The organism is Periweissella cryptocerci, assembly GCF_004358325.1.
Classification (GTDB): domain Bacteria; phylum Bacillota; class Bacilli; order Lactobacillales; family Lactobacillaceae; genus Periweissella; species Periweissella cryptocerci.
Genome location: NZ_CP037940.1, coordinates 1,211,103 through 1,672,475, shown reverse-complemented (window position 1 = coordinate 1,672,475; position 461,373 = coordinate 1,211,103). Strand labels below are relative to the sequence as shown.

Annotated in this window: 396 protein-coding genes, 11 tRNA genes, 6 rRNA genes, 4 pseudogenes and 2 riboswitches (2 of these 419 running past the window's edge); of the genes and pseudogenes, 280 read left to right on the top strand and 137 right to left on the bottom strand. The window is 41.0% G+C overall.

Features of this window, described 5'->3' with window-relative positions; translation table 11 throughout:
• The 7 genes from EQG49_RS07505 to EQG49_RS07475 all read right to left on the bottom strand — a co-directional run.
• Window positions 1-11 carry the start of a Cof-type HAD-IIB family hydrolase gene (locus tag EQG49_RS07505; protein WP_133363390.1) on the bottom strand. Its footprint begins 805 nt before the window's first position, so only the first 11 of its 816 coding nucleotides appear in the window; it begins with the start codon at window positions 9-11; the stop codon falls past the left edge of the window.
• A 93-nt stretch (window positions 12-104) separates the two neighbouring features.
• Window positions 105-2,393, bottom strand: a complete 2,289-nt coding sequence (gene helD, locus EQG49_RS07500) for an RNA polymerase recycling motor HelD (protein WP_133363389.1) — start codon at window positions 2,391-2,393, stop codon at window positions 105-107.
• Window positions 2,394-2,468: 75 nt separating this feature from the next.
• Window positions 2,469-3,122, bottom strand: coding sequence for a hypothetical protein (locus EQG49_RS07495; protein ID WP_133363388.1), 654 nt, complete (start codon window positions 3,120-3,122; stop codon window positions 2,469-2,471).
• A gap of 116 nt (window positions 3,123-3,238) precedes the next feature.
• Complete coding sequence (locus EQG49_RS07490) at window positions 3,239-4,534, bottom strand: dihydrolipoyl dehydrogenase family protein (protein ID WP_165964828.1); 1,296 nt, start codon at window positions 4,532-4,534, stop codon at window positions 3,239-3,241.
• Between the two features lie 216 nt (window positions 4,535-4,750).
• Window positions 4,751-5,572, bottom strand: coding sequence for an ABC transporter ATP-binding protein (locus tag EQG49_RS07485; protein WP_133363386.1), 822 nt, complete (start codon window positions 5,570-5,572; stop codon window positions 4,751-4,753).
• 12 nt (window positions 5,573-5,584) lie between these two features.
• Window positions 5,585-7,105 (bottom strand): ABC transporter permease/substrate-binding protein, encoded by a 1,521-nt coding sequence (locus EQG49_RS07480; protein ID WP_133363385.1) that lies wholly within the window; start codon window positions 7,103-7,105, stop codon window positions 5,585-5,587.
• 149 nt (window positions 7,106-7,254) lie between these two features.
• Window positions 7,255-7,584: a hypothetical protein gene (locus EQG49_RS07475; protein WP_133363384.1), complete on the bottom strand. Its 330-nt coding sequence runs from the start codon at window positions 7,582-7,584 to the stop codon at window positions 7,255-7,257.
• 129 nt (window positions 7,585-7,713) lie between these two features.
• Here EQG49_RS07475 and EQG49_RS07470 point away from each other — a divergent pair, with 129 nt between their 5' ends.
• Window positions 7,714-8,475, top strand: coding sequence for a helix-turn-helix domain-containing protein (locus tag EQG49_RS07470; protein ID WP_133363383.1), 762 nt, complete (start codon window positions 7,714-7,716; stop codon window positions 8,473-8,475).
• A gap of 51 nt (window positions 8,476-8,526) precedes the next feature.
• On the opposite strand, the gene EQG49_RS07465 is transcribed toward EQG49_RS07470, so the two are convergent.
• The 7 genes from EQG49_RS07465 to EQG49_RS07435 all read right to left on the bottom strand — a co-directional run bounded on the left by EQG49_RS07465 (window position 8,527) and on the right by EQG49_RS07435 (window position 22,491).
• A complete protein-coding gene (locus tag EQG49_RS07465) occupies window positions 8,527-9,471 on the bottom strand; it encodes a YihY/virulence factor BrkB family protein (protein WP_165964827.1) in 945 nt (314 codons plus the stop codon).
• Window positions 9,472-9,705: 234 nt separating this feature from the next.
• A 5S ribosomal RNA gene (rrf, locus tag EQG49_RS07460) occupies window positions 9,706-9,822 on the bottom strand.
• A gap of 88 nt (window positions 9,823-9,910) precedes the next feature.
• Window positions 9,911-12,824 (bottom strand): 23S ribosomal RNA (locus EQG49_RS07455).
• A gap of 257 nt (window positions 12,825-13,081) precedes the next feature.
• Window positions 13,082-14,672, bottom strand: a 16S ribosomal RNA gene (locus EQG49_RS07450).
• Together the 16S, 23S and 5S rRNA genes form the textbook arrangement of a ribosomal RNA operon.
• A 2,869-nt stretch (window positions 14,673-17,541) precedes the next feature.
• A 5S ribosomal RNA gene (rrf, locus tag EQG49_RS07445) occupies window positions 17,542-17,658 on the bottom strand.
• Window positions 17,659-17,746: 88 nt separating this feature from the next.
• Window positions 17,747-20,662: ribosomal RNA gene (locus tag EQG49_RS07440) — 23S ribosomal RNA — on the bottom strand.
• Between the two features lie 255 nt (window positions 20,663-20,917).
• Window positions 20,918-22,491: ribosomal RNA gene (locus EQG49_RS07435) — 16S ribosomal RNA — on the bottom strand.
• An 855-nt stretch (window positions 22,492-23,346) separates the two neighbouring features.
• Here EQG49_RS07435 and EQG49_RS13715 point away from each other — a divergent pair.
• Complete coding sequence (locus EQG49_RS13715) at window positions 23,347-23,496, top strand: hypothetical protein (protein WP_165964826.1); 150 nt, start codon at window positions 23,347-23,349, stop codon at window positions 23,494-23,496.
• A 148-nt stretch (window positions 23,497-23,644) separates the two neighbouring features.
• On the opposite strand, the gene EQG49_RS07430 is transcribed toward EQG49_RS13715, so the two are convergent.
• Complete coding sequence (locus tag EQG49_RS07430) at window positions 23,645-24,559, bottom strand: NADP-dependent oxidoreductase (protein WP_133363381.1); 915 nt, start codon at window positions 24,557-24,559, stop codon at window positions 23,645-23,647.
• A gap of 292 nt (window positions 24,560-24,851) precedes the next feature.
• On the bottom strand, window positions 24,852-25,178 hold the full coding sequence (locus tag EQG49_RS07425; protein ID WP_133363380.1) for a hypothetical protein: 327 nt from the start codon (window positions 25,176-25,178) through the stop codon (window positions 24,852-24,854).
• A 194-nt stretch (window positions 25,179-25,372) separates the two neighbouring features.
• Here EQG49_RS07425 and EQG49_RS07420 point away from each other — a divergent pair, with 194 nt between their 5' ends.
• The 3 genes from EQG49_RS07420 to EQG49_RS07410 all read left to right on the top strand — a co-directional run bounded on the left by EQG49_RS07420 (window position 25,373) and on the right by EQG49_RS07410 (window position 29,195).
• Window positions 25,373-26,008: an NAD(P)H-hydrate epimerase gene (locus tag EQG49_RS07420; RefSeq protein ID WP_243115698.1), complete on the top strand. Its 636-nt coding sequence runs from the start codon at window positions 25,373-25,375 to the stop codon at window positions 26,006-26,008.
• Window positions 26,009-26,046: 38 nt separating this feature from the next.
• Window positions 26,047-27,888, top strand: a complete 1,842-nt coding sequence (locus EQG49_RS07415; protein ID WP_133363379.1) for an FAD/NAD(P)-binding protein — start codon at window positions 26,047-26,049, stop codon at window positions 27,886-27,888.
• A gap of 65 nt (window positions 27,889-27,953) precedes the next feature.
• Window positions 27,954-29,195, top strand: a complete 1,242-nt coding sequence (locus EQG49_RS07410) for a metal-dependent hydrolase family protein (RefSeq protein ID WP_133363378.1) — start codon at window positions 27,954-27,956, stop codon at window positions 29,193-29,195.
• A gap of 411 nt (window positions 29,196-29,606) precedes the next feature.
• Here EQG49_RS07410 and EQG49_RS13975 read toward each other — a convergent pair whose 3' ends face one another.
• From EQG49_RS13975 to EQG49_RS07395, 3 genes are all read right to left on the bottom strand, one after another.
• Complete coding sequence (locus tag EQG49_RS13975; RefSeq protein WP_243115697.1) at window positions 29,607-31,292, bottom strand: DUF5776 domain-containing protein; 1,686 nt, start codon at window positions 31,290-31,292, stop codon at window positions 29,607-29,609.
• A 158-nt stretch (window positions 31,293-31,450) separates the two neighbouring features.
• Window positions 31,451-32,338 carry an alpha/beta hydrolase gene (locus tag EQG49_RS07400; RefSeq protein WP_133363377.1) on the bottom strand — a complete coding sequence of 296 codons (888 nt, stop codon included), beginning with the start codon at window positions 32,336-32,338 and terminating at the stop codon, window positions 31,451-31,453.
• A 28-nt stretch (window positions 32,339-32,366) separates the two neighbouring features.
• Window positions 32,367-33,005 carry an NAD(P)H-binding protein gene (locus EQG49_RS07395; RefSeq protein WP_133363376.1) on the bottom strand — a complete coding sequence of 213 codons (639 nt, stop codon included), beginning with the start codon at window positions 33,003-33,005 and terminating at the stop codon, window positions 32,367-32,369.
• A 233-nt stretch (window positions 33,006-33,238) separates the two neighbouring features.
• Here EQG49_RS07395 and EQG49_RS07390 point away from each other — a divergent pair, with 233 nt between their 5' ends.
• From EQG49_RS07390 to EQG49_RS07375, 4 genes are all read left to right on the top strand, one after another.
• Window positions 33,239-34,717 (top strand): hypothetical protein, encoded by a 1,479-nt coding sequence (locus EQG49_RS07390; protein ID WP_133363375.1) that lies wholly within the window; start codon window positions 33,239-33,241, stop codon window positions 34,715-34,717.
• A 101-nt stretch (window positions 34,718-34,818) separates the two neighbouring features.
• Complete coding sequence (locus EQG49_RS07385) at window positions 34,819-36,156, top strand: TrkH family potassium uptake protein (RefSeq protein ID WP_133363374.1); 1,338 nt, start codon at window positions 34,819-34,821, stop codon at window positions 36,154-36,156.
• Window positions 36,157-36,231: 75 nt separating this feature from the next.
• Complete coding sequence (locus EQG49_RS07380) at window positions 36,232-36,906, top strand: potassium channel family protein (RefSeq protein ID WP_133363373.1); 675 nt, start codon at window positions 36,232-36,234, stop codon at window positions 36,904-36,906.
• A complete protein-coding gene (locus EQG49_RS07375) occupies window positions 36,878-37,849 on the top strand; it encodes a prenyltransferase (protein WP_165964825.1) in 972 nt (323 codons plus the stop codon). Before EQG49_RS07380 ends, EQG49_RS07375 begins: the two co-directional genes overlap by 29 nt.
• 583 nt (window positions 37,850-38,432) lie before the next feature.
• Here EQG49_RS07375 and lepB read toward each other — a convergent pair.
• The 9 genes from lepB to EQG49_RS07330 all read right to left on the bottom strand — a co-directional run bounded on the left by lepB (window position 38,433) and on the right by EQG49_RS07330 (window position 50,929).
• Entirely contained in the window at window positions 38,433-39,044 is a 612-nt protein-coding gene (lepB, locus tag EQG49_RS07370; RefSeq protein ID WP_133363371.1) for a signal peptidase I, read from the bottom strand.
• A 190-nt stretch (window positions 39,045-39,234) separates the two neighbouring features.
• Window positions 39,235-42,009, bottom strand: coding sequence for an MMPL family transporter (locus EQG49_RS07365; protein ID WP_133363370.1), 2,775 nt, complete (start codon window positions 42,007-42,009; stop codon window positions 39,235-39,237).
• Between the two features lie 877 nt (window positions 42,010-42,886).
• Entirely contained in the window at window positions 42,887-43,504 is a 618-nt protein-coding gene (locus tag EQG49_RS07360; RefSeq protein WP_133363369.1) for a DUF6037 family protein, read from the bottom strand.
• Between the two features lie 41 nt (window positions 43,505-43,545).
• Window positions 43,546-43,616: transfer RNA gene (locus EQG49_RS07355), tRNA-Cys, on the bottom strand.
• Between the two features lie 33 nt (window positions 43,617-43,649).
• The gene (locus tag EQG49_RS07350; protein ID WP_133363368.1) at window positions 43,650-44,393 is read right to left on the bottom strand and encodes an ABC transporter permease; all 744 of its coding nucleotides are present in this window, start codon (window positions 44,391-44,393) and stop codon (window positions 43,650-43,652) included.
• 3 nt (window positions 44,394-44,396) lie between these two features.
• Window positions 44,397-45,140, bottom strand: a complete 744-nt coding sequence (locus EQG49_RS07345) for an ABC transporter permease (RefSeq protein ID WP_133363367.1) — start codon at window positions 45,138-45,140, stop codon at window positions 44,397-44,399.
• A gap of 2 nt (window positions 45,141-45,142) precedes the next feature.
• Entirely contained in the window at window positions 45,143-46,039 is an 897-nt protein-coding gene (locus EQG49_RS07340; protein WP_133363366.1) for an ABC transporter ATP-binding protein, read from the bottom strand.
• The gene (locus EQG49_RS07335; protein ID WP_133363365.1) at window positions 46,032-48,149 is read right to left on the bottom strand and encodes a peptidase domain-containing ABC transporter; all 2,118 of its coding nucleotides are present in this window, start codon (window positions 48,147-48,149) and stop codon (window positions 46,032-46,034) included. The genes EQG49_RS07340 and EQG49_RS07335 overlap by 8 nt, the downstream gene beginning before the upstream one ends.
• Before the next feature lie 11 nt (window positions 48,150-48,160).
• Window positions 48,161-50,929 (bottom strand): type 2 lanthipeptide synthetase LanM family protein, encoded by a 2,769-nt coding sequence (locus EQG49_RS07330; protein ID WP_133363364.1) that lies wholly within the window; start codon window positions 50,927-50,929, stop codon window positions 48,161-48,163.
• A gap of 163 nt (window positions 50,930-51,092) precedes the next feature.
• On the opposite strand from EQG49_RS07330, the gene EQG49_RS07325 reads away from it, so the two are divergent.
• The 3 genes from EQG49_RS07325 (at window position 51,093) to EQG49_RS07315 (ending at window position 53,459) form a co-directional block, all read left to right on the top strand.
• Window positions 51,093-52,346, top strand: a complete 1,254-nt coding sequence (locus tag EQG49_RS07325; RefSeq protein ID WP_165964824.1) for a sensor histidine kinase — start codon at window positions 51,093-51,095, stop codon at window positions 52,344-52,346.
• 16 nt (window positions 52,347-52,362) lie between these two features.
• Window positions 52,363-53,118 (top strand): LytR/AlgR family response regulator transcription factor, encoded by a 756-nt coding sequence (locus EQG49_RS07320; protein ID WP_133363362.1) that lies wholly within the window; start codon window positions 52,363-52,365, stop codon window positions 53,116-53,118.
• 182 nt (window positions 53,119-53,300) lie between these two features.
• Window positions 53,301-53,459: a lacticin 481 family lantibiotic gene (locus EQG49_RS07315; RefSeq protein WP_133363361.1), complete on the top strand. Its 159-nt coding sequence runs from the start codon at window positions 53,301-53,303 to the stop codon at window positions 53,457-53,459.
• Window positions 53,460-53,746: 287 nt separating this feature from the next.
• Here EQG49_RS07315 and EQG49_RS07310 read toward each other — a convergent pair whose 3' ends face one another.
• The 12 genes from EQG49_RS07310 to EQG49_RS07255 all read right to left on the bottom strand — a co-directional run bounded on the left by EQG49_RS07310 (window position 53,747) and on the right by EQG49_RS07255 (window position 77,830).
• Window positions 53,747-54,967: an NAD(P)/FAD-dependent oxidoreductase gene (locus tag EQG49_RS07310; protein WP_133363360.1), complete on the bottom strand. Its 1,221-nt coding sequence runs from the start codon at window positions 54,965-54,967 to the stop codon at window positions 53,747-53,749.
• 203 nt (window positions 54,968-55,170) lie between these two features.
• Complete coding sequence (locus EQG49_RS07305; RefSeq protein ID WP_133363359.1) at window positions 55,171-56,511, bottom strand: dihydrolipoyl dehydrogenase family protein; 1,341 nt, start codon at window positions 56,509-56,511, stop codon at window positions 55,171-55,173.
• A 109-nt stretch (window positions 56,512-56,620) separates the two neighbouring features.
• Window positions 56,621-58,537, bottom strand: coding sequence for a tRNA uridine-5-carboxymethylaminomethyl(34) synthesis enzyme MnmG (mnmG, locus tag EQG49_RS07300; RefSeq protein ID WP_133363358.1), 1,917 nt, complete (start codon window positions 58,535-58,537; stop codon window positions 56,621-56,623).
• Between the two features lie 39 nt (window positions 58,538-58,576).
• On the bottom strand, window positions 58,577-58,978 hold the full coding sequence (arsC, locus tag EQG49_RS07295) for an arsenate reductase (thioredoxin) (protein WP_133363357.1): 402 nt from the start codon (window positions 58,976-58,978) through the stop codon (window positions 58,577-58,579).
• 9 nt (window positions 58,979-58,987) lie between these two features.
• Window positions 58,988-60,394 carry a tRNA uridine-5-carboxymethylaminomethyl(34) synthesis GTPase MnmE gene (gene mnmE / locus EQG49_RS07290; protein WP_133363356.1) on the bottom strand — a complete coding sequence of 469 codons (1,407 nt, stop codon included), beginning with the start codon at window positions 60,392-60,394 and terminating at the stop codon, window positions 58,988-58,990.
• A 358-nt stretch (window positions 60,395-60,752) separates the two neighbouring features.
• Window positions 60,753-63,413, bottom strand: a complete 2,661-nt coding sequence (locus EQG49_RS07285) for an Ig-like domain-containing protein (protein ID WP_165964823.1) — start codon at window positions 63,411-63,413, stop codon at window positions 60,753-60,755.
• Between the two features lie 135 nt (window positions 63,414-63,548).
• A complete protein-coding gene (locus tag EQG49_RS07280) occupies window positions 63,549-66,848 on the bottom strand; it encodes an Ig-like domain-containing protein (protein WP_133363354.1) in 3,300 nt (1,099 codons plus the stop codon).
• Window positions 66,849-66,960: 112 nt separating this feature from the next.
• Window positions 66,961-72,783, bottom strand: coding sequence for a S8 family serine peptidase (locus EQG49_RS07275; RefSeq protein ID WP_133363353.1), 5,823 nt, complete (start codon window positions 72,781-72,783; stop codon window positions 66,961-66,963).
• Window positions 72,784-73,459: 676 nt separating this feature from the next.
• A complete protein-coding gene (jag, locus tag EQG49_RS07270) occupies window positions 73,460-74,221 on the bottom strand; it encodes an RNA-binding cell elongation regulator Jag/EloR (RefSeq protein ID WP_133363352.1) in 762 nt (253 codons plus the stop codon).
• Window positions 74,222-74,616: 395 nt separating this feature from the next.
• Window positions 74,617-76,044, bottom strand: coding sequence for an MFS transporter (locus tag EQG49_RS07265; RefSeq protein ID WP_243115696.1), 1,428 nt, complete (start codon window positions 76,042-76,044; stop codon window positions 74,617-74,619).
• A 212-nt stretch (window positions 76,045-76,256) separates the two neighbouring features.
• Complete coding sequence (locus tag EQG49_RS07260; RefSeq protein WP_133363350.1) at window positions 76,257-76,916, bottom strand: SHOCT domain-containing protein; 660 nt, start codon at window positions 76,914-76,916, stop codon at window positions 76,257-76,259.
• A 143-nt stretch (window positions 76,917-77,059) separates the two neighbouring features.
• Window positions 77,060-77,830: a (S)-acetoin forming diacetyl reductase gene (locus EQG49_RS07255; RefSeq protein ID WP_133363349.1), complete on the bottom strand. Its 771-nt coding sequence runs from the start codon at window positions 77,828-77,830 to the stop codon at window positions 77,060-77,062.
• Between the two features lie 379 nt (window positions 77,831-78,209).
• Between EQG49_RS07255 and EQG49_RS07250 the strand changes: the two genes are divergently transcribed.
• Window positions 78,210-79,001 (top strand): hypothetical protein, encoded by a 792-nt coding sequence (locus tag EQG49_RS07250; protein WP_133363348.1) that lies wholly within the window; start codon window positions 78,210-78,212, stop codon window positions 78,999-79,001.
• A gap of 152 nt (window positions 79,002-79,153) precedes the next feature.
• On the opposite strand, the gene EQG49_RS07245 is transcribed toward EQG49_RS07250, so the two are convergent.
• The 11 genes from EQG49_RS07245 to rpmH form a co-directional block, all read right to left on the bottom strand.
• Window positions 79,154-79,834: a CPBP family intramembrane glutamic endopeptidase gene (locus EQG49_RS07245; RefSeq protein ID WP_133363347.1), complete on the bottom strand. Its 681-nt coding sequence runs from the start codon at window positions 79,832-79,834 to the stop codon at window positions 79,154-79,156.
• A 2-nt stretch (window positions 79,835-79,836) separates the two neighbouring features.
• A complete protein-coding gene (locus EQG49_RS13710; protein WP_165964822.1) occupies window positions 79,837-79,980 on the bottom strand; it encodes a hypothetical protein in 144 nt (47 codons plus the stop codon).
• Between the two features lie 264 nt (window positions 79,981-80,244).
• Window positions 80,245-80,988, bottom strand: a complete 744-nt coding sequence (locus EQG49_RS07240) for a rhomboid family intramembrane serine protease (protein WP_133363346.1) — start codon at window positions 80,986-80,988, stop codon at window positions 80,245-80,247.
• 3 nt (window positions 80,989-80,991) lie between these two features.
• Window positions 80,992-81,207, bottom strand: a complete 216-nt coding sequence (locus EQG49_RS07235) for a hypothetical protein (protein ID WP_133363345.1) — start codon at window positions 81,205-81,207, stop codon at window positions 80,992-80,994.
• Between the two features lie 341 nt (window positions 81,208-81,548).
• Entirely contained in the window at window positions 81,549-82,976 is a 1,428-nt protein-coding gene (gene gndA, locus EQG49_RS07230; RefSeq protein ID WP_133363344.1) for an NADP-dependent phosphogluconate dehydrogenase, read from the bottom strand.
• 982 nt (window positions 82,977-83,958) lie between these two features.
• Window positions 83,959-84,174, bottom strand: a complete 216-nt coding sequence (locus EQG49_RS07225) for a hypothetical protein (protein ID WP_133363343.1) — start codon at window positions 84,172-84,174, stop codon at window positions 83,959-83,961.
• A 37-nt stretch (window positions 84,175-84,211) separates the two neighbouring features.
• Window positions 84,212-84,337 carry a hypothetical protein gene (locus EQG49_RS14075; RefSeq protein ID WP_279232797.1) on the bottom strand — a complete coding sequence of 42 codons (126 nt, stop codon included), beginning with the start codon at window positions 84,335-84,337 and terminating at the stop codon, window positions 84,212-84,214.
• A gap of 147 nt (window positions 84,338-84,484) precedes the next feature.
• Window positions 84,485-84,658: a hypothetical protein gene (locus tag EQG49_RS14195; protein ID WP_479724609.1), complete on the bottom strand. Its 174-nt coding sequence runs from the start codon at window positions 84,656-84,658 to the stop codon at window positions 84,485-84,487.
• A gap of 178 nt (window positions 84,659-84,836) precedes the next feature.
• Window positions 84,837-85,688 carry a YidC/Oxa1 family membrane protein insertase gene (locus tag EQG49_RS07220; RefSeq protein ID WP_133363342.1) on the bottom strand — a complete coding sequence of 284 codons (852 nt, stop codon included), beginning with the start codon at window positions 85,686-85,688 and terminating at the stop codon, window positions 84,837-84,839.
• A 93-nt stretch (window positions 85,689-85,781) separates the two neighbouring features.
• On the bottom strand, window positions 85,782-86,120 hold the full coding sequence (gene rnpA / locus EQG49_RS07215; RefSeq protein WP_133363341.1) for a ribonuclease P protein component: 339 nt from the start codon (window positions 86,118-86,120) through the stop codon (window positions 85,782-85,784).
• A gap of 72 nt (window positions 86,121-86,192) precedes the next feature.
• Window positions 86,193-86,327: a 50S ribosomal protein L34 gene (gene rpmH, locus EQG49_RS07210; protein WP_002828338.1), complete on the bottom strand. Its 135-nt coding sequence runs from the start codon at window positions 86,325-86,327 to the stop codon at window positions 86,193-86,195.
• A 523-nt stretch (window positions 86,328-86,850) separates the two neighbouring features.
• Here rpmH and dnaA point away from each other — a divergent pair.
• The 6 genes from dnaA (at window position 86,851) to gyrA (ending at window position 96,319) form a co-directional block, all read left to right on the top strand.
• Window positions 86,851-88,203 (top strand): chromosomal replication initiator protein DnaA, encoded by a 1,353-nt coding sequence (gene dnaA, locus EQG49_RS07205; protein ID WP_133363340.1) that lies wholly within the window; start codon window positions 86,851-86,853, stop codon window positions 88,201-88,203.
• 190 nt (window positions 88,204-88,393) lie between these two features.
• A complete protein-coding gene (dnaN, locus tag EQG49_RS07200) occupies window positions 88,394-89,524 on the top strand; it encodes a DNA polymerase III subunit beta (protein ID WP_133363339.1) in 1,131 nt (376 codons plus the stop codon).
• Window positions 89,525-90,286: 762 nt separating this feature from the next.
• Complete coding sequence (gene yaaA, locus EQG49_RS07195) at window positions 90,287-90,508, top strand: S4 domain-containing protein YaaA (RefSeq protein WP_133363338.1); 222 nt, start codon at window positions 90,287-90,289, stop codon at window positions 90,506-90,508.
• Between the two features lie 3 nt (window positions 90,509-90,511).
• Window positions 90,512-91,636: a DNA replication/repair protein RecF gene (recF, locus tag EQG49_RS07190; protein WP_133363337.1), complete on the top strand. Its 1,125-nt coding sequence runs from the start codon at window positions 90,512-90,514 to the stop codon at window positions 91,634-91,636.
• A 73-nt stretch (window positions 91,637-91,709) separates the two neighbouring features.
• Window positions 91,710-93,632 (top strand): DNA topoisomerase (ATP-hydrolyzing) subunit B, encoded by a 1,923-nt coding sequence (gene gyrB / locus EQG49_RS07185; RefSeq protein WP_243115778.1) that lies wholly within the window; start codon window positions 91,710-91,712, stop codon window positions 93,630-93,632.
• 140 nt (window positions 93,633-93,772) lie between these two features.
• Window positions 93,773-96,319: a DNA gyrase subunit A gene (gene gyrA, locus EQG49_RS07180; RefSeq protein WP_243115777.1), complete on the top strand. Its 2,547-nt coding sequence runs from the start codon at window positions 93,773-93,775 to the stop codon at window positions 96,317-96,319.
• A 222-nt stretch (window positions 96,320-96,541) separates the two neighbouring features.
• Here gyrA and EQG49_RS07175 read toward each other — a convergent pair whose 3' ends face one another.
• A complete protein-coding gene (locus EQG49_RS07175; protein WP_165964821.1) occupies window positions 96,542-97,405 on the bottom strand; it encodes a helix-turn-helix domain-containing protein in 864 nt (287 codons plus the stop codon).
• Between the two features lie 111 nt (window positions 97,406-97,516).
• Here EQG49_RS07175 and EQG49_RS07170 point away from each other — a divergent pair, with 111 nt between their 5' ends.
• The 15 genes from EQG49_RS07170 to rlmH all read left to right on the top strand — a co-directional run bounded on the left by EQG49_RS07170 (window position 97,517) and on the right by rlmH (window position 115,644).
• Entirely contained in the window at window positions 97,517-98,017 is a 501-nt protein-coding gene (locus tag EQG49_RS07170) for a hypothetical protein (protein ID WP_133363333.1), read from the top strand.
• Entirely contained in the window at window positions 98,014-98,955 is a 942-nt protein-coding gene (locus EQG49_RS07165; protein WP_165964820.1) for a hypothetical protein, read from the top strand. The genes EQG49_RS07170 and EQG49_RS07165 overlap by 4 nt, the downstream gene beginning before the upstream one ends.
• 577 nt (window positions 98,956-99,532) lie before the next feature.
• Window positions 99,533-99,781 carry a hypothetical protein gene (locus EQG49_RS13970; RefSeq protein ID WP_243115694.1) on the top strand — a complete coding sequence of 83 codons (249 nt, stop codon included), beginning with the start codon at window positions 99,533-99,535 and terminating at the stop codon, window positions 99,779-99,781.
• Window positions 99,781-100,374, top strand: a complete 594-nt coding sequence (locus EQG49_RS07160; RefSeq protein ID WP_243115693.1) for an ATP-binding cassette domain-containing protein — start codon at window positions 99,781-99,783, stop codon at window positions 100,372-100,374. The genes EQG49_RS13970 and EQG49_RS07160 overlap by 1 nt, the downstream gene beginning before the upstream one ends.
• A 237-nt stretch (window positions 100,375-100,611) precedes the next feature.
• On the top strand, window positions 100,612-102,219 hold the full coding sequence (locus EQG49_RS07155; RefSeq protein ID WP_133363331.1) for an ATP-binding cassette domain-containing protein: 1,608 nt from the start codon (window positions 100,612-100,614) through the stop codon (window positions 102,217-102,219).
• Window positions 102,220-102,469: 250 nt separating this feature from the next.
• Window positions 102,470-103,651: an exonuclease SbcCD subunit D gene (locus EQG49_RS07150; RefSeq protein ID WP_133363330.1), complete on the top strand. Its 1,182-nt coding sequence runs from the start codon at window positions 102,470-102,472 to the stop codon at window positions 103,649-103,651.
• A gap of 3 nt (window positions 103,652-103,654) precedes the next feature.
• A complete protein-coding gene (locus EQG49_RS07145; RefSeq protein WP_133363329.1) occupies window positions 103,655-106,828 on the top strand; it encodes an AAA family ATPase in 3,174 nt (1,057 codons plus the stop codon).
• An 18-nt stretch (window positions 106,829-106,846) separates the two neighbouring features.
• Window positions 106,847-107,239, top strand: a complete 393-nt coding sequence (locus EQG49_RS07140; protein ID WP_133363328.1) for a hypothetical protein — start codon at window positions 106,847-106,849, stop codon at window positions 107,237-107,239.
• Between the two features lie 277 nt (window positions 107,240-107,516).
• Window positions 107,517-107,804, top strand: coding sequence for a 30S ribosomal protein S6 (gene rpsF / locus EQG49_RS07135; RefSeq protein WP_133363327.1), 288 nt, complete (start codon window positions 107,517-107,519; stop codon window positions 107,802-107,804).
• A gap of 55 nt (window positions 107,805-107,859) precedes the next feature.
• Window positions 107,860-108,411 (top strand): single-stranded DNA-binding protein, encoded by a 552-nt coding sequence (gene ssb, locus EQG49_RS07130; protein ID WP_133363326.1) that lies wholly within the window; start codon window positions 107,860-107,862, stop codon window positions 108,409-108,411.
• A gap of 18 nt (window positions 108,412-108,429) precedes the next feature.
• Window positions 108,430-108,669 (top strand): 30S ribosomal protein S18, encoded by a 240-nt coding sequence (rpsR, locus tag EQG49_RS07125; RefSeq protein WP_133363325.1) that lies wholly within the window; start codon window positions 108,430-108,432, stop codon window positions 108,667-108,669.
• Between the two features lie 170 nt (window positions 108,670-108,839).
• Window positions 108,840-110,834 (top strand): DHH family phosphoesterase, encoded by a 1,995-nt coding sequence (locus EQG49_RS07120; RefSeq protein ID WP_133363324.1) that lies wholly within the window; start codon window positions 108,840-108,842, stop codon window positions 110,832-110,834.
• Between the two features lie 160 nt (window positions 110,835-110,994).
• Window positions 110,995-111,444: a 50S ribosomal protein L9 gene (gene rplI, locus EQG49_RS07115; RefSeq protein WP_133363323.1), complete on the top strand. Its 450-nt coding sequence runs from the start codon at window positions 110,995-110,997 to the stop codon at window positions 111,442-111,444.
• A 1,381-nt stretch (window positions 111,445-112,825) separates the two neighbouring features.
• The gene (dnaB, locus tag EQG49_RS07110; RefSeq protein ID WP_133363322.1) at window positions 112,826-114,235 is read left to right on the top strand and encodes a replicative DNA helicase; all 1,410 of its coding nucleotides are present in this window, start codon (window positions 112,826-112,828) and stop codon (window positions 114,233-114,235) included.
• A gap of 929 nt (window positions 114,236-115,164) precedes the next feature.
• Window positions 115,165-115,644 (top strand): 23S rRNA (pseudouridine(1915)-N(3))-methyltransferase RlmH, encoded by a 480-nt coding sequence (gene rlmH / locus EQG49_RS07105; protein WP_133363321.1) that lies wholly within the window; start codon window positions 115,165-115,167, stop codon window positions 115,642-115,644.
• 151 nt (window positions 115,645-115,795) lie between these two features.
• Here the strand turns inward: rlmH and EQG49_RS07100 are convergent, their stop codons facing one another.
• On the bottom strand, window positions 115,796-116,071 hold the full coding sequence (locus EQG49_RS07100; RefSeq protein WP_133363320.1) for a hypothetical protein: 276 nt from the start codon (window positions 116,069-116,071) through the stop codon (window positions 115,796-115,798).
• A gap of 235 nt (window positions 116,072-116,306) precedes the next feature.
• Complete coding sequence (locus EQG49_RS07095; protein WP_133363319.1) at window positions 116,307-116,816, bottom strand: TetR/AcrR family transcriptional regulator; 510 nt, start codon at window positions 116,814-116,816, stop codon at window positions 116,307-116,309.
• A gap of 116 nt (window positions 116,817-116,932) precedes the next feature.
• On the opposite strand from EQG49_RS07095, the gene EQG49_RS07090 reads away from it, so the two are divergent.
• The 4 genes from EQG49_RS07090 (at window position 116,933) to EQG49_RS07080 (ending at window position 122,450) form a co-directional block, all read left to right on the top strand.
• The gene (locus EQG49_RS07090; RefSeq protein ID WP_133363318.1) at window positions 116,933-119,038 is read left to right on the top strand and encodes an MMPL family transporter; all 2,106 of its coding nucleotides are present in this window, start codon (window positions 116,933-116,935) and stop codon (window positions 119,036-119,038) included.
• Window positions 119,039-119,348: 310 nt separating this feature from the next.
• Complete coding sequence (locus EQG49_RS13705; protein WP_165964819.1) at window positions 119,349-119,519, top strand: hypothetical protein; 171 nt, start codon at window positions 119,349-119,351, stop codon at window positions 119,517-119,519.
• 18 nt (window positions 119,520-119,537) lie between these two features.
• A complete protein-coding gene (locus tag EQG49_RS07085) occupies window positions 119,538-120,446 on the top strand; it encodes a GIY-YIG nuclease family protein (protein WP_133363317.1) in 909 nt (302 codons plus the stop codon).
• Window positions 120,447-121,277: 831 nt separating this feature from the next.
• A complete protein-coding gene (locus tag EQG49_RS07080; RefSeq protein WP_133363316.1) occupies window positions 121,278-122,450 on the top strand; it encodes a helix-turn-helix transcriptional regulator in 1,173 nt (390 codons plus the stop codon).
• A gap of 331 nt (window positions 122,451-122,781) precedes the next feature.
• On the opposite strand, the gene EQG49_RS07075 is transcribed toward EQG49_RS07080, so the two are convergent.
• Window positions 122,782-123,516 carry a methyltransferase gene (locus EQG49_RS07075; RefSeq protein ID WP_133363315.1) on the bottom strand — a complete coding sequence of 245 codons (735 nt, stop codon included), beginning with the start codon at window positions 123,514-123,516 and terminating at the stop codon, window positions 122,782-122,784.
• 200 nt (window positions 123,517-123,716) lie between these two features.
• Here EQG49_RS07075 and EQG49_RS07070 point away from each other — a divergent pair, with 200 nt between their 5' ends.
• Window positions 123,717-125,429, top strand: a complete 1,713-nt coding sequence (locus EQG49_RS07070) for an ABC transporter substrate-binding protein (protein ID WP_133363314.1) — start codon at window positions 123,717-123,719, stop codon at window positions 125,427-125,429.
• Window positions 125,430-125,519: 90 nt separating this feature from the next.
• On the top strand, window positions 125,520-126,575 hold the full coding sequence (locus EQG49_RS07065; protein ID WP_133363313.1) for a DUF6933 domain-containing protein: 1,056 nt from the start codon (window positions 125,520-125,522) through the stop codon (window positions 126,573-126,575).
• A gap of 164 nt (window positions 126,576-126,739) precedes the next feature.
• Here the strand turns inward: EQG49_RS07065 and EQG49_RS07060 are convergent, their stop codons facing one another.
• Window positions 126,740-127,246: a PadR family transcriptional regulator gene (locus tag EQG49_RS07060; protein ID WP_133363312.1), complete on the bottom strand. Its 507-nt coding sequence runs from the start codon at window positions 127,244-127,246 to the stop codon at window positions 126,740-126,742.
• Window positions 127,247-127,291: 45 nt separating this feature from the next.
• Window positions 127,292-129,007 (bottom strand): DHA2 family efflux MFS transporter permease subunit, encoded by a 1,716-nt coding sequence (locus tag EQG49_RS07055; RefSeq protein ID WP_133363311.1) that lies wholly within the window; start codon window positions 129,005-129,007, stop codon window positions 127,292-127,294.
• A 756-nt stretch (window positions 129,008-129,763) separates the two neighbouring features.
• Between EQG49_RS07055 and EQG49_RS07050 the strand changes: the two genes are divergently transcribed.
• Window positions 129,764-130,972, top strand: a complete 1,209-nt coding sequence (locus EQG49_RS07050) for a replication initiation protein (RefSeq protein ID WP_133363310.1) — start codon at window positions 129,764-129,766, stop codon at window positions 130,970-130,972.
• An 87-nt stretch (window positions 130,973-131,059) separates the two neighbouring features.
• Here the strand turns inward: EQG49_RS07050 and EQG49_RS07045 are convergent, their stop codons facing one another.
• A complete protein-coding gene (locus EQG49_RS07045) occupies window positions 131,060-131,473 on the bottom strand; it encodes a MarR family winged helix-turn-helix transcriptional regulator (RefSeq protein ID WP_133363309.1) in 414 nt (137 codons plus the stop codon).
• 152 nt (window positions 131,474-131,625) lie between these two features.
• On the opposite strand from EQG49_RS07045, the gene EQG49_RS07040 reads away from it, so the two are divergent.
• Both EQG49_RS07040 and EQG49_RS07035 read left to right on the top strand, forming a co-directional pair.
• Complete coding sequence (locus EQG49_RS07040) at window positions 131,626-132,297, top strand: GDSL-type esterase/lipase family protein (protein WP_133363308.1); 672 nt, start codon at window positions 131,626-131,628, stop codon at window positions 132,295-132,297.
• A 91-nt stretch (window positions 132,298-132,388) separates the two neighbouring features.
• On the top strand, window positions 132,389-132,784 hold the full coding sequence (locus tag EQG49_RS07035; RefSeq protein ID WP_133363307.1) for a UPF0158 family protein: 396 nt from the start codon (window positions 132,389-132,391) through the stop codon (window positions 132,782-132,784).
• A 167-nt stretch (window positions 132,785-132,951) separates the two neighbouring features.
• Here the strand turns inward: EQG49_RS07035 and ribB are convergent, their stop codons facing one another.
• Both ribB and EQG49_RS07025 read right to left on the bottom strand, forming a co-directional pair.
• Window positions 132,952-133,587, bottom strand: coding sequence for a 3,4-dihydroxy-2-butanone-4-phosphate synthase (gene ribB, locus EQG49_RS07030; protein WP_133363306.1), 636 nt, complete (start codon window positions 133,585-133,587; stop codon window positions 132,952-132,954).
• A 267-nt stretch (window positions 133,588-133,854) separates the two neighbouring features.
• Entirely contained in the window at window positions 133,855-134,397 is a 543-nt protein-coding gene (locus tag EQG49_RS07025; protein ID WP_133363305.1) for a TetR/AcrR family transcriptional regulator, read from the bottom strand.
• 137 nt (window positions 134,398-134,534) lie between these two features.
• Here EQG49_RS07025 and EQG49_RS07020 point away from each other — a divergent pair, with 137 nt between their 5' ends.
• Window positions 134,535-135,500 (top strand): quinone oxidoreductase family protein, encoded by a 966-nt coding sequence (locus EQG49_RS07020; protein WP_133363304.1) that lies wholly within the window; start codon window positions 134,535-134,537, stop codon window positions 135,498-135,500.
• Window positions 135,501-135,743: 243 nt separating this feature from the next.
• Here EQG49_RS07020 and EQG49_RS07015 read toward each other — a convergent pair whose 3' ends face one another.
• Entirely contained in the window at window positions 135,744-136,580 is an 837-nt protein-coding gene (locus tag EQG49_RS07015; protein WP_133363303.1) for an SDR family NAD(P)-dependent oxidoreductase, read from the bottom strand.
• Window positions 136,581-136,769: 189 nt separating this feature from the next.
• Here EQG49_RS07015 and EQG49_RS07010 point away from each other — a divergent pair, with 189 nt between their 5' ends.
• The gene (locus EQG49_RS07010) at window positions 136,770-137,297 is read left to right on the top strand and encodes a TetR/AcrR family transcriptional regulator (protein WP_133363302.1); all 528 of its coding nucleotides are present in this window, start codon (window positions 136,770-136,772) and stop codon (window positions 137,295-137,297) included.
• 248 nt (window positions 137,298-137,545) lie between these two features.
• Here the strand turns inward: EQG49_RS07010 and EQG49_RS07005 are convergent, their stop codons facing one another.
• On the bottom strand, window positions 137,546-137,818 hold the full coding sequence (locus EQG49_RS07005; RefSeq protein WP_133363301.1) for a Mor transcription activator family protein: 273 nt from the start codon (window positions 137,816-137,818) through the stop codon (window positions 137,546-137,548).
• 28 nt (window positions 137,819-137,846) lie between these two features.
• Between EQG49_RS07005 and EQG49_RS07000 the strand changes: the two genes are divergently transcribed.
• From EQG49_RS07000 to EQG49_RS06980, 5 genes are all read left to right on the top strand, one after another.
• Window positions 137,847-138,818: a helix-turn-helix domain-containing protein gene (locus EQG49_RS07000; RefSeq protein ID WP_133363300.1), complete on the top strand. Its 972-nt coding sequence runs from the start codon at window positions 137,847-137,849 to the stop codon at window positions 138,816-138,818.
• Window positions 138,819-139,202: 384 nt separating this feature from the next.
• Complete coding sequence (locus tag EQG49_RS06995; RefSeq protein ID WP_133363299.1) at window positions 139,203-139,853, top strand: HAD hydrolase-like protein; 651 nt, start codon at window positions 139,203-139,205, stop codon at window positions 139,851-139,853.
• Between the two features lie 12 nt (window positions 139,854-139,865).
• Window positions 139,866-140,498 (top strand): YdeI/OmpD-associated family protein, encoded by a 633-nt coding sequence (locus tag EQG49_RS06990; RefSeq protein ID WP_133363298.1) that lies wholly within the window; start codon window positions 139,866-139,868, stop codon window positions 140,496-140,498.
• 971 nt (window positions 140,499-141,469) lie between these two features.
• Window positions 141,470-142,060, top strand: coding sequence for a PadR family transcriptional regulator (locus tag EQG49_RS06985; protein ID WP_133363297.1), 591 nt, complete (start codon window positions 141,470-141,472; stop codon window positions 142,058-142,060).
• A gap of 104 nt (window positions 142,061-142,164) precedes the next feature.
• Window positions 142,165-143,745 carry an MFS transporter gene (locus EQG49_RS06980; RefSeq protein WP_133363296.1) on the top strand — a complete coding sequence of 527 codons (1,581 nt, stop codon included), beginning with the start codon at window positions 142,165-142,167 and terminating at the stop codon, window positions 143,743-143,745.
• A gap of 729 nt (window positions 143,746-144,474) precedes the next feature.
• Here the strand turns inward: EQG49_RS06980 and EQG49_RS14070 are convergent.
• Together EQG49_RS14070 and EQG49_RS14065 are read right to left on the bottom strand one after the other, a co-directional pair.
• Window positions 144,475-144,687 (bottom strand): ATP-binding cassette domain-containing protein, encoded by a 213-nt coding sequence (locus tag EQG49_RS14070; RefSeq protein ID WP_279232839.1) that lies wholly within the window; start codon window positions 144,685-144,687, stop codon window positions 144,475-144,477.
• A complete protein-coding gene (locus EQG49_RS14065) occupies window positions 144,654-145,139 on the bottom strand; it encodes a hypothetical protein (protein ID WP_133363295.1) in 486 nt (161 codons plus the stop codon). Before EQG49_RS14065 ends, EQG49_RS14070 begins: the two co-directional genes overlap by 34 nt.
• Before the next feature lie 1,063 nt (window positions 145,140-146,202).
• On the opposite strand from EQG49_RS14065, the gene EQG49_RS06965 reads away from it, so the two are divergent.
• From EQG49_RS06965 to EQG49_RS06920, 10 genes are all read left to right on the top strand, one after another.
• A complete protein-coding gene (locus EQG49_RS06965) occupies window positions 146,203-147,567 on the top strand; it encodes a L,D-transpeptidase (RefSeq protein WP_133363294.1) in 1,365 nt (454 codons plus the stop codon).
• Window positions 147,568-147,747: 180 nt separating this feature from the next.
• Entirely contained in the window at window positions 147,748-148,533 is a 786-nt protein-coding gene (locus EQG49_RS06960) for a YwaF family protein (protein ID WP_133363293.1), read from the top strand.
• Between the two features lie 391 nt (window positions 148,534-148,924).
• A complete protein-coding gene (locus tag EQG49_RS06955; protein WP_133363292.1) occupies window positions 148,925-150,130 on the top strand; it encodes an aminotransferase class I/II-fold pyridoxal phosphate-dependent enzyme in 1,206 nt (401 codons plus the stop codon).
• On the top strand, window positions 150,123-151,112 hold the full coding sequence (locus EQG49_RS06950) for a D-2-hydroxyacid dehydrogenase (RefSeq protein WP_133363291.1): 990 nt from the start codon (window positions 150,123-150,125) through the stop codon (window positions 151,110-151,112). The genes EQG49_RS06955 and EQG49_RS06950 overlap by 8 nt, the downstream gene beginning before the upstream one ends.
• An 11-nt stretch (window positions 151,113-151,123) precedes the next feature.
• A complete protein-coding gene (locus EQG49_RS06945) occupies window positions 151,124-152,161 on the top strand; it encodes a PTS sugar transporter subunit IIC (protein ID WP_133363290.1) in 1,038 nt (345 codons plus the stop codon).
• A gap of 208 nt (window positions 152,162-152,369) precedes the next feature.
• The gene (locus EQG49_RS06940) at window positions 152,370-153,254 is read left to right on the top strand and encodes a GNAT family N-acetyltransferase (RefSeq protein ID WP_133363289.1); all 885 of its coding nucleotides are present in this window, start codon (window positions 152,370-152,372) and stop codon (window positions 153,252-153,254) included.
• A gap of 53 nt (window positions 153,255-153,307) precedes the next feature.
• Window positions 153,308-154,102 carry an alpha/beta fold hydrolase gene (locus tag EQG49_RS06935; RefSeq protein WP_133363288.1) on the top strand — a complete coding sequence of 265 codons (795 nt, stop codon included), beginning with the start codon at window positions 153,308-153,310 and terminating at the stop codon, window positions 154,100-154,102.
• 311 nt (window positions 154,103-154,413) lie between these two features.
• Complete coding sequence (gene abc-f / locus EQG49_RS06930) at window positions 154,414-155,898, top strand: ribosomal protection-like ABC-F family protein (protein WP_133363287.1); 1,485 nt, start codon at window positions 154,414-154,416, stop codon at window positions 155,896-155,898.
• A 176-nt stretch (window positions 155,899-156,074) separates the two neighbouring features.
• The gene (locus EQG49_RS06925; RefSeq protein ID WP_133363286.1) at window positions 156,075-156,683 is read left to right on the top strand and encodes a nitroreductase family protein; all 609 of its coding nucleotides are present in this window, start codon (window positions 156,075-156,077) and stop codon (window positions 156,681-156,683) included.
• Between the two features lie 181 nt (window positions 156,684-156,864).
• Window positions 156,865-158,493, top strand: coding sequence for an ABC-F family ATP-binding cassette domain-containing protein (locus tag EQG49_RS06920; protein WP_133363285.1), 1,629 nt, complete (start codon window positions 156,865-156,867; stop codon window positions 158,491-158,493).
• Between the two features lie 118 nt (window positions 158,494-158,611).
• Here EQG49_RS06920 and EQG49_RS13960 read toward each other — a convergent pair whose 3' ends face one another.
• From EQG49_RS13960 to EQG49_RS06910, 3 genes are all read right to left on the bottom strand, one after another.
• Window positions 158,612-159,358: a transposase gene (locus tag EQG49_RS13960; protein ID WP_243115692.1), complete on the bottom strand. Its 747-nt coding sequence runs from the start codon at window positions 159,356-159,358 to the stop codon at window positions 158,612-158,614.
• A 164-nt stretch (window positions 159,359-159,522) separates the two neighbouring features.
• Complete coding sequence (locus EQG49_RS13955) at window positions 159,523-160,143, bottom strand: transposase (protein WP_243115691.1); 621 nt, start codon at window positions 160,141-160,143, stop codon at window positions 159,523-159,525.
• 629 nt (window positions 160,144-160,772) lie between these two features.
• On the bottom strand, window positions 160,773-162,335 hold the full coding sequence (locus EQG49_RS06910) for a lectin like domain-containing protein (protein ID WP_133363284.1): 1,563 nt from the start codon (window positions 162,333-162,335) through the stop codon (window positions 160,773-160,775).
• A gap of 241 nt (window positions 162,336-162,576) precedes the next feature.
• Here EQG49_RS06910 and EQG49_RS06905 point away from each other — a divergent pair, with 241 nt between their 5' ends.
• Window positions 162,577-162,933: an arsenate reductase family protein gene (locus EQG49_RS06905; protein ID WP_133363283.1), complete on the top strand. Its 357-nt coding sequence runs from the start codon at window positions 162,577-162,579 to the stop codon at window positions 162,931-162,933.
• Between the two features lie 606 nt (window positions 162,934-163,539).
• On the opposite strand, the gene EQG49_RS06900 is transcribed toward EQG49_RS06905, so the two are convergent.
• Window positions 163,540-164,319, bottom strand: coding sequence for an ISL3 family transposase (locus EQG49_RS06900; RefSeq protein WP_133363282.1), 780 nt, complete (start codon window positions 164,317-164,319; stop codon window positions 163,540-163,542).
• 884 nt (window positions 164,320-165,203) lie between these two features.
• Window positions 165,204-165,276 (bottom strand) — tRNA-Lys (locus tag EQG49_RS06890).
• A gap of 783 nt (window positions 165,277-166,059) precedes the next feature.
• Between EQG49_RS06890 and EQG49_RS06885 the strand changes: the two genes are divergently transcribed.
• The 4 genes and pseudogenes from EQG49_RS06885 to EQG49_RS06870 all read left to right on the top strand — a co-directional run bounded on the left by EQG49_RS06885 (window position 166,060) and on the right by EQG49_RS06870 (window position 167,919).
• Window positions 166,060-166,374 (top strand): hypothetical protein, encoded by a 315-nt coding sequence (locus tag EQG49_RS06885; protein ID WP_165964817.1) that lies wholly within the window; start codon window positions 166,060-166,062, stop codon window positions 166,372-166,374.
• 45 nt (window positions 166,375-166,419) lie between these two features.
• A pseudogene (locus EQG49_RS06880) lies at window positions 166,420-166,878 on the top strand (transposase); the annotation flags it as partial.
• The gene (locus EQG49_RS14180) at window positions 166,815-166,964 is read left to right on the top strand and encodes a transposase (protein WP_423245979.1); all 150 of its coding nucleotides are present in this window, start codon (window positions 166,815-166,817) and stop codon (window positions 166,962-166,964) included. The pseudogene EQG49_RS06880 and the gene EQG49_RS14180, both read left to right, overlap by 64 nt.
• A gap of 163 nt (window positions 166,965-167,127) precedes the next feature.
• Window positions 167,128-167,919, top strand: coding sequence for a hypothetical protein (locus tag EQG49_RS06870; RefSeq protein ID WP_133363278.1), 792 nt, complete (start codon window positions 167,128-167,130; stop codon window positions 167,917-167,919).
• A 227-nt stretch (window positions 167,920-168,146) separates the two neighbouring features.
• Here EQG49_RS06870 and EQG49_RS06865 read toward each other — a convergent pair whose 3' ends face one another.
• Complete coding sequence (locus EQG49_RS06865) at window positions 168,147-168,665, bottom strand: MarR family winged helix-turn-helix transcriptional regulator (protein WP_133363277.1); 519 nt, start codon at window positions 168,663-168,665, stop codon at window positions 168,147-168,149.
• 161 nt (window positions 168,666-168,826) lie between these two features.
• On the opposite strand from EQG49_RS06865, the gene EQG49_RS06860 reads away from it, so the two are divergent.
• The 3 genes from EQG49_RS06860 (at window position 168,827) to EQG49_RS06850 (ending at window position 171,650) form a co-directional block, all read left to right on the top strand.
• Entirely contained in the window at window positions 168,827-169,768 is a 942-nt protein-coding gene (locus EQG49_RS06860) for an ATP-binding cassette domain-containing protein (protein WP_133364551.1), read from the top strand.
• Window positions 169,769-169,811: 43 nt separating this feature from the next.
• Window positions 169,812-170,591, top strand: a complete 780-nt coding sequence (locus tag EQG49_RS06855; RefSeq protein WP_133363276.1) for an ABC transporter permease — start codon at window positions 169,812-169,814, stop codon at window positions 170,589-170,591.
• A gap of 144 nt (window positions 170,592-170,735) precedes the next feature.
• The gene (locus tag EQG49_RS06850) at window positions 170,736-171,650 is read left to right on the top strand and encodes a hypothetical protein (RefSeq protein ID WP_133363275.1); all 915 of its coding nucleotides are present in this window, start codon (window positions 170,736-170,738) and stop codon (window positions 171,648-171,650) included.
• Window positions 171,651-171,711: 61 nt separating this feature from the next.
• On the opposite strand, the gene EQG49_RS06845 is transcribed toward EQG49_RS06850, so the two are convergent.
• Window positions 171,712-172,845 (bottom strand): YhgE/Pip domain-containing protein, encoded by a 1,134-nt coding sequence (locus tag EQG49_RS06845; protein WP_133363274.1) that lies wholly within the window; start codon window positions 172,843-172,845, stop codon window positions 171,712-171,714.
• A 204-nt stretch (window positions 172,846-173,049) separates the two neighbouring features.
• Here EQG49_RS06845 and EQG49_RS06840 point away from each other — a divergent pair, with 204 nt between their 5' ends.
• Together EQG49_RS06840 and EQG49_RS13700 are read left to right on the top strand one after the other, a co-directional pair.
• Complete coding sequence (locus EQG49_RS06840; RefSeq protein ID WP_133363273.1) at window positions 173,050-173,643, top strand: TetR/AcrR family transcriptional regulator; 594 nt, start codon at window positions 173,050-173,052, stop codon at window positions 173,641-173,643.
• Window positions 173,644-174,001: 358 nt separating this feature from the next.
• Window positions 174,002-174,169, top strand: coding sequence for a hypothetical protein (locus EQG49_RS13700; RefSeq protein WP_165964816.1), 168 nt, complete (start codon window positions 174,002-174,004; stop codon window positions 174,167-174,169).
• Between the two features lie 451 nt (window positions 174,170-174,620).
• On the opposite strand, the gene EQG49_RS06835 is transcribed toward EQG49_RS13700, so the two are convergent.
• Window positions 174,621-174,693, bottom strand: a tRNA-Lys gene (locus EQG49_RS06835).
• A gap of 497 nt (window positions 174,694-175,190) precedes the next feature.
• Between EQG49_RS06835 and yycF the strand changes: the two genes are divergently transcribed.
• The 6 genes from yycF to EQG49_RS06800 all read left to right on the top strand — a co-directional run bounded on the left by yycF (window position 175,191) and on the right by EQG49_RS06800 (window position 183,001).
• A complete protein-coding gene (gene yycF / locus EQG49_RS06830; RefSeq protein ID WP_133363272.1) occupies window positions 175,191-175,904 on the top strand; it encodes a response regulator YycF in 714 nt (237 codons plus the stop codon).
• A gap of 169 nt (window positions 175,905-176,073) precedes the next feature.
• Window positions 176,074-177,927, top strand: a complete 1,854-nt coding sequence (gene walK / locus EQG49_RS06825; RefSeq protein ID WP_133363271.1) for a cell wall metabolism sensor histidine kinase WalK — start codon at window positions 176,074-176,076, stop codon at window positions 177,925-177,927.
• Complete coding sequence (locus EQG49_RS06820; protein ID WP_165964815.1) at window positions 177,917-179,251, top strand: YycH family regulatory protein; 1,335 nt, start codon at window positions 177,917-177,919, stop codon at window positions 179,249-179,251. The genes walK and EQG49_RS06820 overlap by 11 nt, the downstream gene beginning before the upstream one ends.
• Window positions 179,252-179,267: 16 nt before the next feature.
• Complete coding sequence (locus EQG49_RS06815; protein ID WP_133363269.1) at window positions 179,268-180,110, top strand: two-component system regulatory protein YycI; 843 nt, start codon at window positions 179,268-179,270, stop codon at window positions 180,108-180,110.
• A 41-nt stretch (window positions 180,111-180,151) separates the two neighbouring features.
• Window positions 180,152-180,940 carry an MBL fold metallo-hydrolase gene (locus tag EQG49_RS06805; RefSeq protein WP_133364549.1) on the top strand — a complete coding sequence of 263 codons (789 nt, stop codon included), beginning with the start codon at window positions 180,152-180,154 and terminating at the stop codon, window positions 180,938-180,940.
• A 753-nt stretch (window positions 180,941-181,693) separates the two neighbouring features.
• The gene (locus EQG49_RS06800; protein WP_133363268.1) at window positions 181,694-183,001 is read left to right on the top strand and encodes a S1C family serine protease; all 1,308 of its coding nucleotides are present in this window, start codon (window positions 181,694-181,696) and stop codon (window positions 182,999-183,001) included.
• Window positions 183,002-183,058: 57 nt separating this feature from the next.
• On the opposite strand, the gene EQG49_RS06795 is transcribed toward EQG49_RS06800, so the two are convergent.
• Window positions 183,059-183,652 (bottom strand): TVP38/TMEM64 family protein, encoded by a 594-nt coding sequence (locus tag EQG49_RS06795; RefSeq protein WP_133363267.1) that lies wholly within the window; start codon window positions 183,650-183,652, stop codon window positions 183,059-183,061.
• Window positions 183,653-183,719: 67 nt separating this feature from the next.
• On the opposite strand from EQG49_RS06795, the gene EQG49_RS06790 reads away from it, so the two are divergent.
• The 3 genes from EQG49_RS06790 to EQG49_RS06780 all read left to right on the top strand — a co-directional run bounded on the left by EQG49_RS06790 (window position 183,720) and on the right by EQG49_RS06780 (window position 186,239).
• Window positions 183,720-184,415 carry an NAD(P)H-dependent oxidoreductase gene (locus EQG49_RS06790; RefSeq protein WP_133363266.1) on the top strand — a complete coding sequence of 232 codons (696 nt, stop codon included), beginning with the start codon at window positions 183,720-183,722 and terminating at the stop codon, window positions 184,413-184,415.
• A gap of 1 nt (window position 184,416) precedes the next feature.
• The gene (locus EQG49_RS06785) at window positions 184,417-184,596 is read left to right on the top strand and encodes a hypothetical protein (protein ID WP_133363265.1); all 180 of its coding nucleotides are present in this window, start codon (window positions 184,417-184,419) and stop codon (window positions 184,594-184,596) included.
• A gap of 1,091 nt (window positions 184,597-185,687) precedes the next feature.
• On the top strand, window positions 185,688-186,239 hold the full coding sequence (locus EQG49_RS06780; protein WP_133363264.1) for a DUF5626 family protein: 552 nt from the start codon (window positions 185,688-185,690) through the stop codon (window positions 186,237-186,239).
• On the opposite strand, the gene EQG49_RS06775 is transcribed toward EQG49_RS06780, so the two are convergent.
• Entirely contained in the window at window positions 186,236-186,742 is a 507-nt protein-coding gene (locus EQG49_RS06775; RefSeq protein WP_165964814.1) for a helix-turn-helix domain-containing protein, read from the bottom strand. The genes EQG49_RS06780 and EQG49_RS06775 overlap by 4 nt on opposite strands.
• Before the next feature lie 504 nt (window positions 186,743-187,246).
• Here EQG49_RS06775 and EQG49_RS06770 point away from each other — a divergent pair.
• Window positions 187,247-187,438, top strand: coding sequence for a hypothetical protein (locus tag EQG49_RS06770; protein ID WP_133363262.1), 192 nt, complete (start codon window positions 187,247-187,249; stop codon window positions 187,436-187,438).
• A 66-nt stretch (window positions 187,439-187,504) separates the two neighbouring features.
• Window positions 187,505-187,789 (top strand): hypothetical protein, encoded by a 285-nt coding sequence (locus tag EQG49_RS06765; RefSeq protein WP_133363261.1) that lies wholly within the window; start codon window positions 187,505-187,507, stop codon window positions 187,787-187,789.
• 327 nt (window positions 187,790-188,116) lie between these two features.
• Here EQG49_RS06765 and EQG49_RS06760 read toward each other — a convergent pair whose 3' ends face one another.
• Window positions 188,117-189,139, bottom strand: a complete 1,023-nt coding sequence (locus tag EQG49_RS06760; protein ID WP_133363260.1) for a helix-turn-helix domain-containing protein — start codon at window positions 189,137-189,139, stop codon at window positions 188,117-188,119.
• A 1,625-nt stretch (window positions 189,140-190,764) separates the two neighbouring features.
• Here EQG49_RS06760 and epsC point away from each other — a divergent pair.
• The 3 genes from epsC to EQG49_RS06745 all read left to right on the top strand — a co-directional run bounded on the left by epsC (window position 190,765) and on the right by EQG49_RS06745 (window position 192,860).
• On the top strand, window positions 190,765-191,262 hold the full coding sequence (gene epsC, locus EQG49_RS06755) for a serine O-acetyltransferase EpsC (protein WP_133363259.1): 498 nt from the start codon (window positions 190,765-190,767) through the stop codon (window positions 191,260-191,262).
• Between the two features lie 19 nt (window positions 191,263-191,281).
• A complete protein-coding gene (gene cysK, locus EQG49_RS06750) occupies window positions 191,282-192,196 on the top strand; it encodes a cysteine synthase A (protein WP_175577946.1) in 915 nt (304 codons plus the stop codon).
• A 184-nt stretch (window positions 192,197-192,380) separates the two neighbouring features.
• Entirely contained in the window at window positions 192,381-192,860 is a 480-nt protein-coding gene (locus EQG49_RS06745) for a GNAT family N-acetyltransferase (protein ID WP_133363257.1), read from the top strand.
• Between the two features lie 152 nt (window positions 192,861-193,012).
• Here the strand turns inward: EQG49_RS06745 and EQG49_RS06740 are convergent, their stop codons facing one another.
• Window positions 193,013-193,537 carry a hypothetical protein gene (locus EQG49_RS06740; protein ID WP_133363256.1) on the bottom strand — a complete coding sequence of 175 codons (525 nt, stop codon included), beginning with the start codon at window positions 193,535-193,537 and terminating at the stop codon, window positions 193,013-193,015.
• Between the two features lie 259 nt (window positions 193,538-193,796).
• Here EQG49_RS06740 and EQG49_RS06735 point away from each other — a divergent pair, with 259 nt between their 5' ends.
• The 5 genes from EQG49_RS06735 (at window position 193,797) to EQG49_RS06720 (ending at window position 198,115) form a co-directional block, all read left to right on the top strand.
• Window positions 193,797-194,933: an LCP family protein gene (locus EQG49_RS06735; RefSeq protein ID WP_133363255.1), complete on the top strand. Its 1,137-nt coding sequence runs from the start codon at window positions 193,797-193,799 to the stop codon at window positions 194,931-194,933.
• A 176-nt stretch (window positions 194,934-195,109) separates the two neighbouring features.
• A complete protein-coding gene (locus EQG49_RS14060; RefSeq protein WP_279232827.1) occupies window positions 195,110-195,235 on the top strand; it encodes a hypothetical protein in 126 nt (41 codons plus the stop codon).
• Window positions 195,236-195,309: 74 nt separating this feature from the next.
• Window positions 195,310-196,128: a hypothetical protein gene (locus EQG49_RS06730; RefSeq protein WP_133363254.1), complete on the top strand. Its 819-nt coding sequence runs from the start codon at window positions 195,310-195,312 to the stop codon at window positions 196,126-196,128.
• A gap of 15 nt (window positions 196,129-196,143) precedes the next feature.
• Entirely contained in the window at window positions 196,144-197,040 is an 897-nt protein-coding gene (locus EQG49_RS06725) for an ABC transporter permease family protein (protein ID WP_133363253.1), read from the top strand.
• A 181-nt stretch (window positions 197,041-197,221) separates the two neighbouring features.
• Complete coding sequence (locus EQG49_RS06720; RefSeq protein WP_133363252.1) at window positions 197,222-198,115, top strand: ABC transporter ATP-binding protein; 894 nt, start codon at window positions 197,222-197,224, stop codon at window positions 198,113-198,115.
• A gap of 17 nt (window positions 198,116-198,132) precedes the next feature.
• Here EQG49_RS06720 and EQG49_RS06715 read toward each other — a convergent pair whose 3' ends face one another.
• Window positions 198,133-198,330 carry a hypothetical protein gene (locus EQG49_RS06715; RefSeq protein ID WP_133363251.1) on the bottom strand — a complete coding sequence of 66 codons (198 nt, stop codon included), beginning with the start codon at window positions 198,328-198,330 and terminating at the stop codon, window positions 198,133-198,135.
• Window positions 198,331-198,348: 18 nt separating this feature from the next.
• Between EQG49_RS06715 and EQG49_RS06710 the strand changes: the two genes are divergently transcribed.
• Window positions 198,349-199,650 carry a GHKL domain-containing protein gene (locus EQG49_RS06710; RefSeq protein ID WP_133363250.1) on the top strand — a complete coding sequence of 434 codons (1,302 nt, stop codon included), beginning with the start codon at window positions 198,349-198,351 and terminating at the stop codon, window positions 199,648-199,650.
• A 10-nt stretch (window positions 199,651-199,660) separates the two neighbouring features.
• Window positions 199,661-200,386, top strand: coding sequence for a LytR/AlgR family response regulator transcription factor (locus tag EQG49_RS06705; protein WP_133363249.1), 726 nt, complete (start codon window positions 199,661-199,663; stop codon window positions 200,384-200,386).
• An 81-nt stretch (window positions 200,387-200,467) separates the two neighbouring features.
• Here EQG49_RS06705 and EQG49_RS06700 read toward each other — a convergent pair whose 3' ends face one another.
• Window positions 200,468-201,070, bottom strand: a complete 603-nt coding sequence (locus tag EQG49_RS06700) for a TetR/AcrR family transcriptional regulator (protein WP_243115763.1) — start codon at window positions 201,068-201,070, stop codon at window positions 200,468-200,470.
• Between the two features lie 289 nt (window positions 201,071-201,359).
• Here EQG49_RS06700 and EQG49_RS06695 point away from each other — a divergent pair, with 289 nt between their 5' ends.
• A complete protein-coding gene (locus tag EQG49_RS06695; RefSeq protein WP_133363248.1) occupies window positions 201,360-202,781 on the top strand; it encodes an MDR family MFS transporter in 1,422 nt (473 codons plus the stop codon).
• Window positions 202,782-202,974: 193 nt separating this feature from the next.
• Here the strand turns inward: EQG49_RS06695 and budA are convergent, their stop codons facing one another.
• The 5 genes from budA to EQG49_RS06670 all read right to left on the bottom strand — a co-directional run bounded on the left by budA (window position 202,975) and on the right by EQG49_RS06670 (window position 209,185).
• Window positions 202,975-203,697, bottom strand: a complete 723-nt coding sequence (budA, locus tag EQG49_RS06690; protein WP_133363247.1) for an acetolactate decarboxylase — start codon at window positions 203,695-203,697, stop codon at window positions 202,975-202,977.
• 83 nt (window positions 203,698-203,780) lie between these two features.
• Window positions 203,781-205,469, bottom strand: a complete 1,689-nt coding sequence (gene alsS / locus EQG49_RS06685; RefSeq protein WP_133363246.1) for an acetolactate synthase AlsS — start codon at window positions 205,467-205,469, stop codon at window positions 203,781-203,783.
• 41 nt (window positions 205,470-205,510) lie between these two features.
• On the bottom strand, window positions 205,511-206,989 hold the full coding sequence (gene rlmD / locus EQG49_RS06680) for a 23S rRNA (uracil(1939)-C(5))-methyltransferase RlmD (protein WP_133363245.1): 1,479 nt from the start codon (window positions 206,987-206,989) through the stop codon (window positions 205,511-205,513).
• Window positions 206,990-207,193: 204 nt separating this feature from the next.
• A complete protein-coding gene (locus EQG49_RS06675; RefSeq protein WP_133363244.1) occupies window positions 207,194-207,949 on the bottom strand; it encodes a nitroreductase family protein in 756 nt (251 codons plus the stop codon).
• Between the two features lie 387 nt (window positions 207,950-208,336).
• Window positions 208,337-209,185, bottom strand: a complete 849-nt coding sequence (locus tag EQG49_RS06670; RefSeq protein WP_243115762.1) for an aldo/keto reductase — start codon at window positions 209,183-209,185, stop codon at window positions 208,337-208,339.
• A 178-nt stretch (window positions 209,186-209,363) separates the two neighbouring features.
• Between EQG49_RS06670 and EQG49_RS06665 the strand changes: the two genes are divergently transcribed.
• On the top strand, window positions 209,364-209,756 hold the full coding sequence (locus EQG49_RS06665) for a YbaN family protein (protein WP_133363242.1): 393 nt from the start codon (window positions 209,364-209,366) through the stop codon (window positions 209,754-209,756).
• 147 nt (window positions 209,757-209,903) lie between these two features.
• On the opposite strand, the gene EQG49_RS06660 is transcribed toward EQG49_RS06665, so the two are convergent.
• The 3 genes from EQG49_RS06660 to EQG49_RS06650 form a co-directional block, all read right to left on the bottom strand.
• Window positions 209,904-210,899, bottom strand: a complete 996-nt coding sequence (locus tag EQG49_RS06660) for a YeiH family protein (protein ID WP_133363241.1) — start codon at window positions 210,897-210,899, stop codon at window positions 209,904-209,906.
• Between the two features lie 260 nt (window positions 210,900-211,159).
• Complete coding sequence (locus EQG49_RS06655; protein WP_133363240.1) at window positions 211,160-211,840, bottom strand: amino acid ABC transporter permease; 681 nt, start codon at window positions 211,838-211,840, stop codon at window positions 211,160-211,162.
• Window positions 211,841-211,915: 75 nt separating this feature from the next.
• Window positions 211,916-212,710 (bottom strand): transporter substrate-binding domain-containing protein, encoded by a 795-nt coding sequence (locus EQG49_RS06650; protein WP_133363239.1) that lies wholly within the window; start codon window positions 212,708-212,710, stop codon window positions 211,916-211,918.
• 363 nt (window positions 212,711-213,073) lie between these two features.
• Here EQG49_RS06650 and EQG49_RS06645 point away from each other — a divergent pair, with 363 nt between their 5' ends.
• The gene (locus EQG49_RS06645) at window positions 213,074-215,065 is read left to right on the top strand and encodes an ABC transporter ATP-binding protein/permease (protein WP_133363238.1); all 1,992 of its coding nucleotides are present in this window, start codon (window positions 213,074-213,076) and stop codon (window positions 215,063-215,065) included.
• Window positions 215,066-215,992: 927 nt separating this feature from the next.
• Here the strand turns inward: EQG49_RS06645 and EQG49_RS06640 are convergent.
• Complete coding sequence (locus EQG49_RS06640) at window positions 215,993-216,856, bottom strand: Rgg/GadR/MutR family transcriptional regulator (RefSeq protein ID WP_133363237.1); 864 nt, start codon at window positions 216,854-216,856, stop codon at window positions 215,993-215,995.
• A 351-nt stretch (window positions 216,857-217,207) separates the two neighbouring features.
• Here EQG49_RS06640 and EQG49_RS06635 point away from each other — a divergent pair, with 351 nt between their 5' ends.
• From EQG49_RS06635 to EQG49_RS06615, 5 genes are read left to right on the top strand one after another with little or no spacing between them, the layout of a single operon-like run.
• Window positions 217,208-217,390, top strand: a complete 183-nt coding sequence (locus EQG49_RS06635) for a hypothetical protein (RefSeq protein WP_133363236.1) — start codon at window positions 217,208-217,210, stop codon at window positions 217,388-217,390.
• A 37-nt stretch (window positions 217,391-217,427) separates the two neighbouring features.
• On the top strand, window positions 217,428-218,252 hold the full coding sequence (locus EQG49_RS06630) for a DUF6895 family protein (RefSeq protein ID WP_133363235.1): 825 nt from the start codon (window positions 217,428-217,430) through the stop codon (window positions 218,250-218,252).
• Window positions 218,245-218,934, top strand: a complete 690-nt coding sequence (locus EQG49_RS06625; RefSeq protein WP_133363234.1) for a hypothetical protein — start codon at window positions 218,245-218,247, stop codon at window positions 218,932-218,934. The genes EQG49_RS06630 and EQG49_RS06625 overlap by 8 nt, the downstream gene beginning before the upstream one ends.
• On the top strand, window positions 218,924-219,463 hold the full coding sequence (locus EQG49_RS06620) for a hypothetical protein (protein ID WP_133363233.1): 540 nt from the start codon (window positions 218,924-218,926) through the stop codon (window positions 219,461-219,463). Before EQG49_RS06625 ends, EQG49_RS06620 begins: the two co-directional genes overlap by 11 nt.
• 5 nt (window positions 219,464-219,468) lie before the next feature.
• Window positions 219,469-220,728, top strand: coding sequence for an MFS transporter (locus EQG49_RS06615; RefSeq protein ID WP_133363232.1), 1,260 nt, complete (start codon window positions 219,469-219,471; stop codon window positions 220,726-220,728).
• 174 nt (window positions 220,729-220,902) lie between these two features.
• Here the strand turns inward: EQG49_RS06615 and EQG49_RS06610 are convergent, their stop codons facing one another.
• The 3 genes from EQG49_RS06610 to EQG49_RS06600 all read right to left on the bottom strand — a co-directional run bounded on the left by EQG49_RS06610 (window position 220,903) and on the right by EQG49_RS06600 (window position 223,693).
• On the bottom strand, window positions 220,903-221,307 hold the full coding sequence (locus EQG49_RS06610; protein ID WP_133363231.1) for a VOC family protein: 405 nt from the start codon (window positions 221,305-221,307) through the stop codon (window positions 220,903-220,905).
• Window positions 221,308-221,352: 45 nt separating this feature from the next.
• Complete coding sequence (locus tag EQG49_RS06605) at window positions 221,353-222,264, bottom strand: LysR family transcriptional regulator (RefSeq protein WP_133363230.1); 912 nt, start codon at window positions 222,262-222,264, stop codon at window positions 221,353-221,355.
• Between the two features lie 580 nt (window positions 222,265-222,844).
• Window positions 222,845-223,693, bottom strand: coding sequence for a helix-turn-helix domain-containing protein (locus EQG49_RS06600; protein ID WP_279232838.1), 849 nt, complete (start codon window positions 223,691-223,693; stop codon window positions 222,845-222,847).
• A gap of 131 nt (window positions 223,694-223,824) precedes the next feature.
• Here EQG49_RS06600 and EQG49_RS06595 point away from each other — a divergent pair, with 131 nt between their 5' ends.
• Entirely contained in the window at window positions 223,825-225,090 is a 1,266-nt protein-coding gene (locus EQG49_RS06595; protein WP_133363228.1) for an MFS transporter, read from the top strand.
• A gap of 469 nt (window positions 225,091-225,559) precedes the next feature.
• Window positions 225,560-225,901 (top strand): hypothetical protein, encoded by a 342-nt coding sequence (locus EQG49_RS06590; protein WP_133363227.1) that lies wholly within the window; start codon window positions 225,560-225,562, stop codon window positions 225,899-225,901.
• 202 nt (window positions 225,902-226,103) lie between these two features.
• Here the strand turns inward: EQG49_RS06590 and EQG49_RS06585 are convergent, their stop codons facing one another.
• Entirely contained in the window at window positions 226,104-226,772 is a 669-nt protein-coding gene (locus EQG49_RS06585; protein ID WP_133363226.1) for a CPBP family intramembrane glutamic endopeptidase, read from the bottom strand.
• Complete coding sequence (locus EQG49_RS06580; protein WP_133363225.1) at window positions 226,772-226,948, bottom strand: bacteriocin; 177 nt, start codon at window positions 226,946-226,948, stop codon at window positions 226,772-226,774. The genes EQG49_RS06585 and EQG49_RS06580 overlap by 1 nt, the downstream gene beginning before the upstream one ends.
• A gap of 674 nt (window positions 226,949-227,622) precedes the next feature.
• Between EQG49_RS06580 and EQG49_RS13695 the strand changes: the two genes are divergently transcribed.
• The 13 genes and pseudogenes from EQG49_RS13695 (at window position 227,623) to EQG49_RS06520 (ending at window position 237,858) form a co-directional block, all read left to right on the top strand.
• On the top strand, window positions 227,623-227,781 hold the full coding sequence (locus tag EQG49_RS13695; protein ID WP_165964813.1) for a hypothetical protein: 159 nt from the start codon (window positions 227,623-227,625) through the stop codon (window positions 227,779-227,781).
• Between the two features lies 1 nt (window position 227,782).
• Window positions 227,783-229,141: a glycosyltransferase gene (locus EQG49_RS06575; protein ID WP_133363224.1), complete on the top strand. Its 1,359-nt coding sequence runs from the start codon at window positions 227,783-227,785 to the stop codon at window positions 229,139-229,141.
• 343 nt (window positions 229,142-229,484) lie between these two features.
• Complete coding sequence (locus EQG49_RS06570) at window positions 229,485-230,045, top strand: hypothetical protein (RefSeq protein WP_165964812.1); 561 nt, start codon at window positions 229,485-229,487, stop codon at window positions 230,043-230,045.
• Between the two features lie 33 nt (window positions 230,046-230,078).
• The gene (locus EQG49_RS06565; RefSeq protein WP_133363222.1) at window positions 230,079-230,393 is read left to right on the top strand and encodes a helix-turn-helix domain-containing protein; all 315 of its coding nucleotides are present in this window, start codon (window positions 230,079-230,081) and stop codon (window positions 230,391-230,393) included.
• Window positions 230,394-230,448: 55 nt separating this feature from the next.
• Window positions 230,449-231,042, top strand: a complete 594-nt coding sequence (locus EQG49_RS06560; protein WP_133363221.1) for a hypothetical protein — start codon at window positions 230,449-230,451, stop codon at window positions 231,040-231,042.
• A 52-nt stretch (window positions 231,043-231,094) separates the two neighbouring features.
• Window positions 231,095-233,246: pseudogene (locus tag EQG49_RS06555) on the top strand (peptide cleavage/export ABC transporter).
• Between the two features lie 9 nt (window positions 233,247-233,255).
• Window positions 233,256-234,620, top strand: coding sequence for a bacteriocin secretion accessory protein (locus EQG49_RS06550; protein WP_133363220.1), 1,365 nt, complete (start codon window positions 233,256-233,258; stop codon window positions 234,618-234,620).
• A 28-nt stretch (window positions 234,621-234,648) separates the two neighbouring features.
• Window positions 234,649-234,921, top strand: a complete 273-nt coding sequence (locus tag EQG49_RS06545) for a helix-turn-helix domain-containing protein (RefSeq protein WP_133363219.1) — start codon at window positions 234,649-234,651, stop codon at window positions 234,919-234,921.
• 66 nt (window positions 234,922-234,987) lie between these two features.
• Window positions 234,988-235,200 (top strand): hypothetical protein, encoded by a 213-nt coding sequence (locus tag EQG49_RS06540; RefSeq protein ID WP_133363218.1) that lies wholly within the window; start codon window positions 234,988-234,990, stop codon window positions 235,198-235,200.
• 20 nt (window positions 235,201-235,220) lie between these two features.
• Entirely contained in the window at window positions 235,221-235,517 is a 297-nt protein-coding gene (locus tag EQG49_RS06535; RefSeq protein WP_133363217.1) for a bacteriocin immunity protein, read from the top strand.
• Window positions 235,518-235,555: 38 nt separating this feature from the next.
• Window positions 235,556-236,125 (top strand): hypothetical protein, encoded by a 570-nt coding sequence (locus tag EQG49_RS06530; RefSeq protein WP_133363216.1) that lies wholly within the window; start codon window positions 235,556-235,558, stop codon window positions 236,123-236,125.
• Between the two features lie 368 nt (window positions 236,126-236,493).
• Window positions 236,494-237,069 carry a hypothetical protein gene (locus EQG49_RS06525; RefSeq protein WP_133363215.1) on the top strand — a complete coding sequence of 192 codons (576 nt, stop codon included), beginning with the start codon at window positions 236,494-236,496 and terminating at the stop codon, window positions 237,067-237,069.
• A 168-nt stretch (window positions 237,070-237,237) separates the two neighbouring features.
• Complete coding sequence (locus EQG49_RS06520; protein ID WP_133363214.1) at window positions 237,238-237,858, top strand: hypothetical protein; 621 nt, start codon at window positions 237,238-237,240, stop codon at window positions 237,856-237,858.
• Window positions 237,859-238,393: 535 nt separating this feature from the next.
• Here the strand turns inward: EQG49_RS06520 and EQG49_RS13690 are convergent.
• Complete coding sequence (locus EQG49_RS13690; RefSeq protein WP_165964811.1) at window positions 238,394-238,555, bottom strand: hypothetical protein; 162 nt, start codon at window positions 238,553-238,555, stop codon at window positions 238,394-238,396.
• A gap of 20 nt (window positions 238,556-238,575) precedes the next feature.
• On the bottom strand, window positions 238,576-238,965 hold the full coding sequence (locus EQG49_RS06515; RefSeq protein WP_133363213.1) for a hypothetical protein: 390 nt from the start codon (window positions 238,963-238,965) through the stop codon (window positions 238,576-238,578).
• A gap of 642 nt (window positions 238,966-239,607) precedes the next feature.
• On the opposite strand from EQG49_RS06515, the gene EQG49_RS06510 reads away from it, so the two are divergent.
• Both EQG49_RS06510 and EQG49_RS06505 read left to right on the top strand, forming a co-directional pair.
• Window positions 239,608-239,934 (top strand): bacteriocin immunity protein, encoded by a 327-nt coding sequence (locus EQG49_RS06510; protein WP_165964810.1) that lies wholly within the window; start codon window positions 239,608-239,610, stop codon window positions 239,932-239,934.
• A gap of 394 nt (window positions 239,935-240,328) precedes the next feature.
• A complete protein-coding gene (locus EQG49_RS06505; RefSeq protein WP_341472814.1) occupies window positions 240,329-241,657 on the top strand; it encodes a dihydrolipoyl dehydrogenase family protein in 1,329 nt (442 codons plus the stop codon).
• 90 nt (window positions 241,658-241,747) lie between these two features.
• Here the strand turns inward: EQG49_RS06505 and EQG49_RS06500 are convergent, their stop codons facing one another.
• The gene (locus tag EQG49_RS06500; RefSeq protein ID WP_133363211.1) at window positions 241,748-243,058 is read right to left on the bottom strand and encodes an NCS2 family permease; all 1,311 of its coding nucleotides are present in this window, start codon (window positions 243,056-243,058) and stop codon (window positions 241,748-241,750) included.
• A gap of 459 nt (window positions 243,059-243,517) precedes the next feature.
• Here EQG49_RS06500 and purR point away from each other — a divergent pair, with 459 nt between their 5' ends.
• The 38 genes from purR to EQG49_RS06315 all read left to right on the top strand — a co-directional run bounded on the left by purR (window position 243,518) and on the right by EQG49_RS06315 (window position 292,609).
• Window positions 243,518-244,345, top strand: coding sequence for a pur operon repressor (gene purR / locus EQG49_RS06495; protein ID WP_133363210.1), 828 nt, complete (start codon window positions 243,518-243,520; stop codon window positions 244,343-244,345).
• 520 nt (window positions 244,346-244,865) lie between these two features.
• Entirely contained in the window at window positions 244,866-246,260 is a 1,395-nt protein-coding gene (gene glmU, locus EQG49_RS06490; RefSeq protein WP_133363209.1) for a bifunctional UDP-N-acetylglucosamine diphosphorylase/glucosamine-1-phosphate N-acetyltransferase GlmU, read from the top strand.
• Window positions 246,260-247,279, top strand: coding sequence for a tryptophan--tRNA ligase (gene trpS, locus EQG49_RS06485; protein WP_133363208.1), 1,020 nt, complete (start codon window positions 246,260-246,262; stop codon window positions 247,277-247,279). Before glmU ends, trpS begins: the two co-directional genes overlap by 1 nt.
• 205 nt (window positions 247,280-247,484) lie before the next feature.
• A complete protein-coding gene (locus EQG49_RS06480; protein ID WP_133363207.1) occupies window positions 247,485-248,687 on the top strand; it encodes an ATP-binding protein in 1,203 nt (400 codons plus the stop codon).
• Between the two features lie 547 nt (window positions 248,688-249,234).
• Window positions 249,235-250,374 carry a vitamin B12 independent methionine synthase gene (locus EQG49_RS06475; protein ID WP_133363206.1) on the top strand — a complete coding sequence of 380 codons (1,140 nt, stop codon included), beginning with the start codon at window positions 249,235-249,237 and terminating at the stop codon, window positions 250,372-250,374.
• A gap of 878 nt (window positions 250,375-251,252) precedes the next feature.
• Window positions 251,253-253,790: a 5'-nucleotidase C-terminal domain-containing protein gene (locus EQG49_RS06470; protein ID WP_133363205.1), complete on the top strand. Its 2,538-nt coding sequence runs from the start codon at window positions 251,253-251,255 to the stop codon at window positions 253,788-253,790.
• Window positions 253,791-254,109: 319 nt separating this feature from the next.
• On the top strand, window positions 254,110-255,177 hold the full coding sequence (locus EQG49_RS06465; RefSeq protein ID WP_133363204.1) for a BMP family lipoprotein: 1,068 nt from the start codon (window positions 254,110-254,112) through the stop codon (window positions 255,175-255,177).
• A gap of 180 nt (window positions 255,178-255,357) precedes the next feature.
• The gene (locus tag EQG49_RS06460) at window positions 255,358-256,908 is read left to right on the top strand and encodes an ABC transporter ATP-binding protein (RefSeq protein ID WP_133363203.1); all 1,551 of its coding nucleotides are present in this window, start codon (window positions 255,358-255,360) and stop codon (window positions 256,906-256,908) included.
• Window positions 256,908-258,092: an ABC transporter permease gene (locus tag EQG49_RS06455; protein ID WP_133363202.1), complete on the top strand. Its 1,185-nt coding sequence runs from the start codon at window positions 256,908-256,910 to the stop codon at window positions 258,090-258,092. The genes EQG49_RS06460 and EQG49_RS06455 overlap by 1 nt, the downstream gene beginning before the upstream one ends.
• Window positions 258,092-259,048 (top strand): ABC transporter permease, encoded by a 957-nt coding sequence (locus EQG49_RS06450; RefSeq protein ID WP_133363201.1) that lies wholly within the window; start codon window positions 258,092-258,094, stop codon window positions 259,046-259,048. The genes EQG49_RS06455 and EQG49_RS06450 overlap by 1 nt, the downstream gene beginning before the upstream one ends.
• A gap of 277 nt (window positions 259,049-259,325) precedes the next feature.
• On the top strand, window positions 259,326-259,619 hold the full coding sequence (locus EQG49_RS06445; protein ID WP_165964809.1) for a hypothetical protein: 294 nt from the start codon (window positions 259,326-259,328) through the stop codon (window positions 259,617-259,619).
• A 309-nt stretch (window positions 259,620-259,928) separates the two neighbouring features.
• Window positions 259,929-260,861: a Ppx/GppA phosphatase family protein gene (locus EQG49_RS06440; RefSeq protein ID WP_133363199.1), complete on the top strand. Its 933-nt coding sequence runs from the start codon at window positions 259,929-259,931 to the stop codon at window positions 260,859-260,861.
• 157 nt (window positions 260,862-261,018) lie between these two features.
• Window positions 261,019-261,225 carry a hypothetical protein gene (locus EQG49_RS06435; protein ID WP_133363198.1) on the top strand — a complete coding sequence of 69 codons (207 nt, stop codon included), beginning with the start codon at window positions 261,019-261,021 and terminating at the stop codon, window positions 261,223-261,225.
• A 222-nt stretch (window positions 261,226-261,447) separates the two neighbouring features.
• Window positions 261,448-262,794 carry a hypothetical protein gene (locus tag EQG49_RS06430; protein ID WP_133363197.1) on the top strand — a complete coding sequence of 449 codons (1,347 nt, stop codon included), beginning with the start codon at window positions 261,448-261,450 and terminating at the stop codon, window positions 262,792-262,794.
• 107 nt (window positions 262,795-262,901) lie between these two features.
• Complete coding sequence (locus EQG49_RS06425) at window positions 262,902-263,546, top strand: hypothetical protein (protein ID WP_133363196.1); 645 nt, start codon at window positions 262,902-262,904, stop codon at window positions 263,544-263,546.
• Window positions 263,547-263,620: 74 nt separating this feature from the next.
• Window positions 263,621-264,523, top strand: a complete 903-nt coding sequence (locus EQG49_RS06420) for a HAMP domain-containing protein (protein ID WP_133363195.1) — start codon at window positions 263,621-263,623, stop codon at window positions 264,521-264,523.
• A 911-nt stretch (window positions 264,524-265,434) separates the two neighbouring features.
• Window positions 265,435-265,911 (top strand): matrixin family metalloprotease, encoded by a 477-nt coding sequence (locus tag EQG49_RS06415; protein ID WP_165964808.1) that lies wholly within the window; start codon window positions 265,435-265,437, stop codon window positions 265,909-265,911.
• Window positions 265,912-265,955: 44 nt separating this feature from the next.
• On the top strand, window positions 265,956-266,096 hold the full coding sequence (locus tag EQG49_RS13685) for a hypothetical protein (protein WP_165964807.1): 141 nt from the start codon (window positions 265,956-265,958) through the stop codon (window positions 266,094-266,096).
• Window positions 266,062-266,505 carry a hypothetical protein gene (locus EQG49_RS06410; RefSeq protein ID WP_133363193.1) on the top strand — a complete coding sequence of 148 codons (444 nt, stop codon included), beginning with the start codon at window positions 266,062-266,064 and terminating at the stop codon, window positions 266,503-266,505. Before EQG49_RS13685 ends, EQG49_RS06410 begins: the two co-directional genes overlap by 35 nt.
• Window positions 266,506-266,581: 76 nt before the next feature.
• A complete protein-coding gene (locus EQG49_RS06405) occupies window positions 266,582-267,178 on the top strand; it encodes a WxL domain-containing protein (protein WP_133363192.1) in 597 nt (198 codons plus the stop codon).
• A 68-nt stretch (window positions 267,179-267,246) separates the two neighbouring features.
• On the top strand, window positions 267,247-268,308 hold the full coding sequence (locus EQG49_RS06400) for a WxLIP family cell surface protein (protein WP_133363191.1): 1,062 nt from the start codon (window positions 267,247-267,249) through the stop codon (window positions 268,306-268,308).
• Window positions 268,305-269,669 carry a glycosyltransferase family 2 protein gene (locus tag EQG49_RS06395; protein WP_133363190.1) on the top strand — a complete coding sequence of 455 codons (1,365 nt, stop codon included), beginning with the start codon at window positions 268,305-268,307 and terminating at the stop codon, window positions 269,667-269,669. The genes EQG49_RS06400 and EQG49_RS06395 overlap by 4 nt, the downstream gene beginning before the upstream one ends.
• 72 nt (window positions 269,670-269,741) lie before the next feature.
• On the top strand, window positions 269,742-270,314 hold the full coding sequence (locus tag EQG49_RS06390; RefSeq protein ID WP_133363189.1) for a hypothetical protein: 573 nt from the start codon (window positions 269,742-269,744) through the stop codon (window positions 270,312-270,314).
• Window positions 270,315-270,329: 15 nt separating this feature from the next.
• Window positions 270,330-271,076, top strand: coding sequence for a hypothetical protein (locus EQG49_RS06385; RefSeq protein WP_133363188.1), 747 nt, complete (start codon window positions 270,330-270,332; stop codon window positions 271,074-271,076).
• A gap of 66 nt (window positions 271,077-271,142) precedes the next feature.
• Window positions 271,143-272,501: an FAD-dependent oxidoreductase gene (locus EQG49_RS06380; RefSeq protein ID WP_133363187.1), complete on the top strand. Its 1,359-nt coding sequence runs from the start codon at window positions 271,143-271,145 to the stop codon at window positions 272,499-272,501.
• A 48-nt stretch (window positions 272,502-272,549) separates the two neighbouring features.
• Entirely contained in the window at window positions 272,550-273,236 is a 687-nt protein-coding gene (locus EQG49_RS06375) for a hypothetical protein (protein WP_133363186.1), read from the top strand.
• A gap of 64 nt (window positions 273,237-273,300) precedes the next feature.
• Window positions 273,301-273,999 carry a hypothetical protein gene (locus tag EQG49_RS06370; RefSeq protein WP_133363185.1) on the top strand — a complete coding sequence of 233 codons (699 nt, stop codon included), beginning with the start codon at window positions 273,301-273,303 and terminating at the stop codon, window positions 273,997-273,999.
• Window positions 274,000-274,020: 21 nt separating this feature from the next.
• A complete protein-coding gene (locus EQG49_RS06365; RefSeq protein ID WP_133363184.1) occupies window positions 274,021-275,388 on the top strand; it encodes an FAD-dependent oxidoreductase in 1,368 nt (455 codons plus the stop codon).
• 47 nt (window positions 275,389-275,435) lie between these two features.
• Window positions 275,436-276,866, top strand: a complete 1,431-nt coding sequence (locus EQG49_RS06360) for an FAD-dependent oxidoreductase (protein WP_133363183.1) — start codon at window positions 275,436-275,438, stop codon at window positions 276,864-276,866.
• Window positions 276,867-276,940: 74 nt separating this feature from the next.
• Entirely contained in the window at window positions 276,941-277,642 is a 702-nt protein-coding gene (locus tag EQG49_RS06355; RefSeq protein WP_133363182.1) for a hypothetical protein, read from the top strand.
• Between the two features lie 48 nt (window positions 277,643-277,690).
• Window positions 277,691-279,121, top strand: a complete 1,431-nt coding sequence (locus EQG49_RS06350; RefSeq protein ID WP_165964806.1) for an FAD-dependent oxidoreductase — start codon at window positions 277,691-277,693, stop codon at window positions 279,119-279,121.
• Window positions 279,122-279,142: 21 nt separating this feature from the next.
• On the top strand, window positions 279,143-280,504 hold the full coding sequence (locus EQG49_RS06345; RefSeq protein ID WP_133363180.1) for an FAD-dependent oxidoreductase: 1,362 nt from the start codon (window positions 279,143-279,145) through the stop codon (window positions 280,502-280,504).
• Window positions 280,505-281,185 (top strand): hypothetical protein, encoded by a 681-nt coding sequence (locus EQG49_RS06340; protein WP_133363179.1) that lies wholly within the window; start codon window positions 280,505-280,507, stop codon window positions 281,183-281,185.
• 9 nt (window positions 281,186-281,194) lie between these two features.
• A complete protein-coding gene (locus tag EQG49_RS06335; protein WP_133363178.1) occupies window positions 281,195-282,175 on the top strand; it encodes a DMT family transporter in 981 nt (326 codons plus the stop codon).
• Window positions 282,176-282,216: 41 nt separating this feature from the next.
• Window positions 282,217-283,146, top strand: coding sequence for a DMT family transporter (locus EQG49_RS06330; protein WP_133363177.1), 930 nt, complete (start codon window positions 282,217-282,219; stop codon window positions 283,144-283,146).
• Between the two features lie 215 nt (window positions 283,147-283,361).
• Entirely contained in the window at window positions 283,362-284,885 is a 1,524-nt protein-coding gene (locus EQG49_RS06325; RefSeq protein WP_133363176.1) for a ClC family H(+)/Cl(-) exchange transporter, read from the top strand.
• 136 nt (window positions 284,886-285,021) lie between these two features.
• Window positions 285,022-285,726, top strand: a complete 705-nt coding sequence (locus tag EQG49_RS06320; protein WP_133363175.1) for a class A sortase — start codon at window positions 285,022-285,024, stop codon at window positions 285,724-285,726.
• Window positions 285,727-285,802: 76 nt separating this feature from the next.
• On the top strand, window positions 285,803-292,609 hold the full coding sequence (locus EQG49_RS06315; protein WP_133363174.1) for a SpaA isopeptide-forming pilin-related protein: 6,807 nt from the start codon (window positions 285,803-285,805) through the stop codon (window positions 292,607-292,609).
• Between the two features lie 296 nt (window positions 292,610-292,905).
• Here EQG49_RS06315 and EQG49_RS06310 read toward each other — a convergent pair whose 3' ends face one another.
• Entirely contained in the window at window positions 292,906-295,332 is a 2,427-nt protein-coding gene (locus EQG49_RS06310) for a DUF3329 domain-containing protein (RefSeq protein WP_133363173.1), read from the bottom strand.
• 722 nt (window positions 295,333-296,054) lie between these two features.
• On the opposite strand from EQG49_RS06310, the gene EQG49_RS06305 reads away from it, so the two are divergent.
• From EQG49_RS06305 to EQG49_RS06295, 3 genes are all read left to right on the top strand, one after another.
• On the top strand, window positions 296,055-296,648 hold the full coding sequence (locus tag EQG49_RS06305) for a WxL domain-containing protein (RefSeq protein ID WP_133363172.1): 594 nt from the start codon (window positions 296,055-296,057) through the stop codon (window positions 296,646-296,648).
• Window positions 296,649-296,810: 162 nt separating this feature from the next.
• A complete protein-coding gene (locus EQG49_RS06300; RefSeq protein WP_133363171.1) occupies window positions 296,811-297,893 on the top strand; it encodes a WxLIP family cell surface protein in 1,083 nt (360 codons plus the stop codon).
• A gap of 34 nt (window positions 297,894-297,927) precedes the next feature.
• The gene (locus tag EQG49_RS06295; protein WP_165964805.1) at window positions 297,928-300,981 is read left to right on the top strand and encodes a WxL domain-containing protein; all 3,054 of its coding nucleotides are present in this window, start codon (window positions 297,928-297,930) and stop codon (window positions 300,979-300,981) included.
• A gap of 57 nt (window positions 300,982-301,038) precedes the next feature.
• On the opposite strand, the gene EQG49_RS06290 is transcribed toward EQG49_RS06295, so the two are convergent.
• Window positions 301,039-301,380, bottom strand: a complete 342-nt coding sequence (locus tag EQG49_RS06290; RefSeq protein WP_165964804.1) for a S24 family peptidase — start codon at window positions 301,378-301,380, stop codon at window positions 301,039-301,041.
• Between the two features lie 264 nt (window positions 301,381-301,644).
• On the opposite strand from EQG49_RS06290, the gene EQG49_RS06285 reads away from it, so the two are divergent.
• From EQG49_RS06285 to EQG49_RS13680, 3 genes are all read left to right on the top strand, one after another.
• Entirely contained in the window at window positions 301,645-301,998 is a 354-nt protein-coding gene (locus tag EQG49_RS06285) for a hypothetical protein (protein WP_133363168.1), read from the top strand.
• Window positions 301,999-302,389: 391 nt separating this feature from the next.
• Window positions 302,390-303,004, top strand: coding sequence for a zeta toxin family protein (locus EQG49_RS06280; RefSeq protein WP_341472813.1), 615 nt, complete (start codon window positions 302,390-302,392; stop codon window positions 303,002-303,004).
• Window positions 302,997-303,155 carry a hypothetical protein gene (locus EQG49_RS13680; protein WP_165964803.1) on the top strand — a complete coding sequence of 53 codons (159 nt, stop codon included), beginning with the start codon at window positions 302,997-302,999 and terminating at the stop codon, window positions 303,153-303,155. The genes EQG49_RS06280 and EQG49_RS13680 overlap by 8 nt, the downstream gene beginning before the upstream one ends.
• Before the next feature lie 238 nt (window positions 303,156-303,393).
• On the opposite strand, the gene zwf is transcribed toward EQG49_RS13680, so the two are convergent.
• Together zwf and EQG49_RS06270 are read right to left on the bottom strand one after the other, a co-directional pair.
• Window positions 303,394-304,854: a glucose-6-phosphate dehydrogenase gene (zwf, locus tag EQG49_RS06275; RefSeq protein WP_133363167.1), complete on the bottom strand. Its 1,461-nt coding sequence runs from the start codon at window positions 304,852-304,854 to the stop codon at window positions 303,394-303,396.
• Between the two features lie 848 nt (window positions 304,855-305,702).
• Window positions 305,703-306,827 carry an MFS transporter gene (locus tag EQG49_RS06270; protein ID WP_341472812.1) on the bottom strand — a complete coding sequence of 375 codons (1,125 nt, stop codon included), beginning with the start codon at window positions 306,825-306,827 and terminating at the stop codon, window positions 305,703-305,705.
• 257 nt (window positions 306,828-307,084) lie between these two features.
• On the opposite strand from EQG49_RS06270, the gene EQG49_RS06265 reads away from it, so the two are divergent.
• On the top strand, window positions 307,085-307,537 hold the full coding sequence (locus EQG49_RS06265) for a NusG domain II-containing protein (protein WP_243115761.1): 453 nt from the start codon (window positions 307,085-307,087) through the stop codon (window positions 307,535-307,537).
• Between the two features lie 263 nt (window positions 307,538-307,800).
• Here EQG49_RS06265 and glpK read toward each other — a convergent pair whose 3' ends face one another.
• Window positions 307,801-309,315 carry a glycerol kinase GlpK gene (gene glpK / locus EQG49_RS06260; protein WP_133363166.1) on the bottom strand — a complete coding sequence of 505 codons (1,515 nt, stop codon included), beginning with the start codon at window positions 309,313-309,315 and terminating at the stop codon, window positions 307,801-307,803.
• Window positions 309,316-309,602: 287 nt separating this feature from the next.
• Between glpK and EQG49_RS06255 the strand changes: the two genes are divergently transcribed.
• The gene (locus EQG49_RS06255; protein ID WP_133363165.1) at window positions 309,603-310,805 is read left to right on the top strand and encodes an MDR family MFS transporter; all 1,203 of its coding nucleotides are present in this window, start codon (window positions 309,603-309,605) and stop codon (window positions 310,803-310,805) included.
• A gap of 99 nt (window positions 310,806-310,904) precedes the next feature.
• Here EQG49_RS06255 and EQG49_RS14055 read toward each other — a convergent pair whose 3' ends face one another.
• On the bottom strand, window positions 310,905-311,027 hold the full coding sequence (locus EQG49_RS14055; RefSeq protein ID WP_279232826.1) for a hypothetical protein: 123 nt from the start codon (window positions 311,025-311,027) through the stop codon (window positions 310,905-310,907).
• A 110-nt stretch (window positions 311,028-311,137) separates the two neighbouring features.
• Between EQG49_RS14055 and EQG49_RS06250 the strand changes: the two genes are divergently transcribed.
• From EQG49_RS06250 to EQG49_RS06225, 6 genes are all read left to right on the top strand, one after another.
• Window positions 311,138-312,010, top strand: a complete 873-nt coding sequence (locus EQG49_RS06250; RefSeq protein WP_165964802.1) for a helix-turn-helix domain-containing protein — start codon at window positions 311,138-311,140, stop codon at window positions 312,008-312,010.
• Window positions 312,011-312,232: 222 nt separating this feature from the next.
• Window positions 312,233-313,801, top strand: coding sequence for an ATP-binding cassette domain-containing protein (locus tag EQG49_RS06245; RefSeq protein WP_341472816.1), 1,569 nt, complete (start codon window positions 312,233-312,235; stop codon window positions 313,799-313,801).
• 130 nt (window positions 313,802-313,931) lie between these two features.
• Entirely contained in the window at window positions 313,932-315,086 is a 1,155-nt protein-coding gene (locus EQG49_RS06240; protein WP_133363162.1) for a zinc ribbon domain-containing protein, read from the top strand.
• A gap of 497 nt (window positions 315,087-315,583) precedes the next feature.
• Window positions 315,584-316,534 carry an ABC transporter permease gene (locus EQG49_RS06235; RefSeq protein WP_175577945.1) on the top strand — a complete coding sequence of 317 codons (951 nt, stop codon included), beginning with the start codon at window positions 315,584-315,586 and terminating at the stop codon, window positions 316,532-316,534.
• Window positions 316,528-317,301: an ABC transporter ATP-binding protein gene (locus tag EQG49_RS06230; protein ID WP_133363161.1), complete on the top strand. Its 774-nt coding sequence runs from the start codon at window positions 316,528-316,530 to the stop codon at window positions 317,299-317,301. The genes EQG49_RS06235 and EQG49_RS06230 overlap by 7 nt, the downstream gene beginning before the upstream one ends.
• Window positions 317,302-317,388: 87 nt before the next feature.
• The gene (locus tag EQG49_RS06225) at window positions 317,389-318,408 is read left to right on the top strand and encodes an ABC transporter substrate-binding protein (protein WP_133363160.1); all 1,020 of its coding nucleotides are present in this window, start codon (window positions 317,389-317,391) and stop codon (window positions 318,406-318,408) included.
• Between the two features lie 76 nt (window positions 318,409-318,484).
• Here the strand turns inward: EQG49_RS06225 and EQG49_RS06220 are convergent, their stop codons facing one another.
• A complete protein-coding gene (locus EQG49_RS06220) occupies window positions 318,485-319,297 on the bottom strand; it encodes an HAD family hydrolase (RefSeq protein ID WP_133363159.1) in 813 nt (270 codons plus the stop codon).
• Window positions 319,298-319,411: 114 nt separating this feature from the next.
• Here EQG49_RS06220 and nrdI point away from each other — a divergent pair, with 114 nt between their 5' ends.
• The 3 genes from nrdI to EQG49_RS06205 all read left to right on the top strand — a co-directional run bounded on the left by nrdI (window position 319,412) and on the right by EQG49_RS06205 (window position 320,720).
• Window positions 319,412-319,876: a class Ib ribonucleoside-diphosphate reductase assembly flavoprotein NrdI gene (gene nrdI / locus EQG49_RS06215; protein ID WP_133363158.1), complete on the top strand. Its 465-nt coding sequence runs from the start codon at window positions 319,412-319,414 to the stop codon at window positions 319,874-319,876.
• Window positions 319,877-320,143: 267 nt separating this feature from the next.
• Window positions 320,144-320,386: a type II toxin-antitoxin system PemI/MazE family antitoxin gene (gene mazE / locus EQG49_RS06210; RefSeq protein ID WP_243115760.1), complete on the top strand. Its 243-nt coding sequence runs from the start codon at window positions 320,144-320,146 to the stop codon at window positions 320,384-320,386.
• Window positions 320,379-320,720, top strand: a complete 342-nt coding sequence (locus tag EQG49_RS06205; protein ID WP_133363157.1) for a type II toxin-antitoxin system PemK/MazF family toxin — start codon at window positions 320,379-320,381, stop codon at window positions 320,718-320,720. The genes mazE and EQG49_RS06205 overlap by 8 nt, the downstream gene beginning before the upstream one ends.
• 68 nt (window positions 320,721-320,788) lie before the next feature.
• On the opposite strand, the gene EQG49_RS06200 is transcribed toward EQG49_RS06205, so the two are convergent.
• Genes EQG49_RS06200 through trpX form a run of 3 tightly spaced genes read right to left on the bottom strand, consistent with a single transcriptional unit; the run spans window position 320,789 to window position 323,443 of the window.
• Entirely contained in the window at window positions 320,789-321,556 is a 768-nt protein-coding gene (locus EQG49_RS06200) for an ABC transporter ATP-binding protein (RefSeq protein WP_133363156.1), read from the bottom strand.
• Window positions 321,549-322,448, bottom strand: a complete 900-nt coding sequence (locus EQG49_RS06195; RefSeq protein WP_133363155.1) for an ABC transporter permease — start codon at window positions 322,446-322,448, stop codon at window positions 321,549-321,551. Before EQG49_RS06195 ends, EQG49_RS06200 begins: the two co-directional genes overlap by 8 nt.
• Window positions 322,445-323,443 (bottom strand): tryptophan ABC transporter substrate-binding protein, encoded by a 999-nt coding sequence (gene trpX / locus EQG49_RS06190; protein WP_133363154.1) that lies wholly within the window; start codon window positions 323,441-323,443, stop codon window positions 322,445-322,447. Before trpX ends, EQG49_RS06195 begins: the two co-directional genes overlap by 4 nt.
• A gap of 1,057 nt (window positions 323,444-324,500) precedes the next feature.
• Here trpX and EQG49_RS06185 point away from each other — a divergent pair.
• The 5 genes from EQG49_RS06185 (at window position 324,501) to EQG49_RS06165 (ending at window position 327,949) form a co-directional block, all read left to right on the top strand.
• Window positions 324,501-324,869, top strand: a complete 369-nt coding sequence (locus tag EQG49_RS06185) for a fluoride efflux transporter FluC (RefSeq protein ID WP_133363153.1) — start codon at window positions 324,501-324,503, stop codon at window positions 324,867-324,869.
• Window positions 324,866-325,219: a fluoride efflux transporter FluC gene (locus tag EQG49_RS06180; RefSeq protein WP_133363152.1), complete on the top strand. Its 354-nt coding sequence runs from the start codon at window positions 324,866-324,868 to the stop codon at window positions 325,217-325,219. Before EQG49_RS06185 ends, EQG49_RS06180 begins: the two co-directional genes overlap by 4 nt.
• 36 nt (window positions 325,220-325,255) lie before the next feature.
• Window positions 325,256-326,128, top strand: a complete 873-nt coding sequence (locus EQG49_RS06175) for a DegV family protein (protein WP_133363151.1) — start codon at window positions 325,256-325,258, stop codon at window positions 326,126-326,128.
• A gap of 190 nt (window positions 326,129-326,318) precedes the next feature.
• Entirely contained in the window at window positions 326,319-327,302 is a 984-nt protein-coding gene (locus EQG49_RS06170; RefSeq protein WP_133363150.1) for a ring-cleaving dioxygenase, read from the top strand.
• Between the two features lie 2 nt (window positions 327,303-327,304).
• The gene (locus tag EQG49_RS06165; RefSeq protein ID WP_133363149.1) at window positions 327,305-327,949 is read left to right on the top strand and encodes an alpha/beta hydrolase; all 645 of its coding nucleotides are present in this window, start codon (window positions 327,305-327,307) and stop codon (window positions 327,947-327,949) included.
• 501 nt (window positions 327,950-328,450) lie between these two features.
• On the opposite strand, the gene EQG49_RS06160 is transcribed toward EQG49_RS06165, so the two are convergent.
• From EQG49_RS06160 to EQG49_RS13675, 3 genes are all read right to left on the bottom strand, one after another.
• Complete coding sequence (locus EQG49_RS06160) at window positions 328,451-331,225, bottom strand: leucine-rich repeat protein (RefSeq protein ID WP_133363148.1); 2,775 nt, start codon at window positions 331,223-331,225, stop codon at window positions 328,451-328,453.
• A gap of 388 nt (window positions 331,226-331,613) precedes the next feature.
• Complete coding sequence (locus tag EQG49_RS06155) at window positions 331,614-334,991, bottom strand: leucine-rich repeat protein (protein WP_133363147.1); 3,378 nt, start codon at window positions 334,989-334,991, stop codon at window positions 331,614-331,616.
• 16 nt (window positions 334,992-335,007) lie between these two features.
• Window positions 335,008-337,635: a leucine-rich repeat protein gene (locus EQG49_RS13675; protein WP_165964801.1), complete on the bottom strand. Its 2,628-nt coding sequence runs from the start codon at window positions 337,633-337,635 to the stop codon at window positions 335,008-335,010.
• Window positions 337,636-338,073: 438 nt separating this feature from the next.
• Here EQG49_RS13675 and nagE point away from each other — a divergent pair, with 438 nt between their 5' ends.
• A complete protein-coding gene (gene nagE, locus EQG49_RS06140; RefSeq protein WP_133363146.1) occupies window positions 338,074-340,092 on the top strand; it encodes an N-acetylglucosamine-specific PTS transporter subunit IIBC in 2,019 nt (672 codons plus the stop codon).
• A gap of 777 nt (window positions 340,093-340,869) precedes the next feature.
• Here nagE and EQG49_RS06135 read toward each other — a convergent pair.
• Window positions 340,870-342,111 carry an MFS transporter gene (locus tag EQG49_RS06135; protein ID WP_133363145.1) on the bottom strand — a complete coding sequence of 414 codons (1,242 nt, stop codon included), beginning with the start codon at window positions 342,109-342,111 and terminating at the stop codon, window positions 340,870-340,872.
• A gap of 219 nt (window positions 342,112-342,330) precedes the next feature.
• Here EQG49_RS06135 and EQG49_RS06130 point away from each other — a divergent pair, with 219 nt between their 5' ends.
• Both EQG49_RS06130 and EQG49_RS06125 read left to right on the top strand, forming a co-directional pair.
• Complete coding sequence (locus tag EQG49_RS06130) at window positions 342,331-343,038, top strand: class A sortase (RefSeq protein ID WP_133363144.1); 708 nt, start codon at window positions 342,331-342,333, stop codon at window positions 343,036-343,038.
• A 125-nt stretch (window positions 343,039-343,163) separates the two neighbouring features.
• Window positions 343,164-343,943: a Cof-type HAD-IIB family hydrolase gene (locus tag EQG49_RS06125; protein WP_133363143.1), complete on the top strand. Its 780-nt coding sequence runs from the start codon at window positions 343,164-343,166 to the stop codon at window positions 343,941-343,943.
• A gap of 22 nt (window positions 343,944-343,965) precedes the next feature.
• Here the strand turns inward: EQG49_RS06125 and EQG49_RS06120 are convergent, their stop codons facing one another.
• Window positions 343,966-344,436 carry a low molecular weight protein-tyrosine-phosphatase gene (locus EQG49_RS06120; protein ID WP_133363142.1) on the bottom strand — a complete coding sequence of 157 codons (471 nt, stop codon included), beginning with the start codon at window positions 344,434-344,436 and terminating at the stop codon, window positions 343,966-343,968.
• Window positions 344,437-344,547: 111 nt separating this feature from the next.
• On the opposite strand from EQG49_RS06120, the gene EQG49_RS06115 reads away from it, so the two are divergent.
• Window positions 344,548-345,924, top strand: a complete 1,377-nt coding sequence (locus EQG49_RS06115; RefSeq protein WP_133363141.1) for a UDP-N-acetylmuramoyl-tripeptide--D-alanyl-D-alanine ligase — start codon at window positions 344,548-344,550, stop codon at window positions 345,922-345,924.
• A 208-nt stretch (window positions 345,925-346,132) separates the two neighbouring features.
• Here EQG49_RS06115 and EQG49_RS06110 read toward each other — a convergent pair whose 3' ends face one another.
• Window positions 346,133-346,459: a hypothetical protein gene (locus tag EQG49_RS06110; protein WP_133363140.1), complete on the bottom strand. Its 327-nt coding sequence runs from the start codon at window positions 346,457-346,459 to the stop codon at window positions 346,133-346,135.
• A gap of 174 nt (window positions 346,460-346,633) precedes the next feature.
• Here EQG49_RS06110 and EQG49_RS06105 point away from each other — a divergent pair, with 174 nt between their 5' ends.
• The gene (locus EQG49_RS06105) at window positions 346,634-347,167 is read left to right on the top strand and encodes a DUF1836 domain-containing protein (protein WP_243115759.1); all 534 of its coding nucleotides are present in this window, start codon (window positions 346,634-346,636) and stop codon (window positions 347,165-347,167) included.
• 828 nt (window positions 347,168-347,995) lie between these two features.
• On the opposite strand, the gene msrA is transcribed toward EQG49_RS06105, so the two are convergent.
• On the bottom strand, window positions 347,996-348,520 hold the full coding sequence (gene msrA / locus EQG49_RS06100) for a peptide-methionine (S)-S-oxide reductase MsrA (RefSeq protein WP_133363138.1): 525 nt from the start codon (window positions 348,518-348,520) through the stop codon (window positions 347,996-347,998).
• Window positions 348,521-348,918: 398 nt separating this feature from the next.
• Here msrA and EQG49_RS06095 point away from each other — a divergent pair, with 398 nt between their 5' ends.
• Together EQG49_RS06095 and rihC are read left to right on the top strand one after the other, a co-directional pair.
• Entirely contained in the window at window positions 348,919-350,217 is a 1,299-nt protein-coding gene (locus EQG49_RS06095; protein WP_133363137.1) for a NupC/NupG family nucleoside CNT transporter, read from the top strand.
• 157 nt (window positions 350,218-350,374) lie between these two features.
• Complete coding sequence (gene rihC, locus EQG49_RS06090) at window positions 350,375-351,295, top strand: ribonucleoside hydrolase RihC (RefSeq protein ID WP_133363136.1); 921 nt, start codon at window positions 350,375-350,377, stop codon at window positions 351,293-351,295.
• Window positions 351,296-351,374: 79 nt separating this feature from the next.
• Here rihC and EQG49_RS06085 read toward each other — a convergent pair whose 3' ends face one another.
• From EQG49_RS06085 to EQG49_RS06075, 3 genes are read right to left on the bottom strand one after another with little or no spacing between them, the layout of a single operon-like run.
• The gene (locus EQG49_RS06085; protein WP_133363135.1) at window positions 351,375-352,601 is read right to left on the bottom strand and encodes an LCP family protein; all 1,227 of its coding nucleotides are present in this window, start codon (window positions 352,599-352,601) and stop codon (window positions 351,375-351,377) included.
• Window positions 352,602-352,624: 23 nt separating this feature from the next.
• The gene (locus tag EQG49_RS06080; protein WP_133363134.1) at window positions 352,625-352,999 is read right to left on the bottom strand and encodes a DUF1634 domain-containing protein; all 375 of its coding nucleotides are present in this window, start codon (window positions 352,997-352,999) and stop codon (window positions 352,625-352,627) included.
• Window positions 352,999-353,844 carry a sulfite exporter TauE/SafE family protein gene (locus EQG49_RS06075; RefSeq protein ID WP_133363133.1) on the bottom strand — a complete coding sequence of 282 codons (846 nt, stop codon included), beginning with the start codon at window positions 353,842-353,844 and terminating at the stop codon, window positions 352,999-353,001. The genes EQG49_RS06080 and EQG49_RS06075 overlap by 1 nt, the downstream gene beginning before the upstream one ends.
• Window positions 353,845-354,227: 383 nt before the next feature.
• On the opposite strand from EQG49_RS06075, the gene EQG49_RS06070 reads away from it, so the two are divergent.
• The 19 genes from EQG49_RS06070 to rpoC all read left to right on the top strand — a co-directional run bounded on the left by EQG49_RS06070 (window position 354,228) and on the right by rpoC (window position 374,030).
• Window positions 354,228-354,782 carry a GNAT family N-acetyltransferase gene (locus tag EQG49_RS06070; RefSeq protein WP_133363132.1) on the top strand — a complete coding sequence of 185 codons (555 nt, stop codon included), beginning with the start codon at window positions 354,228-354,230 and terminating at the stop codon, window positions 354,780-354,782.
• Window positions 354,769-355,308, top strand: coding sequence for an Rrf2 family transcriptional regulator (locus EQG49_RS06065; RefSeq protein WP_133363131.1), 540 nt, complete (start codon window positions 354,769-354,771; stop codon window positions 355,306-355,308). Before EQG49_RS06070 ends, EQG49_RS06065 begins: the two co-directional genes overlap by 14 nt.
• 441 nt (window positions 355,309-355,749) lie before the next feature.
• The gene (locus tag EQG49_RS06060; protein ID WP_133363130.1) at window positions 355,750-356,151 is read left to right on the top strand and encodes a hypothetical protein; all 402 of its coding nucleotides are present in this window, start codon (window positions 355,750-355,752) and stop codon (window positions 356,149-356,151) included.
• Window positions 356,152-356,466: 315 nt separating this feature from the next.
• Window positions 356,467-357,180: a sortase domain-containing protein gene (locus tag EQG49_RS06055; RefSeq protein ID WP_133363129.1), complete on the top strand. Its 714-nt coding sequence runs from the start codon at window positions 356,467-356,469 to the stop codon at window positions 357,178-357,180.
• Window positions 357,181-357,470: 290 nt separating this feature from the next.
• Window positions 357,471-357,655, top strand: a riboswitch (Lysine riboswitch).
• Window positions 357,656-357,772: 117 nt separating this feature from the next.
• Window positions 357,773-359,278, top strand: coding sequence for an amino acid permease (locus tag EQG49_RS06050; protein ID WP_133363128.1), 1,506 nt, complete (start codon window positions 357,773-357,775; stop codon window positions 359,276-359,278).
• Between the two features lie 269 nt (window positions 359,279-359,547).
• Window positions 359,548-360,189 (top strand): deoxynucleoside kinase, encoded by a 642-nt coding sequence (locus tag EQG49_RS06045; RefSeq protein ID WP_133363127.1) that lies wholly within the window; start codon window positions 359,548-359,550, stop codon window positions 360,187-360,189.
• A gap of 15 nt (window positions 360,190-360,204) precedes the next feature.
• Window positions 360,205-361,482 (top strand): serine--tRNA ligase, encoded by a 1,278-nt coding sequence (serS, locus tag EQG49_RS06040; RefSeq protein WP_133363126.1) that lies wholly within the window; start codon window positions 360,205-360,207, stop codon window positions 361,480-361,482.
• A 602-nt stretch (window positions 361,483-362,084) separates the two neighbouring features.
• Window positions 362,085-362,166 (top strand) — tRNA-Leu (locus EQG49_RS06035).
• 16 nt (window positions 362,167-362,182) lie between these two features.
• A tRNA-Thr gene (locus EQG49_RS06030) sits at window positions 362,183-362,255 on the top strand.
• Window positions 362,256-362,293: 38 nt separating this feature from the next.
• Window positions 362,294-362,365, top strand: a tRNA-Gly gene (locus EQG49_RS06025).
• 31 nt (window positions 362,366-362,396) lie between these two features.
• Window positions 362,397-362,470, top strand: a tRNA-Arg gene (locus tag EQG49_RS06020).
• A gap of 25 nt (window positions 362,471-362,495) precedes the next feature.
• Window positions 362,496-362,569: transfer RNA gene (locus tag EQG49_RS06015), tRNA-Pro, on the top strand.
• Window positions 362,570-362,633: 64 nt separating this feature from the next.
• Window positions 362,634-362,706, top strand: a tRNA-Thr gene (locus EQG49_RS06010).
• Window positions 362,707-362,750: 44 nt separating this feature from the next.
• Window positions 362,751-362,822: transfer RNA gene (locus tag EQG49_RS06005), tRNA-Gly, on the top strand.
• Between the two features lie 79 nt (window positions 362,823-362,901).
• Window positions 362,902-362,975 (top strand) — tRNA-Arg (locus tag EQG49_RS06000).
• 432 nt (window positions 362,976-363,407) lie between these two features.
• Window positions 363,408-363,875 carry a CtsR family transcriptional regulator gene (locus tag EQG49_RS05995; protein ID WP_133363125.1) on the top strand — a complete coding sequence of 156 codons (468 nt, stop codon included), beginning with the start codon at window positions 363,408-363,410 and terminating at the stop codon, window positions 363,873-363,875.
• Between the two features lie 28 nt (window positions 363,876-363,903).
• Complete coding sequence (locus EQG49_RS05990; RefSeq protein WP_133363124.1) at window positions 363,904-366,390, top strand: ATP-dependent Clp protease ATP-binding subunit; 2,487 nt, start codon at window positions 363,904-363,906, stop codon at window positions 366,388-366,390.
• Window positions 366,391-366,776: 386 nt separating this feature from the next.
• Window positions 366,777-370,355, top strand: a complete 3,579-nt coding sequence (rpoB, locus tag EQG49_RS05985) for a DNA-directed RNA polymerase subunit beta (protein ID WP_133363123.1) — start codon at window positions 366,777-366,779, stop codon at window positions 370,353-370,355.
• 18 nt (window positions 370,356-370,373) lie between these two features.
• On the top strand, window positions 370,374-374,030 hold the full coding sequence (gene rpoC, locus EQG49_RS05980; protein ID WP_133363122.1) for a DNA-directed RNA polymerase subunit beta': 3,657 nt from the start codon (window positions 370,374-370,376) through the stop codon (window positions 374,028-374,030).
• Between the two features lie 813 nt (window positions 374,031-374,843).
• On the opposite strand, the gene EQG49_RS13950 is transcribed toward rpoC, so the two are convergent.
• The gene (locus tag EQG49_RS13950) at window positions 374,844-375,254 is read right to left on the bottom strand and encodes a hypothetical protein (protein ID WP_243115758.1); all 411 of its coding nucleotides are present in this window, start codon (window positions 375,252-375,254) and stop codon (window positions 374,844-374,846) included.
• Window positions 375,255-375,488: pseudogene (locus EQG49_RS14175) on the bottom strand (prepilin peptidase); the annotation flags it as partial.
• A 377-nt stretch (window positions 375,489-375,865) separates the two neighbouring features.
• Here EQG49_RS14175 and rpsL point away from each other — a divergent pair.
• The 10 genes from rpsL (at window position 375,866) to EQG49_RS05930 (ending at window position 386,444) form a co-directional block, all read left to right on the top strand.
• Window positions 375,866-376,279 carry a 30S ribosomal protein S12 gene (gene rpsL, locus EQG49_RS05970; RefSeq protein ID WP_133363120.1) on the top strand — a complete coding sequence of 138 codons (414 nt, stop codon included), beginning with the start codon at window positions 375,866-375,868 and terminating at the stop codon, window positions 376,277-376,279.
• 17 nt (window positions 376,280-376,296) lie between these two features.
• On the top strand, window positions 376,297-376,767 hold the full coding sequence (gene rpsG, locus EQG49_RS05965; RefSeq protein WP_133363119.1) for a 30S ribosomal protein S7: 471 nt from the start codon (window positions 376,297-376,299) through the stop codon (window positions 376,765-376,767).
• A 95-nt stretch (window positions 376,768-376,862) separates the two neighbouring features.
• Complete coding sequence (fusA, locus tag EQG49_RS05960; protein WP_133363118.1) at window positions 376,863-378,980, top strand: elongation factor G; 2,118 nt, start codon at window positions 376,863-376,865, stop codon at window positions 378,978-378,980.
• A 299-nt stretch (window positions 378,981-379,279) separates the two neighbouring features.
• Window positions 379,280-380,365 (top strand): ABC transporter ATP-binding protein, encoded by a 1,086-nt coding sequence (locus tag EQG49_RS05955; RefSeq protein WP_133363117.1) that lies wholly within the window; start codon window positions 379,280-379,282, stop codon window positions 380,363-380,365.
• Window positions 380,366-380,376: 11 nt separating this feature from the next.
• The gene (locus EQG49_RS05950; RefSeq protein WP_133363116.1) at window positions 380,377-381,186 is read left to right on the top strand and encodes an ABC transporter permease; all 810 of its coding nucleotides are present in this window, start codon (window positions 380,377-380,379) and stop codon (window positions 381,184-381,186) included.
• Window positions 381,186-381,998: an ABC transporter permease gene (locus tag EQG49_RS05945; protein WP_133363115.1), complete on the top strand. Its 813-nt coding sequence runs from the start codon at window positions 381,186-381,188 to the stop codon at window positions 381,996-381,998. The genes EQG49_RS05950 and EQG49_RS05945 overlap by 1 nt, the downstream gene beginning before the upstream one ends.
• On the top strand, window positions 381,995-383,083 hold the full coding sequence (locus EQG49_RS05940) for an ABC transporter substrate-binding protein (protein WP_133363114.1): 1,089 nt from the start codon (window positions 381,995-381,997) through the stop codon (window positions 383,081-383,083). Before EQG49_RS05945 ends, EQG49_RS05940 begins: the two co-directional genes overlap by 4 nt.
• A gap of 583 nt (window positions 383,084-383,666) precedes the next feature.
• A complete protein-coding gene (locus EQG49_RS13670; protein ID WP_165964800.1) occupies window positions 383,667-383,924 on the top strand; it encodes a hypothetical protein in 258 nt (85 codons plus the stop codon).
• Window positions 383,925-384,023: 99 nt separating this feature from the next.
• On the top strand, window positions 384,024-385,346 hold the full coding sequence (locus tag EQG49_RS05935) for a PTS sugar transporter subunit IIC (RefSeq protein WP_133363113.1): 1,323 nt from the start codon (window positions 384,024-384,026) through the stop codon (window positions 385,344-385,346).
• 3 nt (window positions 385,347-385,349) lie between these two features.
• On the top strand, window positions 385,350-386,444 hold the full coding sequence (locus tag EQG49_RS05930; RefSeq protein WP_133363112.1) for a DUF871 domain-containing protein: 1,095 nt from the start codon (window positions 385,350-385,352) through the stop codon (window positions 386,442-386,444).
• Window positions 386,445-386,625: 181 nt separating this feature from the next.
• On the opposite strand, the gene EQG49_RS05925 is transcribed toward EQG49_RS05930, so the two are convergent.
• Window positions 386,626-387,177, bottom strand: a complete 552-nt coding sequence (locus EQG49_RS05925; RefSeq protein WP_133363111.1) for a cysteine hydrolase family protein — start codon at window positions 387,175-387,177, stop codon at window positions 386,626-386,628.
• A 350-nt stretch (window positions 387,178-387,527) separates the two neighbouring features.
• Between EQG49_RS05925 and rpsJ the strand changes: the two genes are divergently transcribed.
• The 37 genes from rpsJ to lpdD all read left to right on the top strand — a co-directional run bounded on the left by rpsJ (window position 387,528) and on the right by lpdD (window position 410,529).
• Complete coding sequence (rpsJ, locus tag EQG49_RS05920; RefSeq protein ID WP_133363110.1) at window positions 387,528-387,836, top strand: 30S ribosomal protein S10; 309 nt, start codon at window positions 387,528-387,530, stop codon at window positions 387,834-387,836.
• 64 nt (window positions 387,837-387,900) lie between these two features.
• Complete coding sequence (gene rplC, locus EQG49_RS05915) at window positions 387,901-388,527, top strand: 50S ribosomal protein L3 (protein ID WP_133363109.1); 627 nt, start codon at window positions 387,901-387,903, stop codon at window positions 388,525-388,527.
• A 22-nt stretch (window positions 388,528-388,549) separates the two neighbouring features.
• Window positions 388,550-389,173: a 50S ribosomal protein L4 gene (gene rplD, locus EQG49_RS05910; protein ID WP_133363108.1), complete on the top strand. Its 624-nt coding sequence runs from the start codon at window positions 388,550-388,552 to the stop codon at window positions 389,171-389,173.
• Window positions 389,173-389,460 carry a 50S ribosomal protein L23 gene (gene rplW / locus EQG49_RS05905; RefSeq protein WP_133363107.1) on the top strand — a complete coding sequence of 96 codons (288 nt, stop codon included), beginning with the start codon at window positions 389,173-389,175 and terminating at the stop codon, window positions 389,458-389,460. The genes rplD and rplW overlap by 1 nt, the downstream gene beginning before the upstream one ends.
• Window positions 389,461-389,485: 25 nt before the next feature.
• Window positions 389,486-390,319, top strand: a complete 834-nt coding sequence (rplB, locus tag EQG49_RS05900; protein WP_133363106.1) for a 50S ribosomal protein L2 — start codon at window positions 389,486-389,488, stop codon at window positions 390,317-390,319.
• Between the two features lie 56 nt (window positions 390,320-390,375).
• Window positions 390,376-390,657 carry a 30S ribosomal protein S19 gene (gene rpsS / locus EQG49_RS05895; RefSeq protein WP_133363105.1) on the top strand — a complete coding sequence of 94 codons (282 nt, stop codon included), beginning with the start codon at window positions 390,376-390,378 and terminating at the stop codon, window positions 390,655-390,657.
• A 19-nt stretch (window positions 390,658-390,676) separates the two neighbouring features.
• A complete protein-coding gene (rplV, locus tag EQG49_RS05890) occupies window positions 390,677-391,024 on the top strand; it encodes a 50S ribosomal protein L22 (protein ID WP_133363104.1) in 348 nt (115 codons plus the stop codon).
• A 14-nt stretch (window positions 391,025-391,038) separates the two neighbouring features.
• Window positions 391,039-391,689, top strand: coding sequence for a 30S ribosomal protein S3 (gene rpsC, locus EQG49_RS05885; RefSeq protein ID WP_133363103.1), 651 nt, complete (start codon window positions 391,039-391,041; stop codon window positions 391,687-391,689).
• Between the two features lie 2 nt (window positions 391,690-391,691).
• Window positions 391,692-392,111 carry a 50S ribosomal protein L16 gene (gene rplP, locus EQG49_RS05880; protein WP_133363102.1) on the top strand — a complete coding sequence of 140 codons (420 nt, stop codon included), beginning with the start codon at window positions 391,692-391,694 and terminating at the stop codon, window positions 392,109-392,111.
• A gap of 2 nt (window positions 392,112-392,113) precedes the next feature.
• Window positions 392,114-392,308, top strand: a complete 195-nt coding sequence (rpmC, locus tag EQG49_RS05875; protein ID WP_133363101.1) for a 50S ribosomal protein L29 — start codon at window positions 392,114-392,116, stop codon at window positions 392,306-392,308.
• A 25-nt stretch (window positions 392,309-392,333) separates the two neighbouring features.
• Entirely contained in the window at window positions 392,334-392,600 is a 267-nt protein-coding gene (gene rpsQ, locus EQG49_RS05870) for a 30S ribosomal protein S17 (protein ID WP_133363100.1), read from the top strand.
• 54 nt (window positions 392,601-392,654) lie between these two features.
• Window positions 392,655-393,023 (top strand): 50S ribosomal protein L14, encoded by a 369-nt coding sequence (gene rplN, locus EQG49_RS05865; RefSeq protein WP_133363099.1) that lies wholly within the window; start codon window positions 392,655-392,657, stop codon window positions 393,021-393,023.
• Between the two features lie 37 nt (window positions 393,024-393,060).
• Entirely contained in the window at window positions 393,061-393,369 is a 309-nt protein-coding gene (gene rplX, locus EQG49_RS05860) for a 50S ribosomal protein L24 (RefSeq protein WP_133363098.1), read from the top strand.
• 33 nt (window positions 393,370-393,402) lie between these two features.
• On the top strand, window positions 393,403-393,945 hold the full coding sequence (rplE, locus tag EQG49_RS05855) for a 50S ribosomal protein L5 (RefSeq protein WP_133363097.1): 543 nt from the start codon (window positions 393,403-393,405) through the stop codon (window positions 393,943-393,945).
• 18 nt (window positions 393,946-393,963) lie between these two features.
• Complete coding sequence (locus EQG49_RS05850; RefSeq protein ID WP_133363096.1) at window positions 393,964-394,149, top strand: type Z 30S ribosomal protein S14; 186 nt, start codon at window positions 393,964-393,966, stop codon at window positions 394,147-394,149.
• A gap of 46 nt (window positions 394,150-394,195) precedes the next feature.
• Window positions 394,196-394,594, top strand: a complete 399-nt coding sequence (gene rpsH / locus EQG49_RS05845) for a 30S ribosomal protein S8 (RefSeq protein ID WP_133363095.1) — start codon at window positions 394,196-394,198, stop codon at window positions 394,592-394,594.
• 33 nt (window positions 394,595-394,627) lie between these two features.
• On the top strand, window positions 394,628-395,164 hold the full coding sequence (gene rplF / locus EQG49_RS05840) for a 50S ribosomal protein L6 (RefSeq protein ID WP_133363094.1): 537 nt from the start codon (window positions 394,628-394,630) through the stop codon (window positions 395,162-395,164).
• Window positions 395,165-395,230: 66 nt separating this feature from the next.
• Window positions 395,231-395,587, top strand: a complete 357-nt coding sequence (gene rplR / locus EQG49_RS05835; RefSeq protein WP_133363093.1) for a 50S ribosomal protein L18 — start codon at window positions 395,231-395,233, stop codon at window positions 395,585-395,587.
• Window positions 395,588-395,607: 20 nt separating this feature from the next.
• On the top strand, window positions 395,608-396,111 hold the full coding sequence (rpsE, locus tag EQG49_RS05830) for a 30S ribosomal protein S5 (RefSeq protein WP_133363092.1): 504 nt from the start codon (window positions 395,608-395,610) through the stop codon (window positions 396,109-396,111).
• A gap of 16 nt (window positions 396,112-396,127) precedes the next feature.
• Window positions 396,128-396,310 carry a 50S ribosomal protein L30 gene (gene rpmD / locus EQG49_RS05825; protein WP_133363091.1) on the top strand — a complete coding sequence of 61 codons (183 nt, stop codon included), beginning with the start codon at window positions 396,128-396,130 and terminating at the stop codon, window positions 396,308-396,310.
• 44 nt (window positions 396,311-396,354) lie between these two features.
• Window positions 396,355-396,789 (top strand): 50S ribosomal protein L15, encoded by a 435-nt coding sequence (rplO, locus tag EQG49_RS05820; protein ID WP_133363090.1) that lies wholly within the window; start codon window positions 396,355-396,357, stop codon window positions 396,787-396,789.
• Window positions 396,789-398,093 (top strand): preprotein translocase subunit SecY, encoded by a 1,305-nt coding sequence (gene secY, locus EQG49_RS05815; protein WP_133363089.1) that lies wholly within the window; start codon window positions 396,789-396,791, stop codon window positions 398,091-398,093. The genes rplO and secY overlap by 1 nt, the downstream gene beginning before the upstream one ends.
• Window positions 398,094-398,104: 11 nt before the next feature.
• Complete coding sequence (locus EQG49_RS05810; RefSeq protein ID WP_279232836.1) at window positions 398,105-398,659, top strand: adenylate kinase; 555 nt, start codon at window positions 398,105-398,107, stop codon at window positions 398,657-398,659.
• 161 nt (window positions 398,660-398,820) lie between these two features.
• Window positions 398,821-399,036, top strand: coding sequence for a translation initiation factor IF-1 (gene infA, locus EQG49_RS05805; protein WP_133363087.1), 216 nt, complete (start codon window positions 398,821-398,823; stop codon window positions 399,034-399,036).
• 29 nt (window positions 399,037-399,065) lie between these two features.
• The gene (gene rpmJ, locus EQG49_RS05800) at window positions 399,066-399,185 is read left to right on the top strand and encodes a 50S ribosomal protein L36 (protein WP_010621648.1); all 120 of its coding nucleotides are present in this window, start codon (window positions 399,066-399,068) and stop codon (window positions 399,183-399,185) included.
• A gap of 80 nt (window positions 399,186-399,265) precedes the next feature.
• Complete coding sequence (rpsM, locus tag EQG49_RS05795; protein ID WP_133363086.1) at window positions 399,266-399,631, top strand: 30S ribosomal protein S13; 366 nt, start codon at window positions 399,266-399,268, stop codon at window positions 399,629-399,631.
• Between the two features lie 32 nt (window positions 399,632-399,663).
• Window positions 399,664-400,050, top strand: coding sequence for a 30S ribosomal protein S11 (rpsK, locus tag EQG49_RS05790; RefSeq protein WP_133363085.1), 387 nt, complete (start codon window positions 399,664-399,666; stop codon window positions 400,048-400,050).
• Window positions 400,051-400,144: 94 nt separating this feature from the next.
• Window positions 400,145-401,089, top strand: coding sequence for a DNA-directed RNA polymerase subunit alpha (locus EQG49_RS05785; protein ID WP_133363084.1), 945 nt, complete (start codon window positions 400,145-400,147; stop codon window positions 401,087-401,089).
• A 29-nt stretch (window positions 401,090-401,118) separates the two neighbouring features.
• Window positions 401,119-401,502, top strand: coding sequence for a 50S ribosomal protein L17 (gene rplQ, locus EQG49_RS05780; protein WP_133363083.1), 384 nt, complete (start codon window positions 401,119-401,121; stop codon window positions 401,500-401,502).
• Window positions 401,503-402,339: 837 nt separating this feature from the next.
• Window positions 402,340-403,524, top strand: a complete 1,185-nt coding sequence (locus EQG49_RS05775) for an ROK family protein (RefSeq protein WP_133363082.1) — start codon at window positions 402,340-402,342, stop codon at window positions 403,522-403,524.
• A gap of 121 nt (window positions 403,525-403,645) precedes the next feature.
• A complete protein-coding gene (locus EQG49_RS05770) occupies window positions 403,646-404,548 on the top strand; it encodes a TSUP family transporter (protein ID WP_133363081.1) in 903 nt (300 codons plus the stop codon).
• A 461-nt stretch (window positions 404,549-405,009) separates the two neighbouring features.
• The gene (locus EQG49_RS05765; protein WP_133363080.1) at window positions 405,010-405,921 is read left to right on the top strand and encodes a hypothetical protein; all 912 of its coding nucleotides are present in this window, start codon (window positions 405,010-405,012) and stop codon (window positions 405,919-405,921) included.
• A 129-nt stretch (window positions 405,922-406,050) separates the two neighbouring features.
• Window positions 406,051-406,923 carry a LysR family transcriptional regulator gene (locus EQG49_RS05760; RefSeq protein ID WP_165964798.1) on the top strand — a complete coding sequence of 291 codons (873 nt, stop codon included), beginning with the start codon at window positions 406,051-406,053 and terminating at the stop codon, window positions 406,921-406,923.
• A gap of 125 nt (window positions 406,924-407,048) precedes the next feature.
• Complete coding sequence (locus EQG49_RS05755; protein WP_133363078.1) at window positions 407,049-407,681, top strand: hypothetical protein; 633 nt, start codon at window positions 407,049-407,051, stop codon at window positions 407,679-407,681.
• Window positions 407,682-407,967: 286 nt separating this feature from the next.
• Entirely contained in the window at window positions 407,968-409,443 is a 1,476-nt protein-coding gene (locus tag EQG49_RS05750; RefSeq protein WP_133363077.1) for a UbiD family decarboxylase, read from the top strand.
• 90 nt (window positions 409,444-409,533) lie between these two features.
• Entirely contained in the window at window positions 409,534-410,109 is a 576-nt protein-coding gene (locus EQG49_RS05745; RefSeq protein ID WP_133363076.1) for a UbiX family flavin prenyltransferase, read from the top strand.
• Window positions 410,110-410,529, top strand: coding sequence for a prenylated flavin chaperone LpdD (gene lpdD, locus EQG49_RS05740; RefSeq protein ID WP_133363075.1), 420 nt, complete (start codon window positions 410,110-410,112; stop codon window positions 410,527-410,529).
• Between the two features lie 141 nt (window positions 410,530-410,670).
• Here lpdD and EQG49_RS05735 read toward each other — a convergent pair whose 3' ends face one another.
• The gene (locus EQG49_RS05735) at window positions 410,671-411,624 is read right to left on the bottom strand and encodes a helix-turn-helix transcriptional regulator (protein ID WP_133363074.1); all 954 of its coding nucleotides are present in this window, start codon (window positions 411,622-411,624) and stop codon (window positions 410,671-410,673) included.
• A 294-nt stretch (window positions 411,625-411,918) separates the two neighbouring features.
• Here EQG49_RS05735 and EQG49_RS05730 point away from each other — a divergent pair, with 294 nt between their 5' ends.
• The 8 genes and pseudogenes from EQG49_RS05730 to EQG49_RS05700 all read left to right on the top strand — a co-directional run bounded on the left by EQG49_RS05730 (window position 411,919) and on the right by EQG49_RS05700 (window position 418,612).
• A complete protein-coding gene (locus EQG49_RS05730; protein ID WP_133363073.1) occupies window positions 411,919-412,650 on the top strand; it encodes an SDR family NAD(P)-dependent oxidoreductase in 732 nt (243 codons plus the stop codon).
• A 24-nt stretch (window positions 412,651-412,674) separates the two neighbouring features.
• A complete protein-coding gene (locus EQG49_RS05725) occupies window positions 412,675-412,935 on the top strand; it encodes a hypothetical protein (RefSeq protein ID WP_133363072.1) in 261 nt (86 codons plus the stop codon).
• A gap of 440 nt (window positions 412,936-413,375) precedes the next feature.
• Window positions 413,376-413,660 carry a Mor transcription activator family protein gene (locus EQG49_RS05720; RefSeq protein ID WP_133363071.1) on the top strand — a complete coding sequence of 95 codons (285 nt, stop codon included), beginning with the start codon at window positions 413,376-413,378 and terminating at the stop codon, window positions 413,658-413,660.
• A 232-nt stretch (window positions 413,661-413,892) separates the two neighbouring features.
• Window positions 413,893-414,210 carry a Mor transcription activator family protein gene (locus EQG49_RS05715; RefSeq protein WP_243115757.1) on the top strand — a complete coding sequence of 106 codons (318 nt, stop codon included), beginning with the start codon at window positions 413,893-413,895 and terminating at the stop codon, window positions 414,208-414,210.
• A gap of 973 nt (window positions 414,211-415,183) precedes the next feature.
• A complete protein-coding gene (locus EQG49_RS05710; protein ID WP_133363070.1) occupies window positions 415,184-415,987 on the top strand; it encodes a hypothetical protein in 804 nt (267 codons plus the stop codon).
• Window positions 415,988-416,142: 155 nt separating this feature from the next.
• Window positions 416,143-417,267: a serine hydrolase gene (locus tag EQG49_RS05705; protein ID WP_133363069.1), complete on the top strand. Its 1,125-nt coding sequence runs from the start codon at window positions 416,143-416,145 to the stop codon at window positions 417,265-417,267.
• Window positions 417,268-417,337: 70 nt separating this feature from the next.
• Window positions 417,338-417,403 (top strand): annotated as a pseudogene (locus EQG49_RS14170) (zinc-ribbon domain-containing protein); the annotation flags it as partial.
• Between the two features lie 189 nt (window positions 417,404-417,592).
• Window positions 417,593-418,612 (top strand): Do family serine endopeptidase, encoded by a 1,020-nt coding sequence (locus EQG49_RS05700; protein ID WP_243115756.1) that lies wholly within the window; start codon window positions 417,593-417,595, stop codon window positions 418,610-418,612.
• A 116-nt stretch (window positions 418,613-418,728) separates the two neighbouring features.
• Here EQG49_RS05700 and EQG49_RS13850 read toward each other — a convergent pair whose 3' ends face one another.
• Entirely contained in the window at window positions 418,729-419,238 is a 510-nt protein-coding gene (locus EQG49_RS13850) for a hypothetical protein (RefSeq protein ID WP_188109947.1), read from the bottom strand.
• Between EQG49_RS13850 and EQG49_RS05695 the strand changes: the two genes are divergently transcribed.
• The 8 genes from EQG49_RS05695 (at window position 419,232) to EQG49_RS05660 (ending at window position 427,984) form a co-directional block, all read left to right on the top strand.
• Entirely contained in the window at window positions 419,232-420,284 is a 1,053-nt protein-coding gene (locus EQG49_RS05695) for a PrsW family glutamic-type intramembrane protease (protein WP_188109946.1), read from the top strand. The genes EQG49_RS13850 and EQG49_RS05695 overlap by 7 nt on opposite strands.
• Before the next feature lie 72 nt (window positions 420,285-420,356).
• Entirely contained in the window at window positions 420,357-421,298 is a 942-nt protein-coding gene (locus EQG49_RS05690; RefSeq protein ID WP_133363066.1) for a hypothetical protein, read from the top strand.
• Window positions 421,299-421,386: 88 nt separating this feature from the next.
• On the top strand, window positions 421,387-422,205 hold the full coding sequence (locus tag EQG49_RS05685; protein WP_133363065.1) for a hypothetical protein: 819 nt from the start codon (window positions 421,387-421,389) through the stop codon (window positions 422,203-422,205).
• Window positions 422,206-422,656: 451 nt separating this feature from the next.
• Window positions 422,657-423,844: a polysaccharide deacetylase family protein gene (locus tag EQG49_RS05680; protein ID WP_133363064.1), complete on the top strand. Its 1,188-nt coding sequence runs from the start codon at window positions 422,657-422,659 to the stop codon at window positions 423,842-423,844.
• Window positions 423,845-423,933: 89 nt separating this feature from the next.
• Window positions 423,934-424,245 (top strand): hypothetical protein, encoded by a 312-nt coding sequence (locus EQG49_RS05675; protein WP_133363063.1) that lies wholly within the window; start codon window positions 423,934-423,936, stop codon window positions 424,243-424,245.
• A 165-nt stretch (window positions 424,246-424,410) separates the two neighbouring features.
• A complete protein-coding gene (locus EQG49_RS05670; protein ID WP_133363062.1) occupies window positions 424,411-425,661 on the top strand; it encodes a hypothetical protein in 1,251 nt (416 codons plus the stop codon).
• 20 nt (window positions 425,662-425,681) lie between these two features.
• Window positions 425,682-427,532, top strand: coding sequence for a hypothetical protein (locus EQG49_RS05665; RefSeq protein ID WP_133363061.1), 1,851 nt, complete (start codon window positions 425,682-425,684; stop codon window positions 427,530-427,532).
• 158 nt (window positions 427,533-427,690) lie between these two features.
• On the top strand, window positions 427,691-427,984 hold the full coding sequence (locus EQG49_RS05660; protein ID WP_165964797.1) for a hypothetical protein: 294 nt from the start codon (window positions 427,691-427,693) through the stop codon (window positions 427,982-427,984).
• Between the two features lie 9 nt (window positions 427,985-427,993).
• Here EQG49_RS05660 and EQG49_RS05655 read toward each other — a convergent pair whose 3' ends face one another.
• From EQG49_RS05655 to EQG49_RS14165, 3 genes are read right to left on the bottom strand one after another with little or no spacing between them, the layout of a single operon-like run.
• Complete coding sequence (locus EQG49_RS05655; protein WP_133363059.1) at window positions 427,994-428,248, bottom strand: hypothetical protein; 255 nt, start codon at window positions 428,246-428,248, stop codon at window positions 427,994-427,996.
• Entirely contained in the window at window positions 428,248-429,795 is a 1,548-nt protein-coding gene (guaA, locus tag EQG49_RS05650; RefSeq protein ID WP_133363058.1) for a glutamine-hydrolyzing GMP synthase, read from the bottom strand. The genes EQG49_RS05655 and guaA overlap by 1 nt, the downstream gene beginning before the upstream one ends.
• 18 nt (window positions 429,796-429,813) lie before the next feature.
• Window positions 429,814-431,874 carry an IMP dehydrogenase gene (locus EQG49_RS14165; RefSeq protein ID WP_423245974.1) on the bottom strand — a complete coding sequence of 687 codons (2,061 nt, stop codon included), beginning with the start codon at window positions 431,872-431,874 and terminating at the stop codon, window positions 429,814-429,816.
• A 140-nt stretch (window positions 431,875-432,014) separates the two neighbouring features.
• Window positions 432,015-432,110, bottom strand: a riboswitch (purine riboswitch).
• 332 nt (window positions 432,111-432,442) lie between these two features.
• Here EQG49_RS14165 and EQG49_RS14050 point away from each other — a divergent pair.
• Both EQG49_RS14050 and EQG49_RS05640 read left to right on the top strand, forming a co-directional pair.
• Window positions 432,443-432,571 (top strand): hypothetical protein, encoded by a 129-nt coding sequence (locus EQG49_RS14050; RefSeq protein ID WP_279232825.1) that lies wholly within the window; start codon window positions 432,443-432,445, stop codon window positions 432,569-432,571.
• A 157-nt stretch (window positions 432,572-432,728) separates the two neighbouring features.
• Window positions 432,729-433,394, top strand: coding sequence for a 2,3-bisphosphoglycerate-dependent phosphoglycerate mutase (locus EQG49_RS05640; RefSeq protein ID WP_133363057.1), 666 nt, complete (start codon window positions 432,729-432,731; stop codon window positions 433,392-433,394).
• Between the two features lie 91 nt (window positions 433,395-433,485).
• Here EQG49_RS05640 and EQG49_RS05635 read toward each other — a convergent pair whose 3' ends face one another.
• The 5 genes from EQG49_RS05635 to EQG49_RS05615 form a co-directional block, all read right to left on the bottom strand.
• Window positions 433,486-434,259: a CPBP family intramembrane glutamic endopeptidase gene (locus EQG49_RS05635; protein ID WP_133363056.1), complete on the bottom strand. Its 774-nt coding sequence runs from the start codon at window positions 434,257-434,259 to the stop codon at window positions 433,486-433,488.
• 439 nt (window positions 434,260-434,698) lie between these two features.
• Complete coding sequence (locus EQG49_RS05630) at window positions 434,699-435,685, bottom strand: polyprenyl synthetase family protein (protein ID WP_133363055.1); 987 nt, start codon at window positions 435,683-435,685, stop codon at window positions 434,699-434,701.
• 20 nt (window positions 435,686-435,705) lie between these two features.
• Window positions 435,706-436,275, bottom strand: a complete 570-nt coding sequence (locus EQG49_RS05625; protein ID WP_133363054.1) for a Gx transporter family protein — start codon at window positions 436,273-436,275, stop codon at window positions 435,706-435,708.
• Window positions 436,276-436,715: 440 nt separating this feature from the next.
• Window positions 436,716-438,623: an NAD(P)/FAD-dependent oxidoreductase gene (locus EQG49_RS05620; protein ID WP_133363053.1), complete on the bottom strand. Its 1,908-nt coding sequence runs from the start codon at window positions 438,621-438,623 to the stop codon at window positions 436,716-436,718.
• A gap of 127 nt (window positions 438,624-438,750) precedes the next feature.
• Window positions 438,751-439,719 carry a UbiA family prenyltransferase gene (locus EQG49_RS05615; RefSeq protein WP_133363052.1) on the bottom strand — a complete coding sequence of 323 codons (969 nt, stop codon included), beginning with the start codon at window positions 439,717-439,719 and terminating at the stop codon, window positions 438,751-438,753.
• Window positions 439,720-440,007: 288 nt separating this feature from the next.
• On the opposite strand from EQG49_RS05615, the gene EQG49_RS05610 reads away from it, so the two are divergent.
• From EQG49_RS05610 to truA, 4 genes are all read left to right on the top strand, one after another.
• On the top strand, window positions 440,008-440,850 hold the full coding sequence (locus tag EQG49_RS05610; RefSeq protein ID WP_133363051.1) for an energy-coupling factor ABC transporter ATP-binding protein: 843 nt from the start codon (window positions 440,008-440,010) through the stop codon (window positions 440,848-440,850).
• Window positions 440,826-441,698, top strand: a complete 873-nt coding sequence (locus tag EQG49_RS05605) for an energy-coupling factor ABC transporter ATP-binding protein (RefSeq protein WP_133363050.1) — start codon at window positions 440,826-440,828, stop codon at window positions 441,696-441,698. Before EQG49_RS05610 ends, EQG49_RS05605 begins: the two co-directional genes overlap by 25 nt.
• Window positions 441,698-442,513, top strand: coding sequence for an energy-coupling factor transporter transmembrane component T family protein (locus tag EQG49_RS05600; protein ID WP_133363049.1), 816 nt, complete (start codon window positions 441,698-441,700; stop codon window positions 442,511-442,513). Before EQG49_RS05605 ends, EQG49_RS05600 begins: the two co-directional genes overlap by 1 nt.
• A gap of 548 nt (window positions 442,514-443,061) precedes the next feature.
• Window positions 443,062-443,814, top strand: a complete 753-nt coding sequence (gene truA, locus EQG49_RS05595) for a tRNA pseudouridine(38-40) synthase TruA (RefSeq protein WP_133363048.1) — start codon at window positions 443,062-443,064, stop codon at window positions 443,812-443,814.
• Between the two features lie 461 nt (window positions 443,815-444,275).
• On the opposite strand, the gene EQG49_RS05590 is transcribed toward truA, so the two are convergent.
• The 5 genes from EQG49_RS05590 to EQG49_RS05570 all read right to left on the bottom strand — a co-directional run bounded on the left by EQG49_RS05590 (window position 444,276) and on the right by EQG49_RS05570 (window position 448,510).
• Window positions 444,276-445,040: a hypothetical protein gene (locus EQG49_RS05590; RefSeq protein ID WP_133363047.1), complete on the bottom strand. Its 765-nt coding sequence runs from the start codon at window positions 445,038-445,040 to the stop codon at window positions 444,276-444,278.
• A 216-nt stretch (window positions 445,041-445,256) separates the two neighbouring features.
• Window positions 445,257-446,663: a hypothetical protein gene (locus EQG49_RS05585; protein ID WP_133363046.1), complete on the bottom strand. Its 1,407-nt coding sequence runs from the start codon at window positions 446,661-446,663 to the stop codon at window positions 445,257-445,259.
• Complete coding sequence (locus EQG49_RS05580) at window positions 446,644-447,408, bottom strand: hypothetical protein (RefSeq protein ID WP_133363045.1); 765 nt, start codon at window positions 447,406-447,408, stop codon at window positions 446,644-446,646. Before EQG49_RS05580 ends, EQG49_RS05585 begins: the two co-directional genes overlap by 20 nt.
• Before the next feature lie 72 nt (window positions 447,409-447,480).
• Window positions 447,481-447,861, bottom strand: a complete 381-nt coding sequence (locus EQG49_RS05575) for a hypothetical protein (protein ID WP_133363044.1) — start codon at window positions 447,859-447,861, stop codon at window positions 447,481-447,483.
• Window positions 447,854-448,510: an ABC transporter ATP-binding protein gene (locus EQG49_RS05570; RefSeq protein WP_133363043.1), complete on the bottom strand. Its 657-nt coding sequence runs from the start codon at window positions 448,508-448,510 to the stop codon at window positions 447,854-447,856. The genes EQG49_RS05575 and EQG49_RS05570 overlap by 8 nt, the downstream gene beginning before the upstream one ends.
• Window positions 448,511-448,729: 219 nt before the next feature.
• Between EQG49_RS05570 and EQG49_RS05565 the strand changes: the two genes are divergently transcribed.
• From EQG49_RS05565 to rpsI, 4 genes are all read left to right on the top strand, one after another.
• Window positions 448,730-449,599, top strand: a complete 870-nt coding sequence (locus tag EQG49_RS05565; protein WP_133363042.1) for a helix-turn-helix domain-containing protein — start codon at window positions 448,730-448,732, stop codon at window positions 449,597-449,599.
• Window positions 449,600-449,737: 138 nt separating this feature from the next.
• A complete protein-coding gene (locus EQG49_RS05560) occupies window positions 449,738-451,081 on the top strand; it encodes a hypothetical protein (protein WP_133363041.1) in 1,344 nt (447 codons plus the stop codon).
• 216 nt (window positions 451,082-451,297) lie between these two features.
• The gene (gene rplM, locus EQG49_RS05555; protein WP_133363040.1) at window positions 451,298-451,741 is read left to right on the top strand and encodes a 50S ribosomal protein L13; all 444 of its coding nucleotides are present in this window, start codon (window positions 451,298-451,300) and stop codon (window positions 451,739-451,741) included.
• Window positions 451,742-451,755: 14 nt separating this feature from the next.
• On the top strand, window positions 451,756-452,148 hold the full coding sequence (gene rpsI, locus EQG49_RS05550; RefSeq protein ID WP_133363039.1) for a 30S ribosomal protein S9: 393 nt from the start codon (window positions 451,756-451,758) through the stop codon (window positions 452,146-452,148).
• A gap of 141 nt (window positions 452,149-452,289) precedes the next feature.
• On the opposite strand, the gene EQG49_RS05545 is transcribed toward rpsI, so the two are convergent.
• Window positions 452,290-453,258 carry a LacI family DNA-binding transcriptional regulator gene (locus EQG49_RS05545; protein WP_133363038.1) on the bottom strand — a complete coding sequence of 323 codons (969 nt, stop codon included), beginning with the start codon at window positions 453,256-453,258 and terminating at the stop codon, window positions 452,290-452,292.
• A gap of 264 nt (window positions 453,259-453,522) precedes the next feature.
• Between EQG49_RS05545 and EQG49_RS05540 the strand changes: the two genes are divergently transcribed.
• The 4 genes from EQG49_RS05540 (at window position 453,523) to EQG49_RS05525 (ending at window position 458,561) form a co-directional block, all read left to right on the top strand.
• A complete protein-coding gene (locus EQG49_RS05540) occupies window positions 453,523-454,569 on the top strand; it encodes a Gfo/Idh/MocA family protein (protein WP_133363037.1) in 1,047 nt (348 codons plus the stop codon).
• A 32-nt stretch (window positions 454,570-454,601) separates the two neighbouring features.
• Window positions 454,602-455,561, top strand: a complete 960-nt coding sequence (locus EQG49_RS05535) for a GRP family sugar transporter (RefSeq protein ID WP_133363036.1) — start codon at window positions 454,602-454,604, stop codon at window positions 455,559-455,561.
• A gap of 130 nt (window positions 455,562-455,691) precedes the next feature.
• Window positions 455,692-456,630 (top strand): sugar phosphate isomerase/epimerase family protein, encoded by a 939-nt coding sequence (locus EQG49_RS05530; RefSeq protein WP_133363035.1) that lies wholly within the window; start codon window positions 455,692-455,694, stop codon window positions 456,628-456,630.
• A 611-nt stretch (window positions 456,631-457,241) separates the two neighbouring features.
• Window positions 457,242-458,561 (top strand): MFS transporter, encoded by a 1,320-nt coding sequence (locus tag EQG49_RS05525; RefSeq protein WP_207668561.1) that lies wholly within the window; start codon window positions 457,242-457,244, stop codon window positions 458,559-458,561.
• Window positions 458,562-458,624: 63 nt separating this feature from the next.
• On the opposite strand, the gene EQG49_RS05520 is transcribed toward EQG49_RS05525, so the two are convergent.
• Genes EQG49_RS05520 through EQG49_RS05510 form a run of 3 tightly spaced genes read right to left on the bottom strand, consistent with a single transcriptional unit; the run spans window position 458,625 to window position 460,080 of the window.
• Window positions 458,625-459,173, bottom strand: a complete 549-nt coding sequence (locus EQG49_RS05520) for an ECF transporter S component (RefSeq protein ID WP_243115755.1) — start codon at window positions 459,171-459,173, stop codon at window positions 458,625-458,627.
• A gap of 32 nt (window positions 459,174-459,205) precedes the next feature.
• Window positions 459,206-459,667, bottom strand: coding sequence for a helix-turn-helix transcriptional regulator (locus tag EQG49_RS05515; protein ID WP_133363034.1), 462 nt, complete (start codon window positions 459,665-459,667; stop codon window positions 459,206-459,208).
• 29 nt (window positions 459,668-459,696) lie between these two features.
• Window positions 459,697-460,080, bottom strand: coding sequence for a hypothetical protein (locus EQG49_RS05510; RefSeq protein ID WP_133363033.1), 384 nt, complete (start codon window positions 460,078-460,080; stop codon window positions 459,697-459,699).
• Between the two features lie 244 nt (window positions 460,081-460,324).
• Here EQG49_RS05510 and EQG49_RS05505 point away from each other — a divergent pair, with 244 nt between their 5' ends.
• Window positions 460,325-461,373: the 5' portion of a propanediol/glycerol family dehydratase large subunit gene (locus EQG49_RS05505; RefSeq protein ID WP_133363032.1), read on the top strand. The gene runs 616 nt beyond the window's last position; only the first 1,049 of its 1,665 coding nucleotides appear in the window; it begins with the start codon at window positions 460,325-460,327; its stop codon lies beyond the right edge, outside the window.

Here is a 461,373-nt window from a genome sequence, read left to right as displayed (position 1 = left end):
ATGTCTGCCATTTTAATATCTCCTTCATACTTTCACTGCGCTCAGATTACTCGGTTTCCTTATGCAGGCTAATCACCAGCATTTAGCCGACCGTGAACGCCACGTTAGTTATTTACAATCACTTCTGGCTGATATAAATCTGGTGCCACCGTTGCCAATAATGGACTAGGCACCCCAGCTGTAATCAGCGTCAATTCATGCATTGCTCGTGATGCAATTGTATATATTATTCCGAGTGAATCTGCATCTGGGTAATTATCACGGTTGACCCCGTAAGCGATAACACAGTCGAATTCGAGGCCTTTAGCTAAATAAATCGGTAAAATCACAATATCATTTGGAACTAAGCGATCCGTTGCGGTTAACAAGGTTGAGCCAAATTCACGGCGTAGTTGTTGTTGGAGTTTTTCGGCTTGCCCCGCATTCTTAGTTAAAATCGCAACCGTGCCATAATTTGCGCGTAACCCATTAAGCTTTGCCCGCAAATATGTCAAACCTTGCTTGGCGTCACTTTCCACGACGATTGGTAAATCACCATCACGTGTAAATGCTTGAATTTGGTCGCCGTCTGGCAGAAATGCTTTCCCAAATTCCGTAATTTGTTTCGTTGACCGATAACTTTTATTCAGCGTAATCAAATTAGCGTGTTTAACTTGGAAGGCATCCTTCAACCGGGTCAATAATGCCGCGGGGCTTTCAATTGAGCGGAACAAAGCTTGCTCACTATCCCCTAAAATTGTATAACGTGCCCGTGGAAAGGCGTGTTTAAAGTACAACATTTGTGCGATTGAGTAGTCTTGCATTTCATCAATGAAGACGTGTTGCATCCGGCGGTTTTGACCACTACCAGTAACTAAATCGCGTAAATACATTAAAGGAATCGCGTCGACAAGGTCGATGCGGTGATATTCAAGTTCTGCCAAGAAGCGTTCGCGCTTTTCAACCCAAATTGCAGGTTCCGCGGTTTGTTCACCGTATGCTGTCAAAAAATCAGCATATTGTGAGTAAACATCAAAGAAGTGATTATTATAAATTGCGTCGTAGATTTTTTTGAAACGAATCCGAACAAATTTTTCGCTAACGTATTCCATCTCGTCATCGCTTGATTCAAATTTTTCAACATTTTCCAATCCCAATAAATCACGATAGTGTTCATCATCCAATTCATTAATCGCCGCACTCACCCATGGCTGTTGCGCTTCGTGAATAATTTTGCGCTTCAGTTCATTAATCAGTTCGTTTTTAGTCCGCAGCATGCGTTCCGCAATTTTAGCTTCCTTTGCTTGGCGTGAATAGACCACTTTAATATGATATGCGCTAAAGAACACCGCTCCATTATATTCAATATCTGCAAAGCGCAGGGCTTTGTCAGCGATTTGTTCAGTATACTTGGCAATGACTTGCATAAAATCGGCACTTTCCATTTCCGCGCGCAATTTCTGGTTTGCCGGTGCGTTTTGTTCCGCCTCATACCGATTAAACAAGGTTTGGACATTCAAGCCTTCCAACCGTGCCTTTAAGAATTCTGCCAATGTGACTTGGCGCATGTTCCGTTCACCCAAGCTTGGGAGCACCTCAGAAATGTAGTGACTGAATAAACGATTAGGCGAGAACAGAATAATTTGGTCCGAGCTGAGTTCTTCCCGTGAATGGAATAATAAGAACGCAATCCGTTGTAGAATTGCCGATGTCTTACCAGACCCCGCAACCCCTTGCACAACTAACAAATCACTAGTCGTATCACGGATAATATCGTTTTGTTCCTTTTGAATCGTTGCCACAATATTAGCCATATACTCATCGCTTTGTTGGCCTAGCGCATACTGCAACATTTCATCGCCAACAGTTTCATCGGTATCAAACATATTCGTTATTTTACCGTGTTGAATCGTGAATTGCCGTTTGTTGAGGAGTTCCGCTGTGGCGCGCCCATTTGGCGTTGGATATGTCACATCCCCAAGCGTCCCGTTGTAGTAAATCGCTGATACTGGTGCGCGCCAATCATAAATCAAAAAATCTTGCTCGGCATCTTGTAACGACGCCATCCCAATATATAATGATTCATTTTCATCGGCGGCATCTTTAATATCAATCCGGCCAAAGTATGGTGATTCATGCAATTCGTTCAAGGTGGTCTCTTGTTTCTTCAAAATCGTTTCAGTTTCGACTACCCGAGCAACCAATTGCCGTTGTTGTTGCACTTCGGCATTAGTTTCACTGGCGTCATCGATTTCAAACGTATTAATTGAAGCGTTTTCGCTATAGTTTTGTTCAACCGCCGACGTTTCGGCATGAGCTTTAGCTAATGTTTTTTCCACCGTTACCAATTGGTGTTCAATCTCTGTGACGACTTCATCGACGCGCGTTTGTTCTTGGCTTAATTCTGCTTCCATGTCTGTTTTCCTCGTCGTTTCATCTTGGCAAATTTCTGACTTAATTCCTGAGTTACACATGCAGCCCCGAACTCGTTAATTCAGCGGTGCCCGATATTTCGCGTTCATCCGTTGCCGTTGTTCTTCAACATGCTGACTGGCTTGTTGGGTTGGTAACCCAGCTTGCACCGCAGCTTTGTATTCGGCTTGTTGGGTTGCGTAATCGGCGGTTTGCAGTTGCGCATGCAGTTGATCAAGGACATCTCCCTCGTGTTTTGTATTAGTTCCCGTCACCGCTTGAAGCGTTGTTAATTCTTGTTCTGTAACTTGCTGCAAGGTCATTTCAGCTTGATACCAATCTGCTTCTGCCGCCTTAAACTTAGTTAATTGGCCATATTTGTGCGCACTGGCAATGACTTGTTTATTCGTATCAATCAGGGCTGCCAAATGTGGCGTCGCGTTTTGCAATTGTGCGACCGAAGCGGGTGTCATATTATCCTGTACCAATTGGGTGTACGCCGCAAGGTAATTCAAATAGGAGCTATTAACTGCATTATAAGTATCACTCAATAAGCGATATTGTCCGACCGTGTCAGCTTGTTCAAATGCAGCACCTTTAATTGGTTGTGGCTGTGCAATTTTCACAATTTTGGGTTTATTACTGGTTTTATTTTGACTTGTATTTGTACCACAAGCTACCAAAGTAAAAACTAGCAAAAAACTCATCACGGTAATTAATATTTTTTTCATGCTGGCTCCTTATACTAATAAAGCTTTGTTAATTTGTGTTGCGATTCACTACTCGGGCTAGTGCACGCCCGCAGTAATCATTTAAAATCATGCTTGGTTTAACCGAACGCAGGAACCTAGAAGAAATACTGTAAATCAGACGCCATCGTCGGATATGCCATGATATTAGCTTGAGCATCCGCTAAGGTCCATTTTTGATTAATTGCATTTGTCAGATAATTAATTAACTGATCAGCTTCGGTTGCCAATACACTAGCGCCAATCAACTGTCCAACTTCATTCGTTGCGATTTTAACTTTAGCCACATTTTCGCCAATTCGGCGATACGTAAACCAGCCCGTCACGTCAAAGGTTGTTGCCGTGGCTACCGCCCCCGCTTGGGCTAATTTGGGTGCTCCATACACTACCGTGGGAATTGCGGTGTACTGAATTGGTTCTTGGTTACCCGCTAGAACCGCGGCAACATAACGCCCTTCAAATGATCCAACTGGCGTTAATTTTGGTACTGCTGTATCGGCAACATCACCGATTGCAAAAATATTCTGTGCGCCCGTCCGTAACTGCTGATCAACTTTAATCCCGTGCCGTGACCATTCAACATCTAAGGCATCCAAATTCAAATCATCAATATTTGCTGGCCGCCCGGTAGCCGCAATAACCATTTCACTACGATAATTTTCAGTCGCAGTGGTGATTTCAATTGTGTTTTCCTGTTGTGCTAATGCTGTGACCGCAACATTCTTGACGATTTTAATTCCACGTTGCGTTAATTGCTCGACAAAATCGGCGACCAACTCTTGATCAAATGCTGGCAAAATTGTTTCACCATGCGTCAAAATTTGCACATTGCTTCCTGCCGCATTTGCAATGACTGCTAATTCAAGTGCCACGTAGCCTGCACCAACGAAGGTAATGCTAGCTGGTAATTTTTCCATTCCTAAGAAATCTTCACTCGTTTTAGCTAACTCACCACCGGGAACTGTCAGGGTTGCTGGTCGTGCACCAGTCGCAATAATCCAGTTATCAGCGGTTATTCGTTCATTTGCAACTAGCACCTCGGTTGCCGATTGAAAGCGCGCTTTCCCTTGATACGTTGTGATACCAGCGGCTGTAACACTACCAAATGTTCCACGTGAAACAGGGTCCGTGAACGTCTTTTTAGATGTCATTAACTCTGGCCAATTAATTGTTGGTACCCCTTGGACGCCTTTTCCTTGTAACAACTGTGCATACTCTTTGGCTTCAACCGCAGCTAATAAAACTTTCTTCGGGTCACAACCGTAATTAGGACAGGTGCCACCCCATAAATATGATTCAATCATGACAACTTGCTTACCTTGTGCCTGTAAAGCAAATGCAGCTGCTAAGCCCGCTGGCCCAGCCCCAATAATTCCAACATCATATTTTTTCATCAGTTCACTCCCCATTTCTACTATTACGTCTATTATAACAAATGCAGCAAATCATTCAGCGTTTCACCCAGAATGAATATCATGGTGTTCCATCGCTATACTAACCAGAGCTGCATTCCTCACAAGTCACAAAATGGTCCGCTTCCGCCCTATTTATTTAATAAGGTGAAAATCGGACCATTTACTGTCGGACAAAATATACTAGCTCTGAAAAACTTATTTTACAATTGTTAAAAAATCACCACTGTTAATACCTAATTTAGCCAGTTCGGCTTGCGAAAGATGAATTCCATCTGAACCTGCCACAACTTTAACTTGCTGATCTAGCTTGAAGAACGCCCTGACGAAATCGTTGGCCGGGGCTGCTAATAACTCGCTTGGTGGCGCAATCTGCAATAGCTCACCATTTTGCATCACACCAATGCGATCCGCCATCTTCAAGGCTTCATCCGTATCATGGGTCACAAAGACAATCGTCTTATGGACTTGTGCTTGGATTTCTAACACAAAATCTTGTAGTTGCGTCCGGACCAACGGATCAAGGGCGCTAAACGGTTCATCCATCAACAGTACTTCGCCGTCCATTGCCAACGCCCGCAAGATTCCAATGCGTTGCTGCTCACCACCAGATAACTCCTGTGGCATTCGGTTGCGATACTGCGCTGGATTCAAATTAGCCCGCCGGAGTAATTCATCGACTTGGGTGGCAATCTGTTTTGGATCTTGTTTTTGCATTGTGGGCACGACCCCGATATTTTCGGCGACCGTCATATGTGGAAACAGACCAATCGACTGCATCACGTAGCCCATTTGCCAACGGAGTGCTTGTGCTGGATAACTTTGCACATCTTTACCGTTAAACTCAATTACCCCCGCATCGGCATCCAGCAAACGATTAATCATTTTCATCGTCGTTGTCTTACCTGAACCAGAGGAACCAACTAACACAAAAATCTCATTATCATTAATAGTAAAATTCAAGTCTGGTATCACAACTTGATTATTAAATTTTTTCATAACATGTTTAAATTCAATCATTGTGATCCTCCGTTATTTCGCTAACAAATGATGGGTTGTTAAATACTGATGAGCAACAACACTTGGCTGCTTATGCTGACTATTAACAGCATAGTTCATCGCTTGCATGTCCGTTTCGCTAATCTTACCTGCCAAGCGATTCAATGCTTTAACAACTGCTGGATGCGCCTGTGCAAAGGCATCCGTCATCAGCGGTGCTCCCTGATATGGCGGGAAGACACCCTTGTTGTCTTTTAGAATCACTAAATTATATTGTTTAAGTTGTGAATCCGTCGAGTACGCATCAACCAAATTAACTTCACCAGCATTAATTGCTTCATAACGTAATTGTGGATCCATCGCTTTAGCCTTAATATTCAAACCATAGACCTTATTAACACCCTTGAGACCATTATTCAAATCAATAAATTCCAACGTCATGCCGGCTTTAATGTTGGGGAAATGGGTAAGGTCACCAATGGTCTGCAAATTATACTTTTTAGCGTCGCTTTGACGAACAGCCATCGCATAAGTATTGTTATACGCCATTGGTTTTAACAAGGTCATTTTGTCTTCTTTTTGAATTAATGCCTTAGCTTGGGCATACGTTGCTTGGGCAGTTAAATGTTGCCCGGTGACTGGATTCTTAACGAGACTTTCTAACACCGTCCCCGAAAATTCCGGATAAATATCAATTTGTTTATGTTTCAACGCATTAAATAAAAAAGTCGTTTTCCCAAAACTTGGTTTCAGAATTACTTGGGCTTTCGGGTCTTCCTTAATTAAATCTGCGTACATATTGATTAAAATTTCCGGTTCGGAGCCTAGTTTACCAGCAATCACAATTGGCGTTTCTGCCCGTGATTGATATGCCTGGACACCACTGGCGCCACCAATTAGTACCAACAGCGTCACAATACTAATTACAACGGTCCGTGGTTTTGCCCTTTCGAGTCGTTTAATTATTAAACTCAGTATAATGGCCAGCAACGCGGCACTAATTGCGCCAATCAAAATCAAACTAGTATTATTCCGATCAATTCCTAAGAGAATAAAATTGCCCAACCCGCCGGCACCGATTAAAGCCGCCAAGGTTGCCGTTCCAACAATCAACACCAAAGCCGTGCGAATTCCTGAAATAATAATAGGCAACGCCAGTGGTAATTCGACCTTGCGCAACCGGCGCCACTTTGAAAAACCAAGCGCATCGGCCGCTTCCAATAGTGCAGGATCGATACTCGTCAACCCCACGTAAGTGTTTTGAAAAATCGGTAGTAGGGCATAGACGATTAACGCAATCAACGCTGGAGCACTACCAATCCCAACTAACGGAATCAAAAGCCCTAATAATGCTAATGATGGAATTGTTTGTAGCACGGAGGTAACTTGTAAGATGAATTCAGCAACCCGCCGTCGTTTAGTAACCCAAATCGCCAAAGGAATGGCAATAGCGCTCGCCACTAGCAAGGCGACTAGTGATAGTTGTAAATGGACCCAGAGCGCACTAAACAGCTCTGAATGCCGTGTTTGGAGTGTTGTCCAAAATTGTTGCATATCTGCACCTACTTATTATTTATTAGTCAATCTTAACGCAATTTATTTATAATAAAAAGCGAACACGCTACAATTTTTGTAATTAAATGTTGGACCGTAAAACTTCACGCAGCGAAAAAATCGCTTCGAAAAGCGATTTCAAATTACTATTAAAAATTACGGAATTGGCGTGTAATTACATAGATGTTTAAAGCTTCGCGCACAAATGTTGTTTCATTGGCGTTAAACCAGATTTCTAACCACCGTGTTTGTGCCCGTTCAAAGGCCGTCCGTGATTCATAATCTGCGCGATCTTTATAATAAATTGATAAATTGATGACGGTTTCTGATCCTTCCATCCGTTCCGCAAACTCCATGCCAATATTATTAGCGACACCTTCAGGCGACTCGAATTGAGCACTTGCCGATTCAGCAAATTTTGCATTCATGATTGGTGTATCGATTGTTTTGAAACGGTAGATAAATTCAGCTTTTAACATTAGTGGCTTCCTCTTTGTAATTTCTATTTAGTGTCGGCATTCTTTAGTTACAATATTTGTTTATCGCAACCCCATGACTTATACTATATAGACTATCTGTAATCAACTATTGTAAAAAAAGGACATCTTATGTGGTTAACGTTAGCACCAGAAATTTTAAAACCGTTTATTAATCAGATTGTCTACAGTACTGCCGAGGCAAATGATGCTCCCTACACCGTTCCAGCTGGTAAGTATCATGTCCTTGGCTTCCAGTTAACTGGTCAGCTAATCCGGCTTGAGGACGTAACTAAGCAACCCTTAACAACGCTTGGAATTACGGGTTTAGCCATTAGTGCTACGACTTATCAATCCGTGGGGGCAACTTCATCCATCCTCGTTTTCTTCGAACCTGGTGCATTAGCTGCCTTAAAAATGGTTGATCCCCGTGACATAACCGGCGCTAGTGTTGATTTACAATTAATTACCAGGCAGGCAAACTCTTGGTTTGATTTACAAGAACGTTTAATTGCTCAACAACTCGCACCTATCAAAATCGTGAATCAAGTCATCGAATGGTTATATCAACGAATTCAGACATATGAACCCAATATGTGGCTCCAACAAACCATCGCGCTAATCAATCAAAATCACGGTCAACTTTCACTAACTGACCTATCACACGAAATGTTACTGTCATCCAAACAACTACAGCGGCGATTCAGTGCCAATGTCGGCTTAACTGTGAAAAGTTATAGTGAACTCATCCAATTTGATTATCTCGGACATCAGACCTTCACCAATTTAGCCGACGCTGCAATCATTGGGAACTATTACGATCAAGCACACTTCACCAAGATGACTAAACGACTTACTGGTCAAACACCAAAACAATATTTTAAACTTGATTAACACAATAAAAGGGCCAAGAACATTTAATTGTTCCGGCCCTTTTTAATTTCTTCATTCTCGATGCTGCGGTTTTTTATTAACTTCGTGGCGCTCATCACGTTTCAAAAAATGCGTCTTACCCCAATTATCATTCACGATTTCAGCTTTTCGCTCTTTTTCTAAACGTGCCATCGTATCATTATGGTTCAATATTGCGATAATCGTTGCCCCAACTAGCGCGATTTCAGCAACTAGGTTTAACCAGATTAGCAAAATAATAATTGATCCAATCGCTTGATAGAAACTATATCTAGAAGCCGCAATACTAACATAAAATCCAAATACTTGTGTTAATGCTAAAAAACCAACAACCTCAATCATACTACCAATCAATGCCCACTTAAATCGTGGTCGTTTCGCTGGTAAGGCATAGTTCAATAGCAATACCCCGAGAACCAATATCACAATAACGACTGGCCATTTAGCCCCTTCAACCAGGTGCACCCACCGTTCTGCACCTTTAAGTGCTTCAAGATGAGTAAGCACCGTTTTGCTGATGGTTGTCAGGAAAATCAACGTCCCCATCAAGGCAATCACGGCAATAATCCAAATCATCGAAACAAAGCGACCTAAGATTGCTGGCCGGTTACTTTTCACATCATAGATAATATCAAGCCGCTGCCGGAAAAGAGCAACCAACTTGCTCAATGACCATAACGTCACAATCAATCCGACTGAAAATAGTCCCACACCTTGATGCCCCAAGATGGATTTAATGATTGGTGCTAATACGGTATATATGTTCACAGGCACCGCTGTTTTCAAGTATGCGAGCGCGCTGCTAAGTTTAATCCCAATGTAAGGTAACATGGATCCAATCGCAATGACGGCCGGAAAGAGGGCTAATAGTGCATAGTAGGCAATGACGGCACTCGCATTACTAATGTCAGCACGGTTAAAGTATTCAATAAACAACTTTAACGTTTTATTACCGAGTATTTTTTTTATAATTTGCACGATTATCACCTCCTTGCACCAGACTCGTCATTCTTTATTTTATCATACACAATCATTTTGACCGTTCTGTGAATTGTATAAAAATAGGCACATGTCTTGAATTACGTTTACAATTATTTAGTTTAAATCAGGGACAGCATTCAATCGAGGGTTGTCTCCATTGAGTTCAATATCAACTAATTGAGCCCTAAACACAGAAAAACCGATGAAATTAATCATCGGTTTTTCTTCTTTGCATGGCGACGTCCTATCCTCGCAGGGAGCGATCCCCCAACTACTTTTGGCGCTACAGAGCTTAACTTCTGTGTTCGGCATGGGAACAGGTGTATCTTCTGCGCTATCGCCACCACACTTTTTTTGTGTGAGCTATTAATTACTTAATCTCTCAAAACTGAATACTATCATTTATTACTTAATTAATCTTACCGGACACCACTTCGTGGTTAAGTCCTCGACCGATTAGTATTAGTCCGCTCCATGCATCACTGCACTTCCACTTCTAACCTATCTACCTCATCATCTTTGAGGGGTCTTACTTTCATAAAGAAATGGGAAATCTCATCTCGAGGCGAGTTTCACACTTAGATGCTTTCAGCGTTTATCTCATCCATACATAGCTACCCAGCGATGCTCCTGGCGGAACAACTGGTACACCAGAGGTATGTCCATCCCGGTCCTCTCGTACTAAGGACAGCTCCTCTCAAATTTCCTGCGCCCGCGACGGATAGGGACCGAACTGTCTCACGACGTTCTGAACCCAGCTCGCGTACCGCTTTAATGGGCGAACAGCCCAACCCTTGGGACCGACTACAGCCCCAGGATGCGATGAGCCGACATCGAGGTGCCAAACCTCCCCGTCGATGTGGACTCTTGGGGGAGATAAGCCTGTTATCCCCAGGTAGCTTATCCGTTGAGCGATGGCCCTTCCATGCGGAACCACCGGATCACTAAGCCCTACTTTCGTACCTGCTCGACTAGTCAGTCTCACAGTCAAGCTCCCTTATGCCTTTACACTCTACGAATGATTTCCAACCATTCTGAGGGAACCTTTGGGCGCCTCCGTTACCTTTTAGGAGGCGACCGCCCCAGTCAAACTGCCTGCCAGACACTGTCTTCCACCACGATTAGTGGTGTGAGTTAGAGTGGTCATACAGCGAGGGTAGTATCCCACCAACGCCTCAATCGAAACTAGCGTCCCGATTTCTACGGCTCCTACCTATCCTGTACAAGCTGCACAAACACTCAATATCAAGCTACAGTAAAGCTCCATGGGGTCTTTCCGTCCTGTCGCGGGTAACCCGCATCTTCACGGGTATTTAAATTTCACCGAGTCTCTCGTTGAGACAGTGCCCAGATCGTTACGCCTTTCGTGCGGGTCGGAACTTACCCGACAAGGAATTTCGCTACCTTAGGACCGTTATAGTTACGGCCGCCGTTTACTGGGGCTTCAATTCTGACCTTCGCCGAAGCTAAGCCATCCTTTTAACCTTCCAGCACCGGGCAGGCGTCAGCCCCTATACGTCATCTTACGATTTTGCAGAAACCTGTGTTTTTGATAAACAGTCGCCTGGGCCTATTCACTGCGGCTGACCTTGCGGTCAGCACCCCTTCTCCCGAAGTTACGGGGTCATTTTGCCGAGTTCCTTAACGAGAGTTCTCTCGCACACCTTAGGATTCTCTCCTCGACTACCTGTGTCGGTTTGCGGTACGGGCAAATGTATTCTAACTAGAAGCTTTTCTCGGCAGCGTGAAATCATGAACTTCCCTACTTAAATTTCGGTCCTCATCATCGCTTGTCCTTGAAGATAAAAGCATTTGACTCTTATCAAGACTTACGATTTAAACGCACATATCCAGCAGTGCGCATTCATTATCCTTCTGCGTCCCTCCATTGTTCAAACAAATACACTGGTACAGGAATATCAACCTGTTATCCATCGACTACGCCTCTCGGCCTCGCCTTAGGTCCCGACTAACCCTGGGAGACGAGCCTTCCCCAGGAAACCTTAGTCATTCGGTTGGAACAGGATTCTCACCTGTCTTTTCGCTACTCATACCGGCATTCTCACTTCTAAGCGCTTCCACCCAGTCCTCACGGTCTAGCTTTCATTGCCCTTAGAAACGCTCTCCTATCGCGCCACTACGTGGCACCCGCAGTTTCGGGTAATATGTTTAGCCCCGGTACATTTCGGCGCAGAATCACTCGACTAGTGAGCTATACGCACTCTTTAAATGGTGGCTGCTTCTGAGCCAACATCTAGTTGTCTATGCAACTCCACATCCTTTTCCACTTTAACATATATTTAGGACCTTAACTGGCGGTCTGGCTGTTCCCCTTTTCGACGTGGATCTTAATCACTCATCGTCTGACTCCCGACATAAATCAACGGCATTCGGGAGTTTTATCTGAATTTGTAACCCGAGATGGGGCCCCTAGTCCAAACAGTGCTCTACCTCCGTGATTCTAATTCGAGGCTTAGCCCTAAAGCTATTTCGGAGAGAACCAGCTATCTCCAAGTTCGTTTGGAATTTCACCGCTACCACACGTCATCCCAGCCTTTTTCAACAGACACGGGTTCGGACCTCCAGTGCGTTTTACCGCACCTTCATCCTGCACATGGGTAGGTCACCTGGTTTCGGGTCTACAACAACATACTATATTCGCCCATTTCAGACTCGCTTTCGCTACGGCTCCGGTCTTTCCACCTTAACCTTGCATGTTATCGTAACTCGCCGGTTCATTCTACAAAAGGCACGCTATCACCCATTAACGGGCTCTAACTTATTGTAAAGCACATGGTTTCAGGAACTAATTTCACTCCCCTTCGGGGTGCTTTTCACTTTCCTCACGGTACTGGTTCACTATCGGTCACTAGGGAGTATTTAGCCTTGCGGGATGGTCCCCGCGGATTCCGACGGAATTTCACGTGCTCCGCCGTACTCAGGATCCAGAACGGAGGCTATAACATTTCGATTACGGGGCTATCACCCTCTCTAGCTCAACTTCCCAGTTGATTCATCTATGTTATAACTTGGTAACTCCAATGTTCTGTCCTACAACCCCTAGAAGCAAGCTTCTAGGTTTGGGCTCTTCCGATTTCGCTCGCCGCTACTACCGGAATCGATTTTTCTTTCTATTCCTGTTGCTAATGAGATGTTTCAGTTCACAACGTCTACCTTCATCCTGCCTATATATTCAGCAGGTGATAATTACTCACGTAATTGGGTTTCCCCATTCGGAAATCTCCGGATCAAAGCTTACTTACAGCTCCCCGAAGCATATCGGTGTTAGTCCCGTCCTTCATCGGCTCCTAGTGCCAAGGCATCCACCATGCGCCCTTATTAACTTAACCTTAGTATCTTTCGATTACGGTTTAATTTTTGAGCGGTCAACTTGGTAGTTGACCTTTAAAGCGAGATAAAACTATTGTTTTAAAACTCAAAAAAACGCGATGTTCTCGGCTCAATTTAATAATATAAATATTAAAAATTGAATTGATTAATTAATTTAAATGATAGTATTCAGTTTTCAAAGAACAAGTTTGAGAGTAGACCTCTCAAAACTAAATAAAGTTTTGACAAATGTGTAAGTTTCCGTATTATCCTTAGAAAGGGAGGTGATCCAGCCGCAGGTTCTCCTACGGCTACTTGTTACGACTTCACCCTAATCATCTATCCACCTTAGGGCGGGCTGGCTCCCGAAGGTTACCCCACCGACTTTGGGTGTTTACAAACTCTCATGGTGTGACGGGCGGTGTGTACAAGGCCCGGGAACGTATTTCACCGCGGCGTGCTGATCCGCGATACTAGCGGATTCCGACTTCATGTTAGTCGAGTTGCAGAACTTACAATCCGAACTTGAGGAATGGCTTTAAGAGATTAGCTTAGCCTCGCGACTTTGCGACTCGTTGTACCATCCATTGTAGCACGTGTGTAGCCCAGGTCATAAGGGGCATGATGATTTGACGTCATCCCCACCTTCCTCCGGTTTGTCACCGGCAGTCTCACTAGAGTGCCCAACTTAATGCTGGCAACTAGTAATAAGGGTTGCGCTCGTTGCGGACTTAACCCAAACATCTCACGGACACGAGCTGACGACAACCCATTGCACCACCTGTCACCTTGTCCCCGAAGGGAACGTCCTATCTCTAGGAGTGGTCAAGGATGTTCAAGACTGGTAAGTTCTTCCGCGTTGCTTCGAATTAAACCACATGCTCCACCGCTTTGTGCGGGCCCCCGTCAATTCCTTTGAGTTTTCAAACCTTGCGGTCGTACTCCCCAGGCGAATGCTTAATGCGTTAGCTGCGTCCACTAAAGGGCGGAAACCCTCTAACAACTAGCATTCATCGTTTACGGTGTGGACTACCGGGGTATCTAATCCCGTTTGCTACCCACACTTTCGAGCCTCAGCGTCAGTTACAGTCCAGAGAGCCGCCTTCGCCACTGGTGTTCTTCCATATATCTACGCATTTCACCGCTACACATGGAGTTCCACTCTCCTCTACTGCACTCAAGTTATCCAGTTTCCGATGCAATTCTACGGTTTGAGCCGTAGGCTTTCACATCAGAACTTAAAATAACCGCCTGCGCTCGCTTTACGCCCAATAAATCCGGATAACGCTTGGGACATACGTATTACCGCGGCTGCTGGCACGTATTTAGCCGTCCCTTTCTGATAAGATACCGTCACTCAATGAACAGTTACTCTCACTGACGTTCTTCTCTTATAACAGTGTTTTACGACCCGAAAGCCTTCATCACACACGCGGCGTTGCTCCATCAGACTTTCGTCCATTGTGGAAGATTCCCTACTGCTGCCTCCCGTAGGAGTTTGGGCCGTGTCTCAGTCCCAATGTGGCCGATCAGTCTCTCAACTCGGCTACGTATCATTGCCATGGTGAGCCATTACCTCACCATCTAGCTAATACGCCGCGGGACCATCTCTTAGTGATAGCAGAACCATCTTTTAAACTTGAACCATGCGGTTCTAATTGTTATACGGTATTAGCATCTGTTTCCAAATGTTATCCCCTGCTAAGAGGTAGGTTTCCCACGTGTTACTCACCCGTTCGCCACTGACTGCATTGTGATTAATCTCTCCGAGCAAGCTCTTCGATCATAATCACCACAGTCCGTTCGACTTGCATGTATTAGGCACGCCGCCAGCGTTCATCCTGAGCCAGGATCAAACTCTCAATTTAAAAATTGAGTCTTGATGACTCTTTTGTTATCCTGAATCAATTACCGGGGAGGTAATTGATTCAATTTATTTGCGAAATTGACTTTTGCAAATCTGTACATCTTAGATTCAAAATCTAAGACCCTTACATCATTTGATTGTCAAAACTTTATTCAGTTTTCAAAGATCTACGTTTGCGTTGTCGCTGTGACAACATCTATTTATATTACTCGTTAACCTCTAAGAAGTCAACAACTAATTTAAATTAATTTTTTTCGTTATCTCGTAGCGAGGAATAATTAACCTCTCTGAGACAACTTAAATATCATACCGCTTAGACTATTATCCGTCAACACTTTATTTGAATTTTTTGTGAAGTTTTTGACGCTTCTTTGATAAACCGCTAGTTGTCGGCATTTAGCAGACGTTGTTTCACCCCGCCGTCTTCCATTCTCCCTCAGTTTTGGGCTCATATTGATGCAGTCCACACACTGAGTTAATGGCTTTTTAACAATATCACGCTAACTGCTTAATTTTCAGATAGCTTATTTATCATAATCTACCTTAAATAATTTAGCGTGTGCCTTTTTTTACTAACTGTTTGGTTCATTCATTTTATTATCCCAACACAACATGAGCAATTCATGGTTAGCCACTTTATAAGACATTGTTCTAGGTTACAATGCTTTTGAGAATTTTATCTAGTTAGCTTCCCTTACCATGCAACACCAAACTGTATTACTCACTGTTCATATACCTATTTTCCTGTACGCCAACAAAATAATAATTATCTAAAACGTTTCTTCTAGCAATGTCTTCCTGATTCGCGCTACCACCTACTAGCGTTGTTAACGTGCTTACTGCAAGTATCCCTAATAGGCATATCCATTCATAATACCCCAAAATTTTTGCTTAACTAATTTAGCTTGATCGATACTTAATAGAATGCACCTTAGATATATAGTTAACGTTACTACTATTCACTCATTTGCAATAACGTGGTAACCAAGTAGGCTTGCCTAATCACATACTAGTGGGTATCGAAGCCACTAGGTAATTAGACGTGAATTTTATAACGTCACCTGTAACGCCTGACTAAAAAGACCGCCGCGTAGACCTGATACTTCAAATTCACAACGATCAAAGTATACGGTGTATGTATGACTCAAGCCGGGGCTATCACATTCCCCCCAGTGAACACCTCATTTATTATGTCGTGCTGCTGTACATGCAAGTAGTTTATGTGTTACTCCCACTTCCAGTACAAGTACTACATACAAATAAGATTAAATTACTAGAGCACTCCTCAACTCCTAATATACACTGACTGCTCCATCCTCCAATTGATTCTCCCGTCAACATGCATGGGTAGCTCCTATTTTTGTTTCCACAGTTCTAGCTTGCCTCGGGTTCCACCTGACATTTCGACACGTATTGAATGAACCACACTAACGCTAAACCACGTATTTCACGTTTGTGCTACCAACCCTTTCAAATAACACCAACTGACTCGATTAAACCAAGTACGTGTCACACACATATCCTAAGTAGCTATACTCAGGTATGCCCGTAATGGTATTTTCTACACTAGGTTTCCACGATTGTAAGCTCAAAATCATAGTTGCAACCAAAATTAACATTTTATGTAAATGATTATTTTGGCAAAGCTACATCACGTTTTTTAACGCTAACCCATCGTTTCCCTCTAAGCTAGTTACTACATGTAAACTACTACGTTAGCCGCATCGGTAATAATGCTCACAAACCCAAACTGAGTCCACGTGCTGCGTGCTATCACCGGTTACATTAATCCCATTTGATTTTAAAAGAATTCACTAACAGGTAACAAGGGCGTATATTAGCCACAGGCATTTTTCGGCTTCCATAAACAAATAGCCGGAATCATTTGCCCTATTTTATTACCTGTTTTTTTATTTAATATTATTATTTCCCTTGTGGCACCAGCAAACTACCCTCAAAGCCCCCCCACAACTGCGAGAAATATCATCCCACTAATAATCCAATTTGATTACATAGCTTATTCCACGTTAAGCATGCTGCGCCCAGCATCACGCAATTATGTATCTTTATCGGTTTCTTAAAGAAAATATTGTCCGTGTCCCCCTATAATTTGCTCAATCTATATAGTAATTTGCCACAGTTAATATTCTTGGAAATGGCAAGTTCCAACTAGCTGCACAATAATAAACCAAGTTCCCTAGCAACTTAAGATTCCTTACCTGGACTTGGCAAGTAGTTGGTAAGAACTTGTTGTCTCTGTACAACAAACAATGACTGTATTTAGTCAAAGATACTGCAAGAAAGATTTAGAACGTTTAGTGATTTAAAATTGGTGGCGTAACCCTTCGCGATTGCTAAGATTGTTCCTTTTGGCTACAATTTGCTAAACTCATTCAGTGGTAGTTGAATTATTATAATTGATTGCAGATTAGATCATATATCGTGAAACAACGAATTCAGCCGTTAGTATAAGAACTCAGGGCAAAAAAGTAATTGTTAGAAAAAACAGTCGTAAGATTTCTTCTTTATAAAATCTTACGACCGTTTCTCTTATGTATTTATGTAAGTATTAAAGGTTCTAGCGCGAGATTGTCGTTTCCGTACTTTTAAATCATCGAATTGCTGAGATTTTATTGTCAGTATTGATTTTTCCATGCTACTGCTGTCTGCGATTGATAACTATTTTTCGGTAGTTTAAGCATTATTCCTAACTAACGTAGTGGCCAATTCTATTCAATCCCACGTCAGATGAAATAGAGATGTATTAAATTCAAAATTGACCCTTGCCACTAGTTAATTTAGACATCAAAAGCAATCCTTTCGCATTCGACAAAAAAAGATGAAACCCAAAGGTCTCATCTTTTTAATTTGCATGGCGACGTCCTATCCTCGCAGGGAGCGATCCCCCAACTACTTTTGGCGCTACAGAGCTTAACTTCTGTGTTCGGCATGGGAACAGGTGTATCTTCTGCGCTATCGCCACCACACTTTTTTTGTGTGAGCTATTAATTACTTAATCTCTCAAAACTGAATACTATCATTTATTACTTAATTAATCTTACCGGACACCACTTCGTGGTTAAGTCCTCGACCGATTAGTATTAGTCCGCTCCATGCATCACTGCACTTCCACTTCTAACCTATCTACCTCATCATCTTTGAGGGGTCTTACTTTCATAAAGATGGGAATCTCATCTCGAGGCGAGTTTCACACTAGATGCTTTCAGCGTTTTATCTCATCCATACATAGCTACCCAGCGATGCTCCTGGCGGAACAACTGGTTACACAGAGGTATGTCCATCCGGTCCTCTCGTACTAAGGACAGCTCCTCTCAAATTTCCTGCGCCCGCGACGGATAGGGACCGAACTGTCTCACGACGTTCTGAACCCAGCTCGCGTACCGCTTTAATGGGCGAACAGCCCAACCCTTGGGACCGACTACAGCCCCAGGATGCGATGAGCCGACATCGAGGTGCCAAACCTCCCCGTCGATGTGGACTCTTGGGGGAGATAAGCCTGTTATCCCCAGGGTAGCTTTTATCCGTTGAGCGATGGCCCTTCCATGCGGAACCACCGGATCACTAAGCCCTACTTTCGTACCTGCTCGACTAGTCAGTCTCACAGTCAAGCTCCCTTATGCCTTTACACTCTACGAATGATTTTCCACCATTTCTGAGGGAACTTTGGGCGCCTCCCGTTACCTTTTAGGAGGCGACCGCCCCAGTCAAACTGCCTGCCAGACACTGTCTTCCACCACGATTAGTGGTGTGAGTTAGAGTGGTCATACAGCGAGGGTAGTATCCCACCAACGCCTCAATCGAAACTAGCGTCCCGATTTCTACGGCTCCTACCTATCCTGTACAAGCTGCACAAACACTCAATATCAAGCTACAGTAAAGCTCCATGGGGTCTTTCCGTCCTGTCGCGGGTAACCCGCATCTTCACGGGTATTTAAATTTCACCGAGTCTCTCGTTGAGACAGTGCCCAGATCGTTACGCCTTTCGTGCGGGTCGGAACTTACCCGACAAGGAATTTCGCTACCTTAGGACCGTTATAGTTACGGCCGCCGTTTACTGGGGCTTCAATTCTGACCTTCGCCGAAGCTAAGCCATCCTTTTAACCTTCCAGCACCGGGCAGGCGTCAGCCCCTATACGTCATCTTACGATTTTGCAGAAACCTGTGTTTTTGATAAACAGTCGCCTGGGCCTATTCACTGCGGCTGACCTTGCGGTCAGCACCCCTTCTCCCGAAGTTACGGGGTCATTTTGCCGAGTTCCTTAACGAGAGTTCTCTCGCACACCTTAGGATTCTCTCCTCGACTACCTGTGTCGGTTTGCGGTACGGGCAAATGTATTCTAACTAGAAGCTTTTCTCGGCAGCGTGAAATCATGAACTTCCCTACTTAAATTTCGGTCCTCATCATCGCTTGTCCTTGAAGATAAAAGCATTTGACTCTTATCAAGACTTACGATTTAAACGCACATATCCAGCAGTGCGCATTCATTATCCTTCTGCGTCCCTCCATTGTTCAAACAAATACACCTGGTACAGGAATATCAACCTGTTATCCATCGACTACGCCTCTCGGCCTCGCCTTAGGTCCCGACTAACCCTGGGAGGACGAGCCTTCCCCAGGAAACCTTAGTCATTCGGTGGACAGGATTCTCACCTGTCTTTCGCTACTCATACCGGCATTCTCACTTCTAAGCGCTCCACCAGTCCTCACGGTCTAGCTTCATTGCCCTTAGAACGCTCTCCTATCGCGCCACTTACGTGGCACCCGCAGTTTCGGTAATATGTTTAGCCCCGGTACATTTTCGGCGCAGAATCACTCGACTAGTGAGCTATTACGCACTCTTTAAATGGTGGCTGCTTCTGAGCCAACATCCTAGTTGTCTATGCAACTCCACATCCTTTTCCACTTAACATATATTTAGGGACCTTAACTGGCGGTCTGGGCTGTTCCCCTTTCGACGGTGGATCTTATCACTCATCGTCTTGACTCCCGGACATAAATCAACGGCATCGGAGTTTATTCTGAATTTTGGTAACCCGAGATGGGCCCTAGTCAAACAGTGCTTCTACTCCGTGATTCTAATTCCGAGGCTAGCCCTAAAAGCTATTTCGGAGAGAACCAGCTATCTCCAAGTTCGTTTGGAATTTCACCGCTACCCACACGTTCATCCCAGCCTTTTTCAACAGACACGGGTTCGGACCTCCAGTGCGTTTTACCGCACCTTCATCCTGCACATGGGTAGGTCACCTGGTTTCGGGTCTACAACAACATACTATATTCGCCCATTTCAGACTCGCTTTCGCTACGGCTCCGGTCTTTCCACCTTAACCTTGCATGTTATCGTAACTCGCCGGTTCATTCTACAAAAGGCACGCTATCACCCATTAACGGGCTCTAACTTATTGTAAGCACATGGTTTCAGGAACTATTTCACTCCCCTTCCGGGGTGCTTTTCACCTTTCCCTCACGGTACTGGTTCACTATCGGTCACTAGGGAGTATTTAGCCTTGCGGGATGGTCCCCGCGGATTCCGACGGAATTTCACGTGCTCCGCCGTACTCAGGATCCAGAACGGAGGCTATAACATTTCGATTACGGGGCTATCACCCTCTCTAGCTCAACTTCCCAGTTGATTCATCTATGTTATAACTTGGTAACTCCAATGTTCTGTCCTACAACCCCTTAGAAGCAGCTTCTAGGTTTGGGGCTCTTCCGATTTCGCTCGCCGCTACTACCGGAATCGATTTTTCTTTCTATTCCTGTTGCTAATGAGATGTTTCAGTTCACAACGTCTACCTTCATCCTGCCTATATATTCAGCAGGTGATAATTACTCACGTAATTGGGTTTCCCCATTCGGAAATCTCCGGATCAAAGCTTACTTACAGCTCCCCGAAGCATATCGGTGTTAGTCCCGTCCTTCATCGGCTCCTAGTGCCAAGGCATCCACCATGCGCCCTTATTAACTTAACCTAGTATCTTTCAATACGGTTAATTTTTGGAGCGGTCAACTTGTTTAGTTGACCTTTAAAGCGAGATAAAACTATTGTTTTAAAACTCAAAAAAACGCGATGTTCTCGGCTCAATTTAATAATATAAATATTAAAAATTGAATTGATTAATTAATTTAAATGATAGTATTCAGTTTTCAAAGAACAAGTTTGAGAGTAGACCTCTCAAAACTAAATAAAGTTTTGACAAATGTGTAAGTTTCCGTATTATCCTTAGAAAGGAGGTGATCCAGCCGCAGGTTCTCCTACGGCTACCTTGTTACGACTTCACCCTAATCATCTATCCCACCTTAGGCGGCTGGCTCCGAAGGTTACCCACGACTTTGGGTTGTTTACAAACTCTCATGGTGTGACGGGCGTGTGTACAAGGCCCGGGAACGTATTCACCGCGGCGTGCTGATCCGCGATTACTAGCGATTCCGACTTCATGTAGTCGAGTTGCAGACTTACAATCCGACTGAGAATGGCTTTTAAGAGATTAGCTTAGCCTCGCGACTTTGCGACTCGTTGTACCATCCATTGTAGCACGTGTGTAGCCCAGGTCATAAGGGGCATGATGATTTGACGTCATCCCCACCTTCCTCCGGTTTGTCACCGGCAGTCTCACTAGAGTGCCCAACTTAATGCTGGCAACTAGTAATAAGGGTTGCGCTCGTTGCGGGACTTAACCCAACATCTCACGACACGAGCTGACGACAACCATGCACCACCTGTCACCTTGTCCCCGAAGGGAACGTCCTATCTCTAGGAGTGTCAAGGGATGTCAAGACCTGGTAAGGTTCTTCGCGTTGCTTCGAATTAAACCACATGCTCCACCGCTTGTGCGGGCCCCCGTCAATTCCTTTGAGTTTCAACCTTGCGGTCGTACTCCCCAGGCGGAATGCTTAATGCGTTAGCTGCGTCACTAAAGGGCGGAAACCCTCTAACAACTAGCATTCATCGTTTACGGTGTGGACTACCGGGGTATCTAATCCCGTTTGCTACCCACACTTTCGAGCCTCAGCGTCAGTTACAGTCCAGAGAGCCGCCTTCGCCACTGGTGTTCTTCCATATATCTACGCATTTCACCGCTACACATGGAGTTCCACTCTCCTCTACTGCACTCAAGTTATCCAGTTTCCGATGCAATTCTACGGTTGAGCCGTAGGCTTTCACATCAGACTTAAATAACCGCCTGCGCTCGCTTTACGCCCAATAAATCCGGATAACGCTTGGGACATACGTATTACCGCGGCTGCTGGCACGTATTTAGCCGTCCCTTTCTGATAAGATACCGTCACTCAATGAACAGTTACTCTCACTGACGTTCTTCTCTTATAACAGTGTTTTACGACCCGAAAGCCTTCATCACACACGCGGCGTTGCTCCATCAGACTTTCGTCCATTGTGGAAGATTCCCTACTGCTGCCTCCCGTAGGAGTTTGGGCCGTGTCTCAGTCCCAATGTGGCCGATCAGTCTCTCAACTCGGCTACGTATCATTGCCATGGTGAGCCATTACCTCACCATCTAGCTAATACGCCGCGGGACCATCTCTTAGTGATAGCAGAACCATCTTTTAAACTTGAACCATGCGGTTCTAATTGTTATACGGTATTAGCATCTGTTTCCAAATGTTATCCCCTGCTAAGAGGTAGGTTTCCCACGTGTTACTCACCCGTTCGCCACTGACTGCATTGTGATTAATCTCTCCGAGCAAGCTCTTCGATCATAATCACCACAGTCCGTTCGACTTGCATGTATTAGGCACGCCGCCAGCGTTCATCCTGAGCCAGGATCAAACTCTCAATTTAAAATTGAGTCTTGATGACTCTTTTGTTATCCTGAATCAATTACCGGGGAGGTAATTGATTCAATTTATTTGCGAAATTGACTTTTGCAAATCTGTACATCTTAGATTCAAAATCTAAGACCCTTACATCATTTGATTGTCAAAACTTTATTCAGTTTTCAAAGATCTACGTTTGCGTTGTCGCTGTGACAACATCTATTTATATTACTCGTTAACCTCTAAGAAGTCAACAACTAATTTAAATTATTTTTTTCGTTATCTCCTGCGAAGCAACTAAGTTAGCTACTTGCTTTTGACAACTTTTATATATTACCGCTCATCTGAAACGAATGCAATAGCAAATTGTAATTTATTTCAAATTACTTTTTGGCCGCGAACAAACGCGTGCGTCTAGCGAGTGACGCTGAGCTTAACTAGCACCCCATTACACCAAGCCAAACTTATCTTTTACCAACGCGTGTAACTACATACCTAGCCCACTTAGTTTGGATAATTCTTCGTCCAAGCGTTTTTATTTAGATAATAATTGCCAACTGACCGCCAATTCATTAAATCTTGCTTTAGATAAGCAACCATAACCCGCTTACGTTACTCTGTACTGGAATGTCACCATATGCTTACGCTAGCTGCTGAATAACATGGTATTTTTATTTGCCCTTTATATAGAAGGAATAAACTTTTATGGGTTCAAAATCCGCAAACTCCCACTCATACAATGGATGTTGTATAATATAGCACGAAATAACCAATTGAGATATTTTCGTCTAAAAACGCTATAAAACGTGCATTCTAGCTTGTTATTATAGGCCGAATAGGCTAAAATGAATCAGTATTACATTCATGGAGGAAATCAAGCATGGCTATGAAAAAACCACATAACTCTTGGGCACGCGCTCGTAAAGTTGCTACTACTGACTCTGCCAAAGCAAAACGTAACGCTGAAGTTGTTGCGATTGCACAATGGGCAAAGGGTAAGGCTGACTTACCAGCCAAGGACGCTAAGTAATTAGCTGACTGACTAAGAATTAAATAGAAAAAAGCTCCCAGATATTATTATCTAGGAGCTTTTTCTTTTGCCTGAATATTAGCTGCTACTTTGAATAACCTGGGTTAACCACGTAGTTTTGCTTTTACGTCCACTGTACAATGTTACCTTAAAAAGTTAGGACGTATTTGCCATCAAGGTGCCCGGTCGCACTTAAGCGATGGCCCTCTTCTAAGTTAGCGACATTAAATGGTACTTCACGTTCGATGTTGACATGAACTTTACCACTTCCCAACAAGTCGAATAATTCAGCGAGTGATTCACCGCTACCTTGCATATGAATGTGTTCAGCTTCCACACCTAAAGTTTCGGCCAGCGCTGCATCAGGTTCACCAACTAATGAAACTAGCTTACCGCCGCGCTTCAATACTTTGAGCGAGTCATTCATTGTTTGCGCCCCTAAAGTATCTAATACATAATCCACATCATGGACGACGGTTGTGAAATCGCTGGTGTGATAATCAATAACCGTTACATCCCCGAGGACCGTCAGCTTATCAGCATTCTTGCTACTTGCCGTCGTGTAAACCTTAGCACCACGCAATAATGCTAGTTGAATAGCCATGTTCCCAACACTACCCATACCAGCATGAATCAAAATACTTTCACCAGCTTGTGGTTGCAGGTGATCTTCAATTGCTTGGTACGCAGTTTGTCCTGATAGAACCGTTGCGGCCGCTTGGGTAAATGATACATTTGCCGGAATCAAGCCTGAACTCTTACGCCCCACTGGTACATACTCAGCGTAACTCTTTAAATGGGGTGACGCAGCGACCCGATCGCCAACCTTAAAATTCGTCACTTCTGCGCCAACTTCAACGACAATCCCAGCAACACTGGAACCCTCGATTAGTGGTAGGTCAGCTGCGCCCATTAATCCTTGCGCAAACTTCACATCATATGGGTCAATTGCCGTCGCTTCTTGCTTGACCAAAACTTGTTTACTCGTAATCGCTGGTTGTGCGACTTCAACTGCAACAAACTGATTTTCATCACCAAATTCTTTTAATTGAATTGCTTGCATATTAATATCCCCCAATACAAAGTTTTAAAATCTTTAACAAGGCTATCCTAACTTTTTATTAGTACTTTTGCAAACAAATCATCTCATTAATTCTGCTGTAATTTCACTTTGCATTTTGACACACCAACACAGCGGATACACAAAAAAGTTAGCACATATATCAGCTAACCCTTTACGATTTCTTCATTTATTCGAGTTTTGGAGGTTGCTTCCAGCATAGTGCGCCAAGTAATTTGCTGGCACGCAGTTACTAAGTTTATTCAAAACCACGTCAGACGGAATTACGCTGTGCTTAGCGTCCCACTAACTTTTGTGCCTGATCATCTAAGTAATCCCAAGTAGTAGCTGCGTTTGCAATAAAATCAGCAACAAATGATTCGCCATTGGGGACGATGCTACCTTCAAATTCATGTCCCAAACTAAAGACATCAAAATTGTCAGCGGTCCATTGAATTGAATAGTAGTTACCATCGAGCTTTTCGTCAAACATTTCTTGTAACCCGCGTTTGATGGTTTCGCGAATAACTTCTTCAACTGGCATTTCGTGACCACGCCCCTTCAACATTGCTACTTGGTCGTTAACTTCGGCCATTGTTTGCGGAATTACACCGTTATCCATGATTAATTTCTCCTTGTATTTTACAGCTTCAAAGCCGTTCACACCTTGCCCGCACACATTAGCGCGCCACATCAGGTCTGAACAGTTCCATAATATCTGTACCTACCATAGTAAGTTAGACACTTCTATCTAATTTAATTGTATAATAGTGGGGAATGCGAATCTATACGAAATAAGAAAGAGGTGTATTTCCCGTGGAACAGAAAACAGTCACAGCTGCAGAAATGCAAGCCTACGACAAATACACAATTGAAACAATTGGTTTACCAAGTGCCGTGCTAATGGAACGAGCAGCCTTAAGCGTTGTCGATACGATGGCGGCTGGCGATTTTGATTTATCACGCGTCCTCGTTGTCGTCGGGGTTGGTAACAATGGTGGTGATGGCTTAGCAATTGCCCGGATTTTGCATTTGAAAGGTATTACCGCTGAAGTATTGTTACTCGGCGATGAAAAAAATCTTTCACCCGCAAATCAACAACAGTTATCAATTGCACGTAAATACAACGTCAAAATTGGCCGCAATGTCCGTGACTTCCGTGATTATAGCGTTATCGTCGATGCGCTCTTTGGTATCGGCTTGTCACACGACATTAGTGGTAAGCTCACCGAAGCTGTTAAGAAAATTAACGCTTCTAACCAACCAGTCATTGCCGTGGATATTCCTTCGGGACTTGATGCCACAACTGGTAAAATTCTTGGTTCCGCAATTCGGGCCAACACAACCGTTACATTTGGCTACGTTAAAACCGGTTTAACAATTGGCGACGCTAGCAAACGGGTTGGTACTGTCATTGTCAAAGACATCGGCATTTACGCGCCCGAAATTTAAATAACTAAATTTATACTTTTATTTTAAGGAGACTTACAATGAATATCGTTATTGTCGGTGCTGGTCCTCGGGGCTTAGCTGTTGCAGAACGTTTGCTCACTAAACACACCGCAGAAAACCGCACTGATGCATTAGATATCAAAATGATTGACCCCACAGTTCTTGGTGGGCGGGTTTGGAATCCAAGTCAAGATACTTTGCTTTTGATGAACACCGTTGTGCAACAACTGACTTTGTTCGCAGATGACTCGGTTAACATGGAAGGCCCTTCTTGGGATGGTCCAAACTTTTATGACTGGATAAAACACAACGGGGCAGACTTTTTACAAGCTCACCCAGAAATTCCCCAAGCAAGTGCATACTTGGCCGAATTATCTACATTGAACAAAAACTCATTCTCAAGTCGTGGGTTGTTCGGGGTGTATGCGGCATGGTTCTATATTGAATTGCAGGCCCATGCTGATGAAACATCGACATTAAGCTTTATTCGCGATACTGTCACGGATATTACTGGTGAACAAGCACCCTATACGGTGACAACTGATGATGCTTCGTATTCAGCTGATGCAATCGTCATGGCTTTGGGTCATGCCGACGATACTTTGAACCCTGAAGAAACATCATTCAAAGAATACGCCGCTGCTAACGGTTTAACTTATGTAGAACCCGTTCACCCGGCCGAAGTTGACTTAACGGTCGTCCCTGCCAAAGAAAACGTCATTGTGCGTGGCCTTGGCTTGAGTTTCTTTGATTATATTATTCAATTAACCCAAGAACGTGGTGGCCAATTCATTGCCAACGCCGACGGTTTATTAACCTATGAACCTTCTGGTAACGAACCTCACATTCTTGCTGGTTCACGGCACGGTTTCCCATTACACGCTCGTGGCCTTAATCAAAAAGAATACGGTGATGGCTATTTGCCACACTTCTTAACTAAAGAAAACATTGATAAATTAGCCACCCAAACTAGTGGCAAATTGGCATATAACGACTTCAAGCACTTAGTTGTTAATGATATGACTTACAAGTACTACATTAATTTGGCAACTGAACGTAAACTCGATGTTACCGCTTTGAGTACAGCCCTGTTAGCTAGCGATGACTTAAATCATGCCGCTAAAGACTTTGGCTTTGCCGACGCCGATTTATACGATTTTGCTTGGATTAGCAATCCCGCCAAAGACTTGCCCGCCGATGCTGACTATCGTCAATTCATGATTGATTACTTGAAATGGGATATTGCTGACGCTGCCAAAGGTAACCAATGGGCACCATATGCTGGTTCATTTGATATCTTGCGTGACATTCGCGATACCATTCGTTACACCATCGAGATGGGTTTACTTTCAAACGAAGCTTATCTGCAATTCTTAAAGGAATTCAATCCTATCTCAGTAATGGTATCTGTTGGGCCACCACGCTTGCGCATCCAACAAATTGAAGCATTAATTGAAGCTAACGTCCTCGAAATCATGCCGGGCGGTTTACACGTCACCCCAGTCGACGGTCACTTTGTTGCGACAACTAACCGCAAAGACGCCACTTGGACTGCTGATACTGTCGTCGAAGCGCGCTTAGGACCAGTTAACCTGCAAGCTAGTTTGAATCCATTGCAAGTTAACTTGCGCGCAACTGGCATGATGTCAACTGACAGCTACACGTTAGCCGATGGTGAAACGTTCTCAACTGGAGCAACCATCATGGATCGCGCCAACTTTGAACTGATTAATGCGAATGGCAGTCGCCAAAAGAGCGTCTACTCATTTGGGATTCCTGCTGAAAGCTACACTTGGTTTACAACCTTCATTTCACGCCCCGGAGTTAATGATAAATCCGTCCGTGATGCCGACAAGATTGCAAGCCTCATTATGAACTAAAAAATGCTAGGCAAAGACGTCACTACTTAATCCGGCTTTGCCAGCACGTTAATGGAGGTAAAATAATGGCAACTATTTTGTATACAAACTTCGCGTTATTTGATGGTACTGGCAAAGAATTCGTTAATAACAGTTGGTTATTGGCTGATACGACAACCGGTCGGGTTATCCAAACTGGCACTGGCGAACAACCACTGGCGGACGAAACAATTGTCTTACATGGCAAATATGTGATGCCGGCGATGGTTAACAGTCACGTCCACATCGTCAACAAAGTTTTCCCTTACGCACCTAAAACACCGCTGGAACCATTTGAATATGCTGATCAAGCTTTCAAAAATTTAAATGAATTGTTCCATTCCGGCGTAACTTACACCCGAGCACTGGGAACTGCGCACGATTTTGATATTGGTTTACAACGCTTAACTGAAAAAGGCGCCTTAAATGACACCACGAAATTAATCGCTGCTGGCCGCGCTTTCACTACAACTGGCGGACACGGATCTAAGGCTGGTCAAGAAGTTGATGGCCCCGAAGAAATGCGCAAAGGCGTCCGCGAACGCCTAAAAGCCGGCGCTGGCGCTATTAAGTACATGGCTTCGGGCGGAATTGCTTTTGCACCAAAGGAACAACCATGGGAATTCCAAATGAGTGAAGTTGAAATGCGCGCTGGTATCATTGAAGCCCATAAAAAAGGCATCAAGGTCGCAGTGCACGAACAACCACTCGAAGGTGTTAAAGCCGCTTTACGGGCCCGGGCTGATTCAATTGAACACGCCTTTGAAATGGATGACGAAGCATTGGAACTTTTCCATGCAACCGGCGCATACTTAACGCCAACGTTAATTGCCCCTTACGTCATCATCAAACGTGGTGATGGTATTTTACCCCAATGGATGGTTGATAAATCATACACTTGGGTTGAAAAACACTTCAACAGTTTTGGCATGGCCGCTCGCGATGGTGTCAAAATTGCGTTGGGAACTGATGCCGGTTCACCATTAAATGGTTTTGGCGACACCGCTCTCGAAGCTGAATTAATGACCATTGCTGGGGCCACTAATCTCCAAGTCTTACGAGCAGCTACTCAGAACTCAGCTGATTTGTTAGATATTACGGCCGATTACGGTACCCTCGAAGTTGGTAAATTCGCTAACTTTATGGTTTTGGATGCTAATCCGCTTCACGATATCAAGACGCTCCAAACACCTAATGACATTGTGCATACCGGTAAAATTGTCACGACACCTTATCACAATGATTTTGCTGATTTATACCCATTAGACAGAGGTCACCTCGGGTTCTAAATTGTTCTGCATTTTTGGGTGGTAATACTAATTTGAGTATAATAGCCACTACGCGCCTGGAAATTGCTTGGCGCACCACGCTGGAAGCAGCCTCCCAAGCCAAAGTGCGGTCTTGGTCGGTTCGGATAAGCTGGGACTCTACGGGAATAAATTCCCTAGACTCCTCATCTCATCCTCAGCGGAAATATGTGCTTACACATATTCCCCCAGTCGCGGTGTAAAGGCTCCGCCCGCCAAGCAATTTCCAGACACTCCGTTGATATGGAGAACTAGTGATATTTAACTGCTAGAAAACTTACGCATTTAGTACACATTGGATGTCTGTCGATACTAAATCACTAAAATTTAAAATAAACTAAAAAACGCAAATCTTAATCGATTTGCGTTTTTTGATTTTGTTAACCTGTTTGCCTAATCACATAACACGTTTAATTGATACGTCGCAATTAGAGTGTTTAGCTTTGTGCCATAGTTTGGATCTGTCGCATAGTGTCCGGTTAATGCCGCCGTTGCGTCTTGATAAGTTGGGGCGTTTTCGCGCCATGCTGCCGCATAATAGTTATGGTTCCAACTTGGGCCATTCCGAATTACGAGAGCATTATCGACGAATGACGCCGCTGCATTTGGATACTTCTTAAAGGCTGCGTCGACATAATATAACTGGCCGTTACTGTTATATTCGGCAGTCCGCATGGTCACCGATTCACCGTTGTACGATCCCTTAACACCGAAGAAATTTAACGCTTGTTTCGTTAATTCCGATGAACCCCAGCCACTTTCTAATGAAGCTTGGGCCATTTGAATGGAACCGTATAAGCCATATGATTTTGCCACCGTTCGTGCTGCCTCGGCGTATTGCACAATAAATTTAGTTTGGGTCGTTACGGTTGGATAGAAACTGGCAATCGAAATCACCTTGTTAACATTATTTTTAGCAGCTGTGATGTAACCACCATCAACCACGAATACGGGATGGTTATCCGCATCCCACTCAATCCCCTGGATATTAATAACTTGGTTTTCAGCAATTGTTTTGACTTCTTTAGCTGACCCGAAATTAGGTGCACTATAAACTGTTAATGTTGTGCTTGCTTGTACCTGACCAGGATTAGTCGTGTAGTAATCACTCAAATCTGCCGCGACAGGTCGACTATTATTCTTATTCGTCGTCATGTAAGTCCCATCGCTTAATTGGAAACATGGGGTTCCTGCCGTGGTGTACGTTAATTTGTTAACCGTCACAATTGCGCCGGTATTTTTCGTGCCGACACTATTTTTTAAATCGACGTCTTTGTACACCGTGGTATTCTTAACCACCACAACCTTAGGCAATTGCGTCGTATAGTAGCTCCCAATGTTTTCACGGGGTTGGACTACCGTACTTCGTGCCGCCCGAATCTTCGTGCCACCACTTACAGTTACTTCCGGATAACCGCTCACCCAGTTGAAATTGGTGACTGGGTAAATAGCACCTTGTTTCAAGCCTTGTGTGTTCCGCACTAAAATCACGCGTTCTGGCTGTTTAGTTAAATACCCACTAAGATTTTTCGCTACCGGTAATAATTTGTTCTTCTTAATTAGCAGATAACCGGCATCGGTCTTTAGTACCGGTTTGCCCTTTGTATTCCAAACAATCCCCTTCACTTTAAGATAGCTTTTGGCGCTCACTGTTTTCTTGTATTTCGTCAAATTAGTATTCGCATATGTCTTCTGTGCTGCTTTCACGGCTACGTTGCCCGGGTTGCTGACGTAATAATCGCGCGCCTTAATCTTCGTCACACCTAAACTAGTTGTCGTGGCAGCCACATAACGCCCTTTTTTAATTTTAAAAGCGACTTGTCCCCGTTTGTTCGTCATAACTTTACCGGTGACAAATGTATTTTTACTTAATTCACCCTTAACCGCCCGCTTCAAAGTTACATCTTGATACATAACAATATTCTTTTTCGTGTAGACACTCGTAGCTTTCTTACTAATATTCTTCGTCGCCGCATCTACCTGATTAATTTCTTCATTTGAATTTATTGCGACTCCAGTACTAGCAATTATAGCCATCACCGTCGTCACCAAAAGCGTTTTTATAATTTTGTTTTTCATCGACTCGCTCATACTTTCTCGTTGATAGTTTACTTGCTGGCAAAAATCGTCCCGCCGTTGCTTTAGAATATGTCATTCCTTTAATTATATCGTCTAACTAAAAATACTGACAAACGATAACCCTCGGAATCGTTTGTCAGTACTCAATTTATTAATTTTTACGCTAACCAATTAGCTAGCCAATTACGTTTGTATTCGTAAATTGCTGGGGTGGCAAAGTCTTTTGGACCATGATTAGCATCATTGATCCAGCGCCAAGTGACCTTTTTGGCATCCATCGAGTTAAGTGCTTGCACTGCCAAATTTTGACTTTGCAAAACTGGGACGACTTTGTCAGCTGTGCCCGCTAACAACATTAATGGTGGCATCGCCGGTGTAAAATACGTTGCCGGATTGTATTCCCGGATTAGCTCTGGGACATCCTTTGGGGCGCGTTGATTAAACATCTGCCCTTCAAATGAACCAGCCGTACCCGTTTCAGCGTACTTGTTATCAATACCGAGCACCGCAAACTGCGCTGCAAAGGTATCAAATTCATACGGACCATATGATGCAATCACGGCAGCAACCGTATCATCGACTGTTAAATAATCGCCAAAATCACTCCACATTTTATTGACGCTCGCCGTGGCGGCCGTCAATACTGCCAAATGCGCACCCGACGACTCACCACTCAAAACAATCCGCTCTGGATCGAATTGATATTGCTTAGCCTGTGCACGCACCCACCGAATAACTGCTTTCATTTCATAAATCTGGGTTGGAAACGGTGCTTGCCAAATCAACGAGTAGTTGGGACTCACAACAACGTAGCCGGCTTCCGTTAACGCTAACGAGTTTTGCAATTTGTGTGAGCTTTTTTCACCAAAATACAACCCACCACCGTAGATATCAATAATTACCGGATATGTTTCACGTGGAACATTTGGATAATAAATATCTAGCGTATGGCGTGAGCCTGCCATATAAGCAACATCATGATACTGCTTGTCGATGCCACTGACATCAGCCGGTTCAAATTGGTAATCACGTTCAATAAATTTCATGCCCTAATACATCCTTCAATTCAATCTGTTACTTATCACCAACGGTAAAACGTGTTCGTACCGGTACGGTTGGGTTTTCGATTTGATCGACAAGTGCTTCTGCCATCGTACCCGTCGAAACGATTGAGTGACCTGCCGCGTTGAATAGCAAATGATCAACACCCAGTTGATATTCTGCCGCTGGACCTGGTACAAAATTAGCCTGTGGTGATACAGCCAACCATTCCACGTTATCAATTAATTTTAAAAATGTTAGTTCCTTAGCTTGCTCAATTGGTGTCGCAATCCAATTAGCCGCATTTTCGTCTTGTAATAAACTATCAAGTAACTTCGTACCATCTGGTTTCAATAGCGATGAAGCGCCGATGATAAAGATAATTTTTGTGGTTTTATTTTCGCGTAACTCCCGTACTAATTTAGCTGCCAAATCAATATGCTGATACGCTGTTGGTGTTGCAAATGCGTTCACGACATAATCAAACTTCGTCAAATCGCCAGCGGTGAGTGCAAAAGCATTCTTTTCGATAACATTAGCATCCGCCCCCAACACTTCACGTGCTTTCGCCGCATTCCGCACAATTGCGGTAACATCTAACCCCCGTTGTTGCGCAACTTTGTAAATTGCTGATCCGGCATTACCAGTGGCACCAATAATTCCAATTTTCATTATCCAAAACCTCCCAAATGATATTGTAAAGTGACAATTACTAACTGTAATTATAACATTCAATCAAGTTAGCTAAACACTTCAACCGACATTGATTGCGGACTTTAGCAAATATCTTGTTTTACCTAGGTTTTTCGTCAATTTAAACGTATAATTTAGATAATATTTCACTGGAAATGTGAACTCAGCACCAACGATTTATAGATTCGGATGGAATCTAAGGAGATAATAAAATGTTAGAAAATTTATTAGATGTTATCCGAGCCAACAACCTAGTTACTGATTTAACCAAGGGGCGGTTTGGAATTGAAGTCGAAGAACACCGTCTCTTACAAGATGGCAAATTAAGCCGACACGTCCACCCAACCGCATTTGGTTCGCGGACTTTTCACCCTTATTTGCAATCTGATTTTAGCGAAACGCAAACTGAACTTATCACCGGACCAGCGGACTCATCAGATGATGCCCTCCGCAAATTAGCAGTTCTCCAAGATATCCTCCGCAAAAACTTACAACCTGACGAATTAATCTGGCCCCTTAGTATGCCACCACGTCTTACAGCAGCTGATTACCAATGGCTTGATGACACTTTTGCACGGACTTGGTATCAGGAATATCGCGATTATTTAAAAGGCAAATATGGCCTCGACCGCGAAATAATGACCGGTGTCCACATCAATTTCAGCCTGAATGAGACCTTTTTGACGAAGCTCTATGATAGTTATTATCACGCGGACTTCACCTCATTCGTTGCATTCAAGAACACCGCTTATTTTAAAATCGTCCAACGTTTCGCCATGTACCGTTGGTTATTCACTTATCTTTTTGGGGCTGCACCTTTTAGTGAAAATGCCAGCATGCCAATTCCTAGTGAATTCCAAGCTGAACCTGTGCGTAGTTTCCGGGCCAGCAAATTTGGCTTCAATAATGCCGACGACGAAGATATAACTGCCAGTTACGCTTCATTGACCGACCACCTGGCCGCCCTTGATCAAGCCGTAACTGATCACACCTTCTTCTCCGCAGATGAGTTTTATGGTCCGGTTCGACTCAAAGGCCAAGCGACATCAGCTGATTACTTGACTGATGGCATCCACTACCTGGAGTTCCGGATATTCGATACTGATCCATTTGATATTAATGGGATTTCATCAACGACCTTGGATTTCTTCCATCTGTTTGCGATGTTTGCCCTCGCCATGGATAATCCGGCACCAACCGCCGAAGAATTATCAGCCAGTCGGGAATTAAACCACATGGTTGCCTTGGAAAATCCAACTGATCCTTCAATGATTGCGGAAGGTGCTAGTCACCTACTACAAATTTTAGATTCATTCATTGATGCCTTAGGTTTAGACAATCGGTATCGCGTGGCTGTCCGGATGGCGAAATCCCGGGTTGAAGATCCAACTACAACTCCGGCTGCCCGCCTTGCGCGACAAGAAATCAACGGCTCAATTTTCAGTTGGGGCATGCAACAAGCCCGTGACTTTAACGATGCATGGCACGAAGATGATAAATACACCTTACCAACGCTTGCGTTCTTGCCTGATACTGAGCAACAAGTAATTAAAGCCGCGGTTGAAAAGGGATTAATGACCAGTTTAAATGATGACGACTCACTCGAAGTTGCCGATAAACATTACGCAACGACAACTAATTGGGCTGATTTACTCAATAATTTCCCCGCAGCACACAGCATTAAATTTTAAATAAATAGTACAAAAAGCACAATGTCCGCGAATTATCGCCTTCATTTGTGCTTTTTTTTGGTAAACTTAGACTAATTACATTTACGAAAAGAGATGCGCCTATGCACAAGCATCGTTTAACACTCCCACAAACCCTCTCATTGGGTTTCTTTAGTATCATTTTCATTGGTACGTTGTTGTTACTTTTACCGTTTGCAACCACGCAAGGGAATCATACGACCTTCATGAATGCGTTGTTCACGGCGACCTCAGCAACTTGTATCACTGGTTTAACGGTTGTTCCGACGGCCACCCATTGGACTGTCTTTGGCCAAATGGTCATTATGTATTTAATGGAAATTGGGGCATTAGGTTTCATGTCGTTTACCGCCATGCTTTATACGCTGGCTAATCGGCGCATGGATTTAAGTACGCGCCTCCTCGTCAAAGATTCGCTCAATCTGGCGAACCTCTCGGATACCCATACCGTCACCAAGTATGTCATTCGCTTATCAATTGTCATTCAAGCCATTGGCGCCATATTATTAGCACCTGATTTGATTGACCGTTTTGGGGTAACTAGGGGACTGTATTATAGTGTCTTCCACTCAATCTCCTCATTTGGGAACGCTGGTTTCGTCATTTTTCCGGAAAATTTCTCAGTTTTTGCCAACGACCCTTATATGTTGAGCATAACCAGTATCTTGATTATTGCTGGTGGTCTCGGGTTCCTCGTCTGGCGGGATATTTTACTCTACCCCAAATTGCACCGCTATTCGCTCCACTCAAAAATTGCGATGGGCACTTCGTTTATCTTAATTTTAATGGCGTTTGTCATTTTTATGATTACTGAACACAATTTGGACTTTTACCAACATACGCTGTCATTTAGTAATCGGGTCATTGATACGTTGTTCATGGCCGTTTCACCGCGGACAGCCGGTTTTGAAATCATGCCGTATTCAGCAGTTTCCTTAGCCGGAATTGCCTTTACGATGTTTCTGATGTACGTTGGGGGTACGCCGGGCTCAACGGCTGGTGGTATCAAAACCACGACCTTAGGAATTTTGTGGTTACAAACCTGGGCTGCCTTACGTGGCAAAGAAGATGTGACATTTGGTAATCGTCGTTTTAGTCAATCAAACATCAACCGCGCCCTCATGCTCGTCTTTGTGTCGGCCCTATTTTTAGGCGCGGTCACGTTAGTTTTATCCATGACTGAACAAACACCCCGCGAGTTTGGGATTGAATATATCGGCTTTGAAGTCTTTGCGGCTTTCAGCACAACTGGTCTTTCATTAGGACTGACACCGAGCTTAACTGTTTTTGGGAAAATATTGATTATGCTCGTCATGTTTGTCGGCCGGGTCGGTGTTTTCACCGTCATGTTCTCCGTCTTGAATGTACACGCCAAACCCGCCACTTACCGTTACCCAGAAGAAAATATTCTGATTGGTTAAGCTAGCAAACTTTTAATCCTTGCTTGTCCTTTACCAACATAAGCATATCGCATGCAAAAAAATCGAGGGATTCTTATGAAACAAACTTTTGCAATTATCGGCCTAGGTCGCTTCGGTGGTAGTCTCTTAAAAAAATTAAGCGATGCCAATCAAGAGGTTTTAGGTGTTGATTCCAACGAACAAGTTGTTCAAGATTATATGGACATTGCCACCCACACCGCCATTGCTGATGGGCAGGATGAAGATGCCTTACGTGACTTAGATATTGCCAGTTTTGACCATGTCATTGTCTCAATCGGGCACAATATCCAAGCTAATATTTTAACCACGATTCTAGTTAAAGATCTAGGCGCCAAGCACGTCGTCGCCAAGGCGGAAACTGATGTCCACGCTAAAGTTCTCGAACGTATCGGTGCAGACTTAATCGTGCACCCCGAAGCTGAAATGGGTCGCCGAGTTGCGCACCAACTGATGACGCCTAACATCTTAAATTTCATCGACTTAAGCGACGATTACAGTTTAGCCGAAGTCCGGATTAACAACCCCAAATTTGCCGGGGTAACTTTAAGCGAAATTGATTTACGGAATAAATTTGGGCTAAATGTGATTGCCGTGCGCCATGGTAACAATGACGTGGTAGTTACGCCTGGGCCAGACGAAAAAATTGCGTTAAACGATATTTTATCGGTCATTGGTCGCAACAAGCAAATTGATGCGTTCGATGAAAAAACCAACTATCAAGGTAGGTAAGAGCATGTATACAAAATGGTTAACTTGGAAAAATTTTGCGGCAGTGGCGGAAATCTCCCACGCCCCACTCAATATATTTTGGTTTATTTTCGGTTTGGCATTTGCCCAATTTAACTTCCATCAAATTAGCATTCGCAACACGATTGTTGGCTTAATCCTGATGTTGATTTTTGATGGGGCAACCAATGTGTTCAACAACGTCATGGACTATCAAAAAGCCCGCGATACTGAGGGGTATCAAAAGCATACCAGCACCATTGGCAAACTACATTTACCAGTCAAGGGTGTCATGCGCTTAGCAATTATGATGTACCTGATCACTTTTGTCTTAGGTATCGTTCTCATGGACATCTCGCACTGGCCCGTAATCTTCTTTGGTCTCATCGGATATTTCGTGGCGATTCAATACTCAATCGGTTTACGCTTAAACGGCACGCCCTTTGGTGAAATTGCGACTGGTATGTCGATTGGGTTCGTTATTCCAGCCACGGTCGTCTATATTAACACCCACATCAACGGCCAAATTCTCGTGAACTTCAGCCAGCCACACGTTTTACTTTCAATCTTGTTAGCCACAGTTCCATTATGGTCAGTAATGCTTATTGGTTCATTTGGGAATAATACCGCCGACCTTCGTGAAGATATTGCCAACGGCCGCAAAACGCTCGTGTTCTATCTTGGTAAGCCTGTGGCCGTGCGCTTAATCCAGTTCTTACTAATCGTTGGACCATTAACAACGATTCCACTCGTCTTGGAAGATAAAGCGCCTTGGTTAACCCTCATTACCATTCTACTTTTACCAGTAATTTGGAAATTGAGCGCCCCCTTCTGGCGTGAACAAATTAAACAAACCACGTTTAAAGGTTTATTCAAAGCCATTTCATTACCACTGATGGTTTATCCAGTGACTTACTTCATTGGTATGTTGATTAGTCATAAGTAGATAAACGATGTTTTGCAGCCTTTTGTTCGCTAACAAGCCTGATTTCTACCTTACTACAATAAGGAGAAATCAGGCTTGTTTTGTAGGCTGGATAAGTTATGCTCTAGCCCTTTCCGTACATTTGTTTAAAAATAGTCACGCACCACGGAATATCCCTTAGGCACTATTTTGAGCACATCACAAAATCAGCGATAACTGATTTTATTGAATCTACACCCTACGATTGTTTTTTGCTAGTTTGAGCATTATTGCCAACTAACGGAGTGCCGGTAAATTACTTGGCGGGCGTAGCCTTTACACCGCGCCTGGGGGAATATGTGTGCAGCACATATTTCCGCTGAGGATAAGATGAGGACGCTGAGGAATTTATTCCTTAGAGTCCCAGCTTATCCGAATTTGCCAAGACCGCACTTCGGCTTGGCAATGTGCTTCCAGCGTGGTGCGCCAAGTAATTTACCGGCACGTAGTGGCCAATTTTATTCAATCCCACGCTAGAATAAAATAAAAAATCAGCTCGTCATCGTGACGGGCTGATTTTTTTGGTTCACTACCAAAACTGGCATGAATTAATTCATTAATAGCGTTATTTTTTTTCAGTGCTGTAGAAGTTTTCCCACTGCTTATTGATGTTATCTTTAGCGGGATTCTTAAGCCAAAATGGTACTTTGACCACACCAAGAATTTTCTTCTTTTGAACAAAGCCCCAGTAGCGACTATCGTTTGAAACGCTCCGGTGATCACCAAGGACGAAATATTGATCCTTTGGTACTTTGACACTTGGCGTATCTTGCCAACGTTGCTTAATACCAAGCATTTCTAAGTTATCCCAGTTAGCAGTCCCAGCAGTGGCTTCTGACTTACTGATAAAGTTTTCATCGACTTGCTTACCGTTAACCAATAAGACCCCGTCTTTGTTTGATACTGTATCGCCTGGCATCCCGATTACACGCTTAACGTAATCTTTCGTACCAGTCACTGCTGGATCTTCACCATCGGCGTTGAACACGATGACGCTTCCGCGGTGAATACTTGCAGGCTTCACAACCCAGACTCGTTCATTATTTTGCAAGTTAGGGGTCATTGACGTTCCGTCAACTCGTACCAATGTGAATAAGAAATGGCGAATCAACATCGCAATTGCCAAACCAATCAACACTGGTAATACCCAACTCAAGATTCCTTTAATAATTTTCATTTATATTTTCATCCTTAATTATCTGTTTATCGACTAATTATAAACGATTACTGAGTGACTAACAAACGATACTACCATTTATTCGTAAAAAGGTCACACTATCCGTGAATTCTTAGACGGAGTTGGCCGAAAAACGCTACACCACCGCTCAACTCAATCGAGCTAGCGGATTGTATTCAGTTTTAACTGCTTAGTCCTTAATCCGTGTTTCCGCTTCATGACTGTTTATTTTGGATTTCCGGTAAGTTAGCGTTAATAGTGCCGGCAAAACTAACGGTAAGAGAATTCCCAATAATATTAAACCAGTCATAATCGCCAACGCAATTTGACTCAACGTCATTACCCCAGCCGGTAACATTGCGGCAAACGTTGCGCCTAAAATCAAGATTGCTGCTTCGACCACAATCCCAATCGTCCGTGCGCCACCCGCAAGTCCGCTCAATTGCCAACCGTTATTATGCCAATGTTTTAGATAAAATAAGCTGTAATCAACACCGAGCGATAACAACATTACAAAAACCAAAAACGGTGTCGTCCACGTCAAACTGGTTTGCCCCAAGACTTGGGAAGTTAACCAATTTGTGATTACTAAAGTTAACCGATAAATTAATAATAACAAGCCCAAAATATAGACTGGTTGCAACAATGATTGCGTTGCAAAAATCAAAACAATTCCGATACCAATCAGCATAATTAACATCGTGCGTTGCATGTCAGCGCGCGAAATGTGGCGTAAATCATGTGTGGTTGCGGTACCACCACCCATCGCAATTTTGGTTTGCGCCAACGGGGTTCCGAGTAACGTTCCCTTGGTAATCGTTTGTAATTGATCAAATATTTTCATGGCTTGTGGTGAACTAGCATCGACCGTCAAGATGACTAGTAACTTGGCTGTTTTTCGGTTGGGTGCTAAATAATTATTCAGTGCTGGTTGGAATTTTGGATTCCGCATCATTGTTTTAGGTACATAGAACGTTTGGCCAGCTGGTGATTTTTCAAGTTCAGCTAAATAACCATTTAAACTTTTAATCCCTGTCTTTAAGCCAGCTAAACCCGTTTTAGATTTATCCAACTGATCTTGCAGTTTAGCTTGTTCGCCGGGCAAGGTTTCCACTTTAGCAGCCAATTCTTGATTACCCGCACTGACTTTTTGGGCGCCCTTTGACAATTCATTGATTGGGGCTACTAATGCGTTCGCCTTATCGACTAATTCATCCGTCATCGTCGGTGCATCTTTACCTAGCTTCGTCTGCAAGGTTTCCAGATACATCGAGAGCAATGCGTATTGGGGCTCATCCAAATCCTTCTGGTGCTTTTTCAAATACTTCGCCATTTTTTTAACTGTGGCGTTTGCTTCGTTTAATGACGTGGCAACTTTCTTAGTACCCTTCGCTACCTTGGCACTCCCGTCAGATAACTTATCAATCGCCTTTACTTGCCGGGCAATGTCTTGTTGCTTCAATTGGGTCTGCGTCTGATCAACCCCAGCTTGTAAATCTGCGACCCCTTGATTAGCTTGGGATAAATTTTTGGAAACCGCTCGTAACTGATTACCAATATACAATTCTGCGACAGGCTGCCCATACGGTTGTGTCACGCTCGCAACGGTTTGAACCCCACTAATGTGATTTATTTTGCTCGTTAATTCATCTAATATTTGCAAATTAGCTTGCGTATCCAAGCGTTGATTACTAGCCAAATAAATTGTCGTTGGGCTAATCATTCCAGCCGGATAATGCTTTTTAATAACCATTAACCCTTGCTTAGCTGGCTGGTGATCACTCACTTCAAGTGCGGTATTGTAGTCGACACTTTGTTTAGGCGCCAATGCCAAACCACCAAATAACCCCAAGACCACAATCAAGGTTGCGACTGGCCGATTAATACTAATTTTCGCTAAGGTTCCCCAAACGCGACTATTGGTCTGCTTTTGCTTTAACTCACGGCGTGGCCAAAATAATTTGCTACCCAAGAGCCCCATAAACGCCGGCGTCAGGGTCATCAAGACTGTTAAGAGCACCAAAATACTCAAAGCAACGCCGACGACTGATTGATATGGTGCAAATTTGGCAAATGCTAGCGATGCCATCCCGACAAATACTGCCATGCCACTCAATAACATGGTCCGACCCGCTTGTCGATAAGTTTGCTTAATTGCTACCGCCAACGGCTTAGTTTCCAGCTGCTTTTTAAAGTTTGTATACAGCAAAATGTTGTAGTCAGTCCCGATACCATATAAAACGACTACCATTAAGACAAATGTAAAATTGGAGAATGGTATCCATCCGGCCAAAACCATTTTTAAAACCAGCCACTTGGAAACCGCGACACTAATCCCAACACTGGCTAATGTCGTTAATGGAATAATTGGACTCTTAAAAACCAGTACTAACATAACTAAAATAATTGCAATCGCAATCAATTCTGTGTGCTGTAAACCGGCGCGAATCTCTTGTGCTAGGGTCTGATTAAGAATACTTGATCCCGTCAAATACACATGCAAGCCACTAATATTAAGTGCCTTATTCAACTTACCGACGTCCGCATTTCGTTGGAGCGTTACTTGAACCAATTGGGTTGAGCCATCAGTGGCGACCAATTCACGTTCGGCAGCTTCCGATGTTTTTGCACTAACAATCGTATCAATACCGTATTGTTTCCGCTGTTTATTCAAGTTTGTAACTTTTTTAGCTATTTTATCACTTTGGATTTTTGTAAGCTTTTTATTTCCGTTATTGAAGACAACGATTGCCTGTCTTCCCTGAATTTTATGCTTATTTTTAGTTTGGCTATTCCAGTCTGACTGAATCTTCTGCGCCTGCGCTGTCGTGTAACTTGCCGGTAACTTAATGGTCTGATTTTGGCTGACGGCTTGCTTGGTACTAGGCATCGTGAAAAAAACTAAGCCCAAAATTACTACCCAAATCAACCCTAAAATACTCCACCGTATTTTCCCATTTTTCATACTTCTTTGCCCAATAATAATCCTATCCCTCTTCTTTCCTGACACTAACTTCCCCAGTATACTCGGATTGTTGCTCCTATTCTAACATAAGCACTTGCGAATTGATTTAAAAAACTGGTCAATCTCAAAGCCTTGCATTTCCATCCTGTTAACCACTGCCAAAATTGCATTATTCATTCAAAATCTTCCGACTTACGTCACCAATACCACGGCCAAAAAAGCGAGTGAACCCTTGATACTACTAACTTTCCACCATTTGCCGGGTTCCCAGCACATGGGTTTCCAGCAGACGGGTTTCCAGCACATGGATTTCCATCAAATGGGTTCCCAGCACATGGGTTTCCGGCAACTACTAAGTACTAATTAATAAAGGACTAACTAACAAATCATCAAAAAACCAAAACGCGGATGACGATGATGATAAAAGTATATGACAACGTGTATGCGCGCGGGCGAGGGACTGGCTCGTCAGTAGCGGTGTGCAAAAAATTGGCAAATTTGAAAAAAAGGTGTCACAATTTTCAGAGATGAATTGACTGTATAGATATACGGCAAAATAAGTGGTGTGACTTTGGCTGCCGAAATAATAGATAAATACCGAAAAATCATCAATAAAAGGGTTCCCCTATACCCTACACTGTTAGTGAAGAAAGCCGCTAACTTTTTCTCCTGCTCTTCGTGAGGATGAAGTAAAACGATAGACAAATCTAAAATAGAATTATGTACAAAGCAAAAAGGACATAGCAAATGTCCCAGCTCCATTTTAATTATCTTCTTTCTCGCAAGCAGATATTATCTACTTCATGTTAATTTTTTCGTATACTACAAGTTTTGGTTGTACGCGTAGCAGGAAAATATTTCCTATCTTAATTGATTTTTACAAATCTAATTCTTTCAATTTTTCACGAATGCTCCGTGTTTCCGCACCACTATCACCATTTGCATCTTTGGGCGAAAATCGTACAGAAATATTATGCCCATCAATTTCGCGGTAAGTATCTCGCAACAAATCGTAAACTTTTTGTCGATTTTTTTGTGAAAACTGTTCTCCATCACCATTTGCTTCATGAGAAATGAATGTAGAAAAATAAACTGCCAATGGATTTTCATGCCGATTCATTTGTGAATAAACCACGCGTTCATTGTATTGCGGTTCATGGTTATTCATATGCAACCCGCTATTAATTTTTTCAAAAAAATTGGCAACTTTGAAAGTTCCATTCTTCAAAGCGTTACTAATTTGAAAGAAGTCTCTAAACTCAGTCAACTTATTCCCCAAGAATGTTGGGAATTCATAGTTGCCTGTTAATACCATTTTATATTCTTCGTTATCTGGCCGAATAAATAACAAATTCGGTTGTTTATCTTTAGCAGCTACATTAAAAATCACTCCATATCGAATCCCTTCAACGTTGGTTTCTAATGTGGCAATCGTTAGGTGATTTGAATCCATCGTTTCTTTAATTCCTGTTAACATCTTAAACTTGAACAACATTATTTTCTCCTTTTCTATCAATTTGAAACTTTTAATAACAAAGATGGTAATCGGATTCGAACCGACGATCAAGGTTTTGCAGACCCATGCCTTACCACTTGGCTATACCATCATAAGGCGCCTACCACACCTCAAATATTTCACATCACCGTCTTAATCGCTTTGTAAGGACAACGTTAGTTAAAATCAACCCAAACACAATACACGTAAACACTGTGATTAAGAATGTTATTACCTGTGTTGCACTCATTCCAAATAATTCCTTCGAATGAATACCTATCATCATTTGTGAAAACGGATAATATGTGACAACATTTTTGCTTAATAGCGCTACAACAAACCCACCAATCGATGCGGCAAAGCTCACCAGCACAGAAATGGCAAGACTATTCATCAGTAATGAAATTAGAAATTGTATTGCAATTATGGCCAATAAACCAATCCACCCCATAAACGTCCATCGGATAAATTGTGATACATTATGCATCCAGGGAAAGCGTAGAACCGCGCCAATAACTACGAATAATACTAGAAAAATTATTTGTGCAACTAACGTAATCAGCGAAAGGTAACAAAACTTAGCAATAATAATTTTCAAAGGTTTTAAAGGCAACTGTGCCATTCGTTCAAAGTTCTTATTGTCTATATCAACCTTACAAATTAAAGCAACAACAATTGCCGTGAACAGTGGGATAAAAATTTGTGATGAAAACACTGTACCTTCACTCCACAAAGCTAACCATTGGCTATGTTCAGCTTTAAAAACTCCCGCATTCATAACATAAAGTATTGTTCCAAATAATAACCCGACAACTTCGCCAATCAATAACATCCCCATTGAAAAACTATGCTTCATTTTTTTTGCTTCAATTCTTATCAGTTCTAACATCCTTTATCCTCTCATAGTTCTTCTTGATTTAACTTGCGCTATTACAAATAATGCAAAACCAACGAGGCACACAACAACTAAATTAACAAATATATCTGGCTTAATAACCAACAGTCTCCCAACCATTCGAACGGGCGTGAGCAGTCCGATATATTGAATTGGGAGTAGTCGTGTAACCCTATCTGAAATCATCCCACTGGTAACTAACGACATGAAGGTTCCTACTAACCCAATAGTAATACCGATTGCTTGTTTTTTTAAAAAGAACGAAAGCAATAATTGGAACACATACATCGTAAATGATGCTAGGCAGAGAGAAAATAACGTAATACCCAGCAAATGGCCGTTGAATGAAATATGATACACTTCAGCTATTTTTTTCAAAAGCACATATTGCAAAGCAATACTTACTAAAATAACAATTAATCCCACTGCTGCTTTCGCGTTAAATAATTTTTGCCTATTTTCATTATTAATAGTTAGTACATTAAACATTCTATTTTCATGTTCTGGGGCAGATAATCGTGAAGCCAGAATCGATAGAAATAACGGCATAAATACTCCGTTTACAACCATAAATTCCATCAATACATATTCCTGATTAAATGAAAAAGTACGCTGAGTCATATTTGCAGTCTTCATGATGGCCATAAAAAACCATAAACAATTAACTAGAAAAATAACTATTAACGGAATGAACATGTGTTGGCGCTTCATTTTAAAAAATTCTAACTGTAAATACTTCATCTCTACGCCTCTTTCGTCAATTTTAAAAAGACCTCTTCCAGTGATTCATGGTGCACGTTCAGACCGTAAACACCAACCCCCTCTGAGACTAATAAACTATTCATATCGATTACATTACCTCGCTCAATATTTGATGAGATAATCGCATCATCTTCCCGCTTTACATCAAAACCACCTTGATCTAGTAGTTCATAACCTTTTTCTAAATTATCGACTTTAATTTCCAAACAATCGGCTGCCTTTAATTCATCCAATGCCCCCTGGAATTTTAAGGTTCCATTCTGGATGATACCTATGCGATTTGCCATTTTATCAACCTCGGATAAAATGTGACTTGATATCATCACCGTCATTCCGTACTTTGCTGGTAATGACTTAATTGTTTCTCGAATTTCACGAACTCCGTCAGGATCCAAACCATTAGTTGGCTCATCCAATATCAATAACTTAGGAAATTTAACCAATGCTAACGCAATTCCTAACCGTTGCTTCATTCCAAGCGAATAATTCTTCGCTAATTTTTTAGCATTATCATTCAACCCAACAATCTTTAAAGCTTCTGTTATATTCTCTTTTGGTAAATGAGCAAGTTTTTGAACAATCTCGAGATTTTCGTAACCCGATAAATTAGGATAGAATGACGGTTCTTCAATAAGCGCACCTACGTCACGTAAGTATTCATTTGACAAACTAATATCTTCGCCATCGAATACTTTAATCTCCCCCGCATTAGTTTGAATCAATCGCAATATTGCTTTCATTGTTGTAGATTTTCCTGCGCCATTCGGACCTAAAAAGCCATAAATATCCCCTTGTTGGACGACGATGCTCAAATTATTCAATACTTTTTTCCCACCGTACGATTTGGTTAAACCATCAATTTCAATTACATTATGCATATTTTTCACTTCCTTCTAAATTGGATATAAAGTTTCGATAATCTTTAGAACTTTGTAGAAGCATTTCCTTCGTTCCTACTTCAACCTGGTGTGTCCGTTGATTTACATAAATAATTTTGTCTACAAAATCAGTAACATCCATGTGATGGCTTATCATCACAATGGTTTTATTCGAATAATAGTCATTACGCAGAACATGTTCATACAGGTATTTTCTATTTTGATTATCTAAGCTGCTGAAAGCTTCATCCCAAAAAACTAGACTTGACTGATTCAACAAAGAGCGCGCAATCAACAATCGTTGTACTTGACCACCTGACAAATTTTTTCCCTGTTGAAATAACTGTGAGTCTAACTTCTTGGGTAATTTGTTAACAGCATCAAAAATATTTACATCACGCAATACTGCATTAACATCATCAAAACTCTCTTGCGTGATTTCATTATCAATTAAGTTATCAAGAACCGTCCCTTTGCTCATAGTCATATTTTGTAGTACTACACCGAGATTTTTTCTGAAATTTTTATCTCCGTATTCAACTATCCCCTCTACGGGTAGTAACCCCAAAAGAATTAACAACAGCGTACTTTTACCCGCACCAGAAGCTCCAACAATCGCAATTTTTTCACCTTTATTAATATCGAATGTAATATTTTGTAAAATATTATCTCTCGTTCCAGGATAATCATAGCTTACATTTCTAACCTGAATTGCTACTTCAGATTTTGTATCAGAATCAGTAATGAAACTATCTGACTTTGCTTTTACTTTTTCAAACATGTCAGCTAGTTTGTTACCATAAACATCTATATTTGATAAGTCGAACAATGCAGCTTGGACTTGAGACGTTGCCCCCATAAACATAGTTACGCCCGTTTGAAAAAGCACTAAATCAGCAATCGTTAAGCTATTCTTGGAAACTAGGTACATTCCAAAAGTGATTAATAATGTTACATTTACAAAAGTAAAAAATTGACTAAAAAAATTGGCAAATGAATCAATTTTTAATAAGCCGTTATATGCTACTTGCGTATTCCAACTACTGTTTTTCCAACGTTGAACACTTTTATTCTCAAAATTTTGAGCTTTTATTTGATCAATTGATACCAAGTCTTCTTGCATGGTTTCCGATAAATTAATTAAGTTTTGAATATATTCAGAATTAGACGCAATACGTCTCTTGTATATAAGAATATTCACCACCCCATATAAAAATGTAACTATTAATGCTACCAACGATAGTTGAGGCGAAATAAGAATCAAATATCCAAACAGTACAAACACTGACAAAAAGTTAATCATTGCCGGGATTATATTAAACAACATACTGTCACGAATTGATGTACGTAAATTCATTTTTTCCAACACGGCTCCGGGAGTATTATTCCTGAAGTACATCAATGGTCGGCTAAATATCCCCTCAAAAAGCTTAGTGGTTACTTTCTCCTCAAACTTATAATTGGTATTGATTTGCGCAGTCCGTTCAAACAGATATCCAATAAAGCGACCTAGACAAAGAGCTAACACCATCGCAATGATTGAAATAATTGGAAACTGATTACTTAATATCTGTTTTATTAAAATTGAAAATCCAATAGTACTTAATTGTATCAACCCTAACGAAATTAAATACTGAATTGAATTCTTACCCTTAAATGCATTTAGTAAATATGGATAAAACTCATTTATTTTTTGCCGCTTAATAAAGTTACTCGTGTTTTTTAATAATATAACGTATCCGCTGTACCCCTTCTCAAAATCGCCGTATGAAACCTTTCGACGTCCATAATTCGGATCAACAATCGAAACACATTTTTTTTGTATGTTTTCTACCACTACAAAGTGATTATCTTCCCACTGAATAATGAACGGGGCATTAAGGCGACGAAACACCAAAATTATTTTATCCATCCCTCCTTTATATGCTCCCATTTTCAAACCGTATTTCGTGTTTAATTTTTTTAGAAATTCAACCGATAATCCATCCGGCGGGATTAAATCTTGATCATATAATTGATAAATAGGTACATTTGCCCCATAAAATGACAAAATCATAGAATAGCAAGCTAATAAGCAGTCTTGATTATTATTTTGTAATACAACTTTCAAAATACTCCTCCTTACAGCTTGAGTGATAATATCGACTCTGTATCAGAGCTAATTGTATCAATGCCTAATAAAATACCCGAAATACCAGTGAAAAGGCCATATGAGAAATAATGTGTACCTAATCCACAAATCCAACCTTTTTCCAATCCAAACTCACATACAACGTTCATATGGTGTTTCACAATACTCTTAATTTTTTCATTATCAACGTACCTTGCAAAATCATTCAGGGCAACTAAACTTCCCATCACCCCATGACATAATGAAAAATTCTCCAACTGTAACCCAATGTTCAACAAATTTCTTGTTGCTAACCAACATTCATCTTCTACATTCAAACGTTGTTCAGCGTTTAAACAGTGCATTTCATCATCAATTTGTACCCAAATTAGCCGGGCTTCTAAGATTCCTGCGGCACCATGGCACCAATATGGTGATTCGCGTTTGTCACTCTTGCGTAAATCTTTCCATCCCAAGTCTGTCTTAAACTGTTTTTCAAAATTCCATCCACACAGAAACGCATTGAAGTACTTTAATTCAGCAGTTAACTTGTACATAATCAGAAGCGCAGAAAGAATACCACTGTTTCCATGAGCAAAACTGGGATTAACTAGCGTTGAACCATCACGCGCTTGCCAGTATTCCGTATCACCCTTAATAATTCCATTCTTCAATAAAATGTTTCCCAACCCATTTAATTCATCCATATAATCCGACAAATCATCTACATTTTTGTAGATTGCAATTATTTGGCCAGCATATCCCGCTATCACATCATCGTAAAGAATTCTTGTTGAATGAACAGTATCTTGCAAACATCGCTTAATTGGTTCTTTTTCTGATTGATTACAATTCAAAACTTTTTCAATATTTTGGATGATCAACAATTGTCCAAGCCGTCCATTAAATAGTGAATAGTCACTTTCCTGGGTATCATTTTTTAGAGTGCATACAACTTGTTCTAATAACTTCTTTAATTTCACTGAATGACTCTCTTGGTATGCTTGTAACAATGGTAGCGCAAAACCAGCGACACCATTGTACAAACTATTATCAGAAACTTGAAATTCAAATTCATCCAATTCACCTACGGTTAAGTTCATCCAATTCACCGTATTATCATCACCAACTACCGCATTATCAATGATAATTTTCAACAACGCTGCTTTAGCAGTATCAAGCCGGCTTTCATCATTTACAACATGTTTCGAGTTGTCATATCTATTAAACTTAGTACCGTCATATCGAAGTTTTTCCATACTGGTGATTGAAAAATCAATCATAGTTAATTGCTCAGCACAATCATACAAACTCATTTTATTAATGACTTTCTTAAAATTTGTGAACAAAGACTGCCCAGTCGAATATACCACTTGATTAAAAATGTCATATACGTTATTTGAATCACACCTTTGATAAAAAAATGGAACACTTAGCATATCCAATTGTGCAATTTCAGAATCAATAACAGTTTCACTTTCAAGAGCCGGATATGTTCTTAATTTGTTAAATAGTGCTGCCCGCTTTGAGCTGAATGTTGGTGACTGTGCTGCTTGTAATAAAGTTCCATATTCCATCGTATTTCTTATTAACACCCTTGATTTTATCGCTTTGGATGGCAACTCAGCCCATTCAATAAAACTTTGTTTGTTATCGAAAATACTAAAGTAAACGTTTTGGAATCCTAGTTTGATTGATTGTAAATAATCACTTGGCAGAATTGGTATGTTATCGTACGACGGCAAGTGATCCGTGTTCTTTGTCCTAACCACTTTACGCACAAAATGCAAATCATCTCGGCCCGCATTTTCCAACACCCGCTGTTTTGTTGTAAAAGTTCCACCCATAAATGCGCTTGTATCACCACCAAAATTTTTATTTTCGTTTTTGATTGGTAATAATCCCGTACCCGTGACAGAATTTACAATTCGTTCATTCACACGAACTTGCGCATTATTTAACAATTGAGGCGTCAGCAACGATTCAGAAAAAATTACTTCTTTATCTATTAATACAGGAAAATCACTTTGACTTACTAAATTTTCAAAATGCAAATCTGACAGTCCCAAAATATATGCAATTGCAGTTAATTGACCTAGCCGTTGATAGTATTGAAATGCATCATTTTTGGATTTTAAATCACTGTGTGAAACATATTCCATCCACCCATAACAATCCTTATCCAGCGCTTTTAACTTATAATTTTCTAGCACCTTCGTACTATTACGCTCCGCAAACTCTAATACCCCATTGACAAAAATTTCGTTAGCAATTGATTTTGGTTTGTAGACAAACCTTTGCTTATCCGTAAGTTCAACTATTGCAACACCTTGTCCGCCATGCAGATCACCTTCAATACGAACACTCTTGATAGGCTCAATACGAGATATTACACCGTCTCGTTGTAATTCAATTTGATCTTGCTCATATAGTTTCATGATGTTCTTTATTTCATTGCTATACTGCTTAATATCATTTTGTAAATCACTTACTAGAATTGGAAATAATTCCCCCAACCGTTTGGCAGACTTACCGGTGTCAATGTAACGAGTAATGTAATCTTGATACCTCTCCTGCGGAGTATCTCCAATCAACTGACCGTTCAACCGCGCCTCATTTACCAAATAAACAAGTGGTCGTCCTAAATCATTGATTACGAGCTCTACACATCTATTACTCGAAATTAATTCCTCATTAATTTTCCAATCAATCTGCTTCATGGCGATATATTTTTTTGCAAACTGTTGGAATAATTTGATTTCTGCTTTATTTTCAATCAATTTTCGTCGTCCCCCATTGCCCTCGTATGGACTTACATTAACTCCAAAAGGTAATTATGCCTAATTGATTGAAAAACACCAAAATACGCTCCATTGTGGTACATTGATGATTAAAGTAAAATATATTGTGTTTAAAGTTATTAATTCATGGGGGAATTTTTTTATGATAATAATGTTACTTATTGTAGTTGTGTCAGTTCTAAATATCGGTTCCACAATAACACAGCAGAATCTTTTGACATTCCGAACTGCAACAACAACATTGCTTGTTGTAAGTAATGGCTTAATATACTCATTTTTCCCGTTATCGCATTCAAATAGCATTTTAGAAATTGCATTTTCAATCATCACAATTTGTATTATTTTAGTAACCCATAGAAAGAATATGCTGCTGACTTATCTTGTTGGTCTAGCACTATTTGTACTTTTATTTATCGGTTACATCATTTTACTAAATAGCATGAGTCTTCCCATCTTGTCTTCACAAGCACTACTACCCGTGTTCTTTCTATTCGTAAATATTATTACCCTAATTTTACGAATAGTGATTAACAAGAAGGCCCAAAATAAAAATATTAAACAATTTTGGCAAACACACACCAATTTATTTTTATGTATTTTTTCAATTTTTCTTGTCGCAATTCCAATTACGAGCACTACTATTCACAATTCTATTAAATCGTTGGGCTTTTCTACAGTTGGCTTAGTAATGCTATTATTTTTTGCACTTACAATGCTAGTTAGTACCATCGTGATTACTCGCTATCAGCACGCAATTGAACAAGAACAAACGCGTTTTCACGTAGAACAAGTTAAAGATTTAAACAATTACGTTAATTCAATCCGTGCTAGCCGGCATGACTATAACTCCCATATCAATACAATTAATCAATTAGTTAAATTAAGGCAATACAACGAGTTAGAGGCATATCTCCGTTCATTAATAATCGATAATGCATCTATTAATGCCATAGCTAGTTTAAAATATCCCGAATTAAGCGCATTATTATTTAATCACCAGGTAATCGCTAAAGAAAATAACATAAATTTGAATATATATTATAATTCGAATTTATCAACGCTACCTATTGACTTGTATGACTTAAGTCGATTACTCAATAACCTCATGTCAAATGCAATAGAGGCAGCAAGTAACTCACAAGACAGGAAAGTCACAGTACATTTTTCGTTTGACGAAAAACAATTTAATATTCAAGTATTAAATTCTGGTTCAATTCCAGACAAGTTACAAACCAACATTTTAAAGCCCGGGATAACCTCGAAAGTTAACAAAACTGAGCATGGGTACGGGATGTATATAATAGATAAAATAACAAGCACTTACAATGGAACTCTTACTATTACAGTTCCTAATACCGATATGGTTATGATACAAGTTGAACTACCAATTAAATGAAATAGGGGCATAAACGATGCACACAAAATTAAATACAATAATTATTGACGATGACGATATTAGTATTAAATCGCTTACCACGCTCTTGGCCTTCTATAATAACGTTAATGTATTAAACACTTTTAATTCATTTAGTTCAGCATGGCAATACATCAAAGAAAATTATGAAAACATCGATGTATTATTCCTAGATATTATTCTCACAAACGAAAATGGCGTTGCAATCGGCAAAAAAATCAAGGAACATTATCCACAAATAAACCTTGTTTTCTGCACATCAGATCCTTCGTTTGCACTTGATGCATATGATACAGAACCGGTTGACTACATTACAAAACCCATTGATGCTGTGCGACTTCAAGATACTATTGAACGTTTAAACCATATAGTGGACCACAATGTTCCTATACTAAAATCTGAAAACGTAAAAATTGGTATTAAGGTGCAAAATGTTATCAACATGATTCCAGTAAATGAGATTGTTTCAATAAATAAATCTTTACGTAAAGTACGAATTAACTTAACTGACAACACTTCATTCACTACAAATGAAACCATGCAGGAATTATATGATAAATTGCATAACTTTGGTTTCATAACGATTACTCGCTCATCTTTAATTCCAATTAGCCGAATTGAAAAAATTGAATATGATCGAATTAAGCAAAATTATAAAGTGTTACTTTCAAACAACGAAGAAATTACAGGCATTTCAAAACGTAGATTAACAAATGTCAAAGAAGATTTAGCTTACTTCAATTGGATAATTTGATAATTCACTTTAAACCAAATTTTTGGTCTCGTTAAACCAACTTAAGTAATCTTCACGACACCTATCCCTAACTCTGGTCAATTTTACAGTCTGCTAAATAACAATTACTCTTAACTTGTTGATTAATTAGTGCAACGAAAGTTGTTAGAATTCAAAGAGAAGAAATCGAGGATATTACTATCATGAAGATGAACGAAGTAGCATTAACCGCATTGGATGAAGTTTCAGAATTAGAATTGAATGACATTCTTGGTGCCAAAGGTAAGGGTTCTGGTGTAATCAAGACTTTGACTCACGAATGTAAGATGAACACTTATCAAGCAATCTTAACTTGTTGTTAAGATTTTAGGGTGTGGGACAAGAGGTAGTTTGCAGCTTCGTATTTAGACCACCTGCTTTGACTAGCAGTCTCTAAAGCACGTTAACATGCTTACTTCAACACAGATAAATTAGACATATTTTACAGAGCGGACGTGTCGTGTCTCACCCACAAATATTTTCTCATTACATTAATTAATTTCAACATTACAGGCTTATCGAATGATAGGCCTTTTTCTGACTCACACAAAAAAAGCGCCGTCCCAAAATCCAGGACAGCGCAATTAGCATATTAATTAATTTTTCAAGTTTAGTGATACAAATCAAAGCGCCCCTTGTGGAGGACTTCTTTCATACCACCAGTTTCCATCAATGATTTATTCATGATAACTTTTTTCAGGACAGACGCTGGGTAGCCTTTAACTTGACTATTCTTGCCAACAATCCCAATCGCATCAGTATTCCCAAGTGAGCAAACGGTACCTTGCGTTTTGTAGGTGAATTGTTCAAGCGTTTCGCCAGCCATATCAGCGATGATATTTTCGGCTGCTGTGTGCCCCATTACAAGACTAATTTGCGCAGTAGTTGGCCATGGACGACCGGATTCATCGTCCATCACGGCACTAACATCACCAACGACATAGATGTGATCATCGTCCGGATCTTGCAATTCTGGTGTTACTGAAACACGATTACGCCGAGCTTCATAACCAGAATCTTTAATGACATGACTACCACTCACACCAGTTGTCCAAATAATTGTGCCGGCAGTAAGTTCTTTCATTTCATGCGTTTCGGAGTTATCTTCATAAACCACCGCACCATCACGAACTTCTTTGATTCCCTTGCCAGTCATAATCACAGCACCTTGGTCAGTCAATTTCTTAACACCATACGCCGTCAACTCATCGGGGAACATTGGTAAGAGCTTTGATGATGCATCAATGCACATGATTTGAATTTCGTCATCCGTGACACCGGCAGTTTCGGCATAACCTGATTTTTGTTCGCACATCGCCCCCAATAATTCAATGCCAGTGAACCCAGCTCCACAAACCAAGAACTTCAAGTTTTCTGGATTTTTTGATGTTTGATAATCGACAAGTTTATTAATGATGTGTTCATGGACCGCCTTAGCAGTTTCCACATCATCCATGGGTAATGCATATTCTTGTGCCCCAGGAATGCCAAATGTTTCAGAAGCAAAACCAAGTGCCACAATTAGATAATCGAAAGTCATTGTTGCATGGCCTTCAATTTCAACCGTCTTAGTTTCCTTATCAATTTTAGTTACTAAGCCTTGGATAAAAGTTGTCACTTTGTCATCAACAACATCTTTAATTGGATAAGCAATTTTTTCTGGTCCTTGACCACCGGCTGCAACTTCATGAATATCGGTTGCTTCATAGTGATAGTCATTCCGATCAACTAAAGTGATTGCCACATCCTTCTTAGCCTTATGTTGCAAAACTTTTAATGCTAGCAAACCAGCATAACCGGCTCCTAAAATTCCAATTGTTGTTTTTGCCATCTTTGTAATCCTCCTCGAATTCCGTTAAAAACTGCATGTACGAGGATGCTCGACCAGCTCCTCGAATTCCGTTAAATACTACATACACGAGGTTGCCCCACCGACCCTCGATACCCCGTAAAATTGCATACTCTATACAATTTAAGTATACCGAACTCGGATTTTTATTACCAAAGATAGCCCTTACTAATCACTATAATAATTTATGCATAATAATCCGCCATATCCGATCCCAATGATGGATAAGCATAAATATTAGCTTGCGTTTGGGCAAACGTCCGATGTGTATTAATAATCGTCACAAAATAATTAATGAGTTCTTCAGCCTCATCAGCCACGACACTTGCACCAACAATTACGTCATTATTATCAACCACCACGCGCACTTTAGCGGCATCTAATGAACGGTAGAAAGTAATGACATCAGTTACATCAAAATCAATAATCTTATAGTTATTTGCACGCGCGGCAGCCATCGTCATGCCAACTTGCGCCAGCCGATGTTTTGCAAAAACAACAACTGGTGTCGCAGGATAACTAATTGGCGCTGTCGTTGCGCCCGTCAGTAAGTCCGCAACATAGCGACCCTCAAAGTTACCCACAGGGACAATCTTTGGCACTGGTGAACTCGCAACATCGCCAATACTATACACATGTGGATTACTTGAGCGCAAATAGTTATCCACAAGCACTTCGCCATGTTCATCAATTTTGATATTCGCGTTATCCACAGCCAATAAATCGGCATTGCCCGTGCGCCCGGCTGCATTAAAAACGGCATCGACTTGCAAACTTGTCTCATCAGCCAACTCAACTTGTAAGCCTTGACTGTTGCGCGTCACTGCGACAACGCCAACTCCAAAATGAAATTCAACGCCATCGTTTGCCAAATGTTGCACGACGTCGTCAACATGCTCTGGGTCAAACCCACTTAGCGCTTCTGAACTCCGATCAATCACATGCACCTGTGCGCCAGCCGCACTCGCAATTGTCGCAAATTCTATCCCCACAAAACCGGCCCCAATAAATGCGATTGTGGCTGGCATTTCAGCTAAGTTCAAGAATGTTTCGTTATCACCTAATAATTCGGCTCCGCGAATCGGTAATGTGCTTGGACGTTGCCCAACCGCAATAATCCAGTCAGTTGCTTTAATTGTTGTATCAGCTTGGGCAACTAGCACTTCATCGGTGCTAATAAATTGGGCTGCTCCATACACGCGCTCAATGTCGGCGTCATCTAACCCTTTCGTTTTGCGCGGTTTCACTGCATCGACATACGTTTGTTTGTGTGCCATCAACGCTGGCCAATCAATCGCTAACGTACCTTTTAAGCCGGCTTTACTCATTTGTTGGGCGCGTGTCACGCCTTCAACGGCACTCATCAAGATTTTTTTAGGATCACAACCATAGTTTGGGCACGTGCCACCCCAGAGATATTTCTCAATAATCACCACGCTTTTACCCTGTCCCTTAGCCCGAAATGCCGCCGCCAATCCGGCTGGTCCTGAACCAATTACCCCAACATCATACGTAACATTTTTCATTTTCCTACCCCACTTTTCTTTATTATGTTAATTATACGGGAAGTGTCAATCAACGCAAAAAATCGGCTAACAAGTTGTTACACTCGTTAGCCGATTTTTAGTACTTTATTTATACTTCAGCTGGTAACTTAGCGATGCGACCATTTTGCACGTAAACGCTCAAAATGGCGATGTCGGCTGGGTTAACCCCTGAAATCCGTGAAGCTTGCGCCAAAGTTTCTGGTTCAATCTTCGCTAACTTTTGCTTGGCTTCAATTGCCAAACCTTCAATAGCTGAATAATCAATATTCAACGGAATTTTTTTAGCTTCCATCCGGTGGAGCTTATCAACCTTTTCTTGCGCTTTCTTGATGTAGCCTTCGTACTTAACTTGCACTTCAACTTCTTCAATCACGTAGCGATCAAGTGGCGTTGCGCTCGCTGGCACGAATTCTAACAACTTAGCGTAGTCAACTTCTGGCCGACGAAGCAATTCAGCAGCCAATACAGAATCCTTCATTGGGTTAGAACCACAAGAAACGAGGTACTTATCCAAGGCTTCATTTGGATTGATACGAATTGTGTTCAAACGCTTCTTTTCCGCTTCAATCGCATCACGCTTAGCTGTAAATTCGGCATAACGTTCGTCGGAAATCATCCCAAGTTCGTGACCCTTTTCAGTCAAACGCAAGTCAGCGTTATCATGACGGAGCAACAAACGATATTCGGCCCGTGAAGTCAACAAACGGTAAGGTTCGTTAGTTCCCTTAGTTACAAGGTCATCAATCATAACCCCAATGTAACCTTCAGAACGCTTCATTTCGTAGCCTTCTTTACCTTGGGCACGGAGACCGGCATTGATACCAGCGATAATTCCTTGACCGGCGGCTTCTTCATAACCAGAAGTTCCGTTCATTTGACCGGCAGTAAACAAGTTCTTGATGACCTTAGTTTCCAAAGTGTGCCGAAGTTGGTGTGGTGCCACCACGTCGTATTCGATGGCGTAACCAGGACGCATTAATTCAGCATTTTCCAAACCAGCCACTGAGTGCAACATCTTCAATTGCACTTCTTCAGGCATTGAAGTTGAGAAACCTTGAACATACCATTCGTCAGTATTGCGGCCTTCTGGTTCGAGGAACAATTGGTGTTGCAACTTATCTGCAAAACGCACAATCTTGTCTTCAATTGATGGGCAGTAACGTGGGCCAACCCCTTCAATCACACCAGTAAACATTGGTGCCCGGTGCAAGTTTTCACGAATAATATCGTGCGTGTGTTCATTTGTATAAGTTAACCAACAAGACAATTGTTGCTTCAAAGCAAGGTAATTTTCATCCTTTGAGGTGAAGCTAAAGTGGTTCGGCTTTTCATCCCCAGGTTGTTCTTCGGTCACTGAAAAATCAATCGTTGAACCATCAACCCGTGGTGGTGTCCCAGTCTTGAAACGCTTGAGTTCAAAACCAAGATCCAACAAGTTTTCTGACAATTTGATTGAAGGTTGTGAGTTGTTAGGGCCTGATGTGTACATCAATTCCCCAATAATAATCTTCCCACGTGATGAAGTTCCGGCGGTTAACACAACGGCCTTAGAATGGTACATCGCACCAGTTGAGGTCTTCACGCCAACAGCTTCGCCATCTTCAACTAACACTTCTTCGACAATTCCTTGACGTAAAGTTAAGTTAGGCGTGTGTTCCATCGTGTTTTTCATTTCCATGTGGTAAGCGTCTTTGTCTGATTGAGCACGTAAAGCGCGCACAGCTGGACCCTTACCAGTGTTCAACATCCGCATTTGAACGTATGTCTTATCGGTATTACGACCCATTTCACCACCAAGGGCGTCAATTTCGCGCACGACAATTCCCTTTGCGGGACCACCTACTGCAGGGTTACAGGGCATAAATGCGACCATTTCAAGTGAAATCGTCATCAATAATGTCTCGTTACCCATGCGCGCGGCTGCCAAAGCGGCTTCTGAACCAGCGTGACCAGCACCAACGACAATTACGTCGTATTCGCCAGCATCATATGGAATAACTGCCATAATTAATTCTCCTATTTATTTGCGCTTAAATACGCGTTATTAAACTGCTAAATTTTCAATCTGTTTTTTTATTTCATCACGAACTTCGCGGAACACCGCCATGATTTCATCCTCAGTACCAGTCGCTTGAGCAGGATCGTTTAATCCCCAGTGCAACCGTTCAATTGTCGGTGGGGTCACTGGACACTTGTCGCGTGCATCCCCACACAACGTAATTACTAAGTCTGATGACAGCAAATAATCGTTGTCGATTAATTTTGACGTGTGCTGACTAATATCAACACCATCTGCCGCCATCACCGCTACGGCCCGTGGATTCAAACCATGTTGTTCAACACCGGCACTCGCAATTATCCATTCAGGATGCATTTGCTTGGCGTATCCTTCCGCAATTTGACTGCGGCATGAGTTACCAGTACATAAAAAATATACTTGCGTCATCGCGAATTCCTACTTTCCAAGACAGAATTGGCTAAATAATTCCGTCAATAAATCATCTTGGACCGAATCCCCAGTAATCTCACCAAGCTTGTCCCAGGCATCCGTCATATCGATTTGCACAATATCAACCGGCATCCCCATCGCAACACCATCAATGACCGCTTGCAACGACTTACTTGCGCTAGCTAATAAACCAATGTGGCGCGCGTTAGTGACCATCACCGTCGTTTGATTGTTTTCGATACCTTCATCAAAGAACAAGTGCGCGATTTTTTCTTCCAATAAGTCCATGTTCAAGTTTTTCAAAACTGAAACAGCGATCATTTCGTTTGGTTCAATCAAACTCGCGATATCATTTGGATCTAATTTTTGTTCCAAATCAGTCTTGTTCAAAATCACAATCCGCTTCTTATCAGCAGTAATCTTAATCAATTCACGATCTTCATCGGTTAATGGTTCATTCGTATTCAGCACCAACATCACTAAGTCAGCCTTAACAATCGCAGCCCGTGAACGTTCGACCCCGATTTTTTCAACGACGTCTTCTGTATCACGAATCCCAGCGGTATCAACCAGCTTCAAAGGCACACCGTGGACGTTGACGTATTCTTCAATCACATCCCGGGTTGTCCCAGCAATTTCCGTCACAATCGCTTTATCTTCATGCAACAAGTGGTTCAAAATTGAACTCTTACCCACATTTGGTCGGCCGATAATCGCTGTTGCCAAACCTTCACGTAAAACTTTACCTTGCTTGGCCGTTTTTAATAATTGCGCAACGTGTGCTTGCACATTCGTTGCTTGTTCCAATAACAATTGCGTTGTCATTTGCTCAACCGCATCATATTCAGGGTAATCAATGTTAACTTCGACTTGCGCCAAAGTATCCACGATGTCCTTCCGAATCTTGCGAATTAAACCAGACAAGTTCCCATCCAATTGATTCAAAGCAACTTGCATTGAACGATCAGTTTTAGCGCGAATTAAGTCCATCACGGCTTCTGCTTGTGACAAATCAATCCGGCCGTTCAAGAACGCCCGCTTGGTAAATTCACCAGGTTCAGCTAACCGGGCACCATTACTCAAGAGCAATTGGAGAATGCGGTTAGTCGCAACAATCCCACCGTGCGCATTAATTTCAATGACGTCTTCACGCGTAAATGTCCGTGGTGCCCGCATTACTGAGACCATCACTTCATCAACTTCTTGATTATCTTTATCCGGATCAATAATATGTCCGTAATTAATTGTGTGTGAATCAACTTTGCTTAAGTTCTTGCCTTTGAAAACCCGACAAGCAACGTCAACGGCTTCTTCACCGCTTAAACGAATAATCGAAATCGCCCCTTCGCCAGGTGGCGTACTAATAGCGGCAATCGTGTCAAATTCTGTAATGGTACTTCCAGCGTTAGCCATGTTTAAGATCCTTTCTTTTGCGTTTGAGGTCAGTCGTATGGAGAACCTCAATCATGTAATTTGGGTAGCTGTTCGGGCATGCTCAATCATATAGTTTGGGTAGCCGTTCGGGCATACCCAACCATGTAATTTGGGTACAAAAAAAGTGCATACACCACCCCTATATTTCTAGGTGGCGAAGCACTTTCACTACTTCGGTAGCTATTTAATTATTATTCTCAATAATACCTTTGCGACAATATTCGCAAACTACCTACATTCTAAGGAGTTCCCGCGTTGATGTCAAGAGTTACTTCTTATTTGTAAGCGAATCCAAAGACAAAAAAATCCACGCCGGCATTGACGTGGATTTGTTAACTCACTTAACTTTGATTGTTTTAGTTAATTTTTTGGCACCATTTGCCTTGTTGTTTTGTACCACAAACTTCAACTTAGCTTTTTTAGCGACCTTCTTTTTTAGCTTAATCGTAAATTTACCTTTGGCATTGGCCTTAGCTTTACCAAGTAACTTTCCCTTGGCATTATAAACTTTAACTGTGACCCCCTTAGTTGTTGTGCCAGTGAACTTCTTGACTGTGTGCTTCACGGTTACTTTCAACTTGGGTTTAGCCGCCTTTTGCTTGGCAGCCGCTTTTGCTTTAGCGGCTTTCTTCTTCGCCGCTGCTTTTGCCTTTGCTGCCTTTTTCTTCGCTGCGTCCGCCTTAGCTTTGGCTGCTGCCTTCTTCGCCGCGTCGGCCTTGGCTTTGGCTGCTGCCTTCTTGGCTGCGTCGGCCTTGGCCTGGTCTGCTACTTTCTTGGCTGCGTCCGCCTTTGCTTGGTCTACCGCTTTCTTCGCTACGTCCGCTTTGGCCTGGTCCGCGGTTTTCTTCGCTGCGTCTGCCTTCGCTTGCTCCGCTGCTTTCTTCACTGCATCTGCATCAGCCTGCGCTGTATCGCTATACTCGCTAGCAGTATCAATTACACTAGCCGCATCCGCGTTAGTACTTGCCACGCTATTAAACACGGCGGTTAAGGTAATGCCACTATCGGCAATCGCAATTGCGTCCCCTGGTTGGAAATGATTTCCTTTGCCATCAGTATAGTAGGCAAATACTTGGCCGTCAGCCGTTGGCGTTGTATACGGTAAGTAATAACGACCGTAGTAGTTAATTGTGCCATTTTCATCCGCTGGTAAGCTGACATTTTTCGCCGTGGTTGCGGTCTTAAATGTAATTTTTTTCGCTACTCCAGTATTTTCACCGGTTACAAAAACGGCCGTCAGTGTAATATCACTCGCTGGCAAAGTTGTGTAATCGCCATAGACTTTACCGTCGCTACCCAACCAATAGTCAAACGTTGCTCCAGTTGAATCCTGCAACGTGGCAGTATTTCCATCATAGATACTTGCCGTTGTTCCATCGAGTAAGTTACCGGAGAATTTCACGCTCGTTTTCGTACCACCTACCACAAATGTCGCTTGGTATTGCGCCACATCAGCAGTGTAAACAGCCTTAAACGTCAGGGTTTTGCTAGCAAAATCACTTAAATTAACCCCACTCGCGGCGGCGTATGCTTTACCGTCACTACCTAGCCAATATGCAAACTCAGTCCCTTGCTTTGTTGGTCCAGCTGGTAACGTGAAACCGGTATTGTTATCGAAGTACACGGTTTCACTAGTTTTCGTTGCTTGCCCGCCATTCAAATCATACGTCAGTGAATACTTAGGTAACGCCGTATAGTGCGCGTAGTACGTTGTGGCACCTGTTAGCTTTGGATTAGGATAACTGGCAACTTGCTTGCCTTGCGCGTCGGTCCAATAGTCAAATTGATAATTGGCTAATTCCGGGGTTGGGATACTACCCAACGCAAATCCATTTTGATCATCATAGTAATCGGTCGCCACATACAAGTTGTTTCCCTTTGCATCGGTTGGCTTACTACTTACCGTTGCTGGCGTGTAGCTAAATGTGCCCTTACCGGTATTCAAAGTTACGGTCAGTTGTTTTAAATCCGTATACCGCGCTTCAAAGTACGCACCACGCTTAACACTAGCGGTCGCATGTGGTTGGACAATAACTTGCTTGCCGTCTCCATCAACAACTGACGTCCCATCACTGTTAAATTCCGCCCAACCATCAAAACGGTAACCCGGTTTAGCGGTAACATCTGGGGCTGTCACCGTACCAATTTGCGTTTTATCATCCAAAGATGCGGTAATTGCATCCACTGAATCACTGCGCGTTGAGTCCGCTTTAAAACGCACGTTGGTTGTATTTTTTACGACGGCATAGAAAGTTTGGTCTTCATATTGCCCCGCCGCTAGCTTATTTAACGCCAACGCCGTACCAGTTCCATCCGCTTTGGTGTTCCATTCCGTCAAACCATAACCCTGAATCAAAAATGTTAATTGTAAATTCTTATCCAAATCAGCTTGTGTCAGTAATGAAGCAATCCCGTTATTGGCGCCACTTGATGATTCGGTAGCCGAAACGGGAATTACCACACTAACTGTCCCATCCGGGTTCACCAAAACGTTTGAAATATCGGCGGCCACACCAGCGGCTAACGTAACTTTATTTGCATCTGCTGGGGCGATTTTAAACGTTAAGTTAAAACTAGTCCGGACTAAGTCGGCACTTAAGGTAACCGTCTTATTTTGGGTTTTACCATCACTATCTGTATAACTAAAACTAATTGTGGTCGGCTGTGACACACCGTTATAATACGCAACATTTTGATCTTTTAACGTCCACCCGGTTACTGTGCTCGTCGCTGAGTCGCCTGTGAGTTTAAGGTCTGTGTATTGCGTGCCCAAATACTTTGCAATATTAAAATAGTAATTGGGACCAAATGAACCGTTAACGTGTGTGCCGACACCAACTTGATACGCTTGATTATCCGTTTCAGCTGCCGACGCCCGAATTAACGTACTATGACCGGCAACGGCATCTGGGACAACATTCGTAAAAACGCCAACTGATACGGTTCCTAATAACACCGTACTGAATAATCCTAATTTAACTTTTGTTGCTAACTTCATAAATAAAACCCCTCCCCTGAACTCGTTTGTTTTTTCGTGATGTCTATCCAGCAAATAAATTATTATTGAAAAAAACGACCTCACAAAAGCCCCTGCAAAAGGCATTGTTAGGTCGTTTTTTCGACATCACATTAATTACTTAGCTTTAAAACTCGTTTGAGCTTTGGCAAAGCCATGTGCGTGATCATTTTGAACTTTAACGGTGAACTTAGTACCCTTCTTATAAGTTTGCTTCAACTTAATTGAGAATTTACCGTTTTTCGTCGTTACGTGTTTCTGTGCAACGACCTTTCCTTTGGCGTTGTATAACTTAACAGTTGCGCCTTGGGTTGTCTTACCTGTAAAGGTCTTTTTAGTAACTTTGAGTGTACTTCGCTTAGGCGCAGGGCTCTTTGTAACTTTAAGTGCCTTTTTAGTCGTGTTTTTTGTTGTAGTTTTAGTGTCAATTGCTTTAACACTGACATAGACCGTCTGTGCCTTAGTAGTTTTCAACTTAACTTTGAATTTACCGTTCGTTGCTGCCTTAACCTTGCCAAGAACTTTACCAGCCTTAGTTGTCACCGTAACTTGCGCTTTTGCTTCAGTTTTACCAGTGACATACTTGTTAGCGGTGTAAGCTTTATCAAGTTTCAAGCTAGTTGCAACTTTCTTCTTAGCTGGCGCTGGGGTCTTAGGAGTTGTCTTTGGTACACTCACTGCCACCTGCTCAGCAGCAACCACTTTGTTGGCCGTCGCGGTAGTGTAAGTTTGCGTGGCCGTCGCAGTCTTGGTAGCAGTTACGGTCAAAGTATCACCAGCAACTACGCCTTTAGCAGTTAAGGTAAACGCACCCTTGCTGTCAGCCGTACCAGTCGCAACTGTGACACCATATTGATCAACAACCGCTAAACTTGCGCCGGCTGTTGCCGTACCAGTTAAGGTTGCTCCCGTATCCGTTGCCTTGTTACTTGTCACCGCCACTGCCAGCTTAACGGCAGTCGCACCATTAGCTTGGTATTGTGCAGTAAACTTAGTATCCGCCGTTAACTTAACGGTATCACCAGCTTTGTAGGTATTGCCCCGATCATCTTCCCAACCAGTAAAACTGAAGTCCGCTTTTGTTGGTCCGGCTGGTAATGTATACGTGCTAGTTTTTGAGCCACTTGCCGTTTTCGCCTGTGTGTCAGCTAATTTAGTGCCACCAGCAGTGTCAAATGAAATCGTGTAAGCGTTCGGTGCAACCACTGCGTACAATGTTTTGCTACCAATAATTTGGCCGGCTTGATTAAGCTTAATGGCTTGCCCGGTCGCATCTTCCCAACCAACAAAGTGATAGTTGGCATCATTGACTTTGTAGGCTGGCACTTGGTCAGCGGTCAAGACACCATCATCAGTTGATGAGAGGTCAACTGTTTTGGCAGTAACCGTGGTTTTACTATCAGTTGCCGCAAAGTCAACATGGTAGGCTGCCACGGTTGGATCAGCTTGTAAATCAACGTGAACGGGCATTGTTAGCATTGCACCAACGTTGTACGTATATTCAATATCCGTTGGTTGCCCGGTACCTTGATATACCGCCACCCCAGTTGTTGGGTCTAATTTCCAATCAATTTGCGCTGGGACCGTTGCGTATTGTGCTAAATCTTCGGTTGAAGCTTCATTCAAAAACTGCTTCAAGTTGAAATAGTATTTCGTGGCGCCTTGCGCATCTTTTTGTGCGTAGAATGCTTGGTCTGCGACCGTTTGGCCCGAAATATTCGCACCACTCCGGTTATTAGAAACGTTCGTACTCATATCTAATGTCCGCAGGTGGTTGTTTGATAAATCAATATTACTTAGATAAATATTTTTAGCTAAGTCGACGTGCGTTAAATTATTATCTGATGCCAACAGTGTCGTTAAGCCCGATAATTGCGCTAACGTACTATTGAAACTCGCTTCATCTAATTTATTATTCCGGACATCTAAATATGAAATCTTTTGCCCACCATTTGCTGTTGATTGTGGGGCAACCTTTAACGTCTTAAGTTGGTTATCCGCGGCATTAACGCGTGCTACCCGTGGATTCTTCGATAAATCTAAGCTAGTTAATTGATTACTACCAACAAACAAACTATCGAGGTTTTGTAACTTAGCCAAACCAGCAATGTCAGTCAACTGATTATTAGCTAACACGGCGACTGTCAAACCAGGATTATTTGATAAATCAACGGTTTTCAAACCAGTATTTTGCAATACTAAACTATCCAACTCGGTATACGTTTCTAAACCTTTGGCTAACTGATCAGCCGTGATACTCAGATTTTCCAAATCTAACAATGAAAGCTTCTTCGCATCTGGTAAAGTAACGTCTTTTAAAGTCACTTGGCTGTTTTTGTCAGCACTATCTGGTGGCGTCATTGCGATGGTTAAGTTTGTCAAACTAGTATTGTTACTCAAATCCAACTTTTCAATGGCGCTTGAATCACGAATCGTCAATAATTGTAATTCAGGATTTTTCGTCACATCTAGATTTTTCAAACCACCATTATGCGATAACTGCAGCGTTGTTAAGTGGCTACTTTGTGATGTGTCAATCGTGGTCAAGCTATCGGAAAATACAACGCCCAATTCATCAAGTGTTGAATTAGTAACAATTTTCTTTAAGTTTTGATCACGGGTAACCGTCACATCTTCAGCTTTTAAATCAATGTTGTCAGCATCATCACTGATACTTGTCGCTCCAAGTGAACCAAATTGTGCTTTGTACAAAATTGGTAATTCACTGACATCCGCCGTTGCTAACTCGGGACCCATGTCGTGAGCGTACAATTCACCCAAAATTGGGTTATCTTTCAAAATTGATAAATCTCCAACATTGTTACCGTTCAACGTTAATTTTTGGATGGCTTTGAAATATTGAATACCGGTTAGATTATCAAAATGCAAATTCGTCAAATCTAATTGCCCAAACATCTTCAACGTATCTGGTGTTAAGACTTTGACATCCTTACCAGTTGCTTGTTGGGCGATTGTTGCCACAAAGGCCCGGAAAATTGAATCCGGAAAGTGCGCTTCATCAATGGGAATCGTCCCTTGGGCATCGAGCGCATTATCACCGACTGCCAAATAGTACGCATCCAAATCCTTTAAAGCCTTGGTAGCACCATCTGAATCATTAGCATCTGAGGCAGCTTTAACTGCGGCGGTCAACTGATCAACCGTTGCGCTATTAACCGCTGTATCACTCGTTTGGTAGGTGGTAGCATCGCCATCTGTCGCAAATACGGCTGCGACTTCTTTGGCGGGTGTGTCCGTTGCGGCTGCCGCGTCGAATAACTGCGCTTGCCCCCAACGTTGTTGATTACTATTAGTCGCTGCACTAGCACCGGCTGTATTTGCATTAAAAGCTACAACTACCGCACCAAGTACTAATGAACTATATAAAACGGTCTTCAAGTTTTTGTGTTTCTTCATAAATGTGGCCTCCCTATAACCGCCATTTCATTGGACAAATCCCTGTGTCCAACAATAAATCACTCACTAATCTTCATTAGCTTATGTTCATTACGCGTTTGATTTTTGTAGCTTATTTTGCTTTAACAGTCTTGGTTACAGCTTTGTAAATAATCTTGGTTGTATCTGGTCGATCTGCTTTAACCTTAATCTTTTGGTTCTTCTTCAAAGCCTTCTTCAATTTCACTGTGAACTTACCCTTGGCGTTGGCCTTAGCAGTTCCGAGCTTCTTGCCCTTAGCATTGTAGACTGTCACAACGGACTTCTTCGCTGCTTTACCAGTTACTTTCTTGGCCTTTGTCTTAACTTTTGCAACCTTCAAACTTGATTTCTTGGAAACTTTCTTTGCTTTAGTTGCTTTCTTAATTGCTTTAACAGTTGGCACAGTAACCGTGGCGGTCTTCACTTGTCCTTTATGACCAAGTGAATCAGCGGTCCGCACTTGTAAGTTAGTCGTCTTCTTAAAGGTTACAGCTGACGTATATTTCTTCCAGCTCTTACCCTTATTAGTTGAGTATTCCAAGTACGTGTAAGTCTTTTCGCTGGCCGTCAACGCTTGCGTGTAGCCTAGCGTAACTGTCAATTGACCCTTTTTCTTATCGAGTTGGCCTAATTTAACGGTTGCATCGGCTGCAACTTTATAAACCGCATTTGTTACCGCATGCTTAACCACGGCTGACTCGTTACCGTACTTATCAACTGATTTGAATTCTGGCGTTGAGTTAAACGCAATGTTGATGGCATCGTTGTATTGGTTCCAAGTCTTACCACTATCCAAACTGTAGTAGTTCGTCACGTCTTTTTCGTTGCTAACAACTGACAACTTAACCGCTTTTGCTGGTTTAGTTGTATCTGCCTTAACCGTTGGCCGGGCAACCTTCTTATCGGGTGCGTAGTGGACCAAGATTTTTGCTTTGGTACCGTTTTGGTGAATGTCATAAACACCCACTTGGAAAATGTGATCATACACATCATCCTTACCGTACGGCGTTTTGAACAATTCGTAAGTCTTTGAGAACTTCAAGTTAGGTTCAACATTCTTGTGTTCATACGTTTGATCCAAAGCTCGTTTGTCTTGTGCCACATCATCAGCATTAATGTTGATGTCATAGCCTGCCATGTTATCGTTGGCTTCACCTGAAATCGTGAAGTCTTTCTTGTTGGTCCAAACTTCATAATCATAATCTGGATCAGAAGACTTCGCGTAGTTACCGTCTAACTTCAAATATGGTGACAATGCATCGGTATAGAGAACAAAGTAACCCTCGTCCCCGATTGTTTTGCCGTTTACTTCGGCCGTCCAACGGTAGTGCACCCGTTTGCTTGAGTTGTCGCCCACCTTAACTGGGAAAGTGAACGTGCCGTCATCTTGCTTGGTCACATCTTGCCAATCAGTCTTGCCATCTTTATCAACTTGCCCATTAACATTGATTTGTACGTTTACCTTCGTTGCTGGATCCCATTCACCCTTAACCGTGTAAATACCAGTCTTGGCGTCATAATCTTTCTTTGAGGCATCAATTCGCGTGTAATCAAAATCAACGACATTTTTAAAGTTCAAGTACGTTGAAGCTGGCTGGTTCACAAACAAGTAGTCCATTGGTCCATAAATCTTATCTTGGTTCGTTTGACCAGTGAACTTGTACGCCGAAGCATACAAGATATTTTGGCCTTCAGCCAGTTTGGCCGCTAAATTCCAACGCCCATCATCGTGTAGTTCTAATCCATATTGTGAGTAGACGACACTTTCAGTTGCGTCAGTGTTAGCACCCTTATATGGTTCATCGACTTCTTCACCATTTTGGTTCATATTGTCGTCTTCATCGTAACTGATGGCATTGTAGGCAATCCCATCAGCATCCTTTGATAACGAACCTGAGAATGTGTATTGGTTACCAGCTGCCAATGGGTGATTAACCAAATAGTATGAAGTTCCGGCGCCGTTATCAGTTAACGCGCCATCCTTCTTATCAATTTGAACAGTTGGGCTTGTGCTAAATGAGAAGTTCGTCGTTTTTAACGTCCGTGCATCATCTAACTTGAAAATCAGCTTCCGCGTTTTGTCAGTTACGGGTACTTTCGCAGTAAATTCACCGTACTTGTTGATTTTAGCGGCAACTTTTGCACCGGCTGCGGCATCGTTAGTCGTCAAGTACAAGTCTTGTGGTGAGTAACCGTAAACCGTGTAAGTTTTCGTTTTGGCATCATAGTATGCATCAGCATCCGTCGCGATTTGGTTGTTCGTGACGTTGTAGAGCAAGATGTCATTAGCGGTATTGAAAATATCTTCACTACCAGCAACGCGGGTGTGGTACGTCCCGATGTTACCCGCAATATCTTCAACTTGACCTTGCACGTCATTAGTTCCGTTTGTAATCGCGCGGGCTTGTTCGGCAGTTACGGCGAAGTCAAAGTCCCCATTATCCTCAACTGATTTTTGGTTACCCTTATCTTCATCGCCGAGTCCTAAGAAGTGCTTACCTGTGTTATCAGTTGCTTGGTAATATTCAATGACGTTATTAATTGCCACCGCAACATTCGTGAAACTTTCAAAACCAGAAACATTATCAGCAACGTGACCAGTTACATGCCAAGCGCCATTTTCTTGTTTTAAATCAACATTTGTCACAGTTGGTGCTGTTGTATCAACCTTAACTGGTAGTTTCAAGGTTTGTGGCTTAGCATTCTTCCCGTATGGCGTTGATTTAATCGTGTAGTAGTATTGCCCATCGGGTGCATCCGTTGCGGTCGTTGACCATGATGAGTTTGAAACTTTACCATCCCAAATCAATTGTTGGTCTTGATAGATTGTCGCTTGACCAACTTCATTAATGTAGGCGCGACTCCAGCCACCAAGTTTCTTCAAGTCACGGACGGTGTTACCCTTCGCATCTTCAATCGTGACATCCGTTGCTTTAACATTACGCAAGTAAGCAAGAAAGGCCACTGCGGAATCTTGATAGCCATCACCATCGGGCGAAATAGCCACGTGATTTGGATTGATGAATGCTGGTTCATCAGCTTGTGAAATTGCTGAATTTTGTTCTAATTCAGTTAATGCTGAAACTGGTACGTCCAACCCAAGTGGTGCTTGACTGTAACCATCACGCAGGTAGTTTTCTTGATAATGTGATTTGTCACCATCAAATGCGGGTGCATCTAATGCATCAAGGCCACCCCAGTTACCGTAGAAACCAAGGTATGGAATCGTCAAGTTAACCCCGTTGGCGAAGGCGGTTGGTTCCTTGTCGCTGTTATCATCAGCGCGCGGTGTCACAACATTACCATCTGCATCAAGGGCGTCAAATCCAATGTAGCCTTCAACGAATTGATCAAGATCAAATTTACCATTTTGTGCATCACTAAGATCCAACGTAAACGTAACTTTTTTACTGTCACCAGGTGCGACTGTGAACTTATTGGCAGTTGCCGTTAGCTTCGCGCCATCAAGGTACTTCGCATATTGTTCTTGGCCACCGTTACCTGCACGTAAATATTGCGCTTCTGGCTTATAGTCACCGTTTAACTTGTAGCTAACTGCTTGTTTACCGTTATTTTTCAATGTTACTGAGAACGTCGTCTTTTTATCGATTTCTTTCAATGAAACCACGCCAGTGTTATCACCATCGTATGTTAATTGCACATCGGTTGAAATCGCGCGGTTGACGTTAATCATCCCTGAACCTTGGCGCCGTGGTGAATATGGTACCCCGGCTTTATCTACCATTGGTTCTGAAGTATTAATCGCCGCTAACTTCGCCGCCGCAGTTAAATCGCCACCCTTCAAAGTCGTGCCCCGTTCATGCATTGCTTCTAAAATCAACGCTTCGGAACCAGCAACGAATGGTGATGACATTGAAGTTCCCGACATATTTTGATACTTGTCATCATTTGCCAATGACCAAATGTGACCACCAGGACCAGAAATTTCGGGCTTCAATTGTAATGTTGGTGATGGGCCCCATGAAGTAAAGTCTGATGGCGTGCCACCAGCTGGGTTTGTAACCCGCTTTTTAAATGGTGCTGAAAATGAGTAAGTGTCCTTCTTACCACCAGCTTCAACTTCTTTCTTCAAAGCTACCCCATCTTCGTATGATAACCCAACTGATGGAATATCAGCTGAGTTATCAATATTCCCATTAAATGACGTCCCAGGGACATTATTCATGATGATGAAACCGGCGGCTCCTTTATCAAGGGCCGTTTGTTGCTTCGTTGAGAAATTTAATTCCCCCCGGGCTAATAAGACAATTTTGCCCTTAACATCGAGGCCATCATAATCATCTGGGTATCCCAGTCCCACTAATTCTGGTGTATTATCGGGAACTTTTGCTCCGTGTTTGTTAGGCAACACCACAATTTGCTTTTTACTTGGGAACGCACCAAATTGCAAGTGCGCAACACTAGCCACAACTTCATTTGCAAACGGATTTTCTTCACCATCGCGACTGAAATCCATTACGTCAGTCACAAGCATCGTGTTTTCCGCTGAAGCAACCGTTAAGGCGTTGTTAGCAACCCCTGGGTCACCGACAATACCGTTATCTTGCTGCGCCCATTGGACAGAAGCCGGTGATCCGTATGCACCCGAGTTACTAACCCCAGAGTTACCCGCTGAGATAACTGGCAACGTCCCGGCTTCCGCAGCGGCGTTAACGGCTTGTACATCTAATGAACTCAAGCCTTCACCATCCGCACCACCATTACGGCCAAGTGACATGTTAATCACATCCGCACCAAGGGTCACTGCATCTTCAATTGATTGCACAATTGCATCGGTGTCATTATTCCCATTACCACCTTCAGAATTAGCAAAAACTTTCAAATCTAAAATTTGAGCTTCTGGTGCCACCCCTTTGACTGCGGTAACAGTTTTTGTGTCATCAGCCGCAATGTCTCCGTTAGCAGCGGCAATCCCAGAAACGTGCATCCCGTGCATCGTTTGCCCAGTATCACGGACTGCGTTTGAAGTATCTTGATTGTCCTTATCATTGTCGGCTGAGTTACCACCGCCAGCAGCTTTACTGTTATCAAATTTGGTGTCTTGACCACTATCAGCTTCCATGTAGTTGTAAGCATACGGTACTTTATCTGAATACCATTCCCCGTGACCAAGCGCTTTAATCTTTTCTTGGGCGACCGATTTCGTGATTTTTTCGGCTTTCACACCTTCGGGACTCAACTTCAAGTCTTTATGTGAAGGATCAACCCCTGAGTCAATAATTCCGATGACCGTCCCGCGACCATCAAGATTGTAGTTTTGATTATTGAAATTTTGGACCGCCGTTTGAACTTTGGCTTGTTGGTTTGAAGAGGCTTCTAATAAATGATAAGAAGCCGTTGGAGCAACGCTCGCGACACCCTTCAAGCCTTCTAATTGGTCTAACTGGCTAACCTTAGCTTTAATTGCAAAACCATTCAGGAGGTAACCAAATTGACTTGAAGCCTTGGTACCAGTGATTTTTTCGACCTGCTTAAGCACTGAGCTTTGTCCATCGACAACATCGTCTTCGGCCGCCGTAATTTTTTTAACTGATGCCACCGAGCCAGTTGGCTTAGCGGTTTTATCAACGGCTGGTTTAGCACTCAATTGCACAATTACTTTAACCGTTTGATTTTTAACTGCGTCACTATCAAGCTTGGCGACATCGACACCTTGCGCTTTTAATTGTTCTTTAACGCCGTTGTACCATGACTTTTGCGCTAACGCTTTGGTTGCTTGGTCGTGTTGCCGCAATCCTTTACTCATCTGATCAGCAACGCTTTCAGTCCGTGCATCTTTTCCCGTTGATGCATCAACTGCGCTATAAATTGGGCCGACCGCTTGCAATGCCAAGCTGGTCATTAAGACACTAAGCATTGTCAAACTTTTACTTCGTTGACTATTATGTTTCATCCGCTATACCCCTAATTCTCTCCTAATTGATCAATATCCTTTTGTAACAACTTCGTCCATTTTATGAGAGATTATGAGAAATAGCAACATTATTTTTAATGTTCGTTTAACTTATAGCGTATTTTTGCGCTTATTTTCTAATATATAGCTAACAAACGTCTATTTAATCGGCTTCACAAAAAACATTACAGTTACATTTCAAACACAAAAATAGACATTCTAGCTACTTTTGCCAATTTAAAACACTTATCTCACGATATTATTAGCTGTTTCTAAATGAATTATGAATACCATTCTCATTTATCATTCGTTTAATTAACCGTTTTATTAGAAATTGAATGTTAGAAAAAATCTCAGGAGAAATTCTCTTCTGAGACCTTTTTGACTTTTACGTTTTTTGTGGTTCACCTTGCTGCGAACGAACGGAGTGCCTGGAAATTGTTTAGCGGGCGTAGCCTTTACACCGCGACTAAGGAAATATGTGTGCAGCATATATTTCCTTAGAGTCCCAGCTTATCCGAACCGACCAAGACCGTATTTTGGCTTGGGAGGCTGCTTCCAGCGTGGTGCGCCAAACAATTTCCAGGCACGCAGTGGTAACCACGCTCAACCAAGGTATTACCATAAAAAACACAAAAAACGAGCTGGTTAATAACCAGCTCGCTACATTTAACTATTATTCAACTTCATCGCCATTTTGGCTGCGTAACCCAACTAAAATACCACGATGGGGTTCCTTACCAATTGATTCTGTGTAGACGTCTTCGTCCTCGGCCAAGGCCGCATGGATTACCTTACGTTCATATGGTGGCATTGGTTCTAACGTCACCGTTTGTCCTAAACTGACCACATCATCAGCGGTCCGGTATGCTAACCGCTCTAATGTTTCAGCCCGCTTTTCACGATATGTACCAACGTTTAACATCAGCTGTGGGTGCCGAATGCCATTTTGCGCTAGGACGATTTCGGCTAATGCCTGTAATGAGTTCAAGGTCTTACCGTGCTTACCAATCAATAAACCTTCTGTGGGTGTTTCAAACTGAATGTTCATCGTATTATGACCCCATTCAGCATCTAAACTACCTTCAATTTCCAATGCCCCCAATGCATCGGCCAAATAATTCATCGTAGCATCGGCCGCCCGATCCCATTTTACTTGGTTTTTACTTTGACGAACCCGCAATTGTACTTCATCATCTTCAGTAACGGATGCTGTTTGGGGTTCCGTTATCACTGCCGTCGTTTCTGTGGTAACTTGCTGAATTACTTGTTGTTCCTTTAGGTTAATTTCGACTTGTGCTTGCGTCCGTTTTAACCCAAAGAAACTCCGACCACCAGCTTCAACGATTGTTACCTCAACCGCTTCACGCGTGACACCTAATGAAGCTAACCCTTGTGCGGTCGCATCTTCAATATTTTTTCCTGTAAATAAAGTCATATTTATATTCTCGATTCCTGTAAAGATTCCTTTACCATTATACCGAATCTGCACTGGAATTACCTAATTGTTTCATGTGGAACAAATACCGCAAAAATATCGGCCTTGCATTTTAATAAGTGTCCACGGGACTAACTTGTTCAAATTTATTTATTCTGACGTGGAATTGTCGTTTCTGTACTTTTCAATTATCGAATTACTACGGTTCTATTGGTTCTCAGTTTTTTTCATGCAACTGCGGCCTATGGTTGATAACTGTTTTTCGATAGTTTGAGAATTATCACTAACTAACGGAGTGGCCAATTTTATTCAATTCCACATCAGACGGAATAGCGCAAAAAAAACGTATACCAACCCGTTTCCAACACAGGGCAGTATACGATTTTTATTCTATATTATTTAGTTACTAACCGTGCCTTACGACTCAAGTTCCAACGATAGAACGTTAACCCAAAGGCAATCACTGCGAGTACCATTGAAATCATAAACGCATAGTGCATCGCGTTGCTGAAAAACATTGGATGCTTAGGTAAATAAGTTGTCACGCGATACCCAGCCGACATACTCATCCAACCAAACAAGGCCGTCGTCGCGGTTGAAATCCCGATAATCATCCCCAGATTACGCGCTAAGGCATTCACTGAACCAGCGACGCCAAGATACTGTGGTTCAACAGTTCCCATCACGAGGGCGTTATTAGGTGAGTTAAACAACGCAGCACCCGCACCATTCAATGCGTTGAAGATGGCAATGAGTACGAAGCCTGTGGTTGCCCCAATCAAGGTATACCCAATCTGTGCCACCATGATTAAGACCAAACCAATCATCGTAATCACTTCTTTATCAAACTTGTCGCCAAGAATCCCACCAATTGGTGCCATCACTGCCATCACAATTGGGAATGTCATCATCAACAAACCCGATGTTCCTGGTGTCCATCCCCGCAAATTTTGCAGGTAAAATGGCATGATAACTACGAAGAAATTATTTGTAATAAAAACTAACATCCCCGTCAATAAACTAATTGAGAACATACTGTTTTTGAAAATTGCCAAATTAATCAACGGAATTTTTTCACGTTTTTCAACTTTAACAAAAATTATGAACAATACAATTGCGAGGATAATCATCCCAATAACAGTAGGATGTAAGAATCCTTCAGCTTGACCGACGTTCACACCCATAAAGAGTGCCACAATCATGATGAAGAAGACAATTGCACCCGCCCAGTCGATTTTGGGTTTAGCCCCACGACTAGATGACTTGGGAAATAGTATTTGTCCCATAATAATCGTGACAATCCCAATTGGCACATTCACCCAGAAAATATATGACCAAGGCAAGTATTGTAGAATCAAACCACCTAAACCAGGTCCCGCAACTGCCCCAATCGACACAAACATCGCAATTAAGCCCATTGCGCGTCCGCGTTGTTCGGGTGGGAAAGTCACTGTCGTAATCCCAAAACTATTCGACATGGTCATGGCAGCACCAATTGCTTGGACAAACCGCGCAAACAATAGGAATGGTAGCCCAGCGCTAATTCCCGCTAGCAATGAACCGAAAGTGAAAATATATGTCCCGATTTTAAAAACTTTAATCTTACCAATCATGTCCCCTAAGCGACCGAAGAAAATTAATAACCCCGAAATTACAATTAAGTAAATTGAAACTGTCCACGTTGCCTCATTCATCGGCACCGCTAAATCGCGCGAAATTGTTGGTAACGCGATATTCACGATTGATGAATCAAGCGTCGACATAAATGTAAATAATCCCAATGCTAGTAATATCAGCCATTTTGATTGACTATTTTTTGCCATTATCTCCTCCATTTTTCATAGACCTTATTGCGTTAGACATGCGCACAATTTGCACCACTTACAATATGTTAGTATTCCCCCAACTGAATCATTCTACACCTCATTTGCTTGAGTTGCTATTATATCAAGTTTTCTAACGCCAAATAGGCGATTGACCGCATAATTTTGGTAATCACCTAGGCGTTAAAATTAATTAAATTTCGCGCTGCATGCTATTCGTTTAACAAACGTTGTTTCAGTTGATCGTACTCAGCTTGCGTAATTAAGCCATTATCCAGCGCTTTTTTACCTTGTTCAAGTTCAGCATATAAATCACGCGGTGCGCCATTATTAACATTTTTAGTTCGCATGCTATTCGTGACACCATCCATGTAACCGTCTTTTGAATCGCTCACGCCTTGTTGAATGAGCTTGGCAATTTTGCGCACAACACTCTTCGTCCAGAACACACTGAAACTATCACCAAATGTTTCGACTTTAACGGCGCCCCAGATAAAGCCAGTATCTGGGTTAACATTATTTAAATTACTCAACGGAATATTCGTCGCATCATGGTGAAATGGTGACCAATGCGCGTAAATAATCCGTTGCTCAGTCGTAATCGCATAGCCATAGAACCCTTCTGTGCCAAAGTAACTAACTGAATGACGTTTGGCATGTGGAGTCTGGTCAGTTTCATCGCCATTGGGACGGTTTTCACCACCTTCTGGCCGATGCCGTCCCACAAAAGCCGAAATAACTTCTTCATGATCAAGCAGCGCATCTTCAATAACTTGGAAGTGTTTCTTTTGTAACCATGGTCCTAAAATGTTCAGATTGTAGCCTAATTTATTTTCCCGCGTATATTGGTACATTTCTTCGGCAGTTTTCATAATTTTGCCCTCTTTTTCAGTATATTTACTTTAATTTTAGCAGAATGTCCGCCGCCAAACTCATAAGAAGCTTGTCGGCATAGAAAAAAGGGCTGAGACAAAATCTCACGCCCTTTAATAATTAACTTAATAAAATATCGGGCCTAGTGGAATACCATTCCACCATCAACCACTAATGTTTGACCAGTCATGTAATCAGAATCGCTACCGGCTAAGAAGGCCACCCCATTCGCAACATCTTCTGGTTCTGACAATTTTTGCAACGTAATATCCTTGGCAAATGAGTTCATTCCCCATTCAAAATCTTTACCCGCATTATCAGCAACTTGTTGGGCAATGTCATTCATCATTGGTGTCCGCACAATTCCGGGTGCAAATGCGTTAACTGTAATACCGTATTCTGCCAATTCACGGGCAGTCGTTTGCGTGATACCACGGACGGCAAATTTAGTTGAACCATACGCCGTCAAGTTAGGATTACCAACAACCCCTGCTTGTGAAGTAGCGTTGATGATTTTACCGCCATGACCAAGTTCAATCATTTTCTTAGCTGCAGCTTGCGTACCCCACACAGTTCCACCAACATTGATTTTCCATGTGTAGTCCAAATCATCTTGCTTGATGTCCAAGATTGGTGTCGTAGGTGCAACACCCGCATTATTAACGACAACATTAATATCACCCAACTTCGCAACTGTTTCATCAATGGCTGCATATACTTCATCACGGTTTTGCACATCGGCAGCCACCGCAATTGCTTCACCACCGGCCTGGTTAATTTCGTCAGCTACTCGTTGAACCTTTGCAACGGTCCGACCAACTGCCGCAATCTTAAAACCATCTTTTGCTAGCCGCTTTGCGATTGCTTCACCAATTCCTTGACCTGCCCCAGTTACAAATGCTACTTCTGTCATCACCTAATACTTCCTTTTCGATTAATTTAATTGTGATTATCTTAACAATCATTTTACTGCTACCGTTTTAGTTACGCAAGTATAATATTGTCACCGCTTACATTGTGTGTAACAAATTTACAATTGGCTGCAAGCTGAGTATGACAACCAATTATTAATAAACTCACGCTAACCGATTACGAGTCCTTTAATACCACCAAAATGTTTACAGGGGCTATAATTAGTTGTGAGTGATACATTCAAAATTAAGGAGTACGGATTGTGAAGAAAATCAATAAATTATTCCAATGAGTGAAGGTGGAACATACACAAATTTCTACAGCTCAAAGAAATTAGCAAAAATGATTATTATGTTGAACTAACAAATGAGGTAAATTAAATGGCCAAACGTGACCAATATAGCATCACACAAGCGGAAAAAGACCGTAAACTTCGTGAATATCGAATGATGTATCCAGATGATAGTGTTACTGCCGTTAACAAATTTCATGATTGGGAATACAACCGCGAAATAAAACTACAGAACATGCGTAATCGCGCTAAGCGACAACAACTTAGAGGAACCTTGATAGGTGTTATTGTCGCAGCAATTGTCATAGTCGTTGTGGTCGTTGCGGCTTTATGGCTCATTGGTAATGACAAACCAAAGGACAATAATAGCAGTGCTATCTCAACTACTTCAAGCGATGTGGCATCTTCAAGTTCAGTCACAAGTTCAAGTACCGCTACTGAATATCCATATGTCGTTGATGTTCCTAGTAACGTTGCGTGGACCTTCAAAGACAAGCATCTAAGTGGTGATTTACCGGAAGTATTTAACCTTCATGCCGACAATAGCGGCGTAATCATGCTAACTATTTTATTAAAAAATGAAACAGATGGGCAACTTAGAACGCCTGATACAACGTATAGTGTGAAAGTTAAGAAAATACCGACTAAGACACTTCAAGTTAATTCAGCGTCTAACAAGAAACCAAGTAGTCGCGTAGTTAAAGTAAATACCGAAATCATTTTAGGCAAAGTATTAGACGACTTCAATGGACCAAGCGATGAGAGTGGCAACGTTCTCTACATGTTTCCTAACAAGTGGGGATCAATTTCATTCTTATATCCAAGTGATGAAGCAAGCGATAATCCCGCCTACCAAGAATATTTGCAAACAACCAAATAGCAAACTGGAAACCTTTTGATGCACATTAATAGTCCTGATTCTACACGAAATCAGGCCTATTTTGCTGGCTGGACAAATTTTGCCCCAGCCCCTTTTTTTATTTTTAATTTACTAATTATGTAATTCAGGGTCAAATTTACCCTCGTCTTATCTTAAAAAAAAACGTTCATAATTAACATTGATACTGAATTAGCTACCCCATGTAACACCATGGACTCTCCTAGACTTTTATCATGTACTCGAAGATAACACGCTATAATTCCAAATAAAAAATTAGAAACAAAAGCTTGTTTATCACCCACTCCATGAGCTACACAAAAAATTACAGCTGATAATAAATAGATAATTACATTTGGTACACCAACACTAAGCAGGTAGCTAATTACTACTCCACGAAACAGTAACTCCTCTATTATTGGTGCAATCACGCATACAACTAATATTGATAATACGATTTTGGAAATTTGTGTAGACCCAACTTGCCCTGACAAGCGGGAGAATGCTCCGCTTAACCCACGATATTTGTTATCGCTTGAATAAAACATAGCCATACCATGGTTTATGACTACAGCGATAACAATCGCAATACCCAAATTTTTAGTCCCATAAATTACTAATAATGTATTAGCTGAATTATCTATTTTACTTAATATAATCCATAACACAGCGATAAGACAAAAACTAACTATTCCCAAAATTACGTAGCGAGTCAATATTCCCCAATGTAATTCAAATAACGTAGGTAAAACAGATAATTGTATGACTATACACAATAAAATAAGAATTGGTACATGTATAATCATATTTTTAATAACACCACATACATCAAGCATTTTTAATCATTCTTTTTGTAATGACGCTTTTTATCAGTTACGCCATCCACAAATCCATTTAATAACTCTTCTACTTCGTGAAGTGTATCACCACCTACGACAGATAGTAATCCATCATCACTGAGAGCCTTAAATTGTTCTAACATTATATTTATTTCTCCTCCATTAATAACTGCTAGTAACTGCTAACTGTACATCAGACAATTTGACATAGCGGATATTATCTACGTTCGTTTTCGATTAGAATCATACATTAATCGGACACAAACAACAAGTTCAATATAATAAAAACATAATTTAAACAAAATGATTTGGAACTTTAATCACACAGTTGCAAATCAAAATTTGAGTTTAATTCAAACATAAAAACCCCCCTTTTTAAATGTCCATCACCCGTAAAAAAAATCACTTCACATTGTGAAATAAATTCTAAAAGCACACCATATACTGCCCAATATTAATACTGCTCCCGCAGACACCCGTAAATATTTGTTAAAGTTACCAACTTTTTTACTCACATTTATTACTAGTAATGAACATGTACCACCAATTAACCCGCCAATATGCCCAACATTATTAATCATTAAGGTTCCACTCGGTTCCAGTCCTAAATCATATATTATTAATCCAATTATCAGTAACCAAAAAACTGAATTCACTACTTGCCAACCAGTAATAAACGCTTTTACCACGTTATTTTTAATGAAGTAATATCTAAGTACTAATGTAATTCCAAATAAGCCTGCTACCCCAATTGATGCCCCTAGATAAGTTAGATTTGGATTAACTACCATTGACAGTATTGATCCTGAAATTGACGCAACTAGGTACACTATCATTATTCTAGTATGACCAATTAACTTTTCTAACCGCCAACTAGTTAATAAAATAAGAACAACGTTTCCGATAACGTGATCCCAGCTACCATGAAGAAATACTGAAGTTAATATTCGGTAATATTCACCATGATATTCAACCATCAGAGGATCTAGCGCAAATTGATTATATATATTCTGTGTCAACGTTTGAAAATAATAAATTATTAACAACGAAACACTTAGCAAAATGGTGAACCAAGGTAATGTCTTGCAGTTTATTGCGCGAATTTTTTTGTTTTCCGAAACTCGTATTTTATATTTTTTTAATATACCCATATTTCACCTGTTTTCTTGATGTGCCTCTGAAATGCGTCTTATTTCTTGATCTTTTTGAGTTTGTACTTCCGTACCACGATAAGCGGAGGCCCCATAATTTTCTCGGGTTTCCTTTTCGTATTCACTATTTTTTGAAGCAACCCAACCCATAAGGCCTATCATACTAATCAAACCGATTACGGCCAGTACTTGTTCGAATGTAATCCCAAAAATTCTCATCGCTTACACCTCGCTTTCTAATCATTTTTTTATTTTTATCATGCTTGTATCATACTCGAAAATCATCTAATAAAATACATTTTGTCCATAAAAATATGTTATTAGACAATTAAATTAATTAAAGGAAGGCATTAATCTATAACTAATCTTTCGGCTTTATCTGAAGACAATCTTCGTGAAACCCTTTGAAACAAAAATATATCCAAAATAAATAGCCCTGATTCCATCCATACAGATAGAATCAGGGCTATTACTATGTGCTAAAAGGTTGCCGTTTAAAGCGCGCGAAATCAAAAGCTATTCGCGCAAACTTTCTACCTTCTCACTCACTTCTTTTAAAATTAAGCTTCGTCATACCAAGTGTAGTGGAATGTGCCTTCCTTATCGACCCGCTTGTAAGTGTGGGCACCAAAGTAGTCACGTTGCGCTTGAATCAAGTTAGCAGGCAATACTGCTGAACGGTATGAGTCGAAGTACGCAATCGCTGCTGACAAACCAGGTACTGGTACACCGGCCTTAACAGCCAAGCCAACTAAGTCACGAACTGATTCTTGATATTCCTTGGTAATGTTCAAGAAGTAGTCATCAAGTAACAAGTTTTGTAACTTAGCGTCCTTGTTGTAAGCTTCTGTGATGTTTTGCAAGAAAGTGGCACGGATGATACAACCATTACGCCAGATTTTTGCCAAATCACCAAAGTTCAAGTCCCAATCGTAGTGTTCTGAAGCAACGCGCATTTGTTCAAATCCTTGCGCATAGCTCATAATCTTTGAGAAGTACAAGGCTTTGCGAATCATTTCAATGACGACTTCCTTATCAAGTTCAACCTTACCACCAGCTGGCTTAGGTAAGACCTTGCTTGCAGCAACCCGTTCATCCTTCAAAGCAGAAATGTAACGCGCGTACACTGATTCAGTAATCAATGATTGTGGGACACCAAGTTCGAGGGCATTTTGTGATGACCACTTACCCGTTCCCTTGTTACCCGCAGCATCCAAAATCTTGTCGACGATTGGATCATCAGAGCCTTCATCATCCTTACGCGTCAAAATTTCAGCCGTAATATCGATTAAGTAGCTCTTTAATTCGCCCTTGCTCCATTCAGCAAAGACCGCAGCGATTTCTTCCACTGACATGCCAAGCATTTCGCGCATCACATCATATGATTCCGCGATTAATTGCATATCACCGTATTCAATCCCATTGTGGACCATCTTTACATAGTGACCAGCTCCATTAGGTCCAATGTAAGTCACACATGGTTCGCCGTCTTCATCAGCCTTAGCTGAGATTTGGTCAAGGATTGGGGCGACTAAGTCATACGCTTCCTTTTGACCACCAGGCATCATTGAAGGACCATGTAAGGCACCCAATTCACCACCAGAAACTCCCATTCCGATAAAGTTAATACCAGAGTTATCAAGTTCTGCGTTACGACGCATTGTGTCTTCAAAGAAAGTGTTCCCACCATCAATCAACACATCCCCCTTATCCAAGAATGGTAAGAGTGTTTGAATTGTTTCGTCCGTACCCGCACCAGCTTTAACCATCATAATGATCCGACGTGGTTTTTCCAAAGAATTTACAAATTCTTCAGGAGAGTAACTTGGTACCAATTTCTTTTCCGCGTGATCTTTCATCACTTGCTCAACCTTAGAAGCTGAACGGTTAAAGATTGCCACAGTATACCCGCGACTTTCGATATTTAATGCCAAGTTCTTACCCATAACGGCCATGCCGACTACACCAATGTTTGCTAATTCTGTCATTCTATTACCCCATTTCTAAAAGTTAACCCCAATAGTAACAGTAAATTGTTGTGATTCTATGAATTGTCACTCATTTTATGACAGCGGTTTCAATTCATCGATCTCATGATTAGTCTAACACATTTTTATTTTCTTTTTTGCGTCCTGTAGTTTCTTGAAGGGAATGAATTAATTCTGTGCCAAACCATTCTTTTTCTCCTGCTAAAATATCGATTATGGACTTGTAATCAAGCCCTTCATGATTAATTTCTCTAAATGTTTTACACTAATTCGTTTATGCATTGATACTTATTCATACTTCGCCATTAGCTGGTGCCACTAACGTAGATAACTATGCTCACCTGGGCGGCATGGTATCTTCAATTTTAGTTTTACTCGTTATTGGAGCACCGCCATACTCTAAAAATAACAATATTTTTCTTAGAACTATTGCAAACCTCTTGCTCTTACTACCTTTAGCCCTGGTGATTTTCAACGTCTAAGTAAATGAACTATAAATACGGATTCGTTCGTGATCTTAAAGTTTATGAAGCTGAAAATCAGACGGAAAATTTAGAAAATATTACGAATGCGTTAACACCTAAAGGATATACGAGAAAAATTACAGTGAATCCGGCATTTAACTATCATAAAGCAAAAATTAGAACTGAGTTTTCAGCAGATTGAAAGCTTATTTTTGGTTCACTCGCTTCTCGGTCAGAGGGAATCGACTGAAACGTGAAATCGGAATCGCCTTGATGGCAATGAACATGAAGGAATTGCCCACTATGTGAGGACTTTTCATGAGTACACAGTATATACATAAAAAATAGGACTAAAGATTTCAAAAAACGAAATCTTTAGTCCTATTTATTTATAACGAGCTAGGGTTTTGTCCCAGCTCCCTTTTTAATTATCCGCAAATTCTTGGTCTAATATCTGTTATGCTTTCAGCGACTATACTCACTGAGATTCTGTACTAAAATATCGTGCACATAATAATTTAATCATCATTATGTGCCTCCCAAATCTCTTGGGAAGTATCTGCTTGTTGATTACTCCTGTCTTTGGTTCGTGTCGTAAACGAACTGTAATTCGTATGATTTTCTCGCTTAAAATCACTAGTTCGATAACTAACCCATGCAGTTCCAATGATTGATAACACGAGCAATACAATCAATACTTGCGATACTGGATCGAGTGCTAGAAAATTTGCCATGTGAATACCTCACTAGCTTTCGGTTAACACTACAATTTTAATCACCAATACTATGAAGAGTTGTCGTTAAATCAACCCCTAACGTTGTACCAGCAATTGTCGTCCGTTGTCCACCTGCGATGATAAAAAGTTCATTGCCAAACAATACTTTAAATTCCCTCATGCTATACCTCTTTTCATTTATAAACAGATACGCCGATTGAAATATTTAACTGTCGAACATCTTTATTATAGATTTTTAATATAAAACGTTCAATAGTTACTTTATTTTAATAATTGCTTAATGCATTCTAATTATCGATAACAAAAGTTAAGATTTTCTGCATCTACAGTAGTCAAAAAAGGTTTTATTACCAGTAATTATTGTTAGCTTTCCCTCAAGGCCATACCGTAAATATCGAATCTGTTCAGCTTTAATTTTCGTGACATTTATCACCTTAAAGGTATTTCCTTTTGCAGTTGGTGCGGCTGATATAGAAATGATTTTTCCAGTTGGTATCTGCTCTAACTGCTTTTATTTCGAATCCGTATAACTACTTCTTTATTTTTCAAAATAACTTATCTTTCGACGTTCGATTTTCGTTATCTAATTACACGAAAAAACGCTGAACCATCTGCTTATCACAGACAATTCAGCGCTTCTCATTATTTAAAATTTATTGCTAACGCTTACCAGCATTACGCTTCGCTTTTTCAATCTTACGACGGCGAGCTCGTTCAGCGGCCTTCTTTTCTTCCCGTTCAGCACGGATCTTGAATGGGTTTTGAATAAACCAAGTTTGCACCGCTTGGAACGCATTTGAAACTACCCAGTACAATGACAAGGCAGATGGCACTGAAACGGCTGTAATGAAGATAATAATGGGCATTACGTAAGTCATTGACTTAGTCATCCCATTTTGTTCAGGTGCCCCAGCCATGGCCAACCATGAACTGATGAAAGTAAACAACGCTGCCAAAATTGGCAAGATGAAGTAACTGTGGTTTGAACCCAATTGAATACCTAAGAAAGTCCCAGTTTTCAATTCTTGAGTACGCCAGATTGCTTGATACAACGCAATCAGTACGGGCATTTGGACCAAGAGTGGCAAACATCCAGCCACAGGGTTAACCCCTGCTTCAGCATACAATTTTTGTTGTTCACGTTGCATGGCTTGGCGTGATTCATTGTCTTTACCAGGGTACTTAGCTTGCAACGCCTTCAATTGTGGTTGCAATTCTTGTGTTTTACGCATTGATTTTGATTGGTAAATCATCAATGGCAAAATAATAACCCGAATAATAATGGTAAAGGCAATAATCCCAAGACCATACTTAGGTGCACCACCCCAAATATTTGATAACCAAATTAAGGCGCGCGAGAAGTTTAAGATAATTCCGCCATCCCAAAGACCTGTTGAGTGTTCCGTGATGGGTTTGTTACTACATGCGGCCAAGAACAATGTTAAAGCTGCAATCATGGTGGCAGTCAGCATTAACTTGCGACTTGGTTTTTTCTTTGCTACAAGTTGCATGGCAAATCTCCTTTGATTAGATAAAACGACTACCCCGACGATGTCGAATTATTGGTATTAACTAGTTATGTTTATTCTATAGTAATTTTAAGTTTATTTAAGTAAGTCCGCCAATTTTAAGGCATGCACTAAATTTTCACGTACGACTTCCATTGATTGGTCACGCGCAGCTGGGCGGGCAATTACCAAAAAATCGTAGTCTTGTGCCAATTGTGGCTTGTATTCCAGCAAGGTTTGCCGAATCCGGCGTTTCACATGAACCCGATCGTGAGCTTTCCCGACCCTTTTCCCAACGGATACCCCAACACGGAAATGCGGTTGACTTGGTTTTTCCATTTTATAAATGATAAACATGCGGTTTGCAAAAGAATTGTGCTGATTAAAGACCTTTTGGAAATCAGCTTCTTTCTTAACTCGATATGATTTTCGCATTCTTTACCTCACAAATTCTGTAATTTACATGCAAAAGGATAAAAAAAAAGGTCACTGTCGCCAGTAACCTTCTTATGCAGATAACACTTTGCGGCCCTTTTGGCGACGACGTGCTAAGACCTTGCGGCCGTTAGATGTGCTCATGCGCTTACGGAATCCGTGGACACGTTCGCGGTGACGCTTCTTTGGTTGGTATGTGCGTTTCATGTGTCAAACACCTCCGTTCTTTTAGGTATACATACAGAGAAATAAAAAATCCCTTTGCAGTTCCGTAACATCATAACACAGATTACTAATCTTTGGAACTATCTTTATCAATTAAATTTTCTTTGCATCCAAAAGTATAGCAGTTTTTGTCCCCAATGTAACGTTCCGTTATCAACAGGCCTGTGAATTGCGACTTTTCCAAACTAGAGTTATTCCCGTGTTTTCAACAAGTTATCCCAAAATACACAAGCTGTGCACAGTTATTAACACTACCCTGTGGATAAAGTGGATAACTCTTGTAAAGCTTGTGGCTCTAGTAGCGATAACGCACAAAAAACAGTGGATAAGCCTAAATCCAATAGTTTTCCCCACCTTTTTCCACAACCTTGTGGAAAAACAACACACCGTGCTGTGAACAATAGATATTAATTTATCCACACCTGTGGAAAACTCTGGAAATATTCTTCATTTCCTGTTATTCTTGATAAAGTTAATTTTATTTAAAGAAGGTTTAGCAATTATTATGGTTGAACGGAACAAATTATGGTCAGTAATCGCTGACCGCTTCGAGCAAACCTTGGAGCGTCCATCATATGAAACATTCATCCAGCCCGCTCGTCTCGCCAATTTTGACGAGAATGGACACACTGCTGTGATTGAAGTTCCAAATAAGTTATCACGTGATCGTTGGCTGAATACCTATTCCCAACAGTTCACGACATTTGCGTTTGAAACAAACCAGATGTTGCTTTCTAACATTGAAGTTCGGATTGTCGAACCAGTTGTCGATTTATTTGAAGAAATTGATAAGACTGACAACCCCGAAATCGCGCGTAAGCAAGTGTTGAAGCATGGTAACAACCTGGACCCCAAGTATATTTTTGATACTTTCGTCGTTGGCGCAACAAACAAACTTGCACATGGGGCTGCCTTAGCTGTGTCCGAAGGCTCCCTCGAATACAATCCTCTATTAATATATGGAGGCGTTGGACTGGGTAAAACCCACTTAATGCAAGCCACTGGTAATAATGCTCTAAAAGAAAATCCAAACCAAAAAGTTTTATATGTCACTTCCGAACAGTTCACCAATGATTTCATTAGTGCTGTGCGGAATGGGACGACTGAAAAGCTGCGCGATGAATACCGCAGCGCCGACTTACTTTTAGTCGATGACGTGCAGTTCTTATCAGGTAAGGAATCAACTCAAGAAGAATTTTTCCACACTTTCAATGATATTTTAGGCCACAATGGTCGTATCGTGATGACTTCTGATCGTCTGCCAAAAGACATCCCCGATTTACAAGATCGCTTAGTATCACGGTTCCAATGGGGTTTGTCGGTTGACATCAATAAGCCTGACTTTGAAACGCGGATCGCGATTCTGCTTGAAAAAGCTGAAAAAGAACACATCGATGTTGATCGCAATGTCATTGAATACATCGCCAAACAAGTTGATAGTAACGTGCGTGAACTCGAAGGGGTCTTCAAGCGCGTTTCCGTAATCGCAAAATTTGCCGGCAACGCTGGGGTGACGATTGATGATGCCACGAAGATTTTGGCGGACTTAGATATCGCCCGTAAGTCAGAAATTACGATTGCTTTCATTCAAGAAACGGTTGCCAAGTACTATGGTTTATCGATTGTTGACCTGAAAGGGAAGAAACGTAACAAAGAAATCGTGATGCCACGACAAATTGCGATGTATTTGGCCCGTGATATGACTGACAACTCATTACCAAACATTGGTCGTGAATTTGGCGGTAAAGATCACACGACTGTTATGCATGCGACGGAAAAAATTGCGACGGAAATCGAAAAAGATTCAGCGTTGCAAAAGAATATTAATACTTTAAAACAACAAATTAATGGTGAGTAACAGTTATCCACCTGTTGATAACTATGTGAGCTTATCCGACTTATCCACAACCACGTCCACAAGGAAAAAGTCACAGCGTACCTAGCCACAATCTAGTTATCCACAGAATTAACAGGACCTACTACTATTACTAATATATTTTGTATAATATATATATAAATAGACCGCACAGAATGGAGCTTATTTTCAAATGAAATTCACAGTAAATCGAACAGCGTTTATTAAAGAATTGAATGATGTTTCTCGAGCAATTGCAGCACGGACGACAATTCCTGTTTTAACAGGTTTGAAATTAGTCGCCGATGCGAATGGTTTAACGTTAACTGGTAGTGATTCAGATATCTCTATTGAAACAACCTTAAGCATTGCTGACGAAACAGCTTCGTTAAACATTGAAGATACTGGCGCGATTGTTTTGCCAGCACGTTTCTTTAGCGAAATTGTTAAACAATTGCCAGATCAAACGATGACCGTTGAAATCACATCTGGTTTCCAAACAACAATTACATCAGGTTCTGCGTTATTTACCATTAATGGTTTGGATGCTAATACGTACCCACACTTACCAGAAATTGAATCAACTAACTCAGTTTCATTAAGTGCTGATACATTGCGTCAAATTATTTCACAAACCGTTATTGCGGTTTCAAACCAAGAAAGTCGCCCAATTTTGACAGGGGTGCACTTTAGTTTTAACGGTAACGAATTTGCAGCGGTTGCAACTGATTCACACCGTTTATCACAACGCCGTGTGACCCTTGATGCTGCGAACGTAAATAAGGCCGATTTGATTATTCCTGGTAAATCATTGAATGAACTTGCCAAGATGCTCGAAAACGTTGAAACTGTTGAAATGCAAGTAACTGAAAATCAAGTGCTCTTCAGTTTGGGCAAAACATTGTTCTACTCACGTTTGTTGGAAGGAAACTATCCTGACACGACGCGCTTGATTCCAACTGAAAGTGACATTCAAGTAACGTTTAATGCGACTGAATTATTAGCCGCAATTAACCGGGCATCATTGTTGTCACACGAATCACGCAACAACGTGGTTAAATTGGAAATCAGTGAAACTGGCTCAAAGATTACTGGTAACTCACCAGATGTTGGTCAAGTTGAAGAAGCCTTGAACGTGAAAAACTACGATGGTAATGCATTGGAAATTTCGTTCAACCCTGATTACATGAAGGATGCGTTGCGTTCATTCGGGAACATTGATATTGAAGTTAGCTTCACAACATCATTGCGTCCATTCATTTTGACACCGGTTGAAAACAAGGAAAGCTTCATCCAATTGATTACACCAGTGCGGACATTTTAATTAAATACAAACGAAAAGCGATTCCTCAATTTTGGGAATCGTTTTTTTTATTGATGATTGGTGGGGATGGTAGCCACTGCGTGTCTGGAAATTGCTTGGCGCACCTCGCTGGAAGCAGCCTCCCAAGCCAAAGTGCGTTCTTGGTCGGTTCGGACAAGCTGGGAGTCTAAGGGATAAATCCCAAAGACTCCTCATCTTATCCTCAGCGGAAATATGTGTTGCACACATATGCCCCCAGTTGCGGTGTAAAGGCTGCGCCCGCCAAGCAATTTCCAGACACTCCGTTAGTATGCAGAATTAGTAACATCAATTAATCAAAACCTGCAAAAATAATAACGAATTGAGCATTAATAACGGCAAGTCGGTTGTGAAAATTTGATAATTCGTTTAACGAATCCATTCACAGAGCAGAATGTACAATGTTCTAAAGGTTACAAGACGGCTGCTTAATGACAAATATGTAATTCATTTTCATGTACTCGAAAAAATGAAATAGTATTTTGGAATTAATATATTAATCGTCACAATTCACAGGAATACGCCGAATTCTTAAAAATGAGGGCATTGAGGGCGTTTTAGGGTAAAATGTCCAAAAATATGTAAAATGGCAGGATACGGCTTATAAACGTATATTCGTTGTTTTTAGGGCAAAAAACGGGTATAATATTATGTATATACGTGTTTGTATTTTTTAGTGAGATGCGCGAACGTTGTACTTGCTCCAACGAAGTACATATAGCAGAGAGATTAGGACGGACAAAGATGACAGAAGTATTTATTGATACACCGTACGTAATGTTACAACAACTTTTAAAGATGGAAAACATCGTTAGCTCTGGCGGTCAAGTTAAGTGGTTCTTACAGGAGAATCAAGTAATGGTTAACGGCGAACATGACGATCGTCGTGGCCGTAAGTTGTACCCTGGGGATGAGATTGCGGTGCCTGACTTTGGGTCATTTGTCATCCGCGCCCACGAAGCCTAAGCTATGCAACTGGAAAACCTAGTACTACGTAATTTTCGCAATTATTCTGAACTCAGTGTTGAGTTTGCTCCCGGTGTTAATGTTTTACTAGGCCCCAATGCTCAAGGCAAGACGAATCTTCTGGAAGCCATTTATGTTTTAGCGCTCGCGCGTTCACACCGAACGAACAGCGATAAGGATTTAATTGGTTGGGAAGGGAGCGAAGCCTTGATTGGCGGTCGTGTCCGTAAAGCGGTTGGGGATGTTCCCCTGGAACTCCAGTTTACTAAAAAAGGTAAAAAGGCCCGTGTTAATCACTTGGAGCAAGCCAAACTTTCACAGTACGTTGGTCATTTGAATGTGGTGTTATTTGCGCCAGAAGATCTCGACTTAGTTAAGGGTGCGCCCACGGTCCGCCGGAACTTTATTGATCGAGAATTTGGCCAAATTAGTCCAAAATACTTGTACAATGCGAGTCAGTATCGCAATGTCTTGCGCCAACGCAACAACTATTTGCGACAACTGCAAACCAAACAAGCTAAGGATTTAGTCTACTTAGATGTGTTGACGGATCAACTAGTGGCGTTTGGTGGCGAAATTCTATTGGCGCGGAAATTACTCCTGCAAAAATTGGAAGCCGCAGCGCAACCAATTCATGAGTCAATCACGGATGGTAAGGAACACTTAGTATTTCACTATGTTTCACAAGTGCCAATCACGGAATTGGCGGATTTAGCTAGTGTTAATGCCGCGCTACAAGAAAAATTCGCACAACAACGTTCGCGTGAATTACAACAAGGTACAACCTTAGTTGGGCCACATCGTGATGATTTGCAATTTATTGTGAACGAAAAGAATGTGCAGACATTTGGGTCACAAGGTCAGCAACGGACGACAGCTTTGGCAGTTAAGTTAGCCGAAATCGACTTAATGAAAGAAGAAACCGGGGAGTATCCCGTGTTGCTACTGGATGATGTCCTATCAGAACTTGATTCGACCCGCCAAACTCATTTATTAAAAACAATTCAAGATCGGGTACAAACATTTATTACGACGCCAAGTCTGAACGATATTACCCGTCAATTGATTAAAGAACCTAAGATTTTTGCGATTAGCGCAGGAAAATTAACGGAGGAAACAGATGGCTGAAGATACAGATTTGCAAGCTTTGACTGCGGCAGAACGCGCCGAACAACTTGCAGCCGATGAAAAAGCAACCCAGATGCAAAGTGATGCTGATGATTACGATGCCAGTCAAATTCAAGTTCTAGAAGGACTTGAAGCGGTTCGTAAGCGTCCTGGGATGTATATTGGGACAACCACATCACAAGGTTTGCACCACTTAGTATGGGAAATTGTTGATAATGGGATTGATGAAGCCTTAGCTGGTTTCGCTGACCACATCACAGTTACCATCGAAAAGGACAACTCAATTACCGTAACCGATAATGGTCGTGGGATTCCTGTTGATATCCAAGCTAAAACTGGTAAGCCAGCCTTAGAAACAGTCTTTACAGTCTTGCACGCCGGTGGTAAATTCGGCGGCGGCGGATACAAAGTTTCTGGTGGTTTGCACGGGGTTGGGGCGTCAGTTGTTAATGCGCTCTCAACGAGTCTTGAAGCGAAAGTTGTCCGTGATGGCCAAGTGTACGCGATGGACTTTGAACGTGGGCATGTTAAGCATGACATGCAAAAACTTGACGAAGCACCGGCCATTGAACGGGGCACGATTGTCCACTTCTTGCCAGATCCAGATATTTTCCGTGAAACAACTGTGTTTGACGCGAAAATTTTGACAACGCGGGTGCGTGAACTCGCTTTCTTGAACAAGGGTTTGCGGATTTCAATTACGGATGCACGGCCTGAAACACCAATCGTCGAATCATTTTTCTACGAAGGTGGGATTAAAGAATACGTTAAGTATCTTGATGAAGGCAAAGACGTCTTGTTTGAAGAACCCGTGTACGTTGAAGGGGTTGAAAATGGCATCATGGTTGAAGTCGCCCTCCAATATACGGACGACTATCACTCAAACTTATTGTCATTTACTAACAATATCCACACGTATGAAGGTGGGACCCACGAAACTGGGTTTAAGACTGCTTTGACGCGGGTTATTAACGATTACGCTCGTCAAAACAAGTTAATCAAAGAAAATGAAGATGCATTGTCTGGTGAAGATGTGCGTGAAGGATTAACGGCCGTTGTGTCAGTTAAACACCCCGATCCACAATTTGAAGGACAAACAAAGACGAAGCTTGGTAATTCTGATGCGCGGGCCGCAACTGATCGGATGTTCTCAGAAACATTCAACCGGTTTATGCTCGAAAATCCCGATGTCGCTCGTAAAATCGTCGACAAGGGCTTGCTAGCATCAAAAGCGCGGATTGCTGCGAAGCGGGCGCGGGAAGTTACCCGGAAGAAGTCTGGTCTTGAAATTTCGAACTTACCAGGTAAATTAGCGGATAACTCATCAAAAGACCCTAAAATTTCCGAATTATTTATCGTCGAAGGGGATTCAGCCGGTGGTTCTGCTAAGCAAGGTCGGGCCCGTTTGACGCAAGCAATCTTGCCAATTCGTGGGAAGATTTTGAACGTTGAAAAAGCCTCAATTGATAAAGTTTTGGCCAATGAAGAAATTCGTTCATTGTTCACGGCCATGGGAACTGGTTTTGGTGGCGATTTCGATATCGAAAAAGCCCACTACCACAAGTTAATCATCATGACCGATGCCGATGTCGATGGCGCGCACATCCGGACTTTGTTATTAACATTGTTCTACCGTTACATGCGCCCACTCGTTGAAGCAGGCTTTATTTATATCGCCCAACCACCTTTGTACCAAGTACGCCAAGGTAAGTTCGTGCAATATATTGATTCCGATGAAGAACTAGAAGAAATTCTAGGTCAATTGCCTGCCACCCCAAAACCTGCTATCCAACGATACAAAGGGCTTGGTGAAATGGACGCGGAACAACTTTGGGAAACAACTATGGATCCAGAACGTCGCCGCTTATTGCGGGTTGACCCATCTGACGCCATTGATGCCGATCACGTTTTTGAAATGTTGATGGGTGACAAGGTTGAACCACGTCGTGACTTTATCGAAGAAAACGCCGTGTTCGTTAAGGACTTGGATTTCTAATTTAAATTTAAGCAAAAATGAAACATTAAGAATGACAAACACGGTGTGCAATGAACCCGTGAAGAAAGGATAATAATTTGGCTGAAGAAACATTTGATAAAAATGACGGTCGCATCAAAGACGTTGATCTTGGTAGTACGATGCGAGAATCATTCTTAAGTTATGCCATGTCAGTTATTGTGGCGCGGGCTTTGCCTGATGTTCGTGACGGAATGAAGCCAGTGCACCGCCGTATTTTATACGGGATGAACGAATTGGGTAATACACCTGATAAGGCACACAAGAAGTCGGCACGTATTGTTGGGGATGTTATGGGTAAGTACCACCCCCACGGGGATTCAGCGATTTATGAATCAATGGTCCGGATGGCACAAGACTGGAGTTACCGGTACCTCTTAGTTGATGGTCACGGGAACTTTGGTTCAATCGATGGTGATGGTGCTGCCGCCATGCGTTATACCGAAGCGCGGATGTCAAAAATCGCGACGGAAATGCTCCGCGACATCAACAAAGACACCATTGATTACATTGATAACTATGATGGTACTGAACGCGAACCTGACGTGTTACCAGCCCGTTTCCCTAATTTGTTGGTAAATGGGGCTTCTGGTATCGCGGTTGGGATGGCGACAAATATTCCACCGCACAACTTGCGTGAAGTTATTGCAGCATTGCACATTTTGATGAATAATCCTGATGCAACTACTGCTGACTTGATGGAAGCGATTCCCGGTCCTGATTTCCCAACTGGTGGGATTGTCATGGGTAAATCTGGTATTCGTAAAGCTTACGAAACTGGTAAAGGAACCGTAACTGTCCGTGCCAAAGTTGATATTGAAGTGGAAAAGAACGGTAAGGAACGCATTGTCGTTACCGAATTCCCATACATGGTCAACAAGGCGAAGTTAGTTGAACGGATTGCTGATTTGGCACGTGAAAAGCGTGTTGAAGGGATCACTGGGGTTAACGATGAATCCGATCGTGAAGGTTACCGCATGGTCGTTGATGTCCGTCGTGATATCTCTGCCAGTGTTGTTTTGAACAACTTGTACAAAAATACGTTGTTACAAACAACCTTTAGCTTTAACATGTTGGCCATCAAGGATAAAGCGCCTAAAATCATGGGTTTGAAAGAAATCTTGCAAGCTTACTTGGCCCACCAACAAATCGTAATTCGTCGTCGGACGGAATTTGATTTGAAGAAAGCCCAAGCACGGGCCCACATTCTTGAAGGATTGCGGATTGCGTTGGATCACATTGATGCCATCATTAGCATTATCCGTAATTCCCAAACGGCTGAAATCGCCAAACAATCATTGATGGAAGATTACAGCTTGTCTGACAAGCAATCACAAGCAATCCTTGATATGCGTTTGGTACGGCTTACCGGTTTGGAACGTGGCAAGATTGAAGATGAATATCAAGCGTTGATGCAAACGATTTCTGACTTACAAGACGTTTTGGCTAACCCCAAGCGGATTGATGAAATCATTTATCAAGAATTATTGGAAATCGCTGCTAAATATGGTGATGATCGGCGAACAGAACTCCAAGTTGGGGATGTTACGTCAATCGAAGATGAAGACTTGATTGAAGAAGAAGATGTCATTATTACGTTGACGCATAATGGTTATGCTAAGCGTTTGGCAACATCTGAATTCAAGTCACAACACCGTGGTGGCCGCGGTGTGCAAGGAACTGGGGTCCACGATGATGACTTCGTGGAACACTTAGTTTCGACTTCAACCCACGATACGCTGTTATTCTTTACCAATTTGGGTAAAGTTTATCGGATGAAGGGTTACGAAGTTCCTGAATATGGTCGAAATGCCAAGGGAATTCCCGTAATCAACTTATTGGGTGTTGAATCAGGTGAAAAGGTTCAAGCCGTGATTAATGTTCGTGGTGATGCCAAGGAAAGTCATGATTTCTTGTTCTTCACGACCTTGCAAGGGGTTGTAAAGCGGACGCCAGTGTCTGACTTTGGTAACATCCGGACAAACGGTTTGAAAGCCTTGAGCTTACACGACGATGACGAATTGATGGGTGTGCAAGTTACCGATGGTTCACAAAACATCATTATTGCGACACACACCGGTTATGCCGTGTCATTTGCAGAAGAAGCGGTCCGCCAAATGGGTCGTTCAGCTGCTGGGGTGCGTGGGATTCGTTTACGTGACGATGATTTTGTTGTTGGGTCAGCGATCTTAGCGCCTGAACACAAGGTCTTAGTAATCACGGAAAATGGTTACGGTAAGCAAACACCAGTCGCAGAATACCCAATCAAGGGACGTGGTGGTAAAGGGATTAAAACTGCCAATATCACAGAAAAGAACGGTCCTTTGGCAGGTATGACGATTGTGAATGGTTCAGAAGATATTATGTTGACGACTGATAAGGGTGTTATGATCCGTTTCGGTGCTGAAACTGTTTCTGAAACCGGCCGGGCAACGTTAGGGGTACGTGTTATCCGTCTTGAAGATGGCTCAAAGGTTGCAACCTTGGCGAAGGTCGACAAGGAACCTGATGAACCTGAAGCAGACGCAGTTGAAGGAGAAACACCAACAACTGATGGTACGCCAACTGTTCAAGCCGAGGTTAACGTCGCTGACGTGCAAGCATTTGCTGATCAACTTGTTGATGAAGGCGATACTGCAGCTGACAGTGATACGACTGATGGTGAATAAAGTTTAATATTGGAAATAGCAGCTCACAATTTTTTGTGGGGTGCTATTTTTTTCGTGGGATTGAAAAGTACAGAAACAACAATCTCGCGCCAGAATAAATGGAGCCAAAAAAAGGTCAACCAAAGAAGCTGCAGTGGTATAAGCAGCTTCTTTGGTTGACCTACGTACATACCTAACAAAATTAAGTGCCAAGTAGTATTAATTTTTTGCATTACCGTAATATCAAAGTATTTTCTCAAGAAAAATTTTGTAGTAAGCCTCATAGGCATTCGCAATCGGTTCTTCACCAATAAAACGCATCATTTCAACGCTTTTCAGCGCTTTTTTTGAGCCTGTATCAACAAAACCGGCATGAATTTCATTGAGGGCTTCGATATACATTAGGATTACCCGGTGTTGGTAGTTGTTGGAATTAAAGGTATATTGCTTTGCTGGTTCGAGCACGAGGTGAACTAACTCGAAATCAAGCTGATAAATACCGGTGATGGCAATATTTAACAATATGGTGGAAATTAAGCCTTTGGTTTTCTCCGCAACATCAATATTTGATTTTAAAATTAAGTCTTTTGCCAATGTCAGTACGACGTTTGGTGGTAATTGCGATAACGTATTTGAAAAAAAGTAGTACTCGTAATAAGACCAATGCTCAATTTTGAACAAATAATTGTGGATGTAGTCAATATCGTCCGTAGTTAAGTTGTCTTCATGAAAATCTGCGAGTAGTGTTTTTGCGATTAAATATTGGTTATAAAAATTATTATTACTCGTAGAGTTCCATTTTTCTAACAGTTGATGTTTATATAATTGGAGTTGTTTAATATTTTGACTATCGTGAGCCGTTTTTAAACTATGGCTCATTGTAACTTCGTAGGTATCGACATGTTTGTCATATTGGTACATAAATTCTACTAAAGAAATATTATTTTTATTTAACAAGGCAAGTAAATTATGAAAGGTAATCTGATTTGTGCCATGTTCGACTTTTGAAAGATAGGATGGTGAAATAATGTCACCAGCCATGTCTACTAATGATAGCCCCCGTTGTTCACGTATATTTTTTAATACTAAACCAATAATGTTATCCATAAAGAGCCCCCTCTTAAACATTTCATGTCGCATGTGACATGAAATGTTGTAGCTTGTGTTTTGTATTGTACTATACATTTGTATTGAATAACTATAGGAGGGGGACTTTACATGGGTAAAATTACGTATTTAGAGTTGTTGGCTTTTTTTCGTGAAAAATTTCAAAATAAAAATATTGCGAAAGTGATTATTGTAATAGTGGTTTCATATTTTTTGACGGGATATGGGGCATCCATATTGTTCGGTAAATGGATAAACGAGCACACTGACACGTTGTATCAAGTCGTGATGATTATTGGAATCATCGGTGGTTTAACGTTAACCAATAAGGAGTTAATCATTTTTTTACAAAATATACCTGAAAAATATCGGTTGTTTCCGATGTCATATAAAAAAATAGTTTTTATCAAAACTATCAAATATGAGATTTTCACGGCTTTAATATTTTGTTTGTTAATTATCATAGTATCTTTTCCAATATTGCTGACGATGCATAATACTGAAGTTTTATTAATAGATATTGGGGCGGTATTTTTATATCTTGCAATCAATAAAATTACACAGTTAGTAAATATTAATTTTTCTGGGTGCGAAATTTCTGGACAATTATGATTGAAGGTTTCATCGTTATGTATTTCATTCACTTATTCGGTGGGAATATTTTATTACATGGCAACAGCAGAATAGAATTACCGAAGGTTGAATTTAACTATTTAACACAAATATTGATAATTGTTGGAGCAATGGCGTTTTATTTATTAGGGTATAAGGCTTTGATTGGGCTGGCCGTGAAAGCCAGAAATATAGAATCAAAGGCTTATACACAACCGAGGCTATATGGTATTAAAAATATTTTTTATATAAAGATATTTAGAGAAATTTCTAACAATAGTAAGGGAAAGATATTAATTAGTGTAATTAGTTTTCCAACTGCAATATTAATTATAAAAATTCTTGATGTCGCATCAATTATTGAAATACGAAAAATTAATTTTGCAACTTTATTGGCGGTTTCATTGATGGCGCAAACATCTGTTATTGCCAATTTCATTTTTACGAATATATCAATTGATTCCCAGATTATTAAAATAATTGTACAGGCAAGATATGATTTGAGAGGGTATTTGCTAAAAAAAGCTAAGCTCGCGTATTTGACGTTACTAATCAGTGCGGTCATTGTCAGTTTCGTGTTGCTTGGTACTAAATTTGTGAATAATAGTGGTGACTTTCTGCTATTGATAGCAATACTGGCAGGTAATGCCTTGCCATTAGCTTTTATGAGTCAAATTTTTCCAAATTTGATTCTTTGCTATTCTAGCAAAGAAAGTTTCGAAAGTTCCATAGCGTTACCGTTGTCACTCACGATTATATATGTTCACACGATGATTGAAACAATGATTATTCTGATGAGTACTATTTTAAAAACGTCAGTTTATTGGCAAGTTACACTAATCGTTAGCTACATTACAGTGAGCTTAATCAGTAATATTCTTTTATTTATTTTTATGAGAAGAAGATATTATGGCGAGTATAGAAAATTTGTTAAATAAACTACCATGAACACATACGTTGTAGCAATCATGTTAACGGTTGGAGGTACCTCTATCTCAAACCTAATTGGATTAAATATTAAGTGAGATTGCGGTGGTTATTGAATTTTGCTTTTCTATGAAATGAAAGGTTGTTGAGAATAATGTTGGTCAGTAAAAAATTCTTTTGGATAATGACGCCAATTGTTGTGTTTATGTATTCAGTAGTCTGCGTGAATTTTACAAATCCGGTGGGGCGGTTGCTTTTAGACATGAGCAATGAAACTAATCAGACCAAGGGCTTTTTCTATAGCGTATTTCAACTGTATAACAACGTAGTGATACAGTTTGGATTCAGGATACTCGTTTTAATCGTGACTATGTGGGTTATAATGATTGCGCTAAATGTATCGACAAACATTGAAAAAAGATTTAGATTGCAAACTATTGCAGCAAAACAAAGTAATCAAGATTTTGTATATAATTTAACTTTTGTTAACTTGATATATTTTGTGGCACTAGTCATTAGTACTATTGTATTTGATAAATCTATCCAGTTAGTTAATAACTCGTTCTATAATATTATTTTAATTCTGATATGGCTTGGCAAAGTGTTTATTGTGTATTTGCCATTTATGAGAAAAACAAAATTAATTTGGGCGCCATTGTTGGGGATGATTATATCATTAGTTGGTATAGGCGCGGGGGTGTTAACCAAATGATTGAGATACAAAATTTAGTAAAAACGTATGGTGAAAAGCTGGTTCTTGACCAAGTTAGTATTACAATACCACGTAATAAGATTTCTTTTTTGTTGGTAAAAACGGTGCTGGTAAAACCACGTTAATGGATATCTTAGTGGGCTTGAATCAATTTGATCGAGGTAATGTGATAATTGATGAAAACGTCATGACCATTCCATATTCTAAAGAAATGAGGAAAACAATATTTTTATTACCGGTAGAGAGCATAACCATTGAATACCTGACTGCACTGGAAAATATGGATTATTTTAAACACATTTTTGAGCTAAACAAAAGTGGAGATGAAATAGTACAAATTTTACAAGCATATAAATTAGAACAGGAATCTGGCTTAGTTAAAGGCTTTTCCACAGGTATGAGAAAACGTTTGGATTTAGCAATTCTTGATATGATTTCGCCAGATATTATGTTGCTAGATGAGCCAAGTCTCGGACTAGATGTTTTCCATGTGGACTTTCTACGTAAAAGATTATTAGCTTATAAAGAATTAGGTAAAACGTTGATAATAACGAGTCACGATATGGCGTTATCTAATCGCATTGCCGATCGTATTTATTTGTTTAATAATAATCAAATAATAGAATATGACGCCGATGATGTTAATAGTGAAGAAATGGTTCTATCCACGTATGACGCCGATACTGCAACTGACAGTGATGCGACTGACGGTGAATAAAATTTAATATTGGAAATAGCAGCTCACAATTTTTGTGGGGGTGCTATTTTTTTCGACAAAAAGGTCAAACTAAGAATCTGCAGTGCCAGGGCAATATTAATTTTTAGTTGGTTTATCTATGCAAAAAACATTAATGTGTCATATACGACATTAAATGAAAATTTTTTAATATATGAACTATGCTTATATTTGTTATTAAAAATTTAGCGGCGGAAAGATTGAATAGGGGTGAGTAACATGAGCGTTGGAAATTTTATTTTAAAAAATAAAACGAAGAGTTTGCTATTGCTCTTGGTGATTGTCATTGTCCAGTTGTTGACCGTTTTTAGTGCGGTGCTTAATGCGCAAATGATTAATGAATTAATTAAATTCAACATGCGCCAATTTGAAATTAAGACGAGTTTATTATTGCTTAGCTGGCTCTTAGTAGCTTTGTTTACTTATTTTAAATTGATTTATACAGAAAAAGTTTTGCAGCACATTAATACGCAGATTCGGGCAAAAATTACGCAAAGTATTATCGCAGATCAGCGGGAACACTATAATAAACGGACGGTTGGGGCATACGTTTCGTGGATGAACAATGATATTGAAGCAATTAAAGATCAGGGCATGAGTATGTTCTTTGTGGTTGTGGAAGGGATTGTTGGCACGATATTATCGTTAATAACTTTGATAAAGTATAATTGGGTATTAGCCATAACCGCATTGATTTTTACCGGCATAATAATTGTTGTCCCAAGAATTTTTAATAAAATTCTAGCAAAGGTGACGGCAAAATTAACGGTCGAAAATGAAAAGTTTGTTGATAGTGCTGAAGATATTTTGGCGGGCTTTAACATGTTATATACTTTTCGCGCACTAAACTTAATTACGTTAAAAATTGTTGCCGCATCAAATAAGCTGAATGTTGCGAATGTTAACCGAATAAAGGTTCAATCAAAAATTGCGACCACTGGTTTTTTACTAAATGTCGTTGCGCAAGTAAGTTTGATGGGAATCACGGGGATATTAGCATTACACCACGTTGTGCCAATTGGAACAATTGCAGCGGTTGGTGGCTTGTCAGCAACCATATTTAATAGTTTGGGTAATATGAGTAGCTATCTAGGAATGATCAGTGGAGTTAAACCGATTTTTGATAAATTTGCAAACTATCAAAATCAACAGCAAAATGAAGTAAGTAGTGATGTAATTGCTAGTAACGCAACGCCGCTTATTAGTGTTCAAAATTTAGGTTATAAATTTGATGGCAATGAAATAATTGCAGACTTAAATCTGGCGATAAAAGAAGGTCAAAAATATTTAGTAGTCGGTGAAAGCGGCAGTGGTAAATCAACTTTGGTGAAAATATTAGCCGGTTATTACGGTAACTATACTGGTAAACTCCAGTTTGCCGGTAATGACTATCATGACCTCACCCAAAAGTATCTGCTGGATAAGATAATGTATATTGATCAAACACCACAATTTATTCATGGCACCGTTGCCGAAAATCTTAGTTTAGTGAATGAATTTTCTAATGAAGAATTAGCGGCAGTAATCTTAAGTGTCGGGTTGGTAGCTGATACAACAGAAGCAGCGGATTTTCTAACAAGAGAACTCGGAAATAAAGGAAATCAATTCTCTGGTGGCCAGTTACAACGGATTGCGCTTGCGCGGGCATTGCTGCGGAAGCCGGAAATTTTAATTTTAGATGAAGGGACCTCAGCCATTGATAAGGAAAATGCAATTATGGTTGAAAATTTGTTATTGAATGATGATCAGTTAACTTTGTTAATGATAAGTCACACGATGCATGCCGAAAATAGTCAGTATTTCGATGAAATTATTGAACTGAATTAGATTGTTTCCGCGAATAGAGGAATTCGTCACGACCGGAAGTTATTTGCCGGTAATCAGCCAGTTTTTATAGGGCGCCAAGCAAGTTAGGTAAAAGCTAACTGACTTGGCGCCTTTTGCGTATATTTGAAGTGCATAGTCTGACAGGAGAGGGGATATTTGCTAAATATACGGAGGCGGGTTGATATCGTTTAGTATGCTAGAATTAAAGTATTAATTATTGTGAACACGTTGAGATAGGAGAATTAACCAGATGAAATTACTCCACACTGCTGATTGGCATATCGGCAAACAATTAAATGAATTTGATTTACTAGATGTCCAACAAGATGCTTTCAAGCAAATTGAAGCCATCGCTGCCGCTGAACAGGTTGATGGTATTATAATTGCGGGGGATTTATATGACCGCGCGATTCCCTCAACCGCGGCCGTTAAGGCGTTTGATCAAATGCTGCAACAGCTGAATATTACTGATAAATATCCAATTTATGCAATTTCAGGGAACCACGATGGTGCGACCCGCTTGAATTTTGCCCGTGAGTGGATGAAGCAAAATGATTTGCATTTGAATACTAAGGTCGAAGAAGCTTTCACGGATAACGTGGTGGTCGGCGACGTACAAATTTTTATGCTCCCATTTTTTGACCCGCAAGATGCCCGGATGTACTACCAAATTTCAATCGACAGTAATGAGATGCGGACGATTGAACAAGCAATGACGCGCGTGGTAGCAGATTTAGAGCAGCAATTTGAACCCGGCAAGCGTCATATTTTAGTTACCCACTTCAATGTTCAAGGAACAGATAATGAAAATTACGAATTGACCTCAGAAACAACTTCAACGGTTGGTGGATTGAATACAGTGCCAGCGCGGTTATTTAAGAATTTTGACTATGTTGCTTTGGGGCACTTGCACTTACGCCAAGCATCGCCAACGCGGACTGTCCGGTACAGTGGTTCACCGGTGAAATTCAACACGAAGGAAGCCAAGAACGAGAAGGGTGTCTACATTATTGATATTCCAACAACTGGTGAAATTGGCATTACGTGGAAAACAATCACCCCATCCAAAGATTTAATCGTCTTGCGGGGTGATTTTGAAAAGCTTATTGATCGCGATTTTTATAGTGAGCAACCAAAGCCTGGGGAAGCGTTCTACAGCATTCAGTTGACGAGTCGGCCAGCGGGCAAGAATATCCGCAAGCAGCTTGAAGATATTTACGGCGACATCGTGGAACTGGAATATCACATTCAAGGGGATGAAACCCAAGCAGCGACGGAACAATTAGCGCAACGCGTTGCCAAAACTAAAAGTCCCGAAGAAATAATTGGTGATTTTTATAATGAAATGATGGATCCTGCGCAACTGACGGAGCAACAACAGAAATGGGTTGAAGCGGCGCTGATTGATATTCGGAAAGATAGCGAGGCCTAGAACATGAAACCAATTAAACTGAATATGAATTTTTTTGGCCCATATGCCCATGCGGAAATTGATTTTGACAAATTCAAAGAATCGCCGCTCTTTTTGATTAGTGGTCAAACTGGTGCGGGGAAAACGACAATTTTTGATGCGATGACTTTTGCGTTGTTTGGTGAAACTAGTGGCAGCCGTAAACCAGATGATATGCGCTCAGATTTTGCGAACTTGGATGATGAAACATCGGTAGTATTTATTTTTGAGCACCACGGCAAATTTTTCCGTGTCGAACGCAAGCCCAAACAAATGCGCACCAAACGTGGTGGTGGCGCGACGGAAAAATTACCAACTGCCAGTGTTTCCGAATTTGATTATGAATTAGGCACTGAAACTGGCGAGGCATACACTAAAATCAGTGATGTGAATGAATTCTTGAAGGATTTATTATCATTGACTGCCGAGCAATTTCGTCAAATAATTTTGTTGCCGCAACAGGAATTTAAAAAGTTCTTGAAGGCGAATAGTGCCGAAAAAGAAGTTATCTTGCGCAATTTATTTGGGACGGAATTATATCGGCAAGTGATGGATAGCTTGAAGGAACAGCAAAAAGGCATGGTCGCTGAGCAAGCGCAATTTGAAACGCAATTAACAACGATTTTTGATCAAATTGAATGGCTCGCTGAAAAACAAGACCAGTATAAAAACACGCGGACAACGGAAGAACGGGTTGAATTGTTAGCGTTGGAAGTTACTGAGCAACAAGCAGATTTGGCAGCCGCTAAAGCCACACAAGTTGAAAATCAAAAAATTGCCAGCAAAGCCAGCGCAGCACTCGAAGCCGGCCTTGGCTTGGATAAAGATTTTGCCCAATTGGCGGCCAATCAATTGGAAGCGACACAGTTGGTAGCCCAACAACCAGCAATTGCTGAGAAAAAAATTAAATTGCAACACTATGAATGGGCCAACAAGCAAATGAGTTTGGTGCAGGATTTAGAGAAACTAGGCAAAGATTTACCGACCAAAGAAAACGCCCTTCAGAAGGTCACTGAGCAATTAACTGATGTGGCCAAGCAACAAGCTGCGGTTGGCGTTAAAATAGCTGAGCTGACGCAACAAAGCCCAGTAATCACTAAGCAACAGCAAGCGGTAGTTGAAATTGAAAAAACCTTAATTCCGCTGGCAGAAAAGCGCGTTGCGAAAACCACTGAATTTAGTACATTAGGCGAAAATTTAACGGCAAAGCAAAAAAACTTGGATACAACGAGCACCGCATTGCTTGAAAATAAAAAACAAACGGCTACTGAGCAAAATGCGCTTAAAGCCTTTGACCAACTTGAAACACAGCAAACCGCGTTGCATAGCATTCAGTTAGAATGGCAGAAATTACAACAAGCGCAACGTGATGAGGTGAAGCAAGCTAAACGGGTGCAGGATGAACAAGCCAAGTTGGCAGATATGCAAGTACGTCAAGAGGACTTCACGCGTCAATTAGCTGGTTTAAAGAACAACGTGGATGAACAGCGGGCGAAGCGCCAACAACTGATGATTCAAAAGTTGCAAAATGAATTAGTCGTCGGTGAAGCGTGTGTCGTCTGTGGTTCAACAGAACACCCATTGCAAATGCACGACCACATCGAAGTGAGCGATGCGCAAATTCGCCAAGCAATTGATGATTTGGAAACACAAGAACAAGCATACACAAAGATTGAAACGAAACTTGATGAAGTTGGAAGGCAAGTTCAAGCTAAGCAAAATGAAATTGCTGAATTAACCGCAAAGCAAAGTGAACTGCACGCGGCATTATTGGCAGGGTATGAACCATTTGTGGCGATGTTCAACGCAACTTTTGCAACATCGATGCCAGTTGTGTTTGATAATGAAATTGGGACTGATTTAATTAATGAACTTGCGCATACCTTGCAAGAACAAACGGCGGCGAAAAAAGCAATCAATGAACGAATTGCGACATTAGAGAAGCAACGTCAGTCATTAACCGAGCAACAAGTTCAAGTCAATGGTGACGTGAAAGTTGTCGAAACCCAGCTGAAAACAGTTGAAGCTGAACTAGCAAGTATTCAAGCCCAAGCGCCGGCATTGTTGGAAAAATCAGCTTATCAACAACGCCTGACTGAATTAAAAAAGAGCGTTGAGCAGTACACGAAGGATACCGAAGCTAGTAATATTCAGCGGCAACAGCTTGAAGTGGCTAGCGCCAAGTATCGGCAACAGCAAATCAGCGATAGTGAGAGTGTAAAGCAACTACAAGCACAACTCGATACAACCCAAAACGTGCTTGACGCGGCAATTGCGGCGGCCGAGTTTGCGACTGATCGCAGTCAATTAGATACGTGGTTAGTCGAGCTAGCTGGGCGTGACGTAATCGGTGTAATGACTAAAGAAATTGCTAATTATGAGGCTGAACTCAAAGCGGTTAATGACAATATCGAAAAATTGCAAATCAATTTAGCTACCAAAACGAAACCAGATTTAGCGGCATTACGCATGGTTAAGGATGCGGCCGATGTTTCACGTGGAACAAGCGATAAAGTCGTCATGACTAAAGAATTAGCTTTGAAGCAAGTTAGTGCGGCACAAGCCAAGATTGCAAAAGTCCAAGCACAACTCGGTGAACAAGCCAAACAAGCCGCTGAATTGGGGCTATTGGCCGATGCCGTGAACGGGAAAAATGGGCAAAACCTACCATTAGAACGGTATGTCTTGCAAAGCTACCTGCAAGAGGTGTTAAGCTATGCCAATGTACATTACTTTACGAATGTCTCTAACGGACGGTATCAATTTGAATTGAAGCAAGAAAAAGCGAGTCGCGCAAATCAGACTGGTTTGGAAATTAACATCAAAGATAATGATGTCGACGAGTTACGTTCATCAGAAACCTTATCAGGTGGTGAAAGTTTCTTAGCAGCGCTGTCAATTGCACTGTCGATTGCCGCTGTGATTCAAAATCACGCCGGGGGTGTTGAAATCGATGCCTTGTTTATTGATGAAGGTTTTGGCTCGTTAGACAGTGAAACTTTGGAAAAAGCGATGGAAGTTCTCGACCAAGTTGAAAAAGAAGGGCGCATGATTGGTTTGATTTCACACGTCGACTCGATGAAAGCCCAAATCCCCCAACAACTGAAAATCACCAAAAAAGGGAATGCGCAAAGCGAAATTCAATATCAATTAGTTTAAATTTAAGGAGCAAAAATCATGAAATTTCATCATATTGGCAAACCAGTACCACTCGCCCAGATTAAAGATGATCCGGCAATTAAATATAGTTCCTTATATGATATGTACTCATTGGATCAATTAAATGAGCTTGGGATTCCTGTAGAACTACATGCATTTGGTCCCAATTCGAGTTTGGACGCCCGGATTCAAGCGGAGTCGCATGTCGCGTTTGTGACGGACGATATTCAGCGTGATCTTGCTGGCCAGGAAATTATTATGGATTTATATCAACCATTTGCCGGCTACCAATGTGCAATGATTTTACTAAAGGGTGTCCCAGTAGAATTAATTCAAACTACGCTGTCAGAAGCTGAAATCTGGGGCGATGGACCTTTTAAGGACAGTATCTTATATCCTGAAAACAACTAAATTCGCCAATCGCTAAATTATTTTCGGAGAAAGGACATTTTTTCTCGTATATTAATTAATGTAAGGGTGTCAAATGGAACAGTCAGACATTTGGCACAATTGAATACCGCTGGTTGGCGCTAAGGGAAAGTTATTTTCCAATATTATGCGTTTGTAGTTGAATACTTCTGTTAAAGGTGCTAGTATATTATCTTGTGAGTATTCAATATTTGTATTGGATACTTCCTTTCGACACACAAAGAGGTGTCGACTTAGACCATAAGGAGGAGAACAGTTCATGACTTACGAATTAACATACATCATTCGTCCTGACTTGGATAGCGAAGCAAAAACTGCCTTGGTAGAACGTTTCGACAAGATCTTGACCGACAACGGTGCAACGGTTGCTGATTCAAAGGACTGGTCAACTCGTCGTTTTGCATATGAAATTTCTGGTTACCACGAAGGTACTTACCGTGTAATCAACTTCTCAGCAAACGATGATGCGGCTATCAACGAATTTGACCGTTTGGCTAAAATCAGCCAAGACATCTTGCGTCACATGATTGTTAAGCGCGAAGCTTAATTTTCATTAATTCTATCGGGTGCATTTATGCACACGTGAAAGGAGCACTAAAGTTATGATTAATCGCGTAGTATTAATTGGTCGTTTAACCAAGGATGTTGAACTCCGTTATACCCAAAGTGGTACAGCAGTTGGTTCATTCTCTCTTGCCGTTAACCGCCAATTTACCAACAATGCCGGTGAACGAGAAGCTGATTTTATTAACGCCGTTATCTGGCGGAAAGCAGCTGAAAACCTCGCCAACTTTACCCACAAGGGTTCATTGATTGGGATTGAAGGCCGTATCCAAACACGGAATTACGAAAACCAACAAGGTACCCGTGTTTACGTAACCGAAGTTGTGGTTGAAAACTTCTCATTATTAGAATCACGTTCAGAATCTGATCGTCGTTCATCTGATAATGGTGCAAGTTCTTCTGCTAATAACAATTTCGGCGGTAATAACTTTAACAGTGCTCCGTCACAATCATCATCAAGCAATGACAACCCATTCGGTGGTAATAGCTTTGGCGGTTCAACCGCTTCAACTACTACCAACAACAATGCGGATCCATTCGCTGCAAATGGTCAAGAAATTGACATTTCCGATGATGATTTGCCATTCTAAAAACAGGAGGAACTAGTTATGTCACAACAACGTCGTGGCGGTAGCCGTCGTCGCCGTAAGGTAGACTTCATTGCCGCAAACCACATCGAATACGTTGATTACAAGGACACTGAATTGTTGGAACGTTTTATCTCAGAACGAGGTAAGATTTTGCCACGCCGTGTTACTGGTACTTCAGCTAAGAACCAACGTAAGCTTACGACCGCTATCAAGCGTGCTCGTATCATGGGCTTGCTCCCATTCGTAGCCGAAGACTAATCATATACGTCTTTAATAAAAAGCATTTCACTTCGGTGGAATGCTTTTTTTGTCACCAAATTTGAAGATTTCGTGCGATAAACCCGATTAAATCGGCAATATCAGGTAGCTCATTCAAAATTATGTTAAAATGAATGTTAAGAATATTTTAAGATATGAGGTAATGAATCGTGAGTCGATTCTTCAATGTCAATAAATTACCAGAATTTTTACAGAATGTACGAATCCGGTTATTGTTTATCTTTATTGCTTGTTTGGCAATTATTGGTTTAGTAGCCGCTTTCTTTGTTAATTGGATTTTTGGATTAGTCTTTTTTATTTTGGAAATTGGAGCCTTTATTTTTATCATCCAAATTCTCAAACAAATTGGCGCTGATTCAACACAATATATTTCCGATTTGTCATTTAGAATTCAACGGGGGGAACAAGAAGCACTAATTAGAATGCCATTGGGGATTATTCTATTTAATGATAATGATGATGTTAGCTGGGTCAATCCATATATTCAACAATATATTGGTGACCATAATTTGATTGGTAACAAGCTTGCCGCGGTTAATCCAGAGCTTGCCGAATTAATTGAGGCACACAAGGATTCACACGAAGAATCATTAGTTAAGTGGAATGGGAAATCATTTTCACTGTATGTACAATCTAACTTGCGGGTCGTCTATTTAATGGACGTAACGCGCTACGCCGAGATTGAACAACGCTACTATGATGAACGGTTAGTATTTGGGATGGTTTCGCTCGATAACTATGAAGAAATTGCTGAACGCTTGAATGATTCTGAAACTTCGGCATTGCGTTCATATGTAACGCGCGAGTTAACTGATTGGACTGAAGCCCATGGGATGTATATGCGTCGTTTGAACGCGACCCACTATTTCGTCTTAGGTCACGCAGCTGGATTATTAAGTGCCGAAAATGATAAATTCTCAGTCCTCGATACAATTCGCGAAACGACATCAAAACAAAATTTACCAGTTACTTTGAGTTTTGGGATTGCTTACGATGAAGATAATTTGTCGAAATTAGCCCAACAAGCCCAAGCTAACTTGGACTTAGCATTGGGTCGTGGTGGTGATCAGGTCGTGGTCAAATCAAGTGATGCGGAAGCGCGTTTCTACGGTGGTAAGACCAATCCGATGGAAAAACGGACGCGGGTACGTGCCCGGATGATTTCTCACGCGTTGAGTGAATTAATCAATCAATCGGATCAAGTGTTTATCATGGGCCATGCTAATCCAGATATGGACTCAATTGGTACCGCACTTGGGTTACGACGGATTGCGCAAATGAATGGCAAGCCGGCTTCGATTGTTTTAGATAAGACTTCAGTGCATAGCGATATCCAATTATTATTGGATACGATGCAAAATATTGAAGTTGATCGGAATGCTTTTGTCACACTTGATGAGTCATTAATCAACTCGACGGAAGAAAGCTTGTTAATCATGGTGGACCACTCGAAGCCATCGATTTCAGCGGCACCGATGTTGTATAATAAATTAAGTAGTCGGACCGTGGTTATTGATCACCACCGGCGTGGCGAAGAATTCCCACAAAATCCTTTGCTAACTTATATTGAACCATATGCTTCATCAACCGCTGAGTTAGTGACGGAAATGTTCGAATATCAAAGCCGTGAACAAGACCCAATTAATCGAATTGAAGCGACCGCCTTATTGGCCGGAATTCAAATTGATACAAAATCATTTACTTTGCGGACAGGGACCCGGACGTTTGATGCCGCAAGTTACTTACGTTCAGCCGGTGCCGATGCCGGGTTGATTCAACAGTTCATGAAAGAAAACGTTGATAGTTATTTATCACGTAATCACTTGATTGAATCGGTTGAAATCTTCGGCAATGCCGCAATTGCGACGGGTGAAGATACGCAGGCTTACGATAACGTTGTCGCGGCCCAAGCTGCTGATTCGCTGTTGCAAATGATTGGCGTTGATCAGTCATTTGTAATTTCGCTACGAGCGGATGGCAAAGTCGGTATCTCTGCGCGTTCAACGGGTAAAGATAATGTCCAAGTCGTCATGGAAGAACTTGGCGGCGGCGGTCACTTATCGAATGCCGCTACGCAAATTAGCGATGCAACCGTCACCGAAGTGCGCACAAAATTACTTGAAATTTTGCAACGGGAAGACTAGCATAAGTGTGAGTTTATGCGTTGCAAATACGAGGAATCAATCGGATAATCCGAGTGCAATGAAAATACGAGGAACCAGTCGGGTATCTGCGCCTAATGAAAATACGAGGAACCGGCCGGGTAATCCGAGTCTAATGAAATTACGAGGAGAGATTAAACACATGAAAGTTATTTTTCTTGAAGATGTAAAAGGTCGTGGTAAGAAGGGTGAAGTTAAGGAAATTCCTGATGGTTTCGCCAACTTCTTGATCAAGAGCAAAAAGGCATCACAAGCCAACAATTCAGCAGTGAGTGCTGTACAAGGCCAAAAGAAAGCCCAAGTTCGTGAAGCCCAAGAAGAATTGGACGCGGCCCAAGCTTTGAAGGTTAAGCTTGAGGATGACAAATCAGTGGTTGAACTTAAAGCCAAGGCTGGTGAAGATGGACGCTTATTCGGTGCCGTTTCATCAAAACAAGTGGCTGAAGCAATCAACAAGCAACTCGGTTTGAAAATCGACAAGCGCAAGATGGACATGAAGCAACCAATCCGTGCATTGGGTTACACCAACGTTCCCGTTAAGTTGCACCACCAAGTGGAAGCAACAATTCGCGTACACGTTGATGAATTATAATAACAATTGATGAAAAGTACCCGAGAAAAATTTTCTCGGGTACTTTTTTTAACTTATATAGGGCTCTATTCCGTCTGACGTGGAATTTATAAAATGAGATGAGATGTATGATGCCACTGCGTGACTGAAAATCACATTGTGCACCGAGATGGAAGCACATGCCCAAGCCAAAGGGCGGTCTTGGGCAATTCGGGATAGCTGGCAGTCTAATGGCTAAAGCCAAAAGACTGCTCATCTACCCTCAGCGACAAACTCGACACGTGGTGTCAAGTTCGTCCCATTTCGGTGTAAAGCCTGCCGGCCACAAGGTGATTTTCAGTCACTCCGCTAGATAAGCGTGGAATTATTGATTACCGCTAAACTTGCAGCGACAAGGATTACGGCATATTACTAGTCAGAATATCTACGCAAACTAACGAAGAGGCTGGAAACAGGCTGGACTTTAGCTCGCACCGTGATGGCATAATCAGTAATGGGTTTCGTTACTGATTATGGATTTGTGAAGATGGTTACCGCGTTAGCGAGCCAAGCTTCGCAAACATTTGAAGACCGCACTTTGGCTTCAAATGCTTGTCTTCCATCACGGTGTCCTGACTGTTTCCAGACACGTAGTGGGAATCAATCTGAGACACATATCCAAATTCCACGCTAGAAAAATTTTAGCCTTATATAGCTCCTATAGTTACCCTTGTAGAGTAGAAACGACAACTGTTACAATTAGCACATTAGGGAAGGAATTAATCATGGGATCTAATAATCTGAATAAAAAAATTGGTTCTGTTTTATATGTATGCATTCTTTTTATTTTTGTTGTACTCATTGGTTTGAATGGATATCTTTTATTCACTGACGCAACTGTTACTCACCTAATCACTTTTATTTTGGCTATTTTTGCGTTGATTTTGGCAGCTATCTTCTATAAAAAAGCATTCTAAACAATCAGTTACAAAGAATTTATAATATGTAAAACAGCACTAATCAGAATTACCTCGTGAAATCGATATGTTATTGATATAGCTTGTCGATTTTTTTGCTATCTGCGTTTTTCCGCGGTAATTTGTTTGTGACTGAAATATGGTTTTCGGACAATTCGAAGGGTACAGATTTAATGAGAATTCCACGTTACACTAAATATGGTCTTTTATTTTTTATGGAAGACTCGTGAATTTACATTTTGAGAAATGATTTAATTTATCTAGTGTCAGTTGTGGAGGGTGAGTGTGGTGTTATAATATATGATGTGTGTATTATCCGAAAAGTCCCGTAAACACATTGAGTAGAACGACGTAAAATTGTGTATTTGCGTAAATAAAATGTACTTGATAATAGCTAAAAACAATTCCAATTGGAAATACATAAATAATTAAGGAGCGACCAAAGCATGAATAACGAAGAAACCCAAATGCGCATTCCGCCACAAAATATTGATGCGGAACAATCAGTCTTAGGGGCTATTTTCTTGAGTATGACCGCTCAAGATGCACTTGCGGAAGCCGCCCAATACTTAGAACCAGAAGACTTTTATCGCCAAGCGCACGGGATTATTTTCCGAGCAATGCAAGAATTGGATGACGGGCAACGCCCAATTGATATCATCACCTTGCAAGATAAGCTCAATACAGAAGGCACGTTGGAAAATGTTGGTGGTGTGGCGTATTTGGCCGAGTTAGCCGCTGCCGTACCAACAGCGGCTAATATTGCTTACTATGCGCAGATTGTTAAGGAAAAGGCGACATTACGTAAAGCAATTGAAGTCATGACCGAGGGGATAACTGAGGCTTTTACCGAAGAAAATCCGTCTGATGATTTATTGGCGAACTTGACGGCTAAGCTGGACGGGGTTGCCGAAACCCAAGGGAACGCTGACTTTTTAAATATTAAAGACGTGCTGAATGAAGCCTTCGCCGAAATTGAAGCCAATTCGCAAAATAATGAAATCGTGACGGGGTTATCTTCGGGTTATCCTGAGCTTGATAAATTAACAACCGGCTTCCACGCAGGAGAATTAATTATTATTGCAGCGCGTCCTGCCGTGGGTAAAACAGCCTTTGTGCTAAATATCGCGCAGAATGCCGCTGTGAAGTCTGGTGAAGTAGTTGCGATGTTCGAGCTTGAAATGAGTGCTAGTGGGCTGGTACAGCGTCTGTTGGCCTCTGAAGGTAGTATCAACTCGAATCACATGCGAACAGGGAACTTGGATACTGATGAATGGCAAAACTTGATGGTGGCGATGCAAAGCTTGTCACAAACCAAGATGTTCATTGACGATACTCCCGGAATTAAAATGTCCGAAATCCGGGCTAAAGTCCGCCGGCTCGAAAAGGAACAAGGTCACGTCGGCCTAGTTATCATTGATTATCTGCAATTGATTGAATCAAATAACCACGAAAACCGGCAACAAGAAGTTTCTGATATTTCACGTAATTTGAAAAAACTCGCCAAAGAACTTGATGCACCAGTAATTGCGTTGTCACAACTGTCGCGTGGGGTTGAACAACGACAAGATAAACGCCCAGTTTTGTCAGATATTCGTGAATCAGGATCAATCGAACAAGATGCCGATATCGTCGCATTCTTGTACCGTGACGATTACTATGAACGTGATAATGAATCCGACGACACCAATAACGATCCCCGAGACGCTGAAGAAACTGACGCGGGTCCGGTCGAAGTTATTATCGAAAAGAACCGTTCGGGCTCACGTGGGACCGCAAATCTGCTGTTCATCAAGTCATATAACAAATTCAGTTCACTGAGTTATGTCGATGAAGAAAATTACGGGCCACACTAAATATAAATATGAAGGGGGCTAAGGATGAAGCATGCTTAGCCTTTTTTGCATGGTCAAAGTGATGATAAATTTTCGCGCGTATGCGAAGCAAGGCGATGGGTACCAGGCGGGGAAGTGTAGTGAAAGAGCAGAATTACAAAAGAAAAAGCGAATAATCCACAAGTTGATAAGTTTTTCTTAAAAATAGAGGAATATAGGAACAACTTATCCACACCTGTGGATAAGTTGTTGATAACTAGTTGATAAACGCACAGGAGCCCTGTCCTCATGGGGAAACCCCGCATTTTAATTTAGTGTGTATAAGTAGTAATCAGCAAACTTGTAGTATGCAAAAACTGGTAAATGTGAAGATTTTGTAAACTTTTACGAAGAGTAGTAGCTGTGCACAAAAAAATTAACGGATTCTTAGGAAGTAGCGAATGTTTAAGGATTGCTTAAATTTATTTTCACAAAAATACGAACAATCACAAAAAGATACCAGGAAAGAATGCCTAAAGTAGGGATAGTTAGGTAAAAAAAGCGAACAATTGGTACAAAAATGGGTTAACTACTGCTAAACCGAACACAGTGCAAGCAGCCTAAAAAATCGCTACTGTGGATAAGTAGTATAAGTGAGGGGGATAACATGTGCGTTAATTAACAGAGTAATAAAAAAGGCGATTAGAACAAGCCTTTGGGAGGGTGTTGATACTCCTGTGGATAACTTTTGTAATCTGTTGATAACTATCGGTGTTCGTATGTAAAATGTAGATGCAGCAATACTTACAGCGTTTGTGCAAAACATCGTGTTCGTGTGGACAATTGTGGATAACTCAAGCAAATTTATTGACATGCCTGAAAACGCATTCACGTGGTAATATGAAAGCAATAATAATATGTTGGATTTTAGTAGCTGCTAAAATCACTGAAAATATGGGGTAAAAATAGCGATGAATATTAAAATTATTGGTGTCGGACGACTAAAAGAAAAGTATTTGAAACAAGGAATTGAAGAATACGCAAAACGTTTGAGCAAATTTGCAAAATTTGAAATTGTCGAAGTGCCTGACGAAAAAGCCCCCGAACAATTATCAGAGGCTGAAATGATTCAAGTTAAAGACAAGGAAGGCCAACGGATTCTCGACAAAATTAAAGACCGCGAATACGTTTTCGTGCTGGCAATTAACGGTAAAGAACGCTCAAGCGAAGAATTAGCCGCCGAAATCGACCAATTAGCGACATACGGTCACTCCGACATCACATTTGTCATCGGTGGTTCACTCGGAACCGCCGACGCCGTCAACAAACGAGCCAACGCCGCAATTAGTTTTGGCCGGTTTACACTGCCCCACCAGTTGATGCGATTAGTGTTGACGGAGCAGGTTTATCGGGCTTATATGATTAATGCGGGGAGTCCGTATCATAAGTGATGTGATTGAGCATTTTATTAGGTATGTTTCATGTCACTCGAAATACAAAAAGACGTCGCAATTTAGTTTGCGACGTCTTTTTGTATTTTCAATATTTGACATGTCATGACTGCTTACGGTATGTGGAGTATGACCTATAGATGAAGATAATCTATTCGCGTGCGGAGTGTTGCCAATGCATAGCTCGAGCATGCGCTAAGCTAAATTTGTGAATGTGGCTTTTAGGCGTGCGTGGCTGCGCATGACGTAAGCGACTGTAGCTATACCAATACACATGGTGACGGTGATCTTTCACACTTAAGTGGGTGCTTGTGGTTACCACATAAATGGTGTTACCAGATGCACTAACGGCTGGTGTAGTAGATATGAAAGTGCCGCCAATCGTGAACAAAGCGACCAATGTGAATAGCAATTTCTTCAAATGCATAAATTATATTCTCCCTATACTTATGTGCTAACAGTATAGCGAATTTTTATTAGTTTGGCGAGCTCGAAGTTGGGAACGTAAGGAACTTGTATTAGTAAGTAGTATTTTGCACTAGGCACTGTGATATTAATGTCAACTGATACCGACATTAATATCGCAGTGCTTTTGGATTGTAACCCTGAATCTGTTTATGTACCTCGTACAACAGCCAAGAAATCAGAAATGGTGGAATACATCACTTGTATTGCTGATATAACTTATCAAGAAGCGCGTAATCAGTACGTAAATCATGTTGGATACCAGGTTGATTATTCCATTGGGTAATGGCAAAAAGTTTGGATATTACAAACCATTTTTCGAGGGGCAAAATGTCATTTTCCGAAAAGGCTTGCCGGTACTGCTTGATAAATGATTGGACGAGCAATGCTTGAAATTCATCATCTTGCCGGTGATTGTAGATTTCATCGAAGTGGGAAATTGACTGCATCGCTTCGGCAATGATGACTTTGAATGGTGTAACTTCAAATTCAGTGAAGTTAAAATTATGGAAGTAACTATCGAAAATACTTTCCAATAGGGCATATTTATCAGTGTAGTGGGCGTAGAAAGTGGTCCGGTGGACCATTGCTGCATCGGCAATATCGTTAACTGTAATTTGCCGGAGTGATTTACTTTGTAATAAATTTAATAGGCTGTCTTTGAGCGTTTTTTCGGTGCGTCGGACCCGTAAATCGTCTGTTTTCATCGACAATATCCTCCATGTGTAGGTTAACTATACACCGTCTTACTTTTGCACGTATACATTTTGGCAGAAAATTATTAAATTAGTAGCTATTCGAAATGTGAAAAGGAGTGCTATTAATGCAAAAAGTATTGAAACGATGGGGTTCGTGGGTCGCCCAACATAAATGGCCAGTAATTATTATCTGGTTAGTGATGATGCTTGGCTTAGGCGTAGGGTTTGCCAAAGTGGGATCGAACTTTAATCCGGAATTAAAAATTTCAGGTTTGCCTTCGACGGAGATTCAAAAACCGTTGGAAAAAGATTTTGGTCAAAAAACCAGTAATGGTAGTTTGAAAATTGTCATCAAAGCTCATGATAAAACAACTTTGATGACTCCGAAGATGCAAGCGACGGTGGCCAAGACAGTTACTGATTTGCAAGCAGCGAACAAATCAATTAAGGGTGTTTCCAATCCTTATCAAACGAAAGTGTTTAGTAAAGATTTAACGACGACATATCTGGATGTATCATTCAGCAAGCAGGCCCGGCATTATACGTATGACCAAATTGCTAAGCTGGAAAAAATTGCTAAGCATAATTTGAAATTTGCCAAAGTTGAAGTTGAATTTTCCGGTAATGTCCAAGTATCTAAACCAATGGCGGAAGGAACTTCTGAAATAATTGGCATGGGGATTGCGTTTGTTCTGATGTTGATATTGTTCCGAGCAATTACCGCGGCTTGGCTACCAATTCTAAATGCAATTATTGGACTTGGCGCGGGTTTGCTGATTGTTTCACTCGGGACTAATGTTTTTGATGTGGCTAAAGTTGCGTCAACCTTAGCTATTATGATTGGCTTGGCAGTTGGGATTGATTATGCGTTGTTCATTATTAATCGTTATCGTGTCGAGAAGCAGCATATGGATAATTACGTCGAGGCAATCGGTAATGCGGTTGGTTATGCGGGATCATCAGTGCTCTTTGCTGGCGTCACAGTGATGATTGCGGTGGCTGGTTTGAGTTTTGTTGGCATCGATTTTTTGACACAGATGGGCTTAGCCTCGGCGATTAGCGTGTTATTTGCCATTCTTTCAGCGTTGACCTTGTTACCAGCGATGATTTCGCTGTTCCATCAGCAAGTAGCACCTAAACGTCAATCGCATAAAGTAGTTAAGCAGAGTCGGATTGCTAATGTAATCGTGAAATGGCCAGCAGTTGTCGCGATTGCTGGTATTCTAATCTTAGGTGGCTTAGCAGTGCCAGCAACACATATGCGCTTAGGCATGCCAAGTGATGCGGCGAAGCCAGCTAATATGACTGAGCGTAAAGCATATGACATTATGACCGATAAGTTTGGCGCCGGAATCAATGCCCAAATTATTGGGGTCGTTAAAACAACGAAGGATATGCAGCCAACTGATTTACAAAAGATTACTAGTGATTTAAATCAGACTAAGGGAGTTGCAATGGCGACACCGGCTCAGCTGAGTCCCAATGGTAAATACGCGCTGTTAATGATTATTCCAACGACGGGACCAACTTCAGACAAAACGAGTCAATTAGTGCATCGGTTGCGTGACTATGGCACAACGCTCAAAGATGAGACTGGTCTACGGTTATCGTTGACTGGTACCAATGTGGTGAATATTGATATTGTGAATAAGTTGAACAAGGCAATTCCTATTTTTGCGCTCATTGTGATTGTCTTGGCATTTATCTTGCTGTTGATTGTTTTTCAATCAGTTTTGATTCCATTTGTCGCTATGGTTGGCTTTGGCTTATCACTATTGGCAACGTTTGGTTTCACAACTTTAGTTATGCAAGACGGTTTTTTGAAAAATATCTTTGGTATCGGTCGGACTGCACCACTACTCGCATTTTTGCCCGTGATTGCAATTGGGGTCCTCTTTGGTCTTGCGATGGATTATGAAGTCTTCATGGTTGATCGGATTCGTGAAGAATACTTATTAACTGGTGATAATGTCAAAGCAGTTCAAGTTGGGGTCAAGGAAAGTGGTCCGGTAATTATTACGGCAGCGTTGATCATGGTTGCTGTCTTTGGGAGCTTTGTATTCACGGCCGATCCAACGATAAAATCAATCGGATTAGTCTTGGCATTTGGTGTCTTGTTTGATGCATTTATTGTCCGTTTAAGTCTGGTACCGGCGATGATTAAGTTGTTTGGTCGATTAAATTGGTGGCTACCAGGACGAAGCGCATATAATGGGTTCAAGCAAAAATAATAAAGTACTAATCGAATACTCTTATTAAGAAACTTTCTTGCTAGTAGAAAGTTTCTTTTTTTATGTGCGTGACCTGAAGTGAACTCCGGGGTCTAGCATAAAATATGTTGATATAAATTACACGGGATATAAAAAAGTCAAATTTGTTTGAGATAATAATAGTTATCTCAAAGGATTGGTGATAAAAATCACTTCGCAATGTAGGACTAACGAATGGTAAAACGAAGCAAGAAAAAATATAACGATGAAGCGCCAAAATAAATAGTAGAAGCAGACGACGTTGCAATAATAAAAAGGAATGGTGAATAAAATGTATGTAATTGAAATTAATGGACAATATGTGACTGGTGTAAGTTTTGGTACCCCAGATTTAACTTTTGATAAATTTAATGCTTTGAAGTTTAACAGTGAATTCGAAGCAACCACATTTTTGACGAATCAAAGTTATTTTGGTTCTGCGAATGTGGTATCGGCATACTAATACAGAAAGAAAATAGTCATGGAAGAATTAACATTAGACACGATTTTGCATATCGATGAATTGAAGAAAAAGTATGGGACTAAGCGAGTATTAGCGCGCTTCAACACTGATTTTGAGTATAACAACACAGAACTCAGTTTTAAGGATATGTATCTAAGTGATAATCCCTTGTTGAATGACTGGATGAATTCAACATATAGTGAAAAAGGGAAACGACGACAACAAGTAAATGATATTGTTTTACATTTTATTCAAATTGACCAAGACAAATGGCTTTTTGTTGATGCAATGCAGGTTTTTGTAGAAGAAGGGCACAATATTTCCGACCAAGATTGTCCTGATGTCACTTGGTCAACGGATAATAAACCAGTACAAGAAGTTAAAGGGTTGTTTAATCGATTGATTGTAAACAAACCCAAGACGCGAAACTGGATTTATAAGGATGAGAAGGCGAAAAATGTGATTGTTGATACAATCCTTGATTATTCTTACAAAGAAAGTCAGAAAAAGTTCCCTGGCTACAATCAAATTACCTTGAAGTACAATGAATTGAAAAATGTCATTTCAAGTAACGAGTGGAAATTAGCTTTGTCCGCGGTTTACGGAGTCTATGTGATAACTGATACTAAGACCGGCACATTATATGTAGGATCGGCGACTGGTGATGAGGGAGTGTATGGACGCTGGGACACTTATCTGACAGCTGGTTACGATAAAAATGAATTGGACGAAAATGGTAAGTATCCCAACAAAGAGCTTCAAAAAATTGTGGCTGAAGATGGGCTTCCATATATTCGAGAAAATTTTCGATACAGTCTTATTGAAATTTTTCCAAAAACTGAAATTGGGCACCGCGATGCCCTTGAACGAGAAAGTCATTGGAAGAATGTATTAGATACCCGAGCACATGGATATAACGCCAATTAATATTGTTTCACGTGAAACGCAAGTTGGAAATTAAGCGTAGTTACTTGTGATATGGAAGTTCATACGATAAGATAAGCAGCTAGAATGGTCGGTAATCTGATTTTAGGGCTCTATTCCGTCTGACGTGGAATTTATAAAATGTGATGAGATGTATGATGCCACTGCGTGCCTGAAAATCACATTGTGCACCGAAATGGAAGCACATGCCCAAGCCAAAGGGCGGTCTTGGGCAATTCGGGATAGCTGGCAGTCTAATGGCTAAAGCCAAAAGACTGCTCATCTACCCTCAGCGACAAACCTGACACATGGTGTCAAGTTCGTCCCATTTCGGTGTAAAGCCTGGCGGCCACAATGTGATTTTCAGTCACTCCGCTAGATAAGCGTTGAACTATTGATTACCGCTAAACTTGCAGCGACAAGGATTACGGCATATTACTAGTCAGAATATCTACGCAAACTAACGAAGAGGCTGGAACCAGGCTGGACTTTAGCTCGCACCGTGATGGCATAATCAGTAACGGGTTTCGTTACTGATTATGGATTTGTGAAGATGGTTGCCGCGTTAGCGAACCAAGCTTCGCAAACATTTGAAGACCGCACTGTGGCTTCAAATGCTTGTCTTCCATCACGGTGTCCAGACTGGTTCCAGCCTCGTAGTGGGAATCAATCTGAGACACGTATCCAAATTCCACGTTAGAAAAAATTTAGCCGATTTTAGCTGCTTTTTTGACCAAAAATAACTAGCAATGTCTTTCTATCGACGGATTGGTGATAACGTAATACACTTAGCGTAGTAACGATATTACATAGTAACGGAAGTAGGCACATCAAATGAAATTCAATGAGATAGTTAAAATAAAACGTCAAAAGTTGAAGTTAACGCAAGACCAGTTAGCTGGAAAAGTATTGGTTAGTAGTAAAACTGTTTCAAATTGGGAAACGGGTAAAACGATACCCGATCTGGAAAGTGCCATTCGCTTAGCTGGATTGTTTGGAACATCACTCGACGAATTATTGCTCAACAAATCAGATAATGATAGCGTGGAAATCAGCACCGAAAAGTGGAAATATAAAGGCGAAAATATTTTTGAAAATATCGCTCACTTTTTTGATAACATTGCGATAATTTACTTAACTGTCGACAAGTCACGCAGTCCCAAAAAAGATGAATTGCTGCATCAAGAACTTACGGCATTTAATGAATGGCGTATCAAGTTCAATAGAGAAATTAGTTTCTCGTTGTATGGGGTTCTAACTAAGCAAGAAAAAAATTTGCGGGATTCATTTATGGATATTTTATATAACATATATGATGTTGAATACACACTTTATCCATTACAATGGGAAAATAAAGGGTTATATTTAGCTTCAACTAAGAATGGTAATTTTGATTATGTCGGTTTAAATAATTTTGGTGGTAATGCGAGTCAAAAAATTGAAGCTGTTAGAAAATATCTGGATAGACTCGAACGAGAACAAAGTAAGGAAAGATGTACCATTACAGCGTATCGAGATGAAATTGTGAAAGACTTAATTGATCAGATTCAACAGGAATATAATTTAGCAATCGCAACTAATGTATTCGATGATTTGGAACCATATGTATTGCAACACACATATCATCAATTTTTCTATCAACAAAGTACGGAATTGGTGGCACGACAAGAGCAAGTCATCACTGAAATGAAAAAGCGATTGACTGAAGCAAATCAAAACATCATGAAGTTTAGCCAAAAACTGAATGAAGCGGATGTCGAAATGGTCAAAGATTTAGAATATCTTGAAAAAAGGCGTAACTTTATTCAAAAACAAATTGAATTATTGATCGCAAATCAAGCTAGCTTAATTCTTTTGAACGGCAATAGTTTAAGTGATATGACTGAATTTATAAAAATTAATCAATTACACGATCGCGAAATCATCAAAAAATTGACCGAAGCTGAACGGCTAATGAAAGTATATTGGGCCGAAGTTACTGACTATGATATTGCTGTAGTAATTTAATGTCAGACGTTTTTCAAATGGTGGTGCTAAATAGCCTTTACGAATTTTATTTAATATTCATTCGAGGGCGAGTATTAAATCAGTTATTTGGAAAAATTAAAATTTTGAGTATTTGAACGACGATTGCTTAGTCAATTGTCGTTTTTTCATGTATATGGATATTTATTGCACGCAATTGGAAAAGTCGAATAACAAAAAGTTCAAATTTGTTTGAGATAATTTCAAATTTTGGCCGACTCACTGTTAATCGTGTAAGCCGGTCATTTTGTGTTAATGGTTATATACATGAAAACAGAGTGCCCGCGTTGGATACTCTGTTAAAATCTTGTAGCTACAATTTACGAAAAATCAAGTGATTGAAAAAAGCCATTTTAATGTACTCTTCCCGGTGCGACACGGCGAGTTCGAGCTGCATCATATTGTCATACCAGTCAGTGTCATATTTTCGTGCACTATTTTGCGAAAGCGCATAAAAATTACGAATAGCAGTAATGTTGACAAGCTCGTAACCCGCTGTGGTCATCCAAGCAATTAGTTCTTCGTTTTCATAAGTATGAATGTCTCCATGATTTACTGATGAGCCAATGCCGCCATTCAACTCTGAAAGTGCTTGTGCTGGATCATCTTGTAAGACTGCCATTGCCATTACTCGGCCAGCCTGGTTGTGCTTCACGACTGAAACCAAGCCACCGGAGCCTTGATATTTACTTAATGACGTAATTATTGCTTCGCGATTGTCCGCATACTCAAGCACATTATGGATGAAAATCATATCAAACGAAGCATATAGTCTACTTAAGGAATTTTGAAAAGCATTCAAGTTACCAGACAGCTGAGTGTATTCATTATCGGAAAAGCGCATAGCTAATTCATCTGTATTCGGCTCATATGCCACAACATCATTATGTTCAGCATAGTGATTACTTGTTTTACCAAAGCCGCTTCCAAAATCAAGGATATGCTTATCAGTTAACGAAAAGTGTTCAAGTTCTTGCCATAGGATATCATAGAAAATTTTACCCCACGGATAAGTAGTGACGTTATCGTAATAGCCTTTTATATTCATGCGGGTTCTCCTATTTTTTAACTAGATGCAATGTTTGTATGATGGTAAATGCAGTTGTCGCGATTATCATCAAGCTTCCAAGTGATGTGTAATTATAACCTTTAGCTATTTACTATCTGTTATGATAATAAAACAGGGACACTTACATAAAAACGGACAAGATAGGCTAATGATGGCCACTTTAAAATGGAGAAGATAGGATGAATAAAGCATACTTTGAATTACGCGCTGCATTACCTGGTCAGCAGATTAAATTCAAAACTTCGGACTTGGAGGCAATCTGGTTTATCTCAGGCAAGCAAGCGCGCCGACGCTTGGCGAAATTACAGGAACAGAAATTACTAAGTTACCACCCCGGGCGTGGCCGTGGGCACCTGTCAGTGATTGATTTCACACGTAATTTTCAAGATGAAGTCACAGTGACAATTCAGCGGGCACTGCAATTACAGGATAGCGGAGCCCTATTATTCATCATGCAATTGGATCTACCTACCAGTTGGCTATATCCTTTTCATAAAGCGTTCGAAGAAAATTTCGGGTTTCAACCTGCTAGTGGTACTACGCAAATTCTACGCCAAATCTCAAGCCGGCCGGTAACTAGCCTTGATCCGTTAAGCGTTTCGATTTATCGTGAGGCAATGTTGGTTAAGCAAATAGGTGATACACTAGTTAATCTTGAAGATGGCGAATTAGTCGGGAATCTCGCACACCACTGGCAGAGTAATTCTGATGCGACTACTTGGACGTTCTATTTGCGAAAGGGTGTCAAATTTCATAATGACAAGCAATTCACCGCACATGACGTTGAATTGACCATGCAACGTGTGATACACGAGTATGGTTCATCATTTTGGCAACTAGAAAATCTTCAACATATTGAAGTTGTTGACGACTACACAATACGCTTTACCTTCAGCCAAAGTGAGTATCTGTTCGCGCGATTCTTGGTAGATGAGAAATATACTATCGTTGATTATGATATTCCCTTTGACCCAGGGCACTGGGTTGGTACTGGCCCATTTATGCTTAAAAGTAATACCCCCAAAGTATTTTCAATGGTCGCAAATGAAAACTATTTTGGCTTTCGTGCCTTGGTCGATGTCGTCGAGTATCACGTTGCTGATCTGCCGAAGATTGCGGATAAAATATACAATCCAAATGACTTTAGTGACGTGGAATACCAAACAATTATCAAGGAAAATAAGGGGGCTGAATTTATAATTGCGAATATGCATCGTAACACGATTATTCAAGATATCCATGTGCGCGAAGCATTATATGAACTGATTGACGCCACAAAATTGAATGGATTACATGGACGACCAGCAAGCCACTACTTTGCGGAAGACTCAGTGGTTGCAATGAAGTCTGTTGAACGGGCAAAGGAAGCGCTTAAGCGGTCTAATTATGCGGGAGAATCGCTAACAGTAGCTGTATTGGCTCTTTTTATTGACGCGGTCACTTTTGGGGATGCAATTAAAAAAGCAGCGAAAAGTATTGGGATTAATATCAATTTGATTTATTATTCATTTGAAAGCGAGTATTATACCGACTATTTGGAAAAGAATGCGGACTTAGTGATGTTAGCGGATATACCGGTGAATGATGATGCATTGGCATATTTAGAATTCGTGGAAAATCCCTCATTGTTAGTTCAAAGAATGTTGGTCAGCGAACAGAAAAAAGTACTGGAAAAGATGCTAGTGGAATATAAGAGTTTGCCCACGCAAATGGAACGTCGTGACGTATATTTAGAGATTGATAACTGGTTGATTACCAACTATTATCTTATCTATACGATCCACGCTACCGTTGAAGCATTTGTACATCCAATGCTGGCGAACGTGGCCAAGATTTACGATTACAAAAATGCGTGGCAAGTTCCAATAGAAGAATTAATTCGTGAAAAATAAAAAAATTTATTAGTTTCTTCAAAAATATAAAGTAAAATTATCTACAAAGAGTTTTTAGAAAGTGCGTGTAGTTCAGCGAAGGGTGAAGTTATGATTATTAATCCAACTAAGAAGGCATTACCAATTTTCAATAAATTAGTTAAAGTGGAAGATGGCAACGAAGCGAAAGTAGTTGCGACCGCCAATCCTTTCTTTTCATGGCATGCAAACTATTACAATGTGAACCGTAAGAAGGTTTTAATTTTAGTGAATGATGCAACGTATGCGACCGTTGTTTTATATGATATCAATGCTAATAATAAAGGTAATTTAGTAACCTACATTGAAGAAGGTATTAAGCGCGCATTCAAAATTGCGGGTATTAGTGATACTGATATTAAAAAATATTTTGCCGTTGCGGGTGGGCTGGAAGTTAATGCGGGTTTTAATCGGCAAGTAACAGGCATTATTACTAATATGATTTTGATTTCAGAAGAAGGGTGGTTAATTAATCCACAAGAACTGCTGCAAGTGAACCTGATGGACCGCTTGATGCAGATTCCGTATAAGCAAAAAAATTATATTTATGCGAAAGAAGCGGTTAAAGAAGCCTTTAAAGCGGAACTTAAAATCGTGGTGCCAGATACTACGGAACTTGAGAAAAATGCGTATAAGTTGAATAAAACTTGGCGTGACTACCATCAGTGGGATAAATATGAAGATGATCAGTCGTTGCTCGAAGATTATGAGATGCGGTATGAAAAGGTCGCAGACGAAGTAAAGGCCAATAACAAAATCTTGTTGGCTGAATTTAAACGCTACTTAACTGAATCAGAGGGACTTAGTAAGAAGGTAGTCAATAAACATGCGGATAATGTGTTGTTGTATGTTGATGAATTTTCACTTTACTACACAATTAAAACGCCGTTAAAAGTAGCTGATGATGTTATGGAATTTTTGATGGATTGGTATCCTCGTAAGATTGCGTATGGTCCAGCGGAAGTCAAAAGTGCTGGCACATCGATGAAAAAGTTTTTGAAATTTATGGAAATGGCTGGTGAAATTTCCAAGAGCGATGTTGAAGACGGCAAGGAAATGATCAGTAATGGTGTTGAATTAGGCGTTGAACATATGCAAGTCATCGATAATATGACGGATTTTTGGTGATAATTAATACAGGCACTCATAGTAAAAAAATATTGGTGCTGGGACATAAATTGTCCAGCCCACAAAACAAGCCGGATTTCTCCTTATCTTAGTAAGGGAGAAATCCGGCTTGTTAACGTGCGGCAAAAGGCTACAGATAGCCCTTTGTCCCACTGCCAATGGTTTTATTTGTTTAGATATTCTTCAAGTAACTTGATTTCGAGTTCTTTTTGTTTGCGACCGATATTGTATGCCAGGACTTGGGATTCAGACATTTGGTAGCTCCAGGTCGAAAAAACATCATCCATGTTGTCGAGGTATGAATGCAAATTGCTGATTTGCTCGGTAATTTGTTTAATTACAACCGCTTCATCGTAGTATTCGCCAAAATACAAGCGCGTCATGAAATCTGATTTCAAAGTATCTGGGGTCATTGCTGAGACAAGGTAAGTTTGAAAAGCAGCTTCACCGTCTGTAGTAATGTGGAAGACGTTTTTATCGGGTTTACCAGATTGGGCAATGGTTTCTTTTTCAATGTAGCCCAAGCCTTCAAGGCGCTTTAATGTTGGATAAACAGTGCCGTATGATCCGTCAAAAAACATCGAAAATACGGTTTTGAATTGTTCCATAATTTCGTAACCAGTTCGCGGCCGTTCCTTAATAATTCCTAAAACAATATCATTACCTTTCATTTTGCCACCTCATTTGAATTCTTCATATTCACATTATACATAGATTTACGCAAGCGTGCTCACTTTATCGTTGCGCTTTTTTCCTTTGAAAATGAAGGTGGCTAAGATTGAAGCAATAACTACGGGTAGTGCCATGCCGTACAAACTCAAGAAGGCGGTTTGCGCGTTGTTTTTAGCGTGGTTACCAATGCTGGTAGCTGTGTGAGCGACGGCAAGATTAATTTTGGTGACGGTTGCGTGCACTTGTTTGGTAACTTGGGCGTGAATGGCTGCCGTAACCGTAATTGGGGCATTTGCTGGTAAATGTTGTTGCTTCAGGACTTGTTGATAGTTCGTTGCAACGAGTTGTGCTTCATCTTTTTTGGAAATTGCTGGCTTGTTATTCGAATTGGCTTTACCAGCTGCAAGTTGTTGGTGAACGGCCTTTGTCATCGTCGTTTTCGCAGCAGTTGGGATAGCCAACTTACTGATTTGCGTGTCAGCGTAATGTTCTGATTTGGTCGTTTCGTGAGTTAAATTGGTCGTCAAGGTTGAGACAAAAATGGCGACTGCCAAAACGGAACCAATTTGGCGGAGAACCCCAATAACGCTTTGAGATGCCGTCAAAAGTTCGCCAGTGAAATCCGATGCAGCAATCACGGTAATTGGACCAGCAATGGCACCATACCCAAAGCCAATAACAACATCAGCAATAATTAATTGGGTGTATCCATTTGTCACATCTAAGTGCCAGAGCAAGAAATAACCGACTGCCAAACTAATAAAACCAATTAAGAAGAGCACCCGCACACCGATTTTTTCCATCAATAATGCGCTAAGCGGTGCCATGATGAAGATGAGTAGCGAAACGGGCGTTATTAGTAAAGCGGCTTTGAACTCAGTTGTACCTTGTACGCTGGTTAAATATGTTGGCAATAATACCATAACAGCGACTAAAAATAATTGTACCAAGGTCATGGTCAGCGCGGCACCATTGAAGTTCCGATTTTTAAATAGTTCAAAGTTAATCATTGGTGAAGCGGCGTGGCGCTCATAAATAATAAAGGTAAGCAGGGCAATGACAGTAGTGACAAACAATGCAATGATGCGAACTGAGCTCCAACCCCAATCATTTCCCTGGATTAAACCAAGCGTCAAACTGAAAAGCGTAATCATTAAAAAGAGGGAACCGAGCCAGTCAATTTTGCCGTTAACGTGGCTTTCGTTTTTCAAGGGGAGGTTAATGGCAATTAGGATGACTGACGCCAAGACAATTGGGACATTGACGAAGAATACCCACCGCCATGAAAGATAGGTGGTAATAATCCCACCTATTGTAGGCCCGAGGGCTGCGGCTAAACCTTGAGTGATACCAAGTGACAGCAAGATTTTGCTGCGTGATTGCATGTCAACTAAACCTAAGGCAATCGTCATTGATGCCGGAAAGACAATCGCACCACCAATTGCTTGTAATCCACGGGCAGCAATTAAAATTGGTACATTCAGGGCTAACCCACTGGCGAGTGAGCCGGTGCCAAATAGGATTAAACCTAAAAGATAAAGTTTGTTGCGACCGGAAATATCCGCTAGTCGTCCGAGCGGAATCATCAAGACGGCAAAGGTAATTGTATAAATGTTCAATGCCCACGATAAATCAGGCAAAGAAACGTGTAAGCCAGCCTTAATGGCAGGTAGAGCAATGTTCATAATTGTGGTATCAAGCATTACTAGGAAGGTTCCCAATGCTAATGCCACGATCGAAACACGAGTTTTCAAATTCATGGTTTTCTCCAATTTATATTCATAATGTTTATATGTGTTGAAGTTAATATAAACAATGTTAATATGAATGTCAACAAAAAGATATTAATAATGTGAATATAAAACTATGATTGTTCGTTGAGGCGACCAATCAGGCTTTTTCAGGCGCCCAAAAATTATGGCTTTTTTATATTTTAATATTTATATATTTCTTTATTTAACCAAGCTTAAAACGTAGAAGTACCAGGTGATACACGGATTAAAGCATACAATAAGTACAGTTAACTGCAACACCGCTACCATTAAAAATAACGTAATCGGAGATATGGGTAACGTGAACATGTGTAAAGACAACATAAATACATGCAAAATTCCAAGAATACAGGAAATTTGACGAAGGGCAACGTAAATACAGTTAAAAATGTGGCCAAAGCAACGTAAATACATGTTTTGCTAGTTACGACAACGTAATTACAATGTTCCCGTTAATAAATCACTTACCTAGACAGGATATGACTACCACTGCTTGTAAAATATGTATTTACGTTATATAAAACGACTTTTTGTTTCTTTTTAGTTACATATGGGCGCGGATGAGCAACTAAAATACATATAGTTGAGGAATCGATAACTAAAATACGGCCGAAAAATAACGTAAATACATGAAAATATAGAAACGACAACGTAAATACATACAGAATTGGGTGAGTTGCTGATTCAAGCTAGCACAGTTTATACTTGTTGTATGAGTTATGACGGGAAGGCGGTGAGGTACCAATGAAGGTTACGAGATTAAGTGATAATCAGCAGAGTTTGTTTGAAGTTGTGGAAGTCCAGACGGCGGAAGTCCAATTAGCACGGCAAACGACCAAGTCAAACGCGATGATTCAGACATCAAAGCATGACTTGAGCGATAAACAAATCAAGATCGTGGACTACCTGATTTCCAAAATCAATCGGGATGATGAAGGTTTTGACACTGTCTGGACTAATATTAACGAACTGAATCGGGTGTTAAAATTTGGGCAAGGTACAGCGAATATTAATTCCACGAAAGAGGCAATCAAGTCGCTATTTGGCATGACCGTGACGTTTGTTGAAGATGAGGGTGAGCGAACGGTTTCGTGGCTTGATGAGATGTTTGTGTACACTACTAAAGTTGATGATGTTGCTGGTAAACACAAAAAGAACGATGTCCGGTTACGCTTAAAGCCTGATTTGGCGCCATATGTCTTAAATCAACGATCACATTTTACAAGCTATCGCCTTGGTGAAGAAGTTGATATTCGTGGTCGCTACGCTTTGCTCTTGTTTCAGTTAGGGAAATCAGCAATAAACGCAGCGGGGCAAAATGATGGTACGGGGGCAGTTATTTTTACAGTTGCGGAAATCATGAACTACTTTCTGAAAAAAGGAACAACGTATGCGTGGTCGAATTTTAACCAACGAGTTTTAAAAACTGCAGTTCGCGAAGTTGAACACAAAACGGATATGCGAATCGAGATTCAGACAATATTGAATGGTCGTGAAGTTGTTGAAGTTGCAATTGGTTTTCGGACTAATTCAGCAGACGCACCAGTGATTACGGCGATTGAATATGATGGAATGGATAATCCTGAAGATCAGCTACGCCAGTTAATATCTGTTTACCCTCGGGTTGATGCTAACTCAGAAAAAAACGCGCTAATCGAATTAGTCGGATTAGTAAATCAAGGTGTTAAGTACGAGGATATTTTGCAGGGAGCTACCAATTATGCGGTGGTGGTTAAAGCACCAGATTTTAAGTCGCAATTCACCCATGGGTTAGTTCGTTTCTTGGCTGAGCGAGAATTTATGGCGTATCTGGTTACGAAGCCACACCGTACGCGTGAAACCGCACCAAAATATCCAAAATCAGCAACTTCTGCAACAGCAGACATGAAAGAAAAGAAACAAGCAGTGGCTGATCGTTTGCATGCTTTGCGAGGACATAAAGAATCAGACTAAGACATGATGTACCTGTTAAAAATCGTCAAAAAAGCGAGCCTCACACCAGTATCAGGTGTGAGACTCGCTTTTCATGTATAAATCTTGTTATTTAATCGCGCGTAAAAGTTCAATCAGGTCGTTTTGTTGAGTGGCGGTCAATGGGGCGACTAACTGGGCATAGACATCTTCACGGGCAGCATTGAAGGCATCGACAACAACCTGACCTTTATCAGTGATGAAAAGCTCTTTGTTGCGGGTGTTATTTGCTGGAATTTTTCGGGTGAGCAAACCATCAGTTTCGAGTTTTTTCAAGAAAGCGGAGACCGTTGCGGCTTTGCGCTGCATAATGTCGACGATGTCTTTTTGGATTAAGCCGGGTTTATTGGCAATTAGCGATAAGAGAATTGCTTGGTGGGGTGTGACACCGAAATCGGTTAATTTTGCGCTCAGGACACTTTGTTCTTTTATATTAATTTCACGGATTAGTGAACTGATAAGTGTAGCATTATTTTCTGTCATGATATTACCTCATAATTAGTATATCAAATTATAGTTAGATGCACTAATTGTTTGACACCCTAATTAAATAAGTGTAGAGTGGCAAACAGTTAGTGATACTAACTAAATGGATTTAATAAACGTAAAATAAAGAAAAGACGAAGGCGAAAATTATGACAGAAGAAACAACTAAACTTACAATGAATCCTAAAATCGTCGAATTTCAAGCCGGCTTACGTGCGAAGTATGCTGAAGCCAATAAAACTGCTAAAAAAGGCCAAATTGATTTCGTCGGTTCATCGCTGATGGAAATTTTCCCTATCGAAAAGATGCAGCAAGAACAAGATTTGGGGTTAGATAAAGCCATTTATAACCGTGGCGTGCGGGCAACAACGACCGCGGATTTGCTGGCACACATGGACACATTAATTTTTGATTTAGCCCCCAGTAAAATTTTTATCAATATCGGATCAAATGATATTGGTTTTAAGGTACCAGAAGTAACATTTTTAGCTAACTATGCTGAAATTATGCGACAAATTAAAGCTAAACTCCCGGAAACAAAAGTTTATGTGATGGCTTACTATCCAACGAATCAGGTTGATTTTGGACAGGATGCTGATGATATAAAACTTAATCAACGCCGTGGCAATGATCGCATGGCTGAATACAATGCTAAAGTTGAACAGCTGGCGGCGGATAACGGTTTGACGTTTATTAATGTGAATGCTGGGTTAACTGATGATAATGGCAATTTGCGTAAAGAATTGACGGTTGATGGTGCCCACATGTTACCGGCCGGTTTTGAAATTGTGCTAGCAAATTTGCAACCATACTTAGCTTAAAGTTAGTCAAAAAATCAGCCGATTCCCTGCGTGTGATTTTTTATTATAAGGTATACTTAAATAAAAATAAAAAGCGATTTGAGGGATTAATATGAAAAACGTTAAATTGGAAGATGTTGTTGAACACATGGACCTTGCCGATGATGAACATAGTGCTTGGTTTAATCCAGCGACAGGTGAGATTAGTTTTGAATATGATGAATTAGCACTACCTGAGGATGAGGAACCCTGGGTTGAGTTGCCTGGTGGGGACGATATTGATGAATATGGCATTATGCAAGATTTTATCGATACTTTACCATTCTCACAAATCGCGTATGCTCAAGAATTAGATGATGCAATTCAAGGCAAAGGCGCATTCCGGAAGTTTAAGGATAAAGTAATCAAACTGAAGCTTGATCAAGATTGGTATACGTTTAAAGATGCGGCCTTTACTGAGATTGCCAAGGAATGGGCTACTGAGTACAAAGTGCCATACACTGAATAAATTTAATTGCCAGTAAATACGGGGGAGGGACATAACTTCCAACCCACAAAATAAGCCTGATTTCTCCTTACAAAGGTAGAAATCAGGCTTATTAACGTGCGACAAAAGGTTTCGCACGTGGATTTTTACGAGTGTTTTAAAACAATATTCAACTCTAATTCAAAAAATTAAACATGTGCAGTAGCAGTTTCAACTTCATTAACGTATGCAATGATTTGTTCAATTGTCACAAACGGAACGGATTTTTTATCAGCTAATTCGCGCAAGCCATCGCGACGCATCATGTGACCGTCTGCTTGTAAAACTTCGATGATCACCGCGGCTTGACTTCCACCGGCCAAACGGGCAAGTTCAACGGAACCTTCAGTGTGGCCTTGGCGTTCAGCAAGCAATCCAGGTTGGGCAATCAATGGTTGGATGTGCCCCGGAGCGTTGAAGTCGCTGCGCCTGGCGGTTGGCTTGGCAATTTTGTTCAATGAAGCTGCCCGGTCAAATGCACTAACACCGGTCGTAACACCAGTTGCGGCTAATGTACCGTCAATTGTAAAAGTAAAAGGCGTACCATTTGGATCAGTTGAATGTTCAAGCATGGGGTGTAATTCAAGCTGAGTAGCAATGGGACTGGATACAGCGACACACATCAAACCGCGGGCTGTTCCTAACATGTCATTAACTGTATCAGGAGTGATACGATCAGCCAACGCCACAAGATCACCTTCATTTTCAAGGTTTTCATTGTCAGCCAAAACGATGTAACCGCCATTGCGGAGTGTTGCTAATGCTTCATCGATAGTATTAAACATGTTTAACTTCCTCTTTCTTTTACGTGGATTAATTTTTGGTATACGTTCATTTAAGCACAGGAATACTGAAGTGTAAATGTAAAAATGCGTACATTAATCAAGATAATTATTTCACATATAACCAAAAGGCGAACTATCCAATGGAAAGAGAATGGAATGTACGAATGTGAGTGGAGTACGAACGATAAGCCATTTGTTGTAGAAGTTAAACTAAATTAAAAATAGTTGGTAGTATACGTAGTTTTTGATGCTATTAAAATATTTAAACTAGCGTAATTGCTTCCAAGCAGTCACGATAATTGCGAAAACGGTTGCCAACGATTGTGTTCCATCACTATTGAGCCATTGTTTAAAAGCAACTTGGAAAATGACCCCAGCGCTTTTCGCCGCTAAAGTCGCTGCAACGGGCTCGAATTCTTGCGCCAAAGTTTGGGCCAATTGATTAGTCACGAATTCGTCTTTAAGGAGTTCGCGTTCTTGTAAATCAGGTTCCGATTGAATAATTTCGTTACGTTTCTTGGCACCGGCGTGTAAATCTTGAAACATTGTCTGGGCGATAAATGAGTAAGCATCGATAGCCTTTCCCATTACGGTAGTGGCGGTACTTTGTGTAAGACCTTGCTGATGAGTAGTGACATATTCATCTGTACGCCCGAAAAAGACTTCACTTTTATCTGCAAATTGGCGGAAGAAGGTACGTTCAGTGACGCCAGCGCGGTCGGCAATTTGTTGGACGGTTGTATGCTGATAGCCTTGGCTCGTTATTAATTCGACGGCGGCACGTTTTAATTTTTCTCTACTTGTAGTCATAATTTTATTTATTATTTTCCCTTGATGTCAGAAACTGACAGTGATATACTTGCGAAATGTCAGAGACTGACATCTTAGATATATTTTAACAAAATTAGACGCGCAATGCTAGTAAAGTAGCGATATGGAGGCCTTATATGAAAGCAGCAGTTATTAAAAATTTAGGTGATACGCCAAAGTACGAAAATTTTCCCACACCGAGCGTAAATGCGGGCGAAGTTGCCGTTAAGGTAAAGGCAGTCGTTTTGGATTACGCGCTCAAAGGAATTACATCTGGAATTCACTTTGCTAGTAAACAATTCTATCCTAAGTTGCCAGCAGTTGTTGGGTACACAGGAATTGGCGAGCTTGCAGATGGAACGCTTGTGAATATCCGCGGCATAAAGCCACCATTTGGCTCATTGGCGGAAACGGTGGTGATACCACAAAATTTCGCCACGCCTATTCCTAAGGGCGTGAGCGCAGAACAAGCTGCCGCGATTCCATCGGCAGCGTTAAGCTCACTTGTGCCATTACAAAATGCTGCCAAACTCCAAGCCGGTGAAACCGTGTTGATCAATGGTGCCACGAGTGTTTCTGGGATGTTGGCTGTTCAAATTGCCAAGAATCTTGGTGCCGGCCGGGTTGTCGCAACTGGTCGGAATGCCGCATCGGGCGAAAAATTACTGACACTGGGAGCTGATGCGTTTATTAATCTTGATCAGCCAGATGAGAACGTTGTTGCGGATTTAAAGAATGAAGCTGGTGATGGCTACGATGTAATTCTCGATTATCTCTGGGGACACCCAGCTGAACTGATTGTTAGCACCTTTACACCCGCTGGCATGGGCGTTCCAAGTAAGCGAACTCGTTTCGTGTTGATTGGCGGCTTAGCTGGAAAGACTGCCGCAATCACGGGTCAAAGCTTGCTAACTTCTGGTCTTGAAATTTACGGAATGGGCGCACAAGCAACGCCCGAAGCCCGGATTGAAGGGACTAAGTTAATCTGGGGAATGCTACAACAAGGCAAATTAAGCATGGAAATTGAAACGCATGCGCTGGCTGATATTGAAACAGCATGGAATACAGAACAACATGGCAAGCGAATTGTGATTGTTCCTTAAGTGCTTGTTAACGTGCGATAAAGGACTGTAACCATTGATATAACCGTCTTTTGACCCGCTTCCTTTCACGGCCGAATATAATAAAAATAGCCACAGAAATTTCCTGATTGGAATTCCTGCGGTTATTTATCGTACGTATTTTCATATGTCCAAGTGGGAATATATGAATGTAGGGGGTGAAAAATGCGCTGTTCCCACAAAAAATGTCGCCAGCTTGTAGTTAAACTAAATTTGTTTCCCGACTTACTTCACGTCTTTGCCCCACCGCTTTAAAGTCTTAAGAACTGATTTGCGGAAAAGTTTTGGGTGCGCGCGGGCAACGTAAACGATAAGGCGATCGCTGAGTGAGTTGAAATACCGGCGCTTTGGTTTACTATCAGTTGCGGCGGCATAGAAGACTTTTGCTAAATCTTCGACGGTTGCGCTCATACCCTGGGCATCGGAATCGAGAGATTTTCCCATTAAATCGACAAAATCAACGTAGGGTGAATTTGGCTGCAAATTCTTGCGCACATTTTCCATGGCTGTTGCACCCCAAGCAGATTGGGTACCACCCGGTTGGACAATGATTGAGCGGATGCCAAATGGTTGTACTTCGATATCTAAGGTGTCGCTCCATTGTTGTAATGCGGCTTTTGAAGCGTGGTAGTAGGCACCAAGTGGGGAATAAGCATCACCACCGATTGATGAAATATTAACAATTCGACCAGATTTTTGGGCACGCATCGTTGGTAAAACTAACTGGGTTAATTCCGCCGCGCCAAAGAAGTTAGTTTCAAACTGTTTGCGGGCATTGGCGAGCGAAACATCTTCAATCGGACCATTTTCACCGTAACCGGCATTATTAATTAGGACGTCGATGCGATTTTGTTCAGTTAAGATGGTCTGAATGAAGTGTTGGTTAGAAGTTGAATCAGTGACGTCTAACTTGAGTGCGTGGACATTAGTGCCAGTGGGAATATTTTCAACGTGGCGAGCACCGCCATAGACAATCCAGCCTTGGGCAGCGAATAATTCTAAGGCGGCTTTGCCCATTCCGTTAGATGCGCCGGTAATAGCGACGATTTTTGGTAGTGTCATGAATTTTTCACCTCATTTTTAATAGTTGAGTACGAAACTATCAGTCGTACTCGCTTAGCTCATTAATTGCGTTTAGTAAATTATGGTGTTACAGTTGTAACTAATTTCAAGATGTGACAAGTGTAACTTTGATAGTTAAAAGGTACAATAGCTTCAAAGCAGAATGTGACAAAAGAGGAGAATGTGTAAATGGCGAGTGAAGTTAATGGAACGCAAGCATATTTATTGGGCGCAATTGAACGGCTTTTGAAAAAGAAGTCATTTGAGGATATTTCGGTGAGTGAATTAACCCGTGTGGCGGGAATCTCGCGGATGACATTTTACCGGCATTATCAAAATATCACGGACGTTTTAACGACGGAAATGAATAAATTGGTGGGTGAATTAGAGCAGGATGAAAACCTACAGACGACGGATTTTTATGCAGCAATTGTGTATTATATGCATTTTTTGAGTGACCATGCCGATTTCATTAATCTTTTGTTACGTGCAAATCAGCAAACCGTGTTACGCGACAATATTGCGAAAGTTTTGGCGGTATTATCCAGTAATAAACCACAGTTGAAAAATTTTAACGAACGCGAGATGCAATATTACGTCAAATATCACGCAACCGGTTTAACGAGCGTCATCGTTGAGTGGATTGAACGTAACCAGCCAGAAACACCGGAAGAATTAGCGACGTTCTTGGAAAAGAATACTGACGGCGTCGGATAAAAAGTTGCCAACATGCTTGCGAAATTTTTTTTAGTGGGAACCAGACTGGGTACTCAAACAACTGCATCAAATTTAGAATCCCATTAACCGTATTGCCAGCACTATACATGCGTTTCCTGCTATATGAGTGTTAATAACAACAAAGAAGCCAAAAACCTTATTACATCAAGGCTTTTAGCTTCTTTTCTTTATCCATTTCTCTAAAAAAACCGATATATATGTCAACTGACAACCAGCTTCCCATTGACTTAATCTTCTTGGTTACTACTAATGACATTGTCGACCCAACGCTTTGAGAAACCATAACGTTGAGCTAAACTAATGGAATTTGTTCCATCGTACTCATTAAGGATTAAATGTGCCACATTTTCTGCGCTATATATGCGTACCGGAAAGTTTACTTGTAAGCCTCTAAACTCTTCGACAAGCTCCCAGAATAATTCTTCCTGACCATTTACCGCATCATATATTTGACGATAAGGTCCGTTTAACCCTTGTCTAATTACTTGTTCGTCCATCATCTTTGTCCTCCTTTAAACTTCTTTTTATATGGCTAATATGTTTCATGAAAAATATTGGTATTTATTTAATTACTCAACTACAATGAAATTAATAAACTTGGAGATACTTACTATGCAAATTGGACCCGCACTACGTAAAATACGAATGAATCGCCACCTTACTGCAGCTCAAATTTACGAGGGCATTATGAGTCGCAATGCTTACAGTGCTTTTGAAAACGGCAATTCGGATACCAATTCAGCTAACCTACTTGCCTTAATTGCCCGGTTAGGTATCAAGTATGAAGAACTTGGGGCGATGCTTGATACATCTGACGCAGATGAATTATCTGTCAGATCTTTTGACTACCGTAATCAAGTGGTAGCTGCATACTCCAAACAGGATAGTGATAAATTACGTCAACTACTCGAAACTGTCCAAATCGAATATCAGCTTACTAACTACATTCGGTACTGGCATATTATTTTATGGATTCAAGGTTACCAATCTAACTTTGATCGTGAATCGCCAGCTGCTGTAGAAATGCGACAGTACCTTTTTACCGTTGAACACTGGTATTCGTATGAGTATGTGATGCTGTCATTCTTTACTTGGACATTTGATTCGCAAGGTGCCTTTGAACTCCGTAATTCAATACTTACCCAAGCTTCTGCGATTAATACACGGCGAAAAGATATTCAAGCTACTTATCAAAATCTCGCCAATATATTACGCATGCAAATCATTGACAAAAATTATGCAAATGCTCACGTAATGCTCGATGAGTTATTTGCATTAAAATACCCCAACTATGACGTTTTTCCTTACTTATCTCTGGAACTGTATGGCGCAATGCTGGAATATTATGAAGATTCTCACCATAATACCGACCGTTTACTAAAGCACAAAACACTTATTGAGACGCTCCAACAATTAGGATCCATGCCTTTTGCGCCAGTGCTGTTACGTGACTTAGAAACCGCGTTAGCATATCAGGATGGTTCGCACCTCGCTATGTAATAATAGTAGCTTGGTTTCCGGACTTTCGCTTATGATGCCCAGAAACTTGGGCATAGGTTTATTGCGTAACTTTGATATACATGCAATCATAATCAAGAATTAGCGACAGTTTAGTAAATGAAAAAGGTGTGTCAACGTAGACTGTGATTACCAGCCTTCAATCAACAAGACACAAATTCAAGATTTACGTTACGTTTTTTAGAAACGCAGAATAACGTCCTATTCATTTGGGACTTCGGGAACCGAAAAATCAGATCGAATGAAGAATCTATTTGACGAAAAAAGGCAGCTGATTGATGCAGCAGCTTGCCCAGTATCATACATTTTTGAATGACTCTTGACACTCAGACGATAAAATAACAAAAACGACAAAGGGAACACGCCATGATAAACCAATATGATTATATTTTCTTTGATATGGATGGAACGATTACTGACTCTGCAGAAGGCATCTTGAATTCATTAGACTATGCGATTGAAAAGCTTGGGCTGGAACACCGGTCACGTGTAGAAATGCAAACATTTATTGGGCCACCAATGTTAGACTCGTTTGAACGAATCTGGGGCTTAGATGAAGCCGCCGCGCGTCATGCAGTTGATGTCTATCGGGAGTATTTTGGTGAGAAGGGGAAATTCGAAAATGCGATTTATCCAGATATCGAATATACTTTGAGTCTCCTCAAAATGTATGGGAAACACCTCTATATCGCCTCAAGTAAGGCCGAAGTGTTCGTTCGCGAAATTATCGAACATTTTGCTTTGGCAAACTATTTCGATGGCGTTTACGGTGCGACTTTGGATGGTTCACGGGCAGCGAAAACGGAGGTGCTCGCATACGCAATTGCTCAGAGTGGGTTGGTTGATAAATCCAAGGCACTGATGATTGGCGATACGGATAATGACATTATCGGTGGGCGCGAAAACGGCTTGGATACCCTCGGTGTGAATTACGGAATCGGCGCCAAAGCAGAACTCGAAGCAGCCGGTGCGACCTACATTGTTGATACCCCCAAGGCAATTTTGGATATTGAATAGACGGAGTACGCCATGGCGACGGTAATTGAAAAATTAAAACTTAATAAATACGCAACCCGAGTGATTATGGATGTACCAACTGATATGAAGGAATTTGAGGGTTTAGCATACGAAAATGAATTGCAAAAGGCTGATTTATTAATCTTTTTTGTGTATTATTTGGCTCAAATGGTCGGTGCAATTCAAAACGTGGTAAGCCAGCAACTACTTAGTGATGAGGGTTATCTGTATTTTGCTTATCCTAAAAAAGCCTCGAAAAAATATACGGCGAAATTTGGGCGTGACGATATTTTTCCGTTCTTAGGTATTAATCATTTGGATGGGAAAATTGGTGAAACTAATTTAAAATTCTCAAAAATGGTGAGTCTAAACAATGATTTCACGATGATTGGTATCCGTGTTATTACAGTTAAAACGGCGCGTAAACAGACAGTAGCCCAGTTTGTCGATCGTACCGATGAGTTTATCGCATTACTGACCGCAGTTGAAAAAGACCATTTCGAAGCAATTACACCCGGACGGCAACGGGCATATGTTAGTTATGCTTTTGGCGCTAAGACTCAGGCAACGATTGATGCACATACAGCGAAAGCAAAACTGGCATTGGCCCAAGGCTTGGGTAGCGTGGAAGAATTGAAAAAATAAGTGGCTCTATTTCGTCTGACGTGGAATTTATAAAATGAGATGAGATGTATGATGCCACTGCGTGCCTGAAAATCACATTGTGCACCGAGATGGAAGCACATGCCCAAGCCACTTGCTTATGCCTGCGAACCGGCAACGCAAAACATTCCAGCATTTTGTTGCACAAAATACTGAATCTAATCCTAACGCGATTAGATTAGCCTTCCAGGCTGAATGTCTGTCTTGGGCAATTCGGGATAGCTGGCAGTCTAATGGCTAAAGCCAAAAGACTGCTCATCTACCCTCAGCGACAAACCCGACACGTGGTGTCAGGTTCGTCCCATCATGGTGTAAAGCCTGTCGGCCACAAAGTGATTTTCAGTCACTCCGCTAGATAAGCGTGGAATTATTGATTACCGCTAAACTTGCGGCGACAAGGATTACGGCATATTACTAGTCAGAATGCCTACGCAAACTAACGAAGAGGCTGGAAACAGGCTGGACTTTAGTTCGCACCGTGATGGCATAATCAGTAACGGGTTTCGTTACTGATTATGGATTTGCGAAGATGGTTACCGCGTTAACGCAAGCTTTGCAAACATTTGAAGACCGCACTGTGGCTTCAAATACTTGTCTTCCATCACGGTGTCCAGACTGTTTCCAGCCTCGTAGTGGGAATCAATCTGAGATGCATATCCAAATTCCACGCTAGAAAAAATTTAACCAAATAAGTTCAATACGTGTGAAAAGGAGTAGCAACTTGTGTTTTTACAAGTTACTACTCCTTTTTGAAGTATCTAGTTAATTCACCCACTGCGACTGAGTGTTATAGGGTGAGTGCATAAAATAAATTTGCCCGATTTTTCAGGCTTTTGTGTGCGCAACATATTTTGTATCTAAAAGATACAAAATTATGTTGACGCGGTCAGGTAAAAGCGATATTCTAAATGAACTCAAAAGTATCTAAAAGATATAAAAGAAGGGAGAAAAAGATGTACGAATTATATGTGTTGGCAGAATTGTTAGATGCGCCCCGCTCAGCATATAAGATGCGTTTCGTGTTGGAACGCATTTTAGGTGCCCATCGTAAGGTCAGTTTTGGTGTTCTATATCCATTGTTGGATAAGATGGAAGCACAAGGGTTGATTGAAACCACGGAAAATTTGGATGCTCGCGGCAAAAATTTGAAGCAAATTACGGCAAAAGGGCGCGAACGGTTTGATGAGTTGATGCGCGAACCAATCAAGCCAAGCGCGCACATGGACGATATGTGTTTATTCAAATTTGGCGGGATTCAGTATGTAAGCGAAAAGCTTGCTCACGTGGTTATTGAGGCGTACCGTGCTGAAAAAAACGACGAAATCAAGCAGTATCTAGAAGCAACGGTTGAATTGATTGAAAAACACGGCGATGCCAGTTTTGTGCCAGTCGCAACGCAAATGTATCGCCACCATATCATGTCTGCTGAAGCGGATTTGAAGTGGATTGATGAATTTGAAGTAATGTACGAAGCAATGCCAGATAAAGCAAAAGGCGTCAATGAAGACGCCGATTATGTGGCATATCAAGGAGAAGACGCTTAATTGCAGATAATTACGTAAAATTTGCGGTGAATTCGGGAAAGTTCAGCGGGTTAAAATTTTAGTGATTTAGCAATTAAGTGCATAGATAAGGGAGAAATATAATAATGCAAAACGCAACAGCACCAACGCAACGTGATCCAAAACGTTGGCTAGCGCTACTCGCCATTTCATTGGGTGTGTTTATGTCACTAATCGACACCACTGTGGTTAATGTAGCCCTGCCAAGTATTCAAGCACATTTGAATGCATCATACTCAGATTTACAATGGGTGATTTCAGCCTATACCATCGTCTTTTCAGTATTATTGCTCATCTGGTCAAAGCTGGGTGATTTATACGGACGGAAATTAATTTTCTTAATCGGTTTAGTTATTTTTACGATTGGGTCAGGGTTAGATGCTGCCTCAACGACAATTGGTTGGTTGCACATCTTCCGGGCGATTCAAGCCGTTGGTGGTTCAGCGATGATGGCTTTGTCATTTGCCATTATTGGTAGTACGTTTGATAACAAAGAACGTGGGATTGCCCTTGGTATCTTGAGTTCAATCATCGGTCTTTCAACGGCATCCGGTCCATTACTTGGTGGTTGGTTAACGGATGCCTTTAACTGGCAATCAATCTTTACAATTAACTTGCCATTAGGGGTCATTGCTGTGGTCTTGGTATTGATGTTTGTGCCAAGTGCCCAAGAACACCACGCAACTGGTGGCGTTGATTTCTTAGGAATGCTTTTATCAGCGGGAACCATTTTCACATTGGTTTTCGGCTTGGTACAAAAGGAAATGCACGCAACTTGGGATTGGGGCAACATGCAAGTGGCCGGGTACTTAGTTGCCGCAGTTGTCCTCTTCATCTTGTTCATCTGGCGTCAAATGAAAGCTAAGAACCCCATGATGGACCTTAGCATGTTCAAGTCCCAAACGTTTGTCGGTGCGGTTGTCATGGCCTTCTTCTTGGGGGCTGGTTTGTACGGGTTCTTCGCGTACTTGTCAACGTTCATGCAAAACTATGCCGGCTACACAGCTTGGGAAACTGGCTTGCGCCAAGTCGCAATTTCAGGCTGGTCACTCGTCTTAGGACCTGTGGCTGGGATGTTGACTAACCGTTTCCGTCATGGTTACATGCTTGCTGTTTCAACGCTTTTCATTGGTGGTGGGCTGTTAATCATGAGTTTCTTGATTACGAAGACGGCAACTTTTGCTGAATTGTGGCCCGCATTCATTATCATTGGGATAGGTAGTGGTTCAATCAACCCACCAATGACGACGGCTGCGATGAGTTCAGTTAAGCCCCAACAAATGGGGATGGCGTCAGGGATGATTTCAACCTTCATGCAAGTTGGTCTGAGTTTTGGGGTTGTCTTCCAAGGCTTACGCTTAGCAGATGGATATCAAGCTGGTCTAAAGGCACACATGCCAGACTTAGCTGCTGTACATGTTCCAGCTGAATTAATCACGACTTTGCACAATGTGTTGGTTAAGGTTGGACCATTCTCAGGAAGTGCAGTAGCACACAGCAAGCAAGTCTTAGCAACGCCATTCGCCCACCAAATCCAAGAAATTGTCCGGATTGCATTTGATCGCGGGTTTGTTGAAATCTTGCGTATTGATGCGGGTCTGCTTTTAGCTGGTGGCTTGGTATCAATTATCTTGATTAAGAGTGGTCGTTTAGGCGGTAAGCAATAGGGACATAGTGCAAGTTTATTAAAATATCTGTGATATAGAATCGTTCTCGCGAAGGTCAGGCCACTTGATTCATGTGTTTGGAATCGGCTTGCTGTTCGATTGTGCTCATCAATTGAATAATTGTAAGCGTGTAAATAGCATCCAGATACGACAAATAATCTAAGCCAAGGTAAAACTGGCTTAGATTATTTTTTTACGGATAATTCAATGAACCATTTGTTGCTAATTTACTGGGTTCTATTTCGTTTGACGTGGACTTGCCACTACGTGCCGGTAAATTACTTGGCGCACCACGATGGGAGCACATTGCCAAGCCAAAGTGCGGTCTTGGCAAACTCGGATAAGCTGGGAGTCTAAGAAATAAATTCCTAAGACTCCTCATCTTATCCTCAGCGGAAATATGTGCTACACACATATTCCCCCAGTCGCGGTGTAAAGGCTGCGCCCGCCAAGCAATTTACCGACACTCCGTTAGTTAGAAATAATACTCAAACTAGCGAAAAACAGTTGCCAACCACAAACCGCAGTAGCCTTGAAAAAATACCACTGACAATAGAACCTCAGTAATTCGATGATTAAAAAGTAGAGAAACGAAGAGGCTGGACTTTAGCTCGCACTGTGGCTTCAAATGCTTGTCTTCCATCACGGTGTCCAGACTGGTTCCAGACACGTAGTGGGAATCAATCTGAGACACATATCCAAATTCCACGCTAGAAAAAATTTAGCCATCTAATGATCTCGCAACAATACGCCCTCATCTGTAAACTTATATACTTCTAGTTCTTGCAAGTTAACATGTTCAATGTGATGAGCTTTTTCAATAATTGTGGTAAGCAAGGAATACAATGCAGTTCTCACTTGTTGTGCGGAATATTCATCTAAACCTGCCGTAATTTCATCCGCCAATATTATTGATTTATCAAAGACCAAAGCCCGGGCGATTTCAATTTTTTGTTTTTGTCCGCCGGATAAGTTGCAACAGCCTCATATTGGACAATCGAAAAAATTTTCCGATAAAAATTATCGCCAATTAACTTAATATTATTTTGGATTCTAGAAATTGATGATGCTCTGTCGTTACTAGGCTGGACAAAAATGTCTCTAAAGTATCTTTTAGTGATGTTCACATCAACTTTTGCGATAATATTATTCTGAAGCTTCATTGCAAAGTACATTGCTGACCAAGTAATTACGTAGCCTACAAGACCAAATAATACCGTTTGAATAATGTTGTGATAACTAGAATTTCCAAATGTACTTGAGATTCTACCCATCAATATTGCATTAACTATGCCCTCCAGCGAAGTGCTTAACGTGGCTATTGCCAATAAAATCGTCGCTTTTTTAGGTAATAATCGAAGCATTACTGTGTAGATGTGTACTCTGTTGGTCATTAATTGTTACCTCCTGAAAAAAGTAAACGGTGGATCGAACTCTACACCTGTCAGTAACACTAGTGTAGAACCAATCATTCCGGTAGCTAAGTCCATGGATACATGCATATTAGTTCCACATTTACAGAATAATGCTAAATTGAATGCAATATACAATTTACATCATATATGACATACTTTTAGACAATTACCAACTGCGCGTAAGTTTGCATTTCAGCATACTAATTATGAAAATCGCTTAATTGTATTGTTCATTGAGGGCTTGCTTGATGTAGCTCATTGGTTTAAAGAAGGGAATGCTAAAGTTATGAAGTCAATCGATGCAATGGCTTTTCTAGGGCCAATCGAATTAGCTGAAGCGTATTTGATCTATTATCAGTGAAATTTGCTTAATCCAATTCAACGAGCGATTGAATAACATTTTAAAGCCTAATAAATAAAACGTTTTAGGACTTAAATTTATTTTTATTGCGCTAATTAACTAAAAATTATCTCAAAGCGTCTAATTAAGTTACAAATAGAAATTTACGCCCATCTTATAAGTCTTGTTTGGAATTAAAATCTCGACAAACGGTTCTGTTTATTCTAGCGAGGGATTGCCGGTTCCGTACTTTCCAATCATCGAATTACTGAGGTTTTATTGTCAGTGATGCTTTTCCATGTCACTGTGGCCTGTGATTAGTAATTGTTTTTCGCTAGTTTGAGCATTATTCCTAACTAACCTAACTAACGAAGTGCCGGTAATTTACTGGCACGCAGTGGCCAATTTTATGCAATCCCATGTCAGACAGAAGTGAGTCATGAGAGACTGATAACACATGATTACATGGTATGGTGGGGTTAAACAAGTATTTGGGGGAATGTGTGAGTTAGGCCGTTTCTAAAAAGCTGCTTAAGGTGCAAGGTTTTACCGGCAAAATGTGTGTATTAAATTGGTGTTTTTAGACAACGATGTAAAGGGTTTCGGAAACTATCGGATGCGCTATGGGAATTTTGAAAATATAGGGTATAATTTAAAGCTGAAGATTATTGTAAGTAGTTTTAGAAGAAAGTAGATATATATATGAAAAAGGGATTATTCATTACGTTAGGAGTTTTGGTGGTCGCTGCGCTTGTTGGTGGCGGTTATGGTTTTTACCAAAATTCACTTATCAAAAAGGACACGACAGTTGTGTTGAATCAACACACGGTTAAACTCGATCGCTTAACTAATCAACAGGCATTAGTTAAGTTGAAAAAGGTTGATCAATCATATGTTGTGAAACTTGAAGATAAAGAAGAAAATACGAGCCATGTACTACGCTTCAAGAACAACCAAAAGATTACGCTCAAAGATGTTGAAAAGTTACAACAAGGTAAGACCAACTACAATCCCGCCATTGGTGATTTGAGTGAAAAACAAGTTGTGACAGTTCTAAAGGCGGATTTACCAGTTCAAGTTAAACGGACACCTAAGAATGCCAAATTAATTTTGAAGCAAGATCACTATGAAGTATTAGCAAGCCGGTCTGGTAGCAAAATACACTACAACCGGATGGCTAAAAATATCGTCACCCAAGCTAAGAAGCATACTGGTGGCTACTTAGTTTTACCAATTGATTATCAACAACCAAAGTTAACGAGTGAACGTGCCCAGGCGCAAGCTGAAAAGTTGAATAAAACTTTGAAGACTGATATTAAGTTACAAGTTGGTTCAAAAGAAGTTGTCGTACCAATGTCAGTTAAAGCACAAGCGGTTCGGATTAATACTATTAAGACTGCCCCAATTGTTAAGTGGTTAGACGCAAAGGTTGATCCAACTGTTGGTACACTTAACAAACCAATTAAGTTTAAGACGCATAAGGGCAAAATGATGAAACTCGCCAATACTACTGCAGCGAGTGGAATTGGTACGTATGTGAAGTCAAAAGACACTGCTAACAAGATTGCAACAGCTTTAACAGCCGGTGAAGACACGACGGTTAAAGCGCCCATGGGTGGTAAGAAGTACAAGAAGAACTTTGGTGGAACTTACATCGAACTTGATTTGACGAATGCCCATGCCTACATGTACAAAAAGGGTAAAAAGGTCATTGATTGGCCATTCATCTCAGGTAAAAAGGCCACAGGTCACGCCACGGTCACTGGTGTTTTCCGCATCTTGTACAAGGAACAAACAACGCCTACGCACGAAATTCACTTGCGCGGTAACAATTCAGATGGTTCTAAGTACGATTCAGTAGTTAACTACTGGTTACCATTTGAAAGCCAAGGTTATGGGATTCACGATGCCCCATGGCAAGCTAACTACAACTTCGGTGTTCCAAGTGCTAATGCAGCAGTTGGTAGTCACGGTTGTATCAACACGCAACCATCTGTAATGCCAACGGTTTACAAGTTAGCAACAACTAATATGCCAGTTGTTAGCTATGGTGCTTTAGGTAAGTAAGCGACAATTAAATGCACAAAAAACAGCAGTCCTTTGAGGGTTGCTGTTTTTTGTGCGGGAAAAGACATATTATGTTCACGAATAGTGAGTACAATTAAGATAATATATTTGGCTAGTAGTAGCTAATCACAGGAAAGGAAGCTAGGTATCTTTCTTGAAAATTAATAAGGGGGAATGGTGATGTTTAATTATTTACTAACATACCGTAATCAGATTCCAAATAATATTGGCTTTGGTCAATTTAGCGTAACGCATATTAGCGTCGTGATTGTAGCGTTAATGTGGATATGGTATTTTGCTAAACAATATCGGGCGGCAGATACGTACAAAAAAATAATCTACCGGCGCAGGTTAGCGTTGACGATTGTAGTGTTGGAAGTAGCTAAGGAAGGTTACTTAGCATTGACCGGGCAATTTCAGCCGGAACTCCTACCGTTTCACTTATGCGGTATGAGTATCTTCATTTGTGCGATTGATGCATTTTGGGCGCGTGATAAAATCAATCAGACAACCCGCCAAATTTTATACTGTTTAACATTACCAGGCGCGGCAATGGCGATATTATTTCCAGACTGGGCTGAATATCCAATTATGAATGTGTTTGCGTGGCAGAGTTTCATTATCCACACACTGTTAATTGCGTATGCATTTATCTTATTGAAGAGTGGCGAATTGGTACCAGATTTTCGGCAATTATGGCGGCCTGTTGGCTTCTTAGCCGCAGTTGTACCATTTGTATTATTTATCAATGCCAAATTAGGTACGAACTTTTATTTCCTCAATACTTCCGCACCGGGCTCGCCACTAGAAATTTTGCAGACAACATTTGGCAATTATTATGTACTTTCGATGATTCTAATGGTCGCGTTGGCATGGTTCTTCATGTATATTCCCTGGGAAATCAAAAAACACCGAGATTGGAAGCGGCAGTTTAACGCAGTACTCTTTTATGAGAATAACGTTTGACAAGATTAAAAATGCGTTGTAGTATGGTGTCAATCTTCTAAGGAGAATTTAATTTTATGAAAATTCAAATGCAATCACAAAAATTGAACAGCTTTCATTACTTCTGGCGTTTCGGATAGCATCCGTGAACAACCAGAAGCAATTTTAGCTGGTTACACATGGATGCAAGGTAATTCTAGCGTTCATGTGGTAATTGCAGAAGATTGTTTGAACATTCTGTATATTAGCGTACACCCATGAACTCTAAGTTTATGGGTGTTTTTTATGTTCTAACGGTAAAAATGAAAGTCGACGTCATTTTTGCCCAAGGAATATCAGTCATCGCGGGAATGTGATGTCATCGTTGTTTGATTAGAAGTGGTGGCGCACATGGCGAAAAGGGGAGGGCTTTATGCCAACAACACGGGAATCATTATTAACGAAATTAAACACACGGTTGAATTTAGTGGGGCCGTCAGATATTTTGGCATTCAATGCTGAAATTGCCAAGCTACCAGATATGGTGAATTTGACACTCGGGGAACCAGATTTTAATACGCCAGAACACGTGAAGCAGGCCGCAATTGCATCAATTGCTAATGATGAATCACACTACGCAGCGTCGAATGGTACGTTAAGTCTGCGGGAAGCGGCCGCGAATTTTTTAGCAACGAAATATAACTTGGATTATGATGCGAACACGGAATTAATCGTGACAATTGGAGCGACTGAGGCGATTTACACGGCGCTGGCTTCAGTCTTAAATGCGGGTGATAAAGTTATTATCCCGACGCCCATTTTCCCACTGTATATTCCAATTACTTTGGTCAATGGCGGGACGCCGGTCTTCGTGAATACCACTGCTAATGGGTTTGTCCTTTCACCGGAGATGCTTGAAGCAGCCATTGCTGAACACGGGGATGCAATTAAAGCCGTTGTACTGAATTTTCCATCAAATCCAACGGGTGTGACATATAGCGCCGCTGACTTGCAAGCATTAGCGGCAGTTTTAGAAAAGCACGATATTTTCGTCATTTCCGATGAAATTTATAGTGAATTAACGTATGAGGCAAAGCATGTGTCGATGGCACAATATTTACCAGCGCAGACAATTTTAATCAATGGTGTGTCAAAATCACATGCGATGACGGGGTACCGGATTGGGATTATGGCAGCACCTGCGGCAATCACCCAGCAATTAGGTAAAATCCATCAGTTCACGATTACGACGGCGGTCAATGCGGCAATGGCTGCGGCCGAAGAAGCCTTCAAGCACGGAATGGATGATGCGCAACCAATGAAAATTGAATATCAGAAACGGCGTGACTATGTTTATGACCAATTGTTGCAATTGGGTTTTGAAGTTGCCAAACCAGCCGGGGCATTTTACTTGTTTGCAAAAATTCCAGCGGGATTGAATCAAATTTCGATGGAGTTTGCGCGCGACTTGGCAACCAAAAATCATCTGGCAATTATTCCAGGCGGTTCGTTTGGACCTGGGGGCGAGGGTTATATTCGCATTTCATATGCGGCATCAATGACGCAACTGACAGCAGCAATGCAACGACTGACAGCTTACGTTACAGAAAATCAGAAAGTGGTGATTGCTAATGACTAAAATTTTAATGTATTCAGTCCGGGATGATGAACAAGTGGCAATTGCCAATTTTGCGCAAACACATGGAGTCCAAATTGATAGCACTACCGCAGAATTACATGGCGATACGGTGGAATTAGCAACTGGGTATGATGGCGTTATTATCCAACAACATGCTGGAATTAATGATGATGGCGTATATACAAAGCTTGCGCAACAGGGAATTAAGCAAGTTACGTCGCGAACGGCGGGTTTTGATACGATCAACGTTCCAGCAGCCAAAGCAGCCGGGCTGACCGTCACTAATGTCCCAGCATATTCACCACGTTCAGTAGCTGAAATGGCGCTGATGCAAATTTTCAGGCTATTACGCAACACGCCAGCATTTGATGCGCGAGTACGGCGTAATGATTTTCGTTGGGAGGGGCTACAGGCCCGGGAAATTCATTCTGTTACGGTCGGAATTATTGGATTAGGACGTATCGGTGAGACACTTGCCAAAATGCTCAAAGCACTTGATGTGCGCGTGATTGCAAATGATTTAGTTGAACGTGCTGAAATGCGTGATGTGGTTGAATATATGAGTAAGGAAGCGGTGTTACAACAAGCAGATGTTATTAGCCTGCACGTATATTTAGATGAACAATCAACGGGGTTATTAGCTAAGGACGAATTCGACTTGATGAAAAAAGGCGCCCTGATTGTGAATGCATCGCGGGGGCCAGTTATCAATACGGCGGACTTAATTGAAGCACTTGATGCCGGAATAATTGCTGGTGCGGCGTTAGATACAGTTGAAGGCGAGGAACATATTTTTAATGAAGATTTATCAGCTAGTGGTGTAACCGATGAACGCATTAAAAAATTACTGACCTTAGAAAATGTGATTATTACGCCGCACGTTGGCTTTTTCACTAATATTGCCGTCCAAAATATGGTGGATATTTCATTGACGGATGTGTTGTCAATTATCACAACTGGGACATCTGCCCATGACTTGTAAGGGAGTTGTTTATGAAAATAACCAGTAAAATTTTTACGTTAAATATTCTAAACGGCTTGAGCTTAGGAATAGTGGTGGCGTTAATTCCCAGTGCATTACTGGGACAGTTGATGTTGTTGTTTGGTAAAAATTCATTGGCACTGCGTGTAATTGACATGACAAGTCTTGCGCAAAGTTTGTTGCCGGCAGTGGCAGCGATTGCAGTGGCAACCTTGTTTCACTTTAACACGATTAAAACCGCGTCCATTGCCTTGGCGGCGATGATTGGATCGGGAGTGGCGATACCAACGCCTAAAGGATTCGTATTACATGGAACTGGCGATATTATTAACACCGGGCTGACAATCGCAATTGCGGTGGGCCTACTAATATTAATCGGTGAGCGTTTAGGTCAATTTACCATGCTTGTTGCACCGGCGTTAATCTTAGTAGTTGCGGGCGCTCTTGGTTTATTGATTTTACCAAGCGTGCAAGAAATTTCGGAAATTATTGGGTTAGGCGTCAATCAGATAACGCAATGGCAACCAATCGTGATGGGAGCAGTCATGGCCGTGATATTCTCAATATTAGTAGTTTCACCAATTTCATCTGTCGGTATTGCGACTGCGATTGGGTTAGCGGGTATTGGTGCCGGGGCAGCAAACGTCGGCATTGTGGTGACTAGCTTTACATTGGCGATTATGGGAGCACGTGTGAATCCTTTAGGCGGAACTTTGGCCCATTTTATTGGTTCACCCAAAATCCAAATGGCAAACATGATGCGTAATCCAAAGCTATTCATTCCTACTACGCTTGGCGCAGCAATCATGGGCGCAATTGCGGCGATGCTCGATATCAAAGGAACCCCGTTCAGTGCTGGCTTTGGTTTTAGTGGCTTGATTGGCCCAATTACGGCTTACCAAGCTACTGCACAAAGCGCGGGGATGGTTAGCAAAGTGCTACTCGTCTTTGTGATTTTGCCATTACTGTTGGCAATTGGCTTAAATTATATCTTCAGCCAAAGAGGAACTTTGATTGCACCGACCGATTTAAAATTACCTAATAACTAAATTGGTAGTATAAAAAATGACCTGATTCCGTCTTGTGTTGCATAAGATGACAATTGGGTCATTTGCTTTGGGATGCAAAGAGCACATATTTTTCCGCGGGATGATAAGGATTTGTGGTAATCTAGAGGGAAATAAGCTGTTATAGAAAATTGGCTTGTGAGTGGAAAATCTAGCTGGTTTGTATTGGTAGCATGACAAGGGAGACAAGATGGAATACGTTCAAACAGCGGTGATGTCAGCGCAGCAACTTGCCGACGTACGTGAGTTGATTACCGAAATTCAGGTATTTGATGGGACAGCTGACACACCGTATTTATTTAATAATTATAATGTTGATAAAGCCTTACCAGCGTTTTTCTTAGCGTATGATGGGGATATTGCGGTCGGCTTTTTATCAATCTACGCAGATTCAGTAGATGAAGCGGGCATTGCCGTGTTAGTAAAACCCGCTTATCGCCGCCGCGGGATTTTTACTGAATTGCAACGCCAAGCTGAATTAGTTTTAGTACTAAATAATTACACGGAAATAACATATCAAAGTGAGCGCAAATTTATTGACGAAAACCCAACCTTGTTACCTAAGTTAGGTTTCGCTGTGGATGAGGATAATAGTGAATATTTACTCGAATTTGATATGACCCGGGCACCCTTGCTTACCAATCCAGCCGTGACCGTTGAGTTGGCAAATGCTGCGGATGTTGAACGTTTGGCGACAATTACTATGCATGCCTTTGGTAGTGAAGAAAGTGATTATGAATCGAGCATGGCATATGCGCAAGAAAATGTTGTCAGTACGACGGTGCGTTACTATAAAATTATGGCGCAAAATACTATTGTCGGGACAGTGGCCGTCGATGTTGACCCAACGATGAATTATATTTTTGGCTTAGCAATTGACCCCGCCTATCAAGGGCACGGCTACGGAACGCAAGCAGTTGCTTTGATTGCCAAGGAAATTAATGCGTTAAATGACTTACCACTAAAATTATCAGTTGAGGCCGAAAACGAAGTCGCCAAACACGTCTATGAAAAAAGTGGCTTCGTGACGTTAGCGGAAGTTGTCTATTTAGATTATGTAGCACCAAAAGAATAAAACGACTCAACACGATAAACTGAACAATAAATGTAGAGGTGAAATAACTAATTATGATTCATGAAAAATTTAACGGTATACATGGGGCAATTAACTATTATCATGAACCCGCACTGGCAGAATTCCCAACAATTGTCTTTTTGAGTGGGTTGTATAGTGGTAGTGACTATTATGCAATGAAATCCATGGCCGGCCATATTCAAGGACCATTCGGGAAAGTGTTCGTCGATTTTCTCGGGCGTGGTGAAAGCGCGGAAACTGATGTGCCACGGACTAATGCCAATATTACTGACGAACTGCACGAATTTATTGAACAAGTTATTGGTGAACCGGTGATTTTCTTTGTACAGGGGATGAGCGGTGTTTATGTAGTGGATTTCATTGATAAATTCGCAGAGCTAGTTTACGGTGTGATTGGCATTGAACCGATGACGGGTGTAGTCGGCGAATATGAAAACCAGCCCGCATATCAGGCAGTACAATTTGCGACAATGACCACGGAGGAACAGGCAGTGGTCTTGGAGGATAGTGAATTAACGGCCGCCGAAAAAGCTATGGCTAAAGAACTTGAACGACCAGTTACGGCTGGAACCGTCCAAGACGAAATGCAACGTGCGGAGGATAATACACACGCCATTCGGAATAAAAATATTCCCGATGGTGTTCCAGTGTTGCTTTTCACGGAACCATATCGTTTAGAAGAATACAAAAATTCTGAATATGCGAACGGTAATACCAAATACATTGAACTAGAAGGTAGTCACCACTTACATTCCGATGAAATTGCCTTACGGACGAATGAATGGATTGCGATGTCATTATTAAGTGGCGGGCAACCATCAGTTTAAGTTTAAAATGCGAGAGTGTTTCACGTGAAACACACGGGCCAACGCATTTTAGTTGAAGTGAGTAGTCCGATGGTGTTATAGTTCGAGATAACAAATCGAAGGGAAGTGGACGCAATTGAAGACAGCAAATCGTTAAACGAATATTTCATGACCAGTCAGGGGTGAAGTCCGCTTTGATGGTCGTTTATTCAACGGTTTGTAAGTATTCAATTATGTTCACTACGTTAGCAATGGCTCTTTGTGCACATGAATGAAGGACTCAGCAATCGTGCTGGGTTCTTTTTGTTTTTAGATTTAGTGAGGTGACCACAATGGGAACAATTCAAATTCAAAATTTATCATTTCGGTACGATAATCAACTTACTCCCTTATTTGATCATGTTGATTTGCAGTTCGATGCAAGTTGGCACTTAGGATTAATCGGGCGTAATGGACGAGGAAAAACGACCTTACTTAATATTTTGCGCGGCAAATTGGAATATCATGGTCATATTGTTACGGACTTGAATTTTCAATATTATCCGCAGCCAATCGACGACATGACGCAGAATACATGGAATGTAATTCGCAGTATTACCTCACTTGAGGAGTATGATCAGTGGAAAATTCTGGTGGAATTTTCTAAGCTTGAACTACCAGAAGACATTCTTGAACGGCCGTTTACGACGTTGAGTCCTGGACAACAAGCTAAAGTGTTATTAGCAAGTTTATTTATTGATGAAGGTAATTTTCAATTAATTGACGAACCAACTAATCACTTGGATATTCAAGGACGGGAAGTGGTCGCCCAATATCTACAGCAAAAATCGGGATTTATTGTTATTAGTCACGATCGAGTGTTCTTGGATCGGGTCATTGATCATGTGTTGTCGATTGATCGCGCCAAAATTAGCTTGTACAAAGGCAATTACTCGACGTGGCACCGCGAAAAATATGCGCGTGATGATTTTGAACGGCTTGAAAATGAAAAATTAAAAGACGAAATCAGTCGGCTATCGAAAACCGCCCGCGAAAAATCAGTTTGGTCCGGTTTCCGTGAAAGTATGAAAAATAGTGCGAAGGATAGTGGATTTGTCAGTCATAAAGCCGCCAAAATGATGAAACGCTCCAAAGTGATTGAAGCCCGCTCGAACAAAGCCATCACGGAAAAAGAAAAGCTATTGAAAAACTTGGATGAAGTGACTGAGCTTACGATGAATTACGAACCATTAGCACCGAAACAAATCTTGGTGAGTGTTGATGATGTTCAAGTTAAGCGGAATGGCGTCGTAATCAATCAGCCAGTAAGTTTCACAATCAAAACGGGTGAACGGGTTGCGCTGAACGGGATGAATGGTGCTGGTAAAACAACATTATTACATGCACTTTTTCATGATAGAACGGTTACAGCTAGTGGCAAACTTGAACTGCAGCCACAACTCAAAATCAGTTATTTGGCGCAAGATTTAAGCGATTTGCATGGCACCTTGGATGATTATGCAGCTACGCAAGCAGTTGGGTATGATGAACTTGTAAATGTGCTCCGAAAGTTGGGCTTTGAACGCGATATTTTTGAAAGTAACATCGAAAATATGAGTATGGGCCAAATTCGTAAAATCGCGCTAGCAGCTTCGTTACTAAAGCCGGCGAACTTGTATATATGGGATGAACCTTTGAATTATCTTGATGTGTTAACGCGGGAACAACTAGAAGATTTAATTATCGAGTACAAACCTACAATGCTATTTATCGAGCATGACCAAGCGTTTGTTGAACATGTAGCAACGCAACAAGTGAATTTAATTAAGCAAAATTGACGCCGAATTAAGAAAAAACTAAATGCTAACTAAAGCCATTACTTAAGGAAGGTTGCTTTCTGGTGTGATTCTAGTTACAATTAGTAAGTCGATGTTTGACAAATAAAATGAAATCCTAAGATCGCAGGGAACTGTTCAGGCAGTGTGGCTTTAGTGAAAGTATGGGGAATAAAAAAATGGATTCAAAATTTCTTGATTTAATGGGTAACCGGCGCTCAATTTATGCGTTGGGGGAAAACGTTTCAGCAACTAACGAAGAATTAATCAGCTTGATTGAAAATGCCGTGCGCCAAGCACCAACTTCATTCAACGCTCAATCAACCCGTGCGGTGATTTTGTTTGGTGAAGCCAAGGATTACTTCTGGAACACGATTGTGACGGATCGTTTGAAGCAAGAAGTTCCTGATGAAGAAGCTTTCAAGGGTACGCAAGCTAGAATGGATGGTTTTGCGGCTGCCAAGGGAACGGTTTTGTTCTTTATTGATGAAGCAGTTATTAAGTTCCAACAGGAAAACTTCCCAATCTTTGCGGATGCGTTCCCAGGTTTTGCTGAAACTGAACAAGGTATGGCGCAATTTGCAGTGTGGACGGCTTTAGCAGAACAAAATATTGGTGGGAACTTGCAACACTACAACCCAATTATTGATGCTGCTGTGACGGAACACTTTGACATTCCTGCAGAATGGACCTTACGTGCCGAATTGAACTTTGGCTCAATTGAAGCACCAGCTGGTGAAAAAGATTTCATGGCTGATGACCAACGTTTTAAGGTTTTTGGTAACTAATTTACGAATTTTGAGGACCATCTGCCAAATTTGGTGGGTGGTTTTTACATAGATTTACGTGAATTCAGTGAAAACCTTGATATGTAAGGCTTTTCATCGACCAAATAGTCGATATGTCAACACAAGCACTGCTTTCACTGATATAATGACAAATGACAACACAAAAAAGGAGGAACGGGACTTGTTAACTGTTTCTAACGTATCTGTCGCTTTTAACGGCAAAAAATTGTATGACGATGTAAATGTAAAATTCACTGCTGGTAATACTTATGGGGTGATTGGTGCCAATGGTGCCGGTAAATCAACTTTCTTGAAGGTATTAGAAGGTAAATTATCACCAACTACCGGGAGTGTTTCAATTTCAACTGGTGAACGTATGTCTAGTTTGAACCAAGATCACTTCGCGTTTGATGATTACACAGTTCTTGATACTGTAATCCAAGGTCACAAGCACTTGTACGAAGTGATGAAGGAAAAAGACGCCATCTACTTGAAAGATCCTTTCACGGATGAAGATGGTTTGCGCGCCGGTGAACTTGAAGGTGAATTTGCTGAAATGGGTGGTTGGGAAGCCGAATCAGACGCTTCACAATTGCTCCAACAAATTGGTATGCCTGAAGACATGCACTACAAAATGATGAGCGAATTGACTGAATCTGAAAAAGTTAAGGTCTTGTTGGCCCAAGCATTGTTCGGTGAACCTGATATTTTGGTCTTGGACGAACCTACCAACGGTCTTGATACCCACACGGTTGATTGGTTGGAAGGCTTCTTAGCTGACTATCCTAACATCGCCATCATCGTTTCCCATGACCGTCACTTCTTGAACGCTGTGGCAACCATGATGCTTGATGTCGACTTTGGTAAGATTAAGATGTTCGTGGGTAACTACGACTTCTGGAAGCAATCATCTGAATTGGCAGCGAAGTTACAATCTAACGCTAACGCCAAGAAGGAAGAAAAAATCAAAGAATTGCAAGAATTCGTGGCCCGTTTCTCTGCCAACGCCTCAAAGGCCAAGCAAGCAACGTCACGTCAAAAGCAATTAGAAAAAATTACGCTTGATGATATCCAACCATCAACCCGTAAGTACCCATGGATTAAGTTTGAAGCATTGCGTGAACTTGGTAATGACTTGTTACGTGTTGATAACGTTTCTAAGACCATCGACGGTGTGAAGATTTTGGATAACATTACTTTCATCGTTAAGCCTGGCGAAAAGGCCGCTTTGTTGAGCCGTTCTGATGTGGCTACTACAACATTGATGGAAATTCTTGCTGGTAAGATGGAACCTGATTCAGGAACTGTTACTTGGGGTGTTACCACAAACCGTTCATACATGTCTAAAGATTTGAACGAAAACTTTGATGACCCTAAGGCAACAATCATTGATTGGTTGCGTCAATTCGCTTCTAAGGAAGAAAGTGATAACACCTTCTTGCGCGGAATGCTCGGTCGGATGTTGTTCTCAGGTGACGATGTTACCAAGGAAATCAACGTGCTTTCTGGGGGTGAAAAGGTTCGTGTTATGCTCTCTAAGTTGATGTTGTTGAAGACCAACGTGTTAGTTATGGATGATCCTACTAACCACTTGGACTTGGAATCAATTACTTCATTGAATGAAGGTATGATTGACTACAAGGGTTCAATTATCTTCGCTTCGCATGACCGGGAATTCATTCAAACGATTGCGGATCACATCATCGAAGTTACGGCTAACGGTGTGGTTGAACGTGCCGAAACTACTTACGATGAATTTGTGGAAAACAAAGACATTCAAAAGCAAATCGACGAATTATACGCTAAATAATCAAAAAGGAGCTGGGACAAAACCTTAGCTCGTTATAAATAAATAGGCCTCAAGATTTCGTTTTTTGAAATCTTGAGGCCTATTTTTTATGTATATATTGTTTACTCACGAAAAGGCATCATTTGGTGGCCAATTTCTTCATGTTCATTGCCATCAAGGCGATTCCGACTTCACGTTTCACTCGCTCGATCCCTCTGACCGAGAAGCGAGTGAACCCAAAATAAGCTTTCAATCTGCCGAAAACCGATTCTACGTCAATCTTTCGTTGGGCGTAGATGGCTTGGTTTTCTTCTTTTGAAAACTCACTTCTAATTTTCGCTTTATGATATTCAAATGCCGGATTCACTGTAATTTTTCTCGTATATCCTTTAGGCGTTAACGCAGCCGCAATATCTTCTAAATTTTCCGTCTGAGCTTCAGCTTCATAAACTTTAAAGTCACGAACGAATCCGTATTTATCAGTTCGTTTACTTAGACGTTTAAAATTAAATCTAACGTTTCGTGGGTCCACATAATAGTCATCTTCCGCACAGTAATTCCAATTCATGACTTTCCGTTCATCGGTCTGCCACTTTTTGCTGGTTTCTTTTAACATCGTGCCGTATGGAATCAGCACTGTAGTAGCTGGGTATTCATCTTCGAGTTGCCGATAATTACTTTCCGAACCATATCCGGCATCTGCGACAATCGTTGAACCCAACGTTTCGTATTGTTTGAGTTGATCAACAAAAGGCATCAACGTACGCGTATCAGTTGGATTTTGGAAAATTCCATAGCCTAAGACAAATTGAGCGTTGGTAGCGATTTGTAAATTATAGGCTGGTTTCAATTGACCATTCTGCATGTAATCTTCTTTAACCCGCATGAAAGTAGCGTCAGTATCAGTCTTGGAATAGCTATTGCGTTCATTATAAGTTTCTATTTGGTGTTGATACGCTAGCTTTTTGTCACGAATATGTTCAACCTTATTAAGGTCTTTTTAGTATTCCGGCGCGCTTGTTTGGCGGGGTTAGGCCGACACTTTCTGTGTTAGCTACGACTTGTGCTAAGTACGATTCTAGGTGCGCAATCACATCGTCTAATTCTTTCAACTGACAAATCAGTATATTCTGGTAACTGTAATGATTGTTGTTCTGCCATAATATCTTGAATTAATTGTTGAGCTTTGACGGTATTCATTTTATCGAAACGAATTGTGTTTTTCTTCCACACAAAACTGAACTTGTTGGCATCCGCTAAAATTTTGGTACCGTCAATATAGATTACATCATCAATATATCCTTTGTCGTGAAGTAATTTGGTGAAACGCGAAAACGCCGAGCTAATCATGGCTTCTGACAAGTCTGACACTCGGAAACGATTAATTGTGCGATATGATGGCTGTGCTTCTTGAGTCAGCCACATCGCAATAATGTTTTCTTGGGCGAACTCGGCAATCCGCCGACCGCTACGCACGCCACGGGTATATGCGAATAAAACTAGTTTCATCATTAATCGTGGATCATACTCAAGTGGTCGACCAGTAGTATAGAAGATAGTTACGTCCATGTCCTCAACTAATTCGTTAATGTAGTGTGCCACATGATTTTTATCAGGTTCATAAGCCGTTGGAATATCCAACATGATTTGGTTCATGTTATAATTTTTCATAGGGAATACCTCACTGTGAATAAGGGACGACCGACTTGATAACGTTGCTGTTACAGCGTTATCTTTACATATAATTATACTAAAAAGAGCTTAACCGCACGCTTTTCAGCACTTGGTTAAGCTCTTTTTGGGTCTGGAGTTATGTCCCAGCCCCTTTTTGGGTGCCATTCTGTCTGAGGTGGGATTGAATAAAAATTGCCACTTCGTGTCTGGAAATTACTTGGCGCACTGCGCTGGAAGCAACCTCCCAAGCCAAAATGCGGTCTTGTGAGGTTCGAATAAGCTGGGACTCTAAGGAATAAATTCCTAAGAGTCCTCATCTCATCCTCAGCGGAAATATGTGCTACACACATATTCCCCCAGTCGCGGTGTAAAGGCTGCGCCCGCCAAGCAATTTCCAGCCACTCCGTTAGTTAGTGATAATTTTCAAACTTGTAACTGCGAACCGGTAACACAAAATGCCGAATTTAATCCTAACGCGCCAAGAGTACTTAGCTTTTCTCGGCTTAAAAGGAAGGATCACGGTACACCAATCTGATTCCTAGGCATTGCGTTAACATGCAAAAATGCTCAAAAAAAATTCCTCACTAGCCATCGTGAAAGGCTGATAAGGAATTTTTATTTAAACGTTATTTTTTGACCGTCTTAGTGTAGGCGTTGATGTACATGTTACCACCGACGCTATTGGTGTAGTTCTTCCATTTGAAGTGTTTACTTTGGGTTGAAATGTATGAACGCCCAGTCTTAACAATAGGGTACGTTGTACGACCCTTTTTTGAAAGGACTTGAACGGGCATCAAGAAGCTAGCTTTGTTTGAGCTATTAACGCGCACAATCACGGTGAAATCAGAGTTAGACTTCAGTGATTGGGCTTTTTTAAGTTTAATCTTTTGTAAACCAGAGCGAGTTATCGTGCCACTCCCAACTTTTTTGATGCCTTTCATTGACGTAATCTTACCAGTTTTCAAACCTTTACGAGCAAAGTAAACCGTGTATTTAACGTTGTTTTGCATCGTATAGAATGAGAACTGCTTGAGTTTTTCAACTTTATTTTTCTTAACTTTTTTGGCTTTGTAAGTGTTGGCTAGGTATAACGCTTTACGTTTAGCAAATTGATCGTAGGCTTGTGGCGCACCATTAACTTGCGTGTATTGCTTGTATGATTGCTTTTTACCGGTCTTAACAGCGTGGAGATCGCTTTGGAGAACGTAAAGGTCATAGTAACTAAGCCATGCGTAGCCTTTGTCTAACACACTAGTACCCCAAGAACTTTTAACTAAGAAAGCACCATTGGCCGGTGGTGTTTGGTTAAAATTATGCCGGTCATAGTTATCATCCCATCCAACGATTGTAACTTGGTGGTCAGCGGTGGCCCGTTTATAGCCTTGACTTGATGAGGTTGGCACCTTATTCAAAGCACTTACAGGTACATATGAAGTGTACGCTTTGTCTGGGAGCGTTTTTGTGTAGACGGGGGTGTTAGTTGAGAAAAGTGAATCAAATGTTTCCTCAGCTTCGACCGCCAAACTAGCACCACCATAATCACGAACATATTGCTTGATTTGGTTGGCACGATTACGCATTGTAGCAGTTGAACCACTGGTAATACCCCAAATATCGAAGATTCCAGCGACGTTCATTGATTGATGTTTTTTGGTGATTTTAGCAAAACTCTTGATATTGCGACCGGCGCTAGTTGGATAAACCGGTGTACCCATGACGTTTTTTGAGACTGGTGTGTAGCCTTGGAACGCAGCTACCTCTGCCCAAGTATCATCACCCCCACCATTGAGTTTCCGTGGTTGCGCCATGAGGTTTTTATTACCTTGTGTAAAGGCATTGGTTGCAAGTAAATAATTATAGTAGTTAGGTGAAAATGTCCGCTGGATGCCTTGTGATTTACGCAGCGACAACGCCATTAAGTCGGTTGCCGTATACGCCCAACAAATATCGAGGTAATTTTGATTACCAACGGGTGTTGCAAAGCGGCTACCGCGGGGGTCGTATTTAGTAGGTAGGCCGGCAGCTTTAGGAACTTGCGTTTGTTGGGTAGTCAACGGTGCTGAATAAGTATTATTGCTACCGAGTTTGGGTAGCGCTTGATTTAAGTTCGTATCGGCCAAAACAGCGGTGGCTGGTGAAAATACCAATAGGGCCGCAAGTGAGGCGAGAATTATTTTTTTGAATTTCATTTTGACGCTCCTTATCTGTTAATTTAGGCGACCTTATACGTGCAAATAGCCAATTATCTACCTTAATATTAACAGATATGGGCAGAATAATCTGTATCAACCACTCAATTGGCATGAAGGTAATTTTCACAAAGAAATAATGCAAATTACTGGAATGTGTATTGCTTTGTTTGAAGTCGGTATTGAGTTTTTATTGGAAAAAAAGTGTAAGATAGAGATGAAAAATGAAGGAGGTTGAGTGATGTTATTCGTATGTTATGCAAAATGCAGTACATGTGCCAAGGCGCGCAGCTGGATGAACGAAAATAAAATTGAATACCATGAACGTGATATTAAAGGTGATAAGCCAAATTATGAGGAATTGAAGGTGTGGTATAAGTTGAGCGGACTACCACTAAAGCGCTTCTTTAACACAAGTGGGCTAGTTTATCGGGATTTAGGTTTGAAAGATAAATTAGCAACGATGACCGAAGATGAACAACTCCAGCTGTTAGCGACTGATGGCATGCTAGTTAAGCGACCACTGGTTGTTGATGGTGACACAGTGTTAGTGGGGTTCAGGGAAAAAGAATGGGCTGCACATTGGGGCGTTGAATAAAGGCTCTGTTCTGTCTGACGTGGGATTGAATAAATTTGGCCACTACGTACCAGTAAATTACTTGGCGCACCACGCTGGAAGCAACCTCCCAAGCCAAAGTGCGGTCTTGGGAGGTTCGGATAAGCTGGGACTCTAGGGGATAAATCCCCAAAACTCCTCATCTCATCCTCAGCGGAAATATGTGCTATACACATATTCCCCCAGACGCGGTGTAAAGGCTGCGCCCGCCAAGCAATTTACCGGTACTCCGCTAGTTAGTAATGCTGCTCAAACAAGCAAACAAGCAATTGTCTATGGGCAGATTCAATCAAATCAGTTATCACTGATTTTGTGATGTGCTCAAAACTAGTACTTAGGGTATATTCAGTGATATGTGAGCATCCTTAAACTTCTTAAAAAAGTGCAGAAACGACAATCCCACGCTAGAAAAAATATAACCTGAATAAATAGAAAACAACCAGTACAGACCCCATTTGGGCATTGTACTGGTTGTTTTGGGATTTTTATATAGCGGACACAACTAAATTGGGCTCTATTCCGTCTGACGTGGGTTGGGCGAAATTAAGCTTGTGAAATAACCCTGGAATCTTAACGGATTTCGGGGTTTTATTCTGTCATCAATTTAGTGAATTGTGATGTTAAAACGTGTTTATTTAATAATTGGAGACGAATTCGATGGAAGAAGTTAGCGGGTTTAGCGTAACCATAGGCGGTCCGTTTCATTTGTTTGATACGTCGATTAATGCCTTCAATACGCCCGTTACTGGCTTTAACTCTAAACGATTCAATGATGCCACGTCTGTATTTCTTATAAGTTTTGATGACCGTATCCATGGGCGTGCCAGTAGTTTTATAGTTTTTAAGTAGCGCGACGAATTCATCTTCCTTGCGGCTGTTTACGGCCCGTAAAATAAGCTGATAGATTTCGCAAGCAATGCCCAAGTTTGGGCATTGGGTATAGACCTCATCAAGGATGTCGATGGTGAAAGCGTATTGATTAATGCCTTTGAACCAGCGCGATGCGAAAATATCATACTTTGACTCGTTGGTTAAGAAAAGTTTCCAGTTGGACTTGAGAATTTTGTAGATTCGAGTACGGTTGTCGACAGTGTTTTGGTACCCAGTTCGGACAGATTGAACGGCTTTCATCGCCAGTTGGACAGTATGAAAGCGGTCGATAACGACCTGTGCGTTAGGAAACATCCGCCGGACAACAGTTTGATAGTTGGCGTTCATATCAGTGACCACAAGTTTCACACATTTACGATTTTTTAACGAGAAATTCGCCAAATAGCCCCTAACTTTAGCGTTCGTGCGCTCTGGGAAAATCTCGATAAAATCAGAATTCGAGCCATTGATCATTTCGAAGCCGTAGCGATTTTTCATGTATTGAACTCATCAATACAAATAAACTGGTGGGAGTTGTTGTTCATAGTTTGGCCGGTAACGGGTTCAGCTGTGGCCGTTGAGAAGTTTATGAATCTTAGTGTGTGATAGTTTGAGGATATATGAAATCAACTTGGCTGAGATATCAAATCGTGCGAGGTCGAGTATTTGAAGCAATAAAGGGCGTGTAATTTTAGAATTGTCCCGTAAATCATGGGATGGGCGACAACAGTACGGCGCAAGCCGTTACACTTATAACGTTTTTTGTCGAGATGTAGGACTTGATGATAACCGTTTGTGGAAGGCAATACGTGAACCGAATATTCCGTGGAATGGCGATACAAACTTGAATGAGCACAGTAAGGGCAACATTCAGGCATAACATCAAGCGTAGCGGCGTAATTAAGGGTTGCGTAATCATGTTTGTCATTCTGAGTAAGATAGTTGAACTCACCATCATCAGTAATGTGAAAATTGAAATTTGGGTCTGTTAATCCAGTGGCACGTAAGATAGAATTATTAGTGGGCATATGTCGTATTTCCTTTTCTGTTTGTGTGAGAACTTCAGAATAACAAGGAAAGACGATGTATGTCTTTTTATTTTGGGAAAAGTTTGTGAAATTTGAATACCAAAAAAGCGTGAGATATTGAAATCCCACGCTAAAAAAAATACAGCCCTAAATTGTCTCATGGAGAGCTGTTAAAACATCAGAAAAAGATGCCACGGATGATTTTTATGGAAATATGTACGCCAGCGGTAGCACGACTTTTTGATGACAGTTTGTGGTAATTTTATCGCTATACAATTAAATGCAAAGAAAAAGTGGTACAAGATTGATGTATCAACCTTGTACCACTTTATGAAACTACCTAAGTTTCTCTGATGGACAGCCAGGGGATCGAACCCTGGACCCACGGATTAAGAGTCCGTTGCTCTGCCAGCTGAGCTAGCTGTCCATATGATATCTTGTTGCCTTAACAACAAGATATATAATACCATGTGAATAAAGTTCGTGCAAGTATTTTGCGTAAAAAAACCAAAAAATATTATTGCGGAAGAATTTGGTGGAAATAGCAATGAAATAGCAATTGGTTGATTTTTATTTTTGCTTCTATTGGGTGATGCACGGTGCTAGAATTATAGGCTCTATACTTTTTACTGTTGGTGGAGAAATCCGTCAGCAGTTTTTTATGTTCTTCGCGAGGGTGGAGCAAAGCGACAGATGAGCCTAGAATAGATAATTATGTACAAAACAAAAAGGACATATTAAATGTCCATCACCACGTTCCAACCGACAAAAATCAAAAAGTATGCGAGGTTATTTATTATGTCCCAAGACAATTGTATCTTACGTGAGTTAAATTTAAAAGATAAAAACATCCATTTTACCGACAATGAAGCAGGAGAATGGAACTATTTTGATTATCGTGGTCGCGGAGACAAGCGACATAAATGCTTAATTTATACCGCTAATTTAACCTATTCCGTTAGCCGATGCAGTGACTGTTGGTTTTCCGTGATTTGCGTCCGAGCAACTGGGGGTGGACTTCAAACCGAGATGCGACTCACTGGCACCGAGCTTTGTGGATGTTGCGCTTAGCGCTGCCGTAAAACAACGTTTTTCACTGTAAGAATTTGTGGTAAATACATTTACAGCAGCCGTTCATCCGACTTCGAAAAAGAACTGCCAAATTTCACGAAACACGAAAGTAATCGTAAAACAGAATCTAAACGAAGATATGATGACAGAAAAAACTGTAGCTAAGCACCTTCATATCTCACCTAATTCTGTACAACGAATCGAATATGACGCAATATACGAAGGCGGACAATACAAGTATCAATACAATTTTAAACAACAATTACCCGAAGCTATTTCCATGGATGAGTTCCGCTCAGCCAATGATCAGTTTAGCTTTATTTGGTGTGATGCCACTTCAATCAAGCAATTTGAAGTACTGCCCAATCGACTAACCAAAACAATCAAACAATATTTTCTTGGATTTTCACTAGCTAATCGGAGCGTGTTTAAAGCACGTTTGTCATGGATATGAACGCTCAATAACCGCCAGTTTCATTAAGTTTTCTTATTTCCGAACGCAGAAATCATTATCGACGGCTCCAATATCGCTCAGCGTATCGGTAACGCCTTGGATAGTGTTCGTAAGAACATTCAAAAACGCATTGATGATAAACAAAATAATCGAGCCTATAAAATCATGAAGAGTCAATGGAAAATCTTCCACATGATGTATGAGGATCTCGAAAAAACGAAACCTTATTACATGCGTGGAATTAATGAATATCTAACACAAGAACAAGCGATTGGCATCGTCTTCGACGAATATCCTGAATTTGGTCAGGTTTGGACTGCATATCAGGAAATTATGAAAGCAATGCATAACAAAGATTTATCAGGTTTCGAAGACATCATCACTCATTACACGATTATGGGAAACGATATGGACAGCGCAATTTCGACTTTCGCCAAGAAATTAATAAGGGAATTCAAAACAGCATCACCTCGAACTATTCAAATGGACGCGTTGAAGGTATGAACCACAAAATCAAACAGCTTAAACGTAACTCGTGTGGTTACAAAAATATGGCTCACTTACTCTGGCGAATCCGTCAGATTTTTTAAGATGTCCCAATCTCCATTTATTTGGCTCATATGTCACTCCGTTCCATCCTCGCAAAATAAACAAAAAAGGAACCAGAATCCATTAAGATTCTAGTTCCAAAATAGTCCTACCAACAGAATTTGACACAGAGCCGAATTATAGGCATTAAGGGGGATATAGAGGATGGGGAAATTTAATTTTAGTGATAGAAAAGTGTATCTTTGTGGCTGGTTATTACTATTCATAATTACAATTGGCTTGGCGTTTTTCAAATTAACTGAAATAATTTTTGTGTTGAGCGCGGTTGATATGTTAGTTTTACAAGTTATCGTGGGCGAACATTATCCGAGCGAGGTTGATTCTGAGAGAATGTTTGGCATGAAAGGGATTGATTTGCGGTTTTTTACGTGGCAAAAAGCGCATAAGCATGCAAAATGGTGGTTATTGGTCCCGAGTGTGTTGGTATATGTGATGGTGATAGGGTACGTGCTTAATTATAGGGTTAATTTCATACCGCGCAATTTTGCATTGCCGCTTATGTTTTTAATTATTTCAGGATTAGCATATTTTTTCAGTAGCGTTTACATTGCTGAGCCGGGGCGCTTTTTTCGTGTGATGACAAAATTGCAAAGAATCAATATTATTATGGCTGCGTTAATGATTATCGCAGGATTGTTCATTTTTATTGATTTTAGGGCAAACATCATTGGCTTTTTAGTTGGTGCGCAATTAGTTATGTGGGGGAGTTACGTGTTCTATATGCGCCAACAAAGTGTGCATAATCCGCGGCAAATGCGGTTAGTCCAATACTATAGTGGAAAAACAGAACTTGTCGTGGTGGCAATGATTATCTTGATCAAGGTGGTGAATTCGGACAGCATTTCAGGCGTTTGTGAAGCCATAGTATGGATTGTGATATTTGGTATCACTTGGATTATTGCTGATTTATTACAACAAGTAAAAGCGGTAATTTAAATAAAAAAGAAGTGGGACAAAAGGCGATCTGCAACCTTGATCTAATGAAACTTAATTCGTCAGCGATAGCGAGCGTGATGATGAATTAAGTGAGTTATATCAACGGTTACAGCCTTTTGTCCCACGTTAATAAGCCGGATTTCCACCTTACTACAATAAGGGGAAAGCCAGCTTACTTTGCGGGGCTGGACAATTTATGTCCCAGCCTTTTTTTGCGCTATTTTTAGTTAATCTTTGTCATTTTTAGGTAAATGCTCATTAATCATGTGTTCCGCCATCTTCCGTTGGACAGAGGCGAAGACACCATTAGATTGGTCAGCGTTATCAAAGTCAGCGCGCATACCCTCAACCAGTTTAGTTAGGAGCGTAAGTAATTGAGCTTCTTCCTCATCGGTGAGGTATTGGAGACCGCTTGGGATATCCTGTTCTAGGTCTGTAATGTTAGCGCGCCCAGCGTCAGTTAATGTAATTAAGGAAATTCGCCCATCTTCAGGGGATTTGTTTTTGGCAACCAAGCCTTTTTTGACTAATTTTGTGACAAATTCCGCAGTCGATTGGGGCGTCATGCCCAGGTATTCAGATAATTCTTTTTGTGAAATGTTGTTATGATCTGATAGGACCAGCAAAATTTTACCTTGGCCACGCAGGGCATTTTGCCCCCGGCCATGTGGTGTAGTTAAGTGGGTTAACATGCCTACTTGAAAAAATTTATCAATTAATTGTTGGCGCTCATAAAGTGTACTCATAGCAAGTCCCTCCAAGGATTATTATAAGGGAACCTGTCCATTTATTCAAACTAAACAACAGGGTACCTGAATAAAAATGTTGACATTATAATCAGGTACCCTTAGTATATAAAACATCAGGACACCTGATTAATCGAAATTTAAAAACAAGAGGCACGATGATGACAGTAGAAAATGCAATTGAAATTAAAAATTTAACGAAGAAATTTGATGATAAAGTCGCAGTTGATAACGTTTCATTTGAAGTAAGGAAGGGCGAAGTATTCGGCTTACTCGGACCTAATGGAGCTGGGAAGACAACCACGTTACGGATGATTACTACGTTGCTAAACGCTACGAGTGGTGAAGTTAAAATCTTCGGCCACGATGCGTTCAAGGAAAGTGCCACAGTTCGTTCGATGTTTGGTTTGACTGGCCAATATGCTTCAGTTGATGAAGATATTTCGGCACGGGAAAATTTAATGATTTTCTCACGGTTGAATGGGTTGTCACGTAAAGAAGCTAAGCAACGTACGCAAGATTTATTGGCAGAATTTTCATTAATTGATTCGGCTGATAAGGCAATTTCAGCATTCTCTGGTGGGATGCGGCGCCGTTTGGATTTGGCAGTTAGCTTGATAGCACGGCCACAATTAGTGTTTCTTGATGAACCAACCACCGGCTTAGATCCACGCACACGTACCCAAATGTGGGACACCATTCGAGATTTAGTTGCCAAGGGATCAACGGTCGTTTTGACGACACAATATTTGGAAGAAGCCGATGAATTAGCCGATCGAATTGCTGTTATTGATCATGGTAAGCTCGTTAGCTTGGGGACGCCTGATGAATTAAAAGATTCCGTTGGGGGTTCTTCATTGAAAGTCCAAGTAGCCAATGATACGCAAATTACAATTGCTAAAGAAATAATCGAAAATATTTTGCACACTGACGTTGAAATTAAGGCGAAGAACAACGAATTATCAGCGCAGTTAGAAAATCCTAAGTTGTTGACGCCAATTTTCAACGAATTAACGACAAAACAGATTGATATCGAAAACATCTCTGTGCAAAAACCATCAATGGATGACGTATTCTTCGCATTGACGGTGGGAAAAAACTAATTAAAAAATCGGTAATTACCAACATATAAAAGAGGATAAAATCATGCAAGAAACTACAATGCGTAAGCCTAATGTATTTGCTAACATCGGGACTTTGGCATACCGTAACTTACTTAAAACACTGCACAACCCAGAACGCTTGGCGGATGTAATTATTATTCCAATTGTCTTTATGGTCATGTTCACCTACATTTTTGGTGGCGCGATTTCTGGAAATATTTCAGCTTACTTGCCCGTAATTGTTCCTGGGGTACTCATGCAAGCTGTCTTGAATGCTGCTTCTGGTTCAGGTTCACAAATTCGGGAAGACTTGGACACTGGGGTCTTTGACCGTTTCAAATCGTTACCAATCGCACACATTGCACCATTGGCTGGGCAATTATTTGCTGATATTTTACGCCTAGTTATTGCGGTAACCGCTTCAATCCTAACTGGGTTAGCACTTGGTTGGCGACCAGATGGTGGTATTGGTCATGTCATCATAGCCGCCGGATTAGCAATTTTCTCTGGTTGGGCAATCAGCTGGATTTTTGCATTATTAGGTTTGGTATTGAAGAGTGCCGCATTACTCCAAAGCTTCTCAATGTTGGTAACGATGGGGATGACGTTCTTGTCATCAGCCTTTGTACCAATTAAATCATTACCAAACTGGCTGCAAGTGATTGCGAATATCAACCCACTAACGCATATGATTAGTGCCATACGTTCGTTACTTGATAAGGGCGTTTGGGGTCATGAAGACTGGTTAGTACTCGGAATTGGTATCGTGATTGTAGTAGTGATGGCACCATTGACGTTGCTCGCTTATAATAAGAAAAATTGATAAGGAAAAACTCGACCGTGAAGTGGCCGAGTTTTTTTGTGCCGGAATAAAAAACGCGCTAGGATTAGTGAAGAGATTATGATAAAATTCTAATCAACGTTACATTGTGAAAACATTAACTATATTCGGCGGGAGAGAATGGAAATGAAGAAATTAGGGATTATTATTGCGAGTGTACTAGTTACATTAGGTATCGCAGCCGGATCAGTAAGTGCTAGTTCGATACCAAAATTTAAGCCAAAGTACAAAACATATTCGGCTAAAACGATTAAGTCTTATAAGCAGGAAGTACCTAAGCAATTCCGTAAGACGTTGTACTATTTTAACGAATCAACGCAATCAGTTAACAAAGTCGTGATTGGCAAACGCTCTGCCAAAGTGATTGTTAACACGCCTCAAGGTAAGGGGATAATTTCCAAAATCAGTACCAAGACTGGCGTGGCAGTTAGCTATAATAAGAAGACAAAAACGGTAGTAATCAAGGATTGGCTGAAAAAAGGTAATAAATATGCTAATGGAGAGGATTCTATCAGTATTAGTCATCTTGGGGATAAGTTGTACGGCCTCGAAATCGACCGCTGGTCATCAGTTGATGATATTAGTAAAGACTGGTATCCTCTTGCAAGTACATTAAAAGAGCCGGTAAATTTTACAATAGGAAATCAAAAGAAGGCTAACAAGAAATATTTCGCTGGCAAAACGTATGGGGATGATTACTTCAATAAAGGTACAGCAAGTGGTAAATTCTTTGTAATCGATAAGAAACTCAAAAAATTATCTTTCTACTACACCACTAAAAATTCAACAAAACTCGACGAATATAGTTTTAAAATTACTAAGTTTAAAACGAGCGGTAAATTAACGACAATTACGGCCGAGGATAAAGATAGTAAAGCGGTTGAAACGTTCCAACTGAAACAAATGTCGTATTTAAAAGACGGCAAGGTCAACATTGTGAAAGTCACTAAGGATCAAACTGTCGTTAACGGTAAAAAAATTAAGGATGGAATGGGCTTTTCCAAACGTGTATTCTATCAACGTTCAGGTAATATTAGTTAGAAGGATAAATAGTTAAAAATCCCCCGCTGCCAAAATTAATTGGTAACGGGGGATTTGTTATTTAAGCGAGTTTATTTTTAGATTTAGGCATCAAATTTTTCAAAACGAGGAGGAGTAGACCGGACAACATCACCCAAATCAAGCCAACCGTGGTGTGCGTCCAGAAACTAGCGTGATAGTAGATAATCCCACGAGTGCCATCTAATAAGAAACGCATTGGCAACCAAGGATAAACCCAAGATTTATAGAAGTATGTCAACATTTCAGGCGCCAGTTGCAAGATGGGGAGGGCGAAGAGCATCATCAAGGCAAACAGCGGAATACCGGCCATACCTGTCCATGAGAGAACCCCGAGAACTAGGTTGATGAAAGCAAATGCGGCTAATGAGGCATACAAAGCTAATGTTAGATAGTTATCGTAGTGGTAATCCATAATCCAAGTGGTGAAACTCGTAGTTGAGAAACCGAGGATAAGTGCAGTAACGCCAGCGATAATAACTTGTAATCCAGTAGCGTAGAATCGCTTACGTGAATTGTGCCAACCAAATTCTCTACCGGCCAAGAAGAGCATCACACCAGCGAGTAAACTTCCTATCCAAAGAGGTTGGAAAAAACTCGCGGCGGCTGTTGGCTTAGCCGATGTTTCATGTGAAACAATTGTCGTAGCTTTGATTGGTTGTAGCAAATTAGTAGCGATGGTAGCTGGGACAGCTTGATTTTGAGCAGTAAAGCTAGCCAGCACTTGCGTGGCGATGGCAGTGTTAAAGCTAGTCAGCAGTTTATTAAATAGTGTTGTGACGGCGGTAGCAATCGTGGCGTTCTTACCTTGATTAATCACGATATTTACTGTTGGTTGCGTGGGCTTTTTAGTCGCTAAAGTGGCAACATCAGCTGAAAATCCAGATTTAATGATTAAGGCACCATAGTATTTTTGGTGATCCATTGCTTTTTTAAGCACTTTAGTAGATTTAACAGTTGTCCACTTAATGGTAGTGGCATTTTTACCACCGGTTGTTGTGAAATTTTCGAGCTTGGTAACCATGGTGGCACTGACAGGCCCGTTATCTTCATTAACAACGGCTAATGGTAAGTTTTTGACGGTAGTGTGGGTAGCCGGGATTTGGGCTACAACCAATAATAATGAAGCGATGACGCCCGCAATAATTGCTAATCCCCAAAATTTATTCTTCAACATAGTTAACCTCTTTTCAATATGCAACAGTGTGTCTGTTTTTGATATACTTAGATTAATGTAAAAAGATCAAAGCCACAATCATCAATATTGAACGTTGTGTTGCATTTTCAACACAATTGGCCGAACTGTTGAAAAATGTAAAAATGTAAAAATGTAAAAATGTAAAAATGTAAAAATGTAAAAATGTAAAAATGAGGAAAATAAATGGTATATGAACATAAAACCCAACAAACGCGGGAGTTGCTACTAAATACACTGTTAGATTTAGTAGCCGAAAAAGATTTTGAAAAAATTACGATCCGGGATATTACGGAAAAAGCACAAGTGAATCGCGGGACGTTTTATCGGCATTTCCAAGATAAAATGGATTTGATTGAACAGAAAGAACGACAAATATTTGCTGATTTTGAAGAGTTGCAAAGTAGATTCGCGAACAAATATTATTTTTCTGAGAAAAATGGTAAATTTGATTTGCCAACGACAGACTTAATTATGATTCTGACCTACTTGTATTCACAACGCCGGTTTATGGCCGTGATGCTTAGTCAGAATGGCGACTTGTCGTTTGAACATGATTTTGCAGAATGGTTTTATCAGGTGATTGAATCAAGCTTAAAAGCTGGCGGTAACGATGTTGATACTAAGCACATGAAGATTGTTTTGCACTATCAAGTCGCCGCAATGCTGGGGGTCATCCGCTACTGGTTTATTGATGAACAAGCTACCTCAACGCCAGAACAGATTGCTAATGAAATTATCCAAATTAATCGCAGTGGGGTGTGGGCTAATTTGGGGTAAGTAGGAACGTTTCGCGTGAAACAAAGTTTTGAGGATTTGAATTATGCGATTAGTTTGATGGGAAAACGTGTAAGTAATCTGCGGATTGCTTATTTTTTTTGCAATTAATTGAAAGGGCGTGATAGATTTCTTGAACGGTTACTTTGTTTCTTAAGAATAAGTTCGATGATTCACGAACAAAAATAAATGACATTGTTTTATAGTTTTGCGAATGTGAAACAAAAGTGGCGCTATGAGTGAAAGGAATTAAAGCAATAACGAGACTTCAGTTGACTTTGTTACTAGCTAGCAAAACAGCATTCATTTATACATTGGCATTTCCGATTGGGTGCTGATTGGTATGTTTTTGGAGGGAATCGTGAAAAACTACATTGAAGAAACACTATTTATAATTTTTATCATCGCTCAAGTTTTCTTTATTACTGCATCATGGGATTCAAACTATTACAGCCCTGTATTGTTTGCTTATCCCGTCGTGACAGTAATTGCGGCTATCACTATTTTTTGCGTAAAACGTAAAAAATAAGGAAATTGGATTTATAGCTAAAGCGTTCTATGAAGCACTAGAAATGCTAGATGCGGGTGTAATCATCTTCGAGCATTTTTCAAAGACACACGTTTTTAATCAGTAACGTAAATAGACGAAAATCAAACATTTGACCTTTACAAATAGTTACACGAAAAAATTCGAAAACTAGTAACAGAGCTAGGAGGTAGCAAATGCTAAAAGTGGATTCAGTCGTGAAAAGTTTTGGTGATTCGTAAGAAGGTGCTAGCAAGTGTATTGTTGGCACCTTCTTTTATTATGTTTAGAGGGCATTCCCGACTATCTGGAAAATATGTACGCAATTGGTAGCACGACTTTTAGATGACAGTTTGTGGTATTTTATCCAATTCTATGCGATTAAATGCAAAAAAAGTGGTACAAGATTGATGTATCAACCTTGTACCACTTTTTGAAACTAAAGTTTCTCTGATGGACAGCCAGGGGATCGAACCCTGGACCCACGGATTAAGAGTCCGTTGCTCTGCCAGCTGAGCTAGCTGTCCATATATTGTTGCTGTCTTAACGACAACAAATATCTTACCATGTCCACAAAGGGGATGCAAGCATTTTAGTTATTTTTGCCGAAATAAATTTTCTGGCACGAAGTAACAAGACCAATTCGTGATATTAATTCGGAAGCTTGAAAGTATACAAATGAGGAGGTTGAGCGATACAATCGCGCCACTGTTGAGCTTTTTCGTTGTAGCGGTGATGGTACATTCATGGTTTATGGTGCCTTTAAATTTTTCACCTTCAAATTTTTGCAATAATTTAGCTTAGTACTGACGCCGTTTCCAATTGGGAATAGCGTTTTTTCGGCTAAGCCCATAAAATTATCCATCACACGAGAAAACGCGAAATATGGTATAATTTAGGCAATGTATACCTAAATGGATACAAGCAACACGGCGGGATTAAATTAAGCACACGCCAATTTAGCATAAATTAACGAAAAAATTCAGGAACAAGCAAATACCGCTTGTGGAAGGACTACTGTACAATGAGTAAAATTTTGGTGGTCGACGATGAACGACCAATTTCAGATATTATCAAATTCACATTAACCAAGGAAAATTTCGATGTTGTGACCGCCTATGATGGTGCCGAAGCATTGGAAGTCTTTGAAGAAGAAAAGCCCGACTTAGTACTATTAGATCAAATGCTCCCCGAAATCGAAGGTAAGGAAGTCTTACGACAAATCCGGGCCAAGTCTACGGTGCCAGTTATAATGGTGTCAGCCAAGGACTCTGAAATCGACAAGGTTGTTGGCCTTGAAATGGGTGCCGATGATTACGTTACGAAGCCATTTTCTAATAGTGAATTAGTTGCGCGGGTAAAGGCTAACTTGCGTCGCCAAGCGAATACGCCAGCTGCTAATACTGACGGTGATGAAACCAATACCGATATTGCCATTGGTGATTTGATTATTCACCCAGAAGCATACATGGTTTCAAAGCGCGGTGACGATATCGAATTGACACACCGTGAATTTGAATTGTTACATTATTTGGCCCAACACATTGGTCAAGTGATGACGCGAGAACACTTATTACAAACGGTATGGGGTTATGACTACTTCGGTGATGTACGGACTGTCGATGTAACAGTTCGTCGTTTACGTGAAAAGATTGAAGATAACCCAAGCCACCCAGTGTGGTTAGTTACCCGTCGTGGGGTTGGTTACTTCTTACGTAACGCTGAAAAGGAAGATTAACCAGAGCTTGGACGCGTCCTAGCTCCGGAATTTGCATGCTGACAACAGTAGTAAAGTTGTCTAGATTTTGGTATGCCGATTTATGTATCGCCCGTAATAATAATTAGTACTCCGATAGAATGGAGTGATGAGATACTGTCATATCTCAACATAGAGTGGAGGGGAATTCGTGCAACGAATTGTAAAATTTTTCCAATCTATACACTTTAAAATCGCGCTCGTGTTCGCTTTGATGTTACTTGTAACGCTTGAACTCGTGGGCGCTTTTTTCGTGCACCAATTGGAACAACAAAATCGCAAAGCATTTAGCGCGCAAATTGAATTGCCATCATATGTCAATCAATCGTTAGGGCAACAATTAGTTATCAACAATCAAGTGACTGCTAATGGAAAAATTCACACCATTTTAACGGATGTCAATAATCCAAGCATCACGGAAATTCAAGTAATCGATACCAAAGGCACGATTCGTGGTACGAGTGATGTGAACAATCAACAAATTATCGGTCAAAAGACGACGGATAACAACGTTAAAAATGTCCTTTCAAATCATCAATATGATAAGGATGCCATTGAGGCCGAAAATGGGCAGCGTTACGAAATCGCAACGACCCCAATTGTCAGTAACCAAGGCAATCGGAGTTCCGTGGTTGGGGTGATTGTCGTACGGGCGAATATGGAATCGGTTTATAACAGTATTAATCAAATTACCGGAATTTATCTGTATGCCTCAATTGTCGCGATTGTCTTAGGGATTGCGATGGCGATTGTGATTTCCCGGGCGATTACGCGTCCTATTGAAGAAATTAATCAACAAACTAAGTTGATTGCCGATGGTGATTATAGTGGCCAAGTTCAAATCTACGGAAACGATGAATTAGGACAATTGGCACAAGCCGTTAATGTGCTATCAGATCGGGTGGAAGAATCCACCGCAGCGTCTGAATCCGAACGCCGCCGGCTAGATTCTGTGCTCGCACATATGAGTGATGGGGTTATTGCGACCGATCGTCGTGGGAATATCACGATTATTAATGACGGTGCGTTAAGCTTATTGAGTATTGAAGATACTGAGGGCGCCGTTGGTAAGTCAATTTTGGACGTATTAGACATTCGGGATCGTTATACGTTACGTCAATTGCTTGAAAGCCAAGAAGAATTGGTGTTGGACTTCACTGAATCTGATCATGAATTGATTTTGCATGCGTACTTTAGTTTAATTCAACGGGCTTCTGGTTTTATTTCTGGTTTAGTAATTGTCTTGCACGATGTTACGGAACAAGAAAAGATTGATCGTGACCGGAAAGCCTTTGTTTCAAACGTTTCGCATGAATTACGGACACCATTAACTTCAGTTCGCTCATACATTGATGCGTTGATTGATGGCGCATGGCAAGATCCCGAAGTTGCACCCAACTTCTTAAAGGTCACGCAAGAAGAAACGGGCCGGATGATTCGGATGATTAACGACTTGCTAGCATTGTCACGGATGGATTCAGGAACGACAAAGTTAGATTTAGAATATGTTAACTTGAATGAATTAGTTAACTATATTTTGAATCGTTTCGACATGATTATCGAAAAAGATGACAAACCTGACAAATACTACACAATCAAACGTGAATTTACCGAAAATGACGTCTGGGTTGAACTTGATACAGACCGCTTTACTCAAGTGATTGATAATTTGGTGAATAATGCGATTAAGTATTCACCAGATGGTAGTGAAATTACGGTTCGGTTGTTAGAAACGAATAATTATGCCATCTTGAGTATTACCGACCAAGGTTTGGGGATTCCGCGTAAGGATATTGCGCGCATCTTTGACCGTTTCTACCGGGTTGATAAAGCTCGTTCACGGGCACAAGGTGGTACTGGGCTTGGTTTGGCAATTTCAAAAGAAGTTGTCACGATGCTCGGTGGTCGGATTTGGGTCGATAGTGTCGAAGGTAAGGGTTCCACCTTCTACATTTCATTGCCATTTGAAAATTATGAAGAAGGAGATGATTGGGATGCGGAATAAACGACAATCACTCTCAGCAAACTTTGGTGTGCTGCAACGTTACTTATTACCAATTGCGACCACGGTGGTAATTATTGTCAGTTTAATTTTTACGTGGTTAATTTGGACCAACCCGGCGCACTTCAATCGGAAAAATACGACGAGTAGTGCGCCAAATACCGAAATGACGGCGCGTTCGTTAACGGATATTTATGCACCAACCCAGGTAATTTATTCAGATGATATGCAAAATCAAGAATTGCTCTACGATCCTAAAGTTAATATGGTCAATGAGCTTGAAAAAACAGTCCGACAATGGCGGTTAGTGGACTTAAAGCCATTGGCGGGTGTTACTGCTAAAAGCTATGCTAAGCTATTGGGACAAAAAAATGCGATTATCTTGAATTTCCCGGATTCAGTATCGGGTCAGGTTTTCAATGAAACTTTTTATCAAAATTTGAAAATGAAGCAGGACGTTGAATTTAATCGCGTTTTGATTCCATTGAAAAATCCGAAGCAAATGTACTTGATGAATGATAACGATTTTTCGATTTTTAAAACGAGCGTCGTTGATGCCAATATTAAAAATGTAATGAAAACCGTTAACACTGCGGCAGTGCGAATTCCGGTTGCTGAGCGCCTATACAAAGACCGAACCCTGCTAACGTATCCAGAAGGTGTTACATTAGATCAGTATTCATACTTGTTAAATAAACAAGATCAAAGTTTCTTCGTGACTTCATTATTGAATAATGGTGGGGTATCGTCGGTTAAAACTAAACGGACGGAAAAGCAAACGGTGTACGAAGATGGTAATTTCCGGCGTATGACCGTCGACAACAAAAATGGTGCGGTATTGTATCAGAATTTTGTTGGCCGCCGCGAAACACATTCATTTGATAAGCGGTTACGCCAAGGGTTTGATGATTTGGTCACGATTGGCGTGCCACTTGATAATATTCGCTACTTTGAATCTAATGAAGATGGGGTTAATTTGACTTATCGGACGTATGTTGAAGGTTTCCCAATTTTCAACCAAACTCGTTACGGCACCGTCCAATTGGATCGTGATATTCAAGGCAACGAGCAAACCGCGTTCTCATTGTATTCATTACAAGTGCCGCTACCAAATAACAAAAAACCAATTCGCCTAATATCGTCAGATGAAGTTTTCCAACAACTGAAAAGTACGGGAATTAAGCCATCGGATATTGAAGATATGCAAGTTGGTTACGAATGGGTTGCTAATCCAAATTCGGATATGGTGATTGATTTGAAGCCGGTTTGGTATGTTGAAATGAATGGTAAATGGAAATTACTAAGTGAAATAGCCAAAAATAATTAGAAAGGACGGTATGTAGATGGATTTTCGACGAATTCAATGGATTTTTTTGATTATCTTTATTGCGATTGACATCTTCCTTGGAACGCAATGGTATCAAGGGGTGCAACCTGAATCGACACCCACAAGTGGAACAGCTGCCGTCCTAAAGGAAATGCACAGCGATGATATTTCTTTTTCTAAGCCCTCAGATGAAGCGGGGGAAGGTTTCTATTTAGCGGGTAAACGCGTTAGTGACTTTACTGATAAGTTGCATGATTTGAAAAACGTGAACGCGCATAAAGTGGATAATGGCTTACAAGTTGTTGTACCAGCCAGCCATGCGCCTAAAGTTGACCCCAAAGATCCAGCGCCAGTGTTAGATGCGTTTATTCAAGACGCGGCTAATGTGATTGATGGGAAAGACTACGTTTACAGCGCGCGGTTATCAAGTATGAACCAGCATGAAATCGTGTATGTACAGGCATTATCTGCGGGGACGGTCTTCTCTTACACGGGGCAAATTCGTTTCCAGTTGTCGACAAATAATTCGATTTTAAGTTATACGCAGACACATATTGATGGGGCGCAAATGCTACGTGAAAAAACGCCAACTATCAGTGAAGAAAAAGCGTTGATTTGGCTTTATCAATATAATGAAATTCCAAATGACACAAAAGTTGCCTGGAGTCGGCTTGCATATGCGCAGTTGCTCGAAATTGATAATACGACAGTTTATGTACCAACGTGGTTCTTTGGACTAAAGAACCAAAATAGTAGTACAATGCAAGTGAAGAAGGTTAATGCATTTACGGGTGTAGTAATCAAAGGGCAAACTGAAAAGTTACCTGCGGTCGGTACAAGTGATAACAGCAACAAGTAGAAAGGGTGGCAAGTTTGGCAGATTTATTTAATAATGATGAAATGAAAGTCAGTGTCTTGGCTAGTGGTAGTTCAGGAAACGTGACTTACATTGAAACCCCAAAGCACCGCGTCCTAGTTGATGCGGGTTTATCGGGTAAAAAAGTTGAGAGCTTAATGCATGATATTGGCCGTACGCTAAAAGACGTTGATGCCTTATTTGTCACCCACGAGCACAGTGATCACATTAAAGGCGTCGGCGTCCTCGCGCGAAAATACGGCATGCCAGTGTATGCGAACACGGATACTTGGGATGCAATTGGCACCAAGATTGGGGTGATTCCCGCTGAACAAAAAATGGATTTTGAACCAGGCAAAGTTTTGACGTTGGATGACTTGGATGTTGAAAGTTTCCCCGTCTCCCACGATGCGGCCAATCCACAATTTTATCAGTTTCACCACAATTCCAAGGCATTTGCGATTGTGACTGACACGGGTTACTTGTCAGACCGCTTGCATGGAACCTTGCAAAACGCTGATGCTTACCTGATTGAAGCCAATCACGATGTTGAGATGTTGCGGATGGGTGGCTATGCGTGGTCATTAAAGCAACGTATCTTGAGTGATAAAGGTCACTTATCCAATGAAGATGGTGCGTTGGCGGCGATCGACTTGCTAGGTAACAAGACCAAACAAATTTATCTTGGACATCTCAGTAAGGAAAACAACCAAAAAGTATTAGCGCACGTGACGGTTGAACAGATTATGCAAAACCGTGATATTGCGGTTGATCATGATTTTATGTTGTATGATACTGATCCAGAAATAGCGACAAAGTTAACGGTTATCTAAAAAATTAGAGCGCCATTCCTAAAGGGAGTGACGCTTTTTTGGTACACTATAGATAGTATTTGGTGATTGGGTGGCGCTGCCACTATGCCACTGCGTGCCAGTAAATTACTTGGCGCACCACGCTGGAAGCAACCTCCCAAGCCAAAGTGCGGTCTTGAGAGGTTCGGACAAGCTGGGAGTCTAAGGAATAAATTCCTAAGACTCCTCATCTCATCCTCAGCGGAAACATGTGCTGCACACATATTCCCCCAGTCGCGGTGTAAAGGCTGCGCCCACCAAGTAATTTACCGGCACTCCGTTAGTATCAGCATAACTGTCTATTGGTACGGCATAAAAATAACTCATTTGGCAATGAATCATGAACCTGACGGATGACATTTTTGTTAATTGTAATCTATGATAAAACTAACGAAGTGCCTAAGGAATTTGTTTGGCGGGCGGAGCCTATACACCGTGAATGGGAAGTGATTTATCACTTCGCTCGAGGGAAATGAGGAGAGTTAGCGCTTTAGCGGTTACTCTCCCAGTTCACGTCGACTTTCCAAGACTACGGGCTTGGAAAGCTTGGCTTCCATCATGGTGCGCCAAGCAGATTCCGTGGCACGTAGTGGCAGCCTTCAACAAATTTCACCAAACACCAAAGAAACAAATAGAATACTTTTAAAGTTTGTTTAATGTAATAAGAGTATATTGATTACAACGAGATAAGTATTAATATAAAACTAATGATATAAAATGGAGGAGACTAAGCATATGAATAATTACAATAACTCACGACGCTCAAAGAACCGTTCAGGGAAAGTTGTTTTGACAAGTTTAATTGCCGGTATGATTGGTGGGGGCGTTGTTATCGGGGGTAACAACTTATACCAAGATTGGAGTGGTAACGGTGATCAACCGATTATTGCACCGAAATCATCAACTGGTACGACTAGTGCAGCTAAAGGTTCTGTCAAAGTTCAAAATTCAAGTAATGAATCTAACCAAGCAACCAAAGCATTTAATTCCGTTGAAGGTGCCGTGGTTTCGGTGGTTAATTTGCAAAAACAATCAGCGCAAGATTCAACTGGTGGCTTAGGTGGTATTTTAGGTGGTCAAGGTGGCAGCGATTCTAGTTCTGCAAACAGCGCCAAAGATACACTTGAAGCGGCATCAGAAGGATCTGGTGTAATCTATGAAAAGCATGATGGGACAGCGTATGTTGTGACTAATAATCACGTGGTCGCCGACTCTAATGCCTTAGAAGTTATCATGAGTGACGGCACAAAGGTCTCTGGGAAGATTGTTGGGACGGACCCTACGACGGATTTGGCCGTAATTAAAATCAATGCAGCCAAGGTTACCCAAGTTGCTAGTTTTGGTAACTCTGATCAAATTGATGTCGGTCAAAGCGTCTTAGCAATTGGTTCACCATTGGGTTCACAATATGCAACCAGTGTGACTGAGGGGATTATTTCTGCCAAGAAGCGTTCAGTGCCTGCAGTTAATGAGCAAGGCCAACAAACAGGTAACGCGACTGTTATCCAAACCGATGCCGCAATTAACCCCGGTAACTCAGGTGGTCCGTTGATTAATTTGGCTGGTCAAGTCATTGGAATTAATTCAATGAAGTTGGCGAGCGATGCGAATGGAACAAGCGTTGAAGGAATGGGCTTTTCAATTCCATCAAATGAAGTGGTGCGGATTATCAATTTGTTGGTTAAGGATGGTAGCGTGCAACGCCCAGCTTTAGGTGTGACGTTAGTTGACTTGAGTAACATTGATGCCGCTTCCCAAAAGAGCGTCCTGAAATTACCAACGTCCGTTAAAGACGGGGTCGTTATCATGCAAACGTTGAAGACGAGTCCCGCTAAGAATGCGGGTATCAAGAAGTATGACGTAATTACGGAACTTGATGGAAAGAAAACTCCCGATCAAGCAACGTTACGGGATATTCTATACAGCCACAAGGTCGGTGACACCATTTCGGTTAAATACTACCGTGGTGATAAGTTGAAGACTGGTGAAATTAAATTAACTGCTGATACGAAAACCTTAGATAAAGAAACTACGAAAAAGTAAATAAAAATCCGCAGACTGACCAGCTTGGTCAATTTGCGGATTTTTGTGTATCATTGGTTAGTGCCAGAAATTTTCAATGAATCTGAATAAGCCAGAGTAGGCGGCGATTGAGAGTGGTTTGCCAACAATCATAATGATGATAAATGTCCGTGGGGTCATTTTTGATAATCCAGCCATCATTGATAAAATGTCATCGGGGGCACCGGGTAACAGAATTGCTAGGAAGAAAATTTTGGCAAAGCGTTTTTCGTCATCGAGCCATTTGAGATATTTCATTTGTTTTTCGGGTGAAACGAGGTGCTTTAATAGTTTGTGGCCGAAATAACGCCCGAGCATAAATGCTAAAATAGAACCAAGGACAATTGAAGTATAGTTATAAACGAAACCCATCCAAGGGCCAAAGAGGACGACACCAGCTGATAAAATTAATGAGCCAGGGATGATGGGGATGATGATTTGAATTATTTGCAGGATAAAGAAAATTATCGGTGCTAGGATTGGGTGCGTATCGACACCAACAATCCGCCGTAGCACTTCAATGTGCGTAAAGGCGCCGATATACCAGAGATAAACGCCTAGTGCGATAATTATAGCTAGTACGAGATAACTAGCCCAAGCGATGATTTTATGAGTTTTAATTTTATTTTCCATGTTGGTCACCAATTGATTTTTAGAGTTATTATTTAGCTAACTCTATTCTAAAACAAAGGAGAAGTATATGAAAACATTAGTGATTGTCGCTCACCCAGATTTTGAACATTCAGCGACGCAACAATTTTTGTATCATGGATTGCCAAGTGGGGAGGATGTCACGCGGCACCATTTAGATAAGTTAAGTGAACTAGATGTGACGGTCGAACAGCAGTTGCTACGTGAACACGATCGGATTATTTTTCAATTTCCTTTATATTGGTATAGCACACCAACAAGTCTGCGGAACTGGCAGGATCAAGTTTTAACGCAGGGCTTTGCCTTTGGCGCGGGCGCAGTTTTGAACGGCAAAGAGTTTGGGATTGTCGTGTCATTTAGTGATGCGTTGCGCGAATATCAAGCAGGTGGGCAGGAACAATATACCATTTCTGAAATTTTACGGCCGCTGCAAGCAATGGCACATAAATTAGGATGGCAATATCGCACACCGTTGATGATAAGCCAGTTTGCCTACAAAAATGACGAAGAACGTTTGGCACTGATTATGGAGTATCAACGTTACCTGACGCAAGCGGGGACGGGCTTCGCAGCAACTCAAGAATGGTACTTAGCGCAACTGGCAACGCTAATTGCTCAGACTGACAGTGAATTAGCCCAAGCTAAGTTAGAAGCCGTCTACGAGCAAATGCTTGCGAATCGCGATGATCTGACTGAACTGCATTGGACGGTTGATATGATTAAAAATGAAGAGGAGGGCTACTAAAATGGATGAACAAGTATGGCTACTTACAACGATTAAAGAACTTGAAGATGGGGCAGTTGGCTTTAACGAGCGCGCACTTTTGCATGGATTGCAGGCGGTAGCCCAAGAACAACTTGAGCGAATTGACCAGAGCAGTGGTGAGTTGGACGGGCGCATTTGGAATCCGGGGAAGTGGAGTTAGATTCTAGAATATTAATGGGCCCTATTCCGTCTGACATGGAATTGAATAAAATAGGACACTACATGCCAGCAAATTACTTGGCGCACCACGCTGGAAGCACATTGCCAAGCCAAAGTGCGGTCTTGGCAAACTCGGATAAGCTGGGACTCTAGGGGAATAAATCCCCAAGAGTCCTCATCTCATCCTCGGCGGCGACATGTGTTGCACACATATCACCCCAGTCGCGGTGTAAAGGCTACGCCCGCCAAGTAATTTACCGGCACTTCGTTAGTTAGGAATAATACTCAAACTAGTAAAAAACAGTCGTTGTGGGCTGAAGTACGTTGAAATAATGCACAAGTTCAATCAATCAGTAATTCGGCGGTTGTTCAGAATTTATAATATGTAAAAAAATACTAATAAAAATTGGTTCGTGAAATCGATATGTTATGGGTATCTGCGTTTTTACAGTGGTACATTGTCCGAGATTAAATATTGATTTCAGACCATTCGGTGGGGTGCAGATTCAATCAAATCGGTTATCACTGATTTTGTGATGTGCTCAAAACTAGTGCTTAAGGTATATTCCGTGATACGTGAGTCTTAAACAAAAGTACAGAAATGAGAATCTCACGTCAGACGGAATCGGGCCAAAATACGGAAATTTTGAGCGGGTTATTTTTTGACCTATGATTTATCAAGTTAATAAAAGTATCGACAATAAATTATTTAAGATGTGAATGACAATCCCCGGATACAAGGGGTTTTATACGAAGAAGGCAAACGACAACACTAAAAACGATGTGATTAATAAATGGACCCAAAGCGTCAATCTTATGACAACTGGCAAATATAATCGAAACGAACATAACAGTGGTTGCGATAGGTATAAGAAGTAAGAAACATCTATTAAATGTTCAATTAATTTTGCGTTGCCGGATTCGTAGACGTAATTACCCACTGGCAAGTATTTATTTAAATTGACGGCAATAGAGATATAAACTAGGTCCTTATTTAAGATGTAACCCAATGCTTGCTGGTATGTAACACGCCCCGTTCTCGTCAAGGGGATGAAACAACGCAATAATTAAGGATATAAATGGAGGATGACAATGAAAACTAAGGGTATTGTTGTATTGGGAGTGGCAGTAGTTGCATTAGGCTTGGGTATGAATGGAATAAACGCTGACACAATAGAAAATAGTAATCCAAATAATTGGACGCCAGCGCAGATTGCGGATTTTTTTAACGACGCAAAAACCCCATCGATTACATATAATCCAGGGGTCAATGGGGCGGAACAAACGTATGAGTTGCTTGATAGCAATGAGGAAGCTGTGCAAGTTACCGTATCAGCGGATTTAGATAATGATGCTGTATCAGATATTGATGTGCGGACCGGAGCATTAGCGAATGGGACATATACAGTCTCAAAAAAATCTTTGTCATGGAAGGCCAGCTACAAAGTTGTTGTGAATAAGGATTGTATTATTGCTGCCAAGAAAGGTTCAGCCACTGCATTTATTGGATCAATCACAAGTAAAAAATTAAAAATTGTCAGTGCAAAGAAAGCTGAATATCGGTTAACGCATAAAATTGGGCAGGTGACGACTACGCCAAGTATAGTAGCCACAATTAAAGGAAGCAGTCTAAAAGTTAGCTAATTGGGGCCGTTTACATGACTAACCGAAAACCAATCAAAGTAATTATTTAGAATGAGAAATAAATCATAGACGTTAATTAGAATAGCGATGATTGCCAGAAACAGGACAATCTTGAAAAGACTGTTTCTTTTTTTATTCAATTTGAGTACTAATGGCCCTAGGATTAATCCAATGGGTGTGGCCAAACTTGCAATGACAGCCAGAATAATTAAAATCAGGCTATTATCAGCGGCTTCATGTTGAGATACGTGCGTAATTTGGGCTAATTTGTCGGTTTGTGCAGGTATGATATTTGTGGAATCAGTCTTGTGCCCCAAAAGTTGATCAACAGTTACATTATATAAAGTAGCGAGCTCAGTAAGATTATCAATATCAGGATAACCACGATCGTTTTCCCACCGTGAAATTGCTTGACGAGAAACATGTAACGAATCAGCTACCGATGTCTGTGAAAGCCCCATCGTTTCACGTGCTTGTTTTAGTGTTGAACCTAATTCGGTCATAATATCTCCCCCAAGAAAATTTTGAATTAAGTTAAGTATACCCATTAATAATGGAATCTCAATCTATGTTCGAAGGATTTTTCGGTAGTGATTGCAGATATGAGGTGGCATGCCCAGAAAAATACTGCACGGTGTAATCCGCATGTTGAGTCACAATTTTCTTTTGTGTAGTCATTCCACGGTAAAGTTCGCGATTTCTTAATTATTAACCACAATAAGATTAATTAGTAGTAAGTAATGCATTACATCATAGCAATTATTGTTTTACATTACTCGCTATAAACGTTGATACAGCAGCATGTTACGCATATGTAACCCTATACTTTCTGGTTATTTCAATAGAATAGTTCAATAATTGATTACATCAAAAGGAAATGGAGGTTTAGGTTTATATCAATAGCGCCATCGGATATATTCCGGATTCTCACGGGGCTTGAGGACATAACTTCAGATTCGATAACGTATTTAGAATACAAATAAATCATGTTAGGAGGGATGGTGATAATGAAAAAATTTAATTACACACTTTGGTTAGTGTTAATCTTATTGACGGCAGCGTTTGGGGTGCTATACAGCAAAATGTATCACTATGAAGTAGTTTTGCTAATGAGTTTATTCTGTGGGGTGTGGGGTAATGGATATTTATTAGTTAATTTTATTGGCCGGATGCGGTACATTTTACGCACCGAAAAGTAAATGCCAATTTGATATAACGGGGGGTGTTGTAGTTTTTTGGATGATATGTGAGCTGAAGAGGAGAAAATGGCTATGATTTGGGGTGGAGTGTTGATTGCAATTGTACTTATGGCAAGTGGAGTACATGTTGCTTCGTTAAAACGGGGGAAGGAATTTCGCAGCATGATAACGTTAGCAATTGCGGTGCTCATGGCTAATGAATTGAAATATGGCCAATTATTAAGAGGCGCGGTGGGATTGCAACGTATCGGGATTGTCGTGGCAAGTGTCTTAATATTATTTGTAATTTACTGGGTAATTGGGAAAGCTCTGCCCGAAACGTGGACGAATGAAACTAAAAGTCGTAACTAAATCTATTATGGAGTTATTGGTATAATTTACGGATAATAGACAGGAATTAATGTATTCAGAGTTGAATGAAATTGCCGCAAATTTTTTTGGATTCTAATGAAAAACCAGTCTCATTAAGTTAAGTGAGATTAGAAAAAAGTCAATACAATTCACATAAACTCAACCTAGGATGCACTCGGATTTTTGGGAGATAGTTACAATAAAAAGACTCCAAGTCAGTTAGATTGTCTAACTTGCTTGGAGCCTTTTAGATTAAATACACATTTTTTTACGACTCACAAATGGTTAAGGACACCGTGGACGCTGGCATCCAATTACTGTTTCGATTTAGCTTTGTTTTGCTTTAACTAACTGATTCAGCAAATTATTGAGCTGTTCAGCGACTTGGCGGTCGTTTGTGTTATGCAACGTTAAATACAGTGAAATCGGATCAACTGTGATTTGGTAGTTTGCGGGCAACAATTGGCTGAAAATTTGTGGATCAAATTTCCAAGCTTCGACAGCTACATATTTTTTAGGCTGCAAAGTCGCCATGAATTGATCAACCTTTACTGAAGTTAATGCAGTCGTGATTGCTTTGTTTGGCATAGCCCAGCTAACTAGCTTGGTTGATGGGACTAATGTGAATTTGCTAAGTGCGGTAACGCCGGCCATACGTTTATTTTGTACAGCGTTAATAGCTTCAGTTGGCAAATACAAAGTTTTTTGCACAGGACTTGGCAAGAGGCGCAGAATAGCTTGCATCCAAGTATTGAGGTCATAACCTTCAGGGATAGCAAAACTATAATTACGAGTGTAGCCAGATGTTGTGAGCCAGCCGGCATCAACGAAGGTTGTCAAAGTCCGTGAAATGGTCATTGGCGTGATTCCTAATAACTCAGCCAATTGGCGGACTTTGATATGGAAGGTGTTACTAGTATCATCGTGGAGCAGTTTCCAGTAAAGCAGGGCGATGATAATAATGTGCTGATTCTTCGACAAAGAAATTAATTGCATTGTTGGGACGACTGTTTTTGGTTTAGCTAATGATGGTAAGTACATTCCGTTTTCACTAATAAAGCCAAATTTATTTTGAGTTAGGAGTAATTGCGTGTCCGCTGACAGGTGGTCAGTGATGAATAAAATTGACATTGGCACGTTCTTAAGCAACTTAATTAGTTGAATAAAACGGTCGTCATTGAGATCGTCATCAGTGTCGATGAGGACTAATTCTTCATTGTTAATCGTCACATTAGCCATCGTAATATGGTCACGTAAGGCGCTAGGCATTAAAGCAACCATTTCAGAGTTGAGTTCATAATTGGTGAGGATTAAGCCATATTGATTTAGTAATTGTTGTATATTATCCACGGGTTATCTCCTTTTGTAACATTGTGATTAACATTATATCAAATTTAAAAACCAATATCGATGGCAGTTGTATTAATACCTTTTGATTGCCATGGTATAAAGCATATACGTTGCAAAAATGTTAACGTACGTGCCGCAATTGATGGCGTTCTTAGCTAGTAGCAACCAGCATTAAAACTGTCAAAATATTAGCAGAATTTTATTTTCATTGGTAGTCAATAAATTCTACCAGATAAACAAGTGGAGGTGGTGATTTTTAATTTTTCTGTGGGTGTCGATGTACCAACGCTGTTACATAATGGAACGCGATGCTTGCGGATGGAAAATCACCGATGGATAACGAGCGATAAAGGGAACCTAAGTTAGATTTTAAATAGAATATCAAGTTCACGAATGAATTTAGCTTTGTGAAAATTTGTACAGAATGGTCTTGCTGAAAGAGAAGGCGGGTGGTAAGCTAAGACTATTAACTTTTACGTACAAATGGTGGTGCTTCACGCGTCACTACAATGAAATTATGAAGGAGCTGTCCGGGCTACCTGATGCAATGAAATTATGAAGGAGAATCAGTCGATGCAAACCCGTACCTGTCAATGTCAAATGATAATGCAGACTTGTTAGCGTGTAGACTGAATTCCCCGGTCAGCGACTTTAACAGGTTTGTTTTCCTTGTTAAAGTTGCTGGCTAATCGACTGAATACTTCAGCGGACTAGTAGGTAAACTACGAGTCCGTTTTTTATTTGCATAATTTGGGCTCTATTCCGTCTGACGTGGAATTTATAAAATGCGATGAGATGAGATGTATGATGCCACTGTGTGCCTGAAAATCACATTGTGCACCGAGATGGAAGCACATGCCCAAGCCACGTGCTTATGCCTGAGGTACGGCAACGCAAAACATTCCAGCAGTTTGTTTGCAACAAACAACTGAATCTAATCAAAACCCGATTAGATTAGCCTTCCAGGCTGAATGTCTGTCTTGGGCAATTCGGGATAGCTGGCAGTTTAATGGCTAAAGCCAAAAGACTGCTCATCTACCCTCAGCGACAAACCTGACACATGGTGTCAAGTTCGTCCCATTTCGGTGTAAAGCCTGGCGGCCACAATGTGATTTTCAGTCACTCCGCTAGATAAGCGTTGAACTATTGATTACCGCTAAACTTGCAGCGACAAGGATTACGGCATACTACTAGTCAGACTGCCCGCTCAAACTAACGAAGAGGCTGGAAACAGGCTGGACTTTAGCTCGCACCGTGATGGCATAATCAGTAACGGGGCTCGTTACTGATTATGGATTTGTGAAGATGGTTACCGCGTTAGCGAACCAAGCTTCGCAAGCATTTGAAGACCGCACTGTGGCTTCAAATGCTTGTCTTCCATCACGGTGTCCAGACTGTTTCCAGACACGTAGTGGGAATCGATCTGAGACGCATATCCAAATTCCACGCTAGAAAAATTTTAGCCATAATTTGTTGTAGCGCCACGTTTTTGAAATGGTGATATTTAGTACGTTGAAAGTTAATAATTTAGGTGTTAGTTGTAAAATATTGGAGGGACTAATGTTAGTTTTCTGACATATTTCAACAAAGCACCAAACAATAAGTAGAATGGAGGATTAAGACTGATGTTTGCCACAATTGATAGTATTATCGAACGCGATCCAGCGGCTCGTTCACGTATCCAAGTCATTTTGACTTATAGTGGATACCAAGCTGAGGTTGCTCATCGAGTTAGTCATTGGCTACACCGGCACCACCGGTTATTAATGGCTGATTTGGTGGCACATGTGGCGAAACAATTAACGGGGGTCGAAATCCATCCAGGAGCACAACTTGGCAAGCGGTTGTTTATCGATCACGGCTATGGTGTCGTGATTGGTGAAACTGCGATTGTTGGGGATGACGTGACAATGCACCATGCAGTGACGTTGGGGGGACGCAAAGAAATCGTCAATCGACGTCATCCGAAAATTGGTAACCGAGTTTTAATCGGCGCGAACGCATTGGTTTTGGGGGCAATTGAAGTTCATGATGATGCCAAAATCGGTGCCGGGAGTGTCGTGGTTAAAGATGTGGCGGCTGGTAAAACAGTTGTTGGGAATGCAGCGCGAATTATTAATTAAAAAAAGAGGATATTAGATAATGAAATCAGCAAACATTTTAGATTATATCGGACACACACCAATCGTTAAGTTACAAAACATTGTTCCTGAGGGCGCCGCCGACGTGTACGTTAAGTTGGAATACTTCAACATGGGTGGTTCCGTGAAGGACCGGGTCGCTTTGAAGTTGATTGAAGACGCTGAAGCAACCGGGCGCTTGACTAAAGACATGACGTTGATTGAACCTACTTCTGGTAATACCGGGATTGGGATTGCCGCTGTGGCTGCTGCGAAGGGTTACAAGGCAATTATCGTGATGCCTGAATCTGCCTCAGCAGAGCGCAAAATGCTGGTTAAAGCATACGGTGCGGAATTAATCACGACACCAAAAGCTGACGGTATGAAAGGCTCAATGGCTGTTGTTGATGAATACTTGGCCAAGGGTGGTTATTTGCAACTAGGTCAATTCATTAACCAAGCTAACCCACAAGCACACTATGAAACAACTGGTCCTGAAATCGTGGAATTCTTTGATGGCAAGACGCCTGATGTCTTCGTTGCAGGTATCGGTACTGGTGGTACAATCACAGGTGCTGGTCACTATTTAAAGGAACAAAACCCAGCAATCGAAATTATTGGGGTTGAACCAGCTGAATCTGCAGTCTTGAATGGTAAGGCTGCCGGTCCACACGCTATCCAAGGGATTGGGGCCGGTTTTGCCGCTGAAATTTTGGATCAAAAGGTTTATGAAAAAGTTGATATGGTAACAAGCGACCAAGCCCGGCAAATGGCCCGTTTGGTTGGTGCTAAGGAAGGTATCTTGTTGGGCTTCTCATCAGGAGCTGCGATTTATGCCGCCATTGAACACGCCAAGGAATTAGGTGCTGGTCATTCAGTCCTCGCCTTGGCACCTGACAATGGTGAACGTTACTTGTCTACGGATTTATTTGCCTAAGTTAAGTAATTGAAATAAAATTAAAAAGGGGCTGGGACATAACTCAGACCCGCACTTTAGGTAAATATTTTGTCTGGGTGCTTGGACAATCCGCATACTGAGGCGTATACTTTGAAACGTATTTTTAATAGTAGATTGGAACGAGAAAAAAATAAGTAAAGTCACCATCGGGGGGGAATAGATAATGAAAATTATTAGGATGGATGAAAAATCAGTAAATGATTTTTGGCAGCTAAGAAAGCAGTTGTTTGAAGAATTAAATGAAATTACATCTCTTGAAGATACACAGAAATTAGAAAATACAACGAAAGAATTTTACTTATCACATATAAATAAAGATTTAATTTGTTGGGGCGTAATAATTGAAAATAAAATCATTGCTTCAAGTTCCTTATGTTTATTTAATCGCATTCCATACCAAGAAAATTTGACAGGAAAAGAAGGCTATATTTTAAATATCTATACTTGTTCAAATTATCGAAAGCAAGGTATTGCGTCACAACTTTTAAGTGAGATGAAGGAATATGCCAAGCAAAATCAAATCAATAGATTATGGTTAAGTAGTAGTGACAATGGACTAGCATTATACAAAGAACATGGATTTATTGAAAAAAATAATGAGCTGGAGATTTTTATTGTAAATAACTCCTCAAAATTTGAATGAGTTCGAATATGTAAGTCAAAAAACGAAAAAACTCTTCTCCTAGCTTATATAGAAAAATGAGCCTCAAGATTTCAAAAATCGAAATCTTGAGGCTCATTTAGTTTTTTGGCACTAGGTTTTGTCCCAGCCCCTTTTTGTAGTGTGGAAGAATGTTATTCCCAATAGCCACGACCTTTTAATTTGTATAATTTATTCTGTTCACGGACGGCGGATTTCATCATCGTTTCCATTAAATCTTGGGTGGAATAAAGTGGTAACCCTTGGGCTTCGCGGTTAGCAGCCTTTAAGTGTTTGGCTTTGATGACGCCAACTTTGCCATCGGGCGCATCAGGGGTAATCACACCAATACCTTGGTCGTAGTACGGTTGCAGTTCGGCGACTGGAATTACTTGCCAGACAGCATAGGGCATGACAAAATAACCGTAGTCACCGACAAAGGATTTAGCCGCCTTCGTGCGAAAATCTTCAAGCGAAATTTTTAATTCATATGTCCGGAAAACCATACCTTTGGCAGAGTTTTCGGCCGTCATGAAGTCAACCCGTTCGCGAAAACCATCCTTTTTGCGTAAGTCACGATCACCAAAGGTTACTTCATATACGCCCCAAGTACTGTGCTTGGTAGCTTTATTCTGCCAGAGCCATTTTTCGAGGTTTTTAGTTTGCTGTGTTTTAGCCATTTGCATTCCTATCGTGTTAGTATAATTACTTTAGCATTTGTGACGGATTGTGTAACTAAAAAAATAAACGATATATGGTACTAGGAAAAATTGTTAATTGGAGGCTTAGAATTTTTGCTCCAGCACAGCTTTCTAGCGATGTTGAATAATTAAGAATTTAGTAATTTGCGTGATTTTAGCACCATTTCTTTGAAACATAGCACAGAACGGGCTATAATTCGTTCGTTAGTCTAAATACAAAATGTTGGGGAAATAAATAATGGATAATCAAACACGAACTCGCCGTGATGCGGATAAACCAAAAAAACACAAAAAATCAAAAATGAAAATTATTATTGCAGTCATTGTTGCATTACTCGTAGCTGCCGGAGCGTATGGAGCGTATACATATCACAATGCCAAGGTGGCTTTGAAAGATACGTATAACCCACTTGATCCTAATTTCAAACCAGCTCGTGATGTTTCACAAGTTTTGAAGGACGGTAAGCCCATTTCGATTCTCTTGTTAGGGACTGATACCGGTTCATTGGATCGCAGCTACACAGGTCGGACAGACTCAGTGATGATTGCGACTGTTAACCCTAAAACGAAGACCACAACGTTGGAATCAATTCCCCGTGACTCAATGGTCTCAATTCCTGGGTTTGAACAAACTTTCCCAATGAAGATTAATGCCGCCTATGAATTCCCAACAACTGATGGGAAGGGACACCCTGAAACAACAATTAAAACGTTGCAAGATTTCTTGAACGTGCCAATTGATTTCTACGCGTTGATCAACATGGGTGGTTTGCAAACGATGGTTGATAAAGTTGGTGGTGTGACCGTTAAATCACCACTTACGTTCACATACAAACCAAATAATAAGAAACCTAACACGTACAAGTTCTACAAGGGTAAGACCGAATATAAGTATGCACCAGATGGCAAGAACTTCAAGCCACACACTGTCATGAATGGGGCTGCAGCGTTGGCCTTCTCACGGATGCGTTATACTGACCCATTGGGTGACTACGGTCGTCAAAAGCGTCAACGTTTGGTCTTAACGGCATTAGCTAAGCAAGCTGATGATTTGGCAAACTTGTTGACCCCTGGGTTCTTTGAATCAATGTCAAAGAATGTGCAAACCAACTTGTCATTCAACGATTTGATGACGATGGCTTCTAAGTATCGTGTCGCAACTAAGACAATTAAGTCTGAACACATGCAAGGGGTTGGCTACATGTACAATGGCCAATCATTCCAAGTGATTCCTGATGGTAACCGTCAAGAAGCCACTAATATTTTACGTAAAAGCTTAGGCTTACAAGCTAAACCAACTGGTAACCGTTTTGCGGGTCAAGTAACAAACGGCGTGCAAATTCCCGAGTTCCCAACTGTTGGTGGCGGAAATTAAAAACTAACTTCAAATCGGCTGAGGGACTCGTCCTAAGCCAACCTAAATAGCCCGATGTCGCCAAAAGACATCGAGCTATTTTTTTGCTTCCGTGTAATAAAGTGGTTATCGCGTTGCTTGAAATTGAATTTTGGTGGTTTTAAGAGCTGAAATGGTGTTTTAAGAAAAATAACATTTTGTTTGGTAAATTGGTTGTATCATGGGTTGGTGTTGAAAGTTATTCAACATCAACCTTAACAATTCCACTTGCGGAAACAATTGTTGGTACTTTGGGGCTTTATGTAGCAACAAAGAAGAAGTAATACATTTCATAACTAATGCATTGTGATGAAATCCGCATACAACTACGTATGCGGGTTTTTTAGGAGAAAAAGATATGGTGTTTGATTTTAAGAGGACGCGGGTTATTGCGCAACATAGTATTAAGGAACAGATAAAAACGTCCGCTTTTTGGACTTCAGCACTATGGCCAATAACGAGCATGTTGTTACTGGTTTCATATGTAGTGATTAAGTATGGTGACTCTGATGTTGGAATAGCATTTGCAAGTAAATTTTTACCACAAATCATGGCACCATTGCTTACAGTTATGTTGATTATCCCGTACATGGGGATGATTGCAGCGAGTATTGTTGAAGATAAAACATCGAAGTTGTCAGAATTATTAATTGCACAAACGGGTTTTAAGGCCCAGGTATTGGGTAAATTTTATGCAACACTTTTACTAGTTTGCGGTAATTTATTGAGTACTTTTGTTGTCTTATTGTGGGTTGATAAATATTTACATTCACAAATTATTAGAAATCTAATTCATTATTACGCTGGCTGGCAAGTAATTAATTTAACGATGTCAATACTGCTTACGGTTGGGTTCACGCTAGTGTTGTCAATTTGGCGTTCTGCAAATTATCGTGATGAGGAACAACTTAGTAAAACTACATGGGATTCGGTTGTTGTGGCTATGGTAATTGTAGTATTTGCCACAAGCTTAATTAAATCTAATGTAGCTAATAATTTGTTTTTTCAATACATTAGTATGATTATTCCAGGCATTGGTGACATTTTTATAGGCAGTACTATTTCTGTCAAATGGTATATGGCTGTAGTAATGTATGGAATTCACATAGTAATTTTGTCGCTTAGCTTGAAGTATGTTATTCGGTATTACAGCGTACACATTCTTAGCAAGCATTGAGATAAGGAGTATAAGATGCCTAATAATAGAACGCAAATTTTAATTGTGGCACAACGGACGATAACTAAGTGGCTTAAAAAGCCATTTTTTTGGCAAGCAATGCTTTTGCCAATCGTGATAATCATAGTTGGAATGTTAGTTACACAAGGATCGTCGAAGGGAAGTTTATCCCACCAAGATATAATAACGCTTACTAATGGCATGCTTGCTTTTTATCTGCTGATTATGAGTTATATGTATTGCAATATTAGTGCAGTAGAAATTTCAGAAGAGAAAACATCAAAGTTAATGGAATTAATTTTATCATTTAGTTCCACGAAGGCTCAGCTTTTTGGAAAAATAACGGGGGTTATTGGTCTGTTATTAATCAATACAGGAATTTATTTAGTGTCTTTCAAATTGATATTTATATTCACGCCAAAATTGTTAGTTTTTCAAAAAGTGGTACAAGAATTGAGCGCTCCAAAGGTGATGTTTCTAGTAGTGGATATTCTAGGTGCGATGCTTTGGCTAATTGAAGCAGGAACCGAAGTTGGAATGTATGTCAGTCAAAAAAAGCAGGTTCAAGGATCGATATTTCCTTTTGTGTTAGCAATCGGAATGGCGATTTCGTTAGCGCTGATGCCAATGTCAGCTTGGAGTGAAGCGGGTATGGGGTGGTTCTATAAAGTATGCTTGCTTTCGCCGTTAGTAGGGCCAATTTGCTTACCAACAAGTTTAGTAGATGGGGAGATAGATTATGTATTTGCCTGGATTGCATTAATGATTAATCTACTAGAGGCGGTTTTTCTTATAGTATGGATGCTCCCGAAGCAATATAAGATAGCTTATTTAAGCAAGAAAACAAGCAGCCCTTATATGCAAGCATTTAATAATGAATTGAAAATTATTGCACATGATACTACTGAGTGAAAAGAGGTTGATAATGAAGGGGTATAGACGATGTATACGGGTTAGCTAGTACTGTTTATTGTCGTTTATTGGATATTAACTAAACAGCACAATATGAAATTTCAGCCGAATTTCTTATTAATTTTTATATGGATTATAAATTAATAAAACAAATACGTAGGCAATATATGGGGTGGTTACGATGATTGAGTTAAAAAACGTTAGTAAACAATTTGGTAATAAACAAGCGTTATTAAATTTATCCTTTTCGCTGAAAGAAGACGAGATTTTAGGCCTTATTGGCCAGAATGGCGCGGGAAAATCGACAACATTTCGGACGATTCTCAATTTTATTCAGCCCAGTTCGGGTGAAATTTTATGGAATAATAATAAGCTAACTGAAAAAAATTATAGAGAAATTAGCTTTATGCCAGAAGAGCGAGGGTTGTACCAGAAAGAAAGTATTGAAAGCCAAATGATTTACTTTGGTGCATTACACGGAATGAAAAGAGCGGAAGTAAGGCATGAATTAAAAATTTGGATGGATCGATTAAATGTTGTTGGAAAAATGACCGATCGGGTGGAGTCGTTGTCAAAAGGAAATGCGCAAAAAGTGCAATTAATTGTGAGTATGTTTGCACATCCTAAGTTACTTATATTGGATGAGCCATTTTCGGGATTAGATCCAGTGAATGTTGAATTATTAATGAATGAAGTGCTCCGCTTACGAGATGAAGGAACAATGATAATATTTTCTGACCATAACATGGCAAACGTGGAGCATATATCTGACAAAATTATAATGCTTAAGAATGGTAAAACTGTTTTAGATGGACGTCCGGATGAGATACAAAAAAAGTACGGTCGCTTGGAATTACGGATTGATGGGTATAAAGATATTGCGCTATTAAAGCAATATAAAAGCGTGCTTGAATGTACGATTGATAACCAAGGTGTCGCAAATTTAAAGTTAGCCAATGAAGAAGTTGGGAAATTAATTTATGATAAGGTGGTTTCAACGGGTTATGTACCAGTGTTTGATCAACATTATCCAAGTTTAGATGAAATTTTTCGACATGAGGTTAACCTAGGATAAATAATATAAGAAAAAACCTATCTTAATTCAATTAATGATAGAATTATAACAAGCCAGCTTTTTTGAAACACAATACCGCTAAATTTATTAGAAATGGTTGGTTTGCTGGTGGGGACTACAGCCAGTATTGCAATGGGTAAAACAGCGGTAGTATCTGCCGATAGCCAAAATGTTTCGGCTTTTGCCGCAAATTCAAGTACAACTAAAAAAAGCATCTGGAAAATTCTATTCGGATGAATTATATTTCTGTGGGGAATTTATTTGCCAATGAGTACCTCAATAATTTTGTATTGCTTGTTGTAGTGTATATTTTTAATTGGCGGTATATACGACATAGTCGATTAATTCATGTGGTAAATTTAGGGTTCTGGGTTGTTTCTCCGTTACTAACGGGAGAATCTACCTTATTTTATTATTTCTATTTATTGGTCTGTGTTTTAATAACAAAAAATTTAAAAAATGCTAGGGTAATTGAGATTGGCTATTATCTTTCATTCGTGATTTTGCTAATGTCTTCGATGGTTGGTGATGTCATTACGCTAATGATGACAGGAAAATACGTGAGAAATAACATTGAGTTTGTGCTAGCAACAAACGTTATTGCGTTAATAATTGGTATTGGGGTTGCAGTGTGGTTCAAAAAAATTCTTAATTTGACAAACGTGACGCGAGCTATTTTTGATAAAAAAATTGAAAATATTACGGTAAGTAGTATTCGATTATATATGATTATCATTTCTGGATTGGTAATTGTTCTCCAAATATATGGAATACAACAAAAATATGAAATAATAGCAACTACGGTTTCACTTATATTGATAGGGGCACTTTTAAGTTACATTCGAAAAATGGATGTTATTGCTAGTGAGTTTGTCAATGCGGAGTCATTACAGGTGGAGTATCGTTATCTCCAAAAATACAATGTTTTACTGCGTAATACGAATAATCAAGCGAGAGCATTGAAGCATGACATGAACAATATACTTGTTGTTGCTCATCAAATGGCAGTAGATGAAGAAGTTGAAGAATTGACAAATTACTTAGACGGGACTATTAAAACGCTTAGTCAGTCTTTTATTGGATTAAGCATTTGGGGTGAATTAAGCAAAATTAGGTCAGTAATCTTAAAAGAAATTTTACAGGCTAAAGTTAGTGAGCTGCTTCAAAATAATGTTACAGTTCGAGTTAGTGTGGATGAAGGATTTGACACAATATTAGACGCTGTTGATATTGTACGAATTATTGGAAATGTGATGGATAATGCGTTAGAAAATTTGAAGACTATGAGCGAACAAAATCAATTGATTGAGCTAGTTCTATTAAATACTAATCGTGGAAATTCAATAATTATTAGTAACGTGGTGGATTCAAAGGTTGATTCTACGAAAATTTTGGCAAAAGGTTACACAACTAAGAAAAATCATGAAGGGCAGGGCTTGGTTAATGTTCAGAAAATTTTCAGTGCATATCCCAATTCTTCATTTAGTATTTCAACAAAAGCCGGTCGATTTACAATTAAAATGAATAACATATAGAGGGGTTAATATGGTTGATATTTTTTTATGTGAGGATAATCCGCAGTTGTCAAAGATATATTTACAATATATAAGGAATAAAGTGTTGATTGAAGCTTACGATGCGGATGTTACGTGTAACACAAATACTCCTTATGATGTAATTGAATATCTTCAAAATAATGTTGTGAGCGGCGGCATTTATTTTTTGGATATTGAGTATGACGACGTAGAAATAAATGGCATTGATTTAGCTGTAAGAGTTAGAGAATTGGATAGTCAGGCATTTATTGTTTTTATTACGTCGCATGATGAACTAGTTATGACTGCGCTTGAAGCGCGGGTTGAAATTTTAGATTACATTATAAAGTCAATGGGTCAAGAAATGATTCAGCGGCGTATTGGTGATGATTTAGGGGCTGCTGTGACTAGACATATGATTGTGGCACACGAGACGCAACAGCAATTTATATATTTCATTAATTCAATCCAATATTCTGCAAATATAGATCGTTTTTTTTACTTAGAAACGGATTATGGGGATCACAAATTACTGCTCCATCTACAAGATGAAGTAGTACAAATTAATGGTGATTTGAAATTATTCTTAGCCGATAATGAATTTTTAGTACAAGTTCAAAGGGGAATAGTGGTTAACAAAGAAAAAATAAAGCGTTTTGATGCGAAAGAAAAAGTCCTATATCTAAGTGATAATATTAATGTTCCGGCTAGCAAGCATTACATGAAATTAATATGAGTTTTAAAACCATTCTAAGCCAACCTAAATAGCCCGATGTCGCCAAAAGACATCGAGCTATTTAGGTTGCGTGTAACAGGCTTAGTTTTGTTGTGCCATAATGGCGGGTAATACCACACTATCAACTAATTCAATGCCAAACCCTGGTGTGAGATCGGTTTGGCTAATGATAGCCTGATAAAGCACCAAGTTAAACGGCATGAGTTTGACGTAATCAGTCACGGTGTGTTTGATTTCACCTGTAAGTTGCGCTTGGCTCAGAACGCGTTCCATATAGAATAATTCTTGTTGGCGCATGTCCTCAAAAATCTTTTGAACTTCGGGACTGTTACGACCGAGTTCAAATAATAACGCCCGCATAAATGGATTCGAGACGTGAAAGTGGTTGACGATACTAATTAAATTTTCGCGCAAAGTATGACCGGTAAAATCAACCGCAGGAGCATCGTCGCTACCATCGTGTGAGAAATATTGGACGGCGTCGAAAAGCATGGCGAAGGGGCTATCCCAGCGCTTATATAGTACCGTTCGGGCGGTTTCAGCCTGGCGGGCAACGTTGGCAAAAGTTACTTTTTCAAAACCAGCCGTATTCAAAATATCGAGCGCAGCGGTATAAATTGCGCGGGTGAGGGCCTCGCCAGAGCGCCGGGTCGTATTTTTTTTATCGGTAATATTATCTGACATTATTTTAGCTCCTTCAGGATATAATTCGGTGTAGTGCAGGTTATGTACTATGTTAGATTATAACACGGAGTATGTGGATATTTGGTGATTAAGATACGTTTTGTAGCTAAAAACGCACAAAATGGTTGTAATGTTGAAAATGAGGGTGTATGATGATTTTTGTAGATAGATACAGTTTGTAGCTTAATAACAGACGAAAAATATCTACCTGGTGAATTTAAGTGAAGCATATTTGTCAGGTAGATACACGTAGTATGTATCCTCAATAATCTATTACGAGGTATATATCATGACTCAACAAACTACTCAAACTAAGCAAGCGGCGATTCCAAAGCCCTTGCTGACAATCGCCTGGATTCTGGTGCTGGGGTCAATGGCACCGATGCTAGATTCGACGATGGTGAATATCGCAGTGAACACACTGAGTGTCGATTTTCACACCAAATTAGCCGTTGTTCAATGGACAATCACTGGTTTTGCACTTGCTATGGGTGGCGCAATTCCATTTTCTGGCTGGTTGGTCAACCGTTTCTCCGGTAAATTAGTGTATTTATGGGCGGAGGTGGCCTTTGGAATCACTTCACTAATGGCAGGCATGGCATGGAATATTGATTCCTTAATTGTTTTCCGGTTGCTCCAAGGTTTTGCAGCGGGATTAATTATGCCACTCTTAACTACGCTGCTTGTTGACGCGGTGGGCGGCGACAAAATGGGCCGCGTGATGGCCATTGTCGGTGTGCCAATGACGTTAGGGCCGATGCTCGGACCAATTATCGGTGGGATAATCGTGCAATCTAGTTCTTGGCGCTGGATTTTCTTCATCAACGTCCCAATCGTCATCATTGCTTCAATTTTGATGATAAAGAAAGTACCTGCAATCGCCCCTAAAAATCGAGAAGCCAAATTCGATGGCCTAGGCGTGTTCTTACTCGCAGCAATTTCGGGAATGATTGTTTACGGTGTTGTACAAGCCAGCAACTACGGTAACTTTACTAATCGTGACACCTTAAGTTATATCGGTGCTGGGGTGGTATTGCTAGTGGTCTACATCATTTATGCGATCATACGCAAGGACAAAGCCACGCTTCCGCTGCACTTGTTTAAGTACCGTAACTTTACGGGATCAATGGTTGGTTTATTTCTAGCTGGATTTATCACCAGTGGACCAATGATTCTATTGCCACTGTTCTTTCAAGATGTCCGCGGCGCAAGTGTCGTAATAGCGGCGATTGCCCTAATTCCTCAAAGCGTGGGGATGCTCATCTCACGTGGGATTATTGGCCGCATGATTGATTCAATTGGAGCTCGGTGGGTTGTAATTATCGGTGTCTTGATCGATATTGTCGGGACATTGCCATTCGTGTATTTTGATGCAAAATCAGCATATTGGTTAATTGGCATTATCATGTTCATCCGTGGTATCGGTGGTGCAGCGGTCGTATCGGCACTGATGGCGGATGCATTCGTCGGTATACCTAAAGCTGATTCGGCATCAGCATCAATGGGCACCCGGATGCTACAACAAGTTGGTGGTGGTTTTGGCGCAGCACTGCTGTCGACAGTGGTCGCAGGCTACATTAGTACACACCACGTTACCCAAGCAACGCAACTTGCCGGTGCCTATCAACAAGGGTTCCTGTGGTCAACAATCTTAGTGCTTATCATTTTGATTCCAGCATTTATGTTGACTAATAAGATTAAACTGAAGTAATTTTCAGCGATAACGATTATTTGGATATGAGGGAGGATTCGCATTTTGCGAGTCCTTTTTTGGTTAAAATATTTTTTCTGTTTTCGGAGACGAATTGACCAGATAGGCGTAGGGTGAAAATTTAGAGCAAAAAAAAGCGTAGCCGTTGGGGGCTACGCTTACAAAACCACAAATGTTTCACATGAAACATTTGCTAGTCGTTATTACCTTCTGATTGGGCCACGTCATCCTTCAACGTGTCTAAATCAACCGTGTGGTCACGGAAGGCTTGGTTAGCAATTGGGAAGTGTTGTTCAAAGTTTTCAAAAATTTGGAGTTCACCTTTGATGTTTGTACCGGCAAAATCAAGAATGTGCCCACCAAATTGGCGGTCATCACTTAAGAAGTGCAGGTGCCAACCGGCTGCAGTTAAGCCTCCGAAAAGTTCAGGTGAGAAATAACCGATTATTGTACCAGTGACATTATCAGTTTCAAAAACTGGTTGGTTTTCGGTAACTTCCAAGAGACTTGGGTAAGGTGGGAATTGCTTCGGTGCTACGCGAACTTTGACGTGTGAAAAAGTTCCGTGTAATTTAACTGAGGCAAAAACATTTTGCAAGTTTTCTAAATCAACTAATTTATGCGTTAAAACATCGAAACTACATGTTTCAAAATCAATTGCTTTATCACTTTCCATGTAGTGCACTGAGGCAAATGGCAGGGTAGTCGTTGAATCGGTGATGTGGTTAACAGTACCAGTTTCGTCAGCTTGATAAACTTCACCATCAACAATAATCACTTCACCGTTCAAACCATGTAACGTCCCAATGCCAGTATCGCCGTGCTTAAGTAAATCAGCCACCGTAATACTACCTTCCATATCACCGGCCATCAGCATTGCTAAGGTTCCATGTTCATAAAGTGTATTTGTACTCATATATTTTCCTCCTAAGTGAATGTAAAAGCTATGTAAGCTGACAAGCTAATGAAGTAACGATTAGCTTGTCAGAAAATTATTTATTAACCCATTTGTGAGCCAATTAATTGGCCACCTAATTCGTAGTTGTGTGAGTAATCCACTGGAATATCAACGACAACCGGTCCTTCAGTTGCAAAGGCTTGATCCAAAACAGATTGTAATTGATCAGGGCTATCAACACGTAACCCAGTTGCGCCCATACTTTCGGCGAACTTAACAATGTCGATGGGTCCAAGCTTCACGCCGGCTGAACGATCGTATTTCATTTCTTCTTGGAATTCAACCATGTTGTAATGGTAGTTATCGTTCCAAACGATTGAAACGGTGTTCAAACCAAGACGGACGGCGGTTTCGAGTTCAGGGCCTGAGAAGAAGAAACCACTATCACCAGAAACAGAAACCGACTTAGCGTCTGGACGAACTAACGCGGCAGTCATCGCCCATGGTAAACCGACACCAAGCGTTTGCATACCGTTACTAATCAACAAGTGACGTGGAACGTATGAACGGAAGTGGCGCGCCATCCAGATATAGTGGGAACCAATATCGAGTGAGACGGTCATATCATCGGTGACGTGTTCTTGAATTGCCTTAACAACGGCTAAAGGATGGTTCAAGTGAGCTTCAGCTGGTGTGTAGTTAGGTTCGTCAGCAGCTAATAATTCAGCTTTGAATTCACCTAACTTAGCAACAGTTTCGGCTGGCAAAGTGTGACCAACGAGGTCCGTCTTTAATTGACGTAAACTGGCAGCCATGTCACCAATCAATTGAGCTTCAGGCAGGAAGTTATTGTCAATTTGAGCAGCGGTAGTATCAAGGGTGACGATGTGTAAGTTCGCTTCCTTGTTCCAGTTACGAGGTTCGTATTCGATGGCATCGTAACCTAAAGTAATTACCAAATCACTTTGTTGGAGTAACTTATCACCAATTTGGTTACGGAATAAGCCGACGCGGCCAAAGAATGTTTCGGCTTCGAGTTCGCGTGAAATGGCACCAGAACCTTGGAAAGTTTCAACAACTGGGAACGGAATTACGGCCAGCAATTCTTGCAAGGCAGCCACAGCTTCATCACTAGAGCCCCGCATACCAACTAAGAAAACTGGTAACTTAGCTTGCTTGATACGGTCGGCTAAGTTAGCTAAATCTGTCGTAGCAGCAGCCCCCATTTTAGGGTCAGCGGCAGCTGGTAAGGCGCTGGTAGTAACTTCAGCATCGTCAACGTCTTGTGGCAAGCTAATGAAAGCTGCCCCAGGCTTTGGCCCATTAGCCGCTGCAAAAGCGTTACCCATGATTTCTGAAATGTTATTTGGATCTTGAATTTCCACGCTGTAACGAGTGATTGGTGCAAATAATTGAGCTGCCGGGGTGCTTTGGTGTGTCAAACGGTACAAGTCTTTACGTGGTACTTGACCACCGATGGCAATCACGGCGTCACCTTCAGCGTTGGCAGTCATCAAACCAGTTACCAAATTACCAACACCAGGACCTGAAGTTGCAATCATCGCACCAGTTTTACCAGTAATTCGGGCAAAAGCTTGTGCCATAAAGGCAGCGTTTTGTTCATGACGGGTAACCACTAACTTAGGTGCCTTTTGGCCATCGGCAGGGTGTTCTAATGTTTCAAACAAGCGGTCAATCTTGGCACCAGGAATTCCGAAAATTAAATCGACGCCGTGGTTAGTCAAGCTATCCACGACGATGTCAGCACCGTGCTTTTTTGTGTCTGTCATAGTATTTAAATCCTCTTTAATAAAATGTTTGTCGAGTATTTTTAACGACGGGTGAACTTCACAATTGCTTCAACGCGTGAAGTTTGTGGGAACATGTCGATTGATTGAATATATTCCACATTGTAAACCTCCACCAAGTCCACTAAATCGCGGGCAAGGGTTGAGGGGTTACATGAAATGTAAACAAATTTTTCTGGTTCAACGGCTAAGATTGCATCACGTAAGTATTCATCAAGTCCAGTACGTGGTGGATCGACAATCAATGCATCCGGCCGCCAACCTTCTTGAATCCATTGCGGAATCAAGTCTTCAGCCGCACCGACTTCGTAGCGGGCATTGGTAATCCCGTTCAATTCAGCATTGCGGTTAGCGTCGTCGATTGATTCAGCAATTGTATCCATACCACGGACAAAACCAGCTTTATCCGCTAATGAGATACCAAGGGTACCAACACCAGAGTAAGCATCGATTAAGTTATCAGCATGGGTCAAATCTAAGGCACTGATTGCTTCGTTGTATAAACGTGCTGTTTGCTTGGGATTCAATTGCAAGAACGCCCGTGGTGAAAGTTGGAATTGCTTACCGTTAATTGTTTCGGTGATGTATGGGTTACCATCAAGTAAGACCGTTTCGTCGCCCCAAATTAAGGAAGTTTCACCAGGGTTGATGTTTTGGTTGATTGAAGTCACTTCGGGGAGCTTTTCGTGAATAGCTTCAATGATTTTACGTGAACCAGGCAACTTCTTTGAGTTCGTTACCAAGGTTACTTGAACTTCGTGGGTACTTTCAGAAACCCGCGCAATGATGGTCTTAACAATCCCAGATTTTGCTTCTTCGTTGTAGATTGGCGTGCCAAGGTCTTCGAGAATTGAACGGATAACCCGCACAGCCTTCATCGTTGCAGGGTGTTGTGTTGAAACTTCAGGTAAGTCCACAAGTTCGTGGGTACCCATTTTGAACATTCCAGTCGCAACCCGACCGTCAATCATGCGGACAGGGAATTGCGCCTTGTTCCGGTAGTGGAACGGCTTATCCATGCCGATGGTTGGCAATAATTTGTAGTTTTGGTAGCCGCGTGGTTTGAATTTTTCCAATGATTGGAGAATTACGTCAACTTTGAATTTGAGTTGAGCGTCGTAGTTCATGTGTTCCAAATCAAACCCGCCCACGATACCTGCGTATTCGTCCACAGTATCAACGCGATCAGGTGAAGCTTCACGGATTTTGTGGATTTTAGCAGAGAGGTACTTAGGGTGAACTTTCGTAACTTCGGCGATGACGACTTCATCAGGCAAAGCGCCGGGGATGAAGGTAATCTTGCGCTTGTAGTAGCCGATACCTTCCCCGTTAATACCAAGGCGCTTGATGGTCAATGGAAAACGTTGACCAACTTCAACCTCTGGTTCAGGTTCAGCATCACGACGATCGTATGAATTACGACGATCGTTACGTGAATTAAAAGGACGAGAAGAACGATTATCGCTCTTGCCGTAAGAATTATTATTATTTTGGTAGGCCATGATGGCTCCTTTTCTGATAGGGTACAAAGTTCACAACGAACAGCTGAGTGATTAACTCACAAAAAGTAAATACAAGTTTATTATACCCCGAATTACGACAGTTGGCAGGCATGTACGACTTATTGTTTGCTTCACAAATTAATCGGCTAATAAAGAAAACCGATTTAGACGAAAAATCATCTAAATCGGTTGAGTTTGTGCAGTTTAATTTTTGTAGAGGCCTTTTTGTTTGGAATAATTGGTTAAGTGAACTAATGGTTTTTCTTCGGAACCAAAAGCAACGCCAAACCAGTCAGACCAGTTGCGTGGTACGGCTTCACCACGTTCGGCATAATATTTAGTCATGCGGTCATTGTATTCAGCGACGGCATTTTCAGCTTGGGTAGGTTGGTAAGTATCAGTCATCAACACACCATCTAAACTTAAGCGTGGCTTTAAATCAGGCATGTGTTCTGTATCAGGGTAACCTAATGCAAAACCGATTACTGGCTTCACCATTGCTGGCAATTGAAGTTTGGCATCAATGGAATCAACGCTCATTAATGCGGCACCGAGTTCAACTGCGCCTAAGCCGATTGATTCAGCTGCCAAGTGGGCATTTTGCACCGCCATGCCGGCGCTGAAAACAGCCCACTCAGTCATTTGGGTGTTACCAAAGTTACTGTGCATCACTGCTTGTTGGGCATCTGATTGAGGTAACATCAACTTAGTAAAGTCGACTGCCACAATAAAGAAACGAGCGGCATTGCTGATTGAAGGCTTTTTAACGGCTTGGGCGAGTTCATCGCGGAATGCTTGGTCAGTTATTTCGATGAAAGAATAAGCTTGTTGATTCATTGAAGTAGAAGCCATTTGCGCAGCGCCGATAATTGTAGCGATTTGTTCATCAGTGACAGGTTGGTCGGTGAATGAACGAATCGTGCGATGTTTCATCATTAAATCAATTGTTGGATTTGTCATTTTATCGTATATTTCCTTATTTTTTGTATGTAGTCATTGTAACTCTTTGCACAAGCTCTATGCAAGTCTTTGTGAAAATATCACAAAGGTTAAATGTGTGGGAATTGGTTTGCTGGGAAATAATGCTGGCAACGGTGGATAACTTTGTGGATAAAAAAGTGGGACTGTTACTTGGCTAATCTTTAGTATGCCATATTTAACCATTAGGTAAGGGGGATTACGAGCATTTTTAATGAAATAATGATTTTTGGGGTCGGGGTATACAATGTCCGGCCTGCAAAACAAGTCGGACTTCTCCTTATCTTGGTAAGGAGAAGTCTTCCTTGTTAACGTACGAAAAAACCGCCAGCATGTTTGCTGACGGTTCCTTTAACTTATTAATGTAGCTTAAAATTCGGCTTCGTTGGGGTTCAAGTGTGAACCGAACTTACCAGTAAGACCGTCAATAACAGCAGTGTCATCGGCTGATAAAACAAAGTCGAAGAGTTCACCGTTTTCAATGATACGGGCTTCGTGAGTTGACTTAGGCAATGGTAAGAAGCCCTTGTCCAAGCTCCAACGCAAGACTACTTGAGCAACTGACTTGTTGAGCTTGTCAGCAACAGCCTTCACTTCTGGCACGTCGAAGATTCGACCGGTACCAAGTGGTGAGTAAGCTTCGTTCAAGATGTTGTGTTCGTTATCGAAGGCAACCAATTCAGCTTGAACATCAGAAGGGTTCAAGAAAAGTTGGTTAACCATTGGCTTGATTACTGCCGTCTTGAATAATTCTTCTAAGTGTTCGATTTGGAAATTTGAAACACCGATAGCCTTAGCTTGACCAGCATTGTAAACTTCTTCCATTGCACGCCATGAGCCGGCGTTACGAGCAGCCCATTCAGAACGGAGTGCCTTAGGATTTGGCCAGTGAATCAAGTAAAGATCAACGTAGTCCAAGCCAAGCTTCTTCAATGAAACGGCAAAGGCAGCTTTAGTTTCTTCGTAGCCGTGATCATCGTTCCAGAGCTTAGTAGTTACGAATAAATCTTCGCGGGCAACGCCAGAATCAGCGATGGCCTTACCAACGGATTCTTCGTTACCGTAAGCAGCGGCAGTATCAATGTGACGGTAGCCGGCCTTGATTGCATCCAAAGTTGCTTGGTAGGCAACATCACCATCAGGGGTTTGCCAAGTACCAAAACCCACAACTGGAATTTTGACATCGTTTGCTAAAGTGTAAGTATCAGTTAATGACATAGTTTTAAAATCCTCCATAAATAAGGTGAGTGACTTTTCAATAAGCTTATAATAACACTTAGAGTTCACTCCAAGGCAAGTGTTTTGATAATAAAAAATAAGCAAAAGTTGATTATCTTCATAAGTTGTTCGCAAATGACTGTTAGAATAGGTTCAAAAGCTTGGAATGGAGTTGCGGATGATTAAAAAGATAATTTATATTGCCTTAGGTGCAATTGCCTTTGGATTTGGGACGTTAGGTATTTGGGTACCTGGGTTGCCAACAACACCGCTGTACTTATTAGCGGCTTGGCTATGGAGTCGGAGTTCAGAACGTTTGAACAATTATTTGTTAAGCCGCCCAGCCTATCAAAAATATGTCCAACGCCCATTTATTGAACGCAAAATGCAGCCGAAATCATTATTGAAGATGCACATCGGCGTTGGCGCGATGATGTTGATTTCAACATTACTGGTGCGACAAACATGGTTCAGTCTGATGATGGCATTCTTGTTCGTTGGACATATTGTTGGGATGCGCTGGTACTTCCGTGATATGTTGCGGGCGCCAGTTGCTGAAGAAGCAGAATGAATTAAGTGAGTTATATCAACAGTTACAGCCATTTTTCGCATGTTAATAAGCCGGATTTCCACCTTACTAGATAAGGAGAAATCCGGCTTATTTTGTGGGCTGGACAATTTATGTCCTAGCCCTTTTGTGTTTCACATGAAACATATTTTAGAATAACGTTTTTAACAATATAATTGCGAGGGCGACTTGGAAGACCATGACCACGGCGCCGTAAATCGCCAGGTTCTTACCAGATTTAATGAAGGCAACCAAGTTAAGGTTCAAACCAATGGCAGCTAAGGCCGTGACTTCAAACCAACTACTAATAGTATGTGCGGTACCACTAATAATTGTTGGGAAGTGAAGGGAACTGTTTAAAATACAGAGAATGAAGAAACCTAAGACGTACCAAGGAACCCCAATTTTGGCTTTTGTTTCAGTCACGACACCTTGTTTGGCATCGTAATTTTTTTGCATTTTACTGAAAAGCAAAACGACGACGATTAACAAGATAATACGCATGATTTTGAACAAAGTTGCGTAGGTTGCGACCATGTGATTGACCATCAAGCCACTTGCGATAACTTGACCAACGGATTGGACGGTTGCCCCAATTAAACCACCAATGAGGAGGTTGTTATGCCCAAAAACCAGTGGCCCGATAATTGGTAAAATCATCATCAAGACAGTTCCCATCAAGTTAACCATCATGATGGCGGTCCGGCGATCATCGTCTTTCGCTTTGATGACCGGCGCTACTGACGCAATGGCTGAAGACCCACAGATGGCGTTCCCAGTCGACATGAGTAGGGCAGTTTCGCGATTGAACAGGAGACGTTTACCCAGCCAGTAGACAAAGGCGATAGTGGCTGCCATTTGGATAATGATTAGCACCACACCTTGTAACCGTAGTTCGGCGATGGTTTGAAAAGTTACCGTGGCGCCCAAGAGGACAACGGAACCTTCCAATAATTTTTTCTCAGCAAAGCCGGTGCCGACTTTCCATAATAATTGCTTAATCACGGTGTTACCAAGGATAATACCTAAGAAAATGGCAATGGTGGCTGCCCCTAAATGGGGGATGAACTTACTCAAGAATTGGGCAATGATGGCCACCCCAAAACTTAAAGCTAAACCGGGAAGTATCCCGTATTTTTTTTGCATGTTTGACTCCTAATGAATTGCTGAATAACAGTATTAATAATTACATTATCGAAGTATACGCCTTTTTTAAGTATGGCGGTAACGAATTGTTTGTAGAATGGATGGGGATGTTATTTATATGATGTTTAGTAACCTGTATCTGCGTCAATGCCCCATTTTCTATTAAATTACGATGTGTAGTTAAGAAAAAAGCAACCCGATTTCTTTGTTTGAAATCGAGCTGCTTTTCACTTGAAATAATGCCATGCTAACTACGTGGACTATGAATCGAATTTTTTGAAATGCTTTTCTAAGACTTTTTGTAGTTGTGATAGGACCGTTGAGAAGATTGCATAAATGAAAGCGGCAATCAGGTAGGTATCGAGTGGCTGGAAGTTTGCCGCGGCAATTTGTTGTGCCGTTTGCATGATTTCGACCATCGTAATTGCTGATGCCAGTGAGGTGTCCTTTACCAAAGCAATGAAAGAGTTACTCAAAGGTGGAATTGCAATCCGGAATGCCTGTGGTAAGACAACGTAGCGGAAGGTTTTTAGTGGGCTTAAGCCAAGTGACCGGGCTGATTCAAATTGTCCTTGTGGTACCCCAAGAATCGCACCACGGATGATTTCAGACGAGTAGGCACCGGTGTTCAAGGAGAAACCGATGATAGCAGCGGCCCATGTACTGAGTGAAAAACCAGGGAAGGCTTTGGGAATACCGTAGAAAATGATGAATAATTGCAATAGTAATGGCGTACTACGGAATAACCAGACGTAGAATTTATTCAGTGGTTGTAAGATCCAATGAATAAAAAAATTCTTACTTTCTGACATACCGATAAAAGCGGAAGTGACAGCCAAAAGCAAACTAATTGTAAAAGCGATAATTGCCAGCGGAACGGTATACATAAACCCCGCTTTTAATAGTTCACCGAAGTTAGCTTTGAATATTTCAATAAGCATAGGATTCCTCTCATCGTAATTGTAATAGATAAAATTTCAGGCCGGGACACGTGTGTCACCGACCTGAAGTTGATATTAGTTATTTGTAACGTCGCCGTTAAAGTATTTCTTTGATAATTTTTCAAGTGTACCGTCTTCGCGTAACTCGATTAAAGCTTTATCAATTTTAGTCTTGAGTTTAGGGTTACTCTTGCTTAAGATACCCGCAATCTTTTGGATTGGAATTTCTTGACCAGCGTTGATGTAAACTAAGTTGTTCTTAGGGTTAGCCTTTTCGTAAGTTAAGAAGGCTTCACGTGAGTTGATTGTCCCAACGACTTGACCAGATTGGACTAAGTCTAAAGCTTCAGCGAAGCCAGGGACAGGGACAACTTCGGAACCAATGCGCTTGGCATCAACAGCGTTGTTTGATGAAGCCGTTTCAGCAGTTTTTTTGCCCTTGATTTGTGATACGGCGGTGATTGTTGAAGTCTTCTTAACAACTAAGCCAGATTTAGAATACATATATGGCTTGGTAAAGTTGTAAGACTTTTCACGGCTAGGTGTTACAACGACGTTATTGAAAACCACGTCATATTTTTTAACATCAAGACCCGCAATCAACGAATCCCACTTTGATTGGACAAAAACAGGCTTCAAATCCAATTTTTTAGCGACATTGGTAGCAACTTCAACATCAAAACCGGTTAACTTACCGTTTTGGCGGTAGCTGTATGGAGCGTAGGTACCTTCAAGACCGATGGTTAATTTACCGGTAGTGATGGTGTTGCTAGCGTTAGTGGTTGTTGAGCTTTTACCGCAACCAGCCAATACAACGACAATAACAATTGCAAAAGTGGCTAGGAATAGGTTACGTAAAGTAGATTTCATTTGATTTTCCCTTTCAAAAACAAGTTATTATTTGGTGTTTATAGGTACTGCGAATGATTACCATAAACATAAGTAATATTAGACTATCTAGGGGCTACCGTCAATGTATGTATTGAGTATTTGTAAGCGAAAATGTGAGTTTTTTGTGAAGCTTGTCAACTAAGTGGACAATTGTTGAGCTATTTCGATATTAGTCATGTATAATGAAGGCTATATTTTAAAACTTAAGGTTTTGCTAGTCATAAATAAACGCCCCGTATTGTAAAGCACCTAGTGTGAAATGTTGATACGGTGGAAGTTGAAAAAATTTATCAAACTTAGCAGAATCAAACTTAAACTCAGCATAGAAAAAGAGGACATAGAATGGCATTCTTAGAATTAAAGAATATCAAGAAGTCATATTATCTTGGCAAAGAAGAATTTCCGGTCTTAAAGGGAATTAACCTAGAATTTGAACGGGGAGAATTTGTTTCAATTTTAGGTGAATCTGGTGGTGGTAAGTCAACTTTGATGAACATCATCGGTGGTCTTGATCACCAATTTGAAGGTGATGTTGTCTTGGACGGCAAATCATTGGCCCACGCTAATGAAAAAGATTTTGATAACTACCGTCGGGGTACGATTGGTTTTATTTTCCAATCATTTAACTTGATTAGTCACTTAACGATTTTGGAAAATGTTTTAATCTCATTAAAGATGACGACTTTATCTAAAGCCGAACAAGAAAAACGCGCGACGGAATTATTGATTCGGGTGGGCTTGGGTGATCATATCAAGAAGCACCCTAACCAATTGTCTGGTGGCCAAAAGCAACGGGTCGCTATCGCTCGGGCTTTGGCTAGTGATCCTGAAATCATCATCGCTGATGAACCAACAGGGGCACTTGATTCAAAAAATACCCAAGAAGTTTTGGAAATTTTGGACAGCATTGCGGCCGATGGTAAGTTAGTTATCGCCGTGACGCACTCACAAGACGTTGCTAATTACGGTACACGAATTGTGCACATGGCCGACGGTAAAATCGATGGCGATGACCGTAACAAGCCTGCGTTTGACGTCGTGGATAAGCCACAAGCAACAACTCCCAAGGCTTTGTCATACAGTGCAAACATCCGGATGGCTTGGGAACACGTGCGCTACAATTTGAAACGGAACTTACTGATTATTTTCGGTGGTTCAATTGGTATTTTTGCGGTTATTCTGTTCCTAGGTCTTGGTAACGGGATTAAGGGCTACATGAATGATCAAATTACTTCATTAGTTAATCCGCGCACCGTGACTTTGAACAAGCAAGTGACTGGCCGGGCCGCAGCTGACCCAAGCAAAGCCATCATGGAACAAAAAGACTTGGATAAAGTGAAAGCCATCAAGAACAGCAAGGACATTTCGGATGCTAAGTTGGCATACATGTTGACCCAAGCTACTTACAAGTATGGTAACAAGAAAGTTAACAACCAATTGATGACTTGGAATGCTAGCTTGACGGGACAAAAATTCGTTGTTGGTAAGAAAGCCAAAACTGGTGAAATCTTACTTTCAAAGGATGATGCCAAGAAGCTATCTAAGAACTACAAGAGCCTAGTTGGTAAGAAGATTACGTTTGAATTCATTGACCCAGTGGCTGCTGCTAAGGCGGCTCAAGCACAAGTTAACCCAGCGTTGGCTGCTGCACAACCAACAGCTAAGCCTAAGACTGTTAAGATGCAATTGAAGGTTTCAGGTGTCTTAGATGGTGGTTCAACGTCAATGCAATACAAGGATCTTCAAAAGATTTTCAAGGATAACAAAATCACTTTCAAGGCTAACTTTATTGCTTTGAGCGTTAACAATTTGGATAACGTTGATAAGACAGTTAAGGAATTGAAGGCCATCAAGAATGACAAGGGTAAGAAGGATTACCAAGTTATCTCAGTTGGTTCAATGTTGAGCACGATTAACACGTACATCTCATTGGCTTCAGGCGTCTTGGCTGCGATTGCCGGTATTTCACTATTGGTTTCAGCGATTATGATTATCGTGGTTCTGTACATCTCAGTTTCAGAACGGACCAAGGAAATTGGGATTATCCGTGCCTTGGGTGGTCGTCGTAAGGATATCAGTCGGTTGTTTACTTCTGAATCATTCTTCATCGGTTTATTCAGTGCAGTGCTTGGATTAATCGGTGCATACCTGGTTGAGTTCATTATTAATACGGCGTTTAAGGGGATGATTCACTACAACATCGTCCAAATTTCAGTCGGTAATGTCCTCTTCGCAGTGATTGTCAGCGTGGTAATCAGCTTGATTGCTGCCTTGGCACCATCACATGCAGCCGCTAAGTTAGACCCTATTAAGAGTTTGGCTTCAGGGGATTAAAGTTAAATAAAAGAAAAGAGGTCGGAGAAATTTCTCCGACCTCTTTTTAATGGTTCTATTCCGGCTGGCGTGGGATCGAATAAATTTGGCCACTGCGTACCGGCAAATTACTTGGCGCACCACGCTGGAAGCACATTGCCAAGCCAGTCTGTGCTTATGCCTGCGAACCGGCAACGCAAAACATCCCAGCATTTTGTTGTACAAAATACTGAATCTAATCCTAACACGATTAGATTAGCCTTGCAGGCTGGATGTCTGTCTTGGCAAACTCGGATAAGCTGGGACTCTAAGGAATAAATTCCTAAGAGTCCCAGCTTATCCTCAGCGAAAATATGTGCTTCACACATATTCCCCCAGTCGCGGTGTAAAGGCTACGCCCGCCAAGCAATTTACCGGCACTCCGCTAGATAAGCGTGGAATTATTGATTACCGCTAAACTTGCAGCGACAAGGGTTACGGCATATTACTAGTCAGATTGCCTGCTCAAACTAACGAAGAGGCTGGAAACTGGCTGGACTTTAGCTCGCACCGTGATGGCATAATCAGTAACGGGTTTCGTTACTGATTATGGATTTGTGAAGATGGTTACCGCGTTAGCGAACCAAGCTTCGTAAACATTTGAAGACCGCACTGTGGCTTCAAATGCTTGTCTTCCATCACGGTGTCCAGACTGGTTCCAGCCTCGTAGTGGGAATCAATCTGAGACACCTATTCAAAGTCCACGCTAGAAAAATTTTAGCCAAAATAAGCCGGATTTCTCCTTATCTTAGTAAGGTAGAAATCCGGCTTATTAACGTGGAACAAAAGGCTGCAACCATTGATATAACTCACTTAATTCATCACCACGTTCGCTTTGCTCACTATCGCTGACGAATTAAGTTTCATTATATCAAGGTTGCAAACCGCCTTTTGTTCCACTTCCTCTTTTTAAGTTGTGGTTGCAATAAAGGCAGCATAGTAGCCTGTAAACTGGTCAGCTAAAGCAGATTCATCCATAAAACGCATTGTATCCAAAGTTTTTTCGACTTGCGCTTTTCCAGTGACGACAAAGCCTTGATGAATGAAATATAGACCTTCAAGGTACAAAACAATCAAGCGATGTTGGTGATTATTATGCAAAAATGCTTGGCTTTTTGCAGTTGGTAAAACTAGTTTAATTAATTGAAAATTATTGTTGTAAATTCCTTTAATTGCAATATTTATTAATAGCCTAGTGGAAATGTCAGTGATTTCGGGACTAGCTGCGTATTCGGAATTAAGTAATAAATTTTTTGCTAAGGTTAAAACAACATTTTCGGGTAAGTGGACCAACGTATTTGTAAAAAATAGATATTCATATTTTGACCAATGTTCTACGCCAAATAGGTAATTTTGAATATAATCAATGTCACTTTGGGAGAGCGTCCCATCAGTTAAATCTGCTAATAATGCTTTTGAAATGAGGTATTGATTGTAAAGATTCGGATCCTGTTGGCGTTGCCATTCCACGAGAACCTGTTTTTGAATTGTGTGAAGTTGTGTTAGATTTTGCGCATCATATGCGATTTGTAAGGATTCACTGAAATGCACTTCGATATCAGGTACAAACTTACGATACTCGACCATATATTCAATCACCATAATATTAAGGTTTTTAAGGATAAGCAATATTTTGAAAAAAGAAAGCTCGTTATCTCCATGTTCAACTTTTGCCAGATATGATGGCGTGATGACATCTTTTGCCGCTGATTCTAAGGATATGCCCTTATCAATGCGCATGTTTTTTAAGACGATTCCAGTAAAATTATCCATATTAGCCCCCCAATTGAAATAAATCCCCAATATATATTATAAAATTCTCATAATTCATTCTACAATATATGGAGTCGAAAAGAACCAATTAAGCCTAAATAATAATAAACTAGTTCTAAAAATTCATTGATATGCCTGATCGGATACGATTCATTAAATATTATTGGCTTGTTGGCGGGGAAATTTGGACAGGATAGTTAAGATTAGCAACTAAATATTTACAATATATATGACGAATTTGGTGGTTTGTGAGGGATGCGGTATATAGTTATGGCATGAATTGGTAAGGAATAAAATTTATCAATTCTAGTTGATAATGTTATTACAGTTTATGATGTAGGAGGATTTGTTATGAAACTTAAATTTTCACGTATCAAAGAATCAAATGTTTCATCGTCAGCAATTAATGATGAAAATAATCAAATCACAGTTCAGCGCGGCTATATTTTAGCAATTAAACTGGTTAGTACCGTCTATGCTGCTGAACTTAAGCCAGCACATGCAAAACAAGCTAACACTTTTGATTTGTTATAAATAAAAACAGGAATAGCACAAATTGGCAGGTGCGAACATGGACAAAGTAACTAATATCGCTCTGTCAATTCAAAGGAAGGCGGATACTAGTATTTCTAGTAATCTGTCTTTTTTTGAATTGAAAGCAGGAGTCGCAGAAAAACAAAAGGCATTTTCAGAGTTAATTTTGACAAATTTATTTTATACGCATCGTAAATCCTTATATCGGATTGGCTTAATGCCCTTAGCAAAGCGAGCAACCGAGTATATTAACAAGCCAATGGTGCAAGTTTTCCCGGTTTATTTGGATTCATATTTGTTGTTACAAATTTTTTTAGGCTTGCCGGTTGAAGTTGAGGCTAGCGAACGAGTAGCGGAACGGCTTGAATTACCGTACATGCGGTTACAGCATAAAATGATACGGAATTTTGCAAGAAACGATTTTGATGCATTGGTTAGGGATGAGGCATATATAACCTCCGCACTTGGAAGACGGCAAAGTTTAGTAGTTAGCGATTATGCCGATATGTATAGTATTACACACACCGTGTTTTATAGTACATATCTCAATCGCTATTCACTGAGTGAGCTGTTACAAGGGGAAAATGAGGATGAAATTTTAAGGTTGCTCTTTAATATAATGGTATTTGCCTACAAGGATCAGCATTTTGATTTGTTAGGGGAGGTGCTAATTTGTATCTATAATCTAAGAAAGCTTACAAATGATGAACGGGATTTGGTTGCCAGCATATTGGCGCATATCGAAACAGATTTTTTAGATGGCATTGAGCGCAATCTAAAAAGTGAAAAAATTACATTCGCAGAGGTATATCATCCGTTACTGATAATGTCATTGGTAGGGAGATTATATGGCTATGAATAACAAATTAATGCAAGAAATAAATAAAAAATTGAGTGTGCAGTTAACCGGTATTAGGTATATCGATGTCATTTATCATATTGCCAAAGTTGCATTGAATGTCCAATTTAAATTCAATTTGAATGAGGCGGAAACGCTGGTAGCGCAGTTGCTTGAAAAATTTTTTAAGCAGTTTGAAATTGTGGCGCTGCTACAAACAAATCCAAAGTTAGGGGTGAAAGTTGGCTTCGTGATCGCGGCTGCATATTCGATGAGCCTTGACGCTGGAAATAGAGAAAAGTATTTACATTATTTTTTGAATTCGGAACTAATTAAAAATAGTGAATACGATGGTGTTAAGCATGAGCAACTGCAATTACTACACAGTTTATTGCAAGATAGTGATGTTCAAATAAAAAAAGTGGAAATTGTGCCAGGGCAGGTAACGGTTGATGATATTGAATTACTTTATCTGGGCGCGATGAGAAGTGGGAATCCAATTGAAAACGGTATTGTTTATTCCGTGTATTTGTATCGAATGGAACGATATACAGAACTTTTAGAATTACTGTCAGTTACGTGTGACAACCAAACATTGATTAATATCTTAGTGGAAAATTTGAATTATAAACAGTTATCAATTAGTGAGTTAATTAGTTTGGCATTATTGTCAGCTGAATTCGGAGGTGCTGCAGATGGTGAATAATATTATACGATTGTTGGCACAACATGAAATTATTCAAGTACTTAATTCCGATGAGATGGCGGCATACTTAACTGATAAAGAGGTCGAGATGTTACTAAATATTGTTAATTTTCATAGGTTTGACAGCGTTAAGGTAAATAAAAAAAGTGGCTTCGAAAGCTACATGTTTTTGGATGACAATAGTTTGACGGGACAATTGATGGTGAATATTAAGGGAATAACTGTAAATGGTGTAGTAGGAATTCGCGGCAGCGCAATGCTACAACTGCGCGGTTTAATGTTGTATTACGCCCAGGTTAATAATTTACCGCAGGTTTGTTTGTTAATGATAGTACTAGAATTATTTGGCGCAGATCAAAGTGATATGTTCGATGGTAAAGTATTTCTGGATCGACAACAAAGAGGCGGTGGCCTGTTTGGATATTTGAATCCGTTGAGTGATAATGCTGATATTGATGAAAACACCTTTATTATCACTTGTTCTATTTACGCCCAGGTATACGAGAAACTATTAAATAATCGGAGGTGAAATATATGAATCTAATCAAGCGGAATCCGGCGTTCAGGGCGATACAAGGTGCAAGCATATTCAATTTAGTCGGGTTAAGTATTTTTAATTTAGTATTTTTGATTTATGCGCAACAATTACCCTTTAAAAACATCGCAATTTCTTTAGTTGCGATTGCCAATACTGTTCCGAGCCTTGTATCATTAATTGCCGGCTATATTGTCGATAAACAAACAAAATCATTAGTTAATTTAACAATCTTAATTCGAGTTGGCCAAACGGGGTTATTTCTAATACTAGCGTGGTTTATTAATCAAAATGCAAATGTAGGAATATTTGCACTAGTACTTGGAATTAATATCGTTTCGGACCTGTTGGGCGAGTTTACTAGAAATGCGCAATTGCCACTCATCAAACAGAATGTTGCTGATGAAGATATTCCAACGGCAATGTCCATAAATGCATCACTTGCCCAGCTATTAGAATTGATTACGCAAGTAGTTGGTGTGGGGTTACTTAGTCTGATTGGGAATAGTTTTGCGGTGATTGGCTTGATTAATGCAATTAGTTTTTTGGCATCTGGATTATTTTTTTTACAAGGACGCAAGTATTTTAAGTCAAGTCAAAGCGCGAATCGGCAAGTTAATACTAAGCTGTCATTAAAGGATTTCAGATATCAACTTGTTAAGGCATACAACACCCTAAAGGTGAAGCCGTATGCGGTTACTACGATTGTGATTATGATATTTGCATTTTCATTAAGTGCACCAATTGATCCGCTGATAAATCTCAGCTTAGCCAATCGGGAAAATTTACTAATTGCCGGAAATTTCGGTTTGACCATTACGGTTTTTAATGTGGTATTTGCCACCGCGATGATAATGGGTTCAATTTTTGCGGGGACGTTGTTAAAAAAGATGAGCTTACATGGAGCGGTTGGCTTTGCAATTGGCTCGATTTTAGGCATTTCAATGGTGCTATTACTACAATTTTCAGTGGGCATAACGCTCATTGTGCTTGGAATCAGTGGAATTGCCTCAGGGTTAGTCATGCCCAAACTGAATACATTTATTCTGCAATCAGTCGCTGATGATAATATCGCGTTAGTTGGGGGAGCATTAACAACCGTGCTGACAATTGGGGTGCCAATTGCGCAGGCCCTCTTGTTAGTTATCGGTAATACGTTAACGCTAACCATTGCGTGGTTAACTGAATTAGTAATTTCAATTATGTTATTGGGATATTTACTACTGATGACAATGAAAAAGCGGAAGGCCATTGGTTAATGTTTCATATGCGACAAACAATTTGTGGCTTAGTAATAGCAAGAGCTAGTGAGTGGGATGCCGTGCCGTAGATGAAAATGAAATGCAAAAATGGTCAGCAAATTTCTTGCTGACCATTTTTGGGGTTGGATGTTTGTACTTAAACGCGGTACTAAGTTAATATGTTTAGAGTGGCTATTCGGTCGGTGCGACCAACTCCACCTTAATGCGGTCGGGATCTTCAAAAAATAAGGTGTAAACTTCATTGCCACCGGCGTGTGGGTAGCGCTCAGGGTACAAGAAGGTTGTGTTACGTTCAGTTAACCAAGTTTTGAATTCGGCGAGGGTCGCCAAAGAATCAACGTGGAAAGCAATGTGATTTAAGCCAGTACGTTTGCGGTGAAAGACGACATCAAGAAAACGTGATTCTGTTTGTACGAAGACGAGGTAGGTATCGCCAAGTAAATAACTGCGTCCTTCAGGCCATTCTTGAAAAACAGTGTAATTGAGCTTAAGTAGTAAGGGTTCCCAAAAGGCAATTGTCTTAGCTAAGTTGGAAACGTTCATTTCAAAGTGATTAATAGTTCCATTGATGGGCATAATACATTCCTCGTGTTTTCATTATAAATTAAAAATGCCACGAACCTAGTCGTTTGGCCAGAGGAGTTTGTCGCCATACTGCGCGAGCATGAACGAGTGTGCTTCATCTAAGAAGGCTTTAACGGCAGGGGCACTACTATGCGTTTTGGGTGTGGCAACAACCAGCGTGCGATAGACGTCTTTGTCAAAATGATAAACGTTAACTTTATCGTGATAGGTTGGAAAGCTGGCGAGCGTTAAGTCGGGCATGATACCAAAACCCAAACCAGATTCGACCATCGCAATGATACTGGGGTCATCAATCGTGTAGGACAATGAATTTTGAGTCACATTGTATTGGTCTAATGTCGTCTTGATGGCCCGTTCATAATCGGCTTCTTGTAAAATAAAGATTTTGTCGTGAATATCGGCTTCAGTTACGACTTTTGCGGTCGCGGGCTGGAAATCCTTTGGTGTAATCGTGTAAAGTTCGTCATTAATGAGGGGGTAGGTGACGAGATGCTCATCAACCGGCAAAGCTGTAAAACCAACGTCAAGCTGTCCTTGACGTAAACGTTCCGCAATATCATTCAGACTCCCTTGTGCCAACTGAATGGTGATTTCGGGGTATTTTTTGCGGAAATTTTGCAGAATTTTAGGTAACCAAGTCATGGAAGCTGAACTAAAGGCACCGATGCGTAAGGTACCGCGCAATAAACCATTAATGCTATCAACTTCTTGGTGCAAACGGCTTTCAGCGTTTAAAATATCACGGACAAACGGTAAAATTTGGGCACCATTTGGCGTGAGTTCACTTCCGTTACGATTCCGAATAAAGAGGGGAAATCCGAGCTCATTTTCAAGCTGGGTAATTGAGTGACTCACAGCTGAAGGGGTGACATTTAATAATTCAGCAGCGCGGTAATAAGTTTTAGTATCTACGACAGTGGCGAAAACTTGATAGGGATAGGTTGCCATCGGCTTGGTCCTTTCGAGTGATTAGTTGGTTTTAGTTTAGGGGAGATTGATGGTGAAAGCAATAATAAGGTGCCCAAATGTTTAGTGCGAGTAAACTGAAATTTTAAGTAATTAGCTGTTACGCTTCGTGTGATGTTGCTTTAAGAGTAATTGATGCCTTTTAAGAAATTTTGGCCACAGATTTTAGTTTTGGGCATACGATTGTTGGTAGCACAAATGTATAGAGATTACATAATTAGTAAATGGTTTTATATCTGGTGGCGTTATTGCTGCCATTACTATGGGCACGCTTTGATGACTTCAAAAAGGGAACCACAAGGCTGAACATATTTGCGTCACTGGAACAGGGAATTCGGTTACAGTGATTTTATGAAGCGTAGTTGTTCCAGTGATAGCTGTCATTCTCGGTTATGTTGTTATGCATGATGTATGTAAAAAGAGTAAAAAAGTAATGGTTTGTCGTAGGATGAAAATAAACGCAAAAGTGGTCAGTAAATTTCTTGCTGGCCACTTTTGCATACATTAGGAATGAAGTTTTGTACATACTGCAACGCCATTAAGCATATCGGTGGATATTTTTTCATATAGTGGAATTGAGTAGTTCGGCCTTATATTTTTTTAAACTATCAGCATATGATGATTTACCAAGCGTTATCAAAATATCTAGGGCGGCCTCAGTTCCTTGCTTGCCTTCTGCGGAAGCAGGATCTTTCATTAAAAGATAACAAGATTTGAAAAATTTAACGATTAATATTTCAAAAAGCCAATTAGAGGAAGCAAGATCATTTTCAGCTAATTTAATAAAGAGATTTACTTGTGAAAATTCATGACGTTTTAATACTGCTGAGATAGTGTTAATTAACACTGCCACCTGTTGATTTTGAATAATGTTAATAGGCGAATACAGTACCCCACGTTGATAAGCTTGTTTGGAAAGCAATAAGATTATATCCGTAGGTAGTGCTACCAATGAATTGGTGTACAGCAAAAACTCATAATATCCCCAAGCGTCAACAGTTAATAGGTATTGCTCAATTGTTTCGATGGCATCGTGTGATGGCGTCGAATGATTTAAATGGGCGATATGAATGTTGATTAGAGCCATGTTGTGGCGATTTCTAAAATTACCAGTAAGTGAATAGATTTTGTCTTGGCTTTTTAATAAGGATTCTAATTTGGTAATATTGTTGGCTTCAACGCCATTTTTTAACTCTGAAGTGAAGTAGTGCTGTTCATCTAGTTCAAAGTCATTGGCAATAAAATTTAGTTCATCAAGTGAAACATTCAAACGGTCAAGGATTTGCAGTAGATGATCAATAGAGATTTCGTTATCGCCACGTTCAAACTTTGATAAAAAGGATATCGAGACTATTCCTTTGGCAGTTTCAGATAAAGTTAATTGCTTAGCTGTGCGTAGGTCACGAACAATTTGTCCAAATTTTTTTTCATAGTCCCCCCCGGGTAAGCTGTGATTGTTCTATATGAAAAATATAGTACTCTAATGACAATTAAGTTATAGACTTCATTGTATCAGTAAAGGCAAGGGTAAAGGTGATGTGAATGAATGAATTTTTACACAATAAGTTATTTAGGTCTGTAGCTGCATCAGCATATGTTAATCAATTGGGTACAAGTCTTTATAATTTGGTATTCATTATATATGCCTCTACATTGCCGTATAAAACCCTTGCTGTATCATTGGCAACAGTTGTAACGACAATTCCCACAGTCTTTCAAATGTTTACGGGGTATTGGGCAGATAAGAGTAAGAATAAGATTAGGGCGACTCTTCGGACCCGACTGATTCAAATTGTTTTGTTTGGGATGCTAACCTATTTTGTGCAAGATAAGCAAGTTTTAACAATCTTTATTGTGCTTTTAGTAATTAACTTGGCATCAGATTTACTCGGCGAGTATAGTAATGGCGCTGAATTGACGATTTTGAAACATATTGTACCTGAAGAAAAATTAAACGAGGCATTGTCTATTTCAACAGCGTTTGCACAATTAATTATGATTGTTGGACAAGCAGCAGGGGTGGCATTGCTCACGTTAGTTAAATATAATTTTAGTATCATCGCTGCCGTAAATGTGTTTACTTTTGTTATTTCATTTATGTTGATTTTAGTTAAATACCGCGGATTAAACGAAGCAGTTCCGGTGGGCACGGACACAACTGAAAACAGTGAAGAACGTGAAGTAGATGTTGGATTTGTTAAAAATGTAAAGCGCATGATTGCCGATTTGCGTAATTCCAATGGCTTGCTGCAACTTATCTTCTGGTTCTTTTTAGTGAATAACATCTTAACTGTTACAGAAGCCGTTTCGGCAATTGGACTGTTACATTCACCGACATTATGGATTTCATCATATAGTACTACAATGGCACTTTTCGGTGTTACTACGTCTGTCGGGACAATTTTCGGCTCTATTATTCGTAAAGATCCGTTGATGAAAAAGTCGTTTGCTACTGTGACAAATGTATTGTTAGCATTTGTGATGATTGTCGTTGTTAACTTTGTAGTGGTTAAGTCTGTGATTGTATTCTTTGCTGGAATGTTCTTTATTGGATACGTCTTTGGTAAGTTAGGGCCTCGTTTCTCGGCAATGCTCATGAAAAACTCAAATCCAAAACGAATGGCAATTACGGCTGGGACGGTTAATACCTTGATTGTTATTGGTGGTCCAGTTAGTCAAATTATATTTTTGGGAATTGCTAATCTGGTTTCAGTACAAGTTACGTGGATTACTCTCGCAATTGTTATTGTGATTACGGTAATTGTTGTATTATATTCAAACGCAAAATTGAAAACAGTGGAAAATTAGTAAGATTTTTAGCTCTATTTCGTCTAACACGGGATTGAAGAAACTTGGCCACTGCGTGCCAGTAAATTACTTGGCGCACCACGCTGGAAAAGTTAGTAAGATTTTGCGCATTCACAAACTTTAAAGGGATCTGAAACGGCTAGTATCTCAAGTCGTTTCAAGTCCCTTTTTTGCGTTGATACCGGAAGGACGGAGTCGATGATTTTTGTGCTTTAAGAAGGATAGTTGCCTCTTAAGAAATTTTGGTCACAAATGTGAATTTCGGAGTTATTATTAATTTAATAATATTTTTTTCGCAGTTTTTATATGTTTGTTGTTTTTTACCAAGTAACTCATGTGTGGAGTTACAGTTGTGCTGATGATTATTTGTCAGGTTGTATTTTCGTGAATATTCACATGTATGGAGTAGTACACTAATGAACTAGAATTAATTTGTTGCTAAGAACGTATGCAGATTGTCAGGTGAAATATGTTAAGTGGTGTTATTGTTTTTGAAGCAAATCCTAGCGCGGGTGTTAATATGATGTTTTATGCATCGAAAAAGTTGTGGGGTGGAGATCCAAAAAAGTTCAGCGCACGGTTGAATGTCGAATTGGCAAAGGAACACATCAATTTTGTAGTCGACACTAGTTATGGCGATGAGCAAGAACTTAAAAATTTTGATATTGTTGTTGTGACTAGTCATGCTATGCGTTGGATTGACAAGCAAAAATTAGTGAATTCGGCGGTGATTGATGTAAGTGCGAGTGATTTTTTTGAAAATAACACGGTAGTAGTTGTAAATAAGATTAAGCAGAATTTTGGATTATAAAATGCCTTTTGATATTGGCGAGATAGGCATTTTTACAGTAGTGATTGGAAGAAGCACGGTTATATTAGTTATTGCGGAAGTCTGTTATGCAAGAATTGCTGGTTACTGTATTAAGTATATGTTCGCTGTTTAACCGGCCCCATAAAATAAATTAAAAAGGATTCTAAGGCGCAATTAAGTGCGCTTTAGGATCCTTTTGTCATTACACAGTAGAATCAATAATTATCAATATCCCATTACATAGGCCATGAACCAAGGTTGACGATAATAGGTTACGCTGGTTACAACGAATCCAACCAGTGATTAAGCCAACGAAAAAGTGACTAACAAATGTTTGTAAATCAGTCCAACCGTGGGCCAGTGAAAAAATAGCTGCCGTAAGAATAATCGTAAGCCAATCAATCGAAACATACCTTTCAATAAACGAAAAGATAACACCGCGAAATAATACTTCTTCTAAAAATGGCCCGACCACAACCATCGAAATCGTGGTTAAGATAATTTTGGTGGTATTAGTCATACCGAAAAGCTTGGTAAAACTGTGTTGGTTGACAACAGGAGTGTGACCGATTGTTATTTGAATCCCAGCAATAATCGAAACGAACGTAACTAGTAATAAGCCAATGAACACAGTTTTCCAATTGATTGTCTTGGGGTTTAAGAAAGTACGCCAGTTGGTTTCGTAATTTGAAAAAATGTAAAGCATAACTACAACCGTGAATACACTAATTAAAGTGAACCATACGATTGCGTTAAGTGAGCTATTGTTCATGTCTGGCATAATTGGAATGATTCGCAATTGAATGAAAAATTGAAGAAAAGCGATACCGATGATGTTCAAGACGAAGCTAAAAATTGATTTAATTGCCATTAGCTGTTTTTACGATAGTGGCGTTTCTTACCAGTAACGCCGGCTACGAAGCCATCAATACCATCTTCAACTTGATGGAAGGTTCCAGAGATATTAATGCTAATACTAAAACCAAATTTACCACCACTAACTTCTTGCAATTCTTCATGTGTCATTGACTTAAAGTTATTTAACAAAATATAGTCCCTCTGAATATTTGTGAATTATGAAGCAGATGGAAACCACCAATCTGGATTAGTGGCTTTTTTGCGACTTTACGAACCGATTTACCGATGTTATAGAAAAAATTATAATCCTTCTTGCTGCCACCATAAATGACTGACAATTGAGCAGAGCCCAAAGTAGTAAACCTATCCATATTATTCGACATATGAGTATTCTCCTTTCATGCTTGTTTGGATAAATTTTATCAATCCAACGGTGCCAAGTATACGGTGCTATTTAACGCGATGTCTAGGAACTACTGGTTGCATAAACGTAGCGTTGTTATGGATGTTTGTGGGTACGATATTAATTTGAATACTTCAGTCTCGAAATTAATAGAAATGCGACAATAAATAAAATTGTAGCTTGTTTCTTAAGATGAATAGATGTCGTCTTATGTACGAACTCCGTGTGCTTAGCTAATCACCATCAAAAAAATAAAATAATTTGGTTAGTTCCTGTTAGAAAATACTATTGCTAGAAAAAATATGACAATTTGGCATTTTGGGATTCATAGTACATGTTGTCATGGAATTAGTGTTATGAACGGCTTTATACTGTACTTGTTCCAATGAAAAAGGAACGAAACTGATTCAAATTGTTATTGTCGTTAGTAATTTCTAGTTTTTATTTTGGAGGATGGATTATGAAGATGAATGATTTTGCTTCACTCTACACTGAACTTTCAAATGTAGAGTTGCAACAAACAGTAGGTGGTAAAAAGAAGCCAACAGGTGCCCTTGCACTTGCACGTGATATTGTCAGCGTTGCCGGTTTACTTTTTAACGAACGGTCTGGTAACTAGTGTGCCAAATACAAACACATTTTTGAAAGGGCTTTTGGCTTCTGGTCAGAAGTCTTTTTCTTATAACCAACAAATTACCGCAAATTTACTCATTGAGGCGCTTAATTTTGTATATATTGATGAACAGTTTGCTGATATTTTGCCGAAAGAACAATCTATTAATGAATACGTGGGAAATCTTATAGATTATGTGGCGAATAATGAATTAAATTTGACGGTTGCCACTATGGTTAAAAATCAAGAAGACAATATTGGCAAAATGATTAATAGTGTATCAAACATTGTGGATTCAATATATATTCTAGATACTGGTTCCACTGATAAAACAGTTGATGTTGTCAAATCGGAAATAAATGTAAACCCATCCATTAAATTATTTAAAAAAAATTGGATTGAAGATTATGCACAAATGCGTAATTACATGATTAATTTAATTTCGGATAATGCGGATTGGATTTTATTTATTGATTCAGATGAAACAATGACACCACCAATGTCTAAGAAATTATTGCATATAATTATAAATATGGTTGATTATATGTATGCAGCTAAAAGTAACCTTGTAATACAGCTCCATACAACTGCATATGGGACGGAAACCTTTGCAAAAGTTGACCGCATTATTAGAGTGAAAGATGGTACCCGTTTTGTGGGGAAGGTTCATGAAGAAATACTTCCAAGCATTGACCAAACCGATGCAGAAATCAATGGAATATACAAAGTTGAAAGTAAAATAAACGTTGTAAACATGGGACGAACTCAAGGTCAGGAGGAAAAATTCAACAAAAAGGAACGCTATAATAAATTATTGTTGGAGATGCTGAAGGACGAACCTCATAATATTAGGCTGTTATCATTATTGAACTCAGAAATGTTAAATTACACCAGTTTAGGTGAACAGTACATTCCATCGATATATGAAGCAATTACTAATAATAAGGATCTTCCATTTTCAGTTTACAACGTGAACCATTCCGATTACTTATTAGATTTGTTAAAAAAATATATTTCATACTTGATTTCGCAAAACGAAATCACTGATGCGTTACGAATTAGTGAGGAATCGCATAAGCTTTTCCCGCAAAACTATACCATATTATTTTCTATATTCTCCTTGAAATTCCATGCTTTAGAAGTAGACGCTATGAATTTAACTACTGAATTAGTCGCGTCTATGGCTGCTTTAGATCCTGAAGCAGCATACCGTAGTTCTCAAGAAAATACAGATATCATAACTGCTCTAATTATCCGGTTATATCTTATGCAAGGGAAAATTGAACAGGCAAAACAATTAAAAACAACGATTACAGACTCAAGAGCATTGGGATTTCTCGGGGTTTGGGAAGAATTTTTAACGTAAAGAAACGATAACGTGTACCAGCACGTCGCAAAGATTTAACAAATAGTTTTCGCTTGACCGTTAACGCTTGACTCGACCTCATACGAATATGCATTATTGGCACTTACTTTTATTCTGCATTCACGCAGATTTTAAAAGTAGGTGCCATTTTATATTTAAAGTATTTTATTTAGTCTTTTCACGTAGTGGTTATATTGGAAATAGCACAAAAGATTAGCAAAGTGCAAAAAAACCAACAACACTTTTACATTAAGCGTAAAAAAATACAATATGTACTTGTCTTAAGTACATAAGAGACTTATACTGTGCGTGTTGATATGATTTTTGCTAGCGATTGTCAATAATGAATGCATTTGGCAGTATTTTCTCAGTTGATTTTGGAGGAGCTATGGACAAATTAAACGATTTAATTAAGTGGAATCCAGTGTATGAAATAAATACAAACTCTCAATTAACGAGAGTTGATGCCATAATTGGGCATACGCATTATCCAGAATTGAAAAAAATTACTGGTGATTTGCCAAATCGCAAAATGAGCACAATAGAATTTGAACGTTCAGAAGTGAAAATTCAGTATGATGAAAAAAAAACTAGGACTATTTTTTCTGAAGATATTAAAGCAATACATGTGGGAATAATACGACAACACTATTTAAACGGGCGAAAAATGTACCGAACCATGATAACACTAAGAACGTATACTCAATCGTATTATTTTCTTGTTCATTCAATGATCCTATCGTTCACGTTAGCTAATTTTAACTCACAATATGAAATAATTGATGATTTAAAGTTAATTGAAAAGTTCAATGTAAGTACTGATTTACGCCATTTAATGAAACAAATAGATGAGTACTCATATCAAAACTTAGTCAAAAGTACAATTTATGCTAAGTATATATAGTTTTTCTTTTCGCAAACGAAAGGAAGGTCTGGAATGGATATATTCGATAAGTTTGAAAATATCAGTCTTTCCGAACTGAGTTATATTTCAGGAGGCTCGTTAGGCGAGAATATGCGCCTCATTCGAAATGCGTTAACGCTCACTCAAGAGCAATTTGGAGAGGAGATTGACGTTGATCAAGCACTATTGTCCAAATATGAACGGGGAATTCGTGAACCTTCAATTGATTTGGTTGTTACAATTAGTCAAGTAGTCAATATTTCCCTCGACGTATTAGTGTTGGGGGATAGAACATCTATTTTGCTAGCATTAAATGATGCAAGCGTGGGCTTTCAGAGCTTTCTGTAAGCGCTTGCAACAGCAGGGTATAGTACACTTAAAACACTTAAAAGGAGAATTCATTATGAAAGTTAATATTTTTGATACAACTAGGATCGTAAATTTTGCTAATATCGCTGGGAAAAGTCAAACAAATTTGTCTCTTATGATTTTTGATATTGATGGTATTTTGTACCCTAAAAAGGATGGAAACAAAATTGGAAAATATATTGATTACACTTACATGAAGACATTAAGCTCTCAAGTATCTGGATTGGTAAAGATTGAAAATGATGTCGTATCGCTCTACGACGAAACTAGTGAAATTTTTGATAAATTTTATAATTCTGATATTGAATCGATTGAAGTTGGAATATTTCGGACATTTGGTCACGGTGGGCCACTTCTCTTTGGAGATAATAAATACTGGACATTTATCTACTTCAATTTGGGCGATAAGGAATATTATTTTGTAAGTCACTCACTTAGCCTGGCTGTACTAATTGTAAATAACAAAGTATTTGATGGAATTAAAGTAGAAGATCCGTTAAATCTAAAAACAATCTCACAGACATTTGATGAGAGGATGCTACAAAATTATTTTGATAAAAATTACGTAGATATTATCAAAAATACTAATTATCCAGAATACATGACAATGTTAGGTACCGCATTCTAATTTATTTTCCGATGTGTCTGATTCTTTTTTGCTTGTGTAGATTGGAGAATATATGTTCAAAAAATTTATCCTAATTCCTCAAATTGATGAACGTGATTGTGGTGTTGCAGCATTAGCCATGATTATCAGAACATATGGTTCTATCGTGTCACTAGCGCATCTACGTGAACTTGCAAAGACAGATATGGAGGGAACAACTGCACTAGGGATTGTGAAAGCAGCTGAAGATTTAAGTTTTGAAACACGAGCGGTACGTGCTGACATGTCGTTATTCGAGATGAATGATATACCATATCCGTTTATTGCTCACGTGATAAAAAATGGAGATACTCCGCACTATTATGTTGTAATTAAGGCGTACAAAAAATCTGTGCTAGTTGCCGATCCGGATGATACCGTAGGAATTACAAAGTTACCACGAGATACATTTGAAGCTGAATGGACAGGCGTGGCGTTATTTATTGCGCCGACACCAGAGTATAAACCTACGAGTGAATCGAAAGGTTCGCTACTTTCCTTTATTCCAATTTTAATGAAACAACGCCAGTTAGTTGTTAACATCATTATCGCTTCAGTCTTAGTCACAATTATCAGTATTATTGGCTCGTATTTCCTACAAGGGATTATTGATTCTTTCATTCCAAACGCCATGAAGAGCACCTTAGGTATTATTTCAATGGGGTTGATTGTAGCGTACATCATTCAGCAAATTTTAACGTTTGCGCAAAATTATTTATTAACGGTAATGGGACAACGTTTGTCGATTGACGTTATTTTGTCGTACATTAAACACATTTTTGAATTGCCAATGTCTTTTTTTTGCCACTAGGAGAACTGGTGAAATTATTTCACGATTTACGGATGCTAATTCAATCATTGATGCATTGGCTAGTACGATGTTGTCATTGTTCTTAGATGTATGGATTTTAATCATTGTGGGCGCAGTCCTAGCTGTCCAGAATATGAAGTTGTTTTTAATTACCCTAGTCTCTATTCCAGTTTATGCAGCAATCATTCTATTGTTTATGAAGCCTTTTGAGCGAATGAATAATGATGTGATGCAGAGTAATTCAATGTTAAGCTCTTCAATTATTGAAAATATCAATGGGATTGAAACGATAAAATCATTAACCAGTGAAGCGGCCAGTTACACCAAGATTGATCGAGAGTTTGTCGAAACACTAGATAAATCTTTCAAATATCAAAAAGCCACCCTTATTCAAACTGCAATTAAAGATGGGATGGAATTGATTTTAAACGTAGTTATTTTATGGGTCGGGGCACAGTTAGTAATGAAAGGTAGTATCAGTATTTGGGAACTAGTAACGTACAATGCGTTGTTAGCATATTTCACTAATCCATTGCAAACAATTATTAACTTACAGACAAAATTACAGGCAGCTAAAGTCGCTAATAATCGACTAAATGAAGTTTATCTGGTCGATTCAGAATTCAAAACTAAACAAGCACCAATAACACCTAAAAATTTGGCTGGTGATATTGTCTTTGAAAATATTAGCTTTAATTATGGGTTTGGCAAACTCACATTGAATGATGTCAGCGCGCAAATTAATCAGGGAGAGAAAGTGGCATTAGTCGGAATTAGTGGATCTGGTAAAACGACCTTAATTAAGCTACTTGTTAATTTTTTTCAACCAAATAGTGGACGAGTATTAATTAATGGAAATGATATTGCTGATGTTGATAAGAAACAAATTCGCCAATACGTGAATTATGTTCCGCAACAACCATTTATTTTTACCGGTACGATCATGGAGAATCTTACACTGGGAGCTCAGCCAAGTGTAACCGATGAAGATATTAAGCACGCTGTGGAACTCGCTGAAATCCGTGACGACATTGAGGCAATGCAATTAAAATACGATAGTGAATTATCTGAGTCTAGTGGCATGTCCGGTGGTCAGAAACAACGAATTGCGATTGCCCGGGCAATTCTTACAGGGGCACCGGTGATTATCTTTGATGAGTCAACTAGTAACCTTGATGTTCTAACTGAAAAGAAAATTATGGATAATTTGTTGAACCTAACAGATAAAACAATTATTTTCATTGCACACCGATTAACAATTGCCGAACGTGCAGAGAAAGTGATAGTCATGGATAAAGGTAGCGTGATTGAGCAAGGTTCACATGCTGATTTAATGGCAAACCATGGTTTCTATTATGATTTATTTAATAAATAGGGGAATACAATGGATCCAAAATTATTAGAGAGTGCTGAATTCTATCACCGCCGTTATCAAAATTTTTCGACATTGATTATTGTACCAATACTGCTAATTGTTATTTTAATTGTCGGTTTCTCACTGTTTGGTCAGAAAGAAATTGTGGTTAAAGCAACGGGGGAATTGCAGCCAACACGGGTAATTGGCACGATTCAATCAACCAGCAGTAATCCAATTGTTAATAATAATTTAGCGGATAATAAAGTTGTAAAAAAGGGGACAGTGTTACTCACGTATAACGCTAAAAATGCTGTGAGTGAAACGACACTGCTGAATGAACAATTATCAGATTTGAAGCAGCAAGAAATCAAACTGGAATTATTACAAACAGGCTTAAAAACCGATACGAATACGTTTACAAACGCTGACAAATTTGGATATTCAAGCTTGTTAGATGATTACTTAGCTCAGGTTAAACTATTGAAGTCGGCACAAACACAAAGTGATACCCAGATAGATAAAGCAAATCAGAGTTCAGCTAAAGTTAAAGGCAAAGTTAATGCGCAATTAGAAAGATATCAAGCAAAAATTGATGACTATCGGTTACTCTTGCAGTCAATTAAGAGTAATAAAAATGTATTAGCTAAAAGTAGTTCGTTAAAGACTAATTTCAAGCTATATCAGCAACAAATACGTAATACAGCCAAACACGATCGTGCCGCGTTGAAAGCGACGACTGTTAGTGGCGTCCAACAACAGATTGACCAACTACAGGATACTAAGGCAAGTTACCAAGTTCAGGTGGCTGGTATCGCTGATAAAGCTGATAAGTCAGATGATTTGACTGCAAAACTAGCTTCATTGAAGTCGGAACAGCTGTTGGCGGCAAGTAAGGAACAAACTACTTTAAGTGCAAATCTTGAACAATTGCAAGCAAAACTAAAAGTACAACATAATGAAAATTACCAAAATTCAGTTGTTGCGCCAGCACCAGGGATTATTCATGAGAATGAACAAGTTAAAGGGCAACAAATGATTCCCGCTGGGAGCGTTATCGCAGAGTTGTACCCAATACTAAAGGATCAGACAAAAATTAGTATGGTAGCGTATGTTTCAGTAGCTGATGTAGTTAATTTAAAGAATGAGCAATCAGTACGACTCAGCTTGTATCAATCATTACCGAAACCATTAATTTTACGAGGCAAGATTCAATCAATTGCCAGTGCACCAACAGCGACTTCTAAGGGAAATGTATTCAAAGTGGTGGCAACGACCCGGATTGAAAAAAAACAATTAACGCATTTAAGGTATGGATTAGAAGGAAAGCTTGTTGTGATTACCGGCAAGAAGACTTTTTTCAACTATTATAAGGATAAGTTACTTGATAAATGAATATTGCAGACGGCAGTGAGGGATAAAAATGAAAGAAAATTTTGAAAACTTACATCGGCATGAATTGTCGGAAAAAGATGAGGTGGCAGGCAACCCAATTTGGGATGGACGAAATATTTGTAAGAATATTAAGCGCCTACGACAAGGTGCTAATATGTCACAAACTGAATTAGCCGAAAAGTTGAATCTCGCGCGTTCTGCAATTTCGCATTATGAAAGTGGTGTACGAACGCCATCAATTGATATATTAATTGAGATGGCTGATTTTTTTGAGATAACAGTTGATGAATTAATTCGATGATAGTGGTACAAACTGTCAACACGAAGAAATTGCTTTTTAGAAGGTTTGTACGGAGGGAAAATAAAAATGGCATTGGACGAATTGGCTATGAAATACACTAAAATTGAAAAAGAGGAATTAGCATCTATTGATGGGGGAAAGAAAAAGAAATCCTCAAATTCAAAAACTTACCCTAATGGCGTTCATGTTTCTGCTAATGGTAAAGTTAGTGTGGATTGGGGTGGTGTCGCTCAAGGTATCCTTGGAGCATTCGGGAATAGTCTTGGGCACGCCTACTAAAAAGTTGAGGTGCTTAAATTATGAAAAATAATATCAACGATCAGGCAAAAAAATTGCTATCAACAATTTACAAATCGTTAGCTGGTGACAATAATGAAGCAAAAGAATTAATTAAAGAAACTTTTGCCAAGCTTGATAACGAAAAAAATGAACCACACGTGCTACTACTGCAATTTGTTAAGCAAATCAATCCCTTAATTTTTCAGAAAAAATTTTCTTTAACTGATGAAGGACACGCTGCCTTTAAAGAATTAACCATCTTGGCTCACTCATCTAATAACAATGGCATGATGTTTGGATTTACCGCAACATTATGATTATTATGCAGGTTAATAATTAATTTTGAGGAATGAACATGACAAACATAAAGAATATTTTAGTGAACGGCGTAGTGTACTATCCTAATAACAAGCAAAAACTAACACAGATTGATGTTAGTTTGGATGAAACTAACTATCCATTGCATACGAAACATAATGGTAAGTGGGTAGCATTTGGGAAGCCTAAACCAGTAGTAGGTTTATTGAAATTTACAGAATGTGGTATTGATATACTTAAATCAGATGATGAGCTATTTTTATCATTTAAAAATGAAGACATTATTGAGTTACATGTTAGTTTGGTTAGTGAAGTATCTGGTAATGGCGTCCCATACATTTCACTGCCAACGGATAATTATCGAACATTTATTGAGTTGAAAACGTTAAACGGAAGTTACCATTTTGTGAATATGTCGCTTATTTTAGCCATGAAGTTATTGGCGCTGGATGTAAATTATCCAGTGGTTGATGAGCTAGGTTTAAAAACTAAATTTGCAGTGGCGACTACAAGTGGTGAATTGAGTGATCTTGTCAGAAAATTTGGTTTTGACAAATTGACTGAGGGTACGGATTTCATTGAACGAATGAAGAGAATACCAATGTGAGGAGTTTATAGCCGGATAGCTGATGTATTGTGGTAATAATTTAATAAAAATGCGAAGACTGTACATTGTTGATAAGCATGCGACTTATAATTAAATTAGTGGCAGATGTTGCGATTAGGGCGGTTTAGGTTGACGATAATTGTGTAAATTTCATATATATGGAGAATGAAAAAATGGGGGCAACAATATGACAAATTTAGAACAAGCACTCAAGCAAGACATGTACTATCCTAATACAACAAACCGCTTGACCAAAATTGACGCAGGGCACGCCATATTTTGATTATATTTAGGCGGCACGTATACGTTTTGCGTGAGATGTTGTTTCACTAAAATGTAAGCGATTACAATCGAAAGGTGTATAACTAATGACACCAATTGAAGATGTATTAAAAAATGGTACAGTGTACTATCTGAACGATGACGATAAATTAACGGACATTGATGTGACGGTGAGCGGTGAATTGTATCCATTAAACTCAAAGCACAATAGTAAATCGATATTCAACACTAAACCAGCAAAGGGGGTTTTGGAAATTGGGGTCGATACAATTTCGATTTTGAATGCGAATAATGAGACGTTTAAAAATATTGCAGCGGACGAAATCGTTGGATTACACGTTAGTTGGGTGCGTAGGAAAGGTATTAGCGCGGGATTAATTCACGAACCGGAAGATCATTTTTTTACTTACTTAGAAGTTGAAACGAAAAATGACCATTATTATTTTATGAACGAAACTAGCTTATTGGCGTTAAAGGTATTGCAACTTGCTACACATTATCCGGTTGTAGACGAACTTAAATTGTTAAAAAAGTTTGATAGTAACCTAGCGGGACGTGAATTAGTTGAGAAAATTAATGAGCGAGGATTTGAAACATTAGCAGAAGCTACGCCCTTTTTGACACGCGTAAAAAGCTACACTTTGACGGGTGAACAAAATTAAAGTGGTGCTGCAATCGTCGGTAAATTGTTACATTTTGTATCATGAGGTGTCCGTGATTTTTTTATTGCAATATAATGTAAGCGGTTACAAATGAACAGGTGAATTACCGTATGCAATTTTTGGAACCGGGCGGGTATCCAAAAGCATGGAATTTTTGGAGGGGATAACATGATTAATGGACCAATTTTTAAAGAACCAAGTACCCAAAATTTAAGTAAAGCGCTGGAAGATGCACGCTTCTTTCATGCCAACGTACAACTTGATGGAAAAAAGTATGGTATGGAGTCGAATAAAGCGGGGCACTTAGTTTACAGTGTGGTACGGGTGTTTAATGGGATGCAACCGAAGGATATCCAACTGAAAAATACGGTGATTTTTGATCAGGACAGTATTCGTGTGGTAGCGGATGATACAGAAAAACTCGCGGTACGGTATCAGGATATTGCAGCGATGCATGTTGGTGTTGTGCGTAACTATGTTAATGGTGGTGGTCGGCTGCGGAATGTATATAGTACAGTGTTTTCGATTGAGCGGATTGAACAACCGAATCTCGTTATCCTGAATAATAATCCGATGTTGAGTCTTGATTTATTGCACAGCAAGCTCCATGAACAAGTGAACCTCGTCGACGACTTGGAGCTTGATCGATTCGGAAGTTTTAGTAACCGCACGGAGTTTTCGGGTCGCCTTGATAATGAATATGAAAAGTTGATTGCTGAAACTAGTTATCCAACTTACACTGGTGACCTTGAAAAAGGTGGTAATGAAGGATTTGGCCGGCACGCTTGAGTTGGGTGGGGTACCTATTTATTATTTTGTTATTTGAAGCACTGAACTAATCTTGTTTTCGGGATTGGGGTGGTGCTTTTTTTGCCGGAATTTGGCAACAACATGTAAATTTTGATGAACGTGAATATATTTCATCTTTAAGGATGTTGAGCTAAATTATGAAAATAAGAACTTGGTTGCGAAAAATTATGAGTAGGCCAAGACTTTGACAGCTGATTTTATTGCTGACTAAGATAGCAGCCCCAAAAATAAAAATCGAGCGTGTAGTACCTTTTAAAATTTTTGAAATATAATTACACTAGAAAGGGCTTAACCAAGCGATTTTCAGCGCTTGGTTAAGCCCTTTTTGCCTCGGAAGTTATGTTCCAACCTCGGTTCATTTTGTGCAATTAGAAACTACTTCATTAATTTGATTAAGTAGATAGATAATCCGATAAATGGAGCAAAAGACAGTCGATTAAGATTTGTAAAGTAAAGTATGCCTTCAATAATGAGCGTTATTAATAGAGCAATTAAAATTTTTTTCTTTGTTGAATTATTGTTTGCCATATTTAATTAAACCACTTTCAATAAATTCAAACCAAGCTCCGTGAGAATCTGGGATATATCCGATGGCTGCCGTAATTGCTGTTGCGACTACAGCAATTACGGCAGCAGATATAGGAGCTAAAGCAAGTGGACCCGCACCAGCACTCATATAACCAACCTTAACAGCTTTTACAATGGCGCTATATAAATCTTATAGTGTCCATTTTTCAGCTTGACGTATTTAGTAGTACCTTGACGTATTTCATCTTGAGCCAAGATTTCTTGTTTCAACGAATTAGGCATATTTTTATATTCGGTTGGTGAATTAATTGCCATGTAATTAAGAATGGCTTCATTTGAAATATATTTAATGTCTCCGCTATTCCCAATAATGGGGTCGTTTGGATCAATTCCACCGGTAGATGAAAAATCAGCATCTCCACCTAATACTGTAACATTTGAATTAGGTGAACTCGTAGTGGTGATGTCTGCTAATGCAACTCCCGAATTAACACCAACAGTGCCTAAGAATGTTGCCGCTAAAAACATGGTTCCTAATTTAATTTTAGCAACTTGCATATAAAATTTCCATTTCCTTTTGATGTAATCAATTATGGAACTATTTTATTGAAATGACTAGAAAGCATGGGGTTACATGTGTGTAACATGTTGCTGTATCAACGTTTATAGCGAGTAAGGTAAAATCATAATTGCTATGATGTAACGCATCACTTGCTATTAATTAATCTTATTGTTGTTAATAATTAAAAATAAATCATATGGGCTAATGAGTACAGCAATGATAACCAATCCAATTATTAAATTGTGTTCACTTATCATCATTTCCATCCTTTAGTGTTAAAAGAGACGAGTTACGTCGTTTTACAACAAAGGTAAAAAAATAAAACTCGCCCCAAAAGTTACCGATAAGTGGGTCTCACTTATCAATAAGCCTAATAATAGTTGTTTAGCTTATTTTAGTACGAGCGTTCTCTTGAATGAGCCATTTTTCTCTTAAATTACGTCACTACCAGCCTAGTCAGATTAATGTGATGGATTTTGCATGCAGTATATAGCATAAAATGCGAAGTATGGTCATTACTGCAGCTATGGGGGATTATACTTACATTAATAGGGATGGTAATAACACACAGCAGTGGATGTTACGTATCTGATAGGCGTTCACGGCAACCAGTTTCAATTGAAAGGTGGCTAATTAGTATGCATAATGAAAAACGAATCGCACTTGGCAAAAATTCTGAGGAGTTAGTTGATGTTTTGTATAATAGCATCGACATGACAAACAATACTAAGTTGACTGAATTAAAAGCCGTTTTGCTAAAAGTATTCAAGCATCTGCAGGCCGGTGAAGCGCCCGAAGGTTTACTGAATAAGTTGGTCAATTATATCAACTTTAACGCATACACTGAGGGGTATTACTTTACTGATGAGCAGCAGCAAATAATTCGCGAATTAACTGATATTGGTAATCGAGCTGGGGTTAATAGCCGGTATCGTTCCAATTACGGGGATGTTTCGCAATTTTAGGTATGGAGTACCAGTCTGACGCAATTGAAAATGACAGACAACGATGTATTAACAAGCCAAGTCGCAAGTCCATTAGTACCATGGCGGGCGACTTGGCGAAATACGTACCGGTGATGGAACTTAATGCAACTGAATTGAAAATGAGGATTAACGGTGAAGTAGTATGGTCAGCTACAACTTTAATAGGTAACTAGCAACACAAGCATTCACCGGTAATTTTGCATTTGACGATATCATATTTTGAATATTGATTAATTTCGGAGCGAGGCAATTAATGTCGCGCTTTTTTGATAATTGGGATTTATCTAAATGCGGTAAAATAAGCAGCTAAACCGGACAAAAACGATATTGGTGTATTAAAATAATGAAAAGACGTTTTATGAAGGGGGCGATAATGATGGATTTTGACGTATTATTTATTGGTAGTGGGCAAGCAGCTTGGAACGGGGCGATCCCGATGAGTCAAGCCGGTCTGAAAGTTGGCGTGATTGAACAAGATCGATTTGGTGGCGTGTGCTCGAATTATGGGTGCAATGCGAAAATTATTCTCGACCGACCAGTAGAACTACAACGCCAAGTGCAACAATTAGTTGGCCGCGGTTTCAATGAAGTCCCAGCGTTGAATTGGGCGGATATGATGGCGCATAAGCATGAAATCATCGACAGCCAATCATATAACAATGAAAACAAATTAGTTAAAAATAATGTTACAACGATTCATGGAACCGCAACAATCGTCGACCAGCGTACAGTCACGGTTGGTGCCGATACGTATACCACCGACAAATTGGTTATCGCCACTGGGCAACACTCACATCGGTTGGATATTCCCGGAAGTGAATTCCTACATGATAGTTCAGATTTTTTAGATTTAGCAACGATGCCTAAGCATATCAGCTTTCTGGGTGGTGGGTTCGTGGCGCTGGAATTTGCAACGATTGCGAATGCTTTAGGTGCCCAAGTTGATATTATTGTGCGTGGTACGCAAGTGCTGAAGGGGTTTTATCAACCATATGTTAAACAACTAGTGGCGGACTTGAGTGCCCGCGGTGTCCGTTTTTTCTATAACCAAACAATTGCTGGGGTGACCCAAGATGCAGATGGCTTGGTAATCATGAGTGAAAAAGACCTGAATATGCGCACGGATTATGTCGTTGATGCGACTGGCCGTGTGGCAACGGTTGCCGGCTTTGGTTTGGAAACAATTGGGGTTACGACTAATCAACATGGGATTGTCGTTGATGAATACATGCAAACGAATGTACCAGGTGTCTATGCAACTGGGGATGTGGTCGGTAAACGGCAGCCAAAAATCACACCAGTCGCGGCCTATGAATCACAGTATCTAGCTAAATTATTGACAGGTCAAACAAGCGCACCGATTGATTATCCGGTCATTCCAACGACGGTTTTCACATCACCACGGTTAGCCCAAGTAGGCGTTTCACCAGCCGAGATGACACCAGAGAATGGGTATTATCAACAAAAATTCACGCATGTGACTGACTGGTATCACCAAGTTGGTAACCAAACTAGTGGTGAATTGACGTTAGTATTTAATGCTGAACATCGCTTAATTGGGGTCGTTGATTTGAGCGATGATGCTCCGGACACGATTAATGCGTTGGCACCATATATTGAATTAGGGTTAACAGCTGAACAAGTCGAACGGTTGATTTACATCTTCCCTAGCGTTGCACATCGCGCGGTAACACGCCTTTAAATGGATATATGAATTTAAAAATAGCGATTGTAACATTTAAAAGTTACAATCGCTGTTTTTGTATATTTAAGTGTATTTGATAGTGTGAGATTAACGGTTCAAGACGTAGAAGAAAATTAAGAAGATGACCGCCAAGACCCACATAACAACATTGATTTCTTTACCGCGCTTGGCTGCTAACATCGTGATTGGGTAAGCAACTAAACCTAAAGCAATCCCATCTGAGATTGAGTAAGTCAAAGGCATCCCGATGACAATCAAGAAAGCAGGAATGGCGATTTCTAACTTGTGCCAGTTAATCCCAGCTAAGCTTGAAGCCATCAAGACACCAACCACAATTAGGGCAGGGGCAGTAACTTGAGAAGTCACAACCGCCAAGAGTGGTGAGAAGAGCATTGAGAGTAAGAACATAATCCCAGTGAAAACAGAAGCCAAGCCAGTCCGACCACCAACGGCGATTCCGGCTGATGATTCGATGTAAGCTGAAGTTGGTGAGGTACCTAAGATTGAACCAACTAACATTGATGATGAATCAGCGAACAAGGCACGACCGACACGGGGCATTTCACCTTTTTCGTTCACGAAGCCTGCTTGTTCAGCCAATCCGACCAAAGTCCCAGCAGTATCGAAGAACGTTACTAATAAGAAGGTTAAAACAACGATACCGAGTTGAACGGTGTTAATGTCACCAATGTGGAACAACGCTTGGCCAAACGTTGGCTTCAAGCTTGGTGCCAATGAGACAATAGCGTGGGGTGCTTTAATCAAACCAGTTACAAGACCGACGATTGAAGTTAAAACCATGCCGATAAAGATAGCGGCTGGCACCCGTTTGATTAAGAGAATAAATGAAACTAATAGACCAAAAATTGTTAACCAAGTCGTTGGGACGGTTAATGAACCAAGGGCAACGACGGTATCAGCGTTAGCGACAACCAAGCCACCTTCGTGTAAGCCGATAAAGGCGATGAACAAACCAATCCCGGCGGCGATTGCTAATTTCATTTCACGTGGAATCGCGTTGATAACGAGTTCACGCACGTGGAAAAATGTCAAAATTAAGAAAATAACGGATGCGACGAACACGCCGGCCATTGCCGTTTGCCAAGGAACTTTCATCCCGATAACAACTGAGTAAGCGAAGAAGGCATTCACCCCAAGACCAGGAGCAATCGCGATGGGATATTTAGCAAAAATCCCCATGACTAATGTTCCAAAGGCAGTGGCGATTGCAGTTGCTGTGAAGACCGCACCGGCATCCATGTGGGCAGCCCCTAAAACTTGCGGGTTAACGAAGAGAATGTACGCCATTGAGAAGAAGGTCGTTAAGCCAGCGATGAACTCGCGATGGATCGTGGAACCTGATTCTTTGATTTGGAAATAACGGTTAATGCTTTCCATGATTTCAATACCTCTATAGTTGATTTTGATAAATGTTACTAGTTAATGTCGTTGATAAATGCTAATGCGTTAGTGTGTACCGGTAACTCAATTAACAGAAATACAGTATGAATAACTAGATACACAATTAATGAATACTGATATCTTAGCATGATTTGAAGGAGATATCCAACTAAAAGGCGAACAAAGAAATAAAAAGATGTTTTAAAGTTCGAGATTAACTAAAATTATGGCGGAGAATTATAAAAAAATAACAAATGTAAAATTATTTAGCAAAATGTGCTAAAATTCAACCATATCCGAACGTTCGTGCTATAATTAATGGTGATTAATGTCAAAAAATTAATGTTAAGAATTTGAACAATAAAATTATCCGGCGTCACTAGACTGCCAAAATCAATACAATTACGAGGAGCCATTTGAGCTTCTAAGTCCAATACAATTACGAGGAAAATATTTATGAAAATACGCCGTGCCGACCGTTTAGTCGATATGACTAACTACTTATTAGAACGACCACGCAAATTGGTTTCTTTGACCCACTTTGCTGAACGCTATGATTCTGCCAAGTCATCAATTTCCGAAGATTTAACGATTTTGAAGCGGACTTTCCAAGAACGCGGAATTGGATTATTGGAAACTTTACCTGGAGCTGCCGGTGGTGCGCGATTTACACCATACATGACCCGCGAAGATGCCGCTGAATTTATTGACGAATTAGTTGAAGAAGTTAGTGACGGTACCCGGGTTTTACCTGGTGGCTACGTCTTCTTGTCAGATTTACTCGGCCGTCCCGAAATTTTGCGTCGCGTTGGCCGTTTGATTGCGACTCAATACTTGAACGATAATATTGATGCCGTTATGACTGCCGCAACGAAGGGTGTACCAGTCGCCCAAGCTGTGGCTGAAGAATTGAACGTGCCTTTTGTGATTGTCCGGAATGATTCAAAAATCACTGAAGGGCCAACGATGTCAGTTAACTATTTGACGGGTTCATCAAAACGCGTTGAAAAAATGGAATTGTCACGCCGTTCATTGCCAACCGGCTCAAGTGTGTTGGTTGTCGATGACTTTATGAAGGCTGGTGGAACTATCAAGGGGATGATGAGCCTTGTTGGTGAATTTGAAGGAACTGTCGTTGGTGCGGCAGTCTTCGCTGAAGGCCTCGTTAGCGAACGTGTGGTTACGAAATACACATCATTGATTCAAGTTGATACATTAACTTCCGATGGTGAAGGTATTACTGTTGCGCCTGGTAACTACGAAACGGAAATTTTTGGTGAATAATTAGTAGCCGGGTTAGGCCCTTATTTGATGTAAGCCAATTTTTTAATTAATAGCAAAGATGGACATCGCAGCTAGTTGCGGTGTCCGTTTTTATTTGGCCAGAGTGCTCAACGTTGAAATATTATGGCATATTACTAGTCAGATTGCCTGCTCAAACTAACGAAGAGGTTGGAAACAGGCTGGACTTTAGCTCGCACCGTGATGGCATAATCAGTAACGGGTTTCGTTACTGATTATGGATTTGTGAAGATGGTTACCGCGTCAGCGAGCCAAGCTTCAAATGCTTGTCTTCCATCACGGTGTCCAGACTGTTTCCAGCCTCGTAGTGGGAATCAATCTGAGACACATACCTAAATTTCACGCTAGAAAAATTTTGACCAATACTATCTAATTTGTCGAAATATTAACAATTCGGGTAAAAATAAGCTATTAGCGCGTCATTTGCGGTAAAATAATAAGCGGATAGCGCTTTTTTACTATTAAGTAGCGAAAATATAAAAATATTTAAGAGTAGGGACTAATTATGACACGGAATGCAATTATTTTAGCGGCCGGTATGGGTTCGCGAATGAAATCAAAGCTTTATAAGGTGCTCCAGCCGGTTGCTGGTAAGGCAATGGTTGATCATGTTTTGACGCAAATTGAAAAAGCAGGTGTTGATAACGTTGTGACCGTTGTTGGTCATGGTGCCGATGCGGTGAAAAATTTGCTTGGCGACCGAACACAATATGCGCTCCAAGCTGAACAACTTGGAACGGGTCATGCCGTCCAACAAGCAGAACCTTTGATTGGTGATGCCGTTGGGACAACGTTGATTGTTAGTGGTGATTCACCATTATTCACAGCAGAAACGTTCAACAAATTGTACGCTGACCACGAAGCGAAGGGCAATGCCGTTACCGTTTTAACTTCAAAAGCACCAGATCCATCAGGTTATGGTCGAATTATCCGTGGTGGTGATGGTAACGTCGATAAGATTGTCGAACAAAAAGATGCCAACGCAGCTGAACAAGCGGTGACGGAAATCAACACTGGGGTTTATGTGTTTGATAACCAATTATTGTTCCAATCTTTAGCTGAAGTGACGAATGATAACGCACAAGGTGAATACTACTTGCCTGATACACTTGAAATTTTGAAGGGTGAAGGCCATGTTGTCGGCGCCTACCAAATGGATGATTTCGATGAAAGTATGGGTGTTAATGACCGTGTGGCCTTGGCAACCGCGAATGCAGTGATGCGTAAGCGTATCAATGAAAAGCACATGCGCAATGGGGTGACTTTGATTGATCCATTGACGACATACATTGAATCAGACGTAGTGATTGGGAATGACACGACAATTGAACCAAACGTTTTCATTAAAGGAAACTCAGTAATTGGGAGCGATGTGGTGATTACTGCTGGCTCAACAATTATTGATTCAACAATCGAAGACAACGTGACGATTACTTCATCACAAATCGAAGACTCAATCATGCACCAAGGCTCAAACGCTGGGCCATTTGCGCACTTACGGCCAAAGAGTGATGTTGGCGAAAACGTCCACATCGGTAACTTTGTTGAAGTTAAGAAAGCCACCCTCGGTAAAGGCACAAAAGTTGGCCACTTAACTTATGTTGGCGATGCTGACCTTGGTGAAGACATCAACATCGGTGCTGGTACGATTTTTGTAAACTACGATGGTGTTAACAAGTTCCACACCACGATTGGTGACCACGCCTTTATTGGTTCAAACAGTAAAATTGTTGCGCCAGTTAACATCGGTGCTAAGGCCATGACTGCAGCTGGTTCAACGATTACCGATGACATTCCTGCTGAAGGATTGGGAATTGCACGTGCCCGCCAAACTACGAAAGAAAACTTCTACAATCGGACTGCACAAGGTCATAAAGAAGCTGAGGAAAATAAATAATGACTGATAAGAAAATCATTTTAACAGGTGATCGCCCAACTGGTAAGCTCCACATTGGTCACTGGGTAGGCTCACTCCAAAACCGGGTTAATTTGCAAAACTCTGGTGAATACGAAAACTTCATCATGATTGCCGACAAGCAAGCTTTGACGGATAATGCACGTGACCCTGAAAAAATTCGCCGTTCATTGACGGAAGTTGCCTTGGATTACCTAGCTGTCGGCCTTGATCCAGCTAAGTCAACGATTTTTGTGCAATCACAAATTCCTGCTTTGTCAGAATTGACTGAATACTACTTAAACTTAGTATCATTGGGACGTTTGCAACGCAACCCAACGGTAAAAACTGAAATCCAACAAAAAAACTTTGGTGAAAGTATTCCAGCCGGTTTCTTGATTTACCCAGTGTCACAAGCAGCTGACATCACAGCCTTTAAGGCCTCGGTTGTGCCAGTTGGGGATGACCAAGAACCAATGTTGGAACAAGCGCGTGAAATCGTGCGTTCATTTAACAATATCTATGGTGAAGTTTTGGTTGAACCAGAAGGCTACTTCCCACCTAAGGGGATGGGCCGGATTCCTGGTCTTGACGGGGTTAAGATGTCTAAATCATTAAACAATGCCATTTACTTGAGCGATGATTCAGACACATTGGCTAAGAAAGTTAAGTCAATGTTCACGGATCCTGAACACATCAACATTGATGATCCTGGTCACGTTGAAGGCAATATGGTCTTCACTTACCTTGATATCTTCGATGACGATAAGGAAAAGGTCGCTGAACTTAAGGCACAATACCAACACGGTGGTCTCGGTGATATGAAAATCAAGCGTTACTTGATTGATGTCCTCGAAGGCAAATTGGCACCAGTTCGCGAACGTCGGAACGAATACGCCCAAAACATGGACTTTGTGATGAATATGTTGAAGGAAGGTTCTGAAAAAGCGAACGCCGTTGCTACTCAAACCGTTCAAGAAGTTCGCCACGCAATGGGTGTGGACTACTTCGGTAAGTTCTAACAGATAAATAACATGCAAAAGGATGTAAAACCCAGCTATTGATGCGGAGTTTTGCATCTTTTTTTGATACGCGAATGTATGCTTTTACGTTAATTTCACCAAAAACATACACTGGCGTATGTTTTTGGTGAAATATAGGAGAAATAGTACAAATTTGTATGCTTTTTGAGATATAATAAAGTTAAAATAATTTGGGGGTGTTAAGATGATTGCGCGTGAACGATATATGAAAGTAGTTAAGCCGTTAATTGGAAATGAATTTATTAAAATTATTACTGGCGTGCGCCGTTCTGGTAAATCAGTTTTGCTGGAACAAATTCGTGAAGTAATAAAAACTGAATACGATAACCCGAACGTGATATATCTGAATTTTGAATCATTTACGAACCGAAAATATTTAAATAATCCAGATTTGTTTTACGGTTTTCTAGCAGAGAATTCAGCAAAGAATGAAAAAACGTATTATTTTTTTGATGAAATCCAGCTAGTTCAGGAATGGGAAGCGATTATTAACAGTTTACGAGTAGATTTTGATGCTGACATCTATGTAACTGGCTCAAATGCGTCAATTTTGTCTGGTGAAATGGCAACTTTGTTATCTGGACGCTACGTGCAAATTGAGGTGTATCCATTTTCATTTAAAGAATACGTGGAGTTGAAAAAAATAGAAATACATGATCAGACAGCAATTAACCAAGCGTTTGCTGACTATATGTATTTGGGTGGTATGCCAAGTGTGGTTGGTCAAACGGCGCCCGATGACTCAAAACTACAAGAGTTGAGTAGCATCTACGACAGTATTTTACTACGTGATATATCATTACGAATTCCAAAAGGTAATCAGGAAATTCTAGATACTTTGGCATTATTACTAATGGATTCAATTACAAGTGAAGTTAATTTAAACAAAATTAAAAATCGTTTGAAAGATGTTGGTTTTAACATTAACTCAGAAACGTTGAAAAATTACATGGCAAAGATGGACCAAGCATATTTATTTTACACAGTTGAACATGCCAATATTCGAGGTAGTGAGCGACTACGTGCCAATTCAAAATACTACACAGTTGATAATGGCTTGTGGCATTCGCAAATCGAATCGCAGGGAACTAATTTAGGTAATCAGCTTGAAAACCTAGTGTTTATTGAGTTGAAACGCCGAGGATATAAAGTGAAATTTGGCGAGATTAATGGCAAGGAAATCGATTTTGTTGCATCCAAAAATGGTAATAAGGAATATTATCAGGTAACTTATGAAATACCACGCGATAGTAATCGGGAAATTGAAAATTTGCTTGAGATTCCAGATAATTATCTTAAAACGTTAATTGTTGGTGTCGATAATGGTACGAGATCAGTTGAGGGAGTTAACGTTTTGCCGATAAAAGAATGGCTTTTAAGCGAATAATTCAAACAAATAGTGAAAAACCATTGACACCTTAAAAAATAATGAGTATATTGTGAGTAGATTCTAATGAACATTTAACGAGGAAGAGTAATTAGCGTAGTAGATTTCAAGCGACTGTCGGTTGGTGAAAGGGCAGATTCGAAAAGCTAACGAAGATGAGCCTTGAGTTTGATTACAAGTGCAAGCAAGTAATCCGGTCCGGTCCGTTATCATACCGCCAACTATGCATCGTTTTTCTAGAGGACGATAAGTAGTTGTTGAGGTTGTCACTTAAGGTGATAACGAAGATAGGTGGTAACACGGGGAAACTCGTCCTAGACTTTTGTAGCGATACATTAGTTTAGGGCGAGTTTTTTTGCTTTTTATGGAAAAACTCAAGACATTATCTAGCGTTTCACGTGAAACATTTGTTAGAACACGGAAAAATTTACAGTAATCATAACTGCTTTGGTGCCACAGAATGGTGAAATTTATTTTGGCTCGGGCGGTTAACAGAATATAAAATAATTTAATTACTAACCCAAACAGAAAACTGAGGATAATTATCATGGCAGAAACTTTGACAAAAACTACGACATTAACTAAACCTTATGATTTTGACCAAGTCGGTTCACTTTTACGAACCGATGCTTTGAAGGATGCTCTGACACGCCATCGTGCTGGTGAAATCACGGATGCTGAATTTTTGACGATTCAACAAGCTGAAGTAAAGAAGATTGTTGAACTTCAACATGAGCATGGCTTGCACGCAGTGACGGATGGTGAATTCTCACGTTCGTGGTGGCACCTCGACTTTTTGTGGAATTTAACTAACGTTGATAAGTATGACTATGAAGCAAGTTACAAGTTCCATGGCGAACACACGCGAACCGATAATGTGCAAATTACGGGTAAGGTGAGCGAAAATCCTGATCACCCATTCTATGCAGCGTTCAGCTATTTACAATCAATTTTGCCGGCCGGCTCAGAAGCTAAGCAAACGATTCCCTCACCAAGTTTGTTATTCCGTGACAATCGGTCAGACCGTGCCCTGGAATTTTATGCAACTTGGGATGAATACTTGGATGATTTAGCAAAAACGTACCACGATACAGTGCTACATTTCTATGAATTAGGTGCCCGCTACATTCAATTTGATGATACGACTTGGGCATACTTGATTACGAAGTTGAATGAATTCAAGGATGATGCTGAAGCACGGGCGCCATTTGAAAAAATTGCTCAAGATTCAATCCGTGTAATCAACCAGGCAATTGCGGACTTACCTGATGATTTAACGATTACGACACACATTTGTCGGGGGAATTTCCAATCAACGTTCTTGTTTGAAGGTGGTTATGAAGTGGTGGCGCATTACTTGAGCGAACTGAACTATGACGGTTTCTTCTTGGAATACGATAACGATCGTTCCGGCGATTTAGCACCAATTGCCACGATTTGGAACAACCGTGAAAATGTAAAAATTGTGCTAGGCTTAATTACTTCAAAATTCCCTGAACTTGAAGGACGCCACTTAGTGAAGGCGCGCATTGCCGAAGCGACAAACTATGTGCCACTAAGTAATTTAGCATTATCTACCCAATGTGGGTTTGCCTCAACCGAAGAGGGCAACAAACTCACGGATGGTGAGCAATGGGCCAAACTTGATTTAGCACGCTTGATTGCTAAAGAAGTGTGGGAAGATTAACGATATTGATATGCTACGCAGAAAGAACTGGATCTATTCCGTCTGACGTAGGATTGAATAAACTTGGCCACTGCGTGCCAGTAAATTACTTGGCGCACCACGCTGGAAGCACATTGCCAAGCTGAAGTGCGGTTTTGGCAAATTCGGGTAAGCTGGGCTTCTAAGGAATAAATTCCTAAGAAGCCTCAGCTCACCCTCAGCGGCGACATGTGCTGCACACATATCACCCCAGTCGCGGTGTAAAGTCTGCGACCGCCAAGTAATTTACAGTCACTCCGTTAGTTAGGAATAATGTTCAAACTAGCGAAAAATAGTTACCAACCATAGGCCGCAGTAGTATAGAAAAGTGCTGAGGGTCAGAAGCTTAGTAATTCGATGATTGAAAAGTACAGAAACGACAATCCTACGCTAGAATAAATCGAGTCAAAGAACTTCGCCTGAAGAGAATGGCGAAGTTTTTTGTATTACATAAGCACGACCATTTCGCTTGAGCGAAGTGATGAATCACTTCCCATTCTCGGTGTCCGCCCCGCCGAAAAATAATTTCATTAGGCACTTCATTAGTTTGAATATCATCACTTGCTAATGGAGCATTTGGAAATCAAATCTACACCATGCTGCTTCTGCCGTGGCGTACCACGTGAGTTGCGGTTAGTATTTAGAATTAATTAGATTGTGTAAAACACGAACTATGGGTGTAAAGGTTTTGTGAATGTTTAAGTTTTGTAAATCTCATAAAAGTTGATGAAATGCCTAAGAAATAACGGATTTTGTAATATTTGAGTCGTTTTGTTTGACTTTTTGTGAAAGTTGGGTGTTGTACAATGTTCGGGTTATATGCTATATTCCTAACATAAACAAAGGAGGCTTCACATATTATGCGGTTATTTTCGAACATTCTTCGTAGCGTGGCAGTTGCATCTTTACTTCTTTCAGCAACACCAATTGCCAGTTTCGCAGATTCATCTTCTACTGGTAGCGATTTAGCGCCAGCAGCGGACAAGCTAGTTCCAACATCAGATGCCAAGGTTCAAACGGCAGGTCCACAATATGCACCATTGGATCCAGCTAAGTATAGCGATGACATTCCCGTACAAATCTTGGGCTTTAATGATTTTCACGGTGCTTTGAATGTTAGCGGTAACTCAGCAACAATTCCAAACGCGGCCGATATTCTTGCTGGCAACGCGGGTACTAAGTACAGTAACACTGGAACTGCCCCACGTTTGGCGGCTTATCTTGATAAAGCAAGCAGTGGTTTTGCGGCAGCGCACCCTAATGCTGCTACAACGAACTCGATTCGTGTCGAAGCAGGGGATTTGGTTGGTGCATCACCTGCTAGCTCAGCTTTCTTGCAAGATGAACCATCGGTAAATATTGCTAATGCGATGGGCATCCAAATTGCGACGCTTGGTAACCACGAATTTGATGAAGGACTCGGCGAATTTAACCGGATTGCGACTGCTGGTAATCCAGCAAGCGCAACACAAAATAATGATTTGATTGCTGACTATAACCAAACTGGCTTAGGTGCTGATGTGGTTATTGCCAACGTGACTAACAAGGAAGCTAGCGCTGAATTTGGTGCCAAGGATGCAATTCCATTTGGTTGGAAGCCTTACACAATCAAGGAAGTTAAGAACGCAGATGGCACAACTGCCAAGGTCGGTTTTATCGGTATTTTGACAACTGACATGCCTAACTTAACCCTTGTAGCTAACTATGGTTCTTTCAACTACCTCGACCCAGCAGATACAATTGCGAAATACTCTGCTGAACTACAAGCGCAAGGTGTAAAAGCGATTGTAGTTATGGGACACACCGCATTGGGTATGACTAAGGATGCGAGCGGTAAGTTTGTACCACAAGAAGACACTGTCGATATCATGAACAAGTTGAACAAGCAAGATCCTGATAATTCAGTGGACTTATATGTGGCTGGTCACTCACACGAATATGCAAACGGAATTATTAAGAGTGCAAATGGTAATGAAACCCACGTTGTTCAAGCTTTGAACCAATCAAAGGCATTTGATGATTTCGTTGGGTACATTGACCCTAAGACACAGGACTTCGATAACAATGCGACGGCGAATGTTTACCCAGTCTTGAATGCCACTGATGACCCTTCATTAACAGCGGCTGATGGTTCATACCTTTCAGCGTCAGCTAACAAAGTTAAGGGAATTGTGACAGATGCTGAAAGTCGCGTCGCTAACACGGTTAACCGTCAATTAGTCCACGTAGCGGATGGTCAAACAATTTCCAAAGCACAAAACAGCTTGGGTGAATCTGTCGTTGGTGATATTGTTGCAGATGGTCAATTGGCGCAATCTAACAAGGTATTGGCTGCCCAAGGTAGTGCTAAAAAAGTTGATTTTGCCATGACGAACATTGGTGGTGTGCGACTTGATTTACAAACTAACGCGGCTGGCTACATCACTTATGGTGCAGTTGCTGCCGTGCAACCATTTGGTAACATTGTCGATGTTGTTGAAATGACCGGTGCCCAAATTCGCCAAGTCTTGAACCAAAACTTCAAGGCTGAAAACCGGAACTTACAATTTGCGGGCCTTAAATACACTGTTGATACGGCTGAATTTGCTAAGTCAGTGGTTGCTGGTGGTCTTGATACCAACGGTAAGCAAGTGACGGCGGTGAAGGATATTTACACCAATGCTGGTCAAAAGCTTGATGAAAACAAGACTTATAACGTAGCAATCAACGACTTCCTTTGGGGTGGTGGTGATGGTTACAGTGGCTTCAAGGGTACTCAGCTTGTTGAAAGTGTTGGCGTAGATACTGATTTCTTTAGTACTTACTTCTCAGATATGGCTACAAGTGGTAAAGACTTTACTGCACCAACTGCTGGTCGGATTTTGGATGCGAACGGCGCTGCTGCACTTTCACTCCAAATTGCTTCATTACAAGCCGATTTAGACGCTGCCAAACAAGCAAATGCGGATGCCCAATCAAAATTAGCGGCAGCAACGGTGGCAGCAGATAAAGCAGCCAAAGACGCACAAGCTAAGTTAGATGCGGCAGCAGCAGTATTAGCGGCCACTAAAAAAGCTGATGCAGCAACGTTAGCTAAGGTACAAGCTCAATTGGCAACTGCGAATGCAGCGGTTAAGAAAGCTAACACTGCGACTAAGAAAGTTACCAAGAAGGCGGTTGTGTTGAAGGCTGTTAAGGCATCACACAAAACAACCAAGGTTACCGGAACAGCAACTAAGAAGGCAACAATCAAGCTTTATGATGCTAAGACAGGTAAGAAGCTTGGTTCTGCGAAAGCTTCAAAAACTAACGGTAAATTTACAATTAAGCTCCACAAAAAGTTGAAAAAGGGGACTAAAATTAAGTTGGTCGCTTCAAACTCAACTGCCAAAAAGACCCTCGTGAAAAAAGTGGCATAATTCAACGTTCGGATATTTTTTGGACCTGAATTATAAGACGCAAATAATGATGTAAAAAGGTATTGCATTCTAATGGATGTGATACCTTTTTTCTTATGTATTTAGTAAAAGGTTTTATCACCCGTCATCACTGAACGTTCGTGAAAGTTGTGACTTGTATGAAGGTTATGCGAAGTTTGCACGTTTATTAATTGAATATGAAGAAAAAGACGAACGATTAAAATATACCCTTTTCAATAGTTCGTTTATCTGGTATAGTACTTTTATTGAAAGAAATGCAATTTTACATTCCCTACACACATGGAGGCTAGGATATCTCATGAAGCACTTACGCTCACTTTTAGTTGTGGCAGCCACCGCAGCTGTACTTGTAACACTTGCAGGTTGTGGTAACAATTCATCAAAGGGTTCATCATCTAAGTCAGATATGAAGTCCGTTGCCTTGGTTACTGATAATGGTGGTATTGATGATCACTCATTTAACCAATCAGCATGGGAAGGTTTAGAAAAGTACGGTAAAGATAATGGTATGAGCAAGGGAGTTAACGGTTACAACTACTTCCAATCTTCATCTGAATCTGATTACACGCCAAACTTGCAACAAGCTGTGCAAGCTAAGTACAACACCATCTTCGCCATTGGTTTCTCATTGGAACAAGCAGTTAAAGACGCTGCTGCACAAAACCCAAAGACAAACTACGCAATTGTTGATGATGTCGTTCCTGGTATGAAGAATGTTGCTTCAATCACATTCCACTCAGAACAATCTTCATACTTAGCTGGTGTGGCTGCTGCCAAGACGACTAAGACGAACAAGATTGGTTTTGTCGGTGGTATCAAGGGTGACGTTATTGACACATTCCAAGCTGGTTTCCAAGCTGGTGTAACTTCAGTTAACCCTAAGATCAAGGTTGACGTACAATACGCTAACAGTTTCGCCGATGCTGCTAAGGGTAAGACAATCGCCGCTGCAATGTACGCTAACGGCGCTGACATTATCTACCAAGCTGCTGGTGCAACTGGTAATGGTGTCTTCGCTGAAGCCAAGGCTTTGAACGAAAAGAAGCCCGCTGCTGACAAAGTTTGGGTTATCGGTGTTGACCGTGACCAAAAAGCTGACGGTGATTACACTGATTCAAAGGGTGTTAAGTCAAACTTCACTTTAGCATCTGCATTGAAGGAAGTTGGCCAAGCAGTTGGTGACGTTGCTAAGGACGCCCAAGATGGTAAGTTCCCTGGTGGCAAGATTATCTCATTCGGTTTGAGCGACAAGGGTGTTTCACTTGCCAAGGACTCAATGGATGATAAGACTTATGCTGCAACACAAGCAGCCGCTAAGAAGATTATTGCTGGTGACATCAAAGTTCCGGTTCACCCAGCTAAGTAAGCTTAGTTAATTAAATAAATTATACGATGGTCGATAAACCTGTAGTGGTTTGTCGGCCATCGGTGTACATAGCTGGAAATAGTCCACTATAAAAATTTTCACTTCGTTAGTTATAGAAGTTAATTTAAAACATGTATAACTAGCAAAACTCAATTCTTGTAATTAAAAAGGAGCACGCAAATGACTGATCGACCAGTTATTGAGATGAAAAACATTACCAAAGCTTTTGGTAACTTTTATGCGAATAAGAACATTAATTTAGATGTTAAAGCTGGCGAAATTCACGCCTTGCTTGGCGAAAATGGTGCCGGTAAGTCAACGTTGATGAATATGTTGACGGGATTATTGCAACCAACGAGTGGTGATATTTTCATTCGCGGTGAAAAAGTTACGATTCCGGATCCATCGGCGGCCACACGTTTGGGAATTGGAATGGTGCACCAACACTTTATGCTCGTGGATGCCTTCACAGTGACGGAAAACATCATTTTAGGGAACGAAACAACTAAAATGGGGCGTTTGAACTTAAAGGATGCTGCCAAAGCAATCACTAAATTATCAACCCAGTATCAATTACAAGTTGACCCAAATGCGTTAATTGCTGATATTTCAGTTGGCCAGCAACAACGGGTCGAAATATTAAAGACTCTCTATCGTGGTGCGGATATTGTGATATTTGATGAACCAACCGCAGTGTTAACGCCACAAGAAATTCAAGAATTGATAAGTATTATGAAAGCGATGGCAGCTGAAGGTAAAGCCGTTATCTTAATTACCCACAAACTTGATGAAATCAAGGCAGCTGCCGACCGTGTGACGGTTATCCGTGCTGGTGAAAGTATTGAAACTTTCAATGTTGCGGGGGTTTCATCACAAGAATTGGCCGACAAAATGGTGGGACGCAAGGTCTCATTTACGACTGAAAAGGAACCGGCTACTCCAGGAGCAGTTATCTTAGATGTTGACCATATCACAGTTAAAGATAGCCGTGGCGTGGCCATGGTTGATGATTTATCACTTCAAATTCATGAAGGTGAAATTCTTGGTGTTGCCGGGGTTGACGGTAATGGCCAAACTGAATTAGTCCAAGCGTTGACTGGCTTGACGCATACGGATGCTGGGAAAATTACTTTGACGGGTGACGATATTACTAATCGGCCACCACGTAAAATCACTGAAAAAGGCTTGGCCCACATTCCTGAAGATCGGTTACGCTTTGGGTTACAAGTTGACCTCACGCTTGCTGAAAATTTGGCAATGCAAACTTATTATCAACGTCCGCATTCAAAACATGGGGTGTTGGATTACAAAGAAATTAATCAACATGCTCGTGATTTGATTGAAACATTTGATGTACGGACATCATCTGAATTGATTAATGCCGGTGCGTTGTCTGGTGGTAATCAACAAAAAGCCGTGATTGCCCGGGAATTAGACCGTGATGCGAGTTTGGTGATTGCCGCGCAGCCAACCCGTGGTTTAGATGTTGGTGCGATTGAATATATTCACAAAGCTTTGATTAATGAACGTGACGCCCGTAAAGCGGTCTTATTAGTTAGTTTTGAATTAGATGAAATTTTAGATGTATCTGATCGGATTGCCGTAATTAACCAAGGTAAGATTATTGGAATTGTTGATGCCAAAGCAACGACAAAACAAGAACTCGGCCTGTTGATGACGGGGATGTCACTAGAAACCGCACGTAAAGAACTAGCAGGAGGTCAAGCTTAATGATTGAAGTCACACGTAAAGATAATGGCTTAGTGGCTATTTTATCAGTGGTCTTAGGTTTACTAGTTGGAGCCATTATTATGTTGGTTTCTGGTTTTAATCCGATTGCTGGTTATGGTTCACTTTTACAATCAGCATTCGGAACGCCACAAAGTATTGGTGAAGTGTTACGCCAAATGTCACCACTCTTGTTGACTGGGGCCGGGTTCATGGTTGCTCAAGCGGCCGGGTTCTTCAATATTGGACTATCTGGTCAAGCAATGGCAGGCTGGTTTGGTTCTGTGTGGTTTGCACTCAGTTTTCCAACGTTGTCTAAGCTCATCTTGTTACCAACCACGATTATTATCGGGATTGCGCTTGGTGCGGTGGCCGGAATGATCCCTGGTTGGTTACGGGCGCGCTTTGGCTCCAGTGAAGTTATTACCACAATTATGTTTAACTACATCATTTTATATGTGGGTAATTCATTAGTGCAAAATACTTTTAAAAAGAGCATTAAAGCAACAACTGAATCTTCGGTACTAATCAGTAACCACGCTTCGTTGCGTGCTAGTTGGTTGACTAATTTAACTAACGGTTCAAGCTTGAATATCGGTTTATTTATCGCCATTATTGTTGTCGTTGTTGTGTGGTTTGTGATGAAGAAAACCACATTAGGCTTGGAAATTACGTCAGTTGGTTTGAATGATTCAGCTGCACGTTATGCTGGGATTTCTGATCGTCGGACTGCCACAATTGCGATGGTGATTTCTGGTGGATTGGCTGGTTTAGCTGGCGTTGTTGATGGTCTTGGGACTTATCAAAACGTGTTCGTCCAAAATGCGGTTCCTGGAGTTGGGTTTGATGGAATGGCGGTAGCATTGCTTGGTGGTGGTTCATACCTTGGTTTGGTGGGAGGCGCAGCACTATTTTCAGTATTAAAAATCGGTGGCTTAGGGATGCCAATCTTTACCGGTGTGCCAACTGAATTAGTGGATATTATTATTGCAGCGATTATTTTCTTCGTTGGGATTAACTACGTGGTACGTTTGTTGATTGCTCGTTTCCGAAAAGTGACAACCAAGCCAAATCCACTCCTTGTGCCAGTAACAGCTAATGGCGCGGATAAAGCAGTGGTAAATGGTGAGCAGGAAACAAGCGATGGTTCGGAATCGAAAAAACCTACGAAGGGAGATGAAGCCTAATGTCAATTGAAGCAATTTTTGCATTGTTGATTTCAACAACGATGGTTTACTCGGCACCACTTATCTTTACCGCAATTGGCGGCACATTCTCTGAACGTGGTGGGATTGTTAACGTTGGTCTTGAAGGTATCATGGTCATGGGCGCATTTTCATCGGTGGTCTTTAATTTATCATTTGCCAAGGAATTTGGTGCGGCAACGCCATGGTTAGGTTTGTTAGTAGGAGCACTAGTTGGTGCTTTAACGGCTGCAGTCCACGGGGTGGCCACAATTTTCTTACGGGCGGACCACATTATTTCTGGTACGGTTATTAATTTGATCACGCCAGCACTAGGTGTGTTCTTGATTAAAGTGATTTACAACAAGGGTCAAACTGACATGATTCAACAAAATTTTGGTTACGTTGATGTGCCATTATTGAACAAAATTCCAGTTATCGGGAATATTTTCTTCCATAATACATCAGCACCTGCCTGGGTAGCGGTGATTGTAGCGGTGCTAGCATGGTTCCTGCTTTACAAGACACGCTATGGTTTACGCTTACGTTCAGTTGGTGAAAATCCACAAGCAGCGGATACGCTAGGTTTGAATGTCTACGGGTTACGGATGAGTGGTGTCCTCCTTTCAGGCATTCTAGGTGGTATTGGCGGGGCAATTTATGCTGAATCAGTCGCATTGAACTTTGGCGCGGCCACAATTGCCGGCCAAGGGTTCATTGCCTTAGCTGCGATGATTTTTGGCCAATGGAATCCACTTGGTGCTATGGGTGCAGCATTGTTCTTCGGCTTATCACAGTCATTAGCCGTGATTGGCGCACAATTACCAGTCATTAAAAACGTACCATCAGTGTATTTGGCGATTTTCCCATATGTCTTAACTGTCATTGTTTTATCAGTCTTCTTTGGTAAGGTCAAAGGACCAAAAGCGGACGGGATTAATTATATTAAATCAGTTTAAATACGAACGGCTACCAATATTGGTGGCCGTTTTTTGTATCCTTATACATCGTTGGTTATAAAAAGATAAAATTACGCAATGGAAAAATAGCGAGAAATAAGCGTGGAATTAACAATATCAAACTAACATAATGTAAAACTTATACTAGTTATAAATAAAGTTGCGAAAACTATTGAGATACGTTAATATATAAAAATGTTGAAAATTTAGTGACTTTTTTATGACTTTAATATAAAACAGGCGACCGTCAATCGAAGACGTAAATTCGAAAATAAAAATGAGTGGTGAAAAAATGGGAATATTAATTACTGTAATGATAATTGTAATCGGTTTTGTCTTATTGTTTGGGGCGGGTGCAATAAAGGCTGCCAGTGATGACGATGAAAATCGTGGTAATGACAACCGTGCGTTTGTGTTAGAACCAGAAGCGCTTGTTGATTTTTCAGAAGCAATCCGTAAATGGGATGATTTCAAGTTGAAAATGTATTACGAGATTGCGGAAGGCTATGATGACGATGAAGGTATGCTATTGGTGCTGAACGAATTGAAACACCGACATAATGCTGCTTAAGAATGCATAGTAAAATGACCAAATTAAATGAGACAATGTTAATCTCGCTAAGTGATTGATGCTGCTAAGAAAGGAGTCGGCTAAGTTTGAGACGACTCCTTTTTGATGCGCAAAGATTATGAAACTAGAATAACGTAATTGGGTGGTAGATTAGCATTTACGATACACCGGAGTATGTTGCAGTTTGGCGGATGCGCTATAATTAAGGGAGTTTTGTTAGCATGGTTAGCCAGTAACAACTTAGAATTAATCGTGCTAATCTATTAATGAAAAAATCTCACCTTAATTAAATGAAAGAGCAGGTTAGCAATGGCATATTTAACAATCATGGATTTAGGTTCAAATTCGACCCGCATGGTAGTCGAAGATATTAAAGCTGACGGAACATACACGGAAATCATCCGGGTTAAAGATGATACCCGAATGTCTGAGGGTATGGGCGCCGAAAAAATCTTACAGACATACGCAATGGATAGGGTGATTACTGCGTTGCTTAAATTTAAAGCAATGTATGTGGACTTAGAAGATGTCACTGTGCGTGCCATTACGACGGCGGCAGTCCGGCAAGCTACGAATCAACAAGAATTTTTAGACCGAGTGAAAGCTGAAGTTGGTTTAGATGTGCAAGTACTATCAGGTGACGATGAGGCATATTATGACTATCTAGGGGCATCACAAGCATTGAGCGTGAAAGATGCGATGTTGTTGGATACTGGTGGGGCATCGGTTGAATTGGTGCTAATCAAAGATGGTAAAAAAAGCAATTTGATTAGTATTCCGTTTGGGGCGGTTAATTTGTCTGAGCAGTTCCAGCTGGGCGATGTAATTAGTGCGGCAAAGCTATTTGATGCTGCCCGCTTTATTCAAAAACAATATTCAGACGTTGCGTGGTTTGGTCAAGGTTTTAACTTGCCAATTGTTTTGCTTGGTGGGGCTAATCGGACGTTGGCGCGGATTGATCGTACACAACAGGCGATGACGCGAATTCAAGATTTTCATGGGTATCGGATGGCGGCTAACCGCGTCTTGGATTTGTTCCGAGAAATGATTGCTCTGGATTTAGCTGAACGCTTAGAAATTCCTGGTTTGGAAGCAGAACGAGCAGATATTATCGTGGGTGGCTTTTTGCCACTGGTGATGATGATCAGCATGTTAGATAGTGATCGAATTATCTTCTCAGAGAGTGGCGTGCGTGAGGGATTGATTGCCGAGTACGTACAGGGAAATTTTACTGAGATGTAATACTGGGTACTAATTACTTAGGTAGGTTGTGTGGGACGCCGAGTTATTTTCATACAATGAACATAAAAATTACGAAGCTTTAGCGAAAAAAAAACATGTTTTCTCGGTACGCTAATAAGATGTTTCAAACCAATATAAAGTAAATGGGGAAATTCTTATGAGCAATGATAAAATTAAAACAATGGCGTTTATAGCAATATTCATGATTACAACGGTGGTTGTAAGTAATGTTATGGTCTATAACTATTTTGATAACGTAATGCAGTTTAAGTTAGCACTATCAACGTTAATGTCAGCTAACGGTATTGTCATTACGCTTGCACTAATGCTGAGTAAAAAGTTAAAGCACGAAATTCGTAATTAAGTAGCAACAATATTTAACTGACTTGGTTCCTACCAGATAAGGGGAATCAGGTCTATTTGTGTTAATTGCTAAATGAACAAGTTGGATAGATTGTTAACGGCATGAAATATATTTCAGAAAGTTGTCTACAAGCTGCCTGAAATGGGCTATAATGTGTAAATTAATGCTCATTTATGTAAAATTTGTAAGTGAATGTAAATTTGTGAAAGGACTGGGTAGATAATGAAGCGAAAAATTAGTATGTCAATGTCACTTGCGTTGATTGTGGCAATCCCATTGTTTGTACCTAATCAAGCTAGCGCCAATCAACGAGTGGCAACTGAAGCTATTAGCAGTCAAACTAGTAGCACGTCAGATGAAGCTGCGCCTAACGTAGATGCCAACGCTACTAGCACATCAACGGTTGATAGTGCCGTTGCGGCTGATGAGGTACCAACTAATCAAACAACCAGCGATAAACAGACAGCAGATGTAGTACCAGTTCAACCAGCGACTGCGACAACAAAAGCTGAAACTACGACCAACGCTACGACAATACCGGAAACCCCGGCGGTAGCGACACCGGTTGAAAACGAGGTCGTAGTACCAAATAATGATAAAGCTGATTTAGCTAACACGTTTTCAACGGACATGTTAAACACGTTAGCGATGAGTTACGCTAATCGCCAATTCAAAGATTTAACCGACGACAAGATTACGGGTTTAAAACAATATATCGCTGACGGTAACATTACAATTAATGGAGCAACGGCTAACCGTGCTAATCATTATTTTGATTTGGCGGGTTATCAAAGTTTAAAAAATACAACTAAAAACATTGTGTTTGCAAATATGATTACCGACGAACCGTTAGATTTTGATGGGTGGGCTGATTTACGCTCGATTAAGTTAATTAATGTTTTTGTTGCGACTGACGGAAATATTATTAATACGGTCAATGATCCACAGTTGCGGAATATTATGATTTTTAATTCTGGGCGAATCCATGGCTGGCATCACAGTGATACGGAACCAGTTGCTAATGATGATGTGCAACCGGTTGGTCAAAATCAGTTAACTGATGAAAATCCAGTACCACAAACTCCGGTGCTAGCTACTAACACCAAAAATGAAGGCCCGGTGGTGAATAGTCCAGTAGATAATAGCGTTGCAGGTCATGGACCAGCTCCAGTTGCAACCCTTACAAAGGGTGAAACTACAACAGATGTTACAAAAAATGCGGTGCCAGCACCTAAGGTTGATATCACTAAACGCCTAGCACCGACACCGACTAATAAAGCTAAAGTGCCCCGCGTAGAATTAAATACGGCAAAGGTTGCAAAGCAAACAGCTGTTAATCCGGTAGCTACGGCGCTTAAGGTAACTAAGCATGTTGCTACAATTAAACACTTAACAAAGGCAACACAACCAGTTAAATCGACCGGTGTAAAAATCGCTAATTATTGGAACAATTACCATATCCCAACAACACCAAGCAATGAAGTTGGTGAAGTAGCGGCTAAGATAACTGTTGTTACAACATTACTTGGTAGTGTAGAAGCGTTGTGGTTCTTCAAAAAGTTACGATAGAAGTGGTAAATGCAACGAACGACTTATTTTGGGAGTATAGGGCCAAATAAGTCGTTTTTGCTACAATTTAGTAGAATAAATAAATCGTAAAAAGAAAAGACTCAAAAATGAATGAAATTCAAAACTTAAAAATTGCGGCCGAAAGTTTAGCGGAAGTTGATAGGTTGATAAAGCAACGAACAACAGTTATTCGGACGGAAAAGGCTGCCAGTAAAGTTCAAAGAAATACAATAAATTTTATCGCTTCAGTTGTGCTGGCTGTGATAATTCTCGGGCTCTTATCACCAAAATTATTTCAAGTTTTCACCAGTGGAGAGTACTCACTTGAAGAAATAATTCGAGTATATGTAATCCTTTTCGTGATTGTGGCTGGTTTCATAGTAATTAACTTCTTTTTATTGCTAAAGCGCTATGCATTAGGGGTACGGAAAATAGTAGCAAAGCAAAAAGTGATAACTATTAGCCAGACGATTTTTCAAATTGAACAGCAAGTTGCTGCCAAGCTAGTATCCGTGGAAGTGGTGGCCAAATTCTTACCTGAGAATATGGTTACTACGGCATACCTTGAAGAAGCAGTCAGAATGATTGAAGATGAAGGGCAACCATTGCTAGCGGTCCTTTCGCGATTCGATGGTAAGAAATCGAGTCGAACAGTATATCAACGCGAACAGCAAATTTTGCATGATATCGGGATAGGTAGTTTAGCGCAAGACCAAATTAATCAAAATATTGAAAATGAATTTTTGAATTAGTTATGCCATGTGAAAATGGAACGATGAAATAGGCGTCAATAAATTGAATTTTGAAAACACTGGAGAAAAAACTAATGAAACTTATTTATCAGCAGATATTAGCGTTCATATTAGTAATACTTACCGTGCTGGTGACTGCGGGCATGTTGTTTGGGCAATTTTCCGCCAAGGCCGTCTATAAGGATAGTTACATTAGGCTAGAAAAATATGCTAATGGATTGATGTCGGATGCGATGTTATATAATCCAAGAACAAAAAAAATGGTCGCATTTGATCAGCAAAGCTTAAAGCAAAATGCCAAGATAATGCAGACACAAGCAATTAATTTTACGGTCTATAAACAAAATAATGAATTAGTGTACAATAGTCAGCAAAAGATTAAGGTTAGCCATGCTGATTGGCAAAAATTGAATGCTACTAAAAAGACGGTGTATCATGCCAATGGTAAGACTAATGCAGTGACGGTTTATAAACCGTATGTGATGAAGGGCAAGTTAGTGGCAGTGGTAGCCCTAACTGAGTCAGTGAGTTATGTACAGACGATAAAAATGCAAATGCACAACAATTTATTTGCGGCATTTTGGATTGCGATAATCATCGGTGTATTATTAAGCTTCTTACTGGTGCAATATATAATTTTACGACTACATCGAATTCAACGGGCAACACACAGAATTGCACATGGTGAGTATGACGTAGAATTACCAGTCAAGCAACATGATGAGATTGGTAAACTTGCCACTGACATTAATACGATGGCGGGAAATCTGCAAAAGAATGAACAGGCTAATAATGACCGTAATGAATTCATGAAACGTAAAGCGTTAGAAGTCAGTCTTGAAGTTAACACGCTTTTGAATCAAAATACGGCAATTATTAAAAAGATGGAACAACCAGGTGTTAATGATATGCGAGCGCTGATTGATGAATTAAAGGTAACAGGTGAGTCTATTGCCAAGAATGTAAATCAAAATTAATTTGAGGGTAGCTAATCCCTCGTTACTAAATGGTTTTACAACGCATAATCTGCGGTGTGAAACCATTTTTTTGCGTAAATTGCATAAAGTGATTCTTTGACAACGGGTAGCAACCATTTGATATACGGATTCACTCATGGTTATTGGGTAGTTCACAGTGTTTTTTTATTTTGTGAAAGGTACCATTAACGCTGATTTGATAGGAATTGTGTGAGAAATTACGTAAATAAAAAATTTATTTTAAAACTTTTTTACTATATTGGGTTGATGTTTGTTAGTAGGGGGAAAATTAACCGGTTAATTCCATGAATTATAGATAATAAAAGTGAATAATTACGTGGATGTTAAGTGTACCTAATCTGTGTAGCTTGCTGTATAAGGCTTTTGTAAAAAAATGCATAATTAATCATAAATTTTAGTATAAGTTATTTTTTCAAGTTAGTTAATCTACCCAACAAACAAACATCGTTGCATAATTATCTGGTTATTATAAACGTCCAGTATCTCAAAAAAATTAAAAAAGCATAAGCGTCCGGTGTTATTTGTGTGATTTTTGTGTGATTTTTGTGTGAATTAACCTGTTGCATAATTCTTAACTATGACTTATTATTAGAATTCGATTGAAACTCAGGGCTAGTTTCGGAAAAATGATAGCTACGTACATAAGTGTTTTTAATTAGTGAGAAACTAATTAAATGAATAAAATTGGATTTTTATTCATTATTAATGGTAAATATCCAATTGCTTTTTGAATGATTTTCTGTGTGAAGGAGGATAAGCGTGACTGACCAATAATTAGTTGTGTAATGTAAATGAATTTAAGCGAGTGTAAACAATTATTAATAGTAGGAATAACAGTCCTCACAATGGGCGTTGCAGTTCCTGTTGATGCTGCTGGAGGACATTCACCGGTGTTAGAACAGGACGGGGTAATATACCATGTTCCACAGATTAAGCGTGTCACGGTTCAATATAGTGGTGGATCAAAAGCACAACGGCAATATTTTAACTTGGCGATTAAGAAGTGGAATAAGACGAAGGCTGTGCACTTTACTGAAGTTAAGACGCATGGTGTAGTAAAAGTTCATTTTAGTAAAGGTTTCAGTAAAACTGATTCTCAAATTGGTGGTATCACGTTGTTATCCGCAAACGCTGACACTGGGGTAATTGTGAAAGATAATATTACGATGTATCCGAAACGGGTCCATGAATTGGGTGGTCGTAAGAATGCGTATATTACTGCAGACGTCCATGAATTAGGGCATGCATTGGGACTAAAGCACGATTCGAATGCGAAAAGTGTGATGCATGCTACCACATGGGTTGATCGATTATATCCAATAACAACGGCTAATGTTAATGCCGTTAAGTTTATCTATCACGAATGAACATTAGTACGGTTGAATTAAATATTATAGGGGACGATAAAATATTGAATAAATTTACGGATACTACAATTGCGGGCTGGGCGTTGTTGTTAGTGACATTGGTACTGTGGGGTTTAGGCACCATGTATCTAAAGAAAGAAGAACAACACAATGGCAAAAGAAGTAAGCAAACAAGTAAAGAGTAATTTATTAATTGGTGTCAAGCTCAATAGTGCAAGCGAGATAGCTAAGATTAAAACGACTGACATCGTAGTTTTGGATGTCAATGAGATTGCATTAGGCAACTTTGATGAATCTGGTCAAATCGCGTTATACGCGGAACGTAGCGATAAGATTCGCGAAGCGGTTATCTACGGTTATTACGATGATGATTTGGAATTGCATGAAGTTAATCCATTGCGCTTAATTGCGTTTACGAATGATAAAGTCGATGCAAACGCCAAGAAGTTGGTTGAAGGATACTTTTATGATTTGACGCATGCTAAGCAAACGCAAGATAAGGTGCGCGAATTGTTGATTAAAATTCGCCAAAGCCAAGAAAAAGCTACTAAGAATTACGAGGAGACGGTCAAGAATCTTAAACCTGAAGTATAATTCGCAAGCATTTCGTAGAAGTAGAATAACTTACTGATAAATACCTAAATTACTAAACAAGTATTGGAGAAATATTATGAAGAAAATTATCGTAACTGGAATGATGGCGTTACTTGCGTTATTAATTTTCCCTGCTACGGGCGCTTTTGCAGCGACTGAAGATTTATCACAGCAAATTAACCCCGAAACACCAGTAACTGCAAGTGTTGGATTTAGAGGTGGGAACTTGACATTGAACGGTGTTTCATCAATTGATTTTGGTGCGGACAATGCGATTTCACTAGATGCACACAAGTTAGCTGCTAAGGAACCTTTGAGTGCAACTGTTACTGATTTAACTGGCTCAGAAGAAGGTTGGACTTTGACTTTAAGTCAGAGTGGCCAATTGGTTCAAGGCGCTGATATCTCAATTGCAAGCGGGATTGTTGGGACTGAAACCCTTGAAAAGGTAGCTGCAAGTAAAACTAGTGCAATTGCGCAATTAGCAACTACCGGTGATGCTTCAGTGTTGGTTCCTAATACCGATAACAAGCAAACTGGTGAATATCACGTTAGTGTGCCAGCTGATGATATTAACTTGAATATCCCAGCTAACGCCGCCCAAACGACGGGGACACACACGACCAAGCTAACTTGGAATCTAACTCAAGGTGCATTAGATAGTTTGAAGTAATCTATAAGTTAATTCAGTCACTAGGCTTAAAAAGCTAGTGACTTTTTGTGAATTCCGAGGTGGGTGCATTGAAAGTACGCAAAATATTGTTAATTATCGTAGCTATGATGGCGGTTTTCTTGAGTGTTGCCAAGGTTATAAGTGCTAGTGGCTTGGACTTTTCCGTGCAGATGGCAATTCCTACAAATCAAATTGATAACGAACAAAGCTATTACAATTTGCTAATGAATGCGGGTCAACAACAAACATTACAAATTAAGCTAGTTAACACGACAGCTAAGCGCGTGAAAGTCGCGGTAAGCACCAATACAGCAACCACGAACATGAACGGCACCGTCGAATATGCTACTAAAAAGCAAAGCCCGGATAAGTCGATGCAGTACAGTCTGCAAAATTATGTGAAGACCCCCAAGCAAGTCACAATTGCGGCGAGTGGGAGCGTGATTGTTCCAGTGACCGTGCAAATGCCAAAAGGAGAATTGCGCGGTGTAATGGCGGGCGGGATTGTTTTTAAACAAGTTAACGATGCACCAGCTTCCACGAGTGGGATGACCGTGATTAATGAGTTTACATATACGGTGATCTTGTTGATGCGCCAATCACAAAAAATTATTGCACCAAACTTAGCGTTGGCAGATGTTGGAGTAACGCAGTTGAATCGACACAATGCTTTAACCCTTAGTTTACGGAATAATCAACCGGGTTTTCTCAATCATCTAACAATTGAATCAAAAGTGACTAAACTTGGTGCGCAAAAAGTCATCTATAGTACCAAAAGTACGGACATGCAGATGGCACCAAATACGACGATGGCGTTTCCGATTCGGTTAGGGACTGACAAATTTGTCGCTGGTGATTATACAGCACACGTAATTGCGTATGGATTACCGGCCAAGGATGGTAAATACATCGACACCAGCGGGCAACACTTTACGTATAAGTGGAATTTCACTAAAGATTTTGTTATTCAAGAAGCCAAAGCAAATGATTTAAACAAACGTTCAGTTGCCACGCATGGTTGGCCATGGTGGCTTAAAGCATTAATCGCACTAGTGGTAATTCTGTTGGCTAGCGTCATTGGTATGTTGATTATTTTATTACGGAAGAAAAAAGAAAGAAAAAGAGAATGACGATGTTACCAGATTTTATTAACCAGCTTAGCCACGCATTAAACTTTAATACGTTGATTTATGTTGTTTTGTTTGCTTTCGTATTTTACCCAGTCGTTGGTGGTAGTTTTTGGATTTTGGGTGGTTCATTTTATGTCTTTTGGGCACGTAAAAAGCGACCTGTTTGGAATGATGACTTTGAGGAACCATTTATCTCAATTCTGATTGCAGCGCACAACGAAGAAGCAACGATTGAAGGAACTCTCCATTACTTGTTGGATACGTTGGAATACAGTAACTATGAAATTTTAGTTATCAACGATGGAAGTACCGATTCAACCGCCGAAGTCTTAGTGCAGTTAGCTAACAAGCATGAACGGTTACGAATTGTCACAGTTGAAAAAAATAAGGGTAAGGCCCATGCGCTAACGGTTGGGGCAATGCACGCCAAGGGTGAGTTTTTGCTCTCAAATGATGCGGACACGTTCATCACCGGTGATACGTTGAAGCGAATGGCAGCGTGGATGGTAGTTGACTCTGAACTTGCCAAGGCTGATGAAATTGGCGCAGTAACAGGGAACCCAACGCCCGTTAACCGTTCAACGATTGTGGCTAAAAGCCAATTTATTGAATTTAATTCAATCGTTGGGTTAATCAAACAAGCACAAACGGTCATTGGGCGCATGTTTGCGGTTAGTGGTGCGAATACACTATACCGTAAATCAGCGCTTAACGATGTTGGTTACTTTGACCAAGGTAAAGCCACCGAAGATATTGCAATTGCCTGGAACATGCAGCTCAAAGGTTGGCGCGTACACTATGATCCAAATGTACGGTCATACATTGAAGTGCCAGAAACTGGGAAGGAATTAGTCCGCCAACGTAAGCGTTGGGCACAGGGTGGGATTGAAGTTTTCCTAACTTATGCACTAACCGTGTTACGACACCCGTTCAAAACATTCCCATTTATCTTTATCTTCTTTGATCAAATGGTATCGATTTTATGGGCGTACTTCTTTTGGATTAGTATGACCATTTCAGTTTTCTATGTTGGTTATCTCGTAATTACCGGTAATTGGGAACGCGTGCTACATTTCTTCGTAATGAGTGGCATCTTCGTGATGTTTGAATTCATTGTTGGCTATCTCCAATTAACAATTGCCCTACTGATAAATCACGGTATCGACAGTTTGAAGTATATGTTGTTCGCAAGTTGGTATGTGGTCATTATGTGGATGGTTAATCCATACACAATCTTGATTGCGACTCCTGATGCTGTCCGCGCCGTAATTACCGGTGGAAGTGGTACGTGGGTTAGTCCAGAGCGAATGAATAAAGACAAAGTTAACGCCGAAGCCACTGAAGAAGAGCAAACCGTGTAAACAAAGGTGCCAACATGTGTTACATGGAAATGGTTGCAAATAGCCTTGGCTAGGCAATTTAAGGAGACAAAGATGCAAGAAGTTAGTTATAAAAAAATATCTGAAAAACAGAAAAAATTTGAACGTGCAAATGTGACTGATGATTATTTCGATGAAGGTAAATTAGTGCCCAAGATTTTGCAAACGCTAAGCACGTTACTGCTTAATCTTTCGGTATTAGTCCCATTCGTAATGACTATCTGGTTGGTATTGTATCGCTGGGGCTGGGCAAGTCGGCCACTGTGGAACTATCGTGAAGGCTATGCGTATTTCACCCAAGGGGTGTCGGGCTTTTCCCTTTCAGCAGCGGTCATTGCGGTGATATTACTAGGTTTAAATATCTACAACAAAATCAAAGGTAAACGCGATTTAGATAAGGAATCAAAAATTGACTATAACCGAGTGAATAGCAAGCTCGAACTTGTTGAAGAACAAGTTGCCAGTCGTTTTGGTCGACCAGAAGAGCGCCAGGCACTAAAATTCGTCACGATTCATGAAGAAGACAATATTGATCAGTACGAAATTGAAGAATTATTCAATGAAAACAATGTTGAGTCATATTCATGGGATGAAAAAATTGAATGGGCCGGTGCTGAAGATTACTAGTAGGAGTGCTTACAAATGTTTATAAAAATTCTGAAAAAATTAGCAAGTTTTTCCGGAGGGAGTGGTGGCGGCGTGAATGACAACGAAGAGCAAGCGTCAGACATTGAAAAGATGACCAAAATTGTCGCGTTGTTAAAAGAATTAGAAAAAGCGGTTCGACAACGAAAAAAGTATTTCCAAGAACAAGACAAGATTGAACGTGGATTGATTAATACCACAATGTTAATTGGTTCATTAATGGTTGGCTTATTCACAGTAGTAATCATGTACTTAGCTGCGGCAGGCAGTGGTGACAATTTTAACCTAACAAGTGAAATGGAATTTTTAACCGTAATTATGTTAAGCGTTACTGCGGCAGCATTCTTACTGCTGCGTTACATCTTTAAAAATGTCCTGATTTTTCTTGCTCACAACGTGTTGGATGGAAAGTATCACAATCGGGTTAATGAGATTCTAAAAGTCCAAGCAAAAATCATTAAATATTTGAAAGATATCGAAGTTGAAGGAACTGATATTCCACGTGATGTGTTAAGTCCTAATCTCTGCTCACAAATTTTAGTTTATCTAAGGCGGCAACAAGTTTTTGATATCGAAGGTGGTATCGAAATGATGCGGATGGATAATAGTTTGAGCACTGTATATAAGACCGAAAAAATCTCATTGTTCCAACGTGAAGAAATTTTTATGCGGACGTTAGATTTTGAACACACAGAAGAAAAAAATCAGGGTAACCGAATTATAAGTTTGTTGAGTCGATCATAATTACCCACAAAAGGGTTACCACTAAAACAAGAATTAGAAATAATAAAGAGGTAAGGGAGCATTGTTATGAAAACAATTATTATTGGTAGTTCACACGCAGGCTTAGCTGCAATGCGGCGGATATTAACCCGTTATCCTAAGATGGAGATTACGGTGTTTGATCGGCGGAGCGAACACTTATCTTATATCGGGGCGGGTGCCCATATGTTTTTGAATGATGAAATCAGTTCACCAACCGAAACTGAGTACTTTTTCGCCGAGGACTATGCAGCGCTCGATGTAACGGCGCATTTGAATACAAATGTAATGAAGATTGACGCAGCAAACAAAACGGTTCATGCGCGTAATCTCGTGACGGGTGAACAAATTGTTGAAAGCTACGATAAGTTAATTGTGGGAACTGGTTCGTACCCTAAAATTCCATCGATTTCCGGGATTGACAGTGACCGTGTTTCACTTCTCAAATCAGCGAATGACGTTTTGGGATTAGCTGAAAAGATGACCGGCAAGAAACGTGTCACAATTTTAGGCGGCGGTATGATTGGACTTGAAACGGCACGGGTTTTGATTCGCCAAGGCTTTAAGGTTGATATCGTGCAAGCACGAGGACACCTAGCTAACAGTTACGTAGATGCGGATTTTGCACAAAAGATTCAAGAATACTTTGAAGCTTTGGGCGTCCGAGTTTACTTAAATGAAGTGATTGAACGAATTAACGAAAACGACGATGAATTAGAAATAACAACGCAGGATGGTGAAACTTTCCTTACTGAGCACGTTGTTGTGAGTGTCGGTGTGCGTCCAAACTCAAGTCTACTAAATAAAATTGCACAGATTGGTGCCAAAGGCGAAATAATCGTTGATGATTACATGTACACATCAGACGAAAATATTTTGGCAATTGGTGATGCTGTCGGCACGTTCTTTACCCCAGTTGAACAATACGGCCAAATCAATCACGCCGCGGCCGCAATTTCACAAGGTTTGTTAGCCGGTGCCAATGTGATGGGACCATTGTATAAGAACCCCGGTTCACAAGCGACATACACATTGAATCTAGGGGATCGCTTCTTATACCGGACCGGTGCAACGGAAGAAGAAGCGATTGCTGCAAACATTCCAGCCGATTCGATTCGGTATGCAACAGCATTGTTACCACCATTCATGCATGATGCGGGTTTTGTTGAAAGTAAACTAATTTTCAATCCACAGACTACTGAAATTTTAGGGCTACAGTTATTCAGTGATAGCAATTTACACGATGTTGTCGACATGATGTCAATGGGCGTTAATAACAAAATGAAGCTATCTGAATTAGCATTTGGTGATTTATCATTTGAACCGCATTTCAGTTTGCCATATAGCTGGCTTAGTGAACTTGCCTTACAAGCGTTAGACAAAATCGAAGGTTATAGCCAAAAATAAATAGCTGAAAAATGTTTAGGCATTTAGCTGATGGAGAACGGTGGTGCCATGAAAAACGCAGATGAAAATGGTTTAAGAGAGGCCAGTACGGCTCTGAATTTAGTTGCGGAACTTGAAGATAAAGTTTTGATGCGTGATGGAATTTTTGATGAACAAGAGAAAAGCGATCAGAGTGTTTTGAATACCTTAGTTATTGTATGTGCAATCGTAATTGGGTTGCTTGCGACGTTCATGACACATCGGGCAATCTCAAGCAATCATGAATTAGTAAGCGCTGCTAATGAATTAAAGGTATTAGCAATTGTTCTTCTTGGAGGAACAGTCGTAGCTTATCTTGCCTTGCGCTTTATCTTTCATAGTGTCGTGAAATTCTTTATGTACGTCTTTGCACGACCAGCAAGTAAAACGCGGATTCGCGGAATTCTAAACTTGCAAAATGAAATTGGCACGCGGGTTAATCAGATTGATGACGAATACAGTGATATTCCAAATGACGTATTAAGTTCGAGCTTAATGAGTCAAGTCAAAGTCTATCTCAAACGTCAAGACGCATTGGACTTGGAAGAAGCAATTTTCTTTACCCAATCTGGTAAGGAAAAAAATAAGTTGTACTACGAAGAAATCAATTCAATGGTGCAACGTGAAAAGAACTTAATGCAGACACTAGATTTTGATAGTGAAACTGAAGAAGAGAAAGGAATTCGCATTTTAGAGTTGCTCCGAAAGAATGAATAATTTTTCCGCGATGAGCGCGCGCCTGTAAACATATTAAAAGGATTAGTTTTAAAGAGGATATTAGATGGATGCAATGAATAATGCTCAAATTGAAAATGGTGTTAAAGTACAAATCAAAAAGTTGGTAGCAATTCAAACAACGCTATTAGAAATTGAGTTATTAGTAAAAATAAGAAAAGACACGTTACAGAAGCAAAAAAAACATGAACGTAACTTTGGTTTCTTAGTTAATTTTATTAGTGCGGCGATTACATTACTGGGTGTGCTGTTAATTTATTTCTTAGATATTAGTCAAATTGCATCAGTGCGGACGGTGCTCTTAGTGTTAGTGGTGATTGAATTAGTCGGCATGATGGTTTTCAATTCAATTGGTCGGGCAGCAATTCCGCGTTTGATTTTACAAGCGGAAAAGCTTACGAAAAGGCCAACTTACCTGCACTACGTTAATGAAATCATTAACATCCAAGAACAAATTGGTGAAAAAATCACTAACCAAGCATTTAAAACTGGCATTGAACAAATTGATTTAAAATATCGTTCACCAGAATATATTTCACAATTAATTGTTTATCTGCGAACCAAACAAGCAACTGACTTGGAGGAAGCGGTTTACATTATGAAAAACGATTTACAGTTAAGTTCACGTTACTATCAATCAAACAGTTCACTGTATGAACATGAAATGTACTTGATAAACGAACTGAACTTAGGGGAATTGAGTCAAGATGACAAAATTGCAAAAATAATGAATATGAAATTTTAAATAATATGAGGTGATATTACAGTGAAAGTCATTGTGATTGGAAGCACGTTTGCTGGAACATACGCAGTCCAAGAATTGCTCAGCATGCACCCCGATGCAGAGGTTACGATTTACGAAAAAGAAGCTACGATGTCATTTGTTAGTAGTGGAATCGCCCTTTACCTCAATGGTGAAGTTAACGAATTAGATAACTTGTATGAAGTTAAGCCAAAATCATTATTTGATCTTGGTGTCGATATTCACTTGAATACAAACGTGACTAATATTGACCCAACCACCAAAACGATTCGCGCTCGCTCATTAGAGACTGGCGAAGAAATTGAAGATTCATACGACAAACTACTATTTACGCCGGGTTCATTTCCAATCATGCCGCCAATTCGTGGAATTGAAAACGAAAAAGTGATGCTCGCGCGTAACGCCTACGATGCCAAAATGTTGAGTGAGGCCTCAAATAGTGCCAAGTCATTAATTGTCGTGGGTGCTGGTTACATTGGGGTTGAAATTGCAGAAGCATTCAACAAAAAGGGTAGTGAAGTTACTATCATTCAAGGTTCTGGTCGAGTATTACGGAAATACCATGATGAATTATACTCGAACGAAATTATTACCGATTTTGAGCATAATGGCGTAAAGGTTATCTTGAGCGAAATTGTTGAAGGGTTTAAGGACACTGATGATGGTCGCTTACAAGTCACAACGAACAAAGGAACTTATGTCGCTGATCGTGCAATCGTCAGTGTTGGTTCCCGGGCTAGTTCACAATTATTACGCGGTAAAGTTGAATTAGGGCGGAATGGTGAAGTCCTAGTTGATAAATATATGCGTACTTCTAACCCCGACATTATGGCCGCAGGTGATGTGGCAACATCATTTAACAACCCGGCGAACAAAGATGTCTACATTCCGCTTGGCTCAACAGCCGTGCGTCAAGGAACGATTATGGGTATGAACGTGTACGAACCAATTGTGAAATACACGGGAACCCAAGCAAGTTCAGGAATTAAAATTTACGATGTATCGACAGTTACCACTGGTTTAACGATGGCTGCTGCCCGTAAAAATGGTTTGAATGCAGATGATATTACGGTCCAATCAACCCATCGGATTGTTGATAAGGATTGGCAAAAACTTGACGAAGCCGCGACTTTAACGGTGGTTTACGATAAGGATTCGAACTACATTCTTGGTGCGCAAATGCGAAGTCGTGCTGATATTTCCCAAACAATTAACACGATTTCAATTGCAATTCAAAAGAAGCTCACGATTCAAGAATTGGCAGTTGTTGATCAAGTAAGTCAAAGTACTGATCAATCATTCAACTTATTGAATTTAGCCGGTAAGTTTGCCGCTAATAAAATTCGCAAAAATACAATGAAAAAGCGTTAAACCGCACTACGGTAATAGTTCGGTAAAAGAAAGGAAAACCTATCTATATGGGGTTACTAAGTAAATTATTTAAATCTAGTACGACAAGTGATGAAATCGTAGTTATCGGTTTAAACGAGAGTAGTGCCGCAAGTATTTTCCAAATCTTGCAAGACTACCCTAAAGCTAAGATTACAGTTTACGAAGAACAATTAACGACTAATTTTAAAGTAGATGTACCAGATTTTGGGCACGTTGATGAATACGTTGAAGACAAAGACATAGTTGTGTTGTCTTCCAAGCGGATGACGGATATTAGCGATAGTATCAAGATTAACTACGGTGCTAAAGTTGAACGAATCGATACCAAAAACAACGTGGTTAAGGGAACTGTTCTTGGTACTGGTGAATCATTTGAAACGAAATACAATAAGTTGATTTACGCACTTCCAGCACAGCGCAGCATGCCTAAAATTGAAGGTGCCCAAAACAACAAGCGAATCTTAAATTTTCAAAGCCAATTGGATTTTACCCGGCTTGATAGTGATCTTGGGCGTTTTGAAAACAGTGCTCGACCATATGAAGACTTGAAGATTGCCGTGATTGGTAATGGATACGTGCTTGATGAATTGGCAGTTCGAAGCAAGAAGATGGGTGCTGATGTGACCTATGTTTCGCAATTGCACAGCGCAGTTAGCACGTATGATGATCAAAAATTCGTGGAACTACGATTGAACTTGTTACGCGACAATGACATCGAAGTTATCGTGGATAAGGATATTGCGAAATTCGACATCAAGGGTACGAAAGTTGCGATGACTTTGAATGATGGAGCCTTGGCAGAGTTTGATTATGTCTTTATTCAGACACAACTAGCACCGAATGTGACTTTACTCAAAAATGAAGTTGCATTAAGCCCAGACAATGCAATTATTGCTGATGAATATCGGCAAACTTCAGTTGACAATGTCTTTGCAATTGGAACATCAACGGTTTCTAAGAGTAATGTTGCCGGTGGTCAATATCCCTTGGCAACGCAGGACAATGTCATTCGCCAAGGTGAAGTTGCTGGTTTGAACATATATGAAAAAGTGATGCCAGAAATTGGAACTCAAGCTAGTGCTGGGGTTAACGTTTTTGGAACATCGTTTTTCCGAACAGGTGTGACCTTACGGGATGCCAAAAAGTTTGGTTTAGATGCTGATGAGGTTACCGTATCCGAATACTACCGTCCTGAATACATGAATAGTAACGAAAAAGTGATGGTCAGCTTGGTGTATAACCAAGAATCACATGAGATTATTGGCGCTCAAATGATGAGTGGAATTGATGTTTCACAATCAATTAATGCCTTTTCAATTGCGATGCAAAAGAAGATGACCATTGAAGAATTCTCATTTGTCGATATGCTTTTCCAACCGCACTTTGATAAACCATTTAATTACCTGAACATGGTCGCGCAAGCGTCAATGAGTAAGGTTAATAATCACTGGAAATAGTTGAAATCGGTTAACGTTAGTTCACGGCTCACAGACAGTGGGGCAAAAAATTAACACTTGCGGAGGAAAAATAGATGAATGTTGATGAATTATTAAGCGAAATTAACGAACTTTCAAGCAAATTGGATAATTTGTTTGGCAAAGTTAAGTTACGGAATAAATTTTTCATTGAAGAATTAAATGCGGAAAAAGGGCTCGTAAGTTGGGTGGTGTTTACCATTGCCGGTGTACCAGCTTTGTTACTGGCTTTGCTAGTTTTCGCGATTTTGAATAACCGGGTGGATGCCGGTGTGATAGCTTTTGCGACATCAGTTGAAATCACAGCTGCCATCGCAGTCTTTGTCACTGCGGGAATCTACTTGATGCTGAATCATAAATTCAGTGATTTACTGATTTTCTTGATTCACAGTATTGCGGAAGGGCGTTACCACGTCCGGTTAAAGCAATTAGTCGCAATTCAAGAAGAAATAGATGAACTGTTACCTGAAATTGAAAAAAAGAGTTTGGAATTGCCTGCTGAAATTATGACGGTGCAAAATGTCGAACGGATTCAAACGTTTATCAAGCGGGAACAAGCATATTCAATTCATGATGCAGTTTTGATTTTACAAAATGAAATGAAAAGTGCTAACAACTACTATGATAACGATAACTTTTCGTTTGAAGCAGAACGTGAGTATTCAAAGGGCTTAGATTTGAAGCATACTAAGGAAATTGAAAAGACGTTAAAAGTTTTAGAAGCAGTTAATCCGTTGCAAGATACGCAACAGGGATAATGCATAACTCAGTCAAACATTTTTTAAGAGAAAGTAGGTATGGTATTAATGGGTTTATTTGGAAATTTATTCAAATCAAAAGAAAAGCAAAAGGTTGTTGTACTTGGGCTTAATGGTAGTAGTGCAGCAGCGCTCTCTAATATTATTTATGAATATCCCGATGTACAAATTGACGTGTATACCGCGGACGAAACAAAGCCTTTCGTTACGGCTGTCCCTGCTTACATGCACAAAGTAAAAGACGAATTTTCTGATGCGGATATTCGGTTTGTCACGGCAACTAATATTCAACAACTTTCAGAAAGCATTCACATTCATAACCACACATTGTTTGGTGGGTTAGATACGAATTCTAAACGTGTTACCATCCAAAACTTGGATGACGAAACTGAAGAATTGGTGACATACGATAAATTATTGTATGCCTTGCCAGCTGTTGTATCATTGCCTGATATTCCCGGAATCTTTTCACGTCGGATTTTACCATATCAAAATGCGGCTGATTTCTTGCAAATCGAAACTGACTTAAAGCGTTTGGAAAACAGTGGTCGGGCGTTTAAGGGCCTTAACATTGCGATCTTTGGTCAAGGATATGATACCGCTGAACTTGCTGTGCGGGCTAAGAACGGTGGCGCAAACGTTACTTATATTGCCGCTCGGAATAACGGTAAATTTGCTAATAATGAAAATATTTTCCGACAAAAGATGCTTGGTCGCTTGGAAGAATTTGGCGTGAAAGTTATTTTCGAACAAGATATTCGCAAGTTTGAAGAAGATGGTCTCAAAGTTAAAGTTAACTTTGAAAACGGCGAACAAGTCGTAGTCGATTATGTGTTTGCATTGTCAACGCCAGTACCTGATACCAAGTTATTACGGAACGTGATTGATTTAGGTAAGTCTGACGAAATCATCGTGAACGAATACCTTGAAACATCACAAGCTGATGTGTTGGCATCCGGTTCATCAACTGGGATTGGCTTTGCGATTTCACGGACTTTTGAATACTTACCAATGCAAAAGAAAGCAATCCGTCAAGGTGCCGTAGCTGGTTTGAACATGTTCAAACGAACGGCAGTAACCGCTGGTACGCAATCAAGTTCAGGGGTTAACGTGTTCGGGATGTCATTTTACCGGACTGGGATGTCAGTTGATGTTGCTGAAAACTTTGATATGAGTGCTGATTCAGTAACAATCACCGACCAATACCGACCAGAATACATGAAAACCAATGAAACGATTACGATTACGTTGGTTTATGATCGCCACGATCGTATTATCCTGGGAGCACAGTTGATGAGTATGATTGATATCGCTCAATCGGTAAATACGTTGACGATTGCGATTCAAAACCGGATGACGATTGATGAATTATCGTTTGTTGATATGTTGTTCCAACCAAACTTCGACCGTCCATTTAACTACTTGAACTTGGCGGCCCAAGCCGCGGTTGCTAAAGAAGCAAGTGTGTTCAATAACTAGCCAAATAGGAGGAACGTAATAATGAAAGTCATTGTTATTGGTAGTACTTTAGCGGGTACGTATGCAGTTCAACAAATTATGAATTCACACCCTGATACTGAAATCACCATCTATGAAAAAAATGATAATGTGTCATTTATTAATAGTGGGATTTCAATGTTTTTGGCCGGTGATGTTAATGAATTAACTGATTTATTCGAAGTTGAACCTAAAGCCTTAACGGATTTAGGGGTCACAATTAAATTGAAAACCCCAGTTTTAAAAGTTGATGCTGAAAATAAAACGATTCAAGCCCGTGATTTAAAAACTGGTGAAACAATTAAAGATACTTACGATAAGTTGATTGTTACCACGGGCTCATTCCCAATCTTGCCACCAATCAAGGGGATTGATAGTGAAAAAGTTATGTTGGCGCGGAGTTGGTATGATGCTAAGAAACTGGCCGATGTTTCCAAAGACGGTAACACGGTTGCGATTGTTGGGGCTGGTTATATCGGTGTCGAAATTGCCGAAGCATACAGCCGAATTGGTCACCAAGTAATCTTGTTCCAAGCCTCTGGTCAAGTTTTACGTAAGTACCACGATGTTGAGTATTCTGACGAAATCGTTAAGGATTTGGAACATAACAATGTCAAGGTGGTCTTAGAAGAAACGGTTACTGAATTCGAAGATGCTGGTGACAAAGTTATCGTTAAAACGAATAAGGGTGTTTACTCAGCGAACCACGCGATTGTGTCGGTTGGTTCGAGCCCTAGTTCACAATTATTGAACGGCATTGTTGACTTAGGTAAAAGTGGGGAAGTGTTGGTCGACGAATATATGCGAACTTCACACCCTGATATCTTAGCCGCTGGTGACGTTGCGTCATCATACGATAATCCAGCGCAACGTGAAGTGTACATTCCACTTGGTTCAACGGCCGTGCGTCAAGGAACTATCTTAGGAATGAACATCATCGAAAATCGGATGAAGTATATCGGAACGCAAGCAAGTTCTGGTTTGCAATTGTATGGGGTAACTACGGTTACAACTGGTTTGACGAAAACCAACGCAATTAAGAACGGAATTGATGCTGAAAAAGTTGTGATGCGCACGGTATATCCATTGACAACTGAAGAAGGTACAACCGATGAAGATGTCTTGATTACATTAACTTATCGTAAAGACAACCAACGAATTATTGGTGGTCAAATGCGGAGTCGTGCCGATGTTTCACAAACTGTTAACACCCTGTCAGTAGCAATTCAAAACAACATGACGCTTGGCGATTTAGCCTATGTCGATCAATTGCTTGAAAGCTCTGACCGACCATTTAATATTCTGAATTTTGCGGCACAATTTGCGTTAAATAATGAAGTGAATAGTAATAGCAAGGGGAAATAAATGGCGTTTTTAGTTGATGAGATGTATCTCGGTGAAGATTCGGAGACTAAACAGCAAATTTCTGAGCTACAAAGTATCTTGTCAGACCTGCAGACGATTGAACATTTAATCGAACGTCGCGGTAGGGCTAATAGAAATGCGCACATATTAGAACGACTTTTCATCCATAAAATGAATCTATATCTGGCGATTTATGTATTCGTAATGTTTGGACTTCTGTTTTTCATGTTCTTTCAAGGGTTAAGTTTGTATTTATATCTAATAGCATTTGGTTTAATCGGAATTATCTTAGTGTTGATTATTCTGTTTAACACCGTATTTAAAGAAAGAATATCAACACTAATGGTTGGCTACGAGAAAATGTTCCGGCGCCACGATTACCTCGATGTTCTGGCACTAACTGAAACAATTCAGCGTCAAGTCGATGCGGCGTTTGAAGATGAACGGTTTATCAAACGAATCAGTGTGATCCCGATGAGATTCCGTGAGTCTGAATACATTTCAACTTTATTAGTTTATATGCGTAATTTACAAGCTTTCAGCATCGAACACGCTGTCAAAATTTTGATAACTGATGTTGATCGGAGCGGGGTTTATTACGATAAAAGCTTATCGTTTTTCGATGAAGAAATGAAAAATACACAACGTCGCCGCCAAAGAAACTCAAAAATTATATATTAGGGGAACTACATGCTTATTACGTCACTTATGACGGGTTTGATTGCAGGTGTCTTACTTGCTAATCAGATTCCAATTAATTCTCACTTACAAAAATCGGTGGTTTCACCATTTAAAACAGTTATTATCGCATATTCAGTTGGGGTGGTCTTCTTGATATTCCTCCTCTCAATCGCGGGACAAAACTTGTTCGTCAGCAGCACTGTTTTTAGCCATCAACCACTTTGGCTTTGGACCGGTGGTTTGCTTGGTGCCGTATACCAAACAACGAACGTGGTCGTTTTCCGTAAAATCGGGGCCGTCCAAACCGTTGTCTTACCAGTCTTTGGTCAAGTGCTTGTAAGTACGGCCATTGACACCTTTGGTTGGTTTAACAGCCCGGTTGTTAAATTAACTGGCATCCACTTGATTGGCTTGTTCATTTTGATTGCGGGTTTAATTATCGCAGTTGGGGTGTCAAAACAATCAGAATTCGAAAAAACAACTGTTGCCAAGATTTTAGATGGTGACGGTACATTGACCGCTGAACGCCGTGGCGTTTGGCAAGTGACGCTTTACCGAATCGCTTCAATTTTCGGTGGGGTGTCATTTGGTTTACAACAAGCCGTGAACGGTAAGATGGGTGCAGCTGTGGGTTCACCATTGCAAGCATCACTTATCTCATACGGTATTAGTGCGATTGGCTTAATTGTGGTCGTATTGATTGTTGAACGTAGTGTTTTACCTTCAAAAGAAACATTCAAGCTTTCAAAAATTTCACCTTGGACATTCTTGGGTGGAGTTTTCGGTAGTTTAGCCGTGGTTGCTAATATTAGTAACGTGCCACACATTGGCGCCGGTCGTAACATTTTGTTGGTTATCATTGGCCAATTTGTTAGTGCACTTGTTATTCAGTACTTTGGATTGTGGAGCTCAATTAAAAAGCGCGTTATGGTACCCCAATATATGGGTGTAGCAATGATGGCACTGGGAGTTTTCTTCCTCAAATTTTGATTAATTGTCTTAAAAGAAGTATAGGGAAAATGTAGAATTTTATGATTAACTTATCATTGGGTGTCGTAGCTGGATTCTTGTATGCGACACAAACAGGGATCAATGCAGACTTGCGTAAATCTGTGGGATCACCGGTACGGGCTGCTTTAGTTGCTTATGTTATTGGTATGATTGTTATGATGTTACTCACCGTCATTACGGGGAGTTCAATCGTAATTAGTCATAAAATGTTTTTTTCAAGTCCGTGGTGGTTATTCACGGGTGGAATATTTGGTTCAATTTATCAAGTATCAAATATTTTTCTTTTTAAAAAAATTGGCGCAATTAAAGTTGTTATTTTACCAATCATGGGACAACTGGTCTTTAGCTCAATTATTGGTCAATTTGGTTGGCTTGGAGCGGCGACATATCAGCTATCATTCATTCGTGTAATTGGATTTGCAGTATTGGCCTTTGGCTGGTATGTCGCAATTGTCCTCGTTCAGCGGGATGAAGATGGCGTAAAAGTTCAAGCAAAGAGTCAACAAAACCTCGGCTGGGAAATCTGGTCGGTCTTATCTGGTGGTTTGTTCGCCGCACAACAAATAATTAATGGTCAATTAGGCCACGTTGTCGGTTCGCCCGTGAAGGCGGCCTACATTTCATTTTTGGTCAGTACCATATTGTTAGTTATTGTGGCTTTAGTAACAGAACGCAAGATTTTGCCAAACAAGGGAACCATTGCGCAAACTAAATGGTGGTCTTGGACGGGTGGCATTAGTGCCGGTCTAGTCATTGCTTTGGGTTCAGTTATTTCCCAAGCCGTGGGCGCAAGCTTAACTCTTACATTGATCTTTATGGGTCAATATCTTGGAAGTTCATTAATACAACAATTTGGATTATGGAGATCACCTAAAAATGCAGTGCTACCACTGCAAATTTACGGTTTTGTTGTCATATTAATGGGAGTAGTAATCATTCGCTTTTGGTAACAATTGTGAGTGAGTATTATGGATAATAATCGCCAGAACAATAGCTCGAAGTTGCATTCGAGCTATTTTAGTAATATTTTTAGCATTAATTTAGGGCTCTGGTAGCCTTATGTGTTCTTGTACTTTTGTTAGTGGTGAAGTAGAAGCTAACACATAAGGCTATCAGAGATGTATTAAAGATTTAGCAATAATACGTACAAAAGAAAAGGGTAAAGATGAAATTTGATAATTTACGGCTCATCGTGGTGGTTCGTGCGATGATCGTCGGCCTATTTGTCGGAATAGTGATTAGTCTATTCCGTTGGCTAGTTGAACACATTCGGAAAATTACCAATGTGATTTACCATTTAGCAGGACAAAATATTTTGATTTTGATTTTAACAATCATTGGAATGTTCATCCTGACGTGGGTAATCGCAAAGATTGTTGCACCGAATGAACGTGTAATGGGTTCGGGAATTCCTCAAGTTGAGGGACAATTACACGGTGAACTTGAAATGGAAGGCTGGTCAACTTTGTGGCGTAAGTTCATAGCGACGACGTTAACACTGGGGACTGGGGTTTTCCTTGGGCGTGAAGGGCCTTCAATTCAATTGGGGGCTTCAGTTGGTCAAGTTTTTGCGGAACAAATGGAATTAGATAAACGTGATTGGCGTTTGCTGATTGCGAGTGGTGCGGCGGCTGGGATTTCAGCAGCGTTTAGTGCACCAATTGCCGGCACAATGTTTGTACTGGAAGAAGTCTATCACAGTTTAGCGGTGACATTATGGATTAGTGCGTTGTCAGCATCATTAACGGCAGATTTGGTTTCACAACAAGCGTTTGGTTTGAAGCCAATCCTGTCAATTGTTAATGGCTCCAACGTGCCACCGGCATTTTACTGGTTAGTTGTTGTGCTTGGAATTATTGCTGGTTTTGCGGCTTTATTATTCCAAAAAGCAATTTTATGGCAACCAACTTTTTACAAGATTTTTAGCTGGATTCCTCGCAAGTATCAAGCAATCGTGCCATTCCTTTTGGTAATTCCAGTTGGGATTTTCTTCACCGATACACTTGGTGGTAGTAATGCGCTGATTGTCCAAATTACGGAACATACGCCTAATTTGAAAATTTTGCTGGGAATTTTGGTATTACGATTTGTCTTTACTTTGATTTCATATGGTTCTGGTTTATCAGGTGGTATTTTCTTCCCAATTTTGACGATTGGTTCGGTCTTTGGGGCCGCATTTGGGATGATTGCGGTGAAACTTGGTATTTTACCGGTAGAATATGTTTCTGATTTTGTGGTCTTTGCAATGGCGGGCTACTTCGCTGGGATTAGTAAGGCGCCGTTTACCGCGGTCTTGTTATTGACGGAAATGGTTGGTTCAATGTCACAACTGTTACCAATTGCCTTGGTAGCGTTGATTTCATACTTAACAGTTGATGCCTTTGGTGGTAAACCAATCTATGAAAGTTTGCTAGAACGGATGGTTGCGGGCGCGAAGAAAGTTACCGGCTTATATGGCCGTACTGATGAAATTCGCGTGACAATCAATCCAGGTGGCTTGCTCGAAGAAAATGCTGTACGGGATATTGAATGGCCTCATGGAACTTTGTTAACGCGAGTGAACCGTGGTCAAGACGAATTGGTCCCGGATGGTGATTTGATTTTGCACCATGGGGATGTCGTTACTTTAGTGATGGACAAGAGTTTGCGGAGTAATGCGACTCATGAAATCGCTGCGATTAATAATTAGATATGAACTACATTAATTTCTAGCAATCTACTATTTTTAAAGGGGAGTGGGCGCACGATTGCCTCACCTCTTTTTCTAAAATAGGCGATTAAAACGGTAGTAGACTCAATAGAAATTTGACTGAAGAAGGATTGATATGCGTAAGAAAATCATCAGCGTGATATTGGTTGTTTTGGCACTTGGAATAATTGTGGTTAGTTTGAATCCACGCCTCTATGTCGGACGGTATGCCCAACTAATCGCCCAATATAAAGTTAAGTCAAATACCAAGATTGTCCATGGAACAGTTAAAATACCGGTGCAATATGACGGTGTGAGTGATGTTAATTTAAAAAAGTTACGAGCTGATATGCAACGTAAGGAAGCGGTGGTATTACGGGGTTATGTTGCGATTCCTCAAGTTGGCATTGAAATGCCAATCTTTGAAGGGACTTCACCTAAGAGTTTGGCATTAGGTGCGGGCACGTTAAAGGCGGATGAAACCATGGGCCAACGTAATTATGCAATTGGTGCACATAATATGGCCGATAATCGCACGTATTTTAGTACCCTTCAGAATGAATTTTACGTTGGTAGCAAGATTTACGTTACTGACGGTGAAAAAATCTATATCTATCGTAGTACTACTAAGAAAATTGTTAGTGAATATCAGGTGAATGTTTTAGCTGATAAACCGAAACAGACAGCAACGATTACATTAGTGACCTGTTTTGAAGAACCACCGTATTACACAAACGCCACCAAGCGGGTCATTATCACAGGGAAGTTACTGACTCAGCGCAAAATTGATGCGCGTTATCTGCAAGCCCACGGGATTTTTAAAGTTTTGCAAAATAGCTAAGTCAGTGTTAGAGAATGAGATTAGAGTGTATTGAATTATCGGGAAATAATTTGATTATATAAATGGAGATTTAGGGATGAAAATGTTTAGTAGAATGGCTAATTTGTTCTCGACAGCTGTGATTGTCGGACAAATCGTAGTCTCAGGGATTGGTGGCGTCGTGCAAGCTGCCGAAACAACCGAGGCAAGCACGCCGGTGACCACTATTGTGGCACCGGCAGCAAGTAAAGATGCTACAAGCGAAGTAGCTACCACGAGTTCAAGTGTTGCAAGTTCAGTTGAGAGTTCATCAAGTGCGCCAGCAACTAGTACTTCATTGATTAGCGGTAGTCAAACGAGCACGAGTGAATCCACAAGTACGGCTAAAAAGTCACCTGTCAAAGCAGCGAAGTCGGTCACGGCAACAAGCTCAAGTGACGACAATGCTAAAAATGATGCAAAAGTTCAAGACATCACAGATCAATTTGACTTGCCTAAGGGTTCAAAGGTAATTGAACATGCAGATGGCTCATTAACAGTGACGTTGCCTGCCGGTGCTGACTTTACCAGTAGTATGAAGGCTCAGTTTGCTAAGTACAATCAAGTTGATGTTGAGACTAAGGATGCCGACCGAGCGGGGCAAGATATTACCACCTTAGCGGGAGCTGAGGGATTACCAATTGCTGATGGCCATCCAACTTTGTTTACGACCGCCACGTTGAAAACTGCTGATGGCAAGAATTTGACAGCTGATAATCCGATTAAACTAGGTGATAAGCTGACATTGGCATATTCATTTGATTTACCGGATGAATTACGGAAAAACATGGTTGCTGGGGATTATTTTAATTTTGACATTCCAGCAGAATTAAAAACGACAACGGATATTTCAATTCCGCTATCACAAGGTAATACACAATTTGCAACGTTAACGCTTGCGGCGGGCTCAACTACTGGGAAGATTACGTTTACAGACGCCGTGAAGTCATTGACGCAAATTTCTGGTTTTGCGAATATGTCATTGGTAATCAACGATAAAGTAATTACTAAGCCCGGTACTCCAACAATTGTAATTCCTTATGTTAAAGGACCTATCAGCGTGACCCCAACTGTGGTTATGGAGAACGGGGCCTTAGTAGAAAAGCAATTCACAAAAAATACGGCAACATTTCCAGCTAACCCAATGCTAACGTGGAAAATTACGATTAACGAAAATTTAGCAGCGTTAACAGGTGGTAAGTTAACGGAAGCGTTGCCACAAGCAACTAGCAAATTCACCGTCGATAAAATTGTCGAAGCTGATGTCGATTTGAGCGGTAAAATTACCGAGGGAACAACTGACGTTAAGTCACAATTTACGGTGAGCGGTATAAGTGGTGATTACAAGGCGCCAACTGCGACAGTTACGTTACCAGCATCAACAAATAAAGCTTACGTGATGTATGTGACGACTGAAATTGATCAAATGTCAATTTTAGAAAATAACTTATCATCAAATTTCACTAATAAAGCAACGATGAATGCTACCGTAAATGGGAAGAATGTTTCATTGCCAGCTTCAGCAACAACAACTTTGGCACAAAAATACCAGCCAATGGTAACCAAGACGAATGCCGCCTTTAAAACGGGGGCAACCCCAGGAACAGGGACCGTTGACTGGACAATTAAGTTTAATCCAGATAACTTACCTTTACCGGCAGCGTCAGCGGGATTAACAGATACGTATGGTACAAATGATAAAGTGAAGCAAAGTATTAAAAATGGGACTTTCGTGATTAAGCCTAGTAGTGGTGGCACGCCTTTGGTTGCTGGCACCGACTACCAAATTACGGAATCTGGTACGGGAATTAACATCACCTTCTTAAAAGATGTCAATCAGGCTTTGGACATTACTTATACAACTGCTGTGACTGGGGTTGCCCCCGGCGTTGATGTTAGCAATGGTTTGAAGTGGAAGAATGCAGAAAGCGTTTCACATGCCACGGTTACTGGCAGTGGGATTGTTAAGAAGTGGAATGAAGATACCGTTAATTTGGCTAATCACACGGTCGATTGGACGATTGATGTTAACGCAGCGAAAGCACCGTTATTGAATTGGAAAGTTACGGATACATTGGGTAACAGCACATACACGGATTTGAGCAAATTAACGGTTAAAGACGTGACAACGGGCAAAGTATTAACTCGTGATACGGATTATACTTTGACTGATAATGGTGGTTCATTTGTAATCACGTATAGCAAACCTACTAGTGACGCATTCCAAATTGCTTATCAAGCACAATGGGCATTAGGGCAAAAACAAACAAATACCGCTCTTTATGATTATGCAACTGTTGATGGGGATGGCGAGATTAAGGCCAATACTGATTTCAAGCCGTTAGACATGCCCAAGACAGAAATTGATAAAAGCGGGAGTTATGCCTCACCGAAGGATAAAACAATCACGTGGACGGTCGACTGGAACACCCAGAAGTGGCACACCGTGGATGGTAAGAACCAGATTCCGATGGGTAAAGATGTCAAAATTACCGACACGGTTAGTGATGACCAAGAATATGTTGCTGGCAGTGCCAGGCTGGTAGCGAGTGATGGTTCAAGTACGGCTGGGTTAGTGAGTTATGACGACGCCACGAAGACCTTAACGGTGACTGGTGACAAGTTAGACGGCAGTATTGCGATCTACACATTAACTTACCAAACCAAGGCGGTGGCCGCCAAAAACACATTGCCAGGGACTGATGTTGTTAATGCCTTACCGGGTAATGAAATTACTAACACGGCGCATTATCACGATGTGAAGGGTGATATTCCACAAGATACCGATGTCACTGCCAGCTTACCAGCAACGACAGTGGAAAGTTTTGTGCAAAAAACTGGTGCAGTTGATAATAGTAAAGCGAGCCTTGCTGGGGCACCATTTATCAACTGGATCTTGGATGTTAATCCGGATGATTTGTTCTTGCAAAATGTAATGATTAAGGATGATAACTGGCAAAATATCCAATTGGTAGCAGGAACAATCAAGGTGACTGACGCTAGTGGTAAAACTGTGCCAAGCAGTGAATATACGCTAGACACGGCCCAACAGTACTTTGTTCTGCATTTTGTTAACGATGTCACGAAAAATTATAAAGTGACTTATCAAACGAACACTCCCGGCTTGAATTCTGATCCCGGAACTGGTTGGACGGCGACCAATGATGTTAACATCACCGGTGATAACATTATTCAAGGTTTACCACCATTGACGAAAAATATTAAAGTGACGACACCGGATAACTTTGGTGGCGCGAAGGGATTGTACTACGATTTAAATGTCACGAAAAAAGGTGCCCGCACGAAAAAAGTTTTAGCAGGTGCTGAATTTAGTTTATATAATAAAGACAATCAACTGGTGAACAAAGCGACAACTGGAATTGATGGTGTCGCGCATTTTACCCACTTATTGCCTGGGGATTATGTGATTAAGGAAACACAGGCGCCTAAAGGTTACTCAACTGGTGATGATGTGCCAGTAACACTAGGTGCTAAAGGCGACAGTACAACCAAGCAAGTTACGTACACTGATACTGAATTTGGTGATTTGATTGTCACTAAGGCTGACAGTGTGTATAACCAGATTGGCTTGCTAGGTGCGACGTATGCCCTGCTTGATAGTAAAGGGAATCCAGTCTATGTACCAAAACTTGATGCAGATGGGGATGACCCACTAGTTGTGAATGGTAAGCAAGTTTATGAAACTGATGAAGATGGCAACCCAGTACCAATGGTTGCTACAACTGATGAAAATGGTCAGTTAACATTCAAAAAGATTGCCTCTGGTAATTATCAATTGAAAGAAATCACAGCACCAGATGATTATCAATTGAACACAACTAATGTAAAGGTGATTTTCTCAACGTCTGCAGTTTTACAAACGCCACAATTAGTGACGGATGTCTTGAAGACGGGTCAAGTTACTTTGACAAAAACGGATTTCAAGAATAATAACCAACCAGTTAGCGGAGCGGTTTATACCCTCCAAAATCAGGCTGGCAAGGTTATTATGCAGGCGGATGGTAAAACACCAGTGACCGGAACTACGGACAAAGATGGTAATTTAATAATTACGGATATTGCTCCCGGAGATTATCAATTAGTTGAAACCACCGCACCAAAGAATTATTTGCTTGATGCGATACCCCAAAAATTCACGATTGTCCGCAGTCAAGCTGTACCAGCCGTACCGCACATTGATGTGACGGACAAGCAAATTCCAGGGAGTGTTGCTTTCACCAAGTTGGATGCGCAAACTGATTTACCAGTGGAGGGTGCAATCTTCAAGTTAGTTGATGAAAATGGTGATGCGATTGTTGATAATGACGGTAATACTGTTGCCCCAACTGATAGCGATGCGGATACGAATGTATTACCTGATACGTACACAACTGATGCAAAGGGTCAAATCACGGTGGCTAACTTAACCCCGGGTGATTACAAGTTTATCGAAGTAACGCCAGCCGATGGTTACGTGATGGATGACACACCACAATCATTTACGATTGTGCCAAGTCAGGCTAAGTCACTTATGATGAAGATGTATAACCAAGAAACTCCAGGGACAGTTGAGTTAACGAAGACGGATGCACAGACTGGTGATCCAGTGGATGGTGCTTTGTTCAAAGTAATTGCCACTGGTGATGAAACGAAAACTGCAATTACTGACATTGACGGTACCAAATTAATTAATTTGGAAACCAAAAACGGTGGTAAGTTGTATGTTGGTAACTTGTTGCCCGGGAAGTACAGCTTAATTGAAACTAAAGCTCCGTCCGGTTATGAATTAGACACAACCGCGGTTGATTTTGAAGTCAAGCTGAATCAAGTTGGAACTATCAAGGTTACAAAGACGAATGCTGAAACACCGGGAAGTGTGGTCTTGACGAAAGTTGATGCCCAAACTGGTGCGTCTGGTGCTGCATTTGATGGGGTAGAATTCAAACTTCTTGATGCCACCGGCGAGCCGGCAAAAGACGCCCAAGGTAACTTGATTGACACGCCGTTGATAACTAAAGATGGTGGTCAATTGACAGTTAATAATCTGTTACCAGGTGAATATCAATTCGTTGAAACTAAAGCACCAGTTGGCTACGATTTGAGTGATAAGCCGGTTAAATTCAAGATTGAGTTTAATCAAGAAACTACGGCAGATGTTGAATTTGCTAATCAAGAAACGCCAGGCACGGTGATTTTAACTAAAACAGATGCTCAAACTAAGCAAGTCATTGCTGGTGCGGAGTTTAAGGTGTTTGATGCAGATAATAAAATTGTAATCGATGCAACCGGAGCAGAACTTAAAGACTTGTTAACTGATGAAGCTGGTCAGTTGAAGATTACGACTTTGTTCCCTGGAGATTATCAATTAGTAGAAACGAAGGCCGCACCGGGGTATATTCTCGATGAGACACCAATTGATTTTGTAATCGACTTCAATCAGACTGACGCAGTTAAAAAGACAATGACCAATGAAGAAACACCAGGTTCAGTGGTGTTAACCAAGACGGATGCCCAAACCAAGCAAATTATTGCTGGTGCACAGTTTAAAGTTGTTGATCAAGACAATAATGTGGTGACAAACGTTAAGGGTACGGAATTGCAAGATTTGACAACTAATGAAAATGGTCAAATTCAAGTTGACAATTTGCTCCCCGGGAAGTACAGCTTCATTGAAACTAAAGCAGTAACTGGTTATGTTCTTGATGAAACACCAGTTGATTTTGAAATTAGTCTTAATCAAGCTGAATCTACGCAAGTTACGAAGACAAATGCTGAAACGCCAGGAAGTGTTCAGTTAATGAAGACCGATGCGCAAACGGGTAAAGCCGTTGCAAATGCAGAATTCAAGTTAGTTGATGAAAATGGTGAGTTAGCAACGGATGCCAGCGGCAAGCAATTAGCGACATTTACGACCGATAAAACCGGTAAAATAGTCGTTGATAACTTGTTGCCGGGTAATTACAGTTTTGTTGAAGTTAAAGCGCCAGCTGGGTATGATTTGGATAAGACCCCCGTTAAGGTGAATGTTGCGTTCGATCAACAAACACCGGCACAGGTAGCAATGACAAACAATCAAACTGCTGGTAGTGTCGTGTTAACAAAACGCGACTCAAAGACGAAGGCGACACTTGCCAATGCAGTCTTTGAATTACGGAATACTACCGGTGTTATCAAACGTGGATTAAAAACTAATTCACATGGTCAGTTAAAAGTTGATGATTTACTTCCTGGTAAGTATACTTTTGTTGAAACTAAGGCACCTAAGGGTTACGTCTTAAGTAAAAAAGCAGTGAAGTTTACAATTGTTTTCAACCAAGAAACGGCGGTGCAAGTAACGAAGTTGAACAAACTCGTGAAAGTTTCCAAGGTTCTTGGACGCAAACATACGAACCGGAAAACACCAACTAATAAGATGCCAAACGACAAGACACCAAACGACAAGACACCAAACGGTAAAACACCAAATGGCAAGACACCAACTGATAAAACACCTAAGGTAACTGGGGATGGTAACGATGGGGATAAACCTAATCGAAATGCGAAGCCAAAGCATGCGGCAAAACGTGGCACGGTGAATGAAACGCATCCATCAACCCCAGCGGAACGGAAGGCAGAATTGGCTCGGTTGAATTCTTACACGCAATTAACGACTTTACAACGTGCGCGACTCGCTGAGTTGAAAACACAAGTTGCTAAGGATGATGCATTAGCTGAAGCTAAGCGCCAAGCTGAAGGTAAATTAGGTGCTAATAATCAACGTAAAATCCAACAAACTGGTTTTGAAAATGGAATCAATTGGTTGGGCGTGATTGGCGGTGTTAGCTTGTTAAGCTTAGCAGTCTGGCAATTACGACGTAAGCAGTAGTTATAATAGCGGTTAATCGCTACCGGATGTGCTTAGGTTATTAACCACTCTAAGTGTAGAAAAGCTCAAAAAATAAACGGTCTCAGATTGCATTTAATGCGGTTTGAGACCGTTTTTTGTAGTACTACGATGTTAGCGTTGCTGGGACAACATGCAGGATTGATAGTACTTAATCCCCAAAAATTTGCGCAAGTTAATAGCCCTGATTTCTGCCTTACAAAAAGGTGAAATCAAGGCTATTAAAAAGCTAGAAAAGCAACCTGCCACAATTGTTCAATTTAAGCGTGGAACTATTATCAATCCAATGTTTCCTCAGTCAACGGTAGTTCACGTTTCTTAAGGCAGTAGAAGCCGATTAAGTCAACAATAATGAAGACTAGCGTACCAATAGTTATCCAAAATGCTTTAGTGTTATGGACGAACTGACCAAGGAATGAGCGTGGTTGCACGAGCACCGTTGCGGGTGTCAGACCTTGTGGCGTCAATTTCACTTGGTTGACTTGATTGTGCGCTAACTTAAACTTTGCAGGTGGAATAATGTTTGTGGAATCCCCAGTTTCGGCCCACACAGTTTGTTTGGCAACGACGGTACCTTTATTGTTAACAAAAGTTAGTTGCGCGGTTTGTGGCGCCCCTAACACGTTCATTTTGATAACTTGATGTTGCTTAGTGGTGAACTTGTAGGTCAGCTTGTTGTTTGGCAACGTCTGGTAGCCCGCAGTTGCGGCGCCAGCTAGGCTCATCTTGGAACCAACTGGCCCATTGATTGGTTCGGTGGCAACAACTTTACCACTAGCAAGCGTATATTCAATAACAGCCTTGCCAAGAACGGGTGTTTTGCGGACTTTGATGCGGAACGTTTGGTGCTTGGCTTTAGTGAACGTGTACTTTTTCGGTGTTTTAGCATCAGTAGTATAACCTGGTACACTAGCGTTACTAATGTCAAAGTCGCCACCAACATAACCGGTAATAGGTTCACGTTTAACGACGTGTTTGCCTTGATCAACGTAGAGTAATTGCGCTGTTCGTAGCATTTCGTGTTTGGGAGCAGCACCTTTACTTACGGGCATCGGCAATACATGAATTCGGCGTTGCTGATGTTTAGCTGCTGTAAAGGTGTAATAACGTAGCGCACTACCATCGATAACGTAGCCTGGCATGGCTATTTGACTAACGTCGGTCACGGAACCAATTTTGCCCTTGATCGTGGTTTGCCCAAGGATTTGATTTTTTTGATTAACGTATAGCAACTTCGCGGTACGGGCACCAATATTAACTGAGGTTTTAGGTTTATGAACTAAATTAACGGTCGCGGTATGGAAATTAGTTAACCCGCGGTATAGCTGCCAATCCAATGCATTTTTGTTTTGTGGGGCAATCTGGATACGCACACGGTTATCAACATTAACGTAATCAAGATTGTAGTATTGCGCCATCCAAGTATTGAACCATTGTTTTTCTGGTTTACCACTAATTAGATAAGCTTCATGCAAAGTGTAAGCATAAGAACTGGTCACCGGTGGCATACCCGGGGTATCAATGAATTTCTGCTTAATCTGGCGACTTTGTTTGATCTGCTGTTGCGCCGTGTAATCCACGTTGTGTAACGGTGTATTTTGGCGGATTGCGTCGTCATAAGATGGAATAACATAAAATGCCATTACAGCGGCAACCGCAAATGGAAACCACTTATCTAGAGAAGCTTGGGGATTCACTGGGGTATGCGCATATAACAATGAAAGAAACGCAATTAACAATAAGATGTTTGGGGTGAAAAATGACCGCGCAGTTATGTTGGAGGTCGTAGCTAACATAAGAATACCAAGCAACGTACCGGTTAAATATAACCGAGCAATTTTAAGATTTTGGGCAATAATTGGTAGTTCGAGTTTCCGTTGCAAAAATACTAAGTAGGCAATCAGTAGGAAGACTGCAATAATGAGGGGCATTGATAGCGTTAAGATAGACTGCCAAAGCGCACCGTGTGCTGCTTGACCGACCCCATGGACAAGTAAATTAATAAAACCAGCTACCATGCCGGCGATACCAGCCCATTTCCAAGTTGATTGACTTTCATGTCGGTCACTAATTGTCAGGAGTAGGGTAACGAGGAGCACAGTGGGTATGGCAGTTTTGATAGTTGAGCCAATGACAAAACCAGCGAGTAGCATACCAATAGTGGCCCAGTTAACGTGTTTAAATTGGTGATTAAAACGGTAGGGGAGTATGAATAGTAGGTAAAGCACGGCCATCCACAGGTAATTAATACCACCCGTTAGCCAGAGAATTGACGCGCCCCAGTCTGGTAAAACAAACCACAGCATCGCATAAGTTACAAATAAATAGCCCACGCGCAAGTTCTTTAATCGGCCAAAGACGTGCACATTGATTAACAGGCCTAAACCTAAGTACATGAGCGAATTAATCACATTAAAGACGGCTTTAGGCATTTGCATGAAAATTTGGACAAAATATTGGGCGACAAATTGGCCGTTGAAATGTGAAGCATAGTAAATAATGGAACGATTCAAATCACCCCAATTATTAATATGAGCAGGGGTACCAGTTGGCCATTCTCCCTGATACATAAAATGCGATAAGTAATCGTCAGCAATATAACCAACCAAATCATTCAGTTGCTTAAACAGTAGATAAATGCTGACAAGTAAGATAAATCCGGTAAAAATTCGTAACGGCAAAGTTACCTTTTTACTGAGTTTCATGCGTTTTCCACCTATGTTTTGATTTCGTATTGAAAAAATAATCTAATAATCATTATATAGTAAACATAACTGGTTAAACACATCTTTATTGGCTTATTATGGTTTGTACTTTGGTATTATATGCGAAAAGTTCATGAAAACTAAGCTTTTAAATGCATAAATATGCAACAAAGAGAGCCGCTGGATGGGCAGAATGTTGGTCATCCAGCGGCTTGTTTTTTTGTGTTGAACAGATAAAGTTATATAACGATTACTTATAATCGGTAAGGAAAATTAAGTATAAGTTATTATTGTGCCGGTTATAAGCAGTGCTCTTGGAATGCTGATATAATAATGTTTATTTGTGATTTTTTGTTGAAGAAAGCATGAAAACGTGCGATAATTTTAAACAATTGAATAGCGTTGTTCTCTTACTATTTGTAAGTTGTTGGCGAAGTAGACTTCTTGCGTGTGATTGTTTCGTAGTAATAAATAAATAGTTTAGAAAATGTATAAACGCTATGCATTTGCTTGGTAATTTATTATCAAGTGGTTTGGGTATGAAAGTGGTTAGTGAAGACGTAATCACTAGTTAAACATTGGGGATGATTAAGCCTAATTTTAATAAAAATCATTCGTAGTGGTGACAAAAACAGTTCTAAACTGGAAAAAAGCAAATTTTCAAAAAAATTATAGGGATTGATGGTTGTGTCGTCTATAGCCATCGTATTTTAGGGAGAATCATGAAAAAAACATTAACAACTATTGCAATCGCTTTACTTACCGTAAGCTTGGCATTACCAGCAACTGGCGCATTTGCAGATGAAACAGCCACAACTCAAGCCACAACAGCAACTGTTGGAATCGAAGGTGGCACATTGACTTTGGATAAAGCCAGCGATATTGACTTTGGTACTGGACACAAGCTTAGTTTGCTTGCCCAAGATTACACAGCCCAAAATGATATTGCAGCTGTCGTAACTGATTTGACTGGTAGCGGTGCTGGCTGGAACTTGACTGTAACGCAAGATGGCGCCTTTACTAATGAAAAAGGTGCTACTTTAGCAGGTGCCGAAATTTCATTACCTGCTGGTACAGTTAGTTCTAAGTCAAACGGTGCTGCCGGTGCCACCAATGTCGCGCGCTTGGCACCCAATGCTGCAGTTGATGTCGTTGACAATTCAGCAGCTTTGAAAAATGCGGATGAATATACCGCTACCATCGCTGGTGCAGATACACACTTAACAATCCCAGCTGGTGCAATTACTAACTCAGGTACTTACACAACAAGTCTCACTTGGAACGTTGTTGCAGGACCAAATGATTCAGCTAAGTAGTAATCAGCTAGACACTAGCTTTTGTATAACGTATCAAAAAGATAAGGGAGATTGCTTTTCTCCAGTTTAGAATTGTTTTTAACGAATTTTGTTGTTGTGTGCGGTGAAAGTTTAATCAGCATAGCAACGCTAAAAAAATCCGCCAATTAGGGGGCGGTGTTTATGAAAAGAGGTCAGGTAGTGAAAGCTTTTAAAGCACTAGTAATTAGTTTAGTAGCAGTGGTGGCAGTATTTGTAGGCAATGCGGTAACGCAGGTGCAAGCAGCGGGACTGGATTTTTCAGTCGAAACTCCCATGCCAAGTAATCAAATTAAAGGTGAAAATTCCTACTATAATTTGTTAATGGCATCTGGTAAGAGCCAAACGCTCAAAGCAAGATTAATTAATAAATCTAGTAGCCCAGTCAAAGTCGACATTAGTGCACAGACGGCGATTACGAACACGAATGGGGTCATTGACTACGCTAGTAAGACGACCAATACTGAAAAATCATTACAGTATAGCTTACAAGAAATAGTGAAAGTTCCGAAGCAAGTTACTATTCCGGCTAATGGAAAAATTACGGTCCCAATTCAAATTCACATGCCAACGGGCAAGTTAAAAGGTGTCATGGCTGGTGGCATTATGTTTCGCCAAGTGAATGAAGGGGCAACTGCCCAAAGCAAAGACAGTGTTGCGATTGTTAACCAATACGCGTTCACAACTGCCTTGCTGATACGTCAATCGGAAAAGCTTTATCAGCCGAATTTGGTATTAACGGGTATCAATGCCAACCAGATTAACTTGCGCAACGTAATTTCATTGAATTTTGTGAATAATCAACCAGCATTTTTAAACCATTTAGAAATCAATTCAAAAATCACGAAGCAAAATTCTGATAAGGCTGTCTACAATACACGGGTTCAAGGGATGCAAATGGCGCCCAATACAAAGTTTGCGTTCCCAATTCGATTGGAAGATAAGAAGTTGGTTGCTGGTGCGTATACGGCGCACATCGTGGCTTACGGAATGCCAGCTAAAGATGGTAAATATCGAGATGCTGATGGGCAAAAATATGCGGCAAAATGGACATTTACGAAAAATTTTGTAATTACGCAAGATAAAGCCAATGATTTGAACCGGAAATCAGTGGCAACAGCACATTACCCATGGTGGTTGTACGCACTGGTAGCAGCGGTCGTCGTGTTAATCGTGTCATTGAGTATTGCAGTCGTTCTGTTATTGAAACGCAATAAGAAAAACTAATTTGGAAGGTAGGAGCAGACATTTGAAAAACAAGATGTTAAAAAATATTTTAATAGTTACCAGTGCGGTACTTGTTTTGAATGGTGCAAGTATCCTACGTTCCTCATTATTATCACCTGTAAATGTAGTTCAAGCAGCAACCGCAACGTTAAAAAGTACCGGTGTACCCCAAGTTGTGCTCAATTATATGGTGGCTAACAGTATTGGTGCAGATGGGAAAACGTTGGCTGACAATGGTTTTACGGCTGATAATATTACGTTAGCCGACATGGCAACGGTGACGAATTTACAAATTAGTGATAGTGGTAATTCAAATGGGATTGCGAAGGCCTTTGCTAGTGATCCGAGTTATAACAACACAAACGTTGACGCGGCTTGGCAAAATACCGTTAACATGATTAATGGTGCAACGAACGCAAAAATCGTTAACTTAGCTGGTATTTTCCAAGGGCGAATTGCATATAATGGTAAGTCGGCAGTGGACATGTTGGGCATGGTGAAACTTGATAAAGGAACCTTTACGTTGGCCACAACTGGGGTGCCAAAGCTTGTGCTTGATTATATGATTGCCAATAGTCTAGAGCCTGATGGGAAAACGTTGGCATCACATGGATTAACGGCTAATAACATGACCGCGACCGATATGAAGAATGTGGATGTATTAAATATTTCGGATGTTAATAATTCGAATGGAATTGCTAAGTTAATTGGTGGAATGTCACAAAACGATATCCAGTCAGGTGCGTGGTACAGCATTGTGCAAATGATTGAAGCGGATCCAACGTTGCGAGTTTTGAATTTGAGTGGAATTTTACAATTACGGACAAGCTACCCAACAGGGGCGGACATGCTTGGGACAATCGAAACCGCTAAGTATATGCCAAAGTTACAAAGTGTGAATATTGCTAGTAACAACTTGGGTGATGGGGCTTTGACGAACTATGCGATGGGGCAAAACTTCTTTTCACCTTCGATTAACACGCTGGATTTATCATCAAACAAGATTACCAACATGAGTGGCTCATCAATGTCTAAGCTAACCGGCTTACGTAACTGGATTATTTCGAATAATAATCTAACGACTTTACCCGATGGACTGAATGATCCTAATTCACCGCTGTCGAAACAATTACAGTCTTTGGTGTTGGACAACAATAAGTTCAGTACAATTCCGGCTTGGATTTCCACAGCCGCCAAGAATGGTTTGATTATTTTGACGGCCACAGGGAACGTCCTAACGGCAGCCGACACGGCGTTGCTACAAAAACCATCTTCACTTGAATATTTGAACTTGTTGAATCAAGCGAATACGTCAGGTGTTGGAACTGATTCGTATTATATTGATAACTCCGGTACAACGGCGATTAAAACCTATAATGCGATTATGAATGATCCGGATTTGCAGGTTTGGCTGGCTAACGATACTAATGGTGCCTTGGCAGGTGAAATCAAGGCGTTAAAGAGCAAAATTGATTCACGAGCCGATTATCAAGCCGTTTTAAACGATTATACTGGTTTGTTGGAAGAAGCCGATTTGAATGCTAATCAAGCAAGTGTAACGTTAATTGCCAAAATTATGGTCGGTACGACGCTGAACACGGTGGCAATCAACGTCAAACTGACTCCATATGATACGTCAAAGACCGAAGCTGAACTAACGAGCCAAGCATTGAAGCAAGCTCAATCGCTGACAGATGAACAATTAGCAACGTATGGGCTGAAAACAAGTAACTTAGCCAAGCTAACTACGGATGATGTTTCACTTAGTATGGATAGTCTCAAAACGCCATTAACGGTTGGTGACATCAACGCGTTCTTGGATAAGTATAAAGATGATCCAAAATATGGGAGTATCGCCAAATTGGCGGGTAGCGCAGATACAGCGGCGGGGTATGCGCAATTACCACCAGCCCCGCAACCAACAGACTATGCTAAGGATGGGGAGACAATCCCAGATTACTATTCAACTGAAATTTCAGTTTTGACAACGCAACGTGAACAACTAGTAACAACTGTGGTCATTACAACTGGAAAGATGGATATTTTGGCTGATGCCCTCGAAGCTGCGGGTGACACTGAAGGTGCGGCGAGAATCCGGGCGATGGCGGACCAATTATTGGGAACTTTGAAGGATTTACCTGCTGCCAATGATAGTGGTGCGATTTCAGATTTCTTCTACATGCGTTCAATTGTTATCACCAGTATGGATTCAATTAATAGTGATGTTAAAGAAACTGTTTCCAATACTGATGATGTTTTGTCCGATGCCATCAGCACAGGTAAGTTAACGGCTGAACAAGTTGATGCAATTTCTGTATGGAAAGATGCCAACGCCGATGCGGTTGCACAAGGATTAGTTAATGCGGGTAAAGCTGATTCAGTTGATGACGTTAAGACTAGTGCGGGAGATGTCGCTGATGAATTGGCGAAAAATCCAGACTACGTCGTCATTGATAAAGACGGACATGAGGATACTTCTAAAACTATTACTGACACAGTTACTGATTCGCAGACTGCCGCAGGAAATCCACCAGCAGATACGACTAAGCCAACGAAGCCAACTGACCCGATCACACCAACTGATCCGACAACTCCAAGTACGGATCCAGTAACGCCGGTGGACCAGGGGAATATTGATATTATCGCACCAGGTAATTGGGCGTTTTGCTTGTCAAACCTAACATTAGGGGCACTTGATGTTAAGTTAACTAGCGGAAATCTTGGCTTCAGTGTTCAAGATACGCGGACAAATAGTAAACCATATTCGGTATCAGTATCAATGTCTGATTTTACCAATACACGGGATGGTAGCACGATTCCGGATGCACAATTACAATTGTTGCAACCAAGTCTAGTGAAGCCCGTGTCTGGTACGACGTTGGCTAATGATGCCAATCAGATTAATGTTACGCCGAATATGACGATTCCATTATTGGCAAATAATGGTACCAATGGTCAACATACCGATGCAGTTGCCTTTAGTGGGGCGCAAATTTATGCACCATCAAGCGCAAATGTAAAAGCGGGCGAATATTCAGCAACGGTAACCTGGAATATTCAAAACACACCGGGTGACGATATCCAATAAGTTATGTAACAAAAGTAGGACCGTAAAATCAATTGATTTTACGGTCCTTTTGGTTATTTATAATATTTGCGTGAAACCAATAACTTTGCCGAGAAATAAAATTTGCTGATGGTCTAAGTTGGAATATGCCAGATTTGTATTGAGTACGTTATAACTACTAGGTTCGAATAACCATGTCGCATTTTCATGATAGCCGCGCAGTAAAGCGTGGCTCCGCTCAGGAAATGCAAGGGCGACAATATCGCCGTTTATGATTGCTGCGGGGGGATTGATAAAAGCAATGGTATGTTCGGGAATTTCGCGGTTCATATAGTCGTCATTCAAACGCAGTGCAATTAAGTTTTCGATACCGTAGCGATTAGTTAATTCGGCTGGTACAGCAGTGTAGTTTGCGCTCACAAATGAAGCGGTGGCCGCGACAGAACAAAATAAAATGCGGTTACACCAGCAAGAAATCGAAAAAAATATGTCGGCAAGGAATGTTAATAATTCGCACTACATCGAATGACGTTACAAACAGAAGTATCAGGTAAGCATATCGCTCCGTTAATCGGTGTTACAAAGGTATAATTAATGTATAAAGTAACGTAAATGAAAAAACAAATTGACTGCAAGGTTACATAGTAGGTTAATTGTGCGTTAAAACGGTGAAGGAGTAGGAATATGTCAGAAGAAAGAGAAAGATCAGTTGGCTTTGGGTATGTCCTAGTGATGCGAATCGTCGGTATTGTCTGTGCGGCAGGTATTTTTTTGTCAGGAATTGCAATGAGTGCACTTTTTCAATCAGCTAATAGTTCATTACCAGCTGCAATGGTAATCGTGTATGGTGCTGGAGGCCTTATTGGTGCCGGTATTTGGTATTTCTTTGTGGAGATTGGCATTAAATTTTATGAAAACTTGGCAACAACTGCGTATAATGCCCAAGCACAAACACGTTTGCTCGAAGCTATGCTTGATAATCAAAGTTTAATCAGTAAGCAGATTGATGCCCAGACACATGTCATTAATCGCAACTAAAAAAAGAGGACAAAACCCAATGTAATTAAGTTAAAATGGACTCAAGATTAAAAAATTCTTGAGCCTATTTTTTCTATGGCGAATTTTACTAACGAAATGACATCATATAATGGTAACTTATTGACACTATGCTAACGGCGCAATACAATCTACAACCATAAAGGTCTAGTTGCTCGTCAATTGCACGGCCCTAAGCTTGCAAAGGAAATTGTAGGCGGATAAAATTGGGATCGATAAGAGATTTATATTCAGTGTTTAAAAATGTTGAATATAAGTATGCAGAGCACGGTACGGAGTATAATGAGAGGGTAGAACAATACAAGTGAGGAATGAGAATGGATGATGAATCAGTGGTATATGCCAAGGAACACCGCCGAGAGTTCTTAAAAAATTGATTGGTGATGTCGAATCACAAGATGATCATGCAGCTGTGTTTATGGCTGGCACTCCTGGTGCTGGTAAGACAGAAGTAGCTACTGCGTTGTCTGAACTATACGTGAATATTATTAGGATTGATGCTGACGAATTCCGCGCTGAATTTCCGGGTTATACAGGTGATAACTCAGATGAGTTTCAACGTGGTGCATCTTGGTTAGTTGAATTTTCGTATACTAAGGTGATTGAACGAAAGTTATCATTCATTCTAGATGGTACGTTTGCATTCAGTCGTGCTTTAACAAATGTTGAACGTGCGATTCACCATAATTTTCAACCAACCATTTACTTTGTCTACCAAGATCCAATCATTGCGTGGCAATTTACTAAGGAACGCGAGCGAACTGAGGGGCGATACATTCCTAAAGATGTGTTTATAGAAGCATATTTCAAATCACGAGAAAATATCGCATTAGTTAAAGCTAAATTAGGCGATAGCGTAGATTTGCATATTGTTATTAAGGATTATCAAAATCGCATATCAGAAATAATTTCTGATGCTAACGATGTAGAAACAGTGTTACAAAAGAAATACACCAAAGAAGAATTGGAGGAGTTGTTGGATGACTGATAAAGAATTAGCACAAGCAATTGTTGATAAATATGATCGTAACTATGTTCATTTTTCTGAACAAGCGACACGTAAAGAATTTCATACAGTTCTGAAGTATGTAGCTGATGAAGCAAACCGAATGCAACGAAAGACGGCTGGTTTGGATTAATTAGTTAATATTTGAAATGGGGCAAAATTAGATGGTCTAACGTCTTATTTTTCTCTATTTTTTATTATGTAGATGGTGGTTTGAATTGGAATCTTATTGATGCGCGAGTGACAAGTAGGGACGACGGACTGATAACGTTGCTGTAACGGCGTTATCTTTATATATAATTATATTGAAAAAGACTTAACCGCACGCATTTGCGCTTGGTTAAGTCTTTTTTGCGGTTAAATATTAGTAATTAGCCTTTGTAAATCCATTCACGGTCTTCGCGTTCCAATAATTCGTCAGACGCAGCAGGTCCCATAGTGCCTGAAACATAGTTAGGGAAGTCTTGGTGTACAGAATCCCATGCTGATTGTACGGCATCAACGAACTTCCAAGCAACCGCCACACCATTCCAGTCAGCGAAGTTAGATCCGTTACCATCCATGGTATCGTGAATCATGCGTTCGTATGGTTCTGGAGTTTGGGCTTTATCTTCATCAGAAGCTTTCCACTTCAAAGTGATAGGACGAGTCTTGAATTCAGCAGTTGTTGCCTTGGCAGCAATCTTGTATTCAATCCGACCTTCTGGATCGATGATGATTGTCAACACATCGTTAGACAATGGTTGGTTTGAATCGAACAAGTTATAGTCTTTCTTGAAGACAATGTCGATACGAGTAGTCTTAGCAGCTAAACGCTTACCAGTCCGGATGTAGAATGGTACACCTTGCCAACGGTATGAATCGAATTGCAACTTACCAGCAACAAAAGTGTTGTTTTGTGAATCAGCTGGTACGTCTTTTTCATCCAAGTAACCGACTTGAGTGCCAATGGCGTTAGGGCCGTATTGACCGCGGACAAAGTTTTCAGCAACTTCATCAGGAGTGTAAATCTTCAATGAGTTGAACGCTGCGTTCTTGGCAATCCGAATATCGCGGTCAGTCCAAGTAGCTGGTTCATCCATTGCTAACCAACCAACGATTTGCATCGTGTGGTTTTGAATCATATCACGCAAAGCACCGGCAGTATCATAGTAACCGGCACGGTCTTCAACCCCGAGAGTTTCAGAAAGGGTAACTTGGATATTATCGATTGAGTCACGGTTCCATGACTTAGTGAACATTGGGTTACCGAAACGCAATGCAGCGATATTTTGCACCATTTCCTTACCGAGGTAGTGGTCAATTCGGTAAACTTGGTCTTCGCTGAAGGCGTGTGATAATTCGTTGTTCAATTTTTCGGCTGTTTCGTAATCTGAACCGAAAGGCTTTTCAATCATCAAACGGTTGAATTCACCATTTTCTGAAAGGAGACCTTCTGACTTCAAAAGCTTAGCAACCGTACCAAAGAAACGAGGAGCAACAGACATATAGAAAATCCGGTTACCCTTCAAGGCGAACTTTTCGTCCATTTCTTCAATCAAGGCCTTAAGTGGGGCGTAATCTTCAGGCGTTGTGATATCTGCACGTTGGTAATCAAAGTGCTTGAGGAAGTCTTGTGGAGCTTCTTCGTTCATGAATTCTTTAATTGAATCGTGAACCATAACTTGGAATTGCTTGGTTGAGAGTTCCGCACGTGAAGTCCCAAGGATTCCAAAATGTTCTACCAAGAAACCTTTCTTGTAGAGGTTGTAAACAGATGGGTATAACTTACGCTTGGCGAGGTCACCAGTGGCACCGAAAAATGTAACCAATGTTGTAATTTCTTTAGGCACGATAAATATCTCCTTTAAGCAATGTTTATGGAATAATTTCAATTTCCGTATATCAACTATTATATACTAGAAAGCCCTTACATGCGATATTTTTGCCTAATTTATGAAAAGATTTTTCATGAAGTTTAGAGTATTGTGAAAATGAGTTACATTGGTATAGATGGTTAATTAGTTTTTACTAAATTCCGCTTAGGATTGTGCGAGAATTATAAGCTGCAACTGATTAATAAGTTTGTTGATATTATTTGCAGAAAAAGGCTTGGCGCACCAAGCAGAAGCAGTCTGCGTGTATGCTTGAGAACCGGTACGAAAAACATCTCAGCATTTTGTTTCATTAATCACTGAATCTATGTCTACAACAATTAGGTTAGAACCTAGAACTAACGGAGTGGCTGGAAATTACTTGGCGGTCGCAGACTTTACACCGCGACTGGGGGAATGTGTGTGAAGCACATATTTCCGCTGAGGATAAGATGAGGAGTCTTAGGAATTTATTCCTTAGAGTCCCAGCTTGTCCGAACCGACCAAGACCGTACTTTGGCTTGGGAGGCTGCTTCCAGCGTGGTGCGCCAAGTAATTTACTGGCACGGAGTGGCCAATTTTATTCAATCCCACGTCAGACGAAATAGAGCCGAAATTCGACGCAGTGGCAAGTACACGACGAGACTGTGGATAAAGATGAACTTGTGGATAAATAAAACAAAAAAAGTTTTCCACCAGTGTATAACTTTGCGGTTACACACCATGGTGGAAAACTTTTTAATTGCGGTTATTCATATGAAACTAATCAAAGATTTTTTCTTTACGTTCGACCATCATCCCGGTAATTGCCATGATGACAATTGCGATTAAGAGGACGATGATTTGTGGATTCTATGACATGAGTGGAAAGCTGAGTAAGCAGTCCCAAACAAGGCAGGTCCAATAGCGGCAATCAAGTAACCACCAGAGTTAACCATTCCTGAAAGTTCAGAAGTTTCGTATGGATTTTTAGTCTTGTTACTCAATGAAGCCATCAAGTAAGGGAACAATGATCCGGTTGCGAGACCGTTCAAGATGTTCAAGACTAACCAGAAACCAAATGAGGCGTTACCGAAGAAAATCATAATGTAAGAAATTGCGGCAAAGGCTGAGGCAACAATTAAGAAAATTTGACGATTCTTTTTGTTCCAGCCAGTAACGAAATTTGGTACTAAGAATGAAACTGGCAACGTTACTAATGCATTGATTCCGGCTAATAATCCAGCCATGCTACCTGATAAACCAAAGCCGGTGGCAATCGTTGGTAACCAAGCGATTGATGTGTAGAAGATTGCTGATTGGATACCAGCAAAAACTAACATTAACCAAGCTGTTTTATTTTTCCAAGCAGATGGTACTTTTGGTGCCTTGCTAGCACTGTTACGGGTGGCACGTTGGTTGTATTTCAAGTTTGGTAACCAAACGATTAAAGCAATCACAACGGCAATCGTCAAAATGATGATTAATGTTTGCCAACTGGTTGCCTTCACGATTGGCACAGCTAAAGCAGATGCTCCGGCTGTTGTCAGTCCCATAGTGAAGACGTAAACTGATGTGTACAAACCGACTTTGGTGGGGAAATTAGCACTAATGAGGGTTGGTAACAAAACGTTCATAAAGGCAATTCCGATACCGACTAACAATGTCCCTAAAAACATCATTGGGGTTGAAATGATCCGGATGATTGAGCCGACAATCATCAGAACTAAGACGGCGGCAAAGGCACCTTCATTTCCCAATTTACGTGCGACCCAAGGGGCAACTGGTGAGAAAATGGCGAAGGCTAACAGTGGTAATGTGGTCAAAATCCCTAATGATGAGACCGGTACGTGTAAGCCTTTGGCAATTGAATCCAAAACTGGTGGAATCGTGGTGATTGGAATCCGCAATACGGCTCCAAGTAAGACAATTCCGGGGATTAAAAATAAACTATGTTTAACTGTTTTTTGCATAATACTCCCTTTCACGGTTAGCAAATAAATAGCGGCTTGATAGGTCGTTTTTTTATGACAAATACGCGGCTGTAAAAATGATTTCTAAGAAATATGTAGATAATTAGATGACAGCAACGCATCGACAGTTTGGTGACGCAATAACAAACTTTTTCATGTTACTACATTTTTACTAAAATATCTATGAATATTACTTGGCCGCCGTGCTATAATTGTTTTTTGTTGAAATACTTATTTAAAGAAAGGGAGAAAACAAAGTGAAGCAAGCAATTCAAACGATTCGCAAATATCGTTACATGATTAAGCCGTTTGACTACATCATCGTTGTTAGTCTTATTTTGCTCTCTTTCCTACCGTTGGTGATTTTTGGCGTGCAACAGCACAATTCGGCATTAAACAATGCTAACAGTGACTTGGTTGCCAACATCACGCGCGATGGTAAGCTTCTCAAAACAGTTAATTTAACTAAAAACAAAAAGCATTACTTCATTAACTATAAATGGAGCGGTGGTAAATATAACATAATCGAAGTTGATGGGAATCGAATTCGTGATTATCGCGATGAAACCCCTAATCAAATTGCGGTGCGAACGAGCTGGATCTCCAAGCCTGGACAAACCGCGGTCAACTTGCCCCACAAGATTTTGATTGAAGTGGTGCGTAAAGACAAACCGAACACAGCAACACCGGATAATATCGTCCAACCGTAAATATTTAAAAATAGGATTCACTAAAGTTAGCAATGACTTGGTGAATCCTATTTTTCGTTTTAGCGTTGATAACGACGTTAATACAAAATATATTTTGTATCAGAAGGAAAACGGCGTTAATACAAAATATATTTTGTACCAGAAGGAAAATGGCATAAATACAAAGTATATTTTGTATTAAACAGAAAATGACATAAACGCAATAAAATAGACGCTACCAAGCTCAAAATACTTGGTAGTGCCTATTTAATTTCCAGTAGCAATTAGTGGTGCTTAGGTTTGAACACTTGGGTCGCTTTAACGGCCTGTTGCCAGCCGTGATATAGCGTTTCACGGCGTTCGGGTGCCATGTCGGGGTTGAAGTCACGACCATCGACGGTCATTTCACGAATTTGGTCGATGGAATCCCAGTAACCAACGGCGAGCCCGGCAAGGAATGCGGCTCCGAGGGCGGTTGTTTCTTCATCGGCAGCTCGACGAATTTCGGCGTCGAGGATGTCAGCTTGGAATTGCATTAAGTAGGCATTCCGGGAAGCACTACCATCCGCATTCATGATGGCAATGTCATAACCGGTGTCCGCCCGCATTGTTTCGATAACATCACGCGTTTGGTAGGCAATTGATTGCAAGGTGGCCTTGATGAAATCATCACGGTTGGTACCGCGCGTAATCCCAAAGACAGCGCCACGGGCGTCGGCATCCCAGTAGGGAGCTGATAGGCCAGAGAAGGCGGGCACAAAGTACACTTCGTCATCGTTGGTCGAATTAGTAGCGGCAACTTTGGTTTCAGGTTCAGTGCTAATCATGTGTAAGCCATCATGCAGCCATTGGATCGCCGAACCAGCCACGAAGATTGAGCCTTCGAGGGCGTATTTGATTTCGCCTTGCATGGCATAGGCAACGGTGGCGATTAATTTATGGGTTGATTTAACGGGGTGATCACCAGTGTTCATCAAAATAAATGAACCGGCACCGTAAGTATTTTTAGTGAATCCTTCATCGAAGCCCATTTGGCCAATCATGGCGGCTTGTTGGTCACCAGCTAAGCCGGCAATCGGTACTTGTCCACCAAAAAATTGGTAAGCTTCAGTTGTACCATAAACTTCCGAACTTGTTTTGATTTCAGGTAACATCACGGCCGGAATATTGAAGAGGGCTAATAAATCGTCATCCCAAGCTAAGTCATTAATGTTAAAAAGCATCGTTCGGCTGGCATTGGTATAGTCAGTGACGAATGCCGCGCCGCCTGTGAGCTTCCAAGTCAACCAAGTATCAACAGTCCCAAAGAGGAGCTCACCGGCTTCAGCGCGTGCTTGAGCACCTTCCACGTGGTTTAGGATCCAACGGATTTTGGAAGCTGAGAATACAGTACTTAATGGCAAACCAGTCTTGGCTTGAATCATGTCTTCGTGACCAGCCGTCCGGAGCGCTTCGATGATGTCGCTTGACTGCGTACTTTGCCAAACGATGGCGTTATAAATTGGTTGGCCGGTAGCTCTATCCCAGACAATCGCGGTTTCACGTTGATTGGCAATCCCGATAGCTTGGATTTCATCGGGGCGGACACCAGAGTTAATCATGGCACTAGCAATGACAGATTGCACACTATGCCAAATATCGTGCGGATTTTCTTCAACCCAGCCCGATTGTGGAAATATTTGGGGGATATCAGTTTCAGTTTCGGTAACTCGCCGCCCATTTTTATTGAAAATTTTAGCGCGTGATGCGGTCGTGCCTTGGTCAACGGCGAGGATATATTCTGGTTTTATAATTGCCATAGGTACCATCTGCTTTCTTTATATATAATAGGTAACGCTTTCATTTTATCATTTTTCACCAAGCGGGGTAAACTTAAACCGCATTCTCAGTTATGGTATCGATTCTGATGCGGATATTAGGTGGGCTGAACCCAGTGAACGCGGGTGGTTTGTATTTCAGCGTTGTTTTTGTGAATGAAGTTTTCGTACACGATTACTTGTTAATATCGCTACATTTGGTATGATATGAAAAAGCAATTAGCGCGTGTAGTTTAAGCACACGGATGTGAAATGAAAATGAGGGATTTATGGATAGCAGTGATAGTGAACAGCGAAGTCAACAAGCGCTGAAAGAAGTTAAATTAAAATGGGTGTTATTAGCATCGCTCTTTCTTAATACTGGGGCAGCGTTATTATGGCCAATTACCACGTTATACACGAAAGAAGTTTTGCATCAATCAATGGTGATGGCGGGGTTGGTATTAACGATTATGGCGGCCATGATGATGGTGGGAAATTATGTTGGCGGTCGTTTGTTTGATCATTGGAGCCCGTATAAAACGCTGTTGTTCAGTGTGATTCTGTCGACAATTAGTACGATTTTGATGGTTTTTTTCCACGGTTGGCCAATGTATCCAATTCTATTAACCGTAATTGGTTTTGGTGATGGTGTGGCAGGGACGGCGTTGAATGCATTCGCCGCGGCGATTAAAACGGAAAGTAGTCGACGAGTCTTTAATTGGATGTCGGTGACCATGAATCTTGGCGTGGTGCTGGGAACGTTATTGGTCGGATTACTATACAACAAAGGTGTTCGCGATGTTTTCATGGCGGCGTCAGTGATGTATGCATTGTTTGTCATTGTAGTTATTTTCCACTTTAAGGTGCCTGCTTTAGCGAAGGAAATTCGCCGTTTAGCCGCCAAAGGTGAAAAATTTCGCCCATCGCCATTCATTCTCTCGATTGCCGGTTTAGTCTTTGCGATGTATTTCGCCTATGTCATGTGGGAAGCGCCAATTGCGGTGCATATGACCAACTTGGGGATGTCGGTGCAACAGTACACGAATCTATGGACGATTAATGGGCTATCGATTGTATTGCTGCAAACGGCAATCGGTTGGATTTCACGCAAATGGTCATATAAAACCAATGTACTTGGTGGAACATTCCTATTTGGGGCAACTTTTGTGATGTTGATCTTTGCGCATCACTACTGGGCGTTCATCGTAATTATGTTTATCCTCACACTTGGGGAAATGCTTGCGACGCCAAATATCCCCGCCTGGGTGGATGCGTTGACCGATGATGCCGTTCGTGGGCAAGCGCAAGGCTTTGTGGCAATGATGATTTCGCTTGGCCGTGCCGCAGGTCCCCTAATTGCTGGGGTCTTGATTGATGCCGGCTCATATTCAGTGCTATTCATGATTGTGTTCCTGTTCATGGTGGCAATGATTGTGCTTGTAGCAGTGCTAGATTTGAAACGGAAGCAGCGGAATAAATTAGTGCGATAAATAAAAGGCGTAGCGAGAATTCAGCTACGCCTTTTTTCAATTTCTTCCCCCAGAAATGGTGCAACTGGTGTTTGGTGCTTCTGCAAAGTGGAAATAATGTTAATAGTTCGCTTTAACTTGATTAGCTGAATGTTCGGCAGTTGTACCCGTAGGAGCAAAATCACGGGCAGATAAGATGGTAAAGATGGTAAGGGTTACTAAAACAAATACAAGATATTTCATAATTTTTTGATTCCTTTTCTACTAAATAATATACAATATAAAATAGGCGTTGCCGTATAGTTGATTTGCGTCATAATTGACGCAAGAATAATTATGGGATGGGGAAAATAATGGAATCAATTGGGGAGAAATTTAAAAATATTAGGGAAAGCAAAAATCTATCCTTACGTTTTGTAGCCGGAAATACCACAACAAGTTCGTTTCTGTCAAAGTTTGAACGTGGAATCTCAGGAATCTCATTAGATACATTAATGCCAGTGTTACGAAATATGAACATGACAACGTCGGAATTTTTAAACTATGTCATTGATGCAGATGATTCATATTACACGTTACAAATTAATGCATTACGCAAGTTATCAATGGCAAATGATACGCAGAAGTTAATAGAAAAAAGTAATGAAGAGAACGAACTTTGGGGAAAAACGCATGACATAACGCATCAGCATTTGGCTTTAATCGCTAAAGCATTATGGTGTGAAAATGAAGGTAAATTGCTAGAACCATATGAGCAGAAGCAAATTCAAGAATATTTATTTAACGCCGAGGTGTTTTATCACTATGAATTAATAATGATTAATTATACGCTCAGTGCATTGCCTATTGAATATCAGATTCAAATGGGTAAAGAGATGTTTAACAAGTTACCAAATAATTATTTTGTGACTGAGTATCGTGACATCATTACGATGATCATTAATAACATTATTATTAGTTGTATTGAAGAGGAATACTATGAGGTTGCCGCTGAATATATTGCAATGCTAAAGAGCAACTTTGACAGCAGCGTTTACTATCGTGTACATGTGCAGCTTAAGTTTTTTCAAGGATTGCTTTTTATTCAAAAAGGTCAAATAGTTGAAGGCACACGGTTGGCTAATTTTACGATTACAGTTATGGATGAAATTGGAAACAAAGAGAAGGCTGCAGATTATCGGGTGATGTTAGACAAGTATCTTAATAAATTAAATATTTCAAATTAAAGGCATAGAATATAACTAGCCTGCAAAAAAAGCTTAGCCAAGTGTTTAAACACTTGGCTAAGCTTTTTTATTGTACGTTGCGTCAATTACGACGCATGAGAAAGAAAAGTGGAAGAGTGGGCTATTATGCAAGATAAGGAGGAAGAGAAAATGACTAAATTATATTGAACGGAAAAGAAATTAGTTGCTTTATATGGATTTGTTGCAACGGCTTATGCAGGGATTTTAATTTCATATTCATATATTTTGGAATTTATTATGAATTTGGCAGATGGAAAAGTTCAAATTTCATATAGGACAGCACTTGTTCTGGTAGCAGGGTATATCGTAATATTTGCTGGTAGTTTTGGCTATCGTTCATACCTACAAGCAAAAATTGGTATTCGAATGAATTATCAGTTTAGAAAGTATGTAATGCAGCGATTCAAAACGATGACAATTCAAGATTATGGTAGATATAGTCAAGAGCAGTATCAAACAATAGTAAGTCAGAAAGCTGATTTATTAGAAGCGAATTATTTCTTGATATTTCCGAAAGCATTCGGGTATACAGTGTCATTCATAATGGCAGTTATTGCTACGTTTATTATGAAACCTGAAATAGCAGTAGTAATCATTATATTAAGCTTACCAGCGATTATTATTCCAATAATTGGAAAAAAGAAGTTAGAAAGTTTACAGGATGATGTGCTTGTTAAAATTGATGGTTATACAACACAGTTTATGGATGTTTTTAGGGGCTTTTCGACAATAACGCATTTACTATCAATTAATCGATTTATTAAAAAATATGATTATGCCAATACAGGTTTAGCAGATGCTCGTACAAGAAATCAAAAAGCAGTTAATATCATTGATGCTCTAAATAGTTTTGCATCTGATGTTTTGTATTTGGGAACATGGATATGTGGTGCGTATTTTGTAATCAAACACGAAATCACATTAGGCCAATTGGTGGCGTTTTCGCAATTAGTAAATTTAGTAGCGTGGCCATTGCAAAATATTTCAGAATTATTGGCAAATTTTTATGCGGGTAAGCGTGTCATCAACGAAGTAAGTAATTTATTTGAGAATATTAGCGGGGATAGCTACACGCAAAAAAATCACTTAACTAAGATAGACACAATTGAGTTCAAGAATGTGAGTGTATCTATTGAAGACAGGCAGATTTTAGATAATATCTCTTTTGTTTTAAAAACTCGGGAACGCAATGTGTTAATTGGTAAAAGCGGTTCAGGAAAATCCACAATTGTTAAGTTGTTGTTAAAAGAAGTTGATTACGATGGTTCCATTTTAATGGATGGGGTTGAATTATCAACTATTAGTAATCAAGACGTTTACAGTTTTTTTGGAATAGTAAATCAACAAAATATTGTGTTCGATGGATCAATCGCAGAAAACATCACAATGTTTAGTGAGGAAATTCAGCAAAAAGAGCTTACTAATGCGGTTGCGATGGCAGGATTAGCGGATAAATTGAATCAATTGGAAACACAGATAAATAATTCGAATAGTAAGTTATCCGGTGGTGAATTACGTAGGTTAGAATTAGCGCGCATATTGTATCGCAAATACAATTTTACAATTTTTGATGAAGTTACCTCAGGCCTTGACCCATCGACTGCTTTACAGGTACAAGCGGATATAAATCGAACAAATTTGGGCTATTTGATGATTACACACGATTATGGCGAAACATTTTTACAGTCGACTGATCATATTATTATCATTAACAATGGTGAAGTGGTGCATGATGGTGTAACGGCGGAAGTTATTAAATATATTGAATAATTTGATATTCTTTTGGTTTCTGCACAATGTGTGGGAACTTTTTTGTTATCTGATACGCTTAATGGGACCCAATATCACAGCAACATATTATTGATGTGAGTGATATTATTGTTACAAGGGGGTGAGGATAATGAGCGAATTATATGCAACAAAATGCCCAATCTGTGACACACCAATTAGACCAACCGATGAATTTTGTCCAAAATGTGGCTTTAATTTAAAACGTGATATTAGTGTAAATGAAAAACGCGATTTACAAATGGAATACGCTAAGCAACCGCATCGCAGTTCGTACCGGTGGTTGATGCCAACAATTATTGGGGGAATTATCATCTTGAGTATGGCAGGAATTTTGCTACGTCCCATTTATATTACGGAGCGTGCACAAATGCCGAAGGATGATAATAATATTCCGATTAAGGATACTAGTAGCCAATCAGCAGCAACGACGATGAGTGGGGAGAATTTTGCCGCGACTAAAAAAATAAAAAATACTGCGGTTGATATGCAGATTTCATTCCTAACAGGCGATAAATATCATGCGGAGATAAAAACTACGCAACTAAATGGTAGTACGCAATTCACGATTGAAGAAGGAAATTACCAACTTAAAGATACCAAAGTTGTGCTGGCCCCAATTAGGGGATTAATGACTACGGCTAATCAAGCGGGGACTGTTAAAAGTGCCACGGCTCTTGGATATACACAGGCGACACAAGCAAAAACTGAGGGCTACAAAGAGATTAAACATTTTAAGGTGGTTAAGGATGCGTTGACAACTGAATTTATGAGTAAAAATGTAACGTTAACTAGTGTTCTGACACCGCGTGGATATACTGATATTGCAACTATGGCAATGAAAGCCGACGATGATTTAATTAAAAAAGATGCGGATAACATGCAGACTAAAGATCAAAAACAAGCTGCTGAGCTGAACGTAATTGAAAAGAAACTAACCGCTGACCAAAATCACATATTGGCCTACATGTATTATTTGCAAGTATCAGGTGAAGGTTTCAAAAAATATGAAAAAGTGCAGCAAAATACGACCTTTTACGCCGAAAGCATTGGTCCCAATCGCTGGGCAATTTTGAAACAACAAAATCAGCCAGCGCTGGTTCAAGTTAATTATGAATATGAGAACGGGCACTACACGTTCTTAATGAATCACGACATAGGTCCGCAAAGCCCGGCCTCGTTGGTTGAATTGTATCATCGATTCTATGAAACACCCAAGTATCGTAAAGTGTACGATGTTTTACAGAAAGAATGGCGTGATTACTAAAATAATGGGCATTCATGCGTATAGATGGATGCCTTTTTTATATAAAACACGTAGTCTTTCGATGATAAATGACAATTGGATTAAAAGAATGAGAAAATGATGTTGACAACTGAGCAAGTGAGCGGTAGTGTACTAGACAACCAATAACAATGAAGAGATAAGTACATCACAACGGATCTGGATAGAGAGTTAGCGCGTTGGTGAAAGCTGATGATCCAATGTTTTGAAAAATGGTCTTGGAGTTAATGTTACCGTGAGCAATATTCCGAGTTGTAAATAGTAGCCGGTCACGCCCGTTAACGCGCAACGATATTGGTGCTTAATGGCATCTGTACCGATTGAGAATACCTTAGTGATGGGGCATTGCAAACGGGTGGCAACACGAAAAAATTCGTCCCGCAGTCTAACATAGTTTAGATTGCGGGCTTTTTGTGTTCAAAAGCAGGTGTTGTGGTACGTCGTAGTGCAGATTGAGACAAGTTTTCAGGAGGAAAGCCATGGTTAAAAATAAAATACGAATTTGGAGTAGCGTAGTGCTAATCACGCTCGTGTGGTTGATGCATAATCTGTTACCTAATCGTGTGACGAATTTTGAAAAGCCGCAGCCATATTTCAATGAATTATTAATAATTGCCCTAGTGGTGACGGCTGTTTTTGCAATTATTAGTACAATTTTGCATCGCGTCACGGCTTTTCAGTACAATTCACCACGGATAGGGGTGTTTTTCTTGGCATTTGGCTTGTATGACCTTGTGACACTTAAACTAGGAGCAATCAATACGCTATTTTTCCCAAATCCCGATAAAATATTTGGTGCGATGGTCAACAATGCAGTACTGCTAGCTAAGTGCTTAGGTTACTCCGTGTGGTTGTTGGTGATTGGGTGGGTGCTCGGTGGGATTTGTGGAGTAATCACCGGTATCTTGATTGGGTGGAGTACTGATTGGAATTACTGGCTTGATCCAATCGTAAAATTTTTAGGCCCAATTCCGCCAACGGTATTGATTCCAATTGCGCTATCAGCATTTCCAACGAGTTTTGCAGCGAGTGCATTTTTACTAGCACTATCAATGTGGTTTCCGGTCACGATTTTGACAAATTCTGGCATTGCGAGTGTCCGCGTCGATTACCTCGAGGTTGCCGATACGATGGGGGCCTCAACATTGCAGAAAGTTTTTAAGGTCGCAATTCCCGCAGCGGCACCGAGTATCTTTGTCGGTATCTTCAATGGGGTCTGTGCCTCGTTCATCACTTTGATGGTTGCGGAAATGTTGGGCGTCAGATACGGGCTAGGTTGGTACATTAATTGGCAACGTGAAATCATGGGGTACGCTAACGTATACGCCGGTTTAATTGTTTTGGCAATTGCGTTTTCATTAATTATCACGATTTTATTCCGTGTGCGGGATCATTTCTTGAAGTGGCAGGAGGGTTTAATCAAATGGTAGTAAGAACAGAAAAAATTAAAGTCACAAATTTGCGTAAAGTTTTCCCTAGCCACGAGGTTGGGGGAGAAAATGTAATTGCGCTAGACCATGTGGATGCGGAGATTCAACCTGGTGAATTTGTGAGCTTAATCGGCCCATCTGGTTGTGGTAAAACGACGTGGCTCCGCTTGATTGCGGGGCTAGAGGAACCAACCAGTGGCAGTGTTTATATTGGGGAACAGCAAGTTCAAGGTCCCGGGCGTGATCGTGGGCTAGTATTTCAAGACCCAAATTTATTTCCGTGGTTAACGGTTAAAAAGAACATTGAATTTGGGTTAAATATCAAAGGTAAGTTAACGTCCACGGATCAAAAAAACGTGACCGAACTCATAGAATTGGTGGGGTTGCAGGGATTTGAAAATGCATACCCATATCAATTATCTGGGGGGATGGCACACCGAGCGGCGATTGCACGTGCCTTGGTCAATGACCCTGAAGTTTTGTTATTTGATGAACCGTTTGGTGCGTTGGATGCCTTCACCCGAATGAAATTGCAAAGTGACGTGTTGCGAATTTGGCAGGAGCGTCAAACGACGATGGTTTTGGTGACGCATGATGTTGAAGAAGCGGTTTTTTTAGGGCAGCGGGTCTTTGCAATGACGCCACGTCCAGCACACGTCAAAGAAGTCGTACCAATCCCGTTAACGTATCCACGTAAGCGCGACGGACGGGCATTTATTGAGCTGAAAGAGCATGTGTTAGGTGTGTTAGATTTTCAGAACTTATAGAAATTTGACAATATGAACAGTATCTCACCTGTAAAATAAATTGATAACCAGGTAGGGGAACGTGATTAATGGAATTGGGGGAAAAGGATGAAACGAAAATATATTTATACAGGTGTTGTCGCAATAGTTGCGGTACTTATTGCTGGGGTGTTTATCACGGTTGGTGGACACAAAACGACGGTTGATAGTAGTTCTGACAAGAATTTTGTTTTGAAAATTGCAGAAAATAACGATTTATGTGGCGCACCGCAACAACTTGCGGTTGAAAAAGGTTACTTCAAACATGCTGGTTTGAAAGTGAAGGTCGTCAAGCTAGGTTCCGACACAACGAATTTTGAAGGGGTGAATGCCGGTAAAATTGACGCCTCTAATTCATTGCTAGGCAGTTTAATTCAGCCGCTGGCTAATGGAGCAAAGGTCAAAATAACAACTGGATTGCACAGTGGCTGTCTGCAGATTTTGGTAAAGAAAAATTCTGGTATCAAAACAGCGCAGGATTTGGTTGGTAAAAAAATTGGTGTCAGTGACATTGCTGGTTCTGCTGCGACTTATGCAAAACGTTATTTAGGTGATTACGGCGTGGATGTTTCAGCAGATCATGCGAAAGTTCAATTTGCCGCTTACGACGGTTCCGAATTGCCAATTGTTTTGGAAAAAGGCCAAGTTTCAGCGATTGCTTTGGGTGACCCTGATACTGAAATTGATAAATCGAAGTATAACTTGGTTACCTTGAGTTCATCAGCGACTGATCCTAAGTTCAAAGATGAGTATTGCTGTGTGGCCTACGTTTCCGATGGTTTAGCGAAAAATCACCCATCCGTTGCTGCCAAATACACACAAGCATTACAAAAAGCTTCGGCGTGGATTGCTAAGCACCCAGAGGAAGCTGTGGATATTCAAGAAAGTCACCACTACGTTGATGGCGACAAACAGATGAATAAGGATATGCAAATGGGTTATCATTACAAACCTTCATATACCGGGGCACAAAAAGCTTTTACCACGGTTGGTGAAGATTTACAGCGGCTTGATGTGTTAGATAAAAACGTTGATGTGTCGCAGTTACAAAAGAATTCCTTCTTTAAAACATCGGCCTCAACGAATTAAGTTGAATCTACTAAAAATTACAAATCAAAAAAGCCGGGCAATTACCCAGCTTTTTTAGTGCATATTTGAATGCGAGTTAGTGCTTGAGATCAAAGTACTTAATCAAATACTTAGCCACGCCGTCATCTTCGTTCGTATTAGTTACGAATTTAGCGTGGTCGATGACTTCTTGAGGTGAATTAGCCATGGCGACGCTGATATCAGCGACTTCCATCATTGGCATGTCGTTTTCACCATTACCAAAGACTAGCGTGTGAGCGGCATCAATGCTGTAGAAGGCTTGAACGGCTTGAACCGCTGAAGCTTTGCTAATGCCTTTAGGGAGGAGTTCGATGTTACCGGGTGCTGATGATGATACATCGAGCAGTGGGGATGCTTCTAACGCTGCGCGAGCATTATCAACGGCGCCTGGTTGACCGCCAGCAATAATACCGTTAATAATTTCTGGGTAAATGGCAGTGATTTCGGCACGATCATTGAAATGGGTAATCGAGTTAGGTGGTAATTCACGCGCGAAGAAACTAATAATTGATAGTTCTTTACCATCACCAACATTGTGGACGACCTTACTATCGGAGAAAAATCGGACTGGTGTGTCATGAGTCGTGGCAATGTCTAATACTTTATCAATGGCGGGTTGGCCAAGATGAATTTTTTTGACGTCATCACCAAGATCATACATCGCGCCGTTTGAATTAATCAATTTCACATCTTGATTAACCTTATTACGCACACCTTCGGCTAATAAACGCATGCGACCAGTCGCAATATAGACGATATGACCAGCTGCTTGCAACTCCTCAATAACTTGTTTGGTAATTGGCGCTACGGAATGGTTGTTACGGATTAGGGTACCATCAATGTCGATAAAGATTAAATGCTGTTCCATCGGTCTGCCTCAACTTTCATTTTTTGAATACTATAATGATACCGCATAATTGTGAAATTATACTGTATAATGAAGCCATGATTTTAAAATGAAAAAAGAACAAGGGGATCTCACATGCAACCAATTCGTATCTTATTTAATTCAATTTCAGGGAATACCCGGAGTTTTATTAACCATATTACTGAATATGCTAAGGAACAAAATGCTGAGAATGCTGAAAATCCGTTGATTGATAGTGTTGAAATCTCAGACTTAACTGATTTTGCAGACGAAACGCAAGACTACTTTGTTTTTGTGCCAACTTACCTTGATGGTGGAAATGGTGTTGATAACGGTGTGAAGGAGTTAATGACCAACGCACTGGGCGAATATATCACATATAACGAAAATGGACGCCATGTTTTGGGCGTCGTGGGTTCAGGTAACCGAAATTTTAATGAACAATATATTCTGACGGCGCGCCGTTATGCGCAAGCAACTGGCTCAGAAGTGATTGCGGACTACGAATTACGTGGTACACCGAAGGATTTTGCGCGAATTTATGCAATCTTGAAAAAGTATCAAACTTTAAACGCATAGTATTCACAATATTTTCACACCTAAATGTGATACTTATATCAATCCCTAATATATAAGAATTACTTTCCCGAGTAATTCGCGTTTTCTAGGAATTCCCTAAATTCCTAGAATTCCCTCCCTATACTCCTTTTGGATGTCGCTCTTCCCTGAGCGGCATTTTTTGTGCAGTTAAATAAAAAATACAGCCCACTTTTTACGTATATTATTAAGTGAGGGGGAATAATTGACAATAACAAGCTCAAGTATATACGAACGGAGGCGACAATAATGACAATGACAAGCGTAAAAATTCGCAAAGTAGGCAATTCATCAGTTTTAACTGTGCCACAGAGTATTTTACCAGCGAATGTGACGGAGTTTTTGGTCTATGCTGGTGAAGATGGCAAAATTGTCTATACGCCAATTAAAAACAATCCATTCAATGATGCTGAGTTGATGGCAACACTAGATTTGAAACAAACCGAAGAATTTGAAGGGGTTGGTGAAGTTGGTTTGGAACGTAATGAATGAATATATTCCGCATAAGCAAGATATCGTGATACTGAATTTTGATCCATCAGTCGGCAAAGAAATTCAAAAAAGGCGTCCGGCAGTGGTAGTTAGTAATAACAAATACAACGAATATACCGGCCTGATTGCCGTATGTCCGATTACCCATGTAGCTAATAACGCAATGTTGCAGTCAGGCTTACTAGTCAAGGTGCATAGTGAGCATGTGGATGGCTATGTGAATCCACTCCAGATGCATACCTTTGATTATCAAAAACGCCAAGTAGAGAAAGTCGATGTGATGGATTCAGCAGATTTTGTGGATGTTTGGCAAAATTTGAATTTCATATTTTAACTACAAATTAAAAAGCTGCCAAAATCTGTTCGAGATTTTGGCAGCTTTTTTTTTGCTAGATATTAAGTTTAGTAAGCTTCGAAATATTGCAACAGGTCAGCTTTCGTTAACTTGTCTTTTTCGGCACCGCGGACATCTAACGTGATTTGACCGTCGTGGAGTGCAATCAAGCGATTACCGTAAGTTAAGGCGTCTTCCAAGTGGTGAGTAATCATGAGGGCGGTTAACTTATCTTCGCTAATGCGTTGATTGGTCACGTGCATCAATTGTTCACTTGTCTTAGGATCTAAAGCGGCTGTGTGTTCATCTAACAAGAGTAAATCAGGGCGGCGGAGTGTTGCCATCAAGAAACTCAAAGCTTGGCGTTGGCCCCCAGATAGTTCGCCAGCAGGGGTGTTCAAACGGCTATCGAGGCCGTTACCCATTGTTGCCGTCAAAGCTCGGTATTTTTCCATATGTTGGTTCAAATTGCGAGACTTCAATGTCCGGTGTTGACCGCGTTTTTCGGCTAGTAATAAGTTTTCAGCAACGGTCATCCGTGGCGCGGTGCCAAGCTTAGGATCTTGGAAGACCCGACTCATATACTTGGTGCGCTTAGTTTCGCTATAGTGGGTGATATCAGTGTCACCGACCAACACTTGGCCCTCATCGGCTGCTAAATTACCAGCAATGACATTGAATAACGTTGATTTACCGGCCCCATTAGAACCAAGAACCGTGATAAAGTCACCATCATCAATGGTTAAATTAATGCCCTTAAGGATTTGTGTTTGGTCCGGTGTCCCTTTTTGGACGTAAGTTGCTAAATTTTTAATTTCAAGCATCGTTTTAGTCATGAGTTTTCACCGAGCCTTTCATTACTTTGGTAAAGCCGAAAATTTTACGGAATTTTGGAGTTAATAATGCAAGGGCGAGGACAACGGCTGACAACAAGTTCAAGTCATTCGCGGCAAAGCCGAGTTGCATTACGATTAAGAGGACGAAGCGGTACAAAATTGAGCCAACCACAATCGCGATTAAACGTTGATTCATCGTCAATTCACCGAACGCAACTTCACCAATAATGATTGAAGCTAAGGCGATAACGATGATACCGATACCCATGTTAACATCGGCATACCCGTTGTTTTGGGCGATTAAAGCACCACCAAAGGCAATCAAGCCGTTTGAAAGCATCAAGCCCATAATTGTCATGCCATCAGTGTTAATCCCAAATGAACGCGCCATATCGGGGTTGTCACCAGTGGCGATGAAGGCTTGCCCGTATTCGGTTTGTAAGAAGTACATCGTCAACAGGGTGATGATGGTAATAATAATTAACCCAACTAAAACCCCGTTGAAGTATGGTGGCAAACTGTTCATGAAGTGGCTGTTTAAAATCGTGTGCTTGTTAAGTAATGAAAGGTTTGAACCGTTCATGATACGCAAATTGATTGAGAAAGTGGCAGTCATCGTCAAAATCCCGGCTAATAAAATCGGAATATTACCCTTGGTGTAGAGCAAGCCGGTTACAAGACCAGCTACGGCACCAGCACCAAACGCTGCCAACATTGCTAAGTAAGGATTTACGCCACTGTGGAGTAATGCAACCGCAGTCGCTGCGCCAAGTGGGAACGTACCTTCAACAGACATGTCCGCGAAGTTTAAAATCCGGAAAGTTAAGAATAAGCCGAGACCAAGGACAGCCCAGAGGAGGCCTTGCCCAACTGCAGATACGATTAAATTCATTTGATAAGTCCTCCTTTGACTTTGCTTGCAGCTTCGATGAGTGATTGAGGAATTTTAATTCCGAGCAATTTAGCTTGTTTTTGATTGATGACCAAGTCACCGTGACGCATAAATTCGACCGGGGTGTTGCCAGGCTTTTGCCCCTTCAAAATTTTGACAATCATGTTACCAGTTGTGCGACCGATTTGGTATTGGTTGATTGATTCAGCAGCGACTCCACCTTGTTCAACCATGGTGTTAACTGTTGGGAATACGGGAACCTTGGCGGCGTTCGCATTTTGAATCAAGACAGGTAACGCACTAGCGATAGTGTTGTCAGTTGGCACGAAGACGGCATCCACGTTGTGGTTGTTAACCATTGTTTGCGAAACTTGCGCCAAGTCGTTGGTTTGCGCAATCGTGTAGACCTTAACTTTCAAACCAGCCGCCTTAGCCAAAGTAATCATTTTTTTACCTTCAGTTGTAGCGGAATCATCAGATGAAGTGTAGATAACCCCTAAAGTTTTCATGTTAGGCATGATTTGTTGGATTAATTTAAGTTGGTCGGCGAGAGGAGCTTGATCAGAAACACCAGTGACATTGCCACCAGGGTGCTTCAAGTTCGTTACGAGTTGGGCACCGAGGGGATTAGTTGAGGCTGAGAAAACAACTTTCTTATCAGGCATCGTGTTCACTAATGCTTGGGCAGCCGGGGTGGCAATCCCGACTGAAATATCAGCATTTTCGTTATCAAACTTAGTTGCCATGGTCTTTAAGTTACTTTGATCACCTTGCGCGTTTTGGAAATCAATGTGGATGTTCTTACCATTGATGTAGCCGTGGGCTTTCAGCGAGTCGTCGATCCCCTTATTAATAGCATCAAGGGCGGGGTGCGTCATAAATTGTAAAACCCCGACCGTTGGAATCTTCGCAACCTTTTGCTTTTGGGTGTCCATGACTAGGGCAGCTCCGAGTAAAGCAAAGATTAATACAATTACAGATATTAGTCGTTTCATAAAATTGCTCCTTCAATAATTTCAATAAATTTATATAAAAAAAGTGGACAAAGCCAACTATCAGTCAGCTTTATCCACTCGCGAAATAGAAAAAGCCTACATGATAGTTGTTTAAGCTATCCATGCAGACTTTCAAATACACAAAAGTTTGTCGGCACAGATGCAAAATGATCTGAATGATCAAGTTACATCTGTTAAATGCAACCTGAATTACCGACGCCACCAAATATTCAATTGATTGATTGAATTCTTCATTTGATAATACTCCTGTGTTTGTTCATGTCTTTACGTTGCCAATACTATAGCAAATATAATTCGGGTGTGTCAAACATTTTATTTTGAAAAGTTAGTCTAGTTGGTTGAGGGAGGCCACTACGTGCCACGGAATTCGCTTGGTGCACTGAAATGGCAGCCAAGCTTTCTAAGCCTGTAGTCTTAGAAAGTCGGCGTGAACTGGGAGAGTAGTAACCGCTAAAGCGCTAACTCTCCTCATTTCCCTTGAGCGCAGTGATAAATCACTGCCCATTACAGTGTAAAGGCTCCGCCCACCAAGCGAATTCCTTAGGCACTCCGTTGGTTTGTGAAATCAAAATAACTTGGTATTCAATATAATAATTGATACGGTGGGTTTTCGTGATTACATGGCAAGTTTTACAGGGTAATCGTCTGACTTAACGGGGTTTTTAATCATTTGATAGTCGGAGCCTCATGCATGGCGATTGGTATGTGCGAAGTGTATATCATCGACGAGTTCTATGAGTCTCACTTATTTTGCGGAGTTAGCCAATCTCGACAAAACTAATAATTTAAACTCCGTTAAAATTATTAACCCCACGGTGTGCGGTAAACGCCAACTCAAAAATTTCACTTCGTTAGCTAGATAGAGTGTTTGTATGCCACCTGTTTTCATAAGCGATTAAGGATATTTTAGATTTAATGTGGAATTCATTTATACAGCAAAATCGAATTAATAAACAGGAATGGTTTAAAAAACACTTATTTTTTGTATAATAGAAGATATGATGTTTATGCAAGATATGGAAGAAAAGAGATCATAATGCTACAAAAAAGTTTGGCAGTTCTCATCGGCGGCTTTATTGGTGGGGCACTCCGTGAAGCAATTGAATTAATCATTAGTGTCCAACAGTTTCCCGTAGCAACGTTAATCATCAATTTGATTGGCGCCTTTTTCTTGGGCTACCTTAACTTTATGATTGCGAAAAAATGGGCGATGCCAACGGCTGTTGCGACAGGACTGACTACAGGAGTGATTGGTGCGTTTACGACCTTTTCAACTTTTATGTTAGATTTTAATCACCTTGTGACGGTTGGTCACCTGAGTTTTGCTTTAACGTATTTGATAATTAGTGTCATGGGTGGCCTGATGTTTGCACGTTTGGGGATGAGAGTAGGTATGCACGCATGAGTATATTATTTGCGGGTTTAGGTGCGAGCATTGGGGCGTTAATCCGATTTTGGGTGACGCAACTGGGTAATAAACTGTTTAAAACTGAATTTCCGGTAGCAACATTTTTTATTAACATCACGGGGGCGTTTTTGCTGGGGCTATTATTTAGTTTAGCGCCAACTAAGGGCGTGTATACTATCCTTGGTACCGGTATCTTGGGTGGGTATACAACATTTTCAACATTCATGAATGAAGCAGTTCAATTAGGTGAAAAAAGACGTTTACGAGAACTAATTTACGTTGGTTTAAGTATAATTATCGGTTTATTGGCTAGTGCACTAGGCATATGGCTTGGTAATCAGGTATAATTGGCAGTATTAATATTAGTAAAGGGCGTATATAAAATGACAAAGATTGCAGTTATTTCAGATAGTTCAGCGTATCTGACCAAAGAAGATCAAGCAAAATACGACATTCGTGTTGTAAATGACCCGGTTTTATTCGGCGACACGGTTAAGTACGAAAATGAAGATTGGGCAACTAATGCCGATTTTTATGCCGAAATGGCAGCTTCAAGTGTGCAACCAACGACTTCACAAGTTTCAATCGGCCAAATCCAAGTAGTGTTTGATCAATTGATTGAAGAAGGCTACGATACTGCGATTGTAGTTGGTCTTTCAAGTGGGATTTCTGGTTTCGTTGACTCAATGCGCGGTTACGCTCCTTCAGTTGAAGGCTTAGACGTGCGCGTGTGGGATTCAGAAATTGCATGTTCTGGTGCTGGGAACCAAGTTCGCTTGGCAGCAGCCTTAGTTCAACAAGGTAAGGACATCGACGAGATTTGGGCGACTTTGGAAAAGCTCCGTGTAACGACGAAAGTATTGTTTGTTGTTGATGATATCAGCCACTTACAACGCACCGGTCGTGTCTCTGGCGGTACGGCTTTGATTGGTTCATTATTGAACATCAAGCCAATGTTAACATTTGAAAACAAGAAAATTATCGCCATTGGTAAGGAACGTCAAATGAAGCGGGCATGGTTGAACATCCAAAAGAAATTCGGCGAAGTAGTTGCGACAGCTGACTATCCAATCCGCGTATCAATTGTTGATGCTAACAATGATGCAGTTGCTGAAAAGTGGCTCGAAGAAGGACAAAACCTATGGCCTAATGTTAAATTTGAACGTAGTATCATCGGACCACTTGTCGGTGTTCACACTGGTGAAAAGGCCATGGGATTCATCTGGGGTCGTGATTGGGAAGAATTAGCTAAATAATAATTTTGATTTGTAATTGATATTTTTCAGAAGTAGCCCGCTTTCTACCTTGTGATAAGGAGAAGGCGGGCTACTTTTTTGGTAAGGAACTGGATTAACGTGCATAAATACTTACAAAACGTAAGCGAATGTGTTATATTATTCTCAACGATACAGATAAAACATACTATCAAAACGGGGTAAGAAGATAATGGCTAACACAATTCGTGGCTTACACCACTTAACAACGATTACATCAAGTTCACCAAAGATTTTTGACTTCATGTCAGGTATCTTAGGATTGCACTTAATTAAGAAAACCGTTAACCAAGATGATGTTCATACATATCACTTGTACTTTACGGACGATATGGGTTCAGCCGGTACTGATATTACCTTCTTTGACTTCCCTGGAATTCAAAAAGCACAATACGGAACGGACGAAATTACCCGGACAACTTTCCGGATTCCTAACGATGCGGCTTTTGATTACTGGAAGACCCGCTTTGATGCCAATGGCGTTGAATACGATGGCGACTATATTGAAGAATTCGGTTCAAAATTGCTCCAATTCCGTGATTTTGACGGGCAACGGTATGCTTTGATTTCCGATGAAAATGATAACGGTCGGGTTGAAGGTGAACCATGGCGTAACTCAACGGTTGAGCCTGAATTTGCGATTCGCGGGTTAGGACCAGCGTTGTTAACAATTGATAATAAGTACAACTTGCACACCGTTTTGACGCAAGTAATGGGTTTACAAGAAATCGCCCGTGAAGGTGATGACACGTTATACCAAGCAGAAGGCGATGCTGGCCATGGTGGTCAAGTTATTACCCGTTTCCGCAATGATATTCCACGTGGTGTCCAAGGTTTTGGTGGCCCACACCACTTGGCATTCTCAGTTGATGACCAAGAAGCTTTACTGTTCTGGATTAACAAGTTACGTAAGCTTGGCTTCCAAGATTCTGGTTTTGTGGATCGGTTCTACTTCAAGTCAGAATACTTCCACCCAACGCCAGGAATTTTGTTTGAAATTGCGACGAATGGTCCTGGATTCTTACAAGACGAAACATACGATGAAGCCGGTATTCACTTGGAATTGCCACCATTCTTGGAAAACTTCCGCGCCCAAATCGAATCAAACTTGGAACCATTCAATACTGGTGAGGATACAAAGGGTTCAGGGTTCTAATTATGGATAATTTGACAGAGCAACACATTTTTGTGCGTGGAAATATGCTGTTGCCACCATTGGTGTTATTGCATGGTACTGGTGGTGATGAGCGTGACTTGATGGAAATTGGCCGCTTCTTTGGTCATGAAAATCCTATCCTTTCAATTCGTGGTCGGGTTGATGAAGGTGGTTATGCTCGATACTTCGAACGTTTTGGCATGGGGGAATTTAATCTTGAAAGCCTCCACGAAGAAACCGCGTGGTTAGTTGATCAAGTCCAAGCGTTGCTTAAACATTATGGTGCACGCGAAGATGCAATTGTGATTGGCTACTCGAATGGCGCCAACATCGCCAGTCATGCTTTCTTAACTCGTCCAGACTTAGCGTGGCAAGGTGGTATTTTCTTACACCCAATGACTATTGAATTGATTGACCACCCCGTGCAAATGAGCGACAAGTGGTTCATCATGAGCTACGGCTTCCACGATCCAATTGTGACGGAAGAAGATTTTGATCAATTGATGAATAATTTCCGGATGACGGATGCGACGTTGCGAACTGTGGACGTCCATGCCGGTCATGAACTAGGAATGGAAGAATTAATTGCTGCCTCAAATGTTGCTAATGAACTTGGCAAACTCGACGGTGGCGTACCAGAAAAATAATTAATACAATCCAAAAAAAGCTGATTTGCAGAGATGCAAATCAGCTTTTTGAGTCTCTATTCCGGTTGACGTGGGATTGAGTAAAATTGGCCACTACGTGCCAGTAAATTACTTGGCGCACCACGCTGGAAGCACATGTTCAAGCCAAAGAGCGGTCTTGAACAATTCGGATAAGCTGGGAACTCTACGGGAATAAATTCCCTAGACTCCTCATCTCATCCTCAGCGGCGACATGTGTTACACACATATCACCCCAGTCACGGTGTAAAGGCTGCGCCCGCCAAGTAATTTACCGGCACTCCGTTAGTTAGTAATAATTTTCAAACTAGAAAAAACGGTTACCAACTACAGGTCTTAGTAGCATGGAAAAAACACTGACAATAGAACCTCAGTAAGTCGATACTTAAAAAGTACAGAACTGAGAAATTCCATGCTGGAATAAATAACTTTTTGATTGTAAATAAGGTGAAGTGGTGGGGTTTCCCATCACTAGCAATCGAATTATGATTTGTGACGCTTAATGAAGGCGAACAAACCAATTAAACTAGCAATCAGAGTTGCACCAATGGCTGGAAGCAAACGGTTAGCGATACTACCAGATTTTGGCAACGTGCTAGATGGTGTTGCCGTTGTTGGACTTACATTAGTGGTAGTTGTTGTGCCACCAGTGTTAGTACCAACGCCACCGCTTTTACCACCGGAACCTGGCAACTTATTAGGGGTCTTGGTGCCCGGTTTTGTAGGTGTAGTGGGTTTTTTATCAGGTTTATTCGGTTTAGTTGGCTTAGTGTCGCCACCAGTGACAGGTAACCCTGGTGTGGTTGGTGTGGTGCCAGTGTTTGCTGGCGCCGCTTTTTTGCCATAGACGAACTTGTAATTATGACCACCGTTGTCTTTAAGGGTTGTCTTTAAACCAAGTGAATTGTGGGCGTTTTCCCAAGTGAAATCGGTCATTGCACGTGGTGCCTCATCAACTACACTACGGTAGAGTTCGATGAATTCATAACCGCCAAATGTTTGCATTTCCTTACCTAAATCAAGGATGTCCTTGTTATGACCACTAACGGTTTCCGCAGGCGCGAGTTCGTTACCATCTGTGTCGACACGGTAAATGATAATTGACGCCTTAGTTTGGTAGACGTAGGTAACATCTTGATTACCATCAGTGAATAATCCGGTGTCAGTGCTACCAGGTGCTAAGGTTGGGTTGTCATAGCCATCAAAACCGGGCGCACCAGGCGTGTATGAACCGCCCTCGGGACCATTGATGACCTTATCATCGGCAATTGGATTACCGTCTTCATCAACATAATGGTAAGTTACGCTACCAGATTTAGCATACTCGAACTTATAATTGCGACCGTCATTGGCACCATATGTCAAAACAGTATTAATGTCGACTTCTTCCCAGCCGCCATCTGCAGTACTACCAAGAACCTTGACAAAAGTATAGTCATTAAAGGCCTTCTTTTGATCCTTTAGACTTAATGAGTCAAAGTATTTGCCAGTAAAATCAGTTAAATCATCCAGTGGGGCACCATTGGCATCGACCCATTGAATGTTGAAACCTGTAGCATCATCTTCCGTGTAGACATACGTGATTGCAGGTTCGGGATCGAGGTGGTTAATGATGTCAGTAACGGCGTCAAATCCAGCATGTGAAGTTGATGCGGGCACATTAGTGTACCCTGTAATAGCTGGTGCGCCAGTTGCAGTGTAGACACTATTCTGGTTAGGGTAGGCTGAAAGAGCACCATTTAACTTATTACCAATACGGGCAGTATCATCTTCTGTCGATGTTTGAATGGTGGTACCGTGATCATCGACAAAATTGTATTTTACCTTGGCTTGGATGTACCAAACACCGCGCTTGCCACCAGGTGTGTCACTATTGTTATAAATGTAGAAGTTATTATTAGCAGCACTGTTAATTTTTGGCACGAACATTTTGGCGGCGGCTAAATCTGTTTCACCATTTGCCGGTACGACAAGGCCACCACCAGTGAGCCCAGCGAAGGTATCGTTGTCAACGCTAAGTGCAGTAGCATTAAGGCCACCAACTGTAAGTTTGTTAAACAATGGCGCATTATCGAAGGCCCAAGCACCAATCGTAGTTAATTTTGGTAGATTAAGTAGTTCAACTGTTTTTAAAGTATCGCCACCACTGAAAGCCGATGCACCAATAGTTGTTAAGTTTTGCAACCCATTCAAATTAATATCAGTCATAGATTTACAGTTGGCAAACGCACCCACACCAATCGTTTGCAATGCAGGTAAATCATTCAAATTGATACTGCTCAGTGCAAAACAGTTGTCAAAAGCCTGATCACCAATGGTAGTTAACGCGTTGGTATTAGTAAAAGTCACGGTTTGAATACCACCATGTACATTGGTATTATCATTAACAAATGCATATAAACCAATGGTAGTAAGACTAGGTAAGTTATTAAAAGTGACGGATGTTAATTTATCGTTGTAACCGAAAGCCGTTGTATCAAGTAATTGTAAATTTGGTAAGTTAGCGAGAGCAACACTTGTCAAATTGGGGATACGCTGAAAAGCAGTTGCATTAATGGTTACTAATCCCGTTAAATTAGTAACGGAAATAGTTTTAATTTTGTTTATTGCATCAGAATTTAAAGAGGTATTGATGGCAGGATTATCACCATCGAATGCACCCACAGCAATATTTGTAACGCTTTCTAACCCAGTCGGGAACGTTAAATCACCTTTCCAATTTGCATAGTTTGTTCCTGCTAAGAAAGTTTGTTTGAATCCATTAATCGTTTTTCCGTCAATTGAAACATCAAAATCGGCTGCTGTAAGTACATATTCGGCGCGCGAATCTTTAGCTTTTTCAGTTTTAACGGTCGTTTGAGTAACACCGTCATTGACTGGAAGCTGCTTGATGTTTTTAGTTTTTACAGTTTCGGCCTTTTTAGAAATATCACCTTCTGATTCAGCCGTCGTTTTTTCGACTTTTTCAGTTTTAACGGGAGCAAGGATTAATTTGCTATCGGGTAGTGGCTTAGGTGTTTCATTAAGCACACTAGTTGTTTCGCCGGCTTCTTCCTTATCGGCATTTACCTTAGCATCCGTTTCATCAGAACTGGCGTCTTTAGCCGCAGCTTCAGTCTTTTCGGCGGTTAACTCATCTGCTAAAACCATTGGTGTAGCGCCCATACCACTGATTAAAGTTACCGTGGCAAGACCAGCGTAGACCCATTGTTTACCACTTTTGTACATTTTGTAATGTTGTTTCGTTTCTTTCTTCATTCAGTTGAACTCCTTGTCCGTTATTATAATAATTGCAATATTAAGTGTACCGATTGAATACGAAGGAACTATGTGAGGCACATTAGAAAATATCGAATTTGTGATTTACGTGTTCTTGGATGTGTGGAATAACGTAGATTAAATAGACAAATCATTAAATTGTGACAGAATAAGTTAAAGGCTATGTGAAATATGCAGGAAAAATGGAATACGCAAAAGTGGTTAGAAAATAACTAATTAGCAAAAAATAGGCCTGATTCCTACCCGTTATAAGGTGGAAATCAGGCCTATTAAACTGCGGCAAAAGGCTAAAACGATGGATATAACTCACTTAATGCAAGGTTTTAATACGCTTATTGCCACGCTTCTCTTTGATAGTAATATTTAATTACGATTTACGACGCTTAATGAAAGCGAGTAATCCAATTAAACTAGCGAGCAGTGTGGCTCCAATAGCTGGGAGCAAGCGGTTAGCAATGCTACCGGATTTTGGTAATGTACCACTTGGTGTCGTAGTTGTAGTTGGGTTGTTTACGTAATTAGTATTCGTAGTGTTGGTACCAGTTGTACCAGTTGTACCAGTTGTACCAGTTGTACCAGTTGTACCAGTTGTACCAGTTGTACCAGGTGTTTTAGTACCACCACCCGAAACAGGTAAAGCACTAGGTGTTTTAGGACCGGTTGTAGGCTTAGTCGTTGGCGCTGTTGTGCCAGGTTTAGTCGTTGGTGTTGTTGTGCTAGGTTTAGTCGTTTGCTGATTGCTATCAGGAGTTGACGTAGCTACCTTTTTTGTATAAACAAACTTGTAACTACGACCAGCATTATCACCATATTTTAAGCTAGTATTAGCTAAAGCATCCGCGGCTTGCCAGTTGAGGTCTGGTACGGCACGAGTCGCAGTTAGACCGCTAGCAAAGAGGTTCGTGAAGTCATATCCGACAATTGATTTAGGCACTAAGCTTAAATCTTCATCAGTGTAGTGCCCAGATAAAGTTTCTGAACCAAGATCATTACCATCAGTATCTACACGGTAAATAGTTACTGGTTCGGCGTCTGTCCGGTATTCGTAAACAATGACCTGTTGATTGCCAGAAGTCATCGTACCTTGAGCATCGCCAGATTTTAATGTCGGATCACCGTAACCAGCAATGGTTGGTGCGGCATGGGCAGTATAAGAATCCCCGACGTAACCATTAATTATGAATGGATCAACGGCTGTTCCATCGGTGCCAACGGTGATTTCGTTACCAGATTGGTCGACATACTTGTGCGATACAGAAGTGGCTGCTGCATAAACGAATTTGTAGCTCCGCCCATTGTTATCACCAAGGGTTGTTGGTAAATCAGATGGGTCATCCGTCTCATCACGTTGCCAATTTGCATTAGAATCAGTTGGATCATCATCGGTGTACCAGATTTCGTTATTGTACCGGTACCCATCAAATACCGTCGCAGCTAAAGTTAAGCTATCACTGATGTAATGATCGCCATCAGTACCAGTACCGAATTGTTCGGGATCAATGGTGTTATTATTTGCATCCACCAGTGGATTACCGTCAGTATCAACCCGATAAAGCATGCCGGGCTTAGCTTCAGTTTGGTATTGATAGTACACAATTTTTGCATCTTCAGTAACGTCACCAACTAAAGGTGAACCACCATCAATTTGGACAAATTTACCATCACCATAACCGGGAATATTGGGCACATCATCATTAGTAAAATCATAAGTATCGCCATCATCGACAGTGAGTGTAGTATGGTCGAACCCATCAGCAAGTGTAATGTGGTTACCGGCTTCGTCAATATACATTTTAGTTACAGTACTCTTTTCGGCATATACGAATTGATAATTGTGTCCCGCATTATCGCCTAAAGTGTAGCCATCCCCTGGGATTGCATCAATTGGTGCCCAAACACCGCGGTTGTCAGTGCTTACCCGAATTGCTTTTTGGTCGTAGTTTGCAAGCCGAGGATCAGTGGATGGTATCTGTTCTATATCTAATAATTGATTAACCGTCCCGCTAATTAGCTGTGGCTCAATCCCAGGAATTGGGTTCCCGTGAATATCTACATAATTAACTAAAAATGATGCCGCTTGCGCCCAGTCATATTCGTAATTGATTTCCGCAGTAAGTGCATTAATCGTTCCAGTACCACTACCATCCTTGATGGTTGGGTTAGTGTAGTTGGCTTGTGAGCCGATAAGTGAATCAGCACTCGCAACAGTGTATTTTACATATGGTGCAGTTGCTGAACCATTCCGAACATCACCCACGCGAATTGGAAGACCATCATCACCGGTAGTTTTTGTAACAGGGGATGCAATCTGGCCATCTGGTCCGATGAAATTATATGTTACTTGGGCTGGAATATACCAAGCGTTAGCGCGAATGTTATAGTTCGGATTTGTATTGATATTATCTCTAATTGTAATCGCTGAAGCTAAGTCGCTAGCTCCATTAGCGGGCACCACAGCGCCACCTTTTTTAGCAGACCCAAAAGCAGATGCCCCAATTGTTAAACTGGAATTCAGATTACCTACAGTTATACTGTTCAAATTAGTGGCAAAATTGAATGCATAACTACCAATTGAAGTTAATGCTGGTAAATCAGCTAAAGAAAGTGTTTGCATAGCTGAAATACTGGCAAAAGCTTGCATACCGATAGTGGTTAAGTGAGTTAAGTTGCTCAAATTAACGTCGGTTATTGCGGTACCGTTGAAGGCATTATCCCCAATTGATTGCAAATTGGTTAATGCATTGATATTAATATTTTTAAGTGTAGTACAGGCTTGAAATGCGGCACTTGGAATCGAGGTTACTCCAGGTAAGCGGTCAACGTTGACCGTGGTTAAATTAGTGTATGAAAAATCAGTGGGGAAAGCGGTTAAATTGGGTAAGTTTACCAAATTAACAGTGGTCAATAAGCCGCAGCTTGAGAAGGCACCGGTACCAGTAGCTGTTCCGATAGCAGTTAAATTCTGTAAATTAGAAATGGTTACTGTTGTTAAATTTTCAGAATAGTAGAATGCTGAAGCTGGAATGGTAATCAAGCCGGTTAGCCCAGAAAAATCAACGGAGACGATATTATTGTTATATGCGTTACTATAACCACCGAACATATTAGAAGCAAAGGTCGTGATACCTGATAATTCACTTGAGAAAGTTAATTTTCCATCCCAATTGGTATCGGTCACTTTGTTTTTTCCTTGTGTGCTTAATCCGTTAATTATTGTGCTAGTAGCATCAAGTGTGAAATCAGCTAATCCGAATGAATAAGCGGTTGTACCTGCACGAGAGTTCTTGTTTTTTGTGCTTTTTTCAGATACAACAGCAACGTCTTTATTATCGGTTTTTGAATCTTTGTTATCAGCTTTTGCATCCGTTTTTTCAGTTTTTGGATCTGAATTTTCAGAATTCACTTTACTAGTTTCAGCGCTCTTTTCAGGAGCCGGAGCTGCAGTTTCAGGAGTTTCATCCGGACCTGGAGTTAAATCAACTGCAGGCAATGGATCTGGGGTTGCGACAACCGGAGTATCTGTTTTATCGGTGTCGTCAGCTTCTTTATCGTCAGCCTTAGCGTCTTTCTCATCGGCGTCGGCGTTTTTAGAGGTTGCTTCAGTTTTTTCTGAAACCAATTCATCAGCTAAGACGAGGGGAGTTGATCCCATACCACCGATTAGGGTGATAGTTGCAAGGCCAGCGTAGACCCATTGCTTGCCGCTTTTGTACATTTTATAGTGTTGTTTCGTTTCCTTCTTCATTCAGTTGAGCTCCTTATTATGATTTACGTTTTTTAGCAAAGGCGAACAGTCCGACTAAGCTAGCGAGAATTGCCGCGCCAATTGCGGGTAGTAAACGGTTAACGATGCTACCTGACTTCGGCAAGGTACCAGCTGGGGTAGTTGTTGCCGATTGTACATTGTTTCCGTTAGTTGTGGTTGTCGTACCGGTGTGGGTGTTACCGCTAGTTGTACCAGAGTTACTGCCACTGCTAGTACCAGTGCCTGTTCCACTAGTCCCGCCACCAGAGATTGGCAGTTTGTCAGGTGTTGCTGGCTTGGGCTTTGTGGTGGCTGTAGGTGTTTTGTCAGGTGTGGTACTGCTTGGCTTGCTTGGCGTCGTACCACTTGGTGTATTAGTGTTTGTGTCCGTATCCGGATTTGGTGTCGTAGCTTTGCCGTACACGAACTTGTAGTTGCGACCAGCATTAGCTTTGATTGTCATTTGGGTACCGATTAAATCATGGGCATTTTGCCACGTGAAATCCGTCATCGCCTTTGAAATAACGGGCGCACTACCGTAAAGTTCGATAAATGTGTAACCGCTAAATGTGCGTTGTTTCTGACCTAAATCGAGGATGTCATCGACATAAGCATCCGTAACTACTTCTGGGTCAGCAAGTGGATTATCATCAGTATCAACGCGGTAAATCGTGAAAGGTGCGGCCTTTGCGTGGTAGCGGTAAACGATAGTGACGTCGCCATCCGAAATTAAACCAGTTTCATCGCCGGAAACCCATTCAGGCTTACCATAGCCATCGATATCAGGAACCGCGGCATTTTTATCATAAGCATCGCCTTCATATCCTGTATCAGTGAATGGCGTGATTGGGTTGCCTTTACTATCAACTTCGATAACATTGTCATCTTGGTCGATATATTTATAAGTGACCGAACCAGAGGCTGCGTTGTCCTTGTCGTAAACATAAGTGATTGTTGGTTTGGCATCGAGATGGTTAATCACGTTCGTGTCAGCGTCGAATCCAGTTTTTGTAGTGGCATCTGGATCTAACGTATAACCATTAACAGATGCTGGTCCAACTTGGGTGTACTGGATATTTGAATCGGTACTGTTCAGGACATCCCCGATACGAACGACACCAGGACGGTTATCGTTATACGGATTGGCGATTGCTTTACCATGGCGGTCAACGTAGTTATATTGCACGGCCGCTTGAATGTACCAAACCGGTCCACCGGGTTTGCCGACGTAACCGTTTGTACGATCCGTGAAGTAATTCTGCGTGGCATTATTAATTTTAGAAACAAATATTTTAGCCATCGCTAAGTCGGTTTCGCCACCATTTGGCACGATGACACCACCACTATAAACACGTAAAAAGGCATCCTTATCAATTCCGTTCGCCGTGAGCGCAGTGAGACCGCCAACTGTGAGCTGGTTGAAAATATTGTTTTTAGGGGCTGGTACGTTTTCAGCGAATGTATATGTGGGGTCGTAATAGTTATCATTGAAAGCCCCGGAACCAATAGTTGTTAAGGCAGGTAAGTCAATTAAGCTAAGCGTTGTCATGTTACCGTTAGAAAAAGCTTGTGGCGCAATAGTTGTTAAATTCTGCAAGCCTTGAAGGGTAAGCGATGCTAATGAGTTATTCGCAAAAGCATTTGCACCAATGGTTGTCAAACTAGGCAAAACATTTAAATTAATTGATGTTAATGCCCAACAGTTATCAAATGAACTTTCCCCAATCGTTGTTAAATTAGGTACGTTGTTGAACGTAATGTTGTTAAGTGAGAAACCATTGACGAATGCGTATAGGGCAATATCATTCAATACTGGTAAGTTGGTAAATTCAACGGTGGTTAAGTTAGGGCAGTATGCAAAAGCGTATCGTCCGACGGTGGTTAATGATGGTAAATTCGCTAATTTAACAGTTGTTAGATTTGGACAATCAAGGAATACAGAACCGTAATTACCAGAGTTAGGTGCACCGATAGCGGTTAACCCGGTTAAATTAGAAAAATCAACGGTGATGATTTTGTTGTAGCCGTTATTTGGCCGACCACCATCTTGGCCGAATGCTAGATAACTAAAGTCAGTAATATTGGTTAAGCCTTCAGGGAAAATTAAATTTCCGTCCCAATTATTAAATTTGTCTGAATTGTTTAAGAAGGAATCGGCAAAACCGGTGATTGTCGTGCCAGAAACTCGAAAGTCGGCGGCTGTAAGTTGATAACCAGCACGCGTATCTTTAGACTTAGATACGTTTTTTTCAGTGTCGACGTCATTTTTAGGCGTACCAGATTTATTTGTGTCTTTTGATTTTTTATTAGTAGCATCAATCTCAGGAGCATTCGTTACTGTTTTTTCAGGTGTTACAGGGGTTGCTTCTGCGGTAGGCTTTGCTTCAGCTTGAACAGGCGCTGGCGTTAAGTCGACAGTTGGTAATGCATCTGGTACAGCAACGACTGGCTCATCAGCGTCGGTTTTTTTATCATCTTCAGCATCCTTAGCAGTAGCTTCAGTTTGAGTGGCAACAATTGAATCGGCTAGCACAACGGGGGTTGCACCCATACCACTAACTAAGGTAATCGTGGCGAGACCAGCGTAGACCCATTGTTTCCCGCTTTTGTACATTTTATAATGTTGTTCCGTTTCCTTCTTCATTTAGGTGAACTCCTTGTCTGTTATCGTAATAAACGCAATATTAAGTTTACCGAGTGAATAAGAAAATTCTGTGCGTGCATTATTCAAAAATAGTGACTGCGTTATTTGTCGGTTGGCGAAAACGTCACATTAGTTCTTCTAAATGAACTTAATTTTAAAATGTGTCTCGAACGAGTGCGGATGGAATGTAAAAAAATGGCGGCGGTGGTAATAGTGGGTAAAAGATTTTACTAATCCGGAATGAATTATCGCCAAACTTGTAGTGATATGTAGCGTTTGTTCGTGCAAAAAACTATCTGGAGCTAAACGTTGGCGCCGTAGTTCAATGAGTTATTTCACTGGTGATTGGTATAGGTCAATAAAAGTGTTGCAATCATTGAATATTAGGGTAATATATTAAACATTGGTATAAAAGATGAATAAGGGGATTTAGAGATTATGAAAGACTACTTCCAACGAATGGGTCGTTCGTTGATGTTGCCAGTGGCTGTATTGCCAGCGGCATCAATTTTGGTTGGTATCGGGAACTGGTTGGTTACGTTCCACGTTGGCTTTATCGCACAATTTATGATTGCTGGTGGTTTAGCTATTTTGAATGCTTTGCCATATTTATTTGCAATTGGTCTAGCACTTGGGATGGCTAAGAGTAAGGACGGGGCGGCTGCTTTAGCTGGGTTCGTTGCTTACATCGTGCCACTGAATGTGCTCTCGCCAGCTAACATGGCATTGTTGTCAGGGATTAAAGTCGACAAAGTTAATCCAGCGTTTACGGCGATTTCAGGTAACGTGTTAATCGGGATTATTGCTGGGTTAGTAGCTGCTGCGATGTTTAATCGCTTTAGTGAAGTTAAGTTGCCCCAAGCAATTTCTTTCTTCTCTGGTAAGCGTTTAGTACCAATTATGTCAGCGATTGTTATGTTAGTAGTTTCATTAGCATTGATGATTGTGTGGCCACCAATTTATGACGCCTTAGTTGCCTTTGGTAAAATGGTTGTCGGTATGGGACCAATTGGTGCAGGCTTATACGGTTTCTTCAACCGTTTGCTCATTCCAACTGGGTTACACCACGCATTGAACTCAGTTTTCTGGTTCAATGTTGCTAATATTAACGATATTCAAAACTTCTTAACTGGTCACGGGGTTCTCGGAATCACGGGTCGCTATCAAGCTGGGTTCTTCCCAGTGATGATGTTTGGTTTACCAGCTGGTGCCTTTGCGATTTACCGTCAAGCCCGCCCAGCCCAAAAGAAGCGCGTCGGTTCATTAATGCTCGCAGCGGCCTTTGCCTCATTCTTTACTGGGGTGACTGAACCATTGGAATTCTCATTCATGTTTGTTGCTTGGCCTTTGTTTGTCTTGCACGCTGTCTTGACTGGGCTTTCGATGTTTATCGCGGCTTTCTTCCACTGGACAAATGGTTTTGCCTTCAGTGCGGGATTAGTTGACTTTGCCGTTGATTATCACTTGAAGATGGCTCATCAACCATATATGTTGCTAGTTTTAGGTGTCTTTATGGCGTTCTTATACTATGTAACATTTACGTTTGCCATCAAGAAGTTCAACTTGATGACGCCTGGTCGTGATCCAAAGGAAGATAACGTCACTGATGACGATGATGATGCCAATGGTGCTGTTACAGATGCGACTGGTGTCGTTGAAGATCACTACTTACGGACTGCTCGGAAGATTTGGGCGGTCTTGGGTAGTGGTAATCTTGAATTGCCAAAGGAACGTTTGACGTACTTGTACAATTGCACGACGCGTCTACGTTACAAATTAGTTGATACGTCAGTTGTTGACATTGACGCTCTTAAGCACATCAAGGGTGTTGCTGGGGTTAACGTGTTAGACGAACACCAAATTCACATTGTTATCGGTCCGGATGTTCAATTCGTGGCTGACAATATTGAAAAGATTTACAACGGTCAAATTTCACCTGAACTCGCGTCAGCTGTAACTGCCGATGAAGATAATGAAGTCATTCCTGGCTTGCAAGCAATGGAAGAAGATTACTTCGCCGTTGCCGAGGGCCAATTGATGAACATTACCGAAGTTGACGATGATGTTTTCTCAGCTGAAATGCTTGGTAAGGGCTATGCAGTGGAACCAACTAATGGCAAGATTGTTTCGCCAGTTGCTGGTGAAGTAACCATGGTCTTCCCAACTAAGCACGCAATGGGTATCAAGACTGCTAATGGTACTGATGTACTCTTGCATATGGGTATCAATACAGTTGAACTTGAAGGTAAGCCTTTCGATGTTACAGTAGAAGCTGGGCAACAAGTTAAAGCTGGTGACGTGGTTGCCAACGCTGACCTTGATGCCATCAAGGCTGCCGGTAAGCAAACTGTTATGATGGTCATCTTCACAAACTTAGATGATTCAGCAAAGGTTGACATCGATGCAAGTCGTGCCGTTGAAGCCGGTGAATACGTCGCCCGCATCGAACGCGACTAAAGGTGACGAGAAGTAACGGAAAGCTCGCTTTCCAGTTGCACCAAGCTTTCGCAGTAATTAAATATATAGATACTAAAAAGGGATTGAAGTCATTTGCTGACTTCAATCCCTTTTTCAATACATTAAATTGGCTATATTTCGTCTGACGTGGAATTTATAAAATGTGATGAGATGTATGATGCCACTGCGTGCCTGAAAATCACATTGTGCACCGAGATGGAAGCACATGCCCAAGCCAAAGGTCGGTCTTGGGCAATTCGGGATAGCTGGCAGTCTAATGGCTAAAGCCAAAAGACTGCTCACATTTGTAGCTACGCTGGACAAATAAGGCCCGCTCGGCTCTACCCTCAGCGACAAACCCGACACGTGGTGTCACGTTCGTCCCATTTCGGTGTAAAGCCTGCCGGCCACAAAGTGATTTTTAGTCACTCCGCTAGATAAGCGTGGAATTACTGATTACCGCTAAACTTGCAGCGACAAGGATTACGGCATATTACTAGTCAGACCGCCTGCTCAAACTAACGAAGAGGCTGGAAACAGGCTGGACTTTAGCTCGCACCGTGATGGCATAATCAGTAACGGGTTTCGTTACTGATTATGGATTTGTGAAGATGGTTACCGCGTTAGCGAACCAAGCTTCGCAAACATTTGAAGACCGCACTGTGGCTTCAAATGCTTGTCTTCCATCACGGTGTCCAGACTGGTTCCAGCCTCGTAGTGGGAATCAATCTGAGACACATATCCAAATTCCACACTAGAAAAAATTTAGCCATTAAATTAAGCGGCGTGCTCCGCTGCTTCGCGAGCCTCGCGTTCTTTACGGACGGGCTTAGAATTAAAGCGGAATAACGTGAAGTTCATACCGACTAATACAGCAGTTGATACGAAGACGCCGGTATAGTTGAAGAAGTGGGAAACGACGGAACCAATTTGTGGTCCCATGATATTCCCCATGGCTTGGAAACTTTGATTATATGAAAAGATCCGACTTGTCGCCGAGCGAGGGGTGTACTTCGTCAGCATTGTTTGGACGGCAGGCACCATGGTTGCATCGGAAATCCCAACAAGGAAACGCAAGGCAATTAGCTGCCAAATGTTGGTCGTAAACGCGGTGGCAATGTACACGATAATTGCGAAGATGAAGCCAAACGTAATCATCCGGTCAGTCCCGATACGATCGCCGAGTCGACCGAAGCGCGGTGCGGCAATAATCGTTGCCACCCCGGGGACGGCCGCCACAATGCCGGCCATAAACGTGACGCTCCCATGACCATTTAGTAGCTCACGCACGTACAGGCTGAGGATGGGGGTAATTGAGTTGTTACCAGCTTGGATAATCATCGTGGTAATGAATAAGCCCCAGATTAAGTGGGGATATTTAATTTGTCCCCAAACTTGTTTGGATGTTTGGGCGTGTGCCATTTGGGCGGCGGATGGTTTGAACGTTTCCTTAACGAAGAACCAACTCAAGAAGAAAACCAAGAACAAGATGCCGGCGGTGATGAAGAAGGTCATGCGGTAACTGAAAATCCCCGCTAACGTACCACCAAGGAGGGGCCCAAGTAAACCACCAGCCGTTGAGCCAGTGACAATTGTCCCCATTGCTTTCCCCGCTTGTGTTTTAGGTGTTTCGGACGCAATCAACGCGTTGGCATTACTAATATAGCCTGAGAAGACCCCTTGTAAGAGCCGGAGCGCAATTAGCTGCCAGACATTGCTAACTAGCCCCATCGCGCCTAGAACGATTGCCATCCCCAATGACGCCCGTAATAGCATTAACTTCCGCCCTTTGCGATCGGCTAACTTACCCCAAAGCGGTGAAACGATGGCGGTAACGACAAAAGTTGCGGAAAATGTTATCCCACTAAGGAAAGTTAGTTGACTCTTGCTGAAGTGACCAAGCGTATCCACGTAGAGGGACAGGAAAGGCATGATTTCCGAGAAAGCCATCCCAGCCATGAAGGTACCAAACCAGAGAACGATTAAATTTTGTTGCCAAGGCTCTTTATTTTTAAGCATTTTATTTTCTTTCTATAAATATGTAGTTTCCGTATTGCGACATCGTGCCTTGCTGATAAAATAATGGCACTAGAAAATTATGACGATGATAACGTTAGCATGTTTTGGGATTAATAATTGGTAATACGTCACAATTTTGACGGCTGTGGTAAAATATTCATTAGAATAGTCTACCACCATTTACCGATAAGGTAGCTAGAAAAAACTGAGGAATTTTCAATGACTAAGAAAAAATCAACACGGTTCCAGAAAGTGTTGGTCAATGTTGTGGCAATCATCCTAGTACTGGTGGCTTTGGTACTGATTTTTAACCGGCAATTATCGCGGATGATGATTCATTCATATCAGCCAACCGTTTCCGCTAAAATGTTAGCAGAGAACAAAAACAAGCAAGCTAATTATGATTTTGACAAAGTTAACGCACTTGATTTCCAAACGGTCGCCAAGGCACGCTTGGAACATAAGTCAATTAACGCAATTGGCCTGCTTAACATTCCAAGCATTGGGTTGAATTTGCCGATTGCCAATGGTTTGGACAACGAAACATTAGCTTTAGCAGCCGGAACCTTGAAGCCAAATCAAAAAATGGGGCAAGCGAACTACGCTTTAGCTTCACACCACGTAGTTGCGAAGGATATTTTGTTTGGACCGTTGTACTGGAAAAGCCGACCCGGTCAAAAAATTTACCTAACGGACTTGAAGAACGTGTATGAATATACGACGTATCAACGGAAATTCATTCCCGCAACGGATGTGAAGGTGGTTGACGATGTGCCAGGCAAGCAGATTATTACACTGATTACATGTGATGACACCGGTGATAAACGATTGATGGTGCGTGGTAAGTTCAATAAGGTTTACAAGTACAAAGATGCGCCCAAAGAAGCGATTAAGGGATTTACAAAGTCGTTTAAAGTTTTGAAATAAGTAATAAGCCTGATTTCTACCTTATTAAGAAGGGGGAATCGGGCTTGTTGACGTGCCAGCATTTCACAACATATTCAAATTTTTCTGTTATGTTAGAGCTATGAAAAAATTGAGAGGTGATATCTATGTACAAAGCGATTGTCTTTTTTGATTTAGATGGGACGTTGTATAGTGCGAACCACCGTAGTGTTAGCCCGGAAAATGTGCAAGCAATCCAGCAATTACGTGCCAATAATATTTTGCCAGTCATTAACACGGGGCGGAATTTAGCGGATATTAGTGAAGCGCGGCAGGTAACCGGGATTACGGATATTATTAGTGAAAATGGTGCATCAATTATGCATGATAATCAACGAATAATCCAGCATGCCATTCCAACGCCAGTGATTAAGGCGTTGAGTCGTTTTGCTGCGGCGCACAATAATCCGTTAGCGTTGTGTGACGATGATAACACAATGTTGACCGCCGTTGATGAGTGGACGGAAAAACAATATCATGAGACAGATGTTGCGTATAATCCCGAGGCCTACAAGCATATGCCAATCTCAATGATTATGACATTTACTCCAGCTGTTGCGGAATTAGATTTACAGGTGGAATATGAGGCCGTATTCGGCGACCAATTACACTTTTATCGGAACTCGCCGTTTGCGCTAGACACGGTGACTATCGAAGCTGACAAAGCCACTGGGATGACGGAATTCATTAACGAGCTTGGTTTAGCAGGTGCACCCACGTATGCGTTTGGTGATGGCGTGAATGATTTGCCCGTGTTACGGCAAGCAGACCATGCAATTGTAATGGGCAACGGTTTAGCAGAAGTTAAAGCTGAAGCCGAGTATGTAACAAGTAGTAATCTGGAAGGCGGTATCGTCGAAGGATTAAAGCAGTTCGGATTGATATAAAATAAAAAAGAACCAGACTGCATCAGTCGAGTTCTTTTTCAATCTTCGTGAGCCAAGCTGGTAGTGTTTCGCTGAGCTGCTCAAAAGTTATATCAAAACGGTGTGAGTACCAAGGATCAGGAATTTCCTTACCTTCATAACCTGGTAAGATATCATACGCCATATGGATTTTTTGTTGGGCGGCTTTGTTGGGTGCTTTACGCATCAAGTCATCGATGTTTTGGGTATCCATCGTGATGATGTAATCCGCCCAGTCAAAATCTTTCGGTTTGATTTGCCGTGCTTTAATGCCGTCGAAGGGAATATTGTGTTTGAATAGTTCGCCTTGGGTACCGGGATGTGGAGGATTACCCACTTCCCAGTTTGACGTTCCAGCCGAATCAACGGTAATTTTATCTTGTAAATTAGCGTCTTTAACCATTTGCCGGAACATTGCTTCAGCCATTGTTGAGCGCGCAATATTACCAAGACAAACAAATAGAATGTTTTGCATAGGTTTTACCTCGAATATTTGATATTATTAATACTAGCTAATCGTGTACCAAAGTACAACGATTGAAGGACAGAATATAGAAACAGCGTGGAATAGGACGGTTTTTATCTAATGAAAATTAAACTTACAGATGTTGCTCATGCAGTGCATGCAACAAATGATATTACAGAATATGCTGATATTGAAATTACATCAGTGGCTTTTGACAGTCGGGACTTGAAACCCGGCGCCTTGTTTATCCCTTTGATTGCGGATAACGATGGTCATAACTTTATTGCTGATGCCCAAGCAAATGGTGCCGTAGCAACTTTGTGGGGTAAAGACCACATTGCTAGCGTTCCAAATGATTTCCCTGTGCTCTTGGTTAACGATACTTTGATTGGCTTGCAAGATTTAGCCCGCGCTTATTTGGCAAAACTCAATCCGAAGGTCGTTGCGGTCACTGGTTCAAATGGTAAAACGACGACAAAAGACTTGATTGCGGCTATTGGTAGTACTCAATATAACATGATTAAGACGCCAGAAAACTTTAACAATGAAATCGGGACACCAATCACCATCTTGCGGATGGAACAAAGTACGGAACTTTTAGTTGTTGAATTAGGGATGGATCGTTCTGGGCAACTCGATTTCTTGAGCAACCTCGTGAAACCAGATATTGCGGTAATCACCATGATTGGTGAAGCACACATTGAATTTTTCAAAACGCGCGCACGGATTGCTGACGCCAAAATGGAAATCGTTAACGGTTTGAATCCAGAAGGGTTATTCGTTTACAACGGCGATGAACCATTGTTAGTTGAACGTGCCCAAAATGTTAAGCAAGAACAACGTACATTTGGTTTGGACGCCAGCAATGAACTTTACGCCATTGATATTCAAGCGGATGATTATTCAACGAGCTTCCAAACTAACAAATGGCCAAATATCACCTTTACGATTCCATTGTTAGGTGATTACAACGTTGCCAATGCATTAGCGGCAATCTCAATTGGGATTGAACTAGGGATTTCAGCCGAAAACCTCCAGATTGCGTTGCGTAACGTTGTGTTAACTTCAAACCGGACGCAATGGATTCAAATGCGCAACGGCGCGCGGATTTTGAGTGATGTGTATAATTCAAATCCAACCGCTGCCAAGGAAGTTTTGAAGACTTTTGCGAATACGCGCGTTGATGGTAAACGCTACGTTGTGCTTGGCGATATGCTGGAGCTTGGTGAAGACAGTCGTGATTTACACGCGCAATTAGCAGACTATATTGAACCAGCAGAAGTCGCCGGTGTGTACTTAGTTGGTGAAGACGTTACCGCGTTAGCAGCCGCGTTGCAAGCGAAGTTCACAACCGACCAAATCCACCAATATGCGGCAAATGATAAAGCATCATTGGTAACCGATTTACAAGCAATCTTGGAACCAACTGATACCGTAATGCTCAAAGCAAGTCACGGGATTCATTTGGAACAAGTTTTGGCAGAGTTATTAAAATAAATAATAAGCGAGCTGGTTAATAACTAGCTCGTTTTTTTGTGTTGTAGAAAAGGAGCACGGGGGATTGCACCAGCACCAACAGCAAAAAAGAGTCAACGCTAAAACCAAGTTATGTAGAAAAAAGAGCATAATACAGCGCTTGATGCAAAAAAAGTTTTCCACCGGTGGATAACGTATTAGTTACGCAATGCGGTGGAAAACTTTTTTGTTATTTATTCAATTCGGAAATTGTCATCTTGAGTGCTTTGGGTTTGTCACTGACAATGACGATAGTGCCTTTACCAAGGAAGTCTTTTTCACCGGTGTAGGGAATATCATATGGTAGGGCAATGTTTCCTTGTTGTTGGATGACCATGATGAACACGTTGTCCGGATCCACGTCATCAGAAAATGCGATTGCGACAGTTGCATCAACCAGCACGTTGTCTTTGCGCATTTGATTAACTCGTAACCATAATTGATTAATTACTTCAGCGGGGAGGAGCGCTTTAACATCGTCGCCGACAACCCGCTTTTTAGTAGGGTCAAATAACATAATAATTTACCTGCTTCTTTAATATAGTAAAGTTAGTATAGCTTAGAATGTGGTGGAGTGGAAGTATCGACACGAGGATAGGTGAACTAGGTTACATAACTAGATGATGTAGCGTATACTATAAGGAGAATAACAACGGTGTAAACGCGAGAAATAACAAAGGTGGAAATGGCGATGGCAGAATATCAAAATTATCAAGAGTGGCAAACGGCAATGACAATGGTTACGTTACCAGCATGGGATGACTTGCCAAAGTTTGATCTGTACATGGATCAAGTGCTGGAATTTGTAAATGACGCCTTAGCTCCTTTGGAATTGGGGACCGTGACCGCCACAATGGTTAATAACTATGTGAAGAAGAAAGTTGTCCTTGCCCCAAACAAAAAGAAATACTCAATCATGCAAGTGGCAGATATTATTTTACTCACGATGCTGAAGTCAGTCTTTTCATTAGATGTCATTCGGGCGGGCATGAATCAAATTACAATGGGGATGTATCCCAAGCAAGCGTATGATTATTTTACGGGCGAAATTATGAAACGCCTCAAAAATATTGGCGAGGTGCCAACTGTCCCACAAAACGACGATAGCGCATTAGCATTAATTGACGCGACTATCGAAGCGATGATTAGCAAGTTAAATGCTGAAAAAATCTTGAGCTTTGCTAGCACAGTTAAGGCCCCCACAACAATTAGTGAAATTAAATAACCAATTAGATGTTCGTTGATGCTTAGTTTACTAGGTGCTGACGGGCATTTTTTGATCTATTTCGTCTGATGCGGGATTGAATAAAATTAGCCACTACGTGCCGGCAAATTACTTGGCGCACCACGCTGGAAGCAGCCTTCCAAGCCAAAGTGCGGTCTTGGTCGGTTCGAATAAGCTGGGACTCTAGGGGATAAATCCCCAAGACTCCTCATCTCATCCTCAGCGGCGACATGTGTTGCACACATATCACCCCAGTCGCGGTGTAAAGGCTACGCCCGCCAAGTAATTTACCGGCACTTCGTTAGTTAGGAATGGTGCTCAAACTAGTGAAAGACAGTTACCAACCATAGACCACAGTGACATGGAAAAAAACAATGGAGACTCAATAGAACCTCAGTAATTCGATGATTGAAAAGTACCTAAACGACAATTCCGCGCTAGGACAGCATTTTTTTACTAGTTGGTGTCGTCCATGTTGCTAACCCGGTGAAAATCAGCATCAAAATAAAGCTTCCAAGCGTACTTGTCCAAAAAGTCCCGAGTTTACCAGCATACAGAAAATGACCAAAAAACCAAAACCTATTAACTGTAAATACAGCGGCAAATACAAAGACTAAAAATAATTTCCAATATCTTTTCACAGTGAATTCCTATCTAAATTAATCCAGCTAAGCTTGTAGCTTTCGTAGTGCAGGCTTTTTCGTTCCACATTATGCGACAACCAGGGCATAAATGCAATTATTCGTGAAACTTAATTGCGGACAATGAACGGCAAAAAAACTCGCAATAATTAGATTAACATCTAATCGTTGCGAGTTTTTTGGCAAATTATTTATCCCAGTGGGCTTTTTCAAATTCAGCGCGGGGAGCGTGTTCTGCTTCGTAGCGTGATTTGTTCTTCTTATAGAAGTCTTGGTGATATTCTTCGGCTTCATAAAATGGTTGCGCGTCTTCAATTGTCGTGACAATTGGTTGGGCAAAAATTGGTGTAGCTTGTAGCTCGGTTTTTGACTTTTCGGCAATAGCCCGTTGTTCGGCACTATTAACGAAAATAACAGGGCGGTAGTTATCGCCGCGGTCTTGGAACTGTCCGCCAGCATCAGTGGGGTCAGTGACCTGCCAGTAAGTTGCAACTAATTGTTCGTAGCTGTAAAGAGAAGGGTCAAACCAAATTTTAACGGCTTCTGTGTGGCCAGTTGTGTGGCTTGAGACTTCTTCGTACGTTGGGTCGACGGTGTGCCCACCAGTATAACCCGAACGGATCTTAACAATTCCTGGCAAACTGTCAAAGGGAGCCACCATACACCAGAAACATCCACCCGCAAAAATTGCTGTATCAAGTTGTTCACTCATAATTACATACCTCATTTCCTTATTATTAATTAGTGTATACGAGAAAAATGAGAAGTCAATGAAAATTCCCGGTGAAAGTAATCCATCTTGCTAGTTTTTTTACGATATTTAAGAAAGAATTTCGAGGGTAATATTCGGTATTTTTGTAAAACGATTTACCGGAAATGCCTCACTTTGTGAAAAGGTTCGTTATTTACTAAGAAAACGCTTACATTGAAGGGAATGTGAAGACTTTGTTAACTTTAATTCCGAATGTTTGAAGATAAGAGTTACCTCTTGCAAGCCTTTTCATTCTTCTGTATGATAATCAATGTACAAAAAACATTCGATGCAAATCGAAATGCAATTATTAAAAAAACTTCGAAGAGTAATCTTCGCATTCAGGAAAGGATACGCATATGTATTTAGCAATAAATATTATCGGTATTTTCGTCTTCTTGGGTGTTGCGTTCTTGTTATCTAACAACAAGAAGGGCATCCACTGGCGTTCAGTAGTTACTGTCTTGGTTATTAACGTAGTCTTGGCATGGTTCTTCACTCAATTCTCTTACGGTCGTGACGCTGTTCAATCAGCTGCCGATGGTTTCGTATGGTTAGTTGACGCATCTTACAAGGGGATTGCATTTGCATTGCCTAACTGGGTGCCTGCATCAATGGGACCTGAAATCGGTGGTGCAATGGCCGGCGATTCAATGAACTTCATCACTTCAGCCTTGTTGCCTGTTTTGATGATTGTGCCATTGTTTGACATCTTGACTTATATTGGTGTGTTACCATTCATCATCAAATGGGTTGGTAAAGGTTTGTCATTCATTACTGGTCAACCTAAGTTCGAATCATTCTTCGCTGTTGAAATGATGTTCTTGGGTAACACTGAAGCACTTGCTGTTTCACAACGTCAATTGAAGTCAATGAAGGCACAACGTAATGTTACGATTGCCTTGATGTCAATGAGCTGTGTGACTGCTTCTATCTTGGGTGCCTACATTGGGATGATGCCTGGTGTTTACGTTATTACAGCCGTTCCATTGAACGTCTTGAACGCAATCATCATCACTTCTCTCTTGAACCCAGTTGATGTTCCTGCTGAAGAAGACATCATCGTTTCTGTTGGTGGTGCCGGTGACGTTGACGCCAGCGACGTTGAAGCTGACGGCAAAAAGGAACCATTCTTCTCATTCTTGGGTGACTCAATCTTGGGTGCCGGTCGTTTGATCTTGATCATTATCGCCAACGTTATCGCTTTCGTTGCCTTGGCTTACATGATCGACAAGTTGCTTGGTTTGATTAACCCTAACCTTTCATTGGAAAACATCTTGGGAGTTATCATGTTCCCATTTGCTTACTTACTTGGTTTCAACCCCGAAGACGCCTTCAAATTGGCTCGTTTCATGGGTACTAAGTTGGTTACTAATGAATTCGTTGTTATGGGTGAAGTTTCTAAGGATATTGCTGCTGCGGTTAAGGATAACTTCGCCGGTGGTGGTTTATACACTAAGCACTTCGTTGCCGTGTTAACTGTCTTCTTGACTTCATTCGCTAACTTCTCAACTACTGGTATGATTATCGGTGCCTTCAAGGGTATTGTTGATAAGGAAAACAATGATGCAATTTCTAAGAGTGTTCTCTTGATGCTTGCTTCAGGTATCTTGGTATCACTTATGTCAGCCGGTTTGGTTGGTATGTTTAGCTGGTAAGATTTTCAATCTTACGCAAAGTCTTAATGTAAGTTTACAATCGCATATGATAGCGACTGTCACTCGCTAAGACGTAAAATTAGTCTACTAAAAAGGGACGCGGACGATGAGTCTCGCGTCCCTTTTTGCCATTAAAAATAGAAAATCGAGGAAAATCATGTCAGATAAAATTAAAATCATTATTGATACCGATCCTGGTATTGATGACGCAGCTGCAATTTCAATTGCCTTAACTCGCCCAGAACTTGACGTCCAATTAATTACAACAGTTGCTGGTAACGTTGCGGTGGATAAAACGACAATCAATGCGTTGAAGTTAACCCGGTTCTTTAATTCAGATGTACCAGTTGCCGCTGGTGCTAATTCACCATTGATTAAGCCATTTGAAGATGCTGCACGGATTCACGGTGAATCAGGTATGCCAGGTTACGACTTCCCAGAAGGATACGGTGAAGCGATTAACAAGACCGCAGTTGAAGCAATGTACGATGTATTGATGGCATCAGCAGAACCAATTACGTTGGTTCCATTGGGTGCGTACACTAATATCGCCTTGTTACTTCGCGAACACCCTGATGCAGTTGCTAAGATTGACCGCATTGTTGCTATGGGTGGTGCCTTGAAGGGTGGTAACATGACGAGTGGAGCCGAATTTAACGTCTTCACTGATCCACATGCAGCTGAAATGGTCTACAAGTCTGGCGTGCCAGTTGTCATGATTGGTCTTGATATTACTTTGAAGGCGTTGCTGAGCACTGAATCAATCGAAACTATCAAGGGTTTGAACGAATCAGGTAAGATGCTCCACGCATTGATTACTCACTACGGTGATGGTGGTGCTGAAGGCGTACCAATGCACGATGTAAACACTATCTTCTACTTATTGCACCCTGAAGCAATCCAAACAAAGGATTTGTGGGTTGATGTTGTTACTGAAGGTCCTGCTAACGGAACAACGATTGCCGATGTTCGGGGCGCTTACCACGACGGCAAAACTAACGTCGCAGTTAGCTACGATATCGATACGGCGGCTTTCAACAAGTTCATGATTGATTCAATCGCTGCAATGCCTCGTTAATAAATTGCATAACAAAAAGTCCCGCTCGCAAGTCCAAATTGGATTTGTGAGCGGGATTTTTTAATGTTGAAAATTAGTTTTATGGTTGTGCAGTTGATGAACTATATGCACTACTTGAACTAGCAGTAGTGCTTGAGCCAGTTCGGCCAGCATCAGTATCAGCGGTTAATTGGGCTTCATTATCTGAAATGTAAACACCGTTAGTAACTGGTGAGGCGAAACGTGAGCCAGTTTTGGCAGCCGATAAACCAAGTGTTGAACGTAATTTATTGGTAACCCGTTGCTTTTCTGAAGTTGGCATTATTTCAAAAGCAGTACCGTTGTAGTTGTAGCCGTAACCTTGCATGTGGTCAGATTTGATGTGATCAGCGGCGACTTTATAGTTGGAAGCCATTGTTACTAAATCATCAAATGAAAGGTTAGTTTGGATATTGTCAGACATTGTGTCAAAGAAACCAGGTGTCAGCAATGAAGATAGCTTACCAGACTCCTTAGCCAAAGCGGTCAGAACTAAACGTTGACGCTTTTGACGACCGTAGTCACCTTGAGGGTCGGTATAACGCATCCGTGAGAAGGCTAAGGCTGCCTTCCCGTCCATGGTACGTTTAGTGACGAAGTTGATGCCATCTTTGGCATATTCGTACTTCGTAGTACCCTTGTAGAATTTATATACTGGTGGACGGGTGTTTGATGGCTTGTAAGTGAAAGTCAAAGGTGATTTCACACGAATACCACCAACTTTATCAATCATGGTTTTCATACCACCCATGTTAATCAAAGCGTAGAAATCAATTGGGACATTTAAGAAATCTTGCAATGTTGAAATCGTTGTTTCGGGGTGCCCCTTACCGTCATCTGGGAATTCGTAGGCGGCGTTAATTTTTTGTGGGAATTGGAAGGCGGTTCCTTGTGACTTAGGAATGGAAACCATTGAGTCACGTGGAATACTCATCAAAGTCGTTGTTTTTGTTTTAGGATTGATACTAGCAATCATAATTGAATCAGTCCGACCAGTGTAGGCACGGTTAAGTGAACCGGTGTCGGTACCAAGCAACAACACTGATACTGGTTTGCCTTCTTTTAAGACTGAAGCCACATTACGGGCAGGTTTGAAGCCTTTAGTAGTAATAGGCTTAAACGCGTGATCAATCGCGCTCTTCGTATGGGCATAGGTGTAGATACCGAAGCCGACCCCACCAGCGACGAGTAAAGCGACGATAATTAAAATCACGTTGCGCAATTTGTGAGATTTTTTCTCAGTGTGTTTGGCAGCGCGACTTAACTGTTGTTCTTCTTGAGCATCCATGTATTTTCTCCGTAAGTTTTATATTATTGATGACCAATAATCATTGCGATTACCAAAATGGCTAAAACACCAATTGTAATCCAGACATATAGTTTATCATTTTCTTTAGCAAAGGCAAAAATTGAAACAACCACCCGCAAAACCGGCGTTAAAATTAGTAGGAACAAGCCTAACATCATCACGGCAAATGGTTTGAAACTAGCAAGTCCAGCAAAGATAGCATGGAAACTTGTTGGCCAATTTTGCCCACTGTAACCACTAGTACCAGTAATGAAAAAGGCGACTAAGCCCACGAACATTACGGTACCTGCGACGGCAACCCCGACGCGGAGGATTTTACCAATTAGTAATTCGATTTGGTCCATTTCTTGTTTTGTTTGTTCAACGTTATTTGACATTAGACATTAACCCCGAAACCTTTCAAAATCATTTGGATGGCGATTAAGAAGAGAACCGGTACAAAAATCATGCGTAAGGTCCGGGCGTGTAAATGTTGCATGACACGTGAACCAACCGTTGAGCCACCTAAGATACCTAAAGCAATTGGCACGGCAATCATGGGATTGATTGAACCGTTGAAGAAGTAAACCGTCGCACTTGCCGCAGCGGTAACCCCCATCATCAAGTTACTAGTGGCGCTAGAAGGCTTTAAGGGCATCTTCATCATGCTATCCATTGCCATCACTTTGAAAGCCCCAGAACCAATTCCGAGTAAGCCGGATGCTAAACCAGCACCAAACATAATCAATGAACCGCCTGGTATTTTTTCAACTTGATAATCAACTTGTTGTTTTGAAGCTACATCGTAGAAACTACTATTTAATTTAAGCTTTTCAGCAGTCGGATCTGGTTGAGCTTTGATTAATGGCTTTTCAGAACCTTTTAGTTTACGGTACATATTCCATGATTGAAATAATAGTAGTAAACCGAATAGGAAGAAGAGAAAGGTTGAGTTAAAGAAGCCGGAAAGAATTGCCCCGGTCAATGCCCCAATGGTCGTAAAGATTTCAAGAAACATTGCGACTCGGAGATTTAAGACGTCATCTTTTAAGAAGGCGATTGTGGCACCGGAACTAGTTGCGATTACGGCAATGATACTAGCCCCAATTGCGTATTTTATATCAAGGCCAAAAGCTAGCGTTAACACTGGTGTGACGATGATTCCGCCACCAAGGCCCAAAATTGCGCCACCAAACCCAGCAACGACACCAACTACTAGCATGATGAATGTTTGTTCAAGCATGGTTAGGCACGTCCTTTATTGAAATTTATTAATAGCTAATTTTAAAAAACATAAGTCCTATCATTATATCACTTGGAATGTTACCGTTTCTTGACTTTTTGCCGGTAAGCTCAGCATTTAACAAAAACTAAAGATAAATTAAAATGCTATTAGTCATAATAAGGATATTTATCTTTTATCATTAAGGTGTTGAACAGGCCCGAATTGATAGAATATCCGAAATAATACCTTCAATTTATCATATTGATAATTGCAAAGTAATCATTGCTTGGTCTACAATGGCTGTATAGATTTAGTTAGTAGTAGGTTAGTGCAGTGAACTGAACTGGAAAGTGGACATTAACATGGTACCAAGCTGATTAACAAATAGAAGTGAGAATGAAATGAAAATTACCGAGACAATCCACTTAACCGAGTTGACTTTACGGCCACTGTTACCAAGTGATTTTGTTTTTTATTATGAACTAGTGAGCAATCAAGCATTAGCCAAATTAGCCGGTTTTCGGAGTGCTAATGATGAATTTGAAGGTCAATTCATGTTTAATGGGGCTTTGCGTGATCAACAAACATGGGTTGTTAGTTCAAATGATGAGACAGCTGTTGGAACAGTTCTGTTGGCACCAAATTATACAAGCGATGCGCAACCAATTGATGGTGAATATGAAGTTGGTTATATTATCTTGCCTCAATTTTGGGGGCAACGCATCATGAGTACCATTTTACCAGTGGTCATTGAAACTGCATTTACGGTTTGGCAGCTTCAAAAATTGTTGGCAAGTGTTTTGACGGACAATGTCGCATCACGTAAATTGCTAGTTCACAATGGATTCAAAGAAGATCGCGTGATTCAACATGCGGCGACGGATTGGGTCGCACCCAATCAAGAAGAAATTTATTATCATTTGACATTGGAGGGGTGGAAAAGTGCAATTAAATAAAAGTTTTGAACAAGCTGCTGTAATTGTGGCTTTACTTAGTACCCAAGATCAGCGCTATGCTATCTCAGCAGAAGTGATCCACGCTCGCTTGGGCGGCTCACAAACATACTTACGTAAGATTATGCGGAAGTTGGTCGTGGGTGGGATTATTGAAGCTGTTAGTGGCAACAAGGGTGGGTTCTCTTTGGATCGGCGCGCCGAAGATATTACCTTACGTGATATCATCGAAGCTAGTGAAGGGGAAATTAGTACGTTCCCTAATACCGGCTTAGTCGAACAAGTTTTTGGCGACATCACTGATGTGGCACAAAGTGGAACAAAACAATTGACGGATATCTTTGCTGCGGCCGATCGACAATGGTTGGCATACTTTGAACAGATTACGTTTATGGACATCCTCCGGGCAACATTAGGTTTACCAGATGATGTGAAAGATTTGCCGGTGGTTAATTGGAACGAAAGTATTACCAACTACGATGAATTTATCCACGCTATTGAAGCGCAGTTAGCGAGTTTGAAACACTAGACTTGGCCACTGCGTACCAGTAAATTACTTGGTTGGTAATAATTCTCAAACTATCGAAAAATAATTATCGACCACAGGCCGCAGTAGCATGGGAAAACCACTGACAATAGAATTTCAGTAATTGGATGATTGAAAAGTATAGAAACGACAATCCCACGCTAGAAAAAATATTGTCAAATAAACCGCCAGTAAGTACGATACTCAGTTGAGCGCCGTATTGCTGGCGGTTTTTGTTTAAGTATGCGGGGTAACGGATAATATTAAATTTAGTTCCGTATTACTAAACGGTGCGAGTTTCTATGTCAAGCGTTATCGCGTTACTTTCATTACCACAGACTGGTTTTGACCAATGGTAACTCCAAGCTATATAACCTTTACCGGTATATTCTTATTGGTAATGAGTTCAATACTATTTTTCATTCCCACGAAAAGAGAGTAGAAATGCGCATAATCTTTGAAAAGAAAAAAATTGTTTTTAGTGTGTTAGGCGTCGCCGTTGTCCTTTTTTTAGGTTGGTATCGAATATTTGGGATTACAGTCGTTGCTCCCTACCAAATTGAACACATTGTAAAGAAAAATGAAATGAAGCATGTTCAGAGCACTGCTATTATGGCGGAATTACGAAATGAATTGGTAAAAAAAAACCATGTAGGTGATTTGTCAGATCTACAAGGCGGGCCACTTATGATTGATGGGCAAACCTATCGTTGGGGAGATTATTATACTGTAAAAGTTGGAACTAAGTTTTTCGGAGTTTTTATTTTTGAAAATACACGAGGCTTTAATTATATATTGCCCAAATATACAGTTACACATATTACTAAAGTACTTGATGGAGAATAAGTAATGACTCAAATTAAAAAATGCAATTGTATGCTTAACTATTTTCGCTTTTGATTTATTTGTTTCAGATTTTTGTGGTATTCCTATCAAGAAAAAACACGTATAGTCCCGATATTTAGTCATTAACTAGGTATCGGTTTTTTGTGATTTAGTGCGGACATTTAGGGCTCTAGCGATTAGTTTTCTATGAAAAAGTGCAAATTCTTCACAGAAAGTTCACAGAACAACATTTTTTTTTAAGATGGTGCTATATTTTATTACGTTGCTTAAGCAATCTATTAGAAAAAAATTTCAGTTACTAAGAAGGACAGCAAAATGAAGAAACGTATATTGATCATTCCCCTAATTACTATTGGTTTATTGGCGAGCTTCGGGTTCTTACTAAACTTTGGAGTACACCAAACGAGCGCACAAAATACAAACATAGTTACGGCTGCTGAAAAACAAGTCACAGCTAAAACAACCAATCCCGGCTTACCTGTGACTGGCGGTAAAAAAGCTAAAGCACAGCACAAAGCCAAAAAGCTTGCAAACAAGGCTAAAAAGCATGTCACAAAAGCTAAGAAACACGTGACTAAGGCCAAGGCCAAAAAGCATGCAAAAAAAATAACTAAAAAACATAAGGCAAAAGCCGCTAAGAAAAGAACTAAATGTACAATTACTGTGGCCGGCCACACAATTCCTTGGGAACTAGATCATGGTGCCAAAGCCGCTCCTGCTCATGAAGTTGGCGTTTGGTATGGTGATGGTTCAACGACTGACAACCAAACAAGTCACTTTATCGGACACAATCCTGGGGTATTCACTCCAGTTATGTCACTACGCAAAGGCGACCCAGTAACAGTAACCGACGCACAAGGTCACACACGGACTTACCACGTTACTAAAATCATGGATGTTTATGATTGCTGCTTAGATGTTACCACGCGTAAGAATGAAGAAAGCACAATCTTTACCGCACCAGGTGAACGCATTACATTGCAAACTTGCATCACTGAAACAATCAACCGGATTGTTTACGCTAAGTAAGTTTTGTAACGACTAATAAAGTCGAAGTAATATTAATTATTGAAAGGTCTAAGATATGACGGTAAATTATATCTTGGGCCTTTTTTTGTGGGTAGCTTCACGTATGCCGATAAAACTGACAGCAACGTCGTTTTGGGAGATTTGTTAAAGACATAAAGTATCAAAGGTGCCAGGTACTATAAAAGGTTGATATAACAGTTCTTTTAGCGAATTGAATAGATGCATAAATGTGTATTGCCATGTTGAAAAAAATGTGGTTACGTGATAGGATGAGAAAGTTGAAAAATTTAATTAGAGAAAGAGGTTGCGACCAACAAAAGTAGGTTAGCTAAGGATTGACGGAATCCGTTGAGGCTAGTTGAAAGGGAAGGTTGCCGAAGGAATTCAGTACCGTTTACTGGATTGCTGGGCCGTTGTTCAAGAAATGACGGACTGTCGCAGCAAAAAATGTCGGCTGCGGGGTGCTTATCGACGAAATGACTAGATAAATTTATCGGTCCTTTTGGCTAACGCACAAGTTAGGCAAGGGGACCGTTTTTATTTAGTTAATTTGACGGTCTTTCGAAAATGCAATTATAAGGAGAGAGAATTAATGTCGGAAAATTCAGGTGTAGAACAAAATAATGGTGGTATGAAGCGTCAACTGAAGACGCGCCATATTTCAATGATCGCTTTAGGTGGTAGTATCGGAACAGGGTTGTTTGTCGCTTCTGGTTCCGCAATTTCACAAGCAGGGCCACTTGGTGCGATTACAGCGTATATCGCAATTGGTATCATGGTGTACTTCTTGATGACCTCGCTTGGTGAAATGGCGACCTACATGCCATTAACGGGTTCATTTGCGGCCTATGCGACTAAATTCGTTGATCCCGCGTTTGGATTTGCAGTTGGTTGGAACTATTGGTTTAACTGGGCGATAACTTTAGCTGTTGATGCAGCTACCGTTGGGGTCGTCATGGAGTATTGGCTGCCAAACAGTCCCCAGTGGATTTGGTCCGCAATTGCATTAGCGTTAATCTTTGGAATTAATGCTTTGTCAGTTAAGTCATTTGGTGAAACTGAATTTTGGATGTCAATTATTAAAGTTGTCACGGTTATTATTTTCTTGGCCGTTGGTTTGTTGACAATCTTTGGTATCATGGGTAACCACATTGACGTAATGGCCAACTTGACGGCTGACCATAAAGGTGGTTTCGTTGGTGGAATTCCAGCAATTCTAGCAGTCTTCGTGGTTGCGGGATATTCATTCCAAGGAACTGAATTGATTGGGATTACTGCTGGTGAATCAGAAACACCTGAAAAGTCAGTGCCTGCAGCGATTAAGCAAGTGTTCTGGCGGATTTTGTTATTCTATATTCTTTCAATTTTTGTTATTGCAGCAATTATTAACTTTAAGAACCCTGATTTGTTACGTTCAAGTACTGAACACGTTGCGGTTTCACCATTTGCCTTGGTCTTCAAGCAAGCTGGGTTTGCTGCCGCCGCTTCAGTAATGAATGCTGTTATCTTAACGTCAGTTATTTCATCGGCTAACTCGGGGATGTACGCATCAACGCGGATGTTATTCGTGATGGCGCGTGAAGGGATGGCACCTAAGATTTTTGGTAAGGCGAACCGTCACGGAATTCCATTTGCAGCATTGGTTGGGACAACGGTAATTGGTTTGTTGACGTTCTTAACAAGTATTGTGGGACCAAAAGCATACATGTACTTAGTGGCTGCTTCCGGTTTAACTGGTTTCTTGGCTTGGGTCGGAATTGCGCTTTCACACTACCGTTTCCGCCGGGCATTCATTAAGCAAGGTCACTCTCTTAAAGAATTGGTCTACAAAGCCACTTGGTTCCCATTTGGACCGTTGTTAGCATTGGTTGTTTCAATTTTGGTTATTGTTGGTCAAGATTTGCATTCATTTGCTGCGTTAGATTGGCAAGCAATTTTGATTACTTACATGAGTGTGCCACTGTTCGTCATCTTGTTCTTGTACTATAAGATTCGACACAAGACGCACATGATTCCGTTGCAGGATGTTGACTTAACGAAATCAACTAAGGGTGAAAAGTACGAAGAACCCGGTAGTCAGTCAGATATTGAAAAATAAATAAAATTCAGGGAGCTACGATTGTTGTAGCTCTCTTTTTGTATGGCAGTGACATTGCGGGTGGGTCTGTCGCGAATAAAAAGCAACATTTATGAATTACCGTGTTTTTCTAGGCGATTGGTTCACAAAAGTGCTTAAAAATCTGCTAATATAGACAATATGAATTTTGGGAATCCGCGGAACTGTTTGAGTGTGTAAGTTTGCTGAATACATAGCACATTTGGGCAGCCGAGGGAATGTAGTCTTATATGGAATACGAGGAGTAAGTGATGATTGTTTTATCAGGGACGATTGGTGCCGGCAAGTCAACTTTAACTAAGTTATTGGCCGACCATTTAGGTACGAAAGCTTTTTATGAAACGGTAGATGACAATGAAATTTTGAAAATGTTCTATGCCGATCCAAAGAAATACGGTTTCTTATTGCAAGTGTACTTCATGAATAAACGTTTGGACTATATTCACGAAGCTCAAAACAATGAATTGAACGTCTTAGATCGCTCGATTTTTGAAGATGCATTGTTATTTAAGTTGAACGCGGATTTGGGTCGGGCAACCGATACTGAAGTTGATATCCACCAATCATTATTGGAAAACATGATGGAACAATTGAACGGCGCTGCAACCAAAGATCCTGGCTTGTTGATTCATATTAATGTGTCATTTGAAACGATGCTAAAACGCATTGCGATGCGCGGACGTGACTTTGAACAAATCGAAACTGATCCAAGCTTGTATGAATACTATAAAGAACTTACCAGCCGTTATAACGAGTGGTATGCTAACTATGACCGGTCACCAAAGATGATGATTGATGGTGATAAGTATGATTTTGTGGCTGATGAAAACGTCGCCCAAAAAGTATTAGCTGAAATTGATGAAAAAATTGCCGAATTAGGCTTAAATAAGTAAGCGAGGTAAACTTGTATGTTGGATATGAAATTAATCCGGACAGAAACGGAACACGTTAAAGAACGGTTAGCAACACGGGGCGTTGCACCTGCTAAGATTGATGAATTAGTAGCTAATGATGCTAAGCGTCGCGAAATGATTCAAGAAACTGAAAAATTGAAGGCTTTGCGGAACACGGTATCTGAAAAGATTGCTCAAGCTAAGCGCAACAAGGAAGATGCTGCCGATGCCATTGCTGAAATGCAACAAGTCGGTGCTCGCATTAAAGAAATCGATGCTGAATTGATTGAAATTGAAGCAGCTATCAAAGACGAAGCTTCACGTTTGCCTAACATGCCAAATGAAGGTATTCCAGTTGGACCAGATGAAGAAGCCAATGTTGAAATTCGCAAAGACGGTGTCATTCCAACCTTTGACTTTGAACCAAAAGCTCACTGGACAATTGGTGAAGACTTAGGAATCTTGGACTTTGAACGTGGTGCCAAGGTTGCTGGCGCTCGTTTCTTGTACTATGTCGGTCAAGGTGCCCGCTTGGAACGTGCCGTTTACAACTTCATGTTGGACGAACACCAAAAAGAAGGCTACAAGGAAATGTTGACACCATACATGGTTAACTACGATTCAATGTATGGAACTGGTCAATATCCTAAGTTTGAAGAAGATGCTTACAAAGTGGGAACTGACGAGGGGATGACCATGATTCCAACCGCCGAAGTACCATTGACGAACTACTACCGCGACGAAGTGATTCCTGATGAAAAGTTGCCAGTATACTTCACGGCAGTTTCACCATCATTCCGTCAAGAAGCCGGTTCAGCTGGTCGTGATACGCGTGGTTTGATTCGTTTACATCAATTTAACAAGGTTGAAATGGTTAAGTACGTTAAGCCAGAAACTTCATACGATGAATTGGAAAAGATGACGCTTAACGCTGAAAACATCCTCCAAAAGCTCGGCTTGCCATACCACGTAATTAATTTATCAACTGGGGACATGGGTTTCTCAGCTGCTAAGACATATGATTTGGAAGTTTGGATGCCTTCACAAGATGTTTACCGTGAAATTTCTTCAGTATCAAATACAGAAGACTTCCAAGCGCGGCGTGCGCACATCCAATTCCGTAACGATGAAGGTAAACTTGAATTCGTACACACTTTGAATGGATCAGGTTTGGCCGTTGGTCGGACTGTGGCTGCAATTTTGGAAAACTTCCAACAAGCAGACGGTACGGTCATTATTCCAGAAGCACTCCGTCCATACTTCGGTGCTGACAAAATTGTGCCTGAAGTTTAATTAAGACAAATACTATAGAGAGGTCTCTACATGTTGTTATGTAGGGGCTTTTTTATGTGTGGATGAATGCCGCTGCGTGCCACAGAACCAGACCTACGTGCCGTGTAGGAAGCGCATTGCCAAGCCAAAGTTCGGTCTTGGCAAACTCAGACAAGCTGGGACTCTAAGGGCTAAAGCCCAAAGAGTCCTCATCTTTCCTTGGCTCCAAATGATGGTGCCCATCACTTGGACCAACACGGCACTCCGGTCTGGTTCTTTAGGCACTCCGCTAGTTAAGCATAATATCCGACTATGGGGACACTAACACGATTATAGCCTTATCTAGGGCTCATTTATGTTTAGCTAACGCAACTAGTGTGATAGCAAATGGGAAGTAATATACCGTTGTTATGCGTAGCAATTGCTATAATGAAGGCTAGATGTTTTAGCTGTTGCGTTAATTTGGAAATTAATTTATCGAGTGAAACGTTGTTAAATAGGCATTTTCACAATTTCTTTTAAAAAATACGAATTTTTTTTGACTTTTCTATTGACGAGCGTTGCTCTGCGAGGTATTATTTAATAGTTGTTTCAACGAGACAATACGTGTTTCTAACAAACACGCGGATGTGGCGGAACTGGCAGACGCGCTGGATTTAGGTTCCAGTGCCTTAGGGCGTGCAGGTTCGATTCCTGTCATCCGCATCCGTTTAATTGAAACGCCGACTTAGCTCAGTTGGCAGAGCACATCACTAGTAATGATGGGGTCGGAGGTTCGAATCCTCTAGTCGGCATGCCAATCAACTTGGCGCGGATCAATTAGATCAAGAATGCGAAAGTAGTTCAGTGGTAGAACATCACCTTGCCATGGTGGGGGTCGCGGGTTCGAATCCCGTCTTTCGCTTTTATTCCCTGATCAGGATTAAAATTTAAATGCACCTATAGCGCAATTGGATAGAGTGTCTGACTACGAATCAGAAGGTTGCAGGTTCGACTCCTGCTAGGTGCATTGTTATCAGAAATGGTAATTGTTTCGGGAAGTAGCTCAGCTTGGTAGAGCACCTGGTTTGGGACCAGGGGGTCGCAGGTTCGAATCCTGTCTTCCCGATATGAAGATTAGTTGACGCTGTGGCTGCCACCGTTGATTAATCTTAGTCCTCAATTTTTAGGACGCCGACTTAGCTCAGTTGGCAGAGCACATCACTAGTAATGATGGGGTCGGAGGTTCGAATCCTCTAGTCGGCATTTGCCAGTTTATGGTAATTGGTATATAATCAAATATATCTTATGCGAAAGTAGTTCAGTGGTAGAACATCACCTTGCCATGGTGGGGGTCGCGGGTTCGAATCCCGTCTTTCGCTTTTTTTATACGGTACGCAAATTCGCATGACAATCGCTGATTGGCGTAATTTGTTTCTCTAATTCCGGGTAATTTAAAATGCACCTATAGCGCAATTGGATAGAGTGTCTGACTACGAATCAGAAGGTTGCAGGTTCGACTCCTGCTAGGTGCATCTAATCAACATGAAAACCGTGTCTTCATTAATTTTGAAGATACGGTTTTCTTTTGTGCTTTTTAGGCGTACAATGGTTACTTATTGTAAGCATCTTGGCACAATGCGGGGGATAATGTGCTCTTAATAAAAGTTATGTGTGGTTACATGGTAGTTACTTACAATGAATTTCGGTACAAAGAGGTCTTATCTTGCAATTAGGTTAGAATTTCTTCATAATATAAGTCAGGATTAGTCAAATTGATAAGTTATCATGGAATAACCCGATATACTGTGTTTTTTTAACGCAGCTATCGGCATTTGACTAATAAAATGCCCCTCAACAACCACAAATAATTACAAACATTAATAAATTGCGTTGAAACAACCAAAGTAAAAATGTGGAGAAAGTTTGTGGTGTTAGGAATTTGTGAAGGAGATGGTATTGTAAAAATGGATGTACAAAATATCTCTGATGTGATTGAACAGTATTTGAAGAATATTTTAAGTGAACACGAGCATGTCGAAATTCGCCGGGCTGAAATTGCCGAGCAGTTCCATGTGGTACCATCCCAAATTAACTATGTTATTAAAACGCGGTTTACGATTCAAAATGGTTATTTAGTTGAAAGTAAGCGTGGTGGTGGTGGTTACATTCGGATTGCGAAGGTTAATCTATTGGCTTCCGATGAGGTGCTACGTGTGTTGATCACAGCGATTGGCACCAGTATTAATCAACATGATGCGTTTGCGGTGGTTCAAAGTCTGTTTGACGATGGTATGTTGACGACGCGTGAAGCAAACTTGATTTTATCGGCAATTGATAAGGACACGTTAGCTTTGCATGATGCGCAAGTTGAAAATACGATTCGAGCACGGATTTTAGTTGGGATTTTAAATCGATTACGGTTTGAAAGTTAATTAGTAAAGAAAAAGCGAGGCGTTGTGAATGGATAATCAATATACACCAAGTGCGCGAAATGTCTTAGTATTGGCTCAGGAACAAGCGAAAGTGTTTAAACACCAAGCAGTTGGGACTGAACATTTACTATTGGCATTAGCGATTGAAAAAGAAGGTATTGCAAACAAAGTATTACAACAATTTAATGTCACTGATGATGATGTGCGTGAAGAAATTGAACGCTTCACGGGTTATGGCACGATGACAAACACCGATAAGGATGCGTATTTACCATACTCACCAAAGGCCGCAGAAGTATTGCGAGCTGCTAGTGAAGAAGCAACTTTGATGAATGCAACTAAAATTGGGACTGAACATCTTTTATTGGCCCTTTTGAGCAATGAAAGTATTTTGTCATCACGGATTTTAGTAGCATTGAATGTAAATATCCAAGAAACACGGCGTATTATCTTGCGGAAACTTGGTGTAACCGAAACACCACGCAAGAGTAAAGATAAGAAAAAGGACGCACCAAAGGGAACCCCAACCCTTGACGGATTAGCACGTGACTTAACCCAAGTTGCCCGTGAACGGCGCATGGATCCAGTGGTTGGCCGAGCTAAGGAAGTTAAGCGTGTAATCCAAATTTTGAGCCGTCGTTCAAAGAACAACCCAGTCTTGGTTGGTGAACCAGGGGTTGGTAAGACGGCGATTGCAGAAGGTTTGGCACAAAAGATTGTCGCTAATGAAGTTCCAGCTGATTTAGCTGGCAAGCGTTTGATGATGCTTGATATGGGTTCATTGGTTGCTGGTACAAAGTATCGTGGTGAGTTTGAAGATCGCTTGAAGAAGATTATCGACGAAATTTACAACGATGGTAACGTCATCTTATTTATTGATGAATTACACACTTTGATTGGTGCTGGTGGTGCTGAAGGAGCGATTGACGCCTCAAATATTTTGAAGCCAGCCTTGGCACGTGGTGAACTCCAAACAATTGGTGCAACAACGCTGGATGAATACCAAAAGTATATCGAAGCTGATTCAGCTTTGGAACGACGTTTTGCAACCGTCCAAGTTGATGAACCAACTGAAGAAGAAGCTATCAAGATTTTGACGGGATTGAAGTCACGTTATGAACAACACCACCACGTCGGAATTCAAGTAGCGGCCGTCGAAGAAGCGGTTAAATTATCAGCACGGTATATCACAGACCGTTTCTTACCTGATAAGGCGATTGATTTGATGGATGAAGCGGGTGCCAAAGTACGCATCGACCAATCAGGAACACAAACTAAAATTTCAAAGCAAGAAGCCAAGTTAACGGCTTTACGTGAAGAAAAAGAACAAGCAATTGAAACGTTGAACTTTGAATTAGCGGCTGATATCCGTAAAAAGGAAATGACGCTTAAAAAGAAGATTGATAAAATGATTGCGGCAGAAGCAGCGGATGCTGAAGAAGGCGCAGAACGTTACGATCTTGAAGTGACGCCAGAAGACATTGCTGAAGTTGTTTCAGAATGGACTGGAGTCCCATTGACCCAACTTGAAAAGAACGAACAAGAACGTTTGATTAATTTGGAAAATGTTCTGCACAAGCGAGTTGTAGGTCAAGAAGAAGCAATTTCAGCGGTCGCACGAGCTATTCGTCGGGCGCGTTCTGGTTTGAAGGATCCACAACGGCCAATCGGGACATTTATGTTTCTTGGACCTACTGGGGTTGGTAAGACTGAGTTAGCTAAGGCGTTGGCTGAAGCAATGTTTGGTTCTGAAGACAACATGATTCGGATTGATATGTCCGAATACATGGAAAAATACTCAGCAAGTCGTTTGGTCGGGGCAGCACCTGGTTATGTTGGTTATGAAGAAGGTGGCCAATTAACCGAAAAAGTTCGTCAAAAGCCTTATTCAGTAATTCTTTTGGATGAAGCTGAAAAAGCCCACCCTGATATCTTTAACTTGCTCTTGCAAGTCTTTGATGATGGTTTCTTGACTGATGCAAAGGGACGCAAGGTTGATTTCCGTAACACGGTTATCATCATGACTTCAAACCTTGGTGCAACCCGTTTACGTGATGAAAAGACAATGGGTTTTGGTGCTACTAACAAGAGTGATAACTACGATGCAATGGCAAGTACAATTCGTGAAACGCTGAAGGAACAATTCCGTCCAGAATTCATTAACCGGATTGACGAAACTGTTGTCTTCCACAGTTTGACGAAGCCAGAATTGCATGAAATTGTGAAATTAATGGCAACTGGCGTCTTGAATCGTATTCGCCAACAAGGAATTGCAGTTAAGATTACACCGGCTGCGATTGATGTTGTTGCGAGTGCGGGCTTTGATCCTGAATATGGGGCACGGCCAATTCGCCGGGCACTTCAATCAGAAATCGAAGATCGTTTGAGTGAAGAGCTCTTGTCAGGAAAGATTACGACGAGCGATGTAGTCACAATCGGAGCCAAGCAAGGCAAAATTACAATTACTACCAAGCAACCAGAGGCTGAACCTGAAAAGGAAACAGTCGAAGGTTAATAATAAGTATGAAAGCCAAATCCAAGTGCGGGTTTGGCTTTCATGACTTAATGGCTATCTGATGCACATTGGAAACTAGTGAATCTTTGTGATTCGTTTCCTAAATAAACTTTTTTCAACTGATTGTCAAGTGATTATGCACAAATGCTTGCAATTAATTAAAGGTTGCGGTAGTATAGACCATGTATAAAAACTACGAATAAAAACGGTAAGCGCGATCTATTGTCCGTGCTGCCTGTATATTGGGACAACTGTGGTATTTCGGAAAAAATCCACAAGTTGTCTTTTTTATGCCTTGAAACAGGCAATTTGGCTAATTGTAATCAAATTGTAATATTTCAAAAGGCATAAACGTAGGGCAAAAATTTGAGATGAGGTGACCAATTTTGGCAGGGCATTTAATTCAAAACGGTAAGCGCCGTACCCGTCGTAGCTACGCACGTATCAAGGAAATCCTTGATTTGCCTAACTTGATCGAAATTCAAACGGATTCATATCAATGGTTCTTGGATGAAGGTCTTCGCGAAATGTTTAACGACATTCTCCCAATTGAAGACTTCCAAGGTAAATTATCATTGGAATTCGTTGACTATAAACTGATGGAACCAAAGTACACAGTTGATGAAGCACGTGAACACGATGCTAACTACTCAGCTCCTTTGCACGTTACTTTGCGTTTGATCAACAACGAAACTAGCGAAATTAAATCACAAGACGTATTCTTCGGTGATTTCCCATTAATGACTGACCAAGGTACTTTCATTATTAACGGGGCAGAACGGGTTATTGTTTCACAACTTGTTCGTTCACCTGGAGTTTACTTCAACCAAGAACTTGATAAGAATGGCCGTCCTAGCTATGGAACTACTGCGATTCCTAATCGTGGTGCTTGGTTGGAATTTGAAACCGATGCTAAAGAAGTCGCTTATGTTCGTATCGACCGGACTCGTAAGATTCCTTTGACTGAACTTATCCGTGCTTTAGGCTTCGCTTCAGATACTGACATTCTTGACATTTTTGGCTCATCATATGATTCATTGATGCTCACAATTGAAAAGGATGTGCACAAGGACGCTTCAGATTCACGTACTGAAGAATCCCTGAAGGACATCTACGAACGACTACGACCAGGTGAACCAAAGACCGCTGATTCTTCACGTTCACTTTTGACGGCTCGTTTCTTCGATCCTAAGCGTTACGACTTAGCACCAGTTGGTCGTTACAAGATGAACAAAAAGTTGAACTTGAAGACTCGTCTTCTTGGCATGACTTTGGCAGAAACTTTGGCTGATCCAGATACTGGTGAAGTTATTGCTGCTAAGGGAACTAAGATTGATAAGACAGTAATGGCTGACTTGGCACCATTCCTTGATAAGGAAGATTTCAAGGCAACTACTTACTACCCAACTGAAGATGCCGTTGTAACTGAACCAATGACGATTCAAACAATTAAGGTTGAATCACCAAATGATCCTGAAAAGGAACTTTTGATTATTGGTAACGGTCACATTGGCCCTGAAACACGGACAATTCGTCCCGCCGACATCATTGCATCAATGAACTACTTCTTCAACTTGCGTGAAGGTTTAGGCTCAACTGATGATATTGATCACTTGGGTAACCGTCGGATTCGTTCAGTTGGTGAATTGTTACAAAACCAATTCCGGATTGGTTTGTCACGGATGGAACGTGTCGTTCGCGAACGTATGTCTATTCAAGACGCTGATACGGTAACTCCTCAACAATTAATTAACATCCGTCCAGTTGTGGCTTCAATCAAAGAATTCTTTGGTTCATCACAGCTTTCACAATTCATGGATCAAACTAACCCCCTCGGTGAACTTTCACACAAGCGTCGTCTTTCAGCGCTTGGACCTGGTGGTTTGACTCGTGACCGTGCCGGATATGAAGTTCGTGACGTGCACTATACCCACTATGGTCGTATGTGCCCAATCGAAACTCCTGAAGGTCCTAATATCGGTTTGATTAACTCATTGTCATCATATGCCAAGGTTAACCGTTACGGATTTATCGAAACACCATACCGTCGTGTTTCATGGGACGATCACCACGTTACTGAAAAGATTGATTACTTGACTGCCGACGAAGAAGATAACTTTGTTATTGCCCAAGCCAACACACCATTGAACGATGACGGTACTTTTGTTACCGAAACTGTTATGGCCCGTGCTGCTGATGACAATATCGAAACTTCTATTGAAAACGTTGACTACATGGACGTTTCTCCTAAGCAAGTTGTTGCGGTTGCCACTGCTAACATTCCTTTCTTGGAAAACGATGACTCAAACCGTGCTTTGATGGGTGCCAACATGCAACGTCAAGCGGTTCCTTTGGTTGATCCTCACGCACCACTTGTTGGTACTGGGATTGAATACAAGGCCGCGCACGATTCTGGGGTTGCCATGATCGCTAAGAACGCCGGTGAAGTTGAATATGTTGATGGTCGCGAAATTCGCATCCGTCGCGAAGATGGTTCATTAGATACTTACAAGTTGATGAAGTTCCGTCGTTCAAACTCAGGTAAGAACTACAACCAACGTCCAATTGTTAAAGTCGGTGAAAAGATTGATGCTGACGAAGTGATTGCTGATGGTCCATCAATGGAACAAGGTGAACTCGCCTTGGGTCAAAACCCATTGATTGCCTTTATGACTTGGAAGGGTTACAACTTTGAAGATGCCATCATCTTGAACGAACGTTTGATTCGTGAAGATGTCTACACTTCAATCCACATCGAAGAATTGGAATCAGAAGCCCGTGATACAAAGCTCGGACCTGAAGAAATGACTCGTGAAATCCCTAACGTTGGTGAAGAACAACTTAAAGACCTCGACGCAATGGGGGTTATCCGCATTGGTGCCGAAGTTGATGATGGTGATATCTTAGTTGGTAAGGTAACTCCTAAGGGTGTTACTGAATTATCAGCTGAAGAACGTTTGTTGCACGCTATCTTTGGTGAAAAGGCTCGCGAAGTTCGTGATACTTCACTTAAGGTTCCCCACGGTGGTGGAGGTATCGTCCAAGACGTTAAAATCTTCACTCGTGAAAACGGTGACGAACTTTCACCTGGTGTTAACATGATGGTTCGTGTTTACATCGCGCAAAAGCGTAAGATTCAAGTTGGTGATAAGATGGCCGGTCGTCACGGTAACAAGGGTACCGTTTCAATCGTTGTTCCATCAGAAGACATGCCTTACATGCCAGATGGTACACCAATCGATATCATGCTTTCACCAATGGGTGTGCCTTCACGGATGAACATTGGTCAAGTACTTGAACTTCACTTGGGTATGGCAGCACGCACGCTTGGCGTTCACATGGCATCACCAGTATTTGATGGTGCTTCAGATAAAGATATCTGGGATGCTGTGCGTGAAGCTGGCTTGCCAGCAGATGGTAAGACGGTCCTTTATGACGGTCGTACCGGTGAAGCCTTCGATAACCGAATTGCCGTTGGTTCAATGCACTACATGAAATTGGCCCACATGGTTGACGATAAGATCCACGCTCGTTCAATCGGACCTTACTCATTAGTTACGCAACAACCACTTGGTGGTAAAGCACAATTTGGTGGCCAACGTTTCGGTGAAATGGAAGTTTGGGCCCTCGAAGCTTACGGGGCTGCTTACACATTGCAAGAAATCTTGACTTACAAGTCAGATGACGTTGTTGGTCGTGTGAAGACTTATGAAGCCATCGTTAAGGGTGAACCAATCCCACAACCTGGTGTTCCTGAATCATTCCGTGTGCTTGTTAAAGAATTGCAATCACTTGGTTTGGACATGAAGGTCCTCGACCACGATAAACAAGAAATTGAACTCCGCGATATGGATGAAGATGACGACGATGTTGTTAATGTTGATGCATTGGCAAAATACGCCGCTGAACACCCAACTGAACAAGCGGAAGCACCACAACAAGCGGAAACTGCTGAACAAGAATAATGAAAGGTGGTCAATCCTTTGATTGATGTTAATAAGTTTGAAAGCATGCAAATCGGTCTGGCATCGCCAGATAAGATTCGTAGCTGGTCTTACGGGGAAGTTAAAAAGCCCGAAACCATTAACTACCGGACTTTGAAGCCTGAAAAAGACGGACTCTTCGACGAACGGATTTTTGGACCTACTAAAGACTGGGAATGCGCCTGTGGTAAGTACAAGCGTATTCGTTACAAGGGTATCGTTTGTGATCGCTGTGGTGTTGAAGTTACACGTGCCAAGGTTCGTCGCGAACGTATGGGTCACATCGAACTTGCAGCCCCAGTAACTCACATCTGGTACTTCAAGGGTATTCCTTCACGGATGGGTCTTGTGCTTGACATGAGCCCCCGTTCATTGGAAGAAATTATCTACTTTGCTTCATACGTTGTTACTGAAGCTGGTGATACTCCACTTGAAAAGAAACAATTGCTTTCAGAACGCGAATATCGCGAATTGAAGCTTGAATATGGTAACGAATTCCAAGCAGCCATGGGTGCCGAAGCCGTTAAGACTTTGTTGGATGACGTTGACCTTGCTAAAGAAGCTGAATCACTTAAGCATGATTTGAAGGAAGCCTCAGGACAAAAGCGTACCCGTGCGGTTCGTCGTTTGGACATTATTGAAGCCTTCTTCCAATCAGGTAACAAGCCATCATGGATGGTTATGGATGTGATTCCAGTTATTCCACCTGACTTGCGTCCAATGGTTCAACTTGAAGGTGGCCGTTTCGCTACTTCTGACTTGAATGACTTGTACCGTCGGGTTATCAACCGTAACAACCGTTTGAAGCGTTTGCTTGATTTGAATGCCCCTGGTATCATCGTGCAAAACGAAAAGCGGATGTTGCAAGAAGCTGTTGATGCATTGATTGATAACGGTCGTCGTGGTCGTCCAGTTGCTGGTCCTGGTAACCGTCCATTGAAGTCACTTTCACACATGTTGAAGGGTAAGCAAGGACGTTTCCGTCAAAACTTGCTTGGTAAGCGTGTTGACTACTCTGGTCGTTCAGTTATCGACGTTGGACCATTCTTGAAGATGAACCAAATGGGTCTTCCACGTCAAATGGCGTTGGAACTCTTCAAGCCTTTCATCATGAAGGAATTGGTTTCACGTGAACTTGCATCAAACATCAAGAATGCTAAGCGTAAGATTGACCGTCGTGACGATGATGTCATGGACGTACTTGAAGACGTAATCAAGGAACACCCAGTTCTTTTGAACCGGGCACCTACTTTGCACCGTCTTGGTATTCAAGCCTTCGAACCTGTGTTAGTTTCTGGTAAAGCAATGCGTTTACACCCATTGGTTACTGAAGCATATAACGCCGATTTCGATGGTGACCAAATGGCCATTCACGTGCCATTGTCTGATGAAGCGCAAGCTGAAGCTCGTTTGTTAATGTTAGCTGCTGGACACATCTTGGCACCTAAGGATGGTAAGCCAATCGTGGCCCCATCTCAAGATATGGTTATCGGTAACTACTACTTAACAACTGAAGAAGCTGGCCGTGAAGGTGAAGGAATGATCTTTAAGGATCTGAACGAAGCCCAAATTGCCTACCAAAACAAGTATGTGCACTGGCACACACGGATTGGTGTCCAAACTTCATCATTCCCAGCTGCAAAGCCGTTTACACCTGAACAACGCGATAAAATCTTGGTAACTACAGTTGGTAAGTTGATTTTCAACAACATCTTGCCCGGTGATTTCCACTACTTGAATGAACCTACTGAAGCTGCCTTGACACTTGGTGTTGATGATAAGTACTTCATCGAACCTGGTACTGATTTGAAGGAATTCTTGAAGGATCAACCTGTTGTTCCACCATTCAAGAAGGGCTTCTTGTCAGATGTTATTGCCGAAGTTTACAAGCAATACAAAGTTACTGAAACTTCACTCTTATTGGACCGTATGAAAGACCTTGGTTATGAAGAATCAACGATTTCTGGTTTGACTGTGGGTGCGGCCGACGTTACTGAATTGCCTGAAAAAGCTGATATCGTTGAAGATGCCCACAAACAAGTTGCTGTTGTTACTAAGCAATTCCGTCGTGGTTTGATCACCGATGATGAACGTTATGAACGTGTTATTAGTATTTGGAACGGAGCTAAGGATCAAATCCAACAAAAGCTTATTGAAAGTTTTGAAACTACTAACCCAATCTTCATGATGTCTGACTCAGGTGCTCGTGGTAACATCTCTAACTTTACACAACTTGCTGGTATGCGTGGTTTGATGGCTTCTCCAAGTGGTCGAATCATGGAATTGCCAATCATCGCGAACTTCCGTGAAGGTTTGTCAGTGTTGGAAATGTTTATTTCTACCCACGGGGCTCGTAAAGGTATGACTGATACGGCCTTGAAGACTGCCGATTCTGGTTACTTGACTCGTCGTTTGGTTGACGTGGCCCAAGATGTTATTATTCGTGAAGTTGATTGTGGAACTGACCGCGGACTTGACGTATATGCATTTATGGAAGGTAATGAAGTCATCGAATCATTGTACGACCGTATCCTTGGCCGTTACGCAATGAAGACTATCAAGAACCCAGAAACTGGCGAAGTTATCATCCGTTCTAACCAAATGATCGACGAAGACAAGGCTAAGGCCATTGTTGAAGCTGGTATCGAAAAGGTTACTATCCGTTCAGCATTCACTTGTAACACTAAGCACGGTGTTTGTGAACACTGTTATGGACGTAACATGGCTACTGGTGACGAAGTTGAAGTTGGTGAAGCAGTTGGTACTGTTGCCGCTCAATCAATCGGTGAACCTGGTACTCAATTGACTATGCGTAACTTCCACACTGGTGGTGTGTCTGGTGGTAACGATATTACCCAAGGGCTTCCTCGTGTTCAAGAAATCTTTGAATCACGTAACCCTAAGGGGCGTGCCGAAATCACTGAAGTTACTGGTACAGTTGAATCAATCGAAGAAAACCCAGCAGAACGTACTAAGGAAATCACTATTCAAGGTGAAACTGATACGCGTACTTACACATTGCCATTGGCAGCTCGTGTACGTGTTGCGGAAGGTGATCACATTCACCGTGGTGACGCTTTGAATGATGGTTCAATTGATCCAAAGCAATTGATCCAAGTTCGTGATGTTCTTTCTACTGAAATCTACATCTTGCGTGAAATCCAAAAGGTTTACCGGATGCAAGGGGTTGAAGTTGCTGATAAGCACGTGGAAGTTATGGCGCGTCAAATGCTCCGTAAGGTTCGCGTGATGGATCCAGGTGATACTGACATGTTGCCAGGTAACTTGATCGATATTAACGACTTCCGTGATGCTGTTGCACAAACAGTTATCACTGGAGGTATTCCAGCAACTGCACGTCCAGTGCTTCTTGGGATTACTAAGGCTTCACTTGAAACTAATAGTTTCTTGTCTGCCGCATCATTCCAAGAAACTACGCGTGTGCTTACTGATGCCGCTATTCGTGGTAAGAATGATCCATTGGTTGGTCTTAAGGAAAATGTTATTATCGGTAAGATTATTCCTGCCGGTACTGGTATGCAACAATACCGTGACATTCAATCTAAGACTGTTGGTACTCCAGTTGCTACTGCTGAAGGTGTCTACTCAATTGCAGACATTGAAGAACAAATGAAGGCAGAACAAGAAACCAAGTAATATTGAAACATTTAAAAAGCTCGTTGCCATTTTATTGGCGACGGGCTTTTTTTGGTGCTGTTTTGTCTGACGTGGAATTTATAAAATGTGATGAGATGCATGATGCCACTGCGTGCCTGAAAATCACTTTGTGCACCGAGATGGAAGCACATGCCCAAGCTGCTTGCTTATGCCTGAGGTACGGCAACGCAAAACATTCCAGCAGTTTGTTTGCAACAAACAACTGAATCTAATCAAAACCCGATTAGATTAGCCTTCCAGGCTGAATGTCTGTCTTGGGCAATTCGGGATAGCTGGCAGTCTAATGGCTAAAGCCAAAAGACTGCTCACATTTGTAGCTACGCTGGACAAATAAGGCCCGGTCGGCTCTACCCTCAGCGACAAACCTGACACATGGTGTCACGTCCCATTTCGGTGTAAAGCCTGCCGGCCACAAAGTGATTTTCAGTCACTCCGCTAGATAAGCGTGGAATTATTGATTACCGCTAAACTTGCAGCGACAAGGATTACGGCATATTATTAGTCAGATTGCCTGCTCAAACTAACGAAGAGGCTGGAAACAGGCTGGACTTTAGCTCGCACCGTGGGCATAATCAGTAACGGGTTTGGTTACTGATTATGGATTTGTGAAGATGGTTACCGCGTTAGCGAACCAAGCTTCGCAAACATTTGAAGACCGCACTGTGGCTTCAAATGCTTGTCTTCCATCACGGTGTCCAGACTGGTTCCAGACACGTAGTGGGAATCAATCTGAGACACACATCCAAATTCCACGCTAGAAGAAATGGGTATATTTGCCACGCTGTCCTCAGATCAGTTGAAAATTACGGCGACAACCCAGTACCCAATGCTTAAGCATGGTACAAAGGCGAGTTGATGACGTTTACGGATTAAGATTGATACGATGCCAATTGTGGCACCAATAACGAGTGCCCAACTGAACCAGAAGAGTGGAAAAAATAGCCAGAGGATTAAGATGATTGGAATATCGCCACTACCAAGTAAATTTTGTTTAACAAGGATGAAGCCAATTGCTAAGAGAAGTAAGGCGCCAGCTAACTTGATGAAGTCTGGTTGTTGCAATAACTGAAGTGGTAATAAAATGGTTACGACAATCCACGCAAAAATCGGTGTAATAGTTTGCGTTAGAAAGTCCTGAAGACTCAGACCGAGTAAGAGAAAGGCGATTAGCAAGCCAAGGGGTTGATTGATATGAACCGCCAAGAGACCGCCTATAAGCTCGCAGACGAATAAGTAAGCAGGAATCCGCGTTAGACATTGCCGACACCGTCCGCGCTGGTAAATGAAGCTTAGAAGCGGGATTAACTCATACCATTGCAAAGGATGTTGGCACGTCGAACATTGTGACCTGCCGCTGAGGGATTGGTTGTAGATTAAGCGCTCTGACAGACAGGCGGTAAACGAAGCAAATATAATACCCAGAATAAAGTAAAACATGCGAAAACCTCCGTATAATAGGATTTAGGTGTCAAGTAAATGACGCGTGACGAAAAACTAGTTATCACTAATAAACTACGAGATTAAGCCGTGGAATTTTTAATTTGTGTGCGAAAAAGTTTGCAGAATTCAGTTAATTCAATAAATATTTAAAAAAAGTAGGAGAACAGTTGACGAAGCCTTGAAACGGTGCTATATTAACAGATGTGCTTTTTAAAGGACAGTTTCGTCTGGTATATATCAGATGTGCTGAGTGCCTTGAAAAGGGCCATCAGCAAAACATGCATCTCGGATGCACATTTTTTTATCATAAAAAATGACACTCCTGGATGTGTGGACTAAAAAAGATATCAAAAAATGGGAAGGAGCATTATTAGATGCCTACAATTAACCAATTGGTTCGTTCAGGACGTAAGAGCCGGACAACTAAATCTAGCTCACCTGCCTTGAACTTTGGCTACAACAGCCAAAAGAAGGCGCAAACTAACACACCAGCACCACAAAAACGTGGGGTTGCAACCCGTGTTGGTACTATGACTCCTAAGAAGCCTAACTCTGCCTTACGTAAGTATGCGCGTGTTCGTCTTTCTAACTTGTTTGAAGTTACTGCCTACATTCCTGGTGAAGGCCACAACTTGCAAGAACACTCTGTTGTATTGATCCGTGGTGGTCGTGTTAAGGATTTGCCTGGGGTTCGTTACCACATCATCCGTGGTGCACTTGATACTGCAGGTGTTGATAGCCGTCGTCAAAGCCGTTCTAAGTACGGTACTAAGAAGCCTAAGAAGTAATAGGGAGGGAATAAAATATGCCACGTAAAGGTTACACAAAACGGGCCGAAGTAATGCCCGACCCAATTTATAACTCAAAGCTTGTTTCACGCTTGATCAACCGTCTTATGTTAGATGGTAAGCGCGGAACTGCTTCAACTATTCTTTATTCAGCTTTCGACCAAATCAAAGCCGCAACTGGCAATGATCCACTGGAAGTTTTTGAAGAAGCAATGAACAACATCATGCCTGTCCTTGAAGTTAAGGCTCGTCGTGTTGGTGGTTCTAACTACCAAGTTCCTATCGAAGTACGTCCAGAACGTCGTACTACTTTGGGTCTCCGTTGGTTAGTTACTTACTCACGTTTGCGTGGGGAACACACCATGGACGAACGTCTTGCTAAGGAAATCATGGATGCAGCCAACAACACTGGTGCATCTGTTAAGAAGCGTGAAGATACGCACAAGATGGCTGAAGCCAACCGTGCCTTCGCTCACTACCGTTGGTAAGATGACTAAAATTGGCTACCGTATTTTCGATAGTCAATTTTGTCATATATATCGTCATTTATTTCTAAGAAATTTTTTAGAGGAGAAACTAAATCATGGCTAACAAGCGTGAATACCCACTAGACCACACTCGTAACATCGGTATCATGGCTCACATCGATGCTGGTAAGACTACTACTACTGAACGTGTGTTGTACTACACTGGTAAGATCCACAAGATTGGTGAAACCCACGATGGTGCATCACAAATGGACTTCATGGATCAAGAAAAGGAACGTGGTATCACTATCCAATCAGCCGCTACTACTGCTGTTTGGCACGGTTTCCACAACCAATTTGCTAAGAACCCTTACCGTGTTAACATCATTGACACTCCAGGTCACGTTGACTTCACTATTGAAGTTGAACGTTCACTCCGTGTGCTTGATGGCGCGGTAGCTGTTCTTGATGGTGCAGCCGGTGTTGAACCACAAACTGAAACTGTTTGGCGTCAAGCTACTACCTACAACGTTCCTCGTGTTGTTTTCGTTAACAAGATGGACAAGTTAGGTGCTGACTTCCAAATGTCAGTTGATTCATTGGGCGAACGTCTTGAAGCAAATGCCAAGGCTATTCAATGGCCAATTGGTGCCGAAGACGACTTTGAAGCCGTTATCGACTTGCTCGAAATGAAGGCTGAATACCCAGTTGATGAACTTGGTGAAAAGTGGGAAGCCCGCGACGTTCCTGAAGATATGAAGGAACTCGTTGAAGCAAAGCGTGCTGAATTGATCGAAGCAATTGCTGACGTTGATGAAGGCATTATGGAAAAGTACCTTGAAGGTGAAGAAATTTCTATCCCTGAATTGAAGGCTGCTATCCGTAAGGCTACTCTTAACTTGGAATTCTTCCCAGTTATCGCTGGTTCAGCATACAAGGATAAGGGTGTCCAAATGATGCTCGATGCCGTTGTTGACTACCTTCCATCACCACTTGATGTTAAGCCATACATCTCAACTGATCCTGATACTGATGAAGAAGTTGACTTGATTGCCGATGATGACAAGCCATTTGCTGCTTTGGCATTTAAGGTTATGACTGACCCATTCGTTGGTCGTCTTACTTTCTTGCGTGTCTACACTGGTACGCTTGAAGCTGGTTCATATGTCCTTAACACTACTAAGGGCAAGCGTGAACGTGTTGGTCGTTTGCTCCAAATGCACGCGACTGACCGTACTGAAATCCCAGAAGTATTCTCTGGTGATATCGCCGCTGCCATTGGTTTGAAGGACACTACTACTGGGGACTCATTGACTGCTGTTGATCGTCCATTGATCCTTGAATCAATGGAATTCCCAGAACCAGTTATCGAATTGGCCGTTGAACCTAAGACTAAGGCTGACCAAGATAAGATGTCTAACGCACTTCAAAAGTTGGCTGAAGAAGATCCTTCATTCCGTGCAACTACTAACCCAGAAACTGGTGATACTCTTATCGCCGGTATGGGTGAATTGCACTTGGATATCATCGTTGATCGTATGCGTCGTGAATTCAACGTTGAAGCTACTGTTGGTGCTCCTCAAGTTGCCTACCGTGAAGCCTTCACTAAGACTGTTCAAGCGCGTGGTTTCTTCAAGCGTCAATCAGGTGGTAAGGGTCAATATGGTGACGTTTGGATTGAATTCACTCCTAACGAAACTGGTGCCGGTTTTGAATTTGAAGATGCCGTTGTCGGTGGTGTTGTTCCTCGTGAATACATCGGTTCTGTTGAACAAGGTTTGCGCGAATCAATGAGTGCTGGTCCTTTGGCTGGCTACCCATTGGTTGACGTTAAGGCTAAGTTGTACGACGGTTCATACCACGATGTCGATTCATCTGAAGCAGCGTTCAAGATCGCCGCTTCACTTGCATTGCGCGAAGCAGCTAAGACTGCTGGTGCCGTTATCCTCGAACCAATCATGGCCGTTGATATCGTAGTTCCTGAAGACAACTTAGGTGATGTTATGGGACACGTTTCAGCTCGTCGTGGTTTGATCGAAGGTCAAGAAGCCCGTGGTAAGACTCTTATGCTTCACGCGCAAGTTCCATTGTCAGAAATGTTTGGTTACGCAACTACATTGCGTTCATCAACACAAGGCCGTGGTACTTTCCAAATGAAGCTTGATCACTACGCAGCTGTTCCTAAGAACATCCAAGAAGAAATCATCAAGAAGAACGGTAAGAACAACGACTAATTGTGACAAAGCGTATCTGAAAGCTTGCTTTTAAATACGTTGCGGAACAAAAGCGTTATCCGTATCGAATTCTGATTATTTCTTTAAATGATCGAACTTAATTAAAGGCACTCGCTATTCATTTAGCGGGTGCCTTTTTTGTGTTATTAGTTGAGTTTGGTGCACAAAATTGACCTACAAACGCCAGTTACTGACAGCGATTGTTTCATTTCCGTGATAACCGGCGTAAACAGTGGAAAAACCTGCTGATTTCCACTATTATGTAACTTAGACAAATTTGTGCAAAGGAATGGGACGGGATGGCGCAACCAATTATTGAATTTAAAAATGTTGTTAAAAGTTACAACGAAACCCCAGTTTTAAAAGGGGTCGATTTAGAAATCGAGGCCGGTAAGTTCTATACATTGCTGGGGCCTTCAGGGAGTGGGAAAACCACTATTTTGCGCTTAATTGCGGGATTTGAAAGTGCTAACTCGGGCGATATTGTATTTGAAGGCAAACGCATCAATGATGTACCAGCCAACAAACGCCGTGTAAACACAGTTTTCCAAAACTATGCCTTATTTCCAAACTTAAACGTGTTTGATAATGTTGCGTTTGGGATGAACTTGCGAGGTGTCGCGAAGAATAAAATTAAAGACAAAGTCACAGAAATGTTGGGCATGGTGCGACTTTCAGGTTATGAAAACCGTGAAATTTCCGAACTTTCGGGTGGGCAACAACAACGGGTCGCAATTGCTCGGGCACTTGCCAATGATCCGGAAGTATTATTGCTCGATGAACCATTATCAGCATTGGATTATAAGCTGCGCAAAGATATGCAATCAGAATTGCGTGAGTTGCAACAACGGTTGGGGATTACCTTTATCTTTGTGACTCACGATCAAGAAGAAGCCTTGGCGATGTCTGACTGGATTTTCGTTATGAATGAAGGTAAGATTTTGCAAAATGGCACTCCGGTGGATATTTACGATGAACCAATTAACCACTTCGTTGCTAACTTCATCGGTGAATCAAACATTGTAACAGGTGTCATGCGTGAAGATTACTTAGTTGCATTTGCGGGTAAAGAATTTGAAAATGTCGATGCCGGGATGCGACCAAATGAACGGGTTGAAGTTGTTTTGCGACCAGAAGACCTAGATTTAACAACTCCTGAAAACGGTAAGTTAGTGGTTACGATTGACCGTCAACTTTTCCGGGGTGACTATTATGAAATCTTTGCCCATGATGAAGATAACAACGAATGGCAAATTCAAGCGACAAATGAATCAGTCGTCGATTCACGCCAAGGGTTAACGTTTGATCCAGAAGATATTCATATCATGCGTTTCAATGAATCTGAAGAAGACTTTGATGCTCGTATCGAAAACTATGACGAATAAGGGGCAATTAAATGACTAAAAAACGTTTACTTTACTTTATTCCATATGGCTTGTGGCTGGTGTTGTTTGTGGGTGCACCAATCGTCTTGATGGTCGTACAATCATTTACCTCGATGAGTGGGCATGGGACGTTTGCCAACTATGGTAGTTTCTTTAGCTCCGACACATACATTCGGATGACGTTCAATTCCATTTGGTTTGCGTTCTTGATTACAGTGATTACGTTGTTGATTAGTTTTCCAACGGCGCTGTTCCTCAATAATTTAAAACACAAAGATTTCTGGCTATTATTAATTATTTTACCAACGTGGATTAACCTGTTGTTGAAGGCCTATGCGTTTATTGGTTTGTTAGCTAAAGACGGTTCGGTTAACAATTTCTTAGGCTTTCTGGGAATTGCGCCGCAACAACTCTTATTCTCTGACGTTAGTTTCTTATTAGTAGCTGCCTATATTGAAATTCCGTTCATGATTTTGCCAATTTTCAATGCGATTACCGAAATTGATGGTAGTTTGATTAATGCAAGTTATGATTTAGGGGCAACCAAGTTCCAAACTTTGCGGCGGGTTGTTTTACCGTTGTCAGCTGATGGTATTCGAGCTGGTATTCAAGCAGTATTCATTCCATCGCTCTCATTGTTCATGATTACTCGTTTGATTGGTGGGAACCGCGTGATTACGCTGGGGACTGCGATTGAAGAACACTTCTTGGTGACGCAAAACTGGGGAATGGGTTCAACCATCGGGGTAATCTTGATTATCGCAATGGTAATTACAATGTTTGTCACCCGTGAACGTAGTAAGAAAGGGGGACGTAAATAATGGTTAAGAAGAATAAACCTTGGGCAAATGTTTACTTGGTTATTATTTTTATCGTTTTGTATCTCCCAATTATGTATTTGATTTTTTATTCGTTTAATTCGGGTAAATACATGCACGGTTTCAGCGGCTTTTCATTTAAACACTATGTTGAATTATTTAATGATGCGCGCATGATTCAGATTGTGTTTAACACGTTTGTAGTGGCATTATTGTCATCTTTGGTGGCGACGATTATTGGTACCTTGGGCGCAATCGGGATTTACGATACTAAGAATCCATTAGTTAAAAATACAATTCTCTCGATGAATAACGTGTTAATGGTTTCACCGGATGTTATCATTGGTGCTAGTTTCTTGATTTTCTTCACGATGTTGGGGATTGGCTTGGGTTTTGGTTCAGTATTACTGAGTCACATTGCCTTTTCAATTCCAATTGTCGTGTTGATGGTCTTGCCAAAGCTTAATGAAATGAACAAATCATTACTCGATGCCGCTAATGACTTGGGAGCGAATTCATGGCAAGTGCTGACCCGCGTGATTTTGCCATATATTACTTCAGGTATTTTTGCTGGCTTCTTCATGGCGTTTACTTACTCGCTGGATGATTTTGCCGTGACGTTCTTTGTGACCGGGAATGGTTTCTCAACCTTGTCCGTCGAAATTTACTCACGGGCCCGGCAAGGTGTCAGTCTCGAAATCAATGCCTTGTCAGCGTTGATGTTCTTGATTTCGTTGTTGCTCGTCGTTGGCTATTTCTTAATTAGTACAGCTGGTGAACGGAGCAAAGCGAAGAAGAAAGGGGCTAGCTTATGAAAAAGTTGATTTATGCTGCCGTTGGTATTTTAGCCGTCGCTCTCCTATTATGGGTTGGTGCCCAACACTTTGCTCATGATCAAGATGCAGCTACGGGGACTGATAAAAGTAACCGCGTGCTAAACTTGTACAACTGGGGTGATTACATTGATCCAACGTTAATTACTAAGTTTGAAAAGCAAACAGGTTACAAAGTTAACTATGAAACTTTTGATAGTAATGAAGCGATGTATACAAAGGTTAAGCAAGGTGGCACAAGCTATGATTTAACCGTGCCATCTGATTACATGATTCAAAAGATGAAAAAAGCAAAGTTGCTGTTGCCGATTGATCATAGCAAATTGACGACTTACAAAAACATTAATCCACGTTTCTTGAATCAACCATTTGATCGGGGCAACAAGTATTCAGTGCCGTATTTCTGGGGAACACTAGGAATTGTGTACAATGATAAGTTCATCAAGGCAAGTCAAGTACAGCACTGGGACGACTTGTGGAAGCCAGAGTTCAAGGATGACTTGATGCTGATTGATAGTGCGCGCGACGTACTCGGGTTCACCTTAATTTCGCAAGGTAAATCAGTTAACGATACTAACACAGCCGATTTACAAGCGGCCAAAGGTAAGTTAGATGCATTGATGCCAAACGTTAAGGCGATTGTTGCCGATGAAATTAAAATGTACATGGTGCAAGAAGAAGCACCATTGGCAGTGACATACTCGGGTGAAGCTTCAGAAATGCTCACTCAAAACAAGCATTTACACTATGTCGTGCCAACAGAAGGCTCAAATTTGTGGTTTGATAACTTGGTAATTCCAAAGACTGCTAAGCACTTGAAGGCGGCCTATGCGTTTATTAATTTCATTAATGAACCCAAAAATGCTGCCCAGAATGCGGAATACATTGGTTATTCAACGCCCAACACACCAGCAGAAGCATTGTTACCAAAGGCAATTCGGGATGATAAGCAATTCTATCCTGCAGAAAGTACTATGAAACATTTGCAGGTGTACCAAGACTTGGGTCAAACCAAGACCGAAGAGTACAATGATTTGTTCTTAGAATTCAAGATGACTAATCGGTAATACTGGCCTGTTGCTCGATTTAGGCAGTGGTTAACACTATAAAAAGCTCGATTTCTACCTTATGCTTAAGGAGAAATAGAGCTTTTTTTACTCTATTCTGTCTGATGTGGGATTGAATAATATTGACCACTGCGTGCCAATAAATTACTTGGCGCACCACGCTGGAAGCACATTGCCAAGCCGAAGTGCGGTCTTGGCAAACTCGGACAAGCTGGGAGTCTAAGGAATAAATTCCTAAGACTCCTCATCTTATCCTCAGCGGCGACATGTGTTACACACATATCACCCCAGTCGCGGTGTAAAGGCTGCGCCCGCCAAGCAATTTACCGGCACTCCGTTAGTTAGTAATAATTCTCAAGTTAGTGAAAAACAGTCGTTAGTGGGCAGAATCAATAAAATTAGGTATCGTTGATTTTGTGATGTGCTCAAGGCTAGTGGTTAAGGTATATTCCATGGTATGTGAGTATTCTTAAATAAAAGAAAAGGCTAGAAAGAGTCCTTTTTCATTTGGCCGTTTATCGACAAGTGACTGCCTTTTGCATATTGTTGGTTACGTCTTTACGCCCGTGCAGTTTGTCGTCAAATGAAGTTAATAGGCGGGATGTATGCTCGCATTGGTGTTATCAACATAGCAACAACGCGCTGGTTGCTTGGTCTTGTTGGTGTTAATGAATTGATGATGTATAATGTGAAAATATATTTGATGAATTATTATATTTTTCATCCAGAAAAATTGGATTTGTCAAGAATGGTATATACCTTTGAAAACGGTTACAATTATCTTAGTACTAAAAGTACAATTGTTGTTATTGCAATAGCATTGCGGCTTGGTTGTTTTTAAGTGCTGTGAATTAACATGATGTCGGTGAACAAACGGTAATGGGAATGAAACAACCAATATGAATAGCCAAGCTAATATATGCTAGTTTGGAGGGGACTTATGAACAAAGTAATGAGTGTGCTAGAGAAGTACTTGATGCCTATTGGGGGAAAACTCGGTAGTAATAAGGCGTTGAGTGCGGTACGGGATGGGATTGCCTACGCGATGCCATTAGTATTGGTTGGATCGATGGCGTTGTTAATCGCTAATGGATTTTCAATCGATTCTTTTAAAAATTATTTAATTGAGACCGGTGCCTTTAACTGGTTTGCCCGGATTTACCAAGGTTCATTTGGGATTATGGCGTTAATTGCGGTGTTTGGGATTGCGCAACGCTATGCGGATGCGTTGGATACCGATGGTAACAGTGCCGGGGTGATTGCGTTATCCGCATATATCATCTCAACTCCTAGCTTTTTCAGTTTTGCTGATAAAGCAGCGTTGACGGCTGGTACAAAAACAGAATCATTTAACTTTACGTATATGGGAGCTGCGGGATTATTCGGGGCAATTTTGATTGGTTTGATTACTGCCCGAATCTTTGCTTGGTTTATCAAACGCGATATTCGGATTAAGATGCCGGAAGGAGTACCGCCAGCAGTCTCGAATTCATTTGCGGCGTTAATTCCTGGTGCGGTAATTATTATTTTGTTTGCGGCTATTTTTCTTGGATTACAACAGACGCCAATGGAAAGCATCCACGGTGTCTTGAATGCGATTTTAGGGAAACCTTTGTCAGCATTCGGTGGCTCATTAGCCGGTGCAATTGTCGTTACAATCTTAACTTCGTTGTTCTGGTTTGTGGGTGTTCATGGTGGGAACATCACGGGGGCTATTATGAGCCCAATCTGGTTAGGCTTGATGGCGGTAAATGCGGATGCATATGCTAAAAATCCTGATGCAGTGATGCCAAATATTGTTACCCAACCATTCATGGACATGTTTGTCTACATTGGTGGTGGTGGCGCAACACTAGGGCTAATTATTGCTTTATTGATTGTCGCTAAGAGTGCCAAATTTAAAACGTTGGGTAAATTAATCGCACCGCCGAGCTTGTTCAATATTAATGAACCAACAATGTTTGGGTTGCCAGTAGTCTTGAACGTCTACTTATTGATTCCATTTATTTTGGTGCCGGTGATTAATGCGATTATTGCCTATACACTAATGAGTATGCACATTGTGGCAACACCAGTTGGGATTGCGATCCCTTGGACGATGCCACCGATTATTTCGGGCTTCTTAGCAACTGGATCACATGTATCGGGGGCTATTCTCCAAGCCGGGTTACTTGCGTTAGATGTGGTACTGTATTTACCATTTATTAAAGCACAAGATCGTCAAGAATTAGCAATCGAGCAAAATACTGTTGAGGAGGCTTAACACATGGCAGAGTTAGGATTATCAATTTATCCATCACAAGCAAGTTTTGCAGAAAATGCGGCATACTTAAAATTAGCTGCAAAATACGGTTATACGCGGGTATTTACTTCATTACTTGAAATTACCGATGATGCTGATACCGTGGTGGCAGAATTTAAGCAACTTATCACAGTTGGTAATGAGTTAGGCATGAAAACAATTTTGGATATTAATCCGAGTTTGTTTGCCCAACTTGGTGTCACATATAATGATTTACACTTTTTCGCTGATTTAGGTGCCTGGGGATTACGCTTAGATGAGGGCTTTACGGGTGCTGAAGAAGCCAAGATGACGCAAAACCCTTATGGATTGAAAATTGAAGTCAATATCTCACGTGGGACACACTATATTGACCAAATTGCTGATTACGCCCCAAATCGGGATAATCTATTAGGCTCGCATAATTTCTATCCCCAACGATACACGGGCTTAGGTCAAGCGTATTTTGCGGAAACGTCACAACAGTACCGTAACCAACATATTCGGACCGCTGCGTTTGTGAATGCGCCTAGTGGAACATTTGGTCCATGGCCAGTCGCTGATGGCTTAGTTTCATTGGAAACACACCGTGACTTACCAATCGCAACGCAAGTCCAAGAGCATCGCTTAAGTGGCTTGATTGATGATGTGCTGATTGGGAATGCTTTTGCCAGTGAGGAAGACCTCAAAGCTGCCGCAACCGCGTTTAACTTAGTGCGACCACAATTACGGGTGGTAACACAGCCTGATTTGAGTGCAGCAGACTTAGCCGTGCTGTTTAAGCAACCGCAGATGTATCGTGGTGACCGTTCGGATTACGTACTCCGCTCAACGATGACGCGCGTTATTTACAAGAATGAAGCCTTCCCACCCAAGCACACTGATGATGTGAAGTATGCTGACGTATTAATTGATAATGAAGATTATGGTCAATACAAGGGTGAGCTCCAAATTGCGCTCCAAGCCTTACCAAATGATGGGCGGATTAATGTCGTTGGTCACATTCACCCAGAAGACTTGGCGTTGCTAGTGTTATTGCAACCATGGGGTCAATTTGACTTAATACCAGCGAATGAATGATTAGTACACTAAAGTAAAATGTTAAGCTGATTATCAGTACTAAAATAACAGAAAAACGCTCAGAACTTTTATTAGTTCTGAGCGTTTTCTACTATATAAAGGTTTTCTCTGTCACCTTTACATGAGGTTGTAATTGACTGATACTTACGAGGCGTTACCGTTAATGCCTGAAAGTACCATATTAATCTTCAACTTTGAAACCAAGGGTATTTTTAAAATGGTCCAAGGCCCATTCATGCCCCGCTTGATTGAAGGATGCTACACCACTTGGGTGGATAGTAACATCATAATCTAAGTTGTACGCATCAACAGCGGTGTGGAGAATGCAGATGTCGGTAACAACACCTACTAAGTCGATTTCAGTAATCCCACGTTCCCGCAAGTAGTTGTCCAAATTAGTATTGGCAAAACTACTGTAACGATTCTTAGGGAAGATATACGTTTTATCTTCGTCTTTGTGTGTATCAACCCAAGTTTGGAGCTTACCAAAATATTCACGTCCCCACGTGTTGGCAAGATTGTGTGGTGGAAAGAGCTTAGTTTCCGGGTGGAACGGATCATTAGCAGTGTGCAAGTCAGTCGGCAAAATTACGTAATCACCATTATGGTTAAAGGTATCGGCAAGTTCGACAATACGATCTTCCAAAGCGATAGCAGGCTGGCCAGCGGTTAACGCCCCGTCCATTGCGACAAAATCATTGGTGTAATCGATAATAATTAATGCTCGAGTCATATTATTTGCATTCCTTTCGCTTTCTGCTTATAGTATACAGGGTTCAAGAAAAGAATATTGAACTTTTCATGATTTTTTATGAAAGTTTTCTAATTGCGTGTCACAAACATGTAATCTCTTGAAACAAAAAAAGTATGATAAAACCCTTGTGTTTACTAGGTTTATCGTGTATTATAATCAAGTACGTTAAGAAGAAGCAGGTAGTAATGCCTGGTAAAGCTTGATGTATCAACATTCAGCAATGATGTAGAAGGTTGCGACACACGCGGGCGCGTTGCCACGGTCAGCAAACGTCGGTAACTTCTACGGAGCTAGTCTTATTTTAAAAATAGACGAAGGAGGAAACAAACATGGCAAACAAGAAGATTCGTATTCGCCTTAAGGCCTACGAACACCGCATCCTTGATCAATCTGCTGAAAAGATTGTGGAAACAGCAAAGCGTACAGGGGCTGAAATTTCAGGTCCTATCCCATTGCCTACTGAACGTACCCTTTACACGGTTCTCCGTTCACCACACAAGCACAAGGATTCACGTGAACAATTCGAAATGCGCACACACAAGCGTTTGATCGATATTGTTAACCCAACTGCTAAAACAGTTGATGCGTTGACTAAGCTTGAATTACCAAGTGGTGTTGACATCGAAATCAAGTTGTAATTCACAGCTTAATTTCAAGATTTAAGATTTTTGGTTCATACAAATACAAACATGGAGGTTAGTCATGACTACCAAAGGAATCTTAGGCCGTAAGGTCGGTATGACTCAGGTTTTCACTGAAACTGGCGAACTTATCCCTGTAACTGTTGTTGAAGCAACTCCTAACGTTGTTCTCCAAGTTAAAACTTTGGAAAACGATGGTTACGAAGCCATTCAACTTGGTTACCAAGATAAGCGCGAAGTTCTCTCAAACAAACCTGAACAAGGTCACGTTGCGAAAGCAAACACGACCCCTAAGCGCTTCATTCGTGAAATTCGCGGCGCAGAAGGGGAATTCACAGTTGGTGATTCTATCAACGTTGAAATCTTCGAAGCTGGTGAAGCAGTTGATGTAACTGGTATCACGAAGGGTCATGGTTACCAAGGTAACATTAAGAAGGACGGCCAATCTCGCGGTCCTATGGCTCACGGTTCTCGTTACCACCGTCGTCCAGGTTCACTCGGGGCAGTTATTAACCGAGTATTCAAGGGTAAGCTCTTGCCTGGTCGCATGGGTAACAACAAGCGTACTGTTCAAAACTTGTCAATCGTTCGCACTGATCTTGAAAACAATGTTATCTTGATCAAGGGTAACGTTCCAGGTGCTAACAAGTCACTTGTAACCATCAAAAGCTCTGTAAAGAGCAAGTAATTCAGAGAGGAGGAATTAATTAATGACTAAAGTAGCTTTATTTAAGCAAGACGGTTCTAATGCCGGTGAAGTTGAATTGAACGATGCCGTTTTCGGTATCGAACCTAACAACAACACTGTGTTCGATGCAGTTCTTATGCAACGCGCATCACTCCGTCAAGGAACCCACGCCGTTAAGAACCGCTCAGCAGTTCGCGGTGGTGGTAAGAAACCATGGCGTCAAAAGGGTACTGGTCGTGCCCGCCAAGGTTCAATCCGTTCACCACAATGGCGTGGTGGTGGTATCGTCTTCGGACCTACTCCACGTTCATACGCCTACAAGTTGCCAAAGAAGGTTTACCGTTTGGCACTTAAGTCAGTCCTCTCTCAAAAGGTACTTGACGAAAAATTGGTTGTTGTTGACGCATTGAGCTTCGACGCACCAAAGACACAAGCATTTAAGGCTGTTCTTGACAGCTTGAATGTAAACGAAAAAACACTTGTAGTGCTTGATGATGAAAACATCAACGCCGCATTGTCAGCTCGTAACCTTACTAACGTAACGGTTATGACTGCCAAGGGGGTTAATGTATTGGACGTAGTGAACAACGATAAGTTGGTCATCGTTCAATCAGCACTCACTCAAGTTGAGGAGGTGCTTGCATAATGGATGCTCGCGATATCATTTTACGCCCAGTTATCACTGAAGCTTCAATGGCTGGTTTAGATAACAAGCGCTACACTTTCGACGTTGATACACGCGCTACTAAAACGCAAGTTAAATCTGCTATCGAAGAAATCTTCGAAGTTAAGGTTACTAAGATCAACGTTGCTAATGTTAAGGGTAAATTAAAGCGTCAAGGACGTTTCTCAGGTTACACTAAGAAGCGCAAGAAGGCTATCGTTACTCTTTCTGCAGATTCAAAAGAAATTCAATTATTCACTGAAGAATAAAATCTTATTATAGGAGGAATCGATAGTGGCTATTAAGAAGTATAAACCAACAACGAACGGTCGTCGTAACATGACTAGTTCTGATTTTAGTGAAATCACTAAGACTAAGCCTGAAAAGACTTTGTTGGAATCACAATCAAAGACTGCCGGCCGTAACTCATACGGTCACATGACTGTTCGTCACCGTGGTGGTGGACACAAACGTGCATACCGTATCATTGACTTCAAACGTATTAAGGATGAAGTTAAGGCTACAGTTAAGGCAATTGAATACGATCCAAACCGTACTGCAAACATTGCTTTGCTTGTTTACTCAGACGGTGTTAAGTCATACATCATCGCCCCTAAAGGCCTTGAAGTTGGTATGACTGTTGAATCTGGTGTTGATGCCGATATCAAGGTGGGTAATGCATTGCCATTGGCAAACATCCCAGAAGGTACTTTGGTACACAACATTGAATTGAAGCCTGGTAAGGGTGGTCAACTTGCTCGTTCAGCAGGGACATCAGCTCAATTACTTGGTAAAGAAGGTAAGTACGTACTCTTGCGTCTTGCTTCTGGTGAAGTTCGTATGGTGCTCGCTACTAACCGTGCCACAATTGGTGAAGTTGGTAACTCAGAACACTCATTGATTAACTGGGGTAAGGCTGGACGTAACCGTTGGAAGGGTCAACGCCCTCACGTTCGTGGTTCTGTAATGAACCCTAACGATCACCCACACGGTGGTGGTGAAGGTAAGGCCCCAGTTGGTCGTCCATCTCCAATGTCTCCATGGGGTAAGAAAACTGCCGGTAAGAAGACTCGTAAGGTTAACGCTCGCTCAAGCAAGCTTATCGTTCGTGGTCGTAAGAGCAAGTAATCTTTAACCATTTAATTTAATCAATTAAAAACTAATCCAGAAGAGGAGGACATACGATGGCTCGTAGTCTTAAAAAGGGACCATTCGCCGATGCTCACTTATTGAAGAAGATCGAAGCTCAAGCAGATTCTGAAAAGAAGTCAGTAATCAAAACTTGGTCTCGTCGTTCAACAATCTTCCCAAGCTTTATTGGGTTCACCATCGCCGTTTATGATGGTCGTAAGCACGTCCCAGTCTTCATTCAAGAAGACATGGTTGGTCACAAGTTGGGTGAATTCGTCCCAACTCGTACTTTCAAAGGTCACGCCGGTGACGATAAAAAAACTGGTCGTAAGTAATTAAAGGAGGACAATAACCATGGCTGAACAAATCACATCAGCAACGGCAACTGCCAAAACTGTTCGTATTGCAGCTCGTAAGGTCCGCCTTGTGCTCGACCTTGTCCGCGGCAAGAATGTTGCCGAAGCCTTTGCAATTTTGCAATTCTCACCACGTGGCGCATCTGAAGATGTCTACAAAGTGTTGAAGTCTGCAGTTGCTAACGCTGAAAACAACTTCTCATTAGATCAAGAAGACTTGATCATCTCAGAAGCATTCGCCAACGAAGGACCTACGCTTAAGCGTTTCCGTCCACGTGCGAAGGGTTCTGCTTCACCAATTAACAAACGTACTAGCCACATTACTATTGTGGTATCAGAAAAGTAAGGAGGTATTAGCACATGGGTCAAAAGATTAACCCAACGGGTATGCGTGTCGGTATTATCCGTGATTGGGATGCTAAGTGGTACGCAAATAACCAAGATTTTGCGAACTTCTTGCACGAAGATTTACGCATTCGTAAGTTTATCGAAACTAAACTCGCTGATGCTTCTGTTTCACGTATTGAAATCGAACGTGCTGCAAAGCGCGTGAACATTTCAATCCACACTGCCAAGCCTGGTATGGTTATCGGTAAGGGTGGTTCAGAAGTTGAATCTCTCCGTCAAGCTCTTAACAGCTTGACTGGTAAGCGAGTACACATCAATATTGTAGAAATCAAAAAGCCTGATTTGGATGCCCACCTTGTTGGTCAACAAATCGCCGCTGATTTGGAACGTCGTGTAGCCTTCCGTCGTGCAATGCGTGGAGCAATCCAACGCGCAATGCGTGCCGGTGCCAAGGGTATCAAGACACAAGTAGCCGGCCGTCTTAACGGTGCAGATATTGCTCGTATCGAACAATATACTGAAGGTACTGTGCCATTGCACACACTCCGTGCAGATATTGATTATTCATGGGATGAAGCAATCACTACTTACGGTAAGTTAGGTATTAAGACTTGGATTTACCGTGGTGAAGTTCTCCCTACTAAGAACAAAGGAGGGAAGTAAACATGCTCGTTCCTAAACGTGTAAAGCACCGTCGTGAACACCGTGGTAAGATGCGCGGTGAAGCCAAAGGCGGTAAGCAAGTTACATTTGGTGAATACGGTTTGCAAGCTTTGACTTCTAGTTGGGTAACCAACCGTCAAATCGAAGCAGCTCGTATTGCCATGACTCGTTATATGAAGCGTGGTGGTAAGGTTTGGATCAAAATCTTCCCTCACAAATCATACACATCTAAGGGTGTTGGTGTCCGTATGGGTAACGGTAAAGGTGCCCCTGAAGGATGGGTTGCCCCAGTTAAGCGCGGCAAGGTAATGTTTGAAGTCGGTGGTGTTTCTGAAGAAATCGCCCGCGAAGCATTACGTCTCGCTTCACACAAGTTGCCAGTCAAGACTAAGGTTTTGACCCGCGAAGTGGAGGGTGAATAAGAATGAAAGCTAGTGAAATTAAAGATTTAACCGCTGCTGAATTGGTTGCCAAGGAAAAGTCTTACAAAGAAGAACTTTTCAACTTGCGTTTCCAATTAGCAACAGGCCAACTTGAAAACACTGCCCGTTTGGCACAAGTTCGTAAGAACATTGCGCGTATCAAGACGGTCCTTCGTCAACAAGAATTGAACAAGTAGAATACGAAAAAGGAGGCCAAATAATATGTCTGAAGAACGTAACGCTCGTAAAGTTTACCAAGGACGTGTGGTATCAGATAAGATGGATAAGACTATCGTAGTCGCTATCGAAACTTACAAGAACCACCCTGTCTACGGCAAGCGCGTTAAGTACACTAAGAAGTACAAAGCACATGATGAAAACAACATTGCTAAGACTGGCGATATCGTAAAGATTATGGAAACTCGTCCATTGTCTGCTACTAAGCGCTTCCGCTTAGTTGAAGTTGTTGAAGAAGCTGTGATTATCTAATTATTAGTTTATAATTTCGTATTCTAATTTTTGTATGGAAGGAGGACACTAGTTGTGATCCAATCAGAAAGTCGCTTACGAGTTGCAGATAACTCAGGAGCACGTGAAATCTTAACCATTAAGGTACTTGGCGGTTCAGGCCGTAAGTTCGCCGGTATTGGTGATATGATCGTTGCTACTGTTAAACAAGCTATTCCTGGTGGTACTGTAAAGAAGGGTGACGTCGTTAAGGCTGTTATCGTTCGTACTGTATCAGGAGTACACCGCGCAGACGGCTCATACATCAAGTTTGATGAAAACGCCGCTGTTATTGTAAAGGACGACAAGAGCCCAGTAGGTACTCGTATCTTCGGACCTGTTGCCCGTGAATTGCGTGAAAATGACTACATGCGTATCGTTTCTCTCGCACCAGAAGTTCTTTAATATAAACCATCAATAAACAAAGGAGGTGCGCTACAAAATGTTTGTTAAGACTGGTGATAAAGTTCGTGTTATCGCAGGTAAGGACAAGGGTAAGGAAGGCGTAATCGTTAAGACTATCGCTGCTACTGACCGTGTCGTTGTCGAAGGTATCAACATCGTTAAGAAGCACCAAAAGCCAAGCAATGCATTCCCACAAGGTGGAATCATTGATGTCGAAGCTCCAATTCACGTGTCAAACGTGGCGTTGCTCGACCCTTCTACCAACGAACCAACTAAGATTGGTTTCAAGGAAGAAGATGGCAAAAAGGTTCGTTTCGCTAAAAAGTCTGGCTCAGTGCTCGACTAATCAAAAGCTGATTGAAAGGAGGAAATCATTTTCATGGCTAATCGTTTGAAAGAAAAGTACGTTAATGAAGTTCAACCTTCATTGATCGAAAAATTCAACTACTCATCATCAATGCAAGCCCCTAAGCTCGACAAGATCGTGCTTAACATGGGTGTTGGTGACGCAGTATCTAACTCAAAGAACTTGGATGAAGCTGTTGCTGAATTGGAATTGATCTCAGGTCAAAAGCCATTAGTAACTAAGGCAAAGAAGTCAATCGCCGGCTTCCGTCTTCGTGAAGGTATGTCAATTGGTGCCAAGGTTACATTGCGTGGCGAACGCATGTACGACTTCTTAGATAAGTTGGTATCAGTTTCACTTCCACGTGTTCGTGACTTCCGTGGTGTATCTAACAAGGCCTTTGATGGTCGTGGTAACTACACTCTCGGGATCAAGGAACAATTGATCTTCCCTGAAATTGACTTTGATAATGTTAACCGTGTTCGTGGTTTGGACATCGTTATCGTTACCACTGCAAACACTGATGAAGAATCACGTGAATTGCTCGGTCAATTGGGAATGCCTTTCGCTAAGTAATTTAGGAGATAATATTCAATGGCAAAGAAATCAATGGTAGCCAAGAACAAGCGTCCAGCTAAGTTCGCGGTTCAAGAATACACTCGTTGTGAACGTTGCGGACGTCCACACAGTGTTTACCGTAAGTTCCGTTTGTGCCGTATTTGCCTTCGTGACTTAGCTCACAAGGGTCAAATTCCTGGTATGCAAAAAGCTTCTTGGTAAACAACAATTAATTAACAACTATTAGATGATAGGAGGGTAAACATCGATGTCTATGACTGACCCAATCGCAGATTTTTTGACTCGTATTCGTAACGCAAACATGGTTAAACATGAAGTTGTCGAAGTACCTGCATCAAAGATCAAAAAGGACATTGCAGAAATCTTGAAAAATGAAGGTTTCGTTCGTGATGTAGAATACATTGAAGATGACAAGCAAGGTATCATCCGTGTATTCCTTAAGTACGGTGCTGACAAGCAACGCGTTATCACTGGTTTGAAGCGTATTTCAAAGCCAGGTTTGCGCTCATATGTTAAGGCAGATGCTGTGCCAAAGGTGTTGAATGGTTTAGGTATTGCAATCATTTCAACTTCTGAAGGTGTGGTAACTGATAAGGAAGCTCGCGCCAAGAAAATTGGTGGCGAAGTTCTCGCTTACGTTTGGTAATATAAAAATTTCGTAAAAAGGAGGTACCTACTCGTGAGTCGTATTGGTAATAAGACTGTTACAATCCCAGCTGGGGTTGAAGTTAAGCAAGATGGTTCAACTGTTACTGTTAAGGGACCTAAGGGCGAATTAACTCGCACTTTGTCAGCTGACATTGCATTGGCCATTGATGGCGCTGAAGCAACTTTCACTCGTCCATCAGACGATAGCCGTATGAAGGCTCTTCACGGAACTAGCCGTGCACTCTTCGCCAACATGGTTGAAGGTGTTCACGATGGTTTTGCTAAGACTTTGAAGCTCGTTGGGGTTGGTTACCGTGCTCAAATGCAAGGTACTAAACTCGTATTGAACGTGGGTTATTCACACCCTGTTGAATTCGAAACTCCAGCTGAGTTGAAGATTGAAACTCCAGATAACACTACTGTGATTATCTCAGGTATTTCAAAGCAATCTGTTGGTGATTTAGCCGCAGAAATTCGTTCTGTCCGTGCACCTGAACCTTACAAGGGTAAAGGTATTCGTTACATTGACGAACATGTACGTCGTAAGGAAGGTAAGACTGGTAAGTAATCTGCTTAGGCAGTTTTACTTAGCTAGTATATCTTTCGCTAGATAAATTAAAGAGGTTACTACAAAATGATTACAAAACCAGATAAGAACAAAACTCGCCAACGCCGCCACGGCCGCGTTCGCGCAAAGATCTCTGGTACTGCTGAACGCCCACGCTTGAACATTTTCCGTTCAAATGCCAACATCTACGCTCAAGTGATTGATGACGTAGCGGGTGTGACGTTAGCAAGTGCCTCAACACTTGACAAGGACGTTACCGGCTCAACTAAGTCTGAAAAGGCTGCGTTTGTCGGAGAACAAGTTGCTAAGCGTGCCGTTGCTAAGGGCATTGAAGATGTTATCTTCGACCGTGGGGGTTACTTATACCACGGACGTGTTCAAGTATTGGCCGAAGCAGCTCGTGAAAACGGACTTAAGTTCTAAGGAAAGGAGGAATAAACAAAATGGCATATATTGATCCAAAAACTCTTGGTGAACTCGAAGAAAACGTTGTTTCTATTAACCGTGTTACTAAGGTTGTTAAGGGTGGTCGTCGTCTTCGTTTCGCAGCACTTGTTGTTGTCGGAGACAAGCAAGGTCACGTTGGCTTCGGTACTGGTAAAGCACAAGAAGTCCCTGAAGCAATCCGTAAGGCTGTTGAAGACGCAAAGCGTAACTTGATCGCAGTTCCAACTGTTGCTACTACTATTCCTCACGAAGTACTCGGAATCTGGGGTGGTGGCCGCATTATGCTTAAGCCAGCCGTTGAAGGTTCTGGTGTTGCTGCCGGTGGTGCCGTTCGTGCCGTTATGGAACTTGCAGGTGTCGCCGATATTACTTCTAAGTCTCTTGGTTCTTCAACTCCAGTGAACGTTGTTCGCGCAACTTTCGAAGGTTTGAAGTCACTTAAGAACGCTGAAGATGTAGCTGCTGCTCGTGGTGTTTCTTTGGAACACTTCGCTGACTAATTAGGAGGAAAACGTAATGGCTGATGTAAAAATCACACTTGTTAAGAGTGCTGCTCACCGTCTTCCTAAGCAACGTGCAATTGTTAAGGCTCTTGGCTTAGGCCGCGTTAACAGTTCAGTTGTGAAGCCTGATAACGATGCAACTCGTGGTGCTGTATTCTTGATTTCACACTTAGTTTCTGTTGAAGAAGTTAAGTAATAAAAAAACTATTTAAACTACTAATATAAGGAGGTGCCAACCTAATGAAGTTGAACGAATTACAAGCTGCTGAAGGTTCACGTCAAACACGTAACCGTGTTGGTCGTGGTACTTCTTCTGGTAACGGTAAAACCGCTGGACGTGGTCAAAAGGGTCAAAAGGCTCGTAGCAAGGTCCGTGTCGGTTTTGAAGGGGGCCAAATGCCTCTTTACCGTCGTATTCCAAAGCGTGGATTTACTAACATTTCACGTAAAGAATACGCAATCGTTAACCTCACTACTTTGAACAAGTTCGAAGATGGTGCAGAAGTTACTCCAGCATTGTTGGTCGAAGCCGGAATCGTTAAGAGCGAAAAAGCTGGTATCAAAGTGCTCGGTAACGGCGAATTGACTAAGAAGTTGACTGTTAAAGCTAACAAGTTCTCAAGCTCAGCTGTTGTAGCTATTGAAGCTGCCGGTGGATCTACAGAGGTACTCTAATGCTAACGACAATCATTAATGCCTTTAAAGTCAAAGACATCCGGAACAAGATGCTCTTCACTCTTGGTATTTTGATTATTTACCGGATTGGTGCTTATATCACCGTTCCTGGTATCAACGCTGGTGCAATGCAACAAGTTGCAAGCTCAGGGTTGGTTGGCATGTTGAATATTTTCAGTGGTGGTGGCTTGTCGAACTACTCATTGTTCGCAATGGGGGTTTCACCTTATGTTACTGCTCAAATCGTGGTGCAATTGCTCCAAATGGACATTGTTCCACGTTTTGTTGAATGGTCTAAACAAGGTGAAGTTGGGCGTCGTAAGCTCAACCAAGCAACACGCTACTTAACAATCGTTTTGGCGTTTGTTCAATCAATTGGGGTTACTGCTGGGTTTAATGCCCTCAGTTCAATGGGCCTTGTGCCAAACCCTAATGCACAAACATTCATCTTGATTGGTGTGTTGTTAACTGCTGGGACAATGTTTGCCACTTGGTTGGGTGATATGATCACCGACCGGGGTCTTGGGAACGGCGTTTCAATGTTAATCTTCGCAGGGATTATCGCACGTATGCCTTCTGGTATGTACGAACTCTTTAAGGAACAAGTTCTCCAAGCGCCTAAGGGTGATGCTTGGAAGGGTTGGTTGTTCTTAGTTGTTGTGCTCGTCTTGGTTATTGCTGTTGTAGTCTTCGTTACTTGGGTTCAACAAGCTATTCGTAAGATTCCAATGCAATACACACGTCGCTCAACTGGATCAGGCGATTCAGCTTACCTTCCTTTGAAGGTTAACGTTTCTGGGGTTATCCCAGTAATCTTTGCTTCATCATTCGTTGCGACACCACAAACTATCTTGATGGCTTTCCAAGGAAGTCACGGGACTGAAGGTTGGTTCAAAACAATGCAAAACATCTTCAGTATGCAAACGACCACTGGTTCGATTTTGTATACTGTCTTGATTATCCTCTTTACGTTCTTCTATGCCTTTGTTCAAGTTAACCCAGAAAAACTTTCTGAAAACTTGCAAAAGCAAGGTTCATATATCGTTGGTATTTGGCCTGGTAAGGAAACGCAAAAGTGGGTTTCAGGATTGTTGATGCGCTTATCTGTTGTTGGTTCATTGTTCCTTGGTTTCGTAGCGTTGTTGCCTTTGATTGCAACTAACGTATGGAACTTGAGTGAACAAATTGGTCTTGGTGGTACTAGTCTCTTAATCGTGGTTGGTGTCGCTATTGACTTGATCAAGCAACTTGATGGGTTGATGATGAAGCGTCAATATGTTGGATTCATCAGAGAAGGAGAATAAAAATCATGGCATTGAATTTAGTACTTATGGGCCTTCCTGGCGCAGGTAAAGGTACCCAAGCAGAAAAAATCATTGAAGAATTTGCGATTCCGCACATTTCAACTGGTGATATTTTCCGTGAGGCAATGGCCAATGAAACTGCAATGGGTCTCGAAGCCAAGAAATTCATCGATAAAGGTGAATTGGTTCCCGATGATGTGACCGTAGGAATCGTGAAGGATCGTCTTTCACAACCAGATACTGAAGCTGGCTTCATGTTAGATGGTTTCCCACGGACCCTTGTTCAAGCCGAAGCATTGGAAACAATGTTGAAGGAATTGAACAAGCCATTAACAGCAGTTATCAACTTTGATGTTGATCCAAGCTTGTTAGCCGCTCGTTTACTCGCACGTGGTCGTGCCGATGACAACGAAGAAACTATCAAGAACCGTCTTGAAGTTAACATCAAGATGAATGCGCCTTTGGTTGATTTTTATCAAGCAAAAGGTTTGCTCCACACGATTGATGGAGCGCGTGATATTGATGTTGTCTTCGCAGACACTCAAACTATTTTAAAAGCATTGTAATGGCCCACAAAGTAGCCACCGGTAATGCTAATTAATTCTGCTTTCGAGTGGAGTATGTTAGAATTACTAAGGTCACGCTTAAATTACTCTGTAATTTCGGAAGAGGTGAGAAATTCACCTTTTCATGTGTATTAAGAAGAACCATAAGGAGGACTAGTGAGTTGGCCAGTGATGTAATTGAAATCGAAGGTGTTGTTCGAGAAACATTACCAAACGCGATGTTCAAAGTTGAACTCGAAAATGGACATGTTATCTTGGCGCACGTATCGGGTAAAATTCGTAAGAACTTTATTCGTATCTTGCCAGGCGATAAGGTGACAGTTGAAATGTCACCATACGATCTTACCAAAGGTCGGATTACTTATCGCTTCAAGTAATCAGTTAACCGAATAGGAGGAATAGATTAATGAAGGTACGTCCATCAGTTAAGCCTATGTGTGAACACTGTAAAGTGATCAAGCGTAACGGCCGTGTTATGGTAATTTGCTCTGCAAACCCTAAGCACAAACAACGTCAAGGTAAGTAATTATCTTTTCACGTTTACGTGATAAATAAATAATATATATTAAACGCTAAATGCGTAACTTTTTATGGAGGTGAATTTTTATGGCTCGTATTGCAGGTATTGACTTGCCACGTGACAAGCGTATTGTCATTGGCTTGACTTACATCTACGGAATCGGTAACACTACTGCCAAGCAAATCTTGGTAGACGCCAACGTTTCAGAAGACGTTCGTGTACGTGATTTGACTGCAGATCAAGAAGATGCTATCCGTGCCGTCGTTGACGGTATCAAGGTAGAAGGTGATCTTCGTCGTGAAGTATCATTGAACATCAAACAATTGCAAGAAATCGCATCTTACCGAGGCATTCGACACCGCAAAGGTCTTCCAGTGCGTGGACAACACACTAAGAACAATGCGCGTACTCGTAAAGGCCCAGCTAAATCAATCGCTGGTAAGAAGAAGTAATTAATTTTTAAGGTAAAGGAGGATAATATCTCATGGCAGGTCGTAACAACCGTAAGCGTCGTGTAAAGAAGAATATTGAAGCCGGTGTAGCTCACATCCACGCAACATTCAACAACACGATCGTTATGATTACTGATGTACAAGGTAACGCTGTTGCCTGGTCTTCAGCTGGCTCTCTTGGTTTCAAGGGTAGCCGTAAGTCAACTCCTTTCGCCGCCCAAATGGCTGCGGAAGCTGCTGCTAAGGGTTCTATGGAAAACGGTATGAAAACTGTTGAAGTCACTGTGAAGGGACCTGGTTCAGGTCGTGAATCAGCTATTCGTGCTTTGGCAGCTGCCGGTCTTGAAGTTACAGCTATTAAGGATGTAACTCCAGTTCCTCACAATGGATCTCGTCCACCAAAGCGTCGTCGTGTCTAGTCGAGGAAATTCTCATTCTGAGAATTAGCTCAATTCTCTCGAAGAATCGAATCAATTATTCAACGTACGCGTTTTGAAAGGGGTTACATTTAGCATGATCGAATTTGAAAAGCCTAACATTAATAAGATTGAAGAAGAAGATAACTACGGTAAGTTTGCAGTTGAACCGCTTGAACGGGGATACGGAACTACTTTAGGTAACTCACTTCGTCGTATCTTGTTGTCATCATTGCCTGGTGCTGCGGTTAACTCAGTTCAAATTGATGGTGTTTTGCACGAATTTACCACTGTTGAAGGTGTTGTAGAAGACGTGACTCAAATCATCCTTAATTTGAAGAAGGTTTCATTGCGTATCGAAAGCGATGAAGACAAAACATTAGAAGTCAATATTCAAGGACCAGCAACAGTTACTGCTGCTGACATTCTTGGAGACGCTGATGTTTCTATCTTGAATCCAGATTTATATATTGCAACGGTTGCCGATGGTGCAACTTTGCATATGACTCTGACTGCTAACCGTGGTCGCGGATATTTGTCTGCTGATGATAGCAAGGCATTACGCGATGACTTGCCTATTGGCGTGTTAGCAATTGATTCAATTTATACCCCAATCGAACGAGTGAACTATCAAGTTGAAAACACCCGTGTGGGTCAACGTGACGATTACGACAAGTTGACTTTGGATGTTTGGACTGATGGTTCAATCACTCCTAGTGAAGCGATCAGCCTTGCCGCTAAGATTTTGACTGAACACTTAGCAATGTTTGTTGATATGACAGACACTGCCAAGAATGCCGAAATCATGGTCGAAAAGGAAGAAACGCACAAGGAAAAGATGTTAGAAATGTCAATTGAAGAACTCGATCTTAGTGTCCGTTCTTACAATTGTCTCAAACGTGCCGGAATCAATACTGTTCAAGAATTGACCGACAAGTCTGATGCTGACATGATGAAGGTGCGTAACCTTGGTCGCAAATCATTAGAAGAAATTCAACACAAACTTGCTGAATTAGGTTTAGGATTCCGCAAAGAAGACTAATATTTTAAGTAAAAGGAGGGTATCCATTCATGAGTTACCGTAAATTAGGTCGTACTAGCTCACAACGTAAAGCTCTTTTACGTGATTTGACTACTAACTTGCTTGTTAACGGTCGTATTGTTACTACTGAAGCTAAGGCTAAGGAAGTACGTAAGACTGCTGACAAGATGATTACACTTGGTAAGCATGGTGATTTAGCTTCTCGTCGTAAGGCTGCTGCGTTCGTTCGTAACGTTGTTGCTGATGTGAAGGAAGACGGAGATGACATCAAAGTACAAACTGCTTTGCAAAAGTTGTTTGATGAATTGGCACCACGTTACGCTGAACGTAATGGTGGTTACACTCGAATTCTTAAGACAGTTCAACGTCGTGGTGATGCCGCGCAAATGGTTGTCTTGGAACTCGTTGACTAATCAACAACTCCAAATAATCTATTCGTAGATCAAATCAATCTCCCACAATACAATGGTATAAAGCGTTACGATGATGGATGGGCCTAACCCGTCCAACCAAGTCTAGCTTGAATGGCTGTTTACAGTCGCGCCGGTATTGTTGGGGGTTTTTTTGTGTCTTCAATTATTCGGCTTTATTTAGTTTGACGCGGAATTTATAAAATGGGATGAGATGTATGATGTCACTGCGTGCCTGAAAATCACATTGTGCACCGAGATGGAAGCGCATGCCCAAGCCACTTGCTTATGCCTGCGAACCGGCAACGCAAAACATTCCAGCATTTTGTTGCACAAAATACTGAATCTAATCCTAACGCGATTAGATTAGCCTTCCAGGCTGAATGTCTGTCTTGGGCAATTCGGGATAGCTGGCAGTCTAATGGCTAAAGCCATTAGACTACTCACATTTGTAGCTACGCTGGACAAATAAGGCCCGGTCGGCTCTACCCTCAGCGACAAACCCGACACGTGGTGTCACGTCCCATTTCGGTGTAAAGCCTGCCGGCCACAAAGTGATTTTCAGTCACTCCGCTAGATAAGCGTGGAATTACTGGTTCCAGACACGTAGTGGGAATCAAGCTGAGACACGCATCCAAATTCCACGCTGGAAAAATTTTAGCCCCCAAAAACAACATTTTAGTTCAAAAAGGCAAAAAAAGAAAAAAGACAGATTCAATATATACAAGATTATAGATATTATAACTAGAGATTTGTGAAACTTGTGTCAAATGCCTTTTAAAACGTTTACATTTCGGGTAAAATGTAGTATATACTATAAACATTTTAATTGGGGGAATTATGGCTAAATCAATGAATCAAGATGTGATGCGAGCGACCAATCGTAAGCTTGTGTTGCAGCATCTGTTTAATCATCCGCAAACTTCACAAGTTGATATCGCAAACAGTCTACAATTACATAAGTCGACCATTTCTTCGATATATCGTGAATTAGAGGAAGAGGGCTATATCGAAGAACTTGGTCAAGGTGAGTCGACTAATGTTGGGGGACGTCGACCAATGCTGGTGACCTTTAATCGGCAGTTTGGGCATGTTGTTGATTTTGATATGGGACGACATCACTTACGGGTTATGGTTACACGGTTAAACGGAGATATCCTCGAGTACACTTCGATTAATACACGTGACATGACTGGTCGTGAAATTGTTGAATTAATGAAGGCCGAAACAAAGAAACATGATGGCTACAAGACGAACAACGGCTTGATGGGAATTGCTGTTGCCGTTCACGGTGTGGTATTCGGCAATCGGGTTATGTATTCACCTTTTATTGATTTATCAACGATTGATTTAGCTGCGGAGTTGAAAAGTGAATTCGATGTACCAGTTATTTTGGAAAATGAAGCCAATTTATCAGCCGTGTATCTACGGGATTTTCATGACTATGACACTGAAGCTAACTTTAGTAATATGATTTCAGTGAATATTCATAACGGGATTGGTCTTGGGGTAATTATCGACGGTCAGCTTTATCGTGGATTTCAAGGGCAAGCTGGTGAATTGGGGCACAGTGTACCTGTTGATGGGCGTTCAACGACGAATGCCTCAGCACGATTGGAAGATTTGTATTCTGAAGATGCACTGTTTGAACGATTAGCAGAAAAGAAACAGATTGAGTATATTGATCGCCAAGGCTTCATGGAATTTTACGCGCAACGTGATAGCTGCGCAGTTGCTTTGGTTGATGAATGGGTAATTGCGACTGCGCAAATTATTTTCAATACTGTGCAACAATACGCACCCGAAGTTGTCTTTATTCACTCACGTATTATGTCCCTGAATGCTGATTTGTTACAACGGGTGTTGGTAATCTATGAGTCATTACAACCTTATGTAGCTTCACAGGTGGCGATTTCAAGTAGTTCGGTAGAATATGCAACACTGCTCGGTGGCACGGCGCAAATCGTGCGAGAAGTGCTTGATTTGCAAACGCACGCGTTGAGCTTCCGAAAACCAAATAAATAATAATTTATGCAAGACTCCCAACTATTGGTTGAGAGTCTTTTCTATATATAGTAAAGTTGAGTATTGAGTAAATTAAAGGGAACTTTGCAACTGCATGCAAAGAATTAATTAGGTACAAGATATGAACGATGAAATTGTTTTACACATTATCCAAGCCATCTTGGTGGTGACGATGATTGCATTTATTACGTTGGTTGTCGTGGTGACACGCCGGCAAAAAGCTAATCCGTTTGCCAAATTTGGCTTGGGTGTAATTATTGGATTTATCACGGATTTAGGCGATACCCTCGGTGTTGGTTCATTTGCGACGACCTCAGCTTTGTTTCGGCTAACTAAATTTTCCGATGATGACACGAAGCTGCCAGGAACGTTGAATGCGGCCCACGCAATTCCAGTCATGGTTGAAGCATTGTTATTTATTACAACGGTAAAGATTGAATTAACGACCCTTGTACCGATGACGATGGCCGCGATGCTGGGTGCCTATGTTGGTCCACATATTACCCGTCGTTGGAATGCCCGGCTAGTGCGCGTAGCATTAGGGAGTGCGTTAGTGATTGCCGCTGTGATTATTATTATTCGGACATTTACTAATCCAGGGGTGACAAATCCAGCGTCGGTTCACGGGTTACATGGTATTTTGTTACCGGTCGGCTTGATTTTTAACTTCATTCTCGGTAACTTGATGACGATTGGGTTGGGAAATTATGCGCCTGAATTGATCTTCTTCTCCCTTGTCGGTGTTAATCCAAGCGTGGCTTTTCCAGTCATGATGTTGGATGCCGCAATGATTATGTCTGTTTCAGGTTCCCAATTTGTAATGATGAATCGGGTACAATGGAAAGGCCTCGCCGGGATTGCGATAGGTGGGATTGTCGGCGTGGTTGTGGCTGTCACCGTAGTTAAGCAACTGCCTTTGAGTTGGTTGAACTGGTTGATCGTCACGATTGCCTTGTGGACGGCGTTTACATTGTTCCGCGATGGCTTGAAGCCAAGTAATGATTTGGCTGGGGATAAGTACTAGGGAATTGTGAATAAGTTCAGTGGAAATACTCATTGGGCGAGAAAAATATAATGGTGGACCGCTTCTCATTGTTGGGGGGCGGTCTTTTTGTGCACCGGATGTGGATTTCCTGTGGGCAATGTGGATTGGGAAGTGTTTTAGCAACGTTTGCGGTGGCTAAAATGGCATAATCATGGATATTTTATGGATTATGCACCAATTTGCATAAATATGAATGTCTGCTTGACGCAAACAAGTTATTCACCAGTGGAAAACTTATTTAGAGCTAGTTCAGCCGATAGTCGTGTTATTGACACCAGTGTAATTACACGCTGGCAGCGACTACAACACATTGGTGCTATCGTGTGGCTGTGAATAATTGGTCGAGTACGTACTAGTTATCTTCACAGTTTTTTCGATAGAACCGTCAAAATGCGTATGGTACGATAGGACATATGAATTTTAGAAGTGGAGACAAGTATTTGAAGAATAAAAAAATAAATAAAATTGGCAGTGCCCTCGTGTTGGCGCTGATATTCGTGTTAGCGGGGTGTACTAATAAAGCTGATAATCAGGACGTGCGGACACAAGAAAGCCGGACAGAAGCGCATCGGCAAAAATCACTGGCACGTGATGCTTCAATCCAAGGTGAAGTGAGTGAATATGGTGAGTTAGTATCGAAAGCGCAAGATTTGACGAACGCCAAGCGCTATGACGAATCGAATGGCATGTTGAATCAAATGGCAATCGCTAAATTAAACACGGCCGCCTTTGCCGCAGTGAAGGAATCTGCTAATCAAATTCGGCAACAAAATACGGATGGTGTTGTGACGCAAGCTAAGGAACAAGCCGCAGCGCAAAAGAAAGCTAAACCTAAGCAAGTAATTAAGAAATTATCTACCGTTCAAAAAGATGCATTTGTTGATTGGGCAGTTGAACAGGCAAAAGCCAGCGGTATGGCAGTTTCAAAGCGGTATTTTGACTATGCTAAAAATGGTAAGGGTGACTGGTACGCCAAGACAGTTAATGGGCGCATCCAAGTGAAAAACAATAATTTACCTGGTAAAGCCAAGTTTCCATTGCATGCATTGTTTGGGCTAGTATTTTACTACGCTAAGGACGGCACGGTTGGTTATGACAGTAAAACTGATGCTTACACGATGGCTAATGATTATCGGAATACGCGCCAACGCAAGAAAGTCTACAAGTATATCCTTGCTGATGATGGTCAGGTTTATGTCTGGAGTAATAAAGCTGGCGGGTATGCGGGCGACGGCTTCGCTGAGTTGAACAAGCGTGGACGTGTAGGTGGTAATATTCCCGCGGGAACGTGGAGTGTGGCGCCGAAGCCTGAAACGCAGGCAGAGTACCGAAAGATTATTGCAATGAAATAAATTGCGGAAGCGTTGCCTTAGGGGTGCGCTTTTTTTGTAACGTAATAAACCAAGCAAACCCAGTTATGTAGTAAAATTAAACAAGCACTTAATCCTTATCGCAAAACCACTATGAATCGAGGGCGCGCCATGAACACCCAGAAACTAACATTTTTTCTCAATGCCGCGGCAACGCTGAATTACAGTGAAACTGCCGAACAAATGTATACCACACAAGGGAATGTGTCCAAGCAAATTTTGGCATTGGAGGCTGAGTTGGGCGTACAGCTATTTACGCGGGTCCATCGTGAGCTACAATTGACCACAGCGGGTGAGGCATTGTTGATACACGCGCGCCAAGTACTAGATGCAGTCAATGAACTTGAGGTGGCGATGGGTGATTTTGGTGCGGCAAAGGCGATGCGGTTGACGATTTCGACACTACCGTCGATTGCCGTGTATCAGGGATTGGATATCATTGGGCAATTTCATCGTCAGCACCCCGAAATTACGTTGCAAGTGCAAGATGAAGAGTCAGCGGTAATTTTGAATGCTTTGGACACTGGTAAAAGTGATATTATCTTTGCGCGTTGTTTTGAAGCAGATGCGAAGTACGAAAAAATTGTGACCGAAGTTGATCAGTTAGTTGTGGTGCTACCTAAGACCCATCCGCTGGCAACTGCCAAGCAAATTCAGTTGCAGGATTTGTCACAAGAAACGTTTTTGCAATTAGGGCGTGAAACACAACTCCTGCAACGTGTCCGCGAATTATGCCAAGCGGCGGGCTTTGAACCGCAGATCGGTTATGAAGGAACCCGGCTTGAAATTATTATGGATTTAGTTCGTAAGCAAATGGGGATTTCATTGATGATGGAAAAAGCCGCTTTAGCAACGCAAAACGATGCGGTGGTAATACGGCCACTCGTAACGACGCCGACGAGTGAACTCGCATTTTTACGAAAAAAAGGTCAACATTCTACGGTTAACAATCAATTTTGGCAATTTTTACAGTCGATGGTGTAACAAACTAATCTTTTAATGAGGTGGTGGGTTATACTGTACTTATTCAACGGTGGGCGCTGTTGCCAATATGCTGCCAAAAATAATTTGGTGACGGCGCTAATATAACAGATTTTGAGGTGAAGGGCATGATTATCGGCGTCGTAATTATCATAGTAGCAGTGGTTGGAATTAGCATTTTATATCGGAAGCGGCAACAGCCAGCTAAAATTGACGCCTTTTCAAGCGATGAGATTAGTGCGTTGCTTGAACACCTGGAAAAGACGCGTTTGAGTTTGCGTGAATATCGGGTAAAACCTGCCTCAACGATGTTAAGTCGTTATTTACTTGATTGGGTACCAGTGATTGAGCAAAATGCCGAACTAATCAAAATTAGTGAACGTTATCGTGATTTATTGAATAATAATCCAAAACGGAATGTGCACAATGCTGAGTTCATCTATGAAGTGGGGGCTAAAGCTGCCGGTTTGTTAGATGACACGGTGGATTTGATGAGGCAACTTGATGAATTAAATCTCCACGAAGCTGCTTTTAGCCGTGGCAGTGCTGATAATCGTGAAGTTCAAGACAAATATTTAAGTGATGTCCAACGCCGTTCGCAACTATTAGCGGAATATGTCATTAAAATGAATCAAATCAACGAAGAAATTGTGAACGCCGAACTCGAAGGACGGGCGTTCAAAGCATCATCATATGCAACGCAAACGATGGATGTTGATGCTTTGCAAGATGAGCTAAGCGATAAGAAAACTAACGAATAATTACCAAATAGCGCGGTATTTTTGCGTTTGGTAATAACTTAAGTCGGTTACATGCACATGGGAAAATGTGTATGTACCGGCTTTTTGTTTTGTCATTATACCGAGTATTCCATTATGGAATATATGGTTCCAGAACCTGAATTGTTCCTACCGGTCGAGGTTCATATAATAAAAGTGTAATCAAGAGTCACATGAACTTGATTCGGTAACTAAGATTATAGAGGCCTTTTGGGGACCTCATTTGAAGCATCGGGGCAATTTAATTTATGGAATATGAGGTGGAAGCATGAGTAAACAACCATATGATTTACGTAAAGTACTAGCAGAATTAAAGGAACAGCCTGGGCAATATCATGAAACTGATATCGAAATTGATCCCAATGCTGAACTGGCCGGTGTTTATCGCTATATCGGGGCGGGGGGAACGGTTAAGCGACCTACCCAAGTTGGCCCCACAATGATGTTTAATAATATCAAAGGCTTTCCGGGGACGCGCGTAATGACTGGGATTTTGGCAAGTCGGCAACGGGTTGGTCAGATATTGCATGTTGATTACAAGCATCTCGGGCAAGCGTTGAATGAGGCTGTTCAACATCCCGTCAAGCCAATTACGGTTACTAAAAATGAAGCGCCCGCCCAAGAAGTGGTGCATTTGGCAACTGATGCAGGATTTGATATTCGGAAGTTGATTGCGGCGCCAACAAATACTGAATACGATGCAGGGCCATATATCACGATGGGACTAGTGTACGGTTCGAGCCTCGATAAATCGATGAGTGATGTCACGATTCACCGCATGGTTTTAGAAAGTAAGGATACTATTGGCATCTATATCATGCCAGGTGGGCGGCATATTGGGCTCTTTGCTGATGAGTATGAAGCGGCGAACAAACCAATGCCCATCACCATCAATATCGGATTGGATCCGGCCGTTTCAATCGGGGCAACGTTTGAGCCACCTACAACGCCACTGGGTTACAACGAATTATGGGTTGCGGGTGCATTGCGGGATGAACCAGTCCAACTTGTTAAAGGCATTACAGTTGATGAACTCGCGTTGGCGCGCTCCGAATTTGTGATTGAAGGCGAAATTTTACCGCATGAACGCATTCGTGAAGACATCAATACGAATACGGGGAAAGCAATGCCCGAATTTCCAGGCTACAACGGGGATGCTAATCCGGCGTTGCAAGTCATCAAAGTTAAAGCAATCACCCATCGCAAGAATCGGCCAATTATGCAAACTACGTTAGGTCCAAGCGAAGAACATGTTTCAATGGCGGGTATTCCAACCGAGGCCAGTATTTTGAATCTCGTTGAACGGGCGATCCCGGGGAAAGTGTTAAACGTTTATAATCCGCCAGCTGGTGGTGGTAAATTGATGACGATTATGCAAGTTCACAAAACCACACCAGCGGATGAAGGGATTCAACGGCAAGCTGCTTTGCTAGCCTTTTCCGCGTTCAAAGAGCTCAAAACTGTCATTTTAGTTGATGAAGACGTGGATATTTTTGATATGAATGATGTGATGTGGACGGTGAATACCCGTTTTCAAGCAAGTAACGACATCATGGTGTTAAAAGGGATGCGCAACCACCCGTTGGATCCTTCGGAAAGCCCAGCATATGCGCCAGATATGATTCGCTTTCAGGGGATGTCAGCTAAATTAGTCCTGGATGGAACGGTTCCATTTGATTTAAAAGCGCATTTTGAACGGGCAAAATTCAAGGAAGTTGCTGACTGGCAAAAATATTTAGAATAAACGACACGCTGAAATTGGGTTGGCGTAACAACTAAATGCTGGTGTCGTGTGGGAAGCCTGAATGCAGTTAAACTAGGAGGTCGAGTGGAAATGGTACTAGAAAAACGAAAAATTATTATTGGTGTGACTGGCGCTTCGGGAAGTGTGTATGCGGTGGATTTATTACGTAAACTTAAGCAAATTCCCGAAATTGAAGTCCATGGTGTAATGAGTCCTTGGGCGGCTAAAAATTTGCAGTTAGAAGCTGATATTAGTTTGAATGAAGTAAAAGAGCTCTTTGATGTGAGCTATAATCACCGCGACATGGGAGCAGCAATTGCGAGTGGGTCGTTCTTAACGGAAGCGATGGTAATTATTCCTGCCAGTATGAAAACAGTCGCGTCAGTTTCTTATGGGTTCAGCGATAATTTAATTTCACGGGCGGCGGATGTGATGTTGAAAGAACACCGCAAGCTAATTATGGTTCCGCGCGAAACACCATTGAGTACGCTGCATTTGGAGAATTTGACGAAGCTTGCGCACTTAGGCGTGCAAATAATCCCACCAATGCCAGCGTTTTATAACCATCCCAAGACCATCCAAGAGATTGTCGAACACCAGACGATGAAAATTTTAGACGCGTTGGAAATTCAACATGATTTTGGGAAACGATGGGGAGGTGAGTAGATGTCTGATGTACCAGCGCAATTTACGGTGCGAGCAGCAAACTATACAATTACGGCGACTGCCATTCCGATTGGTAACGATATTTTGATTACATTAACAGGTGGGGATACCCCGCATATCGGAACTGTCACAAGTTACAATCGAGCTGTTAAATCGGCCACGTACCGCTTCCCTAGTCACGATGGCCGTTATCATAAGGATGATTTGCTAGCGGACTTAGTGCTGTATGAAATTCAGAATGATTTACTAGGTAATTGCATAATTACGGCGGGGGTACATGTGGATTATATTACGGAAGCGCAAATTCAAGCTGCAACCACAATGGCAGTAAGCTTGGGACACAAAATTCATCTGTGGCTAAAGACGCATCCAGTCGCTGGGAAGCAGCCACAATATAAAAACAGTAGTACGATGCCGTGATCCCCAGCAAGTTAAAAAGGACGTGGGAGAAACGGCGGTTTGCAGCATTTTGTCGCACACTAATAAGCCTGATATCTACCTTACGATAAGGAGGAATCAGGCTTATTTTGCAGAATGGACAAGTTATGTCCCAGCCGCTTATTAACATTCATACCGCTCAAGCTGAGCTTTTAGCATTTTCACCGTATTATCAACGAAACACTGTGGCTGCAATACTTTAACCGAGCTGCCTTGGCTGAGTAACCACATCAGCGTACCGCGTTCGTTGACGGATTTGATTTCGATAATCACGGAATCATCTAGGGTTTCAACAATGCGACTGCTAGTGAATTGATCAAGTGCTGCTTCGGGCTTACCGTAGAATTGGAATTGGACCACTTCGGCAGTACCAGAGAACATAAAGGGTGAACGTTGCTTAAAGTCACTGTCTGAGACTAATGGGGTGTGCGTATTAGGTGCTGTACCGACGATTTCGTGCGTTTGAATACGGTCAATGCGGTAACTAGCTAAGCTGGTCGGATGGTGTTCACTGTAAGCTAAAATGTAAAAATAATATTCGTCCATAGTAATGGCTTGCGGATAGATATCATATGCACTGACTTTATTGTCCATCCGTTGGTATGTAACAGCAACGGTTTTTTTCTGTTTGATATAAGTTGAGAATGTCCAGATTAAATCAATGATGTCCTTACCGTGTTTGATGGGGTGGTAATTGGCAATTTCGTCAATGACAAGGGGCTGGATTTTCGTCCATTCGGTTGGTGGGATAAGGTTGATGAGGCCATCCTTAACACGATTGAATTCGTTAGCGTTTAGTGAATGATTTTCAACGATCATTTTTAATAACAAAAAGACTTCTCGGGAAGTGAGGTTATGTTGAGTGCTGACTAATTCATAGCCGTTTAAATTACTGTTATATTCAATAGCATAGCCCGAAATTTCGTTGGCAAATAACGCATTCAAATTACTAATGTCGCGTTGAATTGTCCGCAAATTAACGGCATATTCATCAGCAAGGTTTTGCTTGTTTAGCGTGTCGCCGTTCAGCAAGCGCATAAAAATGGCGACGGGGCGCATAGTTGCAGTTATAGTCATTGGTATTACCTTAAATTAGATTTCGTAGAATGCCTAGTCTACGTTGTACCTAAATCATAGCAAGTGGATTAATAATAAGTGTTATTGAAACGTGAAAGGTTTATGAAGATGCGCAAACATTGAGGTATTGGGAATACCAGTTAGAACGAATCCAGCACAGTGGCAATCAATTTTTTGTATGGTAAGGCATATGACTATTTAGATTAATGTGAAGATTTTATGAAAGTGCTTACATCTAAGCTTTCACTCTGTATAATTAAGACATAATATACAGAATACGGGGAATAATAAATTATGAATGATGTTAAAGGCAAATGGGCATTGGTAACTGGCGCAAGTCGCGGTATTGGGCGCGAAATCGCGTTGTTCATGGCACAAGCGGGTGCTAATGTAGTTGTGCAAAGCCGGCAATTGACTGGAACAACTGACCTTGTTGCGCAAATCAAGGCACTCGGGGTCGATGCATACGCGGTGGCCGGTGAATTGAGTGAAGAAGCTGATGTATTGAAGATTGCCGATGAAGTTTTGGCAAAAACGCAAATTGATATTTTGTTTAACAATGCCGGAGTGCAACCTAAAGCACATGAAGACTGGTCTGAAATGGGGACCGATGAATTCATCTGGACATATAAAGTTAACTTGATGGCACCAATGATTTTGATTGGCGCATTCTTACCTGGCATGATTGAACGTGGCTGGGGGCGCATTATCAACACGACTAGTGGGATTAAGAATCAACCTGAACAAACTGCTTATGCGGCTTCTAAGGGAGCTCTTGATAAGGCAACGAAAGACTTCGCCAAGAAATTAAACGGCACTGATGTGACCATGAATTTGGCTGATCCTGGTTGGATTCGGACTGATTTGGGTGGCGCGAATGCACACCACGGGGTTGAAACGGTCACTTCCGGAATGGTGGTAGCAGCCTTCCTTGATGACAAGAAGACTGGTCGTTGGTTCAGTGCGCAAGACTTCGCGGGGATGACTCTCGAAGATGCTGTGGTAAAGGCTGAAGCACAAGAATAGAAATTTTTTTATTAGTGAGGTATGATGATGCTCTTTAGTGGTCAAATCGCCAAACGTATCGAGCGTGAACTGAACGATACGCGGGTAGATGCTTTCATTCGGTTACATACTAACGGTAAGTACGGGAAAACTGATTTACTGCAGGGGATGGCGCTGAGTGGTTATACGTTCACTGATATTGCGAAGCTTCCACGGGTGACGCGGCGAGGCTTATTGGCACGATATACTGACTTTGCCACGACAACGGAAGCATTTGATTCATGGGAAGCATATAAGCAGCAATAAAGCGTCGATACAAACAATATGTGAAAACGGTAACAAAAACGGCTTGGTAGATTTCACCGGGCCATTTTGTCGTGTTCTAAGAAATTTAACTTAAAACAGTGGAACTTATACATGTGATAGTTTCCTGATAATTGACAGAAATATGTATAACAATAACCTTGGTTTTCATAATTTTTAAAAAAATTTTTGCTTTTTTTTCAGTAAAAATGAGCCAAATACGAACGACTGTCAATGATATTCCAATAAGTAAAACGTTATACTGATGAACGAAAACTGCTTTTTTGTACATAAAGAGGGCACTAAGGAGCGATTAGAAAAAGTAAACTAATTATTTATTTCTTGACGTGTAATACCACAAGCGGGTTGCACGCGTCGTGCGTTAGATAGACTTCGTGAAATTTGGTACATTACTAATATGATGATAATTGAGGAGTACAACAATGCAAGATGAGTATAATAATCAAGTGATTCGACAAGGACTAAATGCACCTTATCGTAAAATATTTGATGCGGTTGAAGAAAATGAACAGCTTTTTTGGGAGCTCGTTGAAGAATTCCGCGGATTACAGGTTAACTTTCCGGTGCGCTTGTATAATGCCGAACAGGTTGAAATTTTAGTGTTGAATGAATATGATGGCTCTAATGCAGATGTACTAGCACAACGCTATGGTTTTTCAAAGCGCTGGGTTGATAATGTCATCAGCAAGAACAAACAGGATAATTAGATGATTCGACCAACGGATGAAACGTTAGTCTACTATAGAAATTTGCCATAATAACATGAAAGGTTCGTACAGATTAAATTTTGTACGAACCTTTTATTTTGCAGAGTTTTAAACTGCTGGTGATATTAATTATCGACAGAAAAACCACGTTATTAATCCTGTATATAGACATGCTCTGTCTAGGCAACGGCGTATATTAAAGACGATAAAGAAATCTAAGCTATTGAGGAGCATGATGATGGTAGGTCACAATGAAGAAATTGTGCGGCAAGGGTTAAATACTCCATATCGCAGTATTTATGATGTCGTTGGTAATGATGAACGTTTATTTTGGGAGCTTGTTGAAGAATTTCGTGGTCTCCAAGTTAATTTCCCAGTGCGAATATATAATGCTGAGAAAGTTGAATCATTAATCGTGAATGAGTATGATTCAACAAATGCAACTGAACTCGCGAAACGTTATGGTTTTTCTAAACGGTGGGTCGATGGTGTCCTTAAGCGAAATTGGCAAGATATCGCTAATACTGACGACAGGAAACAGATTAAATAGCTTAAGGGGCCAACAGATTGATTTTACTCAGTTTAAATATCGGGCTCTATTCCGTCTGACATGGGATTGGATATAAATGGCCACTACGTGTCAGTAAATTACTTGGCGCACCACGCTGGAAGCGGCCTCCCAAGCCAAAGTGCGGTCTTGGGCGGTTCGGACAAGCTGGGAGTCTAAGGAATAAATTCCTAAGACTCCTCATCTTATCCTCAGCGGAAATATGTGCTTCACACATATTCCCCCAGTCGCGGTGTAAAGGCTACGCCCGCCAAGTAATTTACTGCCACTTCGTTAGTTGGGGGATAATTATCAAAGCAGAAAAAAACAGTTGTGGGCCGAAACAATCAAATCAATTATCGCTGATTTTGTGATGTGCTCAAACTAGTGCCTAAAGTATATTCCGTGGTAGGTGAGTATTTTTAAACAAAAGTACAGAAATGATAATCCTACGCTAGAATAAATAGAACCAATTAGCGATCTGTTGGTTTTTTTAGTCCGCTTAAGTATGACTAGAAATCGAAACTTTTGTGCGTATAAAATGGCAGTGGATAAAATAAATAGTCAACAGTACGCTCGAAAGCCTACGATAACGGCGATAATTAATGTATATGAAAGCCACGTGTAAAACAACGTGCTAGTATGTACGAACCTTGCAAAAACTAGGGTTATGGTAGCTTGCTATACTATGTATATAGAAATTTACTTAATACAATTTTTATACAAAAGTACTAGCGAAAGCCATTTTCATTAATTATGAAACAGTTGATTTGTTCATAATTAATGAAAATGGTATCGTGTAATTGTAGATATGAAATGGGAATGTTTTAGGGAAAATAGGCCCACTGGAATTACAAAAAATGAATAAGTATAACGATGTTAGGGATGACATGAGTACAAAAGTTTTTTTGTGCTACGCCCTGACATCGTTTTTTGTTTAACAACAATAAAGATACGGAAGGAAAGGTCTAAAACGATGAAAAAAGAACATACGAGAAAATTTGCCATGATGGCAATTATCCTAATTTCAACAATTATGTTGACTGGTTGTGGTGCTAAATTAGCCGGTGATGCTGGTAACAACGCAGAGGTGGCACAAAGCACCAAAAATGTCGATGATGAACAGACCGAAGTTGCTAAGTATGAGGGAATTTTACAAGCAGCCCGGACGCTGACTGATAGTGGGAGTTTTGAAGAGTCAAATGCGCAATTGAACACGATGTCGGTGACCGAACTTGGTAAGCCAGCATTTAAGGACATTAAAGATGCAGTTGATGTATTACGACAAACTAACACGGATGGTGTCGCGGCTGCACAAAAAGCCAAAGCGGCTAAGAAAGCAGCCAAGGCGACCAAGAAAGCTAATGCTACTGCAAATGCGGTCGCGGCGCCAACCGCAACATATGATATCAGCACGTACCCAGAATTCACGGGGAACTTTAGCTTTATTAGTGGCGATGCAGATCGCTCATATTATTCAATGAGTATCGCAGGTGATGGTTATGTTACCCAAGAAACTGATGGATCAACATATTATGGTCGCGCTACAATTGTTAGCCAAGCGAATTCCGGAATTTTATCATATGATGTCACGAACATTGACTACGCTGACGACTACTACCCAACCAAATACGTGCAAAAAGCATATGTTAAATTGGTCGTTTCATGGGATGAAGGTGGCTCAGATACGTACTATGGCTATCAAGCTTGGGATGGTCGTGCCGTGTTAACCGATGGTGATTCTTATGGTGACGGCGTTGATGAAGTTTGGATTAAATAGTTCACGAACTTAGTTAAAAAATCTAACAGGCTAATCGCAGCCAAAAATAGTTAACTTGAAAATTATGGAAATTAAATGATGTTAGATGATTTGCTGATTGACGCACATCTCTAGCATCGTTTTTTAGACTAAGAATGAAAAGTGGTGAGTAAATTATGCAGACATCATTGCCAATTAAACGAATTTTGTTGTTGGTGTTCTTATTGGTGGTTTTGATTGTCGCTGGTTGTAGTCAAGCAAAGAAGGACGCTGCAACAAAACCGCAAGCACAAGCAGAAACAACGGCGATAAAAAAGCAAACGAAAGAGCCAATTAAGCAAACGTTAGTGAAGGGTAAAGCCGGAAAAAACAAGGCGAGTGTAGCGACAACTGCTGAACCTAAGCAAACGAAAACATTAACGCGGGAACTTAAAAATAGTACTTTTACGAAATTACCAGGCTACTGGAGTGTTAGTACACAATCAATTGTTCCCAGCGGAAAACGAGTATCGCTCAATAACTTAGCTGGCAAGCAACAAAATCAAATTGCAGCATCGACAATTAAAATTTTTATTGCTTTGGCATGTATGGATGCTGCGAATACGAAAGCTATGAATTTGGATAAACAACACAGCTTGCAACAAGCAGAACAAGTTGGTGGCAGTGGGATTCTCATGGATGAAAAACCAGGTACACGTTTTACAATTCGCCAGTTAATTGAGTTGATGCTCACCGAAAGCGATAACACCGCCACAAATATTCTAATTGATGAACTTGGTATTACAAATGGAACGGATGGGTTCACGGTGCTGGATAAATATTTGAACACCTGGGGTTATCGGAACACCCAGATTCAGCGTAAATTGATGGATTTGAGTAACTGGAATAATGGTAAATCAAACCGGATATCAGCCGATGACGCCTGCGATGTGTTGGTTAAACTATATCAGCAAAAAATACCCAATGTGACAACTGCCCAACGAGACTGGCTACTTAGCTTGATGTTGCGAACCACTAATCGGACAAAACTGCCAAGTAAATTGCCGGCCGACGTGATTTGTTATAACAAATCTGGTGAATCTACGTACAAAGGGGTTGAAAACGATTTAGCAATTATTCAACGTGGTTCGCAAGTTTTTGCAGTAGTGGGGTTGTCGCAATATTATGATCCAAATCAACCAGCGAGTCACCAGCTCCTGGATCAAGAATACTACGCGTATCCAGATAAAACGCAACAACAAATTAATGCATTTGGTGAGTTAGGTAAACAACTCGCAAACTATTACTTTGCGGAAGATTGACGCAGGTGAAATGTGTCCAGCGAGAACTCACCGGGTCGCCGAATGTGCTGAAATTACGGGGTAAAGAAAGATGAAATTTTGTGAAAAATGTGGCACTAAAAATGAAAGTGATGCAATTTTCTGTAGTGAATGTGGCGCTAAATGGAGTGTTGCAAGTGATAATTTGAACGAGGCCACGCCAGAATCAGGGTCAATAAAAACTGCAACGACACCTACTAAAAATTTAGTAACGTGTCCGCATTGTCAGGCGCTTAATGCTAGCGATAACATTTTTTGTGAAGCGTGTGGGCAGTCGTTGATGGAGTCTAATCAGCCAGCAAGTCCAATGCCAGAACAAGTCGCCACGGTACAAGGAACATCAGAAGCGTCGCAGCCAGAATCGATACCTACGCGACCAATTGGTGAACAATCACCAGATGTAGCGCCATTCTTGCAGACCAGCGCCGAATTACATGAAAAAAAGCTCGGGCATGAGCATGCGAATGCTCGTCGTGCGATGTATATTGCCGGTGCCGTGGTCGCTCTAGGTGGAGTCGGTGGTGGCGCATATTATGTAAGTCAGCAACCTGTGGCATCGCAAACCGAGAAAGTTGCCAAGAAAACTAGTAGTGAAGCGGATTCAACTGACACAGATGCTGGTTCGGTGGAAGATTTAGATGATAGCGCCAGTTCAGCCGACGAAGTGGCAAGTTCAAGCCAAGCACAGCAACAAGCAGCTGCAGATAAAGCCGCTAAAGTTCGCGCCAAGAAACTAGCTAAAGTTCAGGCTGATCCGGATAACAAGTCACCATGGTTTGGAATGGTGACCGGTGACATGCCATATGACAGTGGAATTATGATTTATGAAATTTTCCCGGGATATACGGCGTCACAATCAGAATTGGAACCAGAAATGATTATTACTGAAATGGACGGTGAAGAAATTGCCGATACCGCGGCGATGAAACAGTTCTTAACGCGACACATTGTTGGTGACACGATTACGTGCACGTTGAAAGATGGCACCAAAATCAAAGTTAAGTTAACGACACCACGTTCAAAAATTAACAACGTAACCTACAGTGAAAAAATCCCAGCAGGTAATTATCGCTATTCGAGTGGCTTCTCGGGCGCTTCTTTGGGTGACATGAATGAGGACAAGGAAATGGGATTTTACGTGACTGGTAATACGTATGATTCAGGACCGGTGAGTGGGGACATTATTTTTAAAGTTGGTAAGTATTTTGTATCGTCAAATCAAGATATTGAAAACGCGTTTAGCCATTCAGGACCAGGTAGTACTTTGACGATTAAGTACTTTGATAGTGACAATGAAATTCAGACGATGAGCATAGACTTGTCATAGGTAATCATAAATTTTAAGAAGTGCCTCGATAATCGAGGCAAAAAAAACGAGGTAAAGAAAGATGAAAATATGTATAAATTGTGGCACGCAAGTAACAGATGATGCGAAATTCTGTCCTAAATGTGGGGGCAGTCAATTTCAAGCAGTATCAACCAATCAAGGGGAAACAATTCAAAATAATCAAGCAGCACCCAATCAAGGTCAACCCCAATATGACCAAGTAGCGTCAAATCAAGGTCAACCGCAATATGACCAAGGAATGCCGAACCAAGGCCAACCGCAATATGCGCAGGGTCAGCCCAATCAAGGTCAACCGCAATATGGACAAGGAATGCCGAACCAAGGCCAACCGCAATATGACCAAGGGATGCCAAATCAAGGCCAACCCCAATATAGTCAAGGGATGCCGAACCAAGGCCAACCGCAATATGCGCAGGGTCAGCCCAATCAAGGTCAATCGCAATATACTCAAGGAATGCCGAACCAAGGCCAACCACAATATAACCAAGGGATGCCAAACCAAGGTCAACCGCAATATACGCAAGGTCAGCCAAATCAAGGTCAACCGCAATATGCTCAAGGAATGCCGAACCAAGGTCAACCCCAATATGGACAACCAATGCCAAATCAAAATGCTTACGGTAATGCGGCTAAATCAGTTGTTAACTCGGCAACCTCAAAATTGAATGAATTCACGGGTGAATCAGGCGCAATTAACATTAATTTGAAGGATTTATTCTCAGAAGTTGGGAAGAAACATACGAATGCGGAAGCTGATGAAGTCTTTATCGCAGGTACTTCAAAAACAACGCCGGATTTGGCGAATATTTCTGAAAATTGGAGTCGCCCATGGTTATTCTCACGGTTCTTTATGGGTAGCTTAGTCGCCTTTATTGCATTATTCTTTGCATCAACCGAATGGCAAATTCCAACTGTGAGTGCGGGGTTAATCCTGATTGGTGCTTTCGCCGTACCAGTAACGGGCTTAATCTTCTTCTTTGAATCAAATGCCTTCAAAAACTTTAGTATTTTTGAAACGCTCAAGGTGTTCTTCATTGGTGGCGTAATGGCGATTTTTATTACGTTGCTGTTAACAATTATTATCGGAGATGGTGATATTTCGACTTGGAGCGGAGCACTTTTAGTTGGAGCGGTTGAAGAAGTCGGCAAATTAATTATCATCGTGTATTTTGTCAGAAAATATGTTGTTACTCATATTTTAAATGGGATTTTGATTGGGGCAGCGGTTGGAGCTGGATTTGCCGCATTTGAAACTGCCGGCTACATCATGACTGCGTGGACTTCGCAAGCTACGAGTTTAGCCTTCCTTGGACTAGGAACTGATGGTAGTGATGTGCTGGGGATTACGTTTGCCCGTGCTTGGACAACGCTTGGTACGCACATGGTTTGGGCGGCGATTGCGGGTGGCGCACTAATTATTGCTAAACGCGCCGCAGAATTTAAAATGAATCAGTTAACGAATAAAAATTTCCTCGTGTTCTTCTTAATCGCGGTTGGTCTGCACACAGTGTGGGATAAAATTGCCGGCTCATGGATTGGAATGGACGCATACATTGGCTTGATTGCGTTAATTGTTGTTGCCTGGATTACTGTGTTCACATTGATGAATGCGGGGTTAAAGGAAATTGCACACATGCATGAAAAACAATAACTATCAACGAGAAGCTGTGTCAAAATCGATGATGTTTGTGAATTGATATTTGATAGAAAGGCGGTAGAAATCATGAAAAAAATAAATAAATTAGTAGCAATGAGCCTAGTAGTTATTTCAGTAGGTGCAACAACCGGGTGTAGTGCACAGTTGGCTAGTGATAATCACAATAATAGTTCAACTAAGCAAGTAAAAAGTAGCTCAGTAAAGGCCGAAACAGCCACGAAAATTGCTAATGCGGAAAAAACGTTACAAGATGCTCGGAATTTAACTGACAAGAATAAATTTACGGAATCGAATGAAAAGTTAAATACATTATCGGTGACTGAATTGGCGCAGGATGAGTTCAAGGCGATTAAGACTGCAGTCGACGAGTTAAGAACGCAAAATGATGCGGGCATTAAAGCTGCCGTAAAAGCAAAAGCAAAAGCTAAAAAGAAAGCCGCCAAGGCCAAAGTTAGTAAGCAAGCAACCGCTAAACAGGCAGTCGCTACGCAAGCAACCAAAATTACGCGGTTAACGGACTCACAAAAAGCCATGTTTACTGATTGGGCAGCCACGCAAGCTGCTAAGGGCGGCATGGCGCTTTCAGAACTGTACTTCAATCACGGTGCAGCCGGTCAGGGCGATTGGTATGCCGATACAGTTAACGGACGGATGCAAGAGCAAGACCTTGGGAACCCTGGTTATGGTGGGTTCGATTTACATGCACTCCATGGAGTTGTTTTCTTCTATGCCAATGATGGCACAACTGGGTATGATTATCCAATGGATGAATATACAACAGTAGATGGGTACATGGATGTTGATCAAGACCGACCAGTCCACAAGTACGTTTTAGCAGATGATGGTAAAGTTTATGAGTGGATTAGCCAAGCTGGTGCTTTTGCCAGTGATGGATTTGGTGAAATGGAGAACAATGGTCAAGTTGGCGAGTATAGTCCCGATGGAACATTCATTGTTTCAGGGGATGATGCGGCCCAACAAGAGTATCAAGCTATTTTGGGTAATTAGTTACTAGATTTGCAACAAGTGCTAATACATTAATGCTAATTAAACGTTTTGAGATAAAGAAAAATCTGATAGAAAGAAGGCAGTTGTCATGAAAAAAGAACACACAAGAAAATTTGCAACATTGGCAATTATTTTAATTTCGACGATTATGTTAACTGGGTGTGGTGCCAAAGCAGTGCTGGGTGGTGATAGCGGTAGTGTCGCAACATCACAAAGCAAGGACGCGACGACCGATGCAACATCAAAGAAAGTTTCAGAATATGAAGGAATCTTACAAGCGGCACGTAACTTAACAGCGGATAATAAATTTGAAGAATCTAACAAGACGCTAAATGCGATGTCAGTGACTGAATTGGCAAAACCTGAATTGGCAGCGGTCAAAGATGCGAGTGACGAAGTTCGGCAGCAAAATACTGATGGCGTTGCTGCTACAAAAAAAGCCAAAGCTGCCAAGCGTAAAGCCAAAGCGGCTAGTAAAAAGAACGCTACGAATACAGGGACAACGAGTAACACTACAAGTAGTCAGACCGGTTTTAGCCAATTTCCAGAATTTACGGGAACATACTATTTTATTAACGGTGGTAATAGTCGGCCACAAGCAACCCTAAATATTGATACTCAAGGTAATGTGACCCAAACAAATAATGATCGGGCGCCATACACTGGGAATGCGACAATCAGCGCCAATGGGACATCCCAATTGTCGTATGATGTGTCAGCAATTGACTACGGGGATGAGTACTATCCAACGAAATCAATTACGGCTGACGTTGCAATTACTGTTACCTGGAATAAAGGTGGCGGTACGCAAACGTATTATGGTTACACGTCATACAACGGTACAAAAGTATTAACTGATGGCCGCGGATACAGTTCTGGCGGTGTGAATGAAGTTTGGGAAAGTTAACGTGAAATAGGCTACGTAGATTAGTAAATTCTACGTGGCCTTTTTTTATATGGAATGAAAATGATGCAACATTACTACCTAACTAGCGTGAAATGTTGGATGTAAATTGCACGTTTTTGGTGGGTCCACATATTTGATGAATCGCGTTAAATGTGCATTGTGGATAATGGATGTGGCTAAAATGTGACCAAAAAGCTTTGCAAATATGTGCAAGAATCGAAACCTTTGTGACCGCGAATTTGATGGGATATCAATGAATGAATCATAACGAGCTAACTCGTTGGTATCACTGGGATAGAGCGGTGTGCTGTGTGCTACGTGAATCGGTTTAGTGCAATCCACACGTCGCCTTCATAACATAGAAAAAAAGCGTTTTGCTATGCTTAATTTGTAATAAAAATAAGGAACGGCTTGGGGTTCCATTAAATGAAAGCAAAGGAGGTACAAAAGAATGTTCAAAAAAATTAAAACCATGCTAATAATTCTGTTGGGAATTTTTAGCTTAGTGGCAAGTGTGCGAACTTATGTAGAAGCAGCGGAATCGGTTGAAGGAAACACGAGTGCAGTCAAACGTGTGGGTGTTAACTCGAAAATTAAAGTTAAATTTTTTGGCAATGAAGGAAAATTGAGCTTTACGGAAAAGAAAGTTAACAGAGGCCAGCAACTAGGAAAATTCCCCAAGATTTCGCGGGCAAATTATGAATTGAAGGGTTGGTACACACAAGAAGTTGGCGGGAAAAAAGTTACTACTCAGCAAATTGTAAAAAATCAGAAGCACGCCAATTATTATGCACACTGGAAAGTGGCAACTATCAAACTTGATGCCAAAAAACTTTTATTCGGCGCGAAAGGTAAGCAACTGCAATTAAATTTAAACGTAACACCAAAAAACGCTGATCTTTCAGATTTGAAGGTAACGTCGAGTAATCCTGATGTTGTGACGGCCGAAACGAACGGTCAAGTGACTGCCCAAAATTTCGGCAAGACGACGATTGCATATACCGTTGATGGCAAGACAGCTCAGGTTGAGGCACAGGTTGCCAAGAAATGGGTAGCGATGACCTTTGATGATGGCCCGTGGGAAACGACCCCTAAATTAGTGAAAGGGCTCGAAAAGCGAAACGAAGTCGCAACATTTTTTGTGGTTGGGGAAAATATTCCTGGCAAAACTAAGCTCCTAAAACGAATGGCCCGGAATGGTTACGAAATTGATAACCACACTTGGAATCATCGCATGAATTCGACGGATATTCGGGGCGATTTAGCTAAAACAGATGCTAAGCTGCGAAAAGCAATTGGTAAAAATTCATTAATGATGCGGCCACCTGGTGGCGGTTTAGGCGGTAACGTAAAAAAATGTGGCAAACCAATCATGCTTTGGCAAGTTGATACTAACGATTGGCGTGATCGCAACACCGACATCGTTTACAAACGGGTGGTAAATCAAACACGTAGTGGCGATATTGTCCTAATGCATGATATTCATGCAACTTCAATTCCAGCCGCGTTGGCCGCCTACGACACATTAGCTGAACGCGGGTACGCCTTTGTAACAGTTGAGCAATTACTTGGCAATCCGAAAAATAATAAAATTTATTATAAAGGCTCAAAGCATGTACGGACGATGAAAATTCAGTAAGCGGATATTACGTGTGATGTCAGATTTGAATAATAGTACTCGAACAGTGATGATGTGAACGACTAAGCAAAATTCGGAGGAACTTATCAATGAAAAAAATAGTCCATTATATTCAATACGAAAATGGTAAGAAAACTAAAAAAGTTGTTATGAAACTAAGCGGTAAGTGTGATGGAACGTTGGATGTGAAACGGCATACTAAAGATAGTTGGGTATATAAGAATCCGTATATTTTTGGTACGAAACAAAAGGATTTGATGGAATTTAAGCCCAATTACTATTACTATTTTAAACATCGCAAGCAGCCAATTTTCGATTTTCAAGGTGGTGAATTGTATCAATTTAATGGTCCATACCAAGCTGACATATACACACATACGAAAGTGATAAAACCGCAATGAGTGTTGTCGGACTAGCAGTGATAGCTATTGTGGAAGAGTGAAAAGCGAAGTCAATTGATGAAAATTGTTTTTATATAAATATTGTAAAGGTGTAAGCCATGAAGATATTTTCAGCTGACGCGATTTTTTCTCTGATATAAGACGCATTTGTAGATTGGAAAAATTATGGCAAATAAATTTGACGATATGAAAAGATCAAATCAGGAGCGATTTGATGGGATTGATAGAGATATTGGTAATTTAACAAAAATCAATGATGAATTAAATAGAGTTGCGGATGTTGCTTTAAATGTGGATTCGATTATCGATAACTTTGATGAAGAGTTTAGAAAGCAAACCAAGATGAAAAAAGCAGATTATGTGTTTTTAGTAACTGCTACAATTCTTCAAGTTATACGACAATACGCATTAACAACTGGACATTTTGATAGAAATAATCGTCCGGATGATAAAACGGCTGCTGGAAATCATGACTATGGTGATGATCGAGGCGGTAAACTTTATCATCCTAGCTGGGCTGAAGTACATGAAATGCCGGTAACATTCGATGTGAATTTTGGCAGCGGCAACTTTAAGGGGGCATCAGGTAAAAGTCCTTTATCAACCAGTGGTATGGGGCATCGATTTTCTACTGTTGGTCATGATCCGGTATTGGGATGGGTTTTTGGTACCGCAAATATCGCGACAAGGACCGTGACGTCGGTGGATTTGAAATCATATCATGTTACCCACGGTACTTATGGTAACGCGTTAGGTGGACATGATTATATTTCAAAACACGCTGATACTGATAAGGTTTTGTATTATGCATTTATTCATCCGTTTAAAGAAAAGGATAAAAGTAAACGTGTTGAAGAATTTGCAATTCTTGTAGAAGCTTTGCACCAGGAATGGAAACACCTTAAGTCTGACGTTCATACAAAACATTCGTTACCGGTGCCAATGTTAAATACAGTTGTAAATTCAGAAAAATTCGCTGAAGAAATAGCAAAATACGGGCTTGATATTGGTGGAATTCAATCAAAAGCCCAAGAAGGGCAAAAAACGTTGGCAAATGTGGGACTGGATGCGTCAAACATTCTGGACGTCAGCAAACAGGCAGCGTATGCAATGGCAATAAATACGATGATTGCTATGCTTCATCGTATGATGTACGACGAAAAAAAAGACGGCTCGATTGAGTTGTACAAAGTTAGAACTAATAAGATAATTTCATATTCAAACATTATTGCATCGTCAAGTAATGTGATTTATGTCGCATTAACAAAGGATATTGATAAATTGGATATTGGTGGAATATTAGTGACTATTGCAACTGTATTTAAAAATGAATTGTACCGAGAAAAAATATTTGAAGAGTTCTTATCTAGTGAATGGAGTAAGCAAGTTATTGGGGATGACGTTGTATTAGATTAAAAAGAAATGAGGTATCGGCTATGTTTGGTCGTAAGAAGAAGTATGAAGAAGGCATGAAACAAGGAGCAAAGCCATTTGGTACAAAGCTTAGCAAACTTTCTGAACAAAATGGGGAAGTTATCGAGTCTCTTAGTGGGAATATGTCAGGGCTAAAGGATGACTTTTCAAATGTATTTGATGGATTGAGTGATCATGAAGATCGAATTACGAGCCAGGAAACCCAGGTCTCAGACATTGAGAAACAAATGTTAGAAAAAGAAGCTGAAGAACAGCGTGAACGTATTTACGCGCTCAATTCACAATATGATGTACAGGAACTAAATGTAAGTCAGAAACAATTTTTGATTGGGTATTTATATTCATTGGCAAATGAATATAAAGAAATAAGCCCCTTACAAGAAGCATATTTAAGAAATTTACAACATTATTTAGGCATACAAGAGCCACAGGCAGGAATACATTTAGAACAAGTAGAAAATATTGAAACAATAGCGGTACAAAAAACGATTCTTCAAACTGCGGTCGAGTATATGTATCTATATAACGAAGACATTGAGATTGATGCAGATGAGGAAAAAGTTTTTGATTGTTTCAGTGTAAGTCGCCGAGTACGCCAAGAAATTTTAGATAATTTATTGAGCATCGTACACGCAACTGGTTCAGAAGGACTAATTGAAAAGTATGGTTTGAAAGAAAAACTTGCTCGTGAAGACCAACTAGAAACCGAAAAAGAAGAATTACGAAATCAACTTGAGAATGCTAATAAGTATAGTGTGATTGAAGAAATCCTTGATGGACTTCCCGAGGATGATTGGGAATATACTGATGAATTCGGTAACGGATACTTTTTGATAATTGAGGAAGAAATTAACGATACGTATTTGACAAATTATCTTGATGATGACGTAACACATGGTGTCGCATTGATGGCTGGTGGTATTACAATTGAAGAGTTCTGGCATGTAAATGGTGAAGTTTTGCAGAAGCAAGCCGAATTTTTCCAAAAATTTGATAACAGTGAATATGAATATGTCGATGAGGATGAATTTGACGCGGAAAAAGTACTTGACGAATATAAAAATGATAATTATAAAGCATTAGGAATTATATTCTGTGTGGATACAGGGATACATGTTATCACGCCGTTCTTTATTGACGGAGAGGAGCATGAAGAACACGATTTTATTGCATATAATGATATTGATTTTATTGCGGATAATGATATATATGCCAAGCCAGACTCAGCTGCAAAAGATATTAGAATGTATTTGAATACAAATATTGTTGGAGATGGTATACGGATGTTCATGGATTTAATTTCCACAGTCCTTAAAGCACACGATTCTTCGATGATTGGTAGAGAACGAAGAAAATTAGAGGAGCTAGCTGAAAACCACGCAAAATATGTTGAAGAACAACGGGCTTTGACGGATGCAAAGAATCAAGAACTACGTAGGTATTACGAAGAACTAATTGAGAGTCAGATGTTTTCGGCTGGTGATAAATGCAGGAGCTTTGAAAGTATTGACAGAACAAAGCTGGTTGCTGCTATGGAAGCATATGGTAATGGATACGTTAATGAATCTGACGTTATGCTCATGGTTGATACTACATTGAGTTGGAATGGGAAAGAAGGGTATTTACTAACTCCGAACGAAATCGTATTTAAGAAAGCACATCAAGATGCTAGATATGAAGCGTTTAGTGATAGAACAGAGGCATATGTTTCTAGTACGGGAAGGTTGATGAAGACGTACTTCTTACATGTTGGCGAAAGTACAATGGAATTTTTATTAAAAGATACAGCAAATGCAACGGCAACTGTAATAAATGGAATCGTTGAAAAAATGAGAGAACAGGATGAAGCTTAATTTTGCAAAGCATTGTCATGAATCGAAACTTGTGTGATGGGCATGTGATGTGAAGAGACGTATGGCCAAAGGTTCGATGGATTATTAGTGAGTTATGTATTTTTATTGGCGTATTTATTTGAAAGAAACTATAGAAAGAGAGAATGAATAATATGATTATGACTATTGTAATCTTAATTAGTGTAGTAGTAATGTGGTTTATGCCATGGTATGTTATTGCACCAATTATGTTAATTAATATGGCGACGCCCGATATGATTCCATTTGCAGATGAATTTGCGCAAGTCATTATTCTGTATAAGAGTGTTAAACACAGTGAAAAACAACTTAAAATTGGAACATTTGTTATGAATCATCCGAAATTGACAGTATTGATTGTTGTAGTGGGTGGAATTGCTAGTATGGCTGCTGCAATTTATGGTTTGTCGTATATCGGAGTGGTCAATTTTTAGCCATGAATTTTAATGTTTTTGCTTAAGATTAGATAATAACAAAATGATTATAGCAATATTATTTTTGAGTTTTTTGAGTTTGACAAATTTATCTTGGCGAAACATAGTGACATGCAACTCGAATACAGCGAGGCAACCTAGGCGTTCACTTGAAAGTGCACCTAAAATGCGATTAATTTCATAAACTGGGACCAAATTGGGACCAAGCCAAAGCAAAAAGCTCCAAGAACCCTTTAGTGATAAGGTTCTTGGAGCTTTTGTCATTATTCCCACTCAATAGTTGCAGGTGGCTTAGATGTAATATCGTACACTATGCGGTTGATGTGATCGACTTCATTTACCATGCGGATTGAGATTTCTTCCAACACGTCCCAAGGAACTTGGGCAAATGATGCGGTCATACCATCAATTGAGGTTACGGCGCGGATGGCAACGGTGTAGTCGTATGTGCGACCATCACCCATGACACCAACGGAACGTAAACCAGTCAAGACGGTGAAGTATTGCCAGATAGTCTTATCAAGACCGTGCTTGGCAACTTCTTCGCGTAAGATGGCATCAGTTTCACGCACGATTTCGAGTTTTTCTTCGGTGATGTCACCGAGGATACGGATTCCAAGACCAGGACCTGGGAATGGTTGACGCCAAACCAAGGCATGCGGAATACCGAGCTTTTCACCGATTGAACGAACTTCATCCTTGAATAAAGTGTTCATAGGTTCAATCAATTCAAAGTGCATATCTTCTGGTAAGCCACCCACATTGTGGTGTGATTTGATTGTTTGGGCAGTATCAGTACCCGATTCGATAACGTCGGTATAAAGGGTACCTTGAGCTAAGAAATCAACGTCCTTCAATTTGATGGCTTCATCGTTGAAGACTTCAATGAATTCATTACCGATGATTTTACGCTTAGTTTCTGGATCAGTGACACCGGCTAATTTACCGAGGAAACGGTCTTGGGCGTCGACTTTGATAATGTTCAAACCAAAACCTTCACCAAGCGATTCCATTACTTGGTCAGCTTCGCCTTTACGGAGCAAACCGTGGTCAACGAAGATTGAAGTTAATTGGTCACCGATGGCTTTTTGGAGAAGAACCCCAACAACTGATGAGTCAACCCCACCTGAAAGGCCAAGGAGGACTTTGCGGTCACCGACTTTTTCACGAATATCGGCAATTGCTTGGTCGATGAAATCATCCATTGACCAGTTTGCTTCGGCACCAGCAATGTTGAACACGAAGTTCTTCAAGAGGTCGTTACCGTATTCAGAGTGACGAACTTCAGGGTGGAATTGAATCCCGAAGAACTTCTTATCCAAATTTTGGATGGCAGCAAATGGTGTATTAGCTGAAACAGCCACTGCTTCAAAACCAGTAGGTAACGTTGTAACTTTGTCACCGTGGCTCATTAATACCACTTGATTAGAAGGAGTTCCCGCAAATAATGGTGATTCAGCATTAGTAACATCAATGTCAGTAACACCGTATTCTTGATCTTCGGCACCTAAAACTTCACCACCGGGTAAATCATACGCCATCAATTGCATGCCGTAACAGATACCGAGAATTGGTAAACCTAAGTTCCAGATTTCTGGATCGATTTTGAAAGCATCGTCAGCGTAGACCGAGTTAGGTCCACCTGAGAAAATGATTCCCTTAGGATTAATTTCTTTAATTTCGGCGGCAGTTAATTTGTGTGACTTTAATTCTGAGAAGACACCGAATTCACGAATACGGCGAGTAATCAATTGGTTGTATTGACTCCCAAAATCAAGGACCAAGATTTTATCGAATTCTTTGTTGGCCATCATAAACTCCTTGTCGTTTTATTTTGAATAGTTAGGGGCAGATTTAGTAATTTGGACATCGTGGGGGTGTGATTCAATCAAACCAGCCTTAGTGATTTGGACAAAGGCGGCTTTTTCGATTAATTCATCAACCGTACCAGCACCAGTGTAACCCATTCCTGAACGTAAACCACCCATCATTTGGAAGAGGACGTCAGCGGCTGAACCGTTGAATGTCGTGTGTTCTTCGTAACCTTCGAGGATGTTTTCGGTACCAGTTACAGCAACTGCGCCTTGCACGGCTTCGTCAGTACCCGCAAGCATAGAATCAAGCATTACGGCGTTAGCACCGGCTGAGAGCGCCTTTACGATGTCACCAGAGTACTTGACACCACCATTGGCGATAACCTTCTTACCGAGTTCAGCAGCCACCTTAGCAACAGCTAAAACATCGGTCAAGTGGGTTGTTTCGCCAGCCACAGCGCCAACAAGGATTACATCAGCACCATTAGTGTAAGCTTCCTTAGCAATCGCTGGGTCAACGATGTCACCAGCAAAGATTGTGAGGTCGGGGTAGTTTGTGCGAACAGTCTTGATAACCGCTGGATCAGCAGTTTCAAGGACGACAGCATCGACGTTGGCATCTAACAAAGCTTTGATGCGGGCGTCTAATTCGTCATCGGCCTTAACGGCAGCAGCAACGAGTAGGCGACCTTCGCTATCAGTTGCAGCGTTAGGTGTTGATTCAGTTTGGATGTCGATTGATTTAACAATGCCGACTTCCTTAGCTTGGTCTTCAACAGACAAGTCACTAGTGATTACACCAAGTGCACCTTGTTGAGCCAAAACTAATGCCAAGTTAGCGTCAGTAATTGCGCTAGTTGAAACGATTGGCATGTGGAGTTCAATGTTAGCAGCTAACTTAGTTGCTAATGAAACGTTGTTAGGCAAGACTTTTGAAGCAGCTGGTTGTAAGAGGACGTCATCAAATGAAATCTTTTCGTCTTCTTCAGGTGATGATGTCTTAGTAACTTGAATGGCAGCATCGTCATCAACAAGCGCGTTGATTGTTGGGGTGTTCAAGTAACCCATGTTAACCTTCAAACCGTCCATCATTTTACCGATAACGTCAATGGCAGCACCCTTGTAAGCCGTGCGACCTTCGATACCTTCAGGAACAAGTTTGTTAGCTTCATTGACACCACCTTGGAAGTAACGGTCAGATGAGCCACGTTGCATTGCCCCAATTGAACCCATCCCGCGGTAAGTTTTATATTGTTTGCCATCTTCGCCAGTGAAAACTTCACCAGGGGCTTCGTCAGTACCAGCAAGCATTGAACCAACCATGACCGCATTACCACCAGCCGCAATGGCCTTAGTAATATCATCGGCGTTCTTGATACCACCATCAGCGATAATGGCTTTGCCGTATTTTTCAGCGATGACAGCGGCATCGTTAATGGCGGTAAATTGGGGAACCCCAACACCAGCAACGACCCGCGTTGTGCAAATAGAACCAGGACCAATCCCGACTTTAACGACGTCAACACCAGCTTGGAACAAAGCATCAGCACCAGCTAAAGTTGCGACGTTACCAGCAATCAAAGTCCGCGTTGGGAAATCACCACGAATTTCAGCGATTTTACGGAGGACACCAGCTGAGTGACCGTGTGCGGTATCAATGACGATTGCATCAGCGCCGGCATTGAAGAGGGCCGTGGCGCGGTCAAATGTGTCAGAAGTTACGCCGACAGCGGCGGCAACTAGTAAGCGACCTTCAGCATCAGTTGCTGCTTTGGGTGTAGCGGTTTTATCAACGGCGGTTGCTTTAACTTTAGCAACTTCACCGGCTTGATCGTCGATACTCATGTTTTTGTGGACGACACCAAGACCACCTTGTTGTGCAAGGGCAGTCGCCATCTTGGCTTCTGTAACAGTATCCATACTTGCTGAAAGAACCGGAATGTTAAGCTTCAAATTATCCGCAATTTGCGTACTTAAATCGATTTCCTTTGGTGCCAATGTGTGGTCACCTTGCAAGAGAACAACATCATCGAAGGTATAACCCTTCTTAGAGAATTTTTCGTCCCAGTTAGACATGAATTTCAACCTCTTTTCAAATTTTTGATTGTTCCTAAATAGGAAAGTTGCAAATAACAAAAGTTCAACTTGAGAAGCCCGTTGTATTTATGTATACAAAAAAGGCTTCTCCTACTTATCAAAAGCAGAAAAAGCCTAGAATTCGACTGTTTTCTGCTTATAGTCCAGCATTACGGTGCTGGGTAGAAACTGTCGACCTATTACGACGATATATAAGCTATTGGAAATATTGTACTCTAATGTTCGTGTTTTAACAACCCATAGATTTGTAAAAGCGCAAATTCCTTTGCTAAGTGAGTAAAATCCAGTGATTTAACCCCGCCGTCACAGTAATAATGACGGTTAATTGGGAGTGGAACTTACAACTATCTTCGCGCCGTATTCATATAATGTTCTAATTTGGTCGCTAAAATATGGTTGGGGTTAATAGAACGATAACCGAAAATGTTCGGCTATTCAAATACGTGAAGTATGCGAAATCGTTCGGAAATTTGATTTTTAAATATGAGGAGCCATTCGGGCAACTTCATACATGTAGTATATTAACGGAATATGAGGAGATGAAATAATGCATGAATTACTGGAACAACGGACAAAAAGTGTGGCACGCGTGAATGAGGCTCGTAAAAATTTATTTGTTGCGGGATTTGGTATTTTAGTAATTTTAGGTACCACAGCAGTGCACATTTTTGCATAAATTAATAATTGTAGAAAGGCTTAGTAATACGAAACTAGCCTTTTTATTTTACCGAAAAATGCGGTAAAATTATGAGATACAGACTTTCCACCTTAAAAGAGGTGCGTAATTGTGAATACATAAAAAATGTGGTAAAACTAGCGAAATTGGAGGTGGGTTGATGAGCGATTTAGTAATTATGCGGCATGGTCAAAGTACGGCTAATCGGGACAATTTATTTACTGGTTGGAGCGATGTCGAATTAACGGATCTTGGTGAACAACAAGCAATTGAAGCCGGTGAAGCGCTTAAAACATCGGGTTTTCAATTCGCAAAGGTGCACACATCGTATTTGAAACGGGCAATTCATACCGCCAACATCGTATTAGAAGCTAGCAATCAGTTGTGGATTCCGATGCAAAAATCATGGCGTTTGAATGAACGGCATTACGGCGCACTGCGTGGATTGAATAAAAGTGACGCCCGCAAAAGCTATGGCGCCGACCGGGTACAGGAGTGGCGCCGTAGTTATTCGAGTGTGCCACCACTACTGCCAAAAGTAGCCCCAACGCGGCAATATCCAGCCGGAATTGAACCATGTGGTGAAAGTTTAGCAATGGCGTATGATCGGTTATTACCATACTGGCAAGATGAAATTGCGCCAGAATTAATGCTGGGCAAAAATCAACTAGTGGTTGCCCATGGTAGTACGTTACGCGCATTGATTAAATATCTCGATCAAATTAGTGATGCCGATATTGATGGTGTTGAAGTTGATAACGGTGCCCCAATCCACTACCAGTTCGATGAGCATCTGAACATTATTAAAAAAGATTATCTATAAGCGAAAATCGCACTGCTCAGTTGAGTAATGCGATTTTTTAGTTGAATAGGATTACCATTCACCACTCTAGATTCATTTTTACCGTGGTTTCTCAAAAATCTTGGAGGAGCAACACGGTGTTTTTACTGTGATTAGTTTTACTGAGGTAAACGCCAATCAAGAGAACTAGTAAGATACCAACGCTAATGATTACCAAGAACCAACTAACACTGGTATTATTTAAATCATTGGTACTCAAGAATGAAACGAAGTCATTGAGAAAATGTAAAATCATTGGATAAATTAGCGAGCCAGTCCGTAGATAGATAATGGCACAGACTAAGCCGAGAATGGCGGCTGAGAAAACTTGTTGCAGCGTGGCGGTTAGTGATTGGGTCGTGAAAAATAAATTTTCTAGGTGAGCACAACCGAAAATCAGCGAACTGACTAGGGCGGCGCATAGCGGTGGGTTAGTTAACCAACGGAATGCTTTTAGTAAGATGTAGAGAACACCACCGCGAAAAATAACTTCTTCAAAAATTCCAGCCGTCAGCGCATTGATGATAACGAGTAAATTGAATTGCGGGTTACTAGGATGCATAAAATCCATAATGGCGACAATGATAGCAATCAGTCCGATGATGAAAAATAAGACTAAATCCGTACGAAGAATTTTGAAATTAATGAAACGTAATGTCATGTTGTGTTTGAAAAATTTTCTGAGGAGATATTTGACAATAAAAAAGGTCAAAATTGCATAAAGGACAAGGATAAAACCATAGTAAAGCGAATACGCATTTAAAATTGGTAATAATTTAGCTGAAATTAAACCTTCACCAACTAACAACAAGATGAAAGTCGTAAAACAAAGTATTAATTTTTTCATCTTCTCCTCCAAAATAGTCGGGTGGGCGTTACTAGAAAATTGAGTTGTTTTAAGATAGTAGCTGTGACGATACACTTTAAGTTTACCGTCTTGCAAGCTAGAACACCATTATTGGCGACCAAGATTACGGTTTTGTACACATTTTATTAGATAACGTGTGTGTAGGGTAACTGATAGAAACAGTGGTTCTATTGTTAGTGTTGTTGTTTCAATGATATTGCTGCCTGTGGGTGGTAACTTTTTGGCTAGTTGGAGAATTATACCTAACTAACGGAGTGCCGGTAATTTGCTGGCACGCAGTTACCAATTTTATTCAATCTCAAGTCAGACGAAACAGTCCAAATAAATGTAGTAGACACCAAAAAAGGAGCAACAAATGTCACTCCTTTGATTGATAAAATTGCTATTCATGATGTGGATAATACTACCCACGATAATTTTAGTCGCGGCGGTCAAGCAACTTAGTCGTTAATTCCAACAAAACGTCTTTAGCGGGGTGCGTTGGTAATTGTGCGATGCCCCGGAGCGCGTCATCAGTGTATTTTTGGGCTAAAGCTTTGGCGCTCATGACACCACCAGCGGTTTTAACGAGTTCATCAACCTGTTGCGCTTGGGCATCCGTCATGGCGGCTTCTTGCTTCAATAATGGTAAAATTTCGGTTGGACTAACAGTCATCGCATAGATCAACGGTGCTGAGTAGACACCTTGACGGAGGTCTTCCATCGTTGGCTTACCAATTTGAACACTAGATTCATCATAGTCCAAAATGTCGTCCATAATTTGGAAGGCCATCCCAATGTTAACGCCAATTGACTTAGCAAGACTCGTGAAGGCGGTAGAGGCACCGGATTCCATGGCACCAACTGTAGTTGCCAAACCAAATAGTTCAGCGGTTTTACCGTTGATTTGCTTCAAATAAGTGTCAATTGTCATTTCGTAGTTGTAGCGTGAACTTTTTTGTTGAAGTTCGCCACCAAGAATCCGGTCAAGATAACCAGTATCAACTTGGACTGACTTCAAATCGTTATGATAAGTACTGAGCATCCGGAAAACGACGACGAATAAGTAGTCACCGGCATAAACTGCCACATCCTTACCAAATTGGTGTTGGATTGATTGTTGGTGACGTCGAGTGGGAGCATCATCAATAATATCGTCGTGTACTAGTGACGCTGTGTGTAAAGTTTCAATGGCTGCCGCGAGGGCAATCATTTTCTTACGGTCGGTTTCGTGAAAGGCTGACATCAATAATGTGTAGGCTGGTCGGAGCATTTTACCGCCATGCTTAATCATATCAATGATAGCGGTCTTTACATCTGAATCAGCTAAATTAATATTGGCTTCCATCAAATCGACGACGGCTAATAATTCTGTTTTTACTTCGGGATAAGTATCCCAGATTGGGTGAAGTTGCGTTTGCGCCATGTGTTCACGTCCTTTAAATGTTATCGTGCATGTTTTAATTTACGTTTTTTAATTTGCTCGGTTTTGAAGCTTAGTTTGAGTTTATTCAAGACATCAACGTGCTGGAATAAGTAGTTGGCAGCAATCCCAATCGCAATCCCCGCCGCTAGTCCAATCCAGGACAATATTGGTAAGTAGAGCAAGACGCTCCAAGAGTGTGCGATTAAACTTGCGATGACTAATTGACCGACATTATGTAAAACACCACCAGCTGCCGAAATTCCGATAATGGAAACGCGCTTTTCGCCGAGTTGCTTTATTAATATCATACCAAAAAATGAGAGCATTGCCCCACCTAAACTATACATAAATGTAGAAACCGTGCCACCAAGGAGCATTGTGATGATTAAGCGCATCCAAGTAAGGGTAAATGCGTCCTTAAAGTCCAGGGTGAAAATAGCCACAATCGTAATTAAATTAGCTAAACCGAGCTTAGCACCAGGCGCGAAGGCAAATGGGAAGGGAATCATCCGTTCCAGTAACCCAATAATCACACCTTGAGCAACAAGTAGGGCAATATAGATGTATTTTTTTAGTGCATCATCACGCATAAATTTCTCCAGTTTTCTAATGTTAAAAACGTTACGTTGTTCAATCCTAATATAGTTAGCGGTAGGATTTTAATTTGCGATGTCATTTCGTAAGTATAAGTGTAAGGATAGTTCAAAATAACGGAGTGTCTGGAAATTGCTTGGCGGGCGCAGTCTTTACACCGCGACTGGGACGATATGTGTGAAACACATATCGTCGCTGAGGAAAAGATGAGGAGTTTTGGGAATTTATTCCCGTAGAGTCCCAGCTTATCCGAGTTTGCTAAGACCGCTTTTTGGCTTAGCAATGAGCTTCCAGCGTGGTGCGCCAAGCAATTTCCAGGCACGCAGTGGCAATAACACACTTAAGGTCAATATACCCAAAATGCTTATGTAATAGTAAAAGGTTCACGGACCGCGGCCCACGAACCTTTTACATGATTATTTTATGTGATTAAAGATTACTTAGCCAATTGGTTATAAGTTGAGGCTTCGTATCCACGATACCACCACTTACCCAAGTGTTTTTGTAACCAAGGCACTGCCCAGTAATCAAGACCAAATGCACGACCAGAACCGTTCATGATAGCAAGAGCGGCGAATGGCATCCACATGTTAGTCCAGTAGAACATGCCTGAAAGTGAGAAGACAACAACCAAACCAATAGTTACAGCTGAAGCCAACCAAGTGAACAAACCAGCAAGGATTGCAAGTGCCAACAACAATTCAACAACTGTCATTACTTTTTGCATTAACAATGCAGTAGCTTCGTTAGGAATCATTACCTTAGTAACAGCTTCGTACCACTTTGGAAGGTGATCGAAGATAGGCATTGGAGTCTTACCAAATGTGTATGACAAAGTGAAAGTTGGGTCAGCAACTGGCGCAGCCGTTGCTGCAGCAGCATCGGCACCACCGGCAGAAGCACCAGAAGTTTCAGTCGCTTTTTGCAACCAAGTGAATGTTTGCAAACGTAAGTCCTTACTGAACCAGTCGTCGGTGTGACCTGGTAACTTGTACCAGACATCGACAAGCCACATTGCACCGTAGAAAATACGCAATGGCACTGACCAGAGAACATTTCCAAGACGTGAAGTCCAACCGTAGAACATCGTACGTTCGTTTGGTGTGCGGAAGAATTCGTTCATCATGTAGTGGAAAATGTGGTATGCAGAGTAGATTTGGATGAAGAAGCGCAAGTTGATGATGTGCTTCATGATGTTGGCGAAGAAGCCAGCCATCCGGTACTTTTCATACAAAGTAGCTACAGTGTAGTGGGTACCGATTGAAACGGCGTAACCTTGGTAAACACCCTTGAAAATCTTAGTACCTTCGTTGCCGTTAACTTCAGCGACAATGTTAGGAACCAAAGTGTTAACGGCTGATTCAGCACCTTCAACAGTTTGTGGAATGAAGCCAGCACCAGGTTGATCCTTACGGGCTGGTTCTTGGTAAGTTGTTGAATCACCGGCAAGGTAGATATCCTTTTCACCAACGGCACGCATGTGATCGTCAGCTTGGAAACGGCCACCCTTACCAGTTTCGAGACCCCATTTAGATGAAGTTTCCTTGGCTTTAACACCAGCAGTCCATACCAATGATTCAGTAGGCAAAGTAGTGCCATCAGCGAAAACAACTTCACTTTCGCGCACTTCAGTAACCTTGGCGTTGAGGCGAACATCAACACCCTTCTTCTTCATGTAGGCAAGGGCCTTGTCAGCACCTTGACGATCTAACATGTTCAAGATTGTTGGGGCTGCTTCAAGCAAGACCAACTTGATTTCGTCTTCACGCAACTTGTTAGCTTGGGCTAAAACCTTACGTTGTTCGATGAGTTCACCCATCAATTCAACACCAGTGAAACCTGAACCAACAACGGCGAAAGTCAACTTAGCTTCACGAACCTTAGGGTCAAGTGAGCCAGCACCTTCAGCAACAATTGCTTCGATGTGGTGACGGAGATCAAGAGCTTGTTCCATTGACCACATTTCGTGACCAAATTCTTTAACACCTGGAGTACCGAAGTCGTTTGATTCACCACCGACAGTTAAAACAAGCTTTTCAAATGAAATTTCACCAGCAGTTGTACTGATAGTCTTGTTTTCCTTGTCGATCTTAGTAACATCAGCTGTTACCAATGAAACGTTCTTACGACGACCAAAGAGGTGTTGTAAATCATATTGAATATGCTTTGGTTCCACACGCTTAGTTGCAACTTCGTGCAATTCAGTCATGTAAGTAAAGTATGAGTGACGGTCAACCAAAATGATTTGGTAATCGTCATTCTTCTTTAAACCCTTGGCAAGGTGTTTCGCAGCGAAGACACCGGCAAATCCGGCACCAACCACGACGATATTTTTCTTAGCCATGTTGTACTCCTTAGAATGTTATTATTAATAAAAGAATAAAATAAAAATTGCTTGTTTCCTTACAACAGAAAAAGTATAGCATTTCACCTACAAAAAGTAAATGAACTATATCACAAAGTTTCACAAACTACTTTAAGATGATGCCAACGAGCAAACCGACGACTGTCAAGGCTTGAAAGATAATCAAATTTTGAATTGCAGTGAGGAAAGTCGTCTCTTTCACTTGTTCACGACGGAACGTTTTAATGTTTTTGATTACAATTGGTAAAGCTAAAATTACAATCAAGTCCCAAATTGGCAAAATGTGTAAGCTGACAGCGGCGATTGTCGTAACAAATGGCAAAATGGCGACGATACCGTAAAGTGTTAAAGCGTTTTTTTGTCCTAAGTAGTATGGCAAGGTATAGCGCTTATTTTTCACGTCTTGGACCACGTCTGACATGTTATCGGCGAACATGATGTTACCAACATAAGCAAAGAGTGGAAATGCAGCCAAGACAAAGGCTAATAAATTAGCAAATTGCATGTTCAAGTCTAAACTTGGCCAATTCAAAACAAAACGGGCAGTTTCAGTCGTTGGAACATTAACGTACACCGCAATGAAGAAAGCGCCCATTCCTTCAACGCCCCCGGAGAGTACTTCACCTAAGGGATAACGGGAGAATGGAATTGGACCATAAGTATAGAGAATGCTGACTAACATTGCAGCCCCACCAACAAACATAATGAAGATGTTGGTCAAGAAAACGAGGGCTAAACCTAAGATTGCCGCAATGCCGATGAACCAGAAAACTAAGTGATAAAGTTTTTTGGGGTTCAAATGATTTACGCCGACCATGTTATAGGTATCACGATAATGTAAATCAACGGCAAGTTTGTAATCTTGGACATTATTAAAGCCGGTGACAAACATCGCGATCATCAATTGAGCGACGAAGTACATAATGGTATTTACCAAATTAAAGTGCCCAAAGTAGTAAGCCGCCCATGCAGTTCCCGTGATAACAGGAACCATACTAGCGGTTTTGGCTTGAATCCGAATAAATTCAAGAAACAACTTTGGGGTCAAACGATTGTAAGTTGGTGTTTCAAACATAATGGCATTAACTCCCTAAAATTAATTTTGTGGCCGCTTTTTCTATGTGTGGAGTGCGATCTGACACGCTGGTGGTTTGACGTAAACACATAAAACTAACAACTATTATTAATGACAACAATAGCAAAGATAGCTAGAGATGTGAATAGGGAAGGTATTAGTCAAAGTTTATAAGTGATAGCTCATAAGGATTGGCGCTAGTTGTCAGGCATGATTTGTGATAAAATTTTACGTATTATAGGTAAGTAGACGAAAAGCGACGGAATTTGTCGTGACGAGGGTAGAGTAGTGAGCAAGATAATTGATGTACAACATTTATCATTTCAATATCCTAGCAGTGATGTCAAAGCGCTAGACGACATTTCTTTTAGTGTTGAAGCTGGTGAATGGGTGGCAATCATTGGTCATAATGGTTCAGGTAAATCAACATTAGCAAAGTTATTAAACCGTTTATTGGTCACGGATACCGGCGATATGACGGTTGCTGGTTTAGCAGTGAACGATGAAAACACATGGGACATTCGTGAAAAAGTTGGGATGGTTTTCCAAAATCCGGATAACCAATTTGTTGGGGCGACCGTCGCTGATGACGTCGCTTTTGGAATGGAAAATCGGGGCGTTGAACGTGAAAGTATGATTAAACGTGTCGATGACGCCTTGGCTGAAGTACAGATGAGTGAATTTGCTGATCGCGAACCAGTGCGCTTATCGGGTGGTCAAAAGCAACGGGTCGCAATTGCGGGTGTTATCGCAGTTACGCCAGAAATTTTAATTTTAGATGAAGCAACTTCAATGCTGGATCCACAAGGTCGGCGTGAAGTAATTAAAGTAATTCGTGATTTAAAAGCGCGGATGGGCGATGCTTTGACGGTGTTGTCAATTACGCACGACATTGATGAAGCAGCTAGTGCCGACCATATTCTGGTGATTAATGACGGTCAAATCGTCGAAAAGGGCACACCAGCTGAAGTTTTTGGTAATGGACCGGAATTAATTAAATTAGGTTTGGATGTACCATTTGCCGAACAATTGAAAGCTGAACTCCGCCAATTGGGTGTGAGTGTACCAGCAGAATATTTGGATGAAGAAGGGATGGTTAAGTGGTTATGGCAATCGAGTTTCAACAAGTAGACTTTATCTACCAACCAAATTCACCATTCGCAACTTCGGCATTGAAGGATGTGAATTTTACGATTCCAACAGGTTCATTCACCGCAGTGATTGGGCACACCGGGTCTGGTAAATCAACGATGCTCCAACATCTCGATGGGCTATTAAAGCCAACTGAAGGGACTGTAGTTATTGATGACATGACGATTACGAGCGCGACTTCACAAAAAGAACTCGCCAAGTTACGGTCGCATGTTGGGATTGTGTTCCAATTTCCTGAAAATCAATTATTTGAACAGACCGTAGTTAAGGATGTGATGTTTGGACCAATTAATTTTGGGAAGTCCGAAGCCGAAGCGAAGACAATGGCTGAAGAAGCACTTCGCTTAGTTGGCCTGCCTGAACACCTCTGGGAAAATTCACCATTTGATCTATCGGGTGGTCAAATGCGCCGGGTCGCCATCGCTGGGGTCTTGGCGATGCAACCTGAAATCTTAGTGTTGGATGAACCAACGGCGGGACTTGATCCATTAGGTCGGCGTGAAATCATGGGGATGTTCTATGATTTATATAAAAAAAGTAATTTAACAGTTGTGTTAGTCACCCACCAAATGGAAGACGTGGCTAATTTTGCTGATAATGTTGTTGTGATGGAAAATGGGACTGTGGTGAAGCAAGGCACACCCCAAGAAGTCTTTCACGATGTGGCATGGCTCGAAGAAAAACGACTAGATGTTCCAATGACAACGCTATTTGCCAATCAATTGGTGGCACAAGGTTTTAACTTCACAGAATTGCCTTATACCGTGGCTGATTTAGCAAAAGAATTAGCGCAACAATTGATTCCTGGGAAAGGTGGCCAAAATTAATGATTGATAAATTAATTTTAGGGCGATATATTCCCCGTGATTCATATGTCCACCGGATGGATGCCCGCGCCAAGTTGTTATTAAGTATTGCGTATATCGCGATTATTTTCTTGGCAGGTAATTGGGAAGGCTATCTCGTGATGGCGATTTTCACGATTGGTGTGATTCACTTAACGAATATCCCGTTGAAGGTCTACATCAAAGGGGTAAAACCATTGATTTGGTTGATTTCCTTTACTGTGGTTTTGCAGATGTTGTTTTCGACTACTGGTGTAGTGTGGTTCCACTTAGGACCAATTAACATCACTAACGATGGGGTCGTTAACGGGGCATACGTATTCATTCGTTTTGTCCTCATCATCATGATGTCGACGATTTTAACATTAACCACACAACCATTGGCCGTGGCGGATGCAATCGAATATCTGTTAATGCCACTGCGAAAAGTTAAATTTCCAGTGTACGAAATTGCATTGATGCTTTCAATTGCATTACGTTTTGTCCCAACTTTGATGGATGAAACCGAAAAAATCATGAACGCCCAACGCGCTCGTGGGGTCGACTTTGCCAATGGGAACGTGTTCCAACGGATGAAGGCCGTCGTACCATTGCTGATTCCATTATTCACAAGCTCAATGAAGCGGGCGATTGAATTAGGGGATGCGATGGAAGCCCGTGGTTATCGTGGTGGCGAAGGTCGCACGAAGTACCGGATTCTCAAGTGGCACATGCGCGATACATGGGCGGTAGTCGCTTATGTTGTACTAGTTGTCGTCTTGATTGGTTTAAAATACTACTTACCAGTTGGTATTTAGGCTCTATTCGGTCTGGCTTGGGATTGAATAAACTTGGCCAGTTCGTGTCTGGAAATTACTTGGTGCACTGTGCTGGAAGCACATGTTCAAGCCAGTCGGTGCTTATGCCTGCGAACCGGCAACGCAAAACATCCCGGCATTTTGTTGCACAAAATACTGAATCTAATCCTAACGTGATTAGATTAGCCTTGCAGGCTGAATGTCTGTCTTGGGAGGTTCGGATAAGCTGAGACTCTAAGGAATAAATTCCTAAAAGTCCTCATCTTATCCTCAGCGGAAATATGTGCTGTACACATATTCCCCCAGTCGCGGTGTAAAGACTGCGCCCGCCAAGCAATTTCCAGTCACTACGTTAGTTAGGTATAATGCTCCAACTAGCGCTTAAGGTATATTCCGTGGTACGTGGGTATTCGTAAACAAGAGTATAGAAACGACAATTCCACGCTAGAATAAATAGAACATTTAATAAAGTGATTAATGGGAGTTGAAGTAAAACGCTTCAGCTCCTTTTACATAGAATCTACAGAATTAGAAAGGGATTTGATACAATGCAACGTTATAAAGTTACAATTGCGTACGATGGCACTAAATTTGCCGGCTTTCAACGCCAACCGGATCAACGAACGGTCGAATCAGTCCTAACAACGGCTGTGAATAAAATGGCCAAAACGCTCGATGGTACAATTAAAGTTTACGGGTCGGGTCGGACCGATGCTGGCGTTCATGCGATGGGGCAAGTCGTGCACTTTGACTTACCATTTAATATTCCGGCTGAAGGCGTGCGGCGCGGGTTGAACTCGATGTTTCCGCTCGACTTAGTGGCCATCGAAGTTGAAACGGTTGACGCAGAGTTTCACTCGCGGTTCACGAATGTTGGTAAACAATATCGGTACAAGATTTCCCGCAAAGATTTCATCGATCCGTTCAAACGGTTCTATACGTATAATTTCAAATTCAATTTAGATTTGGCTTTAATTAAAGCGGCGATGCCAGATTTAATTGGGATGCACGACTTTTCAAGTTTTGTGGCATCGGGTAATCAATCGAAAGACTTTGTTCGTGAAATTTTCGATGTTCAATTAGAGGAGCACCCCGAACTTGATGAAATTCACTTTATTTTTCGAGGAAAAGGATTTTTATACAATCAAGTCCGCATCATGACAGCGGTTTTACTGGAAATTGGCTCAGGTCGCCGACCAGTGCATGATATTTTGCGGTTATATGAAGTTAAAGATCGCTTGCAAGCACCATTGACGGCGCCAGCGCATGGCTTGTATCTTGAAAAAGTATTTTATGAATAAATAGCAAAAAGGACATCGCGAGTTAGGCGATGTCCTTTTGTGTATACGTGTTTAACGTTGTTATCTGTTATCTGTTCGTACTTGCCACTGCGTGCCACGGAAACTGCTTTTTGCACCGTGATGGAAGCAAGCTTTCTAAGCCTGTAGTCTTAGAAAGTCGGCGAGAACTGGGAGAGTAATCGCTAAAGCGCTAACTCTCCTCATTTCCTTTCCCTTGAGCGAAGTGATAAATCACTGCCCATTCACGGTGTTCGCTGCGCCAAAAAGCAGTTTCCTTAGGCACTTCGTTAGTTTGAGCATTGCCACGCGCTTACTAGGATGGCTGTAAGCATTTTTGCTGGCGTAGACTTTACATTGGTAATTTGTCAAAAATGCACTTTGACTTGGAATGTGTTTCCGGTGTGGTTTTGCAAGCGATTCGCAGATACATAGTGGTAGCGTATAAGACTAGCAGAACAGTTCTAAACTTCAACTGGCTTGTTAAGTATGCGACTACCAATGATGGTAGAAATGGTAATAACCAACGCTAGTGGGACTAATAGTGCCCAGTTGGGGATGCTGACGGTGGTACCAAAGGGGAATAAAGTGTGCATGGGCGAATAGATACGTAATGGGGCAACTAATCTAGTTAATAGTTCAAGACTCAGGTAAAAAATTGTAGTGCCAAAAAGCGCCAGGACAGTATGTTTTACCTTGATTACAATTAATTGGGCGAATGCTGAATAGGCGGCGCCGTTGATACCAATCCAGAGTGAGTAAAGTAACGTAAACTTGAGTGGTCCCAACTCGATAATAGACTTAAAATACTCGATTGCTGGTGCCGGTCCGCTGATTGGATTGATGGAAATTAATCCAGTGCGGGGTGCGATGTATAAAGTGAAAAGCGCTGGAATGGCGACAAATAGAAAACCAGCAAGTAAGCCCACAAGTGCGGCAACTTTAATTTTAGCGCGGTAATATGTTTTTAAATCAATTCTGATGTGAACGTACGCTAAGTAGGAATTTTTGCGTTCGTTATTCATTTTTGCTGCGTACATTGCCGTAAAAATAAAAGGGAATGCGAATGCCGGCGTGTTGCTAGTAACCTGAAAGAACAGTTGATAGTAATCCGTAAAGCTGGCCTGGCGGGTGACAATAAAAAGGCCCATGAGCGGCATTAAGATTAGTGGTAAAAAAGTTGCAAGTGCATTCTGCCAAGTTAAAAGTTTTTTGAGTTCTGAAATCATGCTGCGTCTCCCTTAAGTTGATAGTTATCTTTTTACTATACTTTAGTAAGCAATGAAGTCGGAATAACTTTCCAATATGACTATTATTGGTAGGATGTGAACTGCATTGGAGTTGTAAAGCATGTGATTTTTGCGTTATTACCAAAGTAAAACACCACTCCATTAGTTGGCTAACGGAGTGGTGTTTATTCATAGATATGGTAACCAAGCAAATTATTATGCGAGGTCTTTGCGCCGTTCAAGTAATAAGTAGGTAATAACCACACCTGTGATAACAAGTAATTTGACAGCAATTACTGGAAATGAAATGTGGCTGATTTGATCAAAACTGTTCATGTAAGCGAAGTAATTAAGTGCTTTGGGGTGAATGATTAAGGGCACTGCTAAAATCAGCCAGAAAACGAACAAGCCGTTAAGATATGAACGCGTTACATTGCTAATTATGCGAATGATTAACGTATACAATATTGCCTGCACGGCGCCACTTAAACCGAAAAGTAGTAAAGTTTTGCCTAATGCAATTGTGGCGACATAACTAGGTACAACGCTGGTGCCAATAAAGCCGACCAGTAGAATTATGAGTAGCCAATATATCAAAGCAAATGTCCAGAGTTTAACTAAATTTTTGCCTAAATACTGTGAAAAATTCCGAATACGCATAAGAACATAAGTGTTTTGCGAAGTACTATTCAGGCGACTAAATAGCCATAAAACGAGTGGCAAATTGAATAACAGATATACTGCTAAACTCGGCACGGTGAGTAAATTTGTGCCATTAACGCCGCCAAATACTAACCGGAAAAATGCAGTGATTCCTGTATGTTTAGTTAGATTGGCAAAATACAAAACCAAAGCTAATCCTCCTGCAGGGAGGATTAAGCGAAACATGTTTTTGCGATAATTGAAGCCAGCTTCGATATTGACTGCAAACAAAGTGACGATGCCAACGAGCCAGCCAAGTAAATGCAATTTGCCACTAAGGTTCGCAAAATGAGTGTAAGTGACGGGGCTAATCAGGCTAGGAACATTTGCGTCAAATCGGTTTAGGACGATGCTGTACAAAAGTAAAACAATGAGCGCGTACATTAAGTGGGTGAGATTATTGGTTATGACCTGTAAATAAAAGTAGAAAATAAATAATAAGGTACTCGTAATCAGGGTAGCCAAAATAATAGTTCCGAGAAGTGCTAAAGTGGTCGGAAATAGTTGCTGTAAATCACCCGAAGAACTTCTTGGCTGCCATGAAGTTCCAAAACGTAAACCCAAACCAGCAACGCCTAAAGCAAGCACGATAGTTGTGAGGTAAATGCCAAAATCAATAATAAAACCTTTATATAATACCCACAGATATTTATGTGGTTGCTGATAGCGCAACAAGGTATACAGCGAGTAATTATTTTTAATGGTGATATAAATAGTAAAAACAATTAACGGCAAGATTAGAAACATAAATGTTTGTGGAATTTGGAGCCAACCAATTGATAATACCGTGCTAGTCAAGTCTGGAACACCAGCGGCAATTGTTGCTAAACGAAGTGAAAATGCCCACAAATACGTAATTATGAAAAGTAATAGGATACGAATGGTCAGAAACTTACTAAGGCTATATTTCAATTTTTGCATTGAGAATACCTCTGCTGAGAATTGTTGATGATAAAATTATTAATAATAGAGGTACTAATAATACCCACCATGCAATATTGACGGTGCTACTATAAGGAAATAGCGTGTTGATGGGTGAATATGCATTTAAGAATGGGATTGCTTGTGTTAGGAGTTCAAAGAGGACATATAGTATGGTGGTGCTAAAAAAGGCCACAAAGATATTGCTAATTCTTAATACAAGTAACTGTGCCAAGACAGAATATGCAACCCCATTTATTCCTAGCCACAGTGAGTAAATGAAAATAAAGGGAAATTTACCGAGGTTAACAATTGTATTAAATGGCTCAAAAATTGTCATTTGCGGATTGAGGTGATCAATGTATACGAGCCCCATTTGTGGTGCAAGGTACAAAGTGAATATGGTGGGGATGAAAACATATAGAAAACCCGCACCAAAACCAATTAAAGCCGCAACTTTAAGTTTCGTGAGGTAGTATTTTTTCAGTTCAGTGCGCATTTGAACGTACGCAAGATAGGAATTACGCTTTTCATTGGTCATCTTGACGGCATACACGACGGTAATAATTAGCGGAAAGGATAACGCGACAACGTTACCGGTGACATCCAAGAAAAATTGATAATAATTGGTGTAAGCGTTCTTTGGCGTGAGAATGATTAAATTGATGACTGGCATAATCAAAATGAGGGCAATCGTTATTAAGATATTTTTTAAATTTAATAATTTGTTGATTTCGGAAATCATACCTAAGAACCTACTTTCTAGTTATAAAAAAGCGCTAGAGTGATATTCTCTAGTGCTTTCAATGGCAAATGTCTAGTTACTTCGGAAGCTTCCTTTTACAAGAACATGTACTAGTGTTGTGACATCCGTACTTAAGCCAGCATGGGCTTTCGTTCCTTTGCTGATTCCATTGGGAAGGGTGAATGTCCCAGTTTTATTTACCCGAATCCAGCGACCAGTACCGGCAGAGCTAGATGCTTCACGAACATCGATTGCTTTTCCAAGCGAGTTGATTTTCAAGCGGCCGGATTTAGCGCTAGTCGATTTCGTTTGGTTAGAGGTGTTTGATGAACCATTGACTGGGGCAACCGTGATATTAAATTTTGCGTAGGATGTACCAGCAAAAACAGACAAAGCTGATGATGACAAGACAATCAATCCTGCCGCAATTGATACGGCTACTTTTTTATTCATGCTGAAGCTCCTTTTTCAAAATTGTTTGGTTGTTGAATTCATAAATTTCATCCGCCAAAAAATCAATATCAGCTTGAATGTGGCTGGTGAAAATAATCGTTTTACCTTCAGCTTTTAGCTCCAGCATTAGTTGGCGCAAGTTAAGGATACTCTGGGCATCTAAACCGTTGAATGGTTCATCGAGGAGAATTAACCGCTGATTTTCCATGAAGGCCTGTGAAATTGCCAGTTTTTTTTTCATACCAAGCGAATAATTTTTAACTTTAGTGTGATTGTGACGATCTAAGCCCATGGTCGTCATCACAGTGGCGATTTTGTCAGATGTGATGATGTTGTTGATACTGGCTAAGTCATGTAAGTTATCAAAACCAGTTTTCGCCGGATTAAAAGCCGGCTTATCAATCACAATACCAATTTCAGCGTCAAATTGCTTCGCATGAATGTTCCGTTCTTTGTCTAAAACTGTTAGGTCGCCTTTATCTGGAGCAATGAAACCAGCAATTATTTTTAATAAAACTGATTTACCAACGCCATTGGGACCAACTAAAGCGACAATCTCGCCGGTTGTAACAGTTAAATTGACATTTTCGAATAAGGTATTACCGGCAAATGATTTGGCGATATTCCTGAGTTGAAGTGCATTGTCCATAGATTTTGGTTCCACGCACGATGACAATCAATTTATGCGAGTTGTTTATCGCTAAAATACTGCCAAAATGTTAGTTGAAATTTTAACATTCTGGGGATGGCTAGAGTATGGATTGTCAGTACGTTGGAACCGTCCCCCTTTCTTGTTAGCGACTATGTTATAGTAAGCACGTGGCATGGTTACAAAATATTCCAATATGACTATTAGGGGGGCTAGTTTATGCTCAAAAATTATGGATCATATTTTCGTGAATTACGGCAAGAAAAAGGTTTCACGATGGCACAAATTGCCGAAGGGGTCACCTCGGAGTCATTTTTATCAAAATTTGAACGGGGTCAATCCAGTATTTCGATTGAATTGCTGTTACCATTGCTCGAACACATCAATGTTAAATTTGACGAATTTGCAGCGTTGGCGGGGATACCAGCTAATAATTATTTTTATACATTTGTCGATAAAATTAGTGAATTAGCGGCGACATTGACAACATTAAATGTCAGTATATTAGAACGCATTAGTGAGCAAGAACTGGCGTATTGGGACGCTGGTGGCAAGCTCTACCACCAACATTTGGCAATCATTGCCCAAGTAGCATTAGTGGCTAAGGAAAACACAAATCATTTTCCAAGTACATTAGCGCAGAGTGTGGTTGATTATTTGTTTGATGTGCAAACATGGAATCAATATGAACTAACGTTATTCACGAATACTGTGCGGGTATTACCCGAAAAAGTTCAATTAGCGTTTGGCGGTGAAGTACTCGCACACTTAGCGAGTGGGCAACGGTTAAACGAGCATGTTAAATTAGGGATTGAAGCAATGCTTAACATTATTACTAATCAAGTCCGTGCAGAAAAATACGCTCAAGCACGTAAATTGTTACGAGGGTTGCAACACATCGCACCTGAGATGACATGGGAACATAACATTAAGACCGCTTTTCTAAACGGAATTATTCAGATGAAAACGAGTAATTATACGGTCGGATTTGCTAGCGCAGAGGCAGCTGTTGCGGCGATTCAAGTTGCTAAGCAAACCGGAATTGCGAGCGAGTATGCTCGATTTTTAGAAATAATGAAACTAAAATAGTTGGTGGCATTGCCGAGGTACCCCAGTTTAAGTGGCATCAGTATAAAATTTGCATGTAAACACAACATTTTATCTAGATTGGTGGTAATATAACATCAGTCTATTTTTTATTTTTTTACCGGGACAGGAGTTAAATTAATGGCAAACAACTACTATTACATAGGCGCAGATCAACCACTTGCAACGGGATATGTCCAAGCAGATGGTACGATGCAAACATTAGCCGATATCCAACGGGATGGAGCGAGCGATTTAGAAATTGAGCTCGTCGATCAAGCGAGCTTGACGAGCATTCCTGAAAGCTTACGCGGCGCAAAATACATTGTTAGTACAACCGACATGATTGAAGGCGAGTACTTGTTTGCCGATGACACACCCAGCAATAGTGATTTATTAGTCGCATACTTGCAAAATGAAGCCCACTATCAAGAGATGATGTTTATGGTCACAACGGAAAGTGGTGAGTTGGAAACTATCAATGTGCCCAGCGCTGAATTAACGGCAGCGCTAGTCACTAACCAATATAATCATCAAAAACAGTGGATTATCAGTGGCACAAATGACAGTAATCAGCGAGCAATATTACCCGTAACGTTTGACATTGTACGTAATAATATTGACGGTATTGATTATTACTCAGGTGTTCCAGCGGGAAGCCCAGAAACGTATATTGATGAAGCGACTGGGCAAATGCGGGTAGCGATAGAATTTCCATGGCAGTTCACCCAAAATGATGATAATCGCTTAATTATGTTAGGCGATGGTTCAATTGTGGCATTCAAGCTCAAAAAAACGTTGCTTCATAAGACAATTACAGAAATGTTCTATCTGTTCGATGGTGACGTCGGTTTTCAGTTATTATTTAATGATGACGGAATCCAGTTACGGACTGGGCGGCGTGAGCAATTAATACAAGCCACAATCCAGGCCGGTGATTCGACCTTGTTATATGGGGATGGAGATCAATTAGTCGTAACCTACGCACCCCAAAAAGGCCAAATTCAATTAGTCCGAACTTTGAAGCAAGGCGCTGGACAAACAGTTTGGTCAATCGTGGTTGATTTGAAAAAGTTGGAACTAATTAATATCCACCAAACCACTGGTACTAAGTATCACGATGCCGAAATTGTCACCAATATCACGTTGCAAAGTGAATTTAAGTATCATATGAAAAGCCACTACCTCAAGCACATGCGCGCCGGTTTTTGGATTATCTGGGATGGCGAACAATTTATTAAAATTGGTCAAGATGAAGGCGAAGAATCGCACGGGTTGATGGACTTTGATGATACCGTGGAAGGCCAAATTTATCACATGAAAATCAAAGAAGACACCACTTTACTAAGTTGGGTGACTCAAGAAGGCGTCTTGATTGTCGAAGATCGAACTGATGAGGTGGGCGTTCGTTCATACCTTGGTGGCCGTGTTGATGACTACCCAATTCTTTTTGAAATTATGAGTGATAATGAAGAGCAAAGTTAATATCTAAAAATTAGCAGATCTAGTTCTAAAAACAAATCCCGAAATATTAAAACGATTCGCAAATTTCATGCAATCTTTTGAGGGAAAATCATTGACTTTAAGCCGGTATGACAGTATAGTAGACAACGGTATTGTTTACCATCCACATTTAAAAAAGTCCCGGTAAGATTTTTAAAAAATTTTGATTGTAAACAGACAAAAACGGAGGATTTTCCCATGCGCACTACATTTATGGCAAAACCAGGCGAAATCGAACGCAAATGGTACATCGTCGACGCTACTGATATTTCATTAGGTCGTCTTTCATCAGTTGTTGCTTCAATTTTACGCGGTAAGAACAAGCCTACTTTCACACCTAACGTTGATACTGGTGATAACGTTATCATCATCAACGCCTCAGCAGTTAAGTTGACTGGTAAGAAAGCTACTGACAAGATCTACTACCACCACTCAAATCACCCTGGTGGTCTTAAGTCACGTCAAGCCGGCGAATTACGTACTAACAACCCTGAAAAGTTACTTGAATTATCTGTTCACGGTATGTTACCAAAGGGTTCTTTGGGACGTAAGCAAGGTTTGAAGCTTCACGTTTATGCTGACGCGAACCACAAGCACGAAGCACAAAACCCAGAAGTTTTGGATATTACTAACTTAATCTAAGGAGGAGAATGGAAATGGCTACAGTTCAATACAGCGGTACTGGTCGTCGTAAAAACTCAGTTGCTCGTGTACGTTTGGTACCCGGTACTGGTAAGATCACTATGAATGGTAAAGATATTACTGATTACATCCCATTCGCTAACTTACGTGAAGTAGTATTGCAACCTTTTGCAGTAACTGAAACTTCAGGTAACTATGACGTTCTTGTTAACGTTAATGGTGGTGGTTTCTCAGGTCAAGCTGGCGCAACTCGTCACGGTATTGCCCGTGCATTGCTTACAGTTGATCCTGACTTCCGTGGTGCGTTGAAGCGTGCGGGTCTCTTGACTCGTGACTCACGTATCAAGGAACGTAAGAAGCCAGGTCTTAAAAAGGCCCGTAAGGCATCACAATTCTCAAAGCGTTAATATTCTTAACAAATTCGAATTGGGAAAGAGGTTTGGCACTTGTGCCGAACCTCTTTTTTTGCATAATTTCAAGTTACACCAAAAAACGTTATCCAAATTTCCCAACAAGGAAGTGGATAACGTTTTTCGCGTATGCCTAATCTAAATCGATTCCCGAACAACAAATTCGGTATCCAACAACAAGTGGGGGGATTCTTGGTGAGATGTTTTGAGCATTTCAACAGCGGAATAGCCGATTTGGAATTGGGGTTGGCTTACGGTCGTCAGTGAGGGCGTTAATATCTGTGAAATGACAGTATTATCAAAGCCAACGACCGCGATGTCTTCAGGGATGCGCAAATGATATTTGTGCGTAGAATTGATTACCGCAGCGCCAATTGTGTCTGAAGCGCAGAAGAAAGCATCAGGGTGCTTTTGTGAGCTTAATAGTTGAGAAACAATGGGTAAAGCGATTTCATATTTTACGGCTGGAATTGAAGTCAGCCAGTCGGGGTTGATTGGTAAATCATTTTCTTTTAGAGCATCAATGAAGCCCCGTTCACGCTCGCGTGAATAGCGAAATGATTTGGGCCCATTAATAATACATAGGTTCTTTTTACCAGATTTAATTAGTTGGTTAGTGGCGTTTTTTGCCGCCGCGTAATCATCAATCGAAACGTAGGGCAAGTCAACGTCTGGGTTAAATTCGTTACATTGCACAACTCTGATGATATTTAATAGCTTATTTAGCACGTAATTAGGGAGTGCGGTCAACGTAACTAAACCGTAAACGTGTAAATTTTTGACTAACTCTAAAAAGTTTTGAATATTGTCATCACTTAGCTGAGTTTGATTGATAATGACTTGGTAGTTGTTGGCGTTGGCTGCGGCGTTAATGCCTTCAATAATGTTGGCATAGAAAATGTTCGAAATATTCGGAATGTTGACCATGATTATTTTAGTTGCGTATTTATCTTTTTCACGTTCAAAGCCGAGTTGGGCAACTGCTTCTTCAACCTTTTGGGCGGTTACCAAATTGACATTATTTTTGTGATTGAGCACGCGTGAAACTGTTGCGGGGGATACGTGGGCAACTTTAGCAATATCATAGGCGTTTAGTTTTTTCGGCATCGTGACAATTCTCCTGTGAATTTATGAGCATGAAATATTTCAGTTTTATTTTAGGACATACAGTAATACTACCGCAGATACTGATAATTATGTACTGTTAAGCGGATTTTTATCACTGAAATATTTCAGTGGATGAAACGACAATTGAAATGTAAGCGGTTTTATTATACAACATAAGAGTAGATAAATAAAAGCAGTGTGCTTCAACTACATATTAACGCTTTGAGAATTAATAGTTGAAACCACATCATGGAGGATTTAGGAATGACAGATAAAAAATTGAATGTTGGGATTATTGGTTGTGGGAAGATTTCACAAACTCGGCATATTCCAGAATACGCACAAAATAAGAACGTAAACATCATTGGTTACTTTGATTTTGTTGCCGAACGCTCTGCTGAAATGGCAGCCCAATTTGGTGGTGAAGTGTTTAATTCAGTTGAGGCAATGCTAGCTAATACTGAAATTGATGCAGTGAGTGTCTGCGTTGCCAACGATGCACACGCTGATATTACGATTCAAGCGTTGAACGCAGGCAAAGACGTCCTCTGTGAAAAGCCAATGGCGACAAGCTTAGCTGATGCTGAACGGATGGTTGCAGCGGCAGAAAAAAATAATGCGAAGTTGATGATTGATCAAAACCAACGTTTGGCTAAGTCACACGTTGTGGCAAAACAATTGTTAGATCGCGATGAAATTGGTAACGTCCTGACATTTAAAACGACATTTGGACATGGTGGTCCAGAAACGTGGAGTGTGGATCCTGGTGCCAACACTTGGTTTTTTGATAAAAATAAATCTAAATATGGTGCCATCTTTGACTTAGGTGTCCACAAATTGGACTTGATGCTCTACTTGTTGGGTGGCAAAGTTACCAGCGCATTCTCATGGTTAACGACGCTGGATAAGCGCGATAGCAATGGTGACTTGATTGGTGTTGACGATAATGCCATCAGCATCTATGAATTTAACTCTGGTGTACTTGGTACAGTAACGGCTAGTTGGACTTACTACGGTGAAGAAGACAATGCCACAATTATCTATGGTTCAAAAGGAATCATGAAGATTTACGATGATCCGCAATATTCACTCAAGGTTATCTTAAATAGTGGCGAAGTCATCAATTACGAAATTGACCGCATTCAAACTAATGATAATCAAACTAGTTCAGGCATGATTGATGAATTTGTTGATTCAGTACTTAATAACCGCGCTTCAATTGCCGATGGGGCATCAGTTTTGAATTCAATGAAAGCCATTTTTGCCGGCATTGATTCAAATGAAAAAGGTCAAAAAATTCAAGTTAACTAAAAACACAGTCATTTAAGTGAGGAATAGAAATAATGGACATTTTAATTGCACTGATTCCATCATTATGTTGGGGATCAATTGGACTCTTATCAGCAAAATTTGGTGGTAACTCATCACAACAAACTTTAGGTCTAACATTTGGTGGACTATTGTTTGGGGTATTAACGTACTTGCTCTGGGTCTTGCCACATGGTTACACGATGAACAGTCAAATTGTCATCATTGGTTTGGTTTCAGGTATTTTATGGACAGTTGGTCAAGGATTCCAATTCGTGGCGATCAAGTCAATGGGTGTTTCACGGGCGGTGCCATTATCAATGACAAGCCAAATCGTGGGTAACGCCTTACTTGGGGCAGCCGTGTTGGGTGAATGGACTGCGGTACAACAATGGGTTATTGGCTTGATTGCGATTGCCTTAATCGTGTTGGGTGCTGTCTGGATTCAAACTAAGGACAAAGCTGAAAAGCAAAACCAAGTTAGCGGCACTGGTAGCTCAGTTAGTGGGATGGTGCCATTAGCACTTTCAACGCTTGGATTTATGGGTTACTTCATTGCACCAAAACTCTTGCAAAACTGGATGCACATTCCAGCACAAATTATTAACGCAGATCACGGTGTTCAATACATGATCACAATTATTTTCCCACAATCAATCGGGATGGTAATCGGTGGCTTGCTGTTCGTATTGTTTATTACCCGTGAAACGAAAAAATTGGTTACGAAAGTTACTTTTGTTAACGCAATTACTGGTTTAGTTTGGGCAATTGGTAATATTGCCTTGTTCATCTCAATTGCTAACCCTAATCTGGGGCAAGCAACCGCAGCTACTTTGAGTTCATTAGGATTCATTATGGGGGCATTTGGTGGGGTCTTTATCCTGCACGAACGCAAAACCAAGTATCAAATGGTATTAGTTTCACTTGGAACGCTAATCGCCGTAGTTGGTGCGGTATTGATGACAAACCTGAACACGTTAGCGAACATGTTTTAGGTAGATTAAAATTGGAGCCCATTGGGCATCCGTGTTAATGAAATATAAGGAGCCAGATGGGCATCCGAAGTTTATGAAATACGAGGAGCCGGACGGGCATCCGAGTCTATGGAATACGAGGAGAAATAAAATGAAATTTGGATTTTTATCAGGTTGTTTACAAAACATGACCTTAGAAGAAAAAATGGCTTACGCACATGAAGTTGGTTTCACAACGTTAGACGTTTCATGTTGGCCACGGAACAATGCGCGTGATTATTCTGGTAGCGATATTGATGTTGAAAACTTAACGGATAGCGACATCGCAAAAATTAAGGCAGACCAAGAAAAGTACCAAATCACGTTTGCAAGTTTAGCTTACTATGACAATATGCTTGATCCTGATGAAGCAACGCGCCAAGCTTATTTTGACCATTTGGTAGCGGTTATTGAAGCCGCCGGTAAATTAGGTACGCCATTAGTTGGGTGCTTTATCGGTAAAAATCATAACGAATCATTAGTCGAAAACTTTGATGAATTTGAAGCGATTTTTTCTAAGTTAGTTGCAATTGCTGAAAAGAACAACGTTAAATTGATGATTGAAAACTGCCCAATGCCAGGTTGGCAAGAAGATGGTTTGCCAGGAACGATTTCATATTCACCAGAATTATGGGATGAAATGTTCCGCCGCGTTCCAAGCAAGTCATTTGGTTTGAATTTTGACCCATCACACTTGACTTGGTTAGGAATTGATCCTTTGCGAGCAATGCGTGATTACAAAGACCGTATTTTCCACATCGACGCCAAGGACGTAATTGTTGATAAGAGTCAATTTTACAAATACGGTATTTTCGGTAAGAAATTGAACCGTGAACACGAAGAAGATTTGGGCTTTTGGACACCAGTTATTCCTGGTTTAGGCGATATCAACTGGAGCACTTTCTATCAAGTGATGAAAGAAATTGATTACAAGGGTGACTTCAGTATTGAACATGAAGACCGTCGTTTCTCTGAAACAAATGAGTTGGTTAAGCAAGGACTTGAATACTCATTTAACTACTTGAACCCAATTATCACTGATTTTAAGTAAAATACGGGCTCAATTTCGTCTGACGTGGGATTGAGTAAAATTGGCCACTACGTGCCAGTAAATTACTTGGCGCACCACGCTGGAAGCAACCTCCCAAGCCAAAGTGCGGTCTTGTGAGGTTCAGATAAGCTGGGACTCTATGGGAATAAATTCCCTAGACTCCTCAGCTCATCCTCAGCGGCGACATGTGTTGCACACATATCACCCCAGTCGCGGTGTAAAGGCTGCGCCCGCCAAGTAATTTACCGTCACTCCGCTAGTTAGGAATAATGCTCAAACTAGCAAAAATAGTTATCAACCATGGGTCGTAGTAGCATGTAAAACCAACACTGACAATAGAACCTCAGTAATTCGATACTTGAAAAATACAGAAATGACAATTCCGCACTAGAAAAAATATAGCCAAAATACGTACTTCTGAATGGTCTCACATTAAAATAATGTGGGATTTTTTTGTTACCGAAATTGCGTTAATGCATCACGGGCAGCCTACGTTTTACCAACAATTTACAGACGCGATGTGAGCTTTACTGACACAAAGTATATCCAAATTTCGCCCCAGTAGGTATCATGAGAGAAATCTAATTTTATCTATTTGGGGGAAGAAACATATGATGTCACAAAAGCGTGTTGCGGCAAATATTATTAAAGGTTCACTAGGCAATTTAATTGAGTGGTATGACTGGTATGTGTATGCTGCGTTCGCTATTTACTTTTCAACGCAATTTTTTCCAAGTGAAAATCAGACCTCACAACTGCTAGCAACGGCGGCCGTATTTGCAGTTGGTTTCTTGATGCGACCTTTGGGTAGCTGGATTATGGGACGCATTGCTGACAAGAAAGGGCGCCGGTATGCATTAACCTTGTCAGTTACCATTATGGCTGGTGGCTCATTGATTATTGCGGTTACGCCAAACTATCAAACTATTGGCGTCGCAGCACCGATTATTTTGGTGATTGCTCGGCTGATCCAAGGGTTATCTTTGGGTGGTGAATATGGTACGAGTGCGACATATTTGTCAGAAATGGCTAGTGCAGGTAAACGCGGATTTTATTCAAGCTTCCAATATGTGACGCTCGTTGGTGGTCAATTAATTGCTTTAGCAGTACAAATCGTATTACAAAATTTACTGACGCAGGCTGAAATGTTGGCGTATGGTTGGCGAATCCCCTTCGTAATCGGGGCACTCGGAGCATTTGTCGTGTTACGGTTACGGTTGTCGATGGATGAGTCAACGACGTTTGAAAATTTAGATGCCGATCAGAAAAAAGATGCTGGTACGATTAAAGCATTGTTGCGCTATCCGCGCCAAGTATTGACGGTCATCGGGATGACTTTAGGTGGCACGATTGCATTTTATACCTACACAACGTATATGCAAAAATTCATGATTAACTCAATGGGGCTAAAGCCGCAGCTTGTGACGACGATTAATTTTGCGGCCTTACTCATCTTTTTGTTCTTGCAACCACTAGGTGGGGCACTATCGGATCGCATCGGGCGGAAGCCGTTACTATATACATTTGGTATTCTTGGTACCATACTGACACCAGTAATTTTTATTGGCTTGCAACACACCAAGTCACCACTGATTGCTTTCTTGTTGATGATGGTGGGCTTAGTCATTGTTACGGGTTACACTTCAATTAACGCGATTGTCAAAGCTGAATTGTTCCCGGCGGAAATTCGCGCACTGGGAGTTGGCTTACCCTATGGACTGACTGTCGCAATTTTTGGTGGGACGGTTGAATATGTTGCCTTGTTCTTGAAACAAGCACACCTAGAAAATATATTCTTCTATTATGTTTCGGGTGCCGTGTTTATTAGTTTGCTGGTTTATTGGCGGATGAATGAATCAATGAAAACTTCCCACATTGAACGGGAAGCTGGTAGTTTGACAGTATCGCCTGATGAAGTGAGTGGTAAGTAATCAATAATATAAAAATAGGAGTAGGGCATTGCGATGACCTACTCCTATTTTTGTGCGTTAAATTTAAAAAAGTTGTGCGTGGATTTTTTTTAGTAAAGGTACCAATGTTGGTGAAAGAATGAGACAAAAGCCCGCATTACCAAGCGCGTGCATTAAGTCAAACGGTAAGCCAGCAATATAATACGGTAAAAAATTATTGATACCCAAAATTGGTGCCTGGATTATTGAAATTACAAAGCCATAAAAGAAGCCCATGGCTGCACAAAAGCATGCACGCACAATTATTGGTGCTTTAAAAAACCAAGGCTTAGCTAAGAAGTACGTAAGTAGGACAATTAAAATATACGCGCCAATTTGTGCTAAAGTCCAAACTCCCATACCTAAAATAATATTAGAAACGACAATTGAAAGCACACCAACGAGCAAGCCGTTACTTAGGCCAAATATTAAAGTTGTAAGAATAATAATATCAGTAACTGGCTGGACGTTAGGGATGAACTGAAAAATCAACCGCCCAACTTCACAAATACCAATTACAAAAGTTAAGAAAGTCAGTTGTTTCATAGTTAAAAAAGAATGATGTTCTGAATCTTTATTTTGTAAGTTATGCATGTTTGGACTCCATAAGTAGTAACAAAGTGCGACTAATTACTATTTTCTTCTAATGAATGCTGGCGAAATTCCGAAGGGGTCATTTCAGCGTGTTGCTTAAATACTTTACTAAAATAACTCGTTTGAGCAAATCCGAGATGTTGTGAGATTTGTTGAATGGGTATTTCAGGATTGACTAGCATTTCTTTAGCACGCTGCATCTTTTTATCATTAACATAGACGGTAAACGTGGTAAACATTTCTTTTTTAAATAGCTTACTAAAATAATAATTAGAAAGAAAAACGTGTTGCGAAACTTCATCTAGCGTAATCGATTCCGTAATATGCTCGGCAACGTAATCAATCGCACTTTGGATTGAAGGGTGAATTTCGCTTACAGCGGAGTATTCAAACTCATTTTTGTTAGCTACCTTGGTGGCATTCTGATTAGGCGTGTTGTTTGAAGATGCTTCGGCAGAATCAAATGCGCCAATTGATTGGAAAAAGAGTTCCATTGAATTTTTTAAGAGCGTAAATGCTGATTCTAATTTAATTTCGTTGTTATATCATCATCACTAGTACTGACGATGATATAACCCACTAAGCTTGATTGGTTATAAATTGGACAACTTTTGGAACGAATTTCAGTTTTGTAAATGACATCATTAGTAACAATATGATTTTTTTCGATATTATTATGACTATTTTCTTCTGTGGTACAAGGATGGTGCAATTGATCTGTCAAAAATTGGATTGGCAGATAGGTTGAAAGTGGATGCCCCCCAGCATCTAATACTTCAGCGACTAAGCCTGTCGCAATTGAGAAATCCTCAATAATCGCGTTGAGTGACAGACGATAACTGGCGACACTTGCTGAAAAAGTCATATTAAATTCCCCCATTACATAAAATAGTGCTGTAAAAAACATTAAAGTGTTCTCAACGTAAGTCTACCTTAATGAATATATTATGTAAACGCAACTCTTGTGAAAAATATATCAATTTATTGTGGTGTTATAAGCTAGATGACACAATATTCATACTTTGAGGAAACGCTTACACGACAAAACAATTACATTAGTTTGTTCTATACTACACAAGTGTAAGGGAGTAATAGAGTTATCAATTGTTAAGCGATATTTAATACTAAAGTCAGAAAGGAAGTTTATTTTAATGAAACGCCAAAAAAGATTTGAGGAATTAGAGAAACGACCAATTCACTTAGATGGATTTGTTAAAGAGTGGCCTGAGGAAGGGTTCATTGCACTTGATGGTCCAATTGATCCGAAACCAAGTATCAAAATTGAAAATGGTGTCGTTACCGAATTAGATGGTAAGGCAATTGCAGATTTTGATTTAATTGATCATTATATCGCAAAGCATGGTATTCAACTGGAAAATGCTGAAGTGGTAATCGCGATGGATTCAACTAAAATCGCAAATATGTTATGTGATCCAAATGTTTCACGGGAAGAAATTAGTAAGTTAACAACCTCAATGACTCCTGCAAAAGCTGTTCAAGTTGTTAGCCAAATGAACTTTGTTGAAATGATGATGGCTACACAAAAAATGCGACCTCGTCGGACACCAGCAACTCAAGCCCACGTGACTAACATTCGTGATAATCCCGTGCAATTAGCCGCCGATGCCGCCGACGCTGCTCTGCGCGGATTTCCAGAACAAGAAACAACGACAGCAGTTGCCCGCTATGCGCCATTAAATGCTATTTCAATCATGGTTGGGGCACAAACTGGTCGTCCAGGTGTTATTACTCAATGTTCAGTTGAAGAAGCACTGGAACTTAGTCTTGGGATGCGTGGTTTTACCGCATATGCTGAAACAATTTCGGTTTATGGAACTGAACAAGTATTTACTGATGGTGATGATACACCTTGGTCAAAAGGATTCTTAGCTGCCTGTTATGCCTCACGTGGCTTGAAGATGCGCTTTACTTCAGGCTCTGGTTCAGAAGTGATGATGGGATATGCTGAAGGAAAATCAATGCTTTATCTGGAATCACGTTGTATTTTCATAACCAAAGCTTCAGGGGTCCAAGGTTTACAAAACGGTGGGGTTAGTTGTATTGGTATCCCAGGATCAGTACCTTCAGGAATCCGTTCCGTTTTAGGCGAAAATTTGATTTGTATGATGCTTGATTTGGAATGTGCATCAGCTAATGACCAAGCGTTTTCACACTCAGATATGCGTCGAACTGAACGTTT

What these genes read in the sequence shown, in the direction of transcription:
- EQG49_RS07480 (WP_133363385.1), bottom strand. Translation starts at nt 7,105, where the DNA reads ATGCAACAATTTTGGACAACACTCCAAACACGGCATTCAGAGCTGTTT.
- EQG49_RS07310 (WP_133363360.1), bottom strand. Translation starts at nt 54,967, where the DNA reads ATGGCAAAAACAACAATTGGAATTTTAGGAGCCGGTTATGCTGGTTTG.
- EQG49_RS07090 (WP_133363318.1), top strand. Translation starts at nt 116,933, where the DNA reads ATGCAAAAAGTATTGAAACGATGGGGTTCGTGGGTCGCCCAACATAAA.
- EQG49_RS07140 (WP_133363328.1), top strand. Translation starts at nt 106,847, where the DNA reads ATGAAATTTCATCATATTGGCAAACCAGTACCACTCGCCCAGATTAAA.
- EQG49_RS05925 (WP_133363111.1), bottom strand. Translation starts at nt 387,177, where the DNA reads ATGACTCGAGCATTAATTATTATCGATTACACCAATGATTTTGTCGCA.
- EQG49_RS07395 (WP_133363376.1), bottom strand. Translation starts at nt 33,005, where the DNA reads ATGAAAATTGGAATTATTGGTGCCACTGGTAATGCCGGATCAGCAATT.
- EQG49_RS06780 (WP_133363264.1), top strand. Translation starts at nt 185,688, where the DNA reads ATGAAAACTAAGGGTATTGTTGTATTGGGAGTGGCAGTAGTTGCATTA.
- EQG49_RS06430 (WP_133363197.1), top strand. Translation starts at nt 261,448, where the DNA reads ATGAAGCGAAAAATTAGTATGTCAATGTCACTTGCGTTGATTGTGGCA.
- EQG49_RS06765 (WP_133363261.1), top strand. Translation starts at nt 187,505, where the DNA reads ATGGCTATGATTTGGGGTGGAGTGTTGATTGCAATTGTACTTATGGCA.
- EQG49_RS06330 (WP_133363177.1), top strand. Translation starts at nt 282,217, where the DNA reads ATGATTAACTTATCATTGGGTGTCGTAGCTGGATTCTTGTATGCGACA.
- EQG49_RS05750 (WP_133363077.1), top strand. Translation starts at nt 407,968, where the DNA reads ATGAGTAAACAACCATATGATTTACGTAAAGTACTAGCAGAATTAAAG.
- EQG49_RS05570 (WP_133363043.1), bottom strand. Translation starts at nt 448,510, where the DNA reads ATGGACAATGCACTTCAACTCAGGAATATCGCCAAATCATTTGCCGGT.
- EQG49_RS06615 (WP_133363232.1), top strand. Translation starts at nt 219,469, where the DNA reads ATGAATCTAATCAAGCGGAATCCGGCGTTCAGGGCGATACAAGGTGCA.
- EQG49_RS05530 (WP_133363035.1), top strand. Translation starts at nt 455,692, where the DNA reads ATGAAATTTGGATTTTTATCAGGTTGTTTACAAAACATGACCTTAGAA.
- rplI (WP_133363323.1), top strand. Translation starts at nt 110,995, where the DNA reads ATGAAAGTTATTTTTCTTGAAGATGTAAAAGGTCGTGGTAAGAAGGGT.
- EQG49_RS06255 (WP_133363165.1), top strand. Translation starts at nt 309,603, where the DNA reads ATGGATAGCAGTGATAGTGAACAGCGAAGTCAACAAGCGCTGAAAGAA.
- nrdI (WP_133363158.1), top strand. Translation starts at nt 319,412, where the DNA reads ATGCAACCAATTCGTATCTTATTTAATTCAATTTCAGGGAATACCCGG.
- EQG49_RS05745 (WP_133363076.1), top strand. Translation starts at nt 409,534, where the DNA reads ATGGTACTAGAAAAACGAAAAATTATTATTGGTGTGACTGGCGCTTCG.
- rpsL (WP_133363120.1), top strand. Translation starts at nt 375,866, where the DNA reads ATGCCTACAATTAACCAATTGGTTCGTTCAGGACGTAAGAGCCGGACA.
- EQG49_RS06310 (WP_133363173.1), bottom strand. Translation starts at nt 295,332, where the DNA reads ATGAAACTCAGTAAAAAGGTAACTTTGCCGTTACGAATTTTTACCGGA.
- EQG49_RS06195 (WP_133363155.1), bottom strand. Translation starts at nt 322,448, where the DNA reads ATGAATTTAATCGTATCTGCAGTTGGGCAAGGCCTCCTCTGGGCTGTC.
- EQG49_RS06570 (WP_165964812.1), top strand. Translation starts at nt 229,485, where the DNA reads ATGAATGCATTTGGCAGTATTTTCTCAGTTGATTTTGGAGGAGCTATG.
- purR (WP_133363210.1), top strand. Translation starts at nt 243,518, where the DNA reads ATGAAAATACGCCGTGCCGACCGTTTAGTCGATATGACTAACTACTTA.
- EQG49_RS07065 (WP_133363313.1), top strand. Translation starts at nt 125,520, where the DNA reads ATGATTATTAATCCAACTAAGAAGGCATTACCAATTTTCAATAAATTA.
- EQG49_RS05945 (WP_133363115.1), top strand. Translation starts at nt 381,186, where the DNA reads ATGGTTAAGAAGAATAAACCTTGGGCAAATGTTTACTTGGTTATTATT.
- EQG49_RS07340 (WP_133363366.1), bottom strand. Translation starts at nt 46,039, where the DNA reads ATGCATAATGTAATTGAAATTGATGGTTTAACCAAATCGTACGGTGGG.
- EQG49_RS06230 (WP_133363161.1), top strand. Translation starts at nt 316,528, where the DNA reads ATGGTAGTAAGAACAGAAAAAATTAAAGTCACAAATTTGCGTAAAGTT.
- EQG49_RS06795 (WP_133363267.1), bottom strand. Translation starts at nt 183,652, where the DNA reads ATGGAAAATAAAATTAAAACTCATAAAATCATCGCTTGGGCTAGTTAT.
- rplD (WP_133363108.1), top strand. Translation starts at nt 388,550, where the DNA reads ATGACTAAAGTAGCTTTATTTAAGCAAGACGGTTCTAATGCCGGTGAA.
- dnaA (WP_133363340.1), top strand. Translation starts at nt 86,851, where the DNA reads ATGGTTGAACGGAACAAATTATGGTCAGTAATCGCTGACCGCTTCGAG.
- EQG49_RS06965 (WP_133363294.1), top strand. Translation starts at nt 146,203, where the DNA reads ATGAAAAAGGGATTATTCATTACGTTAGGAGTTTTGGTGGTCGCTGCG.
- trpX (WP_133363154.1), bottom strand. Translation starts at nt 323,443, where the DNA reads ATGAAACGACTAATATCTGTAATTGTATTAATCTTTGCTTTACTCGGA.
- EQG49_RS05735 (WP_133363074.1), bottom strand. Translation starts at nt 411,624, where the DNA reads ATGACTATAACTGCAACTATGCGCCCCGTCGCCATTTTTATGCGCTTG.
- EQG49_RS06270 (WP_341472812.1), bottom strand. Translation starts at nt 306,827, where the DNA reads ATGCAAAAAACAGTTAAACATAGTTTATTTTTAATCCCCGGAATTGTC.
- rpsG (WP_133363119.1), top strand. Translation starts at nt 376,297, where the DNA reads ATGCCACGTAAAGGTTACACAAAACGGGCCGAAGTAATGCCCGACCCA.
- EQG49_RS06985 (WP_133363297.1), top strand. Translation starts at nt 141,470, where the DNA reads ATGTACGAATTATATGTGTTGGCAGAATTGTTAGATGCGCCCCGCTCA.
- EQG49_RS06120 (WP_133363142.1), bottom strand. Translation starts at nt 344,436, where the DNA reads ATGCAAAACATTCTATTTGTTTGTCTTGGTAATATTGCGCGCTCAACA.
- EQG49_RS06650 (WP_133363239.1), bottom strand. Translation starts at nt 212,710, where the DNA reads ATGAAATCTACTTTACGTAACCTATTCCTAGCCACTTTTGCAATTGTT.
- recF (WP_133363337.1), top strand. Translation starts at nt 90,512, where the DNA reads ATGCAACTGGAAAACCTAGTACTACGTAATTTTCGCAATTATTCTGAA.
- EQG49_RS05590 (WP_133363047.1), bottom strand. Translation starts at nt 445,040, where the DNA reads ATGATTTCAGAACTCAAAAAACTTTTAACTTGGCAGAATGCACTTGCA.
- EQG49_RS07165 (WP_165964820.1), top strand. Translation starts at nt 98,014, where the DNA reads ATGATTGAAGGTTTCATCGTTATGTATTTCATTCACTTATTCGGTGGG.
- EQG49_RS06625 (WP_133363234.1), top strand. Translation starts at nt 218,245, where the DNA reads ATGAATAACAAATTAATGCAAGAAATAAATAAAAAATTGAGTGTGCAG.
- rplW (WP_133363107.1), top strand. Translation starts at nt 389,173, where the DNA reads ATGGATGCTCGCGATATCATTTTACGCCCAGTTATCACTGAAGCTTCA.
- EQG49_RS07475 (WP_133363384.1), bottom strand. Translation starts at nt 7,584, where the DNA reads ATGTTAAAAGCTGAATTTATCTACCGTTTCAAAACAATCGATACACCA.
- EQG49_RS05560 (WP_133363041.1), top strand. Translation starts at nt 449,738, where the DNA reads ATGGCAAACAACTACTATTACATAGGCGCAGATCAACCACTTGCAACG.
- EQG49_RS06075 (WP_133363133.1), bottom strand. Translation starts at nt 353,844, where the DNA reads ATGCTTGAACAAACATTCATCATGCTAGTAGTTGGTGTCGTTGCTGGG.
- EQG49_RS06735 (WP_133363255.1), top strand. Translation starts at nt 193,797, where the DNA reads ATGGATAATCAAACACGAACTCGCCGTGATGCGGATAAACCAAAAAAA.
- rplO (WP_133363090.1), top strand. Translation starts at nt 396,355, where the DNA reads ATGAAGTTGAACGAATTACAAGCTGCTGAAGGTTCACGTCAAACACGT.
- EQG49_RS07015 (WP_133363303.1), bottom strand. Translation starts at nt 136,580, where the DNA reads ATGACACTACCAAAAATCGTCGCTATTACCGGCGCATCTAACGGAATG.
- EQG49_RS05600 (WP_133363049.1), top strand. Translation starts at nt 441,698, where the DNA reads ATGATTGATAAATTAATTTTAGGGCGATATATTCCCCGTGATTCATAT.
- EQG49_RS06960 (WP_133363293.1), top strand. Translation starts at nt 147,748, where the DNA reads ATGTTTAATTATTTACTAACATACCGTAATCAGATTCCAAATAATATT.
- EQG49_RS07095 (WP_133363319.1), bottom strand. Translation starts at nt 116,816, where the DNA reads ATGAAAACAGACGATTTACGGGTCCGACGCACCGAAAAAACGCTCAAA.
- EQG49_RS06545 (WP_133363219.1), top strand. Translation starts at nt 234,649, where the DNA reads ATGAAAGAAAATTTTGAAAACTTACATCGGCATGAATTGTCGGAAAAA.
- EQG49_RS05655 (WP_133363059.1), bottom strand. Translation starts at nt 428,248, where the DNA reads ATGACAAAAGCTCCAAGAACCTTATCACTAAAGGGTTCTTGGAGCTTT.
- EQG49_RS07265 (WP_243115696.1), bottom strand. Translation starts at nt 76,044, where the DNA reads ATGGCAAAAAATAGTCAATCAAAATGGCTGATATTACTAGCATTGGGA.
- EQG49_RS06635 (WP_133363236.1), top strand. Translation starts at nt 217,208, where the DNA reads ATGAAACTTAAATTTTCACGTATCAAAGAATCAAATGTTTCATCGTCA.
- EQG49_RS07225 (WP_133363343.1), bottom strand. Translation starts at nt 84,174, where the DNA reads ATGGCAAATTTTCTAGCACTCGATCCAGTATCGCAAGTATTGATTGTA.
- EQG49_RS06720 (WP_133363252.1), top strand. Translation starts at nt 197,222, where the DNA reads ATGATTGAGTTAAAAAACGTTAGTAAACAATTTGGTAATAAACAAGCG.
- EQG49_RS07000 (WP_133363300.1), top strand. Translation starts at nt 137,847, where the DNA reads ATGGCTAATATGTTTCATGAAAAATATTGGTATTTATTTAATTACTCA.
- EQG49_RS07380 (WP_133363373.1), top strand. Translation starts at nt 36,232, where the DNA reads ATGAAACAAACTTTTGCAATTATCGGCCTAGGTCGCTTCGGTGGTAGT.
- EQG49_RS07260 (WP_133363350.1), bottom strand. Translation starts at nt 76,916, where the DNA reads ATGAAAACTGCCGAAGAAATGTACCAATATACGCGGGAAAATAAATTA.
- EQG49_RS06445 (WP_165964809.1), top strand. Translation starts at nt 259,326, where the DNA reads ATGAGTGGTGAAAAAATGGGAATATTAATTACTGTAATGATAATTGTA.
- EQG49_RS06700 (WP_243115763.1), bottom strand. Translation starts at nt 201,070, where the DNA reads ATGTCAGATAATATTACCGATAAAAAAAATACGACCCGGCGCTCTGGC.
- EQG49_RS05520 (WP_243115755.1), bottom strand. Translation starts at nt 459,173, where the DNA reads ATGCATAACTTACAAAATAAAGATTCAGAACATCATTCTTTTTTAACT.
- EQG49_RS13970 (WP_243115694.1), top strand. Translation starts at nt 99,533, where the DNA reads ATGGCTTGGCAAAGTGTTTATTGTGTATTTGCCATTTATGAGAAAAAC.
- EQG49_RS06320 (WP_133363175.1), top strand. Translation starts at nt 285,022, where the DNA reads ATGCGTAAGAAAATCATCAGCGTGATATTGGTTGTTTTGGCACTTGGA.
- EQG49_RS06205 (WP_133363157.1), top strand. Translation starts at nt 320,379, where the DNA reads ATGAATGAATATATTCCGCATAAGCAAGATATCGTGATACTGAATTTT.
- EQG49_RS06220 (WP_133363159.1), bottom strand. Translation starts at nt 319,297, where the DNA reads ATGGAACAGCATTTAATCTTTATCGACATTGATGGTACCCTAATCCGT.
- EQG49_RS13690 (WP_165964811.1), bottom strand. Translation starts at nt 238,555, where the DNA reads ATGAGTGCTGGTGCGGGTCCACTTGCTTTAGCTCCTATATCTGCTGCC.
- fusA (WP_133363118.1), top strand. Translation starts at nt 376,863, where the DNA reads ATGGCTAACAAGCGTGAATACCCACTAGACCACACTCGTAACATCGGT.
- EQG49_RS05705 (WP_133363069.1), top strand. Translation starts at nt 416,143, where the DNA reads ATGCAGACATCATTGCCAATTAAACGAATTTTGTTGTTGGTGTTCTTA.
- EQG49_RS05630 (WP_133363055.1), bottom strand. Translation starts at nt 435,685, where the DNA reads ATGGCGCAAACGCAACTTCACCCAATCTGGGATACTTATCCCGAAGTA.
- EQG49_RS07100 (WP_133363320.1), bottom strand. Translation starts at nt 116,071, where the DNA reads ATGCATTTGAAGAAATTGCTATTCACATTGGTCGCTTTGTTCACGATT.
- EQG49_RS07245 (WP_133363347.1), bottom strand. Translation starts at nt 79,834, where the DNA reads ATGCTTGATGTATGTGGTGTTATTAAAAATATGATTATACATGTACCA.
- EQG49_RS06620 (WP_133363233.1), top strand. Translation starts at nt 218,924, where the DNA reads ATGGTGAATAATATTATACGATTGTTGGCACAACATGAAATTATTCAA.
- EQG49_RS06250 (WP_165964802.1), top strand. Translation starts at nt 311,138, where the DNA reads ATGGAATCAATTGGGGAGAAATTTAAAAATATTAGGGAAAGCAAAAAT.
- EQG49_RS07020 (WP_133363304.1), top strand. Translation starts at nt 134,535, where the DNA reads ATGAAAGCAGCAGTTATTAAAAATTTAGGTGATACGCCAAAGTACGAA.
- EQG49_RS05935 (WP_133363113.1), top strand. Translation starts at nt 384,024, where the DNA reads ATGAACAAAGTAATGAGTGTGCTAGAGAAGTACTTGATGCCTATTGGG.
- EQG49_RS14055 (WP_279232826.1), bottom strand. Translation starts at nt 311,027, where the DNA reads ATGAAATATCTTGTATTTGTTTTAGTAACCCTTACCATCTTTACCATC.
- EQG49_RS06740 (WP_133363256.1), bottom strand. Translation starts at nt 193,537, where the DNA reads ATGGCTAAAACACAGCAAACTAAAAACCTCGAAAAATGGCTCTGGCAG.
- EQG49_RS06870 (WP_133363278.1), top strand. Translation starts at nt 167,128, where the DNA reads ATGGGGAAATTTAATTTTAGTGATAGAAAAGTGTATCTTTGTGGCTGG.
- EQG49_RS06375 (WP_133363186.1), top strand. Translation starts at nt 272,550, where the DNA reads ATGAAAAACGCAGATGAAAATGGTTTAAGAGAGGCCAGTACGGCTCTG.
- EQG49_RS06440 (WP_133363199.1), top strand. Translation starts at nt 259,929, where the DNA reads ATGGCATATTTAACAATCATGGATTTAGGTTCAAATTCGACCCGCATG.
- EQG49_RS06115 (WP_133363141.1), top strand. Translation starts at nt 344,548, where the DNA reads ATGAAAATTAAACTTACAGATGTTGCTCATGCAGTGCATGCAACAAAT.
- mnmG (WP_133363358.1), bottom strand. Translation starts at nt 58,537, where the DNA reads ATGGCAGTTATTCCATATGATGCTGGCGAATACGACGTAATTGTCGTT.
- EQG49_RS06770 (WP_133363262.1), top strand. Translation starts at nt 187,247, where the DNA reads ATGAAAAAATTTAATTACACACTTTGGTTAGTGTTAATCTTATTGACG.
- gyrB (WP_243115778.1), top strand. Translation starts at nt 91,710, where the DNA reads ATGCAAAGTGATGCTGATGATTACGATGCCAGTCAAATTCAAGTTCTA.
- EQG49_RS06535 (WP_133363217.1), top strand. Translation starts at nt 235,221, where the DNA reads ATGAAAAATAATATCAACGATCAGGCAAAAAAATTGCTATCAACAATT.
- EQG49_RS07150 (WP_133363330.1), top strand. Translation starts at nt 102,470, where the DNA reads ATGAAATTACTCCACACTGCTGATTGGCATATCGGCAAACAATTAAAT.
- EQG49_RS07495 (WP_133363388.1), bottom strand. Translation starts at nt 3,122, where the DNA reads ATGAAAAAAATATTAATTACCGTGATGAGTTTTTTGCTAGTTTTTACT.
- EQG49_RS06500 (WP_133363211.1), bottom strand. Translation starts at nt 243,058, where the DNA reads ATGGAAAGCATTAACCGTTATTTCCAAATCAAAGAATCAGGTTCCACG.
- EQG49_RS06845 (WP_133363274.1), bottom strand. Translation starts at nt 172,845, where the DNA reads ATGTTGAAGAATAAATTTTGGGGATTAGCAATTATTGCGGGCGTCATC.
- secY (WP_133363089.1), top strand. Translation starts at nt 396,789, where the DNA reads ATGCTAACGACAATCATTAATGCCTTTAAAGTCAAAGACATCCGGAAC.
- EQG49_RS05675 (WP_133363063.1), top strand. Translation starts at nt 423,934, where the DNA reads ATGAAAAAAATAGTCCATTATATTCAATACGAAAATGGTAAGAAAACT.
- EQG49_RS07430 (WP_133363381.1), bottom strand. Translation starts at nt 24,559, where the DNA reads ATGCAAGCAATTCAATTAAAAGAATTTGGTGATGAAAATCAGTTTGTT.
- EQG49_RS07360 (WP_133363369.1), bottom strand. Translation starts at nt 43,504, where the DNA reads ATGTTGTTCAAGTTTAAGATGTTAACAGGAATTAAAGAAACGATGGAT.
- EQG49_RS06345 (WP_133363180.1), top strand. Translation starts at nt 279,143, where the DNA reads ATGAAAGTCATTGTTATTGGTAGTACTTTAGCGGGTACGTATGCAGTT.
- EQG49_RS06980 (WP_133363296.1), top strand. Translation starts at nt 142,165, where the DNA reads ATGCAAAACGCAACAGCACCAACGCAACGTGATCCAAAACGTTGGCTA.
- EQG49_RS06160 (WP_133363148.1), bottom strand. Translation starts at nt 331,225, where the DNA reads ATGAAGAAAGAAACGAAACAACATTACAAAATGTACAAAAGTGGTAAA.
- EQG49_RS07040 (WP_133363308.1), top strand. Translation starts at nt 131,626, where the DNA reads ATGACAGAAGAAACAACTAAACTTACAATGAATCCTAAAATCGTCGAA.
- mazE (WP_243115760.1), top strand. Translation starts at nt 320,144, where the DNA reads ATGACAATGACAAGCGTAAAAATTCGCAAAGTAGGCAATTCATCAGTT.
- lepB (WP_133363371.1), bottom strand. Translation starts at nt 39,044, where the DNA reads ATGAAAATTATTAAAGGAATCTTGAGTTGGGTATTACCAGTGTTGATT.
- EQG49_RS06085 (WP_133363135.1), bottom strand. Translation starts at nt 352,601, where the DNA reads ATGGATGCTCAAGAAGAACAACAGTTAAGTCGCGCTGCCAAACACACT.
- EQG49_RS06475 (WP_133363206.1), top strand. Translation starts at nt 249,235, where the DNA reads ATGGCAGAAACTTTGACAAAAACTACGACATTAACTAAACCTTATGAT.
- EQG49_RS06705 (WP_133363249.1), top strand. Translation starts at nt 199,661, where the DNA reads ATGGTTGATATTTTTTTATGTGAGGATAATCCGCAGTTGTCAAAGATA.
- EQG49_RS07085 (WP_133363317.1), top strand. Translation starts at nt 119,538, where the DNA reads ATGGAAGAATTAACATTAGACACGATTTTGCATATCGATGAATTGAAG.
- EQG49_RS05635 (WP_133363056.1), bottom strand. Translation starts at nt 434,259, where the DNA reads ATGAAAAAATTAATACTTTGTTTTACGACTTTCATCTTGTTGTTAGTT.
- EQG49_RS06505 (WP_341472814.1), top strand. Translation starts at nt 240,329, where the DNA reads ATGATGGATTTTGACGTATTATTTATTGGTAGTGGGCAAGCAGCTTGG.
- EQG49_RS06050 (WP_133363128.1), top strand. Translation starts at nt 357,773, where the DNA reads ATGTCGGAAAATTCAGGTGTAGAACAAAATAATGGTGGTATGAAGCGT.
- EQG49_RS05615 (WP_133363052.1), bottom strand. Translation starts at nt 439,719, where the DNA reads ATGTTTGAAACACCAACTTACAATCGTTTGACCCCAAAGTTGTTTCTT.
- EQG49_RS06940 (WP_133363289.1), top strand. Translation starts at nt 152,370, where the DNA reads ATGGAATACGTTCAAACAGCGGTGATGTCAGCGCAGCAACTTGCCGAC.
- EQG49_RS07145 (WP_133363329.1), top strand. Translation starts at nt 103,655, where the DNA reads ATGAAACCAATTAAACTGAATATGAATTTTTTTGGCCCATATGCCCAT.
- EQG49_RS05670 (WP_133363062.1), top strand. Translation starts at nt 424,411, where the DNA reads ATGGCAAATAAATTTGACGATATGAAAAGATCAAATCAGGAGCGATTT.
- EQG49_RS06860 (WP_133364551.1), top strand. Translation starts at nt 168,827, where the DNA reads ATGACAGTAGAAAATGCAATTGAAATTAAAAATTTAACGAAGAAATTT.
- msrA (WP_133363138.1), bottom strand. Translation starts at nt 348,520, where the DNA reads ATGAGTGAACAACTTGATACAGCAATTTTTGCGGGTGGATGTTTCTGG.
- EQG49_RS06610 (WP_133363231.1), bottom strand. Translation starts at nt 221,307, where the DNA reads ATGCCCATCAATGGAACTATTAATCACTTTGAAATGAACGTTTCCAAC.
- EQG49_RS05715 (WP_243115757.1), top strand. Translation starts at nt 413,893, where the DNA reads ATGATGATGGTAGGTCACAATGAAGAAATTGTGCGGCAAGGGTTAAAT.
- EQG49_RS05605 (WP_133363050.1), top strand. Translation starts at nt 440,826, where the DNA reads ATGGCAATCGAGTTTCAACAAGTAGACTTTATCTACCAACCAAATTCA.
- EQG49_RS06340 (WP_133363179.1), top strand. Translation starts at nt 280,505, where the DNA reads ATGGCGTTTTTAGTTGATGAGATGTATCTCGGTGAAGATTCGGAGACT.
- EQG49_RS06655 (WP_133363240.1), bottom strand. Translation starts at nt 211,840, where the DNA reads ATGCTTATTGAAATATTCAAAGCTAACTTCGGTGAACTATTAAAAGCG.
- EQG49_RS07345 (WP_133363367.1), bottom strand. Translation starts at nt 45,140, where the DNA reads ATGAAGTATTTACAGTTAGAATTTTTTAAAATGAAGCGCCAACACATG.
- EQG49_RS05685 (WP_133363065.1), top strand. Translation starts at nt 421,387, where the DNA reads ATGAAAAAAGAACACACAAGAAAATTTGCAACATTGGCAATTATTTTA.
- EQG49_RS13705 (WP_165964819.1), top strand. Translation starts at nt 119,349, where the DNA reads ATGTATGTAATTGAAATTAATGGACAATATGTGACTGGTGTAAGTTTT.
- EQG49_RS06240 (WP_133363162.1), top strand. Translation starts at nt 313,932, where the DNA reads ATGAGCGAATTATATGCAACAAAATGCCCAATCTGTGACACACCAATT.
- EQG49_RS06885 (WP_165964817.1), top strand. Translation starts at nt 166,060, where the DNA reads ATGATGACAGAAAAAACTGTAGCTAAGCACCTTCATATCTCACCTAAT.
- EQG49_RS06465 (WP_133363204.1), top strand. Translation starts at nt 254,110, where the DNA reads ATGAAGCACTTACGCTCACTTTTAGTTGTGGCAGCCACCGCAGCTGTA.
- EQG49_RS05690 (WP_133363066.1), top strand. Translation starts at nt 420,357, where the DNA reads ATGAAAAAAATAAATAAATTAGTAGCAATGAGCCTAGTAGTTATTTCA.
- EQG49_RS06565 (WP_133363222.1), top strand. Translation starts at nt 230,079, where the DNA reads ATGGATATATTCGATAAGTTTGAAAATATCAGTCTTTCCGAACTGAGT.
- EQG49_RS06640 (WP_133363237.1), bottom strand. Translation starts at nt 216,856, where the DNA reads ATGGATAATTTTACTGGAATCGTCTTAAAAAACATGCGCATTGATAAG.
- EQG49_RS06805 (WP_133364549.1), top strand. Translation starts at nt 180,152, where the DNA reads ATGAAAGTCAGTGTCTTGGCTAGTGGTAGTTCAGGAAACGTGACTTAC.
- EQG49_RS06790 (WP_133363266.1), top strand. Translation starts at nt 183,720, where the DNA reads ATGAAAACATTAGTGATTGTCGCTCACCCAGATTTTGAACATTCAGCG.
- EQG49_RS05785 (WP_133363084.1), top strand. Translation starts at nt 400,145, where the DNA reads ATGATCGAATTTGAAAAGCCTAACATTAATAAGATTGAAGAAGAAGAT.
- EQG49_RS13715 (WP_165964826.1), top strand. Translation starts at nt 23,347, where the DNA reads ATGGCTATGAAAAAACCACATAACTCTTGGGCACGCGCTCGTAAAGTT.
- EQG49_RS06395 (WP_133363190.1), top strand. Translation starts at nt 268,305, where the DNA reads ATGACGATGTTACCAGATTTTATTAACCAGCTTAGCCACGCATTAAAC.
- EQG49_RS06470 (WP_133363205.1), top strand. Translation starts at nt 251,253, where the DNA reads ATGCGGTTATTTTCGAACATTCTTCGTAGCGTGGCAGTTGCATCTTTA.
- EQG49_RS14050 (WP_279232825.1), top strand. Translation starts at nt 432,443, where the DNA reads ATGCATGAATTACTGGAACAACGGACAAAAAGTGTGGCACGCGTGAAT.
- rpsK (WP_133363085.1), top strand. Translation starts at nt 399,664, where the DNA reads ATGGCAGGTCGTAACAACCGTAAGCGTCGTGTAAAGAAGAATATTGAA.
- EQG49_RS14065 (WP_133363295.1), bottom strand. Translation starts at nt 145,139, where the DNA reads ATGACCAACAGAGTACACATCTACACAGTAATGCTTCGATTATTACCT.
- EQG49_RS06405 (WP_133363192.1), top strand. Translation starts at nt 266,582, where the DNA reads ATGAAGAAAATTATCGTAACTGGAATGATGGCGTTACTTGCGTTATTA.
- lpdD (WP_133363075.1), top strand. Translation starts at nt 410,110, where the DNA reads ATGTCTGATGTACCAGCGCAATTTACGGTGCGAGCAGCAAACTATACA.
- trpS (WP_133363208.1), top strand. Translation starts at nt 246,260, where the DNA reads ATGACTGATAAGAAAATCATTTTAACAGGTGATCGCCCAACTGGTAAG.
- rpmH (WP_002828338.1), bottom strand. Translation starts at nt 86,327, where the DNA reads ATGAAACGCACATACCAACCAAAGAAGCGTCACCGCGAACGTGTCCAC.
- EQG49_RS06525 (WP_133363215.1), top strand. Translation starts at nt 236,494, where the DNA reads ATGACACCAATTGAAGATGTATTAAAAAATGGTACAGTGTACTATCTG.
- EQG49_RS07170 (WP_133363333.1), top strand. Translation starts at nt 97,517, where the DNA reads ATGGGTAAAATTACGTATTTAGAGTTGTTGGCTTTTTTTCGTGAAAAA.
- EQG49_RS05545 (WP_133363038.1), bottom strand. Translation starts at nt 453,258, where the DNA reads ATGCCGAAAAAACTAAACGCCTATGATATTGCTAAAGTTGCCCACGTA.
- EQG49_RS07060 (WP_133363312.1), bottom strand. Translation starts at nt 127,246, where the DNA reads ATGAAAGGTAATGATATTGTTTTAGGAATTATTAAGGAACGGCCGCGA.
- EQG49_RS06060 (WP_133363130.1), top strand. Translation starts at nt 355,750, where the DNA reads ATGCGCATAATCTTTGAAAAGAAAAAAATTGTTTTTAGTGTGTTAGGC.
- EQG49_RS06380 (WP_133363187.1), top strand. Translation starts at nt 271,143, where the DNA reads ATGAAAACAATTATTATTGGTAGTTCACACGCAGGCTTAGCTGCAATG.
- EQG49_RS06225 (WP_133363160.1), top strand. Translation starts at nt 317,389, where the DNA reads ATGAAACGAAAATATATTTATACAGGTGTTGTCGCAATAGTTGCGGTA.
- EQG49_RS06125 (WP_133363143.1), top strand. Translation starts at nt 343,164, where the DNA reads ATGTACAAAGCGATTGTCTTTTTTGATTTAGATGGGACGTTGTATAGT.
- EQG49_RS05730 (WP_133363073.1), top strand. Translation starts at nt 411,919, where the DNA reads ATGAATGATGTTAAAGGCAAATGGGCATTGGTAACTGGCGCAAGTCGC.
- EQG49_RS06630 (WP_133363235.1), top strand. Translation starts at nt 217,428, where the DNA reads ATGGACAAAGTAACTAATATCGCTCTGTCAATTCAAAGGAAGGCGGAT.
- EQG49_RS06455 (WP_133363202.1), top strand. Translation starts at nt 256,908, where the DNA reads ATGATTGAAGTCACACGTAAAGATAATGGCTTAGTGGCTATTTTATCA.
- EQG49_RS05720 (WP_133363071.1), top strand. Translation starts at nt 413,376, where the DNA reads ATGCAAGATGAGTATAATAATCAAGTGATTCGACAAGGACTAAATGCA.
- rpmJ (WP_010621648.1), top strand. Translation starts at nt 399,066, where the DNA reads ATGAAGGTACGTCCATCAGTTAAGCCTATGTGTGAACACTGTAAAGTG.
- EQG49_RS06435 (WP_133363198.1), top strand. Translation starts at nt 261,019, where the DNA reads ATGAGCAATGATAAAATTAAAACAATGGCGTTTATAGCAATATTCATG.
- EQG49_RS13710 (WP_165964822.1), bottom strand. Translation starts at nt 79,980, where the DNA reads ATGTTAGAACAATTTAAGGCTCTCAGTGATGATGGATTACTATCTGTC.
- EQG49_RS13955 (WP_243115691.1), bottom strand. Translation starts at nt 160,143, where the DNA reads ATGAAAAATTATAACATGAACCAAATCATGTTGGATATTCCAACGGCT.
- EQG49_RS05710 (WP_133363070.1), top strand. Translation starts at nt 415,184, where the DNA reads ATGAAAAAAGAACATACGAGAAAATTTGCCATGATGGCAATTATCCTA.
- EQG49_RS06200 (WP_133363156.1), bottom strand. Translation starts at nt 321,556, where the DNA reads ATGACTAAAACGATGCTTGAAATTAAAAATTTAGCAACTTACGTCCAA.
- EQG49_RS07160 (WP_243115693.1), top strand. Translation starts at nt 99,781, where the DNA reads ATGGATATCTTAGTGGGCTTGAATCAATTTGATCGAGGTAATGTGATA.
- EQG49_RS06155 (WP_133363147.1), bottom strand. Translation starts at nt 334,991, where the DNA reads ATGAAGAAGGAAACGAAACAACACTATAAAATGTACAAAAGCGGCAAG.
- EQG49_RS05700 (WP_243115756.1), top strand. Translation starts at nt 417,593, where the DNA reads ATGCCAGAACAAGTCGCCACGGTACAAGGAACATCAGAAGCGTCGCAG.
- rnpA (WP_133363341.1), bottom strand. Translation starts at nt 86,120, where the DNA reads ATGCGAAAATCATATCGAGTTAAGAAAGAAGCTGATTTCCAAAAGGTC.
- EQG49_RS06300 (WP_133363171.1), top strand. Translation starts at nt 296,811, where the DNA reads ATGAAAAGAGGTCAGGTAGTGAAAGCTTTTAAAGCACTAGTAATTAGT.
- serS (WP_133363126.1), top strand. Translation starts at nt 360,205, where the DNA reads ATGTTGGATATGAAATTAATCCGGACAGAAACGGAACACGTTAAAGAA.
- EQG49_RS05620 (WP_133363053.1), bottom strand. Translation starts at nt 438,623, where the DNA reads ATGGCTAAGAAAAATATCGTCGTGGTTGGTGCCGGATTTGCCGGTGTC.
- EQG49_RS13670 (WP_165964800.1), top strand. Translation starts at nt 383,667, where the DNA reads ATGAAGTTAATAGGCGGGATGTATGCTCGCATTGGTGTTATCAACATA.
- EQG49_RS05625 (WP_133363054.1), bottom strand. Translation starts at nt 436,275, where the DNA reads ATGCGTGATGATGCACTAAAAAAATACATCTATATTGCCCTACTTGTT.
- EQG49_RS06710 (WP_133363250.1), top strand. Translation starts at nt 198,349, where the DNA reads ATGAATTATATTTCTGTGGGGAATTTATTTGCCAATGAGTACCTCAAT.
- EQG49_RS07415 (WP_133363379.1), top strand. Translation starts at nt 26,047, where the DNA reads ATGAATATCGTTATTGTCGGTGCTGGTCCTCGGGGCTTAGCTGTTGCA.
- EQG49_RS13975 (WP_243115697.1), bottom strand. Translation starts at nt 31,292, where the DNA reads ATGAAAAACAAAATTATAAAAACGCTTTTGGTGACGACGGTGATGGCT.
- EQG49_RS07390 (WP_133363375.1), top strand. Translation starts at nt 33,239, where the DNA reads ATGTTAGAAAATTTATTAGATGTTATCCGAGCCAACAACCTAGTTACT.
- EQG49_RS06540 (WP_133363218.1), top strand. Translation starts at nt 234,988, where the DNA reads ATGGCATTGGACGAATTGGCTATGAAATACACTAAAATTGAAAAAGAG.
- rpsC (WP_133363103.1), top strand. Translation starts at nt 391,039, where the DNA reads ATGGGTCAAAAGATTAACCCAACGGGTATGCGTGTCGGTATTATCCGT.
- EQG49_RS05755 (WP_133363078.1), top strand. Translation starts at nt 407,049, where the DNA reads ATGATTATCGGCGTCGTAATTATCATAGTAGCAGTGGTTGGAATTAGC.
- EQG49_RS06165 (WP_133363149.1), top strand. Translation starts at nt 327,305, where the DNA reads ATGGATAATTTGACAGAGCAACACATTTTTGTGCGTGGAAATATGCTG.
- EQG49_RS06900 (WP_133363282.1), bottom strand. Translation starts at nt 164,319, where the DNA reads ATGAAAAATCGCTACGGCTTCGAAATGATCAATGGCTCGAATTCTGAT.
- EQG49_RS06605 (WP_133363230.1), bottom strand. Translation starts at nt 222,264, where the DNA reads ATGGCAACCTATCCCTATCAAGTTTTCGCCACTGTCGTAGATACTAAA.
- EQG49_RS07220 (WP_133363342.1), bottom strand. Translation starts at nt 85,688, where the DNA reads ATGCAACTTGTAGCAAAGAAAAAACCAAGTCGCAAGTTAATGCTGACT.
- EQG49_RS05580 (WP_133363045.1), bottom strand. Translation starts at nt 447,408, where the DNA reads ATGATTTCCGAAATCAACAAATTATTAAATTTAAAAAATATCTTAATA.
- EQG49_RS05660 (WP_165964797.1), top strand. Translation starts at nt 427,691, where the DNA reads ATGACTATTGTAATCTTAATTAGTGTAGTAGTAATGTGGTTTATGCCA.
- EQG49_RS05665 (WP_133363061.1), top strand. Translation starts at nt 425,682, where the DNA reads ATGTTTGGTCGTAAGAAGAAGTATGAAGAAGGCATGAAACAAGGAGCA.
- EQG49_RS07400 (WP_133363377.1), bottom strand. Translation starts at nt 32,338, where the DNA reads ATGAAATTTATTGAACGTGATTACCAATTTGAACCGGCTGATGTCAGT.
- EQG49_RS06305 (WP_133363172.1), top strand. Translation starts at nt 296,055, where the DNA reads ATGAAAAAAACATTAACAACTATTGCAATCGCTTTACTTACCGTAAGC.
- EQG49_RS07010 (WP_133363302.1), top strand. Translation starts at nt 136,770, where the DNA reads ATGGCGAGTGAAGTTAATGGAACGCAAGCATATTTATTGGGCGCAATT.
- EQG49_RS06185 (WP_133363153.1), top strand. Translation starts at nt 324,501, where the DNA reads ATGCTACAAAAAAGTTTGGCAGTTCTCATCGGCGGCTTTATTGGTGGG.
- EQG49_RS05540 (WP_133363037.1), top strand. Translation starts at nt 453,523, where the DNA reads ATGACAGATAAAAAATTGAATGTTGGGATTATTGGTTGTGGGAAGATT.
- EQG49_RS05695 (WP_188109946.1), top strand. Translation starts at nt 419,232, where the DNA reads ATGCCAAATCAAAATGCTTACGGTAATGCGGCTAAATCAGTTGTTAAC.
- EQG49_RS07025 (WP_133363305.1), bottom strand. Translation starts at nt 134,397, where the DNA reads ATGACTACAAGTAGAGAAAAATTAAAACGTGCCGCCGTCGAATTAATA.
- EQG49_RS06670 (WP_243115762.1), bottom strand. Translation starts at nt 209,185, where the DNA reads ATGTCATTAACTGATACTTACACTTTAGCAAACGATGTCAAAATTCCA.
- budA (WP_133363247.1), bottom strand. Translation starts at nt 203,697, where the DNA reads ATGAGTACAAATACACTTTATGAACATGGAACCTTAGCAATGCTGATG.
- EQG49_RS07490 (WP_165964828.1), bottom strand. Translation starts at nt 4,534, where the DNA reads ATGAAAAAATATGATGTTGGAATTATTGGGGCTGGGCCAGCGGGCTTA.
- EQG49_RS06840 (WP_133363273.1), top strand. Translation starts at nt 173,050, where the DNA reads ATGGTATATGAACATAAAACCCAACAAACGCGGGAGTTGCTACTAAAT.
- EQG49_RS14075 (WP_279232797.1), bottom strand. Translation starts at nt 84,337, where the DNA reads ATGAGGGAATTTAAAGTATTGTTTGGCAATGAACTTTTTATCATCGCA.
- mnmE (WP_133363356.1), bottom strand. Translation starts at nt 60,394, where the DNA reads ATGGCTAACGCTGGAAGTACCATTACAGAATTTGACACGATTGCCGCT.
- EQG49_RS06855 (WP_133363276.1), top strand. Translation starts at nt 169,812, where the DNA reads ATGCAAGAAACTACAATGCGTAAGCCTAATGTATTTGCTAACATCGGG.
- rlmD (WP_133363245.1), bottom strand. Translation starts at nt 206,989, where the DNA reads ATGGCCTACCAAAATAATAATAATTCTTACGGCAAGAGCGATAATCGT.
- EQG49_RS06135 (WP_133363145.1), bottom strand. Translation starts at nt 342,111, where the DNA reads ATGCTTAAAAATAAAGAGCCTTGGCAACAAAATTTAATCGTTCTCTGG.
- yaaA (WP_133363338.1), top strand. Translation starts at nt 90,287, where the DNA reads ATGACAGAAGTATTTATTGATACACCGTACGTAATGTTACAACAACTT.
- EQG49_RS07385 (WP_133363374.1), top strand. Translation starts at nt 34,819, where the DNA reads ATGCACAAGCATCGTTTAACACTCCCACAAACCCTCTCATTGGGTTTC.
- arsC (WP_133363357.1), bottom strand. Translation starts at nt 58,978, where the DNA reads ATGACGCAAGTATATTTTTTATGTACTGGTAACTCATGCCGCAGTCAA.
- EQG49_RS06955 (WP_133363292.1), top strand. Translation starts at nt 148,925, where the DNA reads ATGCCAACAACACGGGAATCATTATTAACGAAATTAAACACACGGTTG.
- rpmC (WP_133363101.1), top strand. Translation starts at nt 392,114, where the DNA reads ATGAAAGCTAGTGAAATTAAAGATTTAACCGCTGCTGAATTGGTTGCC.
- EQG49_RS05770 (WP_133363081.1), top strand. Translation starts at nt 403,646, where the DNA reads ATGAACGATGAAATTGTTTTACACATTATCCAAGCCATCTTGGTGGTG.
- EQG49_RS06530 (WP_133363216.1), top strand. Translation starts at nt 235,556, where the DNA reads ATGACAAACATAAAGAATATTTTAGTGAACGGCGTAGTGTACTATCCT.
- EQG49_RS14165 (WP_423245974.1), bottom strand. Translation starts at nt 431,874, where the DNA reads ATGTCTAACTGGGACGAAAAATTCTCTAAGAAGGGTTATACCTTCGAT.
- EQG49_RS06785 (WP_133363265.1), top strand. Translation starts at nt 184,417, where the DNA reads ATGGATGAACAAGTATGGCTACTTACAACGATTAAAGAACTTGAAGAT.
- EQG49_RS13675 (WP_165964801.1), bottom strand. Translation starts at nt 337,635, where the DNA reads ATGAAGAAGGAAACGGAACAACATTATAAAATGTACAAAAGCGGGAAA.
- EQG49_RS06550 (WP_133363220.1), top strand. Translation starts at nt 233,256, where the DNA reads ATGGATCCAAAATTATTAGAGAGTGCTGAATTCTATCACCGCCGTTAT.
- EQG49_RS06585 (WP_133363226.1), bottom strand. Translation starts at nt 226,772, where the DNA reads ATGGCAATTAAATCAATTTTTAGCTTCGTCTTGAACATCATCGGTATC.
- EQG49_RS07285 (WP_165964823.1), bottom strand. Translation starts at nt 63,413, where the DNA reads ATGAAGTTAGCAACAAAAGTTAAATTAGGATTATTCAGTACGGTGTTA.
- ssb (WP_133363326.1), top strand. Translation starts at nt 107,860, where the DNA reads ATGATTAATCGCGTAGTATTAATTGGTCGTTTAACCAAGGATGTTGAA.
- EQG49_RS07305 (WP_133363359.1), bottom strand. Translation starts at nt 56,511, where the DNA reads ATGAAAAATGTTACGTATGATGTTGGGGTAATTGGTTCAGGACCAGCC.
- rpmD (WP_133363091.1), top strand. Translation starts at nt 396,128, where the DNA reads ATGGCTGATGTAAAAATCACACTTGTTAAGAGTGCTGCTCACCGTCTT.
- rpsM (WP_133363086.1), top strand. Translation starts at nt 399,266, where the DNA reads ATGGCTCGTATTGCAGGTATTGACTTGCCACGTGACAAGCGTATTGTC.
- EQG49_RS05760 (WP_165964798.1), top strand. Translation starts at nt 406,051, where the DNA reads ATGAACACCCAGAAACTAACATTTTTTCTCAATGCCGCGGCAACGCTG.
- EQG49_RS06360 (WP_133363183.1), top strand. Translation starts at nt 275,436, where the DNA reads ATGGGGTTACTAAGTAAATTATTTAAATCTAGTACGACAAGTGATGAA.
- rplQ (WP_133363083.1), top strand. Translation starts at nt 401,119, where the DNA reads ATGAGTTACCGTAAATTAGGTCGTACTAGCTCACAACGTAAAGCTCTT.
- EQG49_RS06950 (WP_133363291.1), top strand. Translation starts at nt 150,123, where the DNA reads ATGACTAAAATTTTAATGTATTCAGTCCGGGATGATGAACAAGTGGCA.
- EQG49_RS07035 (WP_133363307.1), top strand. Translation starts at nt 132,389, where the DNA reads ATGAAAAACGTTAAATTGGAAGATGTTGTTGAACACATGGACCTTGCC.
- EQG49_RS13695 (WP_165964813.1), top strand. Translation starts at nt 227,623, where the DNA reads ATGAAGATGAATGATTTTGCTTCACTCTACACTGAACTTTCAAATGTA.
- EQG49_RS06775 (WP_165964814.1), bottom strand. Translation starts at nt 186,742, where the DNA reads ATGACCGAATTAGGTTCAACACTAAAACAAGCACGTGAAACGATGGGG.
- EQG49_RS07425 (WP_133363380.1), bottom strand. Translation starts at nt 25,178, where the DNA reads ATGGATAACGGTGTAATTCCGCAAACAATGGCCGAAGTTAACGACCAA.
- gndA (WP_133363344.1), bottom strand. Translation starts at nt 82,976, where the DNA reads ATGACAGAATTAGCAAACATTGGTGTAGTCGGCATGGCCGTTATGGGT.
- EQG49_RS07080 (WP_133363316.1), top strand. Translation starts at nt 121,278, where the DNA reads ATGAAATTCAATGAGATAGTTAAAATAAAACGTCAAAAGTTGAAGTTA.
- EQG49_RS07255 (WP_133363349.1), bottom strand. Translation starts at nt 77,830, where the DNA reads ATGACAGAAGTAGCATTTGTAACTGGGGCAGGTCAAGGAATTGGTGAA.
- EQG49_RS06370 (WP_133363185.1), top strand. Translation starts at nt 273,301, where the DNA reads ATGGATGCAATGAATAATGCTCAAATTGAAAATGGTGTTAAAGTACAA.
- rpsR (WP_133363325.1), top strand. Translation starts at nt 108,430, where the DNA reads ATGTCACAACAACGTCGTGGCGGTAGCCGTCGTCGCCGTAAGGTAGAC.
- rplM (WP_133363040.1), top strand. Translation starts at nt 451,298, where the DNA reads ATGCGCACTACATTTATGGCAAAACCAGGCGAAATCGAACGCAAATGG.
- rpsE (WP_133363092.1), top strand. Translation starts at nt 395,608, where the DNA reads ATGGCATATATTGATCCAAAAACTCTTGGTGAACTCGAAGAAAACGTT.
- EQG49_RS06905 (WP_133363283.1), top strand. Translation starts at nt 162,577, where the DNA reads ATGTTATTCGTATGTTATGCAAAATGCAGTACATGTGCCAAGGCGCGC.
- EQG49_RS06180 (WP_133363152.1), top strand. Translation starts at nt 324,866, where the DNA reads ATGAGTATATTATTTGCGGGTTTAGGTGCGAGCATTGGGGCGTTAATC.
- EQG49_RS05955 (WP_133363117.1), top strand. Translation starts at nt 379,280, where the DNA reads ATGGCGCAACCAATTATTGAATTTAAAAATGTTGTTAAAAGTTACAAC.
- EQG49_RS07470 (WP_133363383.1), top strand. Translation starts at nt 7,714, where the DNA reads ATGTGGTTAACGTTAGCACCAGAAATTTTAAAACCGTTTATTAATCAG.
- alsS (WP_133363246.1), bottom strand. Translation starts at nt 205,469, where the DNA reads ATGACAGACACAAAAAAGCACGGTGCTGACATCGTCGTGGATAGCTTG.
- EQG49_RS06595 (WP_133363228.1), top strand. Translation starts at nt 223,825, where the DNA reads ATGAATGAATTTTTACACAATAAGTTATTTAGGTCTGTAGCTGCATCA.
- EQG49_RS05535 (WP_133363036.1), top strand. Translation starts at nt 454,602, where the DNA reads ATGGACATTTTAATTGCACTGATTCCATCATTATGTTGGGGATCAATT.
- ribB (WP_133363306.1), bottom strand. Translation starts at nt 133,587, where the DNA reads ATGTTTAATACTATCGATGAAGCATTAGCAACACTCCGCAATGGCGGT.
- rlmH (WP_133363321.1), top strand. Translation starts at nt 115,165, where the DNA reads ATGAATATTAAAATTATTGGTGTCGGACGACTAAAAGAAAAGTATTTG.
- EQG49_RS06865 (WP_133363277.1), bottom strand. Translation starts at nt 168,665, where the DNA reads ATGAGTACACTTTATGAGCGCCAACAATTAATTGATAAATTTTTTCAA.
- EQG49_RS06730 (WP_133363254.1), top strand. Translation starts at nt 195,310, where the DNA reads ATGGTGTTTGATTTTAAGAGGACGCGGGTTATTGCGCAACATAGTATT.
- EQG49_RS06055 (WP_133363129.1), top strand. Translation starts at nt 356,467, where the DNA reads ATGAAGAAACGTATATTGATCATTCCCCTAATTACTATTGGTTTATTG.
- gyrA (WP_243115777.1), top strand. Translation starts at nt 93,773, where the DNA reads ATGCGAGAATCATTCTTAAGTTATGCCATGTCAGTTATTGTGGCGCGG.
- EQG49_RS07005 (WP_133363301.1), bottom strand. Translation starts at nt 137,818, where the DNA reads ATGATGGACGAACAAGTAATTAGACAAGGGTTAAACGGACCTTATCGT.
- EQG49_RS06130 (WP_133363144.1), top strand. Translation starts at nt 342,331, where the DNA reads ATGACTAAGAAAAAATCAACACGGTTCCAGAAAGTGTTGGTCAATGTT.
- EQG49_RS05990 (WP_133363124.1), top strand. Translation starts at nt 363,904, where the DNA reads ATGGATAATCAATATACACCAAGTGCGCGAAATGTCTTAGTATTGGCT.
- dnaB (WP_133363322.1), top strand. Translation starts at nt 112,826, where the DNA reads ATGAATAACGAAGAAACCCAAATGCGCATTCCGCCACAAAATATTGAT.
- EQG49_RS06410 (WP_133363193.1), top strand. Translation starts at nt 266,062, where the DNA reads ATGGCAAAAGAAGTAAGCAAACAAGTAAAGAGTAATTTATTAATTGGT.
- EQG49_RS06350 (WP_165964806.1), top strand. Translation starts at nt 277,691, where the DNA reads ATGGGTTTATTTGGAAATTTATTCAAATCAAAAGAAAAGCAAAAGGTT.
- EQG49_RS06175 (WP_133363151.1), top strand. Translation starts at nt 325,256, where the DNA reads ATGACAAAGATTGCAGTTATTTCAGATAGTTCAGCGTATCTGACCAAA.
- EQG49_RS06450 (WP_133363201.1), top strand. Translation starts at nt 258,092, where the DNA reads ATGTCAATTGAAGCAATTTTTGCATTGTTGATTTCAACAACGATGGTT.
- EQG49_RS06695 (WP_133363248.1), top strand. Translation starts at nt 201,360, where the DNA reads ATGACTCAACAAACTACTCAAACTAAGCAAGCGGCGATTCCAAAGCCC.
- truA (WP_133363048.1), top strand. Translation starts at nt 443,062, where the DNA reads ATGCAACGTTATAAAGTTACAATTGCGTACGATGGCACTAAATTTGCC.
- nagE (WP_133363146.1), top strand. Translation starts at nt 338,074, where the DNA reads ATGAAAGACTACTTCCAACGAATGGGTCGTTCGTTGATGTTGCCAGTG.
- rplX (WP_133363098.1), top strand. Translation starts at nt 393,061, where the DNA reads ATGTTTGTTAAGACTGGTGATAAAGTTCGTGTTATCGCAGGTAAGGAC.
- epsC (WP_133363259.1), top strand. Translation starts at nt 190,765, where the DNA reads ATGTTTGCCACAATTGATAGTATTATCGAACGCGATCCAGCGGCTCGT.
- EQG49_RS06990 (WP_133363298.1), top strand. Translation starts at nt 139,866, where the DNA reads ATGGCGACGGTAATTGAAAAATTAAAACTTAATAAATACGCAACCCGA.
- rihC (WP_133363136.1), top strand. Translation starts at nt 350,375, where the DNA reads ATGTCAGATAAAATTAAAATCATTATTGATACCGATCCTGGTATTGAT.
- EQG49_RS07075 (WP_133363315.1), bottom strand. Translation starts at nt 123,516, where the DNA reads ATGAATATAAAAGGCTATTACGATAACGTCACTACTTATCCGTGGGGT.
- EQG49_RS06295 (WP_165964805.1), top strand. Translation starts at nt 297,928, where the DNA reads ATGTTAAAAAATATTTTAATAGTTACCAGTGCGGTACTTGTTTTGAAT.
- EQG49_RS06480 (WP_133363207.1), top strand. Translation starts at nt 247,485, where the DNA reads ATGATTGCGCGTGAACGATATATGAAAGTAGTTAAGCCGTTAATTGGA.
- EQG49_RS05575 (WP_133363044.1), bottom strand. Translation starts at nt 447,861, where the DNA reads ATGAATAAAAAAGTAGCCGTATCAATTGCGGCAGGATTGATTGTCTTG.
- EQG49_RS05930 (WP_133363112.1), top strand. Translation starts at nt 385,350, where the DNA reads ATGGCAGAGTTAGGATTATCAATTTATCCATCACAAGCAAGTTTTGCA.
- EQG49_RS06725 (WP_133363253.1), top strand. Translation starts at nt 196,144, where the DNA reads ATGCCTAATAATAGAACGCAAATTTTAATTGTGGCACAACGGACGATA.
- rplP (WP_133363102.1), top strand. Translation starts at nt 391,692, where the DNA reads ATGCTCGTTCCTAAACGTGTAAAGCACCGTCGTGAACACCGTGGTAAG.
- EQG49_RS05515 (WP_133363034.1), bottom strand. Translation starts at nt 459,667, where the DNA reads ATGGAACTCTTTTTCCAATCAATTGGCGCATTTGATTCTGCCGAAGCA.
- EQG49_RS07320 (WP_133363362.1), top strand. Translation starts at nt 52,363, where the DNA reads ATGCACACAAAATTAAATACAATAATTATTGACGATGACGATATTAGT.
- EQG49_RS05950 (WP_133363116.1), top strand. Translation starts at nt 380,377, where the DNA reads ATGACTAAAAAACGTTTACTTTACTTTATTCCATATGGCTTGTGGCTG.
- EQG49_RS05775 (WP_133363082.1), top strand. Translation starts at nt 402,340, where the DNA reads ATGGCTAAATCAATGAATCAAGATGTGATGCGAGCGACCAATCGTAAG.
- EQG49_RS06590 (WP_133363227.1), top strand. Translation starts at nt 225,560, where the DNA reads ATGTTAAGTGGTGTTATTGTTTTTGAAGCAAATCCTAGCGCGGGTGTT.
- EQG49_RS07070 (WP_133363314.1), top strand. Translation starts at nt 123,717, where the DNA reads ATGAATAAAGCATACTTTGAATTACGCGCTGCATTACCTGGTCAGCAG.
- EQG49_RS06095 (WP_133363137.1), top strand. Translation starts at nt 348,919, where the DNA reads ATGTATTTAGCAATAAATATTATCGGTATTTTCGTCTTCTTGGGTGTT.
- EQG49_RS06515 (WP_133363213.1), bottom strand. Translation starts at nt 238,965, where the DNA reads ATGCAAGTTGCTAAAATTAAATTAGGAACCATGTTTTTAGCGGCAACA.
- EQG49_RS06385 (WP_133363188.1), top strand. Translation starts at nt 270,330, where the DNA reads ATGTTTATAAAAATTCTGAAAAAATTAGCAAGTTTTTCCGGAGGGAGT.
- guaA (WP_133363058.1), bottom strand. Translation starts at nt 429,795, where the DNA reads ATGGCCAACAAAGAATTCGATAAAATCTTGGTCCTTGATTTTGGGAGT.
- dnaN (WP_133363339.1), top strand. Translation starts at nt 88,394, where the DNA reads ATGAAATTCACAGTAAATCGAACAGCGTTTATTAAAGAATTGAATGAT.
- EQG49_RS07315 (WP_133363361.1), top strand. Translation starts at nt 53,301, where the DNA reads ATGAAGATGAACGAAGTAGCATTAACCGCATTGGATGAAGTTTCAGAA.
- EQG49_RS05565 (WP_133363042.1), top strand. Translation starts at nt 448,730, where the DNA reads ATGCTCAAAAATTATGGATCATATTTTCGTGAATTACGGCAAGAAAAA.
- EQG49_RS07050 (WP_133363310.1), top strand. Translation starts at nt 129,764, where the DNA reads ATGAAGGTTACGAGATTAAGTGATAATCAGCAGAGTTTGTTTGAAGTT.
- EQG49_RS06935 (WP_133363288.1), top strand. Translation starts at nt 153,308, where the DNA reads ATGATTCATGAAAAATTTAACGGTATACATGGGGCAATTAACTATTAT.
- EQG49_RS06800 (WP_133363268.1), top strand. Translation starts at nt 181,694, where the DNA reads ATGAATAATTACAATAACTCACGACGCTCAAAGAACCGTTCAGGGAAA.
- rpsF (WP_133363327.1), top strand. Translation starts at nt 107,517, where the DNA reads ATGACTTACGAATTAACATACATCATTCGTCCTGACTTGGATAGCGAA.
- EQG49_RS06390 (WP_133363189.1), top strand. Translation starts at nt 269,742, where the DNA reads ATGCAAGAAGTTAGTTATAAAAAAATATCTGAAAAACAGAAAAAATTT.
- EQG49_RS05725 (WP_133363072.1), top strand. Translation starts at nt 412,675, where the DNA reads ATGATGCTCTTTAGTGGTCAAATCGCCAAACGTATCGAGCGTGAACTG.
- EQG49_RS06335 (WP_133363178.1), top strand. Translation starts at nt 281,195, where the DNA reads ATGCTTATTACGTCACTTATGACGGGTTTGATTGCAGGTGTCTTACTT.
- EQG49_RS06745 (WP_133363257.1), top strand. Translation starts at nt 192,381, where the DNA reads ATGAAAATTATTAGGATGGATGAAAAATCAGTAAATGATTTTTGGCAG.
- EQG49_RS05525 (WP_207668561.1), top strand. Translation starts at nt 457,242, where the DNA reads ATGATGTCACAAAAGCGTGTTGCGGCAAATATTATTAAAGGTTCACTA.
- EQG49_RS07275 (WP_133363353.1), bottom strand. Translation starts at nt 72,783, where the DNA reads ATGAAACATAATAGTCAACGAAGTAAAAGTTTGACAATGCTTAGTGTC.
- EQG49_RS06285 (WP_133363168.1), top strand. Translation starts at nt 301,645, where the DNA reads ATGTCAGAAGAAAGAGAAAGATCAGTTGGCTTTGGGTATGTCCTAGTG.
- abc-f (WP_133363287.1), top strand. Translation starts at nt 154,414, where the DNA reads ATGGGAACAATTCAAATTCAAAATTTATCATTTCGGTACGATAATCAA.
- EQG49_RS05585 (WP_133363046.1), bottom strand. Translation starts at nt 446,663, where the DNA reads ATGCAAAAATTGAAATATAGCCTTAGTAAGTTTCTGACCATTCGTATC.
- EQG49_RS05510 (WP_133363033.1), bottom strand. Translation starts at nt 460,080, where the DNA reads ATGTTTTTTACAGCACTATTTTATGTAATGGGGGAATTTAATATGACT.
- rplE (WP_133363097.1), top strand. Translation starts at nt 393,403, where the DNA reads ATGGCTAATCGTTTGAAAGAAAAGTACGTTAATGAAGTTCAACCTTCA.
- EQG49_RS06520 (WP_133363214.1), top strand. Translation starts at nt 237,238, where the DNA reads ATGATTAATGGACCAATTTTTAAAGAACCAAGTACCCAAAATTTAAGT.
- EQG49_RS07365 (WP_133363370.1), bottom strand. Translation starts at nt 42,009, where the DNA reads ATGAAAAATGGGAAAATACGGTGGAGTATTTTAGGGTTGATTTGGGTA.
- EQG49_RS06045 (WP_133363127.1), top strand. Translation starts at nt 359,548, where the DNA reads ATGATTGTTTTATCAGGGACGATTGGTGCCGGCAAGTCAACTTTAACT.
- EQG49_RS06645 (WP_133363238.1), top strand. Translation starts at nt 213,074, where the DNA reads ATGGCATTCTTAGAATTAAAGAATATCAAGAAGTCATATTATCTTGGC.
- EQG49_RS07235 (WP_133363345.1), bottom strand. Translation starts at nt 81,207, where the DNA reads ATGAGAATTTTTGGGATTACATTCGAACAAGTACTGGCCGTAATCGGT.
- EQG49_RS06995 (WP_133363299.1), top strand. Translation starts at nt 139,203, where the DNA reads ATGATAAACCAATATGATTATATTTTCTTTGATATGGATGGAACGATT.
- EQG49_RS05940 (WP_133363114.1), top strand. Translation starts at nt 381,995, where the DNA reads ATGAAAAAGTTGATTTATGCTGCCGTTGGTATTTTAGCCGTCGCTCTC.
- EQG49_RS13960 (WP_243115692.1), bottom strand. Translation starts at nt 159,358, where the DNA reads ATGCGGGTTAAAGAAGATTACATGCAGAATGGTCAATTGAAACCAGCC.
- EQG49_RS07240 (WP_133363346.1), bottom strand. Translation starts at nt 80,988, where the DNA reads ATGGGTATATTAAAAAAATATAAAATACGAGTTTCGGAAAACAAAAAA.
- EQG49_RS06820 (WP_165964815.1), top strand. Translation starts at nt 177,917, where the DNA reads ATGCGGAATAAACGACAATCACTCTCAGCAAACTTTGGTGTGCTGCAA.
- EQG49_RS06660 (WP_133363241.1), bottom strand. Translation starts at nt 210,899, where the DNA reads ATGCAAAAAAAATACGGGATACTTCCCGGTTTAGCTTTAAGTTTTGGG.
- rpsJ (WP_133363110.1), top strand. Translation starts at nt 387,528, where the DNA reads ATGGCAAACAAGAAGATTCGTATTCGCCTTAAGGCCTACGAACACCGC.
- EQG49_RS06715 (WP_133363251.1), bottom strand. Translation starts at nt 198,330, where the DNA reads ATGCTTTTTTTAGTTGTACTTGAATTTGCGGCAAAAGCCGAAACATTT.
- EQG49_RS06850 (WP_133363275.1), top strand. Translation starts at nt 170,736, where the DNA reads ATGAAGAAATTAGGGATTATTATTGCGAGTGTACTAGTTACATTAGGT.
- glpK (WP_133363166.1), bottom strand. Translation starts at nt 309,315, where the DNA reads ATGGCAATTATAAAACCAGAATATATCCTCGCCGTTGACCAAGGCACG.
- EQG49_RS06815 (WP_133363269.1), top strand. Translation starts at nt 179,268, where the DNA reads ATGGATTTTCGACGAATTCAATGGATTTTTTTGATTATCTTTATTGCG.
- EQG49_RS06675 (WP_133363244.1), bottom strand. Translation starts at nt 207,949, where the DNA reads ATGACAAATCCAACAATTGATTTAATGATGAAACATCGCACGATTCGT.
- EQG49_RS05680 (WP_133363064.1), top strand. Translation starts at nt 422,657, where the DNA reads ATGTTCAAAAAAATTAAAACCATGCTAATAATTCTGTTGGGAATTTTT.
- EQG49_RS06080 (WP_133363134.1), bottom strand. Translation starts at nt 352,999, where the DNA reads ATGTCAAATAACGTTGAACAAACAAAACAAGAAATGGACCAAATCGAA.
- EQG49_RS06325 (WP_133363176.1), top strand. Translation starts at nt 283,362, where the DNA reads ATGAAATTTGATAATTTACGGCTCATCGTGGTGGTTCGTGCGATGATC.
- rpsS (WP_133363105.1), top strand. Translation starts at nt 390,376, where the DNA reads ATGGCTCGTAGTCTTAAAAAGGGACCATTCGCCGATGCTCACTTATTG.
- EQG49_RS06425 (WP_133363196.1), top strand. Translation starts at nt 262,902, where the DNA reads ATGAATGAAATTCAAAACTTAAAAATTGCGGCCGAAAGTTTAGCGGAA.
- EQG49_RS06235 (WP_175577945.1), top strand. Translation starts at nt 315,584, where the DNA reads ATGGTTAAAAATAAAATACGAATTTGGAGTAGCGTAGTGCTAATCACG.
- EQG49_RS06460 (WP_133363203.1), top strand. Translation starts at nt 255,358, where the DNA reads ATGACTGATCGACCAGTTATTGAGATGAAAAACATTACCAAAGCTTTT.
- EQG49_RS07250 (WP_133363348.1), top strand. Translation starts at nt 78,210, where the DNA reads ATGGCCAAACGTGACCAATATAGCATCACACAAGCGGAAAAAGACCGT.
- EQG49_RS07155 (WP_133363331.1), top strand. Translation starts at nt 100,612, where the DNA reads ATGAGCGTTGGAAATTTTATTTTAAAAAATAAAACGAAGAGTTTGCTA.
- EQG49_RS07175 (WP_165964821.1), bottom strand. Translation starts at nt 97,405, where the DNA reads ATGGATAACATTATTGGTTTAGTATTAAAAAATATACGTGAACAACGG.
- EQG49_RS06110 (WP_133363140.1), bottom strand. Translation starts at nt 346,459, where the DNA reads ATGTTATTTGACCCTACTAAAAAGCGGGTTGTCGGCGACGATGTTAAA.
- rplV (WP_133363104.1), top strand. Translation starts at nt 390,677, where the DNA reads ATGGCTGAACAAATCACATCAGCAACGGCAACTGCCAAAACTGTTCGT.
- EQG49_RS07485 (WP_133363386.1), bottom strand. Translation starts at nt 5,572, where the DNA reads ATGATTGAATTTAAACATGTTATGAAAAAATTTAATAATCAAGTTGTG.
- EQG49_RS06665 (WP_133363242.1), top strand. Translation starts at nt 209,364, where the DNA reads ATGATTAAAAAGATAATTTATATTGCCTTAGGTGCAATTGCCTTTGGA.
- EQG49_RS07350 (WP_133363368.1), bottom strand. Translation starts at nt 44,393, where the DNA reads ATGTTAGAACTGATAAGAATTGAAGCAAAAAAAATGAAGCATAGTTTT.
- EQG49_RS05850 (WP_133363096.1), top strand. Translation starts at nt 393,964, where the DNA reads ATGGCAAAGAAATCAATGGTAGCCAAGAACAAGCGTCCAGCTAAGTTC.
- EQG49_RS06355 (WP_133363182.1), top strand. Translation starts at nt 276,941, where the DNA reads ATGAATGTTGATGAATTATTAAGCGAAATTAACGAACTTTCAAGCAAA.
- EQG49_RS06420 (WP_133363195.1), top strand. Translation starts at nt 263,621, where the DNA reads ATGAAACTTATTTATCAGCAGATATTAGCGTTCATATTAGTAATACTT.
- rplC (WP_133363109.1), top strand. Translation starts at nt 387,901, where the DNA reads ATGACTACCAAAGGAATCTTAGGCCGTAAGGTCGGTATGACTCAGGTT.
- EQG49_RS06170 (WP_133363150.1), top strand. Translation starts at nt 326,319, where the DNA reads ATGGCTAACACAATTCGTGGCTTACACCACTTAACAACGATTACATCA.
- yycF (WP_133363272.1), top strand. Translation starts at nt 175,191, where the DNA reads ATGAGTAAAATTTTGGTGGTCGACGATGAACGACCAATTTCAGATATT.
- EQG49_RS06105 (WP_243115759.1), top strand. Translation starts at nt 346,634, where the DNA reads ATGGCAGAATATCAAAATTATCAAGAGTGGCAAACGGCAATGACAATG.
- EQG49_RS07410 (WP_133363378.1), top strand. Translation starts at nt 27,954, where the DNA reads ATGGCAACTATTTTGTATACAAACTTCGCGTTATTTGATGGTACTGGC.
- rplR (WP_133363093.1), top strand. Translation starts at nt 395,231, where the DNA reads ATGATTACAAAACCAGATAAGAACAAAACTCGCCAACGCCGCCACGGC.
- EQG49_RS06560 (WP_133363221.1), top strand. Translation starts at nt 230,449, where the DNA reads ATGAAAGTTAATATTTTTGATACAACTAGGATCGTAAATTTTGCTAAT.
- EQG49_RS13680 (WP_165964803.1), top strand. Translation starts at nt 302,997, where the DNA reads ATGACTGATAAAGAATTAGCACAAGCAATTGTTGATAAATATGATCGT.
- EQG49_RS06315 (WP_133363174.1), top strand. Translation starts at nt 285,803, where the DNA reads ATGAAAATGTTTAGTAGAATGGCTAATTTGTTCTCGACAGCTGTGATT.
- EQG49_RS05995 (WP_133363125.1), top strand. Translation starts at nt 363,408, where the DNA reads ATGGATGTACAAAATATCTCTGATGTGATTGAACAGTATTTGAAGAAT.
- EQG49_RS06925 (WP_133363286.1), top strand. Translation starts at nt 156,075, where the DNA reads ATGGATTCAAAATTTCTTGATTTAATGGGTAACCGGCGCTCAATTTAT.
- EQG49_RS06910 (WP_133363284.1), bottom strand. Translation starts at nt 162,335, where the DNA reads ATGAAATTCAAAAAAATAATTCTCGCCTCACTTGCGGCCCTATTGGTA.
- rpsQ (WP_133363100.1), top strand. Translation starts at nt 392,334, where the DNA reads ATGTCTGAAGAACGTAACGCTCGTAAAGTTTACCAAGGACGTGTGGTA.
- EQG49_RS07055 (WP_133363311.1), bottom strand. Translation starts at nt 129,007, where the DNA reads ATGAATTTGAAAACTCGTGTTTCGATCGTGGCATTAGCATTGGGAACC.
- rpsH (WP_133363095.1), top strand. Translation starts at nt 394,196, where the DNA reads ATGTCTATGACTGACCCAATCGCAGATTTTTTGACTCGTATTCGTAAC.
- EQG49_RS06510 (WP_165964810.1), top strand. Translation starts at nt 239,608, where the DNA reads ATGCATAATGAAAAACGAATCGCACTTGGCAAAAATTCTGAGGAGTTA.
- EQG49_RS07375 (WP_165964825.1), top strand. Translation starts at nt 36,878, where the DNA reads ATGAAAAAACCAACTATCAAGGTAGGTAAGAGCATGTATACAAAATGG.
- EQG49_RS07325 (WP_165964824.1), top strand. Translation starts at nt 51,093, where the DNA reads ATGATAATAATGTTACTTATTGTAGTTGTGTCAGTTCTAAATATCGGT.
- jag (WP_133363352.1), bottom strand. Translation starts at nt 74,221, where the DNA reads ATGACTTTATTTACAGGAAAAAATATTGAAGATGCGACCGCACAAGGG.
- EQG49_RS06070 (WP_133363132.1), top strand. Translation starts at nt 354,228, where the DNA reads ATGAAAATTACCGAGACAATCCACTTAACCGAGTTGACTTTACGGCCA.
- EQG49_RS06945 (WP_133363290.1), top strand. Translation starts at nt 151,124, where the DNA reads ATGAAAATAACCAGTAAAATTTTTACGTTAAATATTCTAAACGGCTTG.
- cysK (WP_175577946.1), top strand. Translation starts at nt 191,282, where the DNA reads ATGAAATCAGCAAACATTTTAGATTATATCGGACACACACCAATCGTT.
- rpsI (WP_133363039.1), top strand. Translation starts at nt 451,756, where the DNA reads ATGGCTACAGTTCAATACAGCGGTACTGGTCGTCGTAAAAACTCAGTT.
- EQG49_RS07045 (WP_133363309.1), bottom strand. Translation starts at nt 131,473, where the DNA reads ATGACAGAAAATAATGCTACACTTATCAGTTCACTAATCCGTGAAATT.
- helD (WP_133363389.1), bottom strand. Translation starts at nt 2,393, where the DNA reads ATGGAAGCAGAATTAAGCCAAGAACAAACGCGCGTCGATGAAGTCGTC.
- EQG49_RS07280 (WP_133363354.1), bottom strand. Translation starts at nt 66,848, where the DNA reads ATGAAGAAACACAAAAACTTGAAGACCGTTTTATATAGTTCATTAGTA.